The 459,960-nt window shown below is 70.3% G+C and carries 411 protein-coding genes, 5 tRNA genes, 3 rRNA genes, 8 pseudogenes and 1 riboswitch (2 of these 428 running past the window's edge); of the genes and pseudogenes, 165 read left to right on the plus strand and 262 right to left on the minus strand.

What is annotated here, in order from left to right; genetic code table 11:
• A protein-coding gene (locus OHS71_RS16855; protein ID WP_328480215.1) for a holo-ACP synthase crosses the window boundary here: on the minus strand, positions 1–260 show its 5' portion. Its footprint begins 112 nt before the window's first position; 260 of the gene's 372 nt are visible here — the first part of the coding sequence; its start codon is at positions 258–260; its stop codon lies off the left edge, out of view.
• Between the two features lie 187 nt (positions 261–447).
• On the opposite strand from OHS71_RS16855, the gene OHS71_RS16860 reads away from it, so the two are divergent.
• Together OHS71_RS16860 and OHS71_RS16865 are read left to right on the plus strand one after the other, a co-directional pair.
• Positions 448–1,425: a hypothetical protein gene (locus OHS71_RS16860; protein ID WP_328480216.1), complete on the plus strand. Its 978-nt coding sequence runs from the start codon at positions 448–450 to the stop codon at positions 1,423–1,425.
• Positions 1,422–3,203: a M16 family metallopeptidase gene (locus tag OHS71_RS16865; protein ID WP_328480217.1), complete on the plus strand. Its 1,782-nt coding sequence runs from the start codon at positions 1,422–1,424 to the stop codon at positions 3,201–3,203. The genes OHS71_RS16860 and OHS71_RS16865 overlap by 4 nt, the downstream gene beginning before the upstream one ends.
• Positions 3,204–3,306: 103 nt before the next feature.
• On the opposite strand, the gene glmS is transcribed toward OHS71_RS16865, so the two are convergent.
• Positions 3,307–5,154 carry a glutamine--fructose-6-phosphate transaminase (isomerizing) gene (glmS, locus tag OHS71_RS16870; protein ID WP_328480218.1) on the minus strand — a complete coding sequence of 616 codons (1,848 nt, stop codon included), beginning with the start codon at positions 5,152–5,154 and terminating at the stop codon, positions 3,307–3,309.
• 163 nt (positions 5,155–5,317) lie between these two features.
• Here glmS and coaA point away from each other — a divergent pair, with 163 nt between their 5' ends.
• Together coaA and OHS71_RS16880 are read left to right on the plus strand one after the other, a co-directional pair.
• The gene (gene coaA / locus OHS71_RS16875) at positions 5,318–6,286 is read left to right on the plus strand and encodes a type I pantothenate kinase (RefSeq protein ID WP_328480219.1); all 969 of its coding nucleotides are present in this window, start codon (positions 5,318–5,320) and stop codon (positions 6,284–6,286) included.
• A gap of 16 nt (positions 6,287–6,302) precedes the next feature.
• The gene (locus tag OHS71_RS16880) at positions 6,303–7,241 is read left to right on the plus strand and encodes a DUF389 domain-containing protein (protein ID WP_328480220.1); all 939 of its coding nucleotides are present in this window, start codon (positions 6,303–6,305) and stop codon (positions 7,239–7,241) included.
• Between the two features lie 115 nt (positions 7,242–7,356).
• Here the strand turns inward: OHS71_RS16880 and glmM are convergent, their stop codons facing one another.
• The 3 genes from glmM to rplM all read right to left on the minus strand — a co-directional run bounded on the left by glmM (position 7,357) and on the right by rplM (position 9,995).
• The gene (glmM, locus tag OHS71_RS16885) at positions 7,357–8,715 is read right to left on the minus strand and encodes a phosphoglucosamine mutase (RefSeq protein WP_328480221.1); all 1,359 of its coding nucleotides are present in this window, start codon (positions 8,713–8,715) and stop codon (positions 7,357–7,359) included.
• A gap of 273 nt (positions 8,716–8,988) precedes the next feature.
• Positions 8,989–9,510, minus strand: coding sequence for a 30S ribosomal protein S9 (gene rpsI, locus OHS71_RS16890; protein ID WP_328480222.1), 522 nt, complete (start codon positions 9,508–9,510; stop codon positions 8,989–8,991).
• Between the two features lie 41 nt (positions 9,511–9,551).
• Positions 9,552–9,995, minus strand: coding sequence for a 50S ribosomal protein L13 (gene rplM, locus OHS71_RS16895; protein ID WP_020132189.1), 444 nt, complete (start codon positions 9,993–9,995; stop codon positions 9,552–9,554).
• 441 nt (positions 9,996–10,436) lie between these two features.
• Here rplM and OHS71_RS16900 point away from each other — a divergent pair, with 441 nt between their 5' ends.
• On the plus strand, positions 10,437–11,312 hold the full coding sequence (locus OHS71_RS16900; RefSeq protein WP_328480223.1) for a hypothetical protein: 876 nt from the start codon (positions 10,437–10,439) through the stop codon (positions 11,310–11,312).
• A 48-nt stretch (positions 11,313–11,360) separates the two neighbouring features.
• On the opposite strand, the gene truA is transcribed toward OHS71_RS16900, so the two are convergent.
• The 36 genes from truA to OHS71_RS17080 all read right to left on the minus strand — a co-directional run bounded on the left by truA (position 11,361) and on the right by OHS71_RS17080 (position 35,453).
• On the minus strand, positions 11,361–12,218 hold the full coding sequence (gene truA / locus OHS71_RS16905) for a tRNA pseudouridine(38-40) synthase TruA (RefSeq protein WP_328480224.1): 858 nt from the start codon (positions 12,216–12,218) through the stop codon (positions 11,361–11,363).
• Positions 12,219–12,329: 111 nt separating this feature from the next.
• A complete protein-coding gene (rplQ, locus tag OHS71_RS16910; RefSeq protein WP_328480225.1) occupies positions 12,330–12,842 on the minus strand; it encodes a 50S ribosomal protein L17 in 513 nt (170 codons plus the stop codon).
• A gap of 191 nt (positions 12,843–13,033) precedes the next feature.
• Complete coding sequence (locus OHS71_RS16915) at positions 13,034–14,056, minus strand: DNA-directed RNA polymerase subunit alpha (RefSeq protein ID WP_081553201.1); 1,023 nt, start codon at positions 14,054–14,056, stop codon at positions 13,034–13,036.
• A 175-nt stretch (positions 14,057–14,231) separates the two neighbouring features.
• Positions 14,232–14,636 carry a 30S ribosomal protein S11 gene (gene rpsK, locus OHS71_RS16920; RefSeq protein ID WP_010354218.1) on the minus strand — a complete coding sequence of 135 codons (405 nt, stop codon included), beginning with the start codon at positions 14,634–14,636 and terminating at the stop codon, positions 14,232–14,234.
• Positions 14,637–14,706: 70 nt separating this feature from the next.
• A complete protein-coding gene (rpsM, locus tag OHS71_RS16925) occupies positions 14,707–15,087 on the minus strand; it encodes a 30S ribosomal protein S13 (protein ID WP_307164922.1) in 381 nt (126 codons plus the stop codon).
• 229 nt (positions 15,088–15,316) lie between these two features.
• A complete protein-coding gene (gene rpmJ / locus OHS71_RS16930; RefSeq protein ID WP_003998809.1) occupies positions 15,317–15,430 on the minus strand; it encodes a 50S ribosomal protein L36 in 114 nt (37 codons plus the stop codon).
• Between the two features lie 72 nt (positions 15,431–15,502).
• Positions 15,503–15,724: a translation initiation factor IF-1 gene (gene infA / locus OHS71_RS16935; protein ID WP_003948620.1), complete on the minus strand. Its 222-nt coding sequence runs from the start codon at positions 15,722–15,724 to the stop codon at positions 15,503–15,505.
• A gap of 321 nt (positions 15,725–16,045) precedes the next feature.
• Entirely contained in the window at positions 16,046–16,882 is an 837-nt protein-coding gene (map, locus tag OHS71_RS16940; RefSeq protein WP_328480226.1) for a type I methionyl aminopeptidase, read from the minus strand.
• A 104-nt stretch (positions 16,883–16,986) separates the two neighbouring features.
• On the minus strand, positions 16,987–17,649 hold the full coding sequence (locus tag OHS71_RS16945; RefSeq protein WP_328480227.1) for an adenylate kinase: 663 nt from the start codon (positions 17,647–17,649) through the stop codon (positions 16,987–16,989).
• Positions 17,649–18,962 carry a preprotein translocase subunit SecY gene (secY, locus tag OHS71_RS16950; protein ID WP_328480228.1) on the minus strand — a complete coding sequence of 438 codons (1,314 nt, stop codon included), beginning with the start codon at positions 18,960–18,962 and terminating at the stop codon, positions 17,649–17,651. Before secY ends, OHS71_RS16945 begins: the two co-directional genes overlap by 1 nt.
• Before the next feature lie 251 nt (positions 18,963–19,213).
• Positions 19,214–19,669, minus strand: a complete 456-nt coding sequence (rplO, locus tag OHS71_RS16955) for a 50S ribosomal protein L15 (protein WP_328480229.1) — start codon at positions 19,667–19,669, stop codon at positions 19,214–19,216.
• A 2-nt stretch (positions 19,670–19,671) separates the two neighbouring features.
• On the minus strand, positions 19,672–19,854 hold the full coding sequence (gene rpmD, locus OHS71_RS16960; RefSeq protein ID WP_005313525.1) for a 50S ribosomal protein L30: 183 nt from the start codon (positions 19,852–19,854) through the stop codon (positions 19,672–19,674).
• Positions 19,854–20,459 carry a 30S ribosomal protein S5 gene (rpsE, locus tag OHS71_RS16965; protein ID WP_020132624.1) on the minus strand — a complete coding sequence of 202 codons (606 nt, stop codon included), beginning with the start codon at positions 20,457–20,459 and terminating at the stop codon, positions 19,854–19,856. The genes rpmD and rpsE overlap by 1 nt, the downstream gene beginning before the upstream one ends.
• 64 nt (positions 20,460–20,523) lie before the next feature.
• Positions 20,524–20,907, minus strand: coding sequence for a 50S ribosomal protein L18 (gene rplR, locus OHS71_RS16970; protein ID WP_020132625.1), 384 nt, complete (start codon positions 20,905–20,907; stop codon positions 20,524–20,526).
• A gap of 3 nt (positions 20,908–20,910) precedes the next feature.
• Positions 20,911–21,450 carry a 50S ribosomal protein L6 gene (gene rplF / locus OHS71_RS16975; RefSeq protein ID WP_328480230.1) on the minus strand — a complete coding sequence of 180 codons (540 nt, stop codon included), beginning with the start codon at positions 21,448–21,450 and terminating at the stop codon, positions 20,911–20,913.
• A gap of 21 nt (positions 21,451–21,471) precedes the next feature.
• On the minus strand, positions 21,472–21,870 hold the full coding sequence (gene rpsH / locus OHS71_RS16980) for a 30S ribosomal protein S8 (protein WP_030788259.1): 399 nt from the start codon (positions 21,868–21,870) through the stop codon (positions 21,472–21,474).
• A gap of 213 nt (positions 21,871–22,083) precedes the next feature.
• Entirely contained in the window at positions 22,084–22,269 is a 186-nt protein-coding gene (locus OHS71_RS16985) for a type Z 30S ribosomal protein S14 (protein ID WP_030890724.1), read from the minus strand.
• 5 nt (positions 22,270–22,274) lie between these two features.
• Positions 22,275–22,832, minus strand: coding sequence for a 50S ribosomal protein L5 (rplE, locus tag OHS71_RS16990; protein ID WP_030788262.1), 558 nt, complete (start codon positions 22,830–22,832; stop codon positions 22,275–22,277).
• On the minus strand, positions 22,832–23,155 hold the full coding sequence (rplX, locus tag OHS71_RS16995; protein WP_033272457.1) for a 50S ribosomal protein L24: 324 nt from the start codon (positions 23,153–23,155) through the stop codon (positions 22,832–22,834). Before rplX ends, rplE begins: the two co-directional genes overlap by 1 nt.
• Positions 23,156–23,157: 2 nt before the next feature.
• Complete coding sequence (rplN, locus tag OHS71_RS17000) at positions 23,158–23,526, minus strand: 50S ribosomal protein L14 (protein WP_003992364.1); 369 nt, start codon at positions 23,524–23,526, stop codon at positions 23,158–23,160.
• A 101-nt stretch (positions 23,527–23,627) separates the two neighbouring features.
• Entirely contained in the window at positions 23,628–23,915 is a 288-nt protein-coding gene (rpsQ, locus tag OHS71_RS17005; RefSeq protein ID WP_020132629.1) for a 30S ribosomal protein S17, read from the minus strand.
• On the minus strand, positions 23,915–24,139 hold the full coding sequence (gene rpmC, locus OHS71_RS17010; protein ID WP_005481220.1) for a 50S ribosomal protein L29: 225 nt from the start codon (positions 24,137–24,139) through the stop codon (positions 23,915–23,917). Before rpmC ends, rpsQ begins: the two co-directional genes overlap by 1 nt.
• Positions 24,139–24,558, minus strand: a complete 420-nt coding sequence (gene rplP, locus OHS71_RS17015; RefSeq protein ID WP_006140905.1) for a 50S ribosomal protein L16 — start codon at positions 24,556–24,558, stop codon at positions 24,139–24,141. Before rplP ends, rpmC begins: the two co-directional genes overlap by 1 nt.
• Before the next feature lie 5 nt (positions 24,559–24,563).
• Positions 24,564–25,400 (minus strand): 30S ribosomal protein S3, encoded by an 837-nt coding sequence (gene rpsC, locus OHS71_RS17020; RefSeq protein ID WP_057584676.1) that lies wholly within the window; start codon positions 25,398–25,400, stop codon positions 24,564–24,566.
• Positions 25,400–25,747, minus strand: coding sequence for a 50S ribosomal protein L22 (gene rplV / locus OHS71_RS17025; protein ID WP_003974262.1), 348 nt, complete (start codon positions 25,745–25,747; stop codon positions 25,400–25,402). Before rplV ends, rpsC begins: the two co-directional genes overlap by 1 nt.
• A gap of 41 nt (positions 25,748–25,788) precedes the next feature.
• Positions 25,789–26,070: a 30S ribosomal protein S19 gene (gene rpsS, locus OHS71_RS17030; protein WP_307164915.1), complete on the minus strand. Its 282-nt coding sequence runs from the start codon at positions 26,068–26,070 to the stop codon at positions 25,789–25,791.
• 12 nt (positions 26,071–26,082) lie between these two features.
• Complete coding sequence (rplB, locus tag OHS71_RS17035) at positions 26,083–26,919, minus strand: 50S ribosomal protein L2 (RefSeq protein WP_328480231.1); 837 nt, start codon at positions 26,917–26,919, stop codon at positions 26,083–26,085.
• Between the two features lie 40 nt (positions 26,920–26,959).
• Entirely contained in the window at positions 26,960–27,379 is a 420-nt protein-coding gene (gene rplW, locus OHS71_RS17040; protein ID WP_328480232.1) for a 50S ribosomal protein L23, read from the minus strand.
• Complete coding sequence (rplD, locus tag OHS71_RS17045; protein ID WP_328480233.1) at positions 27,379–28,035, minus strand: 50S ribosomal protein L4; 657 nt, start codon at positions 28,033–28,035, stop codon at positions 27,379–27,381. Before rplD ends, rplW begins: the two co-directional genes overlap by 1 nt.
• Positions 28,036–28,042: 7 nt before the next feature.
• Positions 28,043–28,687 (minus strand): 50S ribosomal protein L3, encoded by a 645-nt coding sequence (gene rplC / locus OHS71_RS17050; protein WP_328480234.1) that lies wholly within the window; start codon positions 28,685–28,687, stop codon positions 28,043–28,045.
• A 17-nt stretch (positions 28,688–28,704) separates the two neighbouring features.
• Positions 28,705–29,013 carry a 30S ribosomal protein S10 gene (gene rpsJ, locus OHS71_RS17055; RefSeq protein WP_003948644.1) on the minus strand — a complete coding sequence of 103 codons (309 nt, stop codon included), beginning with the start codon at positions 29,011–29,013 and terminating at the stop codon, positions 28,705–28,707.
• Positions 29,014–29,739: 726 nt separating this feature from the next.
• Positions 29,740–30,933 (minus strand): elongation factor Tu, encoded by a 1,194-nt coding sequence (gene tuf / locus OHS71_RS17060; RefSeq protein WP_328480235.1) that lies wholly within the window; start codon positions 30,931–30,933, stop codon positions 29,740–29,742.
• Positions 30,934–31,089: 156 nt separating this feature from the next.
• Positions 31,090–33,216, minus strand: coding sequence for an elongation factor G (gene fusA, locus OHS71_RS17065; protein ID WP_328480236.1), 2,127 nt, complete (start codon positions 33,214–33,216; stop codon positions 31,090–31,092).
• 39 nt (positions 33,217–33,255) lie between these two features.
• Positions 33,256–33,726, minus strand: a complete 471-nt coding sequence (gene rpsG, locus OHS71_RS17070; RefSeq protein WP_020132641.1) for a 30S ribosomal protein S7 — start codon at positions 33,724–33,726, stop codon at positions 33,256–33,258.
• A 3-nt stretch (positions 33,727–33,729) separates the two neighbouring features.
• Entirely contained in the window at positions 33,730–34,101 is a 372-nt protein-coding gene (gene rpsL / locus OHS71_RS17075; protein WP_003948652.1) for a 30S ribosomal protein S12, read from the minus strand.
• A gap of 257 nt (positions 34,102–34,358) precedes the next feature.
• Positions 34,359–35,453 (minus strand): glycosyltransferase family 2 protein, encoded by a 1,095-nt coding sequence (locus OHS71_RS17080; RefSeq protein ID WP_328480237.1) that lies wholly within the window; start codon positions 35,451–35,453, stop codon positions 34,359–34,361.
• Between the two features lie 140 nt (positions 35,454–35,593).
• Here OHS71_RS17080 and OHS71_RS17085 point away from each other — a divergent pair, with 140 nt between their 5' ends.
• On the plus strand, positions 35,594–36,871 hold the full coding sequence (locus tag OHS71_RS17085) for a hypothetical protein (RefSeq protein WP_328480238.1): 1,278 nt from the start codon (positions 35,594–35,596) through the stop codon (positions 36,869–36,871).
• Between the two features lie 199 nt (positions 36,872–37,070).
• On the opposite strand, the gene OHS71_RS17090 is transcribed toward OHS71_RS17085, so the two are convergent.
• From OHS71_RS17090 to OHS71_RS17140, 11 genes are all read right to left on the minus strand, one after another.
• Positions 37,071–40,970 carry a DNA-directed RNA polymerase subunit beta' gene (locus OHS71_RS17090; protein ID WP_328480239.1) on the minus strand — a complete coding sequence of 1,300 codons (3,900 nt, stop codon included), beginning with the start codon at positions 40,968–40,970 and terminating at the stop codon, positions 37,071–37,073.
• 97 nt (positions 40,971–41,067) lie between these two features.
• Entirely contained in the window at positions 41,068–44,553 is a 3,486-nt protein-coding gene (rpoB, locus tag OHS71_RS17095) for a DNA-directed RNA polymerase subunit beta (protein WP_328480240.1), read from the minus strand.
• A gap of 556 nt (positions 44,554–45,109) precedes the next feature.
• On the minus strand, positions 45,110–45,496 hold the full coding sequence (gene rplL, locus OHS71_RS17100) for a 50S ribosomal protein L7/L12 (RefSeq protein ID WP_328480241.1): 387 nt from the start codon (positions 45,494–45,496) through the stop codon (positions 45,110–45,112).
• 111 nt (positions 45,497–45,607) lie between these two features.
• Positions 45,608–46,138, minus strand: coding sequence for a 50S ribosomal protein L10 (gene rplJ / locus OHS71_RS17105; protein ID WP_328480242.1), 531 nt, complete (start codon positions 46,136–46,138; stop codon positions 45,608–45,610).
• A 320-nt stretch (positions 46,139–46,458) separates the two neighbouring features.
• Positions 46,459–47,274 (minus strand): hypothetical protein, encoded by an 816-nt coding sequence (locus OHS71_RS17110; RefSeq protein ID WP_328480243.1) that lies wholly within the window; start codon positions 47,272–47,274, stop codon positions 46,459–46,461.
• 93 nt (positions 47,275–47,367) lie between these two features.
• Positions 47,368–48,285: a hypothetical protein gene (locus OHS71_RS17115; protein WP_328480244.1), complete on the minus strand. Its 918-nt coding sequence runs from the start codon at positions 48,283–48,285 to the stop codon at positions 47,368–47,370.
• Between the two features lie 147 nt (positions 48,286–48,432).
• A complete protein-coding gene (rplA, locus tag OHS71_RS17120; RefSeq protein WP_328480245.1) occupies positions 48,433–49,158 on the minus strand; it encodes a 50S ribosomal protein L1 in 726 nt (241 codons plus the stop codon).
• Positions 49,159–49,244: 86 nt separating this feature from the next.
• A complete protein-coding gene (rplK, locus tag OHS71_RS17125) occupies positions 49,245–49,679 on the minus strand; it encodes a 50S ribosomal protein L11 (protein ID WP_020132675.1) in 435 nt (144 codons plus the stop codon).
• A gap of 175 nt (positions 49,680–49,854) precedes the next feature.
• On the minus strand, positions 49,855–50,721 hold the full coding sequence (nusG, locus tag OHS71_RS17130) for a transcription termination/antitermination protein NusG (protein ID WP_328480246.1): 867 nt from the start codon (positions 50,719–50,721) through the stop codon (positions 49,855–49,857).
• 80 nt (positions 50,722–50,801) lie between these two features.
• Positions 50,802–51,089 carry a preprotein translocase subunit SecE gene (gene secE, locus OHS71_RS17135; RefSeq protein WP_062640252.1) on the minus strand — a complete coding sequence of 96 codons (288 nt, stop codon included), beginning with the start codon at positions 51,087–51,089 and terminating at the stop codon, positions 50,802–50,804.
• 113 nt (positions 51,090–51,202) lie between these two features.
• A tRNA-Trp gene (locus OHS71_RS17140) sits at positions 51,203–51,275 on the minus strand.
• Between the two features lie 215 nt (positions 51,276–51,490).
• On the opposite strand from OHS71_RS17140, the gene OHS71_RS17145 reads away from it, so the two are divergent.
• Both OHS71_RS17145 and OHS71_RS17150 read left to right on the plus strand, forming a co-directional pair.
• A complete protein-coding gene (locus OHS71_RS17145) occupies positions 51,491–52,717 on the plus strand; it encodes a pyridoxal phosphate-dependent aminotransferase (protein ID WP_328480247.1) in 1,227 nt (408 codons plus the stop codon).
• 122 nt (positions 52,718–52,839) lie between these two features.
• On the plus strand, positions 52,840–53,871 hold the full coding sequence (locus tag OHS71_RS17150) for an adenosine deaminase (protein WP_328480248.1): 1,032 nt from the start codon (positions 52,840–52,842) through the stop codon (positions 53,869–53,871).
• 207 nt (positions 53,872–54,078) lie between these two features.
• On the opposite strand, the gene OHS71_RS17155 is transcribed toward OHS71_RS17150, so the two are convergent.
• The 8 genes from OHS71_RS17155 to OHS71_RS17190 all read right to left on the minus strand — a co-directional run bounded on the left by OHS71_RS17155 (position 54,079) and on the right by OHS71_RS17190 (position 59,179).
• Positions 54,079–55,134, minus strand: coding sequence for a UDP-N-acetylmuramate dehydrogenase (locus OHS71_RS17155; protein ID WP_328480249.1), 1,056 nt, complete (start codon positions 55,132–55,134; stop codon positions 54,079–54,081).
• A 245-nt stretch (positions 55,135–55,379) separates the two neighbouring features.
• Positions 55,380–56,870, minus strand: coding sequence for a DHA2 family efflux MFS transporter permease subunit (locus OHS71_RS17160; protein ID WP_328480250.1), 1,491 nt, complete (start codon positions 56,868–56,870; stop codon positions 55,380–55,382).
• A 114-nt stretch (positions 56,871–56,984) separates the two neighbouring features.
• Entirely contained in the window at positions 56,985–57,554 is a 570-nt protein-coding gene (locus OHS71_RS17165) for a TetR/AcrR family transcriptional regulator (protein ID WP_328480251.1), read from the minus strand.
• A gap of 119 nt (positions 57,555–57,673) precedes the next feature.
• Positions 57,674–58,102 (minus strand): MaoC family dehydratase, encoded by a 429-nt coding sequence (locus tag OHS71_RS17170; protein ID WP_328480252.1) that lies wholly within the window; start codon positions 58,100–58,102, stop codon positions 57,674–57,676.
• 7 nt (positions 58,103–58,109) lie between these two features.
• A complete protein-coding gene (locus tag OHS71_RS17175; protein WP_328480253.1) occupies positions 58,110–58,592 on the minus strand; it encodes a MaoC family dehydratase N-terminal domain-containing protein in 483 nt (160 codons plus the stop codon).
• Positions 58,593–58,734: 142 nt separating this feature from the next.
• The gene (gene rpmG / locus OHS71_RS17180; protein ID WP_003948671.1) at positions 58,735–58,899 is read right to left on the minus strand and encodes a 50S ribosomal protein L33; all 165 of its coding nucleotides are present in this window, start codon (positions 58,897–58,899) and stop codon (positions 58,735–58,737) included.
• An 88-nt stretch (positions 58,900–58,987) separates the two neighbouring features.
• Positions 58,988–59,060 (minus strand) — tRNA-Met (locus tag OHS71_RS17185).
• Positions 59,061–59,106: 46 nt separating this feature from the next.
• A tRNA-Thr gene (locus OHS71_RS17190) sits at positions 59,107–59,179 on the minus strand.
• A 387-nt stretch (positions 59,180–59,566) separates the two neighbouring features.
• Between OHS71_RS17190 and OHS71_RS17195 the strand changes: the two genes are divergently transcribed.
• Together OHS71_RS17195 and OHS71_RS17200 are read left to right on the plus strand one after the other, a co-directional pair.
• Positions 59,567–60,832 (plus strand): amidohydrolase family protein, encoded by a 1,266-nt coding sequence (locus OHS71_RS17195; protein ID WP_328480254.1) that lies wholly within the window; start codon positions 59,567–59,569, stop codon positions 60,830–60,832.
• 197 nt (positions 60,833–61,029) lie between these two features.
• On the plus strand, positions 61,030–61,686 hold the full coding sequence (locus OHS71_RS17200; protein ID WP_328480255.1) for an SDR family oxidoreductase: 657 nt from the start codon (positions 61,030–61,032) through the stop codon (positions 61,684–61,686).
• A 32-nt stretch (positions 61,687–61,718) separates the two neighbouring features.
• Here OHS71_RS17200 and OHS71_RS17205 read toward each other — a convergent pair whose 3' ends face one another.
• Positions 61,719–61,940 (minus strand): hypothetical protein, encoded by a 222-nt coding sequence (locus OHS71_RS17205; RefSeq protein ID WP_328480256.1) that lies wholly within the window; start codon positions 61,938–61,940, stop codon positions 61,719–61,721.
• 98 nt (positions 61,941–62,038) lie between these two features.
• Between OHS71_RS17205 and OHS71_RS17210 the strand changes: the two genes are divergently transcribed.
• A complete protein-coding gene (locus tag OHS71_RS17210; RefSeq protein WP_328480257.1) occupies positions 62,039–62,350 on the plus strand; it encodes a hypothetical protein in 312 nt (103 codons plus the stop codon).
• Between the two features lie 441 nt (positions 62,351–62,791).
• Entirely contained in the window at positions 62,792–64,201 is a 1,410-nt protein-coding gene (locus OHS71_RS17215) for a hypothetical protein (RefSeq protein ID WP_328480258.1), read from the plus strand.
• Positions 64,202–64,397: 196 nt separating this feature from the next.
• On the opposite strand, the gene OHS71_RS17220 is transcribed toward OHS71_RS17215, so the two are convergent.
• On the minus strand, positions 64,398–65,075 hold the full coding sequence (locus OHS71_RS17220) for an AAA family ATPase (RefSeq protein WP_328480259.1): 678 nt from the start codon (positions 65,073–65,075) through the stop codon (positions 64,398–64,400).
• A complete protein-coding gene (locus OHS71_RS17225; protein WP_328480260.1) occupies positions 65,072–65,830 on the minus strand; it encodes a GntR family transcriptional regulator in 759 nt (252 codons plus the stop codon). Before OHS71_RS17225 ends, OHS71_RS17220 begins: the two co-directional genes overlap by 4 nt.
• Positions 65,831–66,187: 357 nt before the next feature.
• On the opposite strand from OHS71_RS17225, the gene OHS71_RS17230 reads away from it, so the two are divergent.
• The 14 genes from OHS71_RS17230 (at position 66,188) to OHS71_RS17295 (ending at position 77,178) form a co-directional block, all read left to right on the plus strand.
• On the plus strand, positions 66,188–66,457 hold the full coding sequence (locus tag OHS71_RS17230) for a DUF6284 family protein (RefSeq protein WP_328480261.1): 270 nt from the start codon (positions 66,188–66,190) through the stop codon (positions 66,455–66,457).
• Positions 66,454–66,903 (plus strand): Pycsar system effector family protein, encoded by a 450-nt coding sequence (locus OHS71_RS17235; protein WP_328480262.1) that lies wholly within the window; start codon positions 66,454–66,456, stop codon positions 66,901–66,903. The genes OHS71_RS17230 and OHS71_RS17235 overlap by 4 nt, the downstream gene beginning before the upstream one ends.
• Positions 66,900–67,784, plus strand: coding sequence for a protein spdB (locus tag OHS71_RS17240; RefSeq protein ID WP_328480263.1), 885 nt, complete (start codon positions 66,900–66,902; stop codon positions 67,782–67,784). Before OHS71_RS17235 ends, OHS71_RS17240 begins: the two co-directional genes overlap by 4 nt.
• Positions 67,784–68,131, plus strand: a complete 348-nt coding sequence (locus OHS71_RS17245) for an RRQRL motif-containing zinc-binding protein (protein ID WP_328480264.1) — start codon at positions 67,784–67,786, stop codon at positions 68,129–68,131. The genes OHS71_RS17240 and OHS71_RS17245 overlap by 1 nt, the downstream gene beginning before the upstream one ends.
• A gap of 1 nt (position 68,132) precedes the next feature.
• Positions 68,133–68,450, plus strand: coding sequence for a hypothetical protein (locus tag OHS71_RS17250; protein ID WP_327316740.1), 318 nt, complete (start codon positions 68,133–68,135; stop codon positions 68,448–68,450).
• 268 nt (positions 68,451–68,718) lie between these two features.
• On the plus strand, positions 68,719–70,815 hold the full coding sequence (locus OHS71_RS17255; RefSeq protein ID WP_328480265.1) for an ATP-binding protein: 2,097 nt from the start codon (positions 68,719–68,721) through the stop codon (positions 70,813–70,815).
• 246 nt (positions 70,816–71,061) lie between these two features.
• Entirely contained in the window at positions 71,062–71,370 is a 309-nt protein-coding gene (locus tag OHS71_RS17260) for a hypothetical protein (RefSeq protein WP_328480266.1), read from the plus strand.
• A 16-nt stretch (positions 71,371–71,386) separates the two neighbouring features.
• On the plus strand, positions 71,387–71,719 hold the full coding sequence (locus tag OHS71_RS17265) for a hypothetical protein (protein WP_328480267.1): 333 nt from the start codon (positions 71,387–71,389) through the stop codon (positions 71,717–71,719).
• A gap of 86 nt (positions 71,720–71,805) precedes the next feature.
• A complete protein-coding gene (locus OHS71_RS17270) occupies positions 71,806–72,915 on the plus strand; it encodes a DNA cytosine methyltransferase (RefSeq protein WP_328480268.1) in 1,110 nt (369 codons plus the stop codon).
• Positions 72,912–73,808 carry a bifunctional DNA primase/polymerase gene (locus OHS71_RS17275; RefSeq protein WP_328480269.1) on the plus strand — a complete coding sequence of 299 codons (897 nt, stop codon included), beginning with the start codon at positions 72,912–72,914 and terminating at the stop codon, positions 73,806–73,808. Before OHS71_RS17270 ends, OHS71_RS17275 begins: the two co-directional genes overlap by 4 nt.
• Positions 73,805–74,236 (plus strand): hypothetical protein, encoded by a 432-nt coding sequence (locus OHS71_RS17280; RefSeq protein ID WP_328480270.1) that lies wholly within the window; start codon positions 73,805–73,807, stop codon positions 74,234–74,236. Before OHS71_RS17275 ends, OHS71_RS17280 begins: the two co-directional genes overlap by 4 nt.
• Positions 74,233–75,378 carry a DUF3631 domain-containing protein gene (locus OHS71_RS17285; RefSeq protein WP_328480271.1) on the plus strand — a complete coding sequence of 382 codons (1,146 nt, stop codon included), beginning with the start codon at positions 74,233–74,235 and terminating at the stop codon, positions 75,376–75,378. Before OHS71_RS17280 ends, OHS71_RS17285 begins: the two co-directional genes overlap by 4 nt.
• 170 nt (positions 75,379–75,548) lie before the next feature.
• The gene (locus OHS71_RS17290; protein ID WP_189925313.1) at positions 75,549–75,737 is read left to right on the plus strand and encodes a helix-turn-helix transcriptional regulator; all 189 of its coding nucleotides are present in this window, start codon (positions 75,549–75,551) and stop codon (positions 75,735–75,737) included.
• Between the two features lie 61 nt (positions 75,738–75,798).
• A complete protein-coding gene (locus OHS71_RS17295; RefSeq protein WP_328480272.1) occupies positions 75,799–77,178 on the plus strand; it encodes a tyrosine-type recombinase/integrase in 1,380 nt (459 codons plus the stop codon).
• Positions 77,179–77,482: 304 nt separating this feature from the next.
• Here OHS71_RS17295 and OHS71_RS17300 read toward each other — a convergent pair whose 3' ends face one another.
• Complete coding sequence (locus OHS71_RS17300) at positions 77,483–78,052, minus strand: GNAT family N-acetyltransferase (RefSeq protein ID WP_328480273.1); 570 nt, start codon at positions 78,050–78,052, stop codon at positions 77,483–77,485.
• Positions 78,049–78,822 carry a GntR family transcriptional regulator gene (locus OHS71_RS17305; protein ID WP_328480274.1) on the minus strand — a complete coding sequence of 258 codons (774 nt, stop codon included), beginning with the start codon at positions 78,820–78,822 and terminating at the stop codon, positions 78,049–78,051. The genes OHS71_RS17300 and OHS71_RS17305 overlap by 4 nt, the downstream gene beginning before the upstream one ends.
• Positions 78,823–79,284: 462 nt before the next feature.
• Between OHS71_RS17305 and OHS71_RS17310 the strand changes: the two genes are divergently transcribed.
• The 14 genes from OHS71_RS17310 to OHS71_RS17375 all read left to right on the plus strand — a co-directional run bounded on the left by OHS71_RS17310 (position 79,285) and on the right by OHS71_RS17375 (position 89,514).
• A complete protein-coding gene (locus OHS71_RS17310; RefSeq protein WP_328480275.1) occupies positions 79,285–79,554 on the plus strand; it encodes a DUF6284 family protein in 270 nt (89 codons plus the stop codon).
• A complete protein-coding gene (locus OHS71_RS17315) occupies positions 79,551–80,447 on the plus strand; it encodes a DUF2637 domain-containing protein (RefSeq protein ID WP_328480276.1) in 897 nt (298 codons plus the stop codon). Before OHS71_RS17310 ends, OHS71_RS17315 begins: the two co-directional genes overlap by 4 nt.
• Positions 80,447–80,839, plus strand: coding sequence for an RRQRL motif-containing zinc-binding protein (locus OHS71_RS17320; protein ID WP_328480277.1), 393 nt, complete (start codon positions 80,447–80,449; stop codon positions 80,837–80,839). The genes OHS71_RS17315 and OHS71_RS17320 overlap by 1 nt, the downstream gene beginning before the upstream one ends.
• 1 nt (position 80,840) lies before the next feature.
• A complete protein-coding gene (locus OHS71_RS17325) occupies positions 80,841–81,158 on the plus strand; it encodes a hypothetical protein (protein WP_328480278.1) in 318 nt (105 codons plus the stop codon).
• Between the two features lie 2 nt (positions 81,159–81,160).
• Positions 81,161–81,343, plus strand: coding sequence for a hypothetical protein (locus OHS71_RS17330; RefSeq protein WP_328480279.1), 183 nt, complete (start codon positions 81,161–81,163; stop codon positions 81,341–81,343).
• A gap of 85 nt (positions 81,344–81,428) precedes the next feature.
• Positions 81,429–83,525 (plus strand): FtsK/SpoIIIE domain-containing protein, encoded by a 2,097-nt coding sequence (locus tag OHS71_RS17335; protein WP_328480280.1) that lies wholly within the window; start codon positions 81,429–81,431, stop codon positions 83,523–83,525.
• 247 nt (positions 83,526–83,772) lie between these two features.
• Complete coding sequence (locus OHS71_RS17340) at positions 83,773–84,081, plus strand: hypothetical protein (protein WP_328480281.1); 309 nt, start codon at positions 83,773–83,775, stop codon at positions 84,079–84,081.
• Between the two features lie 16 nt (positions 84,082–84,097).
• Complete coding sequence (locus tag OHS71_RS17345) at positions 84,098–84,430, plus strand: hypothetical protein (protein ID WP_328480282.1); 333 nt, start codon at positions 84,098–84,100, stop codon at positions 84,428–84,430.
• 90 nt (positions 84,431–84,520) lie between these two features.
• On the plus strand, positions 84,521–85,255 hold the full coding sequence (locus OHS71_RS17350) for a DNA methylase (protein ID WP_328480283.1): 735 nt from the start codon (positions 84,521–84,523) through the stop codon (positions 85,253–85,255).
• Entirely contained in the window at positions 85,252–86,142 is an 891-nt protein-coding gene (locus OHS71_RS17355) for a bifunctional DNA primase/polymerase (protein ID WP_328480284.1), read from the plus strand. The genes OHS71_RS17350 and OHS71_RS17355 overlap by 4 nt, the downstream gene beginning before the upstream one ends.
• Positions 86,139–86,573, plus strand: a complete 435-nt coding sequence (locus OHS71_RS17360; RefSeq protein ID WP_328480285.1) for a hypothetical protein — start codon at positions 86,139–86,141, stop codon at positions 86,571–86,573. Before OHS71_RS17355 ends, OHS71_RS17360 begins: the two co-directional genes overlap by 4 nt.
• Positions 86,570–87,727: a DUF3631 domain-containing protein gene (locus OHS71_RS17365; protein WP_328480286.1), complete on the plus strand. Its 1,158-nt coding sequence runs from the start codon at positions 86,570–86,572 to the stop codon at positions 87,725–87,727. The genes OHS71_RS17360 and OHS71_RS17365 overlap by 4 nt, the downstream gene beginning before the upstream one ends.
• Before the next feature lie 174 nt (positions 87,728–87,901).
• Positions 87,902–88,087 (plus strand): helix-turn-helix transcriptional regulator, encoded by a 186-nt coding sequence (locus OHS71_RS17370; RefSeq protein ID WP_328480287.1) that lies wholly within the window; start codon positions 87,902–87,904, stop codon positions 88,085–88,087.
• A 62-nt stretch (positions 88,088–88,149) separates the two neighbouring features.
• On the plus strand, positions 88,150–89,514 hold the full coding sequence (locus OHS71_RS17375; RefSeq protein ID WP_328480288.1) for a tyrosine-type recombinase/integrase: 1,365 nt from the start codon (positions 88,150–88,152) through the stop codon (positions 89,512–89,514).
• A gap of 164 nt (positions 89,515–89,678) precedes the next feature.
• Here OHS71_RS17375 and OHS71_RS17380 read toward each other — a convergent pair.
• A tRNA-Tyr gene (locus OHS71_RS17380) sits at positions 89,679–89,760 on the minus strand.
• A gap of 224 nt (positions 89,761–89,984) precedes the next feature.
• Between OHS71_RS17380 and OHS71_RS17385 the strand changes: the two genes are divergently transcribed.
• Positions 89,985–90,473 carry a YajQ family cyclic di-GMP-binding protein gene (locus OHS71_RS17385; protein ID WP_328480289.1) on the plus strand — a complete coding sequence of 163 codons (489 nt, stop codon included), beginning with the start codon at positions 89,985–89,987 and terminating at the stop codon, positions 90,471–90,473.
• Between the two features lie 167 nt (positions 90,474–90,640).
• Here OHS71_RS17385 and OHS71_RS17390 read toward each other — a convergent pair whose 3' ends face one another.
• Positions 90,641–90,907, minus strand: coding sequence for a GlsB/YeaQ/YmgE family stress response membrane protein (locus OHS71_RS17390; protein ID WP_328480290.1), 267 nt, complete (start codon positions 90,905–90,907; stop codon positions 90,641–90,643).
• Between the two features lie 186 nt (positions 90,908–91,093).
• Between OHS71_RS17390 and OHS71_RS17395 the strand changes: the two genes are divergently transcribed.
• Positions 91,094–92,347, plus strand: coding sequence for an APC family permease (locus tag OHS71_RS17395; RefSeq protein WP_328480291.1), 1,254 nt, complete (start codon positions 91,094–91,096; stop codon positions 92,345–92,347).
• A gap of 265 nt (positions 92,348–92,612) precedes the next feature.
• Here the strand turns inward: OHS71_RS17395 and OHS71_RS17400 are convergent, their stop codons facing one another.
• From OHS71_RS17400 to OHS71_RS17455, 12 genes are all read right to left on the minus strand, one after another.
• Complete coding sequence (locus tag OHS71_RS17400) at positions 92,613–93,005, minus strand: YccF domain-containing protein (RefSeq protein ID WP_328480292.1); 393 nt, start codon at positions 93,003–93,005, stop codon at positions 92,613–92,615.
• Positions 93,002–93,865 (minus strand): zinc metalloprotease HtpX, encoded by an 864-nt coding sequence (htpX, locus tag OHS71_RS17405; protein ID WP_328480293.1) that lies wholly within the window; start codon positions 93,863–93,865, stop codon positions 93,002–93,004. Before htpX ends, OHS71_RS17400 begins: the two co-directional genes overlap by 4 nt.
• Positions 93,866–94,067: 202 nt before the next feature.
• Positions 94,068–95,603 (minus strand): NADH-quinone oxidoreductase subunit N, encoded by a 1,536-nt coding sequence (locus OHS71_RS17410; RefSeq protein ID WP_328480294.1) that lies wholly within the window; start codon positions 95,601–95,603, stop codon positions 94,068–94,070.
• Positions 95,600–97,198 carry an NADH-quinone oxidoreductase subunit M gene (locus tag OHS71_RS17415; protein WP_328480295.1) on the minus strand — a complete coding sequence of 533 codons (1,599 nt, stop codon included), beginning with the start codon at positions 97,196–97,198 and terminating at the stop codon, positions 95,600–95,602. Before OHS71_RS17415 ends, OHS71_RS17410 begins: the two co-directional genes overlap by 4 nt.
• A gap of 6 nt (positions 97,199–97,204) precedes the next feature.
• Complete coding sequence (locus OHS71_RS17420; RefSeq protein WP_328480296.1) at positions 97,205–99,199, minus strand: NADH-quinone oxidoreductase subunit 5 family protein; 1,995 nt, start codon at positions 99,197–99,199, stop codon at positions 97,205–97,207.
• Complete coding sequence (gene nuoK / locus OHS71_RS17425; protein ID WP_328480297.1) at positions 99,196–99,597, minus strand: NADH-quinone oxidoreductase subunit NuoK; 402 nt, start codon at positions 99,595–99,597, stop codon at positions 99,196–99,198. The genes OHS71_RS17420 and nuoK (OHS71_RS17425) overlap by 4 nt, the downstream gene beginning before the upstream one ends.
• Positions 99,597–100,256 (minus strand): NADH-quinone oxidoreductase subunit J family protein, encoded by a 660-nt coding sequence (locus OHS71_RS17430; RefSeq protein WP_328480298.1) that lies wholly within the window; start codon positions 100,254–100,256, stop codon positions 99,597–99,599. Before OHS71_RS17430 ends, nuoK (OHS71_RS17425) begins: the two co-directional genes overlap by 1 nt.
• Entirely contained in the window at positions 100,253–100,864 is a 612-nt protein-coding gene (locus tag OHS71_RS17435; RefSeq protein ID WP_328480299.1) for a NuoI/complex I 23 kDa subunit family protein, read from the minus strand. The genes OHS71_RS17430 and OHS71_RS17435 overlap by 4 nt, the downstream gene beginning before the upstream one ends.
• A gap of 2 nt (positions 100,865–100,866) precedes the next feature.
• Complete coding sequence (locus tag OHS71_RS17440; protein WP_328480300.1) at positions 100,867–101,835, minus strand: complex I subunit 1/NuoH family protein; 969 nt, start codon at positions 101,833–101,835, stop codon at positions 100,867–100,869.
• Positions 101,832–103,448: an NADH-quinone oxidoreductase subunit C gene (locus tag OHS71_RS17445; RefSeq protein WP_328480301.1), complete on the minus strand. Its 1,617-nt coding sequence runs from the start codon at positions 103,446–103,448 to the stop codon at positions 101,832–101,834. The genes OHS71_RS17440 and OHS71_RS17445 overlap by 4 nt, the downstream gene beginning before the upstream one ends.
• Positions 103,445–104,152, minus strand: coding sequence for an NADH-quinone oxidoreductase subunit B (locus tag OHS71_RS17450; protein ID WP_328480302.1), 708 nt, complete (start codon positions 104,150–104,152; stop codon positions 103,445–103,447). The genes OHS71_RS17445 and OHS71_RS17450 overlap by 4 nt, the downstream gene beginning before the upstream one ends.
• Complete coding sequence (locus OHS71_RS17455) at positions 104,143–104,550, minus strand: NADH-quinone oxidoreductase subunit A (RefSeq protein ID WP_328480303.1); 408 nt, start codon at positions 104,548–104,550, stop codon at positions 104,143–104,145. Before OHS71_RS17455 ends, OHS71_RS17450 begins: the two co-directional genes overlap by 10 nt.
• Positions 104,551–104,749: 199 nt before the next feature.
• Between OHS71_RS17455 and OHS71_RS17460 the strand changes: the two genes are divergently transcribed.
• From OHS71_RS17460 to OHS71_RS17480, 5 genes are all read left to right on the plus strand, one after another.
• A complete protein-coding gene (locus OHS71_RS17460; RefSeq protein ID WP_328480304.1) occupies positions 104,750–106,024 on the plus strand; it encodes a sensor histidine kinase in 1,275 nt (424 codons plus the stop codon).
• A gap of 231 nt (positions 106,025–106,255) precedes the next feature.
• On the plus strand, positions 106,256–107,707 hold the full coding sequence (locus tag OHS71_RS17465; protein ID WP_328484543.1) for a sensor histidine kinase: 1,452 nt from the start codon (positions 106,256–106,258) through the stop codon (positions 107,705–107,707).
• 265 nt (positions 107,708–107,972) lie between these two features.
• Positions 107,973–108,644 carry a response regulator transcription factor gene (locus OHS71_RS17470; protein WP_328484544.1) on the plus strand — a complete coding sequence of 224 codons (672 nt, stop codon included), beginning with the start codon at positions 107,973–107,975 and terminating at the stop codon, positions 108,642–108,644.
• Between the two features lie 276 nt (positions 108,645–108,920).
• Entirely contained in the window at positions 108,921–110,876 is a 1,956-nt protein-coding gene (locus OHS71_RS17475) for a 2-oxoacid:acceptor oxidoreductase subunit alpha (protein ID WP_328480305.1), read from the plus strand.
• A complete protein-coding gene (locus tag OHS71_RS17480; RefSeq protein WP_328480306.1) occupies positions 110,869–111,948 on the plus strand; it encodes a 2-oxoacid:ferredoxin oxidoreductase subunit beta in 1,080 nt (359 codons plus the stop codon). The genes OHS71_RS17475 and OHS71_RS17480 overlap by 8 nt, the downstream gene beginning before the upstream one ends.
• A 111-nt stretch (positions 111,949–112,059) precedes the next feature.
• Here OHS71_RS17480 and OHS71_RS17485 read toward each other — a convergent pair whose 3' ends face one another.
• Positions 112,060–112,422 carry a winged helix-turn-helix transcriptional regulator gene (locus OHS71_RS17485; protein ID WP_328480307.1) on the minus strand — a complete coding sequence of 121 codons (363 nt, stop codon included), beginning with the start codon at positions 112,420–112,422 and terminating at the stop codon, positions 112,060–112,062.
• Between the two features lie 278 nt (positions 112,423–112,700).
• Between OHS71_RS17485 and OHS71_RS17490 the strand changes: the two genes are divergently transcribed.
• From OHS71_RS17490 to OHS71_RS17505, 4 genes are all read left to right on the plus strand, one after another.
• Positions 112,701–113,555: an SDR family oxidoreductase gene (locus tag OHS71_RS17490; protein WP_328480308.1), complete on the plus strand. Its 855-nt coding sequence runs from the start codon at positions 112,701–112,703 to the stop codon at positions 113,553–113,555.
• A 153-nt stretch (positions 113,556–113,708) separates the two neighbouring features.
• The gene (rarD, locus tag OHS71_RS17495) at positions 113,709–114,782 is read left to right on the plus strand and encodes an EamA family transporter RarD (protein ID WP_328480309.1); all 1,074 of its coding nucleotides are present in this window, start codon (positions 113,709–113,711) and stop codon (positions 114,780–114,782) included.
• A 67-nt stretch (positions 114,783–114,849) separates the two neighbouring features.
• Positions 114,850–115,335, plus strand: coding sequence for a VOC family protein (locus OHS71_RS17500; protein WP_328480310.1), 486 nt, complete (start codon positions 114,850–114,852; stop codon positions 115,333–115,335).
• A gap of 344 nt (positions 115,336–115,679) precedes the next feature.
• The gene (locus OHS71_RS17505) at positions 115,680–116,633 is read left to right on the plus strand and encodes a M28 family metallopeptidase (RefSeq protein WP_328480311.1); all 954 of its coding nucleotides are present in this window, start codon (positions 115,680–115,682) and stop codon (positions 116,631–116,633) included.
• Positions 116,634–116,689: 56 nt separating this feature from the next.
• Here OHS71_RS17505 and OHS71_RS17510 read toward each other — a convergent pair whose 3' ends face one another.
• Positions 116,690–118,198, minus strand: a complete 1,509-nt coding sequence (locus OHS71_RS17510; protein WP_328480312.1) for a tetratricopeptide repeat protein — start codon at positions 118,196–118,198, stop codon at positions 116,690–116,692.
• A gap of 216 nt (positions 118,199–118,414) precedes the next feature.
• Between OHS71_RS17510 and OHS71_RS17515 the strand changes: the two genes are divergently transcribed.
• The 3 genes from OHS71_RS17515 (at position 118,415) to OHS71_RS17525 (ending at position 120,882) form a co-directional block, all read left to right on the plus strand.
• Positions 118,415–118,921, plus strand: coding sequence for a hypothetical protein (locus OHS71_RS17515; RefSeq protein ID WP_328480313.1), 507 nt, complete (start codon positions 118,415–118,417; stop codon positions 118,919–118,921).
• A gap of 37 nt (positions 118,922–118,958) precedes the next feature.
• Positions 118,959–120,227 (plus strand): amidase, encoded by a 1,269-nt coding sequence (locus OHS71_RS17520; protein WP_328480314.1) that lies wholly within the window; start codon positions 118,959–118,961, stop codon positions 120,225–120,227.
• Between the two features lie 67 nt (positions 120,228–120,294).
• On the plus strand, positions 120,295–120,882 hold the full coding sequence (locus tag OHS71_RS17525) for a flavodoxin family protein (RefSeq protein WP_328480315.1): 588 nt from the start codon (positions 120,295–120,297) through the stop codon (positions 120,880–120,882).
• Positions 120,883–120,990: 108 nt separating this feature from the next.
• Here OHS71_RS17525 and OHS71_RS17530 read toward each other — a convergent pair whose 3' ends face one another.
• The 4 genes from OHS71_RS17530 to OHS71_RS17545 all read right to left on the minus strand — a co-directional run bounded on the left by OHS71_RS17530 (position 120,991) and on the right by OHS71_RS17545 (position 125,816).
• Positions 120,991–121,959: an ABC transporter permease gene (locus tag OHS71_RS17530; protein ID WP_328480316.1), complete on the minus strand. Its 969-nt coding sequence runs from the start codon at positions 121,957–121,959 to the stop codon at positions 120,991–120,993.
• Entirely contained in the window at positions 121,946–122,914 is a 969-nt protein-coding gene (locus OHS71_RS17535; protein WP_328480317.1) for an ABC transporter ATP-binding protein, read from the minus strand. Before OHS71_RS17535 ends, OHS71_RS17530 begins: the two co-directional genes overlap by 14 nt.
• Before the next feature lie 103 nt (positions 122,915–123,017).
• Positions 123,018–124,283 carry a LolA family protein gene (locus tag OHS71_RS17540; RefSeq protein ID WP_328480318.1) on the minus strand — a complete coding sequence of 422 codons (1,266 nt, stop codon included), beginning with the start codon at positions 124,281–124,283 and terminating at the stop codon, positions 123,018–123,020.
• Positions 124,284–124,805: 522 nt separating this feature from the next.
• On the minus strand, positions 124,806–125,816 hold the full coding sequence (locus tag OHS71_RS17545) for a polyprenyl synthetase family protein (RefSeq protein ID WP_189925387.1): 1,011 nt from the start codon (positions 125,814–125,816) through the stop codon (positions 124,806–124,808).
• Between the two features lie 705 nt (positions 125,817–126,521).
• Positions 126,522–126,733: riboswitch (cyclic di-AMP (ydaO/yuaA leader) on the plus strand.
• Between the two features lie 3 nt (positions 126,734–126,736).
• Here OHS71_RS17545 and OHS71_RS17550 point away from each other — a divergent pair.
• Complete coding sequence (locus OHS71_RS17550; RefSeq protein ID WP_328480319.1) at positions 126,737–127,210, plus strand: transglycosylase SLT domain-containing protein; 474 nt, start codon at positions 126,737–126,739, stop codon at positions 127,208–127,210.
• 77 nt (positions 127,211–127,287) lie between these two features.
• On the opposite strand, the gene OHS71_RS17555 is transcribed toward OHS71_RS17550, so the two are convergent.
• Positions 127,288–128,112 (minus strand): HAD family hydrolase, encoded by an 825-nt coding sequence (locus OHS71_RS17555; protein ID WP_328480320.1) that lies wholly within the window; start codon positions 128,110–128,112, stop codon positions 127,288–127,290.
• A gap of 518 nt (positions 128,113–128,630) precedes the next feature.
• Here OHS71_RS17555 and OHS71_RS17560 point away from each other — a divergent pair.
• The 6 genes from OHS71_RS17560 (at position 128,631) to OHS71_RS17585 (ending at position 136,153) form a co-directional block, all read left to right on the plus strand.
• Complete coding sequence (locus tag OHS71_RS17560; protein WP_328480321.1) at positions 128,631–129,695, plus strand: GNAT family N-acetyltransferase; 1,065 nt, start codon at positions 128,631–128,633, stop codon at positions 129,693–129,695.
• 116 nt (positions 129,696–129,811) lie between these two features.
• Positions 129,812–131,110: a glycosyltransferase gene (locus OHS71_RS17565; RefSeq protein WP_328480322.1), complete on the plus strand. Its 1,299-nt coding sequence runs from the start codon at positions 129,812–129,814 to the stop codon at positions 131,108–131,110.
• A gap of 119 nt (positions 131,111–131,229) precedes the next feature.
• Positions 131,230–131,985 carry a polysaccharide deacetylase family protein gene (locus OHS71_RS17570; RefSeq protein ID WP_328484545.1) on the plus strand — a complete coding sequence of 252 codons (756 nt, stop codon included), beginning with the start codon at positions 131,230–131,232 and terminating at the stop codon, positions 131,983–131,985.
• A gap of 113 nt (positions 131,986–132,098) precedes the next feature.
• On the plus strand, positions 132,099–134,048 hold the full coding sequence (locus OHS71_RS17575) for a hypothetical protein (protein ID WP_328480323.1): 1,950 nt from the start codon (positions 132,099–132,101) through the stop codon (positions 134,046–134,048).
• A 13-nt stretch (positions 134,049–134,061) separates the two neighbouring features.
• On the plus strand, positions 134,062–134,844 hold the full coding sequence (locus OHS71_RS17580; protein WP_328480324.1) for a hypothetical protein: 783 nt from the start codon (positions 134,062–134,064) through the stop codon (positions 134,842–134,844).
• 70 nt (positions 134,845–134,914) lie between these two features.
• Positions 134,915–136,153 carry a glycoside hydrolase family 26 protein gene (locus OHS71_RS17585; RefSeq protein WP_328480325.1) on the plus strand — a complete coding sequence of 413 codons (1,239 nt, stop codon included), beginning with the start codon at positions 134,915–134,917 and terminating at the stop codon, positions 136,151–136,153.
• On the opposite strand, the gene OHS71_RS17590 is transcribed toward OHS71_RS17585, so the two are convergent.
• Both OHS71_RS17590 and OHS71_RS17595 read right to left on the minus strand, forming a co-directional pair.
• The gene (locus tag OHS71_RS17590; protein WP_443046967.1) at positions 136,074–138,497 is read right to left on the minus strand and encodes a lipopolysaccharide biosynthesis protein; all 2,424 of its coding nucleotides are present in this window, start codon (positions 138,495–138,497) and stop codon (positions 136,074–136,076) included. The genes OHS71_RS17585 and OHS71_RS17590 overlap by 80 nt on opposite strands.
• The gene (locus tag OHS71_RS17595; RefSeq protein WP_328480326.1) at positions 138,490–139,725 is read right to left on the minus strand and encodes a DegT/DnrJ/EryC1/StrS family aminotransferase; all 1,236 of its coding nucleotides are present in this window, start codon (positions 139,723–139,725) and stop codon (positions 138,490–138,492) included. The genes OHS71_RS17590 and OHS71_RS17595 overlap by 8 nt, the downstream gene beginning before the upstream one ends.
• 301 nt (positions 139,726–140,026) lie before the next feature.
• On the opposite strand from OHS71_RS17595, the gene fahA reads away from it, so the two are divergent.
• The 8 genes from fahA to OHS71_RS17635 all read left to right on the plus strand — a co-directional run bounded on the left by fahA (position 140,027) and on the right by OHS71_RS17635 (position 149,862).
• Entirely contained in the window at positions 140,027–141,238 is a 1,212-nt protein-coding gene (gene fahA, locus OHS71_RS17600) for a fumarylacetoacetase (protein ID WP_328480327.1), read from the plus strand.
• Positions 141,239–141,632: 394 nt separating this feature from the next.
• Positions 141,633–142,571: a M56 family metallopeptidase gene (locus OHS71_RS17605; protein WP_328480328.1), complete on the plus strand. Its 939-nt coding sequence runs from the start codon at positions 141,633–141,635 to the stop codon at positions 142,569–142,571.
• Positions 142,572–142,693: 122 nt separating this feature from the next.
• Positions 142,694–143,482: a GntR family transcriptional regulator gene (locus OHS71_RS17610; RefSeq protein ID WP_328480329.1), complete on the plus strand. Its 789-nt coding sequence runs from the start codon at positions 142,694–142,696 to the stop codon at positions 143,480–143,482.
• Between the two features lie 189 nt (positions 143,483–143,671).
• Positions 143,672–143,899: a 4Fe-4S dicluster domain-containing protein gene (locus tag OHS71_RS17615; RefSeq protein ID WP_020130156.1), complete on the plus strand. Its 228-nt coding sequence runs from the start codon at positions 143,672–143,674 to the stop codon at positions 143,897–143,899.
• 30 nt (positions 143,900–143,929) lie between these two features.
• Complete coding sequence (locus OHS71_RS17620; protein WP_328484547.1) at positions 143,930–145,270, plus strand: ABC transporter substrate-binding protein; 1,341 nt, start codon at positions 143,930–143,932, stop codon at positions 145,268–145,270.
• The gene (locus tag OHS71_RS17625) at positions 145,267–146,154 is read left to right on the plus strand and encodes an ABC transporter permease (RefSeq protein WP_328480330.1); all 888 of its coding nucleotides are present in this window, start codon (positions 145,267–145,269) and stop codon (positions 146,152–146,154) included. The genes OHS71_RS17620 and OHS71_RS17625 overlap by 4 nt, the downstream gene beginning before the upstream one ends.
• Positions 146,138–146,953: an ABC transporter ATP-binding protein gene (locus tag OHS71_RS17630; protein WP_328480331.1), complete on the plus strand. Its 816-nt coding sequence runs from the start codon at positions 146,138–146,140 to the stop codon at positions 146,951–146,953. The genes OHS71_RS17625 and OHS71_RS17630 overlap by 17 nt, the downstream gene beginning before the upstream one ends.
• Positions 146,954–146,964: 11 nt before the next feature.
• Positions 146,965–149,862, plus strand: a complete 2,898-nt coding sequence (locus OHS71_RS17635) for a fumarate reductase/succinate dehydrogenase flavoprotein subunit (protein ID WP_443046969.1) — start codon at positions 146,965–146,967, stop codon at positions 149,860–149,862.
• Positions 149,863–150,074: 212 nt separating this feature from the next.
• On the opposite strand, the gene recQ is transcribed toward OHS71_RS17635, so the two are convergent.
• The 15 genes from recQ to OHS71_RS17710 form a co-directional block, all read right to left on the minus strand.
• The gene (gene recQ / locus OHS71_RS17640) at positions 150,075–152,105 is read right to left on the minus strand and encodes a DNA helicase RecQ (protein WP_328484549.1); all 2,031 of its coding nucleotides are present in this window, start codon (positions 152,103–152,105) and stop codon (positions 150,075–150,077) included.
• 271 nt (positions 152,106–152,376) lie between these two features.
• Positions 152,377–154,026 carry an NADH-quinone oxidoreductase subunit NuoN gene (nuoN, locus tag OHS71_RS17645; protein WP_328480332.1) on the minus strand — a complete coding sequence of 550 codons (1,650 nt, stop codon included), beginning with the start codon at positions 154,024–154,026 and terminating at the stop codon, positions 152,377–152,379.
• Positions 154,023–155,594: an NADH-quinone oxidoreductase subunit M gene (locus OHS71_RS17650; RefSeq protein ID WP_328480333.1), complete on the minus strand. Its 1,572-nt coding sequence runs from the start codon at positions 155,592–155,594 to the stop codon at positions 154,023–154,025. Before OHS71_RS17650 ends, nuoN begins: the two co-directional genes overlap by 4 nt.
• A 5-nt stretch (positions 155,595–155,599) precedes the next feature.
• Entirely contained in the window at positions 155,600–157,564 is a 1,965-nt protein-coding gene (gene nuoL / locus OHS71_RS17655) for an NADH-quinone oxidoreductase subunit L (RefSeq protein ID WP_328480334.1), read from the minus strand.
• 15 nt (positions 157,565–157,579) lie between these two features.
• A complete protein-coding gene (gene nuoK, locus OHS71_RS17660) occupies positions 157,580–157,879 on the minus strand; it encodes an NADH-quinone oxidoreductase subunit NuoK (RefSeq protein WP_020130147.1) in 300 nt (99 codons plus the stop codon).
• Positions 157,876–158,718, minus strand: coding sequence for an NADH-quinone oxidoreductase subunit J (locus tag OHS71_RS17665; protein WP_328480335.1), 843 nt, complete (start codon positions 158,716–158,718; stop codon positions 157,876–157,878). Before OHS71_RS17665 ends, nuoK (OHS71_RS17660) begins: the two co-directional genes overlap by 4 nt.
• Positions 158,715–159,356, minus strand: coding sequence for an NADH-quinone oxidoreductase subunit NuoI (gene nuoI / locus OHS71_RS17670; RefSeq protein ID WP_328480336.1), 642 nt, complete (start codon positions 159,354–159,356; stop codon positions 158,715–158,717). The genes OHS71_RS17665 and nuoI overlap by 4 nt, the downstream gene beginning before the upstream one ends.
• Entirely contained in the window at positions 159,349–160,710 is a 1,362-nt protein-coding gene (nuoH, locus tag OHS71_RS17675) for an NADH-quinone oxidoreductase subunit NuoH (protein WP_328480337.1), read from the minus strand. Before nuoH ends, nuoI begins: the two co-directional genes overlap by 8 nt.
• Positions 160,707–163,238, minus strand: coding sequence for an NADH-quinone oxidoreductase subunit G (locus tag OHS71_RS17680; RefSeq protein ID WP_328480338.1), 2,532 nt, complete (start codon positions 163,236–163,238; stop codon positions 160,707–160,709). The genes nuoH and OHS71_RS17680 overlap by 4 nt, the downstream gene beginning before the upstream one ends.
• The gene (gene nuoF, locus OHS71_RS17685; protein ID WP_328480339.1) at positions 163,235–164,587 is read right to left on the minus strand and encodes an NADH-quinone oxidoreductase subunit NuoF; all 1,353 of its coding nucleotides are present in this window, start codon (positions 164,585–164,587) and stop codon (positions 163,235–163,237) included. The genes OHS71_RS17680 and nuoF overlap by 4 nt, the downstream gene beginning before the upstream one ends.
• Entirely contained in the window at positions 164,584–165,456 is an 873-nt protein-coding gene (nuoE, locus tag OHS71_RS17690; protein ID WP_328480340.1) for an NADH-quinone oxidoreductase subunit NuoE, read from the minus strand. The genes nuoF and nuoE overlap by 4 nt, the downstream gene beginning before the upstream one ends.
• Positions 165,453–166,775, minus strand: a complete 1,323-nt coding sequence (locus tag OHS71_RS17695) for an NADH-quinone oxidoreductase subunit D (protein WP_328480341.1) — start codon at positions 166,773–166,775, stop codon at positions 165,453–165,455. The genes nuoE and OHS71_RS17695 overlap by 4 nt, the downstream gene beginning before the upstream one ends.
• On the minus strand, positions 166,772–167,536 hold the full coding sequence (locus tag OHS71_RS17700; RefSeq protein WP_328480342.1) for an NADH-quinone oxidoreductase subunit C: 765 nt from the start codon (positions 167,534–167,536) through the stop codon (positions 166,772–166,774). Before OHS71_RS17700 ends, OHS71_RS17695 begins: the two co-directional genes overlap by 4 nt.
• Positions 167,533–168,087 (minus strand): NuoB/complex I 20 kDa subunit family protein, encoded by a 555-nt coding sequence (locus OHS71_RS17705; RefSeq protein WP_328480343.1) that lies wholly within the window; start codon positions 168,085–168,087, stop codon positions 167,533–167,535. Before OHS71_RS17705 ends, OHS71_RS17700 begins: the two co-directional genes overlap by 4 nt.
• A gap of 13 nt (positions 168,088–168,100) precedes the next feature.
• On the minus strand, positions 168,101–168,460 hold the full coding sequence (locus tag OHS71_RS17710; protein WP_007383963.1) for an NADH-quinone oxidoreductase subunit A: 360 nt from the start codon (positions 168,458–168,460) through the stop codon (positions 168,101–168,103).
• A gap of 742 nt (positions 168,461–169,202) precedes the next feature.
• Here OHS71_RS17710 and OHS71_RS17715 point away from each other — a divergent pair.
• Entirely contained in the window at positions 169,203–170,006 is an 804-nt protein-coding gene (locus tag OHS71_RS17715; protein WP_328480344.1) for a C40 family peptidase, read from the plus strand.
• Positions 170,007–171,006: 1,000 nt separating this feature from the next.
• On the opposite strand, the gene OHS71_RS17720 is transcribed toward OHS71_RS17715, so the two are convergent.
• Complete coding sequence (locus tag OHS71_RS17720) at positions 171,007–172,302, minus strand: geranylgeranyl reductase family protein (RefSeq protein ID WP_328480345.1); 1,296 nt, start codon at positions 172,300–172,302, stop codon at positions 171,007–171,009.
• A gap of 97 nt (positions 172,303–172,399) precedes the next feature.
• Here OHS71_RS17720 and OHS71_RS17725 point away from each other — a divergent pair, with 97 nt between their 5' ends.
• The gene (locus OHS71_RS17725) at positions 172,400–172,906 is read left to right on the plus strand and encodes a GNAT family N-acetyltransferase (RefSeq protein ID WP_328480346.1); all 507 of its coding nucleotides are present in this window, start codon (positions 172,400–172,402) and stop codon (positions 172,904–172,906) included.
• A gap of 228 nt (positions 172,907–173,134) precedes the next feature.
• The gene (locus OHS71_RS17730) at positions 173,135–173,449 is read left to right on the plus strand and encodes a PASTA domain-containing protein (RefSeq protein WP_328480347.1); all 315 of its coding nucleotides are present in this window, start codon (positions 173,135–173,137) and stop codon (positions 173,447–173,449) included.
• A 151-nt stretch (positions 173,450–173,600) separates the two neighbouring features.
• On the opposite strand, the gene OHS71_RS17735 is transcribed toward OHS71_RS17730, so the two are convergent.
• The 4 genes from OHS71_RS17735 to OHS71_RS17750 all read right to left on the minus strand — a co-directional run bounded on the left by OHS71_RS17735 (position 173,601) and on the right by OHS71_RS17750 (position 178,783).
• The gene (locus OHS71_RS17735; protein ID WP_328480348.1) at positions 173,601–174,296 is read right to left on the minus strand and encodes a demethylmenaquinone methyltransferase; all 696 of its coding nucleotides are present in this window, start codon (positions 174,294–174,296) and stop codon (positions 173,601–173,603) included.
• A 32-nt stretch (positions 174,297–174,328) separates the two neighbouring features.
• Positions 174,329–175,366: an acyltransferase family protein gene (locus tag OHS71_RS17740; RefSeq protein ID WP_328484550.1), complete on the minus strand. Its 1,038-nt coding sequence runs from the start codon at positions 175,364–175,366 to the stop codon at positions 174,329–174,331.
• 581 nt (positions 175,367–175,947) lie between these two features.
• Entirely contained in the window at positions 175,948–178,347 is a 2,400-nt protein-coding gene (locus OHS71_RS17745) for a bifunctional polysaccharide deacetylase/glycosyltransferase family 2 protein (RefSeq protein WP_328480349.1), read from the minus strand.
• A 19-nt stretch (positions 178,348–178,366) separates the two neighbouring features.
• Positions 178,367–178,783 carry a hypothetical protein gene (locus tag OHS71_RS17750; protein ID WP_328480350.1) on the minus strand — a complete coding sequence of 139 codons (417 nt, stop codon included), beginning with the start codon at positions 178,781–178,783 and terminating at the stop codon, positions 178,367–178,369.
• 307 nt (positions 178,784–179,090) lie between these two features.
• Between OHS71_RS17750 and OHS71_RS17755 the strand changes: the two genes are divergently transcribed.
• Positions 179,091–180,146 (plus strand): chitinase, encoded by a 1,056-nt coding sequence (locus OHS71_RS17755; RefSeq protein WP_328480351.1) that lies wholly within the window; start codon positions 179,091–179,093, stop codon positions 180,144–180,146.
• Between the two features lie 145 nt (positions 180,147–180,291).
• On the opposite strand, the gene OHS71_RS17760 is transcribed toward OHS71_RS17755, so the two are convergent.
• The 5 genes from OHS71_RS17760 to OHS71_RS17780 form a co-directional block, all read right to left on the minus strand.
• On the minus strand, positions 180,292–180,900 hold the full coding sequence (locus OHS71_RS17760; protein WP_328480352.1) for a hypothetical protein: 609 nt from the start codon (positions 180,898–180,900) through the stop codon (positions 180,292–180,294).
• Between the two features lie 20 nt (positions 180,901–180,920).
• The gene (mqnC, locus tag OHS71_RS17765; RefSeq protein ID WP_328480353.1) at positions 180,921–182,120 is read right to left on the minus strand and encodes a cyclic dehypoxanthinyl futalosine synthase; all 1,200 of its coding nucleotides are present in this window, start codon (positions 182,118–182,120) and stop codon (positions 180,921–180,923) included.
• A gap of 71 nt (positions 182,121–182,191) precedes the next feature.
• On the minus strand, positions 182,192–182,950 hold the full coding sequence (locus OHS71_RS17770; protein WP_328480354.1) for a prepilin peptidase: 759 nt from the start codon (positions 182,948–182,950) through the stop codon (positions 182,192–182,194).
• Positions 182,931–184,745, minus strand: a complete 1,815-nt coding sequence (locus OHS71_RS17775; protein ID WP_328480355.1) for a protein kinase domain-containing protein — start codon at positions 184,743–184,745, stop codon at positions 182,931–182,933. The genes OHS71_RS17770 and OHS71_RS17775 overlap by 20 nt, the downstream gene beginning before the upstream one ends.
• 69 nt (positions 184,746–184,814) lie before the next feature.
• On the minus strand, positions 184,815–185,663 hold the full coding sequence (locus tag OHS71_RS17780; RefSeq protein ID WP_328480356.1) for a menaquinone biosynthetic enzyme MqnA/MqnD family protein: 849 nt from the start codon (positions 185,661–185,663) through the stop codon (positions 184,815–184,817).
• 288 nt (positions 185,664–185,951) lie between these two features.
• On the opposite strand from OHS71_RS17780, the gene OHS71_RS17785 reads away from it, so the two are divergent.
• The 5 genes from OHS71_RS17785 (at position 185,952) to OHS71_RS17805 (ending at position 189,649) form a co-directional block, all read left to right on the plus strand.
• Positions 185,952–186,155, plus strand: a complete 204-nt coding sequence (locus OHS71_RS17785) for a cold-shock protein (protein WP_003974443.1) — start codon at positions 185,952–185,954, stop codon at positions 186,153–186,155.
• 157 nt (positions 186,156–186,312) lie between these two features.
• Positions 186,313–187,035 (plus strand): class I SAM-dependent DNA methyltransferase, encoded by a 723-nt coding sequence (locus OHS71_RS17790; protein WP_328480357.1) that lies wholly within the window; start codon positions 186,313–186,315, stop codon positions 187,033–187,035.
• A gap of 159 nt (positions 187,036–187,194) precedes the next feature.
• Complete coding sequence (locus OHS71_RS17795) at positions 187,195–187,998, plus strand: alpha/beta fold hydrolase (protein WP_328480358.1); 804 nt, start codon at positions 187,195–187,197, stop codon at positions 187,996–187,998.
• Positions 187,998–189,299 carry a PP2C family protein-serine/threonine phosphatase gene (locus OHS71_RS17800; protein WP_328480359.1) on the plus strand — a complete coding sequence of 434 codons (1,302 nt, stop codon included), beginning with the start codon at positions 187,998–188,000 and terminating at the stop codon, positions 189,297–189,299. The genes OHS71_RS17795 and OHS71_RS17800 overlap by 1 nt, the downstream gene beginning before the upstream one ends.
• Complete coding sequence (locus OHS71_RS17805; protein WP_328480360.1) at positions 189,296–189,649, plus strand: STAS domain-containing protein; 354 nt, start codon at positions 189,296–189,298, stop codon at positions 189,647–189,649. Before OHS71_RS17800 ends, OHS71_RS17805 begins: the two co-directional genes overlap by 4 nt.
• A gap of 218 nt (positions 189,650–189,867) precedes the next feature.
• Here the strand turns inward: OHS71_RS17805 and kstD are convergent, their stop codons facing one another.
• A complete protein-coding gene (gene kstD / locus OHS71_RS17810; RefSeq protein WP_328480361.1) occupies positions 189,868–191,655 on the minus strand; it encodes a 3-oxosteroid 1-dehydrogenase in 1,788 nt (595 codons plus the stop codon).
• A 550-nt stretch (positions 191,656–192,205) separates the two neighbouring features.
• Positions 192,206–193,291 carry a helix-turn-helix domain-containing protein gene (locus OHS71_RS17820; RefSeq protein ID WP_328480362.1) on the minus strand — a complete coding sequence of 362 codons (1,086 nt, stop codon included), beginning with the start codon at positions 193,289–193,291 and terminating at the stop codon, positions 192,206–192,208.
• A gap of 98 nt (positions 193,292–193,389) precedes the next feature.
• Here OHS71_RS17820 and OHS71_RS17825 point away from each other — a divergent pair, with 98 nt between their 5' ends.
• Positions 193,390–194,709, plus strand: coding sequence for an MFS transporter (locus tag OHS71_RS17825; RefSeq protein ID WP_328480363.1), 1,320 nt, complete (start codon positions 193,390–193,392; stop codon positions 194,707–194,709).
• Here the strand turns inward: OHS71_RS17825 and OHS71_RS17830 are convergent.
• The 3 genes from OHS71_RS17830 to OHS71_RS17840 all read right to left on the minus strand — a co-directional run bounded on the left by OHS71_RS17830 (position 194,625) and on the right by OHS71_RS17840 (position 198,625).
• Entirely contained in the window at positions 194,625–195,119 is a 495-nt protein-coding gene (locus OHS71_RS17830) for a hypothetical protein (RefSeq protein WP_328480364.1), read from the minus strand. The two genes, OHS71_RS17825 and OHS71_RS17830, sit on opposite strands and share 85 nt — an antisense overlap.
• Positions 195,120–195,160: 41 nt before the next feature.
• On the minus strand, positions 195,161–197,092 hold the full coding sequence (locus OHS71_RS17835; protein ID WP_328480365.1) for an AMP-dependent synthetase/ligase: 1,932 nt from the start codon (positions 197,090–197,092) through the stop codon (positions 195,161–195,163).
• Between the two features lie 210 nt (positions 197,093–197,302).
• The gene (locus OHS71_RS17840; RefSeq protein WP_328484551.1) at positions 197,303–198,625 is read right to left on the minus strand and encodes an acetyl-CoA C-acetyltransferase; all 1,323 of its coding nucleotides are present in this window, start codon (positions 198,623–198,625) and stop codon (positions 197,303–197,305) included.
• Positions 198,626–198,762: 137 nt separating this feature from the next.
• On the opposite strand from OHS71_RS17840, the gene OHS71_RS17845 reads away from it, so the two are divergent.
• Positions 198,763–200,076 (plus strand): 3-oxoacyl-ACP reductase, encoded by a 1,314-nt coding sequence (locus OHS71_RS17845; RefSeq protein ID WP_328480366.1) that lies wholly within the window; start codon positions 198,763–198,765, stop codon positions 200,074–200,076.
• Complete coding sequence (locus tag OHS71_RS17850; RefSeq protein ID WP_328480367.1) at positions 200,076–200,939, plus strand: MaoC family dehydratase; 864 nt, start codon at positions 200,076–200,078, stop codon at positions 200,937–200,939. The genes OHS71_RS17845 and OHS71_RS17850 overlap by 1 nt, the downstream gene beginning before the upstream one ends.
• A 33-nt stretch (positions 200,940–200,972) precedes the next feature.
• Here the strand turns inward: OHS71_RS17850 and OHS71_RS17855 are convergent, their stop codons facing one another.
• The 9 genes from OHS71_RS17855 to OHS71_RS17895 all read right to left on the minus strand — a co-directional run bounded on the left by OHS71_RS17855 (position 200,973) and on the right by OHS71_RS17895 (position 208,168).
• Positions 200,973–201,617 (minus strand): TetR/AcrR family transcriptional regulator, encoded by a 645-nt coding sequence (locus OHS71_RS17855; protein ID WP_328480368.1) that lies wholly within the window; start codon positions 201,615–201,617, stop codon positions 200,973–200,975.
• A gap of 328 nt (positions 201,618–201,945) precedes the next feature.
• Complete coding sequence (locus OHS71_RS17860; RefSeq protein WP_328480369.1) at positions 201,946–202,254, minus strand: DUF4229 domain-containing protein; 309 nt, start codon at positions 202,252–202,254, stop codon at positions 201,946–201,948.
• Positions 202,255–202,398: 144 nt separating this feature from the next.
• Complete coding sequence (locus OHS71_RS17865; RefSeq protein ID WP_328480370.1) at positions 202,399–202,923, minus strand: GNAT family N-acetyltransferase; 525 nt, start codon at positions 202,921–202,923, stop codon at positions 202,399–202,401.
• A 16-nt stretch (positions 202,924–202,939) separates the two neighbouring features.
• Entirely contained in the window at positions 202,940–203,110 is a 171-nt protein-coding gene (locus OHS71_RS17870) for a hypothetical protein (protein ID WP_328480371.1), read from the minus strand.
• Between the two features lie 51 nt (positions 203,111–203,161).
• Entirely contained in the window at positions 203,162–204,325 is a 1,164-nt protein-coding gene (gene mqnE, locus OHS71_RS17875) for an aminofutalosine synthase MqnE (protein ID WP_328480372.1), read from the minus strand.
• Between the two features lie 112 nt (positions 204,326–204,437).
• Positions 204,438–204,893, minus strand: a complete 456-nt coding sequence (locus OHS71_RS17880) for an Lrp/AsnC family transcriptional regulator (protein WP_054238669.1) — start codon at positions 204,891–204,893, stop codon at positions 204,438–204,440.
• 68 nt (positions 204,894–204,961) lie between these two features.
• Entirely contained in the window at positions 204,962–205,618 is a 657-nt protein-coding gene (locus OHS71_RS17885) for a UbiX family flavin prenyltransferase (protein ID WP_328480373.1), read from the minus strand.
• Positions 205,619–205,808: 190 nt separating this feature from the next.
• A complete protein-coding gene (gene mqnP, locus OHS71_RS17890; RefSeq protein ID WP_328480374.1) occupies positions 205,809–206,714 on the minus strand; it encodes a menaquinone biosynthesis prenyltransferase MqnP in 906 nt (301 codons plus the stop codon).
• Positions 206,711–208,168, minus strand: a complete 1,458-nt coding sequence (locus tag OHS71_RS17895; RefSeq protein WP_328480375.1) for a menaquinone biosynthesis decarboxylase — start codon at positions 208,166–208,168, stop codon at positions 206,711–206,713. Before OHS71_RS17895 ends, mqnP begins: the two co-directional genes overlap by 4 nt.
• Before the next feature lie 88 nt (positions 208,169–208,256).
• Here OHS71_RS17895 and OHS71_RS17900 point away from each other — a divergent pair, with 88 nt between their 5' ends.
• A complete protein-coding gene (locus OHS71_RS17900) occupies positions 208,257–208,655 on the plus strand; it encodes a PLD nuclease N-terminal domain-containing protein (RefSeq protein WP_328480376.1) in 399 nt (132 codons plus the stop codon).
• On the opposite strand, the gene OHS71_RS17905 is transcribed toward OHS71_RS17900, so the two are convergent.
• Both OHS71_RS17905 and OHS71_RS17910 read right to left on the minus strand, forming a co-directional pair.
• The gene (locus OHS71_RS17905) at positions 208,642–208,761 is read right to left on the minus strand and encodes a DUF397 domain-containing protein (protein WP_328480377.1); all 120 of its coding nucleotides are present in this window, start codon (positions 208,759–208,761) and stop codon (positions 208,642–208,644) included. The two genes, OHS71_RS17900 and OHS71_RS17905, sit on opposite strands and share 14 nt — an antisense overlap.
• The gene (locus OHS71_RS17910) at positions 208,724–209,638 is read right to left on the minus strand and encodes a helix-turn-helix domain-containing protein (RefSeq protein WP_328480378.1); all 915 of its coding nucleotides are present in this window, start codon (positions 209,636–209,638) and stop codon (positions 208,724–208,726) included. The genes OHS71_RS17905 and OHS71_RS17910 overlap by 38 nt, the downstream gene beginning before the upstream one ends.
• A gap of 124 nt (positions 209,639–209,762) precedes the next feature.
• On the opposite strand from OHS71_RS17910, the gene OHS71_RS17915 reads away from it, so the two are divergent.
• Complete coding sequence (locus OHS71_RS17915; protein ID WP_328480379.1) at positions 209,763–210,371, plus strand: DUF7848 domain-containing protein; 609 nt, start codon at positions 209,763–209,765, stop codon at positions 210,369–210,371.
• Here OHS71_RS17915 and OHS71_RS17920 read toward each other — a convergent pair.
• On the minus strand, positions 210,358–211,344 hold the full coding sequence (locus OHS71_RS17920) for an isopenicillin N synthase family dioxygenase (protein WP_328480380.1): 987 nt from the start codon (positions 211,342–211,344) through the stop codon (positions 210,358–210,360). The two genes, OHS71_RS17915 and OHS71_RS17920, sit on opposite strands and share 14 nt — an antisense overlap.
• The gene (locus tag OHS71_RS17925; protein WP_328480381.1) at positions 211,337–211,795 is read right to left on the minus strand and encodes a nucleoside deaminase; all 459 of its coding nucleotides are present in this window, start codon (positions 211,793–211,795) and stop codon (positions 211,337–211,339) included. Before OHS71_RS17925 ends, OHS71_RS17920 begins: the two co-directional genes overlap by 8 nt.
• A 144-nt stretch (positions 211,796–211,939) precedes the next feature.
• On the opposite strand from OHS71_RS17925, the gene OHS71_RS17930 reads away from it, so the two are divergent.
• Positions 211,940–212,725 (plus strand): CDP-alcohol phosphatidyltransferase family protein, encoded by a 786-nt coding sequence (locus tag OHS71_RS17930; protein WP_328480382.1) that lies wholly within the window; start codon positions 211,940–211,942, stop codon positions 212,723–212,725.
• Positions 212,726–212,786: 61 nt separating this feature from the next.
• Here the strand turns inward: OHS71_RS17930 and OHS71_RS17935 are convergent, their stop codons facing one another.
• The 10 genes from OHS71_RS17935 to hemL form a co-directional block, all read right to left on the minus strand.
• Positions 212,787–213,071 carry a hypothetical protein gene (locus OHS71_RS17935; protein ID WP_328480383.1) on the minus strand — a complete coding sequence of 95 codons (285 nt, stop codon included), beginning with the start codon at positions 213,069–213,071 and terminating at the stop codon, positions 212,787–212,789.
• A gap of 7 nt (positions 213,072–213,078) precedes the next feature.
• The gene (locus tag OHS71_RS17940; protein ID WP_328480384.1) at positions 213,079–213,492 is read right to left on the minus strand and encodes a PIN domain-containing protein; all 414 of its coding nucleotides are present in this window, start codon (positions 213,490–213,492) and stop codon (positions 213,079–213,081) included.
• Positions 213,489–213,749 (minus strand): CopG family transcriptional regulator, encoded by a 261-nt coding sequence (locus tag OHS71_RS17945; RefSeq protein WP_328480385.1) that lies wholly within the window; start codon positions 213,747–213,749, stop codon positions 213,489–213,491. Before OHS71_RS17945 ends, OHS71_RS17940 begins: the two co-directional genes overlap by 4 nt.
• Before the next feature lie 164 nt (positions 213,750–213,913).
• The gene (ccsB, locus tag OHS71_RS17950; RefSeq protein ID WP_328480386.1) at positions 213,914–214,990 is read right to left on the minus strand and encodes a c-type cytochrome biogenesis protein CcsB; all 1,077 of its coding nucleotides are present in this window, start codon (positions 214,988–214,990) and stop codon (positions 213,914–213,916) included.
• Positions 214,987–216,738: a cytochrome c biogenesis protein ResB gene (resB, locus tag OHS71_RS17955; RefSeq protein WP_328480387.1), complete on the minus strand. Its 1,752-nt coding sequence runs from the start codon at positions 216,736–216,738 to the stop codon at positions 214,987–214,989. Before resB ends, ccsB begins: the two co-directional genes overlap by 4 nt.
• Before the next feature lie 3 nt (positions 216,739–216,741).
• A complete protein-coding gene (locus tag OHS71_RS17960; protein ID WP_328480388.1) occupies positions 216,742–217,512 on the minus strand; it encodes a cytochrome c biogenesis CcdA family protein in 771 nt (256 codons plus the stop codon).
• Between the two features lies 1 nt (position 217,513).
• The gene (locus tag OHS71_RS17965; protein ID WP_328480389.1) at positions 217,514–218,146 is read right to left on the minus strand and encodes a TlpA family protein disulfide reductase; all 633 of its coding nucleotides are present in this window, start codon (positions 218,144–218,146) and stop codon (positions 217,514–217,516) included.
• 66 nt (positions 218,147–218,212) lie between these two features.
• Positions 218,213–219,526, minus strand: coding sequence for a hypothetical protein (locus OHS71_RS17970; protein WP_328480390.1), 1,314 nt, complete (start codon positions 219,524–219,526; stop codon positions 218,213–218,215).
• A gap of 146 nt (positions 219,527–219,672) precedes the next feature.
• A complete protein-coding gene (locus OHS71_RS17975) occupies positions 219,673–220,320 on the minus strand; it encodes a histidine phosphatase family protein (protein ID WP_328484552.1) in 648 nt (215 codons plus the stop codon).
• Between the two features lie 107 nt (positions 220,321–220,427).
• Positions 220,428–221,747, minus strand: a complete 1,320-nt coding sequence (hemL, locus tag OHS71_RS17980; RefSeq protein WP_328480391.1) for a glutamate-1-semialdehyde 2,1-aminomutase — start codon at positions 221,745–221,747, stop codon at positions 220,428–220,430.
• Positions 221,748–222,310: 563 nt separating this feature from the next.
• Here hemL and OHS71_RS17985 point away from each other — a divergent pair.
• Entirely contained in the window at positions 222,311–222,748 is a 438-nt protein-coding gene (locus OHS71_RS17985; protein WP_010353923.1) for a hypothetical protein, read from the plus strand.
• Positions 222,749–223,034: 286 nt separating this feature from the next.
• Here OHS71_RS17985 and OHS71_RS17990 read toward each other — a convergent pair whose 3' ends face one another.
• From OHS71_RS17990 to OHS71_RS18005, 4 genes are all read right to left on the minus strand, one after another.
• Positions 223,035–223,400: a hypothetical protein gene (locus tag OHS71_RS17990; RefSeq protein WP_328480392.1), complete on the minus strand. Its 366-nt coding sequence runs from the start codon at positions 223,398–223,400 to the stop codon at positions 223,035–223,037.
• 77 nt (positions 223,401–223,477) lie between these two features.
• On the minus strand, positions 223,478–229,879 hold the full coding sequence (locus OHS71_RS17995) for an RHS repeat-associated core domain-containing protein (RefSeq protein WP_328480393.1): 6,402 nt from the start codon (positions 229,877–229,879) through the stop codon (positions 223,478–223,480).
• 100 nt (positions 229,880–229,979) lie between these two features.
• Positions 229,980–233,546, minus strand: coding sequence for a LamG domain-containing protein (locus OHS71_RS18000; RefSeq protein WP_328484553.1), 3,567 nt, complete (start codon positions 233,544–233,546; stop codon positions 229,980–229,982).
• 243 nt (positions 233,547–233,789) lie between these two features.
• A complete protein-coding gene (locus tag OHS71_RS18005; protein WP_328480394.1) occupies positions 233,790–233,942 on the minus strand; it encodes a hypothetical protein in 153 nt (50 codons plus the stop codon).
• 50 nt (positions 233,943–233,992) lie between these two features.
• Between OHS71_RS18005 and OHS71_RS18010 the strand changes: the two genes are divergently transcribed.
• On the plus strand, positions 233,993–234,814 hold the full coding sequence (locus OHS71_RS18010) for an SAM-dependent methyltransferase (protein WP_328480395.1): 822 nt from the start codon (positions 233,993–233,995) through the stop codon (positions 234,812–234,814).
• A 129-nt stretch (positions 234,815–234,943) separates the two neighbouring features.
• Here the strand turns inward: OHS71_RS18010 and OHS71_RS18015 are convergent, their stop codons facing one another.
• The 7 genes from OHS71_RS18015 to OHS71_RS18045 all read right to left on the minus strand — a co-directional run bounded on the left by OHS71_RS18015 (position 234,944) and on the right by OHS71_RS18045 (position 244,597).
• Entirely contained in the window at positions 234,944–235,831 is an 888-nt protein-coding gene (locus tag OHS71_RS18015) for a PaaX family transcriptional regulator (protein ID WP_443046971.1), read from the minus strand.
• A gap of 148 nt (positions 235,832–235,979) precedes the next feature.
• Entirely contained in the window at positions 235,980–237,368 is a 1,389-nt protein-coding gene (locus OHS71_RS18020) for an MFS transporter (protein WP_328480396.1), read from the minus strand.
• 99 nt (positions 237,369–237,467) lie between these two features.
• Complete coding sequence (locus tag OHS71_RS18025; protein ID WP_328480397.1) at positions 237,468–239,897, minus strand: SpoIIE family protein phosphatase; 2,430 nt, start codon at positions 239,895–239,897, stop codon at positions 237,468–237,470.
• Between the two features lie 563 nt (positions 239,898–240,460).
• Positions 240,461–241,930 carry a sensor histidine kinase gene (locus OHS71_RS18030; RefSeq protein ID WP_328480398.1) on the minus strand — a complete coding sequence of 490 codons (1,470 nt, stop codon included), beginning with the start codon at positions 241,928–241,930 and terminating at the stop codon, positions 240,461–240,463.
• Positions 241,931–241,943: 13 nt separating this feature from the next.
• On the minus strand, positions 241,944–242,669 hold the full coding sequence (locus OHS71_RS18035) for a response regulator transcription factor (RefSeq protein WP_328480399.1): 726 nt from the start codon (positions 242,667–242,669) through the stop codon (positions 241,944–241,946).
• A 186-nt stretch (positions 242,670–242,855) separates the two neighbouring features.
• Positions 242,856–243,473, minus strand: a complete 618-nt coding sequence (locus tag OHS71_RS18040; RefSeq protein ID WP_328480400.1) for an FMN reductase — start codon at positions 243,471–243,473, stop codon at positions 242,856–242,858.
• Positions 243,470–244,597: an LLM class flavin-dependent oxidoreductase gene (locus tag OHS71_RS18045; protein WP_328480401.1), complete on the minus strand. Its 1,128-nt coding sequence runs from the start codon at positions 244,595–244,597 to the stop codon at positions 243,470–243,472. Before OHS71_RS18045 ends, OHS71_RS18040 begins: the two co-directional genes overlap by 4 nt.
• A 115-nt stretch (positions 244,598–244,712) precedes the next feature.
• Between OHS71_RS18045 and OHS71_RS18050 the strand changes: the two genes are divergently transcribed.
• On the plus strand, positions 244,713–245,507 hold the full coding sequence (locus OHS71_RS18050; RefSeq protein ID WP_328480402.1) for a helix-turn-helix transcriptional regulator: 795 nt from the start codon (positions 244,713–244,715) through the stop codon (positions 245,505–245,507).
• 515 nt (positions 245,508–246,022) lie between these two features.
• Here OHS71_RS18050 and OHS71_RS18060 read toward each other — a convergent pair.
• The 4 genes from OHS71_RS18060 to OHS71_RS18075 all read right to left on the minus strand — a co-directional run bounded on the left by OHS71_RS18060 (position 246,023) and on the right by OHS71_RS18075 (position 248,561).
• Positions 246,023–246,811, minus strand: coding sequence for a TIGR03943 family putative permease subunit (locus OHS71_RS18060; RefSeq protein WP_328480403.1), 789 nt, complete (start codon positions 246,809–246,811; stop codon positions 246,023–246,025).
• Positions 246,808–247,842, minus strand: coding sequence for a permease (locus OHS71_RS18065; RefSeq protein WP_328480404.1), 1,035 nt, complete (start codon positions 247,840–247,842; stop codon positions 246,808–246,810). Before OHS71_RS18065 ends, OHS71_RS18060 begins: the two co-directional genes overlap by 4 nt.
• A 6-nt stretch (positions 247,843–247,848) precedes the next feature.
• On the minus strand, positions 247,849–247,992 hold the full coding sequence (locus OHS71_RS18070; protein WP_328480405.1) for a hypothetical protein: 144 nt from the start codon (positions 247,990–247,992) through the stop codon (positions 247,849–247,851).
• Positions 247,993–248,057: 65 nt separating this feature from the next.
• Positions 248,058–248,561 (minus strand): hypothetical protein, encoded by a 504-nt coding sequence (locus OHS71_RS18075; protein WP_328480406.1) that lies wholly within the window; start codon positions 248,559–248,561, stop codon positions 248,058–248,060.
• 269 nt (positions 248,562–248,830) lie between these two features.
• Between OHS71_RS18075 and OHS71_RS18080 the strand changes: the two genes are divergently transcribed.
• Genes OHS71_RS18080 through OHS71_RS18090 form a run of 3 tightly spaced genes read left to right on the plus strand, consistent with a single transcriptional unit; the run spans position 248,831 to position 251,058 of the window.
• The gene (locus OHS71_RS18080; RefSeq protein WP_328480407.1) at positions 248,831–249,607 is read left to right on the plus strand and encodes an SDR family NAD(P)-dependent oxidoreductase; all 777 of its coding nucleotides are present in this window, start codon (positions 248,831–248,833) and stop codon (positions 249,605–249,607) included.
• Positions 249,604–249,774: a hypothetical protein gene (locus tag OHS71_RS18085; RefSeq protein WP_328480408.1), complete on the plus strand. Its 171-nt coding sequence runs from the start codon at positions 249,604–249,606 to the stop codon at positions 249,772–249,774. The genes OHS71_RS18080 and OHS71_RS18085 overlap by 4 nt, the downstream gene beginning before the upstream one ends.
• Before the next feature lie 27 nt (positions 249,775–249,801).
• Positions 249,802–251,058: a tyrosine-protein phosphatase gene (locus OHS71_RS18090; RefSeq protein ID WP_328480409.1), complete on the plus strand. Its 1,257-nt coding sequence runs from the start codon at positions 249,802–249,804 to the stop codon at positions 251,056–251,058.
• 68 nt (positions 251,059–251,126) lie between these two features.
• Here OHS71_RS18090 and OHS71_RS18095 read toward each other — a convergent pair whose 3' ends face one another.
• Entirely contained in the window at positions 251,127–252,320 is a 1,194-nt protein-coding gene (locus OHS71_RS18095; RefSeq protein WP_328480410.1) for an RtcB family protein, read from the minus strand.
• Between the two features lie 229 nt (positions 252,321–252,549).
• Between OHS71_RS18095 and OHS71_RS18100 the strand changes: the two genes are divergently transcribed.
• The 3 genes from OHS71_RS18100 to OHS71_RS18110 all read left to right on the plus strand — a co-directional run bounded on the left by OHS71_RS18100 (position 252,550) and on the right by OHS71_RS18110 (position 255,827).
• Positions 252,550–253,374, plus strand: a complete 825-nt coding sequence (locus OHS71_RS18100; protein ID WP_328480411.1) for a DUF3558 domain-containing protein — start codon at positions 252,550–252,552, stop codon at positions 253,372–253,374.
• 118 nt (positions 253,375–253,492) lie between these two features.
• Positions 253,493–254,482 (plus strand): DUF3558 domain-containing protein, encoded by a 990-nt coding sequence (locus tag OHS71_RS18105; protein ID WP_328480412.1) that lies wholly within the window; start codon positions 253,493–253,495, stop codon positions 254,480–254,482.
• Positions 254,483–254,558: 76 nt separating this feature from the next.
• On the plus strand, positions 254,559–255,827 hold the full coding sequence (locus OHS71_RS18110) for a DUF2637 domain-containing protein (protein ID WP_328480413.1): 1,269 nt from the start codon (positions 254,559–254,561) through the stop codon (positions 255,825–255,827).
• Between the two features lie 127 nt (positions 255,828–255,954).
• On the opposite strand, the gene lysS is transcribed toward OHS71_RS18110, so the two are convergent.
• A complete protein-coding gene (gene lysS / locus OHS71_RS18115; RefSeq protein WP_328480414.1) occupies positions 255,955–257,697 on the minus strand; it encodes a lysine--tRNA ligase in 1,743 nt (580 codons plus the stop codon).
• A gap of 140 nt (positions 257,698–257,837) precedes the next feature.
• On the opposite strand from lysS, the gene argS reads away from it, so the two are divergent.
• Positions 257,838–259,607, plus strand: coding sequence for an arginine--tRNA ligase (gene argS / locus OHS71_RS18120; protein WP_328480415.1), 1,770 nt, complete (start codon positions 257,838–257,840; stop codon positions 259,605–259,607).
• A gap of 89 nt (positions 259,608–259,696) precedes the next feature.
• On the opposite strand, the gene OHS71_RS18125 is transcribed toward argS, so the two are convergent.
• Complete coding sequence (locus OHS71_RS18125; protein ID WP_328480416.1) at positions 259,697–260,167, minus strand: peptidoglycan-binding domain-containing protein; 471 nt, start codon at positions 260,165–260,167, stop codon at positions 259,697–259,699.
• A gap of 260 nt (positions 260,168–260,427) precedes the next feature.
• On the opposite strand from OHS71_RS18125, the gene OHS71_RS18130 reads away from it, so the two are divergent.
• From OHS71_RS18130 to OHS71_RS18145, 4 genes are all read left to right on the plus strand, one after another.
• Positions 260,428–261,339: a peptidoglycan-binding protein gene (locus OHS71_RS18130; RefSeq protein WP_328480417.1), complete on the plus strand. Its 912-nt coding sequence runs from the start codon at positions 260,428–260,430 to the stop codon at positions 261,337–261,339.
• Positions 261,336–262,262, plus strand: a complete 927-nt coding sequence (locus OHS71_RS18135) for a helix-turn-helix domain-containing protein (protein ID WP_328480418.1) — start codon at positions 261,336–261,338, stop codon at positions 262,260–262,262. The genes OHS71_RS18130 and OHS71_RS18135 overlap by 4 nt, the downstream gene beginning before the upstream one ends.
• A gap of 24 nt (positions 262,263–262,286) precedes the next feature.
• Positions 262,287–262,451, plus strand: a complete 165-nt coding sequence (locus OHS71_RS18140) for a hypothetical protein (RefSeq protein WP_328480419.1) — start codon at positions 262,287–262,289, stop codon at positions 262,449–262,451.
• 75 nt (positions 262,452–262,526) lie between these two features.
• On the plus strand, positions 262,527–263,312 hold the full coding sequence (locus OHS71_RS18145) for a DUF4253 domain-containing protein (protein ID WP_328480420.1): 786 nt from the start codon (positions 262,527–262,529) through the stop codon (positions 263,310–263,312).
• A 7-nt stretch (positions 263,313–263,319) separates the two neighbouring features.
• Here OHS71_RS18145 and OHS71_RS18150 read toward each other — a convergent pair.
• Positions 263,320–263,580, minus strand: a pseudogene (locus OHS71_RS18150) (aminotransferase class I/II-fold pyridoxal phosphate-dependent enzyme); the annotation flags it as partial.
• A gap of 252 nt (positions 263,581–263,832) precedes the next feature.
• On the opposite strand from OHS71_RS18150, the gene OHS71_RS18155 reads away from it, so the two are divergent.
• Positions 263,833–264,087 (plus strand): hypothetical protein, encoded by a 255-nt coding sequence (locus tag OHS71_RS18155; protein WP_328480421.1) that lies wholly within the window; start codon positions 263,833–263,835, stop codon positions 264,085–264,087.
• On the opposite strand, the gene OHS71_RS18160 is transcribed toward OHS71_RS18155, so the two are convergent.
• Positions 264,027–265,445: a helix-turn-helix domain-containing protein gene (locus OHS71_RS18160; RefSeq protein WP_328480422.1), complete on the minus strand. Its 1,419-nt coding sequence runs from the start codon at positions 265,443–265,445 to the stop codon at positions 264,027–264,029. The two genes, OHS71_RS18155 and OHS71_RS18160, sit on opposite strands and share 61 nt — an antisense overlap.
• Positions 265,446–265,633: 188 nt before the next feature.
• Between OHS71_RS18160 and OHS71_RS18165 the strand changes: the two genes are divergently transcribed.
• A complete protein-coding gene (locus OHS71_RS18165) occupies positions 265,634–266,386 on the plus strand; it encodes a DUF4232 domain-containing protein (RefSeq protein WP_328480423.1) in 753 nt (250 codons plus the stop codon).
• A 14-nt stretch (positions 266,387–266,400) separates the two neighbouring features.
• Here OHS71_RS18165 and hemB read toward each other — a convergent pair whose 3' ends face one another.
• Positions 266,401–267,393 carry a porphobilinogen synthase gene (hemB, locus tag OHS71_RS18170; RefSeq protein ID WP_328480424.1) on the minus strand — a complete coding sequence of 331 codons (993 nt, stop codon included), beginning with the start codon at positions 267,391–267,393 and terminating at the stop codon, positions 266,401–266,403.
• Positions 267,394–267,526: 133 nt separating this feature from the next.
• Positions 267,527–268,552 carry a helix-turn-helix domain-containing protein gene (locus tag OHS71_RS18175; protein WP_328480425.1) on the minus strand — a complete coding sequence of 342 codons (1,026 nt, stop codon included), beginning with the start codon at positions 268,550–268,552 and terminating at the stop codon, positions 267,527–267,529.
• A 909-nt stretch (positions 268,553–269,461) separates the two neighbouring features.
• On the opposite strand from OHS71_RS18175, the pseudogene OHS71_RS18185 reads away from it, so the two are divergent.
• Positions 269,462–270,253, plus strand: a pseudogene (locus OHS71_RS18185) (helix-turn-helix domain-containing protein).
• Complete coding sequence (locus tag OHS71_RS18190) at positions 270,244–270,450, plus strand: DUF397 domain-containing protein (RefSeq protein WP_328480426.1); 207 nt, start codon at positions 270,244–270,246, stop codon at positions 270,448–270,450. The pseudogene OHS71_RS18185 and the gene OHS71_RS18190 overlap by 10 nt, the downstream one beginning before the upstream one ends.
• 208 nt (positions 270,451–270,658) lie before the next feature.
• Here OHS71_RS18190 and OHS71_RS18195 read toward each other — a convergent pair whose 3' ends face one another.
• The 5 genes from OHS71_RS18195 to OHS71_RS18215 form a co-directional block, all read right to left on the minus strand.
• A complete protein-coding gene (locus OHS71_RS18195) occupies positions 270,659–272,365 on the minus strand; it encodes a uroporphyrinogen-III synthase (protein WP_328480427.1) in 1,707 nt (568 codons plus the stop codon).
• Entirely contained in the window at positions 272,362–273,321 is a 960-nt protein-coding gene (gene hemC / locus OHS71_RS18200) for a hydroxymethylbilane synthase (RefSeq protein WP_328480428.1), read from the minus strand. Before hemC ends, OHS71_RS18195 begins: the two co-directional genes overlap by 4 nt.
• 5 nt (positions 273,322–273,326) lie before the next feature.
• Positions 273,327–275,045: a glutamyl-tRNA reductase gene (locus OHS71_RS18205; RefSeq protein WP_328480429.1), complete on the minus strand. Its 1,719-nt coding sequence runs from the start codon at positions 275,043–275,045 to the stop codon at positions 273,327–273,329.
• Positions 275,042–275,797, minus strand: coding sequence for a redox-sensing transcriptional repressor Rex (locus tag OHS71_RS18210; protein WP_328480430.1), 756 nt, complete (start codon positions 275,795–275,797; stop codon positions 275,042–275,044). The genes OHS71_RS18205 and OHS71_RS18210 overlap by 4 nt, the downstream gene beginning before the upstream one ends.
• A 424-nt stretch (positions 275,798–276,221) precedes the next feature.
• Entirely contained in the window at positions 276,222–276,494 is a 273-nt protein-coding gene (locus OHS71_RS18215) for a glutaredoxin family protein (RefSeq protein WP_328480431.1), read from the minus strand.
• A gap of 102 nt (positions 276,495–276,596) precedes the next feature.
• Between OHS71_RS18215 and OHS71_RS18220 the strand changes: the two genes are divergently transcribed.
• The 3 genes from OHS71_RS18220 to OHS71_RS18230 all read left to right on the plus strand — a co-directional run bounded on the left by OHS71_RS18220 (position 276,597) and on the right by OHS71_RS18230 (position 280,232).
• Positions 276,597–277,544, plus strand: a complete 948-nt coding sequence (locus OHS71_RS18220; RefSeq protein ID WP_328480432.1) for an HAD family hydrolase — start codon at positions 276,597–276,599, stop codon at positions 277,542–277,544.
• A gap of 399 nt (positions 277,545–277,943) precedes the next feature.
• Entirely contained in the window at positions 277,944–278,723 is a 780-nt protein-coding gene (locus OHS71_RS18225) for an ECF subfamily RNA polymerase sigma factor, BldN family (RefSeq protein WP_328480433.1), read from the plus strand.
• Positions 278,724–278,978: 255 nt separating this feature from the next.
• On the plus strand, positions 278,979–280,232 hold the full coding sequence (locus OHS71_RS18230; protein WP_328480434.1) for a DUF5667 domain-containing protein: 1,254 nt from the start codon (positions 278,979–278,981) through the stop codon (positions 280,230–280,232).
• Positions 280,233–280,518: 286 nt separating this feature from the next.
• Here the strand turns inward: OHS71_RS18230 and OHS71_RS18240 are convergent, their stop codons facing one another.
• The 12 genes from OHS71_RS18240 to OHS71_RS18295 form a co-directional block, all read right to left on the minus strand.
• Positions 280,519–281,589 carry a lysophospholipid acyltransferase family protein gene (locus OHS71_RS18240; RefSeq protein WP_328480435.1) on the minus strand — a complete coding sequence of 357 codons (1,071 nt, stop codon included), beginning with the start codon at positions 281,587–281,589 and terminating at the stop codon, positions 280,519–280,521.
• 14 nt (positions 281,590–281,603) lie between these two features.
• Entirely contained in the window at positions 281,604–282,677 is a 1,074-nt protein-coding gene (locus OHS71_RS18245) for an NAD-dependent epimerase/dehydratase family protein (RefSeq protein ID WP_328480436.1), read from the minus strand.
• Between the two features lie 298 nt (positions 282,678–282,975).
• Complete coding sequence (locus OHS71_RS18250) at positions 282,976–283,074, minus strand: 30S ribosomal protein bS22 (RefSeq protein ID WP_003948845.1); 99 nt, start codon at positions 283,072–283,074, stop codon at positions 282,976–282,978.
• A gap of 178 nt (positions 283,075–283,252) precedes the next feature.
• Entirely contained in the window at positions 283,253–283,465 is a 213-nt protein-coding gene (locus tag OHS71_RS18255) for a helix-turn-helix domain-containing protein (protein WP_004984898.1), read from the minus strand.
• A 134-nt stretch (positions 283,466–283,599) separates the two neighbouring features.
• Positions 283,600–284,415: a phosphatase gene (locus OHS71_RS18260; RefSeq protein ID WP_328480437.1), complete on the minus strand. Its 816-nt coding sequence runs from the start codon at positions 284,413–284,415 to the stop codon at positions 283,600–283,602.
• A 257-nt stretch (positions 284,416–284,672) separates the two neighbouring features.
• Positions 284,673–285,845: an acetoin utilization protein AcuC gene (locus OHS71_RS18265; protein ID WP_328480438.1), complete on the minus strand. Its 1,173-nt coding sequence runs from the start codon at positions 285,843–285,845 to the stop codon at positions 284,673–284,675.
• Positions 285,796–287,040, minus strand: coding sequence for an MFS transporter (locus tag OHS71_RS18270; protein WP_328480439.1), 1,245 nt, complete (start codon positions 287,038–287,040; stop codon positions 285,796–285,798). The genes OHS71_RS18265 and OHS71_RS18270 overlap by 50 nt, the downstream gene beginning before the upstream one ends.
• A 94-nt stretch (positions 287,041–287,134) precedes the next feature.
• Positions 287,135–287,863: a VC0807 family protein gene (locus OHS71_RS18275; protein ID WP_328480440.1), complete on the minus strand. Its 729-nt coding sequence runs from the start codon at positions 287,861–287,863 to the stop codon at positions 287,135–287,137.
• Between the two features lie 92 nt (positions 287,864–287,955).
• Positions 287,956–288,600 carry an HAD family hydrolase gene (locus OHS71_RS18280; RefSeq protein ID WP_328480441.1) on the minus strand — a complete coding sequence of 215 codons (645 nt, stop codon included), beginning with the start codon at positions 288,598–288,600 and terminating at the stop codon, positions 287,956–287,958.
• Positions 288,601–288,673: 73 nt separating this feature from the next.
• A 5S ribosomal RNA gene (rrf, locus tag OHS71_RS18285) occupies positions 288,674–288,790 on the minus strand.
• A gap of 90 nt (positions 288,791–288,880) precedes the next feature.
• Positions 288,881–292,004, minus strand: a 23S ribosomal RNA gene (locus OHS71_RS18290).
• 316 nt (positions 292,005–292,320) lie between these two features.
• Positions 292,321–293,846 (minus strand): 16S ribosomal RNA (locus tag OHS71_RS18295).
• The 16S, 23S and 5S rRNA genes sit together here, the layout of an rRNA operon.
• A gap of 847 nt (positions 293,847–294,693) precedes the next feature.
• On the opposite strand from OHS71_RS18295, the gene trpS reads away from it, so the two are divergent.
• The gene (trpS, locus tag OHS71_RS18300) at positions 294,694–295,731 is read left to right on the plus strand and encodes a tryptophan--tRNA ligase (RefSeq protein ID WP_328480442.1); all 1,038 of its coding nucleotides are present in this window, start codon (positions 294,694–294,696) and stop codon (positions 295,729–295,731) included.
• Here trpS and OHS71_RS18305 read toward each other — a convergent pair.
• Positions 295,659–296,666, minus strand: coding sequence for a GlxA family transcriptional regulator (locus OHS71_RS18305; RefSeq protein WP_328480443.1), 1,008 nt, complete (start codon positions 296,664–296,666; stop codon positions 295,659–295,661). The genes trpS and OHS71_RS18305 overlap by 73 nt on opposite strands.
• Positions 296,667–296,741: 75 nt before the next feature.
• On the opposite strand from OHS71_RS18305, the gene OHS71_RS18310 reads away from it, so the two are divergent.
• The gene (locus OHS71_RS18310; protein WP_328480444.1) at positions 296,742–297,329 is read left to right on the plus strand and encodes a cysteine hydrolase family protein; all 588 of its coding nucleotides are present in this window, start codon (positions 296,742–296,744) and stop codon (positions 297,327–297,329) included.
• Positions 297,330–297,345: 16 nt separating this feature from the next.
• On the opposite strand, the gene proC is transcribed toward OHS71_RS18310, so the two are convergent.
• The 6 genes from proC to OHS71_RS18340 all read right to left on the minus strand — a co-directional run bounded on the left by proC (position 297,346) and on the right by OHS71_RS18340 (position 302,911).
• The gene (proC, locus tag OHS71_RS18315; protein ID WP_328480445.1) at positions 297,346–298,158 is read right to left on the minus strand and encodes a pyrroline-5-carboxylate reductase; all 813 of its coding nucleotides are present in this window, start codon (positions 298,156–298,158) and stop codon (positions 297,346–297,348) included.
• Positions 298,159–298,387: 229 nt separating this feature from the next.
• Positions 298,388–299,209 (minus strand): ABC transporter permease, encoded by an 822-nt coding sequence (locus OHS71_RS18320; RefSeq protein WP_328480446.1) that lies wholly within the window; start codon positions 299,207–299,209, stop codon positions 298,388–298,390.
• Positions 299,206–300,102 (minus strand): ABC transporter ATP-binding protein, encoded by an 897-nt coding sequence (locus tag OHS71_RS18325; RefSeq protein WP_328480447.1) that lies wholly within the window; start codon positions 300,100–300,102, stop codon positions 299,206–299,208. Before OHS71_RS18325 ends, OHS71_RS18320 begins: the two co-directional genes overlap by 4 nt.
• Positions 300,103–300,849: 747 nt before the next feature.
• Positions 300,850–301,629 carry a class I SAM-dependent methyltransferase gene (locus tag OHS71_RS18330; protein ID WP_328480448.1) on the minus strand — a complete coding sequence of 260 codons (780 nt, stop codon included), beginning with the start codon at positions 301,627–301,629 and terminating at the stop codon, positions 300,850–300,852.
• Positions 301,630–301,727: 98 nt separating this feature from the next.
• Positions 301,728–302,261, minus strand: a complete 534-nt coding sequence (locus OHS71_RS18335; protein ID WP_328480449.1) for an EamA/RhaT family transporter — start codon at positions 302,259–302,261, stop codon at positions 301,728–301,730.
• A 329-nt stretch (positions 302,262–302,590) separates the two neighbouring features.
• The gene (locus OHS71_RS18340) at positions 302,591–302,911 is read right to left on the minus strand and encodes an SH3 domain-containing protein (RefSeq protein ID WP_328480450.1); all 321 of its coding nucleotides are present in this window, start codon (positions 302,909–302,911) and stop codon (positions 302,591–302,593) included.
• 181 nt (positions 302,912–303,092) lie between these two features.
• Here OHS71_RS18340 and OHS71_RS18345 point away from each other — a divergent pair, with 181 nt between their 5' ends.
• Positions 303,093–305,267: a serine/threonine-protein kinase gene (locus OHS71_RS18345; protein ID WP_328480451.1), complete on the plus strand. Its 2,175-nt coding sequence runs from the start codon at positions 303,093–303,095 to the stop codon at positions 305,265–305,267.
• A gap of 132 nt (positions 305,268–305,399) precedes the next feature.
• Here the strand turns inward: OHS71_RS18345 and ilvD are convergent, their stop codons facing one another.
• The 4 genes from ilvD to OHS71_RS18365 form a co-directional block, all read right to left on the minus strand.
• Complete coding sequence (gene ilvD, locus OHS71_RS18350; protein ID WP_328480452.1) at positions 305,400–307,253, minus strand: dihydroxy-acid dehydratase; 1,854 nt, start codon at positions 307,251–307,253, stop codon at positions 305,400–305,402.
• Between the two features lie 132 nt (positions 307,254–307,385).
• A complete protein-coding gene (locus OHS71_RS18355; protein ID WP_328480453.1) occupies positions 307,386–307,991 on the minus strand; it encodes a TetR/AcrR family transcriptional regulator in 606 nt (201 codons plus the stop codon).
• The gene (locus OHS71_RS18360; RefSeq protein ID WP_328480454.1) at positions 307,988–308,848 is read right to left on the minus strand and encodes a sugar phosphate isomerase/epimerase family protein; all 861 of its coding nucleotides are present in this window, start codon (positions 308,846–308,848) and stop codon (positions 307,988–307,990) included. The genes OHS71_RS18355 and OHS71_RS18360 overlap by 4 nt, the downstream gene beginning before the upstream one ends.
• Positions 308,849–308,995: 147 nt before the next feature.
• Entirely contained in the window at positions 308,996–309,928 is a 933-nt protein-coding gene (locus OHS71_RS18365) for a Ppx/GppA phosphatase family protein (RefSeq protein WP_328480455.1), read from the minus strand.
• 166 nt (positions 309,929–310,094) lie between these two features.
• Here OHS71_RS18365 and OHS71_RS18370 point away from each other — a divergent pair, with 166 nt between their 5' ends.
• On the plus strand, positions 310,095–310,979 hold the full coding sequence (locus tag OHS71_RS18370) for a hypothetical protein (protein ID WP_443046974.1): 885 nt from the start codon (positions 310,095–310,097) through the stop codon (positions 310,977–310,979).
• Positions 310,980–311,031: 52 nt separating this feature from the next.
• Here OHS71_RS18370 and OHS71_RS18375 read toward each other — a convergent pair whose 3' ends face one another.
• A complete protein-coding gene (locus tag OHS71_RS18375) occupies positions 311,032–312,783 on the minus strand; it encodes a BACON domain-containing protein (protein ID WP_328480456.1) in 1,752 nt (583 codons plus the stop codon).
• Positions 312,784–313,059: 276 nt separating this feature from the next.
• Here OHS71_RS18375 and radA point away from each other — a divergent pair, with 276 nt between their 5' ends.
• Both radA and disA read left to right on the plus strand, forming a co-directional pair.
• Complete coding sequence (gene radA / locus OHS71_RS18380) at positions 313,060–314,469, plus strand: DNA repair protein RadA (protein WP_328480457.1); 1,410 nt, start codon at positions 313,060–313,062, stop codon at positions 314,467–314,469.
• Between the two features lie 80 nt (positions 314,470–314,549).
• Positions 314,550–315,674: a DNA integrity scanning diadenylate cyclase DisA gene (gene disA / locus OHS71_RS18385; RefSeq protein ID WP_328480458.1), complete on the plus strand. Its 1,125-nt coding sequence runs from the start codon at positions 314,550–314,552 to the stop codon at positions 315,672–315,674.
• A gap of 170 nt (positions 315,675–315,844) precedes the next feature.
• Here the strand turns inward: disA and OHS71_RS18390 are convergent, their stop codons facing one another.
• A complete protein-coding gene (locus tag OHS71_RS18390) occupies positions 315,845–316,711 on the minus strand; it encodes a hypothetical protein (protein ID WP_328480459.1) in 867 nt (288 codons plus the stop codon).
• 261 nt (positions 316,712–316,972) lie between these two features.
• Between OHS71_RS18390 and OHS71_RS18395 the strand changes: the two genes are divergently transcribed.
• The 5 genes from OHS71_RS18395 to cseC all read left to right on the plus strand — a co-directional run bounded on the left by OHS71_RS18395 (position 316,973) and on the right by cseC (position 321,735).
• Positions 316,973–317,905 carry an A/G-specific adenine glycosylase gene (locus tag OHS71_RS18395; RefSeq protein ID WP_328480460.1) on the plus strand — a complete coding sequence of 311 codons (933 nt, stop codon included), beginning with the start codon at positions 316,973–316,975 and terminating at the stop codon, positions 317,903–317,905.
• Positions 317,906–318,205: 300 nt separating this feature from the next.
• Entirely contained in the window at positions 318,206–318,748 is a 543-nt protein-coding gene (locus OHS71_RS18400) for a SigE family RNA polymerase sigma factor (protein ID WP_190149519.1), read from the plus strand.
• Positions 318,733–319,392 (plus strand): hypothetical protein, encoded by a 660-nt coding sequence (locus OHS71_RS18405; RefSeq protein ID WP_328480461.1) that lies wholly within the window; start codon positions 318,733–318,735, stop codon positions 319,390–319,392. Before OHS71_RS18400 ends, OHS71_RS18405 begins: the two co-directional genes overlap by 16 nt.
• Before the next feature lie 272 nt (positions 319,393–319,664).
• Positions 319,665–320,366: a two-component system response regulator CseB gene (gene cseB / locus OHS71_RS18410; protein ID WP_328480462.1), complete on the plus strand. Its 702-nt coding sequence runs from the start codon at positions 319,665–319,667 to the stop codon at positions 320,364–320,366.
• A gap of 25 nt (positions 320,367–320,391) precedes the next feature.
• On the plus strand, positions 320,392–321,735 hold the full coding sequence (gene cseC / locus OHS71_RS18415) for a two-component system sensor histidine kinase CseC (RefSeq protein ID WP_328480463.1): 1,344 nt from the start codon (positions 320,392–320,394) through the stop codon (positions 321,733–321,735).
• A gap of 139 nt (positions 321,736–321,874) precedes the next feature.
• Here the strand turns inward: cseC and OHS71_RS18420 are convergent, their stop codons facing one another.
• Positions 321,875–323,461: an MDR family MFS transporter gene (locus OHS71_RS18420; protein WP_328480464.1), complete on the minus strand. Its 1,587-nt coding sequence runs from the start codon at positions 323,459–323,461 to the stop codon at positions 321,875–321,877.
• A gap of 164 nt (positions 323,462–323,625) precedes the next feature.
• Between OHS71_RS18420 and OHS71_RS18425 the strand changes: the two genes are divergently transcribed.
• Entirely contained in the window at positions 323,626–324,213 is a 588-nt protein-coding gene (locus tag OHS71_RS18425; protein WP_328480465.1) for a TetR/AcrR family transcriptional regulator, read from the plus strand.
• A gap of 41 nt (positions 324,214–324,254) precedes the next feature.
• On the opposite strand, the gene OHS71_RS18430 is transcribed toward OHS71_RS18425, so the two are convergent.
• On the minus strand, positions 324,255–324,839 hold the full coding sequence (locus OHS71_RS18430) for a M23 family metallopeptidase (RefSeq protein WP_328480466.1): 585 nt from the start codon (positions 324,837–324,839) through the stop codon (positions 324,255–324,257).
• Positions 324,840–325,357: 518 nt separating this feature from the next.
• Between OHS71_RS18430 and OHS71_RS18435 the strand changes: the two genes are divergently transcribed.
• Positions 325,358–326,005 carry an HAD family acid phosphatase gene (locus OHS71_RS18435; RefSeq protein ID WP_328480467.1) on the plus strand — a complete coding sequence of 216 codons (648 nt, stop codon included), beginning with the start codon at positions 325,358–325,360 and terminating at the stop codon, positions 326,003–326,005.
• Positions 326,006–327,136: 1,131 nt separating this feature from the next.
• On the opposite strand, the gene OHS71_RS18440 is transcribed toward OHS71_RS18435, so the two are convergent.
• Complete coding sequence (locus tag OHS71_RS18440; protein ID WP_328480468.1) at positions 327,137–329,662, minus strand: ATP-dependent Clp protease ATP-binding subunit; 2,526 nt, start codon at positions 329,660–329,662, stop codon at positions 327,137–327,139.
• A 430-nt stretch (positions 329,663–330,092) separates the two neighbouring features.
• On the opposite strand from OHS71_RS18440, the gene OHS71_RS18445 reads away from it, so the two are divergent.
• Positions 330,093–330,752, plus strand: coding sequence for an SCO3374 family protein (locus OHS71_RS18445; protein WP_328480469.1), 660 nt, complete (start codon positions 330,093–330,095; stop codon positions 330,750–330,752).
• Here OHS71_RS18445 and OHS71_RS18450 read toward each other — a convergent pair.
• From OHS71_RS18450 to OHS71_RS18495, 10 genes are all read right to left on the minus strand, one after another.
• Positions 330,731–331,066 carry a histone-like nucleoid-structuring protein Lsr2 gene (locus tag OHS71_RS18450; RefSeq protein WP_328480470.1) on the minus strand — a complete coding sequence of 112 codons (336 nt, stop codon included), beginning with the start codon at positions 331,064–331,066 and terminating at the stop codon, positions 330,731–330,733. The two genes, OHS71_RS18445 and OHS71_RS18450, sit on opposite strands and share 22 nt — an antisense overlap.
• A gap of 225 nt (positions 331,067–331,291) precedes the next feature.
• On the minus strand, positions 331,292–331,840 hold the full coding sequence (locus OHS71_RS18455) for an amino-acid N-acetyltransferase (protein ID WP_328480471.1): 549 nt from the start codon (positions 331,838–331,840) through the stop codon (positions 331,292–331,294).
• A gap of 9 nt (positions 331,841–331,849) precedes the next feature.
• Positions 331,850–332,266: a BlaI/MecI/CopY family transcriptional regulator gene (locus OHS71_RS18460; RefSeq protein ID WP_443047168.1), complete on the minus strand. Its 417-nt coding sequence runs from the start codon at positions 332,264–332,266 to the stop codon at positions 331,850–331,852.
• Positions 332,267–332,436: 170 nt separating this feature from the next.
• Positions 332,437–332,616 (minus strand): hypothetical protein, encoded by a 180-nt coding sequence (locus OHS71_RS18465; RefSeq protein ID WP_328480473.1) that lies wholly within the window; start codon positions 332,614–332,616, stop codon positions 332,437–332,439.
• A gap of 51 nt (positions 332,617–332,667) precedes the next feature.
• Complete coding sequence (locus OHS71_RS18470; protein ID WP_328484556.1) at positions 332,668–333,357, minus strand: hypothetical protein; 690 nt, start codon at positions 333,355–333,357, stop codon at positions 332,668–332,670.
• 248 nt (positions 333,358–333,605) lie between these two features.
• Entirely contained in the window at positions 333,606–334,403 is a 798-nt protein-coding gene (locus tag OHS71_RS18475) for a type III pantothenate kinase (protein WP_328480474.1), read from the minus strand.
• Between the two features lie 16 nt (positions 334,404–334,419).
• Positions 334,420–335,421: a carboxylating nicotinate-nucleotide diphosphorylase gene (nadC, locus tag OHS71_RS18480; protein WP_328480475.1), complete on the minus strand. Its 1,002-nt coding sequence runs from the start codon at positions 335,419–335,421 to the stop codon at positions 334,420–334,422.
• Positions 335,422–335,426: 5 nt separating this feature from the next.
• Entirely contained in the window at positions 335,427–337,142 is a 1,716-nt protein-coding gene (locus OHS71_RS18485) for an L-aspartate oxidase (RefSeq protein ID WP_328480476.1), read from the minus strand.
• Entirely contained in the window at positions 337,139–338,131 is a 993-nt protein-coding gene (gene panC / locus OHS71_RS18490) for a pantoate--beta-alanine ligase (protein ID WP_328480477.1), read from the minus strand. The genes OHS71_RS18485 and panC overlap by 4 nt, the downstream gene beginning before the upstream one ends.
• The gene (locus tag OHS71_RS18495; RefSeq protein WP_328480478.1) at positions 338,128–339,081 is read right to left on the minus strand and encodes a Rossmann-like and DUF2520 domain-containing protein; all 954 of its coding nucleotides are present in this window, start codon (positions 339,079–339,081) and stop codon (positions 338,128–338,130) included. The genes panC and OHS71_RS18495 overlap by 4 nt, the downstream gene beginning before the upstream one ends.
• A 230-nt stretch (positions 339,082–339,311) precedes the next feature.
• On the opposite strand from OHS71_RS18495, the gene OHS71_RS18500 reads away from it, so the two are divergent.
• Both OHS71_RS18500 and OHS71_RS18505 read left to right on the plus strand, forming a co-directional pair.
• Positions 339,312–340,490, plus strand: a complete 1,179-nt coding sequence (locus OHS71_RS18500) for a threonine aldolase family protein (RefSeq protein WP_328480479.1) — start codon at positions 339,312–339,314, stop codon at positions 340,488–340,490.
• Between the two features lie 434 nt (positions 340,491–340,924).
• Positions 340,925–342,031: a DUF5937 family protein gene (locus tag OHS71_RS18505; protein ID WP_328480480.1), complete on the plus strand. Its 1,107-nt coding sequence runs from the start codon at positions 340,925–340,927 to the stop codon at positions 342,029–342,031.
• A gap of 115 nt (positions 342,032–342,146) precedes the next feature.
• Here OHS71_RS18505 and OHS71_RS18510 read toward each other — a convergent pair whose 3' ends face one another.
• Both OHS71_RS18510 and OHS71_RS18515 read right to left on the minus strand, forming a co-directional pair.
• Positions 342,147–342,818: a response regulator transcription factor gene (locus OHS71_RS18510; RefSeq protein WP_328480481.1), complete on the minus strand. Its 672-nt coding sequence runs from the start codon at positions 342,816–342,818 to the stop codon at positions 342,147–342,149.
• 134 nt (positions 342,819–342,952) lie between these two features.
• The gene (locus tag OHS71_RS18515; protein WP_328480482.1) at positions 342,953–344,155 is read right to left on the minus strand and encodes a sensor histidine kinase; all 1,203 of its coding nucleotides are present in this window, start codon (positions 344,153–344,155) and stop codon (positions 342,953–342,955) included.
• Positions 344,156–344,273: 118 nt separating this feature from the next.
• Here OHS71_RS18515 and OHS71_RS18520 point away from each other — a divergent pair, with 118 nt between their 5' ends.
• On the plus strand, positions 344,274–345,329 hold the full coding sequence (locus tag OHS71_RS18520) for an SAM-dependent methyltransferase (protein WP_328480483.1): 1,056 nt from the start codon (positions 344,274–344,276) through the stop codon (positions 345,327–345,329).
• Between the two features lie 138 nt (positions 345,330–345,467).
• On the opposite strand, the gene OHS71_RS18525 is transcribed toward OHS71_RS18520, so the two are convergent.
• Positions 345,468–346,619 carry an NADH-quinone oxidoreductase subunit D gene (locus tag OHS71_RS18525; RefSeq protein ID WP_328480484.1) on the minus strand — a complete coding sequence of 384 codons (1,152 nt, stop codon included), beginning with the start codon at positions 346,617–346,619 and terminating at the stop codon, positions 345,468–345,470.
• A gap of 43 nt (positions 346,620–346,662) precedes the next feature.
• Here OHS71_RS18525 and OHS71_RS18530 point away from each other — a divergent pair, with 43 nt between their 5' ends.
• Together OHS71_RS18530 and OHS71_RS18535 are read left to right on the plus strand one after the other, a co-directional pair.
• Entirely contained in the window at positions 346,663–347,169 is a 507-nt protein-coding gene (locus OHS71_RS18530) for a PH domain-containing protein (protein ID WP_328480485.1), read from the plus strand.
• 209 nt (positions 347,170–347,378) lie between these two features.
• Entirely contained in the window at positions 347,379–348,674 is a 1,296-nt protein-coding gene (locus OHS71_RS18535) for a PH domain-containing protein (protein ID WP_328480486.1), read from the plus strand.
• Between the two features lie 51 nt (positions 348,675–348,725).
• On the opposite strand, the gene OHS71_RS18540 is transcribed toward OHS71_RS18535, so the two are convergent.
• Positions 348,726–350,477 (minus strand): hypothetical protein, encoded by a 1,752-nt coding sequence (locus OHS71_RS18540; protein WP_328480487.1) that lies wholly within the window; start codon positions 350,475–350,477, stop codon positions 348,726–348,728.
• Between the two features lie 385 nt (positions 350,478–350,862).
• The gene (locus OHS71_RS18545) at positions 350,863–351,990 is read right to left on the minus strand and encodes an alpha/beta hydrolase (RefSeq protein WP_328480488.1); all 1,128 of its coding nucleotides are present in this window, start codon (positions 351,988–351,990) and stop codon (positions 350,863–350,865) included.
• Between the two features lie 235 nt (positions 351,991–352,225).
• Between OHS71_RS18545 and OHS71_RS18550 the strand changes: the two genes are divergently transcribed.
• The 6 genes from OHS71_RS18550 (at position 352,226) to OHS71_RS18575 (ending at position 357,423) form a co-directional block, all read left to right on the plus strand.
• Positions 352,226–354,037 (plus strand): phosphatidylglycerol lysyltransferase domain-containing protein, encoded by a 1,812-nt coding sequence (locus OHS71_RS18550; RefSeq protein ID WP_328480489.1) that lies wholly within the window; start codon positions 352,226–352,228, stop codon positions 354,035–354,037.
• A 138-nt stretch (positions 354,038–354,175) separates the two neighbouring features.
• Positions 354,176–355,093: a dihydropteroate synthase gene (gene folP / locus OHS71_RS18555; RefSeq protein WP_328480490.1), complete on the plus strand. Its 918-nt coding sequence runs from the start codon at positions 354,176–354,178 to the stop codon at positions 355,091–355,093.
• Positions 355,090–355,620, plus strand: coding sequence for a nuclear transport factor 2 family protein (locus tag OHS71_RS18560; RefSeq protein ID WP_328480491.1), 531 nt, complete (start codon positions 355,090–355,092; stop codon positions 355,618–355,620). Before folP ends, OHS71_RS18560 begins: the two co-directional genes overlap by 4 nt.
• Positions 355,621–355,898: 278 nt before the next feature.
• Positions 355,899–356,258: a dihydroneopterin aldolase gene (folB, locus tag OHS71_RS18565; RefSeq protein ID WP_328480492.1), complete on the plus strand. Its 360-nt coding sequence runs from the start codon at positions 355,899–355,901 to the stop codon at positions 356,256–356,258.
• Positions 356,255–356,866, plus strand: a complete 612-nt coding sequence (gene folK / locus OHS71_RS18570; RefSeq protein ID WP_328480493.1) for a 2-amino-4-hydroxy-6-hydroxymethyldihydropteridine diphosphokinase — start codon at positions 356,255–356,257, stop codon at positions 356,864–356,866. Before folB ends, folK begins: the two co-directional genes overlap by 4 nt.
• Before the next feature lie 71 nt (positions 356,867–356,937).
• The gene (locus OHS71_RS18575) at positions 356,938–357,423 is read left to right on the plus strand and encodes a DUF3180 domain-containing protein (protein ID WP_328480494.1); all 486 of its coding nucleotides are present in this window, start codon (positions 356,938–356,940) and stop codon (positions 357,421–357,423) included.
• A gap of 61 nt (positions 357,424–357,484) precedes the next feature.
• Here OHS71_RS18575 and folE read toward each other — a convergent pair whose 3' ends face one another.
• The 6 genes from folE to dacB form a co-directional block, all read right to left on the minus strand.
• Positions 357,485–358,090 carry a GTP cyclohydrolase I FolE gene (gene folE, locus OHS71_RS18580; RefSeq protein WP_328480495.1) on the minus strand — a complete coding sequence of 202 codons (606 nt, stop codon included), beginning with the start codon at positions 358,088–358,090 and terminating at the stop codon, positions 357,485–357,487.
• A gap of 153 nt (positions 358,091–358,243) precedes the next feature.
• Entirely contained in the window at positions 358,244–360,283 is a 2,040-nt protein-coding gene (ftsH, locus tag OHS71_RS18585) for an ATP-dependent zinc metalloprotease FtsH (protein ID WP_328480496.1), read from the minus strand.
• A 185-nt stretch (positions 360,284–360,468) separates the two neighbouring features.
• Positions 360,469–361,029, minus strand: coding sequence for a hypoxanthine phosphoribosyltransferase (gene hpt / locus OHS71_RS18590; RefSeq protein WP_328480497.1), 561 nt, complete (start codon positions 361,027–361,029; stop codon positions 360,469–360,471).
• A gap of 72 nt (positions 361,030–361,101) precedes the next feature.
• Positions 361,102–362,133 carry a tRNA lysidine(34) synthetase TilS gene (gene tilS, locus OHS71_RS18595; RefSeq protein WP_328480498.1) on the minus strand — a complete coding sequence of 344 codons (1,032 nt, stop codon included), beginning with the start codon at positions 362,131–362,133 and terminating at the stop codon, positions 361,102–361,104.
• A 192-nt stretch (positions 362,134–362,325) separates the two neighbouring features.
• Entirely contained in the window at positions 362,326–363,459 is a 1,134-nt protein-coding gene (locus OHS71_RS18600) for a zinc-dependent metalloprotease (RefSeq protein ID WP_328480499.1), read from the minus strand.
• A 140-nt stretch (positions 363,460–363,599) separates the two neighbouring features.
• Positions 363,600–365,234, minus strand: coding sequence for a D-alanyl-D-alanine carboxypeptidase/D-alanyl-D-alanine endopeptidase (dacB, locus tag OHS71_RS18605; protein ID WP_328484557.1), 1,635 nt, complete (start codon positions 365,232–365,234; stop codon positions 363,600–363,602).
• Between the two features lie 124 nt (positions 365,235–365,358).
• Between dacB and OHS71_RS18610 the strand changes: the two genes are divergently transcribed.
• Both OHS71_RS18610 and OHS71_RS18615 read left to right on the plus strand, forming a co-directional pair.
• Positions 365,359–365,850, plus strand: coding sequence for an inorganic diphosphatase (locus tag OHS71_RS18610; RefSeq protein ID WP_007452023.1), 492 nt, complete (start codon positions 365,359–365,361; stop codon positions 365,848–365,850).
• A 117-nt stretch (positions 365,851–365,967) separates the two neighbouring features.
• Positions 365,968–367,629 (plus strand): threonine/serine ThrE exporter family protein, encoded by a 1,662-nt coding sequence (locus tag OHS71_RS18615; RefSeq protein WP_328480500.1) that lies wholly within the window; start codon positions 365,968–365,970, stop codon positions 367,627–367,629.
• 45 nt (positions 367,630–367,674) lie between these two features.
• Here OHS71_RS18615 and OHS71_RS18620 read toward each other — a convergent pair whose 3' ends face one another.
• Positions 367,675–368,703, minus strand: a complete 1,029-nt coding sequence (locus tag OHS71_RS18620) for a DedA family protein (RefSeq protein ID WP_328480501.1) — start codon at positions 368,701–368,703, stop codon at positions 367,675–367,677.
• Between the two features lie 142 nt (positions 368,704–368,845).
• On the opposite strand from OHS71_RS18620, the gene OHS71_RS18625 reads away from it, so the two are divergent.
• The gene (locus tag OHS71_RS18625) at positions 368,846–369,211 is read left to right on the plus strand and encodes a YbjQ family protein (protein ID WP_328480502.1); all 366 of its coding nucleotides are present in this window, start codon (positions 368,846–368,848) and stop codon (positions 369,209–369,211) included.
• A 64-nt stretch (positions 369,212–369,275) separates the two neighbouring features.
• Here OHS71_RS18625 and OHS71_RS18630 read toward each other — a convergent pair whose 3' ends face one another.
• Complete coding sequence (locus tag OHS71_RS18630) at positions 369,276–370,037, minus strand: MerR family transcriptional regulator (protein WP_328480503.1); 762 nt, start codon at positions 370,035–370,037, stop codon at positions 369,276–369,278.
• Between the two features lie 126 nt (positions 370,038–370,163).
• On the opposite strand from OHS71_RS18630, the gene OHS71_RS18635 reads away from it, so the two are divergent.
• Together OHS71_RS18635 and OHS71_RS18640 are read left to right on the plus strand one after the other, a co-directional pair.
• Positions 370,164–371,447, plus strand: a complete 1,284-nt coding sequence (locus tag OHS71_RS18635) for an ion channel protein (RefSeq protein WP_328480504.1) — start codon at positions 370,164–370,166, stop codon at positions 371,445–371,447.
• Between the two features lie 31 nt (positions 371,448–371,478).
• Positions 371,479–372,885: a glutamate decarboxylase gene (locus OHS71_RS18640; RefSeq protein ID WP_328480505.1), complete on the plus strand. Its 1,407-nt coding sequence runs from the start codon at positions 371,479–371,481 to the stop codon at positions 372,883–372,885.
• A gap of 62 nt (positions 372,886–372,947) precedes the next feature.
• Here the strand turns inward: OHS71_RS18640 and OHS71_RS18645 are convergent.
• The 4 genes and pseudogenes from OHS71_RS18645 to OHS71_RS18660 form a co-directional block, all read right to left on the minus strand.
• Positions 372,948–373,445: pseudogene (locus OHS71_RS18645) on the minus strand (ABC transporter permease); the annotation flags it as partial.
• A gap of 3 nt (positions 373,446–373,448) precedes the next feature.
• Positions 373,449–374,090: a PadR family transcriptional regulator gene (locus tag OHS71_RS18650; RefSeq protein WP_328480506.1), complete on the minus strand. Its 642-nt coding sequence runs from the start codon at positions 374,088–374,090 to the stop codon at positions 373,449–373,451.
• Between the two features lie 97 nt (positions 374,091–374,187).
• Positions 374,188–375,648 carry an aldehyde dehydrogenase family protein gene (locus tag OHS71_RS18655; protein ID WP_328480507.1) on the minus strand — a complete coding sequence of 487 codons (1,461 nt, stop codon included), beginning with the start codon at positions 375,646–375,648 and terminating at the stop codon, positions 374,188–374,190.
• A gap of 165 nt (positions 375,649–375,813) precedes the next feature.
• Positions 375,814–376,638, minus strand: a complete 825-nt coding sequence (locus OHS71_RS18660) for a helix-turn-helix domain-containing protein (protein WP_328484558.1) — start codon at positions 376,636–376,638, stop codon at positions 375,814–375,816.
• A gap of 353 nt (positions 376,639–376,991) precedes the next feature.
• On the opposite strand from OHS71_RS18660, the gene OHS71_RS18665 reads away from it, so the two are divergent.
• Entirely contained in the window at positions 376,992–377,498 is a 507-nt protein-coding gene (locus OHS71_RS18665) for an ATP-binding protein (RefSeq protein WP_328480508.1), read from the plus strand.
• 138 nt (positions 377,499–377,636) lie between these two features.
• Here the strand turns inward: OHS71_RS18665 and OHS71_RS18670 are convergent, their stop codons facing one another.
• The gene (locus tag OHS71_RS18670) at positions 377,637–377,855 is read right to left on the minus strand and encodes a DUF397 domain-containing protein (RefSeq protein ID WP_328484559.1); all 219 of its coding nucleotides are present in this window, start codon (positions 377,853–377,855) and stop codon (positions 377,637–377,639) included.
• A gap of 998 nt (positions 377,856–378,853) precedes the next feature.
• Between OHS71_RS18670 and rpmB the strand changes: the two are divergent.
• From rpmB to OHS71_RS18690, 4 genes and pseudogenes are all read left to right on the plus strand, one after another.
• Positions 378,854–379,101 (plus strand): annotated as a pseudogene (gene rpmB, locus OHS71_RS18675) (50S ribosomal protein L28).
• Positions 379,101–379,506: pseudogene (rpsN, locus tag OHS71_RS18680) on the plus strand (30S ribosomal protein S14). The pseudogenes rpmB and rpsN overlap by 1 nt, the downstream one beginning before the upstream one ends.
• A gap of 144 nt (positions 379,507–379,650) precedes the next feature.
• Positions 379,651–380,169, plus strand: a complete 519-nt coding sequence (locus tag OHS71_RS18685; RefSeq protein ID WP_328480509.1) for a hypothetical protein — start codon at positions 379,651–379,653, stop codon at positions 380,167–380,169.
• Between the two features lie 94 nt (positions 380,170–380,263).
• Positions 380,264–380,827 carry a DUF4232 domain-containing protein gene (locus OHS71_RS18690; protein WP_328480510.1) on the plus strand — a complete coding sequence of 188 codons (564 nt, stop codon included), beginning with the start codon at positions 380,264–380,266 and terminating at the stop codon, positions 380,825–380,827.
• A 122-nt stretch (positions 380,828–380,949) separates the two neighbouring features.
• Here the strand turns inward: OHS71_RS18690 and OHS71_RS18695 are convergent, their stop codons facing one another.
• Positions 380,950–382,128 carry a DUF2786 domain-containing protein gene (locus OHS71_RS18695; protein ID WP_328480511.1) on the minus strand — a complete coding sequence of 393 codons (1,179 nt, stop codon included), beginning with the start codon at positions 382,126–382,128 and terminating at the stop codon, positions 380,950–380,952.
• A 150-nt stretch (positions 382,129–382,278) separates the two neighbouring features.
• Here OHS71_RS18695 and OHS71_RS18700 point away from each other — a divergent pair, with 150 nt between their 5' ends.
• Both OHS71_RS18700 and OHS71_RS18705 read left to right on the plus strand, forming a co-directional pair.
• The gene (locus OHS71_RS18700; RefSeq protein ID WP_328480512.1) at positions 382,279–383,076 is read left to right on the plus strand and encodes a Clp protease N-terminal domain-containing protein; all 798 of its coding nucleotides are present in this window, start codon (positions 382,279–382,281) and stop codon (positions 383,074–383,076) included.
• Between the two features lie 106 nt (positions 383,077–383,182).
• Positions 383,183–384,940, plus strand: a complete 1,758-nt coding sequence (locus OHS71_RS18705) for a bifunctional 3'-5' exonuclease/DNA polymerase (RefSeq protein WP_328480513.1) — start codon at positions 383,183–383,185, stop codon at positions 384,938–384,940.
• A 132-nt stretch (positions 384,941–385,072) separates the two neighbouring features.
• Here OHS71_RS18705 and OHS71_RS18710 read toward each other — a convergent pair whose 3' ends face one another.
• Together OHS71_RS18710 and OHS71_RS18715 are read right to left on the minus strand one after the other, a co-directional pair.
• Complete coding sequence (locus OHS71_RS18710) at positions 385,073–385,966, minus strand: glycosyltransferase family 2 protein (RefSeq protein ID WP_328484560.1); 894 nt, start codon at positions 385,964–385,966, stop codon at positions 385,073–385,075.
• A gap of 167 nt (positions 385,967–386,133) precedes the next feature.
• Positions 386,134–386,568: a DUF3052 domain-containing protein gene (locus OHS71_RS18715; protein WP_328480514.1), complete on the minus strand. Its 435-nt coding sequence runs from the start codon at positions 386,566–386,568 to the stop codon at positions 386,134–386,136.
• Positions 386,569–387,103: 535 nt separating this feature from the next.
• On the opposite strand from OHS71_RS18715, the gene OHS71_RS18720 reads away from it, so the two are divergent.
• Positions 387,104–390,172: an FG-GAP-like repeat-containing protein gene (locus OHS71_RS18720; protein ID WP_328480515.1), complete on the plus strand. Its 3,069-nt coding sequence runs from the start codon at positions 387,104–387,106 to the stop codon at positions 390,170–390,172.
• A gap of 107 nt (positions 390,173–390,279) precedes the next feature.
• Here OHS71_RS18720 and OHS71_RS18725 read toward each other — a convergent pair whose 3' ends face one another.
• From OHS71_RS18725 to OHS71_RS18745, 5 genes are all read right to left on the minus strand, one after another.
• Positions 390,280–391,539: a UDP-glucose dehydrogenase family protein gene (locus OHS71_RS18725; RefSeq protein ID WP_328484561.1), complete on the minus strand. Its 1,260-nt coding sequence runs from the start codon at positions 391,537–391,539 to the stop codon at positions 390,280–390,282.
• 256 nt (positions 391,540–391,795) lie between these two features.
• Positions 391,796–393,007: a right-handed parallel beta-helix repeat-containing protein gene (locus OHS71_RS18730; RefSeq protein ID WP_328480516.1), complete on the minus strand. Its 1,212-nt coding sequence runs from the start codon at positions 393,005–393,007 to the stop codon at positions 391,796–391,798.
• A 90-nt stretch (positions 393,008–393,097) separates the two neighbouring features.
• Complete coding sequence (locus tag OHS71_RS18735; protein ID WP_328480517.1) at positions 393,098–395,020, minus strand: right-handed parallel beta-helix repeat-containing protein; 1,923 nt, start codon at positions 395,018–395,020, stop codon at positions 393,098–393,100.
• Positions 395,017–396,309 (minus strand): glycosyltransferase family 2 protein, encoded by a 1,293-nt coding sequence (locus OHS71_RS18740; protein WP_328480518.1) that lies wholly within the window; start codon positions 396,307–396,309, stop codon positions 395,017–395,019. The genes OHS71_RS18735 and OHS71_RS18740 overlap by 4 nt, the downstream gene beginning before the upstream one ends.
• A 692-nt stretch (positions 396,310–397,001) precedes the next feature.
• The gene (locus tag OHS71_RS18745) at positions 397,002–398,117 is read right to left on the minus strand and encodes an acyltransferase family protein (RefSeq protein ID WP_328480519.1); all 1,116 of its coding nucleotides are present in this window, start codon (positions 398,115–398,117) and stop codon (positions 397,002–397,004) included.
• A gap of 590 nt (positions 398,118–398,707) precedes the next feature.
• Between OHS71_RS18745 and OHS71_RS18750 the strand changes: the two genes are divergently transcribed.
• Positions 398,708–398,998 (plus strand): FAD-dependent oxidoreductase, encoded by a 291-nt coding sequence (locus OHS71_RS18750; protein ID WP_328480520.1) that lies wholly within the window; start codon positions 398,708–398,710, stop codon positions 398,996–398,998.
• 290 nt (positions 398,999–399,288) lie between these two features.
• Here the strand turns inward: OHS71_RS18750 and OHS71_RS18755 are convergent, their stop codons facing one another.
• Entirely contained in the window at positions 399,289–400,188 is a 900-nt protein-coding gene (locus OHS71_RS18755) for a LysR family transcriptional regulator (RefSeq protein WP_328480521.1), read from the minus strand.
• Between the two features lie 311 nt (positions 400,189–400,499).
• Entirely contained in the window at positions 400,500–402,731 is a 2,232-nt protein-coding gene (locus tag OHS71_RS18760) for an alpha-L-fucosidase (RefSeq protein WP_328480522.1), read from the minus strand.
• A 483-nt stretch (positions 402,732–403,214) separates the two neighbouring features.
• Between OHS71_RS18760 and OHS71_RS18765 the strand changes: the two genes are divergently transcribed.
• From OHS71_RS18765 to OHS71_RS18820, 12 genes are all read left to right on the plus strand, one after another.
• Positions 403,215–404,279 (plus strand): sugar ABC transporter substrate-binding protein, encoded by a 1,065-nt coding sequence (locus tag OHS71_RS18765; protein WP_328480523.1) that lies wholly within the window; start codon positions 403,215–403,217, stop codon positions 404,277–404,279.
• Between the two features lie 47 nt (positions 404,280–404,326).
• Positions 404,327–405,892 (plus strand): sugar ABC transporter ATP-binding protein, encoded by a 1,566-nt coding sequence (locus tag OHS71_RS18770; protein ID WP_328480524.1) that lies wholly within the window; start codon positions 404,327–404,329, stop codon positions 405,890–405,892.
• On the plus strand, positions 405,885–406,925 hold the full coding sequence (locus OHS71_RS18775) for an ABC transporter permease (RefSeq protein WP_328480525.1): 1,041 nt from the start codon (positions 405,885–405,887) through the stop codon (positions 406,923–406,925). Before OHS71_RS18770 ends, OHS71_RS18775 begins: the two co-directional genes overlap by 8 nt.
• Positions 406,926–407,019: 94 nt before the next feature.
• On the plus strand, positions 407,020–408,345 hold the full coding sequence (locus tag OHS71_RS18780; RefSeq protein ID WP_328480526.1) for an L-fuconate dehydratase: 1,326 nt from the start codon (positions 407,020–407,022) through the stop codon (positions 408,343–408,345).
• Positions 408,338–409,237: an amidohydrolase family protein gene (locus OHS71_RS18785; protein WP_328480527.1), complete on the plus strand. Its 900-nt coding sequence runs from the start codon at positions 408,338–408,340 to the stop codon at positions 409,235–409,237. The genes OHS71_RS18780 and OHS71_RS18785 overlap by 8 nt, the downstream gene beginning before the upstream one ends.
• Positions 409,231–409,668, plus strand: a complete 438-nt coding sequence (locus OHS71_RS18790) for an RbsD/FucU domain-containing protein (protein WP_328480528.1) — start codon at positions 409,231–409,233, stop codon at positions 409,666–409,668. Before OHS71_RS18785 ends, OHS71_RS18790 begins: the two co-directional genes overlap by 7 nt.
• Complete coding sequence (locus OHS71_RS18795) at positions 409,665–410,708, plus strand: zinc-dependent alcohol dehydrogenase (protein WP_328480529.1); 1,044 nt, start codon at positions 409,665–409,667, stop codon at positions 410,706–410,708. Before OHS71_RS18790 ends, OHS71_RS18795 begins: the two co-directional genes overlap by 4 nt.
• On the plus strand, positions 410,705–411,466 hold the full coding sequence (locus OHS71_RS18800) for an SDR family oxidoreductase (RefSeq protein WP_328480530.1): 762 nt from the start codon (positions 410,705–410,707) through the stop codon (positions 411,464–411,466). Before OHS71_RS18795 ends, OHS71_RS18800 begins: the two co-directional genes overlap by 4 nt.
• The gene (locus OHS71_RS18805; RefSeq protein ID WP_328480531.1) at positions 411,463–412,095 is read left to right on the plus strand and encodes a bifunctional 4-hydroxy-2-oxoglutarate aldolase/2-dehydro-3-deoxy-phosphogluconate aldolase; all 633 of its coding nucleotides are present in this window, start codon (positions 411,463–411,465) and stop codon (positions 412,093–412,095) included. The genes OHS71_RS18800 and OHS71_RS18805 overlap by 4 nt, the downstream gene beginning before the upstream one ends.
• Positions 412,092–413,195 carry a sugar kinase gene (locus tag OHS71_RS18810; protein ID WP_328480532.1) on the plus strand — a complete coding sequence of 368 codons (1,104 nt, stop codon included), beginning with the start codon at positions 412,092–412,094 and terminating at the stop codon, positions 413,193–413,195. Before OHS71_RS18805 ends, OHS71_RS18810 begins: the two co-directional genes overlap by 4 nt.
• A gap of 61 nt (positions 413,196–413,256) precedes the next feature.
• The gene (locus tag OHS71_RS18815) at positions 413,257–414,270 is read left to right on the plus strand and encodes an aldo/keto reductase (protein WP_328480533.1); all 1,014 of its coding nucleotides are present in this window, start codon (positions 413,257–413,259) and stop codon (positions 414,268–414,270) included.
• Positions 414,261–414,983 (plus strand): FadR/GntR family transcriptional regulator, encoded by a 723-nt coding sequence (locus tag OHS71_RS18820; RefSeq protein ID WP_328480534.1) that lies wholly within the window; start codon positions 414,261–414,263, stop codon positions 414,981–414,983. The genes OHS71_RS18815 and OHS71_RS18820 overlap by 10 nt, the downstream gene beginning before the upstream one ends.
• Before the next feature lie 260 nt (positions 414,984–415,243).
• Here OHS71_RS18820 and OHS71_RS18825 read toward each other — a convergent pair whose 3' ends face one another.
• The 4 genes from OHS71_RS18825 to OHS71_RS18840 all read right to left on the minus strand — a co-directional run bounded on the left by OHS71_RS18825 (position 415,244) and on the right by OHS71_RS18840 (position 418,092).
• Positions 415,244–416,044 (minus strand): serine hydrolase domain-containing protein, encoded by an 801-nt coding sequence (locus OHS71_RS18825; RefSeq protein WP_328480535.1) that lies wholly within the window; start codon positions 416,042–416,044, stop codon positions 415,244–415,246.
• Between the two features lie 61 nt (positions 416,045–416,105).
• Positions 416,106–417,110 (minus strand): HTTM domain-containing protein, encoded by a 1,005-nt coding sequence (locus OHS71_RS18830; RefSeq protein WP_328480536.1) that lies wholly within the window; start codon positions 417,108–417,110, stop codon positions 416,106–416,108.
• On the minus strand, positions 417,107–417,766 hold the full coding sequence (locus OHS71_RS18835) for a DUF5819 family protein (protein WP_328480537.1): 660 nt from the start codon (positions 417,764–417,766) through the stop codon (positions 417,107–417,109). The genes OHS71_RS18830 and OHS71_RS18835 overlap by 4 nt, the downstream gene beginning before the upstream one ends.
• Complete coding sequence (locus OHS71_RS18840; RefSeq protein ID WP_328480538.1) at positions 417,763–418,092, minus strand: hypothetical protein; 330 nt, start codon at positions 418,090–418,092, stop codon at positions 417,763–417,765. Before OHS71_RS18840 ends, OHS71_RS18835 begins: the two co-directional genes overlap by 4 nt.
• Before the next feature lie 433 nt (positions 418,093–418,525).
• Here OHS71_RS18840 and OHS71_RS18845 point away from each other — a divergent pair, with 433 nt between their 5' ends.
• Positions 418,526–419,998, plus strand: a complete 1,473-nt coding sequence (locus OHS71_RS18845) for a phytoene desaturase family protein (protein WP_328484562.1) — start codon at positions 418,526–418,528, stop codon at positions 419,996–419,998.
• A 690-nt stretch (positions 419,999–420,688) separates the two neighbouring features.
• On the opposite strand, the pseudogene OHS71_RS18850 reads toward OHS71_RS18845, so the two are convergent.
• The 3 genes and pseudogenes from OHS71_RS18850 to OHS71_RS18865 form a co-directional block, all read right to left on the minus strand.
• A pseudogene (locus tag OHS71_RS18850) lies at positions 420,689–420,949 on the minus strand (transposase); the annotation flags it as partial.
• A 7-nt stretch (positions 420,950–420,956) separates the two neighbouring features.
• A pseudogene (locus OHS71_RS41345) lies at positions 420,957–421,607 on the minus strand (winged helix-turn-helix domain-containing protein); the annotation flags it as partial.
• A complete protein-coding gene (locus OHS71_RS18865) occupies positions 421,570–421,914 on the minus strand; it encodes an HNH endonuclease (protein WP_328484564.1) in 345 nt (114 codons plus the stop codon). The gene OHS71_RS18865 and the pseudogene OHS71_RS41345, both read right to left, overlap by 38 nt.
• Between OHS71_RS18865 and OHS71_RS18870 the strand changes: the two are divergent.
• A pseudogene (locus OHS71_RS18870) lies at positions 421,813–422,594 on the plus strand (site-specific integrase); the annotation flags it as partial. The gene OHS71_RS18865 and the pseudogene OHS71_RS18870 overlap by 102 nt on opposite strands.
• Positions 422,595–422,734: 140 nt before the next feature.
• Here the strand turns inward: OHS71_RS18870 and OHS71_RS18875 are convergent.
• The 12 genes from OHS71_RS18875 to bldG form a co-directional block, all read right to left on the minus strand.
• A tRNA-Thr gene (locus tag OHS71_RS18875) sits at positions 422,735–422,808 on the minus strand.
• A gap of 108 nt (positions 422,809–422,916) precedes the next feature.
• Entirely contained in the window at positions 422,917–424,494 is a 1,578-nt protein-coding gene (locus OHS71_RS18880) for an alpha/beta hydrolase (RefSeq protein ID WP_328480541.1), read from the minus strand.
• A 167-nt stretch (positions 424,495–424,661) separates the two neighbouring features.
• Positions 424,662–425,867, minus strand: coding sequence for a DNA polymerase III subunit delta' (locus OHS71_RS18885; protein WP_328480542.1), 1,206 nt, complete (start codon positions 425,865–425,867; stop codon positions 424,662–424,664).
• A 155-nt stretch (positions 425,868–426,022) separates the two neighbouring features.
• The gene (gene tmk, locus OHS71_RS18890) at positions 426,023–429,250 is read right to left on the minus strand and encodes a dTMP kinase (RefSeq protein WP_328480543.1); all 3,228 of its coding nucleotides are present in this window, start codon (positions 429,248–429,250) and stop codon (positions 426,023–426,025) included.
• A gap of 135 nt (positions 429,251–429,385) precedes the next feature.
• Positions 429,386–432,214 (minus strand): type I DNA topoisomerase, encoded by a 2,829-nt coding sequence (gene topA / locus OHS71_RS18895; RefSeq protein WP_328480544.1) that lies wholly within the window; start codon positions 432,212–432,214, stop codon positions 429,386–429,388.
• Positions 432,215–432,554: 340 nt separating this feature from the next.
• Positions 432,555–432,752: a hypothetical protein gene (locus OHS71_RS18900; protein ID WP_328480545.1), complete on the minus strand. Its 198-nt coding sequence runs from the start codon at positions 432,750–432,752 to the stop codon at positions 432,555–432,557.
• 373 nt (positions 432,753–433,125) lie between these two features.
• Positions 433,126–434,646: a class I SAM-dependent methyltransferase gene (locus tag OHS71_RS18905; RefSeq protein WP_328480546.1), complete on the minus strand. Its 1,521-nt coding sequence runs from the start codon at positions 434,644–434,646 to the stop codon at positions 433,126–433,128.
• Between the two features lie 87 nt (positions 434,647–434,733).
• Positions 434,734–435,333 carry a small secreted protein gene (locus OHS71_RS18910; RefSeq protein WP_328480547.1) on the minus strand — a complete coding sequence of 200 codons (600 nt, stop codon included), beginning with the start codon at positions 435,331–435,333 and terminating at the stop codon, positions 434,734–434,736.
• A 194-nt stretch (positions 435,334–435,527) separates the two neighbouring features.
• Positions 435,528–437,933 carry a sodium-translocating pyrophosphatase gene (locus OHS71_RS18915; protein ID WP_328480548.1) on the minus strand — a complete coding sequence of 802 codons (2,406 nt, stop codon included), beginning with the start codon at positions 437,931–437,933 and terminating at the stop codon, positions 435,528–435,530.
• A 63-nt stretch (positions 437,934–437,996) separates the two neighbouring features.
• Positions 437,997–438,185, minus strand: coding sequence for a hypothetical protein (locus OHS71_RS18920; RefSeq protein WP_328480549.1), 189 nt, complete (start codon positions 438,183–438,185; stop codon positions 437,997–437,999).
• A gap of 192 nt (positions 438,186–438,377) precedes the next feature.
• On the minus strand, positions 438,378–438,806 hold the full coding sequence (locus OHS71_RS18925) for an ATP-binding protein (protein ID WP_328480550.1): 429 nt from the start codon (positions 438,804–438,806) through the stop codon (positions 438,378–438,380).
• Positions 438,807–438,915: 109 nt separating this feature from the next.
• Positions 438,916–439,257, minus strand: coding sequence for an anti-sigma factor antagonist BldG (gene bldG / locus OHS71_RS18930; protein ID WP_009189842.1), 342 nt, complete (start codon positions 439,255–439,257; stop codon positions 438,916–438,918).
• 81 nt (positions 439,258–439,338) lie between these two features.
• On the opposite strand from bldG, the gene OHS71_RS18935 reads away from it, so the two are divergent.
• Entirely contained in the window at positions 439,339–441,810 is a 2,472-nt protein-coding gene (locus OHS71_RS18935) for a DEAD/DEAH box helicase (protein WP_328480551.1), read from the plus strand.
• A gap of 96 nt (positions 441,811–441,906) precedes the next feature.
• Here OHS71_RS18935 and OHS71_RS18940 read toward each other — a convergent pair whose 3' ends face one another.
• From OHS71_RS18940 to ssd, 7 genes are all read right to left on the minus strand, one after another.
• Positions 441,907–442,371, minus strand: coding sequence for an Rv3654c family TadE-like protein (locus tag OHS71_RS18940; protein WP_328484565.1), 465 nt, complete (start codon positions 442,369–442,371; stop codon positions 441,907–441,909).
• A gap of 26 nt (positions 442,372–442,397) precedes the next feature.
• Positions 442,398–442,877, minus strand: a complete 480-nt coding sequence (locus OHS71_RS18945; protein ID WP_399341596.1) for a TadE family type IV pilus minor pilin — start codon at positions 442,875–442,877, stop codon at positions 442,398–442,400.
• Entirely contained in the window at positions 442,864–443,073 is a 210-nt protein-coding gene (locus OHS71_RS18950) for a DUF4244 domain-containing protein (RefSeq protein WP_328480553.1), read from the minus strand. The genes OHS71_RS18945 and OHS71_RS18950 overlap by 14 nt, the downstream gene beginning before the upstream one ends.
• A 282-nt stretch (positions 443,074–443,355) precedes the next feature.
• Positions 443,356–444,141: a type II secretion system F family protein gene (locus OHS71_RS18955; RefSeq protein WP_328480554.1), complete on the minus strand. Its 786-nt coding sequence runs from the start codon at positions 444,139–444,141 to the stop codon at positions 443,356–443,358.
• An 86-nt stretch (positions 444,142–444,227) separates the two neighbouring features.
• Positions 444,228–445,088 (minus strand): type II secretion system F family protein, encoded by an 861-nt coding sequence (locus OHS71_RS18960; RefSeq protein WP_328480555.1) that lies wholly within the window; start codon positions 445,086–445,088, stop codon positions 444,228–444,230.
• Positions 445,081–446,304: a TadA family conjugal transfer-associated ATPase gene (locus OHS71_RS18965; RefSeq protein WP_328480556.1), complete on the minus strand. Its 1,224-nt coding sequence runs from the start codon at positions 446,302–446,304 to the stop codon at positions 445,081–445,083. Before OHS71_RS18965 ends, OHS71_RS18960 begins: the two co-directional genes overlap by 8 nt.
• Positions 446,301–447,413: a septum site-determining protein Ssd gene (gene ssd, locus OHS71_RS18970; RefSeq protein ID WP_328480557.1), complete on the minus strand. Its 1,113-nt coding sequence runs from the start codon at positions 447,411–447,413 to the stop codon at positions 446,301–446,303. Before ssd ends, OHS71_RS18965 begins: the two co-directional genes overlap by 4 nt.
• A gap of 572 nt (positions 447,414–447,985) precedes the next feature.
• Between ssd and OHS71_RS18975 the strand changes: the two genes are divergently transcribed.
• The gene (locus OHS71_RS18975; protein ID WP_328480558.1) at positions 447,986–448,819 is read left to right on the plus strand and encodes an HAD family hydrolase; all 834 of its coding nucleotides are present in this window, start codon (positions 447,986–447,988) and stop codon (positions 448,817–448,819) included.
• A gap of 425 nt (positions 448,820–449,244) precedes the next feature.
• Here OHS71_RS18975 and OHS71_RS18980 read toward each other — a convergent pair whose 3' ends face one another.
• Entirely contained in the window at positions 449,245–450,069 is an 825-nt protein-coding gene (locus tag OHS71_RS18980; protein WP_328480559.1) for an oxidoreductase, read from the minus strand.
• Between the two features lie 101 nt (positions 450,070–450,170).
• On the opposite strand from OHS71_RS18980, the gene OHS71_RS18985 reads away from it, so the two are divergent.
• Positions 450,171–451,151, plus strand: a complete 981-nt coding sequence (locus OHS71_RS18985; protein WP_328480560.1) for an ATP-binding protein — start codon at positions 450,171–450,173, stop codon at positions 451,149–451,151.
• A gap of 76 nt (positions 451,152–451,227) precedes the next feature.
• On the opposite strand, the gene OHS71_RS18990 is transcribed toward OHS71_RS18985, so the two are convergent.
• Entirely contained in the window at positions 451,228–452,511 is a 1,284-nt protein-coding gene (locus OHS71_RS18990) for a polysaccharide deacetylase family protein (RefSeq protein ID WP_328480561.1), read from the minus strand.
• Between the two features lie 335 nt (positions 452,512–452,846).
• Between OHS71_RS18990 and OHS71_RS18995 the strand changes: the two genes are divergently transcribed.
• From OHS71_RS18995 to OHS71_RS19010, 4 genes are all read left to right on the plus strand, one after another.
• Positions 452,847–455,528 (plus strand): SulP family inorganic anion transporter, encoded by a 2,682-nt coding sequence (locus OHS71_RS18995; RefSeq protein ID WP_328484566.1) that lies wholly within the window; start codon positions 452,847–452,849, stop codon positions 455,526–455,528.
• 594 nt (positions 455,529–456,122) lie between these two features.
• Positions 456,123–458,081, plus strand: a complete 1,959-nt coding sequence (gene acs / locus OHS71_RS19000) for an acetate--CoA ligase (protein ID WP_328480562.1) — start codon at positions 456,123–456,125, stop codon at positions 458,079–458,081.
• Positions 458,082–458,293: 212 nt separating this feature from the next.
• On the plus strand, positions 458,294–459,754 hold the full coding sequence (nhaA, locus tag OHS71_RS19005; protein WP_328480563.1) for a Na+/H+ antiporter NhaA: 1,461 nt from the start codon (positions 458,294–458,296) through the stop codon (positions 459,752–459,754).
• Positions 459,755–459,813: 59 nt separating this feature from the next.
• On the plus strand, positions 459,814–459,960 hold the beginning of the coding sequence (locus OHS71_RS19010) for a phage holin family protein (RefSeq protein ID WP_328480564.1). Its footprint extends 342 nt past the window's final position; the window shows 147 of its 489 coding nt (coding positions 1–147); it begins with the start codon at positions 459,814–459,816; the stop codon falls past the right edge of the window.

Here is a 459,960-nt window from a genome sequence, read left to right on the forward strand (position 1 = left end):
CGCAACCGGGGCTGTCCGCTCTCCTCGACGTACACCTCGGCGTCCGTCCACAGCAGCCCGGACGGCGCCCCCAGCGCCTTGGCCAGAGCCTCCTTCGCGGCGAAACGCGCCGCCAGCGAGGCGGTCCCCCGCCGCTCCCCGCTCGGCAGCAGCAGCTCGCTCTCCAGGAACAGCCGCCGGGCCAGCCCCGGTGTCCGTTCCAGCGACGCCGCGAACCGGTCGATCTCCGCCACGTCGATACCGACCCCGATGATGCTCATGCCGAGCACCCTACGGGCGCGCTGTCACAGCCTGCTGCTAGCCTGCGGCGACTTGATCAAGCCGCATCACTCCGGATCACTCCGGACCACACCGGGGACCACATCCGGTCATATCGGGGAAGAACCCGCCGCGCGCCCTGGGGGGCCAGCCCGCGCGCCGCGGACAGCGACGCCAGGGGGCGGAGGCATGACCAGCACCACCGACGGCGGACCCACGAGCACCTGGGGACCGACCTTCGACCCGTACGACAACACACCCGAGCTGATACCGCTGCGCAGCGCCGCGCAGGCCGGGGACTGGCCGGCCGTGCAGGCGTACTTCGCGGGGCTCGGCTCGGTCGACGAACTCGCCACGGCCTCCAGCCTCCTCGCCGACATCCACGGCGTCGAGAACTTCCTGGAGCGGGCGGTCGCCCAGTCGCCCGGCGACCCGCTGCCGCGCACGCTGCTCGCCGGGCGGTACGTCTGCATCGGCTGGGACATCCGCAGCGGCGCCCGCGCCCAGCATGTCTCCCAGCACCAGTTCGCCGAGTTCCACGACTGGCTGCGCAGGGCCGAGCAGTTGCTGATCGAGATCTGCGCCGAGCATCCCTCGTACGCTCCCGCCTGGACCACCCGGCTGACGACCGCGCGCGGTCTCCAGCTCGGCCAGGCCGAGGCGCGCCGCCGCTACGACCGCCTCTGCGCCCACCACCCCCACCACTACCGTGCGCAGACCCAGCTGCTCCAGCAGCTGTGCCCCAAGTGGGGCGGCTCCTGGGAGGCGGCGCACGGCTTCGCCCGGGAGTGCGCCATCGCGGCCCCCGACGGCTCGAACTCCGGCGCCCTGGTCGCCCTCGCCCACATCGAGCGCTGGCTGGACCTGAAGATCGGCGAGGACGCGGCCTACATGCGGGGCGCGGCGGTCCGCGACGACCTGCGCAACGCCGCCCAGGTCTCCGTGCTGCACCCGGCCCACCGGACCGACTGGAACTCGATCGGCGCGCACAACGCGTTCGCGTTCGCCTTCTCGCTCGGCAACCACTGGGCGGACGCGGCCCCGCACTTCGCCTTCCTCGGCGACCGCGCGTCCGAGTTCCCGTGGCAGTACGTGCCCGACATGAAGTCGTCGTTCGTGAAGTCGCGCAAGGCGGCGCTGGAAGCCCGAGGAGGCGGCATCCGATGACCACCGACCTGCACGAGCACGTCGACAGCGGCGACGGCGGCAGCGGCGGCGACACCGCCGCACTCGACGCTCTCGCCGGCCTCGTCTCCCACACCACCACGGACCACGTCCCCACCCTCTACGCCCCCTCCTCCGGCAACGAGATCACCGCCGGTCTCTTCTTCCGGGTGGGCCGCGCCGACGAGACCCTGGCCACCGCCGGCATCACCCATCTCGTCGAGCACCTCGCCCTGCACCGCCTCGGCCTGTCCGACCTGCACTACAACGGCGCGACGGCGAACGCCTACACCCTCTTCCACGTCACCGGCAGCGAGGAGGAGGTGGTCGAGTACCTCAACAGCGTGTGCGCCGGGCTGCGGGACCTGCCGATGCAGCGGCTGGAGACGGAGAAGGAGATCCTGCGCACCGAGGCGGCCGGCCGTGGCGGCGGCCCCCAGCACCGGATGCCGCTCTGGCGGTACGGCGCCCGCGGCTACGGGCTGTCCAGCTACAACGAGCTCGGCACCTGGAGCCTGACTCCCGATCAGGTGCGCCACTGGGCCGAGACCCGCTTCACCAGGGACAACGCGGTGCTGTGGATCACCGGCGACCACGTGCCCGACGGCCTGGACCTCAGTCTTCCCGGCGGCACCCGCCTCCCCGCCCCGGCCGCGACCAGCGCGCTGCCCACCACCCCCGCGTACATCGGCGGCGACGACGGCCATGTCGTCCTCACCTCGGTGATCCGCCGCTCCACCGCGGGCAGTGTCTTCGCGGACGTGCTGGGCCGCGCCCTCTTCCAGGACCTGCGCCAGGAGGGCGGCTACTCGTACTCCGCGGAGGCCGACTACTCCCCGCGCGACGCCGACTTCGCCACCCTCACCGCGTACGCGGACTCCCTGCCGCACAAGCAGGACGCGGTCGTCGGCGGCTTCGTCGACACCCTCGCCCGGCTGCGCGCCGGCCGCATCGAGCAGTCCGAACTGGACTCCGCCCGCGCCAAGCTCCTCAAGGTGTACGACTCACCCGACCTCGCGGCCTCCGCGCTCCCCTCGTACGCGCTGAGTCTGCTGCTCGGGCACCCGATCCTCACTCCCGAGCAGCACCGGGCCGAGCTGAACGCGGTGACGACGGACGATCTGCGCGAGGTCGCCCGCGAGGCATGGGCCGACGCGCTGGTCCAGGTACCGGGCCGGGGCCTGGACTGGGCGGGGCTCACCCTCGCCCCGCAGTACTCGCCGACCGCCCTCACCGGCACCCGCCACCAGTCCCTGGAGGACGACGAGGTCACCCTCGTCATCGGCGCCGAGGGCGTGAGCCTGCTGACGCCCAGGGGTCCGGTCACCGTCCGCTACGACGCCTGCTCGGCGATGACCACCCGCCCCGACGGCGCCCGCACCCTGACCGGCCACGACGGCTTCTCCGTCACCGTGGAGCCCACCCTGTACCGGGGGGTGAAGCCGGAACGGATCGCGGCGCTGGACGCGGCCGTACCCCCGCAGGTGGTGGTCCCGATGCCGGCCCGCGAGCCCGACCACATCCCGCAGCCGCGCAAACGGGACTCGGCCGCGCGGCCCTCGGGCGCCAAAGGCTCCCTCTGGGCCTGGACGAGCGCGCTGTGGCTGGTCGGCCTGCTCGCCGCGGTGTGGGGCCTGCTGTGCGCGGTCATCACGGCCGACGAGGCCTCGGTGGCCGCTCCGGAGTGGGACGTGGTGACAGGCGTCTGGATCTTGGAACTCCCCCTGCTCTTCGCGACCTGGAAGGTCTACGCGGCCCGCAGGCAACGCAGGCGAGCCTGACAACCCTCTGAGGGAGGGGCGCGGGGAACTGCGCCCCTCCCTCAGGCGCCCCCCCCTCAGGCGCCCCCCCAGGCGCCCGCCTCAGGCGCCCGCCGCGGGCCCCTCACTCCACCGTCACCGACTTCGCCAGGTTCCGCGGCTGGTCGACCTCGTTGCCCCGCGCCGTGGCCAGCTCGCACGCGAACACCTGGAGGGGGACCGTCGCGACGAGCGGCGACAGCAGCACCGGCGTGACCGGGATCCGCACGAGATGGTCGGCGTACGGCACCACCGCCTCGTCCCCCTCCTCCGCGATGACGATCGTCCGCGCCCCCCGGGCCCGGATCTCCTGGATGTTGGACACGATCTTGTCGTGCAGGACGGACCGCCCGCGCGGCGAGGGGACGACGACCACCACCGGCAGATCCTCCTCGATGAGCGCGATCGGCCCGTGCTTCAGCTCACCGGCGGCGAAGCCCTCCGCGTGCATGTAGGCGAGCTCCTTCAGCTTCAGCGCGCCCTCCAGCGCGACGGGGTATCCCACGTGCCGTCCCAGGAACAGCACGGTGTCCTTGTGGGCGAGGGACCGCGCCAGCTCCCGCACCGGCCCCATGGTCCCCAGCACCCGCTCGACCGCGCCGGGGATCTGCGCGAGATCCAGGATGGCGGCCCGGATCTCGTCGCCCCACTTGGTGCCGCGCACCTGGCCGAGGTACAGCGCGACGAGATAGCAGGCCACCAGCTGCGTCAGGAACGCCTTGGTCGACGCGACGGCCACCTCCGGCCCCGCGTGCGTGTACAGCACCGCGTCCGACTCCCGGGGGATCGTCGACCCGTTGGTGTTGCAGATCGCCAGCACCCTGGACCCCTGCTCCCGGGCGTGCCGCAGCGCCATGAGCGTGTCCATCGTCTCCCCGGACTGCGAGATGGCGATGACCAGGGAGCGCGCGTCGAGGATCGGATCCCGGTAGCGGAACTCACTGGCGAGCTCCACCTCGCACGGGATCCGCGTCCAGTGCTCGATGGCGTACTTGGCGATGAGACCCGCGTGGAAAGCCGTACCGCACGCGACGATGACGACCTTGTCGACCTCCCGCAGCTCGGAGGCCGGGATCCGCACCTCGTCGAGCGTCAGCGCCCCGGAGACGTCGATGCGGCCGAGCAGGGTGTCGGCGACCGCCTTGGGCTGCTCGGCGATCTCCTTGAGCATGAAGTAGTCGTAGCCCCCCTTCTCCGCGGCCGACGCGTCCCAGTCGACGTGATAGGAACGCACGTCGGCCGGAGAGCCGTCGAAGCCGGTCACCGTCACACCGTCCCGCCGCAGCTCGACGACCTGGTCCTGACCCAGCTCGATCGCCGACCGCGTATGGGCGATGAACGCGGCGACGTCCGAGGCGAGAAAGGCCTCGCCCTCGCCGACGCCCACCACGAGCGGCGAGTTGCGCCGCGCCCCGACCACCACATCCGGTTCGTCCGCGTGCGCCGCGACCAGCGTGAACGCCCCCTCCAGCCGCCGGCACACCAGCCGCATGGCCTCGGCGAGGTCGGCCGTCACCGAGAACTCCTCGGCGAGCAGATGGGCGACCACCTCGGTGTCGGTCTCGGAGAGCAGCTCGTGCCCCCGCTCGGCCAGTTCGGCCCGCAGCCCGGCGAAGTTCTCGATGATCCCGTTGTGCACCACGGCGACGCGTCCGGCGTTGTCGAGGTGCGGATGCGCGTTGGCATCCGTCGGCCCGCCATGGGTGGCCCACCGGGTGTGCCCGATGGCCGTGGTCCCGGTCGGCAGCGGCCGCGCCCCGAGTTCCTTCTCCAGGTTGACGAGCTTGCCCGCCTTCCTCGCGGCGGCGAGTCCCCCGTCCGCCAGCACGGCGACACCCGCCGAGTCGTAGCCCCGGTACTCCAGCCGTCTCAGCCCGGCCATGACGACCTCTAGCGCCGACTGAGACCCCACGTATCCCACGATTCCGCACATGCGCGGCAGCCTACGGGCCGGACCTCGCCCCGAAAGAGTCCTCGCGTGCCCGATTTCGGAAATTCCCACGGCTGTACGCGGCCCCGGCCGGGCGTGACGGACCCCACCCGCCATCCCGTTCAAACTCCGTTAACAATGGACTGTGATCTCTCCGGTCCCCCCGATGCCCCGGAGCGCCCACCGGCACAGGCCGGAGGCGACTCCCTACGTCGACCTCACCCGCTCCGAGTGGAGCGCGCTGCGCGAGAAGACCCCGCTGCCGCTGACCGCCGAGGAGGTCGAGAAGCTGCGTGGCCTCGGTGACGTCATCGACCTCGACGAGGTACGCGACATCTACCTGCCGCTGTCCCGTCTCCTGAACCTCTACGTCGGCGCCACCGACGGCCTGCGCGGAGCTCTGAACACCTTCCTCGGCGAACAGGGCTCACAGTCGGGCACCCCGTTCGTGATAGGCGTCGCGGGCTCCGTGGCGGTCGGCAAGTCGACGGTCGCCCGGCTCCTCCAGGCCCTGCTGTCCCGCTGGCCGGAACACCCCCGCGTGGAGCTGGTCACGACGGACGGTTTCCTGCTCCCCACCGCGGAACTCGAATCCCGCGGCCTGATGTCCCGCAAGGGCTTCCCCGAGTCCTACGACCGCCGCGCGCTGACCCGCTTCGTGGCCGACATCAAGGCGGGCAAGGGCGAGGTCACCGCCCCCGTCTACTCCCACCTGATCTACGACATCGTCCCGGACCGCAAACTCACCGTCCGGCGCCCCGACATCCTGATCGTCGAGGGTCTGAACGTCCTTCAGCCCGCCCTCCCCGGCCAGGACGGCCGCACCCGCGTCGGGCTCGCCGACTACTTCGACTTCAGCGTGTACGTCGACGCGAGCGCCGAGGACATCGAGCGCTGGTACCTCAACCGGTTCCGGAAACTGCGCCACACGGCCTTCCAGAACCCGGACTCGTACTTCAGGAAGTACACCCAGGTCTCCGAGGAGGAGGCCGTCGACTACGCCCGCACCCTCTGGCGCACCATCAACAAGCCCAACCTGGTGGAGAACATCGCTCCCACCCGGGGCCGGGCCACCCTCGTCGTCCGCAAGGGCCAGGACCACAAGGTCCGCCGCCTGAGTCTGCGCAAACTCTGACGGCTACCCTGCCTGCATGCTGCACCTGCGCCTGATCACCCCGTCGGACCGGACCGACGACGTGGTCCGTCTGATCGAGAGGACCGTCGGCGCCACCCACCTCGTGGTGGTGCCGGGGGCGGCCCGCAACCCGGCCGGCGATGTCGTGATGTGCGACGTCGCGCGCGAGGCGGGCGACGAACTCCTCAGCGAACTCCAGGAGTTGGGAATCGACCGGACCGGCTCGATCGCCGTGGAGAACATCGATCTCTCGCTCTCGCGGCGGGCCGACAAGGCGGAGGCGGAGGCGCCGGGCGAGGGCGCCGACGCGGTCCTGTGGGAGCACCTCACGGATGCCACCCACGAGGAGTCGACGCTCTCCGTCACGTACCTCGCGTTCATCACCCTCGCCACGATGATCGCGGCCTGCGGTGTGGTGCTCGACAACGCGGTCCTGATCGTGGGCGCGATGGCGGTGGGCCCGGAGTTCGGCCCGCTGGCCGGTGTCTCCACGTCGATCGTGCAACGCGCTCCCCGCCTGGCCCTGCGCTCCCTGATCGCCCTGCTGGTCGGTTTCGCCGTCGCGATGTCGGTGACGGTGGGCTTCAGCCTCTTCATGGACGCGATCGACCTGTTCAGCAAGGCGCAACTGGAGGCCGACCGCCCCCAGACCGGCTTCGTCTACGCCCCCGACGCCTTCTCCTTCATCGTGGCCGTCCTGGCGGGCGCCGCCGGCACCCTCTCCCTGACCTCGGCGAAGTCCGGCGCCCTGGTGGGCGTGGCCATCTCGGTGACGACGGTCCCGGCAGCCGCCAACGCGGCCGTGGCCCTCAGCTACGGCGACACCGAACAGACCTGGGGCTCGACGGAACAACTCCTGCTGAACCTGCTGGGCATCATCCTGGCGGGAACACTGACCCTGCTGGCCCAGAAGTACTTCTGGGCCAGACAACGCCGCCCACGCCACCCCGCCTAGCCCACTCCCCCCCACCCAGGGGCGCGGGGAACTGCGCGACCAGCCACGACGAACCCGCAGCCCGCGACGCACAGAACCCCGAACCCGAACCCGGCCCGCCCCGGCCGGACTTCGGCTAACCCAGCGCCGACTTCACCACATCCGCCAGCCGCCCGGCGACAGAGCGCGCCTGATCGATATCGGCAGCCTCGACCATGACCCGCACGAGCGACTCGGTCCCCGAGGGCCGAAGCAACACCCGCCCGGTAGCCCCGAGTTCCCGCTCCGCCTCGCCCACGGCAGCCGCCAGCTCCGCCGAGTCCGCGACCCGCGACCTGTCGACGTCCGGCACATTGATCAGCACCTGAGGCAACCGCTCCATCACGGAGGCCAGTTCCCGCAGCGAACGTCCGCTCTCGGCGACCCGCGCCGCCAGCATCAGCCCCGTCAGCGTCCCGTCACCGGTCGTCGCGTGGTCGAGGATGATCACATGGCCGGACTGCTCGCCGCCGAGCGCGTAGCCGTGCTGCTTCATCTCCTCCAGCACGTACCGGTCGCCGACGGCGGCCTGCACGAGCTGAATACCTTCGCGCTCCATGGCCAGCTTGAAGCCGAGGTTGGACATGACGGTCGCGACCACGGTGTCGGACCGCAGCACGCCCCGCTCCCGCATGGACAGCGCGAGCACCGCGAGGATCTGGTCCCCGTCGATCTCGTCACCCGTGTGGTCCACGGCCAGGCACCGGTCGGCGTCGCCGTCGTGCGCGATGCCGAAGGCGGCCCCGTGCTCGATGACCGCGGCCTTCAGCTTGTCCAGGTGAGTGGACCCGCACCCGTCGTTGATGTTGAGCCCGTCGGGCTCGGCCCCGATGGTGACGACCTCCGCGCCGGCCCGCGTGAACGCCTCCGGGGACACCCGGGCGGCGGCGCCGTGCGCCTCGTCGAGGACGATCCGCAGCCCGTCCAGCCGGTTGGGAAGCACGGCGATGAGGTGCGCGACGTAGCGGTCGAACCCTTCGTCGTACGACCGCACGCGTCCCACACCGCTGCCGGTCGGCCGGCTCCAGGGCGCGCCGGTGCGGTGCTCCTCGAAGACGGACTCGATCGCGTCCTCGAGTTCGTCGGCGAGCTTGTGGCCACCGCGGGCGAAGAACTTGATGCCGTTGTCGGGCATGGCGTTGTGGCTGGCGGAGAGCATCACGCCGAGGTCGGCGCCGAGCACGCCGGTGAGGTACGCGACGGCGGGCGTCGGCAGCACGCCGACCTTCAGCACGTCCACGCCCGCGCTCGCGAGGCCGGCGACCACAGCGGCTTCCAGGAACTCTCCGGAGGCGCGCGGGTCCCGTCCGACGACGGCCACCGGCCGGTGGCCCTCGAAGGTGCCCGCCTCGGCCAGCACGTGCGCCGCCGCGACGGACAGGCCGAGGGCCATCTCCGCCGTCAGATCCGCGTTGGCGACACCGCGCACGCCGTCCGTGCCGAAGAGTCGTCCCACTTGTCCTCCTGAGGAAGGGTCAGTTTTCGAAAGGCGTGCGGGTGCGTCGGACGATCGACCGGTCAGCCGGTCGGCGGCGGCTCCGCATCCAGGCATTGGATGCCCTGAACATCCGATCACACAAGCCTTTGAGCACCTTGTGCCGTTATACGCCCACGGCTGCGAGAAAACGAACGCCCCGGCGACACTGTGGCGTGCCGCCGGGGCGTTCGGAGTACGTGCGGGCGAACCGAACCGGTCCGACCCGGAATACGTACGAGCAGGCAGCGAAGCTTAGCGCTTGCTGTACTGCGGGGCCTTGCGGGCCTTCTTGAGACCGGCCTTCTTGCGCTCGACCGCGCGGTCGTCACGCGTGAGGAAGCCGGCCTTCTTGAGGGCGCCACGGTTGTTGTCGACGTCGGCCTCGTTCAGCGCGCGGGCGACACCGAGACGGAGCGCACCGGCCTGACCGGAGACACCGCCACCCGCGATGCGGGCGATGACGTCGTAGCGGCCGTCGAGCTCGAGCACCTTGAAGGGCTCGTTGACTTCCTGCTGGTGCACCTTGTTCGGGAAGTAGTCCTCGAGGGTGCGACCGTTGATCTTCCACTTGCCGGTGCCCGGAACGATCCGGACGCGGGCGATGGCGTTCTTACGACGGCCCAGGCCGGCGGCCGGCTGGGCCTCGCCGAAGCGGGACGCGAGGGACTCCGAGGTGTACTCACCCTCGACGGGGACCTCGGACTCGGTGGTGTAGCTCTCGATGTCGACGAGCTCGGTCTCTTCGAGCGGCTGCTCGGCAGTGGTCTCGGCCACGGTTCTCCTCAGTTCTTTTCAGCTAGGGGGTGTGGCCGGAATTACTGCGCGACCTGGGTGATCTCGAACGGCACGGGCTGCTGCGCCGCGTGCGGGTGCACGTCACCCTTGTAGACCTTCAGCTTCGACAGCATCTGACGGCCCAGCGTGTTCTTGGGGAGCATGCCCTTGACGGCCTTCTCGACGGCCTTCTCGGGGTTGTTCGCCAGGAGGTCGTCGTAGCGCACGGAGCGCAGACCGCCCGGGTAGCCGGAGTGGCGGTACGCCATCTTCTGGGTCCGCTTGTTGCCGGACAGGTGCACCTTGTCGGCGTTGATGATGATGACGAAGTCACCGGTGTCGACGTGGGGCGCGTAGATCGGCTTGTGCTTGCCCCGGAGGAGGGACGCGGCAGTGGTGGCGAGACGGCCCAGGACGATGTCCTGAGCGTCGATGACGTGCCACTGGCGCGTCACATCGCCGGGCTTGGGGCTGTACGTACGCACGGTTCGTAGCCTTCGCTTCTTCAGTGAATTGGTCCTGACAAGGTCACCGAAGACGATCACGACAGCCGAGACCGCACTGCGGTGACGCAAACCGCGTGCTGGTCGCTGGTCATCGGCCCGGTGGACCGGTGTAAGGGCCCGTCCCGTGAGAAGAGCAAGCCAATACACAACGAAGATGCAGGATACCCGTGTCTCGGGGGCGGGGTCAAAACGGGGCCTGTCACCCGATGACGCGTGAGCATGTCAGGCTCTCCGGAAGCGCCCGCCGGGAAACCCGGCCGCCGAGTGGCCTGCACCACACACTCGCACCCGGCCTGCGAGAACGCTGTACCAACCACCCACAGATGTCACCTTTGCCCGCACTCGCGCCCCGAACGCCGGGGGCTCCGGCGCAGGTGGAGGCGGAACAGCATCCCCCACTGCCCGTCTAAGATGCGGCCCATGAGCTATGGGCAGGGGGGACCTCAGTCCCAGTGGGATCCGTGGAAACCGAACTCCCAGCAGCCGTGGACCAGCGGGGATGACGGCCCGACCCCGGACTGGGCCGCGCTCGCGGAGGCGTCCGAGACGCGCAACAGGCGCCGTCGGCTGTTCCTCATAGGCGGCGGCGTGCTCGCCACGCTGGCCATCGGCACCGCCGTGACCATGGCCGTGGTCTCGGCGAACGGCAACGACGGGGCGAACAGGCCGACCTCCTCGCTGCCCGCCTCCGCCGGCCTGCCGAGCGCGTCCGGCACCCCCTCCTTCGCGCCGACCAGCGCCCCGCCCCCGCTGGACCCGAAGGAGTTCATCGCCAGCAAGGCCAAGGACACCGCCCCCAACGGGCCGGACCTGCTCTTCCCCGGGACGCAGCTGACCATGGGCTCGGCCGTGTACAAGAAGGGCCCCAAGGCCGACAGCACCACCTGCACCACGGGCGTCCAGGGCACGCTGCCCCAGGTCCTCACCGCCAACGGCTGCACGCGCCTCATGCGCATCACGTACACCAAGGACGACATCGCGGTGACGGTCGGTGTCGCGGTCTTCGACACCGAGGCACAGGCCCTCAAGGTCAAGAGCCAGTCCGACAACAAGAGCATCGTCAAGGCCCTCACCGGCGGCGGCGTCAAGGCCTTCTGCGACGGCGCGATCTGCCGCTCCACGACCAACTCGTACGGCCGGTACGCCTACTTCACCATCACCGGCTTCACGAACGGCAAGAACGTGACGACGAAGGACACGGCCGTCTTCGCCGCCGGCGACGACCTCGCGGAGTTCACCTTCCAGCGGATCCGCCAGCGCGGCGAGGCCGCGGCGTCGGCGGCCGCGAACAACTGACCGCGGCCGCCGATCCGCGACCGCGAGGTCGGCGTCCCCCCGGCGAGGTCAGCAGCACCCGGCCCCGGGCAGCGTCCGCTTGTTGCGCGCCTCCTTGTTGCGTGCGGCGAGCAGCTCGTCGGCCGGGTAGCCGACCTCCTCCAGCGTCAGCCCGTGCGGCCGTACGACATGCACGGCAGAGTCCCGCACACCCGCGGCCAGCACCTTCCCCGGCCACTCCGCGGACCGGTGCCCGTCGCCCACGAACAGCAGGGCCCCGATCAGGGAACGCACCATGTTGTGGCAGAACGCGTCGGCCCGGACGGTCGCGGTGATCACACCGTCCTCGCCCCGCAGCAGGCTCAGCTCCTGGAGGGTGCGAATGGTCGTCGCCCCCTCCCGCCGCTTGCAGTAGGCCGCGAAGTCGTGCTCGCCGAGCAGCCGCCGGGCGGCCTCGTTCATGGCGTCGACGTCCAGTGGCCAGTCGTGCCAGAGGACGTGGCTGCGCAGCAGCGGGTCGACGCCCCCCGGATCGTCCGTGACCCGGTACGCGTACCGCCGCCAGATCGCCGAGAAGCGTGCGTTGAATCCGGCCGGCGCCTCTTCGAGGGACCAGATCCGTACGTCCTTGTCGAGCCGTCCGGCAAGCCGCTTCAGCAGCTTCTCGCGGTGCTCGGCCCAGAGCTCCTCCGGCAGGTCGACGTGTGCCACCTGCCCGCGCGCGTGCACACCGGCGTCCGTCCGCCCGGCCACCGTCAGCTCGTACGTGGTGTCCTTGGACCGCGTCACGGTCCGCAGGGCGTCCTCGATCTCCCCCTGCACGGTCCGCCGCCCGCCGGCCTGCTTGGCCCACCCGGAGAATCCGCTCCCGTCGTACGAGAGATCCATCCGGACCCGTACGGACCCGGGCTGTACCTCGTCACTCACCCCTAGCTCCTCTCAAGCCTGCGACCTGCGGAGAACACCCTCGGAAACGCCCGCGAAAACGCGGAACGGGCCCGCCCCGAAGGGCGGACCCGTCCACTGCGAGGCGGAGCCTCAGGCGTCCTTGGACTCCTCGGCCGGAGCCTCGTCGGCCGCGGCCTCGTCGGCGGGCTTGGCGTCCTCGACGACCTCGTCCTTCTTGACGGCGTCTTCCTTGACCGCACGCTTGGTGGCGGCCTCGGCCTCACCGGTGGCCTGCTGCGCGACGGTCAGCGCCTCGACCAGCTCGATGACAGCCATGGGCGCGTTGTCGCCACGACGGTTACCGATCTTGGTGATGCGGGTGTAACCACCCGGACGGTTCTCGTAGCGCGGGCCGATCTCGGTGAAGAGCGTGTGCACGACGCTCTTGTCCGTGATCACCTGGAGCACCTGACGGCGGTTGTGAAGGTCGCCCTTCTTCGCCTTGGTGACCAGACGCTCGGCGTACGGACGCAGCTTGCGCGCCTTCGCCTCGGTGGTGGTGATGCGGCCGTGCTCGAAGAGCGACTTCGCGAGGTTCGCGAGGAGCAGCTTCTCGTGCGCGGCGCTGCCGCCCAGACGGGCACCCTTGGTGGGCTTCGGCATGGCGTTTCTCCTAGGTGTCTGCCCCGGCCGTATCAGGTACCGGGGTCAGTATCCGAGCAGACGGTTGTCTGTCGAAGATCCGGGCGCGTTTCAGGCGCACCCGGAGTGTCCGCGCCCCCAGAGGGGCGCGGGGAACTGCGCGACCAGCCACGACGGGTCCGCAGTCACGAACCGGCCGGTTCGCGGAGCGCTCAGTACTGCTCGGTCTCCACGAACCCGGCGTCCGCGTCGTCGTCGGCGCCGAAGGCGTCCGCGGCGGCGGTCGGGTCGAATCCGGGCGGGCTGTCCTTGAGCGCCAGGCCCATTCCGGCCAGCTTCGCCTTGACCTCGTCGATGGACTTCGCACCGAAGTTGCGGATGTCCAGGAGGTCGGCCTCGGAGCGGGCCACGAGCTCACCCACGGAGTGGATGCCCTCACGCTTGAGGCAGTTGTACGACCGAACGGTGAGCTCGAGCTCCTCGATCGGCAGGGCGAGATCAGCGGCGAGGGCGGCGTCCGTGGGGGACGGGCCCATGTCGATGCCCTCGGCGTCGATGTTCAGCTCGCGGGCGAGACCGAACAGCTCGACCAGCGTCTTACCGGCGGAGGCCATGGCGTCACGGGGACGCATCGCCTGCTTGGTCTCGACGTCGACGATCAGCTTGTCGAAGTCGGTGCGCTGCTCGACACGCGTGGCCTCGACCTTGTACGTGACCTTGAGAACCGGCGAGTAGATCGAGTCGACCGGGACGCGCCCGATCTCCTGACCGAGCTGCTTGTTCTGCACGGCGGAGACGTAACCGCGACCGCGCTCGACGGTCAGCTCCATCTCCAGCTTGCCCTTGCCGTTGAGCGTGGCGAGGACGAGGTCGGGGTTGTGGACCTCGACACCGGCCGGGGGCGCGATGTCGGCGGCGGTGACCAGACCCGGGCCCTGCTTGCGCAGGTACATCACGACCGGCTCGTCGTGCTCCGAGGAGACGACCAGCTGCTTGATGTTGAGGATCAGGTCGGTGACGTCCTCCTTGACGCCCGGCACGGTGGTGAACTCGTGCAGCACGCCGTCGATACGGATGGACGTGACCGCCGCACCCGGGATCGAGGAGAGGAGGGTCCGGCGAAGGGAGTTGCCGAGGGTGTAACCGAAGCCCGGCTCCAGCGGCTCGATCACGAACCGGGAGCGGAATTCGTCGACGACCTCTTCGGTCAACGAGGGACGCTGAGCGATCAGCATGTGGCGATCAGATCCTTCTTTCGTGGACGCCCGCTATTTGACGCCCGACGGAACCGTGCGTACTCACCGCACGGGTACTGCAAGGGTACGGGCGATACGGCCCTTTTACGGAGCCGTACCGCCCGAAAGCCTCAGACCGACACGCGGCCGTTCCCGGCCTGCGTGAGCCGCTGCGTCAGACGCGACGGCGCTTCGGCGGACGGCAGCCGTTGTGCGGGGTCGGGGTGACGTCCTGGATGGAGCCGACCTCGAGGCCCGTCGCCTGGAGGGAACGGATGGCGGTCTCACGACCGGCGCCCGGGCCCTTGACGAAGACGTCGACCTTGCGCATGCCGTGCTCCTGCGCGCGACGGGCAGCCGACTCGGCGGCCATCTGCGCGGCGAACGGCGTGGACTTGCGCGAGCCCTTGAAACCGACGTGGCCGGCGGAGGCCCACGAGATCACGTTTCCGGCCGGGTCCGTGATGGACACGATCGTGTTGTTGAACGTGCTCTTGATGTGCGCCTGGCCGTGCGCGACGTTCTTCTTTTCCTTGCGGCGCACCTTCTTGGCAGCGCCCTGACGACCCTTGGGGGGCATCTACAAACTCCTACGGGGAGGTGGTCGGTCCTACAGCGAAGACCGCTGATGAAGCGTTGTCCGCTGAGGACTACTTCTTGCCCGGCTTCTTCTTGCCGGCGATGGCGCGACGCGGGCCCTTGCGGGTACGAGCGTTCGTGCTGGTGCGCTGACCGCGGACAGGCAGACCACGACGGTGACGGAGACCCTGGTAGCTGCCGATCTCGACCTTGCGGCGGATGTCGGCCTGGATCTCGCGACGGAGGTCACCCTCGGTCTTGATGTTGGCGTCCACGTACTCGCGGATCGCGACGAGCTGCTCCTCGGAGAGGTCGCGAACGCGGGTGTTCGGGTCGACGCCGGTCGCTGCCAGCGTCTCCTGGGAGAGGGTCCGGCCGATGCCGAACACGTAGGTGAGGGCGACCTCCACACGCTTTTCGCGCGGGATGTCGACACCGGAAACGCGTGCCATTCAATGGCTCCAGTTGATCTTCGGAGGTCTTCCACAGATCCGGATCCCATCCGCCGGCCTCCTCGTACCGTGCGCGAGGCACAGTCGAGGATTAGGTACGAACTGGGTCCCCGGCCTCCGAGCCGGGGGTGTCAGGCGGGAGACCCGCCTGGGACCTGCGTATGAACAATTTGCTCGCGTCGCGCGAAGTCTCTGCGATATCGATGCAGAGGGTGTGATCTCTGAGCGATCAGCCCTGGCGCTGCTTGTGGCGCGGGTTCTCGCAAATGACCATGACCCGACCGTGACGGCGGATCACCCTGCACTTGTCGCAGATCTTCTTGACGCTCGGCTTGACCTTCATGGGATGTGAGGTTCTCCGGGTCAGTTGCCGGCAACCCCGCACGCGGGAGAGCGCACGGAGCCGGGGCAAGATCTACTTGTAGCGGTAGACGATCCGGCCACGCGTGAGGTCGTACGGAGACAGCTCCACCACGACCCGGTCGTCAGGGAGGATACGGATGTAGTGCATACGCATCTTGCCGCTGATGTGTGCCAGGACCTGGTGGCCGTTCTGGAGCTCGACCTTGAACATGGCGTTCGGAAGAGACTCGACGACAGTGCCCTCGATCTCGATGGCACCTTGCTTCTTGGCCACGCTTCGCCCTTCGAATCGACTACCTTGATCGACTCCCCTGCGTTCCCCTCAAGGGGTGCATGCAGACATGCGGGTGCACGAGAGCCGACGAGTCAGTCTACGTCAGGCACCGCGGAAAGACGAATCGAGAAGTCTGCCCCGGGGGCGAGATCCTTAAGCGGACCCCGGCCTCCCGGGCCCGTCCGGCTTCGGGGACGAGGGGGCCCGTTCAGGGCCGACAGGGGTCCGGGTCCGGGGGCACAGCCCCAGGGACGGGACCGCGGGGGGGGCGGAGGCGGGGGCGGGGAACCCGCGGGGCTCACCTCCCGGGGGAGGGGAGCCTCAGGCGAGCGGGTCCGGCGCCGCGACGACCCCGTGCTCCGCCAGCTTCGCCTTGCCCCCGTCGGGAGACGTGAGCACCAGCGGACCCTCCTCCGTCAGCGCGACCGAGTGCTCCCAGTGCGAGGACCAGGTGCCATCGGTCGTGATGACGGTCCAGTCGTCCTCCAGGACCTCCGTGCGCGGGGTGCCCAGCGAGACCATCGGCTCGATGGCCAGGCAGAAGCCGGGAACCAGCTTCGGGCCCTTGCCCCGCTTGCGGTCCACGTAGTTCAGCAGATGGGGGTCCATGTGCATCTCGGTGCCGATGCCGTGGCCGCCGTAGTCCTCGATGATCCCGTAGCGGCCGCCGCCGGGCTTGGGCTGACGGCGGATGTACGTCTCGATCGCACGGGAGACGTCGACCAGGCGGTTGCCCAGCTTCATGGCGGCGATGCCGGCCCACATCGACTCCTCGGTCACCCGCGAGAGCTCGATCAGTTCCGGAGCGTGGCCCGAGCCGACGAACGCCGTGTACGCCGCGTCGCCGTGCCAGCCGTCGACGATCGCACCGCAGTCGATGGAGATGATGTCGCCGTCCTTGAGGACCACCTCGTCGGACGGGATGCCGTGCACCACCACGTCGTTGACCGAGGTGCAGATCGTCGCGGGGAAGCCGCCGTAGCCCAGGAAGTTCGACTTGGCGCCGTTCTCCGCCAGGACCTTGCGGGCCACGTCGTCCAGGTCCTTCGTCGTCGCCCCCGGCACCGCCGCTTCGCGCGTGGCCGCGTGGATGGCGGCGACGACCAGCCCCGCCGCCCGCATCTTGGCGATCTGCTCGGGGCTCTTGATCTGCACCATGGGGGGCCTGCGCTCTCCGTCACTCAGGTCGGTCGGCTTACGTATGTACACAACAGTACGGCCGTGGTGTCCGGAAGGACTCCACGGCCGTACGGGGACGACGACTACTGGTCGTCGCCCTCACGCTTCAGTGCGGCCAGCGCACGGGCGGTGACCTCTTCCACCGGGCCCATGGCCTCGATGGTCACGACCAGGCCCTGCGCCTTGTAGTAGTCGATGATCGGCTCGGTCTGCGTGTGGTAGACCTCGAGCCGCGTGCGGACCGTCTCCTCGGAGTCGTCGTCCCGCTGGTACAGCTCGCCGCCGCAGACGTCGCAGACGCCTTCCCGGGCGGCCTTCTTGTACGTCACGTGAAAGACGTGAGCGGAGTCGTTGCGGCAGATGCGCCGGCCGGCGATCCGCTTGACGACCTCCTCCTCCGGGGCCTCCAGGTCCAGTACCGCGTCCAGCTTGATGCCCTCGATGGTGAGGAGCTCGTCGAGCGCCTCGGCCTGCGAGACGTTGCGCGGGAAACCGTCCAGCAGGAAGCCGCGCTCGGCGTCCGGCTGCTCCATGCGGTCCTTGGCCATGGCGATGGTGACCTCGTCGGGGACGAGGTTGCCGGCGTCCATGTAGGACTTCGCGAGTTTCCCGAGCTCCGTCTGCTGGCTGATGTTGGCGCGGAACAGGTCGCCCGTGGAGATGTGCGGAACGCGGAGCTTCTCGGCCAGACGTGTGGCCTGCGTTCCCTTTCCGGCGCCCGGCGGCCCGACGAGGACGATACGCATCAGCGGAGGAACCCTTCGTAATTGCGCTGCTGGAGCTGGCTCTCGATTTGCTTCACCGTCTCGAGACCGACACCCACGATGATCAGGATGCTGGTACCACCGAACGGGAAGTTCTGGCTTGCCCCGAAGCCAACCAACGCCATCGTCGGTACAAGAGCGATCAGACCCAGATACAGCGAACCCGGCCAGGTGATCCGGTTGAGCACGTACGAGAGGTACTCAGCGGTCGGTCGGCCAGCCCGGATGCCCGGGATGAAGCCACCATACTTCTTCATGTTGTCGGCTACTTCCTCGGGGTTGAAGGAGATAGCCACATAGAAGAACGCGAAGAAAACGATCAGCAGGAAGTACATGCTGATGTAGATCGGGTGGTCGCCCTTGGTCAGATTGGTCTCGATCCAGGTCTTCCAGCCGGAGGTTCCGCTGGAGAACTGGGCGACCAGGGCGGGGATGTAGAGCAGCGACGAGGCGAAGATGACCGGGATCACACCGGCCTGGTTCACCTTGAGCGGGATGTACGTCGAGGTACCGCCGTAGGACCGGCGGCCGATCATGCGCTTCGCGTACTGCACGGGGATACGGCGCTGGGCCTGCTCGACGAAGACCACCAGACCGACCATGACCAGGCCGACCAGGATGACGGTGCCGAACTCGATCCAACCGCCCGCCAGCGTGCCCTGCTTCTTGATGGCCCACAGGGCGGAGGGGAAGGTCGCGGCGATCGAGATGAACATCAGGATCGACATGCCGTTGCCGATGCCGCGGTCGGTGATGAGCTCACCGAGCCACATGACCATGGCGGTACCGGCGGTCATGCAGATGACCATGGTGATGGTGGTGAAGATCGCCTGGTCCGGGACGATGCTCGAGGCGACCGAGCAACCGGAGAACAGGGCGCCGCTGCGGGCGGTGGCCACCAGGCCGGTGCCCTGCAGGATGGCGAGTGCCACCGTGAGGTAGCGGGTGTACTGCGTGATCTTCGCGGTGCCGGCCTGGCCCTCCTTCTTGAGGGCTTCGAGACGCGGGATGACCACGGTCAGCAGCTGAAGGATGATGCTCGCCGTGATGTACGGCATGATGCCCAGCGCGAAGATGGTGATCTGCAGCAGCGCGCCGCCGCTGAACATGTTCACCAGACCGAAGAGGCCCTGGTTGCCGGACGCCTCGTCCACACACCGCTGAACGGATGTGTAGTCGACACCGGGGATCGGAATGTGCGTTCCGAGCCGGTAGATCACGATGATGGCGAGCGTGAAGAGCAGCTTCTTGCGCAGGTCGGGCGTCCTGAACGCCCGGGCGAACGCGGTGAGCACGGTGCCTCCTGCGACCCCCGCGCATCTGCGTCAAGGGTGACGGTCTTGAGGGTCCAATAAGAACAACGACAACGACATGTGTAACGGTCGACTGCCGCTCAAGGTGCCCCATGGGAAGCATCTTGTGAAAGTAGGCAGTGGAGGTCACCTTACCGGCGAAGGTACCGCCCTAGGAACGACCAACCGGGGATACCCCATATGTGGGGTATCCCCGGTCGGGATCGCTCAGGTCATCGAGACGCCTGTGGTGTTCAGACGAGCTCGGTGACGGTACCGCCGGCGGCGGTGATCTTCTCCTTGGCGGAGCCGGAGACGGCGTCGACCGTCACCTGCAGCGCCACGGAGAGCTCGCCCTGGCCGAGGACCTTGACGAGGCTGTTCTTGCGAACGGCACCCTTGGCGACGAGACCCTCGACGGTGACCTCGCCACCCTCCGGGTACAGCGCCGCCAGCTTGTCGAGGTTCACGACCTGGAACTCGGTCTTGAACGGGTTCTTGAAGCCCTTGAGCTTCGGGAGACGCATGTGGAGGGGCATCTGCCCACCCTCGAAGCGCTCCGGAACCTGGTAACGGGCCTTCGTGCCCTTGGTACCACGACCGGCCGTCTTACCCTTCGACGCCTCACCACGACCGACACGGGTCTTCGCGGTCTTGGCGCCCGGGGCGGGACGGAGGTTGTGGATCTTGAGCGGGTTGTTCTCCGCCATGATCAGTCGACCTCCTCAACCGTCACGAGGTGGCGGACGGTGTGCACCATTCCGCGGAACTCGGGGCGGTCCTCCTTGACGACCACGTCGTTCAGGCGCTTGAGCCCGAGCGAACGCAGGGTGTCACGGTGGTTCTGCTTGCTGCCGATGTACGACTTCGTCTGCGTGATCTTGAGGCGGGCCATTACGCACCAGCCCCGGCACGCGCACGAAGCAGAGCCGCGGGAGCGACGTCCTCGAGGGGCAGACCGCGGCGGGCCGCGATCTCCTCGGGACGCTGGAGGCCCTTCAGGGCCTCCACGGTCGCGTGCACGATGTTGATCGCGTTCGACGAACCGAGCGACTTCGACAGGATGTCGTGGACGCCGGCGCACTCGAGCACGGCACGCACCGGGCCACCGGCGATGACGCCGGTACCGGGGGAAGCAGGCTTGAGCAGGACGACGCCCGCGGCCTTCTCGCCCGTGATCGGGTGCGGGATGGTGCCCTGGATACGCGGGACCTTGAAGAAGTGCTTCTTGGCCTCTTCAACGCCCTTGGCGATGGCGGCCGGCACCTCCTTGGCCTTGCCGTAACCGACACCCACGGTGCCGTCACCGTCGCCCACCACGACCAGCGCGGTGAAGCTGAAGCGACGACCACCCTTCACAACCTTGGCGACACGGTTGATCGCGACGACGCGCTCAACGTACGCGGTCTTCTCGGCGGCAGCAGCGCCGCCGTCACGGCCCTTCCGGTCCCGCCGCTCGCCGCCACCGGCACCGCTTCCGCGGCGCTGGGGTCCAGCCATTGGATTACCTCTCTCTTTTTCCGCTAGCTACGCAGCGACCTAGGTCGCTAGCGCGACGGGCGACTCAGAACTTGAGTCCGGCTTCGCGGGCGGCGTCCGCAAGGGCGGCGATGCGCCCCGCGTACTGGTTGCCGCCACGGTCGAATACGACAGCCTCGACACCGGCGGCCTTGGCGCGCTCGGCGACCAGGGCGCCGACCGACTTGGCCTGCGCGGACTTGTCGCCCTCGCCGCCGCGGATCGTCGTGTCCAGGGTCGACGCCGACGCCAGGGTGTGACCCTTGATGTCGTCGATGACCTGAGCCACGATGTGGCGGTTCGAGCGCGTCACGACCAGGCGCGGACGCTCAGCCGTACCCGAGATGTGCTTACGGATCCGGATGTGGCGACGCTTGATCGCGGCACGCTTGTAAGCGTCGCCCTTGAGGATCTTCTGTCCGTATGCCATGGCTTACTTACCCGCCTTTCCGACCTTGCGGCGGATGACTTCGCCCTCGTACTTGACACCCTTGGCCTTGTACGGGTCGGGCTTGCGCAGCTTGCGGATGTTGGCCGCAACCTCGCCGACCTTCTGCTTGTCGATGCCCTCGACCGAGAACCGGGTGGGGTTCTCGACCTTGAAGGAGATTCCCTCGGGGGCCTCGACGGTGATCGGGTGGCTGTAACCGAGCGCGAACTCGAGGTTCGAGCCCTTCGCGGTCACGCGGTAACCGACACCACTGATCTCGAGCTTCTTCACGTAACCCTCGGTCACGCCGGTGATCATGTTCGCCACCAGCGTGCGGGACAGGCCGTGCAGGGCCTTGCTCTGACGCTCGTCGTTGGGGCGGGTGACGTTCAGAACGCCGTCCTCACCCTTGGCGATCTCGATCGGCGCGACGACGGTGTGGGACAGCGAGCCCTTGGGACCCTTGACCGAAACCGTCTGGCCGTCGATGGTGACGTCCACACCGGCGGGAACCGTGATAGGGAGCTTGCCAATACGCGACATAGCTTTTTCCGTTCCCTTCCGCTACCAGACGTAGGCGAGAACTTCTCCGCCTACGCCCTTCTTGCCGGCCTGCTTGTCGGTGAGGAGACCGTGCGACGTGGAGATGATCGCCACGCCGAGGCCACCGAGCACCTTGGGCAGGGAGGTGGACTTCGCGTAAACCCGGAGACCGGGCTTGGAGATCCGCTTGATGCCCGCGATGGAGCGCTCACGGTTCGGGCCGAACTTGAGCTCGAGGGTGAGGTTCTTGCCGACTTCGGCGTCCTCGACCTTCCAGCCGGTGATGAAGCCCTCCTGCTGGAGGATCTCCGCGATGTGAGACTTGATCTTGGACGCCGGCATCGTCACGGAATCGTGGTACGCCGAGTTCGCGTTCCGCAGACGCGTCAGCATGTCTGCGATCGGATCAGTCATGGTCATGAGTTGGCCTGTGGCCTCTCTCGCCGGGGTTTCCTGGTGCGCCATCCCTCTCCCCGATCCGAGACGGGACGGGTGCGGCGCGGTGGACCTACGGCGTAGTAAGTCGTACGGGCTACCGTCAGGCGCCCAACCCTCCAAGCCTAAGCCATGAAGAGGTGGGCGCCTGACACGCCCATTGCTTACCGAGAGCCTCTGGAACCCCTAAAAGGGGGTTTACCAGGAGCTCTTGGTCACGCCCGGCAGCTCGCCACGGTGAGCCATCTCACGAAGGCACACACGGCAGAGGCCGAACTTGCGGTACACGGAGTGGGGACGGCCGCAACGCTGGCAGCGGTTGTACGCGCGCACAGCGAACTTGGGCTTGCGAGCAGCCTTCGCGATCAGAGCCTTCTTCGCCATCTCGCTCACGCCTCCTTGAAGGGGAAGCCGAGGTGACGAAGGAGCGCACGGCCCTCAGCGTCGTTGGTCGCCGTGGTGACCACGGTGATGTCCATACCCCGGACACGGTCGATCTTGTCCTGGTCGATCTCGTGGAACATGACCTGCTCCGTGAGACCGAAGGTGTAGTTGCCACGGCCGTCGAACTGCTTGGGGGACAGACCACGGAAGTCGCGGATGCGCGGGAGCGCGAGCGACAGGGTGCGGTCCAGGAACTCCCACATGCGGTCGCCACGAAGCGTGACGTGGGCACCGATCGGCTGACCCTCGCGCAGCTTGAACTGCGCGATGGACTTGCGGGCCTTGGTGACGGCCGGCTTCTGACCGGTGATCGTGGTGAGGTCGCGGATGGCGCCCTCGATCAGCTTGGAGTCGCGGGCGGCGTCGCCCACACCCATGTTGACCACGATCTTGACGAGGCCGGGGATCTGCATGACGTTCTCGTAGGAGAACTCCTCACGCAGCTTGCCCGCGATCTCCTCGCGGTACTTCGTCTTCAGACGCGGAGTCGTGGTGGTAGCCATCAGATGTCCTCACCCGTCCGCTTGGCAACGCGGATCTTGTTGCCCTCGTCGTCGAAGCGGTAACCGACGCGCGTGACGACCTTGTTGCCGTCCTTCTCCACGACCAGCTGAACGTTGGACACGTGGATCGGGGCCTCGGTGGTCACGATGCCGCCGGCCTGCGAGCCGCTGGCGGTCGGACCGGCCTTCGTGTGCTTCTTGACCCGGTTGACACCCTCGACCAGGACGCGGTCCTCGCGGGGGAAGGCCGCGATGACCTTGCCCTGCTTGCCCTTGTCCTTGCCCGTGATGACCTGAACCAGGTCGCCCTTCTTGATCTTCATGCTTACAGCACCTCCGGAGCCAGCGAGATGATCTTCATGAACTTCTTCTCGCGCAGCTCCCGGCCGACCGGGCCGAAGATGCGGGTGCCACGAGGGTCGCCGTCGTTCTTCAGAATGACAGCGGCGTTCTCGTCGAAGCGGATGTACGAGCCGTCCGGACGGCGGCGCTCCTTGACGGTGCGAACGATGACCGCCTTGATGACGTCACCCTTCTTCACGTTGCCGCCGGGGATCGCGTCCTTGACGGTGGCGACGATGACGTCACCGATGCCCGCGTAGCGGCGACCGGAGCCACCGAGCACACGGATGCAAAGGATTTCCTTCGCACCAGTGTTGTCGGCGACGCGAAGTCGCGACTCCTGCTGGATCACGTCTATCTCCTGTGTGTCTGCCGGTTCCCCGCAGGGGCCTCATACGAGGACCCCTGCGGAGCCTGGCGGAACTGTCCTGCGAGGGATGCCCCGCAGGAGGATTACTTGGCCTTCTCGAGGATCTCGACGACGCGCCAGCGCTTCGTGGCGGACAGCGGCCGGGTCTCCGCGAGGAGGACACGGTCGCCGACGCCCGCGGCATTCTGCTCGTCGTGAGCCTTGAGCTTGTTCGTACGGCGGATGACCTTGCCGTACAGCGCGTGCTTCACACGGTCCTCGACGGCGACGACGACGGTCTTGTCCATCTTGTCGCTGACGACGAGACCCTCACGGGTCTTGCGGAAACCGCGCGCCTCGGGGGTGTTCTCAGTCACGTTGCTCTCGCTCATCAGGCGCTCTCCACCGTCTCGATGCCCAGCTCGCGCTCACGCATCAGGGTGTAGATCCGCGCGATGTCCTTACGGACGGCCTTGAGCCGGCCGTGGTTCTCGAGCTGACCCGTCGCCGCCTGGAAGCGGAGGTTGAACAGCTCTTCCTTGGCTTCGCGGAGCTTGTTGAGAAGCTCCTCGTCACCCAGTTCGCGCAGCTCGGACGCCTTGGTACCGGCCGACATCACGCTTCACCTGCCTCGCGCTTGACGATCCGGCACTTCATCGGCAGCTTGTGGGCTGCGCGAGTGAGGGCCTCACGGGCGATCTTCTCGTTGGGGTAGGACAGCTCGAACATGACCCGGCCCGGGTGCACGTTCGCGATCCACCACTCCGGAGAACCCTTACCGGAACCCATGCGGGTCTCGGCAGGCTTCTTCGTGAGCGGGCGGTCCGGGTAGATGTTGATCCAGACCTTGCCGCCACGCTTGATGTGGCGGGTCATCGCGATACGGGCCGCCTCGATCTGGCGGTTGGTCACGTACGCCGGCGTGAGGGCCTGAATGCCGTACTCGCCGAACGAGACCGTCGTACCGCCCTTGGCCTGACCACGGCGCTTCGGGTGGTGCTGCTTGCGGTGCTTGACCCTACGGGGGATCAGCATGTCGGTCAGGCCTCCGTTCCGGTGCTCTCAGCCGGAGCGGCAGCCGCCGGAGCCTCGGCCTTGGGGGCCTCGGCAGCGGGAGCCTGCTGCGGCTTACGACCGCGACCGCCGCGCTCGCCACCACGGCCACCACGGGCCGGGCGGTCGGCGCCGCCGCCACCACGGGCCGGGCGGTTGCCGGCGCGGGCAGCAGCGTTCTCGGCGCGGACCTCGGCGATGTTCTTGACATCGCCCTTGTAGATCCAGACCTTCACACCGATGCGGCCGAAGGTCGTCTTGGCCTCGAAGAAGCCGTAGTCCACGTTCGCGCGGAGCGTGTGCAGGGGCACACGGCCCTCGCGGTAGAACTCCGAGCGGGACATCTCGGCGCCACCGAGGCGGCCACCGCACTGGATCTTGATGCCCTTGGCGCCCGCCTTCATCGCCGACTGCATGCTCTTACGCATGGCGCGACGGAAGGAGACGCGGGAGGAGAGCTGCTCGGCGACGGCCTGGGCCACCAGCTGAGCGTCGACCTCGGGGTTCTTCACCTCGAGGATGTTCAGCTGGACCTGCTTCTTGGTCAGCTTCTCCAGGTCGCCGCGGATGCGGTCGGCCTCGGCGCCGCGGCGGCCGATGACGATGCCCGGACGCGCGGTGTGGATGTCGACGCGGACGCGGTCACGGGTGCGCTCGATCTCCACCTTCGAGATGCCGGCGCGCTCCATGCCGGACGTCATCATCCGACGGATGGCGACGTCTTCCCCGACGTACTCCTTGTACGACTTGTCGGCGTACCAACGGGACTTGAAGTCCGTGGTGATGCCGAGCCGGAACCCATGCGGGTTAACCTTCTGGCCCATTACCGGGTCCCTTCCTTGCTGCTGACGACCACGGTGATGTGGCTGGTCCGCTTGCGGATCCGGTAGGCGCGGCCCTGGGCGCGCGGACGGAACCGCTTCAGGGTCGGGCCCTCGTCGACGTACGCCTCGGAGATGAAGAGGCTGTCGGCGTCAGTGTGGTCGTAGTTGTGCGCGGCGTTGGCGATGGCGCTGTCAAGCACCTTGCCGACCGGCACGCTCGCGGCCTGCGGGGCGAAACGCAGGACCGCCTGAGCCTCCGTGGCGTCCATGCCACGGATAAGGTCCACCACCCGGCGGGCCTTCATGGGCGTGACGCGGATGTACCGCGCCTGGGCCCTGGCTTCCATGGTTGTCCTTCCAGTGTCTGTCATGGTCATTCCACCCCGCGTTAGCGGCGCTTCGACTTCCGGTCGTCCTTGACGTGACCCCGGAAGGTGCGCGTCGGCGAGAACTCGCCGAGCTTGTGGCCGACCATCGACTCGGTGACAAACACCGGAATGTGGGTCTTGCCGTTGTGCACCGCGATCGTGTGACCCAGCATGGCCGGGGTGATCATCGAGCGACGGGACCAGGTCTTGATGACGTTCTTGGAACCGGCTTCGTTCTGGGCGTCCACCTTCTTTACGAGGTGTCCGTCGACGAAGGGCCCCTTCTTGAGACTGCGCGGCATCTAAACCCGCTCCTAGCGCTTCTTGTTCGTCTTGCGGCGGCGGACGATGTACTTGTTCGAAGCCTTCTTCGGCGAACGAGTACGACCCTCCTTCTGACCCCAGGGGCTGACCGGGTGGCGACCACCGGAGGTCTTGCCCTCACCACCACCGTGGGGGTGGTCAACCGGGTTCATCGCCACACCGCGAACGGTCGGGCGGACGCCCAGCCAGCGCTTGCGGCCGGCCTTGCCCCAGTTGATGTTGCTCTGCTCGGCGTTGCCGACCTCGCCGACCGTGGCGCGGCAGCGCTGGTCGACCAGGCGGATCTCACCGGACGGCATGCGGAGGTGGGCCATGGTGCCCTCCTTCGCGAGCAGCTGCACGGAGGCACCGGCCGAGCGGGCGAACTTGGCGCCGCCACCGGGACGGATCTCGATCGCGTGGATCGTGGTACCGACCGGGATGTTGCGGAGCGCCAGGTTGTTGCCCGGCTTGATGTCGGCCCCGGGACCGTTCTCGACGCGGTCGCCCTGCGACAGGTTGCGCGGGGCGAGGATGTAGCGCTTCTCGCCGTCGGCGTAGTGCAGCAGCGCGATGCGCGCGGTGCGGTTGGGGTCGTACTCGATGTGCGCGACCTTCGCCGGCACGCCGTCCTTGTCGTGACGACGGAAGTCGATCACTCGGAAGGCGCGCTTGTGTCCGCCACCCTGGTGGCGAACGGTCACACGACCGGCGTTGTTACGGCCGCCCTTGCTGTGCAGCGGGCGGACCAGCGACTTCTCCGGCGTGGACCGCGTGACCTCGACGAAGTCGGCGACGCTGGAGCCACGACGGCCCGGCGTAGTCGGCTTGTACTTGCGGATTCCCATTTTTCAGTCCTCGTCCGATATCGGACGATCCGGACCGCCCTCAGGCGGTCGGACCGCCGAAGATGTCGATACGGTCGCCCTCAGCAAGGGTCACGATCGCGCGCTTCGTGCCGGCACGCTGACCGAAACCGGTCTTCGTGCGCTTGCGCTTGCCGATGCGGTTGATCGTGTTGACCCCGGTGACCTTGACCGAGAAGACCGCCTGGACGGCCTGCTTGATCTGGGTCTTGTTGGCGCCGGGCGCAACGATGAAGGTGTACTTGCCTTCGTCGAGGAGCGCGTAGCTCTTCTCCGACACGACCGGCTTCAGCAGCACGTCACGGTGGTCCGTGAACGACTTGCTGGGCGCGGTGACGACGGTGTTCTTGCCTTCGGTGGCGTGACGCTTCGCCTTGGCGACGCGCGCGGCCTTGGCGACCTTGGCCGCCTTGGAGGCGATGCTCGGGTGACGCGTAGCCATCAGGCGTCACTCCCTTCGGAGTCGTTGGCCTTCGGGCCGGCGACGAAGGACTCGAGAGCGGCCTGGGTGAAGACCACGTCGTCCGAGACGATCACGTCGTACGTGTTCAGCTGGCCCGGCTCCAGGATGTGCACCTGGGGCAGGTTGCGGGCGGACAGCCACGCGGCCTCGTCGGCGCGGTCGACGACCAGGAGCAGGTTCTTGCGCTCCGAGATCTTGCCGAACAGCGTCCGAGCGGCCTTCGTGGAAGGAGCCTCGCCCTCGATCACGCCGGTGACGACGTGAATGCGGTTGTGGCGGGCCCGGTCGGTGAGGGCGTGACGCAGAGCGGCAGCCTTCATCTTCTTCGGGGTCCGCTGCGAGTAGTCACGCGGCTGCGGGCCGTGGACGACGCCACCGCCGGCGAACTGCGGCGCGCGGGTCGAGCCCTGGCGCGCACGGCCGGTGCCCTTCTGACGGTAAGGCTTCTTACCGCCACCGCGAACCTCGCCGCGGGTCTTGGTCTTGTGCGTGCCCTGACGGGCAGCCGCGTTCTGCGCGACGACGACCTGGTGGATCAGCGGGATGCTGACCTTCTCCACGCCGAAGATCTCCGCGGGGAGCTCGACGCTACCGGTCTTCTCGCCTGCAGGCGAAAGGATGTCAACAGTGCTCATCGGTACCTCAGGCCCCCTTGGCCGCAGTGCGGACCAGGACGAGGCCGCCGTTCGGACCGGGGACAGCGCCCTTGATGAGCAGCAGACCCTTCTCCGCGTCAACGGCGTGGACGGTCAGGTTCTGGGTGGTGACACGCTCGTTGCCCATGCGACCCGCCATGCGGAGGCCCTTGAACACGCGGCCCGGGGTGGCGCAGCCACCGATGGAACCGGGCGAGCGGTGCTTGCGCTGGGTGCCGTGTCCGGCGCCGAGGCCCTTGAAGTTGTGACGCTTCATGACACCGGCGAAGCCCTTGCCCTTGCTCTTGCCGGTCACGTCGACCTTCACGCCGGCCTCGAACACCTCAGCGGTGATCTCCTGGCCCAGCGTGTACTCGGAGGCGTCCGCGGTGCGGATCTCGACGAGGTGGCGACGGGGGGTGACATCGGCCTTGGCGAAGTGGCCCTTGAGGGGCTTGTTCACCTTGCGCGGGTCGATCTCGCCGAAGGCGATCTGGACGGACTCGTAGCCGTCGCTGTCGTTCGAACGGACCTGGGTCACGACGTTCGGGCCGGCCTTGACGACGGTGACGGGAACAACACGGTTGTTCTCGTCCCACACCTGCGTCATGCCGAGCTTCTCGCCCAGGATGCCCTTGATCTGCTTAGCCATTCTCAGATCACCGGCCCCTAGAGCTTGATCTCGATGTCGACACCGGCCGGGAGGTCGAGTCGCATCAGAGAGTCAACGGTCTTGGGCGTCGGGTCGAGGATGTCGATCAGGCGCTTGTGCGTGCGCATCTCGAAGTGCTCGCGCGAGTCCTTGTACTTGTGCGGCGACTTGATGACGCAGTACACGTTCTTCTCAGTGGGCAGCGGCACCGGGCCCGCGACCGACGCACCAGTGCGGGTCACCGTCTCGACGATCTTCTTCGCCGAGGAGTCGATGACCTCGTGGTCGTAGGCCTTGAGCCGGATGCGGATCTTCTGTCCCGCCATGGCTACTCAGTAGTCCTGTCTCTTCTAACGCTCTGGAACCAGATGGTCCGTTCACTTCGTTCTCCGACCCACGCGGTCGGGTGTGTCGCGCTGTCGCCGACATAGATGTCCCTTGTTCGAACATCCCTGCCGGGAAAGCACGGCCCTTCCGGAACCGCAAGCCGGGGACGAAAGGTCCACCGGGTGCCTGGCCGGTGCTGCACTGACACTTCCCGAAAGATTCCCGTACGTCCGCCCCAGCGCTGCCATCAGGCAGTTAGGGCGACGAGTACTGTGGGACTCGCTTCCGGTCCTCCCGGCGGGAGGCGCGCAGCATCAACACTCAACCGAGCAACTCGGACAGTCTGCCATATGGGGCAGTCCATCCGCCAATCGAGCCGGAGACAATACCCCGGACGTGACGCAGGTCAAACGCGGAGCACGGCGAGCCGCTCCTCCCCCTTGAACAGCCGGCCCTCGGACGGGGCGTCGGGCAGGGCCCTGGTCCTCGTGGACACGCTCAGCGGCCGCTGGGGCCCCGCCAAGCCCCACCTCTCCCGCAGGCGGCGGCAACTCATTCCCCCGAGTGAATCCGCCGACCCGGGTGGACCGGGGCCCGGGTTGTCTGCTCCACGCGCGGCGCGGCCGATCGGCGCCGCCCGTGCGAAAGGGCCCGTACGACCGGAGTCGTACGGGCCCTCTCAGGTGCTCAGCTCACGCTGGAGCTACCAGGTCGATCAGCAAGAACTACTTGGTGATCTTGGTGACCTGGCCGGCGCCCACCGTGCGACCACCCTCACGGATGGCGAACTTCAGGCCCTCTTCCATGGCGATGGGCTGGATGAGCTCCACCTTCATCTCGGTGTTGTCACCCGGCATCACCATCTCGGTGCCCTCGGGGAGGGTCACCACGCCGGTCACGTCCGTCGTGCGGAAGTAGAACTGCGGACGGTAGTTGTTGAAGAACGGCGTGTGACGGCCACCCTCGTCCTTGGACAGGATGTAGGCCTGGGCCTCGAAGTCGGTGTGCGGCGTGACCGAACCCGGCTTGATGATGACCTGGCCGCGCTCGACGTCCTCGCGCTTGATGCCGCGGAGCAGCAGACCGACGTTCTCACCGGCCTGGCCCTCGTCGAGCAGCTTGCGGAACATCTCGATGCCGGTGACCGTGGTGGTGGTCTTCTCCTGCTTGATGCCGATGATGTCAACGGTCTCGTTGACCTTCAGGACACCACGCTCGATACGGCCGGTGACGACCGTACCGCGACCGGTGATCGTGAAGACGTCCTCGACGGGCATGAGGAACGGCTTGTCGACGTCACGCTCGGGGGTCGGGATGGCGTCGTCGACGGCCTGCATGAGGTCGAGAACCGACTGACCCCACTCGGCGTCGCCCTCGAGCGCCTTGAGCGCCGAGACCTTGACGACCGGCAGGTCGTCGCCCGGGAACTCGTACTCGGAGAGGAGCTCACGGACCTCGAGCTCGACGAGCTCCAGGATCTCCTCGTCGTCCACCATGTCGGCCTTGTTCAGGGCGACGACGATGTACGGAACGCCGACCTGGCGGGCCAGGAGCACGTGCTCCTTGGTCTGCGGCATCGGGCCGTCGGTGGCGGCGACCACGAGGATCGCGCCGTCCATCTGCGCGGCACCGGTGATCATGTTCTTGATGTAGTCCGCGTGACCCGGGCAGTCGACGTGGGCGTAGTGGCGGCCCTCCGTCTGGTACTCGACGTGCGCGATGGAGATGGTGATACCGCGCTGACGCTCTTCGGGAGCCTTGTCGATCTGGTCGAAGGCCGAGGCCTCGTTCAGGTCCGGGTACTTGTCGTGCAGCACCTTGGTAATGGCGGCCGTGAGGGTCGTCTTACCGTGGTCGATGTGACCGATGGTGCCGATGTTGACGTGCGGCTTAGTCCGCTCGAACTTCGCCTTCGCCACGGGGGTCCTCCTGGGAGTGGTTCTGGAACGCCTTGCTTCATCGGCGCCAGGTGATCTTTGCTGGAAAGCCCGGGTCCAGGGGGCAAACATCCGGGGATACGGCTGTTTGCCCCTTGAGGCTCCGGAGTCAAGCCTACGGCGTGTAAACCGAGTGTGTTACTCGCCCTTGGCCTTCGCGATGATCTCCTCGGCGACGTTCCGCGGAACCTCGGCGTAGGAGTCGAACTGCATCGAGTAGCTTGCGCGACCCGACGTCTTGCTGCGGAGGTCGCCGACGTAGCCGAACATCTCCGAGAGGGGCACGAGGCCCTTCACGACACGAGCACCGGCACGCTCCTCCATGGCCTGGATCTGACCACGGCGGGAGTTGATGTCGCCGATGACCTCGCCCATGTAGTCCTCGGGCGTGGTGACCTCGACGGCCATCATCGGCTCGAGCAGCACGGGGCTGGCCTTGCGCGCGGCCTCCTTGAAGGCCTGCGAGCCGGCGATCTTGAACGCGAGCTCGGAGGAGTCCACCTCGTGGTAGCCACCGTCGAGCAGGGTGACGCGCACGCCGGTCATCTCGTAACCGGCGAGGATGCCGAACTGCATGGCCTCCTGCGCACCGGCGTCGACCGAAGGGATGTACTCCTTCGGGATGCGACCACCGGTCACCTTGTTCACGAACTCGTACGAGGCGTCGCCGCCCTCGATCGGCTCGATCGCGATCTGCACCTTCGCGAACTGGCCGGTACCACCAGTCTGCTTCTTGTGCGTGTAGTCGACCCGGTCGACCGCCTTGCGGATGGTCTCGCGGTACGCGACCTGCGGCTTGCCGACGTTGGCCTCGACCTTGAACTCACGGCGCATACGGTCGACCAGCACCTCGAGGTGCAGCTCGCCCATGCCACCGATGATGGTCTGGCCGGTCTCCTCGTCCGAGTGGACCTGGAACGACGGGTCCTCCTCGGCCAGGCGCTGGATCGCGATGCCCAGCTTCTCCTGGTCGCCCTTCGACTTGGGCTCGATGGCGACCTGGATGACCGGAGCCGGGAAGTCCATGGACTCCAGGATCACGGGCTGCTTGTCGTCGCACAGCGTCTCGCCGGTCGTGGTCTGCTTCAGACCCATGACGGCGACGATGTCGCCGGCGCCGACCGCCTCGATCTCCTCACGCTTGTTCGCGTGCATGCGGTAGATCTTGCCGATGCGCTCCTTCTTGCCCTTGACGGAGTTCAGCACGGCAGTGCCGGACACCAGGCGGCCCGAGTAGACCCGGACGAAGGTGAGCTTGCCCAGGTGCGGGTCGCTCATGATCTTGAAGGCGAGGGCCGACAGCGGCTCGTCGTCGGACGGCTTGCGCTTGACGACCAGCTCCGCGTCCTTCACGTCGTGGCCCTCGATGGCCTCGACGTCCAGGGGGGAGGGGAGGTAGCGCACGACCGCGTCGAGCAGGGGCTGGACGCCCTTGTTCTTGAACGCGGTGCCACAGAACACCGGGGTGACCGTGACGCCGTCGGACTTGCCGGACGCGATGGTGATGCGACGGATCGCGGCGTACAGCTGCTCCACAGAGGGCTCCTGGCCCTCCAGGTACAGCTCCATGATCTCGTCGTCGTTCTCGGCGACGGTCTCGACGAGCTTGCCGCGGTACTCCTCGGCAGCCTCGGTGTGGGTGGCCGGGATGTCGACGACGTCGTACATCTCGCCCTTCTCCGCCTCGGCGGACCACACGAAGGCCTTCATCGTGACCAGGTCGACGACGCCCTTGAAGTCGGCTTCGGCACCGATCGGGAGCTGCATGACGATCGGAGTCGCACCCAGGCGGCTGCTGATCATGTCGACGCAGCGGTGGAACTCGGCACCGGTCCGGTCGAGCTTGTTGACGAAGCAGATACGCGGGACGCCGTAGCGGTCCGCCTGACGCCACACGGTCTCGGACTGGGGCTCGACACCCGCGACGCCGTCGAACACCGTCACGGCACCGTCGAGCACGCGGAGCGAACGCTCCACCTCGACGGTGAAGTCGACGTGGCCCGGGGTGTCGATGATGTTGATGGTGTGGTCGACATCGGCCAGCGGCCAGTGACAGGTGGTGGCAGCAGAGGTGATCGTGATGCCACGCTCCTGCTCCTGCTCCATCCAGTCCATGGTCGCGGCGCCGTCGTGGACCTCACCGATCTTGTAGGAGACGCCGGTGTAGAACAGGATCCGCTCGGTGGTGGTCGTCTTGCCCGCGTCGATGTGGGCCATGATCCCGATGTTGCGGACCTTGGCCAGGTCAAGTGAAGTGGTAGCCATGAGGCTTTCGTCTTCTCTCGGTCTCGATGTGGGTAGCGACTACCAGCGGTAGTGCGCGAAGGCCTTGTTGGACTCGGCCATCTTGTGGGTGTCCTCGCGCTTCTTCACAGCGGCGCCGAGGCCGTTGGACGCGTCGAGAAGCTCGTTGAGGAGGCGCTCGGTCATGGTCTTCTCGCGACGGGCGCGGGAGTAACCGACGAGCCAGCGCAGCGCCAGGGTGCTCGCGCGACCCGGCTTGACCTCGATCGGGACCTGGTAGGTCGCGCCACCGACACGGCGGGACTTGACCTCGATGGTCGGCTTGATGTTCTCGAGAGCGCGCTTGAGCGTGATGACCGGGTCGTTGCCGGTCTTCTCGCGCAGGCCCTCCATGGCGCCGTAGACGATGCGCTCGGCGGTGGAGCGCTTGCCGTTCAGCAGCACCTTGTTGATGAGCGACGTGACAAGAGGAGAACCGTAGACCGGGTCGATGATGACCGGGCGCTTCGGGGCAGGGCCCTTACGAGGCATTGTTTACTTCTCCTTCTTGGCGCCGTAGCGGCTGCGGGCCTGCTTGCGGTTCTTGACACCCTGGGTGTCGAGGGAACCGCGGATGATCTTGTAGCGAACACCGGGCAGGTCCTTCACACGGCCACCACGCACGAGCACGATGGAGTGCTCCTGGAGGTTGTGTCCCTCACCCGGAATGTAAGCAGTGACCTCGATACCGCTGGTCAGACGCACACGCGCGACCTTACGCAGGGCCGAGTTCGGCTTCTTCGGGGTGGTCGTGAACACACGCGTGCAGACGCCGCGACGCTGGGGCGAACCCTCGAGTGCGGGCGTCTTGTTCTTCTCGACCTTGTCCTGCCGGCCCTTCCGGACCAGCTGCTGGATCGTAGGCACTACTTCTCCGGTTTCTGTGTGCCGAATGGTGAAGCTAACCTGGAACTTCGCCGACCCACGCGGTCGGGTGTGTCGGATCCTGCGGACTTCCGCCGCTAAGCAGGAAGAGGCACAGATCACGGTGGCCGCTAGCTGGGCCCCGTGTGCGGTTGAAGACACGCACGAGGGCCAGGGCACACCCCAGGCACAAGGTCTGAGCGTACCTAGCGCATTCACTCCGGTCAAAACAGAAGCCCCGCCGCCGACACGCCGGAGGTTTACGAGCGCCGTCCCGGCCCCTGTGGTACCGGGGCCTGGGCGTTCGCCGAGCCCGTCGGCGGCGGACCCGGGGAACCCGCCGGGGACGGCACGGCGGCCGTGCGCGCCGCCCCGCCCGACGCGGTGCCGGCCGCCGTGTCCGCCGCCGTGTCGTGGCCGATGAAGTACGTCGGACGGTTCTGCACGGCCGTGTAGATGCGGCCGACGTACTCGCCGAGCAGACCCACGCAGACCAACTGGACCGCGCCGATGAACAGCACGCCGATGAAGAGGGACGTCCAGCCGGGGACGGTGTGCTGGAAGGCGTGGGCGCTCAGGGTGTAGACCATCAGCCCCAGGCAGACCAGGAACGCGAAACCGCCCAGCCAGGTGGCGATGCGCAGCGGCGCCGCGGAGAAGCCCGTGACGCTGTCGACGGCCAGCCGGATCATCCGGCCGAGCGGGTACTTGCTCTGGCCGGCCGGCCGCGGGGCGCGCTCGTAGGTGACCTCGCCGCTGGGAAAACCCAGCCAGGGCACGAGGAGCCGGTAGACGCGCTGCTGGTCCGGCAGCGCCTTCAGAGCCTCCACGGCGGCCCGGCTCAGCAGCCGGAAGTCACCGGCCTGGGCCGGCACGGAAGGCCCCGCGAGACGGCGGACGAGCCGGTAGTACAGGCCCGCCGTCCACCGCTTGAAGCCGGTGTCGCTGGCCCGGTCGGCACGGATGCCGTAGACGATGTCGAGGCTCTCGGCGCGGGCCAGCCCGAGCATCTCGGGGATCTTCTCGGGCGGGTCCTGGAGGTCGGCGTCGATGCTGACCACGTACGCGCCGTGCGCGCGGTCCAGACCCGCGGTCAGGGCGGCCTGGTGGCCGGAGTTGCGGCGCAGGCCGATGACCCGCAGTTCCGGCCAGCCGAGCCGGAAGGCGGCGAGCAGCTCGGCGGTGCGGTCGGTGCTGCCGTCGTCCACCGCGACGACCTCGTAGCCGACCCCGAGGTCCGCCAGGACCGGGCGCAACCGGCTGACCAGGGCGGGCAGGACCTCTTCCTCGTTGTACATGGGTATGACGACCGACAAGACGGTCGCCGCCGCCGTGGTGCTCGGCGCTTCGGTCACCCGTCCTCCCCCAACCTGTGGCGCACATGTGCGACTCTGTTGCGATCTTATGACCGCACTCTTATGACCAAACGTCACGATCATCCGGACAACGGTGCCGCCCCTGGATGTCCGGCGATCGGCCGAGGGGGACCCCAGCCATGAGCACGGCTTCCAGCGATACGGCGACGGACCCCGCCGTGCCCGACGGGCCGAAGGAGCGCTCCCCCGGACCGCTCCGCCTGACCCTGCCGGACGGTGTACGACCGTACCTCGCTCCGCTGCTCCTGTACGGCGTGACGAAGCTGGTGGGCCTGGGTGTGTTCGCCTGGCTCCTGGAGTGGGCCGACGAGTACCAGAAGAAGAACCCCCGCTTCGGCGGCGGCGCCCACTGGTGGGACGTCCTGGCCACCTGGGACGGCTGGTGGTACCTCCAGGTCGCCGAGAAGGGCTACGACCCCCGGCCCCTGGAGCCGCTCGCCCCGGGCGGACTGTTCACCGTCAAGCAGAACTCGGTCGCCTTCTTCCCGCTGTACCCGGGACTGATCCGGGGCGTCTCCGAGATCACCGGGCTGGGTCTGTACGGCTCCGGGATCCTGGTCTCGGTCGTCGCCTCCTTCGTCGCGGCCGCCGGCATCTACGCCGTGGTCGCGATGCTCGCCGGGGTACGGGCGGGCACGATCGCGGCCGGCCTGTGGGCGGTGGTGCCCGGCGCGGGCGTGGAGTGGGCGCTCTACTCGGAGTCGGTCTTCGTCGCCATCGCCTCCTGGTGCTGCTACTGCGTGATGAAGCGGCGGTGGGTGGCGGCGGGCCTGCTCGCCTTCGTGGCCGGGCTCAACCGGCCGACGTCCGCCGCGCTCATCGGCGCGGTCGGACTGGCCGCGATCGTCACCCTGGCCCGGCGGGAGAGCCGGCGCGAGCACGGGGTCTCGGGGCCCCTGTACGCCATGTTCGCCGCACCGCTCGGCCTGCTCACCTACGTCACCTGGGTCGGACTCGGCATGGGCGACCTCACCGCGTACTTCACGCTCCAGCGCGAAGGGTGGGCGCACTACTTCGACTTCGGCTCCTACACCCTCGACGTGCTGGCCAACACGGCGGTCGGTCGCCACGACTACCTGTTCGCGTTCTCCGTCCCCGACCTCCTCGGCGTCCAGCTGGTGCTGGCGCTGCCTTTCCTCATCGCGCTGATGCTGCGCAGGAAACCGCCGCTGGTGCTGGTGGCGTACACGCTGGCCAGCGTGATCACCGTGCTGGGCACCCAGCAGATGTTCGGCAACACGGGGCGGTACCTGCTGCCGGTCTTCCCGTTGCTGCTGGCCCCGGCGGCCGCGATGAGCCGGCTGAAGTGGCCGAGCCTGACGGTGTTCTTCGGGACGGCGGCCATCGCTTCGGGGTGGTACGCGCACTACGTCATCTTCGAGCTGGGGATCCCGTGACCCACCGCGGGCCACCGCGACCGCGAGCGGCGTCCGGGCGCCCCCGAGGCTCTCACCTGAGTGCCGGGCGCCCATGACCGCCATGCAGCCCCGTAGGCCCTGAGAGCGCCGCCAGGGGCCTCCCCCCGCCGGACACGCCGAAGGGCGGCCACCCCGTACGCAACGGGGTGACCGCCCTTCAGTACTTCAGACGTACGCCTTACTGGTTGTACGGACCGTAGTCGTAGTCCTCCAGCGGAACGGCCTGGCCGGAGCCGGTGCCGAACGGCGAGTAGTCGATGTCGTCGTAGCCGACGGCCGAGTACATCGCGGCCTTGGCCTCCTCGGTCGGCTCGACCCGGATGTTGCGGTAGCGGGACAGACCCGTACCGGCCGGGATGAGCTTACCGATGATGACGTTCTCCTTGAGGCCGATCAGGGAGTCGGACTTGGCGTTGATCGCCGCGTCCGTCAGCACCCTGGTCGTCTCCTGGAAGGACGCCGCCGACAGCCAGGACTCCGTGGCCAGCGAGGCCTTGGTGATACCCATGAGCTGCGGACGACCGGAGGCCGGGTGACCGCCCTCCTGCACCACACGACGGTTCTCGACCTCGAACTTCGAGCGCTCGACGAGTTCGCCGGGCAGCAGCTCGGCGTCGCCGGACTCGATGATCGTCACCCGGCGCAGCATCTGCCGGATGATGATCTCGATGTGCTTGTCGTGGATCGACACACCCTGCGAGTTGTAGACCTTCTGGACCTCGCCGACCAGGTGGACCTGGACGGCACGCTGACCCAGGATGCGCAGCACGTCGTGCGGGTTGGTGGCACCCACGGTGAGCTTCTGGCCCACCTCGACGTGCTCGCCCTCGCTGACCAGGAGACGGGCGCGCTTCGAGATCGGGAACGCCGTCTCGTCGCTGCCGTCGTCCGGCGTGATGACGATCTTCTTGGTCTTCTCGGTCTCCTCGATCCGCACGCGGCCCTGGGCCTCGGAGATCGGGGCGACACCCTTCGGGGTACGGGCCTCGAAGAGCTCGACGACACGCGGCAGACCCTGGGTGATGTCGTCACCGGCCACACCACCGGTGTGGAAGGTACGCATCGTCAGCTGGGTACCGGGCTCACCGATGGACTGGGCGGCGATGATGCCGACCGCCTCACCGATGTCGACCAGCTTGCCGGTGGCCAGCGAACGGCCGTAGCACATGGCGCAGGTGCCGACCTGGGACTCACAGGTCAGGATCGAACGGGTCTTGACCTCCTCGACACCGTGACGCACCAGCTGGTCGATGAGCACGTCGCCCAGGTCCACGTTGGCCGGCGCGATCACCTTGCCGTCGATGACGACGTCCTCGGCGAGCATGCGGGCGTAGACGCTGGTCTCGACGTCCTCGGCCTTGCGCAGCACGCCGGCCTCGTCGTGCGAGGCGATCCGCAGCTTCAGACCGCGCTCGGTGCCACAGTCCTCCTCGCGGATGATGACGTCCTGCGAGACGTCCACCAGACGACGGGTCAGGTAACCCGAGTCGGCGGTACGCAGGGCGGTGTCGGCCAGACCCTTACGGGCACCGTGCGTCGAGATGAAGTACTCGAGGACGGACAGGCCCTCACGGAACGAGGCCTTGATCGGACGCGGGATGGTCTCGTTCTTCGCGTTCGACACCAGACCACGCATACCGGCGATCTGCCGCATCTGCATCATGTTTCCTCGGGCACCCGAGTCAACCATCATGAAGATGGGGTTCGTCTTGGGGAAGTTCGCGTTCATCGCCTCGGCGACCTCGTTGGTCGCCTTGGTCCAGATCGCGATGAGCTCCTGCGTGCGCTCTTCCTTGGTGATCAGACCGCGCTCGTACTGCTTCTGGACCTTCTCGTCCTGGGCCTCGTAGCCCGCGACGATGGCCTTCTTCGCCTCGGGGACGACGACGTCGGAGATGGCCACGGTGACACCGGAGCGGGTGCCCCAGTAGAAGCCGGCCGCCTTCAGGTTGTCGAGCGTCGCCGCCACGATGACCTTGGGGTAGCGCTCCGCCAGGTCGTTGACGATCTCGCCGAGCTGCTTCTTGCCCACCGAGTAGTCGACGAACGGGTAGTCCTCGGGCAGCAGCTCGTTGAAGAGCGCGCGGCCCAGGGTCGTCCGCAGGCGGAAGGTGTCACCCTGCTGCCACTCCGGCTCGCCCTCTTCGCGGGCCGGCGGGGTCCAGCCGCGCGGCGGGATGGTGCCCACCGGGAAGCGGATGTCGATCGCCGACTGCAACGCGAGCTCACCGGCGTCGAACGCCATGATCGCCTCGGCCGTGGAGCCGAACGCGCGGCCCTCGCCCTTGGTGTCACGCAGTTCACCGTCGGTGGTGAGGAAGAAGAGACCGAGGACCATGTCCTGGGTCGGCATCGTCACCGGACGGCCGTCGGCGGGCTTGAGGATGTTGTTCGAGGACAGCATCAGGATGCGGGCCTCGGCCTGCGCCTCCGCGGAGAGCGGCAGGTGGACGGCCATCTGGTCACCGTCGAAGTCCGCGTTGAACGCGGTGCAGACGAGCGGGTGGATCTGGATGGCCTTGCCCTCGACCAGCTGCGGCTCGAAGGCCTGGATGCCGAGGCGGTGCAGGGTGGGCGCACGGTTCAGCAGAACCGGGTGCTCGGCGATGACCTCTTCGAGGACGTCGTACACGACCGTGCGGCCGCGCTCCACCATGCGCTTGGCGCTCTTGATGTTCTGCGCGTGGTTCAGGTCCACCAGGCGCTTCATCACGAACGGCTTGAAGAGTTCCAGCGCCATCGCCTTCGGCAGACCGCACTGGTGCAGCTTCAGCTGCGGACCGACGACGATCACGGAACGCGCGGAGTAGTCCACACGCTTGCCGAGCAGGTTCTGACGGAATCGACCCTGCTTGCCCTTCAGCATGTCGCTGAGGGACTTCAGCGGGCGGTTACCGGGACCGGTGACCGGACGGCCACGACGACCGTTGTCGAACAGCGCGTCGACGGCCTCCTGGAGCATGCGCTTCTCGTTGTTCACGATGATCTCGGGCGCACCGAGGTCGAGAAGGCGCTTCAGGCGGTTGTTGCGGTTGATCACACGGCGGTACAGGTCGTTCAGGTCGGAGGTCGCGAAGCGGCCACCGTCCAGCTGCACCATCGGGCGGAGGTCCGGCGGGATGACCGGCACGCAGTCCAGCACCATGCCCTTGGGGCTGTTGCTGGTCTGGAGGAACGCGGAGACGACCTTGAGGCGCTTGAGCGCACGGGTCTTCTTCTGGCCCTTGCCGGTCCGGATGATCTCGCGGAGACGCTCTGCCTCCTCCTCGAGGTCGAAGGACTCCAGGCGCTTCTGCAACGCCGCGGCACCCATCGAACCGTCGAAGTACGTGCCGAAGCGGTCACGCAGCTCGCGGTAGAGCAGCTCGTCGCCCTCGAGGTCCTGGACCTTGAGGTTCTTGAAGCGGGCCCACACCTCGTCGAGACGGTCGATCTCGCGCTGGGCGCGGTCGCGCAGCTGCTTCATCTCGCGCTCGGCACCTTCGCGCACCTTGCGGCGCACGTCGGCCTTGGCGCCCTCGGCCTCGAGCTCGGCCAGGTCGGTCTCGAGCTTCTTGGCGCGGGCCTCGAGGTCGGCGTCGCGACGGTTCTCGATCTGCTGACGCTCGACGGAGACGTGCGCCTCCAGCGAGGGCAGGTCACGGGTCCGGCGCTCGTCGTCGACGTACGTGATCATGTACGCCGCGAAGTAGATGACCTTCTCGAGGTCCTTGGGAGCCAGGTCGAGCAGGTAGCCCAGACGGCTCGGGACACCCTTGAAGTACCAGATGTGCGTCACGGGAGCGGCGAGCTCGATGTGGCCCATCCGCTCACGACGCACCTTGGCGCGGGTCACCTCGACGCCGCAGCGCTCACAGATGATGCCCTTGAAGCGGACACGCTTGTACTTGCCGCAGTAGCACTCCCAGTCCCGGGTCGGACCGAAGATCTTCTCGCAGAAGAGTCCGTCCTTTTCGGGCTTGAGCGTGCGGTAGTTGATGGTCTCGGGCTTCTTGACCTCGCCGTGGCTCCACTGACGGATGTCGTCAGCGGTAGCCAGACCGATCCGGAGCTCGTCGAAGAAGTTGACGTCGAGCACTATGCGTCAATCCCTCTCAGGGTTGTAAGTCTTGGGGTCTGATACGGGGGTCCTGGGGCCGGCGGGGCTCAACGTCGTGAGCCCCGCCGAACTCCCGTCAGACCTCTTCGACGCTGCTCGGCTCACGCCGGGACAGGTCGATGCCGAGCTCCTCCGCAGCGCGGAAGACATCCTCGTCGGTGTCACGCATCTCGATGGACATACCGTCACTGGACAGCACCTCCACGTTCAGGCAGAGAGACTGCATCTCCTTGATGAGCACCTTGAAGGACTCGGGGATGCCGGGCTCGGGGATGTTCTCGCCCTTGACGATGGCCTCGTAGACCTTCACGCGGCCGGTGACGTCGTCGGACTTGATCGTCAGCAGCTCCTGGAGGGCGTACGCGGCGCCATAAGCCTCCAGCGCCCACACCTCCATCTCGCCGAACCGCTGACCGCCGAACTGCGCCTTACCACCCAGCGGCTGCTGGGTGATCATCGAGTACGGACCGGTCGAACGGGCGTGGAGCTTGTCGTCGACCAGGTGGTGCAGCTTCAGGATGTACATGTAGCCGACCGAGATCGGGTCCGGGAACGGCTCACCGCTACGGCCGTCGAACATCCGCGCCTTACCGGTCGGGAGCACCATGCGCTCGCCGTCGCGGTTCGGGATGGTGTGGTTCAGCAGGCCCGCGAGCTCGTCCTCACGTGCACCGTCGAAGACCGGGGTGGCCACGTTGGTACCCGGGGCGACCTGGTCGGCGCCGATGACCTGGAGACGCTGAGCCCAGTCCTCGCCGAGACCGGAGACGTCCCAGCCGCGGCTGGCGAGCCAGCCGAGGTGGATCTCCAGCACCTGTCCCGGGTTCATTCGGGACGGCACACCCAGCGGGTTGAGGATGATGTCGACCGGGGTCCCGTCCTCGAGGAACGGCATGTCCTCGATGGGCAGGATCTTGGAGATGACACCCTTGTTGCCGTGACGGCCGGCGAGCTTGTCACCGTCCGTGATCTTGCGCTTCTGCGCCACGTAGACCCGAACCAGCTGGTTCACGCCCGGCGGCAGCTCGTCGCCCTCTTCACGGTCGAAGACGCGGACGCCGATGACCTTGCCGATCTCGCCGTGCGGCACCTTCAGCGAGGTGTCACGGACCTCACGGGCCTTCTCGCCGAAGATCGCGCGCAGCAGGCGCTCCTCCGGGGTCAGCTCGGTCTCGCCCTTGGGCGTGACCTTGCCGACGAGGATGTCACCGGCGACGACCTCGGCACCGATACGGATGATGCCGCGCTCGTCGAGGTCGGCGAGGACCTCCTCGGAGACGTTCGGGATGTCCCGGGTGATCTCCTCGGGGCCGAGCTTGGTGTCACGGGCGTCGACCTCGTGCTCCTCGATGTGGATCGAGGAGAGGACGTCGTCCTGCACGAGGCGCTGCGACAGGATGATCGCGTCCTCGTAGTTGTGACCCTCCCACGGCATGAACGCCACGAGCAGGTTCTTGCCCAGGGCCATCTCGCCGTTCTCGGTGGCCGGGCCGTCGGCGAGGACCTGGCCGGTGATGATCCGGTCGCCCTCGTTGACGATGACCTTCTGGTTGACCGAGGTGCCCTGGTTGGACCGGGAGAACTTGGCCAGGCGGTACGTGATGTACGTGCCGTCGTCGTTGGTCGTGGTGATGTAGTCCGCGGAGACCTCCTGGACCACACCGTCCTTCTCGGCCCTGACCACGTCGCCGGCGTCGACGGCGGAGCGGTACTCCATGCCGGTGCCGACGAGCGGGGCCTCGCTCTTGATGAGCGGCACGGCCTGACGCATCATGTTCGCGCCCATGAGGGCACGGTTGGCGTCGTCGTGCTCGAGGAACGGGATCATGGCGGTCGCGACCGACACCATCTGGCGCGGCGAGACGTCCATGTAGTCCACGTCGTCACCGGGGACGTAGTCGACCTCGCCGCCACGGCGGCGGACCAGGACGCGGTTCTCGGTGAAGCGCAGGTCGTCGTCGAGCGTGGCGTTGGCCTGCGCGATGACGAACCGGTCCTCTTCGTCGGCCGTCAGGTAGTCGACCTCGTCGGTGACGACGCCGTCGGTGACCCGGCGGTACGGCGTCTCCACGAAGCCGAACGCGTTGACGCGGCCGTAGGAGGCGAGCGAGCCGATCAGACCGATGTTCGGGCCTTCGGGCGTCTCGATCGGGCACATGCGTCCGTAGTGGGACGGGTGCACGTCACGGACCTCGAAGCCGGCCCGCTCACGGGACAGACCACCCGGGCCGAGCGCGTTGAGACGACGCTTGTGCGTCAGACCCGACAGCGGGTTGTTCTGGTCCATGAACTGCGACAGCTGGCTGGTGCCGAAGAACTCCTTGATGGAGGCGACGACCGGCCGGATGTTGATCAGGGTCTGCGGCGTGATCGCCTCGACGTCCTGGGTCGTCATGCGCTCGCGCACGACGCGCTCCATACGCGCCAGACCCGTACGGACCTGGTTCTGGATGAGCTCGCCGACGCTGCGGATACGACGGTTGCCGAAGTGGTCGATGTCATCGGTCTCGACCATGATCGAGCGGCCGGACTCGCCGACCGTCTCGGTCTCCCCGGCGTGCAGCTTCACCAGGTACTTGATGGTCGCGATGACGTCCTCGACGGTCAGCACGCCCGCGTTGAGCGGGGCCTCGCCGCCGAGCTTCTTGTTGACCTTGTAGCGGCCGACCTTGGCCAGGTCGTAGCGCTTCGGGTTGAAGTAGAGGTTCTCGAGCAGCGTCTGCGCGGCCTCACGGGTCGGCGGCTCGCCCGGACGCAGCTTGCGGTAGATGTCCAGCAGCGCGTCGTCCTGGCCCTGGGTGTGGTCCTTCTCCAGGGTGGCGCGCATGGACTCGTACTCGCCGAACTCCTCGAGGATCTGCTCGGTGGTCCAGCCGAGAGCCTTCAGAAGGACGGTGACGGACTGCTTGCGCTTGCGGTCGATGCGCACACCGACCATGTCGCGCTTGTCGATCTCCAGCTCCAGCCAGGCACCCCGGGAGGGGATGACCTTGGCGGAGAAGATGTCCTTGTCGGACGTCTTGTCGATGGAGGAGTCGAAGTAGACACCCGGCGAACGGACCAGCTGCGACACCACGACACGCTCGGTGCCGTTGATGACGAAGGTGCCCTTGTTGGTCATGAGCGGGAAGTCGCCCATGAAGACCGTCTGGGACTTGATCTCGCCGGTCTCGTTGTTGGTGAACTCGGCCGTCACGAAGAGCGGGGCCGCGTACGTGAAGTCGCGGTCCTTGCACTCGTCGATGCTGTTCTTCGGCGGCTCGAAACGGTGGTCGCGGAACGTCAGCGACATCGACCCGGAGAAGTCCTCGATCGGGGAGATCTCCTCGAAGATCTCCTCCAGACCGGACTTGGTGGGGACGTCCTGACCGGAGTCCAGAGCGGCCTCGACGCGACCCTTCCAGGCTTCGTTGCCGAGCAGCCAGTCAAAGCTCTCGGTTTGCAGCGCGAGAAGGTTCGGAACCTCGAGGGGCTCCCGGATCTTTGCAAAGGAGATGCGCAGCGGGGCGGTGCTGGCGGCGTTGTTCGTATTCGCGATCGAGGCGTTGCGCGAGGCGGCCAAGAGGGGGTCCTTCCGAGGGCTCGGACTCACTACGCGCGTACCGGCCCCTCTCCTGCGCACAGAGACAGAAATCCCAGGTTGGGGATTGTCTGGTCGTCCGGCTCAAGTGAGGGCATGCCCCTGGTGACGGGCAGGGAACAGCTAACAGGCAGCGCAAAGGGACAGTGTAGCCACTTGGCACACCGATGTCCAATGCGTGTTACTCGAGACCCTCGTAGTTCTCAACGCCCTCGTCTGCTAGCCGTCAACGCACCCTGATACTGCCCTCTTCGCCGTCGATCCATGCCTCGGATACGGATCGTTGTGACGACGCGTCCTGAGAATTGCGCGCTGCGTGCGGTTCGTCAAGGCCCCCCTGCGCGGCGAACGGCGCTCGAGGACACGATGAAGATCACCATACCCCCCGGTCAAGGGGGTACAAGGCAACCGTGGCCGCGCTCCCAGGAACGCCGAAGAGCGACCACCCAGATGGATGATCGCTCCTCGGTGCGTGAGCGTTACAGCCCCGGAGGGACTGATTCAGCCTGCGCGTCCGGTCGTCGCCGACCGGAGGGTGTTACTTGACCTCGACGGAGGCGCCGGCGGCCTTGAGGGACTCGGCAGCCTTCTCCGCGGCCTCCTTGGCGACCTTCTCGAGGACGGGCTTCGGGGCGCCGTCGACGAGGTCCTTGGCCTCCTTCAGACCCAGGGAGGTCAGCTCGCGCACGACCTTGATGACCTGGATCTTCTTCTCGCCCGCGCCGGTGAGGACGACGTCGAACTCGTCCTGCTCCTCGACGGCGTCGGCCGGGGCGCCCGGGACGGCGGGGCCGGCAACGGCGACCGCGGCGGCGGCGGTGACGTCGAACTTCTCCTCGAACGCCTTCACGAACTCGGAGAGCTCGATGAGGGTGAGGTTCTCGAACTGCGCGAGCAGCTCTTCCTGGGACAGCTTCGTCGCCATGGTGGGCGATCCTTCCATTCAATTCGGCAGGTGCCGGATGTACATGTCGGCGGGCGTACGTTCGGCCCGCGTCGACCGAGGCCTCAGGCCGCGGTCAAAGTGCGAGCCGAGTTACTCGGCACCGCCCTGCTCGTCCTGCTTGGCGCGAAGAGCGTCCACGGTGCGGACGAGCTTCGAGGGAAGCGCCTGGAAGAGCTGCGCAGCCTGGGACTGCTTGCCCTTGAAGGCACCCGCCAGCTTGGAGAGCAGAACCTCGCGGGACTCGAGGTCCGCAAGCTTCTTGATCTCGTCGGCGGACAGCGCCTTGCCGTCAAGGACACCGCCCTTGATGACGAGGTTCGGGTTGTCCTTGGCGAAGTCACGAAGACCCTTCGCCGACTCCACCGGGTCACCGGTGATGAAGGCGACCGCCGTCGGACCGTTGAACAGGTCGTCGAGCGTCGTGATCCCGGCCTCGTTGGCCGCAATCTTGGTCAGCGTGTTCTTCACCACGGCGTACTGGGCGTTCTCACCGAGCGAACGACGCAGCGTCTTGAGCTGCGCCACGGTGAGACCCCGGTACTCGGTCAGCACGGCAGCGTTCGAGCTGCGGAACGCGTCCGTCAGCTCGGCCACCGCGGCAGCCTTGTCGGGCCTTGCCATAGAGCGTCGGCCTCCTTCCGGGTGATGAGGACCGCTCAGAAGGGGCTGGGACAACGAAACGCCCCGGCGCAGGCGCACGGGGCGTAGCTCGACCGAACGAAATCCGTGGGAGGAGTCCAGTCCGGGAGCGTATCCACTGACACCTGCGCGGGTCGTCCGCATTGCAGCGGATCCTTCGGCCACCGCCCCCTCGAACGAGAGCACGGCAACGACCAGCGGTCTTTGGCTTCTGTAGGAGCGTACGGGAACGGGTCACCGTCAAGCAAATCCGCCCGTACGGGGATGCCCGTGAGCCCGCGCGGGGCTCGCGGCCGCGGGCTTCAGCCCCGGTCCTTCTTCCGCTCCTCGGCCAGGTCCAGGGTGTCCGAGGCGGGTGGCGCCTTCACGGTCACGGGCTTGCCGAAGTCGAGGAACGTGATGGTGAGGTCGAGCTCGCCGTGCCGTCCGAGGCCCTGGGTGCGCAGCCGCCGCGTACGGTCCTCGGCGTCGGTCCACAGGTCGATGGTGAGTTCGTCGACCCCCATCTTCTCGTACTGGGCGAGACTCTTCTCGGTCCGCTGCCGGACGCTCTTGTCGTCGCCCTTGTAGGAGGCGCGGACGCCGTCGAGGGTGACGGTGCCCGTGTAGTGGGTGGTGCGGACGCCGTCGACGGTCTCGGAGCCCACCTTCCTCAGGTCCTCGGCCGCGCCGAGGTAGCCGCTCTCGTGGGACGGGTTGTCGCGGACCTTGTCGGCCGCCAAGCCGGTGTCGACCTTGAGGCCGCCGGGACGGGCCCCCGGCGCCCCGAACGTGACCCAGTGCTTGCCGTCCTGCCCCGCCTCGTCGCTGCCCAGGTAGAGCACCCCGCCGACCAGCCGGTACTCGCCCGTGCCCCGGCCGGGCCCGCTGAGCACGGTGGACTTCAGGCTCATGGCCGGCGGCTCGGTGCCGATGGCGGCCTCGGCCTCGACACGGCCCTCCTCCGGGGTGCGGCCGGTCATGCGGTAGCGCAGGGACACGGTCTGCTCAGCCTTCTCCGCGGCCCGGGCGACGGCCGCCGCGGCGGCAGCGTCACCGCCGCGCTCCACGCCTCCCCCGGCCGCACAACCGGCGACGAGCAGCCCGGACAGCCCGAGCACACCCACGTAATACCTCATCCGACTTCCCCCAGAACCCCGCACAGAGAACGCACGGTCGATGCACAGCAAGACCGTGAAGCTACCCCGGAGGACGGGGAGAGGTCCCGTGATTTACGAGCCGGCACTCGCCCCCTGCTGCTTCACCAGCTGCGAGAAGTCCGCGGTGTCGCTCGCCGGCGGCACCTCGGCGGAGACCTCGGTGCCGTAGTCGGTGTAGTACGCGGTCTGGGTGTAGGCGCCCGCCGTGGTCTGGCCCTTCTCGACCTTCTTGACCAGCAGATCGCGGTCGTCGACCCAGATGTCGACGGTCTCGGTGGTGACGCCCGCCTGCTCCAGCGTCTTCTTCAGATCGTCGAGCTGGCTCCGGTCGAGGCCGGAGTTCTTCTGCGCGAGGTCGGCCACGTCCACCGTCCCCGAGTAGTGCGTGGCCCGCTGTCCCCGCACCTTCTCCTCACCCACCTCGCGCACGTCCCCGGAGGCCAGCAGCAGCTTCACCGACTGGTTCGGGGTGGTGTTCTGCATCTGGTCCTTCAGATACGCGCCGGAGCTGCCTCCGAGACTCTCCAGGTCGTCGTACGCGTACCTGATCCAGTGCCTGCCGCCGGCCTGCCGCGCGAACGTGTCGCCCATCCTGGCGTAGTAGGCGTCGGGCAGGTAGCGGGCCTCCATCGACGGGGTGCCCATCTGACGCATCGTGTCGGCCATGGTGCCGCCGGTGTACGTGATGGTGAGGGTGCCGGTGAGGCCGTCCCCCCAGCCGAGAGCGCCGTCGGCGGTCATCGACATCACCGAACCCATGGTCGTGGCGGACTCCACCTTCGCGGAGTCGGCGCCGTCGGTGGACTTCTCGGCGGTACGCAGGGCGGCGACGGGGCTGAGCCGCGCGCTCCCGTCGTCCCCGCCCCTGCCGAAGCCGCCGGAACCGTCGGAACCCTCCGAACCGCCGGAACCGCCGCAGGCCGTCAGCCCTGTCAGTAAGGTCACCGCGGCGACCGAGAGGCCCGCCCGGCGCAGGGTCGTGCGCTTCATTCGTCCCACCCCCATGGATTCCTGTCACTGAACGCTAACGCACGGCACTGACAGTCGTACGAGGAAAAAGGCGTACGGCAAAAGGGACGAGCCCCGCACCTCGAAAGGTTGCGGGGCTCGTCACCGACTGAGGGTGAGCTGTGGGGCTCAGACCGCGGCCGGGTCCTCCTCGACGAGGAGGTTGCGGGTGCGGTTCGAGTCGACCGGAATGCCGGGGCCGATCGTGGTGCTGATCGCGGCCTTCTTGATGTACCGACCCTTGGCGGCGGACGGCTTCAGACGGAGGATCTCCTCCAGGGCCGCGCCGTAGTTCTCCACCAGCTTGGTGTCGTCGAAGGACACCTTGCCGATGATGAAGTGCAGGTTCGAGTGCTTGTCGACGCGGAACTCGATCTTGCCGCCCTTGATCTCCGTGACGGCCTTGGCCACGTCGGGGGTGACGGTGCCGGTCTTCGGGTTCGGCATCAGACCACGCGGACCGAGCACGCGGCCGAGGCGGCCGACCTTGCCCATGAGGTCCGGGGTGGCGACGACGGCGTCGAAGTCCAGACGGCCCTTCGCGACCTCGTCGATCAGTTCGTCGGAGCCGACGATGTCGGCGCCCGCGGCCTCCGCGGCCGCAGCACGGTCACCGGTCGCGAAGACCAGGACCCGGGCGGTCTTGCCGGTGCCGTGCGGCAGGTTCACGGTGCCACGGACCATCTGGTCGGCCTTGCGCGGGTCGACACCCAGGCGGAAGGCGACCTCGACGGTGCCGTCGTACTTGCTGGTGGAGGTTTCCTTGGCGAGACGGACGGCCTCGAGCGGGGCGTAGAGCTTCTCCCGGTCGACCTTGGCGTCCGCAGCGCGGAGGGACTTGCTGCGCTTGCTCACTACTGCTCCTGATGTGTTCTGAGGAGTCGTGGTACGGGCCGAGCAGGCCCTGCCACGGTGCTACGAAGGTGCTACGGGGCTGGGGATCAGCCCTCGACCGTGATGCCCATGGAGCGGGCGGTGCCAGCGATGATCTTCGACGCGGCGTCGAGGTCGTTGGCGTTCAGGTCGGGGAGCTTGGTCGTGGCGATCTCACGGACCTGCGCCTCGGTGATCTTGGCGACCTTGGTCTTGTGCGGCTCGCCCGAGCCCTTCTCGACACCAGCGGCCTTGAGGATCATCTTCGCGGCCGGCGGCGTCTTGGTGATGAAGGTGAAGGAGCGGTCCTCGTAGACCGTGATCTCCACCGGGATCACCCAGCCACGCTGCGACTCGGTCGCGGCGTTGTAGGCCTTGCAGAACTCCATGATGTTGACGCCGTGCTGGCCGAGCGCGGGGCCGACCGGCGGCGCGGGGTTGGCCGCACCGGCGTTGATCTGGAGCTTGATGAGCCCCGTGACCTTCTTCTTCTTGGGAGGCATTGCTCTCTCCGGGTCCTAGTGAGAGTTTTGAGCCGTCCGGTCCGGATGATCCGGATGGAGGCATACCGCACAACGATAACGGGTATCCTTGCGCGGCCAAAAACCGAGCAGGTCAGACAGCCTGTGGAAGCCTGTCTGACCTGATCGGAGGCTTGTGCTCCAGAGGAAGCCGAAGCTAGTTCTTCTGGATCTGGTCGAAGCTCAGCTCGACCGGGGTCTCGCGGCCGAAGATCTCGACGAGGCCCTTGACCTTCTTCGAGTCGGCGTTGATCTCGTTGATCGTGGCCTGGAGCGTGGCGAACGGGCCGTCGGTGACGGTGACCGAGTCGCCCACTTCGAAGTCCAGCACCTGGACCTCGACCTTGCGGGCCGGAGCCGGCTTGCCCTCGGCCTCGGCGGCCTCACGCGCGGCCTTCTCCTCGGCCTCCGGAGCGAGCATCTTGACGATCTCGTCCAGCGTCAGCGGGTACGGGTCGTACGCGTTGCCCACGAAGCCGGTGACACCGGGGGTGTTGCGGACGACGCCCCAGGACTCGTTCGTCAGGTCCATGCGCACCAGCACGTAGCCGGGGAGCTTGTTCTGACGGATGGTCTTGCGGTCGCCGTTCTTGATCTGGACGACCTCTTCCTGCGGCACCTCGGCCTGGAAGATGTAGTCCTCGACGTTCAGCGAGACGGCGCGCTGCTCCAGGTTGGTCTTCACGCGGTTCTCGTAGCCGGCGTAGGTGTGGATGACGTACCACTCGCCGGGGAGGGTGCGCAGCTCCTCGCGCAGGGCGACAACGGGGTCGACGGGCTCGGCCGGCTCTTCCTCGGCCTCGTCGACGACGTCCTCGGACTCGACGTCCTCGTCGGCTTCCTCGTCCTCGTCGGCGTTGACGTCCTCGTCCTCGACGTGGAGTGCGGCTTCCTCCGCGGGTTCACCCGCTTCGGCCTCGGCAGCCTCGAACTCGTCCACCTCGTCAGCGCCCTCGACGATGTCGAGCTCGTCGTCCACGGACTCGTCCGGCTCGATGGCGTCGTTCAGGTTCTGGTCAGACACGGTGGCTGCTTCTTCCTGGATACATAGGGGTGGAACATGCGAAAGGGGCGCCGGATACCTCGGCGCCCTTCGCTCTAGGCTCAGCCAAAGACGTACTTGGCGGCGTGGCTGAGTCCATAGTCAATCACGGTCACCAGGCCGATCATGATGACGACGAAGACAATCACCACGGTCGTGTACGTCGTCAGCTGACTCCGCGTGGGCCATACGACCTTGCGGAGCTCCGCGACGATCTGGCGATAGAAGAGCGCGAGACGCTTCAGCGGGCCCTTCTTGGCGCGCTTGCCGCCCTTGCGGGTCTTCTTCTGCGCCTCAGGCACCTCGTCCTGGGCATCAGGCGTGTCGATGGAGCCCACGGCATCCGCCATTCGTCCTCACCTGTTCCCGGGTCGTGGCCGTGCCGCGCCCGGTCTGAGCCGCACGGCGATGCATTGCTGGACGTACATGCGCTGCGCACACATCCTGGTGACGGAGTGTGTAGCAGGGCCGGAGGGACTTGAACCCCCAACCGCTGGTTTTGGAGACCAGTGCTCTACCAATTGAGCTACGACCCTTTGTGTGTTCCCCAACGTACCGCATCCGACCGAGTGCTCGGTGTGCACCCGATGTGGCACGGCTGTTGGAGGCCAACGACGTGTGAGTGTACGTGGTCTGGAGCGCCTCGTCGAACGGAAAGCGTCCTTGATCGGAATCACTCTGATGTTCAGTCGGCTGACCAGTCCGTGAAACCCGTGTGCCGGGCGGGTTTCCGGTCTGAAACCATGGGCCCATGAGCGCTGCAACCCCTCCCACCGAGCGCCGGGTCTCCGCCCGCGTCGGCGCGATCTCCGAGTCCGCGACCCTTGCCGTGGACGCCAAGGCAAAGGCCCTGAAGGCCGCCGGGCGTCCGGTGATCGGCTTCGGCGCCGGCGAGCCCGACTTCCCGACCCCGGACTACGTCGTCGAGGCGGCCGTCGAGGCCTGCAAGAACCCGAAGTACCACCGCTACACACCGGCCGGTGGTCTCCCCGAGCTGAAGGCCGCGATCGCCGAGAAGACGCTGCGTGATTCGGGTTACGAGGTGGACCCCTCGCAGATCCTGGTCACCAACGGCGGCAAGCAGGCCATCTACAACGCCTTCGCCGCGATCCTCGACCCGGGCGACGAGGTCATCGTCCCGGCGCCCTACTGGACGACGTACCCGGAGTCGATCCGGCTGGCCGGCGGTGTCCCGGTGGAGGTCGTGGCCGACGAGACGACGGGTTACCGGGTCTCGGTCGAGCAGCTGGAGGCGGCCCGCACGGAGAACACGAAGGTCGTGCTCTTCGTCTCCCCGTCCAACCCGACGGGCGCGGTCTACAGCGCCGAGGACGCCGAGGCGATCGGCCGCTGGGCCGTCGAGCACGGCCTGTGGGTGATGACGGACGAGATCTACGAGCACCTCGTCTACGGCGGCGCGGAGTTCACCTCGCTGCCGGGGATCCTGCCCGAGCTGCGCGACAAGTGCGTGGTCGTCAACGGCGTCGCCAAGACGTACGCGATGACCGGCTGGCGGGTGGGCTGGATCATCGGCCCCAAGGACGTCGTCAAGGCCGCGACGAACCTCCAGTCGCACGCCACTTCCAACGTCTCCAACGTGGCGCAGGTCGCCGCGCTGGCCGCCGTCTCCGGTGACCTGTCGGCCGTCGAGAAGATGCGTGAGGCGTTCGACCGCCGCCGCAGGACCATGGTGCGGATGCTCAACGAGATCGACGGCGTGTTCTGCCCGGAGCCCGAGGGCGCGTTCTACGCGTACCCCTCGGTGAAGGGGCTGCTCGGCAAGGAGATCCGCGGCAGGCGTCCGCAGGACTCGGTCGAGCTGGCCGCGCTCATCCTGGAGGAGTCCGAGGTCGCGGTCGTCCCGGGCGAGGCCTTCGGCACCCCGGGCTACCTGCGTCTGTCGTACGCGCTGGGTGACGAGGACCTCGTCGAGGGCGTGAGCCGCATCCAGAAGCTGCTGGCGGAGGCCAGGGACTGACCCCTCGCACGAGTGGTCGGCGGGCCGTCTCCTTCGGGAGGCGGCCCGTTGCTTTGTGCGAGCAAGACCACGATCGGGGAAAGCGGTACCGGGACGACCGCAAGGTACGGCAGGATCCTTGGATGGAGCGTGTACGTGATGTCTCTGAGCTGCCGAAGGCCCATCTGCACCTGCACTTCACCGGGTCGATGCGGGCCACCACCGTGCTGGAGCTGGCCGACAAGTACGGCGTGCACCTGCCGGAGGCGCTGACCGAGGCGCTGACCAGCGGGGAGCCGCCGAGACTGCGGGCCACGGACGAACGGGGCTGGTTCCGCTTCCAGCGCCTGTACGACGCGGCCCGGTCGTGTGTGCGGGAGCCGGAGGACATCCAGCGGCTGGTGCGCGAGGCCGCCGAGGAGGACCTGAGGGACGGTTCGGGCTGGCTGGAGATCCAGGTGGACCCGACGTCGTACGCACCCCGGCTGGGCGGGCTCATCCCGGCGCTGGAGATCATCCTCGACGCGGTGGAGACGGCGTCGCGCGACACCGGGCTCGGCATGCGGGTAGTGGTCGCGGCGAACCGGATGAAGCACCCGCTGGACGCCCGCACCCTGGCCCGGCTGGCCGTGCGGTACGCGGACCGCGGAGTGGTCGGTTTCGGGCTGTCGAACGACGAACGCCGGGGCATGGCGAGGGACTTCGACCGGGCGTTCGCGATCGCCCGGGAGGGCGGGCTGCTGTCCGCCCCGCACGGCGGTGAGCTGACCGGCCCGTCGTCCGTCCGCGACTGCCTGGACGACCTGGCCGCGACCCGGCTGGGCCACGGCGTACGCGCGGCCGAGGACCCCCGGCTGCTGAAGAGGCTCGCCGACCGGGGCGTGACCTGCGAGGTGTGCCCCGCGTCGAACGTGGCGCTGGGGGTGTACGAGAAGCCGGAGGACGTTCCGCTGCGGACGCTCTTCGAGGCGGGGGTGCCGATGGCGCTGGGCGCCGACGACCCGCTGCTGTTCGGCTCGCGACTGGCGGCCCAGTACGACATCGCCCGCCGGCACCATGCCTTCACCGACCAGGAGTTGGCGGAACTGGCCCGGCAGTCGGTACGGGGCTCGGCAGCACCGGAGGGGGTCAGGGCGAAGCTGCTGGCGGGCGTGGACGACTGGCTGGCTTCCTGACCGCTCAGCCGGCTATGCCCGCCCGGAGGGCGCGCGCCAGGCGTGCGCGGACCCCACTCGGTGCCGCCGACGGTGGTCGACGCGGGGACGGTCGAGCAGGGGGCAGGGGTGGCCCACCGAGGCCGCCCGCCGGCCGTCGGGAACCGAGGATGCCGGGGGCGTTCGTCGTCGACGGTGCGCCGTGCGGCCCCCGGGACCGCTCAGGGCTCACAGCCCGACGCCCACCATCACCGGCTCGTTGACCAGCGTGACCCCGAAGGCCTCGCGCACCCCGGCCACGACCTCGCGGGCCAGCGCCAGCAGGTCCTCCGTGGTGGCCGCGCCGCGGTTGGTGAGGGCGAGGGTGTGCTTGGTGGAGATCCGGGCGGGCCCGCCGCCGTACCCCTTGGTGAAGCCCGCCCTGTCGATCAGCCAGGCCGCGGAGGTCTTGGTGCGACCCGCTCCCGCCGGGTAGGCGGGCGGCTCCACGCCGTCGCCCAGGCGCTCCTTCACGCGTGCGTGGAACAGGGCGAAGTCGGCGTCGGTGAGGATCGGGTTGGTGAAGAAGGAACCGGCCGACCAGGTGTCGTGGTCCGCGGGGTCCAGGACCATGCCCTTACCGGCGCGCAGCTTCAGCACGGTCTCGCGGGCCGCTTCGAGCGGCACCCGGTCCCCGGGCTCGACGCCCAGCGCGCGTGCCGTCTCGGCGTACTTCAGGGGCGTCGACAGCCCGTCGGCGTCCTCGAGGTCGAACCGGACGCGCAGGACGACATACCGCTCGGGGTCGGCCTTGAAGCGGCTGTGACGGTAGGAGAAGGCGCACTCCTCATTGGTGAGCGTGACGGTCTCACCCGCCCGGCGGTCGTAGGCGATCACCTCGGTGATCGTCGTGGCGACCTCCTGACCGTACGCCCCGACGTTCTGGATCGGAGTCGCGCCCGCCGAGCCGGGGATGCCGGCCAGACACTCGACGCCGGCCAGCCCGGCCGCCACGGTGCGGGCGACGGCGTCGCTCCAGACCTCGCCCGCGGCCAGCTCCAGCTTCGTCCCGAGGAGTTCGCAGCCGCGCGTGGCGATGCGCAGGGCGGTGCCCTCGAAGCCCTTGTCGCCGATGACAAGGTTCGAGCCACCGCCCACGATCAGCAGCGGCGTGCCGTCGGCGTCGGCCTCGCGCACGGCGGCGATCACCTCGGCGTCGGTCGTCGCGGTCACCAGCCTGGTGGCGGGACCGCCCAGCCGGAAGGTGGTCAGCGGGGCGAGCGGGGCGTCCTGGAGTTCCTGCACGCGCCCCAGCCTACGAGACACCACCGACAGCGCCGCTCTCCCCCGGCCCCGACAACCGACTGTCACGCTGTCCTTCCCGGCCCCGAGAGCCGGACCGCCGTCCCGGCCTCCCCGGCCCCGCCGGCCGGACCGCCGTCGGCCCGCTCGCCGCGCGACCGCCGAGCGTCCACGCACGCGCGCGTACGGCCCCGCCGAGGTGGACGGGGCCGTACGCGCGCGTGCGTGGTGTCTTCGGTGCCGTGGTCTCAGCGGGAGATGCTCTCCAGGGCGCCCGCCGCCCGCGACCCCTCTGCGCTCCGGGACTCTTCTTCGCGCAGGGACTCCTCTTCGCTCTCCCCCTCTGCCCCGGCCTGGACCGCTCGCCGTCCGGCCGGTATCAGCAGGGCGGCGAACCCGGCGAGGGCCACCACGGCCGAGCCGGTGATCAGCGCCGGCCGCAATCCGTCGACGAACGCCTGCCCGGACTCGTACCCGCCCTGCGCCGAGAAGATCGACGCCATGACCGCGATACCGAGGGCGCCACCGACCTCCCGCAGCGCGTTGTTCGCGCCGGAGGCGATCCCCTGCTCGTGGGCCCGGACGCTGGACATCACCAGGCTGGAGGCCGGGGCGAAGAACAGCGCCATGCCGATGCCGCTGACGATCAGCCCGGGCAGCTGGACGGCGTAGGAGGCGTCGACGGTCGCGACGGCGGCCATCCACCCCAGTCCGACGGCCTGGAGAAAGAGACCCGTGGCGACGACCGGCCGGCCGCCGATGCGGTCGGAGACGATGCCGGCGATCGGCGCGACGAGCATCGGCATACCGGTCCAGGGCAGCATCCGGAGGCCGGCCTCGGTGGGCGAGTAGCCGAGAACGCCCTGCATGTACTGGCTCAGCAGGAAGATCGAGCCGAACATCCCGAGGAACATCAGCAGACTGGCCGCGTTGATCCCGGCGAAGGCGCGGGAACGGAAGAGGCGCATCGGGAGCATCGGGTTCTTGGCCCGCAGCCCGTGCAGGACGAACCCGACGAGCAGCGCGCCGCCCGCGACCAGACCGGTCAGCACGAGCGGGCTGGTCCAGCCGTCGGCCGGTCCGCGCACCAGGCCGTAGACGAGCCCGAAGAGGCCGCCGCTGGCGAGCAGGGTGCCGGGGATGTCGAGCGGGGCGCCGGCGCCGTACGACTCGGCGAGGCGCAGCCGGGCGAGCGGCAGCAGGGCGAGGCCCAGCGGAACGTTCAGCCAGAAGATCCAGTGCCAGGACACGTGTTCGGTGAGGCTGCCGCCGATGAGCGGCCCAGAGGCGACCGCGAGTCCGTTGACCGCGCCCCAGATGCCGTAGGCCATCCCACGTTTCGCGGCCGGCACGGCGGCGGTGAGCAGGGTGAGCGTCAGCGGCATCATGACGGCCGCGCCGACGCCCTGGACCGCGCGGGCGGCGATCAGGGAGTCGATGCCGGGCGCCATGGCCGCTGCTGCGGAGGCGGCGGTGAAGACGGTGAGCCCGGCGAGGAACAGCCGCCGACGGCCGAACCGGTCACCGAGCGCGGCGCCGAACATGAGCAGCACGGCGAAGGTGAGCGTATAGGCGCTCACGGTCCACTCGAGGTCGCCCAGCCCACCGCCGAGATCCTTGCGGATGGACGGCAGGGCGGTGGTGACGACGAGGTTGTCGAGTGCCGCCATGAACCCGGCGACGCTGGTGATGACGAGGGCCCAGACGGCTCCCCCGCGACGTGCGGTCTGTTCTGACATCGCTTCCCCCAGCGGGTGATCGAACTCCGATTAGTAATCGATGACTAACTTTCACGCCCAGAAAGCGGCGCTCCTGCGCTCACCGGATGCGGCGGGGCTCGCACCCCGCCCTCACTACTTCTCCAGCCGGCCCTTGGTCCGGGCCGACGGATACAGCCCTTCCCAGACCCGGTGTCCGGGTGGAAACCCCATGGACACCAGACAGTTGACGAGCATCCCGTACGCCATGAAGGTCGTCGTGTCGTCCACGTCGGCGCCGAGGGGCAGATGGACGACGTCCCAGAGCCGCATCCACCCGGCCCGCACGGACTCGCCGAACCCCTCGTCACCCTCCGCCTCCGCGGCGGCCACCGCGACGTACGTCTGCATCTGCATCATCAGCAGCTCGGGCTGCTCCGCGATGACCTTGGTGTAAGCGTTGGCCATGGCATGCAGGGCCTCTTCACCCTCCAGCCCCACGGACGCCTCCGCGAACGTACGCGTGGTGTCGTTCATGCAGCGCTCGGAAGCCGCGAGGAAGATCGCCTTCTTACTGGGAAAGAGCCGGAAGAGGTACGGCTGCGAGACACCCACGCGCCTGGCGATCACCTCGGTGGACGTGCCGTGGTAGCCACCCCGGGCGAACTCGCTCATCGCCGCGCGGACGACGCTCTCGCGCCGCTCGTCTGCGCTCATCCTGACCATGCGGGTAAGTTAGTACTCAATCACTAACCAAGTCAAGGGTCCGCTCATATGTAAGGGGCGCCTCCTCCTGGAGGGCGCCCCTTACGTCTGCCGCTATCGCCATGACCGGCCGTCGGTGCTCAGGCCAGCCGTACGACCGCCCGGGACATCCCGAGCACCTTCAGGCCGCCGCTGGTCACGGTCAGGTCGACCCGCACGGTGTTGTCGTCGAGCTTGGCGCCCACCTTGCCGGTGACCTCGATCACGGCACCCTGCTCGTCGTTCGGGACGACGACGGGCTTGGTGAAGCGGACCCCGTAGTCGACCACCGCGCCCGGGTCGCCGGTCCAGTCGGTGACGACGCGGACCGCCTCGGCCATGGTGAACATGCCGTGCGCGATGACGTCCGGCAGGCCCACCTCCTTGGCGAACTTCTCGTTCCAGTGGATGGGGTTGAAGTCCCCGGATGCGCCCGCGTACTGCACGAGTGTGGCGCGGTTCACGGGAAAGGACCGGGCCGGCAGTTCGGTGCCGACCTCGACGTCGTCGTAAGCGATCTTCGCCGTCATCGGTTCCTCACGCCTTCCCGTCCGTGGCGACCACGGATTCCGTCGGCTCGGCCGCGCGGGCGACGAGCTTGGTCCAGGCGGTCACGACATGCTCGCCGCTCTCGTCGTGGACCTCACCCCGGATGTCCAGGATGTCGTTGCCGGCCATGGACTTGACCGCCTCGATGGTCGAGGTGACCGTGAGCCGGTCACCGGCGCGCACCGGGCGCCGGTAGGCGAACTTCTGGTCACCGTGCACCACACGGCTGTAGTCGAGGCCCAGCTGAGGGTCCTGGACGACCTGCCCCGCCGCCTTGAAGGTGATGGAGAACACGAAGGTCGGCGGCGCGATCACATCGGCATAGCCGAGCGCCTTGGCCGCCTCCTGGTCGGTGTACGCCGGGTTGGCGTCGCCCACGGCCTCGGCGAACTCGCGGATCTTCTCCCGACCGACCTCATAGGGGTCGGTGGGCGGATAGGTCCGCCCGACGAAGGACTGGTCGAGCGCCATGGCCTCGGCACCTCCTGGTTGCTCTGCTGCTCTGTTGCTCTGCTGCGTACCGGTCAGCGTCGCTCTACCGACCGGTACGGGTCGCTCAACGACACGAGGCCGCCCCCGATCACTCGGGGACGGCCTCGCATACGAGCCTGATCTATCGCGTTTCGCGGTGCGCGGTGTGCGCGTTGCAACGCGGGCAGTGCTTCTTCATCTCCAGTCGGTCCGGGTTGTTACGCCGGTTCTTCTTGGTGATGTAGTTCCGCTCCTTGCACTCCACGCAGGCCAGCGTGATCTTCGGGCGGACGTCGGTGGCAGCCACAGGAGTGCTCCTTGACGAACGGATGGGACGATTAACGCATAGAAGAGTAGCCGATCGAAGGACCGACCCCACAATCGGCTACCGTCAGTAGCGGTGACCGGACTTGAACCGGTGACACAGCGATTATGAGCCGCTTGCTCTACCGACTGAGCTACACCGCTTTGATGGGATCAGGTCCCGCCTCACGACGGGAACCTCACCCACCAGAGCCCCAATACGGAATCGAACCGTAGACCTTCTCCTTACCATGGAGACGCTCTACCGACTGAGCTATTGGGGCGAGCGATGAAGACATTACACGGTCCGCAGCCGTTCACCCAAATCCGTTTCGCGAGGCCCCGCGGGACCGCCCGGAGGGCCGTTTCCCCAGGGTTCCAGCGGTCTCCCGGGCCCCCGCGCACGCCCGACCACACCGGTACGACTATTGCGCTCCTCCCCGCTCCCGCCGGGACCCCGTCCTAGGCTCGATCCACTCTGCGTGATCTTGCGTCCCCCACGACCCCGCGCAACCCGCGCAGCCGTACTCCCAGCCCGCACAGCCCGGCCCCGCAGCCCATGCAGCCCGGACCCCCAGCCCGCGTGACCAGCGTCACCCCGCCCCCCTCCCCGCCGTCCCCACCACTCCCCCCGCCTTCCCGCGCAGTCCCGAGCCGACCCCTGGAGTGCGATGCCCGACAGCCAGCCGCAGCCGCCCTCTCCGTCGTCCTTGCCGGGCTCGTCGGGAGGTCCCCCGGACCCGGCCGCCCTGCTGCTGTGCGGGGCGCGCCTGACGGACGGCCGGACCGTGGACGTACGGCTGGGCCGCGGGCGCATCGAGGCCGTCGGCACGGCCGGCAGTCTGACGGCCGGCCCCGTCCGAGGCGGCACGCGCGTGGACCTCGGCGGCTACCTCCTGCTGCCCGCCCCCGCCGAGCCGCACGCGCATCCCGACACCGCGCTCACGGCCGACGCCGACGGCCCCGTCCCGTACGCCCCCGAGGACGTCCAGCGCCGGGCCACGGAGGCCGCGCTGCTCCACCTGGGTCACGGCGCGACGGCGATGCGCGCGCACGTACGCGTGGGCGACGTCCAGGGCCTCGGCCCGCTGACCGCCGTGCTGCGGGCCGGGCGTTCGCTGCGCGGACTGGCCGAGCTGACGACGGTGGCGATGCCCCGGGTCCTGACGGGGGCGGCCGGGGCGGACGGGCTCGCGATGCTGCGGGACGCGGTGAAGATGGGCGCCTCGGTGGTGGGCGGCTGCCCGGACCTGGACCCCGATCCGACGGGGTACGTGGAGACCGTCCTGGAAGTCGCTTCCGAGCACGGCTGCCCCGTCGACCTGCACACGGACGCCACCGACCCGGGCCGACTCGCCCGCCTCGCCGCGATGGCCGGCGGGCTGCGCCCCGGCGTCACCCTCAGCCCCTGCGGCGGCCTCGACCAGCTCCCCACCGAGACGGCCGCCCGCACCGCCGACCAACTCGCCGCCGCCGGCGTCACGGTGGTCTGCCTCCCCCAGGGCGGCTGCGGAGCCGCCGAGCACCGGGGCGCGGCGCCCGTACGGCTGTTGCGTGCGGCCGGCGTGCGCGTGGTCGCGGGCAGCGGTGCCTTGCGCGACATCTCCAACCCGGTGGGCCGGGGCGACCCCCTGGAGGCCGCCTACCTGCTCGCCTCCCACCACGGCCTGCGCGCCGAGGACGCCTATGACGCCGTGAGCACGTCCGCACGGGCCGCGCTGGGCCTCCCGGAGGTCCGCGTGGAGGCGGGCTTCCCGGCCGACCTGCTGGCGGTCCGCGGCGACCGGCTGGCGAGCGTCCTGTCATTGGCGTACAGCCGGATCGTCATCCACCAGGGCCGCGTGGTGGCCCGCACGAGCGCGGTCCGCGAGTACCGCGGCTCGGCGACCGCCCCGGACCGGGGCCTGCCGCGGCAGGGGCGCGGCGAACTGTCGTAGCGCAGCAGGCCGAACGACGATCCCGGCCACCACCCTCGGACCGTGAATCCCCGATCGAACGAGGACGCCCGTTACCCCGAGGCGAGTTGCCGAGCGGCGTCAGGTGGCGTACGACTTGCGCAGGAGTGGTGGCGGGCTAGTCGGGTGCCCGTGGAGCCGTGCGGCGGATGCGGCAGTCCGGGCGTACGGTCGAAGGCATGCGCATTGTCATCGCTGGTGGTCATGGTCAGATCGCGTTGCGGCTTGAGCGGCTGCTCGCCGCGCGCGGGGACGAGGTCGCGGGGATCATCCGCACGGCCGAACAGGGCGACGACCTGAGGGCGGCCGGGGCCGAACCGGTCGTCCTGGACCTGGAGTCGGCGTCCGTCGAGGAGGTCGCGGAGCAGCTTCGAGGCGCGGACGCGGCCGTGTTCGCGGCGGGCGCGGGCCCGGGCAGCGCGGCGGCCCGTAAGGACACCGTGGACCGGGGCGCGGCAGTGCTGTTCGCGGACGCTGCGGTCCGGGCGGGCGTGCGGCGCTTCGTGGTCGTGTCCTCCATGGGCGCGGACCCTGACCATCAGGGCGATGAGATCTTCGACATCTACCAGCGCGCCAAGGGCGAGGCGGACGCGTACGTGCGGGGCCTGGACTCCCTCGACTGGACGATCCTGCGCCCCGGCGCGCTGACGGACGACGCCGGAACCGGGCTGGTCCGCCTGGAGGCCCGTACGGGCCGCGGTCCCGTCCCGCGCGACGACGTGGCGGCCGTACTGGCCGAGTTGCTGGACAGCCCGGCGACGTCCGGGCTCACCCTGGAGCTCATCAGCGGCTCGGCGCCGGTACCGGTGGCGGTCAAGGCTGTGGCGGGGAACTGAGGCGGGGGGGCCGCACCGGAAGAGAGGCCCCGTCAGAAGAGGGGCAGCTGCCCTGGGAACTCCGGGACCGCGTACCCGTCCAACGAGGGTTGTACCGCGCCCAGTTGTGCGGCGCTGCGTGAGCCGGGACAGGAGACGAGGCCCCCGGTCTCCCGCGCTCCCGGCGGGTCGTGCCGGGCGAACCGCCCGGCGACGACAGCGATGTCGCGACGGCATACGGGGCAGGTTCTACGGCGGCTGGACGCGCTGGACATACGGCCAGTCTGCCCCAGTGGGCCACGTGGGTACCCCCTGGCATGACGCGCCTCGCTCGCCGCGCGGAACCGCGGCCACCTGCTTAGCATCCCTACACGTGGCACATACCTTCGAGGAACTCGTGGAGAAGCAACGCGCGGCCGACGAGGCACACGCGAGGGTCGAAGCGCTGCGGGACGCGTACGGCGCACCCACGGCCACCCCCTGGTCGGACATCCAGACCGACACCTACGAAACCGCCTGGCGTGCCTGGCGCGACCTCGCCCGCGATGTGCAGGCAACGGTGACCGAGTACGCCAAGGACGAGAACAGACCGCGTAACGACGTCGAGGCGGAGGTGAAAACGGCGGCGAAGACATCCGCCACGGAAACCCAGGAGCCCCCGGAAGGCTCCCGCGACGGCGGGTGAGCGCGTCGCCGCTCCCCCACGCCAAAGGCCCCCTACACACGAAGAAACCCCTCCGCCCTGCGTTTTCCGCAGTTCGGAGGGGTTCCTTCTCTCAGCGTGGCGGCGCCAGGATTCGAACCTGGGAAGGCGAAGCCGGCAGATTTACAGCGGGACGGGTTCGGGGGCCTTGACCTGGGACTTCCCCTACATATGCCTGCTACTGGGGGACACCTGGGGGAAGCCGCCCTTCGACGACCTACTGCCCCCACCTACTCAGACTCTCGCTCGGTTGCTTCAAGCCTGCTCCCCTTCCTCGGCGTAGGCCAGAGCTTGCCGCACAGTGAATCTTGAGAAAGTGCAGATCATCAGGCAGGTTGCGAAACGTGTGGATCGATGGCCACCCCGGCGGCATAATTGCCATGCATGCCCATCCCTAAGGCCTAAGCAAGAAGGTGCTACCGAGTGCGAACCTTGACTTTGGACGCGTACCTAAATGGCCCCGATGTAACCAATTTGCGATTCAGAGACGCTGTCACAATTTTCGAATATGACATGGTCATTTGGGACCCCGCCAACACTCTTGAGACGTACCATTCATCGAGTTACCACAAAGGCCACCCTCGCATTGCAGATTACGACACAAGCGCCATCGCGCAGGACATCGGGAGGCGTCACAAAGAGTTCAAGGAGTTCCTTGATATGGGAAGAACCTTGGCGATCTTCGTAGCGCCTGAACAGCAATTCTGGTACGCCACTGGAAAACGGCAGGGGGCGGGAGGAAAAAATCAACCGGTAAAAAATATTATCGACCGTGCAGACTTGGTTGAATTGGTTACACCAGCCCCCTTCAAAGTAACAACAGGCGAAGGCACCCGGATTTCCGCCCGCCATCAAGGCTACCGATCCCTACTGAGCGCGAATACCGAGCGATGGTGGTTTCGCGCCATTCTTGACGAATTTCCCGGTGACCCCCTCGCCGTAGTTGCCGGAACGAATAAGTGCGTTGGCGCAATTCATCGGAACGAAAAGGGTGGCATCCTGCTTCTCTTGCCAGACTTTAAAGGACCTGACTATCCAGAAATCCAGCAAGACGTCGAAGAAAACGACAATCTCCAACTGATCAACTCTAAAGAGGAACTTGTGTTGGCGATGGAATCGGCAGAGCAGCGCTTTGACCAAGCGTCCGTGGAACTCATGACTTGGATAGAGTCTCTTCGTATCACGGGCACCGAGCCCCCGCCGCCTTGGCTTCACCGCTACCGCTTCGCCGAAGATGCAACAACAGCCCAGAAAATTACGGAACTAGAAAAGGAGAAGGATAGGATCTGTGCGGAAATCGAAGAATTCCAGAAGCATAATGACGTCTCCGATAAATGGAAACGATTGCTGTACGCCTCCGGAGATGAGCTGGAAGAACAGGTGATGGCGGCATTCAGTCTGCTCGGTTTCCATGTCGAGCGAGGGCCAGAGGGGCGAGCTGACATAATCCTGCAAACGGACACGCAACGTGCGGTCGTTGAGGTTAAAGGACTAAATGGCAGCGCAGCAGAGAAGAACGCGGCACAGCTTGAAAAATGGATCTCAGAGGAGATGTTGAACGGTTCCGGAAAAGCAAAGGGTATCCTTGTGGTGAACAGCCATCGACAACTGCCGGTGGACGCAAGAACCGCCCCTTCTTTTCCTCATCAAATGGTCACGTTCAGTACGGCACGGGAACACTGCCTTGTCACCTCAGTTCAACTTCTCGCGATGGTTCGCGCGGTGATGGAAGACGGAACCTGTGCCCCCTCGATCACTGAGAGCCTGATGCGGACAAACGGCACCATGTCAGGCTGGGAGGACGTGGCTGGACTTTTCGTCAGCGAGCGGTGATCCCGACAAGGTGACAGCTAGGTGACCCACAAATAGCTGGACATGTTGTTTCAGCGACACAAAGAAGGAGGATAGACAGCGCTGCCCGGCCTGTAATTCCTGTCATCCCCGTCGCGTGCACCGCTGTGGATGGTTTCGGACGGGGGCGAACGAGACGGAAAGTGATACGGAGACCCGTCCGGCTGACTGCTAGGCGTCAGAGGCTAGAGGCTTCCAGAGTTGCGATTAGAGCAGCCGGGTCGCCGTCGTACAACAGGTGCGGTTCATCGACCTTCGGGGGAATGAACCGCGTGCGGTACCGCTGTAGGTCGCTCTCGGAGAAGTAGATCGAGTTGGGATCATTCGCGTGGAACTCGTTGCGCTTGCTGATCCTCGCCCAAAGCTCCTCGTGGCTTGCTTCGAGATACACGAGCACGGGGATAGCGCCGACATCGGTGGCGATTCCTCGCCACTTAGCGCGATCCTCGGGCGTCCAGAAGCCGTGGTCCACCACGACATCGCGCCCGGCCTTGAGATGCTCCCTGAGTTCATCCGCCACGTCTTCGAGGACCGGTCGCTCAAGAGTGGGGAAGGTGCCTCGAGGGAAGTCCACTCCATACACCCCGTGTCGGCGGTACATCTCTTCGTCCGGGCACAGTCGCACAAACCCGCGGTCTGTGAGGGCGCGGGACAGCGTGGTCTTGCCCGAGCCGGGGAGCCCGGCCATCAAGACGCAAAAGGGTGGGCGTGGTGACATCGACCTTGCCATGCTCTGGGATATGACGGCCATCTCCGCTTGGGCTTCGAGCGTGATTGCGCCGGCCCTGCGGGCCGCAAGAAGTGACCCTAGGCGCTCTTGAGTCAGGTTCGCGAGCGTGTCATCCACGACGGTCACGGAGAGACCTCCGATTCCGTGCGCCAGGTACGGCCAGGGCCTCCGAGGTCCACGCCGTATTCAACGATGTTGCCCTCGCTGTCGACGAACTTTGCCGTCATCACGACCACCGGTTCGGCCGGCGGGTTTTCGGGATCCAACTCCAAGAGCCGCGCGTACTCGGGGGTGATCAAGCGGGCAGAGGCACTGTCGATGCGGTGACTGATCGGGTGGCCAGTCACCTGGGCAATGAGCTGAAGCGACGTTCCCCCTGCCAGGCGCTCACTCGCCGCCAGTTGGGGAATCAACTTCCCGTAACGGGCGGGAATCCATGACGTGCTGTGGGCGACGATGCCGTGCCGGTCCCGGTAGACCCTGCTTCGGCGGATCACATCGGAGCCTGGCCTAATGTCCAGCGCCTGGGCTACTTCGGCGGGCGCGGGCACTACGCCGGCCTGATGTGAGTCGGACCGTTCACCCGCCCCCCAACTGGACCCGGTGCGGCGCCCCCGGTCCTGACGCTGGGCGCCCGAAGACATCGGAGCCGGCTGGTCTAGAACCTCCGTCCCGATACCGTGGATCCCTCGGACAAGACCCTCGTTGCGCAACTTGCGCAGGGCCTTCTCAGCCGTCGCGGTGCTCACTTTCCACTCTTCCGCGAGGTTCTTGATGCTCGGCAAGAGTGATCCCGGCTGTAGCTGACCGGACGAAATCAGCTCGGTGTAGTGGGCGGCAATCTTCGCGTACGGCGCCCGATTGTCAGCCTGGCCTGCCATTTTTCCTGCTCCCTGTCGTCACTTCCCTGAGGTTCCCTAGCCTACCGCTTGACACCGCAGGGAACCCTAGGGAACCTTAGGGATGTGCCCGGAGGGGAGCCCCCGCAAGGGGGTGAGTACGAAGTGAGCACGCATTGATTGAGAACTCAACAGAGTGCCGATCCAGCCGCCTGTACACGGGCGGTCGATGGGTCGCGAAGTAAGCCCGAGTACTCACGGTCCTTGACGCCTCACTACGGGGCGTCATGGGCCGTGGCTGCTCGGCCGAGCAGACCAACAACAACGGCGAGCGGCTCCCGGGGGGCAACCCGGGAGCCGCGTTCGGGCCGTTCCACCTACCAGGGAGAACACGACCCAATGGAACACATCGTCACTGTTCAGGTGGTTGTTACCGCCGACGAGTACGACCGCGAGCCGACGTTCGCGGAGCTGGACGCGATCGAGCTGGAGTCCCCGCTGATCCTGGCGGAGGTCGACCTGCTCGACGCGCAGATCAAGGCCTTGGACCACCCCGAGAACGAGGTCGACACCCGCCGCATCCGCCGGGCCCGTAACCGGGTCCTGTCCGCCCGCCGGGACCTGACCAACCGCACCGCCACCGCGACCGCGCCGGGTGGTGCGGCGTGAGTGCCCCAACGCAGAACCTGACCGCCGCGCACGCTGAGGTGAAGGCGGAGATCGCCCGGACGGACGCGAAGACGGCGCTGCTGCTGGCATTCGTCGGCGCTGTCCTCGCCGGGGCCTGGACGATCGCCCGTGACCTGCCCCTGAGTGTTCCCGCCCACGTGGTGGGCGGGGCGGGGATGGTGCTGCTGGTCGCGGCGGCCGCTCTGCTGCTGCTGTCGGTGCGTCCGAACCTGCGCGGCCGGCACGGCTTCCCGCTGTGGGCCACGCTCACCCCCGACGAGATCACCGCCACCGTCAACGGCGGCGACGTCGCTGCCGACGTCGCCGGACTGTCCCGGCTGGCTGTCTCCAAGTTCACCTGCCTGCGCCGCGCGGTCGACCTCACCTGCGCCGGCGGGGGGCTGCTCGTCCTCGCCGTCCTGCTCGCGGTCGGGGGTGCGGCATGAAGCCCAAGGCCCTGTGGTCCGCTGTGGGGCGGGCCAAGACCGTGCTGCCCGCCGTGGCTATGACGGCCGTGTCCATGGTCCTCACCCTCGCCGTGGTCGTGATGTGGCTCGGTGCTGTGATGCCGTGGCCGGTCGCGCTGGTCGTCGGTCTCGGTATCGACGGGGGATGGCTGGCCACCCTCGCCTACGAACGTCGGCTGGCCGCGCAGGGCGACCACAGCAACGGCGTGACCGCCGTCGGCTGGTTCTTCGGCCTGGTCGCTACCGGCGTGCTGGTCGCTCACGCGCTGCTGGTGGAGGAGTCTCCCGGTGGGTGGCTCGCCGTGGCGTGGCTGCCCGTCGCGGCCAAGGCCCTGTGGCTGGTGCATGGCCTGTGGGAGCGCACCGCGCTCACCCCGTCCGCCCTGGGGGCGATCCGGGGCATTCAGCAGGAAGCGCGGGATGAGGCGGCCGTGGCTCGTGCCCGGCTGCGGGCGGAAGCGGGCACGGAGGAAACCAGGTTGACGGCCGTGACGCAGGCCGGGGCGCGCGTCGCACGCGTGCAGGCCAAGACCGCCGCCACCCTCGCCGAAGCCTGGTCGACGCTGGAGAAAGCCCGGCAGGGGGAGGGCACGGGCAGGGCGCTGACCAGCGTGACGGGCCGCGTCACACCCGACGTCACACCCGCGTGGGACCTGCCCGTGTGGGGCCCCACCGAGCCCGTTCCCGCGCTGGAAGCAGGCCCCGCGCTCACCGACGCGCAGCTTGACGCGCTGGTCGACACGATCCGGCACAGCGAGACGCCGGCGCTGTCGTATCGCGAGATGGCCGTGCGGTTCCGGGCGGCCGGACACTCCGCATCTGAAGTCCGGTTGCGGCAGGCGTGGAAGCGCGTCGCCTGATGGCGACGCTGCCGGTCTACCGGTGGCGCCTGGCTCCGGACGGCTACCCCACCCGCCGCCAACTCCGCGCCGATGGCCTGCGCCCTGGTGGTCAGGGGGTGGCCGCGCAACTCGAACGCCCGCGCCGGCGTCGCGGCCCGCTGGTCGCCTACCTCTACCGCGTCGACCTCGCCAAGCCCGTGCGCCCGATGACGCCGGCCCGGTGGGCGGCTCTGGCCAAGGCCAACGCCGCCCGCCGCACCTGCCCTTCCTGCCGTCGCGACGCCGGATACGTCATCCCGTCGTCCCTCGGCATGTGCGTGCCCTGCGCCTACCCCGAACCCACCGAAGCTTTGAGGAGTGCCTGACATGGGCAAGCCCGACACCCGCCGCCTGGACAAGGCGATTCAGCAGACCACCCGCAAGCTCGAAGCGGTCCGTAACCGTGAGATGTGGCCGCTGGACGGCCGCGAGCGGCGGGCCGTCCTGGCGGGTCTCGCCGGCGGCTCGTACCGCGTGCTGCGGGGTGAGACCCCGTCCCGCGCGGAACGCAAGCTGGAGACCGCCTGGAGTTCTGCGGAGACCCGGCTGGTCGCGGAGATCGCCGCGCTCACGACCGAACGGCAGCGCGTCGTGAACGAGCACGCCAAGGCCAAGGCCGCCAAGAAGTCGTCCGGGTGGTGGTGAGGATGCCGCTACCGGTCCTGACATCGCACTTTCACTGCCCGGACTGCGGGCCGCTCGTGTTCGGCGTGACCCGGGCCATCTGTGGCCAGGTGATCCCCGCTCCGGTCGTCGGCAACGGGCCCGAACGCAAGTGCCCACCCTGCAAGGCGGCACTGCGCGCCCACAAGACCAGCCACCGCCGCTGAACCCTCGGGCGCCGGCCCCCGCGCGGCCGGCGCCCGCCCTTCCTCTTCTTGCCTCGTTCACCGCAGTCAGGAGCCTTCCCGCCATGGGTGACAACGTCATTCGCCTGCACAAGAGCACCGACATCCCGGTCGTGACCACGCTGACCGTGGTCCCCGAACCGGCACCGACCCCGCTGTGGGTGCGGTCCGGCCGCGCCGTCAAGCACGCCGTCACGCACGAGAACACCAAGACCGCCGCCCGCGCCGTCGCCCGCCACAGCCTGTACGTGGTGGGCGGGGCGCGGATCGTGGGCCGCCGCACGTGGGACGGCCGGACGGCCGCCCGATACGAGCGCTACATGCGCACGGCGGAAGCCGCGGGGAACATGGAACTCGCCGCCGAATGGGAGGAGCGCGGGCAGCGCTTCCGCGACGCCCGGCACCGCCGCCGCATGGAGCTGCTGCACTCACCCATCGACGCCGCCAAGGGCGCCCTGGTCGGGGCGGGTATGGGCATAGGTGGTCTGGTCGCCCTCGGGGTCGTCCTGGCCATCGCGAACAGGGACATCACCGACGTCGTCACCCCGGTCATGGCCGTGATCGAGTTCATCCGCCTCATGGTGACGATCGTTCAGATCGTGTGGGGCCCGGCCGTCACCCTGGGACCGTTCCTCGCCCTGCTCGCGCTGTGGGCGGTCGGCAGCAAGCAGCACGCCGCACCCCAGTGGGCCCTTCCCGCGAACGTCCGCAACGGGGTGGGCGAGCCGATCACCCCGTCGATCGTGGTGCAGGCGCTGCGCCACCTCGGTCTGCCCGCGCTGCGTAACGCGATCAAGGAGATGGGCGACGCCGGCGCGTCCATGCTCTCCCCGATCGTGATCGCCGGGTGTGGCGTGGAGGTCGACGTCACCCTCCCTCTGGAGGTGTCGACGGTGGAGGTGCAGCAGCGGCGGCGCAAGCTCGCCGAGAACCTGAACCGGCACGAGCACGAGGTGTTCGTCACGCTCCCTCCCGCCGCGCGCACGGTGCGGCTGTGGATCGCCGACTCGGGTGCGCTGGACGAGCCGATCGGCCCGTCCCCGCTGGTCACCGACGAGAGCATGACCGCGAACTACAAGACCGGCCGCGCCCCGTGGGGCCAGGACCTGCGCGGGGACGCTGCCGCGCTGAGCCTCTACCAGCGGCACCTGCTCATCACCGGCCTGTCCAACCAGGGCAAGACCGCCGCGCTCCGCTCGCTCGCGCTGTGGCTGGCGCTCGACAAGTCGGTGATGTTCTGGATCGGTGACCTCAAGGGCATCGGCGACTGGAAGATGTTCAACGGCATCGCCGACGTCCTGATCGAGGGGCCGACCGACGATCACGTCATCCAGGTCACGGAGATGGTCGAGAACGCCGTGGAGGAGATGAACCGCCGTCTCCTGGCACCGTCCGGATCGGTGTTCCCGCCGCTGATCGTGATCGTGGACGAGGCGCAGGTGGCGTTCATGTGCCCGGTCAAGGACGAGGAGAAGCGCCCGTACGGCGGCTCCTCCTCCACCTCCCGCTACTTCATGGCCGTCCGTAAAATCCACAACCAGGGTCGCGCGGTCGACGTGCTGCTGTGGGAAGGCACCCAGGACCCGACCGACCAGAACCTTCCCAAGCTGGTCCGCGAGGGCGCCCACACCCGCGCCTCCCTCGTGCTGGGCACCGAGTCACAGGCGCGGATGGCGCTGGGGGACAAGGCCATCAACGGCGGTGCCGCCCCGCACCTGCTGCGCCAGGGCCTGGACAAGGGAACCCTCGTGGTCGCCTCCGACGGCATCGAGATCCCCAAGGGCCAGACGTCGATCACCGTGCGCACCCACTTCATCGACGACGACCCGGCCGCCGAGGTCGCCGCACGGGCCAAGGCACTGCGCGACGGGGTCACCACCCTGCACGCCATCGAGCGGGGCGAGGAGCGTGACCCGCTCGCCGACATCGCTTCCGTGGTCGGCAACGCGGCCCGGGTGCGCACCCAGGACGTCATCAAGCGGCTCGCGCTGCTGTCCGAGGACGCCTACGGCGGGTGGTCGTTCACCGACCTCACCCGCGTCCTGGACGGCACCGGAGCCGAGCCCTACAAGTCCGACGGGGTCATGGTCATCGGCCGCGACCGCCTCGCCCGCGCCCTCGCCAACCGCGACAGCGACGGTTCCGCTTCCGCCTCCGAGTAGAGGGAGGAACACCCTCCCCGGGCCAGGGAGGCAGGGAGAACTCCCTGAACCCCTCCCTGACCTACCTCCCTGGGCCTGACCTGCACTGGTGATCCATCAGGGAGGCAGGGAGGCGTGCAGGTCAGCACCCCTGAAACCCCTCCACAGCCCACCCGGCAGGGGGTGTATCAGCCTCCCTGAACCGCCGACAGCACGGATTCCGCATCGCCCGGCACCTACTCGCCGCACGCCCTCAAAGGAGGAGTCGTGACCCGCTCAGACCCGCCTGGCCACCTCGCCCCGCACATCCCCGCCGACGCCTACCGCCGCGCCCAGGCCACCGGCCAGCCCGTCGTGATCGTCGTCCACACCACCGACCACACCGGCCGCCCGCTCAGCCACTACCTCTACCCGCTCGCCGTCGCCACTGCCGGCGCCGTCGGAGTCTTCGCCACCGTCGCCGCCCTGCTCGCCCTGCTCGACTTCGCCGTCCACACCGCCGTGCAGATCGCCGCCGCCACCGGCCCGATCAGCGTCGGCGGCATCAGCCTCAAGCTCTCCGGCTCCAAACGCTGACAGGAGACCACCACCCATGAACCAGCCCCACACCGCTCACGCGCCGTTCCCGACGCCCGAGCAGGCGTACGCGGACGCCCCCAGCATCTTCGACGAGATCGGCTGGACGGTCCGCACCCTCGCCGCCCGGGAGTGCTTCACCAAGCTGGACCGGGAGTTCTACCTGCGCAAGGCGGCCCTGCTCGACCGGATCGCCCTGCTCGACGAGCCCGGCAACCCCCGTGGGACCACTGAAACCGCCGTCGCGGCAGCCCTCTACCTGCTCGACCTGGACCAGCCCGGCGCCATCTGCGACCCGCGCGCCTACGTCCGCCAGCAGTACGCCCGCAGCCTCACCGATCACCAGTAGCTACGCCAAGGGCGGCCCCCGTTCTCGCCAAAGTCCGGGGCCGCCCTTGCCAACCAGCACCCTTTACAGGACTGGAGACCTCCAGCATGACCCATCTGCCCGACATGCGGCGAGCCCCCGGCTCGCCACCGACGATCGTGGCGCTGTGCGCCGGCTACGGCGGACTGGAAGCCGCGATCCGCGCCACCATCGGCGGCCAGGTCGCCGCGTTCGCCGAGAACGACCCGCACGCCGCGACCGTCTTCGCCGCCCGCCACCCGAACGTGCCCAACATCGGCGACATCACCACCGCCGACTGGGACCGGGTCCGGGACGTGTTCCGGCCGGACGTCGTCGGCGCCGGCTTCCCCTGCCGCAACACCTCCAACGCAGGACGAAGGGACGGGATCAATGGCCAGTGGTCGCGCGTCTGGAAAAACGTCGCTGAGGCTGTGGGCGTCCTTCGACCGCGCCTCGTCTTCCTGGAAAACGTGGCGGCGCTCCGCTCGCGGGGGCTGGACGTCGTCGCCGCAGACCTGGCCGCGCTCGGGTATGACGCGCGCTGGACATGCCTACGCGCTGGTGACCCCGAAACAGGGGCCCCGCACGAACGCGACCGCTGGTTCGCAGTTGCCCATCCCGCTGATGCCGACCCCCACCAGCTCGGACGGCACTGGCGGCCCCGGAACCTCGCCGAAACGCAAGGGCGGACTCAACCTGCGCACCGCCGTAACGAGGTTGCCAGCGCCACCGACGGAGCCGTGAGCCTGCTGCCCACCCCGGCCTCACGGGACTGGAAGTCGGGCGCCTCCAACCTCCTCGGACGCAACGCACGCCCCCTCAACGAGGTCGCCGTCAACCTCCTCGCTGGCGCCGGCTCGCAGCCGGCGGGCCCGGTCCGGCTCGACACACGATGGGTAGCGAGCGACGGCACCGACTACGGACCCGCCGTACGCCGTTGGGAACACATCACCGGCCGGCCCGCACCCTGCCCGACCGAACCGGGCACACGCGGAAACCGACGCCTGTCCCCCCTCTTCACCGAATGGATGATGGGCCTGCCCCAAGGGTGGGTCACCGCCGTCCCCGACATCCCCCGCAAGGAACAGCTCCGCATCCTCGGCAACGGCGCCGTCCCCCGACAGGCCCACCACGCCTACCGCCTGCTCCTCGGCCTCCCCCTCGCCGCAGGCCTGGACGGGAGGGCCGCCGCATGAACGAGCACCTCACGAACGCCGCCTTGACCGCCGCCGAACGCGGCTGGCACGTCTTCCCCCTGCGCCCCGGCACCAAGCGGCCCGCCCTGCACGGCGAGTGGGCGTGCGCCGGCACCGGCCCCTGCGCCGGCGGGCACCGCAAGTGGGAGCAGCGCGCCACCACCGCCCCGGACCGCATCCGCGCGGCCTGGTCGCAGGCGCCGTTCAACGTCGGCATCGCCACCGGCCCCTCCGGCCTGGTCGTCGTCGACCTCGACGTGCCCAAGACCAACAGCAGTTCGGACACGCCTGCCGGCGCGAAATCCTTTGAGGCGCTCTGCGAGCGCGCCGGCCACCCCGTCCCCACCACCTACCGGACCCGGACCGCGAGCGGCGGAACCCACCTGTACTTCACCGCCCCCGATGGGGCCCGCATGACCAACACCGCTGGCACCGTTGGCGAGTTGGTCGACACCCGGGCATGGGGCGGATACGTCGTCGCCGCCGGATCCCACACCCCCGCCGGACCGTACGAAGCCCTGTGCGCCCCTGAGGCGGCCCCACTGCCCGGATGGCTCCAAAGCATCCTGCAACCGGCCCCCAGGACCTCTCAGACCCCTTCGGTGGCCCTTACGGTGCAATCCAGTCGATATGCGGGTGTAGCACTCACCACCGAGACGCGGAACGTCGCCACGGCCCAACCCGGGGCCCGAGAAACGACGTTGTTCCGCGCGGCGCGAGCACTCGGCCGGTTCGTCGCGTGGGGCGACCTCCCCCGGCACACGGTCGAGCAGGCTCTTCAGGAGGCAGGGGAGGCGGCCGGACTCACCGTCGCCGAGTGCCGCTCGACCCTGCGCAGCGCCCTCAACTGGTCCATCACCCACAACCAGCAGCGCAGGGGGAACGCGGCATGAGCCCCCATCCCCGTCCCCCTCTGAAGAGCATCACCACCCCGGACGGCCCGGACGCCGCACGATGGACCGCACCTCGGACGGCCGTGGGCGGGCCAAAGGGCTCCGCCCGCAAGGGCGTCGTCACTGCTCTTTGCCCGGACCGGTCCCCGGTCGTCGACGCGGACCCCGCCCCTGATCCGGACCCCACACCGCACCGGCCCGGCATCCGCATCTACGCACCGCCCGTCTACCGCGACCACGAAGACGGCGCCCGCTGGTCCAAGCGCTACGGCGACTTCCCCAACGCCGCCTACGCCTGCGCCTGCGGTAAGAGCCGCACGGCCACCGGCCCGCGACGGGTCGCCGCCCTGATCGACGAATACACCGCCCACAAGACCGCCTGTGCGGGAGTTCCCGCCACGCTGCCCAAAGGGAGGGCCGCCGCATGAGCACCGCCATCGACGGGGCCGCACTGCTGGACGAGGTCGAAGCGTTCCACCGCCGCTTCAACGTCTTCCCCACCGACGCCGCGTTCGTCGCCGTCACGCTGTGGGACGCGCACGCCCACCTGCTCGACTGCTTCGACTCCACCCCTCGCATCGCCTTCCTGAGCCCCGAACCGGGATCGGGCAAGACCCGGGCACTGGAGATCGTGGAAACCCTCGTGCCACAGCCCATGACGGCCGTCAACGCGTCCGCCGCCGCCCTGTTCCGGTCCGTCTCCGGACCCAACGGCAAACCCACCATCCTGTTCGACGAGATCGACACCGTCTTCGGCCCCAAGGCAGGGGACAACGAGGAACTGCGCGGATTCCTCAACGCCGGCCACCGCCGCACCGGGGTCACCTACCGGTGCATCGGCGACGGCGGCAACCAGACCGTTCAGGCGTTCCCCTCGTACTGCGCGGTCGCGGTCGCCGGTCTCGGCTCGCTGCCCGACACGATCCTCACCCGCTCCGTCATCGTCCGCATGCGCCGCCGGGCACGCAACGAGAAGGTGGAGCCCTTCCGGGCCCGCGTCCACGAAGCCGAGGGGCACAAGCTCCGCGACCGGCTCGCCGAATGGGCAGAGCACGCCCGCGGATTCGTCATGGGGGCATGGCCGGAGATGCCGGACGGAGTAGCCGACCGGCCGGCGGACGTTTGGGAACCGCTCCTGGCCATCGCCGACGCGGCCGGCGGCGCCTGGCCCGAACGGGCCCGCGAAGCCTGCCTGACCCTGGTCAAAGCCTCCCGCGCCAACGACAAAGGCAGCATCGGCGTCCGACTCCTGACCGACCTGCGCGACCACGTCATGGTCGGCATCGACCGCCTGCCCACCGTCGCCATCCTGGACCGGCTCAACGCCCTGGACGACGCCCCATGGGCCGACCTAGGCGGCAAGCCGCTCGACAACCGGCGCCTGTCCAAGATGCTCGCCGAGTACATGACGGCCGACAACGAGCCCATCGCCTCCCGCAACATCAAGGCCGCCGGCAGCGTCCTCAAGGGCTACTACGCCACCGATCTATGGGACGCGTGGGCCCGCTACTGCCCCCCACCCCCGGAAAGTCCGCTACCTCCGCTACCCGGCACCGAAAACCTGGCCTGACCAGCAGTGATGCGGTAGCGGCAAGCACCGGAACCTGCCGCTACCCATCCGCTACCGCTGCCCCTTCCCGCTACCTCCAACAGGCCCCTGACCTGCGAGGTAGCGGCGGTAGCGGAAGTAGCGGCCCTCAGAGGCCCCCCTCCCGCAGAACCTGAGAAGGAGTCGTCGCCTTGGCCCGCCCCAAGATGCTCAAGCTCCCCGAAGTCCTCGAAGAGATCGAGATGAGCCGCGCCGCCTTCTACCGCATGCGCGCCCGGGGCAAGGCCCCGAAGCTCATCAAGCTCCCCAACGGTCAGCTTCGCTGCCGCCGCACCGACCTCGACGCGTGGTGGTCGTCCATGGAAGACGCTGCCGCCTGACCACCTCCCGCACACACGAGACACGAGGGGCCCGCTTCCGGCGGGCCCCTCTGGAGTTCATATGGCACTGACCTACGACGTTCGCCTCTACTCCATCGAAGTTCGCAAGGATCGCCCGAAGCCCTACCGCCTGCGCTGGCTGGTCGGGGAGCGCAAGCACTCCAAGAGCTACACGCTCAAGGTTCAGGCCGAGGGGCGCCGCTCAGAACTCATGTCCGCCGTGCGGCGCGGCGACCAGTTCGACGAGGAGACGGGCCTGCCCGTATCCGAGCTGCGCGCCAAGCAAGGCTCCATCACGTGGTACGAGCACAGTCGCGCGTACGTCGACCGCAAGTGGGCACTGGCGCCAGCCAAGTCGCGGAAGAACTACGCCGATGCGCTGGCAACCATCACGCCCGCTCTCGTGAAGAGCAAGGTGGGAATGCCGGACACCGCGCTGATGCGGCGCGCGCTGTACGGGTGGGCGTACAACCGGAACCGCTGGAACGAGCCGCCGCCGGACGATGTGGCCCGCGCCCTCGCCTGGATCTCCAAGCACTCCATGCCAGTCTCCGCGTTGGAGGACCCGGCGACCGTACGTCTGGCCCTGGACGCCCTGTCCGTTCGACTGGATGGGAAGGAAGCTGCGCCGCGCACCGCGAAGCGCAAGCGGGCCTGCCTGAGTGATGTTCTCGGACTCGCCGTGGAAGAGCAGTACTTCACCATGCCGGTCAACCCGATCACGGCCGTGAAGTGGACTGCTCCGAAGTCGGTGGAGGCGGTGGACCCCGAGAGTGTCGCCAACCCCCGCCAGGTCCGCGCGCTGCTCGCAGGCGTGCGTGACCAGGGCCCGCGTGGGCGGCATCTGGAAGCGTTCTTCGCGTGCCTGTACTACGCGGCCATGCGTCCCGCTGAGGCCGCCGGACTGCTCGTGAGTCAGTGCCACCTCCCGGAAACGGGGTGGGGCATGCTCACCCTTCGGCAAGGAGTGGTCCGGGCCGGACGGAGCTGGACCAACGATGGAACGGCTCATGAGACACGCCACCTCAAGGCTCGCGCCAAGAAAGACTCCCGTCCGGTACCGATCCCGCCGCACTTCGTCCGTCTGCTGCGGCAGCACATCGCCACGCACGGCGCAGCGCCCGACGGCCGACTCTTCCGGACGAACCGTGACGGCCTACTGCAAGAAACCGGCTATGGGGAGGTATGGGCAAAGGCCCGGAAAGACGTGCTCAGCGAGGCGGAAACGGCTTCGCTCCTGGCCCGCCGCCCCTACGACCTGCGGCACGCCGGCGTCTCGTTCTGGCTCAGCTCCGGGGTGGACGCGATGGAGTGCGCCCGCCGCGCTGGACACAGCATCGCGGTACTGCACAAGGTGTACGCCAAGGTGCTCGACCAGACACGGGAGCATGCGAACAGCCGAATCGATGCGGCCCTTCGGGAGTGGAACGAATCGGAGTGATCAAGCTCTCCCCCGGGGGACACCTGGGGGACACAGGCTGATCGAGAGTGAGAAACGGGCGACACGAGGTGAGACACGTCCACTCGTCGTCCACGGTCAATCGAACGGCACCCAGAACGAAGAAACCCCCTCCGACCTGCCGTTAAGGCTGGTTGGAGGGGGCTTCCCTCAGCGTGGCGGCGCCAGGATTCGAACCTGGGAAGGCTGAGCCGGCAGATTTACAGACCGCGCCCACGAGGGTCCCTGACCAGATGCTTTCCGTGTTGCACGGCATAGCGCCCCACGCGCACCCCACAAAGCGCTATCAGTACCGCGTTGACGGCGCCTCGGGGTCCGGCGTCTGATCCTCGAAACCGTGATCCGCCGGCCCAGTGAGTCGCTGAGCTAGCCATCCAGAGACGCGCGGACCACCGTTCACTGCGCCACCCTCACGGACCGTACGCACGTACTCGAATCCCTGCGTGAGGTAGTAGCGCTGGAGAGCCTCGTTCGTGGTCCATGCGTCCAGCCGTAGCCATTTAGCCCCGGCGCGATAGGCGCGCTCCCCCGCCCAATCGAGCAGCCGACCCCCGATGTTCTGTCCAGCGTGTGTGCGCGCCACAGTCAGCTTGTTGACGAACATGGACGGCTCTTGCAGCTCATCCTCCGTCCAGAGCCCTTGTTCCGCGTCGGGAGTGAGGGTGATGGTCGCGGCTGTGGCGTTACCGTCCATGACCATGAAAACGGCGCCTGCCTCAATGGTGGCGAGCAGGCGGTCAGCGGGATACGGGCGTTGCCACTGGTCGCTTCCGAGTCGCGTGAGCCAAGCCGCTGCCTCCTCGCGGAAAGCCAGCAGCTTGGACACGTCATCGGCTTGAGCGGGGAGGATTCTCACTGAGGTTCGTTCTCACTTCGGGCGGACAGGTCGCCGATCTCGTAGTTCATCCGGTTCAGGTCACCCCGGAAGGTCGTCGTGGTGCAGCGGATCGGACGGTCCTCCGAGTAGCCCGTACGAGTCCAGAGCATGACCGGCACACCCGCCCCGATCTCCAGCAATCGCGCTTCTTCTGGCGTGGGCATCCGAGTTGAGATCTCGTCGAAGTAGCCGATCTGCTTGATACCGAGGCTCGCGAGATAGCGCGTAGTCCCCTCTGCGATATCGCCCGGCTCCGTGAGGCGCGGCCCCTGCTCGACAAGCCACTCGGGGTAGTGCGTGGCCTGCGTCGACCACGGCACGTCGTCAACGAACCGATGACAGAACCGCAGCACCGTCGTGGCCCCCGGCTCGACCTTCAGACGTTCGGCGACGAAATCGGGAGCAGGCGTCAGCTCCACCCTGAACGTCTGCGACGGCCGACGGCCGGCGTTCGTGACGTCCGTGCTGTAGGCGTCACCGTTCTGCGGAAACTCAAGGTTCTCGAAGCGCGAGGCGTTCAGCCTGAACACCTCGTGCTTGGCAACGTCATACCCGAGTCCCTGGCTTGACGTGATGAGCCCCTGCGAGACCAGCAGGGCAAGACCGGACCGGACTGTGTTCCGCGACGCATCGAAGCGCGCGGAAAGCTCGCTCTCGGACGGGAGCCGAGAGCCCGGCGCATAGGTGCCGTTGTCGATCTCCCGTCGCAGGACGTCGGCCAACTGCCGGTACTTCGGCTGCTTACTCATGGCCCCATCATGACGCACTCGCGCAACTTGTTGGTACATGCGGCTCCAAAAGGCTTGACGACTCACCGTCCGTGGGTGCAGCATCACTGCATCAGCTTGTACCAACAAGTTGAGCAAGCGGTGCAACACCATTGAGTGTGCCCGACTGCACTGACAGCGCCCGGCGGGTCCCGTGAAGACGGGAGCCCCTCTGACCAGGGGTTACCGCGTCCGTCGGCAGCGATCGTGATTTGAAAACTGCATACATGGGTCCCGCCTCCCCGAGTCGAAAAGGCGGACCGCGCGACTGGATCGCGCATCAACTTTCGCGGCTCCCGCCGCGCCGGTTGCCTCCGCTGCTCGTCGCGTACGAGCAGCGCTGAGGGGAGCCGGACATTCCGATTCCAACGGCAAGCGCCCCCGGTGCTGGAACACCGAGGGCGCGGTTCGGGCCGTTGCCACCTTGCAGGGAGAACACGACCCATGAAGCACATCGTCACTGTTCAGGAAGCTGTTACCGCGTTCGCCGACTGGATCGAACCGACGAACGCCGAGCTGGACGCGATCGAGCTGGAGTCCCCGCTGACCCTGGCGGAGGTCGACCTGCTCGACGCGCAGATCAAGGCCATGGACCACCCCGAGAACGAGGTCGACACCCGCCGGATCCGCCGGGCCCGTAACCGGGTGCTCGCCGCGCGGCGGGACGTGGCCAACCGCACGGCCGGCGCGAGCACGGCGGGCGGCGCGGCATGAACCTCCGCCGCAAGGGCCGCACCGCTCTGGTGCTGGCGCTGGTCGGTGTGGTCGGCATGGCGTTCCGCGTCTCGTGGAACGCGCTGCGCGACATCGCCGGCGCCGTCGGCGCGGACGACACCGCCGCCACGCTCTACCCGTTCGTGGTCGACGGACTGATGGCGCTGGCGCTGGTCGCCACGCTGGTCCTGGTCGATGACGACCGCAAGTTCGCGCTGCGGGTGCTGGGCACCTACACGATCGCCTCCCTGGTCCTGAACTACGTACACGGACTCGTGCCCGAGCTGCACGGCCGTGACGTGGACTGGGGCCGGTTGGCGCAGTGGGATCCGGCGAACTGGGCGCTGGTGCTGCTGGCGACGTCCCTTCCGGTCGGGTCGATCTACTTCGGATCCGACCTGGTCGCGATGGTGCTGCACCACCGCCCCGCCCCGATTCCCCCCGCAGACACGAATGCGGAGGAATCCACCGAGACCGAGAGGAAACGGTCTACGGCTGACCTGCTCGAATCGACCCCGGTCCCCACGGTCACGCTCACCCGCCTGAGGGTGCCGGATCCGGTCGCGGTCGACGTGGGCAAGTCGACTCTCCCGCTCAAGCCTGTCCGGGCGATCGTGGCCCCGGTCTCGGTCGTCCAGGCTGTTCCGGCGGGATCGACCCGGCCGCGCGGGGTGACGGGCAAGGTTCCGCCGGCCGCCCGATCGCCCCGGCCGAAGCGCACCCCGGGTCAGTTGCTCGCCGAAGCGCGGAGGGCTACGGCCGGTTGGACGGATGCGCAGATCACGGCGGAGGGGATCCGGCGCGAGGTGCACACCTCGCCCGTGAACGCGCGGATGCTGCGTGACACCCTGCTCGCCGAACGCGGGCAGCAGACGGCCCCGGCGGCACCCTGATGTCCGCCGCGTGGGGCAAGTGCTTCGACCCGACCGGCGCCCGCTACGGCGTGCCCACCTACCCCTGGCGCCTCGCCCCGGACGGGTTGGCCACGCGCCGGCAACTGCGGGCGCAGGGCTTACGCCCGGGTGGTCAGCCGATAGCGGCGCAGGCCATGCGGGAGCTCCGCCGTACCGGCGGGATGCGGGTGGCCTACCTGTACCGCGTCGAGCTGGCCAAGCCGGTTCGGCCGATGACTTCGCGCAAGTGGGGAGCGCTCGCGCTGGCGATGCTCGCCCGCCGCACGTGCCCGAAGTGCCGCGTGATCTACGACTACTGCATGCCGCGCTCTCTCGGCATGTGCCCGCTGTGCGCCTTCCCCGAGCCCGCCGATTCTTTGAGGAGTGCCTGAGATGGGCAAGCCCGACACCCGTCGCCTGGACAAGGCGATTCAGCAGACCACTCGCAAGCTCGAAGCGGTCCGTAACCGCGAGATGTGGCCGCTGGACGGCCGCGAGCGTCGTGCCGTGCTGGGCGGTCTCGCCGGCGGCTCCTACCGCGTGTTGCGGGGTGAGGCCCCGTCCCGCGCGGAGCGCAAGCTGGAGACCGCGTGGAGTTCTGCGGAGACCCGGTTGGTCGCGGAGATCGCCGCGCTCACGACCGAGCGGCAGCGCGTCGTGAACGAGCACGCCGCCGCCAAGGCCGCGAAGAAGTCGTCGGGGTGGTGGTGAGCATGCCGCGCCCGGTCCTGACCTCGCACTTTCACTGCCCGGACTGCGGACCGCTGGTGTTCGGCGTGACCCGGGCCATCTGCGGCCAGGTGATCCCCGCTCCGGTCGTCGGTGACGGCCCTGAACGCAAGTGCCCGGCCTGCAAGGCAGCACTGCGCGCCCACAAGACCAGCCACCGCCGCTAACCCTCCTCCCCGGGCGCCGGCCCCCGCCGGCCGGCGCCCGCCCTTCCTCTTCTCGCCGTTCACCGCAGTCAGGAGCCTTCCCGCCATGGGTGACAACGTCATTCACCTGCACAAGAACACCGACCCACCGGCCGTGACCACGCTGACCGTGGTCCCCGAACCGGCACCGACCCCGCTGTGGGTACGGTCCGGCCGCGCCGTCAAGCACGCGGTCACGCACGAGAACACCAAGACCGCCGCCCGCGCGTTCGCCCGCCACAGCCTGTACGTGGTGGGCGGGGCGCGGATCGTGGGCCGCCGCGCGTGGGACGGCCGCACCGCCGCCCGATACGAGCGCTACATGCGCACGGCGGAAGCCGCGGGGAACATGGAGCTGGCCGCCGAGTGGGAGGAGCGCGGGCAGCGCTACCGCGACGCCCGTCACCGCCGCCGCATGGACCTGCTTCACTCGCCCCTGGACGCCGGTAAGAGCGCGCTGGTCGGCACGGGGATGGGCATAGGCGGTCTGGTCGCCCTCGGCATCGTCATGGCCATCGCCACCAAGGACGTCACGGACGTGGTCACGCCGCTGATGGCGGCCGTGGAGTTCATCAACCTGCTGATCACCATCGTGCAGGTGGTGTGGGGTCCGGCGCTCACCCTGGGCCCGTTCCTCGCCCTGCTCGCGCTGTGGGCCGTCGGCAGCAAGCAGCAGGCCGCCCCCGCATGGGCGCTTCCCGCGAACGTCCGCAGCAGCGAGGGCGAGCCGATCACCCCGTCCATTGTGGTCAAGGCCCTGCGCGACCTCGGAGTGCCCGCGCTGCGCAACGCCATCAAGGAGATGGGCGACGCCGGCGCGTCGATGCTCGGTCCGATCCGAATCGCCGGATGCGGCGTCGAAGTCGACGTCACCCTCCCGTCGGGGGTGGCTACGAATGAGGTGCAGGTCAAGCGGCGCAAGCTCGCTGAGAACCTCACCCGGCATGAGCACGAGGTGTTCATCATGATCCCGGAAGCCGCCCGTACGGTGCGGCTGTGGATTGCCGACTCGGGCGCGCTGGACGAGCCGATCGGCCCGTCCCCGCTGGTCACCGACGAGACGATGACCGCGAACTACAAGACCGGTAAGGCGCCGTGGGGTCAGGATCTGCGCGGGGACGCGGCAGCGCTGAGTCTGTATCAGCGGCACCTGCTCATCACCGGTCTGTCCAACCAGGGCAAGACCGCCGCACTGCGGTCGCTCGCGCTGTGGCTCGCGCTCGACAAGACGGTGCAGTTCTGGATTGGTGACCTCAAGGGCATCGGCGACTGGAAGATGTTCAACGGCATCGCCGACGTCCTCATCGAAGGACCGACCGACGATCACGTCATCCAGGTCACGGAGATGGTCGAGAACGCCGTTGAGGAGATGAACCGCCGTCTCCTGGCACCGTCCGGAACGGTGTTCCCGCCGCTGATCGTGATCGTGGACGAGGCGCAGGTGGCGTTCATGTGCCCGGTCAAGGACGACGAGAAGCGCCCCTACGGCGGCTCCTCCTCCACCTCCCGCTACTTCATGGCCGTCCGCAAGATCCACAACCAGGGGCGCGCGGTCGACGTGCTGCTGTGGGAGGGAACCCAGGACCCGACCGACCAGAACCTTCCCAAGCTGGTCCGCGAGGGTGCCCACACTCGCGCCTCCCTCGTGCTGGGCACGGAGTCACAGGCGCGGATGGCGCTGGGGGACAAGGCCATCAACGGCGGCGCCGCACCGCACCTGCTGCGCCAGGGCCTGGACAAGGGAACCCTCGTGGTCGCCTCCGACGGCATCGAGATTCCCAAGGGCCAGACGTCCATCACCGTGCGCACGCACTTCATCGACGACGACCCGGCCGCCGAGGTCGCCGCACGGGCCAAGGCACTGCGCGATGGGGTCACCACCCTGCACGCCATCGAGCGGGGCGAGGAGCGTGACCCGCTTGCCGACATCGCTTCCGTGGTCGGCAACGCGACGCGGGTGCGCACACAGGACGTCATCAAGCGGCTCGCGCTGCTGTCCGAGGACGCCTACGGCAAGTGGTCGTTCACCGACCTCGCCCGCGTCCTGGACGGCACCGGAGCCGAGCCGTACAAGTCCGACGGGGTCAAGGTCATCGGCCGCGACCGCATCGCCCGCGCCCTCGCCAACCGCGACAGCAACGGTTCCGCTTCCGCCTCCGAGTAGAGGGAGTCGGCCCCTCCCCGGGCCAGGGAGGCAGGGAGAACTCCCTGAACCCCTCCCTGGCCCGCCTCCCTGGTCCTGACCTGCACTGATGATCCATCAGGGAGGCAGGGAGGCGCGCAGGTCAGCACCCCTGAAACCCCCTCCACAGCCCACCCGGCAGGGGGTGTCTCAGCCTCCCTGAACCATCGACAGCACGAATTCCGCATCGCCCGGCACCTACTCGCCGCACGCCCTCAAAGGAGGAGTCGTGACCCGCTCAGACCCGCCCGGCCACCTCGCCCCGCACATCCCCGCCGACGCCTACCGCCGCGCCCAGGCCACCGGCCAGCCCGTCGTGATCGTCGTCCACACCACCGACCACACCGGCCGCCCCCTCAGCGACTACCTCTACCCGCTCGCCGTCGCCACCGCCGGCGCCGTCGGAATCTTCGCCACCGTCGCCGCCCTGCTCGCCCTCCTCGACTTCGCCGTCCACACCGCCGTGCAGATCGCCGCCGCGACCGGCCCGGTGAGCGTGGGCGGGATCAGCCTCAAGCTCTTCGGCTCCAAGCGCTGACAGGAGACCACCACCCATGAATCACCACCTCACCACTCAGGCGCCGTGCCCGACGCCCGAGCAGACGTACGCGGACGCCCCCAGCATCCTCGACGAGATCGGATGGACGGCCCGCACCCTCGCCGCCCTGGAGTGCTTCACCGCACTGGACCGGGAGTTCTACCTGCGCAAGGCCGCCCTGCTTGACCGCATCGCGCTGCTCGACGAACCCGACACCCCCCGTGAGACCACCGAGACCGCCGTCGCGGCGGCCCTGTACCTGATCGACCTGGACCAGTCCGGCGTGACCTGCGACCCGCGCACCTACGTCCGCCAGCAGTACGCCCGGTCCCTGACCGACGACCAGTAGCTACGCCAAGGGCGGCCCCCGCCTCTCGCCAAAGAATCCGGGGCCGCCCTTGTCCACCTGCCACCAACTGACCTGTGGAGGTCATCCAGCATGACGCAACCCACCCTCTTCCGGCGAGTGAGCGACCGACGGCCGCGCTTACTGGATCTGTTCTCGTGCGCCGGCGGGGCCGCCATGGGCTACCACCGCGCAGGGTTCGCCGTGGACGGCTGCGACGTCGCCGACCGCCCGAACTACCCCTTCCCCTGCCACCACGGCGATGCCCTCGCCTACCTCGCCGCCCTGATCACGTCCGGCGAGATCGAGCGGTACGCGTTCGCTCACGCCTCCCCGCCGTGCCAGCACGGATGCGCGCTCACCGTCGGCACCAACGCCTCCCAAGGCTGGGGCCGCACCCACGTCGACCTGGTCGCCCCAACACGTGAGCTGTTGGACCGGACGGGCCTGCCGTACGTAATCGAGCAGCCCAACGGCCGCGCGAAGATCCGCAAAGACCTCAGCCTGTGCGGCGAGATGTTCGGACTCGGAGTCATCCGCCACCGCAACTTCGAGTTGGGCGGCTGGACGATCGAACGGCTGGCGCACGTCCCGCACCGGGGCCGGGTGCGCGGATGGCGCCACGGCGAGTACTTCGACGGCCCCTACGTCGCCGCCTACGGCGACGGCGGCGGCAAACCGTCCGTCCCCGAACTCCAGACCGCCATGGGCATCACGTGGACCGACGTGCGCGAGGAACTCACCGAGGCCATCCCGCCCGCCTACACCGAGCACATCGGCCGCGCCGCCCTCGCCGCCCTCGCCCCCACGTGGGAGGTCGCGGCATGAACGAGCACCTCACGAACGCGGCCCTGGCCGCCGCCGAACGCGGCTGGCACGTCTTCCCCCTGCGCCCCGGTACCAAGCGGCCCGCCCTGCACGGCGAGCAGTCGTGCCCCGGCACCGGCCCGTGCGCCGGCGGGCATCGCAAGTGGGAGGAGCGCGCCACGACCGATCCGGACCGCATTCGCGCCACCTGGTCCCACGGAGCGTTCAACGTCGGCATCGCCACCGGCCCCTCACGGCTCCTGGTCGTCGACCTCGACGTGCCCAAGGACAAGGGCAGTTCGGACGCGCCTGACGGCGCGGCAATCTTCGGAGCGCTCTGCGAGCGCGCCGGCCACACCGTCCCCGACACCTACCGCACCCGGACCGCGAGCGGCGGAACCCACCTGTACTTCACCGCCCCGACCGGGGTCCGGCTGACCAACACGGCTGGCACCGTGGGCGAGTTGGTCGACACGCGGGCATGGGGCGGATACGTCGTCGCCGCCGGATCAATCACCCCCGCCGGACCGTACGAAGCCCTGTGCGCCCCTGAGGCGGCCCCACTGCCCGGATGGCTCCAAAGCATCCTGCAACCGGCCCCCAGGACCTCTCAGGCCCCTTCGGTGGCCTTAACGGGGCAATCAGGTCGATATGCGGATGTAGCGCTCACCACCGAGACGCGGAACGTCGCCACGGCCCAACCCGGGGCCCGAGAAACGACGTTGTTCCGCGCGGCGCGCGCACTCGGGCGGTTCGTCGCGTGGGGCGACCTCCCCCGCCACACGGTCGAGCAGGCTCTTCAGGAGGCGGGAGAGGCGGCCGGCCTCACCGTCGCCGAGTGCCGCTCGACCCTGCGCAGCGCCCTCAACTGGTCCATCACCCACAACCAGGGGCGGAGGACGGCATGAGCACCCTCCCCCGCCCCTCCCTGAAGAGCATCACCAGCACACCGGACGGCCCGGACGCCGCACGCTGGACCGCACCCAAACCGGCCGTGGGCGAGCCGGAAGGCGCCGCCCGTAAGGGCGTCGTCACTGCTCTTCGTCCGGACCGCTCCCCGGCACCCGAAGCGGACCCCGGACCCAGCGCCGACCCCACACCGGGCCGGCCCGGCATCCGCATCTACGCCCCGCCCGTCTACCGCGACCACAACGACGGCGCCCGCTGGTCCAAGCGCTACGGCGACTTCCCCAACGCCGCCTATGCCTGCGCCTGTGGCAAGACCGGCACGGCCGCCGGACCGCGACGAGTGGTCGCCCTGATCGACGAGTACACCGCCCACAAGACCGACTGTGCGGGAGCTCCCGCCGGACTGCCCGAAGGGAGGGCCGCCGCATGACCATCCCCATCGACGGCGCCGCACTGCTGAACGAGGTGGAAGCCTTCCACCGCCGCTTCAACGTCTTCCCCACCGACGCCGCGTTCGTCGCGGTCACACTTTGGGACGCGCACGCCCACCTGCTGGACTGCTTCGACTCCACACCCCGGCTCGCGTTCCTCTCGCCCGAACCGGGCTCGGGGAAGTCCCGCGCGCTGGACGTGGTCGAAACCCTCGTGCCGCGCTCCATGGCGGCCGCGGACGCATCCGCCGCCGCACTGTTCCGGTCTGTGTCCGGCATCGACGGCGGCCGGCCCACGATCCTCTTCGACGAGATCGACACGATCTTCGGTCCCAAAGCCGGGGACAACGAACAGCTCCGAGGGTTCATCAACGCAGGCCACGCACGCGGGCGCCCCATGTACCGGTGTGTCGGGGACGGCTCCAACCAGCAAGTACAGGGCTTCCCCTCGTATTGCGCCGTCGCGGTCGCCGGACTCGGCTCCCTGCCCGACACGATCCTCACCCGCTCCGTCATCATCCGCATGCGCCGCCGGGCCCGAAACGAGCACGTGGAAGCCTTCCGCACCCGCATCCACGTGCCGGAAGGCAACCAACTCCGAGACCGGCTCGCCACGTGGGCCGCGACCGTACAGGAGCGCATCACAGGCGCCTTCCCGCAGATGCCCGACGGAGTCACCGACCGGCCGGCGGACGTATGGGAACCCCTACTCGCCGTCGCGGACGCCGCCGGCGGCGACTGGCCCCGCCGGGCCCGCGAAGCCTGCCTGACCCTGGTCAAAGCCTCCCGCGCAAACGACAAAGGCAGCATCGGCATCCGCCTCCTGACCGACCTGCGCGACCACGTCCTCATCGGCATCGACCGCCTGCCCACCGTCGCCATCCTCGACCGCCTCAACGCCCTCGACGACGCCCCATGGGCCGACCTCAACGGCAAGCCGCTCGACAACCGCCGACTCTCCCGGATGCTCAGCGACTACGTCACCGCCGACGGCGACCCCGTCGTCTCCCGCAACATCCGCACCACCGGCGGAATCCTCAAAGGCTTCTTCGTCAAAGACCTCGAAGACGCATGGTCCCGCTACTGCCCACCCCCCAAGGCCGCTACATCCGCTACACCGCTACATCCCAGCTCAGAGCCCCTGAATCTGTAGCGGCAACCCCAGATGTAGCGGCTACGGCCGCACACCCCGAAACGGCCGTAGCCGCTACATCGCCCCCCTCCGCTACACAAAACACGCCGCTGACCTGCGATGTAGCGGCGTAGCGGATGTAGCGGACTTCCCAGAAGGCCCCCGGGACGCCTCGCCCGAGAAGGAGTCACGACCTTGCCCAGCACCGAGAAGCTCGAACTCCGTGAAGTCCTCGAAGAGATCAAGATGAGCCGCGCCGCCTTCTACCGCATGCGCGCTCGCGGCAAGGCTCCCAAGCTCATCAAGCTCCCCAACGGGCATCTCCGCTGCCGACGCAGCGACCTTGACGCTTGGTGGGCACGGCACGAGATGAGCGCCTGAACCAGTCCACCCCGGAGGACCCCCGCTGACCAGCGGGGGTCCTCCGCCTTTGAAGGAGATCAATGCACAGCTACGACGTTCGGATCTGGTCCGTCCGGCAACGGAAAGATCGTGGGCAGACCTCGGCAGAGCTGCGCTGGAAGACAGGCGAGACTCCTCACTCGCAGACGTTCCGCACCAAGACCTTGGCCGACGGCCGCCGAGCGGAGCTGCTGCGCGCGGTACACGCGGGGGAGCCGTTCGACGAGGCGACCGGCTTCCCGCTCTCGGAGTTGCGGCAGCGAGACGACGTCAGTTGGTACCAGCATGCCCGCGACTACATCGAGATGAAGTGGAAGCACTCCCCCGGCTCCACGCGCCGAACTCTCGCAGAAGCCATGGCCACGGTGACGCCAGCTCTCGTCAAAGACACCAAGGGCATGGCCGACGTGGAAACGGTGCGGACCGCCCTCTATAGCTGGGCGTTCAACGTGAGCCGTCGCGACCAGGAACCGCCGGACGACGTCGCCAAGGTGCTTACCTGGTTCGAGCGCAAGTCTCTGCCCACCTCAGCGCTGGCTGACCGCATGCAGGTACGCGCCGCGCTCGACGCACTGACCAAGAAGCTGGACGGCGGCACGGCAGCCGCGTCGACCATCCGTCGGAAGCGCGCGATCTTCCACAACGCCCTGGGCTATGCCGTGGACGCCGGCCGTTTGTCGGACAACCCCCTTCCTCAAGTCCAGTGGAAAGCGCCTGAACAAGTGGAAGAGGAGTTGGACCCCGCCTCTGTGCCCGATCCTCGCCAGGCTCTCGCGCTGCTCGATGGCGTGCGCACGCAGAGCGCCCGGGGGCGCCGCTTGGTGGCGTTCTTCGGATGCATGTACTACGCGGCGGCACGGCCGGCCGAGGTCATCGGACTCCGCATGCAGGACTGCGAGCTACCCCGGCGCGGTTGGGGCACCCTCCATCTACGGGAGACCCGCCCCCGGTCGGGATCCGCGTGGACCGATAGCGGAGAGGCTCACGACAAACGCGGGCTCAAGCATCGCCCCCGCAAGGCGGTCCGGACCGTTCCGATCCCGCCCGACCTGGTTGCTTTGCTGCGCTGGCACACCATGGCATACGGCGTGGCGCCGGACGGCCGGCTGTTCCGCACTCAGCGCGGGGGACTGATCCAAGACACCGGGTACGGCGAAGTGTGGGCGGAGGCACGAACCCGGGCGCTCTCCCCTGCTCAGCGCGCCTCCCTGCTGGCCAAGCGCCCTTATGATCTTCGTCACGCCGCCGTCTCCACGTGGCTCAGCTCTGGAGTCGAACCGCAGGTCGTCGCCGCGCGCGCTGGCCACAGCGTGGCTGTTCTCTTCCGTGTCTACGCCAAATGTCTCGACGGCGCCGCCGCCAACGCCAACGCACGAATTGAGGCGACCCTCAGGAAGGGCAGGTGACAGGCGCGACGGCTGCCCCACGCCTGCCCCACACAGGCTGGTCAGCACGTGAATCAGGATGAGACACAGTGGGGCAAAGCTGCCATATCGGCGGTCTGCGCGCCAGGAACGACGAAAGGGTCTGTGAACAGCATTGCTGCTGTTCACAGACCCTTTCGGTCGTGTGGCGGCGCCAGGATTCGAACCTGGGAAGGCGAAGCCGGCAGATTTACAGTCTGCTCCCTTTGGCCGCTCGGGCACACCGCCGGGTTTGCTGCCCGTTCGAACCGCCTTTCGGCGGTGCTCCCTGGCAACGACGTAAACGATACCCGATGCCCAGGGGTGCTTCGCCACCTGATTCCCCGCCGCCCGGAGGGGGCGGGGTGACTAGGCTTGTGCGGATGCGGCCCGGGACCACGCCGGGCTCGGCGGTCGCCCCACTTACGCCGATACGCACCAGACACGCACCCCGATACAAGGAGCCACAGGACATGGCCGACTCCAGTTTCGACATCGTCTCGAAGGTCGAGCGGCAGGAGGTCGACAACGCCCTCAACCAGGCCGCCAAGGAGATCTCGCAGCGCTACGACTTCAAGGGCGTCGGCGCCTCGATCTCGTGGTCCGGCGAGAAGATCCTGATGGAGGCGAACTCCGAGGACCGGGTGAACGCCGTCCTCGACGTCTTCCAGTCCAAGCTGATCAAGCGCGGGATCTCCCTGAAGGCGCTGGAGGCGGGCGAGCCGCAGCTGTCCGGCAAGGAGTACAAGCTCTTCGCGGAGATCAAGGAAGGCATCTCCCAGGAGAACGCCAAGAAGGTCGCGAAGCTCATCCGCGACGAGGGCCCCAAGGGTGTGAAGGCCCAGGTCCAGGGCGAGGAACTGCGCGTCAGCTCCAAGAGCCGCGACGACCTCCAGGCCATCATCACCCTGCTCAAGGGCCAGGACTTCGACTTCGCCCTGCAGTTCGTGAACTACCGGTAGTCGACCGGACGGCCTAGTGACGCGGCGACACCGCGATGGCGTCACCTGATCGGCTCCTCGGACGTTGCGAGCGGAGGTGGGCGGTTCCTGAAGCGCCCACCTCCGCGTCCGGACCGTCCGGCCGCCGTCAGGATCAGACGGCCGGCATGCGTGCCGTGCGGGGGTGCTCAGTCACGCGAGTTGCCGAACAGCAGGCGGTAGAGGATCAGCAGCACGAGAGAACCGCCGATCGCCGCCGCCCAGGTCGCGCCGTCGTAGAAGTCCTTGGTGATGGGGTGGTCCAGCCAGCGGGCCGATATCCAGCCGCCGATGAACGCGCCCGCGACGCCGATGAGGGTCGTGCCGATGAAGCCGCCCGGGTCCCGGCCCGGCAGCAGGATCTTGGCAATGACTCCGGCCAACAACCCCAGGATGATCCAGCTGATGATGCTCATGCCCTGAACCTGCCCTTCCGTGCTGTGCCCGCGCTGTCCGGGCACTGTGATGTCGCTCGCTCCGGACGGGCTGTGCTCGTTACCGTCGCGCCCCGCGTTCTGCGTCGCACGCGGGTTCGGCTCGTGTTGATGAAGACGACGTCACGACGACACCGGGTGGTTCCGTCGATCAGTAGGGTGCGGCCCATGACTCGGTCCGGATCCCACGCCGAACTGCGGCGGACGCTGGGCGTCGGCGACGCCGTGGTCATCGGGCTCGGCTCGATGATCGGCGCCGGCGTCTTCGCCGCGCTCGCTCCCGCGGCGCGGGCCGCGGGCTCCGCGCTGCTGCTCGCACTCACGCTCGCCGCGCTGGTCGCCTACTGCAACGCCATGTCGTCGGCACGCCTCGCCGCCCTGTATCCGGCCTCGGGCGGCACGTACGTGTACGGGCGCGAGCGGCTCGGCGCGTTCTGGGGGTATCTGGCGGGCTGGTCCTTCGTGGTCGGGAAGACGGCCTCCTGTGCGGCGATGGCCCTGACGGTCGGAGCGTACGTCTGGCCAGGGCAGGCGCACGCGGTGGCGGTCGCGGCCGTGGTGGCGCTGACGGCGGTGAACTACGGCGGTGTCCAGAAGTCGGCCTGGCTGACGCGGGCGATCGTGGCGGTGGTCCTGGCGGTCCTCGCTTCCGTGGTGGTCGTGTGCCTGGGGTCCGGCGCGTCCGACGCGGGGCGGCTGGACGTCGGCGCCTCACGGGGCGTCGGTGGGGTGCTGACGGCTGCCGGCCTGCTGTTCTTCGCCTTCGCCGGGTACGCCCGCATCGCGACCCTGGGTGAGGAGGTACGGGACCCGGCGCGGACCATTCCCCGCGCGATCCCCCTGGCTCTCGGCATGACTCTCGTCGTGTACGCGTGCGTGGCGGTCGCTGTCCTTTCCGTACTGGGGCCGGACGGTCTCGGGCAGGCGGAGGCCCCGCTGGCCGACGCCGTGCGGACGGCCGGAGTGCCCGCACTGGTGCCGGTGGTGAGGGTCGGGGCCGCCGTGGCCTCGCTGGGCTCGCTCCTCGCCCTCATCCTGGGCGTCTCGCGTACGACCCTGGCCATGGCACGGGACCGGCATCTGCCGGGCGCCCTGTCGGCCGTGCATCCTCGCTTCCAGGTACCTCATCGGGCCGAGCTCGCCGTGGGTGCGGTGGTCGCGGTGCTGGCCGCCACGGTGGATGTCCGGGGCGCGATCGGGTTCTCCTCCTTCGGTGTGCTGACGTACTACGCGGTGGCCAACGCGTCGGCCTGGACGCTTGATTCGGCCCCTGCGAAGCGGCTGCTGCCCGCGGTGGGGCTCGTGGGCTGTGTGGTGCTCGCGCTCGCGCTGCCGGGGACCTCGGTGGCCGTGGGGGCAGGGGTGATGGCCGTCGGTGTGCTCGCATACGGGCTGCGGCGGCGGTGGCCGGGCGCGCGTTGACCGCGCCGCACACCCGATTGCCGGGCGCCCGATTGCCGGGCGCCTGCCCATCTCGACGTCCCCGTACGACGGGTGCCCTGCGCCCGGCTCTCCGGCGGCTCCCCGGGCCGCCTGCCCTGCCTGCAACTGCTCGTTCTCGGTCATGCGTTCATGATGCAAGCCGCCACCGACGGCCGCGCCGGCCTGTGGACAACCCGCCGCCTGTGGACAACCGACGAGCGGAGGCCGGCCGACCGGGGACGAGCAGCGGGCCGTGCTGCTCCGGTCAGCGTGACGCGAACGGCTGGTCCGTCGGCACGATTTCACGGCCGAGCGGGAACAGCGACACCGGAATGAGTTTGAAGTTCGCGATGCCGAACGGGATGCCGATGATGGTCAGGCAGAGCAGGAGGCCCGTGACGATGTGCCCGATGGCCAGCCACCAGCCCGCGAGGATCAGCCAGAGCACATTGCCGAGACAGGAGGGCGCGCCCGCGTCACGACGTTCGATCGTCGTGTAGCCGAAGGGCCACAGGGCGAAGACTCCGATACGAAACGCGGCAACGCCGAAAGGAATGCCGATGATCGTGATGCACAGCAGTGCTCCTGCGGCCAGGTAGGCGAGGAACAGCCAGAAGCCGCTCAGGATCAGCCAGATGACGTTCAGGATGGTCTTCACTGGAAGCGACCTGCCATTTTCTCGAGCCGGGCGATACGGTCCGCCATCGGCGGGTGGGTCGAGAACATCTTGGAGAGCCCCTGGCCCGGACGGAAGGGATTCGCGATCATCATGTGGCTCGCGGTCTCGATGCGGGGCTCAGGGGGCAGCGGAAGCTGTTGGGTGCCTGTCTCCAGTTTGCGCAACGCGCTCGCGAGGGCCAGCGGATCACCGGTGAGCTGCACGCCGGACGCGTCCGCCTCGTACTCCCGGGAGCGGCTGATGGCGAGCTGGATGAGCCCGGCGGCGATCGGGCCGAGGATCATGATCAGGAGCATGCCGAGAATGCCGGGGCCGTCGTCGTCGTCCGAGCGGCCGATCGGGATCAGCCAGGCGAAGTTGACCAGGAAAAGGATCACCGAAGCGAGTGCCCCGGCGACCGAGGAGATCAGGATGTCCCGGTTGTAGACATGGCTGAGCTCGTGTCCGATGACGCCGCGCAGTTCGCGCTCGTCGAGGAGGCGCAGGATGCCGTCGGTGCAGCACACGGCGGCGTTGCGTGGGTTGCGGCCGGTGGCGAACGCGTTCGGCGCCTCGGTCGGGGAGATGTACAGGCGGGGCATCGGCTGACGGGCCTGGGTGGACAGCTCACGGACCATCCGGTACAGGGCGGGAGCCTCGAACTCGCTCACCGGGCGGGCGCGCATCGCGCGTAGCGCCAGTTTGTCGCTGTTCCAGTACGCGTACGCGTTGGTGCCGAGTGCGACCAGGACCGCGATGACCAGCCCCGTCCGGCCGAAGAAGCTGCCGAAGACGATGATGAGTGCGGACAGTCCCCCGAGGAGTACTGCGGTCCTGAGCCCGTTGTGCCGGCGGTGCACGGTACGCCCTCCAAGTCGTGCAGCAGGGGAACCCTTTGTTTGCGAGTCCTGACGTTCTCCGGTGGCACTGTGCCGTGGTGTCACATCCAGTGCACCTTCCCGTACTGGTCAACGCCAGGCGGGAGGCACTAGTTCCCTTGTGCCTGCGGGCATGGGCGTGCGCCGTCCGGGTGAGGACGCGGGCACGCGCGCGTGTGGGGACTCAGAAGAGGCCGGTGTCGGCGAAGCGCAGGATCAGCTGGGGGGCTCCGGAGAGGGCGACGCCGAGCGCCGCGGTGAGGACCATGGCGATCGTGAGCGGGGCCGGAACACGGTGCTTCTCGTGTTCGCCCTCGGGGTCGCGGAACAGCAGGGCCGTCCACTGGAGGTAGTAGTACAGGGCGATCACCACGTTGACGGCCATGACGACCGCGAGCCAGCCGAGCCCGGCGTCGACCGCTGCCGAGAAGACGGTGACCTTCGCGAAGAGGCCGATGATGCCCGGCGGCAGTCCGGCGAGGCACAGCAGGAAGAAGGCCAGGAGGAGGGCTGCCGACGGGTTCTTCGCGTAAAGGCCCCGGTAGTCCGAGATCCGGTTCGTCGTGCGGGTGCGGCCCACCAGCGCGGCCACCGCGAAGGCGCCCAGGTTCACGGCCGCGTACATCAGGGCGTAGGCGACGGTGGAGCCGATGGCGTGCTCGGCGTCGTCGGAGTACGCGGCGGCGGCGATCGGCACGAGGAGGTAGCCGGCCTGGCCCACGGAGGACCAGGCGAGCAGGCGTACGGCGCTGTACGCGCGTGTGGCCTGCTGGCGGAGGGCGCCGACGTTGCCGACGGTCATGGTGAGGGCGGCCAGCGCGGCCAGGGCAGGGCCCCAGACGTCGGCGTACGAGGGGAAGCCGATGACCGTCACGAGGATGAGGCCGGAGAAGCCGACCGCCTTGCCGACGACCGACAGATAGGCGGCGATGGGCAGCGGGGCGCCTACGTAGGTGTCGGGGACCCAGAAGTGGAAGGGGACGGCGGCCGTCTTGAAGGCGAAGCCGATCAGGGTGAGGACGACCCCGGTCTGGGCCAGGGTGTGCAGCTGGCCGTCGACGTGCTGGATGCGGTCGGCGACCTGGGTGAGGTAGAGGGTTCCGGTCGTCGCGTACACGAAGCTGATGCCGAGGAGGGTGACGGTGGTCGCGGTGACGGACGACAGGAAGAATTTCAGGGCCGCCTCGGAGGACCTGCGGTCGCCGTGCCGGATGCCGACGAGGGCGAAGGCGGGCAGGGAGGCGACCTCCAGGGCGACGACGAGGGTGGCGAGGTCGCGGGAGGCGGGCAGCAGGGCGGCACCGGCGGCTGAGGACAGCAGCAGGAACCAGAACTCGCCTTCGGGAAGCCGTCCGCGCGCGTCCTTCAGGGCGGTGACCGACAGCAGGGCCGCCAGTAGCGCTCCCCCGAGCACCAGGAACTGGATGACGAGGGTGAAGCGGTCCGCCGTGTAGCTGCACACGCGTGTGTCGCCGGTCAGGCAGAAGGTGGAGCGCTCGCCGTCCAGGAGGGGCAGCAGGAGGACTGTGGAGGCCGCGAGGCCCGCGACCGAGAGCCAGCCGAGGAGCGGCTTGCGGGCGTCGCCCACGAAGAGGTCGGCGACGAGGACGACGAGCGCGACGATCGCGACGAGGGTGGGCGGTCCGATGGCCAGCCAGTCGACGGACTGGACCACCGAAGCGGCCAGGGGGTGAAGCACGGGCTGGGCCAGGGAGCTCATCGGGTGCCTCCTGCGAGGAGCTGCTGCACGGCCGGATCGGTCAGGCCGAGGAGGACCTTCGGCCACAGGCCGGCGACGACGGTGAGGGCGACGAGTGGGGCCCAGGCCGCGAACTCGTAGGTCTGCACGTCGTCGAGGCGCGGGGCGTCCTGCGGGACGGCACCCATGCAGACGCGGCGGACCACGGTGAGCAGATACGCGGCGGTCAGCAGGGTGCCGAACGCGGCGACCGCCGTGAAGGTCAGGAAGGCGGGACGGCTGAGGGCGTGGGCGGGGTCGAAGGCGCCGAACAGGGCCAGCATCTCGCCCCAGAAGCCGGCCAGTCCCGGCAGGCCGAGTGAGGCGACTGCCGCGAAGGCGAGGAGGCCGCCGAGGCGGGGGGTCCTGCCGTACAGCGCGGCGCCGGTCTGCTCGGCGAGGGTGTCCAGGTCGGTCGTGCCGGTGCGGTCCTTCAGGGCTCCGACCAGGAAGAAGAGGAGGCCGGTGATGAGGCCGTGGGCGATGTTGGCGAACAGGGCGCCGTTCACGCCGGTCGGGGTCATGGTCGCGATGCCGAGCAGGACGAAGCCCATGTGGCCGACGGAGGAGTAGGCGATGAGGCGCTTGAGGTCGCCCTTCGCCCCTTGTTTGGCGAGGGCCAGGCAGGCCAGGGAGCCGTAGATGATGCCCACGACGGCGAAGGCGGCGAGGTAGGGCGCGAAGGTGCGGAAGCCGTCCGGCGCGACGGGCAGCAGGATCCGGACGAACCCGTAGGTGCCCATCTTCAGCAGCACTCCGGCCAGCAGGACCGAACCGACGGTCGGGGCGGCGGTGTGGGCGTCGGGCAGCCAGCTGTGCAGCGGCCACATCGGGGTCTTCACGGCGAGGCCGATCCCGATCGCGAGAACGGCGATGACCTGCACGGATGTGGTCAGGGACCGGCCGTTGTCAGTGGCGAGTGCCACCATGTCGAATGTGCCCGCCTTGATTCCGATCAGGAGCAGGCCGAGCAGCATGACCACGGACCCGAGCAGGGTGAAGAGGATGAACTTCCAGGCGGCCCGGGTCCGGCCCGCGCCGCCCCAGCGGGCGATGAGGAAGTACATCGGGACGAGGACCATCTCGAAGGCGAGGAAGAACAGCAGCAGGTCGAGGACGGCGAAAGCGGCGAGGGTGCCGGACTCGAGGACGAGCACCAGCGCGACGAAGGCTTTCGGCGACGGGTCCGCGGCCTGTGGTGTCAGCCGCTGATGCTGCTGACGGAAGTAGGAGTACACCGCGCAGAGGAAGCTCAGGAGCGCGGTCAGGACCAGCAGGGGGAGGGAGATGCCGTCGATGCCGAGGTGGATGCGCACGTCGAGTGCCGGGATCCAGCTGATGTCCGTGCTGGCCTGCATCTTCGAGGGGTGGTCGTGGTCGAAGCCGAGCGCGAGGACGATCGCGGCGATGAGGATCGCGCCGGTCACGGTCACGCCGTGGCGCAGCACGGCCTGCTCGGGTGACTTCCCTTTCAGTCCGGGCGGGGCCGGGAGAAGTGCGGCGACGGCGCCGAGTAGCGGGCCGACCACGATGAATGCCAGAAGGAACTGCATCACGGACTCGTTGATATCGATCACGCCCGCTCACGCTCCCGAAGCGACGAGAAGGGCGGCGACCGCCAGGACGACGGTGCCGGCGAGCAGCGCGCTCACATAGGTCTGGAGATTTCCGGTCTGGGCGCGCCGTACGGCGGTCCCCAGCCAGCGGGGCAGGGCGCCCGCGCCGCGTACGTAGGTGTCGACGACCTCGCGGTCGAGGAACCGGACGAGGCTCGCGCCGGCCAGGACCGGGCGGACGCACAGGGTCTGGTACACGGCGTCGAGGTGGAAGCCGACGGCGGCGTGGCGGTGCAGCGGGCCGAGCAGGAGCCGTCCTGGGTCCGCCGGGTCCGGAGCGGATGCCACGTCTCCGTAGGCCGGCGCGTGCGTCGCGATGGCTTCGGCCTCGACGAGTCCCGCGTCGCCCTCGGGGTGGGCGGCGACCGCCCCCAGGGGGACGCGGGCCGTGAGTCCGGCGAGGTGACGCCAGGCGGCGTAGGTGACGAGTGCGCCGGCCAGTGTCATGCCGGTGCCCAGCACGGACGTGGTGAGGGTCGGGGCGAGGTCGTTGCCGTCGAACCAGTCGGGGAGGGTGCGGTAGGCGAACCCGCCGAGGGCGAGGGACGGGACGGCCAGGACCCACAGCACCACGGTCATGGTCAGGGGCTGTCGACCGTGGTCGGGGGCCTCCGCGCCGCGGCCGTAGAAGGTCAGCAGCCACAGGCGGGTGGCGTAGGCGGCGGTGAGAAGGGCGGTGAGCAGACCGGCGACGAGGACGATCCAGCCCGCGGCACCGGGCGCGTGTCCGGTGTGCCCCTCGGTGACGTGCTCGGCGGCGCCGAGGACCGACTCCTTGGAGAAGAAGCCGCTGAACGGCGGGATCGCGGCGAGCGCGAGAAGCGCCACGGTCATCGTCCAGTAGGCGTCGGGGATGCGGTCGCGCAGGTGACTCATGCGGGACATCGCGGCGAGCGAGTTGGTGCCGGCGGCGTGGATGATCACGCCGGCGGCGAGGAACAGCAGCGCCTTGAAGGCGCCGTGCGAGAGGAGGTGGAAGACGGCCGCACCGCGATCGCCGACGGCGAGGGCGCCGGTCATGTAGCCCAGCTGACCCATGGTCGAGTAGGCGAGGACGCGCTTGATGTCGTCCTGGGCGAGTGCGGCCAGGCCCGAGCCGACCATGGTGACGGCGGCCATCACGGCGAGCACGATCATCGCGGCCGAGGACGCCTCGAAGACCGGGAGGAGACGGGCGACGAAGTAGACGCCGGCGGCGACCATCGTCGCGGCGTGGATCAGCGCGGATACGGGTGTGGGGCCGGCCATCGCGTCCGGGAGCCAGGTGTGCAGCGGGAACTGCGCTGACTTGCCGGCCACGCCCGCGAGCAGCAGCAGGGCGACGAGGGTCGGATGGTCGAGTCCGCCGTGGGCGACGGTGCCGAGGACCTTCGTGATCTGGAAGGACCCGGCGTCGGTGGCGAGGGCGAACAGGCCGATGAGGAAGGGGACGTCACCCAGCTTGGTGACGAGGAATGCCTTGATGGAGGCGGCGCGGGCCTCGGGGGTCTCCCAGTAGTGGCCGACCAGGAAGTAGGAGCAGATGCCCATGACTTCCCAGCCGACCAGCAGCACGATCAGATCGCCGGAGTAGACGACCAGGAGCATCGCGGAGGTGAAGAGGGAGACGAGCGCGGCGTACGAGGGGTAGCGCGGATCCTCGCGCAGGTAGCCGGTCGAGTAGATCTGTACGCAGGTGGCGACGAGCCCGACCAGGACGGCGACGAGTGCCGCGAAGCCGTCGATGTGCAGTGACAGTTCGATGGGGACCGAGCCGGTGGGGGTCAGTTCGGTGGCCGCGTCGAGGGAGGCGTTCCCGCCCTGGCGTACGGCGACGATCGCGGCCAGTACGAGCGCGGCGAGGGTCGGCAGGACGGCGAGCGGGCGCACGAAACCCGGGGCGGTACGGCCCAGGAGCAGGCCGGCGGCGGCGCCCAGGAACGGCAGGAGGGGGACGAGGGCGGCGAGGGTGGTCGTGGTCACGCGGTGGCCTCAGCCTTCTCGGCGGCCGTTCCGGTCGCGTGGGTGTCACCGTCGGGGCCGTCGGTCGCGGGGCTCTCGTGGCCTTCGGCGGTGTCGCGGAGCCGGTCGATGTCCGCGGTGCCCCGGTTGCGGTGGACGGCGAGGACGATCGCCAGGCCGATGCCGATCTCGGCGGCGGCGATGGCGATGGTGAACAGGGTCAGGGCCTGGCCGGAGTGCAGGGTCTCCTCGGCTGTCCTGCTCAGCCAGACGTCGAAGGCGACCAGGTCGAGGTTGACGGCGTTGAGCATCAGCTCGACGGACATCAGGACGAGGATCGCGTTGCGGCGGGCGAGGACGCCGTACAGGCCGGTGCAGAAGAGGAGGGCGGACAGGACGGCTGGATAGACGAGATGCATCAGCGGGTGCCTTCCTGCCCGGCCCGGTTTTCCCGGGCGCCCGGAACAGCAGAGGAACTCTCTGTGACGGGACGGGAACTCTTGGTGGCGGCTCGGGAGTTCATAGGGGGAGAGTCCGACTCCGCCTTCGCCTTGCGGGACAGCACGATGGCGCCGACCAGCGCCGCGAGGAGCAGGACGGAGAGGGCCTCGAAGGGGAGGACCCAGTTCTGGAAGAGGCTGGCTCCGGTCGCCTCGGTGGAGCCGGCGGCCGGCCCGCTCAGGTCGATCCAGGTGGCACGGAAGGCGTCGACGACCACCCAGACGAGGGCGGCGGCCGCCGCGACGGCGACCGTGAGGGCGGCCCAGCGGTTGCCGGAGTCGGCGTCGGGTGAGCGGCCGATGGGGGCCTTGGTGAGCATCAGACCGAAGAGGAGGAGCACGACGACGGAACCGACGTAGATGAGTACCTGCACCCAGGCGATGAACTCTGCGGTGAGCAGGAGATATTCGACGGCCAGGCCGCCGAGGGTGACGACGAGCCACAGGGCGGCGTGCACCAGTTGCCTGGTGGTCACCGTGACGAGGGCGGCGCCGAAGGTGACCAGGCCGACGAGGAGGAAGGCGATCTCGACGCCGGTCGGGGAGAGGAAGCCGTGGTGTGCCTGAGCGAGGGTCACGAGTCTCCTTCCTGCGGGGCGTTCGGCTCGGCCTGGGCTGCCGCCCACTTCTCGGCCGTCTTGCGGGCGGCCGCGATCTCCTTCGGTTCCTCGGCCGCGGGGTCGAGGGCGGGTGGGGCCGGCACGGTCCACATCCACTCGCGGAGCTTGTCGCGTTCATGGGTGAGTTCGTGGATGTCGGTCTCGGCGTACTCGAACTCCGGGGACCAGAACAGGGCGTCGAAAGGACAGACCTCGATGCAGATACCGCAGTACATGCACAGGGAGAAGTCGATGGCGAAGCGGTCGAGGACGTTACGGCTGCGCTCGCGGCCGCCTGGGGCGGCGGGCGGGACCGTCTCCTTGTGGGAGTCGATGTAGATGCACCAGTCGGGGCACTCACGGGCGCAGAGCATGCAGACCGTGCAGTTCTCCTCGAACAGGCCGATGACGCCACGGGTGCGGGGCGGCAGTTCGGGCTGGACGTCCGGGTACTGCTCGGTGACGGTCTTCCGCGTCATCGTGCGCAGGGTGACGGCCAGGCCCTTGGCGAGGCCACTGCCGGGGATCGACCGGCGGGGGCGCTCGGAGGGTGCCGCTGCGGGATGGTCGGGTGATGTGTGGGACATGGCTACTGGATCACCACCTTGACGACGCCGGTAAGGGCGATCTGGGCCAGGGAGAGGGGGACGAGGAGGGTCCAGGAGAGTTTCTGGAGCTGGTCCTCGCGCATGCGGGGGTAGGTGACGCGGAGCCAGATCACGACGAAGGCGAGGACGGCCGTCTTGAGCAGGGTCCAGACCCAGCCGAGGCCGTCGGCACCTCCGGGACCGTGCCAGCCGCCCAGGAAGAGGACCGTGGTCAGGCCGCACAGGACGACGATTCCGGCGTACTCGGCGAGGAGGAAGAGAGCGAAGCGCAGGCCGGTGTACTCGGTGTACGCACCGAAAATGATCTCCGAGTCGGCGACGGGCATGTCGAAGGGCGGCCGCTGAAGTTCGGCGAGACCGGCGACGAAGAACACGATCGCGCCGGTGATCTGCCAGGGCAGCCACCACCACTCGAAGGCGTCGACGATGCCGGGCAGGGAGACCGTGCCGGCCGCCATCGCCACCGAGGCGGCGGTGAGCAGCATCGGGAGTTCGTAGGCGAGGAGCTGGGCGGCGGTGCGCAGGCCGCCGAGAAGGGAGAACTTGTTGGCACTGGCCCAGCCGGCCATGAGAGAGCCGAGCACGCCGACGCCCATCACCGCGAGCACGAAGAAGATGCCCGCGTCCACGGTCTGGCCGACGGCTCCCTCACCCGGACCGATGGGGATGGCGAGAAGGACCAGAAGGTACGGGAGGAGTGCCACGGCCGGCGCGAGCTGGAAGATACGGCGGTCCGCGCCCGCGGGGACGATGTCCTCCTTCTGTGCGAACTTGACTCCGTCCGCCACGAGTTGGGCCCAGCCGTGGAAGCCGCCCGCGTACATCGGCCCCAGGCGACCCTGCATGTGGGCCATCACCTTGTGCTCCGTCTGACCGACGATCAGCGGGAAGGTGAGGAAGACGACGAAGACGACCAGGAGTCGCAGCGCGACGTCGAGAGCGTCGTTCACTGCCGACCTCCTGTGCTGTCCTCGGGGGCATCGGGTGCATCGGGTGCATCGGGTTCCGCGCCCTCGGCGGGAGCCGACCCGCCGTGAGCGGGGGTCGACTTCTCAGCCGGGTCCGGCTGCTGGGGCGCGGGCCGGCCGGGGGCGGTCTGGTGCTCGGCGGTCTGACCCGAGCTGACCGGCTTCGGTTGCGGTTTGCCTTCCGGCTGCGGCTCCGGCATCGGTTCCGCAGCCGGTTGCGATGCGCCGTCCGGCTCCGGCTCCGGCATCGTTCCCGGTTTCCCGTCCGGCCGCGGCTCCGACTCGCGCATCTCGCCCGGTTCCGGCTTCTGCTCGGGTTCGTCGAAGGCGGGGCGGGCGTGGTGCCAGGGGGCGTCGGAGCTGCGAGGGGCCGTCGAGGGGCGGGTGGGGGTGCCGGCGGGCGTCGTCGGGGGCTGGGTGTGCTGGGAGGCCGAACCTCGGGAGGCGGTGCGCGCTCGCCGCGGTCCTGCCGGGGGGCCGGGGGTCGGCTCGGGAGCTGTCGGTCCCGTCTGTGCAGCGGGCCCGGCTCCTGGGGCATCCGCGGCGTCCGCCCGCTGCGACGCCGAGCCCGCGCTCGCACTTCGGGCGCGGCGGGGTCCGGCCGGGGCCTCCGGAGCGGACGAGGCCGCTGGGGCGGACGGGACCGCGGGAGCCGGAGAGTCCGGAGACGGGAACGAGGCGGGCGGAGAAGCCGAAGCGGTTTCTGCGTCCGATGCTGCCCTGCCGGGTGCTCCTGGCTCTGACGATGCCGTCGGCGTGCCCGGCGTCGTGGGCGGGCCCGGCGTGGCCGGCGCCGTAGGCGTGGCAGGGGTCGCAGACGCCGTAGGCGTGGCAGGCGTGCCCGGCGTTGCAGGTGTCGTAGGCGTGCTCGGGGGTGTCGTCTGGCTCGCCGAGCCTTGTGATGCTGTGCGGGCGCGGCGGACCGGGCGGTCGCCTGCCGTCCGGCCCGCTGCCGCGCCCGCTGCTGCCGCGCCTGTCGCTGCCGTGCGGGCCGCTCCTCGGGCCGGGCGGGTCGGCGCGGGTGGGAGTTGGCCCTTCAGGGGGCCCCATTCGTTGGGGTCGGGGACGCCTGGGGGGAGCATCTGGCGGCGCTTGGGGCCGCCGTGCTCGGACTCCCCCGGCTCCTTCGCGCCGGGCCATGCCTTGGCGACGCGGGCGGCCAGGACGAAGTCCTTGCGCAGGGGGTGCCCTTCGAAGGTCTCCGGGAGGAGGAGGTGGTTCAGGGCGGGGTGGCCGTCGAAGGTGACGCCGAACATCTCGTGCGTCTCGCGTTCGTGCCAGGTCGCGCCGGCGTAGACGTCGACGGCGGAGGCGAGGGTCGGCGCCTCGTGCGGGATCGTCGTGCGCAGCAGCAGTCGGCGCACCGGGGACAGTGCCACCACGTGTGCGGACACGCGGAAGCCGGTGCCGGGTTCGTCGACCGCGCTCAGCCAGTCGAAGTAGGTGCAGGACAGGCGGTCGCGGGCCACGCGCAGGGCGTCGGTCCAGGATGAAGGAGGGACGTCGACCGTGAGGACGTCGTACGACTCCTCGGCCGTGGCCTGCGGGCCGAAGAGGTCCTCGGCCGGGGCGGGGAGCCAGCCGATCGTGGTCATCGGTCCTCTCCCGACGGTTCCGAAGGGGACGGGGCGGCCGGGGGCCGTACCAGGCCGCTCTGGAGAGCGGCCGCCGAGGGGCGGGCCGAAGCGCCGGAGCCGGTCGGGCCGGCCGGGGTAGGGGCGCTCGGGGCCGGGCCGGCCGGGGTCGGGCCGTAGCGTTCGTCCAGCGACTCCCGGGCGATCTTCTCCTGGAGCTTGAGGATGCCCTGGAGAAGCGCCTCCGGGCGCGGCGGGCAGCCCGGCACGTAGACGTCCACCGGGATGATCTGGTCGACGCCCTTGGTCACCGAGTACGAGTCCCAGTAGGGGCCGCCGCAGTTGCTGCACGCGCCGAAGGAGATGACGTACTTCGGTTCGGGCATCTGCTCGTAGAGGCGCTTCACGGCGGGGGCCATCTTGTCCGTGACCGTGCCCGAGACGATCATCAGGTCGGCCTGGCGCGGGCCTGGCGCGAACGGGATGACGCCGAGGCGGATGAAGTCGTGGCGGGCCATCGACGCGGCGATGAACTCGATGGCGCAGCAGGCGAGGCCGAAGTTGAAGACCCAGAGCGAGTAGCGGCGGCCCCAGTTCAGGATCACTTTCATCGGCTCGGGGGCCAGGCGGGCCAGGGTGCCCAGGCGCCTGGGCACGGGCAGCGGAACCGGTTCCGAACGCGTCTCCGGCTGACCCGGCGCATTCACTTTCGGCGTCACGTCCATGTCAGGACGCCCTTCTTGTAGGCGTACAGCAGGCCCACGGCCAGGAAGCCGAGGAAGATGAACATCTCCACGAGCGTGGCGGCGCCGTAGCCGGGGGCCGCGAACACCGTCGCCCAGGGGAAGAGGAAGATCGAGTCGACGGCGAAGATCACGTAGAGGAAGGCGTAGACGTAGTAGCGGACCTGGGTGTGGGCCCAGCCCTCGCCCACGGGGTCGACGCCGCACTCGTACGTCAGAAGCTTCTCCGGGGTGGGGACCACCGGACGCAGCAGGCGTCCCGCGCCGAAGGCGACGCCGACGAACAGCACGCCGACGACGGCGAGCAGTCCGACGACGGAGTAGGACTGGAAGTAGTCTGCCGCGACTTCCGCCGCGACCTCGACGGTCCGTTCCCGCACGTCCGTCCCTCGCTCCCTGACCTCAGTCTCTTCGACGACAGGCCCGTTCGACGATCTGTACGCACGGGAGTCTAGGCCCTGATAAAGGGACGGTAAGCAGCCCGTCATGCCTCGGTCCGCGGGGCGGGGGTTTTCCCCCGGCCGAGGAAGGCAGCAGACCTCATGGCGCGGCGCCGTACGGCGCGGCAGGCTAGCCCATATGACCGCTTCCGCCAGCCGATCCGCCACCGATGCCAGTACCCCTGCGAGCAGCTTCCATCCGAGAGCCGGCCGGTCCACGGCCTCTCTTCCGGGTGGGGCGGAGCAGGACGACGAACGTCTGCCGCCGGCCCGCTTCGCCTACGACCCACAGACCTGGAAGGAGATCACGCACCTTCTGACGAACCTGCCGATGGCGTTGATCGGGTTCACCTATGTGATGACGGTGATCGTCAGCGGTGCCGCCATGACCGTCACCGTGGTCGGGTTCCCGCTGCTCGCGCTCGGACTGGGCGGGGCGCGGCTGATGGGCCGCTTCGAGCGGGCGCGGGCACGCCTTCTCCTGGGATTGCGTATCGACGAGCCGAGCCCGTTGCCGCTGCGCAGGGCGGGCGGTCTCTTCGCGCGGATGTGGCTGGCGCTGAAGGACCCGGTGGCCTGGCGCACGGTGCTGTACGACGTCATCCGGATGCCCTGGGGGATCCTCACGTTCAGCGTGGTCCTGCCGTCGCTGTTCGTGCTGTGGCCGGTGCTGCCGTTCCTGGCGCGCGGGCTGACCAACGCGGACCGGGCGATGGTGCGGGGCCTGCTGTCCCCGTCCGACGAGCTGGAGCGGCGGATCGCGGAGCTGGAGTCGGACCGGGGGGTCGTGGTCGACACGGCGGCCGCCGATCTGCGGCGCATCGAGCGCGACCTGCACGACGGGGCGCAGGCCCGGCTGGTCAACCTGGCCATGGGGCTCGGTCTGGCGAAGGAGAAGCTGCTGGAGGGGCAGGCCGACGACGCCGTGGCGGCGATGGTGGAGGAGGCGCACGGCGAGGTGAAGCTCGCGCTCCAGGAGCTGCGGGACCTGGCGCGCGGGATCCATCCGGCCGTCCTCACCGACCGGGGGCTGGACGCGGCGCTGTCCTCGGTGGCCTCGCGGTGCACGGTGCCGGTGAAGGTGACGGCCGACCTGCCGTCCAGGCCGGCCCAGGCCATCGAGGGCATCGCCTACTTCACTGTCTCCGAGCTGCTCCAGAACATCAGCAAGCACAGTGCCGCCCGGTCCGCCTCGGTCGACGTGTGGCGGACCGACGACCGGCTGCTCATCCAGGTGTGGGACGACGGCCGGGGCGGGGCGCGGCTCGACGGCGGGTCGGGGATGCGGGGGCTGGCGGAGCGGCTGGACGCCGTCGACGGGCTGTTCGTCGTGGAGTCGCCGGTGGGGGGTCCCACGACGGTGACCGCGGAGCTGCCGTGGCGCAGTCGTGGCGAGAAGGACCGGCAGGGATAGGAACGGGCGGGAGGAGTCGGCAGGGACGGACGGGAAGGACCGGTCGGGACAGGGGACGAAAGGCGCGTGGGCGCGTGGGCGCCGGCGGCCTCGGGTGCGGCCTTGGGAGGTGGGGATAACCCCCCGTTCCAGACGCCGACGGACTCCATGGTCCGGGCGCCCGCCGCCGAGGAGGGTTGAGGTACGGATCGACAGGTGCGCGACGAGCAGGACGAGGAACGGACGACGCCGATGGCCACGCAGTACGGGCAGTACAGGGAGCACGACCGGTTCGGGGACGACCCGTTCCAGGACGGCCGGTCCGAGGACGGCCGTTTCGAGGACGGGCCCGGACTGTTCGGGCGCCAGGACCGGTACGGGCCGGAGTACGGGCGCCGGGACGGCGGACGCCGACGTCTCCTGCCGACGGGACTGCGTGAGCCGCTCACGGCGCGTCACTGGCGCGAACTCGTCTACATCCTGCTCGGGCTGCCGATCGGCATCATGCTGTTCACCTTCACGATCACGATGCTGTCGCTCGGCGCGGGCCTGCTGGTGACCTTCCTCGGGATTCCGGTGCTGGCGGCGGGCCTGGCCGCGGGCCGGGGCTTCGGCGCCATGGAGCGGGCCCGGGCGCGCGGGCTGCTCGGGCTGGAGGTGGCCGACCCGGAGCCGCTGCGGCCCCGCGGCCGGGGGGCGATGGCGTGGATGGCCGCCGTCCTGAAGAGCGGCACGTCGTGGCGGCAGGCGCTCTACGCGGTGGTGCAGTTCCCGTGGGCGGTGTTCTCCTTCTGTGTCGCCGTGACCGTGTGGTCGTGCGGCTGGACGATGCTGACGTATCCGCTGTGGTTCTGGGTCTTCCCGATGTACGGCGGTCAGGGCGGCCTTCAGCTGTACGGGGACGAGCAGCACAGCGTCTATCTCGACAACCCGTTCGAGATCACGGTGACGGCCCTGGTGGGCCTGCTGATCACGCTGGCCACGCCGTGGATCGTGCGGGCGCTGACGACGGTGGACCGGCTGCTGGTGCACGGGCTGCTCGGGCCGTCGTCGCTGGGGGCGCGGGTGGTGGAGCTGGAGTCGGACCGCGGGGTCGTGGTGGACACGGCGTCCGCGGATCTGCGGCGCATCGAGCGCGACCTGCACGACGGGGCGCAGGCCCGGCTGGTGGCGCTGGCGATGGATCTGGGACTGGCGAAGGAGAAACTGCGCGAGGATCCGCGGGCGGCGGCACGGATGGTGGGCGAGGCGCACGGCGAGGTGAAGACGGCGTTGCAGGAGCTGCGGGACCTGGCGCGCGGGATCCATCCGGCGGTGCTGACGGACCGGGGGCTGGACGCGGCGCTGTCGGCGGTGGCGTCACGGTGCACGGTGCCGGTACGGGTGGAGGTCGATCTGGTGGAGCGTCCGGCGCCGGCCATCGAGGGGATCGCGTACTTCACCGTCTCCGAGCTGCTCCAGAACATCAGCAAGCACAGTGGGGCACGGTCCGCCTCGGTCGACGTGTGGCGGGTGGAGAACCGGCTGATGTTGCAGGTGGTGGACGACGGGGTGGGGGGAGCGGACGCCTCCGGCGGGGGGTCGGGGCTCGCCGGGCTCGCCGGACGTCTGGACGCGGTGGACGGGATCCTGGTGGTGGACTCGCCGGTGGGTGGCCCCACCCGGGTGACGGCGGAGCTGCCCTGGCGGGCGGAAGCCGTCTGAGGGCCCGGACCCCTTCCCGCACGGCCGCCCCCGCCGCCGTGCGGGAAGGGGTCCGCCCCCACTCCACCCGATCCCCGCTCCCTGTCCCTTTGCCCCTCCCCGCCTTCCCCGGAGGTCGAAGCCTTCCCTCGGAGGCCGGACAGCGGGTCGGGGCGTGATCCCGCCGTCCTTGCCGTGGTCGAGCCTTTTTCCAGGTGCAGACGAGCCCAGGCTGGAATGCTTGACTGGTTCCACCGACGGGTGGACGGCTGGGGGGCCGAGGATCGTGGAGGACAGGGTGCGGGTGGTCATCGCCGAGGATTCGGTGCTGTTGCGGGAGGGGCTGACCCGGTTGCTGACCGACCGGGGGCATGAGGTGGTGGCGGGGGTCGGGGATGCCGACGCGCTGGTCAAGACCATCACGGAGCTCGACGACGAGGGCGCGCTGCCCGATGTCGTCGTCGCGGACGTGCGGATGCCGCCCACGCACACGGACGAAGGGGTGCGGGCCGCCGTACAGCTGCGCAAGGCGCATCCCGGGCTCGGGGTGCTGGTGCTGTCGCAGTACGTGGAGGAGAGGTACGCCACCGAACTGTTGGCCGGTTCCAGTCGCGGGGTCGGGTATCTGCTCAAGGATCGCGTGGCAGAGGTCCGGGAGTTCGTGGATGCCGTGGTGCGGGTCGCCCAGGGCGGAACCGCGCTCGATCCGGAGGTCGTCGCGCAGCTGCTCGGGCGGAGCAGGAAGCAGCACGTGCTGACCGGGCTCACCCCGCGCGAGCGGGAGGTCCTCGGGCTGATGGCGGAGGGGCGGACGAACTCGGCGATCGCCCGGCAGCTGGTCGTCAGCGACGGGGCCGTGGAGAAGCATGTCAGCAACATCTTCCTGAAGCTCGGCCTGTCGCCGAGTGACGGGGATCACCGCCGTGTACTCGCGGTCCTCACCTATCTCAATTCATGACCAGATGACACTGTGCCTTCGTCGAGTGGGGGAACCCGTAGAAGTGGCGGGGGCCGCGAGCAGACAGTGGGTGAGAACCGCGCTGTCGGTCCGGAGCGTCTACCGGAACGGCGCGCGGGTGCGGGAAATCATGAAAAGCGGGGGTGCCGGGCCGTCTCGGGACAACGACCGTCATACGAATGGCCGAGGTAAGGCGACCCTTACAGACATAGGGTTGATCCCTGGACGGCCCGAAAGGGCCTTCCGGGACAGCCACCTCGAGGGAGGTCCAGTTCAGTGACCAGCCAGGTCAGCAGTCCAGCGGGACAGGCCGACGGAACCGACGGAACCGAGGGGACCGACGGGACCGTCGTGGGAGAGCAGCGCAGACCGGGCGGGACGAAGGACGTACGTCGTCTCGACCGGGTGATCATCAGGTTCGCGGGTGACTCGGGTGACGGTATGCAGCTCACCGGCGACCGTTTCACCTCGGAGACCGCATCGTTCGGCAACGACCTGTCCACCCTGCCGAACTTCCCCGCGGAGATCCGCGCGCCCGCCGGCACCCTCCCCGGCGTCTCCTCGTTCCAGCTGCACTTCGCCGACCACGACATCCTCACCCCGGGTGACGCGCCGAACGTGCTGGTCGCCATGAATCCGGCGGCGCTGGCGGCCAACATCGCGGATGTGCCGCGCGGCGCGGAGATCATCGTCAACACGGACGAATTCACGAAGCGGGCGATGCAGAAGGTGGGGTACGCGGCCTCGCCGCTGGAGGACGGGTCCCTCGACGGTTATCAGCTCCACCCGGTCCCGTTGACCACCCTGACCGTCGAGGCACTCAAGGAATTCGACCTCACCCGTAAAGAGGCCGAGCGCAGCAAGAACATGTTCGCGCTCGGCCTTTTGTCATGGATGTACCACCGGCCCACCGAGGGCACCGAGAAGTTCCTGAAGTCGAAGTTCGCGAAGAAACCCCACATCGCGGCCGCCAACATCGCCGCATTCCGCGCCGGATGGAACTTCGGTGAGACGACCGAGGACTTCGCCGTCAGTTACGAGGTCGCTCCGGCCGCGAAAGCGTTCCCGGTCGGCACCTACCGGAACATCTCCGGGAATCTCGCTCTGGCATACGGGCTGATCGCCGCGTCCCGGCAGGCCGATCTGCCGCTGTTCCTCGGCTCGTATCCGATCACTCCGGCCTCCGACATCCTGCACGAGCTGAGCAGACACAAGAACTTCGGTGTGCGGACGTTCCAGGCGGAGGACGAGATCGCCGGGATCGGCGCGGCGCTGGGGGCGGCCTTCGGGGGGTCCCTCGCCGTCACGACCACCTCCGGGCCCGGCGTGGCGCTGAAGAGCGAGACGATCGGGCTTGCCGTCTCGATGGAGCTGCCGCTGCTGATCGTGGACATCCAGCGGGGCGGGCCCTCGACCGGTCTGCCCACCAAGACCGAGCAGGCGGACCTGCTACAGGCCATGTACGGGCGCAACGGCGAGGCCCCGGTGCCGATCGTGGCGCCCCGCACGCCCGCCGACTGCTTCGACGCGGCACTGGAGGCGGCCAGGATCGCGCTCACCTACCGCACGCCGGTGATGCTGCTGTCGGACGGCTACCTCGCCAACGGCTCCGAGCCCTGGCGGATCCCCGAGCTGGACGAGCTCCCGGACCTGACCGTGCAGTTCGCGCAGGGGCCCAACCACACGCTGTCCGACGGCAGCGAGGTCTTCTGGCCGTACAAGCGCGACCCGCAGACCCTGGCCCGGCCGTGGGCGGTCCCGGGCACCCCGGGACTCGAGCACCGCATCGGCGGGATCGAGAAGGAGGACGGGACCGGGAACATCTCCTACTCCCCGGCCAACCATGACTTCATGGTCCGCACCCGCCAGGCCAAGATCGACGGCATCGACGTCCCCGACCTCGAGGTCGACGACCCGCACGAGGCGAACACCCTGGTGCTGGGCTGGGGCTCCACCTACGGGCCGATCACCGCCGCGGTACGGCGGCTGCGCACCGCGGGGGAGGCCGTCGCGCAGGCGCACCTGCGGCATCTGAACCCGTTCCCGCGCAACCTGGGCGCGGTGCTCAAGCGTTACGACAAGGTCGTCATCCCCGAGATGAACCTCGGCCAGCTCGCCACCCTCGTACGGGCGAAGTACCTGGTCGACGCCCACTCGTACAACCAGGTCAACGGTATGCCGTTCAAGGCGGAGCAGCTCGCCGCGGCGCTCAAGGAGGCCATCGATGAGTGAGACGTCAACGCACGGCGCGGGCACGTTCGAGGCGCTCTCGCTCGTCCCCAAGGCCGAGGCGCGGCAGTCCATGAAGGACTTCAAGTCCGATCAGGAGGTGCGCTGGTGCCCGGGCTGCGGTGACTACGCGATCCTGGCGGCCGTCCAGGGCTTCATGCCGGAGCTGGGGCTGGCCAAGGAGAACATCGTCTTCGTGTCGGGCATCGGCTGCTCGTCGCGTTTCCCGTACTACATGAACACGTACGGCATGCACTCCATCCACGGGCGGGCGCCGGCCATCGCGACGGGGCTGGCCGCCTCCCGCCGGGACCTGAGCGTGTGGGTGGTCACGGGCGACGGCGACGCGCTGTCCATCGGCGGCAACCATCTGATCCACGCGCTGCGGCGGAACGTCAACCTGAAGATCCTGCTGTTCAACAACCGGATCTACGGGCTCACCAAGGGGCAGTACTCGCCCACCTCCGAGGTCGGCAAGATCACCAAGTCGACGCCGATGGGCTCGCTGGACGCGCCCTTCAACCCGGTGTCGCTCGCCATCGGCGCGGAGGCGTCGTTCGTGGCCCGGACCGTCGACTCCGACCGCAAACACCTGACGGAGGTGCTGCGCCAGGCCGCCGCCCACCCGGGCACCGCGCTGGTCGAGATCTACCAGAACTGCAACATCTACAACGACGGCGCCTTCGAGGTGCTGAAGGATCGGCAGCAGGCCGAGGAGGCGGTGATCCGGCTGGAGCACGGGCAGCCGATCCGGTTCGGCGCCGACCGCGCGCGAGGCGTGGTGCGCGACCCGGCCACCGGTGATCTGCGGGTCGTCACGGTGACCCCGGAGAACGAGGCGGACATCCTGGTCCACGACGCGCACGCCGCGTCCCCGACCACCGCGTTCGCCCTGTCCCGGCTGGCCGACCCGGACACCCTGCACCACACGCCGATCGGCGTGCTGCGCTCGGTCGAGCGGCAGGTCTACGACACGCAGCTCGCGGACCAGCTGGACACGGCGATCGAGCAGCACGGCAAGGGTGACCTGGCGGCGCTGCTGGCGGGCGGCGACACCTGGACGGTCGTCGGCTGACCCACGCGGACGTCCGGACCGTCGTCGGCTGACCCACGCGGACGGCCGTCCGGCCGTCGGCCGGGACGCGGTGCGGTGCCACGAGGCCCGGGAGCGGGGTTCCCGGGCCTCTCAGTGTGTCCGGCGGGCCTCGTCGTAGGCGTGGCGGGCCTTCTCGACGTCCGGCATACGCGTGTGCGTCCACCGGGCCAGCGCGCGGACCTGCTCGGCCGCCTCGCGGCCGAGGCCGGTCAGGGAGTAGTCGACGCGGGGCGGGATGACCGGCTTGGCGTCGCGGTGCACCAGGCCGTCGCGTTCGAGGTTCTGGAGGGTCTGGGTGAGCATCTTCTCGCTGACCGGCCGGCCGGTCCCGCTGGTCCCACCGACCGCCCGGCGCAGTTCGCTGAACCGGTACGAGCGGTCGAGCAGCTCGATCAGCACCAGGACACCCCACCGGCTGGTGACGTGCTCGAGGACGAGCCGATGGGGGCACATGCCTTGCGGCCCGGCCTCGGAGACGGCTCGGGCCTCCGCCTCGACCTGGATCCCGGCGGCGGAGACAGACTCGGGCCGATCCTCAGGCTCGGGTCCGGATCTGGCTGGGGCTGGGGCTGGGGAAGAGCCTGGACTGCTCTCCCGTCGGCCTGAGTCGCCCCTCGCCTGGACACTTACTTTCATGTCGGTACCTTACTTCAAGGTGGGTACTTTCGTGAAGTTAGCGCTTCCTCTAAGGTCGGTGACAGACCCGCAACCCCCCAAGGAGTTTCTGAGCCATGAGCATCGTCGTCACCGGAGCCACCGGACACCTCGGCCGCCACGTCGTGGAGCAGTTGCTGGAGAAGGTTCCGGCGGAGCAGATCACGGCCGTCGTACGCGACGAGGCCAAGGGCGCGGACTTCGCGGCCCGCGGAGTGAAGCTCGCCGTCGCCGACTACAACGTCCCCGAGACCTTCGGCAGCCTCTTCGCCTCGGGCGACAAGGTGCTGCTGATCTCGGGCAACGAGTTCGACAAGGGCCGCCCGGCCCAGCACCAGGTCGTGATCGACGCCGCGAAGGCGGCCGGGGTCGCGCTCCTCGCGTACACCAGCGCGCCGGGCACCCTGAGTGCGGCGCTGGCGGACGACCACCGCGCCACCGAGACGGCGCTGCTCGCCTCCGGCGTGCCTTACGCACTCCTGCGCAACGGCTGGTACCACGAGAACTACACCGAGAACCTCGCACCGGTGCTGGAGCACAACGCCGTCGTGGCGGCCGCCGGTGAGGGCCGGGTCTCCTCCGCCTCCCGCGCCGACTACGCGGCCGCCGCCGTCGCCGTACTGACCGGCGAGGGACACGAGAACCAGACGTACGAGCTGGGCGGCGACGAGGCGTGGAGCTTCGCCGAGTACGCGGCCGAGCTGAGCGCGCAGACCGGCAAGGAGATCGCCTACAACGCCGTTCCCGGCGAGGTGCTCGTCGGCATCCTGACCGGAGCCGGGCTCCCCGAGGCGTTCGCCACGATCCTGGCCGGCGTGGACGCGTCGATCGAGAAGGGCGAACTGGTCGTCACCGGCGGCGACCTGTCCCGGCTCGCGGGCCGCCCGACCACTCCGCTCGCCGACGCGATCAAGGCCGCGCTCAAGGGCTGAGGCTCTCCGCCAACCCGGCGTCACGCGCCTGGCGGGCCCCGCCGTCAACCCCCACCCCTGCCTGTCATGACCGTATAGCGATACGGACATGACAGGCAGGGGTGTCCGGCGTTACCTTCGTCCACGCATGGCTGACGTGAGAAGGAGGTGCCCGTGGCCGGGACGTCGAGGAGTGAGGGCCGGACAGGCCTGCTGAACGGCCTCGCGGCGTACGGAATGTGGGGGCTCGTGCCCCTCTTCTGGCCCCTGCTCAAGCCGGCCGGGGCGACCGAGATCCTCGCCCACCGCATGGTGTGGTCCCTGGCCTTCGTCGCCGCCGCGCTGCTCGTCGTGCGGCGCTGGGCGTGGGCCGGCGAGCTGCTGCGGCAGCCTCGCCGGCTGGGGCTCGTCGTGATCGCCGCGGCCGTCATCACCGTGAACTGGGGCGTCTACATCTGGGCCGTGAACAGCGGCCACGTCGTCGAGGCGTCCCTCGGGTACTTCATCAACCCACTGGTCACCATCGCCATGGGCGTGCTGATCCTCAAGGAACGGCTGCGGCCCGTGCAGTGGGCGGCGGTCGGCGTCGGCTTCACCGCGGTGCTGGTCCTGACCATCGGCTACGGCCGCCCGCCGTGGATCTCCCTCACCCTCGCCTTCTCCTTCGCCACCTACGGGCTGGTGAAGAAGAAGGTCAACCTCGGCGGGGTCGAGTCGCTGGCCGCCGAGACCGCCGTCCAGTTCCTGCCCGCACTGGCCTACCTGCTGTGGCTCTCCGCGCACGGCGACCTCACCTTCGCGACCGAGGGCACCGGACACGCGGCCCTGCTCGCCTCCACCGGCATCGTCACCGCCCTCCCCCTCGTCTGCTTCGGCGCGGCGGCGATCCGCGTTCCCCTGTCCACGCTGGGCCTCCTCCAGTACCTGGCGCCGGTCTTCCAGTTCCTCCTCGGCGTCCTCTACTTCGGTGAGGACATGCCTCCCGCCCGCTGGGCCGGGTTCGCGCTGGTGTGGCTGGCGCTGGTGCTGCTCACCGGGGACGCGCTGCGCACCTCGCGCCGGACGGCCCGGGCGCTCGGCCCCGGGAGCGCCCGGACGGCCGGGCTCAGTGGGACGGCAGGGGTCACCGCGGTGACCGGCGCCTCCGCCGCCGTCGCCGTCTCCGCCACCACCGGCGCCTCCACCGTCTCCACCCCGTCCACGCCCTCCGCTCCGGAGGCGGGGGCCGCTCCCCTCGCCAAGCCGTAGGCCCCGCTCACGACGGACGAGGGCATGCGGGAGGCCGAGGCGGTGCGAGGCTGCTAGAAGTGACGGCATGACCGAGACATCTGGAGTACCCGAGGCACGGCCCGCGCCCGTGCACTGGAAGCTCGTAGTCGACTCTGCCGACCCGCACGCACAGGCCGATTTCTGGGCCGGCGCGCTGCACTACGAGGTCGAGGACAACAGTGCGCTCATCGAGCGGCTGCTGGGGCTCGGCGCACTGCCGGGGGCCGCGACGGTCGAGTTCCACGGCCGCCCGGCCTTCCGCGACCTGATCGCCGTCCGCCACCCCGACGACCCCTACGACCCCGACAGCGGGACCGGTCTCGGGCGGCGGCTGCTGTTCCAGCGGGTACCGGAGGCCAAGACGGTGAAGAACCGGCTCCATCTCGATCTGCACCCCGGGGCGGAGCTGCGCGCCACGGAGGTGGAGCGTTTGACGGCCCTGGGGGCGAGCGTGCTGCGGGAGGTCAAGGAGCCGTCCGGGCAGTGGGTGGTCATGGCGGACCCGGAGAGCAACGAGTTCTGCGTGCACTGAGAGAGGGGGCCTCGTGAGCCTTCATGAAGCCTCACGAGGCCCCTAGGTCTTTCAGACGCCCATCACCCCAGATGCGCTTACGTAGGGCTTAGTGGGGCTCAATACAGGTACATGACGCTTGATGCGACTCCATGCGGCTCAATGCCAGTCAATGTGACTCAATGGCGCTACGTGCGGCTTGATGGGGGTTCGGTATGTGAACCTGCTGTCCGGATAGCGCTCTTGACGGCGTGTTGACCCCGGCTTCACCATCCAGGCACCCCATTCACTGTGGACTACCTGTAGGCGTCCAAGGTGCTCGACGGTCGCCCACGGGTGTCCCGCTGGAATTCGGAGCCCCCACCATGAAGCTCCCCCTTTCCGGGCGCGCGACGGCAACCGCCGTGGTCGCGGCCATCACCCTGCTCGCCACCGGGTCCATAGCCGGGGCGGCGCCCGCCCCCGGGTCCGGGACGCTCGCCGCCGCTCCCGACGTCCCCGTGGCCAACGTCAAGGCCCACCTGGCCCAACTCCAGTCCATCGCCACCGCCAACGGCGGCAACCGGGCACACGGCCGTACCGGCTACAAGGCCTCGCTCGACTACGTGAAGGCCAAGCTGGACGCCGCCGGGTACACCACCACCATCCAGCAGTTCACCTCCTCCGGCCGCACCGGCTACAACCTCGTCGCCGACTGGCCCGGCGGCGACACCAACCAGGTCCTGATGTCCGGGTCCCATCTGGACTCCGTGACGGCCGGGGCCGGGATCAACGACAACGGCTCCGGCTCGGCGGCCGTCCTGGAGACGGCACTGGCCGTGGCCAGAGCCGGCTACCACCCGACCAAGCACCTGCGGTTCGGCTGGTGGGGCGCGGAGGAGCTGGGCATGGTCGGGTCCCGGTACTACGTCAACAACCTCTCCTCGGCGAACCGGGCCCGCATCAGCGGCTACCTGAACTTCGACATGATCGGCTCGCCGAACCCCGGCTACTTCGTCTACGACGACGACCCGGCCATCGAGAAGACCTTCAAGGACTACTTCGCCGGCATCGGCGTCCCCACGGAGATCGAGACCGAGGGCGACGGCCGCTCCGACCACGCCCCCTTCAAGAACGCGGGCGTTCCGGTGGGCGGCCTGTTCAGCGGCGCCGACTACATCAAGACGGCGGCGCAGGCGGCGAAGTGGGGCGGTACGGCCGGACGGGCCTTCGACCGCTGCTACCACTCCTCCTGCGACACCACGGCCAACATCGACGACACGGCCCTGGACCGCAACGCGGACGCGCTCGCGTACGCGGTCTGGGCACTGTCCTCCTGAGCTGCCCTCCTGAGCAGCCCTGCTGAGCTGTCCTCCCGAGCGGATCGGCCGGGCCGTTACGCGCCTGCCTTACGGGCGCGTTCGGCCAGCCGGAGCATGCGCGCGCGGGCGGACTCCAACTCCTCGACGTCGTCGGCTGCCGGACCGTCCTCGGTGGTGAGCTCGGTCCACAGTCCGAGGAGTTCGGTCCCGAGGTTCAGTCCCTGGAACGGGTCGCGTACGGCACGCCAGGCCGCCGCCGCGCTCTGGATGTCGCCGTACGCGGCCTCCGCGTCCCGGGTCCGGCGGTGGATGCGGGCCAGGTCGAGGGAGACGTGGAAGGAACGCAGCGGATCCCCTGCCAAGTAGGCGATGTACGCGGTGAGTTCACGTAGCCGGAGCACCTCCGGGTGCTCCGGTCCCAGCGTCCCGGACGCCTCCAGTACGGTCCGCTCCGCGAGCTCGGCCGCGGCGTCCGTCCGGCCCGCCCGCACGGCCTCGTTGACCCGCGCGATCGGCTCCGCGAGGAGAGCGCGGGCGCCGCCCTCGCCGTGCAGGGTGCGGGGGTCGTCCCCGAGCACCGCCTCGGCTACGGCGTCGAAGCCACGGGCGGGGGTGGGCTTGAAGCCGGGGTCCGGGTCGAAGGCCGAGTCGGAGATGAGGCCTTCGGGGAGGAGGGGAGTGAGCGCGGGACCCGTCACGGGAACGGGACCCTGGCTGGGTGCGGAGGCAGGGGCCGGAAGCGGGAGTGGAAGAGGGATGGGAACCGAGGCGGAGATCGGAGCCGGGGTGTCCACCGGTCCAGGGGCGGAGGTCGGACTCGGAACGGGCGGGTCCACCGCGACAGAGGTCGGGATCGGGGTCGGGGTCGGGGTGTACGTCGGGGCTGAGGCCGGGGCCGGGGCGTGGGTTGTGTCCGTGTTCGGCTGCTCGTCCATCGTCGGTGGCGGGCCGAACACGCCCGTCGGTGCGGTGACCGTGCCCGGGGCCGGGGTGCCTCCCGCGCGGACGGGCGCCCGACCCGGTTCCCGCTCCGTTTCCTGCTCCCTTTCCGGCTGGGACACCGCGCGCAACGTGAAGGTCGGGGCGGACTCCCCCACCGGCTCGGGCACCTGTCGCAGGAGATGCGTGGCCTTGTCGCGTCCCTCCTGCGCGGTCTGTCCGTCGACGAAGGGCGCACGCGGGCCGGTTGCCGTGCCCCGGTCGACCGGTACGGGCGCGCCGGCGGGCGCCGGCCTGTCGGTCGGCACGGCGGCGGACACGGGTTCGGCGGACGGCACGGGCGTCCGCAAGGGGTCCGCCGTGAAGTGGCTGGAACCGTCCGGGTCGACGCGCAGGGCGACGACGTAGCCGATGCGTTCGTCGTGGATCACGGCGCGAACGGGGTGACCGGTGGCGAGGGCGATGCGGTGCAGGTGGCTCAGGACGGCGCGCTGGATCTCCTCGCCGTCGTGCGCCACGACCGGCACACCGCCTATCGTCGCCGTCCCACCCTCGCGGACGTGGACATCGAGCGGTGCCGTCACGGCGGCCGTGCGGCCGGCGTGCTTCTGTTCCCGCTTCTTCTCGCGGCTGAGTCGAGACATCGGTTCCTCACTCGGATGCGCCGTCACGATCCGGTCGTCCAGATACGCGTACGTGTACACGTACTGTTGAGTCTCTCCGAGCGCTCCCGGTCCGCACGTCACCGCGACGTCACAGCCTCGTTCCAGGAACTCACGCCCCGCTTCCGGGGCGGCTCCCGGACCACCAGGATCAGGGGCGTCCCGGAGGGACGGCGACGACGGGGAGGAACGCGGGTCATGCGGACGACGGACGGGCAGCGGGGGCCGGAGATCTGGATCCGCGGGCCGGTGGCCGCACCCGATCCGGTGCCGGTGCCGCACGCCTCCACCGCCGCGCCCCGGCACTTCTCCTGGGTCGCCACGCACGGCGGGGCCGGCGGCTCCACCCTCGCCGCGGTCTACGGCGGTCACGACTGCGGGCGCGGGTGGCCCGGCGCCGGCGATCCGCCGTCCGTACTGCTGGTGGCCCGTACGCATGCGGCGGGGCTGGAGTCCGTCCTGCGGGCCCTCGACGTCTTCCGGCGCGGGGAAGCCCCGCACGGGCTCGACCTGGACGCCGTGGTCCTCGTCGCGGACGCTCCGGGGCGGCTGCCACGGCCGCTCGTCCAGCGGGTCCGGGTGATCGAATCGGTCATCGACGTGTACCGCGTCCCGTGGGTGACGGACTGGCGCCTGGGCGACCTGGGAGGGAAGCCGCCCCGCGGGACGGAGCCCCTTGCCCGGCTCACCGGAGTCCGCTGCTGAGAAGGTCCGGGGCGACGGGAGTGGAGGGCGGTGCGGGATGACGGCCGGAACCACACCGGTGCCGGGGGCGGGGCGCGGGTTCCCTGTATGGCCCTCGGCTGTGGAGATCGCGGCGGCCGTGCGGGCGGGGCGGTTGTCGGCCGTCGACCTGACCGGCGAGGCGCTCGGCCGGATCGCGCGGGTCGACCGTTTCCTGTGCGCCTTCGCCGAGGTGTGGGAGGAACGGGCACGAGCGTGGGCGCGTGAGGTCGATGCGCGGGTCGCCGCGGGCGAGTGGCTGCCACTGGCCGGGGTGCCGATCGGCGTGAAGGGGCGTCACGGGCTCCGTGCGGCGGGTCCGCTGGTCGCCGCCGGATGCGTGCCGGTGGGCGCGACCGCCGTACCCGGACCCGGCACTCCTTGGCAGACCTGGGGCCTCGGCGCCCACGGCCGGACCGTCAACCCCTGGCGCGCCGACCGCACGCCTGGCGGTTCCTCGGCCGGTTCCGCGGCCGCAGTGGCCGCCGGGCTGGTCCCCCTGGCGACCGGCAGCGACGGAGCGGGCTCGATACGGATTCCGGCCGCGTGGTGCGGTGTGATCGGCCTGAAGACAACCCACCGGCGGCCCCCGCCCGGCAAGGGAGGGGAGCCGGTCTCCCGGGACCGTACGGGGCTGGCGGCCCCCGGCGTCCTGGTCCGCCACGCGGCGGACGCCGAGGCCTGCACGCGCGTGGCGGACGCCAGGGTGTACGCGCGCGTGGCAGGTCCCGGGGCGGCAGTCGACGGGGTGGGCACTGTTCCGCCGCTCGCCGCCTTCTCCGCCGACCTCGGCTTCGCCGATCCCGACCCCGGGCCACTCGCCCTGGCCCGTGCCGCGGCCGGGCGCCTCGCCGAGTCCGGCGCCGTACGACTGCTGCCGTCAGGCGCGTCCCCGCGGCTTGCCGACCCCGCCCCCGCCTGGCTCGCGCTGCGCACCCCCGGATCGGACCTCCGCGCGGCGGAACGGCTCCGGGAAGCCAACAACCGCCTGCTGGCCGACTTCTTCGCCCGCGCCGACCTGCTGCTGACCCCGACGACCCCGAACGCCGCACACGGTCACGAAGGGCCGGGCGACCGGTACTCGACCGCGCTCACCTGGGCGTTCAACCTGAGCGGACATCCGGCGATCAGTGTCCCGGCGGGGATCGGCGCCGACGGCTGCCCGGTGGGCTTGCAGATCGTCGCGGCCCACGGCCGTGAGCCGGCGCTGCTCGCGACCGCCGAAGCCGTTCAAGCCGCGCGGGACGCACAAGACGGTCGAGCCACAGACGGTCAAGCCACCCTTTGATACTTGTGCACGCATATAATGCAGGTGCAGACTATCGTCGTACGCACACTACCTGGGGGAGCGGATCATGAGTCGTCGCAGTTTTCTGTTCGTGCTCGGCAGCAGCCGTTCGGACGGCAACACCGAATCGCTGGCCCGCGCGGCCGCCGAGCAGTTGCCCTCCGACGTCGAGCAGACCTGGATCAGCCTGGCCCGGCACCCGCTGCCCGACTTCGAGGACCAGCGGCACGACACCGACCACGTCCGCCCCACCGAGGGCAGCGCGGCGCTGCTGCTCGACGCCACGCTCGCCGCGACCGACATCGTGATCGCGTCCCCGCTGTACTGGTATTCGGTGTCCGCACAGACCAAGCGCTACCTGGACCACTGGTCGGGCTGGCTGCGCACGCCCGGTCTGGACTTCGGGGCGACGCTCGCCGGGCGCACCCTCTGGGGCGTCACCGTGCTCGCGGACGACCAGCCGGTGGTCGCCGACCCGCTGGTCGGCACGCTCAACAACTCGGCCGCCTACTTGGGCATGTCGTTCGGCGGCGTGCTGCTCGGCAACGGAAGCAAGCCCGGTGACGTCCTCAGGGACACGGAGGCGCTGACCCGCGCCAAGACCTTCTTCACGCGGGAGGCACCGGCCGCCCGCTTCCTGTACCAGACGCCCTGACAGCCCCGCGCGGAGCCGACCGACAACTGCACGGGATGCGGTGGAGCCGCGCGGGGCCGACCCCGACCGCTGCACGGGTCCACCCAGCCCTACGCGACCCGACCGGGCCTACGCCGTGACGTCCTTGGTCGTGAAGCGCGCCCAGGCCGCCGAACCGAAGACGGCCGCGTACAGGGTCTGGAGGCCGAGGTTCTTCTCCAGGTCGTCCCAGTAGACGGGCTCACGCATCAGGTCGGCGAAGGACAACCAGTGGTGCGAGAAGAAGTACGGCTGCAACGCGTGCAGTTGGGGAATCTGGTCGAGGATCTGCACCGTGATCAGCAGGCCCACCGTCGTGGCCATCGCCGCGATGCCACTGCTGGTGAGCGTGGAGACGAACAGTCCGAGCGCGGCAACACCGATCAGGGAGGCGGCGACGACCAGGGCCATCAGGAGCGCCCTCACCAGCCCCTCGCCGAAGCCGATCCGGGTGCCGGAGATCGTCGTCAGGTCGCCCAGCGGAAAGAGCAGCGCCCCGACCGTCAGCGCCGAGAGCGCGACCACGAGCGTGGCCACCAGGCAGAAGGTCATGACGGTCGCGTACTTGGCCAGCAGCAGACGGGTGCGGCCCGCGGGAGCGACCAGGAGGTACCGGAGCGTGCCCGCGTTGGCCTCGCCGGCGATCGAGTCGCCCGCGATGACACCGATCGCCATCGGCAGGAAGAACGGCAGGGTCACGGCCAGCGCGGTGAAGACCAGGAACAGGCCGTTGTTGGTGACCTGTGAGATGAACGCCGGCCCGTCGCCGCCCCCTCCCCCACCGCCGCGTCCGCCGGACGGGCCGTCACCCGTCTCGATCTTCACGGCGATCCCCACCAGTACGGGCACGGCCGCGAGCACGCCCAGCAGCGCGAGGGTGCGCCACCGCCGGAAGGTGGTCAGCAGTTCACTGCGCAGCAGCCCGAACGTCCAGGTCCAGTTCCGCTTGGACGGCGGTGCAGCCCGCGTCCCGGTCGGCGCCGGCGCCGGCACCTGTTCGTGTGAGATGCCGGGGCCCGGGACCCCGTTGCGGTCACCCACCGTGTCAGCCCGCGACATCGAATCCCTCCCCCGTGAGAGCCACGAACGCGTCCTCCAGAGAGGCCCGCTCGACGGCGAAGCCGCGGACGCGCACGCCCGCAGTCACCAGAGCGGCGTTCAGGTCGGCGGGATCGCGGTCCGGTGGCGGCGCCTCGGCACTCACACGGTCCTCGCCGAGGACGACGTCGTCCGCTCCCTGCTCCTTCAGCACCCGGGCCGCGTCCACCGGGTCCGGGGTGGTCACGACCAGCCGTCCGCGGGTCCCCGCCGCGAGGTCGGCCACCGGTCCCTGGACGAGCAGCCGGCCCTGCGCCATCACCGCCGCGTGCGTGCACACCTGCTCGATCTCGTCGAGCAGGTGCGAGGAGAGGAAGACGGTCGTGCCCTCCGCGGCCAGCTCCCGGATCAGCGAGCGGATCTCCCGCATGCCCTGTGGATCCAGACCGTTGGTCGGCTCGTCGAGGACGAGCAGGCGGCGGGGCTGGAGGAGGGCGGCGGCGAGGCCCAGCCGCTGCTTCATCCCGAGGGAGTACGCCTTCGCCTTCTTGCCGGCGGCGGCGGTCAGTCCCACCCGCTCCAGCGTCGCCGTGACCCTCGCGCGCCGGGTGCGCGGATCGGCCGTCGGGTCGGCGGCGTCGTAGCGGAGCAGGTTGTCGCGACCGGAGAGGAACCCGTAGAGGGCGGGGCCCTCGATCAGGGTCCCGACGTGCGGCAGCACGGCGCGCGCGGCCCGCGGCATGGGCTGCCCCAGCACGCGGGCCGAGCCGGCCGTGGGCTCGATGAGCCCCATCAGCATGCGGATGGTGGTGGTCTTGCCGGACCCGTTGGGGCCGAGGAAGCCGAAGACGCTGCCCGCCGGGACGGTCAGGTCGAGACCGTCGACGGCGAGCTGACCACCGCGGTAGCGCTTGGTGAGAGCGCGGGTGTGGATGACGGCCCCGTCCTCCACGGGCTCCCGCACTGACTCCCCCATCGGCTTCCCCATTCGGATTTCCCGTCTCCGGTGCCCGTAGGACCCTGTCGTGCCGGTACCCGTAGGACGGTTCCCGCGGCCTCCGCCTCCCGCGCCGTACCGCCTACTTCGCCGCGTTCGCCGCCTTCACCAGGGCGTCCTTGGTGACGGCGCCGACGTACACCTTGCCGTCGTCCGTCATCAGGGCGTTGATCAGACGGGTGGAGAACACGGTGCCGGAGCCGAACTTCCCGGACACCTTGTCGCCCAGGGTGCCGAGGAAGCCGCCGAGGTCGCCGCCGGCCTCGGAGCCCGAGGGCATGCCCTCACCGCCGGTGCCGAAGACCGCGACGGACGTCCAGCCCTCGCCGAGGACGTCGGGGCCCTCGGAGCCGTCCTGGCCCTCGAGGTCCTTCGCCAGGCCGCCGGGCAGGCCGGGCAGGGCGGAGTGCCCCGGTGCGGTCTCCCCGGCTTTGCCCTCGTCGGCCTTGCCGGGCTCGTCGCCCTCGGTGACCTTCGCGCCCTTGGGAGCGGTGAAGTCGAACGTGGACGCGGCGGGCTTGGCGAAGGTGACCTGGGTGAAGCCCGCGTCCACGACGGCGGCGCCGCCGCTCGCCGGAGTCAGCGTGAACTTCAGCGGCAGACCCGTCTTCGCGTCCACGGCCACACTGATCGCGCCGACCGTGGAACCGGACTGCTTCGGCTTGACCAGCAGCTTGTAGGCGTCCCGGCCGGCGACCTGGACGGTGCCGTCCACCGTCACGGAGGTCGTGTCGTCGACCGCCTTCAGGGCGTCCTCGGTGAGGTCCTTGGGCGTGGCGGGGACGGGCGCCTCCGCCTTCCCGGAGCTCTCGTCGACGGTGGAGTGATAGACCTCGTTGGAGGCGCTGTCGTACCCCCACACGTTCTTGCCGTTGTGGATGACGCTGTATTCGGCGGCGTTCTCCAGCAGTGAGAGCTTCTGCCGGTCCGGGCCGTCGGCGGCGACGCGCAGGGTGTGCGTGCCGGCGGCGAGTTCGGTGAGCTTGGCGGACGGGTCGGCGGACGAACCGTCACCGCCCTGCTGAGCGACCCCGGAGAGGAGTCCGCTCTCCAGCCCGCCGAGGTCGGGCAGCCCGAGATCGGTGGTGATCTTCACCGTTCCGGACAGCTGCTGTACGTCCGATGCCGCGATCTTGTCCAGGAGCTGCTGTGCGGTGATCTTCGGCAGGTCGGGGTCGCCGGAGTCGGCGAGCGCCGGAACCAGGCCGATCGTCGCCGCCGCGACACCGATCACGGTGACCGGGACGATGTACCGGGCCGCCTTGCGCCGTCCGAGGCGCAGGTCGTCGGCCTCCCCGCCGGTCGGCTCCGCGCCGGTCGTGGTGTCGTCGGATGCCTTCGGTGCCATGTGTGCCTTACCTCCGTCGTCGGCGGCGGCTGGTCATCTCACGCTGTGAACGTCCCCACCCCAAGCCGCCATTCTCACCCGAATCGGTGAGGAGTGGTGTTTTCCGTGGTTCCCATCTGACCAAATGAGCCACGACGAAGCGTCAACCCGAGGACTCAACTCCACATACGCCTGCGGTATGACACGAAGGCGACGAGGTGGCATCCGACCCGTAGGGGTACCGGGGGTCACCCGGCCCGGACGGGTGTCAGGGGCCGCCGGCCCGGAAGGGCGTCAGGGGGCGGCCGGCCCGGAGGGGCGGGTCGTCAGGGGTCACCCGGCACCGACGGGTGTCAGCGGCCGCCGGCCCGGAGGGGCGGGTCGTCAGGGGTCACCCGGCACGGACGGGTGTCAGCGGCCGCCGGCCCGGAGGGGGGGGCAAGGGCCGCCCCGCACCGACGGATGTCAGAGGGGGCCGGCCCGGAGGGGCAGGGCTCGCCCGGCACCGACGGGTGCCGGGGCGTCAGGCCGGGACGGCGGGGGTCACCCCGCCCGGTGGACCACCGCGTCGCAGAGTTCCATCAGCGCCGCCTTGGCGTCGCACTCCCGCAGCGGCGCCAACGCGGAGCGGGCTTCCTTCGCGTACCGCACGGTGTCCCGGCGGGCCTGCTCGAGCGCCGGGTGGGCCCGCAGCGCCTCCAGCGCCTCGGTGTGCCGGGCGTCGTCGCTCAGGTCGGAGTCCAGCAGCTCGCACAAGGCGATGTCCTCGGGCAGGGACAGGCGTGCCGCCCGCTCCCGCAGCCGCAGCACGGGCAGCGTGGGAACGCCCTCGCGCAGGTCCGTCCCCGGCGTCTTGCCCGACTCGTGGGAGTCGGACGCGATGTCCAGGACGTCGTCCGCCAGCTGGAAGGCGACGCCGAGCCGCTCTCCGTACTGCGTCAGCACGTCGACGACCGTCTCGTCGGCGCCCGACATCATCGCCCCGAAGCGGCAGGCCACCGCCACCAGCGAGCCCGTCTTGCCGCCGAGCACGTCGAGGTAGTGATCGACCGGGTCCCGCCCGTCCGTGGGACCCGCGGTCTCCAGGATCTGGCCGGTGACCAGCCGCTCGAACGCCTCCGCCTGCACCCGCACCGCCTCCGGCCCGAGGTCGGCCAGGATGTGGGAGGCACGCGCGAAGAGGAAATCGCCGGTCAGGACGGCGACGGAGTTCCCCCAGCGGCTGTTCGCGCTGGACACCCCGCGCCGCACGGCGGCCTCGTCCATCACGTCGTCGTGGTACAGCGTGGCCAGGTGGGTCAGCTCCACCACGACGGCCGAGGGCACGACACCCGGCGCGTAGGGGTCCCCGAACTGCGACGCGAGCACCACGAGCAGCGGCCGGAACCGCTTCCCGCCCGCTCGTACGAGGTGCTGGGCGGCCTCCGTGATGAACGGGACCGCACTCTTGGTGGCCTCGAGCAAGCCTTCCTCGACAGCCGTCAATCCGGCCTGGACATCGGCTTCCAGAGCCTGGTCCCGCACGCTCAGCCCGAACGGCCCGACGACGGTCACGAGGGGTCTCCTGTCTGCTGGTGTCTACTGGCGATTACGCGGTTTGTCGATAGGTCTCTGCCATCACTCAAGTCAGCGTATCCGGTCACGTTTCGATCACCGATAGCCCCCACGTCCGCCGGGCTCGAATGGCCCGCCCCGGAGGTGCCACGCAGGCCAGGCGGTATCGGATCACACCCGATATGTTTTTGATCAGCTCAGATGAGCGGACATCAATAGAATTGCCGGGATGTGTTGATTCATGTCCCGCGCCGAGGGTGCCACCACTCCGGCGGGGCGGCCCTCCCCTTCCGCGTGACGATGATCACGGCCTCCCCTTCGGGACCCTTCGGGACCCCAGGGGACTCTCCGGGACCCTTGGGGATCTTTCGGGACACCCTCCCCGAGGCCCCCTGCGTACCGGCCCTGCACCCCGCTTCCCACCTGGCACCCACCGCCGGTGCTTTAACGATGAGTTGGACCTAATGCCCGATTAGCCAGTCTTGTGAACGCTGGTGAGTTGGCTCACTCCGCACAGTGGCCCACCGGAAGATCACCCTTCACCGATTCTCCGCACTCCCCAAGCGAGTTGAAGCTTTGCACCAACAAAGGATCAAGCACCCCATAGGTCACAGACCAAGGTCAATAGGGGTCATCTGTGAATCCGGTACTTGTTCCGGACATGTGCTCTCGCATACGTTCCCGGCCTGTCGGGCGGAACGCCGAATCCTGCCGCCGCCCGAACCACCCATCCAGAACGCTCGGCAGGAGCGGGGGAACCAGGTAAGCCGCCGAACCGGAAGTCGGGACGTCTCGGATAATTCAGACGTTTCGCACAGCCGGTACGGCTCGGGGTGAAGTCGCGTCCGTCAGGAGGCGACCGGGCAGCTCCCGCCCGAACCCGACAGCTCACCTCGCAGGCGCCGGAGAGGAAATTCGTCATGCCCGCTGCCGCTCAGCCGCGCCGCAACCGTCTCGTCCGCACGCTCACCGTCGCCGTCACCGGCGCGGCCGTGCTCGCCCTCCCGCTCATCGGCGCGACCAGCGCCTCCGCGGCGACGCCGACCGTCACCACCGCCTCCAGCCTCGGCTACGCCAACAACCTCGACGGCTGGATCCGCGCCTCCCTCCAGGTCATGGGGCAGCACGGCATCCCGGGGACGTACAACGGCATCTACCGCAACGTCATCCGCGAGTCCTCGGGCAACCCCCAGGCCATCAACCTCTGGGACTCCAACGCGGCCGCGGGCATCCCGTCCAAGGGGCTGCTCCAGGTCATCGACCCGACCTTCCGCGCCTACCACGTCGAGGGCACGTCCTGGGACTCGTACGACCCGGTCGCGAACATCACCGCCGCGTGCAACTACGCGGCCGCGCGGTACGGCTCGATCGACAACGTGTTCGGCGCGTACTGACCTTCCCGTCGGTACGGCCCGTCGGCACGGACGGTTCCACAGGGACTGACCGCTTCAGCCGGTACGGACCGCCCCGTTCACGGAAACAGTCGTTCGAGGACGACGGCCACGCCGTCGTCCTCGTTCGACGTCGTCACCTCGTCGGCCACCGCCTTCAGCTCGGGATGGGCGTTGGCCATGGCGACTCCGCGGGCCGCCCAGTCGAACATCGGGATGTCATTGGGCATGTCCCCGAAGGCGAGGGTGTCCTCGGGCCGCAGCCCCAGGACCTCGGCCGCCAGGGCCAGACCCGTCGCCTTGGTGATCCCGCAGGGCTGGAGTTCGACCGTGCCCGGCCCTGACATGGTGACGGTGGCCAGCGAACCGACCACCGAACGGGCCGTGGCCGCCAACTCGTCGTCCGACAGGCTCGGGTGGCGCAGCAGCACCTTGCTGATCGGCTCGCACCACAGGTCGTCGCGCCGCCCGACGCGCAGGGCGGGCAGCGTCGGGTGCGGCATGCGGTAGCCCGGCTCGATGAGCGTCAGCCCGTCGACACCGTCCTGGTCGACGGCCGCGTAGAGCTGCCCGACCTCGGCCTCGATCTTGCCGAGCGCGGTCTCGGCCAGCTCCCGGTCCAGGGTGACCGACCACAGCAGACGGTCCGCGCCGACGTCGTACAACTGCGCGCCCTGCCCGCACACCGCGAGCCCCCTGCTGTGCAGCCGGTCGAGCAGTGGGCGCACCCGGGGCGCGGGCCGTCCTGTCACCACCAGGTGGCGTGCGCCGGAGTGCACCACCCGCGCGAGCGCGTCGAGCGACCGGTCCGAGAAGGTGTCGTCGCCGCGGAGCAGCGTTCCGTCCAGGTCGGTGGCGATGAGGGAGTACGCGGTGCGCGCGGCATATGCGGTGGGTGCGGCCATGATCAGAGAATACGGATCCCACACCCCTCGGGTTCGACGCGAACCGGACGACGGTCATGTCCTGTCCGGTTCTGCCAACTCCCCTTGCAGGACTGGCTTTGTACGACTGCCGGACGACTGGCTGAAGACTGACTGCGGCTGCGGCTGCGGCTGCGGCTGCGGCTGCGGCCACCGGTTGCCGGTTGCCGGTTGCCGGTTGCCGGTTGCGGAAGACGGTGGGACCGGCCGGGAGCCGATGGCCGGACCGGCCGGGGACCGGCGGGGCGATCGCGGGTCGGTGGCGGGCCGACTGGGGACGACGGCGGGTTTATCACGGCCCGCTGACGGCGAACCGGCGGTTGCCCGACCCGGGGGAACGGCTTGCCGCCACATCGCCGGGTAGCGGATGGTTGACGGCCTCTGCACCGGTTGGCAACAACTTGGGATGCTACCTACCGCGATGACAGGTGGAGCGGTACCGTCCAGGTGTCCAGGGGGGACTTGATCGGGGGGTCAGGTTGAGCAGTGGGCGCATTCGTGTGCTGAGGCCGCAGGACCTCGGCGAGGGGGAGAGGGAGCGGTGGCGCGCGCTGCGTGCCGCGTCGGCGCTTCCGCGAAACCCCTTCATGGAACCGGAGTTCACCGACGCCGCGGGCCCGGTACGGCCGCACGCGCGCGTGGCGGTGGTGTACGAGGGGCGTGAGCCGGTCGGCTTCCTGCCCCACGAGCGGGGCCGGCTCGGTCAGGGCCGGGCACTCGCGTACGGCGTCGCCGACGCTCAGGGCGCGGTGCTGGCCCCGGGTCTCGGACTGAACGCCGGCGAACTGATGCGGGCGTGCGCCCTGTCGAGCTTCGCCTTCGACAACCTGGAGGCGGAACAGGGCCTGTTCACGCCGTACGCGGCCGAGGAGTACGCCTCCTATGTCATCGACGTCGAAAAGGGTTACGAGACCTACGAGTCCGTACTGCGTGCCCAGTCGCCCAAGTTCCTGAAGACGACGTTGGCCAAGGAGCGCAGGCTCGGCCGTCAGGTCGGGGAGTTGCGGTTCGTGTTCGACGAACGCGATCCGGCCGCGCTGCGCACGCTCATGGCATGGAAGTCGGCGCAGTACCGCAGGACAGGCCGTCGCGACCGTTTCGCGCAGGAGTGGATCACCCGGCTCGTGTACGCGCTCGCCGAGACGCGCGCACCGGAGTGCCGCGGCACGCTCTCCGTCCTCTACGCCGGCGGCCGGCCGATCGCCGCGCACTTCGGCCTGCGTTCGTCGACCGTCCTGGCCTGCTGGTTCCCTTCCTACGAACCGGAGTTCGCGAAGTTCTCGCCCGGCCTGGTGCTGCATCTGCGGATGGCCGAGTCGGCCGCCGCCGAGGGCATCGGCCTGCTCGACCTGGGGCGGGGCGCGGCCGAGTACAAGGACTCGCTGAAGACCGGGGAGATCCCCGTCTACGAGGGTGCGTGGTCGCGACCGGGGGTGGGCGCGGCGCTCCACTGGCTCAGCCGTGAGCCGTCCCGCCGGGCACACCACTTCGTGCGCAACCGGCCCGGGCTCGCCGCGGCGGCCGCACGGACCCTGAAGAGTGCGGGCCGACTGCGCCGGTCGTGACGGTCACCCCCGCCACGACGCCCGGGCCCCGGCCCGGCGGGAACGGTGTGTCCGGTGAGCGCTTTCGGATCACGACGGTCAGCACGCTCAGGACGGTCATGAGACAAGGGGGGTTCATGTCCCGCGCAAGAGGGGTGCAGCAGGAGATGCAGAGGTTCCTCGGCATCCGGCCCGTACAGGTCGCCGAGCTGGAGCTGGACGGCAGCGGTGTGCTGAGACCCGGTCCGGGCAGCCCTCCCGTCACGCCCGGTGAGGTGTTCGTGCTGGTCAGACGCGCGGGCCGACCGATAGGGACGCTGCTCGCGCAGGTTCCGGAGGGCACGGATCCGAAGTCGGTCCTCCTTGACCTGGCCGCTCGGAGGCACGGAGACGCAGGACCTGCGGGTGGTCCGGCGCCTGCTCCGGCACGCGGTCCGGCCCGCGTGCCGTTCACCACGGTCGTCGTCGCCACCCGTGAGCGCGCCGAGAAGCTCGCGCATGCCCTCGACTCGCTGCTCGCGCAGGACCACCCGGACTTCGAGATCGTCGTCGTCGACAACGCGCGCGTGACGCACGCGACCCGGGACCTGGTGCGGCGCAAGTACGCCGAGCGTGTGCGGTACGTGACCGAACCGATGCCGGGGCTCGCCGTCGCGCACAACAAGGGCGTCGGGGCCGCCCGGGGCGAGGTGATCGCCTTCACCGACGACGACGTCGTGGCGGACCCGCGCTGGCTCACGGAACTCACCGCGCCCTTCACCGCCGACCCGGGTCTCGGCTGCGCCACCGGCCTCATCCTGCCGGCCCGGCTCGGCACCCCTGCCCAGGTCCTCCTGGAGAGCCACGGCGGCTTCGCCAAGGGCTTCACGGCCCGCACCTACGACCCGAAGGAGCCGCCCGCCGACGAACCGCTGTTCCCGTTCACCGCCGGCCGCTTCGGCTCCGGCGCCAACATGGCCTTCCGTGCCGAGGTGCTGCGGGCGGTCGGCTGCTTCGACCCGGCGACCGGCGCGGGCACGCTCGCGCGAGGCGGCGACGACCTCTACGGGTTCGTCCGCGTCCTGGCCGACGGTCACCGGCTGCACTACACCCCACGGGCCCTGGTCTGGCACCACCACCGTGAGACCTGGCGGGACCTGGAGACGCAGGCGTACGGCTACGGCGCCGGCCTCACCGCCTACCTCACGGCGATCCTCGTCAACCGTCCCGGCCTGCTTCCCGCGTTCCTGGCCCGCCTGCCCCGGGGGATCGCCCACGCGCGGACGCTGACGGCCGGCAGGGAGGCGGGGGCCACGGCGGGCGGCTCGCCCGGCGGACACGACGACCGCAGCCACGCCTGGCCAGGCCGGCTGTCCCGGCTCCAGCGGCGCGGCATGCTCTACGGGCCGGTGGGCTACCTGCGGGCCAGGCGCGCGTGGCGAGGTGCAGCGCGATGACGTCGTCCGCGCACAGAGCCGACGCGAACCACATCGACGGCAGCGGCAGCGGCAGCGGCAGCGGCAGTATCGGTGCCCGCGGGGTGGGCTGCATTCCGGTGTTCCTGTACCACGCGGTCATGGACGATCCGCCCGGCTGGATCGCCGAGTTCACCATCAGCCCGAAACAGTTCGGCGAGCACCTGGACGCCGTCGTGGACAGCGGCCGTACGCCCGTCACCATCAGCTCGCTCGCCGACCACCTCGCCGGGCGGGCGCCGCTGCCGTCCCGCCCGGTGCTGCTCACCTTCGACGACGGTTTCGCCGACCTGCCCGGCGCGACCGCCGAGGCCCTGGCCGGGCGCGGGCTGTCAGCGACCGCCTACCTCACCACCGGAGCGATCACGCGAGGCGGGCGCAGCCTGCTGCCGTCCGCTCCGATGATGACGCTGGAACAGGCGGCGGAACTCGAGCAACACGGAGTGGAGATCGGCAGCCACACCGTCACCCATGCGCAGCTGGACACCCTCGGGCCCAAGGCACTCGCGCACGAACTGCGTTCTTCGCGTTCGGTGTTGGAGGACGCCCTCGGGCATGACGTCCGCCATCTCGCCTACCCGCACGGCTACAACAGCGCTCGGGTACGGCGTATGGCGGCGGCCGTGGGCTACGAGACGGCCACCGCGGTGCGGCACGCGCTCAGTTCGGACCGCGACGAGCACTACCGCATCGCCCGGCTGATCGTGCGCCGCAGCCACACCGTCGCCGATGTCCAGGGCTGGCTGGCGGGCTCGGGCGCCCGGGTGGCCCCGTACCGCGACAGCCCCAGAACCGTCGGCTGGCGGTGGTACCGCCGCGCCCGCGCCGTCGTGCGGGGACCCGTGTTCGCCGGCTGAGCGGAGGCCGAGCGAGCCGGTGAGGGGGCTGAGGCGGGCAGTCGAGTTCGACGATTTTGGTGTGAAAAGAAGAGAAAATTCCTATAGTTGGCATGGGGGAGGGGAGCCTCGACGTGCAACAGAACGTACCTGTGCCGAGCACGCCCGCGCCGAGCACAGATTCAGGGAGCACGCCTTTACCGAGCACCGAGAGCAGTGAGCTGCCCACCCCCGACCGCTCCGCCGGACCGGGTCCTCCGAGCCGGACCACGGGCGGTGGCCGCAGACCCTGGCGGATCCCACGCCGTCCACCGGACGCCGCCCTGCTGACCCTGCTGCTCGCCGCCGGGCTGTGGGTGTACGCGCTGCCCCGCATCGGCTTCCGCGAGATGGGCGACTACGGCCTGCTGGACCGGCTGCCGGTCGCCTACTACCTCTCCCTGCTGGTCCTCACCGCGGGCTTCGTCCTCAGCCTGCGTCGCGCGGGCACCGCACCCTGGTGGCCGGCCGCGCACTGTGCCGCGCTGCTCCTCGCACTGAAGGCGCCACCGGCGGTGCTGTACGACGCGGTGCGCTACCCGTGGGCCTCCAAGCACGACGCCATCGTCAACACGCTGCTCGCCAACGGGGAACTGCGTCCTGGCGCGGCACTGTCGGGCAACATGTCGGCCTACGACCAGTGGCCGGGGTTCTTCACCCTCGACGCCGCTCTGGTGCGCGCCTTCGGCGTCGAGAGCGCCGCCGCCTACGCCAACTGGGCGCCGATCGTCGTCGGCCTGCTCATGATGCCGGTGCTGGTCCTGATCTACCGCACGTTCTGCGAGGACTGGCGGCTGGTGTGGACCGCCGTCTGGATCTTCCAGCTCGCCAACTGGGTGGGCCAGGACTACTTCGCCCCACAGGCGCTCGCGTACCTGCTGCATCTGACGATCCTCGCGGTGGTCCTGCGGCACTTCGTGCGCCCCGGATCCGCCGGCCGGCTGCGCGACCGCACCTTCCTCGACCCCGTGGCCGCCCCCGTCCCACCGCCGACGGGCAGCAGGCAGCGCGCGGTGTGCGTGGTGATCCTTGCCCCGCTGATCGCCGCCGTCAACGCCACGCACCAGCTCACCCCGGTGATGCTCACCATCTGCCTGGTCGCGCTGAGCTTCACCCGCCGCTACCGCAACTACGGGCTGCTGGTCGTCGCCGTGGTGCTCATGCTCACCTGGGACCTCACCATGGGGCGCCCGCTGTTCGTCGAGACGCTCTCCACCATCAGGCAGTCGATCGGCGAGCTGACCGAGAACTCCCGCGCGGGCTACACGGGCCGGCTCACCGGGCCGGGGCCCGAACTGGCGGGCACCGCCAACGTGGTGATGGTGCTCGCGATCGCCGTCCTCGCCGGGACCGCCGTCGTGCTGCGACGCAGGCTGACCCGCAGCGCGCTGCCGCTGCTGCTGGTGTCCGTCGCCCCGGTCCCCCTGTTCGCCGTCAACGACTACGGCGGCGAAATGCTGTTCCGCGTCTACCTGTTCGCCCTGCCGGGGGCGGCCTTCTTCGCCGCCGCCGCGCTCGTGCCGGCCGTCGCGGGGACCCGTCGCGGCAAGGCGAAGGCACTACGGCGCAGGGTCACGGCCGTCGCCCTGCCGGCCGTCCTGCTGATGCTGCTGGCCGGGTTCCTGCCGTCGTACTACGGCAAGGAGAAGATGTTCTACACGCCGCCGCAGGAGACGGCCCTGGTCACGAGAGCCCTCGACAACGCCCCCGACGGTTCACTCATCCTCGCCACCAGCGGTTCCTTCCCGCAGGCGCTCCATCATTACGACCGCCTCGAGCACTGGTTCTTCGCCGAACAGGCACTGCCCGAGAACGAGAAGATGCTGAAGGACCCGGCCCGCTACCTCGCTGCCGGAATCCCACCCGGCGCGAAGGCGTACGTCGTTCTCACCCGCACCCAGGACATCTACGCCGCCGGAGAGGGACTCCTGCCGCCCGACGGCTTCGAGACCCTGCGCTCGAAGCTCGCCGCCTCGCCCCTCTTCCGAACCGTCGAAAGCCATCCGTACGGCATTGTCCTCGAGTACCGCCCAGCCACTCCCTGACGTCACGACGGCCGTGGCGGCCTCGACGATCACGACAGCCACCGCGACCACCGCGACCACCGCGACCACCGCGACCACGACAAATGACCACAAGGTGATCGAATTGACGACCGCAGACCCCGCGGGCATCGGCAAGAAGGACATCGACAACCAGGTCATCCACCACCAGGTCGGCACGGGCGGCAGGGCCGGTGAGGGCCGCGCGGTGCGCGAGGGCGGAGACATGGACGAGGGCGGGAAGCGAGGCCGGAGCGGGGACAGTGGCGAGCGCGGGGACAGTGGCGTCGGGGCCGAGAGAGGCGACAGGGGCGACAGAGGCGATCGCGACGAGAGGGACGCGGCCACGAGTCACGAACTCGTGATCGACACCGGAACCGCCCGGGGCATGAGAGTCTCCGCCACTCACCTGAGGGTCCTCGTCGCGGCCTCCGGCTGGCTGGCGCTGGCCGCCACCGCCGTACCCGGTCCCTCTCCGCTGCGCTGGGTCCCGGTGCTGCTGTTCGCCCTGTTCGGTCCGGGTTGCGCAGCCCTCTATCCGCAGCCGGGCGGCCTGGCCTCCGGTGCCAGGCTGGAGGCCGTCGCACTCGCGGCGCCCCTCAGCCTGTCGCTCGGGGTACTGACCGCGACCTCGTTGTTCCTGGTCAAGAGCTTCTCGATGACCGCGTTCCTCGTCTCGCTCGCCTGCTTCACCACGGTCACCGCGGCCCTGCCGGGGCTGCCGCTGCCCGCCGCGCGGCGCGGCGCGGTCGAACGCGCCAAGGTCAGGCGCAGGCCCTCCGGAGGCAGTGACACATGACGGGCGGCATCGGCGGCGCGCACCACGCAGCCCGACCGAACCGCGTGGGACGAGGAGCACGGAGGACCACATGGGGGACGACTTGGCGGCCGAGTTCGAGGACGGGTTGAAGGAGGACCGGGCGGGCGCCCCGGAGCACCGCTCGGAGGCAGGCCCGCGGGACGGCCCGGGGCGACGTCGCCCGGAAGGTGAGGCGGGGGGCGACCCAGGAGGGGCGAGGCGGGCCTACAAGGCCGTCGTGCTGGTGGCGGTGGCCGCGCTGCTGGCCGGGCTCGGCATCTGGGCCGGCCGCTCCGAGGACCCGGATTCGACCACGGACGCCCTCCCCGACAACGCGGCCTCGGGTGAGCTGCCCGCCGGTGCCTGCGCCCCCACCGGCACGCTGGTACCGCCCTGCGGCGCATGGTGGGGCGCCGCCGTGCCGTACGCCGCGGACGGCTCGCTCAAGGACGCCGTGCACGGCTTCGAGAAGCGGATCGGCCGCAAGCTGGACCTCGTCTACAACTACCACGACATGTCGGGCACCGAGCTCGATGGGGAACTCCTCACCCCGGACGAACAGGAACTCGGCCGGGACCGACTGCTCATGCTGGCCTGGGAGTCCACCGTCTGGACCGAGCCGCACCACGAGAACTGGACGGAGACCCAGCTCGGCTGGAGGAACATCGCCTCCGGCGAGCTCGACAAGAAGATCCTCGATCCGCAGATCCGCCGGATCAGGGCCTACGGCAAACGCGTCTTCCTCTCCTTCGACCAGGAGACCGACGCCCGCATCAAGGAAGGGGCGGGCACCCCGCGGGAGTTCGTCGCCGCGTACCGCCATGTCCGCGACCGTTTCCGGAAACTGGGCGCGGACAACGTCGTATGGGTGTGGACCGTCTCCGGCTATCTCGGCAGCGCGGCCGACATGAAGGCGCTCTACCCCGGGGACGAGTACGTCGACTGGATCGCCATGGACCAGTACAACTACTACCAGTGCCACGGCACCGACGACTGGAAGGACTTCCTGCGCAGTCAGCGGCCCAGCTACGAGTGGCTGCGCGAGAACATCAGCGCCGACAAGCCGGTGATGCTCGCGGAGTTCGCCACCGCGCCGGACGCCGACGCCCCGCAGCGGCAACGCGACTGGTACACCCGGATCCCCGCAGCCGTGAAGAAGCTCCCTGAGGTGAAGGCGCTGGTGCACTGGAACCGGCCGACCTCCGAGGAGCCCGAGTGTGATCTGACCGTCAACGAGGGCCCGGGTCTGGACGGTTACCGGGAGGCGGGGAAGAACGGCTACTTCCACCAGCCCGTGCCGTCCCGCTGACCGCGCCCCGTGGGCGTCCCGCCCGCGCGCCGCGGCGGGCGAGCGACACGATCGCGGCGACGAGGGTGAGCCCGGCCAGCAGGGGCAGTGCCGTCGGCGAGAGCTCCAGCCGCCACACCCAGCCGCCCAGCGCGACGAGGTACAGGACCCCCCAGCGCCCCGGCCAGGTCAGCCACCGGTCCGCGCCCGCGAGCAGCAGCCACAGCGGTATGAGACACAGCAACTGCGCGACGAGTGGTGTCCAGCGCAGCAGCGACCCCGGCCCGTCGAGCCCCAGGCCCTCCGCGAGGAATCCGGCCGCCTTCGCGTACCACGCCCCACCGACGGGAGACGGCTCCCGGCCGAAGGCGACGGGTACGCCGTACAGGGCGAGCAGCACTGAACCGAGGGCCGCCCCCGGCAGCAGGGCGCTCCGCGCGGCGCGCAGCGTCACCGCGCCCACGAACACCAGGAGCAGCAGGCCCCCGGCGACCGTTGCCGTGGGCGGCAGCGCCGCCAGCTGCTGACGTCCGGTCTGCACGTCTCCGGTCGGGCCGTCGAGCCACGGCAGCTCACGCAGCGCCGCCCAGAAGACCCCGGTGGCTACAGCGAGCGTTCCCCACAGCCCACCCGCGACCCGCTTCTCCCGGCTGCCGGCCGCACTCCCCCGCTCCCGGCTGGAGGCGGCCCGGTCGGCCGCGACCGCCCGGGCCGCATCGTCGCGCCGCGCCTCCACAGCCAAAGGCCCCTGCGCAGCGCGCTGTGCACCCTCGCACCCCTTGTCGCTCTCGTCCTTCCCGTTCGCGTCGGCGGACTCGTGCGGCCGCACTATCAGCGCCAGCGTGTCCGCTTGCAGCGCCTCGCGTTCGTAGCCGGGACGCCCGATGAACAGAGTCACCGTGTCCTCGTCGACGCCCTCGCGTTCGTGAGCCGCCCGGCGCGCCCAGTTCGTGCCGTACCCGGCGGTGGCGTTCAGCCGTGCCCAGTGGGTGCCGTAGGCCGGACCGGCGGAGGACCGGCCTACGGGCAGCCGAGCGTTGCGGCGCAGCGCGGAGCGCAGACCGACGGCGGAGACGGTGGCGATCAGGGTCATGCTGAGCAGGACCGCCCAGCCGGCGCCCGCGATCCCGGCCGGCGCGAACAGTACGGCCGCGCTGCCCAGCACCAGCGCGCACATGGCGCCCTGGAGTGCGGCGAGCACGCCGGTGCGGCCCTGCACCCGCAGCACCCCGATGTACAGCTCGACCACGACCCGGGGCAGCGCCCCGGCGGCGAGCAGCCGCAGCACTGTGGTGCCGTGGTCGGCGTAGTCCTCGTTGAAAGGCAGCAGGATCTGCGGGGCGAACACCACCAGGACCAACACCACCGGCACCAGCAGCAGCGTCATACGGCGCAGCGCCCCGCGCACGCCCTCGGCGAGCTGCCGCGGGTCGTGCGAAGCGTGTGCGGTGAGGGAGGAGGCCATGTTGATGGCCATGAACTCCATGGTGCCGCCGACGGTGTACGCCACGTAGAAGTAGCCGTTCTCCGCCGCGCTGAAGCGCACCGCGACCATCACCGGCAGCAGGTTGATCATCGCCAGGCTGAACAGCGCGCCGAGCGAGTCCCCGGCCAGGAAGCGGCCCATCTCGCGCAGTGGGGGCGGCTCCAGGTCGCGGTCGGCGGCAGCCTGGCGCGGGATCAGCCGGCGGAAGATCAACCAGCCGAGGGGCAGCGTCGAGAGCGCGATCGCCATGGCCCAGGACACGAAGATGCCGAGCACCGGGAGCGCGGTCGCGAACACGGCCAGCAGGATCAGCTTGCCGATGGAGAACACCGCGTTGCCGAGGGGCACCCACCCCGACCTGCGCAGGCCGGTGAGCACCCCGTCCTGGAGCGTGAGCAGGGCCCACGCCACGCACGCGACGACGAAGGCCGCCCCCGCGGCGGCCGTGCCGAGCGGTGCGTAGGTCGCGCCCCACAGGTCGAGGGTGAGCAGGAAGGCGAACGCGGCGACGGCGACCACCACCGAACTGGCCGCGTACGCCCGCCACACCAGCGAGCCCGTGGCCCGCCCGGCACGCGGCACGAAGCGGACGACGGCCCCGATCATCGTCGTCGCCGTGATGCTGGCGAGCAGCCGCATCGCCGCGATCGCGGCCGAGCCCTGTCCGACGGCCTCCTCCGAGTAGTAGCGCGCCGCCACCAGCCAGAAGCCCAGGCCGAGCACGGCGGAGACGCCGGTGCTGAGCATCAGGAAGTAGGCGTTCTTGAACAGGGATCCGGGGCTCTGGGTACCGTCGGCCGGTGTCGTGGCCGCCGTCTCCTTTCCGACGGGCGGCGCCGAGGGCACGGATACCTGGATCTCGGCCTGTGTCTCAGCCACGGGTCGGCTCCAGCCCTCCCGGCGCCTCGGCCGGCCGGACGCCGGACTCCCGGAGCACCTCGACGACCTGCCGAGCCCGCAGCGGATCCACGGGCAGCGCATGCCGGGCGAACCAGCGGGCCCCCGCGGGATCGGGCGACAGGTCGGTGAAGGCGGCACCCGCGTAGTCGTCCAGGGGCGGGTCATAGAGGTACCCGACGATGATGCCCCGCCGCGCGAGCGCCGCCCTCGCGGCGTCCCGGTCGGCGACGAACAGCGGCACACGGAAGAGGGGTTGGGCCCGATCGGCGCGGGATGCCCCGGGCCGCGCCCACGGGGTGGACAGGAGCAGCTCGGTGCCCGCCCGGCAGGTCGTCAGCACCTCGTCCAGGTGGTCGAGTCTGCGGCCGATACGGCCCGCTCTCAGCGGCCCCGGACGCATCCGGTAGTCGTGCATGTCGACGCGGACCCAGGAGTCGTGGGCGGTGAGGTCCGGCGCGGTCTCGACGGCGCGGGCCAACTCGGCGGGCCGCAGCGGCATCCGGATCTCCTCCCGCTCCATCAGCCCGAGCAGCCGCATCGTGGCCCAGGCGGCCCGCCGCAACCGCAGCCCCCGTACGGCCGCCTCCGCGTACGGCCGGACGGTGTAGGCGAGTTCCGCCGTGAGCCGTGCCGGCAGCAGCAGGTCCTCGCAGGTCTTCTCCAGGGCTTCGCGCAGTCCCGGGTCGGCGCAGGCCAGGAACCCGCCGGCCTTGGCGCCGACGTGCTTGGAAAGGCTGAAGACGGAGGCGTCCCCCCAGGCCCCGACCGGCCTGCCCCCCACTTCGCTGCCGATGGCGTGCGCCCCGTCCTCGAACAACGGGATGCCCAGTGCGTCGCACTTCTCCCGCAGCCTCGGCGTGTCGTCGGGGTTGCCGTACAGATTCGTCGTGAGGACGCCGGACAGCGAGCCCCACATCTCGTCGGGCACGGCAGCGACGTCGATCGACGCGTCCAGCGGGTTCAACGGCGCCTGAACGGGCCGCAGTCCAGCCGCCAGCACGACGAAGAAGATCACGTCGTCGTTGACCGGCGACATCAGTACGCGTCCGCCGGGCGGGCACCAGTGGCGTAACGCCACGTACAGCCCGAATCTGCATGACGGTACATACACGCATTCCCGGCCGAGTCTGTCGCGCATGGTCGCTTCCAGCCGCTTCGGCCGTGAGCCACGCCGCGCCGACCCGAGGCCGGCCTCCCCTTTGGCCATCCGCCCCCCAGGCGTGCCGGGCGAAGGCCCCCTCCCCGAGGCCTTCCAGCACCCGCACAGAGTGTCCCCTTTCGCACCGCTCCGTCAAGAATGCGGACCGGCCCGTGGACCACGTGGGGTGAGCATCCGGAAGCGGAGAGCCGCCGGCCGGGGAACCCCACCGGCCGGGCCGCCATGTCACTTCGGCGGCGTCGGCCGTAACGTGTGGCGCGGCTCGGCGCACCCCTGCGACACCCGCGCGGAGTCCGGCGAGCACGACATGGCGAGCGTCAAAGAGCGCACGAAAGAGAGGCAGTACCCGATGCCCCCCTTCGACCTTCCCGAGGGTGACCCCTTCGGCCCGCACAACCTCCCCTACGGCGTCTTCTCCCTGCCGGGTTCCGCGGAGCGGACCGTCGGCGTCCGGCTCGGCGACCACGTCCTCGACGCGGGCGCGGCGGCCCGTGCGCTCGGCTCGCCGCACGCCGGCCTGCTCGCCTCGCCGACCCTCGACCCGCTGCTGGCGGCGGGACGAGCGACGTGGTCGAAGGTGCGCCGCGCCCTCACGGAATGGGTGACCGACCCCTCCCACCGCTCCACCGTCGAACCGCTGTTCCATCCCCTTTCCGGCGTGACGCTGCACCTCCCCTTCCAGGTCGCCGACTACGTCGACTTCTACTCCTCCGAGCATCACGCCCGGAACGCGGGAGCGATCTTCCGTCCGGACGCCGGGGACACTCTCCTGCCCAACTGGAAGCACCTGCCGATCGGCTACCACGGCCGGGCCGGCACGGTCGTGGTCTCCGGCACGGACGTCGTCCGCCCTTCGGGTCAGCGCAAGGCGCCCACCGATCCGGCCCCCGTCTTCGGCCCGTCCGTGCGGCTCGACATCGAGGCCGAGGTCGGTTTCGTGGTCGGCGTGCCCTCGCGGCAGGGCAGCCCGGTCGCCCTGGCCGACTTCCGCGAGCACGTGTTCGGTCTGTGCCTGCTCAACGACTGGTCGGCCCGCGATCTCCAGGCCTGGGAGTACGTGCCCCTCGGCCCGTTCCTCGCCAAGTCGTTCGCCACGTCGGTCTCGGCGTGGATCACCCCGCTGGAAGCCCTGGAGACCGCGCGGGTGACACCCCCGGAGCGGACCCACCCCCTCCTCCCCTATCTGGACGACTCGGCCGCCGAACCCGCCGGTTACGACCTGCGTATCTCCGTGGCGCTCAATGGGCACGTGGTCTCCGATCCGCCCTTCTCCTCCATGTACTGGACAGCCGCCCAGCAGCTCGCCCACCTCACGGTCAACGGCGCCTCCCTGCGCACCGGCGACCTGTACGGCTCGGGCACGGTGAGCGGCCCCGCCCCGCACGAGCGCGGATCCCTGCTGGAACTGACCTGGAACGGCCGTGACCCGCTGGAACTCCCGGACGGAAAGCGCACCTTCCTGGAGGACGACGACGTGGTGACCCTGTCGGCGTGGGCTCCCGGCCCCGACGGCACGCGCGTGGGACTGGGAGAGGTGAGCGGCCGGGTGGTCGCCGGATGAAGAGAGCCGTGCAGCGACCGCCGACCCAGCCGTCGCCCCAGCCGGTGACGGACCAGGAGACAGCGGGGGAGACGGCGACCGAACCAGGGGCCGAGTACTGGACCAGGTGAACGGAGGCACCGGGACCGGGGCTGACGGCGTCTGCGCGGAGGCGACCGACGGCCGTCGGACCGGGGCGGCTGACGGCGCCCCGGCCGGGGCGGGGTGGCCTGCGCCGAATCGGGGCGTCGTCGTGGGCTGACTCACGGAGTAACCCCCGTCATACTGGCGGCGGGCACGGTCTCCGTGCCGAGCCCGCCGCCCGTGGCAGGCCGCCCGCACGCGGGTACGCGGTACGCACCCCGCGCGCACGCGGCGCACGCCCCCGTCCCGACCAGGATCCGGAGCCCATGGCATGACCCTCTGCCTGCTCCTGCTGAGCGTCGTCGCTCTGTCGGCCGCCTTGCCGGTTCCGCGTGTGCTGACCCGGTCCGCATGGCCGGAGCGGGAGCCGGTCCTCGGGCTGTGGGTGTGGCAGTGCCTGGTCGCCACGGTCCTGCTGTGCTGCCTGACCGCGCTGACGCTGGGTGCAGCCGCCGTGTTCCACACCGTCCGCGCCCGGGTCTTCGCCCCCGCGCCGCCCGGCGTCTCCCAGGCGTACGACCTCTCCGTCGCCCCGCCGTGGGCGGCGGCCCTGACCCTGCTGCTGGCCTGCGGGGCCGCCTGGACGACGGCGATGCTGGCCCGCGAACTCGTCGACGCGCGCCGGCGCCGCGGCCGGGCCAGGGCGCACCTGCGGGAACGTGCCCCCGACCTGCCCGCCGGCCTGCCGTCCGCCCGGGGTCCGCTGCTGGTGCTGGAGGACGAGTACCCCGACGCCTGGTGGATGCCGGGCAACCCACCGCAGCTGATCGTGACGACCGGGGCCCTGCACCGCCTCACCTCCCACCAGTTGGACGCCGTCCTCACCCATGAGCGCGGCCATGCCCGCGCCCACCACGACTGGCTGCTCCACCTGTCGACCGCCCTTGCCACCGGCTTCCCCCGCATTCCGCTTTTCTCCCACTTCTGCGACCAGACCCACCGCCTGGTCGAACTCGCGGCCGACGACACGGCGTCGCGCCGCTGCGGTCACCTGACCACGGCGCTGGCCCTGATCGAGCTGAACCAGCACCGGGGTGTCCTGTCCTGCGCCTCCAGCCACCGTCTCCTCGGTGAGCGCGTGGATCGCCTGCTCCAGCCGCCCCCGCGCCTCCTGCGCCGGCACCGGGCGCTGACCACGACGGTGGCCACCCTGGTGCCGCTGCTGCCCCTGCTGATCACCTTCGCCCCAGGGCTGACGGCGTTGTCCTGACCTGGCAGATCTTGTGCAGGCCGGTGCCGTTTCCCCAGGTCAGGGCTTTACCTGACGTTCCTGTAGGTGGCGCAACACTCCAGCAACACGAGTTTTCCTACTGACTCGCTATGGTTCGAAACATGCCACCCACCGACCGCATCCGAGACCACGCCGGTCAGGGCGCGACCACCGTCGCCGCCCACCGGGCGCGTCGTCGGCTGCGTGCGGACCAGGCCCGTCAGCTCGCCGACCTGCTACGCCGTCAACTGCTCACCGACGGCTTCCCGGACGGCACGCTCCCGCACGAGTCGACCCTCGCCACGGACTACCGGGCCTCCCGCAACACCGTCCGCCAAGCCCTGGATCTGCTCCGTGCGGAGGGTCTGGTGGAGCGCCTGCCGGGCGTCGGCACAGTCGTCGTGGCACAGAAGTACCCTCACGGCCTGGACCGCCTGATGGGCCTCGCGGAGACCCTCCATGAGCACGGCCACGTCACCAACGAGGTCCGCACGATGGGCCCGGTCGCCGCGCCCGCCCCGGTGGCCGACCGCCTCCACGTCCCGCCCGGCGCGGACGTGCTCTACATCGAGCGCCTGCGCCGGCTGGGTGGCATCCCCCTCTCCCTGGACCTCACCTACATCCCGCTCGACGTCGGCGCCGACCTGCTCGGCGCCGACCTGGAGAACACCGACGTCTTCCGCCTCCTGGAGGCCGTCACAGGGCAACGCCTCGGCCACGCCGAGATCACTCTGGAGGCGGTCACCGCGGACGCCCACTCCGCCGCCGTACTGGAGGCGCCGCGCGGCGCGGCCGTCCTCATGCTCGAACGCCTCAGCCACCTCGCGGACGGCCGCCCGGTGGACCTGGAGTTCATCCGCTTCCGCGGGGACCGCATCTCGATGAGCGGCCTGCTGCACCGCTCCCTCTGACGTCTCCCCCGCTCGTCCTTCCGCCCCCCTTCCCCGCCCTTGCACTCCTGTTCCCCGCCCCCGCTCTGCCCCCTTTCCGTTCCCCCGTCCTCTTCCGCGCCCTCACCCCTTCATCGTTCGGCACGGCCTCATCGGTTCACTGCCGCTCGGGATTTCTCAGAATTTCTCGGGACTTTTCTGGAGACCGCCATGACCCTGGCACCCCAGCGGGCCGACGTGCCCGTGACCATCGACGAGTCGAAGTGCATCGACGGCTGCACGCTCTGTGTGGACATGTGCCCGCTGGACTCCCTCGCCATCGACGAGAGCAACGGCAAGGCCTACATGCACGTGGACGAGTGCTGGTACTGCGGCCCGTGCGCGGCCCGCTGTCCCACCGGAGCCGTCACGGTCAACATGCCCTACCTGCTCCGGTGAAAGGCCCGAACCCCCATGCGTCCGAAAGCGATGAAGCCCCAGGCGGTCGCCGCGTCCGCCGCACTCCTGCTGCTCCCTCTCACCGGGTGCGGCAGCGCCGAGGCCGGTAGCGGCTCCACGGTCACCGTGACCGTCGGCTACCAGTCCAAGACCATCAACACCGTCACCGCGGGCACCCTGCTGCGCTCACTGGGCTACTTCGAGAAGGAGCTGAACGCCCTCGGCGACGGCAGGACCTACAAGGTGGACTGGCAGGACTACGCGACCGGCGCCCCCATCACCGCGCAGATGACCGCCGGGAAGATCGACATCGGCTCGATGGGCGACTTCCCGCTCCTCATCAACGCGGCCCGCGGCAAACAGCTCGGCAAGCCCACCCACCTGGTCTCGGTCACCGGCTACAACCTCCGGGGCGGTCTCAACACCATCGTCACGGCTCCCGACTCCAAGCTCGCCTCCATCGAGGACCTCAAGGGCAAGAAGGTCTCCACCAGCATCGGTTCCGCCGCCGACGGCACACTCGTACGGGCCTTGCAGCGCGCCGGCATCGACCCGGGCAAGGGCATCGAGAAGCTCAACCAGCAGCCCGCCGTGGGCGCGTCGGCCCTCTCCGCGGGCAGCGCCGACGCGCTCTCGCAGTTCGTGGCCTGGCCCGGCCTGCTCGCCTACCAGGGCAAGGCGAAGGCCCTGTACGACGGCGCCCAGCTGGACCTGCCCACCTTCCACGGCGTCACCGCCCGCGAGGACTTCGCGAAGGAGCGCCCGACCGTGCTGGAGGCGTTCCTGAAGGCTCAGTCGGAGGCCACGGACTACCTCAACACGCACCCGGTGGCCGCTGCCGAGAAGGTCGCCGAGGCCACCGGCCTGCCCGCCGAGGTCGTCTACCTCTACAACGGCGCCCATGGCATCTCCACCTTCGACCCAGCCGTCAAGCCGCAGCTCGTCACCGCGCTCAAGGAGGACGTCTCGATCCTCAAGGCGGCCAAGCTGACGGGCGACGTCGACGTGGACTCCTTCGTCGACGACCAGTACGTCAAGAAGGCGCTCGGCTCGTCGTACGCCAAGCAGCTCGCCACCGCGCCCGCGCCGGCCACGAGCGAGGTATGGCCGAAGGACGCCGCACAGACCCGTACCTTCAAGACGCCCGCCGAACTGCTGGCCTACGTCGCGCAGCACAGGGACGGCGTCCGCGCCGCCTACGTTCCCGACGCCACCACCGGCACCCTGTGGTTCGCCGACAAGGCCGTCTGGGTGGCCGACGGCGAGACCCTCGTACCGTTCGTCGCCCCGGCGACCGCCCAGGCCTACGTCGACGCCCATGGCGGCGCCCGGGTCGTCACGTACGCCGACGCGCTGGGGCGTGCCTCGTGACCCGGTACGCGCTGCGGGTGGCTTCGGTCGCGGCCGCGCTCGGTCTGTGGCAGCTGCTGACCAGCCTGAACGTCGACCTGTGGCTGCGCTTCTCGCAGTTCCCCACGGTCGCCGACGTGGCCCGCGCCTTCGCCGACCGCCTGGCCGGCGACGACTACTGGACCGACCTCACCGACAGCCTCACCCGCATCATCACCGGCTTCCTCCTGGCCGCCGTCCTGGGCGTGGCCACGGGCGTGCTCGTGGCGCGCTCGCGCCTCGCCGAGGACCTGCTCGGGCCGGTCCTCGAGGTCGTCCGGCCGATTCCCGCGATCGCCCTGGTACCCGTCGCGATCCTGCTCTTCCCGTCGAACGAACAGGGCATCGTCTTCATCACCTTCACCGCCGCCTTCTTCCCGGTGCTCGTCTCCACCCGGCACGCGGTCCGCGCGCTGGCCCCCGGATGGGAGGAGGCGGTGCGCACGATGGGCGGCGGCCGGTGGCGGATCCTCGGCGCGGTCGTCCTGCCCGGGGCGCTGCCGGGCATCTTCGGCGGCCTGTCGGTCGGGATCGGTGTCTCGTGGATCTGTGTGATCTCCGCCGAGATGATCTCCGGTCAGTACGGCGTCGGCTACCGCACCTGGCAGGACTACACGGTCGTCGACTACCCGGGGGTCTTCGTCGGCATGGTCACGATCGGCGTGCTCGGTTGGGCCACGTCCACGGCCGTGGAACTCCTCGGACGCCGTCTCACCCGCTGGCTGCCGCGCACGTCGTACGTCCCCACCGGCCGGCTCCGGCCGGGGAGCGCCCGGCCACCCTCTCCGGCGCCGGCGGCCGCCCCCGCCGTCCCCGCCGGCCCCGGACCCGACCCCGAGGAGGCGCGCGATGAGCACCTCGTCTGACACCCGCGAGACCACCCGTACGGCCACCGTCGCCACTGCCACCGGCAAGGACGCCGGCGCGGCCGTACGCGGCACCCGGCTCACCCTCCGCGCGGCCACCCTCGGCCGGCCCGACGCCACCGCCCTGGCCGACGTCGACCTGGACGTCACGCCGGGTGAGATCCTGACCGTCGTCGGGCCCTCGGGCTGCGGCAAGTCGACGCTGCTGCGCACCCTGGCCGGGCTGCTGCCCGCGCTGACCGGTGCCGTGGAGCAGGACGGCCGGCCGATCGGCGGGCCGGCGGCGGACCGCGCGCTGGTGTTCCAGGAGGACGCCCTCCTCCCGTGGCGCACCCTGTTGTCCAACGTCGAACTCCCCCTCGCCATCCAGGGCTCACCGCGCGCGGAGCGCAGGAAGCAGGCCGGGGCCTGGCTCGAACGGGTCGGACTGGCCGACCGCGCACGGCAGCTGCCGCACCGTGTCTCCGGAGGCCAGCGCCAGCGGGCACAACTGGCCCGCGCCCTTGCCGCGGGCCCACGCGCCGTCCTCATGGACGAGCCCTTCGGCGCCCTCGACGCCCAGACCCGAGCCGGCATGCAGGACCTGCTGGTGGAGGTGCTGCACGGCACGGGCGCGACCGTCGTCTTCGTCACCCACGACGTGGACGAGGCCCTGTTCCTGGGTGACCGCGTCGCGCTCCTCGGTGCGGGCCGCCTCGTCGCCGTGCGGGGGGTGCCGCGCCCGCGCGACCGCGCCGCCCACGACGACCCGGCACGTGTGGCTCTGCGCCGCGACGTCCTGACTTCACTGAGCATCTGAAAGGCACCCCGGTGGACACCCTTCCCCAGATCCCCGCGCTCGACGACGCCGAGGAGCTGTCCTGCGACGTCCTCGTCATCGGCGGCGGCACCGCCGGCACCATGGCGGCGCTGACCGCCGCCGAGCGCGGTGCGGACGTCCTGCTCCTGGAGAAGGCCCACGTCCGCCACTCCGGGGCACTCGCCATGGGCATGGACGGCGTCAACAACGCGGTCATCCCCGGCCGCGCCGAGCCCGACGACTACGTCGCCGAGATCACCCGCGCCAACGACGGCATCGTCGACCAGTCGACCGTCCGCCAGACCGCTACCCGCGGCTTCGCCATGGTGCAGCGCCTGGAGTCGTACGGTGTGAAGTTCGAGAAGGACGAGCACGGCGACTACGCGGTCCGCCAGGTCCACCGGTCCGGCTCCTACGTGCTGCCCATGCCGGAGGGCAAGGACGTCAAGAAGGTCCTGTACCGGCAGCTGCGCCGGCGCGAGATGCGGGAGCGGATCCGCATCGAGAACCGGGTGATGCCGGTGCGCGTGTTGACCTCCCCCGAGGACGGGCGGGCCATCGGGGCGGTCGGCTTCAACACCCGCACAGGCCGGTTCGTCACCGTCCGCGCGGGCGGGGTCGTCCTTGCGACCGGTGCCTGCGGCCGCCTCGGCCTGCCCGCCTCCGGCTACCTGTACGGCACGTACGAGAACCCCACGAACGCGGGCGACGGCTACTCCATGGCCTACCACGCGGGCGCCGAGCTGACCGGCATCGAATGCTTCCAGATCAACCCGCTGATCAAGGACTACAACGGTCCCGCCTGCGCCTACGTCGCCAACCCCTTCGGTGGCTACCAGGTCAACCGGCACGGCGAACGCTTCGTCGACTCCGACTACTGGTCGGGCCAGATGATGGCCGAGTTCGCGGCCGAGGTCGCCAGTGACCGGGGCCCTGTGTACCTGAAGCTGAGCCACCTCCCCGAGGAATCCATCGCGGCCCTGGAGTCGATCCTGCACTCCACCGAACGTCCGACCCGGGGCACCTTCCACTCCGGCCGCGGACACGACTACCGCACGCACGACATCGAGATGCACATCTCCGAGATCGGCCTGTGCGGCGGCCACTCGGCCTCGGGCGTACGGGTCGACGACCACGCCCGTACGACCGTCCCCCGCCTCTACGCCGCCGGTGACCTGGCCTGCGTCCCGCACAACTACATGATCGGCGCGTTCGTCTTCGGCGACCTCGCCGGCTCGGACGCGGCCCGGTACAAGGCGTACGACGGTGAGCTGCCCGCTGACCAGCTGCGAGAGGCGCACGAGCTGATCTACCGCCCGTTGCGCCACCCCGAGGGCCCGCCGCAGCCCCAGGTCGAGTACAAGCTGCGCCGGTTCGTGAACGACTACGTGACCCCGCCTAAGTCGGGTGCGCGGCTGTCGTTGGCCCTGGATGCCTTCGAGCGGATGCGCGACGACATCGCCCGGATGGGCGCCCGTACCCCGCACGAGCTGATGCGGTGCGCCGAGGTCGGCTTCATCCGCGACTGCGCGGAGATGGCCGCGCGCGCCTCCCTGGCCCGTACCGAGTCCCGATGGGGCCTCTACCACGAGCGCCTCGACCATCCTCGCCGCGACGACGATTCCTGGTTCCACCACCTCGACCTGCACAAGTCCCCCTCTGGTGCCATGGAGTTCACGGCCCGGCCGGTGGCTCCGTATCTGGTTCCGGTCGCCGAGTTCACCCCCGTCGGCGGTCCCTCGCGGCATCTCGGCGAGGTCCATGCCGAGGAGGTGGCCACGGCCGGTTCTCGGGACGTGGCGCCGCTCGCCACCGGGGCCGGAGCAGCCGCTCCGACCTCGGGCGACACGCCGGTGATTGCAGCGCCCGAGTCCGGTTCCGCCCCCGAACCGTCCTCCTCGCTCCGGTCCTCCTCCCGTCTGCTCGAACTCGTCGCCCTCGCCGAGGAGGAGCCCGAACTCGATTCCCTTCTCCCCTACTTGACCGACCCTGCGCCCGCCGTCCGACGCGAGGCCGTCGCCGTCCTCACCGAGACCGTGCCGTCGGGCACCGGCCCCGCCCTCGCCGAGGCACTGCGTGACCCTTCCGCGGAGGTACGCGCCGCGGCCGCGGCCTCGCTGCGCGAGCTCGTCGAGACCCTGCCGCCGCAAGCCGCCCTGCGCGACGGCCTCGCCGCCGCCCTGGCCGAGCCCGACCCCGTGGTCCGCGCGGCGGCCCTGGACGTGCTGCGCGCACTGCGCCTCGGGGACGCCACCCTGTTCGCGGTCTCCCTCACCGACGTCGACATCGCCGTCCGTATCGAGGCCGTCCGCGCCCTGGTGTCCGTCGACGCCGCCGACGAACTCGCCCGCGCGGCGACCGCCGACCCGTCCCGCGAGGTGCGCGTCACGATCGCCAAGTCCCTGGCCACGGTGGCGGCCGGCCGCCTGAGCGACACCCAACTGCCGGGCCCCGGCACCACCCCAGCCCTGGGCCCCGGCCCAGGCGCACTTCACGCCTCCGCCCCGGCCTCCGGCTCCGGCACCGTCATCACTCCGGAGCGCGATGCCGTCCACGCGGCCCTGCTCGGGCTCATCGACGACCCCGACGCCCTGGTGCGCGCCGCCGCTTACGGGGCGCTGGGCACGACCGGCTGCCCGGTGCTGCTCGCCGCCCGGGCCGTGGCCGCCCTGGGCGACCCCGCCTGGCAGGTCCGCGCCGGTGCCGCAACCGCGCTGTCCGTGGCCGGCCCCGACACCGCCGTCCCCGTCCTCGCCAAGGCTCTGGCCGACCCGAACGCCGACGTCCGCAAGGCCGCCGTCCTGGCTCTGACCCGCCACCGGGTCACGGAGGCGGCCCGCGCGGCCCTCGCCACCGCGACGACCGACACCGACGCCGACGTCAGGGCGTATGCGACGCGCGCTCTCTGAGGCTCATGTCTGAGGCTCACGTCCCGACCGCCGACCGCAGGTCAGCACGCCGAGAGCAACCGGGCACGAGCGCCGACACCGACGCCGGCTCCGGCCCGGGTCCGGGCCCGGGTCCGGCCCGGGTCCGGCCCGGGTCCGGCCCGGGTCCGGCCCGGGTCCGGCCCGGGTCCGGCCCGGGTCCGGCCCGGGTCCGGCTACAGGAAGCCGGCTCCCTATATCCAGTCCTCGGGCTCCGGTTCCTCGTCCGTGTCGGGCCAGAGGTCCGGGGTTCCCGCGCCTGTGTCGGCGGTCGCAGCGGCGGTGGCTGCCGCGGCCCCGGCGGTATCCGAGGGAGCGCTGTCCGGGGAGCCGCCCAATGAGGCCAGCACCCCGATCACGCCCTCGCCGTACGTCACCAGTTTCTTCTCGCCGACCCCGCTGATCCCGCCGAGCTGTTGCACCGACGTCGGCCACGCCGTGGCGATCTCCCTGAGCGTGGCGTCGTGGAAGATGACGTACGCGGGGACGCCCTGCTCCCGGGCCTGTTCGGCACGCCAGGCGCGCAGGGCCTCGAAGGCCGGAATCAGTTCCTCGGGAAGCTCGGCCGCGGCGGCCTTGGCCTTGCTCCTGCCGGAGGGGGATCCCGCCGCCTTCGACGTCGCCGGCTTCTTCGGCTCCTTGCGCAGCGGCACGTCCCGCTCACGGCGCAGCACCGCCCCGCTGTCCTCCGTGAGCACGAGCGTGCCGTACTCCCCCTCGACCGCCAGCAGGCCCTGCGCAAGCAACTGCCTGACGACACCGCGCCATTCGCCCTCGGAGAGCTCCTCGCCGATGCCGAACACCGACAGCTGGTCGTGGTCGAACTGGATCACCTTGGCCGTGCGCTTGCCCATCAGGATGTCGACGATCTGCACGGCGCCGAACTTCTGTCCGCGCTCTCGCTGAAGCCGCACGATCGTCGACAGCACCTTCTGGGCAGCGACGGTGCCGTCCCAGGTCTCCGGGGGCGTGAGGCAGGTGTCGCAGTTGCCGCAGCCCTTCGGCTCCGGTTCCTGACCGAAGTAGGCGAGGAGCTGTCCGCGGCGGCAGCGGGCGGTCTCGCACAGGGCCAGCATCGAGTCCAGGTGGGCGGCGGCCCGCCTGCGGAAGGCCTCGTCGCCCTCGCCGGACTGGATCAGCTTGCGCTGTTGTATGACGTCGTTGAGCCCGTAGGCCATCCAGGCCGTGGAGGGCAGTCCGTCCCGGCCGCCACGCCCCGTCTCCTGGTAGTAGCCCTCGATGGACTTGGGCAGGTCGAGGTGGGCGACGAACCGTACGTCCGGCTTGTCGATGCCCATGCCGAAGGCGATGGTCGCGCACACGACCAGCCCGTCCTCCCGCAGGAACCGGGACTGGTGCGCGGCGCGCGTGCCCGCGTCCAGGCCCGCGTGGTAGGGCACCGCCTCGACGCCGTTGCGGGAGAGGAACTCGGCGGTCTTCTCGACGGAGTTGCGCGAGAGGCAGTACACGATGCCCGCATCGCCCGCGTGCTCCTCCCGCAGGAAGCTCAGCAGCTGCTTCTTGGGGTCGGCCTTGGGCACGATCCGGTACTGGATGTTGGGCCGGTCGAAACTCGCGACGAAGTGGCGGGCCGACGGCATGTGAAGCCGCTGGGTGATCTCCTGGTGCGTCGCATGGGTGGCCGTCGCCGTGAGCGCGATCCGCGGGACGTCCGGCCAGCGCTCGCCGAGCAGGGAGAGGGACAGATAGTCGGGGCGGAAGTCGTGGCCCCACTGGGAGACGCAGTGTGCCTCGTCGATCGCGAAGACCGCGATCTTGCCGCGCGAGAGGAGATCCCGTGTGGACTCCAGGCGCAGCCGCTCCGGTGCCAGGTACAGCATGTCCAGCTCGCCGGCGAGGAACTCGGCCTCGACCACGCGCCGCTCGTCGAAGTCCTGCGTGGAGTTGACGAAGCCGGCGCGCACCCCGAGCGCCCGCAGCGCGTCGACCTGGTCCTGCATCAGTGCGATCAGCGGGGAGACGACGATGCCCGTGCCGGGTCTGACCAGGGCGGGGATCTGGTAGCACAGCGACTTGCCGCCGCCGGTCGGCATGAGGACGACCGCGTCCCCGCCGGCCACCACATGCTCGATGACCGCTTCCTGCTCGCCGCGGAACGCGTCGTATCCGAAGACCCGGTGCAGCGTGGCCAGTGCCTCGCTCTCGGTCCGCTCCGGTGTCCCGGTGATACCTGTCATCTCGCTGATCCCGCCCGTCCCGCCCATCGACTGGTCCCCCGTACGTCGTCCCTCGACCACTGCCTCCACGATAGGGGTCCGGACTGACAGCGCCGGAGTTATCCACAGGCTCGTTCCGGTGACTCTGCGTGCCGGAGGCGACGAGCCGACCACCGGGCCGCGTAGGCCGCGTAGGCCGGGTACGCCGGGTACGCCGGGTACGCCGGGTACGCCGGGTACGCCGGGTACGCCGGTGGGCCCGGCCCCTCTCGGGAACCGGGCCCACGGCACGCCCCGCCACGGATCGGCAGCGGGGCGATCAGCGCACGAACACTCCCGCCTGGTTCGCCAGGTCCAGGAAGTACTGCGGAGCCACGCCGAGCACCAGCGTGACCGCCACGCCCACCGCGATCGCCGTCACCGTCAGCATCGACGGAACGGCGACGGTCGGGCCGTCGGGCCGCGGCTCGCTGAAGAACATCAGCACGATCACGCGGATGTAGAAGAACGCCGCGATCGCCGACGAGATCACACCGACCACGACCAGCGGGGCCGCGCCGCCCTCCGCAGCCGCCTTGAACACGGCGAACTTCCCGGCGAACCCGGACGTCAGCGGGATGCCGGCGAAGGCCAGCAGGAACACCGCGAACACGGCCGCCACCAGGGGTGACCTGCGCCCGAGCCCGGCCCACTTCGACAGGTGGGTCGCCTCCCCGCCGGCGTCGCGCACGAGGGTGACCACCGCGAAGGCGCCGATCGTCACGAAGGAGTACGCGGCCAGGTAGAAGAGGACCGACGAGACACCGTCCGGGGTGGTCGCGATGACACCCGCGAGGATGAATCCGGCGTGTGCGATCGACGAGTACGCCAGCAGCCGCTTGATGTCGGTCTGCGTGATCGCGACGATCGCACCGCCCAGCATGGTGACGACCGCGACGCCCCACATGACCGGCCGCCAGTCCCAGCGCAGCCCGGGCAGGACCACGTAGAGCAGGCGCAGCAGCGCGCCGAAGGCGGCCACCTTGGTCGCTGCGGCCATGAAGCCGGTGACCGGGGTCGGCGCGCCCTGGTACACGTCGGGCGTCCACATGTGGAACGGCACCGCGCCCACCTTGAACAGCAGCCCCATGACGATCATCGCGGAGCCGATCAGGAGCAGCGCGTCGTTGCCCATGGTGTCGGCGAGCGCCGGGTTGACGTTCTGGACGGTGCCGTCGACGACCTGCGCGATCGTGCCGTACGACACCGAGCCCGCGTACCCGTACAGCAGGGCGATGCCGAAGAGGGTGAACGCGGAGGCGAACGCGCCGAGGAGGAAGTACTTGACTGCGGCCTCCTGCGACATGAGCCGCTTGCGGCGGGCCAGTGCGCACAGGAGGTAGAGGGGCAGCGAGAAGACTTCCAGGGCGATGAACAGGGTCAGCAGGTCATTGGCCGACGGGAAGACGAGCATGCCGGCGACCGCGAACAGCAGCAGCGGGAAGACCTCGGTCGTCGTGAAGCCGGCCTTGACCGCGGCCTGTTCGCTGTCGCTGCCGGGCACGGAGGCGGCCTGGGCGGCGAAGGAGTCGACCCGGGCGCCGTGCGCCTCCGGGTCCAGGCGCCGTTCGGCGAACGTGAACAGGCCGACCAGGGCAGCCAGCGCGATCGTGCCCTGGAGGAAGAGCGCAGGTCCGTCGACCGCGATCGCGCCCATGGCCGCGATACGCGCCTTGGTGGTGCCATAGCCGTTCGTCGCCAGTACGACCACGGCGATGAAGGCGCCGACCAACGCCAGTGCAGACAGCGCCAGTTGGACGTGGTAGCGGTACCTGCGCGGCACGAACGCCTCGACCAGCACCCCCACGATCGCCGCTCCCACGACGATCAGGGTGGGCGACAGCTGCCCGTATTCGATCTTCGGCGTGTCGATCTTGGCGATCGGGTCGGCCGCCGTTGTCCACAGGCTGTGGACGGCTGATGCGCTCACTTGGCCGCCTCCACCTCGGGCTGGGGGTCCTTCTTGTTCACGTCGGACAAGGTCTGCTTGACCGCCGGGTTCACGATGTCCGTGACGGGCTTCGGGTAGACGCCCAGGAAGATCAGCAGCACGATCAGCGGGGCGACAACCACGAGCTCACGCGCGCGTAGGTCGGGCATCGCCGCGACCTCGGGTTTCACCGGGCCTGTCATCGTCCGCTGGTAGAGCACGAGGGTGTAGAGCGCGGCGAGGACGATGCCGAGGGTGGCGACGATGCCGATCGCCGGGTAGCGCGCGAAGGTGCCGACCAGGACCAGGAATTCACTCACGAAGGGCGCGAGTCCCGGCAGGGACAGTGTCGCCAGGCCGCCGATCAGGAAGGTGCCGGCGAGCACCGGGGCGACCTTCTGCACACCGCCGTAGTCGGCGATGAGCCGCGAGCCGCGCCGGGAGATCAGGAAGCCGGCGACCAGCATCAGCGCCGCCGTCGAGATGCCGTGGTTCACCATGTAGAGCGTCGCGCCGGACTGGCCCTGGCTGGTCATCGCGAAGATGCCCAGGATGATGAAGCCGAAGTGCGAGATCGACGCGTACGCGACCAGCCGCTTGATGTCCCGCTGGCCCACGGCGAGCAGTGCCCCGTAGATGATGCTGATCACCGCGAGGACGAGAATGACGGGTGTCGCCCACTTGCTCGCCTCCGGGAACAGCTGGAGACAGAAGCGGAGCATCGCGAAGGTGCCCACCTTGTCGACGACCGCCGTGATGAGCACGGCGACCGGGGTGGTCGCCTCACCCATGGCGTTGGGCAGCCAGGTGTGCAGCGGCCACAGGGGCGCCTTCACCGCGAAGGCGAAGAAGAAGCCCAGGAACAGCCAGCGTTCGGTGTTCGTCGCCATGTCGAGCGTGCCGTTGGCGCGGGCCTCCGCGATCTCGGTGAGCGAGAAGTTCCCGGCGACCACGTAGAGGCCGATCACCGCGGCCAGCATGATCAGGCCGCCGACCAGGTTGTACAGCAGGAATTTCACGGCCGCGTACGACCGTTGCGTGGACGCCGCCTCCTCACCGTGCTCATGGGCACGGTCCCCGAAACCGCCGATGAGGAAGTACATCGGGATCAGCATGGCTTCGAAGAAGATGTAGAAGAGGAAGACGTCGGTCGCCTCGAAGGAGAGGATCACCATCGCCTCGACGGCCAGGATCAGGGCGAAGAAGCCCTGCGTCGGCCGCCAGCGCTTGTTGCCCGTCTCGAGCGGGTCGGCGTCGTGCCACCCCGCGAGGATGATGAACGGGATCAGCAGCGCGGTCAGCGCGACGAGCGCGACCCCGATGCCGTCCACGCCCAGCTCGTACCTGACCCCGAAGTCCTTGATCCAGGAGTGGGATTCGGTGAGCTGGTAGCGGCCGCCGTCCGGGTCGAAGCGGATCAGGACGACGATGGCCAGGGCGAGTGTCGCGAGGGAGAACACCAGGGCCAGCGATTTGGCGGCGTTGCGCCGGGCGGCCGGTACGGCGGCCGTGAAGACCGCCCCGATCGCCGGGAGCGCCGCCGTCGCTGTCAGCAAGGGAAAGGACATCGGTATCAGACCGCCCTCATCAGCAGGGTCGCGGCGACGAGGACCGCCGCACCGCCGAACATCGAGACCGCGTACGACCGCACGAAGCCGTTCTGGAGCCGGCGCAGTCGCCCGGAGAGGCCGCCGACCGAGGCCGCCGTCCCGTTGACGACTCCGTCGACCAGGGTGTGGTCGACGTAGACCAGCGAGCGCGTGAGGTGCTCGCCGCCGCGGACCAGGACGACGTGGTTGAAGTCGTCCTGGAGGAGGTCGCGCCGTGCGGCGCGGGTGAGCAGCGACCCGCGCGGGGCGACGACCGGGACCGGGCGACGGCCGTACTGGGCGTAGGCGATCGCCACGCCGATCACCAGCACCACCATCGTGGCGAGGGTGACGGTGAGGGCGCTGACCGGCGAGTCGCCGTGGGAGTGGCCGGTGACAGGCTCCAGCCAGTGCAGGAAGCGGTCTCCGATGCTGAAGAACCCGCCGGCGAAGACCGACCCGAAGGCCAGCACGATCATGGGGATCGTCATGACCTTGGGCGACTCGTGCGGGTGCGGTTCCGCGTGTTCGCCCCGGTCCGCGGCCGCGGGCTCGGCGCTGGGCGCCTCGGGAGAGCGGGTGGGCCGGTTCTTCCAACGCTCCTCGCCGAAGAACGTCATCAGCATCACGCGCGTCATGTAGTACGCGGTGATGGCCGCGCCGAGCAGGGCGCATCCGCCGAGGATCCAGCCCTCGGTGCCGCCCTTGGCGAACGCCGCCTCGATGATCTTGTCCTTGGAGAAGAAGCCGGACAGGCCGGGGAATCCGATGATGGCGAGGTAGCCGAGACCGAAGGTGACGAAGGTGACCGGCATGTACTTGCGCAGGCCGCCGTACTTGCGCATGTCGACCTCGTCGTTCATGCCGTGCATGACCGAACCCGCACCGAGGAACAGCCCGGCCTTGAAGAAGCCGTGCGTCACCAGATGCATGATCGCGAAGACGTAGCCGATGGGACCGAGGCCCGCGGCCAGCACCATGTAGCCGATCTGCGACATCGTCGAGCCGGCCAGCGCCTTCTTGATGTCGTCCTTCGCACAACCGACGATCGCACCGAACAGCAGCGTGACGGCGCCGACGACGGTGACGACGAGCTGTGCGTCGGGCGCTCCGTTGAAGACGGCGGCGGACCGGACGATCAGGTAGACGCCGGCGGTCACCATGGTGGCGGCGTGGATGAGGGCCGAGACGGGGGTCGGGCCCTCCATCGCGTCCCCGAGCCAGGACTGCAGCGGTACCTGGGCGGACTTGCCGCAGGCGGCGAGCAGCAGCATCAGGGCGATGGCGGTGAGCTTGCCCTCCGTCGCGTCACCGGCGATGCCGGGCTCCCCCTCCGCCCCGAGCAGCGGGCCGAAGGCGAAGGTCCCGAAGGTGGTGAACATCAGCATGATGGCGATCGACAGACCCACGTCACCGACGCGGTTGACCAGGAAGGCCTTCTTCGCGGCGGTGGCGGCGCTGGGCTTGTGCTGCCAGAAGCCGATGAGCAGGTAGGACGCGAGACCGACGCCCTCCCAGCCGACGTACAGCAGCAGGTAGTTGTCGGCGAGGACGAGCAGCAGCATCGCCGCCAGGAACAGGTTCAGATAGCCGAAGAAGCGGCGGCGCCGCTCGTCGTGCTCCATGTACCCGATCGAGTACAGGTGGATCAGCGAGCCGACACCCGTGATCAGCAGCACGAAGGTCATCGACAGCTGGTCGAGGCGGAAGGCGACGTCCGCCTGGAAGCCCTCGACCGGGATCCAGGTGTACAGGTGCTGCGTCAGCGTCCGGTGTTCGGCGTCCTTGCTCAGCAGGTCGCTGAAGAGGACCACACCGAACACGAAGGAGACGGACGACAGGAGGGTGCCGACCCAGTGGCCGACAGCGTCGAGCCGACGACCGCCGACCAGAAGGACGGCCGCTCCGAGCAGGGGCGCCGCGATCAGCAGCGCAATCAGGTTCTCCACGATTCTTCCGACCCCTTACAGCTTCATCAGGCTGGCGTCGTCGACCGAGGCCGAGTGGCGGGAACGGAACAGCGACACGATGATCGCGAGTCCGACCACGACCTCCGCGGCGGCGACGACCATCGTGAAGAAGGCGATGATCTGGCCGTCGAGATTGCCGTGCATCCGGGAGAAGGTGACGAACGCGAGGTTGCAGGCGTTGAGCATGAGCTCGATGCACATGAAGACGACGATCGCGTTGCGCCTGATCAGCACGCCCGTCGCACCGATCGTGAACAGCAGGGCAGCGAGATAGAGGTAGTTGACGGGGTTCACTTCGACGCCTCCTCGGTCCGCTTCAGGTGCGGCGGCTCGACCGCGGCCCGTTCCAGGCGCTCCTCGGCGCGCTGTTCCAGGGCCTTGAGGTCGTTCAGCGCCTCGGCGGACACGTCCCGGACCTGACCGCGCTCGCGCAGTGTCCTGCTGACCGTGAGCTCCGACGGGGTGCCGTCGGGCAGCAGGCCCTGGACGTCCACGGCGTTGTGCCGGGCGTAGACACCCGGCGCGGGCAGCGGCGGTACGTGCTTGCCCTCGCGGACGCGCTGTTCGGCCAGTTCCCGCTGAGTCCTGGGACGCTCGGTGCGCTCGCGGTGGGTGAGCACCATGGCGCCGACGGCGGCCGTGATCAGCAGGGCGCCGGTGATCTCGAAGGCGAAGACGTACTTGGTGAAGATGAGGGCCGCGAGGCCCTCCACGTTGCCGTTCGCGTTCGCCTCGGCGAGACCGGTGAACTCCGTCAGTGAGGCGTTACCGATGCCGGCGATCAGCAGGATGCCGAAGCCGAGGCCGCTGATGAGGGCCAGCCAGCGCTGGCCCTTGATGGTCTCCTTCAGGGAGTCCGCCGCGGTGACGCCGACCAGCATCACCACGAACAGGAACAGCATCATGATCGCGCCGGTGTAGACGACGATCTGCACGATGCCGAGGAAGTAGGCGCCGTTGGCGAGGTAGAACACCGCGAGGATGATCATGGTGCCGGCGAGACAGAGCGCACTGTGCACGGCCTTCTTCATGAAGACGGTGCACAGGGCGCCGATCACGGCGACGGTGCCGAGCACCCAGAACTGGAAGGCCTCACCGGTCGAGGTGGAGTAGGCGGCGAGCTGCGCGCTCATCGGCCGACCACCTCCTCCGACGCCGGCTCGCCCTCGCCGAACGTGGTGGCGGCCTCCTGCGGAACCTCGCCCTTGGAGACGGCCGGCTGCCGTTCCGTGCCCGGCGCGGCCTCGGTGACCAGGCCGCGGTAGTAGTCCTGCTCGTCCGTCCCCGGGTAGATCGCGTGGGGCGAGTCGACCATGCCCTCCTCGAGACCGGCGAGCAGTTGCTCCTTGGTGAAGATCAGGTTGGCGCGGCTGGTGTCGGCGAGCTCGAACTCGTTGGTCATCGTCAACGCGCGCGTGGGGCATGCCTCGATGCACAGGCCGCACAGGATGCAGCGGGCGTAGTTGATCTGGTACACGCGCCCGTACCGCTCGCCCGGCGAGTAGCGCTCCTCGTCGGTGTTGTCGGCGCCCTCGACGTAGATGGCGTCTGCGGGGCAGGCCCAGGCGCACAGTTCGCAGCCGACGCACTTCTCCAGGCCGTCCGGATGGCGGTTGAGCTGGTGCCGTCCGTGGAACCGGGGAGCTGTGGTCTTCTCCTGCTCCGGGTACTGCTCGGTCAGCCGCTTCTTGAACATGGCCTTGAAGGTCACGCCGAAGCCGGCCACGGGGTTCTGGAAACCGGGTTTGGTCTCCTTGGGCTCCTCAACCATCGGACGCCTCCTTTCCATCCTGCGATCCGTCACTCACAGTGTCCACTCCGCCACTGACAATGAGCTCCCGCTCCCGGCTCGGGCGGCGCCGGGGCACCGGCGGCAGCTCCTGCCCGGGCAGTGGCGGCACGGGGAATCCGCCCGCCATCGGGTCGAAGCCGGCCGGCTCGGCGGGGGCCTTCGCCTCTTTGCGCGCACTGCGGAACATGTCCGCGACGAAGGAGAGCAACAGCAGGACCAGGACACCGCCGCACACGTAGAGGGCGATGTCGGCGAAGTCGTAGTTCTCGTTGCGCAGGGTCCGTACGGTCGCGACGAGCATCAGCCACGTCACCGAGACCGGGATCAGGACCTTCCAGCCGAGCTTCATCAGCTGGTCGTAACGGACGCGGGGAAGCGTGCCGCGCAGCCAGATGAAGAAGAACAGCAGCAGCTGCACCTTGACGACGAACCAGAGCATCGGCCACCAGCCGTGGTTCGCGCCCTCCCAGAAGGTGCTGATCGGCCAGGGGGCGCGCCAGCCACCGAGGAAGAGCGTGGTCGACACGGCGGAGACCGTCACCATGTTCACGTACTCGGCGAGCATGAACAGCGCGAACTTGATCGAGGAGTACTCGGTGTTGAAGCCGCCGACCAGGTCGCCCTCGGACTCGGGCATGTCGAAGGGGGCGCGGTTGGTCTCGCCGACCATCGTGATGACGTAGAGGATGAAGGAGACCGGCAGCAGCAGGATGTACCAGCGGTCGTGCTGCTGCTCGACGATGGTCGACGTCGACATCGACCCCGAGTAGAGGAACACCGAGGCGAACGCGGCACCCATGGCGATCTCGTAGGAGATCATCTGCGCGCAGGACCGCAGACCGCCCAGCAGCGGGTAGGTGGAACCGGAGCTCCAGCCTGCCAGCACGATGCCGTAGATGCCGACCGAGGCCACCGCCAGGATGTAGAGCATGGCGATCGGCAGGTCGGTCAGCTGCATCGTCGTGCGCTGGCCGAAGATCGAGATCTCGTTCCCGGCCGGGCCGAAGGGGATCACCGCGATCGCCATGAAGGCCGGGATGGCCGCGACGATCGGTGCGAGGACGTACACCACCTTGTCCGCGCGTTTGACGATGAGGTCTTCCTTCAGCATCAGCTTCACGCCGTCGGCGAGCGACTGGAGCATGCCCCAGGGGCCGTGCCGGTTGGGGCCGACGCGCAGTTGCATCCAGGCGACGACCTTGCGCTCCCAGACGATGGAGAACAGCACCGTCACCATCAGGAAGGCGAAGCAGAAGACGGCCTTGACGACGACCAGCCACCAGGGGTCGTGGCCGAACATCGAGAGGTCTTCAGCGGCGAGGTACGAGCTCATGCCTCCACCTCCTTGGGGGCGTCGGCGGCGAGCGTCGCCGGGCCGATACGGACGAGGGTGCCGGGCGTGGCCCCGGAGTCGGATGCGACGCCCCCACCGGTCGAGTTCAGCGGGAGCCAGACCACCCGGTCGGGCATCTCGGTGATCGACAGGGGGAGTTCGACCACCCCGGCGGGTCCGGTCACGGCGAGCACGTCGCCGTCCTTGACGCCCGCCTCGGCGGCCGTGGCGGCCGACACACGCGCGTGTGCGGCGTGCCGGGTCCCGGCGAGCGCCTCGTCACCCTGCTGGAGGACACCCTGGTCGAGCAGCAACCGGTGCCCGGCGAGGACGGCCTCGCCGGCCGCGGGCCGCGGCAACTGAGCGCCCGCGGTCAGCGGTTCGGGGGCCCGGGAGCCGTCCCAGGCGCCGAGTCGGTCGAGCTCCGCGCGTGCGGTGCGCAGGTCCGGCAGACCGAGGTGGACGTCCATGGCGTCGGCGAGCATCTGGAGCACGCGCGCGTCGGCGGGAGCCGGGCGGCGTGTCATCTGATCGGGTTTGAGTGCCGCCTCGAAGAAGCGAACCCGGCCCTCCCAGTTCAGGAAGGCGCCCGCCTTCTCGGCGACCGCGGCCACCGGGAGGACGACGTCGGCGTGCTCGGTGACCTCGCCGGGGCGCATCTCCAGCGACACCACGAAGCCGGCCTCGGCGAGCGCCGCACGCGCGCGTGCCGGGTCGGGCAGGTCCGCGACCTCGACGCCCGCGACGAGCAGCGCCTGAAGCTCGCCGGACACGGCGGCCTCGACGATCTGCCCGGTGTCGCGGCCGTAGCGGTGCGGCAGTTCGGCCAGGCCCCAGGCGGCGGCGACCTCCTCACGCGCGCGTGGGTCGGTGGCCGGACGACCGCCCGGCAGCAGTGACGGCAGCGCGCCCGCCTCGATCGCGCCGCGCTCCCCCGCCCGGCGGGGGATCCACACCAGTCGGGCCCCGGTCGCCGAGGCGGCCCGCACGGCGGAGGTGAGACCACCGGCCACACCGGCCAGCCGCTCGCCGACGAGGATCACCGCGCCCTCGGCCCGCAGGGCCTCGGCGGCCTCGGCGCCCGCGTCCTCCAGGCCGGCGCCGCTCGCGAGCGCGTCCAGCCAGTCCGGCTCGGTGCCCGGGGCGGCCGAGAGCAGCGTGCCGCCTGCCTTCTCCAGACCTCGGGTGACGTGCGTGGCCAGCGAGAACACCCGCTGCCCGTGCTTGCGCCAGGCCTTGCGCAGCCGCAGGAAGACGCCGGGCGCCTCCTCCTCCGACTCGAACCCGACCAGCAGGACGGCGGGCGCCTTCTCCAGGGAGGTGTAGGTGACGCCCGTACCTCCCCCGGGCTCGGTCCGGGAGGTGTTCCCGACGTCACGGCCGCGCCCGGCGACGTGGGCGGCCAGGAAGTCGGCCTCCTCACTGCTGTGCACGCGCGCGCGGAAGTCGATGTCGTTCGAGTCGAGCGCCACGCGCGCGAACTTGCTGTACGCGTAGGCGTCCTCGATGGTGAGGCGGCCGCCGGTCAGGACGCCGGTCCTGCCACGGGATGCCAGCAGGCCCTGAGCCGCGATCTGCAGCGCGTCCGGCCAGGAAGCCGGTACGAGGTCCCCCTCGGCGTCACGCACCAGAGGCGTTTCGAGCCGGTCCCGCTGCTGCGCGTACCGGAACGCGAAGCGCCCCTTGTCGCAGATCCACTCCTCGTTGACCTCGGGGTCGTTCGCGGCCAGTCGCCGCATGACCTTGCCGCGCCGGTGGTCGGTGCGCGTGGCGCAGCCGCCGGAACAGTGCTCGCACACCGACGGCGAGGAGACCAGGTCGAAGGGCCGGGAGCGGAATCGGTACGCCGCCGAGGTGAGCGCGCCGACCGGGCAGATCTGGATGGTGTTGCCGGAGAAGTACGACTCGAAGGGGTCGCCCTCCCCGGTACCGACCTGCTGGAGCGCTCCCCGCTCGATCAGTTCGATCATCGGGTCGCCCGCCACCTGGTTGGAGAACCGGGTGCACCGGGCGCACAGCACACACCGCTCGCGGTCGAGCAGCACCTGCGTGGAGATCGGCAGGGGCTTCTCGTACGTCCGCTTCCTGCCTTCGAAGCGGGACTCGGCCTGGCCGTGCGACATGGCCTGGTTCTGGAGGGGGCACTCGCCGCCCTTGTCACAGACCGGGCAGTCCAGCGGGTGGTTGATGAGGAGCAGCTCCATCACACCGTGCTGTGCCTTCTCGGCGACCGGTGAGCTGAGGTGGGTCTTCACCACCATGCCGTCCGTGCACGTGATCGTGCAGGACGCCATGGGCTTGCGCTGGCCCTCGACCTCGACGATGCACTGACGGCACGCGCCGACCGGGTCGAGGAGGGGGTGGTCGCAGAAGCGTGGGATCTCGACGCCGAGTTGCTCGGCGGCCCGGATGACCAGGGTGCCCTTGGGCACGCTGATCTCGGCGCCGTCGATCGTCAGCGTGACGAGATCTTCCGGCGGGACCGCCGCCTCGCCGCCTCCGGAGGGAGCGCTGGTGGTCACCGTCATGCGTTCACCTCCGTGTGCTTGTCCGCCCAGACCGTCGACTTGGCCGGGTCGAAGGGGCAGCCGCGGCCCGTGATGTGCTGCTCGTACTCCTCGCGGAAGTACTTGAGCGAGGAGAAGATCGGCGAGGCGGCGCCGTCGCCGAGGGCGCAGAAGGACTTGCCGTTGATGTTGTCGGCGATGTCGTTGAGCTTCTCGAGGTCGGAGAGGGCTCCCTTGCCGGCCTCGATGTCCCGCAGCAACTGCACGAGCCAGTAGGTGCCTTCGCGGCACGGGGTGCACTTGCCGCAGGACTCGTGGGCGTAGAACTCGGTCCAGCGGGTGACGGCTCGCACGACGCAGGTCGTCTCGTCGAAGCACTGGAGAGCTTTTGTGCCCAGCATGGAACCCGCGGCGCCCACTCCTTCGTAGTCAAGAGGGACGTCGAGGTGCTCCTCGGTGAACATCGGCGTCGAGGAACCGCCCGGCGTCCAGAACTTGAGCCGGTGCCCGGGTCGCATGCCGCCGCTCATCTCGAGGAGCTGGCGGAGGGTGATGCCGAGCGGGGCCTCGTACTGGCCGGGGGCGGCGACATGGCCACTGAGCGAGTAGAGCGTGAAGCCCGGGGACTTCTCGCTTCCCATCGACCTGAACCATTCTTTGCCGTTTTGCAGAATCGCGGGAACTGACGCGATCGACTCGACGTTATTCACCACAGTCGGGCATGCGTAGAGGCCCGCGACAGCAGGGAAAGGAGGACGCAGCCGCGGTTGACCACGGCGGCCTTCGAGCGAGTCGAGCAGCGCGGTCTCCTCACCGCAGATGTACGCGCCGGCGCCGGCGTGCACGGTGAGTTCGAGGTCGAGTCCGCTGCCCAGGATGTTCTCGCCGAGGTAGCCCGCCGCGTAGGCCTCGCGCACGGCCTCGTGCAACCGCCGCAACACAGGGACGACTTCACCACGCAGATAGATGAAGGCATGAGACGACCTGATGGCATAACACGCGATCACAATGCCCTCGATGAGGCTGTGCGGGTTCGCGAAGAGGAGCGGGATGTCCTTACAGGTCCCGGGTTCCGATTCGTCGGCGTTGACAACTAGATAGTGCGGCTTTCCATCCCCCTGGGGAATGAACTGCCATTTCATTCCCGTCGGGAATCCCGCGCCGCCCCGTCCTCGCAGACCGGAGTCCTTGACGTACGCGATCAGGTCGTCCGGCGACATGGCGAGCGCCTTGCGAAGGCCCTCGTATCCTTCGTGCCTTCGGTAGACGTCGAGGCTCCAGGACCGGTCCTCGTCCCAGAAGGCCGACAGCACGGGCGCGAGCAGCTTCTCCGGGCTGCTGCCCTTCAACTCGGGTGCCAAGGTCATCACTCCCCCTCCTCGGCGGTAGGCCCTGCCGGGTGAGCCGGGTCGGAGGCCGACGTGTCCTGCGGCGCGTCGTGCGAACTCAGGTGCTCCGTGGGCGACGGCGCGTGCACCGCCCGGTCCTGCGGCTCCTCGTGCGGCCCGCCGTCCCGCGGGTGGACCACGCGCGCGGGTGCGGTCTCTCCCCTTGCCAGGCGAAGACCCACCAACGACGCCGGTCCCGCACTGCCGCTCGCCTCGACGGCTCCGTCCCGCTCGTCGGGGAAGCCCGCCAGGATCCGGGCGGTCTCCTTGAAGGTGCACAGCGGCGCACCGCGCGTCGGCGAGACGGTGTGTCCGATCCGCAGGTCGTCCACCAGGCGCTTCGCGCTCTGCACGGTCTGGTTGTCGAAGAACTCCCAGTTGACCATCACGACCGGCGCGAAGTCACAGGCCGCGTTGCACTCGATGTGCTCCAGGGTGATCTTGCCGTCGTCGGTGGTCTCGCCGTTGCCGACGCCCAGGTACTCCTGGAGCTCCTCGAAGATCGCGTCGCCGCCCATCACCGCACACAGCGTGTTGGTGCAGACGCCCACCTGGTAGTCACCGCTGGGGCGGCGCCGGTACATGGAGTAGAAGGTGGCGACCGCGGTGACCTCGGCCGTGGTCAGTTCGAGCACGTCCGCGCAGAACCGCATCCCGGTGCGGGTGACGTGTCCCTCCTCCGACTGCACGAGATGCAGCAACGGCAGGAGCGCGGACCGGGAGTCGGGATAGCGGGCGATGATCTCGCGCGCGTCCGTTTCCAACCGGGCCCGGACGTCGTCTGGGTAGGCGGGCGCGGGCAGCTCGGGCATGCCCAGGCTGACGCCCCGCTCGGAAGAAGAGGTGGTCACCGGTCGACGCCTCCCATCACGGGGTCGATGGATGCGACGGCGACGATGACGTCGGCGACCTGGCCGCCCTCGCACATCGCCGCCATGGCCTGCAGATTGGTGAAGGACGGGTCCCGGAAGTGGACCCGGTAGGGACGGGTGCCTCCGTCGGAGACGGCGTGCACCCCGAGTTCTCCCTTGGGTGACTCGACGGCCGCGTACGCCTGTCCCGGCGGCACGCGGAAGCCCTCGGTGACCAGCTTGAAGTGGTGGATCAGGGCCTCCATGGAGGTGCCCATGATCTTCTTGATGTGGTCGAGGGAGTTACCGAGGCCGTCGGGGCCCAGGGCGAGCTGGGCGGGCCAGGCGATCTTCCGGTCGGCGACCATGACGGGACCGGGCTGGAGCCGGTCCAGGCACTGCTCGACGATGCGCAGCGACTGGCGCATCTCCTCCACGCGGATGAGGAAGCGGCCGTAGGAGTCGCAGGAGTCGGCGGTCGGGACGTCGAAGTCGTAGGTCTCGTAGTCGCAGTACGGCTGCGACTTGCGCAGGTCGTGCGGGAGACCGGTGGACCGCAGGATCGGGCCGGTTGCGCCGAGGGCCATGCAGCCGGCCAGGTCGAGATAGCCCACGTCCTGCATACGGGCCTTGAAGATGGGGTTCCCGGTGGCGAGCTTGTCGTACTCGGGGAGGTTCTTCCTCATCTTCTTCACGAACTCGCGGATGTGGTCCACCGCGCCGGGCGGCAGGTCCTGGGCGAGTCCGCCGGGGCGGATGTACGCGTGGTTCATCCGCAGGCCCGTGATGAGCTCGTAGATGTCGAGAATCATTTCACGATCACGGAATCCGTAGATCATGATCGTGGTGGCGCCGAGTTCCATGCCGCCGGTGGCGATGCACACCAGGTGCGAGGACATCCGGTTCAGCTCCATCAGGAGCACCCGGATGATCTTGGCTCGCTCGGTGATCTGGTCCTCGACGCCGAGGAGCTTCTCGACGGCGAGACAGTAGGCGGTCTCGTTGAAGAAGGACGTCAGGTAGTCCATGCGCGTCACGAACGTGGAGCCCTGGGTCCACGTTCGGTACTCGAGGTTCTTCTCGATGCCGGTGTGGAGGTAGCCGATGCCGCAGCGGGCCTCGGTGACGGTCTCGCCCTCGATCTCCAGGATCAGGCGGAGCACCCCGTGGGTGGAGGGGTGCTGGGGGCCCATGTTCACGACGATGCGCTCGTCGTCGGCGCGGGCCGCGGACTGCACGACCTCGTCCCAGTCGCCACCGGTGACCGTATATACAGTGCCCTCGGTGGTCTCACGGGCGGATGCTGACTGCGTGCTCATGAGTACGACCTCCGCTGGTCCGGAGCCGGGATCTGGGCGCCCTTGTACTCGACGGGGATGCCGCCGAGGGGGTAGTCCTTGCGCTGCGGATGGCCCTGCCAGTCGTCCGGCATCATGATCCGCGTCAGGGCCGGGTGGCCGTCGAAGACGATCCCGAAGAAGTCGTAGGTCTCGCGTTCGTGCCAGTCGTTCGTGGGATACACGGGGACCAGGGACGGGATGTGCGGGTCGGCGTCCGGGGCGCTGACCTCCAGGCGGATCAGCCGGTTGTGGGTGATCGAGCGCAGATGGTAGACGGCGTGCAGCTCGCGGCCCTTGTCGTTCGGGTAGTGCACGGCACTGACGCCGGTGCACAGCTCGAACCGCAGCGCCGGGTCGTCGCGCAGAGTTCGGGCGACCCTGAGCAGGTGCTCGCGCTCGATGTGGAACGTGAGCTCCTCGCGGTCGACGACCGTCTTCTCGATCGCGTTCGCGGGGAGCAGACCCTGCTCCTCGAGCGCGCCCTCGAGTTCGTCCGCGACCTCGTCGAACCAGCCGCCGTAGGGCCGGTTCGCCGCTCCGGGGAGCCGGACCGAGCGGACGAGGCCGCCGTACCCGGAGGTGTCGCCGCCGTTGCTGGCGCCGAACATGCCGCGCTGGACGCGGACCTCCTCACCGCCCTGGCCGCGCTGGCCCGGCAGGTTGGAGGCGGAGAGGTCCTTCTCGGGGTTCACCCCGTTCGAGGATCCGTTCGCGCCGTGGGCGCCGTTCGCGTCACTCACCGCAGCAGCCCCTTCATCTCGATCATGGGCAGGGCCTTGAGCGCCGCTTCCTCCGCCTCGCGGGCCGCCTCCTCGGCGTTCACGCCCAGCTTGGCGTTCTGGATCTTGTGGTGGAGCTTGAGGATCGCGTCCATCAGCATCTCGGGCCGAGGCGGGCAACCCGGGAGGTAGATGTCCACGGGCACGATGTGGTCGACGCCCTGGACGATCGCGTAGTTGTTGAACATGCCGCCGGAGGAGGCGCACACGCCCATGGAGATGACCCACTTGGGGTTGGGCATCTGGTCGTAGACCTGCCGGAGCACCGGCGCCATCTTCTGGCTCACCCGGCCGGCGACGATCATCAGGTCCGCCTGACGGGGGGATCCCCGGAAGACCTCCATCCCGAAGCGCGCCAGGTCGTAGCGGCCGGCGCCGGTGGTCATCATCTCGATGGCACAGCAGGCGAGGCCGAACGTGGCGGGGAAGACGGACGCCTTGCGCACCCAGCCCGCGGCCTGCTCGACGGTGGTCAGCAGGAAACCGCTCGGCAGTTTTTCTTCGAGTCCCATGGCTAAAGGCCCCTCAGTCCCATTCCAGGCCGCCGCGCCGCCACACGTACGCGTACGCCACGAAGACGGTGAGCACGAAGAGCAACATCTCCACGAGCCCGAAGACACCCAGGGCGTCGAAGGTGACGGCCCAGGGGTAGAGGAAGACGATCTCGATGTCGAAGACGATGAAGAGCATCGCCGTCAGGTAGTACTTGATGGGGAAGCGCCCGCCGCCGGCCGGCGTGGGGGTCGGCTCGATACCGCACTCGTAGGCCTCGAGCTTGGCGCGGTTGTACCGCTTCGGCCCGATCAACGTGGCCATGACCACGGAGAAGATCGCAAAGCCTGCCCCGAGGGCTCCCAGTACGAGGATGGGCGCATACGCGTTCACCGCTCCTCGCTCCTCTCAGTCGGCACTGACTGCTGGCGATGACGTCGGGCTCCGTCCACCTCCCAGGTATCGCGGACCCCGCCCGTCCCGGCGAAGATCGCGAACATGTGAAGCAGGTCACAAGCCCAACTGCCTCGCATCCTATGCCCGCCGCTCTGTGATCTGCGACACGGGGTATTACACAAGCTTTGTGATCTCCACCACCTGACGAAGGATCATGAAGTCATACCGACAGTGATCTTCATACGTGAAGCGTCGGAGTGATCACAAGAAGTGACATTTACGCTCGTCACCGCCTGAAACGCGGGTCGTCTCCATATCAAGAGGCTTCCCTTGCATGCAAATTCGCGGTGGACATGAGGCCCTGATAGAGGCGCGCATTCACACATCAGGGGGAGGTGTGACCGGGGTGTGGACGCGTGCACGCGTTCACGAGGAGAAGCGGTCGCGAACGACGCGCGGGACGCGGTGGTTCCGGTGACCGTTCCGTGACCTGCGCCACACCCGTGCGGGGCGGCCAAGAAGAGGGCTTGGCCAATGGTCGCGACCGATGGTAGGCGCCGGGCAATCCGGGCGTAAAGACGAAAGTGCATGATCACAGGCCTGATCGCCTGAGTCCGCAATGTCCGTTACGGCGTCAATAAAGAACCCGGGGAAGGGAATTTGGGGCATCGGTTGAACAACTGTGGCGCAGCACACGTTTCTTGAAGGTATGGAGGAGCCCCTGATACCGGTTGTACCCATGTCCCACACCGCTCACATACGCAGCCACCGGAAACCCCGCCGCAGCGCGTCGACGATCGCGATGCGGGCCGGAGTCGCCAGTGGTGTCCTCGGCACGCTGGCCGTCGCCACAGCAGCCGGCTCGGCCAACGCCGCCGAGCCGGTGACGCAGACGCTCGAACTGCCCGTGCTCACGGGCGACCTGGCCGCCCAGGTCGCGCAGTCCGCTCAGGCCACGCAGCAGGCCGCGGCGAACTACCAGCTCGACGCCGAGCGTGACGCGGCCGCAGCAGCAGCCGCCAAGGAGGCCAAGAAGGACCTCGCCGACGCCAAGGCCGAGGCGAAGAAGAAGGACGAGGCCGCCCGCAAGGCCGCCGCCGAGCGTGCCACGCGCAACGCCGAGCGGACCACGCTCTCCACGACGGCGAGCAGCGGCAGCTCCACGAGCACGAGCGGTTCCACGGCGACCGGTTCGGCCGCGGCCGTCATCGCCTTCGTGAAGGCCCAGATCGGCGACGCCTACGTCTCCGGCGGCACCGGCCCCAACTCCTGGGACTGCTCGGGTCTCATGCAGACCGCTTTCAAGCAGGTCGGTGTCGACCTGCCGCGCGTCTCGCAGGACCAGTCGACCTTCGGCACCCAGGTGTCCCTGGACAACCTGCAGCCGGGCGACATCCTGTACTGGGGCAGCGCGGGCAGCGCGTACCACGTGGCGGTGTACGTCGGTGACGGCATGTTCGTCGGCGCGCAGAACCCGTCCACCGGTGTGGCCGAGAAGCCGCTGTCGTACGACCCGCCGACCGGCGCGGTACGGGTGCTCTGACGCACCCGGGTGCCCTGAGGCATCTCAAGCACGCAAGGGCCGCAGCCGCTCGGGGGCAGCGGCCCTTCGGGCTCCGCGGACGCGCCGGGCCGCCATGCGCGCTCGCGCAAACCGCTCTTGCGGCTCACCGCGGGCCCACAGCCGCCCCCAGGGCCGTGCGGGCCGCACGGGCGCCCCGAAGCGCGTGGGCGCCCCGCGAACGGCCCAGAGGGCGCCCTGCGACCCTGTGGCGCGCCTCCGGCCTTCCCCTGGCGCCTCGCAACTCGCCCTCGGGCCCCTCTAGCTAGACCCCCGGCTCGCATACAGGCCCATCCAGCGCCCTTCTGGTGCACTTGGGGCGTATGCAGGGGTCGATGCCTCGCGCCGTCCCGGCCTTTCCGGCACACCGGACATGTCCGGTCGGCCGGACAACTCCGGCGGGCCGGTCGGACACCTCCGACGCGCAGGGGCGCCCCGCGAAGCCGGATACCCCTGACGCATCGGGACACCCTTCACCGGCTGGATGCCCCTGCCGCACCGAACCCTCTTTGACGGGCCGGGACATTCCTGCCGTACCGGGACACCTTTGACGGGCCGGTACGTTCCGCGGCGCCGGAACGCCTCTCACGGGCGGACATCCCGGACGCACCGAGACCGGCCGGATGTTTCTGACGCGCCGCCGAACTCTCTTTGGCGGGACGGAACATTTCTCTCGTACCGGGACACCTTGACGGGCCCGGGACATTCCGCGACGCCGGACGCCTCTCACAGGCCGGACGCCCCAGGCGCGCCGAGACCTGACGGAACGGGACATTTCTGACGCGCTGGGGCCTGAGGGAACGGGGCATCCTCTGACGTACCGACACCTGACGGAACGGGATATTCCCGATGCGCCGGATACCCGATATGCCTCAGACGCCCCTTTACCGCCACGGTGGGTGGCGGGCCGGGGCGAAGGGGGTTTCGCGGGCCGGGCCGCCGAGGACACCGTGGCGGTAAGGGGGCGGACGGGCGGACGCGGTCAGGCCTTCGGGGCCACCTTGCTCAGGCCGTTGATGATGCGGTCCATCGCGTCGCCGCCCGTGGGGTCCGTCAGGTTGGCGAGCATCTTCAGGGTGAACTTCATCAGCAAGGGGTGGCTCAGACCGCGCTGGGTCGCGATCTTCATGACCTTCGGGTTGCCGATGAGCTTCACGAAGGCACGGCCCAGCGTGTAGTAGCCGCCGTAGGTGTCCGCGAGGACCTGCGGATAGCGCTGGAGGGCCAGTTCGCGCTGGCCCGGGGTGGCGCGGGCATGGGCCTGGACGATGACGTCGGCGACCAGCTGGCCGGACTCCATGGCATAGGCGATGCCCTCGCCGTTGAACGGGTTCACCAGACCGCCGGCGTCGCCGACGAGCAGCAGGCCCTTGGTGTAGTGGGGCTTGCGGTTGAAGGCCATGGGGAGGGCCGCCCCCCGGATCGGGCCGGTCATGTTTTCGGGGGTGTAACCCCAGTCCTGCGGCATGGACGCGCACCAGGCCTTGAGGACCTCGCGCCAGTCGAGCTCCTTGAAGGAGTCGGAGGTGTTCAGCACGCCCAGGCCGACGTTCGACGTCCCGTCGCCCATACCGAAGATCCAGCCGTAGCCGGGCAGCAGCCGGTCCTCGCCCGGACCCCGGCGGTCCCACAATTCCAGCCACGACTCCAGGTAGTCGTCCTCGTGGCGCGGGGAGGTGAAGTAGGTGCGGACCGCGACGCCCATCGGGCGGTCCTCGCGGCGGTGCAGGCCCATCGCCAGCGAGAGCCGGCTGGAGTTGCCGTCGGCGGCCACCACGAGCGGGGCGCGGAAGGTCACTTCGCGCTTCTCCTCACCCAGCTTGGCGTGCACGCCGATGATGCGGCCGGTGCGGTCGTCGACGATCGGCGCACCGACGTTGCAGCGCTCGTACAGGCGGGCGCCGGCCTTCTGGGCCTGGCGGGCGAGCTGCTCGTCGAAGTCGTCGCGCTTGCGGACGAGTCCGTAGTCCGGGAAAGAGGCGAGATCCGGCCAGTCGAGCTGGAGGCGGACGCCGCCTCCGATGATGCGCAGGCCCTTGTTGCGCAGCCAGCCGGCCTCCTCGGAGATGTCGATGCCCATGGCCACGAGCTGCTTGGTGGCGCGTGGGGTGAGGCCGTCGCCGCAGACCTTCTCGCGGGGGAACTCGGTCTTCTCCAGGAGGAGTACGTCGAGTCCGGCCTTGGCGAGGTAGTACGCGGTCGTGGAGCCGCTCGGCCCCGCGCCGACGACGATCACGTCGGCCGTGTTTTCGGAGAGGGGCTCGTTCACGACGGTCACGGCGGGATCTCCCCAAGTTCGGAATCTTCGTGCCGACCGGCACTGGACATGGGCAGTCTATTCAGCAGAATTGATCACCCGGCTGAAGGGCTGCCCAGTGAACCGAGCTCTCCCCGTAGTTCGACTGCGTGTCCCCACGGACGAGGACGCCGTCGCCTGGCACCGGGTCTTCGACGACCCGGGTGTGATGGAGTTCCACGGCGGACGATCCGCGGAGCTGTCCGCCTACGAAGAGCTCACCGCCCGCCAGCGCCGGCACGACGCGGAGCTCGGATTCTGTCTGTGGACGATGCTGGACCGGGACGACCGGGTGATCGGTTTCACCGGTGCTCAGCCGTGGCCCCGTGAGCACGGCCCCAGGGGCGAGATCGAGATCGGGTGGCGGCTCGGTCGGGAGCACTGGGGGCAGGGCTACGCGACGGCGGCCGCGCGGATGACCCTGGAGCGGGTCGCAGCGGCCGGGGTCCGTGAAGTGGTGGCCGTGGTCGACGCACGCAACGCGCGGTCCATCGCCGTCGCGGAACGGCTGGGCATGCGGCTCGGGGAGGTCTTCACGCCACCGGAGTCGCAGCGCGAAAGGCACTGCTACCGCCTCGCGTGGTGACCGTCGGCCCACACCCCGCCGGGTGACCGTGGCTCCCGCGCCCCCCGCGTGACCGCCGCTCCCGTGCCTCGCCACGCCTGGTGACCGTCGCCGCCGTTCCATCGGTCACCTGGCGTAGTCGTCGGCTACAGATAGGCACCCGACGCTTCCGGGTGGCACCCCCGGGCGGTTACCCTTCCAGTACCGCTGGGGGTGACATCTGTGTTCATAACACCCAAAACACCCGAGGTGCGTGTACCGAGGCTCGTCGGACTGATGGCCGTGGACGCGCGCGAGGCGGCTACGGCACAGGGCGTGCTGCTGGCCGCACCGGATCGGCCCGAGTTCCACCGCGCGGTCGTGGACTACGTCGTACGTCAGTACCCGCCGCCCGGTGCCGAGGTGCCGCGCGGGACCGTCGTGACGGTGTGGTTCGACTTCGGCGAGGGGGAGGGCGGCGGAGGCTCGGGCGTGCGCGAGCCCCGGGTGCCCAGGCCGGGGGGCGGCGGGTTGCAGCGCGAGCTCGACCGGCCGGGGCTCCCCTTCGAGGCGATCACCCGGTGACCGTGACGTGGCGATGACCGTGCCGTAGAGATGACCGTGACGTGGGCGATGCCCGGGATCCTGGCGGTCACGGAGACGGTCGCGGTCACGGAGACGGCGGCTGAGGCCCTGGCGGGAGCGTGACGCCGTGGGAACCGGGCCGCACCGCGGGTCAGACCTCCTTGAAGCCCCGGTGCAGGGTCACCACGCCGCCGGTCAGGTTGCGCCAGGCGACCTTCGACCAGCCGGCCTTGCGCAGGTGCTCGGCGAGGGCGGGCTGGTCGGGCCAGGCACGGATGGACTCGGCGAGGTAGACGTAGGCGTCCGGGTTCGAGGACATCGCGCGCGCGACCGGCGGAAGGGCGCGCATCAGGTACTCGGTGTAGACGGTCCGGAAGGGCGCCCAGGTGGGGTGCGAGAACTCGCAGATGACGACACGCCCGCCGGGCCGGGTCACCCGGTACATCTCGCGCAGGGCCGCGTCGAAGTCCTGCACGTTGCGCAGGCCGAAGGAGATGGTGACGGCGTCGAAGACGTCGTCCTTGAACGGCAGCCTCGTGGCGTCCCCGGCCGTGAACGGCAGCCAGCCGTGGTTCTTCTTCCCGACCTGGAGCATGCCGAGGGAGAAGTCGCACGGGACGACATAGGCGCCGGTCTGCGCGAAGGGGAGGGAGGACGTCGCCGTGCCCGCGGCGAGGTCCAGCACCTTCTGTGCGGGGCGGGCGTCGACCGCCCTGGCGACCTCCTTGCGCCACCTCCGGTCCTGCCCGAGCGACAGGACGTCGTTGGTCAGGTCGTACCGTTCCGCCACGCGGTCGAACATCGAGGCGACTTCGTGGGGCTGCTTGTTCAGGGAAGCACGGGTCACCCGCCCATTGTGGCAGCCCCGGACTCACCGCCTCACGGCAGGAGCCTCGGCTTCTTCCGCGCCGCGACGTCCTCGACCCACCCGCAGACCAGCACGAAGAGGGCGATCAGCAGCCAGCCCACGCCGAACATGAACCACTGGCTCTCCAGCGGCAGGTACGTCTCGAACGCGGGGACGTCCCAGAACCTGTCGATGAGCGGGACGGCCAGGATGAGGGCGATCTCGTGCCAGAGGTAGATCGTGACCGCGCGCGCGTTGAAGACGGTGACGATCCGGTTCGTGCGCCGGAAGCGGGTGAGCCGGGCGAAGCCGATCCCGAAGTACGCCTTGGCCCACATCAGCAGCATGACGAAGCCCGCCGACCAGAAAGCCTGCGCGAGGGGGTTCTCGTCCAGGTCGTAGGTGCCGAACTCGGCCTGGTGCGTGAAGGCGTACCAACCGCCGAAGCCGATCGCGGCGAGCGACACCGCCACCACCAGGCCCGGCTTCATCCGCTCCAGGACGCCGTCGCGGTGCGCGAAACCGAGCATCCAGCAGAAGAGGTACGTCGACAGGTCCCACGTCGCGGACCCGAAGCGGTTGTCCGGGCCCGCCCACACGCAGGTCAGCACCAGGATCGGTGCCAGGGAGAGCGCCAGCGCGGGAACCGGGGCGAGCCGGAAGAACCGGAGCAGGAGCGGGGAGAACAGGACGAACCAGAGATAGGTCCGCAGGTACCAGAGGATCTCCCAGGCCTGCTCGCCCCAGGCGTTGCCCGGCGGATCGCCCAGCGGCACGACCCAGTAGACGATCTCCCAGCCCGGCATCCAGCCGTGGACCAGCATCGCCATCACGACGAAGACGCCCCAGAACCAGAAGGGGGGAAGGAGCCGGCGGAAGCGGCTCCTCACCACCTGAAGCGCCGGACGCTCCAGGGACTTCGCCATCAGGGTCCCTGCCAGGCCGAACATGATCCCCATGGAGGGGAAGACCATGCCCGCCCAGGCCCACCCGAAGGTGTGGTAGGCCACGACGCGGACGAGGGCGAGTGCCCGGAGCGTGTCGAAGTAGCGGTCCCGCCGGGGGGCCACGGCGTCGGGCCCGGAAGGGGACCGGGGTGCCTCCTGCGTGTCCTCGACGACGGACACCGGAGCCGCGAGGTCTCCGACGGCTTCCCGGTCAGGGGTGGGCTCCGCGTCCACCGCCGGCAGCGTCGCCGTCTCCTCCACGATGACGCTCTGCCCGTACTCGGCGTTGCGCGCGTGCTCGGCGTTGCGCGCGTGCTCGGCGTTGCGCGCGTGCTCGGCGTTGCGCGCGTGCTCGGCGTTGCGCGCGTGCTCGGCGCTGCGCCCGTACTCCGGGTGGTGCTGCGCGTGCGGGTGCTGACCGTGCTCCGTCGGATACGGCTGCTGACCGTGCTCCGTCGGATACGGCTGCTGACCGTACTCCTGCTGGTGCGGCTGCTGACCGTACTCCTGCTGGTGCGGCGGCCGGCCGTGCCCGTCGTACCCGTACGGATACGCCGACGGCTGCCCGAGCTCGTAGCCGTACCCCTGCCCCTGCCCCTGCCCCTGCCCCTGCCCCTGCGCATACCCGTACCCGTACCCGTACCCCTGGTCCTGGCCAGGGTCGGGGCCGGGGCCAGGGCCGAAGCCCTGCTGTTCCCAGCTCATCAGCTCGCCCCTGCGGGGGTGCCGACCTCGCCGGTGCGCTTCAGTTTCTGCCAGCGCAGTCGGCCGCCGGTGAGGGCGGTGATGCAGGAGTGGATGAGAACGAGGTACATCATCTGGCGGTAGGCCAGCTGCTGGAGCGGCATCATCAGCAGGTAGCGGTACTTCTCGCGGTCCAGGCGGAAGGCGTAGGCGGCGCAGCCCAGCTGGACGCCGAGCACGGCCAGCCAGGCCAGCAGGGCCGCCTGGAAGTCGACGAAGATCATCGAGTAGACGGTGAACACGTCGATGAGCGGGGCGAAGACCGGCGTGACGATCTGGAAGAGGACCACCAGCGGCATCCCGACGCGGCCGAAGCGGCCCGAGGGCCCCTTGTCCGTCAGGGACTTGCGGTGCTTCCACAGCGCCTGCATGGTGCCGTAGGACCAGCGGTAGCGCTGCGACCACAGCTGCTTGAGGGAGCCCGGCGCCTCGGTCCACGCCTTGGCGTGCTCCTGGTAGACGACCTGCCATCCCGCGCGGTGCATCGCGATGGTGATGTCGGTGTCCTCGGCGAGGGTGTCCTCGCTCATGCCGCCGACCTCCAGCACGGCGTCGCGGCGGAACGCGCCGATCGCACCGGGGATGGTGGGCATGCAGCGCAGCAGGTCGTACATGCGGCGGTCGAGGTTGAAGCCCATCACGTACTCGATGTGCTGCCAGGCGCCGATGACCGTGTCGCGGTTGCCGACCTTGGCGTTGCCGGCGACCGCGCCGACGTTCGGGTCGGCGAAGGGCTGCACCAGCTGGTGCACGGCGTCCGGCTCGAAGACCGTGTCCCCGTCCATCATCACGACGAGGTCGTAACCGGCGCTGCGGACGCCGTTGTTCAGGGCGGCGGGCTTGCCCGCGTTCTCCTGGCGGACGACCCGGACGTTGGTCATGCCGAGAGCCGCCGCCGCCTCGCGCGAGATCTCGGACGTGTGGTCCGTCGACCCGTCGTCCACGACGATGATCTCGATCGGGTGGGTGCTCTGCGCCAGCGACTTCAGGGTGTTGGCGATGCACTCCTTCTCGTTGTACGCCGGGACGATCACGCTGACCGGCCGGGTGACGGTCGGCCCCCAGCTGAAGCGGCGCCTGTTGCGTTTCCTGTGGTGCCGGCGGGCCAGGACCAGCATCATGCCGAACCGGCCCATGACGGCCACGCCGACGATCATCAGTCCCACCGACAGCGTCGGCACGGTCCACTCGGCGAGGGTGACCGCCGCGATGAGCGCCTTGCCCTCGTAGAGGGTCACGCCGGTGGCCTCGCGGTGGGCGGCCTGAAGACGGTTGATCGTTCCGCCGGTTCCGCCGGGCACGGCGCCGCCCTGCGCGCCGGTCGCCCCCTGGATCCCCGCCGCCCCCTCCGTTCCCGCGGTCCCGGTGGCCGCGGTCCCCGTTCCCGTTCCCGCGGTCCCGGTACCCGTACTGGTCCCCGTGCCGGCCGCCGCATCCGCGGCCTGCTGCCGGCCTGTGCCGGAGGACTGCCGGGCCGCGGCGTTCTGCTCCTGCATCACGCCGCTGATGGTGGTGAAGGTGTAGCCCGCGGCCTTCATCTTCTTGATGTACGCCGGCAGGGCCTTGATCGTCTGGGAGCGCTCGCCGCCCGCGTCGTGGAAGAGCACCGACGCACCCTTGCCGTCCTCCGGCGTGGCCCACTTGATGATCTTCGAGACGCCCGGCTTCTTCCAGTCGTCGCTGTCGGTGTCGACGAAGACGCTGGTGTAACCGTCCTCACCGAGCTTCTCGTAGACGGGCCAGCTGTAGTTGTCGATGGCGTCCGTCTCGGAGGAGTACGGGGCGCGGAAGAGCGTCGTCGTGATGCCGGCGGCGCCCGCGAGCGCCAGCTGGGTCTGCTGCATCTCCCGGGCGACGCGGGCGTCCGACTGGTAGGACAGGTCGACGTGGGTGAAGGTGTGGATGCCCACCTCGTTGCCCGCCTCGACCATGTCCTTCACGATGCCCGGGTAGCGCGACACCATCGAGCCCACCAGGAAGAACGTGCCGGGCACGTCGTATTCCTCGAGGATGCCCAGCACCTGGGGCGTCCAGGTCGGGTTCGGGCCGTCGTCGAAGGTCAGCGCGATCGTCTTGTCCGGAACCGAGACGGTGGTGGCCCGGCCGCCCTGGAAGGTCAGGATCGGGCCGCCGTCGAGGACCGTGTCGGGCACCTTGTCGGCGCCGGCCCCGGTGCGCACCCGCTGGTCCCCGCCGACCTCGGCGCGCAGATAGCCGTCGAGGAGCATGACGCTGGTCAGCGCGAGGAGAAGCAGCAGGGCGAGGATGACACGCGGTTTCTGGAGCGCCGCGGCCCTGCCCGCGGCCCGGGACATGCGGGTCGGGGCGCGGCGGCGGCCGCGGGAGGTGGTGGTCGTCATGGAAGTGGCTGCGCTCCGGTCAGTTGGCGGCCGCGGTCGCGGAGGCGGTGGCGGTCGGGGCGGAGCTCGGCGGCTCGCCGGTGGCGACGCCCGTGGGCGGGGTGCCGGTGGGCCTCGAGGGCGGGGTGCCGACACCGCCCTGCGGCTGGAAGCCGCCGGGGCCGTTGTTCTGGGAACCGCGCGGGCCTCCGTTGCCGAACGGCAGCAGCGAGGACGGGGTCAGGGAGGTGCCCCAGCCCATGAAGGCGGCGCCGAGGACGACGGCGTAGACCAGGCAGCCGACTCCCATGAGGAGACCGATCCGGCGCAGCAGTTTGGATCTGCGTCCGGAGTTGTCAACGAACACGGGCCCCTCGGCGGAGGCGTCGTCACGTTTGCGGCTGCGACGGCTGCCGCGAGCGGCGGCACGGCTTTCGATGGCAGGCTCGGATTGCATTCCACGGATATTAGGCAGCGTTTGTGTGGCATAAACTCTGCGCCGCTTGTGAGAGGCCCATGAGAAACGCGCGAACCTGTCCACTCCCTGAGAGAAATCCGAATCCCCTGCGCGAATCCTGCCCACCATGGGAGGGTTGATTATCCCTTTCGGGCGGGTGGTTATCACCTTTTGCGCACTTACCTCCATGAAGTGTCTGTGTGTCCACTGTTCCCGCGCGATCCGCCCGCATGTGAGACATTTCCATTTCGGAAACGCGCATTGTTTCCGCGCTGAGACAGAAATCACGAGAGCGGGTGCATACGCAATGAGGAGTTTCCTGATGCCGACGGCCGGGGTCACCTGCCTGTTCGCCCTGGCCGTGGCGGGATGCTCCGCGGGCTCCGACGACACGCCGGACGGGGCGCCGCCATCCGCGAGCGAACGGGCGAGCGGCAGTCCCTCACCGTCGGCGAGCGCCGGCTCGTCCGGTGCCGGCACCTCCTACGCGCCGTACGTGAGCGCGGTGGAGGCCGACGGCAACGACTCGGCGGGCTCGCCGACGACGTACAACCTGGCGTTCGTCATCGCCGGCGACAGCGGCTGCACACCGACGTGGAACGGTGCGGACGCCATCGGCGACTCCGCGGTGAAGTCCCGCGTCTCGGCGCTGACCGCGTCGGGCGCCACCGCGCGTGTCTCCTTCGGCGGGGCGTCCGGCAAGGAACTGGCGGCCGCCTGTGCCGGCGCGTCGGAGCTGACGCGGGCGTACGGCGACGCACTCGACGCGGTGGGCTCCACACAGGCCGACTTCGACATCGAGGGCGACGAACTGTCCGACTCCGCCTCGGTCGCCCTGCGTTCCCGGGCGATCGCGGCGCTCCAGGCCGAACGTCCCGGCCTGGAGGTCTCCTTCACCCTCCCGGTGATGCCCTCCGGGCTGGACTCCGACAGCCTGGCGCTGCTGGCCTCCGCGAACAAGTACGACGTCCAGGTCTCCACCGTCAACCTGATGACGATGAACTACGGCGAGTCGTACGCCGGTGACATGGGCGGATACGCGATCACCTCGGCGACGGCCGCGCAGGCCCAGCTCAAGAAGGTCTTCGGGACGACGGACGCCGGCGCGTGGAAGGGGATGGCGCTCACTTCGATGATCGGCACCAACGACGTCGACAACGAGACGTTCTCGCTCTCGGACGCGGCGCAGGTACGGACGTTCGCCGAGGAGAAGGGCATCTCCTGGGTGTCCATGTGGTCGACGTTCCGCGACCGGCAGTGCGAGGACGGCTCCGCCACGAACGACGCGCTGACCGATTGCAGCGGGGTCGAGCAGGAGAACGGGGCGTTCGCGGAGGCGTTCTCGGGACAGGGCTCGGAGTAGGGCGGGGAGGCTTCTGTCGGGTGTCGGAATTCAGGTGCCGGCTGGCGGCTGCCGACTGCTGACTGCCGGTCCGTCGTGGCTGGTCGCGCCCGCCCACGCGGCGGAGCCGCCCGGCCTCACGGCCCGCGCCCCTGGAGGGGCGGTCTCAGCGCCGCCGGTACAGGAGGCGGCCCTCGATCACCGTGGCCACGCAGGTTCCCGCGCCCCGGGTCGGCAGGGCCGCCTCGTCGGGCACGTCGAAGACGGCGAAGCGGGCGGCGGAGCCCCGTTCCCTGGGCGGGGCGAACTCCACCGGCAGGCCGCAGGAGTAGGGGTCCAGTGAGGGCACCCCACCGGGGTGCGGCCCGGTCCGGCCCACCACGGCCAGGCCGGAGCGGGCCACCGCGTCCCGCACCGCGCGCCGGCGCAGCTCCTCGCAGGCCACCGCGACCGTGCCGTGGGCCAGCATGCGCTGCACCCCGCGCCGGGCGCTCGCCCCCCACCGGGCGTCGTCCGGGGCGAGTGCGGTGAGCGCGTCCCCGGTCAGCGGCTCGGCGCCCAGCTCGTCGGCCTCGCGCGGGTCGGGGTGGTACGCCCCCTCCAGCAACTCGGTGCCGTGCGGGTTGACGAGACCGGGCGTCAGGATGCCGGGCCACCGGCGCACCCGCGCCGACGGATACGCGGCGACGAGCTCCTCCAGCGACCCCGCGTCGGCGATCGAGGCGCCCTTGACGGCGAGCGCCCGGTCCCTGGAGTCCGCGTGGATCGTCAGCATGCGAAGGCCGGTCCGAGAAGCTAGTTGGAAGCGAGGAGCTTCAGTTCGGGGTGGGCCGTGCCGCCGGCGATCGCGGTCGACGAGATGTGGGACATGACCCGCTCGTCCACGGGGTCGTTGGCCGGGTCGTCGTGCACGAGGAGGTGCTCGTACGTGGTCGCGCGCTGCGCCGGGACGCGGCCTGCCTTGCGGATCAGGTCGATGATCTCGAGCCGGTTGGACCGGTGCTTGGCGCCGGCCGAGGAGACGACGTTCTCCTCCAGCATGATCGAGCCGAGGTCGTCCGCACCGTAGTGCAGGGAGAGTTGGCCGACCTCCTTGCCCGTCGTGAGCCAGGAGCCCTGGATGTGGCGGACGTTGTCGAGGAACAGGCGGGCGATGGCGATCATCCGCAGGTACTCGAAGAGGGTGGCCTGGGTGCGGCCCTTCAGGTGGTTGTTCTCGGGCTGGTAGGTGTAGGGGATGAAGGCCCGGAAGCCGCCCGTCCGGTCCTGCACGTCACGGATCATCCGCAGGTGCTCGATGCGCTCGGCGTTGGTCTCGCCGGTGCCCATCAGCATGGTGGACGTCGACTCGACGCCCAGCCCGTGCGCGATCTCCATGATCTCCAGCCAGCGCTCGCCGGACTCCTTGAGCGGGGCGATGGCCTTGCGGGGCCGGGCGGGGAGCAACTCGGCGCCCGCGCCCGCGAAGGAGTCGAGGCCGGCGGCGTGGATACGGGTGATGGCCTCGTCGACCGTCACCTTCGAGATCCGCGCCATGTGCTCGACCTCGGACGCGCCGAGCGAGTGGATCACCAGCTGCGGGAACGCCTCCTTGATGGCGGCGAAGTGCTTCTCGTAGTACTCGACGCCGTAGTCCGGGTGGTGGCCGCCCTGGAACATGATCTGGGTGCCGCCGAGTTCGACGGTCTCCGCGCAGCGGCGCAGGATGTCGTCCAGGTCGCGGGTCCAGCCCTTGGCCGTGTCCTTGGGGGCCGCGTAGAAGGCGCAGAACTTGCACGCCGTGACACACACGTTCGTGTAGTTGATGTTGCGCTCGATGATGTACGTGGCGATGTGCTCGGTCCCCGCGTACAGGCGGCGGCGTACGGCGTCGGCGGCGGCGCCCAGCGCGTGCAGCGGGGCGTCGCGGTAGAGGACGAGGGCCTCTTCGGGAGTGATCCGCCCGCCGTCCGCGGCACGGTCGAGCACAGACTGGAGGTCGGCCTTCTCGGGCACCGGAGGTCCCTTTCGTCAAGGGTTGTGGACGGACCGAACCAGCCTACGCCAGCCGTTGCGGCCCCCGGACGTCAGGCCGCGTACGCGCCGATCAGCAGCCCGACGAAGGTCCCGAGGAGCATGAACGGACCGAAGGCGATCACCGTCTTGCGTCCGGCGCGTCCCAGGACGGCCAGCGCGCCGCCGTACAGCGCCCCGAGCAGGAACGCGGCGAACGTGCCCAGCATGACCGTCGCCCAGCCGTACCAGCCGAGGACGGCGCCCGTCGAGAGCGCGAGTTTCACATCGCCGTAGGCCATGCCGCCGGGGTTGACGAGGTGGAGCACGAGATAGCCGCCGCCGAGGGCGAGCGCGCCCAGCAGGGCCGTCGTCCAGTCCCCGGCGTGCTCGGGCAGCAGCGCGGCCGCGGCCAGCAGGAGGAGTGCGGCGGCCGCGAACGGGAGGGTGAGCGGATCGGGCAGTCTGCGCACCCGCAGGTCGACTGCGGTCAGCAGCACCCCGGCCGGCGCGAGCAGCAGCCAGACGACGAGTTCGGGCCGCAGACCGGTGGCGGCGGCGAGCGCGGCGCACACGAGGGCGGTGAGGGCGGCGAGACGCGGGCCGCCCGGGCCGTAGGAGGGGGCGCCCCGCTCGGCGCACCGTGCGCACCTCGCCCGCCCGAGCCACCCGCGGATCGGGTGCCCGTCCGGGCAGTGCGTCCGCCAACCGCGGTCCCTCTCCTCCCACGGGACGGAGAAACGGTGCACCGCCCGTGGCAGCAGGGCCCCCGCCAGGGCGCCCCACAGTGCGGCGACGGCGATCAGCGCCAGGTCACCGGGAGGCGTCGTCATCGACCTTCGACATCCGGGCCACCGGGTTGCCCTCCGCCGCGCTGTCCGAGGTGTACGTCAGGTCGTCGCCGGTCGGGGTGAGCCGGATCGTGTGGGGCTGCGGGTTGCAGCCGGCGTGGTTGCTCTTGGCCCCCGCCGAGGTGGCGACGACGTCCTTCTCCGTCACCTGCTTCAGCGTCAGGACGTCGACGCAGATGCCGCCGAGCACATCGGTCTGCCGCAGCTCCCCCAGCTTGTCGCCCACGTCGGCCTGTCGGACCGTCACCCGGAAGGTGCCCATCGGAAGCGTGCCGTCCAGGCCGGTGCCCTCGCCCTCCCAGGTCCCGGCATAGCGGGCCGGGAGCGCGGTGGGCGCCGGGGAGGTGGGGCCGGGGGTGGAACCGCTCGCGGGCGCCGAGGCGGCCGGGCCGGAGCTCGAACCGTCCGCCGGAGCGGAGGAGCGGGCGTCGCTGCCGGAGGCGTCGTTGTGTTCGTCGTCGCCCGGCAGCATGTGGAACAGGAACACCGAGCCGACCGTGACCGCCGCCATCGCCCCCGCGACCGCCAGCGCGACGGTGCAGCTCAGCCGCCTCCCGCGGTCGCCCTCCCCGGGAGTCGCGGTGGCCGCCACGGTGACGGAGACCCTGCCGGGCCGTTCGGACCCGCGGGCCCCAGGCTCGGCGTCCCTCGGCGCGGGAACGGGACCCGGCCCGTCGGCCGGAGTGGCCGCGTCCCCGTCGAACCCGGCGAATCCTGCACCCGTGCCGCCCCCGGTACCTCCCGCGCCCCCGCCCATCACGGGCGGTGGCCCGAACTCCCCCGGTCTCGCCGCCGGTTCCCCCGCCGTCACCGCCGGGCTGCTGAATCCCACCGGCCCGGACACGACCGGCTCCGCGCCGGCCCCCGCGCCCTCCAGGTTCAGCAGCTGTACGGCGCTGCGCCCCAGCTGCTCCACCAGCGCACCCGGCAGCCATCCGCCCGCGACCAGCCGGGCCGCGCCCTCGGGAGCGAGCCGTCGGGCCACCTCGGCGGGGGCCGGCCGGGCGGCCGGGTCCTTGGAGAGACAGGCCTCGACCACCGCACGCAGTTCACCCCGCAGGGCGCCCTCCGGCTCACCGAGTTCGGGCTGCTCGTGGACGACCTTGTAGAGGAGGGCGGCCGAGGAGTCGCCGGGAAACGGCGGCCCCCCGGTCGCCGCGTACGCGAGCACCGCGCCGAGGGAGAAGACGTCGGCCGCGCCGGACGCGACCCGGCCGAGGATCTGCTCGGGGGCCATGTAGCCGGGCGAGCCGACCGAGACGCCGGTGGAGGTGAGCGAGGCCGTGCCGTCGGTCGCCCGGGCGATGCCGAAGTCGATCAGCAGCGGACCGTCCACCGTCAGCAGGACGTTGGACGGCTTCACGTCCCGGTGCACCAGGCCCAGCTCGTGCACGGCTGCCAGCGCCTCCGCCAGACCCGCGCCGAGCACCCGTACGGAGTGCTCGGGCAGCGGCCCGCCGCCCGAGCCGACCGCCGCCGCCAGGGACGGCCCGGCCGCGTACCCCGTGGCGACCCAGGGCACCGTCGCCTCCGGGTCCGCGTCCAGGACCGGCGCGGTCCACGCACCGCCGACCCGCCTCGCGGCCTCGACCTCGCGCCGGAAGCGGGCCCGGAACTCCTCGTCGAGCGCGAGGTGCGGGTGCACGATCTTCACGGCGACCGTGCGGCCGCCGGCGCTGCGTCCCAGATAGACGCGGCCCATCCCGCCCGAGCCGAGCCGGCCGAGCAGCCGGTAGGGGCCCACGGTCCTCGGTTCGTCGACTCCGAGCGGCTGCATGGACGTCCACCCTCCCCCGAAAGGCGCCCGACGGGCGCCGTTGGACTCGGCAGCAGCGTAGTGCCGTGGCTACGGCCGGAGCAGCTCCACCTTGACGTCCGCCGGGAAGCCCGTGCTCGGACCGACGCGGCGGGCGAACTCGGTGACCGCCGCCAGCTGCGGCCCGCCGAAGCGGAAGTCGAGGGTGGTGAAGTACTGCTCGAGCACCTGCTCGTCGAACTCCTCCCAGCGGGCCGCCTGCTCGGCGACCTTGCCGACCTCGTCGAGCGAGAGGTTGCGTGACTCGATGAACGCCTCGTGGACCTTGCGGGTGATGACCGGCTCGCGCTCCAGGTACTCCCGGCGGGCCGCCCACACCGCGAAGACGAACGGCAGGCCGGTCCACTCCTTCCAGAGCGCTCCGAGGTCGTGCACCTGGAGACCGAACTTCGGTCCGTCCAGCAGGTTGGCCCGCAGCGCCGCGTCACCGATGAGCACGGCCGCCTCGGCCTCCTGCATCATCAGGCTGAGGTCGGGCGGGCAGGTGTAGTAGTCGGGCCGGACGCCGAAGCGGTCGGCCAGCAGCAGTTGGGCCAGACGCACGGAGGTGCGGGAGGTCGAGCCGAGGGCGACCCGGGCGCCGTCCAGCTCCTCCAGCGGGACCTGGGAGACGATCACGCAGGACATCACCGGGCCGTCGCAGCCGACGGCGATGTCGGGGAAGGCGACCAGGTCGTCGGCGTTCTTGAGGAACTCGACGAGGGTGATGGGCCCGATGTCGAGGTCGCCCCGGACCAGTCGCTCGCTGAGCTTCTCCGGGGTGTCCTTCGTCAGCTCGAAGTCGAGGAGGGTGCCGGTTCTCGCGAGCCCCCAGTAGAGGGGCAGGCAGTTGAGGAACTGGATGTGGCCGACGCGCGGCCGGGTGCGAGAATTGTCCACATCGCGAGGCTAGACCCCATCGGATACCGTGGGCACTCCACCCCCTCGGTCAACCCCTTCTGCGGATCTTCAAACATCCGGGTGACGTGATCTTGACCTCTATTGCTTTCGGCTGCCTGCATGCTAGGCTCGCCGCAAGTTGCAGTTTGGTTTCCCTTGCAGTACAGAGCCTGCGGAGCATGTAACCGCGGGCTCTCGTCGTTTTCAGACGTATGCAGTTGTGCGGCACTCGCTTTCACGCTTGCAGGGTTCTGGAGCAGGGCAACCCTTTGGGCCCAAGGAGGGCTTATGGCTACCGGAACCGTGAAGTGGTTCAACGCCGAAAAGGGCTTTGGCTTCATCGCCCAAGAAGGCGGCGGCCCCGACGTCTTCGTCCACTACTCCGCGATCAACGCGCAGGGTTTCCGCTCGCTCGAGGAGAACCAGCAGGTCTCCTTCGACGTGACGCAGGGCCCCAAGGGTCCCCAGGCGGAGAACGTCACCCCCGTCTGATCTTCACCACCCTGAGATCGCAAGTCTGAGAGCAGCACCCAAGGAGCCCTGTGCCGTACGGCACGGGGCTCCTGCCTTTGCCGACACGGGCTCGCACTCCCCCGTTCCTCCCGGCGTCCCCTCCGATTGTCAGTGGGCGCGGCTAGGGTCCGCGCCCATGACCGACACCACGGACGCCACCCCCACCCCCGCTTCTCCCGCCTCCGCCGCTCGTTCCGCCTCCCCCGCCCCCGGCTTCGTCACCGCCACCCGCACGTTCTACGACGCCATCGCCGAGGACTACGCCGAGCGCTTCCGCGACGAGCTGCCCGCGAAGTCGCTGGAGCGGGCCCTTCTCACCTCGTACGCCGAACTCGTCGGCGTCGGCGGCCGGGTCGCCGACCTGGGGTGCGGCCCCGGCCGGGTCACGGGATTCCTCGCCGCGCTGGGGCTCGAGATGTCCGGCCTCGACCTGTCGGAGTCGATGCTCGCGATCGCGCGGCGCGAGAACCCGGGGATCCGGTTCGAGCGGGGCTCGATGCTCGACCTGGATCTGCCCGACGGGAGCCTGGCGGGGGTCGTCTCCTTCTACTCGTCCATCCACACCCCTGTGGACGAGCTGCCCGGACTCTTCGCCGGGTTCCACCGTGTGCTCGCGCCCGGCGGACACCTGTTCCTCGGCTTCCAGGTGGGTGACGAACCGCGCCACCACGACCGCCCCTGGGGCCACCCGGTCGCCCTGGACTTCCTGCGCCGCCGCCCGGAGCCGATGGCCGAGCTGCTGACCGCGGCCGGGTTCTCGATGCTGTCGCGCAGCGTGCGCGAAGCGGACACCGACCGCGGCGAGTCCACCCCGCAGGCCTTCCTGATCGCCCGCAGGCCGGCGGGGACGACCGCATAGACCTACCCGTCCGTGTCCGGTCCCGCCCCGCCGGAGGGCCGGACCGGACACGGACGGACGGGAGACAGACGGACCGGAGCCGGGCGCAGCGGAGCCGGGCGGAGCGGGCGATCCGCCGCCGCGCGGGCGCGCCGGCCGCGGTTTGCGAGGATGGGGGGCATGGACATCGATCGCAGGAACAACGTCACCGTCACCGGCAATCCTCAGGGACGCACGGTCGTGCTGGCGCACGGGTTCGGCTGTGATCAGAACATGTGGCGGCTCACCGTGCCCGCCCTGGCCGCCGACCACCGGGTGGTGCTGTTCGACTACGTGGGGTCCGGCGGCTCGGACCCGGCCGCGTTCTCGGAGGACCGCTACACCTCCCTCGACGGCTACGCCAGGGACGTGGTCGAGGTGTGCGAAGCACTGGACCTGCGTGACGCCGTGTTCGTGGGGCACTCGGTCAGCGCGATGATCGGGGTGCTGGCCGTCGGCATGGCTCCGGAGCGCATCGGGGCGCTGGTGATGGTCGCCCCCTCACCGCGCTACATCGACGACGAGGGTTACCGGGGTGGATTCAGTGCGGAGGACATCGACGAGCTGCTCGGCTCGCTGGAGTCGAACTATCTCGGCTGGTCGGCGGCGATGGCACCGGTGATCATGGGGAACGCGGAGCGGCCCGAGCTCGGCGACGAGCTGACGAACAGTTTCTGCGCCACCGACCCGGAGATGGCGCGCGTCTTCGCCCGGGCCACGTTCCTGTCGGACTCCAGGGACGACCTGAAGCGCGTGAACGTGCCGACGCTGGTGCTGGAATGCACCCAGGACGTCATCGCGCCCCGCGAGGTCGGCGCCTTCGTCCACCGGGCGATCCCCGGCTCGACGCTGATCACCCTCGATGCCACCGGGCACTGCCCGCACCTGTCCGCGCCGGAGGCCACCAACGAAGCGATCACCGGCTTCCTGGCAGGTCTACGGTGATGTGCCGCACCGGACAGCAGACCGGCTCCGGTGACGCCGGCGACGGGAAGACGTCGGACGCCGTCTTCGCCGCCCTGCTGGAGGACAGTGCCGAGGAGTTGTACGAGAGCGCGCCGTGCGGATATCTGTCCACGCTGATGGACGGGACCATAGCGAAGATCAACAACACGCTGCTGTCCTGGCTGGGCCTGGAGCGGGACGCGGTGGTGGGACGGATGCGGTTCACCGACCTGCTGACCGTGGGCGGCAAGCTCTACCACGAGACGCACTTCGCGCCACTGCTGCGGATGCAGGGCCGGATCGGCGGCATCGCGCTGGAGATGAAGCAGGCCGACGGCGCCCGGACACCCGTGCTGGTCTCCTCGGTGGTCAAGCACGGCGCCATCGGCGAGCCGCTGCTGATCCGCACCACCGTCTTCGACGCCCGGGACCGCCGCGCCTACGAGGAGGAACTCCTGCGCGGCCGGAAGGCCGCCGAGGAAGCGCGCAGACAGGCGGAGGCGGACCGCGCCCGGCTCCAGGAGGCCCTCGCGGTACTCCAGCAGTCGCTGCTGCCCGCGACCCTGTCGCAGGTGCCCGGCGTGGAGACGGCCGCCCACTACCACACGGCCTCCCCCGACCGGCTCGGCGGCGACTTCTACGACGTCTTCCCCGTCGACGGCAAACGCTTCGCGTTCTTCCTCGGCGATGTGTGCGGCAAGGGCCCCCAGGCCGCCGCCGTCACCTCGCTGACCCGCTACACCCTGCGCGCCGCCGCGCTGCACGACTCCGACCCCGTCTCCGCGCTGACGACGCTCAACAAGGTCCTCCACGAGCGCTACTCCGCCGACGGCGACCCGCGCTACTGCACCGCCGTGTTCGGCGTCCTCGAGCCGGACACCGAGACCGGGCAGGTCGCCGTCCGAATCGCCTCGGGCGGCCATCCGCCGGTGCTCGTCCTGCGCGCCGACGGCACGGCGGACTTCCTGCCGACCCCCGGCGGTCTCCTCGTCGGCGTCCTGGCCGACGCGCGATTCGTCACCGCGACCACCGTCCTCGCCGCCGGCGACACCCTCCTGCTCTACACCGACGGTCTCACCGAGGCACGCACCGGCGAGGACCGCGGCAGTCTGTACGGGGACGACGCGCTGCGCGCCTTCGCCACCGAGCACGCCGGCCGGTCGCCGCACGCCGTCGTCCAGGCTCTGATCGGCCTGCTGGACGACTTCGGCGACGGCCTCGACGACGACACCGCCCTGCTGGCCCTCGGCGTCCCCGCCACCGACCCGGCCACCGGCCCGGCCACGAAGAGCACACGATGAGCCCCCTGAAGATCACCAGCAGGGACGTCGTGACCGGCCCCGTCCTCGAGATCCTCGGCGACCTCGACTTCGGCCACGCCGCCCAGTTGCGTGAGCTGCTCCCCACGCTCACCCTGCGGCCGGGCCAGCGCCTCATCCTGGACCTGGCCGGCATGGAGTTCTGCGACTCCACCGGCATCACCGCGCTGCTCGCCGCCCACCATCACGCCCTCGCCGCGCAGGCCGACATCGCGCTCGCAGGCGTCCCCGCCAACACCCTGCGCATCCTGCGCATCGTCGGCCTCGACCAGATCTTCCCCCTCCACCCCGACACGGCCACCGCCGCCCGGGCCCCCCGACCGACCCTCTGACACCGACCGGCCCGGCCCAACCGGCCCCGGCGGAAGGGCCGCCCCGCGCCTGCTCGACGGGCCGGACCTCGGCTTCGGGGACGCCTGGCGTGACGGGCCCGGGGACACGGAACCTCACCGACGACTCCGCCGGCGAGCGGGTCCACCCCTCTCCTTCCACGACGATCCCGATCCCGGTGACACGTCCCTGATGACACGCGCCGTCGCGGCCCGAACCGTCATCCGAGCCCGCCGGAGAGGTCGAGGGCCGCGAGGTAGCCGAAGGTCATCGCGGGGCCGATCGTCGAGCCCGCGCCCGCGTAGCTGTGCCCCATGACGGCGGCGCTGGCGTTCCCGGCGGCGTACAGGCCGGGGATCGCCGAGCCGTCGGCGCGCAGCACCCGGGCCCGGGCGTCCGTGCGCAGACCGCCCTTGGTGCCGAGGTCGCCGGGGACGATGCGGAAGGCGTAGTAGGGAGGCAGCCACAGGGGGGCCAGGCAGGAGTTGGGGAGGACGTAGGGGTCCGTGTAGTAGTGGTCGTAGGCGCTGTCGCCGCGCCGGAAGTCGGTGTCCTTGCCCCTGAGGGCCTGGGAGTTGAAGCGGTCGACGGTGGAGCGGAGCGCGGCGGCCGGGACGCCGATCGAGGCGGCGAGGGCGTCGAGGGTCCAGGCCTTGCGCGCGGCTCCCGAGGTGTACCAGTCGTCGGGGAGCACGAAGGTCGGCGCGATGTCCTTGAAGAGGTACCGGTTGCGGTAGTTCTGGTCGACGACCAGCCACGCCGGGATGTCCGGTGCGGTCGGATCGAGGTCGTACATCGTGTGGACCACGTCGCTGTAAGGGCCGGCCTCGTTGACGAAGCGGGCGCCGGCCCGGTTCACCAACAGGCCGCCGGGCAGGGTGCGTTCGGCGAGACAGAAGTACGGCTCGCCGGGGAGCGGGATCGCGGGTCCCCACCAGGCGTCGTCCATCAGCGCCAGCGCCCCGCCCGCGCGCTGACCGGCACGTATCCCGTCCCCCGTGTTCTCCTTCGCCCCGACCGTCCACTCGGTCCCGATCGGCTGCCGCTGGTACTGCGCCCGCATCGCCGCGTTGTGCTCGAACCCCCCGGAGCCGACGACGACACCCCGCCGGGCCCGTACGAGCCCCGGCACGCCGTCGCGCGTGACGACGGCCCCCGTCACCACTCCCCCCTCGACGCGCAGGTCGGCGAGCGGGGTGTTCAGCCACACCGGCACCTGGGCGGCGAGCAGACCGGCGCGCAGTCCCGCGGCCAGCGACTGTCCCATGGTGAGCGGCTTCTGCCCGAGCAGGGCGGCCTTGGTCCCGCGCGCCAGGCACTCGGTGGCGACGGCGGCGCCTTTGACGCTCACGGCGGCCAGCGCGAGCCACTTGTAGTCGGCGCTGAACACGACCATGCCCGCGGGGACGCCCATGTACGGCGGGTTGAGGCGGGCGAGTTCGGCCCCGAGGAGGTTGCCGTCCAGTTGGTCGGGCTCGACGGAGCGGCCGCCGGGCAACCCGCCGGGCAGCTCCGGGTAGTAGTCGCTGTACCCCTCCATCCAGCGGAAACGCAGCGGGCTGTTGGCCATGACGAAGGAGAGCATGGCGGGCCCGTGCGCGAGGAAGGCCGCCTGACGGTCGGCCGGGACGTCCGCTCCGACGACGGCCGCCAGGTAGGCGGCCGCCTTCGCGGGCGTGTCCGGGACCCCGGCGGACAGGATCACCGAGTTGTTCGGGATCCAGATCCCGGCCCCCGAGCGGGCGGCGGACCCGCCGAACGTCGGCGCCTTCTCGACCACGACACAGCTGAGCCCGCGCCTCGCGGCCGTCAGCGCGGCGGTCATCCCGGCGGCGCCGGAGCCGATGACGACGACGTCGTAGGTACCGAGGACGGGCAGGTCGGCGGCGGCCGCCTGTCGCCCGGGGGCAGCCAGCGCCAGCCCGGCGCCGGCCCCGGCGGAGGCGCCGAGCACGGCCCTCCGGGAGGGAAGGCCGTGGTGTCTCACAGGATCCGCGCTCGTGGTCATGGCCACTCCAGCCGACGGGGAACGAATGGATGGATTCGGGTGCGGAGACCGGAATGTCGCGCGAGGGTCTTGTGAAGTCAAGGGCCGTGCGATGGCCGGAACTTCTCGCTCGGTCCGGCCCGGACCCACCTCCGGTCGCGGAAGGGCAGTTCCGCCGGACCGTCTTGCCGATGTCCCGCTCCACGACACCCCGCGTGCGGGCCGGCGCCCGGACGAGGATCCGCCCCCGACCGCCCTCCTCCACCGGGTTCGTGACGATCCGCAGTCGCCGGTCCGCGCGGGCGTCGCTCACCTCGACACGCAGCGTGCCCTCCGGGAGCAGCCGCAGCTCGAAGTCCCGGCCCGGGACCCGTCCGTGCGTGACGGCGTTGGCGGCGAGCTCCGCGACCACCCTGTTGCGCGGTGTGGTTGACGTCGCTGCCGTGCGGATGCCCCCGGGCGGTGAGCTGGTGCCCCCGTGAGGCGACGGGCCGGCCGGGACGGCCCCCACCTCTCCCTCGCCGCCGGTGCCTGGGCCCAGTCCCTCGCCCCCCACCGTGAAGTAGTCGCCTCAGCGCAGCACGGCCGCCAGCAGGTCTGCGCCCAGGGCCGTCAGGGCGGCCAGGTCGAGGGTGTAGCGGACGTAGCGGCCGTCCCGCCGGGCCGTGAGCAGGCCCGCGCGGCGCAGTGCGGCGAGGTGACGGGAGACCTCCGGAGGGGTGAGTTCCCAGGCGTGGGCCAGTTCCCGGTTGGTGTGCGGGCCGCGGGCCAGGGTGCGCAGCAGCCGTAGCCGTACCGGATGGGACAGGGCTTCCAGCCGCAGGGTGACCATCTCCAGCGACACCGGCTCCACCGCGCTCGGCTCGGCCACCGGGTACTGCACCACCGGCTGCCAGCCGGGCGCGTGGACGGCCACCAGGTGCGGGCGGCCGAAGACGCTGGGGATGAAGGTGACCCCGGTGCCGTGGGCGGCGGTCGCCTTGTCCTGGAGCTTGTCCACGACGATGCAGTCGCCGTCGGGTGCCAGGGTGACCGCGTCGGAGACGGAGGCGAGGGCCGCCCCGATGCCCTGGCGATTCAGCAGGTCGTTCTTCACGCGCAGGTCGGTGGCGAGGCGCACGGCGACGCCCGCCCAGGCGGCGTCGAAGAAGGCCCCGGCGCACTGTTCGAGGGTGTCGCGCACCCGCGCCCGTACGGCGGCCGGGTCGGCGAGGAGCCGTTCCGCGAAGGCCTCCTGGAGCGCGCCCCGGGACTGGGCCAGGTCCAGGGCCCGCTCACGGGCGGTGGCGTCGGTGAGCGGCGACCGCGTGCCGAAGTGGACCCGGTTGCTGCCGCAGGTGGTGACGAGCGCGGCGGTCACATACCGCTCGTCGTCGATCCGGTCGACGTCGTCCAGCTCCTCCGCGAGGGTGGGCCGGGGCCGGGCGGGGATCAGGAAGTCCGCCTGTGAGGAACGCCAGAGGAACTCCGCCTCCCGCAGCCGCTCGGCCAGCTCCGGCCGCAGCCCGGTCCAGACGTCCCCGGCCCAGCCGGCGAGCTGCGGATGGTGCCCGGGTTCGGCGAGCACGTGCAGCATCGCGGTCAGCTCGGCCAGCGGGGAGGCGGCGAACCGCAGTCGCTCGGCCGGCAGTCCGCCGATGTCGATCCTCAACGTCATCCCTCATCATCACCGACCGGCCGGCCGGCGACGACGTCGGTTGACGGTGTCCGTCAACCGACGTGCCCTGCCCGGCGGTCGAACCCACCGTTGCCGCCATGGCAACCACCAGCACCGCGAAGATCCGGCCCCGCGCCCTCGTCCGGGCCTCCGGCGGCCCCCGTTATGCCGTCGCCCTGGCTGTGGACGCGCTCGGCACCGGCCTGCTGCGTCCCTTCCTGCTGCTCTACGGGGTGACGGTGCTGAGGCTGTCCGCGCCGCTCACCGGCATCGCCATGACGGCCGGCATCGTGGTGGGCCTGGGATGCCTGCCCGTGGTGGGCCGATGGCTGGACGGGGGCGCGCGCAGCACCGTCGTGGCGGCGTCGATGCTGGTGCGGGTGCTGGGGGTGGTGCTGCTGCTGGCCACGCCGACGGGGCACGCCTGGCCGTTCGCGTCGGCGGCGCTCTTTTTCGGCATCGGCAACCAGGCCTGGCCGGCGGCCCACGCCGCCCTCGTGGCCACGGTCGCGCACGGCCGGGAACGCGACACCGCGCTCGCGGCGGGCCGCGCCCTGCGCAACGCGGGCCTGGGCGCGGGCGCGCTGATCGCCACCGCGTGTCTGACGGGCGGCACCACCGCGTTGCGGGCGCTGGCAGCCGTCACCGGGCTCGCCTATCTCGCCGCGGCGGCCCTGGCTTGGTCGGTCCACCTGCGCGCGCACCCGGTCGCGTCCGCGGACAGGGGAAGATCCGACGCGCCCACCACCGTCCCCGCTCCTCCCTCCCCTGCCCCCGCTCCCGTCCCCCGGATGCGGGCACTGCTGGCCGCCAATGTCGTCTACGTCTTCTGCCTCAACGTCCCCGAGATCGCGCTTCCCCTGGTCCTGGTGACCCAGTTGCACGCGTCACCGGTGTGGTCGGCGGCCATCTTCGTGGCCAACACGGTGCTGGTGGTCACCCTCCAGGTTCCGGTCACCGTCCTGATGTCCCGCTTCCCCCGGCGGATCGTGCTGGCGCTCGCCGGTGTGTTGCTCACCGTCTCCTACCTGGGCTTCCTCGTGGCCACCTCACTGGGACACGGCTGGGGTGCCCCGGCCGTCGCCGCGGTGTCCGTGATCTGCACCCTCGGCGAGATCGTCTACACCGGCAGCGCCACCGCGCTCGTCACCCTCCTGGCCCCGGCCCACGCCCTGGGCCGCACGCTCGCCCGCTTCGAGCTGTCCACGGGCTTCGGCCTCGCCGTCTCCCCTGCGGTCATCACGGCTCTCGCGCCCCACGGCCCGGCCGCGCTCTGGGGCAGCCTGGCCGGCGCGACGCTGCTGTCCGCCGCCGCTGTCGCCTCCGAGAAGGATCAGGGAACACAGCCCAAGGACTCCGGAGCCGGGCCCAGCGGGTCCTCCGTCAGCACCGCCGGAGCGCTCAGCGCCTCCTCGTAGGCCTGCCGCTCGAAGAGGAACGGGCCCAGGGGCAGTTCGCCCCACTCCTCGCGCTCCGGACAGCGGAAACCGGACCAGGTGACCGTCGTGGGGGTCATGGCGACGTGGGCCATGAGGGGCCGGCACTGCCAGATGCCGCAGGGGCAGCCGAGGAGGGGGGTCCGGTCGGCCGTACGCAGGAAGGGGTTCCCGGTGAAGTCGAGGACGCCCAGCCCGCCGTGCTGCCGCCAGATCAGCTCCGCCGACTCCCGTTCCTGGTCCTCGAACTGGTCCTCCAGCTCCGGCCGCCACAGCTCCCGCGTCGCCCAGGCGGTGTGCGCGCGCAGATCGAGGCCGTCGACCCGGATTCCCCAGACCAGGATGGTGGGGTGGTCGTCCATGGGACAGTGGAAGAACTCGATGCTGTTCACCGGCCGGATACTCCCCGGCCGGAGCCCGGCCCGCGAATCCTTTACCGCGCTTCCTGCGCGTACAGCCCCTCCACCTGTTCAGCGAAGTCGCGCAGGACCGCCTCGCGGCGGAGTTTCATCGAGGGGGTGAGGTGGCCGGCGTGTTCCGAGAAGTCGGTGGGGAGGATGGCGAACCGGCGGATCGACTCGGGGCGGGACACCAGCTTGTTGGCCTCCTCGATCGCGCGCTGGAGTATGGCCTTCAACTCGGGGTCGTCCATCAGCAGTTCCACCGGGACCGGGTGCTTGCCGTTCATCTGGCGCCAGTGGGTGAGGCCGTCGGGGTCGAGGGTGAGGAGGGCGGAGACGTAGGGGCGGCCGTCGCCGAGGACCATGGCCTGGGAGATCAGCGGGTGGGAGCGCAGCCAGTTCTCCAGGGGCGCGGGGGCGACGCTCTTGCCGCCCGCCGTGATGATCATCTCCTTCTTGCGGCCGGTGATCGTCAGATAGCCCTCGTCGTCCAGTTCGCCGAGGTCACCGGTCGGCAGCCAGCCGTCGGGGGCGGCGGGGACGACTCCTCCGGCCGCCGGGTCCCAGTAGCCCCGCAGGACGTGTTCGCCGGCGATGAGGATCTCGCCGTCCGCCGCTATGCGGATCTTCGTGCCGGGCAGGGGCCAGCCCACGGTGCCCAGGCGGGGTCTCAGCGGTGGCGTCACGGTCGAGGCGCCCGTCGTCTCCGTCAGGCCGTAGCCCTCGTAGATCTCGATGCCGGCGCCGAGGTAGAAGGCGGAGAGGCGTCGGCCCAGGGGGGAGCCGCCGCAGATGGCGTGGCGGACGCGGCCGCCCATGGCGCTGCGGAGGCGGCGGTACACGAGCGGGTCGTAGAGGGTGCGGGCGGCGCGGAGGGTGGCGGCCGGACCGGATCCGGTGCCGGTCTTCTGTGCCTCGACCGCCTCGCCGTAGCGGCGGGCCACGTTGACGGCCCGGTCGAAGGAGGACAGCTTGCCGCCGGCCTCGGCCTTCGCGCGCGCGGTGTTGAAGATCTTTTCCAGCATGTACGGGATGGCCAGCAGACAGGTGGGTCTGAAGGCCGCCAGGTCCGGGAGGAGTTCGTCGGCCTTGAGGCTCGGGGCATGGCCGAGCCGGACGCGGGCGCGGACGCAAGCGATGGCGACCATGCGGCCGAAGACGTGGGACATGGGGAGGAAGAGGAGGACGGAGAGGTCCTCGCCGCCCGATTTGAAGACCGGGTAGAGGAGTTCGATCGCGTTGTCGACCTCGGCGAAGAAGTTGCCGTGGGTGAGTGCGCAGCCTTTGGGGCGGCCCGTGGTGCCGGAGGTGTAGATGAGGGTGGCGAGCGTGTCCGGGACCAGCATTCCCCGGCGGATCTCGACCTCCGCGTCCGGTACGTGCTCGCCCGCGTCGATCAGCCGGTCCACATGCCCCTTCTCCATGACCCACAGATGGCGGAGGTCGGGGAGCCGGTCGAGTTCGGGGCCGAGGGTCGCGGCCTGTCCGGGCGTCTCGGTGACCAGGGCGACCGCGCCCGAGTCGTGGAGGATCCAGCGGGTCTGGAAGACGGAGGAGGTCGGGTAGATGGGCACCGTGACCAGGCCGGCCGCCCAGGCCGCGAAGTCGAGCAGCGTCCATTCGTAGGTCGTGCGGGCCATGATGGCGAGCCGGTCGCCGGGCACGAGGCCCTCCGCGATCAGTCCCTTGGCGACCGCGTGGACCTGGGCGGCGAAGCGTTCGGCCGTGATGTCCGTCCACTCGCCGTCCTGGCCCCTGCGGCTGAGGACCACCGCCTCGGGGGCGGCGCCCGCGTTGTCGTAGGGCAGGTCGGCGAGCGAGCCGTACGTCACCGGGCGCGCGAACGCCGGTACGGACGCCTCCCGCACCACGCCGTCCAGCCGTCGTGTCTCGGGTTCCACCAGGGCGGGGGGAGCGTCGGGATCGGCGTAGGCCGAACCGGCGGCTGGATACGGCGTGGACACGGGCGGCTCCCTGGGCGTGCAGCGACGAAACTGCTTGCTGCATGACGTACGTGCCTCGCGCACCGAGGCGTTCAACCGGGATGCCCCCTAAGACAGGGGTTACCGCCGGTTAGGTACGGGATCGTACGGCGCTCACGTGTGGGGCTTGTGCGTGTTCGGGAATGTTCCGGCGCTGGGGATGTGCAATCCCGGGGGTTATATGAGGAATCTTCACGTTCGTTCCAGGATCGCCGTGACTCCCTGCCCGCCGGCCGCGCAGATCGAGATCAATCCCCGTGCGGGGCCCTCCCGTTCGGCGAGCAGCTTGGCCAGGGTCGCCACGATGCGCGCGCCGGTCGCCGCGAAGGGGTGGCCGGTGGCGAGAGAGGACCCGGCGACGTTGAGGCGGTCGCGGTCCACCGGTGCAAGGCCCTGCTTCTCCCAGGCCGCGAGCGTCGCCAGCACCTGGGAGGCGAAGGCTTCGTGGATCTCGAACAGGTCGAAGTCCTCGATGCCCAGACCGGCCCGTTCCAGCATGCGCGGGACGGCGTACGCGGGTGCCATCAGCAGCCCGTCCTCGCCGTTCGCGACATCTCCGCGTACGAAGTCGACGGCCGCCGTCTCGTACGCCGTCAGGTAGGCGAGCGGTTCGAGGCCGCGTGCCTCGGTCCATTCCTCGGAGGCGAGGAGCACCACCGCCGCGCCGTCCGTGAGCGGAGTCGAGTTGCCCGCCGTCATGGTCGGCTCGGGGCCCTCCGTCCCGAACACCGGCTTCAGCCCGGCGAGTTTCTCGGCCGTGGAGTCCGGGCGCAGGTTCTGATCGCGGGCCAGGTCGCGGAACGGGACGACCAGGTCGCCGAAGAAGCCGCGCTCGTAGGCGGCCGCGAGCCGCTGGTGGCTGGTGGCCGCCAGTTCGTCCTGGGCCTCGCGTCCGACGCCCCAGGCGCGGGCGGTGACCGCCGCGTGTTCACCCATGGACAGCCCGGTGCGCGGTTCGGCGTTGCGCGGGATGTCGGGGACAAGATGGGCGGGGCGGATCTGCGCGAGGGCCTTGAGGCGGGCGCCGGTCGACTTCGCCCGGCGGGCTTCGAGAAGGATGCGGCGCAGCCGGTCGTTGACGCCGAGGGGGGCGTCGCTGGCGGTGTCGGCGCCGCCCGCGATCGCGGACTCGGTCTGGCCGAGGGCGATTTTGTTGGCGGCGGCGATCACGGCCTGGAGGCCGGTGCCGCAGGCCTGCTGGAGGTCGTAGGCGGGGGTGCGGGCGTCCAGCTTCGAACCGAGGACCGTCTCGCGGGCGAGGTTGAAGTCACGGCTGTGCTTGAGGACGGCCCCGGCGACCAACTCGCCCACGACGCCGGGCACATCGAGTGCGTACCGGTTCACGAGCCCGTTCACGGCCGCCGTCAGCATCTCCTGGTTGGAGGCGGTGGCGTAGGGGCCGTCGGAACGGGCGAAGGGGATGCGGGTGCCTCCGACGATCGCCACGCGGCGGACGCGCGGGAGTTCCGGAGGGGGCTGCGGCGCACTGCTCCCCGCGACTTTCAGGTGACTCACCCGCTGGCTCGCCCGTGACGGCTCCGAGGTACTCATCTCGACCTGCTCCTCATCCGTGACCTAGACTTACCCACGGTAACCTTACTCCAGAGTAAGCACCCGGTACGAGGTGTGCACCGAGCCCGTGGGAGATCATCATGGCCGACCGCTATCTGAGCTTCACCGCCACCGCGCCCGGTCGCCTCCTCACCCGGCGGCTCGGGCTCCCGCAACCGGCGCCGCTCAGGCGATGGACGGCCCAACGGCCCGGCCTGGACGGCCCCTTGCTGCACCTCACGGCCGGCGGCCCGCCCGTGCCCGGCCTCGCGCCGGTCCTGGCCCGCACCGGCCTGCCCACCGGAACCACCGGCCCCGCCGCCGTCGTCCTCGACGCGACCGGCGTCCGTGACCTCGACACGCTCGCCGAGGTGCACGCGGCCCTCCACCCGGTCGTGCGGTCGGTCGCGGCGAGCGGCCGGATCGTCGTCCTGGGCGCGCCCCTGGACGCCCGCGATCACCACCAGGCGGCCGCGCAGCAGGCCCTGGAGGGGTTCGTGCGGTCGCTGGGCAAGGAGATCGGGCGGGGCAGAACGGTCAACCTGGTCCGGCTGACCGACGCGGCCGCCGCCGAGTCCACCCTGCACTTCCTGCTCTCCCCCAGGTCGGCGTACGTCAGCGGCCAGGTGATCGCCGTGGGGACGGCCGGGTTCGAGGAATCGGACGGCCCCGCGAGCCGGACACTCCCCCTCGCCGGCCGGACCGCGCTCGTCACCGGCGCCGCCCGCGGGATCGGCGAGGCCGTCGCCGAGACGCTGGCCCGGGACGGCGCCCATGTCGTCGTACTGGACGTACCGCAGGCCGAGGAGGACGCGCGCCGGGTCGCCGCACGGCTCGGCGGGACCGCCCTCACCCTCGACATCACGGCCGCCGACGCGGGTGAGCGGATCGCCGCCGAACTCCCCGACGGGCTGGACGTGCTGATCCACAACGCCGGGATCACGCGGGACCGGCGGCTGGTCAACATGCCCGCCGACCGATGGAGTCCGGTGCTCGACGTCAACCTGGGGAGCGTGCTGCGCACCACGGACGCCCTGCTGGCCAAGGGCGCCCTGCGGACGGGCGGGCGGATCGTGGCCACCGCCTCCATCGCCGGCCTCGCGGGCAACGCGGGGCAGACGAACTACGGCGCGAGCAAGGCGGGCGTGGCCGGACTCGTCCGGTCCCTCGCCCCACGCGCGCTGGCCGAGCACGGGGTCACGGTGAACGCGGTGGCGCCGGGCTTCATCGAGACGCGGATGACGGCCGCGGTTCCGTTGCTCATCCGCGAGGCGGGCCGCCGGATGAACTCCCTCGCCCAGGGGGGTCTGCCCGTCGACGTCGCCGAGACCACCGCCTGGCTCGCCCATCCGGCGTCCGGCGCGGTGAACGGGCAGGTCGTGCGGGTGTGCGGCCAGAGTCTGCTGGGGGCCTAATGACCGGCGTAGTGATCATGCTGTCCGGTCCCCCGTCCCTGGGTCCGCTGCTCGCCCTCGGCGCGCTGCGTTCGCCCTTCAAGCGGCCCCGGCCCGGTGTCGGGTACTCCGGCACGGGTGACCGTCTCGTCCTGCCCGACCTGCGGGTGGACCTCGGCCGGCTGGCCGCCTACGAGCGGGTGTGCGGCTTCCCGACCGGCGAGGACTCGCTGCCGCTCACCTATCCCCATGTCCTGGGCTTCCCGCTGGCCATGCGGATCATGAGCGGCCGCGGCTTCCCGCTGCCGCTGCTCGGCCTGGTCCACACGTCGATCGAGATCACCCGCCGCACCGGCCTCGCGGCCATGGGCGCCTACGAACTCACCGTGTACGTGGACCGGTTGGCCGCGCACCGGCGGGGGACCGAGGCGGTCGTCGTGACGGAGCTGCGGGAGCGCGGCGCCCTCGTGTGGGAGTCGACCAGCACGTATCTGGCCCGGCACCGCACCGAGCCGGTTCCCGCCCTCGAGCCTGCGGCCACCCGGGAGCCCGTCCCGGTGCTCGACGAGTGGCGGCTCGCCGCCGACGTGGGGCGGCGCTACGGCGCCGCGTCGGGCGACCGCAATCCGATCCATCTGCACGCGCTCACCGCCCGCCTGTTCGGCTTCCCGCGGGCCATCGCGCACGGCATGTGGACCGTGGCCCGCTGTCTCGCCGCACACGGCAGCCCACCGGCGGTGCGCGTACGGGCGGAGTTCCGGGCGCCCGTCCTGCTGCCGGGGACGGTGGCCTTCGCGTCGGACGGCGAACGGTTCGAGCTGCGCGGGACGGGCGAGGCGGGACGGGTGCATGTGAGCGGCCGGGTGGATCCGCTCACCTGGTGACCGGCCCGGCCCGCGCCGGGTCGGGCGGGCGGCTCAGGCCTCGGGCGGGGACCAGGGACGGTTGTTCATGAGGTTGCCGAGGCCCGCCCAGGCGAAGTTCATCAGGGTCGCCGCCGCCTGGCGGGCCGTGGTGCCGTCGGCGGTGTTGGCCCAGGCGGCGAGGGACTCGGCGGCGCCGACCAGCGCCTCGGCGAGTCCGGCGACCTCCCGTTCGGGGAGATCGGGGTCGCGGTGGGCCTCCCTGGCCGCGACCACGATCAGCTGGGTGACGAAGGCGACGATCTCCTCGCGCATCGCCGCCACCTCCGCGGCGAACGGCTCACCGTGCGTGCGGGCCTGTAGATGCAGGACGGACCAGGCGTGCGGGTGCTCCGCGGTGTGCGCGAAGAACGCCAGCAGTCCGTCCCAGAGCTGGCGGTCGGCGGGCAGGTCGGTGCGGACGCCGGTGCGCACCGCGGCGACGAGCGTCTTCGCCTCGCGCCGGATGCAGGCGGTGAAGAGGTCTTCCTTGGAGTTCAGGTACAGGTACACCAACGGCTTGGACACGCCCGCGAGTTCGGCGATCTCATCCATCGACGCGGCCATGTACCCGCGGCGGCCGAAGGTTTCCACTGCGGCGTCCAGCATCTGCTGCTCACGGACCGCACGCGGCATCCGCTTGGTCTTCACGGCACCCATGGGCACAGCGTAGTTGGGCCCGCCGGGGCCGGACCCGCTCCGACCCGGTCCGCCCCGCTCCGCCGGCCGGATCCCGACCCCGGTCCCGGCCGGGTCGAGGCCGCTGGGGCGTGTCTGACCATTCGCGTCGGATCAGCGCGCGGCGTCCGGTGATGGGGGCACCTCCCACGCCGTTCAGGCGGTGGGGGAGCATCGCAAGGCGGAGGATCGCCCGTGTACCGGATGTACTCGGGTGATCCGGCAACGCGGCGTGGGGGCACCCCCGGCCGAAGGCTGGGGGAGTGCCGTGCCAGGCGTCGCGCGCGCAGCGGGAATCGTCAGACACGACCTACGAGGTCTGCGCCCGGCCCTGGGGGTGCGCGCTCTCGTCGGCCACGTCGTCCTCCTGGGACCGGTTGGCGTCCAGGTTGGCCTTCATCCGGTCCACCCGCTGCACGACGTGCACCGAGGCGCGGTCGCGCTCCTTGCGCAGCACCACGAAGCTGATCGGCGCGGAGATCACCAGCGAGAGGAGGAGGATCCACATGAGGTTGGAGTCGCCGAGGCCGCGCGGGACGACACCCGAGTAGACGAGGCCCCAGACGACCACGAGGCAGCCGGCGAAGACACCGAGACGCATCAGTGTGTAGCGGAGCATGTCAATCCACTCTTCCGATTCCAAAAGGGGCCGTCGTCCAGTGAAGCACGCCGGGGACCCGATCTTGCAGCGGGGTACGAGCGGCCGGGAGCCCTCGCATCGGGTCGAGCAGGGGTGCTTCGGCTCGCGTCGGGGCGCCCCGGCTCACGTCAGGGGCAGCAGCATGATGATGTCGTCGCGGTCGTCGTGCGGCGCGACGCGGATGGCGCCGGGCACCCGGCCGACCTCCTTGTAGCCGCAGGAGCCGTAGAAGTGCTCCAGGCCGAGTCCGCCGCGGCAGGTCAGCCGGATCGCGTCGATGCCGTCGAAGGCGCGGGCCTCCTCGGCGGCGGCCGCCAGCAGGTCGCGGCCGTATCCCCTGCCCTGGTGGCGGGGGTGCACCATCACCGTGTACAGCATCACCCAGTGGGTCTGGAGGCGGTGCGTGTTGAAGCTGAGGAACGCCGTCGCGGCGACCTCGCCGGCCGGGTCGTGTCCGACGAGCAGCCGGGTGCGGCCCTCGGCCATCTGGACGAGGTGGCGGACCAGTTCCGGCCGGACCGTCTCGCGTTCCACCGGCGGCACGAAGCCGACGGCCCCACCCGCGTTGGAGACATCCGTCCACAGGTCGAGGATGCCGTCGCGCAGGGCGGGGGTGACAGCGGGATCCAGGGTGAAGGTAAGCGACACGCAGGGATCGTAGTCCTTACTTCGACTCTTTCGACAGCATGGGCGCCGCCGTTCCCGGATCCTGGACCAGCCCCTGCCAGGCGCCCTCGCGGTCGTCCGCGCGCAGGACCGAGGAGCGGCGGACCGCGGGCACCGGCCCGCCGCGGCCGGCCGCGGCTCTCCTCCCGGCCTCAGGGGCGCGGGGCACCACGACCGGTCCCCCACGCACCCGCGGCCGGCGTACGGCTCGACGCGCCCGTCACACCCGCATCGGCTGCGGCGACTCGCGGCGGGCCGGGTCGGGGGCGTCGTACTCGCGGATGATCTCGTAGCGGGTGTTGCGCTCCACCGGGCGGAAACCGGCGTCCCGGATGAGGTCCAGCAGGTCGTCGCGGGTCAGCTTGTTCGGGGTGCCGTAGTTGTCCGCGTCATGCGTGATCTTGTACTCGACGACCGAGCCGTCCATGTCGTCGGCGCCGTGCTGGAGCGCGAGCTGCGCGGTCTGCACGCCGTGCATGACCCAGAAGACCTTCACGTGCGGGACGTTGTCGAACAGCAGCCGCGACACCGCGAAGGTCTTCAGGGCCTCCGCGCCGGTCGCCATCTGGGTGCGGGCCTGGAGCCGGTTACGGACCTTGCCGTCCTTCATGTCCACGAAGTCGTGCTGGTAGCGCAGCGGGATGAAGACCTGGAAGCCGTTCGTCTCGTCCTGGAGCTCACGCAGCCTCAGGACGTGGTCGACGCGGTGCCGCGGCTCCTCGATGTGGCCGTACAGCATGGTGCACGGGGTCTTGAGACCCTTCTCGTGCGCCAGCCGGTGGATGCGCGACCAGTCCTCCCAGTGGGTGCGGTGGTCGACGATGTGCTGCCGGACCTCCCAGTCGAAGATCTCGGCGCCGCCACCCGTCAGCGACTCCAGACCGGCGTCGATCAGCTCGTCGAGGATCTCGGAGGCGGACAGGCCGGAGATCGTCTCGAAGTGGTGGATCTCCGTCGCCGTGAACGCCTTCAGCGAGACGTCCGGGAGCGCGGCCTTGAGTTCCCGCAGCGAGCGCGGGTAGTAGCGCCACGGCAGGTTCGGGTGCAGGCCGTTGACGATGTGCAGCTCGGTGAGGCTCTCGCCCTCCATCGCCTTGGCGAGCTTCACCGCCTCCTCGATGCGCATCGTGTACGCGTCCTTCTCGCCCGGCTTGCGCTGGAAGGAGCAGTAGGCGCAGGACGCCGTGCACACGTTCGTCATGTTGAGGTGCCGGTTGACGTTGAAGTGCACGACGTCGCCGTTCTTACGGGTCCGCACCTCGTGCGCGAGGCCGCCCAGCCATGCCAGGTCGTCCGACTCGTACAGCGCGATGCCGTCCTCACGGGTCAGCCGCTCACCGGCCCTGACCTTCTCCTCCAGCTCGCGCTTGAGTCCGACGTCCATGCCCGCACCTCTCTACGACTTACTACGACGACGTCCGACGAGGTCGTCGACGACCAACCGTACGCCCCCGCCCTTCGGGCGGGAGGTGGCCCCGACCGGCCCTGGAACGGGCCTACACCTCTTCGGGAAGCTCCCCGACCCGGTTCTCCCACTTGGTGGAGAGCACGATGGTGGTACGGGTGCGGGAGACGCCCTTGGTCCCGCTGAGCCGCCGGATGATCCGCTCGAGACCGTCGACGTCGTTGGCCCGCACCTTCAGCATGAACGAGTCGTCGCCGGCGATGAACCAGCAGTCCTCGATCTCGCTGAGGTCCTTCATCCGGTTGGCCACGTCCTCGTGGTCGGCGGCGTCGGAGAGGGAGATGCCGATGAGGGCGGTGACGCCGAGACCGAGCTGGGCGGCGTTCACCGTGGCGCGGTAGCCGGTGATGACACCGGCCGCCTCCAGCCGGTTGATGCGGTCGGTGACGCTGGGTCCCGACAGACCGACGAGGCGCCCCAGCTCCGCGTAGGAGGCCCGGCCGTTCTCCCGCAGTGCCTGGATGAGCTGCCTGTCCACCGCGTCCATGCGATCGAAGCCTTCCGGTCAAGAGTTCCTGAAAAGATGAGAGGTACTGCGACTTGCTCAGATGGCGCTCATGTGGCCCGGGTTCCGTTCGCGCCGCCCAGTTCGCCGTCCCACCGGCGGTAGAGCGTGTGCGCGACCCCCGCCGCGTCGAGTACGCGCCCGGCGACGAAGTCGACCAGATCCTGGATGTGCGTGGCGCCCGCGTAGAAGGCGGGTGAGGCGGGCACGACGCTCGCACCGGCGTCGTCCAGCGCGACCAGATGGCGCAGGGTCTGCCCGCCCAGCGGTGTCTCGCGCACCGTCACGACGAGAGGCCGCCGCTCCTTGAGCGTGACGCTCGCGGCCCGCTGGAGAAGGTCCTTCGACAACCCGAGGGCGACCCCGGCGACACAGGCCGTCGAGGCGGGCACGATCAGCATCCCCTTGACCGGATACGACCCCGAGGACGGCCCCGCCGCCAGGTCCCCCGCAGCCCAGTACCGGACGTCTTCGACGTTCGTCCGGAAAGTGTCCGGCTTGCCGTCGGCCCCGCGCGCGAGCCATTCCCGCAGGTCGTCGCGCCAGTGCGCGTCCCGGAAGGAGATCCCCGTCTCGTCGAGCAGGGTGAGCCGCGAGGCCCGGCTGACCACCAGGTCGACGCTCTCGCCCCCGGCGAGCAGCGCACGCAGCACGGCGGCGGCATAGGGCGTACCGGACGCCCCGGACACCCCCACGATCCAAGGCACGCGCTGCGTTTCTCCTGCGTTCACACCTTGAGCGTACCGGTGAGCGAAGTGGTCCTCAGGACCGGTCGGGCCCGAAGCCCGCACGCTCCCTTCGCTTTCCCCGCCCGCCTGTTCACCCGGACGGAGTACAGGGCCCGGCCCCGGGCCGCACCGGGACCGGGCCTCGGTCCGGGCAAGGACCGGACCAGGGCTAGACCGTGAGCCCCCGCACCAGCAGGTCGATCAGCGCGCAGCCGAACAAGCTGATGCCGATGAACCCGTTCGTCTGGAAGAACGCCCTGTTCAGGCGGGTCAGGTCGTGCGGCCGAACGATCGTGTGCTCGTAGACGAAGGCGCCCGCGACGATCACCAGGCCCAGCCAGAAGAACGCGCCCGCGCCCGTGGCCAGGGCGTACCAGACGAAGAGGGCCGTCGTGATCGCGTGGCAGACGCGCGCTCCCCGGACGGCCGCCGGGATGCCGAAGCGGGCCGGGACCGACATGACGCCGATCTCGCGGTCCGTCTCGACGTCCTGGCAGGCGTAGATGAGGTCGAAGCCGCCGATCCAGACGCCGACCGCCAGGCCCAGGATCACCGCGTCCCACGACCACTCGCCGGTGATCGCCAGCCAGCCGCCGATCGGACCCATCGCCTGCGCCAGACCCAGGATGGCCTGCGGGAAGTTCGTGAACCGCTTGCCGTACGGGTACACCACCATCGGGATCACCGCGATGGGGGCAAGGGCCAGACAGAGCGGGTTCAGCAGCGCGGCCGCGCCCAGGAAGACCACCAGGGCGATCAGGGCGCCGGTCCAGGCGTGCCGCACCGACATGGCCCCCGTGACCAGCTCGCGCTGCGCCGTGCGGGGGTTACGGGCGTCGATCTCGCGGTCGATGATCCGGTTGACCGCCATGGCGAAGGTGCGCAGGCCCACCATGCAGACGGTGACCAGCAGCAGCCTGCCCCAGTGGATGTTGGCGTCCGTCTCGTACATCGCCGTCAGCGCGGCGATGTAGGCGAAGGGCAGCGCGAACACGGAGTGTTCGATCATCACCAGGCGCAGGAACGCCTTGGTGCGTCCCGGCTGCTGCGGAAGCGCTGCGGATGCGGAACTCACAGCCCGTACTCCTTCCAGCGGCGGTCGACCTTCGCCGCAGTCTCCGGATCGGGCAGCACCATCTCCGGCCAGCCGCCGTCGCGCGTGTACCCCTCCTCGGGCCACTTACGGGTCGCGTCGATGCCCGCCTTGCCGCCCCAGAACTGCTGGTAGGAGGCGTGGTCGAGATGGTCGACCGGGCCCTCGACGAGGGACAGGTCGCGGGCGTAGTCGGTGTTGCCGAGCGCCCGCCAGGCAACCTCGTGCAGGTCGTGGACGTCGCAGTCCGAGTCGACCACGACGATCAGCTTGGTCAGCGACATCATGTGGGCGCCCCAGACCGCGTGCATCACCTTCTGCGCGTGCTTGGGGTACTTCTTGTCGATCGAGACGATCGCGCAGTTGTGGAAGCCGCCGGCCTCGGGCAGGTGGTAGTCCACGATGTCCGGGACGATGACCTTCAGCAGCGGCAGGAAGAAACGTTCCGTGGCACGGCCGAGCGGGCCGTCCTCCGTCGGCGGCCTGCCGACCACGATCGACTGGAGCAGGGGACGCCTGCGCATCGTCACGCAGTCGATCTTCAGCGCGGGGAACGGCTCCTGCGGGGTGTAGAACCCGGTGTGGTCGCCGAACGGACCCTCCGGCAGCATCTCCCCCGGCTCCAGCCAGCCCTCGATGACGACCTCCGCCTGCGCCGGCACCTGGAGCGGCACCGTCTTGCAGTCGACCATCTCGATCCGCTTGCCCGCGATGAACCCGGCGAACAGGTACTCGTCGATGTCGCCGGGCAGCGGGGCGGTGGAGGCGTACGTCACGGCGGGCGGACAGCCGAAGGCGATCGCGACGGGGAGCTTCTCACCCTTGCGGGCCGCTACCTGGTAGTGGTTGCGGCTGTCCTTGTGGATCTGCCAGTGCATGCCGATCGTGCGCTTGTCGTGGCGCTGGAGGCGGTACAGCCCGAGGTTGCGGATCCCGGTCTCCGGGTCCTTGGTGTGCGTCAGGCCCAGGTTGAAGAAGGAACCGCCGTCCTGCGGCCAGGTGAAGAGGGCGGGCAGGGCGTCGAGGTCGACGTCGTCGCCGTGCAGGACGACCTCCTGGACGGGGGCGTCCTGGGGCTTCACCTTCTTCGGCGGCACGTGCGTCATCGCGCCGAGCTTCCCGAAAGCCTCCCGGACGCCGACGAACCCGTGCGGCAGCTCGGGCCGCAGCAGCCCGCCGATCTTGTCGGAGATCTCGCCGTACGACTTCAGCCCGAGGGCCTTCAGCAGCCGCCGGTCGGTGCCGAACACGTTCATCGCGAGGGGCATGCTCGACCCCTTCACGTTCTCGAAGAGGAGCGCGGGGCCACCGGACTTCTGGACCCGGTCGACGATCTCCCCGACCTCCAGATACGGATCGACCTCGGCCTTGACGCGCTTGAGGTCGCCTTCGCGTTCCAGTGCCCTGAGCAGGGAACGAAGATCGTCGTAAGCCATGTGTCCCAGTATCGGCCACCCGCTACCCTGACCCCGTCACCGGGGCTGCCCCACGCTCCGTCGCCGTCTTCTGGGAGAACCCGCCACCATGCTCAGGTATCTGCCGTTCCTGCTGGTCCTGGCACTGTGGATCTACGCCTTCATCGACTGTCTGAACACCCCCGAGGAGGAGGTGCGGGGCCTGCCGAAGGTGGTCTGGGTCATCATCATCCTGCTCTTCGGCGAGGTGCTCGTCGGGCCGGTCGCCTGGCTGGTGGCGGGCAAGGCCCGCCGCACGCCCGCGGGCGGCGCCACCGCGGCTCAGTCGCCCCGCGCCCGGCGCGCCGAGTGGGTGGCGCCGGACGACAACCCCGAGTTCCTCAAGTCCCTGAAGGACGAGACGGCGAAGAACGACGAGAAGCTCCTCAAGGACTGGGAGGCCGACCTGCGCCGCCGCGAGGACGAACTGAAGCGCCGCGAGTCGGGCGAGGACCCTAAGGAAGGCTGACGGCGCCCACGAACGCGGCCCAGGCGCTCCGCGCGACGACGATCACCGGGCCGTCCGGGGCCTTGCTGTCACGGACGGGGACGACGGCGGGGAAACCGGGGGCCACCTCGATGCAGTTGCCGCCGTTGTCGCCGCTGTAGCTGCTCTTGATCCAGGTCGTCGCGGTGAGCTCGTGCCTGTTCATAGTGCTCGTACCCTTCCAACGCGTCGCTGATCAGAGCGGCGGACTCGGCGGCTGACGGCGCGTCGGCCCTGAGCACATGATAGGTCCGGTTATGGCGGGCGAAGGCGGCCGGATCATCGTTGAAATGGCCCTGATCCAGGGATTCCGAGTACACCCACTCGTGGCCGTCAGGCAGCTTGATGAGCGACATGGATGTGTTGGGGCGGATGAGCCCCGGCCCGCTCGAAGGGGCCACCTGGACACGGACGTTGGGGAGCTGCCCTACCTTGAGGAGGTGCGCGCACTGGCCCCGCATGACCTCCGCCCCGCCGATGACGGTACGCAGGCAACTCTCGTCCAGAACAGCGATGTAGAGCGGACCGCCGTCGGCCAGGAAGCGCTGCTGCCTACTGAGTCGGGCACGGACGCGCTCCTCTGCCTCGGCGGGACTCAGCACACGGGAGAACAGTGCCCGCGCGTAGTCCTCGGTCTGGAGCAGACCCGGCATCACGCGCTCTTGGTACTCCCAGAGGGACACCGCCTCCGCGTCCATCTCCGCCCGGCGCCTGAACCAGTCCGGGTGCTCCACCTGGGGATACCAGTCCACCCGGCCCCACAGCCGGGCCAACGCCCCACCCGTTCCCAGTACTTCGTCGCACATCTTGGCGAACGGCTCCTGGGGTACCCGGGTCCCAGCCTCCACCCGGGCTACCAACGACCGGTCGCAGGGGATCGCCTTCGCCAGCGCGTCCTGCGTCAGCAGGGCCCCCTCACGGAAGTGGCGCAACAGCTCACCGAACAGAGCCGCGTTGGTGGTCACCGTCGTCCCCCTCCGTGACAGGCGCCCACTGGCACGCGTCGGGCATTGATACGCACCGTGCCCTCGCGCGACGCTCGACACACCCAGAGTCACGAAGTCGGTACGGAGAGGGCACGGACGGGGCATGACCGAAAACACCGAGGACATCGCGAGTCAGTTCGAAACAGGAACGGTCGTCTACGACCCCGTGTCGGACAGCGTCGGCGAGTACCGGGGCAACGCGGGCCCGTACGCGCTGCTGCGCCCGCTCGGGGGCGGCCGGGAGTGGGAGGCCCGCCCGGAGTCCCTCCGCCCGGCCACCCCCGGCGAACGTCTCAGCGCGGGCGTCCGCGCCGCGAACTCCCGCTCGTTCCAGGGCCCGCAGGAACCATCGGCCCCCGGCTCCGGCCCCGCCCCCGTCCGCGACTGCGCGGCCTGCGCCGATCTGGCCGCCCTCCGCGAGGACGCCCGGACCCGTCATGACGGCAGCGCCGAGACCGACGCGGACGTCCTGCTCCGACGCCATCAACTCCGTTACCACGCAGCCCTGCTGGGACTGCGGGACTACGCCCTCGTACCGGACGCCTCCGCCGCGGCGGAGTACGAGGGTGCCTGCACCGAGTGCGCCGCCGGGTCCGGCGCCCGGCGGCGCCCCGCCGACGTGGAGGAGTGGCAGCGCGGGCACACCCGGGAGACCGGACACACCCGCTACCGCCGCACCGTCGCGGATTACGCGGTGCTCAGTTCACGGTGATGGAGTCCAGTTTCTCCCGCAGGTACACATGCGAGTCGACCGGTTCGTACGCCACCCGGCCGACCGGGGCGGGCAGGGACTCCACGAGCGTTCCCGGTGTGCACTCGCCGAAGTAGACGAGGGACATCAGCTCCTCGGCGGGTTCGTCGGCCGGGGGCGGCAGGACCCGGTGGCGGCCGGAACGCCAGCGGTCGCCGGTCCAACGGGCCAGCAGGTCACCGATGTTGACGGTGAAGGCCGCCGGGTCGAAGGGCGCGTCCTCCCAGCCGCCGTCGTCCGTCCAGACCTGGAGTCCGCCCTTTCCGGCCTGCCGGTCGAGAATCGTGACCGTGCCGAAGTCGGTGTGCGGGCCGATGCGGAACTGGCCGGGCTGCGGCTCGCCGAGGACCTCCGTCCCCGGGTACCAGTTGATGTTGAAGCCGTAGGTCGGGTGGTCCATGTGACGGGAGAAGAAGTCCGCCTCGACGCCCAGGGCGACCCCGAGCAGGGAGAGCAGCTCCTTCTCCAGCCCGGCCATCAGCTCCAGGTACTCCTCGCACAGCGCCCGGAGCCGCGGGGCCTGCGCCGGCCAGACGTTCGGCGCATACCACTCCGCGTCGACGACCGGGTCGTCGAAGGGCTCATGGGTGGCGAAGGTCAGGGACTCCTTCAGGTCGGGGGGTGTCTCGGTCCCCTCCGAGTAGCCGTTGGCCTCCGCTCCGGGCCCGAGCCACCCGCGCCCGCCGACCTTCGCCGCGTACGGCTGCTTGGCCTCGGCGGGGAGGGTGAAGAACGCCCGGGCGGCCTCCCTGATGCGCCGGCGCAGGACGGGGTCGACGCCGTGACCGGTGACCAGCAGGAACCCGGCGCTCTGAAGGGCCTCGTCGACGGTACCGGCGATCGCGGCCCGAGCCTCGGGGTCGCCGTCCAGCCAGGGCCGGAGGTCGATGGTGGGGATGCGGGGGCTGCGCCGTGCGGCGGCCGGGTCATTCACCGATGTCCTCGTTCCACAGGGCCGGGTTCTCGTCGATGAACTCGCGCATCATCGCGACGCACTCGGCGTCGTCGAGGAGCATGATCTGCACGCCGTACTCCGCCAGCCAGTGGTGGCCGCCGTGGAAGGTGGCCGCCTCTCCGACGACCACCCGGGAGATGCCGAACTGGCGCACCAGCCCGGAGCAGTACCAGCACGGCGAGAGGGTCGTGACCATCGTCGTGCCGCGGTACGACCGCTGCCGGCCCGCCGCGCGGAACGCGGCCGTCTCCGCGTGCATGGAGGGGTCGTCGTCCTGGACTCGCCGGTTGTGGCCGCGGCCCAGGAGCGTGCCGTCCGCGCCGTAGAGGGCCGCGCCGATCGGGATGCCGCCCTCGGCGAGGCCGGTCCGCGCCTCGGCGACGGCGGTGGCCAGCCAGGCCCGTGCCGTCGCCCGGTCAAGAAGATCCATGCCCTCATGCTGCGACGGCGGGCCGCTCGGGGCAATGCGGACCACTCGACAGAGGGGCCCGCCCGCGCAACAGCCCCGCCGCCGCGCCCACTTGAGCGATCTGTAACCTGGCCCGATCATCAGGGGCTCGTGGGAGGAACGTTCATGGTTGCTGCTCCGGTACTGGAGGAGCTGCGGGAGGTCTGCCAGCCGCAGGCCAAGCTGGCGAGCCGCAACGGCGAACACTGGGCGGGCCGGCTGTACATGCGGCGGGTCTCCCTGCGGTTCACCCGCCAACTCGTGCGCACCCGGGTCACGCCGGACCAGCTGACCTGGACGATGGTGGTGTGCGGGGTGCTGTCCGGGGCCGCGCTGCTGATCCCGGGCCTGACCGGGGCCGTGCTCGCCGCCCTCCTGATGCAGTTGTTCCTGCTCTTCGACTGCGTGGACGGCGAGGTCGCCCGCTGGAAGGGCCAGAACAGCGCGACCGGCATCTACGTCGACCGGCTGGGCGCCTACCTGGCCGACGCGGCGCTGATGATCGGCTTCGGCTTCCGCGCCGCGGAGTCCGGGCTCGGCGGCTGGGCGGGATTCAACGGCTGGGTGTCCCTCGGGCTCGCGACCGCGCTCGGCGTCGTGCTGCTGAAGGCGTCGACCGACCTGGTGGACGTGGCCCGGGCCCGGCGCGGGCTTGCCGTCGCCGACGACGAGGCCACCGCGCCGCGCTCGCAAGGCGTCGCCTCGGTGCGCCGGCTGGCCGCCGCGTTCAAGATCCACCGGGTGACCAACGGCATCGAGGCCTCCCTGGTCCTCGTCGTCGTGGCGTTCGCCGACGCGGCCACCGACTCGGTCGACCCGACCCGCTGGGCACTGGCCGCCATCGCCCTCATCACCTGGCTGATGGTCCCGGCCCACCTGCTGTCGATTCTGTCGTCGTCCCGCCTGCGCTGACGACGTCCAGGCAGGCGTGCAGACGGCCCGCTCTCGCGAGCATGGCGCGGGTGCGGGCCGCTCAGGGTCTCCGCGCGCGCCGCCAGCGCGGACCGCAGCTCCGCCTCGCTGCCACCCTCCCGGCGCAACTCGGCGAGCACCGGCCGACCGGGACGTCCCCCTCGTGCACGGTCCGCATGATCCGCGCCGCCGTCACCGGCCCGTACTGCCGTACCGGCTCCCGGTACGCCACCAGCGCGTACCCGGACTCCGGACGCCCCGCCGCCAGCGCGTACCCGGACTCCGTACGCCCCGCCGCGGGCAGCACACCCGCCTCGAACGGGCCATGGCTCGCACGGACGTCCACGGCGGGATCAGATTTTGATGACGGTGGCGCGCCCACCGCACAGCGCCGTGAGGCCCTCCGGATCTGAGGTCAGGATTGTCACGGGGCCGGGGGCGGTGAGGGCGGTGGCCCCGAGCATGGCGTCGATGGCGTACTTGTGGCCGTGCAGGCCGGCGTCGGCAAGGAGTGCGGCGGCGTGGCGGGCGATGGGCTCGGTGACCGGTTCGATGACCAGGCGGGAAAGGGTCCAGTCCAGGGCAGGGCGGTTGATCCGAGGGTGGACCACCTCGACGAGGGTGGCTGCGGAGGTGATGACGCGCAGGTCGTCGGCGCGGGCGAGGGCGAGCCAGCCGGTGACCGTGCGGTCGCGCAGGACGGCCTTGGCCAGCCCCTCGCTGTCCAGGACCAGCGTGCCGCCAGGCGCGGCGGGGGATCGGGTCACGCGGCGCTCGCGCCGCCCGTCTGTTGGCGGCGGCCATGGTGGAGCTGGTCGCGCAGCGCCTGGATCTCCTCGTCCGTCACGGGCCCGTGCTCGGCCTCGGCGACCTGGATGATCTCGTTGAGGTTGTCCCGCTCGATCTGGCGGGCCACGGCGGCAGCCACGTAAGCAGACAGGCCGGAAGGGCCGCTGCGGGCCTTGGCGGCCTCGGCGATGTCCCGAGGCATGGTGATCGAGTACTTGCCGGTAGGCTCACTCATGCTACCCATCCTACCGCCGATCCTCCCTCGCGGACGCCTTGGCGGCCGCCCTCCTCCCGAAGCGGATGCGGCCGCCGCCCGCGACGGTGTGCTCGCCCTGTCCGCACCCCGAAGGCCGGTCCCTGTGACGTGGGTCACGGGAACCGGCCTTCGGGGTGCGGGAGCTACACGCCAGCGTACGAGTGCTTGCCGGTGACGAAGATGTTGACGCCGTAGTAGTTGAACAGCCAGCAGCCGAAGGCGATCAGGGCCAGGTAGGCGGCCTTGCGGCCCTTCCAGCCGGCCGTGGCGCGGGCGTGCAGGTAGCAGGCGTACGCGACCCAGGTGATGAACGACCAGGTCTCCTTGGGGTCCCAGCCCCAGTAGCGGCCCCAGGCGTCGCCCGCCCAGATCGCGCCCGCGATGATCGTGAACGTCCACAGCGGGAAGACGGCCGCGTTGACGCGGTAGGCGAACTTGTCGAGGGAGGCCGAGGCGGGCAGCCGGTCGAGCACCGAGTTCGCGAAGCGACCCGGCTTGCCGCCGGTCGCGAGCTTGTTCTCGTAGGCGTCCTTGAAGAGGTACAGGATCGTGGCGACCGCGCCGACGTAGAACACCGCGCCGCAGAAGATCGCGGTGGAGACGTGGATGTACAGCCAGTACGAGTGCAGGGCGGGGACGAGCTGGTCGCTCGCCGTGTAGAGGACCGTCACCGCGAGCCCCAGGTCCAGCAGGACCGTGGTGATCAGGAACAGGCCGAGCCAGCGCACGTTCTTCCTCAGCGCCAGCAGCGCGAGGTACACGCCGACGGCCACCGTGGAGAAGGTGATGTTGAACTCGTACATGTTGCCCCACGGCGCCCGCTCCACCGAGGCCGCGCGGGCGATCACACCCGCCAGTTCCACCAGGAACGCGAGCAGGGTGAGGGAGATGGCGATCCGGCCGTACATGTCGCCCTGCTCGTCACCGCCGTGCGCGCCGGGCCCGTCGGGTACGTCCCGCGCGCCGGCCGCGGAGCGCACGACGACCTGCGGCCGCTCCATGACGGCCGTGCCGCCGTTCTTCTTGACGGTGACGGCCGGGCCCTTGGCCGCGCCCGCCGCGGTGAGCGCGGCGGCGGTACGGCCGACCTTGCTGCGGCTGCCGAGGAGCCACTCCGCGATGTACGCGAAGAAAGCCAGGGTGTAGACGGCCATCGAAGAGTAGATCAGCGTGTTGCTGATGCTCGCGAGGCTTTCGTTGGTGGCGGCGGCGAGAGTCATTTCTCAGCCCCTTCGGCAGGTACGGCTCGGGGTTCGGAGGATTCGGAGGGATTCGGGGAAGCGGAGGTGTCGGGGGAGGCGGTGCCGCGCTCCGGTGCCGCGGGCGCCCCGTCGTACAGGATCCCGGCGAGGTCGCCGAGTTCCTCGGGCACCTTGGCGGACTCGCTGCGGCCGAGTCCGGCCATCTCGACGACCGTCACCCCGTCGTCGCCCCGCACCGCACGCACCCACACCCGGCGGCGCTGGATGAACAGGGAGCCGGCGAGGCCGAAGATCGCGGCGAGGGCGCCGCCGAGTGCCCAGCCGCTGGCGGGCTGCTGGGTGATCTGGAAGTTGGCCCACTCCCTGGTGCCCTCGTAGGTCACCGAGCCGGCGCCGTTCGGCAGGGTCATGGTCTCGCCGGGCTTCAGGTTGTCCCGCAGCTGGGCGCCCTTGGAGTCCTTGAACGCCTTCATGTGCGCCTTGTCGAGCTGGTACACGCTCTGCGGGATGCCCGAGTCGACGCCGAGGTCCCCGTGGTACGGCGTCAGGTTCAGCACCGGGTTGCGCAGCGCCGGGAACGTCGAGGCGGTCTCGTTGCCCTGGGTGTACGTCGGCAGGAAGAAGGCCGAGACGCCCAGTTGCTCCTCGGCGCCCTTGGCGTCCCGGTAGCCGTCCAGGACCTTGATCACACCGCTGGAGGTGATGTTGGAGTCGAGCGGCAGCAGCGGCACCGCGTCGCGGTAGACGACCTTGCCCTTGCCGTCGCGGACGGTGATGAGGGGCGCGTAGCCGTGGGCGGTGAGGTAGATCTTCGAGTCGTCGATCTCCAGCGGGTGGTTGACCTTGACGAGAGCCTTCTCGTCCTTGCCGTAGGCGCCCACGCTGTAGGTGATGGCGGCCTGGAAGGTGCGGGCGGTGCCCGTGTTCGGACCCGAGGTCTCGTACGTGCCGGTGAACTTGTCCAGGGTGAAGCTGAACGGGTTCAGGTCGTCGGTGCTGAAGAGGTTGCCGGACTTGAAGTCGTTGTACTGGGTGAGGGTGTTGGAGAAGCCGTCGCCCTCGACGACCAGCTTGTTCCCCTCGGACTTGTACAGCTGACCGCAGGCGAAGGCGACGAGCATCACGATCAGCGCGATGTGGAAGGCGAGGTTGCCGACCTCACGGAGGTAGCCCTTCTCGGCGGTGACGGCGTCCCCGGCGACGTGGGCCCGGAAGCGGCGCCTCTTCAGCAGGGCGAGCGCGGCCTCGTGGACCTGGTCCGGCTCGGCGTCGGTGCGCCACGTGGTGTACGCGGGCAGCCGGGTCAGCCGCCTCGGCGCGCCCGGCGGACGGCTGCGCAACTGGCCGACGAACTGCCAGGTGCGGGGCACGATGCAGCCGATGAGGGAGACGAACAGCAGGATGTAGACCGCGGAGAACCACACCGAGCTGTAGACGTGGAAGAGGCCGAGCCTGTCGTAGATCGGCGCGAGCGTCCCGTGGGCCTGACGGAAGTCGGCGACCTTCGTCTCGTCGGTGCCGGACTGCGGGATCAGCGAGCCGGGGATCGCGCCGAGGGCCAGCATCAGGAGCAGCAGCAGCGCGACCCGCATCGAGGTGAGCTGCCGCCAGAACCAGCGGGCCCAGCCGACGATCCCGAGGGTGGGTCCGGTGGCCAGCGTGTCCACGGGCGCGGTGGACAACTGGGAGCCGGCGGCGCCGAGGTCCCGCTCCTCGGAGGCGGCCGGGGTCTCGCCGGCGGTGGCGCCGACGGTGCTCTTGCTCATGGATCAGATCCCCACAGTGAAGCCGGCGGACCAGGACTGGATGTCCTGCACGATGCGGTCCCACGCGCCGGTCAGCAGCAGCAGACCGGTCACGATCATCATCGTGCCGCCGATCCGCATCACCCAGGCGTAGTGACGCTTGACCCAGCCGAAGGCGCCGAGCGCCTTGCGGAAGGCGACCGCGGCGAGCACGAAGGGCACGCCCAGGCCGAGGCAGTAGGCGACGGTCAGTATGGCACCGCGGCCGGCGCTTCCCTGCTGGGAGGAGAGGGCGATCACGGAGGCGAGGGTCGGGCCGATGCAGGGGGTCCAGCCGATGCCGAACAGCGCGCCGAGCAGCGGGGCTCCGGCCAGTCCGGCGACGGGCCGCTTGTGGAAGCGGAACTCGCGCTGGGTCATCCAGGGCATGAGACCCATGAAGAAGACGCCCATGACGATCATGAGCACGCCCAGCACCTTGGACAGGACGTCCTGGTTCGCCTGGAGGTTCTCCCCGAAGTAGCCGAACAGGGCTCCGCTGGAGACGAACACCACGGTGAAACCGAGGACGAAGAGCGAGGCGCCGGCCACCATCCGCCCGCGGCGGGCCTCGGCCAGGTCGGTACCGGCGACGCCGGTGACGTACGACAGATAGCCGGGGACGAGCGGCAGGACGCAGGGCGAGAAGAAGGAGACGAGGCCGCCGAGCAGCGCGATCGGCAGCGCGGTCAGCAACGCGCCGTTGAGCACGGTGTCGTTGTAACCCGTCGTGGCGAGTGTGCTGACCGCGCTCACGTCACTTCTCCGCGAGGACGGGCGCGATCATGCTGCGCAGCCTCTCCTCGCCGAGTGCGGCCAGCGAACGGGCGGCGATCTTGCCTTCCCGGTCTATGACCAGCGTGGAGGGGATGGCCTGGAGGCTGAGCGTGCCCTTCTTGAAGCGCAGCAGCAGCTTGCCCTTGGGGTCGGACAGGCTGGGGTAGGTGATGCCCTGCTGCTTCTCGAAGGCGAGGGCGTTGTCGTTGCTGGTGTCGAGGGTGTTGATCCCGACGAACTGCACGCCCTGGCCCTTGAGGTCCGTGTAGACCTTCTCGAAGTTGGGCGCCTCGGCACGGCAGGGAGCACACCAGGAGCCCCACACGTTGAGGACGACGACCTTGCCTTTGTACTGCGTGAGGTCGAGCTGTCCACCGGCGACGGTCTTGCCGGACAGGTCGGGCGCGGCGGCGCGCTCGCCCTTCTTCGCGATGGAGATGCCGTCCTTGCCCATCACGAAGTTGGTGTCACTGCCACCTCCGGCGGTGCCCCCGGAGGTGCACGCGGTGAGCAGCAGTGCGGCGGCGGCTGCACCGGCGGCCGTGGTCAGGGCAGCGCGGCGCGAGCGGATCCGGCTGGTCGAGCTCGGGGAAATGTGGCTGGCGGCACTCATGTGAAAAGTTTCGCATGCCCGTTCCAGGGATCTTTCCCGCCCCCCTTGCGGGGAGAAAACCCCTTTTCAGGACGGCGCCGAGGCCGACGCGGACGAGGACGCGGAGGTGGATGCCGAGGGGGTGCGTGCGCCGAGGAAGGTCTTCCAGCCGCCGGCCGGCTGCTGCCCCACCTCGAGGGTGCGCAGCTTCTCGAGGACCTCGGGCTTCTGGACGTCGATCCAGTCCACGAACTGGCGGAAGGAGACCAGCCGTACGTCCGCGCCCTTCTCCTTCTCCCGCGCGATGTGCTTGAAGGCCTCCTCGACGGCGTCCATGTAGATGCCGCCGTTCCACTGCTCGAAGTGGTTGCCGATGAAGAGGGGTGCGCGGTTCGTCTCGAATGCCCGCTTGAATCCCTGTATGTACGCCTGTGAGGACTGCTGCCGCCAGCCGGGGTAGTTGTGGGCGGGCGCCTTGGTCGAGTTGATCGACTGGTTGGCGAGCATGTTGTAGTCCATCGAGAGGACCTCGAAGGAGTGGCCGGGGAAGGGGATCTGCTGCAACGGCAGGTCCCAGATCCCGTCCTTCTTCTTCGGCCACACCTGACGCCCGCCCGGCGAGGAGGCGTCGTAGCGCCAGCCGAGGGCGCGGGCGGTGGGGAGGAGGTTGTCCTGGCCGAGCAGACAGGGCGTCCTGCCGCCGACGAGTTCCTTGTCGTAGTCGAAGGGCAGCGCGGGCAGTTCGCTCCAGCCGGTGTTGGTCCGCCACTCCTTCACGAACTTCTTCGCCTGGTCTATCTCGCTGCGCCACTGCGCCGGCGTCCACTTGCCGACCGAGCCGTGGCCCTCGCCGCAGAAGTGGCCGTTGAAGTGGGTGCCTATCTCGTGCCCCTCTAGCCAGGCGCGGCGGACGCCCGCGAGCGTCAGCTTGACGTGGTCGTCGGTGAGGTAGCCGATGTCGGAGGCGCCGCGCGGGTTGTTGGGCGGGTCGTAGAGCCGCTTCTTCGACTCCGGCAGCAGATACAGCCCGGAGAGGAAGAAGGTCATGCTCGCGCCGTGCGCCTTGGCGAGGTCGAGGAAGCGGTCGAAGAGTCCGTTGCCCACCTCGCCGGCCCCGTCCCACGAGAAGACGACGAACTGCGGCGGCTCCTGGCTGGGCTGGAGCGGCGCCGGCGGGGCAGGCTGGTGGGGCTGCTTGCCGGTGAAGGAGGTGGACCCGTCCCCGATGGGCCGGGCGCTGGCCTTCGGGCTCGGGCTGCCGGACGGCTTCCCCGAGCCGCCGGCACCGCCGTGGGCGCGGGGGCCGTCGGAGTCGGTGAGGCTGCCGCAGCCCACGAGTCCGGCAGCGGCGGCGGCCCCGGCACCGAGTCCGAGTGCTCCCCTGCGGGTGATGGCGCGCATGTGGCAACCCCGTTCGTCACGTTCTCTGGTGGTCACATAATCAGAGGACGTGACGAACAACGAGGTTCCGCCGGGACTTCCGGATTCCGTAACAGAGCGGCCGGTTCCAGCCATCCGTTACGGCATGTGTTCCGGCCAGGGCGCGGTTACGCCCCGAAGGCCTTGCCCTTCCCCGCCACCGGCCTGGCTCCGGCACGGAGATGGGCGGGCACCAGGTCGATGGCCGGCTCGCTGTAGCCGACGGACACGATCCGGTCGCCCTGGTACGTGAAGGTCGTCAGCGAGGCGAGCGTGCACTGCCGCTTGCGCGGGTCGTGCCACAGCCGCCGCCGTTCGACGTAGGACCGCACGATCCAGATCGGCAGCTGATGGCTGACGAGCACCGCCTCGTGCCCGCGGGCCGCGTCCTTCGCCGCGTTCAGCGCCCCCGTCATCCGGACGACCTGGTCGACGTACGGCTCGCCCCAGGACGGCTTGAACGGGTTGACGAGGTGCTTCCAGTTCTCGGGCCGGCGCAGCGCCCCGTCGCCGACGCCGAACGTCTTGCCCTGGAAGACGTTCTCGGCCTCCAGCAGCCGCGCGTCGGTGGCCAGGTCGAGCCCGTGCGCCTTGGCGATCGGCGTCGCCGTCTCCTGCGCCCGCTCCAGCGGCGAGGCGACGACGTGCGTGATGTCACGCGGGGCGAGGTGCTCGGCCACCCGCTCGGCCATCTGCCGGCCCAGCTCGGAAAGGTGGTAGCCGTCGAGCCGGCCGTAGAGGACGCCGTCGGGGTTGTCGACCTCGCCGTGCCGCATCAGGTGGACGACGGTGATGTCCTGGTCCGAGCCGTACCCGAAGGCCCTCTCGAATGCCTTCTGGGACGCCTTCTCTGCTGCGTTCTGGGGTGCGTTCTCCGGGGTGGTCATGCCGCTGTGGCCTCCGCAGCCGCTCGGGCCGCCGCCGGGAGGGCGTCGGCGATTCTCTGGACGGCCCGGTCGTCGTGGGCCGTGGACACGAACCATGACTCGAAGGACGACGGCGGCAGGTACACGCCGTTCGCCAGCAGCGAGTGGAAGAAGGCGGTGAAGCGGAAGGACTCCTGCGCCTTGGCGTCCTCGTAGTCCCGCACGGGACGGTCCGTGAAGAACACCGAGAACATGTTGGAGGCGCTCTGGAGCGTGTGCGCGACACCCTCCTTGGTCAGCGCCTCCGACACCAGGGCCCGGATCCGGACGGAGACGTCGTCGATCGTGGCGTAGGCGGCGTCGTCGAGGAGCCGGAGCTGGGCCAGTCCGGCGGCGGTCGCCACCGGGTTCCCGGAGAGTGTGCCCGCCTGGTAGACGGGTCCGGCGGGGGCGAGGTGCGCCATGACGTCCGCCCGCCCGCCGAAGGCCGCGGCGGGGAAGCCGCCGCCCATGACCTTGCCGAAGGTCATCAGGTCGGGCCGTACGCCGTCGATCCCGTACCAGCCCGCCCGGCTGGTCCGGAAGCCGGTCATGACCTCGTCGGAGATGAACAGCGCGCCGTTGTTCTGGCAGGCGTCCTTGAGTCCCTGGTTGAAGCCCGGCAGCGGCGGCACGACACCCATGTTCCCCGGCGAGGCCTCGGTGATCACACAGGCGATCTCGCCCGGGTGCCGGTGGAACGCCTCCTGCACGGCCTCGAGGTCGTTGTACGGCAGGACGATGGTGTCGCCGGCCTGGGCGCCGGTGACACCGGGCGTGTCCGGGAGCGCGAAGGTCGCCACCCCGGAGCCGGCCGCCGCGAGGAGCGAGTCGACGTGCCCGTGGTAGCACCCGGCGAACTTGATCACCTTGGAGCGCCGGGTGAAGCCGCGGGCGAGCCGGATGGCGGACATGGTGGCCTCGGTGCCGCTGGAGACGAGCCGCACCTCCTCCAGGGGCGCGATGCGCTCGACCATCTCCTCGGCGAGCGCCACCTCACCCTCACCGGGCGTACCGAAGGAGGTGCCGCGCGAGACCGCGTCCTGGACGGCGGCGATCACCTCGGGGTGCGCGTGCCCGAGGATCATGGGCCCCCAGGAACAGACCAGGTCGACGTACTCCCGCCCGTCGGCGTCCGTCAGGTACGGGCCGGTGCCGGACACCATGAACCGGGGCGTTCCGCCCACCGCGCGGAACGCGCGCACCGGCGAGTTCACACCGCCCGGCGTGACGGCGGACGCACGGTCGAACAGCGCCTGTGAGACAGGCGCATCGTATGAATAGGGCAGTTCGCTCATGACCTGCGACTTCTCCGACCTTTTCCGACTTGCTGGACTCCGGTTGCCAGTGACCTCCCAGAGTAGGCCAGCGAGAGCCGGGGGCCCGTGGGGCCGTCATCGGCTTCACCATCTGCGAAACTGAGTCGGAACAGGCCTGCTGGACGTAGCACACACCGACCGTGTGTCCAGTGGCTGTGAAGATCCTGCGGACAGGTGTTTCAACGCACGTTTCGGCGGGCGGCCGTGGGGGAGGTCACTGACACGATGATCGGGTTGCGCGGCGGGGGCCACGCGTCCTAGAAAAGCAGTCGGGTGGAGATATGCATCGCGGTGGCGGACTGGGCGAGGGGACTGACGACCTGGGTCCTCGACGTGCCCAACGGGGAAAGCACCGGCGCGACGCGGAGGAAGCGAACGAAGCACGTCAGACGCAGGCACAAGGTGTACCGAGTGAGCCCGACCGGATCGACCGCATCGATCAGATCGACCGACTCGACCGGATCGAGGGGTTCGACCGGATCGACCGGCGCGTCGACCAGCGGATCGACCCCCTTCGGGCGGGGAGCAGAAATGGTGGTCGGGTGGGGGTGACGTACAAGTACTTCGGCGCGCCCGACGGCGCTACCGCGGCCCGCGTCCCGATCTCGATGCGCCCCGAGGAGCTCGGCGGCGACGAGCTCGGCATGAACGGCATGTTCACCAAGATCAAGCCCGAGACCATGGCCGCGATGGTGCTGACCGGCATCGAAGGCGTCCCCCTCCACAAGGTGCCCCCGCTGGAACTGGTCGTCCTGCATCCCGACTACGCCGTGGTGAAGCTCCCCATGACGGTCGTGGACCCCCTGCGGGACATAGGCGAGGAAGCGGTGGGCGCGGCGGCGTTCATCTGGTCCACGGTGCCGGACCGGGGCGGCCCCCGGGACGCGTTCAACGTCTACCAGCTGCTCCACGAGTGGCAGGACTTCAGCCACCGCCTGCACGAGGCGGGGCACCAGCCGTACTGCCTGGTCTGGCCCTGACCTGGGGTTTCGCTGGTCTCGGGTGAGGTCTTCGGGCCTCGGCGGCGCGGTTGCCCGCCTCGGCCTTCGTGTGAAAGTTCTCCATTCGCCCGTGGCCGTCCAGGTCGGTCTCTGTGGGCTCAGGGTGAGACTCGCGCCGGCGAACACGCCCTCGGGCCGCATTGCGCGGTCGCTCGACGCCGCGCCCGCTCTCGCCGGGACGGAGGCGGAAGCCACGGCTCGGGCCGAAACCGAGAGCCGCAGGGCTTCCTGGTCGCATCACCCCGCGTCACCCCGCAGCCCCACGTCACACCGGAATGATGTCCGGCCACCACGGGGGGACGTTGCCCTCGCAGATCGGTGAGGGGTAGGAATCCAGGACGCCGATCCACGCGATCATTCCCCAGGCCATGCCCACGCTCGCGCAGATCGCGACGACGTATGCCCATTTCATTCCCCTGGGGCCGAGGAATTTGAGGACAAGGCCCCAGAGCGAGGAAATCAGGGCCCATATGAGAAGAAAGCAGAAAAGCAGGACCGCCCCGTTGGCCGAGCCGTTGCCGACGTCGCACGATCGCCACATGCCTGCGACCACCCAGACTGTCGCGCCTGCCACCGTCCCGCCGGCGCCCAAAGGCAGCAGGCACCCGACGCGGTGCGTGGCAGCCTCCATGATGTCTCCTCAATGCACGGTTCGAATAAAAAAAAGCCTGGGTGCCGCCAACGTTAGCGGCACCCAGGCTGGACGGTCTACGAGTGCCTCACCTGCGCAGCACCCTTGTCATACAGTTCCTTGACCGTGTCGACTATCGCCGAGTGGAACTGCTCTCGCGTCAGGTCGACTCCGTACTCCTCGTACAGTTCGACCCCCGCTCTCATCGTGATCTGGTCGCCGATGTCGTTCTCGCCGACCAGGAGCGGGTCCGCGACGGAGGCGCCGTCGATGAGGGTCTTCTCGTCGATCCCGGCCGCGGCTCCCACGTAGCCGTAGTGGACGTTCGACCAGATGTCGTAGTAGGCCTCCAGGTCGGTGCCGGGAACGCTGGTGTAGAAGTCCGACTTGGCCAGGTCGAATTTCGCGGCGAGCTTCGGCTTGTGGTCCCATTCGCAGATCTTCGGGCATACCTTGGCGGTCCACATGGCGAGTGCCGCCTGCGTATCCGCGCCCATGTTCCGGCCGAATGCGTCGTACCATTTCCAGGGCCGCAAAAGTCCCTTGATGCCCTTGACGTCGTCCGACACCACGTTCGTCTTGAGTTCCGAGAACATATAGCTCTCGATCTCGTTGTAGAGCTTCTCGTTGCCGGACTTCTTCTTGGGAAGCGGCTCGGGGCCCTTCTGGTATGTGATGGAGGCGACGGTCTTGCCCGTCTTGTTCACCGTCACCGTCATCGTTCCCACGATGGGGACGTAGACGGTGTAGGTCTTCGTGGAGTGGTAGACCCAGGTCCCGTTCGGGCCCATCGTCATGTAGTCCCGGTAGCTGCCGCCCTTGCCGTCGCTGCATCCGCGCTCGCAGTCCGTGATCGGCCGCAGGCCGGTCGGGTCGGACTTGGTGACGGGGGTGTTGTTGGCGTAGGCGTAGCCGTTGAGGGACTCGTGGTCGTCGGGGGCGAGAACGGGGTCGACGGAGAGGAAACGGCCGAGGGCCGGGTCGTACTCGCGGGCACCGACGTGGGTCAGGCCGGTGCCGGCGTCGGCGGGTTTGCCGAGGAAGCCCTTGTCGTCGGGCCAGGCCGAGGGTGTCGTGCCGCGGGCCTCGCCGAAGGGCTTGGTGTAGCGGCGGGTGACGGCCTGGGTGGTGGCGTCGATCGTCATCGAGGCGGTGCCGTGGTGGTCGTCTACCACCCAGGACAGGCCGGTCTCGGTGCGGACGGCGGTGGCGTCGCCCGACGGGTAGTAGCGCTGGGCGGTGAACTTCTTGGCGGCCGTGTCGTAGTGGAGTTCCTGGCCGGCCAGGTAGAGGACGGTCTTGACGGAGCCGCGGCGGATCAGGAGTTCGCCGTTGGCGTCATAGAGGTAGTCGGTGGTCTCCGTGCCCTGCGTGAGCTGGGCGAGTTCTCCTTCGATGTCCCAGACCAGGCTCTGCGCGGCTCCGGTGGGGCTGTAGCGCTTGGTGGTGTTGCCCTGGTCGTCGTAGGTGTACGACTTCGCGGCCGCGCCGCCCACGGTGACGGAGGTCAGCGTGTGGGGCTGGCCGCCGCCGACGGCGTTGACGGCCGGGTAGCCGTAGGCGGTCGTGGTGTCACCGCCGGCCTTGTGCTCGACCTGGGTGTCGCGCAGGCCGCCCGGCTTGTAGGTCCAGGTGTTCCAGTACGGGGCCGGGCCGCCGAGGGCGCTCGACGAGCGGGCGGTGGCGCAGTCGTTGGAGGAGGGGGTCCAGGCCTCGGCCAGCCGGCGGTAGCCGTCGTAGGCGAAGCACTGGGTGTCCTTGCCATTGGCCTTGTCGGTGATCGACCTGACGTTGCCGGCGGCGTCGTAGGCGTAGTCGACGTCGCTGGTGTAGCCGGTGTTGGTCTGGTCGACGGTGTGGGAGTTCGACAGACGGCGGGTGCCGTCCTCGTAGCGGTTGAGGATCTGGAGCTGCTTGGCGCCGGTGGAGGTGCCCAGCCGGGTCTCCTCGATCTCGCCGTACGGGGAGTAGCCGATGTTCTGGACGTAGTCGGTCATGCCCTCGGTGCCGGTGAGCAGGCCGAGGTCGTTGTAGCTGTTGGCCACGGTCTCGGCGGGCAGACCGGCCGCCGCGGGCATCGAGCTGGACTGGACCGTGCCGTCTCTGTTGTAGACGGTGGAGGTTGTGAAGGTCTGCGGCGCGCCCGCGACGACCAGGGCGTCGGTGGCGGCGATGACCGTCTTGGTGCCCTTGGTGCGGCCGAGCGCGTCGTAGCCGGTGAAGACCTGGGAGTAGATCTTGCCGGTGGTGCCGCCGACGTACCGGATCGCGGCCGTCGGGAGCCCCTTGGCCAGGCTGTCGAAGGTGAACTTGGTCAGGCGGTGGGCGTCGTCCTTGACGCCGTCCCAGGTGCCGACCTTGCGGCCCAGCTCGTCGTAGTCCGTGATCAGGGTGCGGGAGACGCCGTTCACCTGTGACGTGGTGCTGATCGGCTGGTCGGTGTCGTTGTAGGCGGTGGTGACCGTGCCCTTGTCGGGGTCGACGGAGGTGGTCTTGCGACCGCGCAGGTCGTAGTCGTACGACCAGACGGAGCCGTCCGGGCCGGTCATCGTGTCGACCTTGCCGTCGGGCGTGTACGCGTAGAGCGTGCGGGTGTAGTCGGTGCCGGTAGGGGCGGGGCCGCCGTACTCACGGCGCTCGACGGTCCGGCCGCGGGCGTCGGTGACGACCAGCGTGCCGGTGCCACCCGTGGCCGCGGTGACGGCGGTGCGGTCGCCCTGGTAGACGGTCTTGGTGCGCCACTTCTCCTGGTCGTAGACCCGGAAGATCGTCTCCGTGGCCCGGCCGGCGGCGTCGTAGACGGTCTCGGTGGAGGCGGGGACGGAGCCGGGGAAGGTGTTGGCGAGCGTGCCCGAGGGCGCGTTGTTGTCGTGGACCTGCTCGTTGGTGATGTAGGCGAGACCGCGGTCGTCGTAGAGGGTCTCGGAGATCACCCGACCGCCGTTCGGCGCGGGCGCCTGCTTCTGACGGGAGCGCAGCAGGCCGTCGAAGATCTCGTAGGAGCTGTTGTAGGTCTTGCCGTCGGCCTTGAGGGCGTCCGTGCGGACCCAGGTCTCCTTGTCGTTGTTGATGCTGTAGGCGTAGACGATGCTGGCGGCGTCGCCGAGCCCGCGCGAGCGGTCCGGCTTCCAGACCGACCGCAGTCGGCCGAGCGCGTCCAGGGACCACTCGGTGACGTTGCCGTTGGCGTCGGTGGTCTTGGTGGCGGTGCCCCAGGCCGGGTCCACCTCGGTGGTGGAGGAGTAGAGCTTCGCGTCGATGGTCGTCTTGGACGTCAGCGGGCCGTAGCCGGTGTCGTCGGGGACGTAGGTGTTCCTGACCGTCTGGTCGAGGGCGTTGGTCGCGGTGACCGGACGGCCCAGCTTGTCGTAGGTGGAGCCGGAGACCAGCTGGTAGACCGGCTTCTTGTCGGTCGCGCCATAGCTCGCGACCCGGTACGAGGCGCTGACCTCGCCCTTGGTGGGCGCCACGCCCACCGCCTGACCGTCGTAGGCCTTGGTGATGTCGGAGACGACGTGGTCGGGGATCGTCGGCGTGGTCGCGCAGGCGACCGAGTAGGTCTCGGTGCGCGAGACCGCGTTCACCAGCCAGGCCGAGGTGTTGCGGGCGTAGGTGGTGCGCACGCAGGTCTCGTCGCCGGTCTTGGCGGCGTCGCCGCCGTCGTCCACGGTGAGCGGCATGCCGTAGGTAGGGTCGTACGTCGTCTTCTGCTTGACCGTACGGGTACCGGTCGAGGTCTTGGTGCGGTTCGCGGTCTCACCCGGCTTGACGATCCAGGAGTCGGTGGTGCCCCAGCTGTAGGCGTGGCTGCCGGTCTTGGACGACCAGGGGGTGTTGATGGTGCCGCTGACCTCTTCGGCGCCGTTGTACACGATGGTCTCGCGGACGAAGCCGGCGTACTGGCGGGAGTCGTCGAGGGCGGTGCCGGCGGAGTCGGTGACCTTCTCCACCCGGGAGGTGCCGTCGAGTTCCTTCTCGCCGTTCAGGCCGCGCATGAAGAGCGTGGACTTCTTGGAGCGCGGGCCCTCGTCGGTGTCGCCGGAGGTCTCGACGACCTTGCCGTAGCCGCGCCACTGCGACCAGGTGCGGTTGGACGCCTTGGTCAGGCCCTCGTCGTCGGCGTAGGCCCAGCCCGCGCCGCCCTGGTAGTCGTAGTACGTCTCGCCGGTGTCGCCGTGGCCGTAGGGGTCGTCCTGGAAGACGGACGTGACGACGTACTTGTGGAACCAGTCCAGCACCGGAGTCGCCCCGGACTGCGACCACTTGACGGGGAAGCAGCGGCGGGTGTTCTTGTCGACGTCCGCCGGCATGCTGGAGCCCCAGATGCAGTCGGGGCCGGAGTAGTTGGCGGTCAGCGTCGAGCCGGTCTCGGACTTGACGGTCCGCACCCGCCACTTGATGTAGCGCAGGGTGTCCGGGCCGCTGCCCTCCACGTGGTTGGACAGCTGGACGCCGCCGAATACCACCGGCGGCATCGCGGCCGCGGTGCTGTTGCCCTTGCCGGTGTTCTGGATGGACTTCAGCCACAGGCTCGCCGAGGAGGCGTCGCCGGTGTCGGGGAAGCTCTGGTCCAGGTGCCACGTGTCCACGTCGCGCTGGGTGGTGCCGGCTCCGGTCCACACCGAGGTCGTTACGTCGGTGAGGCGCTTGCGGGTGAAGAACGCCGGGCCGATCTGGGTGGTGCACTTGGTGCTCGCCGCGCAGATCATGTCGAAGGGCACGTCGGGCCAGTTGGCCTTGGTGTCCTTGGTCAGGTCGGTGCAGCCGCCCGAAACGACGCAGCGTTCGGCGTAGGCGAAGCGGACCTGCTGGGCGGCGGGCTTGCTGTAGATCAGGTCGCTGCGCAGGCCGTAGTCAATGCGGTTGAGGTAGCCGCCGCGAGTGTAAGGGGTGCCGTTGACGCCGGTGTCGGCGTTCTTGGAGTAGTGGTTCGTCTCCTGGGTGTACCAGTACGCGGAGGCGTTGTTGTGGGTGTCGACGACGTAGTCCAGGTTCCAGCGCCAGGCCTGGTTGCAGGAGGAGTCACCGAAGCCGGTGGACTTGTAGCAGGGCTCGCCCGAGTCGTCGCCGAAGACCGGGACGGTGAACACCGAGTTGGTGACCGGGTCGTCGGCGGCGGTGCCGTTGTCGCTCCAGCCGGGCAGGCGCTGCTTGCCGAAGAAGTACTGGGTGCCGGACACGTCCGTCACCTTCCAGTACTCGGTGTTGTTGTCGCCGTTGCCGGTGGCGCCGGTCAGGTGCTCGACGCGGGTGCCGTCCTCGTTCTTCAGCTTCCACGAGCCGCCCGACGCCTCGGACAGGGCCGCGCTGTCACAGGCCGCCTTGTCGGCACAGGCGTTGACCAGCTCGACGGCCTTGCCGTTGAGGACCAGCGTGGAGTTGGCGTACTTCCAGCAGAGGTCGCCCTTGCCGGACTGGCCGTCCTCCTTGCAGGAGCCGTACTTGCGCTCGATGTAGGACTCGGTGATCGAGAAGCCCTCGCCGACCACCGAGGTCTGGCTGTTCTCCCCGGCCGTGCGGCCGTCCACCGAGGCGGAGTCGTAGGAGATCGACAGATTCGGGGACGGGCCGGCCGTCGCCGGGGGGACCCGCAGCGGGTAGCTCCAGGTGAAGTCGCCCGTGCTGCCGCCGGCCTCCCAGGTCGCGGTCGGGGACAGCGGGGTCGCGCTGTAGTCGCCCCCGCCGCCCGAACCGTCCGCCGCCGCGGCCGCCGCGAGCAGCATCGGGGTACGGGCGGAGACCGTGCCCGTCACGGTCTGGGACGCGGCGTCGTTGCCCGCGCCCGGCACCGGGGTCTGGGTGCGACAGGCCTTCTTCTCCGGGGTGGTCAGCGCACACGCGGGGAGCGTCACCAGCTTCAGCCGGGGGCCGAAGTTGCCGCCGTAGACGTCCTTGAAGGAGGCGTAGCTCAACGAGACCCGGAGCTTGTCGCCGTCGCCCTTGCCGGACACTGCCGCCGCCGGCGCGACGGTGAGCAGGACGCCGTTGACTCCCGCCTTCTGCGCCGCCGCCGAGGACTGCACGCCGAGTGCCACCCGCTCGGCGGGGCCGGAGGCCACCGCGCGCGTCCTCGCGGCCTTGGCCACCGGGGCGGCCGGCACCTGCGCCAGCCTGACACCGAGCCCGCCCACGCTGACCGCGGCCTCACCGCTCGCCGCGACCTCGGCTGTGGCCTTGCCCGGCGCGGGCCAGGCGGCCTTCCGCACCCGCTCCCGGGTCTGGTCGGAGGCGGCGGCGGCCCTGTCCTTCGGCGCCCTGGAAGCGCCGGCCCTGAGCACACCGACCTTGTCGATCTTCGCGTCGGCCGGATCCTCCAACTTCCTTCCGGCTGCGGGGGTCTGAGCCTGGGCGGCGAAGTCGTAGCCCGACGGAGTCACGAGCTGCGGGAGGAGAGACAGGGAGAGGACGAGCCCGCCACGGCCGAGCCAGCGGCGGACGACCGCCCCTGGCGGGCGTGTACGGAAGGGTCTTGCAGACACGGTGATTTCCCCCGGTGTTTCGGAAACGGGATGGTCAGACAGAAGGGGCGGAGCAGGGCGGGCGCAGGAGGTCGCCCCGCCCCGCCCGCCCGGCTCTCGGCTACTGCTGTTCGGTGTTGCGGCGGTCGGCGATGGCGCCGGTGGAGGTGGCTCCGGCCCAGACGCGGACGCTGTCGATCGTCCCGGGGAAGTAGCGCGCGGCGGCGCCGTTGACCTTCGCCCGGCCGATCTCGAACGCCCCGCCGCCCTGCCACGGGGCCGAGTACGGCACCCCGTCCTCATCGCCCATCTGCGCGCTGTCGACGTAGAGCTTGAGCGCGCCGAGCCTGGAGGTGTCGTCGGGATCGCCCGCTGCCTGGGCGTCGTGGACGACCGTCAGCATGACCGGCACGCCCAGCTGGGCCGTGGTCAGCGCGCCGGACTCGCTCTTCGTCCAGGCCGCACCGGTACCGTCCTTGTCGGGACGGCCGAACGTCCACCGGCCCTGGGTACTGCCGGCCGGCTGCTCGTACCAGACGCCCCAGGAGGACTGGCTCGTCCCGGACTGGCCGAACACCTGCACCGCGTACGACTTGCTGGTGTCGGCGAACTTGGCCGGGTCCAGCGTCACCCAGGCCGTCGCGGTGAACGAACCGGAGTCGTCGACGACCGGACCGGTGGCGGTGGCGTACCCGCTGGTGCCGTTCAGAGTCATCCGCTGCGTGGTCGTGACTTCTTCGCCGATGTCCGGGTCGCCGGTGGTGAACTGGGCGAGCGCGGCCCCGTTGAGGGTGAGGTTGCGGCCGAAGCCGCTGGTGTCCTTGACCGTGGTGCCGGTCGCGGCTGCGATGTCCGTGGCGTCCCACTTGGCGACGAGCGCCGGGACCGGGTCTCCCGAAGTGCCGTCGCTGACGTCCTCGTCCTCCAGCCAGGCCTCGTGGGCGACCTCGGTGTCCGCGAGCGCGCGGGACCAGACCTTCACCTCGTCGATGGTTCCGGCGAAGTTCTCCTTGCCGGCCGCGGCATGCCACAGCCGTCCGACCTGGAGATTCCCGGACGCCTTCCACGGGGTGACCGTGAACGGCGTCGGATTGCCCTGCGGAACGCCGTTGACGTAGAGCTGGATGGTCTGCGCGGCCGCGTCGTAGACGCCGGTCAGGTGCGTCCAGGCGTTCAGGACCGGCGGCTTGGCGCCGACCGAGCGGGTGATCGCGGGTTCGACGACGTCCGTCTGGTGCCGGTTGAAGATCCAGGCGTTGTAGGAGGTGGAGTAGTACAGCTGGAACCCGGAGGCGTTCGTGCCTGCCTGGGACAGGACGGTGTAGTTGACGTCCTTCTTTGTCAGCCGTGCCCAGGCCGAGACGGTGAAGGACTTGCTGGTGTCCAGGACCGCGCCGGAGGTGGCGAGGTAGGCGCTCGTGCCGTTCAGCTTCGCCGCGCCGGAACCGCTGCGGGCGAGCGGGTCCCAGGTGGCCCCCGAGGAGGTCAGCGGATGCTGGGTGGCGGTGGTGGCGTCGGTCAGGGCGTTGTCCAGGTGCCAGATCCCCGAGGGCTGCTCGGCGCCCTTCACCAGGAAGCTGTAGTAACCGGTCAGCGAGCTGTGGCCGGCCGCGTCGTAGCCCCAGACCTGGACGGTGTTCTCACCGGCCTGATTCGGCGTGATCGTCTGGGTGTGCGCCGCGCCCTTGGCGACGGTGATCGGCGAGGACACCGAGCCGCTGTTGAGCTTCCACCTGTAGCTGACGACGTCCGACTGGATGCCGGCCGTGCCGGGGTTGGTGTCCGCGGGGGTGAAGGTGAACTTGCCCGGGGTGCCCACCCCGCCCGCGGCCGGATCGGTCTCGGCCGGCTTGTAGACGCCGTCCGCGCTGGTCACCACCGGGGGCGGCGGAGAATCGGTGTCGACCCGGAAGTAGCACCAGGAGGACCAGGCCGAGTCCAGGACGCCGGTCACGCCCCGGTCCGTCTTGTAGTAGGCCTGCGTCTTGACCCGCATCCGGTAGTCCGTCTGCGCGGTGAGCGCGCTGGAGGTCGCGTTGCGGGGGGCGTTGTCCGCCACCCACGCGCCGTCCGGCGAGGCCGCGTACCAGGCGCGGCTGGAGCCGTCGGCCTTCCACACCTCGAACAGGGCGCGCAGCTGGGAGTTGGCGGCATCGGCCGACTGCACCGTGGCGAGCATCTTCGGCGTGGTGTCGCTGGTGGCGAAGGGCAGCGTGGCGGCGTTGCAGGCCCGGCCGGTGGTGCCCTGCTGGACGCCGTACGCGGTCGGCTTGCCCGGGTAGGAGACGTAGGTGACCGACAGCTTGGCGTCCTTGCGGAACCGCGCCCAGGCACCCGCGTCGGACTCGTCGTGGGCGGTCAGCGAGAAGGTGATCTGCGGCTCTTTGTTCGCGGCGTAGGACGCGAGGGTGGTCGTCAGGTTCTCGTTGGTCTCCTCGGCCACGTTGTCGCTGAAGCGCACCCAGTTCGCCGGCTGCGCGGGGCTGCACAGGCCGCCCCGCCCGTAGGCCACGTTCCGGTCGCCCATCAGGTCCACCCCGGTGGGGCGGGACGACCAGGTGGTGCTGGAGGCGATGCCCTTGTTCACGCGGGTGAGGTCATACCAGTGCGGATCACAGGTGAAGGTCCACTCCTGGTACACCTCCATCGTCGCGTCCAGGATCTTCTTGCCGTGGATCGAGGAGAGCGGGTACTCGAAGTACATGCGCTGGGTGTACGGGCTGTTGGAGCAGAGGTAGCCGGCGTAGTTGGAGCAGCGTCCGACGCCTTTGTCCCCGTCGAACTTCCAGTACTTGGTGCCGTTGGAGGCCAGTGCCGTCCAGTCGCCCAACGCGATGCCCTTGGTGGGCGGGTCGATGTAGAGCGGGAAGACGGTGTCCTCGCCGTGCAGCAGGGCCGGGTCGGGCGTGATCTCCAGGGCTGTGTCGGTGACCTTGAGCGGGAGGTCTGCCGCTGCGTCGCCGCTGCTCGGGGCCTCCGCAGGGGCCGGCTCACCCTCGGCGGCGGCCAGCGGGGTCGCTTCCTCCGTAACCGCCGGCGCCTCCGCCTGCGCCGAGGCGGCGGTGCGGACGAGTTGCGTGCTCACGCCGGCCGCCCGGGCGCCGTCGGTCGTAGCGGCACCGTCGGCCGACGCATCACCGGCCGAGTCCCACATCTGTCCCGCCGGGCTCTGGAAGACGGGGGTGCCGTCGCCATCGCGGGCGACGAAGCCGCCGTCGGCCGTCGGGGCGATGTCCAGGCCGTCGGCGGCGAGGGTCATCCTGATGTTCGCGAGCGCCGGGTTGTTCGCCGCCGCCGCGGTCTTGACCACGAGCACGGACGTGTAGCCGGAGCTCAGCGCGGTCAGTTGCAGGTCGACGTCCGGAAGGACCGAGGCGTAGGTGGCGGTGGCGCCGTCGAGCCGGGGCTCGGGGAGCGCGGCCGGCCAGCCGAACTTCAGTTCGTGCCCGTCGGCCTCGAGGGCGACCAGTCCGTGCCCGCTGCCGCCGCCCGAGAAGGTGACGTCGGCCGTCGTGTTCTTCGCCCGCACCGAGCCGTCGGCCTCGCGGACGAGGGTGGTGTCGATGGCGGCCCAACTGCCGTCGTCCCGCCGGGCCCGGACCGGGGCCGCGTTCATCTCCTGGGTGAAGGTGCCGTCCGGGTTGGCGAAGACCCGGGACGACTCGTCGGTCGCCGCGTCCACGACCACCCGCTCACCGGTCTTCGCCGCGCGTGCGCTCGCCTCCGACTCCGGAGTCCGGTCGGCCGCCACCGCGGCCGTCGTGTCGGCGGCGGCTGCGGGAGTCACCCCGGCCGCCGGAACCACACCCCCCAGAAGAGCGACGGCTATCGCCCAACTCCGGGTTCTTCGACGCCAATCGTGCAGCCGTGTCTGAGCGAACACGGACCCCCCCGTCTTCTTAAATTTTCATTAATGGCAAAACCGCGAAGATCATGTATTGGCCAAAACGCGACCGTCAATAGTGTCATGCATCACATTGACCGCTCGGGTCGCATCTGTCATGCCCCTAACAACCTGCTCGACCGCCACAACCGTTCGTTCGAACAACGCCCCACGATGAACGATGATCTGATGGTCACTCACGACAGTTCCCTCCAGCGGTGGGACGCGAGTCCAGGACGGAGTCAGGGATCATGAGCTCTTCCCGCGACGACGGCAGCAGCGCCTCTTTCGAGATCGACACCACGAAGCCCCATCCGGCCCGGATGTACGACTACTTCCTGGGCGGGAAGGACAACTACGAAGTCGATCAGGAGGCCGCCGAGAAGTTCATCAAAGCGGCTCCCGAGGTGCGGGTCGGCGTGCGGGCCAACCGGAGCTTCATGCACCGCGCCGTCCGGCACGTCGTCGCCGAAGGCGGTGTCCGCCAGATCCTCGACATCGGCACCGGTCTGCCGACCGAGCCCAACGTGCACCAGATCGCGCGGGCCATCGCCCCCGGGACCCGGATCGCGTACGTCGACAACGACCCGATCGTCAGCACCCACTCGATGGCCCTCATCGGCGACGACGACACGGACACCTCCGTCGTCCTGGCCGACCTGCGCGACCCACGGGCGATCCTCGACCACCCCGACGTCCGCAGGATCATCGACTTCGACCAGCCTGTGGCCCTGCTGCTGGTGGCCGTCCTGCACTTCGTCACCGAGCCGGAGGACCCGGCCGGGATGGTCGCCACCCTCCGCGACGCGCTGCCCACCGGCTCCTACCTGATCCTCTCCCACGCGACGGGCGACATCCACGAGGACGGACGCAAGGACGCGGCCGCCGTCTACAAGAGCGCCACCGCCAGCATGAACCCCCGCCGCCACGCCGAAGTCCTTGAATTCTTCGGCGACTTCACCCTCCTCGACCCGGGGCTGGTCCTGGTCCCGGACTGGCGTCCCGACGAGCCCGCACGGCCCGGCACCCCGCCGATCGGCATCTACGGCGGGGTGGCCCGCAAGGACGGCTGACCGGCGCAACGACCGACCGGGGGGAGGGCCCGCAGGAGGGCCGGAGGAACGGCCGACCGGTGCAGCGGAGCAGGACGGAACCGGTGAGGGCCCCCGGGCGCCGGGGCCCTCAGATCCGGCCCGCGGCGGTCACCTCAGGGGTGCCGTCTCCAGGACCTCGTGGGCCAGGCGGCCGGCGGGTTCGGCGGTCTGTTCCGCCACGCGGCGGAAGGTGTCCTGGGCCGGGCCGGCCGGCCAGTCCGGGGGGAGGTGGCGGGCGGGGAGCCGGGGATCCGCGCGGATCGTCCAGAGCCATTCGGTGACCAGGCGCAGGCGGGTGCCGATCGGGTCCTCCCCCGGGCCGGCGTTCAGGTGGGCGGTCCAGCGCTTGTCGAAGGAGACATAGCGGGCGGCGACGCCCTCCAGGTCCCACGTGTCGCGGATCATGAGGCCGATGTCGGTGGCCTCGTCGGCCGAGGCGTGGAAGATCTTGACGTGGGCCGTCAGCCCGAGTTCGGCGACGACCGGGGCGACGTCGACCTTGCCCGGCGCGATCCACAGTCCGCTGTAGAGCGCGCCGAACCCGGACCAGGCGAGCCGTGAGCGCAGGTCGTGGCGCTCACGCTGGCGGGACTCGGGGAGCGAGAAGCCGAGGAGCGTCCAGTCGCCGTCCCAGTCGTCGTTGACCGCGCCCTCGCGCCAGATGCGGGTACGGCCGTCCCGCAGGACGCGGGTCGCCTGCCCGGTCAGGCCGAAGTACATCCTGCGTCCCTCCCGCTGCCGCCGCAGCAGGCCCCGGCTGACCATGCGGGTCAGCGTGGAGCGCACGGCCTGTTCGCCGACGCCGACCCGGCCGAGCACGTCGATGATGCTGCCCGAGTAGACGCACAGCTCGCCCTCTTCGAGGACGTGGTTGCCGAAGAAGGCGAGCATGAGCGACTGCGGACGCAGCTGCGGGGCGCCGCCGTCCGGGGTGTCCTGCGGCAGGTCGTCCTGCGGGTCGTACGGCACGGTGTCCGGGATGTCGTCGTCCTCCACGGAGGAAAGGGTACGACCGCCCGTCGGCGGGTGCGGCGGGCGGTCGCAGGGGGTCATCGGGGCGAGTGGCCGCAGCGGCGGACGGGGTCGTACGGGTGCCGACCGGGAGCGGGCCGGTACGGGACGTGACGGGTCGGCGGGCCGGGCCTCATGCGGAGATCTCCTGCGTACGGGGGGAGCCGGACTCTTCGGCGGTGCCCGCGCCGCCGGCCAGGGACGCCCGACTGGTCTCGCGCACGAAGCAGACGGTCACGGCGGTGATCACGGCGCCGCCGCAGAGCAGCAGGGACACGGGCGTACTGCTGTCGCTGCCCGCCACCAGGCTGCCGGCGATCATCGGGGAGAAGCCGGCGCCGATGAGGGTGGCGCCCTGGTAGCCGAGGGAGGCGCCGGTGTAGCGGACCCGGGTGCCGAACATCTCGGTGAGCAGGGCGCCCAGCGGGCCGTACATCATGGACTGGGCGACGCCGTGGCCGAGGACGACGGCGAGGATCAGCAGTCCCGGCGACTTCGAGTCGACCAGCGCCATGACGGGGAAGGCGAGGGCGGCCGAGGCGAGGGCTCCGGTGAGGACGACCGGGCGGCGGCCGACCCGGTCGGAGAGCGCGGAGGCGCAGGGCAGTACGACCAGCGCGACGGAGGCGGACACCGTGAGCGCGGTGAGTACCTGTGGGCGGGCGTAGCCGATGCCGGTGGCGTACGCGATCAGATAGCTGGTGAGCAGCGACTGGGCGGTGAAGGCTCCGATGCCGACGCAGCAGGCCAGCAGCACCGGACGCGGGCGCCGCAGCACCTCGACGATGGGCAGCCGGGACTCGGCGCGGTCTTTCTTCACCTCGGCGGCGAAGAGCGGGCTCTCGACGACCTTGAGGCGGACGAACAGTCCGACGCCGAGCAGCACCGCGCTCAGCAGGAACGGCACCCGCCAGCCCCAGGCCGCGAACTCGCCCTCGGGGAGTGCGACGACGAGTGTGACGACGGCGGTGGAGAGCAGGGAGCCGAGCGGGGCTCCCATCTGCGTGAAGCTGGACCACAGTCCGCGCCGCCGCTCGCCGGCGTGCTCGACGACCATCAGCGTGGCGCCGCCCCACTCACCGCCGATGGCGATGCCCTGGAGGACGCGCAGGGTGATCAGCAGCACCGGCGCCCACACGCCGATCGTGTCGTACGTGGGCAGCAGTCCGACGAGGAAGCTCGCGCCGCCCATCAGGCCCATGGTGAGCAACAGCATCGACTTGCGGCCGAGCCGGTCGCCGAAGTGCCCGAAGAGGATGCCGCCGAGGGGACGGGCGACATAACCGGCGGCGAAGGTGCCGAACGCGGCGATGGTGCCGACGGCGGGGTCCGCGCCGGGGAAGAACAGCTCGCCGAAGACGAGGGCGGCGACGGTTCCGTAGACGAGGAAGTCGTAGAACTCCACGGCGGTGCCGAGCAGTCCGGAGGCGGCGACCACGCGCAGCTGCCGGGCCCGTTCGGCGGTCGTGGACGGTGACGGTGACGCGGGGGATGCGGGTGATGCGAGGGGGGACGGGGGCATCGCGGTCTCCCTTGAGCGGGGGAAGGGAAGGACACCGCGAAGTTAGGCCCTTGAATGACTGCCGTCAATAAACTGCACAACATTGAGGTACGGCCCCGCTCAGGGCCAGGAACCGTCCGCCGGCCCCTCGATCTCCTGCTCCGCCCAGATCGTCTTGCCCTTGGCGCCCGGGCGGGTGCCCCAGCTGCGGGTCAGCTGGGCGACCAGGAGGAGACCGCGGCCGCCCTCGTCGTAGGTGCGGGCCCGGCGCATGTGGGGGGCCGTACCCCCGGCGTCGGAGACCTCGCAGATCAGGGTCCGGTCGTGGATGAGGCGCAGCTGGACGGGCGGTTCGCCGTGCCGGATGGCATTGGTGACCAGCTCACTGACGATCAGCTCGGTGACGAAGGCAGCGTCGGTCAGGCCCCAGGCCTCCAGTCGGCCTACCGCCTTCTTGCGGGCCTCGGCGACCGCGGCGGGATCCGCTTCGACCTCCCAGGTAGCCACACGCGAGGCGTCGAGCGCCCGGGTACGGGCGACGAGGAGGGCGACGTCGTCGGCGGGCAGCCGGGGAAGCATCCGGGCGAGGACCGAGTCGCACACGGCGTCCAGGGAGGCCGGGGGCCCGGCCAGGGCGCGGCACAGGCGGGCGACGCCGTCGTCGATGTCGCTGTCCCGGGACGGCGAGCGGATCAGACCGTCGGTGTACAGGGCGAGCAGACTGCCTTCGGGCAGCTCCATCTCGAGCGACTCGAAGGGAAGGCCGCCCAGGCCCAAGGGAGGTCCCGCGGGCAGGTCGAGCAGTTCGACGGCGCCCTGCGGACTCACCACGGCCGGCTGCGGGTGCCCCGCCCTGGCCAGCGTGCAGCGCCGGGAGACCGGGTCGTACACGGCGTACAGGCAGGTCGCGCCGACGTCTCCGGCGGGCTCCCCCTCGCCGAGCGCGTCCGCCTCGGTGGCCAGCCGGCCCACCAGATCGTCGAGGTGGGTGAGCAGCTCGTCGGGGGGCAGGTCGATGTCGGCGAGGGTGCGCACGGCCGTCCGCAGCCGCCCCATGGCCGCCGAGGCGTGGATGCCGTGGCCCACGACGTCGCCGACGACCAGCGCGACCCTGGCCCCGGACAGCGGGATCACGTCGAACCAGTCGCCGCCCACCCCGGCACGCGCGTCGGCCGGGAGATAGCGGGTCGCGACCTCCACGGCGGACTGCTCGGGCAGACCCCGCGGCAGCAGGCTGCGCTGGAGCGTGACCGCCGTCGCCCGCTCGTGGGTGTAGCGCCAGGCGTTGTCGATACAGACCGCCGCCCTGGCCACCAGCTCCTCGGCCAGCACCAGATCGTCCGGCCCGAACGGCTCGGGATGCCGGTGCCGGACGAAGATGACGACGCCCAGGGTGCTGCCGCGCGCCGACAGCGGCACGGCCAGCACGGAATGGAAGCCGAAGTCCCGGACACGGGACATGCGCACCGGATCCCGGACGATCCATTCGGCGATGGCGGCCCCCGTCATCCGGCGGTTCACCGCCCGTCCCGAACGGAGGCTCTCGGCCGCCGCGGAGCTCTGCGGGTACTCGTCCACGTCACCGAGGGCGAGGACCGCCTCCGGGACGCCCGGCAGCACGGACTGGTGGGCGACGCGCCGCAGCAGCAGGGACCGGCCGGCCCCCGACCCCTGCGGCTCCGGCTCCTCTCCCTCCTCGAACGACGTCAGCAGGTCGACGCAGAGGAAGTCGGCGAGGTCGGGAACGGCGACGTCCGCCAGCTCCTGCGCGGTCCGCGTCACGTCGAGCGTGCTGCCGATGCGGGTGCTGGCCTCGGCGATCAGCTGGAGACGCTTGCGGGCCCAGTACTGCTCGGTCATGTCGTGCCCGGTCGCGGCGACGCCCAGGACCCGGCCGTCCGGATCCTCCACCCGGTAGAGGTGGAGCGACCAGGCGTGGTCCCGGGTCTCGCCGGGGGCCCGCGCGTGGTTCTCCACGTACTGCGGCTCACCGGTCTCCAGGGCCAGCCGCATCCGCCGCTCGACCTCCCCCGACACCGACGTGGGCAGCACGTCCGTCATCCGCAGCCCGCGCAGCTCGTCCTCGCTCAGGCCCAGTGCGCGCTCCGCGGACCCGCTGGAGCGGCGGTAGCGCAGATCCGTGTCGTACACCGAGGTCGCACAGGACGGGGACCGGAGCAGGCCCCACCGCACGAGTTCGTCGTCGTCGGGCTCCGGCAGCCCCCAGGCCACGGCGCTGACCAGGAGCCAGCCACGGGAGCCGTCGTCCGCCGTCCGGGGATGCGCGAGGACCCTGGCCTCCAGACGGTGGCCGTCCCGGTGCCGGAGGGCGAGCGTGCCGTGCCATCGGGGCAGCGCGGCGAGCGACGCGAGATCCGGTGAGGCCGGCTCCTCGGCGAGCAGCACCCTCGCCGGACGGCCGAAGATCTCCTGCGGGGCGTACCCGAGCAGGCGCTCCGCGCCCTCGTTCCAGCCGGTCACGGCGCCTCGTCCGTCGACGGCGACCCGCGCGGTCAGCGCCTCACCGACCTCGTCCGTTCCACCGCCCATCCAGCTCTCCCTTACTCCCGCATAAGGCATATTTCATACTAGAGAAGCCTTCAAACACGGCGCCCGCGACCCCGTCCCAGCCGCCCACCTCCGCGCGGGGCTCCCGCCGACGACCACACCCCGGCCCCGCCCGCCACCGCGCGACTCCTCCCACCACCCGGCCCCTCCCACCACCGCGCGCGCGCCGGGCGGTACGCGCGGGGCCCGGTGGCTCGTGCGGGCTCGATGGCTCGCGCTGAGCCCGGTGACCCACGCTGGGCCCGGCGGCTCACGCTGGGCTCGACGGCTCGCCCCCGGCGCGGAGACCCGTGCGGGCCCGATAGCTCGTGCGGGCCCGGGCGGCTCACGCTGGGCCCGGTGCCTCATGCGGGCCCGATAGCTCACGCTGGGCCCGGCGGCTGACGCTGGGCCCGATGGCTCGCCCGGCACGGGGACCCGTGCGGGTTCGGCGGCTCACGCTGGGCCCGGCCGCTCGCCCCGGCACGGGGACTGCGGACGCGGGGACCCGCCCCGGCGCGGTGGCTCGCTTCGGCCCGGGCGCCGGGGGACGCGCCGCGCGCTCGTCAGCCGCGGTGGTCGAGGGTCTGTTCCTGCGGCCGGGCGCCCTCGGGGAGCTCGCCGCCCACCGTGAAGCCGAGCACCGAGCCGCCGCCCGCGCGGCGGAAGGCGAAGGGCGCCCCGCCGTGGGCCAGCGCCACCTCGCGCACGATCGACAGACCCAGGCCGGACCCCGGCAGGGAGCGCGCGTCGGCGGCCCGGTAGAAGCGGTCGAAGACCCGCGTCAGGTCGGTCTCGGCGATACCCGGCCCGCGGTCGAGAACCTCGACGCGGACGACGCCGGGCCGGGAGGGCCCCGTGACCGCGATCTCCACCGGCGCCCTTCCCTCGCGGTCGAACTTGGTCGCGTTCTCGACGAGGTTCGACACCGCCCGCTGGAGCATCCCCGGCCGCCCGTACAGGGTGGTCGTACCGCTCGCCCGGATCAGGACCTGCCGCCCGGTGCGACGCCTGGCCAGGCCCGCGACCTCCTCCGCGATGTCGGCGAGGTCCAGCTTGCGGGGCGGCTCGGCGTCGGACTGACCGGCTGCCAGGTCGACGAGTTCGTTGACCAGGTCGGTGAGTTCCCGCGCCTCCTGGGTCAGATCCGCCACCAGCTCGTCACGCATGTCGGGGGGCAGCTCGTCGATGCGGCGCAGCAGCGAGATGTTCGTACGCAGCGACGTCAGCGGCGTGCGCAGTTCGTGCCCCGCGTCCTGGACGAGCCGCCGCTGGTCCTCCTCCGACTGGGCGAGCCGGCCGAGCATGCGGTCGAAGGCGCGGCCCAGCCGGCCCACCTCGTCGTGACCGGTGACCGGTACCTGGACGCCGAGCCGCCGTGTGCGGGCGACGTCCTCGGCGGCGGTGGTCAGGATCACCAGCCGGTGGGTGATGCGCCGGGCCAGCCACCAGCCGAACAGCCCCGCGGCCGTCACCACCGCGATCATCAGGATCAGCGTGCGCTGCTGGAGCGCCCGCAGCAGGTCCTCGGTGTCGCTGAACTCCTGCGCCACCTGTACCGCGCCCCGGCGGCCGCCCAGTGAGACGGTCGCGATGCGGTACACGTCGCTGCCGACGTCGACGTCCTTGTGCTCGGCGATCCTTCCGGCCGCCGTGGCCCCCGCGATCGTGCGGTCGGCGGGCACCACGGGCAGGCCGGGGCTGCCGCTGTCGACGACCGCGCCGTCCGGACCGAGCACCTGTACGTCCGTACGGGCCGGCCGCACGATGTCGTGTCCGGGCGCGGACGAGGAGAAGTCCTCCGCCGCCATCCGGTGGTCGCGCACCTCGTCCCGCAGGTCCTGCACGACCTCGTCGAACACGGATTCCTGGTCGACCCGGACCAGCCGGGCCGCCGCCGAGTAGGACAGGACGCCGACGAGCACGGTGACCGCGGCGGTCACGGCCGCGAACGACACCGCGAAAGTGGTCCGCAGCGACACCAGCTTCGGCCGCGGCCGGGACAGCAGCCGGCCCAGCGGACGCGGACGACTCACCGGTTCTCGCCCCTCAGTCTTCCCGCAGCACGTAACCCACCCCGCGCACGGTGTGGATCAGCTGCGGGGCGCCGGGCTGGTCGAGCTTGCGGCGGAGGTAGCCGACGTAGACGGCGAGGTTCTTGGAGCCGGGACCGAAGTCGTAGCCCCAGATGCGGTCGTAGATCGTGGAGTGGTCCAGGACGATCCCGGCGTTGCGCGCCAGCAGTTCCAGCAGTTCGAACTCGGTCCGGGTCAGCTCCAGTTCCCGCCCGCCCCGCCACGCCCGCCGCGCCTGCGGGTCCATCCGCAGCCCGGCCGCCTCCACATGCCGCTCGGACGCCCGCTTCGGGACGTCGGGCAGCGGCGAGGCGGCCTCGGGGGCGGCGTCGGGGCTGGTCCGGCGCAGCAGGGCCCGCAGCCGGGCGAAGACCTCCTCGACGTCGAACGGCTTCACGACGTAGTCGTCCGCGCCCGCGTCCAGACCGGCGATCCGGTCGGCGGTCTCCACCAGGGCGGTCAGCATCAGGATGGGCGTGCGGTCGCCCTCGGCGCGCAGCACCCGGCAGACCTGGAGTCCGTCGATCCCGGGCATCATCACGTCGAGGAGGAGCACGTCGGGCGGGTTCTTGTGGGCGTGCGCCAGCGCCTCGACCCCGTCGGCCACCGCGGTGACGCGGTAGCCCTCCAGGGCCAGGGCGCGTTCCAGGGCGTTGCGGATGGCACGGTCGTCTTCGGCGAGCAGCACGGTGGGAGGCACCAGGCCAGTCTGCCAAGGCCTCCGGCGGTTGGGCCGGGGGGACGGTCGTACAGTCACCCTTCTTACTGGGCTCTCACCGTCCGGGTGGGCGTGTCCGGGGGCTGCCGCCCCCGGACCCCCGCTTCGGCCCGCCTCGTCCTGCATCGCCTGACGGGCCGGATTCCCGGCGCTCGGAGGATCGGTCCGTCACCGGGCGGCCAGGGCCGCCAGCTGTTCGGCGAAGGGCACCACCGTGAACTCGTCCTTGTCGTCCTTGTCGTCCTTCGCCGGGCCGGTCGGGGACGACGGCGCGGACAGGCCCGTCATCAGCGACGCCAGCTCTGCCGCCGCCCGCTCGATCCGTTCGGGCAGGCCCTCCGCGCCCCAGTCCTCGGAGGCGGCGTAGACCGCGGTCGGGACGACGACCGCGCGGAGATAGGAGAACAGCGGCCGCAGGGCGTGTTCCAGCACCAGCGAGTGCCGTGCGGAGCCCCCCGTGGCGGCGATCAGCACCGGCTTGCCGGCCAGCGCGTCCGGGTCGAGCACGTCGAAGAACGACTTGAACAAGCCGCTGTACGACGCGGAGAACACCGGCGTGACGACGATCAGCCCGTCCGCCTCCGTCACCGCTTCCAGCGCGGCCGCCAGCTTCCGCCCGGGGAACCCGTTGGTGAAGTTGTGGGCGATCTCGACGGCGAGGTCCCGCAGCTCCACGACCTGCGCCTGCGCCGAGGTCCGCCCGGCGGTCGCGGCCGCCAGCCGGTCGGCCAGCAGCCGGGTCGACGACGGGACGCTCAGCCCCGCCGAGACGACGACGAGCTTCATGCGACGTCCACCCCTTCCTGGGAATCCTGGGCGTTCTGTGCGGTCCGTGCCGTCCGGGCGGCCTCGAGCAGCGACTCGTGCGTGGGCGCGTCCGGCACGTCGGCCGGCCGGCCGACGGCGAACTCCTTGCGCAGCACCGGCACGACCTCCTCGCCGAGCAGGTCGAGCTGCTCGAGCACGGTCTTCAGCGGCAGCCCCGCGTGGTCCAGCAGGAACAGCTGGCGCTGGTAGTCGCCGGCGTACTCGCGGAACTTGAGCGTCTTCTCGATGACCTGCTCCGGCGTGCCGACGGTCAGCGGGGTCTGGTCGGTGAAGTCCTCCAGGGAGGGCCCGTGACCGTAGACCGGCGCGTTGTCGAAGTACGGGCGGAACTCGCGCACCGCGTCCTGCGAGTTCTTCCGCATGAAGACCTGGCCGCCGAGCCCCACGATGGCCTGCTCAGGCGTGCCGTGCCCGTAGTGGGCGTACCGGGCGCGGTACAGCTCGACCATCCGCTTGGTGTGGTCGGCCGGCCAGAAGATGTTGTTGTGGAAGAAGCCGTCGCCGTAGAACGCGGCCTGCTCGGCGATCTCGGGCGAGCGGATGGAGCCGTGCCAGACGAACGGCGGCACGTCGTCCAGCGGGCGGGGCGTGGAGGTGAAGCCCTGGAGGGCGCTGCGGAACTTGCCCTCCCAGTCGACGACGTCCTCGCGCCACAGCCGGCGCAGCAGGGCGTAGTTCTCGATGGCGAGGTTGATGCCCTGCCGGATGTCCTGGCCGAACCAGGGGTAGACCGGCCCGGTGTTCCCGCGGCCCATCATCACGTCGACCCGGCCGTCGGCCAGGTGCTGGAGCATCGCGAAGTCCTCGGCGATCTTCACCGGGTCGTTGGTGGTGATGAGGGTGGTGGAGGTGGAGAGGACCAGCTTCTCCGTCCGTGCGGCTATGTACCCGAGCATCGTCGTCGGGGACGAGGGCACGAACGGCGGGTTGTGGTGCTCACCGGTGGCGAAGACGTCGAGGCCGACCTCCTCGGCCTTCAGCGCGATGGCGACCATGGCCTTGATCCGCTCGCGCTCGGTCGGCGTACGGCCCGTGGTGGGGTCCGGCGTGACATCGCCGACGCTGAAGATCCCGAACTGCATGGTCGCTCAACCTCCAAAGTTGTTGACCGTTAAACTATACCGCCCTAACGGCATCCCCCCTCCCTCTATTCCGCCGACCGCCGCGACTGTCGGTGCCCCGTTCTACGATCCGGAGATGTCCACCCCACGCCGGGACACCCGAGGCATCGTCGACGCCGCGGACTTCCTCGCGCGCGTGCGCTTCCGCCGCCCCGAACCGGCCTCGCCCCTGCGCCCCTACATCGAGCACTACTGGCTCATCGACTGGGACCTCACCGAGCCCTACGTCTCCCACGTGGTCCCGCACCCCGCGGTCCACCTCGTCTTCCAGCGGTTCGAGGGCCGGGAACCCTTCGTCGAGATCGCCGGCGTCCAGCAGGGCCTCTTCGCCCAGAAGCTGGAGGGCGTGGGACGGGTGTGCGGCGTCAAGTTCCGCCCGGGCGGCTTCCGCCCCTTCGCCCCCGACCGGCCGGTCTCCGACTGGACGGGCCGCCGGGTCCACCTCACCGGCACCGATCCGTCCCCGGTCCTCGACCCCGCCGACGAGAGCGCCCGGGTGGCCGCCCTGGACGCCCACCTGCTGGCCCTCGCCCCACGCCCGGACCCGCAGGCGGACCTCGCGATGGTCCTCGCCGACCGCGTCCGCACCGACCGCACGATCCGCAGGGTGGCCGACCTGGCGGGCGGCGAGGGCCTGTCGGTACGCCTGCTCCAGCGCCTGTTCGCCGCGTACGTGGGGGTCGGCCCGAAGTGGGTCATCCTTCGCTACCGCATCCACGAGGCGCTGGAACGGGCCGAGGCGGACAGGGCGGTGGACTGGGCGGCGCTGGCCGCCGACCTGGGCTACGCGGACCAGGCCCACCTCGTGCGCGACTTCACCGCGACGGTAGGGGTCCCCCCTGCGGCCTACGCGAGGCACCGCGCCGCCTAGAGCACGCGCCGCCGCGACACACCGGCCCCACCGCAGCGGCGACCCGGGACCCCCGGAGGCCAGAAATTGCGCGCCCAGGAACGCCCGGAACCCAGGACCCTGCGCGCCCTGGAACGCCACGGCATCCTGACCCGCACGGTCACCCCGTCCGTCCCCGTCCCCGTCCCCGTCGACCACGAGCCGACGCCGCCCGGCAGCGGCCTCGCCCTGCCGCTGACGGCCGTGAAGAAGCGGGCGGGGGCCCCTTTCGACGAGGCCACGTCGCCGGCAGCGCTACGACACGGACAGCACGGGGCCCGGCCCCGCACCGACGTCGGAGCGCGTGGGACGTCGGAGCGCCGCGCGGACGTCGGAGCGCGTGGGACGTCGGAGCGCCGCGCGGACGTCGGAGCGCCCCGCGGACGTCGGAGCGCCGCGCGGACGTCGGAGCGCTGTCCCTTTGAGGGACGTCGGAGCGCCGTCCCTCAAGGGCCTGAACGGCACGGCGGTCCACGGGGAGGGGCGGCGGTCGCGGGTCAGCGGGTGCCGAGCGGCAAGGCGTCCATGTAGCTGTTGGTCGGCTTCCCGACCTTCTTCACGCTCCGGGCCTCCACCTCGACCGCCGCCGACGACGTGCCCAGCGTTCCGCTGCCGTGCCAGGTCCCGGTGACGTTCACCCAGGTGTCGGCCTTCGGCGCCGCCACCCCCTGGACCAGCACCTTCACGGACGACGCGTCCGCCGCACAGCAGCTGACGATGATCCGGGTCAGATACCAGCCGTCCTGCTCGCGCGCTGCCGGGCTGACGAACCCGGTCATCACGACCGCGCGGCCCCGGACGGCCAGCGACCGGTCCTGCTGCACCCGCTGGGTGAAGTCGGTGAGCGTGATCGGCAGCGGAGAGGTCGCGGGCAGCGGGTCGAAGGCGTCCTCCTGCACGGCGACGGCCTTCGCGGGCTCCCGCGAGGCCGTGTAGGAGCCGAGCGCGGGCGGCGCGTAGAACAGCAGGCTCAGTACCGGAAGGAACAGCAGCCAGGCGACTCGCGGGACCCCGGAGTGATCGTGCCCGTGCCCCTCGTGCCCGTGCCCCTCATGCTCCCGCCCCCCGCGCCGGTGCTCCTCCTGGCCGTCTCCGTCGGGCCTCCGCCTTCCCCGTGCGGACCACGCCTCCGCCACCCCGAGCACCACCAGCAGCACCCCGGAGGCGACCAGCAGCGGCCGCATCCCCTCCTTGACGTACCGCAGGTACTCGTCGGTGAACAGCGAGGTGTGCAACAACCCGAGGCCGGCCAGCACCAGCAGCCCCACCTGCACGAACCGTCTCACAGCAACACCCCTCCGACCACCGCGCTGCACACCACGGCGACCACCGCCGTGGCCGACGAGAAGCGCACCGCGAAGGCCCGCCCGAACGTGCCCGCCTGGAGCGCGATCAGCTTCAGGTCGACCATCGGTCCCACCACCATGAACGCCAGCCGCGCGACCGGCGAGAACCCGCTCAGGGAGGCCGCCACGAACGCGTCCGCCTCGCTGCACACCGCCAGCACGATCGCCAGCGCCGCCAGGAACAGCACGGACAGCCACGGCGAACCCGCGAAGGTGTCGAGCAGCGACCGCGGCACGGTCACGTTGAACGTCGCCGCCGCCATCGCCCCCACCACCAGGAAACCTCCCGCATGCAGGAAGTCGTGCTGGAAACCGCGGCGGAACTCGGTGAAACGGCTGTCCCCCGGGACATGGCCGGTATGGCGCACGACGGTGGGCCGCAGCCACTCCTCCCGGCCCAGCCAGAGCCACAGCCAGCCCATCGCGGCGGCGGTGACCAGCGAGGCGAGCAGCCGGGCCAGCACCATCTCGGGGTTGCCCGGGAAGGCGACGGCCGTGGCCGTCAGCACCACCGGGTTCACGGCGGGCGCCGACAACAGGAAGGCGAACGCCGCGGCCGGTGTGACGCCCCGTCCGATCAGGCTGTTCGCCACCGGCACCGACGCGCATTCGCACCCCGGCAGCACCACCCCGGCCACCCCGGCCACCGGTACGGCCAGCGCGGCCCGCTTCGGCAGCAGCCGGCTGAAGACCCGCGCCGGCACGAACGCGTTGATCGCCCCCGAGAGGGCCGTGCCCAGCAGCAGGAACGGCAGCGCCTGCACGGTCACGGCCAGGCACACCGTCCGCCACGCCTGCACCGCCGGCTCGTCCAGCGACCGCCCGGCCAGCACCAGCAGCACACCGGGTACCACCGCCGCGCCCAGCAGCAGCAACGGCCAGTGCCGGGGCAGTGCACGCACCGGCGGCGGCCCCGCTTCCCCCGCTCCCCCGTCCGCCGCGGCGGACGGCCGTATCTCTGTCTCCTGCATCCCGCCCTAGACCCGGCCTTCCCGCAATCGCACGACCTGCTCCGCGCCGGACTCCACCGTGCGCCGCATGTGCCGCACGGTCACCGCCTGTTCATCGTCCGGGAGATCGTCGAGGAGCGGCATCCATGCGCCGCCCGGTCGCTCCCGCATCCGCCCGGACTCACCCCAGCGTCAGCGCCGTCCGCAGATGGTACGACGCTCCGGTCAAGGGAGAGTCAGAAGAAGTAAGAGTCCCCCGAGTCCAGGACCAGCACCTGCTGCCGGTCGTTGGACCGGTTGCGGTCCACCGCCCCACCGCCCCACAAGGTGTCGATGTCCATCGTCACCTCCGTCGGCCGCCCGCGCAGCCACACCCGCAGCGCGATCGCGTCCCCCAGGCCGTCCGCGGCGAGCGCCCCCGTGCGGCAGACGACCTCCTGGCGGCCCGTCCGCGCGCAGCCGGCCGGGAGCCGCTGGGCCCCGGCCGCCAGCGGCAGCGACCAGCGCAGCCGCACGGTCGAGTCGGAGACGTTCCCGGGACCGTGGTTGCGCGGAGTCAGCCGGACGTCGATCCGGCCGCCCTCCATGACGGCGGACCCGTGGTACGACAGATCGGCCTCGGTGGCCCCGCCCCTCGCCCCACCCCTCGCGTCCCCGGCCGCCGCCCCCGCCGGAGAGACCCCCGTCCACACCGCCGCCAGCACCACGCCCCACACCGCGAGTCCCCGCATCCTGCGCATGCCACCACTCCCAGCTGAGAACGATCAGAACCGCCCGGGTCGTACGCGAGTACGCGTCGTACGCCTCGCAGGCGTCGTACGAAGGGGATGTATCCCACGCCCCACGCCCGGCAGACGCCCTCGAACAGGTGACGGCGCACCCCTGCCCGTCGGGACGGGGCCCTGGCCGGGCGGCCCCCGTCGTGCGGGCCCGGGGAACGGCTGCCGCCCCGATACCCTGGGCGGCAGCCGGTCGTATGAACGAGCACCCCGTGCATGAGGAGCAGCCCATGGCCACCGCCGCACCGTCCGCCGCGTCCCGCATCGCCGTCGTCACCGGTGCGAGCAGCGGAATCGGCGCCGCCACCGCCCGGCAGCTCGCCGCGGCCGGCTACCGGGTGGTCCTGACCGCCCGCCGCAAGGACCGCATCGAGGCGCTCGCCGAGGAGATCACCCGGGCGGGCGGCTCGGCGACCGCGTACCCGCTGGACGTCACGGACCGGACGGCGGTCGACGAGTTCGCCGGCGCCTTCAAGACGATCGGCGTCCTCGTCAACAACGCGGGCGGCGCACTGGGCGCCGACCCGGTCGCCACCGGCGACCCGGCCGACTGGCGCACGATGTACGAGACGAACGTCCTCGGCACCCTCAACGTCACCCAGGCGCTGCTCCCCAAGCTGGTGGCGAGCGGCGACGGGACGGTCGTGGTGGTCTCCTCGACCGCGGGCCACGGGACCTACGAGGGCGGCGCCGGCTACGTCGCCGCCAAGCACGGGGCCCACGTCCTCGCCGAGACCCTGCGTCTGGAGATCGTCGGCCTGCCGGTGCGCGTCATCGAGATCGCCCCGGGCATGGTCAGGACCGACGAGTTCGCCCTCACCCGCTTCGGCGGCGACGAGGCCAGGGCCGCCAAGGTGTACGAGGGCGTCGCCGAGCCCCTCACCGCGTCCGACGTGGCCGAGACGATCGCCTGGGCGGTCACCCGCCCCAGCCACGTCAACGTCGACCTCCTCGTCCTGCGGCCCCGCGCCCAGGCGTCCAACACGAAGGTCCACCGGGAGCTGTGACGGCCGAGGAGGAGAGGACCGGCAAGGATCCGGACTCGTTCGAACAGCGCCGCCTCGCCCAGGAGACGAAGAACGAGCGCCATATGTGGGTCTTCCTGGCCTACTTCCTCTTCGGCATCCACATCGTGGCATTCGTGATGATCTACGCGGTCCGCCACGCGAAGTGACGACCGCCGCGCCAAGGGGTTTCCCACGTGGACAGACACATACCGTTCGAGACACTGCACAACTTCCGTGACCTGGGCGGATACCCGGCCGCCGACGGCCAGCGGGTCCGCGCGGGCCGGCTGTTCCGCGCGGACTCGCTCGGCAAGCTGAGACCGGACTCCCCGGACTGGGACCGCTTCCTCGCCCTGGGCGTCCGCACGGTGATCGACCTGCGCCACCCCTGGGAGGCGGACGCGAGGGGCCGGATCCCGGAGCACGACTCCTTCACCTACCGCAACCTCAGCATCGAACACCGCCCCTACAACCAGGCGGCGTTGACCCCGGACGTCGACCCCGGCCCCTATCTCAGCGCCCGCTTCATGGAGGTGGCCGAGGACGGCGCCGAGGAGATCGCCGCGGCCCTGGAGCTGGTGGCGGACGCGAAGGAGGGGCTGGTCTTCCACTGCGCCTCGGGCAAGGACCGCACCGGGCAGCTGGCCGCCCTGGTCCTCGGCCTGCTGGGCGTCCCGGACGAGGTGATCATCGAGGACTTCACCCTGACGGAACTGGCGACCGGGGCCCTGCTCGCCGACTGGCGCGCGCGCAACGGCGGCCGCTCCCCGGTGTGGCCGTCCTTCGCCCGGGCCCCCGAGTCGGTGATGCGCCTGTTCCTGAAGGCGCTGAGGGACCGCTACGGCTCACTGGAGGCGTATGTGACGGGGACTCTCGGCATGGACGCGCAGGCCCTGTCGGCGACCCTGCGGGCCACCCTGCTGGAACCGGCCCCCGCCACCCGGCCCGAGCTGACCCACCGCAGGGCGGAGCCCCGGGACGCCCCCGTCCTGGTCCGCCTGCGTGACACGGCGGCCCTGTGGCAACTGGCCCGGGGCATCGAGCAGTGGCAGCCGGGCGAGAAGACCGAGGCCCACTTCGTCGACCGGATGCGCGAGGGCGAGGTCTGGCTGGCGTACGCGGACGGCGCGGTCGCGGGCGCCTGGGAGCTCTGGTGGGACGACCCGGCCGCCTGGGGTCCCCGCCCCGCCGACGCGGGCTACGTCCACCGCCTGATGACGACCCCCCACACGGCCCCGCCGGGCACGGGCCGCAGGATGCTGGCCCGGGCCGAGTCCCGCATCGCCGCGGCCGGCCGCCCCTACGCCCGTCTCGACTGCCTCTCCGCCAACCCCCGCCTGCGCGCCTACTACGAGTCCGCGGGCTACACGGTCGTCGGCGAGCAGCGCGCCAAGGAGGGCGGATCGGGAAGCCCGTACGCGGTGACCCTGCTGGAGAAACGGCTGGGGTGAGCGAGGGGAGGGGCCGAGCCCGGCCGGCTCGGCCCCTCCCCGGTGGCCTCATCCGCGAAGGCGCGCCGTCAGCCCTTCACGCACACGACCTGCTTCAGCTTCGCCACGACCTCCACCAGGTCCCGCTGCTGGTCGATGACCTGCTCGATCGGCTTGTAGGCGCCCGGGATCTCGTCCACGACACCGGAGTCCTTGCGGCACTCCACGCCCCGTGTCTGGTCCTCCAGGTCCTTGGTCGAGAAGCGGCGCTTGGCCGCGGTGCGGCTCATCCGCCGACCGGCGCCGTGCGAGGCCGAGTTGAAGGACTTCTCGTTCCCGAGGCCCTTCACGATGTACGAACCGGTGCCCATCGAGCCGGGGATGATGCCGTACTCGCCGGAACCGGCCCGGATCGCGCCCTTGCGCGTCACCAGCAGGTCCATCCCCTCGTAGCGCTCCTCGGCGACGTAGTTGTGGTGCGCGCTGATCTCCTGCTCGAAGGCCGGCTTCGCCTTCCTGAACTCCTTGCGGACCACGTCCTTCAGAAGGGCCATCATGAGCGTGCGGTTGTACTTCGCGTACTCCTGCGCCCAGAACAGGTCGTTCCGGTACGCCGCCATCTGCGGGGTCTGCGCGACGAACACGGCGAGATCCCGGTCGACCAGGCCCTGGTTGTGCGGAAGCTTCTGCGCCACGCCGATGTGGAACTCGGCGAGCTCCTTGCCGATGTTCCGGGAACCGGAGTGCAGCATCAGCCAGACGCACCCGTCCAAATCCGTACAAACTTCGACGAAGTGATTGCCGCCCCCGAGAGTCCCCATCTGCCTCATGGCGCGCTCCTCGCGGAACTTCACCGCGTCGGCGACCCCGTCGAACCGGCGCCAGAAGTCGTCCCACCCCGTGGCGCTCAGCCCGTGGAGCCGTCCCGGGTCGACGGCGGCGTCATGCATCCCCCGGCCGACCGGAATGGCCTCCTCGATCTTCGAGCGCAGCCGGGACAGGTCCCCCGGCAGGTCGTTCGCCGTCAGCGACGTCTTCACCGCCGACATCCCGCACCCGATGTCGACCCCCACCGCCGCGGGACACACGGCGTCCCGCATCGCGATGACCGAGCCGACCGTGGCCCCCTTGCCGTAGTGGACGTCCGGCATGACCGCCAGGCCCTTGATCCAGGGCAGGGTCGCCACGTTGCGCAGCTGCTGGAGTGCGCCCTCATCGACCGACGCCGGATCGGTCCACATGCGGATGGGTACCTTCGCGCCCGGCATTTCCACGTACGACATAACGCCCTCATTCCCCCGGAATCACTACAGAAGTCTCACGTCGCAAAACTGGTGCCGAAGTCAACGAATAGGACAGCGGACCGGCATCCACAGCTCCACGTGCGATACACATTGTCTTCAGGGACCGCCCCCGCCCGGCAAGCGAATAACCAGCGGGGACACCGGACCGCCACCCATCTCCCGACCGTGCAACCCGACGGTCGACCATGACCGTCGAGAGGAGCCGACCGTGCAGCGGAAGGCATACGTACCCGGCGTCGTCGCGCTTCTCGCGGCGCTGCTGGCCGGCTGCACCGGCGGATCGGACGAAGGCGGCGAGACGGACAACTCCAACCCGGGCGAGGCCGGAACGGCCAGCGCCGTCGCACAGCCCGGCAAGTACGCCACGCTCCCCGAGGCCTGCGGCGTGGTGAGCCGGTCCACGCTGGACTCGCTGCTCCCCGGCGTCAAGCAGCTCGCCGACCAGACGCAGCGCGACACGGCCTACGCGGGCGAGGCGACGCTGACGTACGACACGGACCGCAAGGTGGGCTGCCGTTGGAAGGTGGAGTCTTCGGACGCCACCGACCATCTCCTCGTCGACTTCGAGCGGGTCGTCTCGTACGACAACGGGGTGAGCGACGACAACCAGGCCGAGGCCCTCTTCGCGAAGAAGGTGACCGCGGCCGACCTCCCGGCCCCCGCCGTCTCCTCGACCGGCGTCCCTTCCGCGGCCGGGAGCCCCTCCCCCTCGGCCACGGGCTCCGCCTCCCCCTCCTCCGCCGTCTCCTCGTCCGCCTCGGCCTCGCCCTCCTCCACCGTTCCCCCCGCCGCCCTCCAGTCCCGCCTGCTGGAGGACCTCGGCGACGAGGCGTTCATCGACGACACACTCGCGAGCTCCGGTTCGACGGCCAAGCAGCGCACGGTGATTGTGGCGTTCCGCACGTCGAACGTCCTGGTGACCATCGAGTACGAGGAACAGCCGGCGATCGTCGGCGCGGTGCCCGACAGCGAGGAAATGCAGGACAAGGCCCGGAAACTGGCCGCGCAGCTGGACGACTCGCTGGCGGGCTGAGGGCACTTCGCCCCGGTTCGTGCCTCACCCGCGAAGGCTGCGAAGCGGAACCGCACAGCTTCTTCACCGACTACCGTGGCCCCTCGGACCCGATCCGACCGCAGGAAACACGAGCGTCATGAGTGAAGGAACCATGCAGCGACGAGCCCAGCGAGACGGCCAGTTTGACCGACGCGAGCAGCGTGCCGAGCGAGTGGACCGGGCGGGCGGGCTGAACCGCCTGCTGGCCGCGGCGGTCGCCGTCCCGGTGATGCTGCTCGCCGCGGGCTGCTCCTCGGACTCCGGCTCGGGCGACGACTCCCAGGACGCCGCCGCCTCCACCGGTGCCGGTTCCGGTACCGGTCCGGCGGCGGGCACCACGCCCACCGTGCAGGCGGCGGCCTTCAAGAAGCTGCCCGAGGCGTGCGCGGTGGTGTCGAAGAAGACGCTGACGGAACTGGTGCCGAAGGGGGTGGCCGGCAAGGAGGGCACGTCCAGCGACACCGCGGCCCGGGCCAGCTGTTCCTGGTCCAGTCTGGCCAACAACGGCGTGAAGGGCTCGCAGTTCCGCTGGCTGAACGTTTCTCTGCTGCGCTTCGAGTCGGACGCCACGACCGGTGACGGCGAGTCGCAGGCGAAGACGTACTACGCGAAGCAGGTCAAGGACGCCCAGGCGGTGGCGGGTGCGAAGAACACGAAGTCGCAGCCGGCCGCCGCGACGGGGGACGAGGCCGTGGTCGTGCGCTACGACCTGAAGAAGTCGGAAGGCGATTTCAAGCAGCAGACGGTCGTGGTCCGGGTCGAGAACGTCGTGCTCACGCTCGACTACAACGGTGCCGGTCTGGCGGGCGACAAGGCCCCGAGCGCGGACGCGCTGGCGAAGTCGGCGGAGAAGGCGGCCAAGGAGGCGGTGGCCGCCGTGCAGTCGGCCAACGGCGTGGGTGGCAACGGCGGTTCGGGTACCTCGACCAAGAGCCCGGCGAGCCCGGCGCCCTCCGGATCCGCCTCTTCGGCCCCGTCGGCGAAGCCCTCCGCGAAGCCTTCCGGGGCGGCGTCGGCGACCCCCGGGGCGACGGCGTCCAAGGCGGCGGCAGCGGCTCCTGAGGCTTCCGCTTCCGCGAAGAGCTGACGGACCGGCAACACGTGCGCCGCACACATGTGCCACCCTATTGCGCGCAAGAGCACGCAAGGGGAGGGGAGTACGGGTGTCCGAGCGAATACAGCTGACCCGGACGCACCGCGTTCTCATCGGCGTGGTCGTGACCGGCGCTGTGATCATCGCCGGCATCGGCTTCGCCGGTTCGTACGCGGCCGTCCGTGAGCTGGCCCTGGAGAAGGGCTTCGGGAACTTCTCGTATGTGTTCCCGATCGGCATCGACGCGGGCATCTGCGTCCTGCTGGCCCTGGATCTGCTGCTGACGTGGATCCGCATCCCGTTCCCGCTGCTGCGGCAGACGGCGTGGCTGCTGACCGCGGCGACGATCGCGTTCAACGGTGCGGCTGCCTGGCCGGACCCGCTCGGCACGGGCATGCACGCGGTGATCCCGATCCTGTTCGTGGTGTCCGTGGAGGCCGCCCGGCACGCCATCGGCCGGATCGCGGACATCACGGCGGACAAGCACATGGAGGGCGTGCGCATCACGCGCTGGCTGCTCTCCCCGCTCCCGACCTTCCTCCTGTGGCGCCGGATGAAGCTGTGGGAGCTGCGCTCCTACGACCAGGTGATCAAGCTGGAGCAGGAACGTCTCGTCTACCAGGCGCGGCTGCGTTCGCGCTTCGGCCGCGCCTGGCGCCGCAAGGCCCCGGTGGAGTCGCTGATGCCGCTGCGCCTGGCGCGTTACGGCGTCCCGCTGGCGGAGACGGCCCCGGCGGGTCTGGCGGCTGCGGGCATCGAGCCGGCGCTGCTGCCGCCGGTGCCGGTACCGGCACAGCTCCAGGCGCCGACGCCGGGGCCGCAGCAGGAACTGGCGGCGGCCCCGGTACGGCAGCAGCAACCGCAGCCCCGGCCCGTCGAGCCGCAGCCCGCACCCCCCGAGGACGACCAGAGCCCGTGGTTCCAGGCGCCGCACGAGGTGGCGTACCAGGGGGGCTACGACCCCACGTACGACCCCTCCGAGCAGTACGCCCACTGGTACGAGGAGCAGCAGCACGCCGAGCAGTACCAGGACCAGTACCAGGAGGAGCCGCCGGCCCAGGAACCCTCTCCGGAGGAGACCGGCTCGTTCCCGATCCCGGTGGTCCCGGGCCGCAGCCGCGAACTCGGTGAGGGCGGCGGCCCGCCGGAACTGACCGAGGAGGACTACTACCTGGTCTTCAAGAAGTCGATAGACGGCAGCTACCCCACCTCGGGCCAGCTCAGGGACGACGTGGAGGCGACGTACGGCGTCACGCTCCCGCAGCGCGAAGCCGTCCGCATGGTCAACCGCTTCACCAACCGCCACACGGCGGAGCTTCAGGAGAACCACATCGCGTGACCGCCTGACCCGCGGACCGCGTGGACCCGCGGATCGCGCGGGTGACGGATCAGCGGGTGACGGATCACGCGTACGAGGAGGGGGCGCCCGGTGCTGCACCGGGCGCCCCCTCCTCGTACGACGCGGCCTACTCCCCGAGCAGGGCCCGCACCCGCTCCTGGCCCACGGCGAGCAGCAGAGTGGGCAGCCGCGGACCGGTGTCACGCCCCACCAGCAGGTGGTAGAGCAGGGCGAAGAAGGTCCGCTGGGCGGTCTTGATCTCGGGCGGGAGCTCCTTGGGGCCGGCGTCGGCGGAGAAGCCGGCCTGGACCTTGGGAACGCCGTAGACGAGGTGGGAGAGACCGTCCAGGGACCAGTGGGCGGCGAGTCCGTCGAGCAGGAGCCGCAGGGACTGCTGGGAGGCCTCGTCGAGGGACTTCAGCAGTTCGGCGTCGGGTTCGGCGCGCACGATGGTCCGCTGGTCGGCGGGGACGTGGGTGTTGATCCACGCCTCGGCCCTGTCGTACCGGGGCCGGGCCTCGTCGAGGGAGGCGAGCGGGTTCTCCGGGTCGAGCTCGGAGAGGATCCGCAGGGCCTGGTCCTGGTGTCCGGCCGTGATGTCGGCGACCGAGGCCAGGGTGCGGTACGGCAGCGGGCGGGCGGTGCGCGGCAGCTCACCGGCGGCCGTGCCCACCGCGCGGGCGTGCGCGGCGGCGTCGGCCGGGAGAGCCGTGCCCTCGGCGACCTTGGCGTCGAGCTTGTCCCACTCGTCGTAGAGCCGCTGGATCTCCTGGTCGAAGGCGATCTTGAAGGACTGGTTGGGGCGGCGACGGGCGTAGAGCCAGCGCAGGAGCTGAGGCTCCATGATCTTCAGCGCGTCGGCGGCGGTGGGGACGCCGCCCTTGGACGACGACATCTTGGCCATGCCGCTGATGCCGACGAAGGCGTACATCGGCCCGATGGGCTGCTTCCCGCCGAAGATCCCGACGATCTGTCCGCCGACCTGGAAGCTGGACCCCGGGGACGAGTGGTCGACGCCGCTCGGCTCGAACACGACGCCCTCGTACGCCCAGCGCATCGGCCAGTCGACCTTCCAGACCAGCTTGCCGCGGTTGAACTCGTTCAGCCGGACGGTCTCGGCGAATCCGCAGGCGGTGCAGGTGTAGGACAGCTCGGTGGTGTCGTCGACGTACGAGGTGACCGTGGTGAGGTCCTTCTCGCAGTTGCCGCAGTAGGGCTTGTACGGGAAGTAGCCGGCGGAGCCGGACGAGCCGTCGTCCTCGGCCGCCGCGCCGGACCCCTCGGCCGCCTCGAGCTCCGCCTCGTCGAGCGGCTTCTGCTGCTGCTTCTTCGCCGGGGCCTTCTTGGTGCGGTACTGGTCGAGGATCGCGTCGATGTCGGCACGGTGCCTGATCGCGTGCAGGATCTGCTCGCGGTAGACGCCCGAGGTGTACTGCGCGGTCTGGCTGATCCCGTCGAACTCCACGCCCAGCTCGGCCAGCGACCCGACCATCGCGGCCTTGAAGTGCTCGGCCCAGTTCGGGTGCGCCGAGCCGTGCGGCGCCGGGACGGAGGTCAGCGGCTTGCCGATGTGCTCGGCCCACGAGCCGTCGACCCCGTCGATGCCCTGCGGCACCTTGCGGAAGCGGTCGTAGTCGTCCCAGGAGATCAGGTGGCGGACCTGACGGCCGCGGCGGCGGATCTCGTCGGCGACCAGGTGCGGGGTCATGACCTCGCGGAGGTTGCCCAGGTGGATGGGACCGGACGGGGAGAGCCCGGACGCGACGACGACCGGTTTCCCCGGGGCCCGGCGCTCCGACTCCTCGATGACCTCATCCGCGAAACGGGAGACCCAGTCGGCGGTCTCGGTGCTCAGAGCCACGATCGGCACGTCCTCTTGTTCTGAAGGCTTCCGGGTTTGAAGTGCGTTCCATTGTCCCAGACGGCCCCGCGCCCGGGAAAACCGCTTTACCCCCCGTGGGATACTGGCCAGGTCTATCCATCCCCACGAGGAGAACGGCACCCACTCCTATGGCCCCGGTCACGTCCCTCAGTCACTCCGTCGAACAGCACCTCACGTCCGCCCTCTCGGCCACCCTGCCGGAGGCCGCCGGCGCGGACCCGCTGCTGCGACGAAGCGACCGGGCCGACTTCCAGGCCAACGGCATCCTGGCGCTGGCCAAGAAGGCGAAGGCGAACCCGCGGGAGCTGGCGACGCAGGTGGTGTCGCAGGTGGTCACGGGCGGCGTGATCAAGGAGATCGAGGTCTCGGGCCCCGGCTTCCTGAACGTCACGCTCACCGACCGGGCGATCACCGAGAACCTGGCGGCGCGGTACGCGGACGCCGACCGCCTGGGCGTGCCGCACGCCGGCCGGCCGGGCACCACGGTCATCGACTACGCCCAGCCCAACGTGGCGAAGGAGATGCACGTCGGTCACCTGCGGTCGGCGGTCATCGGCGACGCGACGGTGCAGATCCTGGAGTTCACCGGCGAGAGCGTGGTCCGCCGGCACCACATCGGCGACTGGGGCACCCAGTTCGGCATGCTCATCCAGTATCTGGACGAGCACCCGCACGAGCTGGACCACAAGGAGTCGCGGGTGAGCGGCGAGGAGGCGATGTCGAACCTCGACCGCCTCTACAAGTCGGCGCGCAAGCTGTTCGACGCGGACGAGGAGTTCAAGACCCGGGCCCGGCGCCGGGTGGTGGACCTCCAGGCGGGCGAACCGCACACGCTCGCCGTCTGGCAGAAGTTCGTCGACGAGTCGAAGATCTACTTCTTCTCGGTCTTCGAGAAGCTGGACATGGAGGTCCGCGACGAGGACATCGTCGGCGAGTCGGGTTACAACGACATGCTGGCGGAGACCTGCCGGCTCCTGGAGGAGTCCGGGGTCGCGGTCCGCTCCGAGGGTGCCCTGTGCGTCTTCTTCGAGGACGTCAAGGGTCCGGACGGCAACCCCGTCCCGCTGATCGTGCAGAAGTCCGACGGTGGCTACGGCTACGCGGCGACCGACCTGTCGGCGATCCGTGACCGTGTCTTCACCATCAAGGCGAACACGCTGCTGTACGTCGTGGACGCGCGTCAGTCGCTGCATTTCAAAATGGTCTTCGAGACGGCGCGCAGGGCGGGCTGGCTGAACGAGGACGTCAAGGCCCACCAGTTGGCGTTCGGCACGGTCCTCGGCAAGGACGGCAAGCCGTTCAAGACCCGTGAGGGCGAGACGGTCAAGCTGGTCGACCTCCTCGACGAGGCGGTGGACCGCGCGACGGCCGTCGTCGGCGAGAAGCGCGACAAGGTGGGTCTGACGGACGAGGAGGTCGTGGAGAACGGCCGGTACGTGGGCATCGGAGCGGTGAAGTACGCCGACCTGTCGACGTCGGCCGTCCGGGACTACAAGTTCGACCTGGACCAGATGGTCTCGCTGAACGGCGACACGTCCGTCTACCTCCAGTACGCGTACGCCCGGATCCAGTCGATCCTGCGCAAGGCCGGCGAGGCCCGCCCCACCGCTCACCCGGAGCTGGAACTGGCCCCGGCGGAGCGGGCGCTGGGCCTGCACCTGGACCAGTTCGCCGAGACGGTGCACGAGGTGGCGGCGGCCTACGAGCCGCACAAGCTGGCGGCGTACCTGTACCAGCTGGCCTCGCACCTGACGACGTTCTACGACCAGTGTCACGTGCTGTCCGCCGACAACGCGCCGGAGGTCGTCGAGAACCGACTGTTCCTGGTCGACCTGACGGGCCGCACCCTCCACCTGGGCATGGCCCTGCTGGGCATCCGGACGCCCGGGAAGCTCTGAGCCGCTCCACGGGACGACGTACCGCGGCCCGTTCTCCCTTCGCGGGGAGGGCGGGCCGCGGGCTTTCGCTCACGGGACGGTGAGCGGACTCAGCAGGGGTAGGTGGACGCGAAGTCGTTCGCGAACCGCTTGAACGCCGCCTTGGTGTTCGCTCCCGCGATGCCGTCGATGCTGTCGGTGTAGTTCCAGCCGAACTTCAGCATGCGCTGAAGCGCCTTGATCGTGTTCGGGCCGGGGTCGCCGTCGATGCTGTCGTTGTAGTCCCAGTACGCCCGGAGGTGGCGCTGCATGGCCTTCCAGCTGTTGGTGCCCAGCTGTCCGTCGATGCCGCCGGTGTAGCTCGCCGGCGCGTCGCGGAGGAAGCACTGGACGTACTTGGCCTGCGTGGTGCTCAGGCCGAGGTTGTTCGTCGCGAGGATGGAGGCCTGCGCGCTCGCCGCCGTCCTGGCGGTCGGCGCGGGGGCCGCGTAGCTGGTGCCCGCGGCCGCCAGGGTCCCGGCGGCGATGCCGGCGACCGCGGTAAGGCTGACGATGGTCCTGGCCAAGACATTGGTTCGCATGCGTTCCTCTTTCGGATCGTGGTCCCGTCACCTGCTGTCGGCGACCAGGTGACGGCACGAGAGTGCGGGGCACCCGGCGGTGACCGCCACAACGGCGCCAGAAGTGACGGCTTCCTGGGACGTCCCACCCGTTGACCTGCGCGAATGCCGCCGGGTGGGACGGCTCGGAGGGACGGCTGTGCAGACTTCGTGAAGCTCGTGCAGAATGCGTCACAGCGGGAGGGCCACTGACCATGGTCATGACCACACCTGGGGGGAACATGGCACTCCGGAAAGCACTGCCCGCCGAACTCGACCCCCGCGCGAGGCAGTTGCTCACAGAGTTACGCAGACTGAAGGATCACGGCGAGCTGAGCATGCGTCAGCTGGCGACCCGGACGGGGTACAGCCAGAAGTCCTGGGAGCGGTATCTGGGCGGCAGAACGCTGCCGCCCCGGGAAGCCGTGGAAGCACTGGCCCGGATCAGCGGCGTCGACCCGGTCCGACTGCTCGCCTGGCACGAGGTCGCCACCGACACCTGGAAACCGAACGTCCCGGCGGGGACAGCGGCTCCGGCGGGGACCGAAAGCCCGGCGGGGACAGCGGGTCCGGCGGGGACCGAAAGCCCGGCGGGGACAGCGGGTCCGGCGGGGACAAGGGATCAGGCGGAACCGGAAAGCCCGGCGGGAACAGGAAGCCCGGCGCAGGCCGAGGTTCTGGCGGGGTCGGTCACCCACGGGGCAGAAGCCGGACACACGCGCCTGCCCGGAGGCTGGCTGCGCGTCGCGCTCGTCGCGGGGGCGGTGGCCCTGGTGCTGGCCGTCTCCTCGGCGGTCCTCCTGGTCGTACGGCTCGACGGAGGCCACAGCGAACCGGCGGCCGCTCTCCCGGCCCCGTCCGTCGCGCCGGCGTCCTCGCCGGCTCCGGTCTACACCTGCCGGAACCAGCGGACCGGCGGCCTCTGGTACGCGGGCATCAGCCGCACCCAGGACGCCGGCCTCTCCTTCGGCGCCGCCGGTCCCGATGTGGCCGAGGCGCAGTGCCTGCTGCGTCGGGCGGGCATCTCGCCGGGCGGCATCGACGGAATGTTCGGTCCGCTGACGCAACGCGCGGTCCTGGCCCTGCAAAAACGGTCCGGTCTGGACGTGGACGGCATGATCGGACCGCACACCTGGAAGGCCCTGCGCGGATGACGCGCCCGGCACCGGCTCCGGGGAGCGCCCGACTGGCCGCCGCCCTGCGGGAGTTGAAGGACCGCACCGGGCTGAGCCTGGCGGGGCTCGCGGCGAAGACCACGTTCAGCAAGTCGTCCTGGGAGCGCTACCTCAACGGCAAGGCCCTGCCGCCGCGCCCGGCGGTCCAGAAGCTGTGCCGACTCGCCGGGGAACCGGAGGGGCGGTGTCTGGCGCTGTGGGAGATCGCGAAGTCGGAAGGGAGCGGGCAGCCGGACGAAGCGACGCAGCCACCGCCCGCGACCCCGGCTCCCCCTCTCGCTCCGGCTCCGGCTCCGGCTCCATCTTCAACTCCGGCTCCGGCTCCCGCTCCGGAACCGGCAGCGGCAGCGGCATCCGGGGGATCCGCGCCGGTCGGGCATCGGGGCGCGGTGGCGGCGGCAGTCCTCGCGTCGGTGTGCGCTGTGGTGTTCGGGGCCGTGGTCCTGACCCTCGTCCTCCTCCCGCACCCGAGCCACCCGCCCCGGCCATCGGCGACCCTGTCCGCCACCGGCCCGCGCTGCCAGGGAGCCGGCTGCGAGGGCAAGGATCCGGCGCGGACGAACTGCGCCGGCTCGCCGGGCACGCTCGCCGAGCACGTCACCGCCACCGGAGCCTCGATCCAGCTGCGGTACAGCAAGGTGTGCGGTGCCAGTTGGGTACGGATGTGGGGCACACGGATCGGCGACGGGGCCGAGCTGCGCGGCCGCCTCGCCCGGGTGAGGAACCGCGCCGACGCGGACACCTACGTTCACACCCCCATGACCGCGACCCGCCCGGGAGCCCTCGTCCGGGCCTGTTTCCTGCCCGCTGCGGGCGGCCGCAAGGAGTGCTTCGAAGCCCGGGTGACCCAGAGCTCGGAACCGACACCTCGCCCGCCCACGTCCCACTCCTCGACGAGGTGAGAACACGGCGGTGAGGGGCGACAGTTGGGCGGCACGGACGATCCGACGACCGGCGAAGCGCTCCTGAACTTCCTGATGATCGGAAGCGTGGGCGTGATCATCCCGGCCGCCGTCGTCCTCCCGCTCGTCGGCCTCGGCATCTGGCTGACGCACCTGCGGCGGCGTCGGCGGGAGGGGCACTCCGCCTGACGGCCACTGTACGCGGGGGCCGCCTTCACGCTCCCGCCCCGGTGACTGTCAGACCCCGCCCCTACAGTCACCGGCATGGCGACTCTTCCCAATCCGCTTCCCAAGCTGGCCTCCGATCCCAGCGGCCGCTCCCTCGGCCTCCAGCTCCCGCCGGGCCGTCTGATCGACATGACGGACGAGGGGGTGTGGCACGAGCCGTTGCTGTGGCACTCGGAGCAGTCCGCGTCCTCCGGCAACTGGACGGCGCTCGGCGGGCCGGCGGCTCGGGCGGGACTGCTTCCGGTCCTGGTGGACCTCGGCGGACCGCAGGGCGGCCCACAGCAGTGGGAGTTGATGCCTGCCGACGTGTCGTATCCCGGTGACCACGACGCGGAGGAGGTCCTCACGGAGTACTGGGAGGAGTGCGCGGCCGGGGATGAGGAGTGGCCGGGCCTCGCCGCCGCCCCGGCACTGACGGCGGATCCCGACGCACGCGCCGCACAGATCGCCGACACCCTCGCCGAAGAGGGGCCCTCCTGGTTCAGGTCGCCGCACCTCGCCCTGGTCCCCGCCCGTCGCAGCGCGGACATCCCGGCGGCCGTCGGCTGGTCCGGCCCCGCCGGTCACGAGAACGACACCGCGCGTCTCTGCGCCGTCCTGCGTTCCTGGGAGGACCGCTTCGGCATACGGGTCGTCGGCCTCGGCTTCGACGTCCTCGCCGTGTCCGTCGCGGCCCCGCCCACCACCCTCGCGGAAGCGGAGCGGACCGCCGCCGAACACTTCGCCTTCTGCCCGGACAACATCCTCCAGGGCCCGGGCAGCCTGGCGGCCTACGCCCAGCAGCTCGTCGGCGAGCGCACCTGGACCTTCTGGTGGGACTGACCCCGCGCTAGGCGGTGAGCTTCAGCCCCCGTCCCAGCCGCCGCAGTCCTTCCGTGATCTCCTGCGGGGTCTGCGTCACGAAGCACAGGCGCAGGGTCGAGCGGTCGGGCTCACCGGCGTAGAAGGGGGCGCCGGGGACGTAGGCCACGTCCTGGGCGACGACCCTCGGGAGGAGGGCGGTGGTGTCGTAGGCGCCGGGAAGGCGGGCCCAGAGGAACATGCCGCCCTCGGGGCGGGTCCACGCCGACCCCTCGGGCAGGGTCCGGGCACCCTGCCCGAAATTCAGGTGGACGGCCGGGAACGCTCACCCCCTGCGCCGAGCGGGCCGGGGCAGAGGTCCGGAAAGCGGCCCACCTCGTCGTCGGCGCTCTCCGGGGCAGTCGGGCCGACAACCGGGCGTCCCGCTTCCCGTCCCATCGGAATGCCGTCTGCGCAGGTCAGACGCCATGGGACCGGATGGGCGTCCCGACTTGCGCTGCGGAGGTGGCAGGCCGGAGGCCGCACGACCCAGGCTGACCCCATGCCGACACGCCCCCTTCCCCCCGCTCGCCCCGGCCCCGGCTCTCGCCCCCGCCTCCGGCTGCTCGCCACCGCGCTGACCGTCGCCGCGGCGCTCGCCCTCACCGGGTGCCGCGACGGCGAGGGCCTGCGCGACGAGGGCCCGTCGGGCTCCAGCACCCTGAAGGGGTCCGGCCTCCTGCCGGGGACGGGGGCCTACGGCGTCGAGGTGGCTCCCGCCCGGTTCCAGGCGAAGCCGCCGAGCGGGAACTCGTAGTCCGGCCGCCCGTTGTTCCCGCTCGTGCGGAACGGCTTCCCCTCGTCGTCGATCGTCAGCGTGCCGTGCCGTGAACCGCTGGACCAGGCCAGCTCCAGATACCAGCGCACGTCGTACGCGGAGGCGTCGGCCGTGACGTAGTAGACCTCCGGGTCGGACTCGCTCACCTTGAACGGGAAGTCCCTGTGTCCCGCCTCGGGCACCAGCGCCGGCCGCGCCGCGTCGAGGGCGACGGAGAAGGCACGCGTCGGCATACCGCCGCCGCAGCCGACTCCCGGGTACCCCATCGCGTAGTCGTTCCAGGCGAGAGGCGCGGCCTTGGCGACGGTCCGGACCGTCAGGCTCTCCACGACGACGGTCTCCTCACCGGTTCCCTGCACGGTTATCTGCACGAACTGCTCGCTCGCCGACACGGCCCCGTGCCGGGCCACCCACGCGGGCGCGTCCTGTTCCACGGGCGGCGGCGCGACCTGCCCCGGCCCCCGCTCGATCAGGTAGTGCTGGCTACAGGGGCTGATCCAGGCGTAGGGGTGGGTGCTGACCGTCAGCGGTACGGGCGCGTCGGCCCGCGCGCCCGCACCCGGCGCCGCCGAGGAAGCGGCCGCGGACGCCGAGGGGGAAGCCGAGGCCGACCCCGAGGCGGAGGCCGACGGCGTCACGGACGCGGACGCGGAGGCGGAGGACGAGGCCGAGGACGTGCCCTGTGCTCCCCGCCCCTGCACCGACGTCCCGGTTCCTGCCGCCCGGCCCCCCTCCCCCTCGCCGGACCCCTCGCCGGGCAGCGTCAGGGCGAGCGCCAGAGCGACGGAACCGAGGGCGACCGCGGCCGCCACACCGGCGAGGACCAGGGAACGCCGCGCCCGACGGCCGTCCCCGCCTCTCCTCTCGGGTCCCTCACCATCGGCCCCCGCAGTGATCGTCTCCGTGAGACCCTCCCCGGCAACGGCCCCGACGGCGGTATCACCGGCACCGGCTCCTGCACGCGCACCTGCCTCCACAGCGGAGATCCCTGCCGCACCGGCCCCCGGCGCATCCACCACGGCCCCGGCCGCGTCGGCCCCGGCCGTGCCGGTCGCCTCGGCCGCACCGGCCACGGCCGTACCCATCGCGCCCGGCTTCCTCCGCACCGCGTCCGCCAGCACCCACCGCCGGTGCAGCTCGACGAGCTCCTGAGGCGATGCCTTGCAGAGCCGGGCCAGCCGCTCCACGGGCGCGTAGTCGGTGGGGACGGCGTCGCCGTTGCAGTAGCGGTGGAGCGTCGACGTACTCATGTGGAGCCGTTTCGAGAGCGTCCCGTAGCTGAGCCCGGACCGCTCCTTCAGCTCCCGCAGCAGCTCCGCGAACTCGGTCGCAGACACCGTTCCTCCACTCCCCGTGTCCCGTCCCCACGTTCCAGGGACGGTTTGTTTTCGCAGGTCGGACCCTGTGCCGTCATTCCAGCGTCCCGGATCGTCCACTGGTCGTGGCGGCCGGGACGGATCCCCCCACAAGCTTTGGCCATCCAAGCACGCCGCTTCAACCCGGCATTCCGGAGAGGGACTTCACCATGCGTATCCGCCGCACCCGCCACCTGCTCGCCGTCACCGCCCTGGCCGCCCTCGCGCTCACGGCGTGCAACAACGGGACGGGCGTTCAGGACGAGGGCGCGTCGCAGCCGGCGTCGTCCTCCTCGACGGACTCCGCCCAGCAGACGAAGCCCGGCACGGCGTCCGGTTCCTCCTCCGGCTCGACGTCGGGAGCGGACACGAAGCCGGCCGGCACCTCCTCGAACCCGGCGAAGGACACAGCCGGCTCGACCGGCACGGGCAGCGGCACCGGCACCGGCAAGAGCACGGGGAAGGGCTCCGGCACGAGCACCGGAAGCACCGGATCCCGCGTCCTCTGCAACGGCTCGAACACCAAGGTCACCGCCCAGCCGGTGGCCCGACCGCTCAACCACATGCTGATCACGGTGACCAACACCGGCGGCAAGCTGTGCGACCTGACCTACTGGCCGGTGGTGCGCTTCGACCAGATGCAGTGGGTGCCGCAGGCCACCGAGGAGACGCAGCCGCAGGCGGTGACGAGTCTCGCCCCCGGAGAGTCCGGCTACGCGGGCGTCCTGCTCTCGGCCGCCGACGGCAGCGGCGCCGGGGGTGCGACGGCGAAGAAGCTGACCGTCGCCTTCCAGGGCTACACCCCGAACAGCGACGGCGGCGCCTCCGCGACGCCGTCCCTGCCCGCAAAGGGCGTCTACTACGACAGCTCGCTGGCGGTGACGTACTGGCAGCAGGACAGGGACGACGCGCTCAGCTGGTGAGCACCGGCCGGGAACTACCGCAGCTTCTGGGCCACTTCGGTGGCCCAGTAGGTGAGGATGTTCCGCGCGCCGGCCCGCTTGATGCCGGTCAGCGTCTCGAGGATCGCCCGGTCGCGGTCGATCCAGCCCTTCTCCGCGGCCGCCTCGATCATCGAGTACTCGCCCGAGATCTGGTACGCGGCGACGGGCACGTCCACGGCGTCGGCCACTCGGGCCAGGATGTCCAGGTAGGGGCCGGCCGGCTTCACCATGACCATGTCGGCGCCCTCCTCCAGGTCCAGCGCCAGCTCGCGCAGCGACTCACGGAGGTTCGCCGGGTCCTGCTGGTAGGTCTTGCGGTCGCCCTTGAGGGACGACCCGACCGCTTCCCGGAAGGGCCCGTAGAACGCGGAGGAGTACTTGGCGGTGTAGGCGAGGATCGAGACGTCCTCGCGGCCGATCTGGTCGAGCGCGTCGCGGATGACCCCGATCTGGCCGTCCATCATCCCGCTGGGCCCCACGACATGGGCGCCCGCGTCGGCCTGGACCTGCGCCATCTCGGCGTACCGCTCCAGGGTGGCGTCGTTGTCGACCCGCCCCTGCTCGTCCAGCACGCCGCAGTGCCCGTGGTCGGTCGTCTCGTCCAGGCACAGGTCCGACATGACGAGCAGGTCGTCCCCGACCTCGGCCCGCACATCCCGGACGGCGACCTGGAGAATCCCGTCCGGGTCGGTGCCCGGCGTCCCGAGCGCGTCCTTCTTGGACTCCTCCGGCACACCGAAGAGCATGATCCCGGAGATCCCCGCCTGCACGGCCTCCAGCGCGGCCTTCTTGAGGCTGTCCCGGGTGTGCTGCACGACGCCGGGCATCGCCTGGATCGGCACCGGCTCGCTCACGCCCTCCCGCACGAACGCGGGGAGGATGAAGTCGGCCGGATGCAGCCGGGTCTCCGCGACCATGCGCCGCATGACGGGGGTGGTGCGCAGCCGCCGGGGACGCGTACCGGGGAAGGATCCGTACTTCGTCATGCGCCCTACGCTACGCCCGCCCCGGCAGCGCCTTTACCGACGCTCCGTCGGCCCCCACGCCCCGCCGAACCCAGCACTCCACACAACCGGGATCGGGCCAGGGGTGATGTTTTCCGGCCGGACAGTGCTTGCCTCAGACGGTGCGAACCGGCGACTTCGGAGACGCTGCCGCTCTGCGCGCATGGCAGTCCCGACAGCACTTGACGGGCGCAGACTCCCGGAAAACGCGCGTGCAGCCGCCTTCGCAGTCCGTCCATGGATCCGACCAGGGATTCGGCGGGATCGACACGGCGGCGGTTGGCGGGTCAGCGGGAAGATCGGCGTACGGCGGAAGCGCCGGCAGGGGCGGCGGGAGTCCTTCCCGGAGCCGGTGGGCGAGGAATCCGGCGGGAGACTTCAGAAGGGCGGGAACGTCGGCGGTCATGGCGTGGATCACGGCGGCCCGGGAGGCGCCGTTGTCGAACCAGCCGACGACGGCGGGGGTAAGGCTCTCCACGTCTTTCCGAGAGAGCGTGAAGCGGTCGTCGGTGCGGCGCAGGCCCGCGAGCAGGGCGAAGGCCTTCTGGCGGTGCTCGCCGCTGGAGGGTCCTCGCTCGCAGAGTTCGGAGAATTCGGACGGCAGCGACGAAGCCTCTTCGGGTACGAGGTCGCCTGCCGCCTCGCCCTCCACGGCTTCCACGGCCTCGACCGGCACGGCAGGGACCACGGACACGACCGGGGTGATGGAGGCGACGGCTGCGACGGGAACGACCGTCTCGTCCCGTGCCTCGGGCGTCTCCGCCCGCCTCCGGGTGAGCGCCGGAGCGTTGTGCGCGTACGTCCGCGTGACGAACCGGCCCCCGTCCGTGCGCTCGCGCACCCGCTCCAGATAGCCGTGCGCCTCCAGCTCCCGCAGCCCGAACGCGATGCGGTCCCGCCCTTCGGGGAAGCGGTCGGCGAGGCTGCGGATGTCGACGGGGGCACCCTGCGGCAGCGACAGGATGTGGACGGCCAGTCCGATCGCGACCAGGGACAGCGCCCGGTGCTGGGCGAGGTGGTTGCCGATGATCGTGTAGCGGCTCGACTGGTACGCACGTACGTGGGTGACACCGGAGTGGGTGGCACTCCGCCGAACGCCCGGTGTGGGACGCGGGGCAGCGATAGGGTTTGTCACAGCCATGGGGAAGGTGCTTCTTCCTCGTTGGTCAGGCCCTCGCACTGGGATTGCAGTCCCGGCGGGGGCCGATGCATGTGTGGGGTCGTGCGTGCCGAGCGTGCACGGTGGGACGACGCACACGCCAGCCACAACAGCCCGTTTCACCCACCCGAGTGACAAACACGGGGTTTGGTTTGGTTGGAAGGCTTTTCTCCCCGGCTTCTTGAGTCTTTTACGGCCCGCAGCACCGGCCTTCACCCCGCCGGGTCCCGCGTTTCCGGGCTCCGGTGCGGAGTTCACCGGCGTGGGTCGAAATCCAGTTCCGCCCACACGGTCTTGCACGGCACCGGCCCGCACCGCACACCCCACCGGTCGGCCAACTCCTCGACGAGCAGCAGACCGTAGCCGGACTCCGCGAGGGAGTCGCCGCCCGCTCGCGCCGGGTCGGGCAGACGGTCTCCCCCTGGTGTCCGCGACCTCGACCCGCAAGGTCCCGGCCCTGACGACGGAGAGCGTAAGGCGGAAGCTCCGGCCGGGGACACGGCCGTGCAGAGCCGCGTTCGCGGCGAGTTCCGCCACGACGACCCGGGCCGGGTCCAACGGCAGACCCCAGGAGCCGAGTTGCTCGGCCGCGAGGAGGCGGGCGAGACGAGCGCCACGCCGGGTGGCGGAGAGTGGCACGGAGAACTGGTGGAGCGGAGCGCGCACAGTTTGCTGATTCACGTCACTCAGCGTGTCCAGGCGTACGTAACCTGTGAAGAAAGGCGGCCCGTGCGGACGGTGTCTGTCCGCGTGGCGTCCGGTTCCGTCCGGGCCGTAAGGGGTGACGGGGCGCAGGCAGCGGGAGTTGGACCGAAATGGGCGCGGCGGGAGGCGGCGGACGTGAGCGAGCGGGACGCGGGGCCGGAGGTCGACGAGGAGGCCGGGGCGGTGATGAGGACCGTCCAGCGCTAGCTGAAGCTGTGGCGGGAGTCGGCCGGACTCACCCAGGCCGAGTTCGGCGTGGCCATCGGGTACGGCGAGGAACAGGTCTCCTCCGTGGAGCGCGGACGGCGCATCCCCCGGCCTGAGTACCTGGACCGCGCGGACGAGGTCCTGTCGGCGGGCGGCCGGATCGCGGCGCTGAAGGAGGACCTGGCGGAGGTCCGGTACCCGAAGAAGGTGCGGGACCTGAAGAGGCTGGAGGCGGACGCGGTCGAGTTGTGCGCGTACAACAACTCGGTGATTCACGGGTTGTTGCAGACCGTGGAGTACGCGACCTCGGTCTTCGGTGCGCGCCGACCGCCCTTCAGCGCGGACGACTTGGAACAGCGGCTGGCAGCCCGCGTGTCACGCCAGAAGATCGTCGACGTCACGACGGCACGGCCCTTCTTCAGTTTCGTGCAGTGCGAGTCGACCCTTCGGAGACCTATCGGGGGCAGGATGGTCATGCGGCGTCAGCTCGAACGCCTACTGGAGGTCGCCGAGTTCCGGAACATCGATCTCCAGGTGCTCCCGCTGGGTCGTGAGGTCAACTCCGGCCTGGCCGGTTCTTTCAGACTGCTCAGACTCCAGGACGGCGGCACCGTCGGGCATGTCGAGGTACAGCACATCAGCCGTGTGATCACTGACCCGAAAGAGGTTCAGTTGCTCGACATGCGCTATGGGACCATCCGGGCACAGGCTCTCGACCCGCGAGAGTCGACAGCCCTCATCGAGAAGGTGCTTGGAGAGACATGCCTCTGAAGCCGTACAGCGAAGCCGGCCTCGGCCAGGAGTGGATAAAGAGCAGCTACAGCACGGACGAGGGCCCCGACTGCGTAGAAGTGGCAGCGGCCCCCGCCCGCATCCTGGTCCGCGACTCCAAGCGCCCCCAGGGCCCTCGGCTCACCCTGGCCCCCACCGCTTGGGCGGCCTTCTTGCCGTACGCGTCCGATCACTGACGTCACCAACATGAACCGCTGGCGGCGGGTGGCTTTCCCCAGCTCCGGCGGGGGCTCGGGGGCGATCAGGAACTCGTGCGGCATCTGAAAACTCCCACTCCAGTCCAGACTTCGCTCAAAAAGAACGCCCCGTCGTCTCCCACGGAGACGACGGGACGCGCAATGTGCCCCCGAGGTGAGCGCCCTCGGGAAGGGCAGCAGGCGGCGACTACGTCGCCCGCCTGCGCCGCGCCCCCGGACGCCGCTCGCTCGGACGGCTGACCGGGTCCCCGGCCTCCTGTGCCGCCGCTCTCCGGCGCAGCCCGAAGTCGGCCAGCGCCTCGGCCAGCTTGAGCACGGACGGCTCGGGCGCCATGACGTCCACCCGCAGCCCGTGCTCCTCGGCCGTCTTGGCCGTGGCCGGACCGATGCACGCGATGACGGTCACGTTGTGCGGCTTGCCCGCGATGCCCACCAGGTTCCGCACGGTGGACGACGACGTGAACAGCACGGCGTCGAAGCCGCCGCCCTTGATCGCCTCCCGGGTCTCCGCCGGCGGCGGGGACGCCCGCACGGTCCGGTAGGCCGTGACGTCGTCGACCTCCCAGCCCAGCTCGATGAGCCCGGCGACCAGGGTCTCGGTGGCGATGTCGGCGCGCGGCAGGAACACCCGGTCGATCGGGTCGAAGACCGGGTCGTAGGGCGGCCAGTCCTCCAACAGCCCGGCGGCCGACTGCTCGCCGCTCGGCACGAGGTCCGGCTTCACACCGAAGGCGATGAGCGCCTTCGCCGTCTGCTCGCCCACCGCGGCGACCTTGATGCCCGCGAAGGCACGCGCGTCGAGCCCGTACTCCTCGAACTTCTCGCGTACCGCCTTGACGGCGTTCACCGAGGTGAAGGCGATCCACTCGTAGCGGCCCGTCACCAGGCCCTTGACCGCCCGCTCCATCTGCTGCGGCGTGCGCGGCGGCTCGACGGCGATCGTCGGCACCTCGTGCGGCACGGCGCCGTACGACCGCAGCTGGTCGGAGAGCGACACCGCCTGTTCCTTCGTGCGCGGCACGAGCACCTTCCAGCCGAACAACGGCTTGGACTCGAACCACGACAGCTGGTCGCGCTGGGCGGGGGCGGAACGCTCGCCGACCACGACTATCACCGGCCGGCCGCCCTCCGGGGAGGGCAGCACCTTGGCCTGCTTCAGCGTCTGCGCGATGGTGCCGAGGGTCGCCGTCCACGTCCGCTGCCGGGTCGTCGTACCGGCCACCGTGACCGTCATCGGCGTGTCGGGCTTGCGCCCCGCCGACACCAGCTCGCCCGCGGCCGAGGCCACGGAGTCGAGGGTCGTGGAGACGACGACCGTACCGTCGGACGCCCCGACCTCGGTCCAGCAGCGGTCCGAGGCGGTGCGGGCGTCCACGAACCGGACGTCCGCGCCCTGCGCGTCCCGCAGCGGCACCCCGGCGTAGGCGGGCACGCCGACGGCGGCCGCTACACCGGGTACGACCTCGAAGGGAACGCCGGCCGCCGCGCACGCGAGCATTTCCGCCGCCGCGTACGTATCGAGTCCCGGGTCCCCGGTCACCGCACGGACGACCCGCCTGCCGCCCCGCGCGGCCTCCATGACAAGATGTGCGGCATCGCGCACAGCGGGTACCTCAGCGGTTGTTGACGTGCCGTCAACGAGCGTCGGGACGGACGCGCCCGTGCCCGGAAGAGGGTCCGACGAAGGACCCGCTTCCGCGTTCACGACGGCGACGCCCGGCCTCGCGTGCGACCGTACGACGTCGAGCACCTCGTGCTCGGCGACGAGGACGTCCGCGTGCGCCAGCGCCTCCACGGCGCGCAGAGTCAGTAGTCCCGGATCCCCGGGTCCGGCACCCAGGAAGGTGACGTGCCCGTGTTCAGGACCAGCGGCTGGAAGGGTGGTGGGGCTCACAGTGCTCGCTCCCCCATCAGACCGGCCGCGCCCTGGGCAAGCATCTCGGCGGCGAGTTCGCGACCGAGCGCCATTGCCCCGTCATGCGTCTCGGGCACGGGACCGGTGGTGGACAGCTGCACCATGCGCGTGCCGTCGGTGGTGCCGACGACGCCACGCAGGCGCATTTCGTTGACAGTCTGCCCGTCGGCCAGGAGGTCGGCCAGCGCGCCCACAGGAGCGGAGCAGCCGGCCTCCAGGGCGGCGAGCAGGGACCTTTCGGCGGTCACGGCGATCCGTGTGAACGGGTCGTCGAGCTCACCGAGCGCGGCGATCAGTGACGCGTCGTCCGCGGCACACTCGATCGCCAGTGCTCCCTGGCCGGGAGCGGGCAGAACCGTGTCTATCGACAGGAAGTCGGTGACCTCGTCGATGCGGCCGATCCGGCTGAGGCCGGCCGCCGCCAGCACCACCGCGTCCAGCTCGCCGTCGTGCACGTACCCGATCCGCGTGTCGACGTTCCCGCGGATCGGCACCGTGTGTATGTCCAGCCCGTGGCTGCGCGCGTACGCGTTCAGCTGCGCCATGCGGCGCGGCGAACCCGTACCGATGCGCGCCCCGCGCGGCAGGTCGGTGAACTTCAGCGCGTCCCGGGCGACGATCACGTCGCGGGGGTCCTCGCGCACCGGTACGGCGGCCAGGACCAGGTCCTCGGGCTGCGTGGTGGGGAGGTCCTTCAGCGAGTGAACCGCGAAGTCGACCTCTCCCTTGGCCAGCGCGTCCCGCAGCGCGGTCACGAAGACTCCCGTGCCGCCGATCTGCGCCAGATGCTCGCGGGAGACGTCGCCGTAGGTGGTGATCTCGACGAGTTCCACGGGCCGTCCGGTCACCCGGCTCACGGCGTCCGCGACCTGCCCGGACTGGGCCATGGCGAGCCTGCTTCGCCTCGTCCCCAGTCTCAGTGCCTTCGTACTCATGCCGCTCATGCCGGCCCTCGGTTCTCTGCGTTCTTCTCGGTGCTTTCCTCGGCCCGGGACACGGCGACCACCGTCTCCGGGTCGAGGTCGAACAGGGTCCGCAGCGCGTCCGCGTACCCGGCGCCGCCGGGCTCGGTCGCGAGCTGCTTGACCCGCACGGTCGGCGCGTGCAGCAGCTTGTCGACGACCCGCTTCACGGTCTGGGTGATCTCGGCGCGGTGCTTGTCGTCCAGGCCGGGCAGCCGCCCGTCGAGCCGGGCGATCTCCGTGGCCACGACGTCGGCGGCCATGGTGCGCAGGGCGACCACGGTGGGCGTGATGTGCGCGGCGCGCTGCGCGGCGCCGAACGCGGCGACCTCGTCGGCGACGATCCGCCGCACCTGGTCGACGTCGGCGGCCATCGGCGCGTCGGCCGATGCCTCGGCCAGCGACTCGATGTCCACCAGCCGCACCCCGGCGAGCCGGTGCGCGGCCGCGTCGACGTCCCGCGGCATCGCCAGGTCGAGCAGGAAGAGCACCGGCTGCGGCCGGACGAGCGTGGCGACCGGCTCGGGCCGCCGGCGCTCGGGGATGCGGCCGACAGTGGCGGCGAGCGCGGCGAGCGCGGTGATCAGCTCGGCGTCGGCCTCGGGGCTGCGGCGAGCGCCCGGCCTGCGGTCCACGCCGGCGTTGTCGACCCAGGCGGCGTGCTGCTCCAGGGTGGCCGCGTCCATGCCGGCGACGGCGGCCTCTCCCAGCACGGAGAACCCGGACCGCTGCGCCGCGGACTGCTGGACGGCGGCCAGGTCGAGGGGGCAGTTGTCGTCTGCGCCGACGGACGTGGGCGGCAGCGGCCGTATGTCCGCGGGCGCGGCCTCCTCGTCGAAGACGACGGGTGCCCCGGTGCGGTCCTCGACCGCCGTGGCGACCGCTTCCGCCGTCAGGACCAGGCCCGTCGCCCCGGTACAGGAGACGGCGACGTCGGCACGTGTCAGCTCGGCCGGCACCGATTCCATCGGTACCGCGCGGGCCGACACGTCCCCGCTGACGGCCTCGGTCAGTATCTGGGCGAGCCGTTCGGCCCGGTCGAGGGTCCGGTTGGCGACGACGACCTCGGCGACCCCGGCGCGCGCGAGGGTGGCGGCGGCCAGCGAGGACATCGAACCGGCGCCGATGACCAGCGCCTTCTTGCCCCGGGCCCAGGCGGTCACGTCCGCGCCCGCGGCCAGTTGCTCCAGGCCGAAGGTGACCAGGGACTGCCCGGCTCGGTCGATGCCGGTCTCGGAGTGGGCGCGCTTGCCGACCCGCAGGGCCTGCTGGAACAGGTCGTTCAGCAACCGCCCGGCGGTGTGCAGCTCCTGCGCCCGGGCCAGGGCGTCCTTGATCTGCCCGAGGACCTGTCCCTCGCCGACGACCATGGAGTCGAGACCGCAGGCCACCGAGAAGAAGTGGTGGACGGCGCGGTCCTCGTAGTGCACGTACAGATAGGGGGTGAGCTCGTCGAGCCCGACCCCGCTGTGCTGGGCGAGCAGCGTGGACAGCTCGGCGACGCCCGCGTGGAACTTGTCCACGTCGGCGTAGAGCTCGATCCGGTTGCAGGTGGCGAGGACGGCGGCCTCGGCGGCCGGTTCGGCGGCGACCGTGTCCTGGAGCAGCTTGGACTGGGCGTCCGTGGACAGCGAGGCCCGTTCCAGCACGCTGACGGGGGCGCTGCGGTGGCTCAGTCCGACGACGAGGAGACTCATGCCGGCATCACGGCGGGTACGTCCCCGTCGGGTCCCTGGTCGGCGCGGCCGGCGGGGGCCGGCACGGCGTTCTCGTTCGCCGCGGCCTCCTCGCCGGCCTTGCGCTGCTCGTGGAATGCGAGGATCTGGAGCTCGATGGAGAGGTCCACCTTGCGCACGTCGACACCGTCCGGGACGGTCAGCACGGTCGGCGCGAAGTTCAGGATCGAGGTGACTCCGGCGGCCACCAGCCGGTCGCAGACCTGCTGGGCGACACCCGGCGGGGTGGTGATGACACCGATGGAGACGCCGTTGTCGGAGATGATCTTCTCCAGGCCGTCGCTGTGCTGGACGGCGATCCCGGCGACCTGCTTCCCGGCCATCGTGGGGTCGGCGTCGATGAGCGCCGCCACCCGGAAGCCGCGTGAGGCGAAGCCTCCGTAGTTGGCCAGGGCCGCGCCGAGGTTACCGATGCCGACGATCACGACGGGCCAGTCCTGGGTGAGCCCGAGCTCGCGGGAGATCTGGTAGACGAGGTACTCGACGTCGTAGCCGACTCCTCGCGTTCCGTAAGAACCCAGGTAGGAGAAGTCCTTGCGCAGCTTCGCGGAGTTGACCCCCGCGGCGGCCGCGAGCTCCTCGGAGGAGACCGTGGGTACCGAGCGCTCGGACAGGCCGGTCAGCGCGCGGAGGTACAGCGGAAGGCGGGCGACGGTGGCCTCGGGAATCCCTCGGCTACGGGTCGCCGGTCGGTGAGTTCGGCCAGTTGCCACGGTGCTCCTGCGGGTAGAGCGGGGCTGTAGGCGGTCACACGTACCCAGACCGCCCCGTCGACAGCAGGCTATGTCTTTGTGAACGCGTGCACAAAGATGGTGTCCGATTTGCCCGGCCAACGTGACCGGGGTCACGCACATCATTCCAGGGGGCAAAACCGCCACTCTCCTCGTGAATCCCGCCCCCGAGACAAAACCGCCATCGATCCTAAGCGACGTTCCGTACAACCTTGTACTTCTCGGTCCGTCCCGCCCGGACCTAGTGCCGCGGCGGGCAACGTTCGCCCGTCAAGGAGCGGCGTCCGGTGCGTGCTCTCGGCGTGCCGGCCGGAAGTCCTCGTACTGGACGTACCTGGGCTTTCGGCCGGTGCGGCGAGAGTGCGTGCCGGGCGTCGCGACGGGGCGAACGTTGCCTGTCGCGGCACTAGCCGGCCAGTTCTTTGCGCAGGCGACCCTCGTCCACCCGCCAGAAGGTGTGCTGCCTGCCGTCGACCAGCACGACCGGGATCTGCTCCCAGTACCGGTCGTACAGCTCCTGGTCGTCGGCGATGTCCTTCTGCTCCCAGGACACGCCGAGCTCCCCGCAGACCTGCTCGATCACACGCTCGGCGTCGTCGCACAGATGACAACCGGACTTGCGGATGAGAGTGACCGACCGCTCGCCCGGGGCGGCCCTACGTCCAAAGAGGGGAGTCATACCGCCATTCTCGCCCTTCTTTTACGGCCCCGTCCCGGAGAGTTCACACCCTCCGAACCTCTCGGCTCCGGAACCACCGAACGCAATGGCTATGCTCACGCCATGGCCGCTCTAGGATGGCTCACCCCCCGTAGGCGCTCCGCCACGGCGCGGAGCGTGTTGGCAGGCGAGGCCTCGGCGGAGGCAGCCCGCAAGTCCACCCAGGAAACCCTGGGCTCCGAGGACACCCTGGCGACCCTGGACGTCGCCGCCCGGGAACCGCAGTTCCCGGTGCACGGCGACGCGATGGCCGCCGCCTTCTTCGACCTCGACAACACCGTGATGCAGGGCGCCGCCCTCTTCCACTTCGGCCGCGGCCTGTACAAACGCAAGTTCTTCGAGACCCGCGACCTGGTCCGGTTCGCCTGGCAGCAGGCGTGGTTCCGGCTGGCCGGCGTCGAGGACCCCGAGCACATGCAGGAGGCCCGCGACTCGGCCCTCTCCATCGTGCAGGGCCACCGCGTCTCCGAGCTGATGTCGATCGGCGAGGAGATCTACGACGAGTACATGGCCGAGCGCATCTGGCCTGGCACCCGCGCCCTCGCCCAGGCCCACCTGGACGCGGGCCAGAAGGTGTGGCTGGTCACCGCGGCCCCGGTGGAGATCGCCCAGGTGATCGCCCGCCGCCTCGGCCTCACCGGCGCGCTGGGCACGGTCGCGGAGTCGGTCGACGGCGTCTACACGGGCAAGCTGGTGGGCGAGCCCCTGCACGGCCCCGCCAAGGCGGAGGCGGTACGCGCGCTCGCGGCGGCGGAGAACCTGGACCTCTCGCGCTGCGCCGCCTACAGCGACTCCCACAACGACATCCCGATGCTGTCCCTCGTCGGCCACCCCTACGCCATCAACCCGGACGCCAAGCTGCGCAAGCACGCGCACAACCTCGACTGGCGGCTGCGCGACTACCGCACCGGCCGCAAGGCGGCGAAGGTCGGCATCCCGGCCGCGGCGGGCGTCGGCGCGGTGGCAGGCGGCACGGCCGCGGCGATCGCGCTCCACCGACGACGGCGCTGACGACGACGCGGACGACACGACGGAGCGGCCGGGGCGCAACAGCCCGGCCGCTCCGTCGTTCTTCCGGACAACACCCCACACCGGCGGCCGGACCCGGCCAATCCGACGGTCTTACCCCCGTAACCCCTCCTCCAGTCGCGTTGTCCGCGCACCGCCACAACACGCCCTGGACCGACCCGAAACTCGAACCGTTTCGATCAGCAAGCGTTCACCCCGTGCAACTTGATCGAGCGTCAATAGGCCACAGAAACGACGTAATCGATGATTTGAGCAACTCGGTGTAGCAGGGCCTGCACGAAGCGTTATTCTCCTCAGACGCAATCCGGTACCCCTTCCGTCGCTACGACGGGTGAATGGTTCCGTACTGCACGTGATGCAAGCTCTGCCTCTGGGAGTCCCGTGTACCCACACGTCGGGGTTGACACCTCGGGCCTGGCTACGCTGCGCGCAACGGTCGCTACGGTCCATGACCTCTTGCGCGGCGTCGTCCCCACCGCGTACGCCGTCCCCGCCTTCGCCACCACCGCTCCGCTCGGCCCGTGCTACGCGCTGGCAGAAGGCAGCGCCGCGGTGGGCAGACGAGGCCGCTCGGCCGGCGCGGCCACCGCCCGTCGGCCGGCCGCCGACAGTGACAGCGCCCGGATGATGGACCTCGTCGAGCGCGCCCAAGCCGGTGAGGCCGACGCTTTCGGGCGCCTGTACGACCAGTACAGCGACACGGTCTACCGCTACATCTACTACCGGGTGGGCAGCAAGGCGACCGCCGAGGACCTCACCAGCGAGACGTTCCTGCGTGCCCTGCGCCGCATCGGGACGTTCACCTGGCAGGGCCGCGACTTCGGCGCCTGGCTGGTCACCATCGCCCGCAACCTCGTCGCCGACCACTTCAAGTCCAGCCGTTTCCGGCTCGAGGTGACGACCGGCGAGATGCTCGACGCCAACGAGGTCGAGCGCTCACCCGAGGACTCCGTCCTGGAGTCCCTCTCCAACGCCGCGCTGCTGGACGCCGTGCGCCGGCTCAATCCCCAGCAGCAGGAGTGCGTGACACTCCGGTTCCTCCAGGGGCTCTCCGTCGCCGAGACGGCGCGCGTGATGGGCAAGAACGAGGGTGCCATCAAGACCCTTCAGTACCGGGCCGTCCGCACCCTCGCCCGCCTCCTGCCGGAAGACGCCCGCTGAACCCGTCCCCCGCCCATGACCGACGCCACACACCCTGTGACGCCAACTCACCTTCAGTGAAAGTCCGTTGTCTTCCCGATCCGATCATCCGCAGTCCGTAACCCAAGTGCCGCGCCAGTCGTTGTGCCGGATACAGGCTCCCTGTGGTCACGTCCTGGCCGCCCCCGATCACTCGATCGTGTGGAACCGGTCCAGGGCGTGCAACCGTCAGGACCCCAGGGGAGTCGACCGTCATGACGAGAGGAGGTGCCGCCAGTGATCGCGAACGTATCGGCGCACCGGCGGGCGAGCGCCTTCGCCCAGGCCCTGGAGGAGCAGTCCGACTGTTCCGCCCAGGGCACGGCGGCCGAGCAGACCGAAGGATCACCGCCGGCGCCGGCCGCTGCGGACCAGACCGGGCAGGGCCAGCTGCTGGCCCTCGCCACGAGTCTCGCCGAGCTGCCCAAACCGGAACTCGATCCAGAGGTCAAGGTCGTCCAGCGGGCCCAGTTGGTCGCCGCTATGGAGGCCATGCTGGCGGGCACCGCGGGAGGCGAGGCAGCGGACTCATCGGTGCCGGAGCAACGCTCCCACCGAGCCAGGGGCACTCACCGGGCCAGTCCCCTGGGCAAGTTCCGACCGCGTTCCCGCCTGGCCAAGGGCCTCACCGCGGGCGGCCTCAGCGTCGGCGTCGCGGCGGGCGCCTTCGGCGGGGTCGCCGCCGCGAGTTCCGACGCCCTCCCGGGTGACGGGCTCTACGGGCTGAAGCGCGGAATCGAGGACTTCAAGCTCAACTACCTGTCCGACGGCGACGACGAACGCGGCCGGACCTATCTCGACCAGGCCTCCACCCGGCTCAGCGAGGCCCGCCGGCTCATGGAACGGGGCCGCAGCGGCGAACTCGACCACGAGTCCCTCGGCGAGATCCGACGCGCCCTCAGCGGGATGCAGCACGACGCGTCGGAAGGCCATCGCCTCCTCCACGAGGCGTACGAACGCGACCCGAACTCCCTGGGCCCCATCCAGGCCCTCGACGCGTTCTCCCGCTCGCACCGCGAGGTCTGGGGCGCCCTGCGCGACCGCCTGCCGGTCCAGCTCGGTGACGTCAGTCAGCAGGTCTCGTCGGTCTTCGAAGCCATAGACGAAGAGGTCGCCCCGCTACAGTCCCTGCTTCCGCGGCCCCCCGCCCAGGACGGCAGCGGCACCGGTCCGGGCTCGGGTTCGGCGTCCACCGGCTCCACGGACACCGGCCACCCGACCACCCCCGGAACCGGCAAGGGCACCGGGCACGCCCCGAGCGACGGCACCGGCAGCAACACCGGCGGCAGCCCGAGCAGGTCGTCCACCTCCGGTACCGGCGACGACGGCCTGCTCGGCGGCAGCACCGGCGGCCTCCTCGACCCCCCGAAGGAGACCGGCAACACCGCCCCGCTCCCCATCGTCCCCAGCACCCAGCCGGACGTCACCCTCCCGCCCCTCCTGCCCGGCCTGCTCCCGGGCCTGGGCATCGACGGCGAGGACGCGGAGTAGACCCGACGCGCACGACTGTGGGGGCGCCCCTCTCAAGAGGAGCGCCCCCACAGTCGTACCCGAAGCAGAACGGCTGCACCGCCGGGCTCACCACCCGCACGGTCAGAAAAACACCGACCGCCGCTGCACCAACAACTTGTACAGCGTGTGCTGGATCTGCTCCCGCACCTGATCCGTCAGGTTGAACATCAGCATCGGTACCCATCCGCACCGCCGGCCTCGCACCGCTGCGCGGGCTTCGCCCGGCCGCGCCGGACTCCGTCCGCCGGGCTCACCACCCGCACGGTCAGAAGAACACCGACCGCCGCTGCACCAACAACTTGTACAGCGTGTGCTGAATCTGCTCCCGCACCTGATCCGTCAGGTTGAACATCAGCATCGGGTCCTCGGCGGCTTCCGGGGGGTAGCCGTCGGTCGGGATCGGCTCTCCGAACTGGATGGTCCACTTCGTCGGCAGCGGGATCCCGCCCAGCGGTCCCAGCCACGGGAAGGTCGGCGTCAGCGGGAAGTACGGGAAGCCGAGCAGCCGCGCCACCGTCTTCGCGTTGCCGATCATCGGGTAGATCTCCTCGGCCCCGACGATCGAGCAGGGGATGATCGGGGCGCCCTGGCGCAGCGCCGTGGAGACGAAGCCGCCCCGGCCGAACCGCTGAAGCTTGTAGCGCTCGCTGAAGGGCTTCCCGATGCCCTTGAAGCCCTCCGGCATCACCCCGACCAGCTCGCCCTGGGCGAGGAGCCGTTCGGCGTCCTCCGCGCAGGCGAGGGTGTGCCCCAGCTTCCGGGCGAGCTCGTTGACGACCGGGAGCACGAAGACGAGGTCGGCCGCCAGGAGCCGCAGGTGCCGGCCCGCCGGGTGGTGGTCGTGGACGGCGACCTGCATCATCAGGCCGTCCAGCGGCAGCGTCCCCGAGTGGTTGGCCACGATCAGCGCGCCGCCCTCGGCCGGGATGTTCTCGACACCCTTCACCTCGACCCGGAAGTACTTCTCGTACACGGGCCGCAGCAACGACATCAGGACCTGGTCGGTCAGCTCCTCGTCGAAGCCGAAGTCGTCGACCTCGTAGTCGCCCGTGAGGCGTCGGCGCAGGAAGGACAGCCCGCCCGCGATCCGCCGCTCCAGGCCGCCGGCATCCTCGCCCAACCGTTCCTCACGCGTCACAGGAACATCATCCAGCCTCGCCGCCCTGGTGGGCAGGGGCTGGACCTCGCCGGACTCACCGACCTCGCCGATCTCCCGGACCGGCGCGGGCTCGCCGTTGCGGCGCCGGCTCACCGCGCCCCGGCGCCGCGGCGGCCGCGCCACGGCGCTCCCCCGGGACCGGTCGTCGTCGAACGGAATGACCTTGGCATCCGCCATCGTTGATGCGCTCCTCAGTTGGCGCTCTGCGTCGGGGGGTGGACCGGGGGCCGGCCGCCACCCGGCAGGGGCAGCGCGGCGATCCGGTCGACCGCCCCCGCGACGGTCTCGGGCGGCAGGAGTCCGGGTCCGTGACTGCGCGCGAAGTCCGCGAAGGTCTCGGCCGTCGTGTACCGCGGCGTGAACCCCAGCGTCTCGCGCATCTGGACCGTGGAGACGACCCGGCCATGGGTGAGCAGCCGGATCTGCTCGGGCGAGAAGTCCGTCATACCCAGCGTACGCACCAGGGACCCCGCCCAGGTGACGGCAGGCAGGAGCAGCGGCACCGTGGGCCGCCCGAGCCGCCGCGAACACTGGGACAGCAACAGCACCCCGTCACCGGTGATGTTGAAGGTGCCGCTGTTGAGCGTGCCCCGCCGGGGTTCGTGCGAGGCGATCCGCAGCACCTCGATCACGTCGTCCTCGTGCACGAACTGGAGCCTGGGGTCGTACCCCAGCACGGTGGGCAGCACGGGCAGCGAGAAGTACGCGGCGAGCGGCGTCTCGGCGGTGGGCCCCAGGATGTTGGCGAACCGCAGCACGCACACGGCGACATCGGGCCGCCGCCGGGCGAACCCGCGCACATACCCCTCGACCTCGACGGCGTCCTTGGCGAAGCCGCCGCTGGGCAGCGACTTGGCCGGGGTCGTCTCGGTGAAAACGGCGGGATCACGCGGCGCGGAACCGTAGACGTTGGTGGAGGACTTGACCACCAGCCGCTTCACGTTCGGCGATTTCTGGCAGGCTCCGAGCAACTGCATCGTCCCGATGACGTTGGTCTCCTTGACCACCGTCCGGCTGCCACGCCCCAGCGCGGTCGCCGTCACGTCCAGGTGGACGACGGTGTCGGCGCCGGTCTCCGCGAGCACCCGCGCGATCGTCGGCTGGCGGATGTCGGCCTCGATGAAGTCGGCGCCCCCGAGATGGTGCTCGGGCCGCACCGCGTCCACGGCGACCACCCGGTCGACCTGCGGATCACGCTGGATCCGTCGTACGAACCGGCCCCCCAACTGACGGGCCACTCCGGTAACGAGCACGACCTTTCCCAAGATCAGCGCCTTCCTTCCGTACTGGAACCGCCGGCTGCCCTGCCGGGTTCCCGTCTGCGGGCCAACTTAGCGGGTCGGTGTTGCGCTGTGATGACCGCCCGATGCTCGAAGTGACGAGAACCCTTCGGTCATACGACCAGTTCAGCCATGGTGCACGTCCAGCCGTACGCACGGCGTTCAGCGGACCGTACGTCACCCGGATATGCGTGTGGCCCCCCACCGATAACACGGTGAGGGGCCACACCACGCCTACGCGGCTCGCGTCGCGCGAAGTAAGCGCCTGTGCCTACTGAGGCGCTTACTTCTTGTTGCGACGCTGAACGCGCGTGCGCTTGAGCAGCTTGCGGTGCTTCTTCTTGGCCATCCGCTTGCGCCGCTTCTTGATAACAGAGCCCACGACTACCCTCGCTCACTTCTCATCACTCGGTGCTGGGCGCCATGGGCCCATACGACCTACGAGGGGCTAGCCTACCCGCCCCGGGGCTGAGGTCGTAATCGGGGGGCGGGAGGGGCCCGGGACGGCCGTGCGGCCGGGCCCCCGCCCCGGGCCTGCCCTGCCGGACAGGCCCCGGCCGTCAGGCGGTTTCCACCCCCACATAGCTCTCGCGGAGGTACTCGTGAACCGCTTGCTCGGGGACGCGGAAGGACCGCCCCACCCGGATCGCGGGCAGATGACCGCTGTGCACCAGTCGGTACACGGTCATCTTCGACACTCGCATCACCGAGGCGACTTCCGCCACGGTAAGGAACTGAACCTCGTTCAGAGGCCTCTCGCCAGCTGCAGCCATGACACACCTGAACCTTCCGCACTCGACTCGACGGCCACCGGCTTCCCCTTCCGGTGACTCTTCGTCGCTGCGTGCTCACTCCCCAATGTAGGGGCGGGTGATGCGAGTGGGGAAGAGGTGCACCCATCAGCGGCCTACTGTGACAGACACGCTCGATTGAGTACGTAGCGGGTCAGCGGCCTGTAGTAAGCGGACCGCACGGCGTCATCAAGTGGAACGGCCACGGAGACCACTCCCTCCGCCTCCCCCACGAACAGCGCGGGGTCGTCGGTGTCCGCCAGCCCGATGGCCTCGAACCCCAGCTGACCTGCCCCGCAGACCCATCCGTGATCCCCGACGACCAGCTCGGGCAACGGCCCTCCACCCTCGGCCGCCGCCGCCAGCGCGGTCCGAACCGGGAGCGGTGAATGACTGTGTGCACCGGTCGCACAACCGGCGCGTTCGACACCGGCCTCCCGGACGACCGCGACTCCCCGTACGTAGTCCAGGTGGTGCGTGCGTAGACCGAACCGGGTCGCTATGTCGACAGAGCTACCCTGCGCCGGGGTGAGAACATCACATCCCGCCGTCGACAAAGCGTCCGCAAGGGCGGCGTAGAACCCCAGCAGCCGATGGGGGTGCCCGGTGCCCAGCAGCACGGGAGCGCCACGCTCGGCGACCGCTGCGAGCCGCTCCGCGAACGCGTCCAGTGCCGCCAACGTCCGCTCAGGATCGATCACATCATGCCCGGAGACACAGCCGGGATCGGCCGAAACTCCACACTTGTCGGCCATCAGTGCGATCAGGTCCTGCTGCCCCCAGCTCCTCTCGGGGTCGAGCCCGATCAGCACCCGGGGATCACGAGCGGCGAAGAGCCGATAGCTCCGCAGGCTCTCCTCCCGGGAGGTGGCCACCACCCCGGCCAACCGCGCAGCAAGCAGATGCGCCCGAAGCCCCCCGGAAGTCAACACGCAGACGATGCTGGCGGAAAAGGCACGAGGCCGACCCGGAAACAGCGGCAACACCCCACGGTCGGCCTAAGCCGACGGAACACCGCGCTCCTCCCGCCCACCGCTCGTCTCAGCCCGTCCGGCGTTCGAGGACAAAGCCGCCCGGGCCGACAGGGGGATCCAGCGCGCAGACTCCTGGGCGGGGTCTCAGGGGCAGAGCCCCTGTCGGGGAGGGGAACGGGTGGAGGCGGCGGGAGCCAAGAACCCTGGCGTCACCCCTAGGCCAACAGCCCCCGCAACGGAAACACCGCCCGCCGAGTGGCCAGCACCGCCTGATCGAGCCGGTCGGCGGGGTCGTACCCGGCATCCCACCCGACCCACTCCACGGGCCACCGCCCGTCGGTCATCCGCGCCGGCCCCAACTGTCGAGTACGCGCGAAGACCTCCTGCCGCCACCCCTCGGGAATCACCGTCTCCGGCGCCACGGGAACCCCCGCCGCCACCCCCACCAGATGCGTCCACGACCGCGGCACCACCTCCACCACCGCGTAACCACCCCCGCCCAGCGCGACCCACCTGCCCCCGGCGAACTCGTGCGCCAAGTCATGGCAGGCCACCTGCACCGCCCGCTGCGCATCGAGAGAGACCGCGAGATGCGCCAACGGATCCTCGAAGTGCGTGTCGGCACCGTGCTGGGTCACCAGCACATCCGGCCGGAAGTCGGCGATCAGCTCCGGCACCACCGCGTGGAACGCCCGCAACCACCCGGCGTCCCCGGTGCCCGCCGGCAGAGCGACGTTCACCGCCGCCCCTTCCGCCCCCTGCCCACCGGTCTCCTCGGGCCACCCGGTCTGCGGGAACAAGGTGCGGGGGTGCTCGTGCAGGGAGATCGTCAGCACCCTCGGGTCCTCCCAGAACGCCGCCTGGACTCCGTCCCCGTGATGCACGTCCACATCCACGTACGCGACCCGCTCGGCCCCCAGTTCCAGCAACCGGGCGATCGCCAACGACGCGTCGTTGTAGATGCAGAACCCCGACGCGCCCCCCGGCATCGCATGGTGCAGACCGCCCGCGAAGTTCACCGCGTGCAGGGCCTCCCCCCGCCACACCGACTCCGCGGCTCCCACGGACAGCCCCGCGATGAGAGCGGACACCTCGTGCATCCCCGTGAAGGCCGGATCGTCCATCGTCCCCAGCCCGTACGACTGGTCGGCCGCCCCCGGCTCCGCCGAAGCCGCCTTGACGGCCTCGACGTAGTCCGCGCGGTGCACGAGCCGCAACGTCGACTCCCCGGCAGGCTTCGCCCCGACGACGTCCACCGCCCGGTCCAGCCCCAGGGCGCCGACCAGCCTCCGGGTCAGGTCGAGCCGGACCGGATCCATCGGATGCTCGGGCCCGAAGTCATAGCCCGTTACTGCCTCGTCCCACATCAGCTGTGCGCGGCCGCTCATGCCCGCCACCGTATCGGTCCGGTTGAGCGGCGAACGACCGGGCGTACACCAACGTCACCAGCACCAACACCATCGGCACCACCATCGCCCCCCGATAGCTCCAGGCGTCCCCGAGCGCCCCCACCAACGGCGAACCGATCAGGAACCCGACGTAATTGAAAATGTTGAGACGAGCGATCGCCGCGTCCGAAGCCCCGGGGAAGAGACGCCCCGCCGCCGCGAACGTCTGCGGCACCAGCACACACAGCCCGAGTCCCACCCACGTGAACCCCAGCATCCCGACCCACGCCCCGGGCGCGAAGGCCACCACCGCGAACCCCGCCGCCGCCACCAATGCCCCCAGCCGCACCACGGCCGCCGCCCCGAACCGCCGCACCCCGAAGTCCCCGATGGCCCGCCCGAGCAGCGTGGTCACCATGTAGACGTTGTACGGAACGGTGGCCAGCTGCTCGCTGCTGCCCAGCACGTCCTGAAGATACTTCGCGCTCCAGTTGGAGACCGTCGAGTCCCCGATGTAGGCGAACGTCATCACCAGGCACAGGGGCAGCAGCAGCTTGAAGACGACGCCCGAACCACTCCCCGACGTGCCGTCCTGCGCCGCTCCCTCCTCCGGGACACCGGCCCCCGCAGTCCCGGCCTCCCCGTCGACATACCAGCGGCTCCCGACCAGCACGGCCGGCAACAGCACCGCCACCACCGGCAGATACGACACCCACAGCGCGAGATGCCAGTGCGCCCCCACCCACGCCAGCGAGGCGCCCACGATCCCGCCCAGGCTGTACACGGCGTGGAAACTCAGCATGATGCTGCGCCCGTACGTCCGCTGCAGACTCACCCCGAGCATGTTCATCGAGGCGTCCAACGCCCCCACGGCGAGGCCGAAGACGGCCAGGGCGACACCCAGTTCGGCCATCCCCCGTCCCGCCCCGACCCCGAGCAGCGCGAGGAGCACCACCGGCTGGGACCAGCGCAGCAGCCGGCTGGGCGGTATCCGCTTCACCAGCTGCTCGGTCGACACGCTCCCGACCCCCGCGAGGACGGGCACGGCCGCGAGGAAGACGGGCAGCAGCGCGTCCGAGACCCCGTACCTGTTCTGGATGGCCGGGATCCGCGTCACGAGCAGAGCGAAGGCCGCTCCCTGCGCGAAAAAGCTGAACGCCAAAGAGGCCCTACCGCGCCGCAGCACTTCTGTCATGGCGGCGAGCGTAGAGCCCCTGCGTACCCGTGGGTAGATCCAGCCAAAGATGAATTGCCCTCAGCTTTGCCGGATCCACCCGTGCCTGCCGGTGCTACCGGGCGAGGACGACCTCAGGCATAGCGGCCTCGGCCCCGTTCTCGGCGTCCGTCTCGGCAGCTTCCCCGGCCTTCACCTCGGAGGCGACCATCGCCACCATCGGCCCGGCGCCGAGCGCTCCACCGACCACGAAGCCCATCCCCATCGCCACGACCATGATCAGGGACCCGAGCCACACCATGGTGTCCACCGGTACCGTGTACGCCCCGACGACCCGTACGACGCACTCGGCGAGCAGCACCACACCCCACACGATCGAGAAGGCTCGTTCCCGCCTGCGGAAGGCCGCCGACGCGGCCGCCGTCCCGTTCTCCAGCCGCGCCCAGGCAGCCTCCCTGACGGCGTCTCCCTTCACCAGGAACGGCTTGAGCGCGGCGGTCATCATCGGCCTGCCCAGCGCCACGGAGACCAGGATGCCGATCCCCACGGTGCTGCTGACGCCGCTGTCCTTGGCCAGCATGAGCCGCGGATCACCGGACACGAAGCTGAGCACCAGCCCGACGACGTTGACGACGAGGATGAGCCCGGCGAGCCCGTTGACCGTCCGCTTGCTGACGGCGCTCCACGCGGTCCGCACGGCGGGCAGCACGCTGCTCCAGGCGAGAGCGGCGAAGGTGCTCATCCCGAAGGCGCCCTTGAACAGGTAGTACGACCCGAGCGGCATCGCGACGTCCACGAGGAGCGGGGCGAAGGCGTTCTGCTTCTTGTGCTGGTTCGTCGTCATGCCCCCAGCTTCGCCGTGGGCCGGGGTCCGCCGGTAGAAACGATCGTCCGGTGCTACGCATGACAAATGTCAGCCGGAGAGCGCGTCGACCGTCAGACCAGCAGGTCGGGCAACTCTCCGAGATCCGAGAAGAGTTGAGTGGCGCCGGCGAGCTTCGCAGCCGGTGTCATCGCGGTGAACCCGTACACGTCCATCCGGGCCGCCACAGCCGCCCGTACCCCCAGCGGGCTGTCCTCGACGACCACACACCGCTCCGGCGGCACCCCCATCCGCCGGGCCGCGTGCAGGAAGAGATCCGGCGCCGGCTTCCCCTTCCCGACGTCCTGCGAGCTGAAGATCCGGGTGTCCTCGAACCACCGGTCCAGCCCGGTCTTCCGATGCCCCACCCGGATCCGCTCGTGGCTCCCGGAGGACGCCACGCAGTACGCGATCCCGTCCGCGGCCAGTTTCGCGAGAACGTCCACGGCGCCGGTCATGGGCTCCAGTTCCTGTTCGAAGGCCGCGAAGACCCGCCGGTGGAACGTGTCGTCGAACTCCGCCGGCAGCCGCTGCCCCGTGCGCTCCTGGATCAGATCGTGGATGCGGTGCATCGCCGACCCCATGTAGTCACGGATGGAGTCCTCGTAGGAGGTGGGGTGCCCGACCTCGGTCAGATAGGCCGCCAGCAGCCGATTGGAGATCGGCTCACTGTCCACCAGGACGCCATCGTTGTCGAAGATCACCAGGTCGTAGCGCATGACTAGACCCTAAATGAACCCCGAACGCAGAAAACCCCCGCACGGTGAGGTGCGGGGGTTTCCCGTAATATTTGTTCGGCGGTGTCCTACTCTCCCACAGGGTCCCCCCTGCAGTACCATCGGCGCTGTAAGGCTTAGCTTCCGGGTTCGGAATGTAACCGGGCGTTTCCCTCACGCTATGACCACCGAAACACTATGAAACTGTCCAGCCGCACCACACCGTGACCATGGCATGGGGCTGTTCGTGGTTTCAGAACCAACACAGTGGACGCGAGCAACTGAGGACAAGCCCTCGGCCTATTAGTACCGGTCAGCTTCACCCATTACTGGGCTTCCACATCCGGCCTATCAACCCAGTCGTCTACTGGGAGCCTTAACCCCTCAAAGGGGGTGGGAATACTCATCTCGAAGCAGGCTTCCCGCTTAGATGCTTTCAGCGGTTATCCCTCCCGAACGTAGCCAACCAGCCATGCCCTTGGCAGAACAACTGGCACACCAGAGGTTCGTCCGTCCCGGTCCTCTCGTACTAGGGACAGCCCTTCTCAATATTCCTGCGCGCGCAGCGGATAGGGACCGAACTGTCTCACGACGTTCTAAACCCAGCTCGCGTACCGCTTTAATGGGCGAACAGCCCAACCCTTGGGACCGACTCCAGCCCCAGGATGCGACGAGCCGACATCGAGGTGCCAAACCATCCCGTCGATATGGACTCTTGGGGAAGATCAGCCTGTTATCCCCGGGGTACCTTTTATCCGTTGAGCGACGGCGCTTCCACAAGCCACCGCCGGATCACTAGTCCCGACTTTCGTCCCTGCTCGACCCGTCGGTCTCACAGTCAAGCTCCCTTGTGCACTTACACTCAACACCTGATTGCCAACCAGGCTGAGGGAACCTTTGGGCGCCTCCGTTACTCTTTAGGAGGCAACCGCCCCAGTTAAACTACCCATCAGACACTGTCCCTGATCCGGATCACGGACCCAGGTTAGACATCCAGCACGACCAGAGTGGTATTTCAACGACGACTCCACAACCACTGGCGTGGCCGCTTCAAAGTCTCCCACCTATCCTACACAAGCCGAACCGAACACCAATATCAAACTGTAGTAAAGGTCCCGGGGTCTTTCCGTCCTGCTGCGCGAAACGAGCATCTTTACTCGTAGTGCAATTTCACCGGGCCTATGGTTGAGACAGTCGAGAAGTCGTTACGCCATTCGTGCAGGTCGGAACTTACCCGACAAGGAATTTCGCTACCTTAGGATGGTTATAGTTACCACCGCCGTTTACTGGCGCTTAAGTTCTCAGCTTCGCCACCCCGAAGAGTGACTAACCGGTCCCCTTAACGTTCCAGCACCGGGCAGGCGTCAGTCCGTATACATCGCCTTACGGCTTCGCACGGACCTGTGTTTTTAGTAAACAGTCGCTTCTCGCTGGTCTCTGCGGCCACACCCAGCTCGAGGAGCAAGTCCTCTCACCAGACATGGCCCCCCTTCTCCCGAAGTTACGGGGGCATTTTGCCGAGTTCCTTAACCATAGTTCACCCGAACGCCTCGGTATTCTCTACCTGACCACCTGAGTCGGTTTAGGGTACGGGCCGCCATGAAACTCGCTAGAGGCTTTTCTCGACAGCATAGGATCATCCACTTCGCCACAATCGGCTCGGCATCAGGTCTCAGACTATATGGCGTGCGGATTTGCCTACACACCGTCCTACACCCTTACCCCGGGACAACCACCGCCCGGGATGGACTACCTTCCTGCGTCACCCCATCACTCACCTACTAACCGCTTGGGCCGGCGGCTCCACCACTTTCCTTTCCCCGAAGGGTCCGGAACGGCTTCACGGCCTTAGCATCACGATGCTCGATGTTTGACGCTTCACAGCGGGTACCGGAATATCAACCGGTTATCCATCGACTACGCCTGTCGGCCTCGCCTTAGGTCCCGACTTACCCTGGGCAGATCAGCTTGACCCAGGAACCCTTAGTCAATCGGCGCACACGTTTCTCACGTGTGTATCGCTACTCATGCCTGCATTCTCACTCGTGAACCGTCCACAACTACCTTCCGGTGCTGCTTCACCCGGCACACGACGCTCCCCTACCCATCACAGCCGCCGTTGGGCGTATTGCTGCAATGACACGACTTCGGCGGTACGCTTGAGCCCCGCTACATTGTCGGCGCGGAATCACTAGACCAGTGAGCTATTACGCACTCTTTCAAGGGTGGCTGCTTCTAAGCCAACCTCCTGGTTGTCTGTGCGACTCCACATCCTTTCCCACTTAGCGTACGCTTAGGGGCCTTAGTCGATGCTCTGGGCTGTTTCCCTCTCGACCATGGAGCTTATCCCCCACAGTCTCACTGCCGCGCTCTCACTTACCGGCATTCGGAGTTTGGCTAAGGTCAGTAACCCGGTAGGGCCCATCGCCTATCCAGTGCTCTACCTCCGGCAAGAAACACACGACGCTGCACCTAAATGCATTTCGGGGAGAACCAGCTATCACGGAGTTTGATTGGCCTTTCACCCCTAACCACAGGTCATCCCCCAGGTTTTCAACCCTGGTGGGTTCGGTCCTCCACGAAGTCTTACCTCCGCTTCAACCTGCCCATGGCTAGATCACTCCGCTTCGGGTCTTGAGCGTGCTACTGAAACGCCCTGTTCGGACTCGCTTTCGCTACGGCTACCCCACTCGGGTTAACCTCGCAACACACCGCAAACTCGCAGGCTCATTCTTCAAAAGGCACGCAGTCACGACGCACCAAGCAAGCTTGATGCGCGACGCTCCCACGGCTTGTAGGCACACGGTTTCAGGTACTATTTCACTCCGCTCCCGCGGTACTTTTCACCATTCCCTCACGGTACTATCCGCTATCGGTCACCAGGGAATATTTAGGCTTAGCGGGTGGTCCCGCCAGATTCACACGGGATTTCTCGGGCCCCGTGCTACTTGGGTGTCTCTCAAACGAGCCGCTGATGTTTCGACTACGGGGGTCTTACCCTCTACGCCGGACCTTTCGCATGTCCTTCGCCTACATCAACGGTTTCTGACTCGTCTCACAGCCGGCAGACTGTAAAAGAGAGATCCCACAACCCCGCACACGCAACCCCTGCCGGGTCTCACACGTATACGGTTTGGCCTCATCCGGTTTCGCTCGCCACTACTCCCGGAATCACGGTTGTTTTCTCTTCCTGCGGGTACTGAGATGTTTCACTTCCCCGCGTTCCCTCCACATACCCTATGTGTTCAGGTATGGGTGACAGCCCATGACGACTGCCGGGTTTCCCCATTCGGAAACCCCCGGATCAAAGCCTGGTTGACGACTCCCCGGGGACTATCGTGGCCTCCCACGTCCTTCATCGGTTCCTGGTGCCAAGGCATCCACCGTGCGCCCTTAAAAACTTGGCCACAGATGCTCGCGTCCACTGTGCAGTTCTCAAACAACGACCAGCCACCCATCACCCCCAACCTGAGCTGGAGTGCACTGGGGCCGGCACTGAAGGCAGCCATACGGCCATACCCTCAGATACCCAACAGCGTGCCCGACCCGGTTCCCGTCCGGAGATCATGCTTTCCACGCCCCGAAGAGCAGTACTCGCAGCCTCCGGCCCGTGATCCGGACCGAATAATCAACGTTCCACCCATGAGCAACCAGCATCGGACGTACGCCGATGTACTGGCCTCTGACCTCACCCCGTGGGGATCGGTAAGAAGTGCTCCTTAGAAAGGAGGTGATCCAGCCGCACCTTCCGGTACGGCTACCTTGTTACGACTTCGTCCCAATCGCCAGTCCCACCTTCGACAGCTCCCTCCCACAAGGGGTTGGGCCACCGGCTTCGGGTGTTACCGACTTTCGTGACGTGACGGGCGGTGTGTACAAGGCCCGGGAACGTATTCACCGCAGCAATGCTGATCTGCGATTACTAGCAACTCCGACTTCATGGGGTCGAGTTGCAGACCCCAATCCGAACTGAGACCGGCTTTTTGAGATTCGCTCCACCTCACGGTTTCGCAGCTCTTTGTACCGGCCATTGTAGCACGTGTGCAGCCCAAGACATAAGGGGCATGATGACTTGACGTCGTCCCCACCTTCCTCCGAGTTGACCCCGGCAGTCTCCTGTGAGTCCCCATCACCCCGAAGGGCATGCTGGCAACACAGAACAAGGGTTGCGCTCGTTGCGGGACTTAACCCAACATCTCACGACACGAGCTGACGACAGCCATGCACCACCTGTACACCGACCACAAGGGGGCGACCATCTCTGGCCGTTTCCGGTGTATGTCAAGCCTTGGTAAGGTTCTTCGCGTTGCGTCGAATTAAGCCACATGCTCCGCTGCTTGTGCGGGCCCCCGTCAATTCCTTTGAGTTTTAGCCTTGCGGCCGTACTCCCCAGGCGGGGAACTTAATGCGTTAGCTGCGGCACCGACGACGTGGAATGTCGCCAACACCTAGTTCCCACCGTTTACGGCGTGGACTACCAGGGTATCTAATCCTGTTCGCTCCCCACGCTTTCGCTCCTCAGCGTCAGTAATGGCCCAGAGATCCGCCTTCGCCACCGGTGTTCCTCCTGATATCTGCGCATTTCACCGCTACACCAGGAATTCCGATCTCCCCTACCACACTCTAGTCTGCCCGTATCGAATGCAGACCCGGGGTTAAGCCCCGGGCTTTCACATCCGACGCGACAGACCGCCTACGAGCTCTTTACGCCCAATAATTCCGGACAACGCTTGCGCCCTACGTATTACCGCGGCTGCTGGCACGTAGTTAGCCGGCGCTTCTTCTGCAGGTACCGTCACTTTCGCTTCTTCCCTGCTGAAAGAGGTTTACAACCCGAAGGCCGTCATCCCTCACGCGGCGTCGCTGCATCAGGCTTTCGCCCATTGTGCAATATTCCCCACTGCTGCCTCCCGTAGGAGTCTGGGCCGTGTCTCAGTCCCAGTGTGGCCGGTCGCCCTCTCAGGCCGGCTACCCGTCGTCGCCTTGGTGAGCCATTACCTCACCAACAAGCTGATAGGCCGCGGGCTCATCCTTCACCGCCGGAGCTTTTAACCTCCACCCATGCGAGTGGAAGTATTATCCGGTATTAGACCCCGTTTCCAGGGCTTGTCCCAGAGTGAAGGGCAGATTGCCCACGTGTTACTCACCCGTTCGCCACTAATCCCCACCGAAGTGGTTCATCGTTCGACTTGCATGTGTTAAGCACGCCGCCAGCGTTCGTCCTGAGCCAGGATCAAACTCTCCGTGAATGTTTTCCCGTAATCGGGACGACACCACGAGAGCGGAACAGCCAGGCGGAATAAGCCCGGCCGTTCACAGCGTCCTCGCTGTGTTTTGTTTCAAAGGAACCTCATCCTCGGCTATCACTGCCGGGGACGGGGTATCAACATATCTGGCGTTGATTTTTGGCACGCTGTTGAGTTCTCAAGGAACGGACGCTTCCTTTGTACTCACCCGATACTCTCGGGCTTTCCTCCGGGCGCTTCCCTTCGGTCTTGCGTTTCCGACTCTATCAGATCTTTTCTCGACCCGATTTCCTCGGTGCTTTCCAGGTTCTCGCTTTCGCGTTTCCCTTTCCGGCGGTTCCGACTCTATCAGATCCTTTCGGCGCTGATTCCCAGTCGGAGTGGGCTTGTCTTCCCGGCTGTTGGGCCGTTCCGACGAGTGAGACTTTAGCGGATTCCCGACCCTCGAAGCCAATCGGGGCCCTGCGTCCTTTCGAACGCGGATTCCTCATTTCGCGAATACATGCCAATGACAAGACGGCAGACGTATCGACTGCGCGTCGAGAAGTGGCTGGTACCTGCGGAATGGCTGTCCGGGGACCGACCGGGGTCGGCGCTCACGTCGGACAACTCGGAGAACACTACGTATCCGGATGGGGTGTGTCAACTCATGTCCCCGCGGCGCCCCTGAGGCGTAGCCTGACGGGCATGACTACGCGTACGTGCACCCAGCTGTGGTGGGCCACCTGACGGCGGCCGTACTCACGTATGTACTCAACGGCCGCCGCTTCGGCGGCCGTTCTCGTTTCTCCCTCCAGGGTTCCAGAGGGTCGGCCGGCCGGAGCGGCGGTCTCGACCAGGAGGTGGAGAGATGAAGCGGGTCTTCAGCGGGGTCAAGCCGACCGGGCATCTGACTCTGGGGAACTACCTGGGCGCTCTGCGGCAGTGGGCCGAGGTCGACCAGCACCGGGCGGACGCGGTGTTCTGCGTCGTCGATCTGCACGCGCTGACCGTGGAGCATGATCCGGCGCGAGTGCGTCGGCTCAGTCGGCAGGCGGCGACGCTGCTGTTGGCGGCGGGGCTCGATCCCCGGCTGTGCACCGTGTTCGTACAGAGTCATGTGGACGAGCACGCCCGGTTGTCGTACCTGCTGGAGTGCGTGGCCACGGACGGGGAGATGCGGCGGATGATCCAGTACCGGGAGAAATCCGCGCGGGAGCGTGAGCGCGGGGGCAGCGTGCGGCTGTCGTTGCTGACCTATCCCGTGTTGATGGCGGCGGACATCCTCGCCTACGGGGCCGACGAGGTGCCCGTGGGTGACGACCAGGCGCAGCACGTCGAGCTGACGCGTGATCTCGCCGTGCGGTTCAACCAGCGGTACGGACACACCTTCGTCGTGCCGAAGGCCACGCATCCGGCGGTCGCGGCGCGGGTGATGAACCTCCAGGCGCCGACGTCGAAGATGGGCAAGAGCGACGACTTCGGGCCGGGCATCGTCTACCTGCTCGACGAGCCCGACGTGGTGCGCCGGAAGATCATGCGGGCCGTGACCGACAGCGGGCGGGAGGTCGTGTACGACCGGGAGGAACGGCCGGGGCTCGCCAATCTCCTGGAGATCCTCGCCGCGTGCACGGGCGGGGACCCCGAGGCACTGGCCGGCGGGTACGGGTCGTACGGGGCCCTGAAGAAGGACACGGCCGAAGCGGTGGTCGAGGTGCTGCGGCCCGTGCAGGCACGGCACCGGGACCTGTGTGCGGATCCCGTCCTGGGGGAGGAGGCGTTGCGGGACGGGGCGGAGAAGGCCCGGGCGATGGCGCGGCCGGTCGTGGACAGCGCCTATCGCGCGATCGGGTTGCTTCCTCCGGCGACGGAGTCCGTCACGGACCGGGTGGTGAACGCGGCGCGGTAGGCGCGTGGGCTGGTGGCGAGGCGCGATGCGAAGTGCTGGCGCATCGTGACCTCGCTGCCGAAGCCGGATCGCCGGGCCACCTCGGGCATGGGGAGGTCGGTGCGCTCCAGGAGTTTCTGCGCCGCGGCGACGCGCCGGTCGAGGAGCCAGCGCAGCGGGGTGGCGCCGGTCTCGGCCGCGAAGTGGCGCGCGAAGCTGCGCGGTGACATGCCGGCTCGCGCCGCCAGGTCGGCGACGGTGAGTGGTTCGTGCAGGTGGCGCAGGGCGTGCTCCCGCACGGCGGCGAGGGCGTCGGCGTCCCGGTCCGCGCGCGGGGTGGGGTGTTCGATGAACTGGGCCTGGGTGCCGGTGCGGAACGGGGCGGTGACCATCGAGCGGGCGATGGTGGCGGCCGCTTCGGCGCCGTGGGAGCGGCGGACCAGGTGGAGGCAGAGGTCGATGCCGGCTGCCGTGCCGGCCGCGGTCCAGATGTTGTCGTCCTCGATGAAGAGGGCGTCGGGGACGACGGTGGTCCCGGGGTGGTTCGCGCGGAGGAGGTCGATCAGGTTCCAGTGGGTGATCGCCCTGCGGCCGTCGAGCAGACCGGCTTGCGCGAGGGTGAAGGCTCCGCCGCAGAGGGCCGCGAGCGTGGTGCCCCGGGCGTGTGCCTGGCGGAGGGCGTCCAGGACGGGGGCCGGTGCGGGGGTGAGGTGGTCGTCCAGGCCGGGGACCAGGATCAGGTCGGCTCCCGGGAGCCAGTCGAGGGTGCGGTCGGGAAGGAGGGCCATTCCGCCGCGCATCGGCACGGACGCGCTGTCGGTGGCGACTCGGCGCAGCTCGAACGCGGGGGCGCCGCGGTCGGTGCGGTCGGTGCCCCAGACCTCGGTGATGACGGAGACGTCGAAGGCGCGGATGCCTGGGAAGGCGACGAGGGCGACCCGGTACGCGGACTCCATGGCTGGCAGTAAACCATCGATCGCTGACTTTTGGCCCACTGGGGTGGGAGTGGTCCCGGCGGGAGGATCGAAGGCATGGAGATCGAGGAGAACGCAGCGCTGGTGGTCGTCGATGTGCAGAAGGGCTTCGAGGAGCTGGACTTCTGGGGGGCTCGGAACAATCCCGGGGCCGATGACAACATCGCCGCGCTGATCGACGTGTGGCAGGGGTCGGGGCGGCCGGTCGTGTTCGTGCGGCACGACTCGCGGAAGCCGGAATCGCCGTTGCGGCCGGGGTACGAGGGGAACGGCTTCAAGGAGTACGTGGAGGAGAGGCGGGGGAAGGGCGCCGGGGCGGAGCTGTTCCTCACGAAGACGGTGAACTCGGCTTTTCTCGGGACACCGGATCTGGGGGCCTGGCTGACCGCGCAGGGGGTCTCGCAGATCGTGGTGGCCGGGATCCAGACCAACATGTGCGCCGAGACGACCGCCCGGATGGGCGGCAATCTCGGGTACGACGTGCTGTTCGCGTACGACGCGACGTACACGTTCGACCTGGAGGGGCCGTTCGGCTGGCGGCGGAGTGCGGAGGAGATCGCGCAGGCGTCGGCGGTCTCCCTGCACGGCGGTGGGTTCGCGCGGGTGGTGACGACGAAGGAGATCGTGGGGGCGGCCGGCCGGTGACCGCCCCCGGCGCGGGTCAGTCCTTCTTGCCCGAGGCCAGTTCGCGGCTGCGGTCGCGGGCGGCCTCCAGGGCGGCGATGAGGGCGGCTCGTACGCCGTGGTTCTCGAGTTCGCGGATGGCGTTGATGGTGGTGCCGGCCGGGGAGGTGACGTTCTCGCGGAGCTTCACCGGATGCTCGCCGCTGTCGCGGAGCATCGTCGCGGCGCCGATCGCGGACTGGACGATGAGGTCGTGGGCCTTGTCACGGGGCAGACCGAGCAGGATGCCGGCGTCCGTCATGGCCTCGACCAGATAGAAGAAGTACGCCGGGCCGGAGCCGGAGAGGGCGGTGCAGGCGTCCTGCTGGGACTCGGGGACGCGCAGGGTCTTGCCGACGGCGCCGAAGATCTCCTCGGTGTGCGCGAGGTGCGCGGCGGTGGCGTGGGTGCCGGCGGAGATGACGGACATGGCCTCGTCGACGAGGGCGGGGGTGTTCGTCATGACGCGGACGACGGGGGTGCCGGTGGCGAGGCGCTCCTCGATGGAGGCGGTGGTGATGCCGGCCGCTCCGCTGATGACCAGGCGGTCGGCGGGGACGTGCGGGGCGAGCTCGTCGAGGAGAGTGCCCATGTCCTGCGGTTTGACCGTGAGGATCAGGGTGTCCGCGGTCTTGGCGGCCTCGGCGTTGCCGACCGGGGTGACTCCGTGGCGGGCGCGGAGTTCTTCGGCTCGTTCGGGGCGGCGGGCGGTGACGAGGAGGTCGGCGGGGGGCCAGCCGCCTCGGATCATGCCGCTGAGGAGGGCTTCGCCGATCTTGCCGGTGCCGAGGACTGCGACTTTCTGGGGCATGGTGCGGGGTCCTCCGGAGGTGTGGTGCGTCGTCCGTCGTCCGGGGTCATCCTCGCACCGGGGGTGGGCGGCCGGGCTGGGTGTCCGGTGGGCGGACCGGTGTTTTCCCGCCCCCGCCGCCCTTTCCCGTCCCGTTCCCGGGGGTGATGCTCGCAGACCCCCCCTTTCGGCCTGGACGGCCTCGTCCTCGAACGCCGGACGGGCCGGTGAGTGCGGGTGGGCCGGAAGGTCACGCCGTGCGGCGCCGGAGGGTCGCCGCGCCCAGGCACAGGACCAGGAGGGCGCAGCCGCCGACGATGAGGATGTCCCGTACGAAGGTGGCCGTCACGTCGGTGTGGGTGAGGACCTCGTTCATGCCGTCGACCGCGTACGACATGGGCAGGACGTCGGAGAGTGTCTCCAGGGCGGGGTGCATGGTGTCGCGGGGGGCGAAGAGGCCGCACAGGAGGAGCTGGGGGAAGATCACCGCCGGCATGAACTGGACCGCCTGGAACTCCGAGGCCGCGAAGGCCGAGACGAAGAGGCCGAGGGCGGTGCCGAGCAGGGCGTCGAGGAGGGCGACCAGGAGGAGCAGCCAGGGGCTGCCGGTGACGTCCAGGTCGAGGAACCAGACCGCCAGGCCGGTGGCCAGGGCCGACTGGATGATCGCGAGGATGCCGAAGGCGAGGGCGTAGCCGGCGATCAGGTCGCCTTTGCCGAGGGGCATGGCGAGCAGGCGTTCGAGGGTGCCCGAGGTCCGTTCGCGCAGGGTGGCGATAGAGGTGACCAGGAACATCGTGATCAGCGGGAAGATGCCCAGGAGGGACGCGCCGATGTTGTCGAAGGTGCGCGGGCTGCCGTCGAAGACGTAGCGGAGCAGGAACAGCATCACGCAGGGGATGAGGACCAGCAGCGCGATGGTGCGGGGGTCGTGGCGCAGTTGGCGCAGCACCCTGGCCGCGGTGGCGGTGGTGCGGGCGACGCTCAGGGCGCTGGTGGGACGGGGCGTGACGGCGGGGGCCGGGACCGGAGTGGGCGCGGGGGTCCGCGCGGGGGGCGTCTTCGTGCTCATCGGCTTGTCTCCTTCGTGCGGGTCTCCTCGGCGCGGGTTTCCTCGGTGCCGGTCGTCTCGGCGCCGGCTGCCGTCGTGCGGGCCGCTGCCGTCGCCTCGTCCACCAGGTGCAGGAAGGCCGACTCGACGGTGTCGGCGCCGGTGCGGTCGCGCAGTTCCCCGGGGGTGGCGTCGGCGAGGATCTCGCCCTCGCGCATGAGGATCAGACGGTCGCAGCGCTCGGCCTCGTCCATGACGTGGGACGAGACGAGGATGGTCGCGCCCCGGGTGACGGCGATGTCGTGGAAGAGGTTCCACAGGTCGCGGCGCAGGACCGGGTCCAGGCCGACGGTCGGTTCGTCGAGGACGAGGAGTTCCGGGGCGCCCAGGAGGGCCACGGCGAGCGAGACGCGGTTGCGCTGGCCGCCGGAGAGGTTGCCGGCCAGGGCGTCGGCGTGGGTGGTGAGGTCGACGTCGGCGATGGCCCGGGTGACGTTCTCGTGGCGGCGGTCCGCTGCCGCGCGGCCGGGGTCGAGGATCGCGGCGAAGTAGTCGAGGTTCTGGCGGATCGTGAGGTCGTCGTAGACGGACGGGGCCTGGGTGACGTAGCCGACGCGGGTGCGCAGGGCGGGGTGGCCGGCGGGTTGGCCCAGGACGTCGAGGGTGCCGGTGACCTTGGCCTGGGTGCCGACGATCGACCGCATCAAGGTCGACTTGCCACAGCCGGACGGGCCCAGCAGGCCGGTGATCTGGCCCCGGGGGACGGTGAAGTCGAGGGTGCGCAGGACCGTGCGGGGGCCTCGGACGACGGTCATGTTCTCGGCGCGTACAGCGGGGGTGGCGGGTGGGACGACGGATGGGGACCCGCCCGTGTCTTCGCCGGGCGGGCGAGCGTCGGCGTTAAAATTCATCATGTGATGAATAATGCTCAGGGTGTGGCGGGTCGTCAAGTGGCGCGGGGGCGGGGGCAGGCTCGCGGAGCGCGGCCGCGCGGCAGACAGGGCGGGCGCAGGACGGCAAGGGGTCGCGGGACAGTCGTGCGCCCAGGCACGGAGCCACCTGCGGTGCGGCCGCGGGACGGCGACGGGCGGCCGCGGTACGGCGCGGTACGGCGCGGTACGGCTGTCGGACACAGCAAAGCGCGGTCGCCGGGCAGCGGAGCACGTTGGAGTGGGGCGGGGTGCGCGTGCGTTCGGCATTCGGTGTGCGGGGCCCTGGGCGCGGGGCCTGGGGCGCGGAGGGGGTGAGGCGGCGCGGTATGCGCGGTGGGTGGCGGTGCACGGTGCACGGTGCACGGCGGGCGGCGGGCGGCGGTGGGTGGTGGGTGGCGGGCAGCAGTGGGTGGCGGGCAGCGGGTGCGCGTGTCGGGCCCGCGGTCGGCGGGGCGGCTTTGCCGTGCTCGTAGGGGCGCCGAGGCGCCGGCCGCGGGCGAGGTTTCGAGCATGCCGCGGGCCAGGCGTCGGGCTGCTGGTCTCACGGGGTTGCGGCGGCCCCGGCAGGGTGAGGGCGCCGCGCAGGAGTGAAAGGAACCGCTGGTCAGGGGTGGAAGGCACGGTAGGTCAGGGGCGGAAGGCACGGCGGGCCAGGGGTGGAGGGCGCGGGGGGTCAGGGGCGGCAGGGGGTGGAGGGCGCGGCGGGTCGGGGGCGGAACGAGCCGCGGGTCAGGGGCGGGTGGCGAGCAGGAGCTGGACGTCGTAGGTCTCCTCCACGGTGCCGTCCGGGAAGACCTGGAGGAGGTGCTCGCGCTCCTCGGCGAGGAAGGCGCTGCTCGCTTCCTCGCCCTGCACCAGGAAGCCCGAGTGGCTGCCGATGTTGGCCAGGTGGGTGTCGAGGGAGACGTGGCGGCTCCAGCGGATCCGGCGCCGGGCGAAGTCGAGGCGGCCGGTGGAGTCGCGGCCGGCCCGGTCCACGCTGCTGTTCTTCTCGGCCGCCGGGTGGATGCCGAAGTGCCGGCGGATGCGGTCCGACTGCGCGGTGATCCACGGGACGTCGGGAGCGTCGGTGTTCCACCAGAGCACCAGCGCGCCGCCCGGGCGCAGGACGCGCAGCGCCTCCGGGACCGAGCGGGCGGGGTCGGTCCAGTGCCAGGACTGGGCGTAGGTGAGGAAGTCGAGGGAGGCGGTGGCCAGGGGGAGGTGGTCGCCGTCGCCCCGGACGATCGGCAGGTCGGGAAGATCGCGGCGGAACTGTGCGGCCATGCCTTCGCCGGGCTCGACGGCGATGACGTCGGCGCCGCGGGCGTGCAGGAGGGCGGTCGCCATGCCGGTGCCGGCGCCTGTGTCCGCGACCCGTGCGCCGGCGAGGGGGCGGCCTGCGAGCTCCTCGATCGCGTCGAGGAGGGCGGTCGGGTACGAGGGACGGTTGGCCGCGTACTGGGCCGCGGCCACGTTGAAGGAGTGGGCTCGGGCGGTGTGGGCTGGGGCGCCGGAAGAGGCTGTCATGGGGCCATAGTGGCTGGGGCCGGGTGGGGAGGGAACTGATCCGGAGCTGCCGGCCGGTTCTGGAGAGGCGGTCGCCGGGAGGCCTTGCGAGGAGGGCGTCAGCCGCGGCGGCGCTTCTTCGACGGGTTGCCCGTGCGGCGGTTCGAGCGGCGTTCGTGCTGGTGGCGGGCCTCGTCGTGCTCCGCGCGGTGGAGTTTCTCGCCGGGTGCTTCGATGAGGGTGCGGAAGAAGTAGGCGAGCAGCGAGCCGACGAAGCCGACGGCCAGCAAGCCGCGCAGTGAGGCCTGGCGGTCGGGGTCGGGACGCTTGGCGAAGCCCTCCCAGGTGTGACGGAAGGCGAGGGCGGTGCAGACCGCGAACATCACGACGACCAGGAGGGTCACGAAGCTGCCGAGACCGGCGATCGCGATGCCCTGGTAGGCGAAGCGCAGCACGAGGCAGGAGCCGGCGACGGCGGCGAGGGAGCCGATGGCCGCGGCGACGCGGCGGACGGCGTAGCCACGGAGGCCGGGGTCGTGGTTCACCCAGGTGGTGCCGAAGAGGCGGAGAGGTTCGGGACGGGGCCCGGCGCTGCCGGGGTCTTCCGCTGCCCGGCCCGAGGAGGTGTCCGAGGTGCCGCTTTCGTCGCTCACGGGACGATTATGGCTCCGGGTGGAGGCGGACCCACGGGTGGGTCGCCCGGCCGAGGCCGAACCCGGTTCGGGACCATGGACCTGGTCTCGTGCCGCCCGGTCGACCCGGACACGGCCCGAGCCGCAGCCGAACCCGAGCGGCCCGCGCCCGGCCCACCGGATCCGAACCGGGGTGGGCCCCGGCGGCGCGGGCCGAACCCGAATCGGCCCCCGCCGAACTCGGATCCGGGCCCGGCCGGGGCTCTCCCCGGGACCCTGGCCGCACCCCGGCTCCTGGCCGGGGTGCGGCCGGGAGCCGGGCCCCGGCCGCACCCCGCAGTTCCGGCGGCTCAGGCGCAGTGGGCGGCGACGTAGCCGTCGCTGCCTGTCCGTACGTAGGCGTCCGAGACGAACTGGCCGCCGGCAATGTTGTCCCAGATGTTCGTGGTGCCGTACGGGCCGGACACCGAGGTGCCCGGGGTCTGGCAGAAGATCGGGACCTTCACGCCCTCGGCCAGGACCTTGACGACCGGATAGCCCGTACCGGGGCCGCTGCGGACGTTCAGCCGGACCCCCGGGGCGACCGGGTAGTAGGTGAGGGCCGCCACGGCCGTCGTGACGGCCTCCGCCGCTCCCCCGCTCGCGACCTCTTCCACACGGTCAACAGACATGAAAAACCTCCCCCGTCGAACCCCATGCATGCCATGGGGCCACGTTGATTCCCCGAAATCACACGATGAAACACATGTTCTTGATTCGCACAGGGAGGCTGGCAAGCCGCCTCGGTCCGGGCCGAGTCATCGACTAGGCTCCGTGCGTCGCGCGCGCGGTTGAACAGCACGGGGGTGGTCCATGGCGCCACAGCGCAACACCGGAGCGGGCGCGGAAGCGGAACTTCCCGAGTACGCCGGTCATTACCGCCTGGACGAGCGTCTGGGCTCCGGTGGCATGGGCGTGGTGCACCTGGCCCGGAGTACGTCCGGGATGAAGGTGGCGGTGAAGGTCGTACACGCCCAGTTCGCCAGGGACGCCGAGTTCAGGGGCCGTTTCCGGCAGGAGGTGGCTGCCGCCCGGCGGGTCAGCGGGGCGTTCACCGCTCCGGTCGTCGACGCCGATCCGGAGGCCGAACGGCCGTGGATGGCAACCCTGTTCATTCCCGGTCCGACGCTCGCCGAGCAGGTGAAGCGGAACGGGCCCATGCGCTCGGGCGAGTTGCGGCGGCTGATGGCCGGGCTCGCGGAGGCGTTGCGGGACATCCACCGGGTCGGGGTGGTGCACCGGGATCTGAAGCCGAGCAACGTGCTGCTCGCCGAGGACGGGCCGAAGGTCATCGACTTCGGTATCTCCCGGCCGAAGGACAGCGAACTGCGCACCGAGACAGGCAAGTTGATCGGCACGCCGCCGTTCATGGCGCCGGAGCAGTTCCGGCGGCCGCGTGAGGTGGGGCCGGCCGCCGACATCTTCGCGCTCGGGTCGGTCATGGTGCACGCGGCGACGGGACGCGGGCCGTTCGACTCCGACAGCCCGTACGTCGTCGCGTATCAGGTCGTGCACGACGAGCCGGATCTGACCGGCGTGCCGGGTAACCTCGCGCCGCTGGTGGTGCGTTGTCTCGCCAAGGAGCCGGAGGACCGTCCCACGCCGGACGAGTTGATGCGGGAGCTGCGGTCGGTGGCGGCCTCGTACGACACGCAGGCGTTCATACCGTCGCAGCGGGTGCTGGAGGAGACCGAGGAGGCAGCGGCAGAGGAGGCAGGGGCCGCGCCTGCCGGGTCCGGGCCCGTGCCGGAACCGGTGGGGGCGACGTCCGGGGGCAGGCGTCGACGGACGGCTCTCGCGGCTGCCGCGCTGGTCGTCGCCCTCTCGGGCGGCGCGGTTCTCGCCACGCAGATGCCCGGTGAGGACGGCACGGGCAAGGACGCGCGGGGTACGGCGGGCGGCTCGCACTCCGCGTCGTTCGCCTTCTCCCCCTGGAGCACGCGACCGGCGACGAGCGCCACCGGCGCCACCGCGGGCACGGGCACGGGCGGGATGCCGCAGTGTGTCTACGACGCGCGTCGGCTGATCTGCGTCCAGTCCGGGCTCGTCTCGGCGCTGGACGCGTCGGACGGGCGGGTGCTGTGGCGGCACGTCCTCGCCGACGACGACGGACCGAGCCAGGCGCCGGTGCTCTCGGGCGGGCTGGCCCAGGTGATCACGCACTCGGGCAAGCGGCTGGAGGCGCTCGACCCGGCGTCGGGCGCCACCCGTTGGCAGCAGGACCTGTCGCACTACCCGGGGGTCCGCAGCGTCGGCGGCACCGTGCTGCTCACCGCGGCCGACGGCACGGTGACCGGTGTGGACGCCGCGACGGGCGCGCCGGTGTGGAAACGGCGCATTCCCGGGCTGAGCGAGCCGTACTTCATGGCGTTCCCCGACGACCCGCTGGCGTACGTCGCGAGCACGTCGGACAACGGGCGCACCCGGATCACCGCCGTGGATCCCGCGACCGGGAAGGTGCGGTGGGACGAACGGCTCAGCGGCACGCTGACGCTCGTGGGCACCACGGACGGCAGCCTCGTCCTGCTGTCGTCCCGGGGCGGCGAGTACGGCACGGTCGACGCCGTGGTCCGGTATTACCCGCGGGACAAGGTGTCGTTGCGGGTGAGGCTGGGCGTCGCGCTCCAGGAGGCGCGGGCCACCGTGCAGGGCGACCGGGTCTATCTGCTGGCCTTCGACGGATCACTCGTGGCCGTCGACACGGTCATGGGCAAGCAGGTGTGGTCCCTCCAGACGGCGGTGAGCCGCGGTTCGAGACCGGCCGCGGACGGCGAGCACGTCTACTTCAGCGCCGCCGACGGCCGTCTCCTCGCCGTGGACGCCGACAAGGGCAGGCTCGTCGGGCAGACGGCGCTGCGGCTCGGGGCCCGTTCGGACGAGGTGGTGGCCTCGCTGCCCGCGCCCGAGGCGGTCGACGGCCGTGTCTACGCCGGCGCTCCCGACGGAACCGTCTTCGCGGTGGACGGGCACGACCCCGCGGACTGGTGAGCGCGGGCCACCGGACCCGGACCGGGGGGACGCGGGCCGGGGCGGGGAGCGGGCCGGGGCGGGGAGCGCCGAGGGCCGCCTCCGGACGGAGACGGCCCTCACCACAGCGCTTGCCCGACTTGCCCGGTGGGGTCAGCCCAGCTTCGACACGTCCCGCACCGCGCCCTTGTCGGCGCTCGTCGCCATCGCGGCGTAGGCGCGCAGCGCGGCGGACACCTTGCGCTCGCGGTTCTTCGGGGCGTACACGCCCGCGAGGGCCGCCTCGCGCCGGGCCAGTTCGGCGTCGTCGACGAGGAGTTCGATCGTGCGGTTCGGGATGTCGATGCGGATGCGGTCGCCGTCCTCGACGAGGGCGATGGTGCCGCCGGAGGCCGCCTCGGGGGAGGCATGGCCGATCGACAGGCCCGAGGTGCCGCCGGAGAAGCGGCCGTCGGTGATCAGGGCGCAGGTCTTGCCGAGACCGCGGCCCTTGAGGAAGGACGTCGGGTAGAGCATCTCCTGCATGCCCGGGCCGCCCTTGGGGCCCTCGTAGCGGATGACGACGACGTCGCCGTGCGTCACCTGCTTGTTGAGGATCTTCTCGACGGCCTCTTCCTGCGACTCGCAGACGACGGCCGGGCCCTCGAAGGTCCAGATCGACTCGTCGACGCCGGCCGTCTTGACCACGCAGCCGTCGACGGCGAGGTTGCCGCGCAGCACGGCGAGGCCGCCGTCCTTGCTGTACGCGTGCTCGGCGGAGCGGATGCAGCCGCCCTCGGCGTCCTCGTCCAGCGCCTCCCAGCGCTCGGACTGGGAGAACGCCTCGGCGGAGCGGACGCAGCCGGGGGCCGCGTGCCACAGTTCCAGGGCCTCGGGGGACGGCGAGCCGGCACGGACGTCCCACGTCTTCAGCCAGTCCGCCAGGGACGGGCTGTGGACCGAGTGCACGTCCTCGTTGAGCAGGCCCGCGCGGTGCAGCTCGCCCAGCAGGGCGGGGATGCCGCCGGCGCGGTGCACGTCCTCCATGTAGTACGTGCGGTCCTTCGCCACGTTCGGCGCGACCTTCGCCAGGCACGGAACGCGGCGGGAGACCGCGTTGATCTCCTCCAGGCCGAACGGGACGCCCGCCTCCTGGGCGGCGGCGAGGAGGTGCAGGATCGTGTTGGTCGAGCCGCCCATCGCGATGTCGAGGGCCATCGCGTTCTCGAAGGCCGCGATGGTGGCGATGTTGCGGGGCAGGACCGTCTCGTCGTCCTGCTCGTAGTAGCGGCGGGTGATCTCCATCACCGTGCGGCCCGCGTCCTCGTACAGCGCCCTGCGGGCCGTGTGGGTGGCCAGGACCGAGCCGTTGCCGGGGAGGGAGAGGCCGATGGCCTCGGTCAGGCAGTTCATCGAGTTGGCGGTGAACATGCCGGAACAGCTGCCGCAGGTCGGACAGGCGTTCTCCTCGATACGGAGGATGTCCTCGTCCGAGATCTTGTCGTTGACGGCGTCGGAGATCGCGTCGACCAGGTCGAGCGTGCGGACGGTGCCGTCGACGAGCGTGGCGCGGCCGGACTCCATCGGGCCGCCGGAGACGAAGACCGTGGGGATGTTCAGGCGCAGGGCCGCGTTCAGCATGCCCGGGGTGATCTTGTCGCAGTTGGAGATGCAGATCAGGGCGTCGGCACAGTGCGCCTCCACCATGTACTCCACGCTGTCGGCGATCAGGTCGCGGGAGGGCAGGCTGTAGAGCATGCCGCCGTGGCCCATCGCGATGCCGTCGTCGACGGCGATCGTGTTGAACTCGCGCGGGATTCCGCCGGCCGCGGTGATCGCCTCGCTGACGATCCGGCCGACCGGCTGGAGGTGGGTGTGTCCGGGCACGAACTCGGTGAAGCTGTTCGCCACCGCGATGATCGGCTTCCGGCCGATGTCCGCACCCGGTACACCGGAGGCGCGCATAAGGGCGCGGGCGCCCGCCATATTGCGACCGTGGGTGACTGTGCGGGACCTCAGCTCGGGCATCGTCGCTCGCTCCTTCAGACAGGTAGGGCTGCTATTGAGCGTACGCCGGTCATCCAGGGGGCGGGACGAGGTGTCCGGAATGCGGGACGGATGTCTCGGCGGACCCGCCCGGTCACGGCCGGGACGGATGCCTTACGGCCGGGTCAGGTGTCCCTGGACGACCGGCGCCACGCGCGCGATGATCAGCTCCAGGTCCGCCGAGGCCAGCGGCTCCACCTTGATCACGTACCGCAGCATCGCGCACCCCACCAGCTGCGCCGCCGCCAGCTCGGCGCGCAGCTCGGCGTCGGGCAGGTCGAGCCGCACGGCGATGCGCCGCAGCAGCTGCGAGGCGACCAGGCGGCGGAAGACGGCGGCCGCGGTGTCGTTGTTCACCGCGGAGCGCACGATCGCCAGCAGCGGCTTGCGGGTGGTGGGGTTCTCCCAGACGCCGAGGACGAAGCGGGCGAGCCGCTCGCCGACCTGGTCCAGCGGCCCGTCCGCGACCGCCTCCGGCGCGTTGAGCGCGGGGGCGAAGGCGACCTCGATGGCCGCCTCGAAGACCTGCTCCTTGGTCCCGAAGTAGTGGTGCACCAGCGCCGCGTCCACGCCGGCCGCCTTCGCGATGCCGCGTACGGACGTCTTCTCGTAGCCCCGCTCGGAGAACTCCTCGCGGGCGGCCGCCAGGATGCGGTCGCGGGTGTCCGCCGACTCCGTACGAGGGGGACGGCCGCGCTTGCGGGCGGTGACGCCGGTCATCGGCGCGGCACCTTCGCCGCGGAGGACGGGGGCGGCGACGCCGACGGTGACGAGGCGGAGGCCAGGTGCAGACGCGTGAAGGCCAGGGCCTCGGCCAGGTCGGCCTCGCGTTCGGCGCCGGACATCGCGCGCCGCGTGTTGACCTCGATGACGACATGCCCGTCGAAGCCGGTCAGCGCGAGCCGTTCCAGCAGCTCGGCGCAGGGCTGGGCGCCGCGGCCGGGGACCAGGTGCTCGTCCTTCGCCGAACCGTTTCCGTCGGCGAGGTGGACGTGGCCCAGGCGGTCGCCCATGCGGTCGATCATCTGCATGGCGTCCGCCCGGGCCGTCGAGGCATGGCTGAGGTCGATCGTGAAGTGCCGGTAGTCGTCCTTGGTGACGTCCCAGTCCGGCGCGTACGCGAGCATCTCGCGGTCGCGGTAGCGCCACGGGTACATGTTCTCGACGGCGAACCGTACGTCCGTCTCGTCCGCCATCCGCCAGATCCCCGTGACGAAGTCCCGCGCGTACTGGCGCTGCCAGCGGAACGGCGGGTGCACGACGACCGCGCTCGCGCCGAGCTTCTCCGCCGCCGCGCGGGCCCGCTGGAGCTTGGTCCACGGGTCGGTCGACCACACCCGCTGGGTGATGAGCAGGCAGGGGGCGTGGACGGCGAGGATCGGGATGCGGTGGTAGTCGCTGAGTCTGCGCAGCGCGTCTATGTCCTGGCTGACGGGGTCGTTCCAGACCATGACCTCGACGCCGTCGTACCCGAGGCGCGCGGCGATCTCGAAGGCCGTCGCCGTCGACTCCGGGTAGACCGAGGCAGTCGACAGGGCGACCTTCGCATCCGGGATCCGCACGACTGGCTCTGCCATGGGGGACAGGTTACGGGGTGCGGTCGGTCGGATGCGGGGCTCCCGGGCGCCGTTGTGGTGTTCGCCACGGACCGGCGCGTCCGGCGGGGCCGCTCGCGCCCTCGACGGCGGAGCGGCCCCGGTCACGGCGCGTGCCCCGCGGGCTCGTCACGCCGACGCCATGTGATCGAGTTTGCGCAGGATGACGCCCTCCCTGAGCGCCCAGGGGCAGACCTCGAGGCTCTCCACGCCGAAGAGGTCCATCGCTCCCTCGGCCACCAGCGCGCCCGCGAGGAGCTGGTTGGCCCGGCCCTCGGAGACTCCCGGAAGGGCCGCCCGCTGGGCGGTCGTCATGCCCGCCAGGCGGGGCACCCAGGCTTCCAGGGACTCGCGCTTGAGCTGCCGCGGGGCGTACGGGCCCTCGACGGAACGGACGGCGCCGGCGATACGGGCGAGCTGCTTGAACGTCTTCGACGTGGCGACGACGTGGTCGGGGGCGCCGAAGCGCTTGAACTCCCCGACCGTGCGGGCGATCTGCGCGCGGGCGTGGCGGCGCAGGGCCCGTATGTCCTCGGGGTCGGGCGGGTCGCCGGGCAGCCAGCCCGCGGTGAGCCGGCCGGCGCCGAGCGGCAGCGAGACGGCCGCGTCGGGCTCCTCGTCGATGCCGTAGGCGATCTCCAGGGAGCCGCCGCCGATGTCCAGGACCAGCAGCTTTCCTGCGGACCAGCCGAACCAGCGGCGCGCGGCGAGAAACGTGAGCCGGGCCTCCTCGGCGCCGGTGAGGACCTGGAGTTCCACGCCGGTCTCGGCCTGCACGCGCGCGAGGACGTCGTCGGCGTTGCTGGCCTCGCGTACGGCGGAGGTCGCGAACGGCAGCAGGTCCTCGACGCCCTTGTCCTCGGCGGCCTGGAGCGCCTCCTTGACCACGGTGATCAGTTTGTCGACGCCCTCGGGGCCGATCGCCCCGTCCTCGTCTAGGAGTTGGGCAAGGCGCAGCTCCACCTTGTGCGAGTGCGCGGGAAGGGGGCACGCGCCCGGGTGTGCGTCCACCACCAGCAGATGCACCGTGTTCGATCCCACGTCGAGGACACCGAGTCTCATGCAGGGAACGCTACTGCCCGCGGGGCGATCCAGGTTGTGCGGGGCGAAGCCCCACGTCGAGCGGTGGTCGTCGGGCGGTGGTCGTCGGGCGGTGCGTCTCGGCCCGTGGTCGTCGGGCGGGCGGCGGGACGTCCCGAAGAGGCTCCTGGCCACTTACCCTGGACGAGTGCCAAAGACGAACAAGGCGAAGACCGACAAATCCACCGGCGGTCCTTCGCGGGCGAAGCCGGTGACGCCACCGAAGAAGTCGAACAAAGCCCGGGCGGCGGATGTGAAGGCCCTGGCGGCGAAAGCTCTGGCCGCGGACGAGAAGGGCCTGGACTTCGCGCGCGCGTGGGTGGAGTTCCCCGATCCCGCGGACGACGAGCAGGTCTTCCGGTGCGATCTGACCTGGCTGACCTCCCGCTGGAACTGCATCTTCGGCAGTGGCTGCCAGGGCATCCAGCCGGGCCGCGCGGCCGACGGCTGCTGCACGCTGGGCGCCCACTTCTCCGACGAGGACGACGAGAAGCGCGTCGCCGGGCATGTGGCGCGGCTCACGCCGGACATCTGGCAGCACCACGCCGAGGGCACCCGCAACGGCTGGGTCTCCGAGGACGACGAGGGCTCCCGCCAGACGCGCCCGTTCAACGGCTCGTGCATCTTCCAGAACCGCCCCGGCTTCGAGGGCGGTGCGGGCTGCTCGCTGCACATCCTGGCCCTCAAGGAGGGCCGTGAGCCGCTGGAGACCAAGCCGGACGTCTGCTGGCAGCTGCCGGTGCGGCGGACCTATGACTGGATCGACCGGCCCGACGACACGCGCGTGCTCCAGGTGTCCATCGGTGAGTACGACCGCCGCGGCTGGGGCCCTGGCGGCCATGACCTGCACTGGTGGTGCACGTCCGCGACCTCGGCACACGGCGCGGGTGACCCGGTGTACGTCTCCTACCGCCCGGAGCTGACCGAGCTGATGGGCAAGGCCGGCTACGACCGGCTGGTCGAGCTGTGCGAACAGCGCCTCGCCTCACAGCTTCCGCTGGTGGCACCGCACCCGGCGGATCCGGCGGGCTGACGCCCCTGCCCGGCCCGGGTCCCCGGCCCCCGGCCCCCGGCCCCCGGGCCGCCTACGTCGTCGACCGGCTCGGGGGATCGTCGTCGTCGGGTGGCGGGGGCGGGTCCTCCGAGGTGGCCGGGGGCGGGTCCTCGGGGGTGGGTTCCGGGTCGGAGGAGGTCGGCGGGTCGGTCGGGGTGGGAGCCGGGGAGGACGGCGCCGTGGGCGTCGGTTCCGGGCCGGACGGCGGGGTCGGATCGCCGGGGCGCGGGCCATGGCCGTTGCCGGGGTTCGAGGGACCGGGTGCGGTGCCGTGGCCCTCGATGGAGACGACGGCGCCCGCCGGGGCGATCGCCACGCGTGCGTGCCAGTGCCCCGAGGGCTCGCGCAGATGATCGACGTACACCCTGATCGTCACCGACTCGCCGGGCTTCAGGCTGCCCGTGGAACGGCTCAGATACAGCCAGGAGGCGGCCGTGGTGGCCGACCAGCCGACCGGGCCCTCGCCTTCGGCGCCCGCGGTGAGGGTGACGAGGGTGGTGTCACCGCTGTTGGCGGCCGTCACGGAGAGGTGGCCGGTGGCGTTCCTGCCGAGCCCACTCACGCTGACGACCTCCACCGAGACGTCCGGTCCGTCGTTCCTGGTGGAGCCGGTGCCGGGGCGGGTGCTGGCGTTTCCCGCGTTCTCGTAGCCGCCTACCGTCCCGCCGTCGAGGCTGTCGGAGCCGTGCGCCTCGCCGGCGCTGGCGGTGCGGCCCTCCGCCCCCTCCCCCGTCGGTGTGCCGCGGTAGGCCGCCCACAGGGCGAGGACGGGAGCGGCGACAACGGTGGCGACGACGGTCGTCGTGACGGCACGCGCGCGTAGCCGCTCGCGGCGGGCGGCACGGTCCTTGGGGTCCATCGGGAAGCCCCGCCGGTCGTAGCGCGGTGCGGCCGCGCCCCGCACACGGCCGAGGCGGGTCATGGCCACGTGCAGCTCCGCGCGGGGCGCTTGCAGGACGGGCAGCTCGGCGGGGGTGACCCCGGCGCCGGGCCAGCGGCCGGGCACCGCGCGCTCGGCCGCCCGACGGCAGCGCGGGCAGTCGTCGACGTGCCGGACGAGTTCGCGGCGCAGGGCGGTGCTGAGCACGATCCGGTTCTCGCCGGTGAGGCGGGCCACCCCGGGACAACCGCCGGTCTCGACGACCGCGAGCGCCGCGCGCGTGCGCTCGACCTCGCAGGCGGCGGACGCGAGCAGCTCGCGGGCCGCGGCCAGGTCCTTGCCGAGGACCGCGCCGACCTCGTGGACGGCGAGGTGGTGGCGTACGGCGAGCTCGAGCGCCTCGCGCTGCTCCGGGGTGGTGCCTGCGGCCTCCGGCCAGGCGAGCAGGGTGAGTTCCCGCCGTCGCTGCTCCCCGGCCCGGTCTGAGGCGGCCGGGGCTGCCGAGGCGGCGGCGGCACCGGCCGTCGCGGGCTCGGCGCCCGACGTCCGGCGGGCTCCGTTGCGCGCCGCCGCGTGCGTGCCCTGACGTTTCTGCCTGGCCTCGGTGAGCCTGCGCAGACAGGCCCAGCGGGCCAGCGCGTACAGCCAGGCCCGGCGGTCAGCCGCGTCGGGGACGCGCTGGCCACGCCGTTCGGCGAACGCGAGGACGTCGACGAGGGCGGCGGTGGCCGCGTCGTGGTCGCACAGGACGGACAGGCAGTAGGTGAACAGACCGTCCAGGTACGGCTCGTAGAGCGCGGGGGGCCGCTGCGCGAGCGTGCGCGCCGCAGCGCCGTCGCGCGCCTCCCGGTGCGCCCGGTGTGCGCCGGTCGTGCGGGTCGAGGTTTCCGGGCTGCTGGTCATCACCTGTGCGACCGTAGGCGGCACGGAACCAGGTCTTCTTGTCCCTTGAGTCCTTTTAATCCGTATGGGTGAAACGATCCCTCAAAAGGGCAGGACCGAGGGGGGTTGCCTAGCCCGTCCGTGCCGGGACGCGGTTGATCCGCCGGTGCGGCCGGTCCTCTGCCCGGGCGGCGCGGGTCCGCGCGGAACGACGCCGGAGCGCTCGGGACGGGCACCGGCGAGGCCGTTCGTCCACAGGCACGTCCGGCTGTCAGTGGTGGCGGTTACGGTTTCCCCATGGCTGCCCGTACGAAGACCACCAAGGACCGTCCGTCCTACCGCTGCACGGAATGCGGCTGGCAGACGGCCAAGTGGCTCGGCCGCTGCCCCGAGTGCCAGGCATGGGGGACGGTCGAGGAGTACGGCGCGCCCGCGGTCCGTACGACGACGCCGGGGCGCGTCACCACCTCGGCCCTGCCCATCGGCCAGGTCGACGGGCGGCAGGCCACCGCCCGCCCCACCGGTGTGGCCGAGCTGGACCGGGTCCTCGGCGGGGGACTCGTACCCGGGGCGGTCGTGCTCCTGGCGGGCGAGCCGGGCGTGGGCAAGTCGACCCTGCTCCTGGACGTGGCGGCCAAGTCGGCGAGTGACGAACACCGCACGCTCTATGTGACCGGGGAGGAGTCGGCCTCCCAGGTCCGCCTGCGCGCCGACCGCATCGGCGCCATCGACGACCACCTCTACCTGGCCGCCGAGACCGATCTGGCGGCCGTCCTCGGCCACTTGGACGCGGTGAAGCCGTCCCTGCTGATCGTGGACTCCGTACAGACCGTCGCCTCCCCCGAGATCGACGGAGCGCCCGGCGGCATGGCCCAGGTCCGCGAGGTCGCCGGCGCCCTGATCCGCGCCTCCAAGGAACGCGGCATGTCCACGCTTCTGGTGGGCCATGTCACCAAGGACGGCGCGATCGCCGGCCCCCGCCTCCTCGAACACCTCGTGGACGTCGTCCTCAGCTTCGAGGGGGACCGTCACGCGCGGCTGCGCCTGGTGCGGGGCGTCAAGAATCGCTACGGCGCCACCGACGAGGTCGGCTGCTTCGAACTGCACGACGAGGGCATTACGGGCCTTACGGACCCGAGCGGACTTTTCCTGACCCGTCGTGACGAACCGGTCCCGGGCACGTGTCTGACGGTCACCTTGGAGGGCCGCCGCCCGCTGGTCGCCGAAGTGCAGGCCCTCACCGTCGACTCGCAGATCCCCTCGCCCCGCCGTACGACGTCCGGCCTGGAGACCTCCCGCGTCTCGATGATGCTGGCCGTACTGGAGCAGCGCGGACGGATCAGCGCGCTGGGCAAGCGGGACATCTACTCGGCGACAGTGGGCGGGGTGAAGCTCTCGGAGCCCGCCGCGGACCTGGCGATCGCCCTCGCGCTGGCCTCCGCGGCGAGCGACACCCCCCTGCCCAAGAACCTCGTCGCGATCGGCGAGGTGGGCCTCGCGGGCGAGGTCAGACGGGTCACGGGCGTGCAGCGCCGCCTCTCGGAGGCACACCGTCTGGGCTTCACCCACGCGCTCGTGCCGGGCGATCCGGGCAGGGTCCCCGCGGGCATGAAGGTCCTGGAAGTGGCGGACATAGGGGACGCTCTGCGGGTCCTGCCGCGCTCCCGTCGACGAGAGGCCCCCCGGGAGGCGGAGGAGCGCCGGTAGACTTTGCCCTGGTCTCGCCCGTCCGTGCGAAACGAGTGCGCGAAACGGGAACGTCCCAGACCTGTGACCGGAGGAGTGCAGTGGCAGCCAACGACCGGGCGGCAGCTCCCGGAAAGTCCGGTGGGAGTTCCGGTGCCGAGGGCCTGATGCGCGCCGCGCTGAGCGCGGTGGCTCCCGGCACGGCCCTGCGTGACGGACTGGAACGGATCCTCCGCGGCAACACCGGCGGGCTCATCGTGCTGGGCTCCGACAAGACGGTCGAGGCGATGTGTACGGGCGGGTTCGTCCTGAACGTGGAGTTCGCGGCCACGCGCCTGCGCGAGCTGTGCAAGCTCGACGGCGGCATCGTGGTCTCCTCGGACCTGTCGAAGATCCTGCGGGCCGGCGTCCAGCTGGTACCGGACCCCATGATCCCCACGGAGGAGACGGGCACCCGGCACCGCACCGCGGACCGGGTCAGCAAGCAGGTCGGCTTCCCCGTGGTCTCGGTCTCCCAGTCCATGCGGCTGATCGCCCTCTACGTCGACGGGCAGCGCCGCGTCCTGGAGGATTCCGCGGCGATCCTGTCCCGTGCGAACCAGGCACTGGCGACCCTCGAGCGGTACAAGCTCCGCCTGGACGAGGTCGCGGGAACGTTGTCAGCGCTGGAGATCGAGGACCTGGTCACGGTCCGGGACGTCTCCGCGGTGGCCCAGCGCCTGGAGATGGTGCGCCGCATCGCCACCGAAATCGCCGAATACGTGGTCGAACTGGGCACGGACGGCCGTCTGCTCGCCCTTCAGCTCGACGAGTTGATCGCGGGCGTGGAGCCGGAGCGCGAGCTGGTGGTCCGGGACTACGTGCCGGAACCCACGGCGAAGCGGTCCCGCACGGTCGACGAGGCGCTGTACGAGCTGGACGCGCTCAGCCACGCCGAACTGCTCGAACTCTCCACGGTGGCCCGCGCGTTGGGTTACACCGGCTCCCCCGAGGCACTGGACTCGGCGGTCTCGCCCCGCGGCTTCCGGCTGCTGGCGAAGGTGCCGCGCCTGCCGGGTGCCATCATCGACCGGCTCGTCGAGCACTTCGGCGGACTCCAGAAGCTCCTCGCCGCGAGTGTCGACGACCTCCAGACGGTGGACGGCGTGGGCGAGGCAAGGGCCCGCAGCGTCCGCGAGGGCCTGTCAAGGCTGGCCGAGTCGTCGATCCTGGAGCGGTACGTCTAGGACGGTCCAGCCGTCCGCTCCGAACGTGTCGTCCGGGCTGGTCCAGCCGTCCGAGCTGGTCCAGCCGTCCGGTCGGCGTCGTCGTCCGATCCCGTCCCGTCGTCAGACCCCGACCCGTCGTCCGGCCCGGTTCAGTCGCCCGGCTCCGTCCCGTCGTCGTCCGGTCCGGTCTAGTCGTTCTTCAGCACGAACGACGTCTGTGCCTTGGCGAACCCGGGAGCCTTCGCCTGCACCAGGTACGTACCCGCTCCGGCCACCCCCGCCGGGGGCGTCGCGCACTGCGGGGCGCTCGGCTTGCGGTCCCACTTCACGGTGTAGGTGATGCTGTTCCCGGCCGCCACCCGGTACAGCAGACTCCCGGACGTCTTCGGGCAGTCGGCGGACGACCAGTACTCGTCGGCGCCGCCGGTCTGGGTGATCGTCAACACCGCCGACTTCGGCCCGAGATCGACTTTGCAGTCGCTTCCCGAACTGTTCTTCACGGTCAGCCGGAAGGTGGTCGTCTGGTCGGGCGAGTAGGAGTTCTGGACGCTGCGCAGGGTCAACGTGACCGCGCCCGCCGTGCAGTCGGGCAGTGTCGTCCCGGCCGGCAACGTGGTCCCCGTGGCGCCGCCACCGCTGATGACGCCGCTGCCGTCACCGGCGCCGCTGCCACCGGCGTCGCCCCCACCGGCTCCGTCACCGTCTCCGCTGCCGTTGGCACCGTCGTCGTTGCCGCCCGCGCCCGCCGAGTCGCCGTCCGAGCCACCCGTGCCGGCGCCGCCGCCCGAACCCGAGCCGGAACCGCCGCTCGACTCGTCACGTCCGCCGGGGTGTTGACTGATCGCGGGCCCCGATCCGGACGGCCCCGGAGTGATGGAGGACGCGGGATTCTTGCCGCTGCCGCCGTTTGCGCCGTTGTTCCTGCCACCTCCGCCCGAGGTCACCACCCACAGGATCAGCAGGGCCAACAGGGCGAACACGGACAGCAGTACGACCCTCCGACGCCAGTAGATGGAGGAGGGAAGCGGCCCGACCGGATTGCGCAGAGATCCCACGGCGCAAACTGTACGAGAGATCGACGGGTTCGCTGGCCCCACCCGCCGCCGAGAGGACAACTTTTCCGGATCATCATTCCGGAAACCGTGTTCCCTGCACCGGCTTCGGCCCCGCCCGTCCGTCTCTGCTTGCCGATCGCATCGATTGCACCTTTGGCCACGGCCCGGTTCACGCCCGCGTGACGTGCGTCCGCGCCCCCCACTCGGTCGAGTGGCGGTACGCGCGCGTGCCCCGGTGCTCATGGCAGGATCGGAAGGGCTATGACTGCGCCCACGAAGCCCCCGCACCGCGTCCCCGGCCGCTCCGACGCCGACGTCCCCGCAGCGGACCTGCACTCCCTGGTGATCGACTGGTTCGACGAGAACGCCCGCGACCTGCCCTGGCGGCGCCCCGAGGCCGGCGCGTGGGGCGTGATGGTCAGCGAGTTCATGCTCCAGCAGACGCCGGTCAGCCGTGTCCTGCCGGTCTACGAGCAGTGGCTCGCCCGCTGGCCGCGCCCCGCCGACCTGGCCGCGGAGGCCCCGGGCGAGGCGGTACGCGCATGGGGGCGGCTCGGCTACCCGCGCCGCGCCCTGCGGCTGCACGGCGCCGCGGTGGCGATAACGGAACGGCACGGCGGTGACGTGCCCGCGGACCACGCGCAGCTCCTCGTCCTGCCCGGCATCGGCGAGTACACGGCCGCGGCCGTCGCCTCGTTCGCGTACGGACACCGGCACGCCGTCCTGGACACCAACGTCCGCCGCGTCTTCGCGCGCGCCGTCACCGGCGTGCAGTACCCGCCGAACGCCACCACGGCCGCCGAACGCAAACTGGCCCGCTCCCTGCTGCCCGACGACGAGCCGACGGCCGCCCGCTGGGCCGCTGCGTCCATGGAGCTCGGCGCGCTGGTCTGCACGGCGAAGAACGAGACGTGCGTGCGCTGCCCCATCGCGGCGCAGTGCGCCTGGCGGCTCGCGGGCAAGCCGGAGCACGACGGGCCGCCCCGCCGCGGTCAGACGTACGCCGGCACCGACCGGCAGGTCAGGGGCAAGCTGCTCGCCGTCCTGCGGGACGCGCACGCGCCCGTGCCGCAGGCCGCCCTCGACGGGGTGTGGCACGAACCGGTGCAGCGCGCGCGTGCGCTGGACGGCCTCGTCGCGGACGGACTCGTGGAGCCGCTGCCGAGCGGGCTGTACCGCCTGCCGCTGACCTGACGCACGGTCATTTCACAGACATACGGCTCCGTCACAGCCGTCGCCGGGCGTTTGTCACGCTCCAGGGCCGGACAAATCGCCCCATAGGCTATGCGTTGAGCATGCTTCTCTACCCCAAACCTATTTCCGTTACACAACCGACGGACAGCTGAGCGCTAGCCGCAGGCTGCTCCGGACAGCGCCGTGACAACACCTCCGTAGCTTCATTGACGTACCCGCCAGCAACACGACGGATACAGACCACAAGCAGTGAACCGGCGGCGGCAGTCCGCCGGTACGGGGAAGCGGAGGCGGTTGACCATGGCACAGGGCGAGGTGCTCGAGTTCGAGGAATACGTCCGTACGCGGCAGGACGCGCTCCTGCGCAGCGCCCGGCGCCTGGTCCCGGACCCGGTCGACGCGCAGGACCTCCTCCAGACCGCGCTGGCACGGACGTACGGCCGCTGGGACGGCATCGCGGACAAGCGGTTGGCCGACGCCTACCTGCGCCGGGTCATGATCAACACGCGTACCGAGTGGTGGCGGGCCCGCAAACTCGAGGAAGTCCCGACCGAGCAGCTCCCGGACGCCTGCGTGGACGACTCCACCGAGCAGCACGCGGACCGTGCCCTGCTGATGGACGCGATGAAGGTTCTCGCTCCCAAGCAGCGCAGCGTCGTGGTGCTGCGACACTGGGAGCAGATGTCCACGGAGGAGACGGCCGCCGCCCTCGGCATGTCGGCCGGTACGGTGAAGAGCACGCTGCACCGGGCGCTCGCCCGGCTCCGCGAGGAGCTGGAGGCCCGCGATCTGGACGCACGCGCGCTGGAGCGTGAGGAGCGGGAGCGTTGCGTGGCGGCCTGACCGAGGCCGGGCCCTCACCGGCCCGAAGCACCATCCAGGCGGCGATCACGGCGATGTCCGTGCTCGCCGCCCTCGCCCTTTTCGTCTCCGCGTGCGGCACCGGCGGCACCGGCGCCCGTGACGAGGGGCCGGCCCACACCGACACGGTGGCGGGCGCCACGGCCTCCCCCTCGTCCGCCTCCACCGATCCGCCCGACCGGACGGACGCGATCCGGCTGATCAAGGACGACCCCGAGGTCTCCGCCGAGGTCAAGCGCGAGTTGCAGCCCTGTGTGGGGGACGAGTACCCGGTCGACGTCTCGTACGGCGACCTCACCGGCGGCTCCGGCAACGACATCATCGTCAATGTGCTCACCTGCGGTGACTCCGTCGGTATGGGCTCCTACGTGTACCGCAAGGACGACGGCGGCTACGCGAACGTGTTCAAGGCCGAGGAACCGCCCGTCTATGCGGAGATGGACCGGGGCGACCTGGTGGTGACCAAGCAGGTGTACGAGAAGGGCGACGCGGTGTCCGACCCGTCCGGTGAGAACGTGATCACGTACCGCTGGGCCTCGGGCCGCTTCGTGAAGGAGTACAGCTGGCACAACGACTACAGCAGCGTGGTCGGTACGGAACCGACGGTGCCGCCGCAGACCGGCTGACCTGCCCGGAAGCGGCGGGCCGAAAAAACTTTCCGGCGGGGTGAACCGATCGGGCCTCTCGTTCCGATCATTGGATGGACGGGCAGGGACGGAGCGCACAGGGAGCACACAGAGAACGCGTGGGAAGTGAACGCTCCGCGCGCTCCGCGCGTCCAAGCAAGGGGCATCGTGGACAGCTCACCGACAGGACGCGGTCACGAGCCCGACGGCCCGACGTCCCACACACCCACGGGACGCCCACATGAACGCAAACGAGAACTGAGAGCACCGGGATGGCAGACCAGACCCACGTCCTGTTCGTCGAGGACGACGACGTCATCCGCGAGGCCACCCAGCTCGCCCTCGAGCGGGACGGCTTCGTGGTGACCGCGATGCCCGACGGCCTGTCCGGGCTGGAGGCGTTCCGTGCGGACCGCCCCGACATCGCGCTCCTGGACGTCATGGTGCCCGGCCTGGACGGCGTCAGTCTGTGCCGTCGCATCCGGGACGAGTCCACCGTGCCGGTGATCATGCTGTCGGCGCGCGCCGACTCCATCGACGTCGTCCTCGGCCTCGAGGCCGGCGCCGACGACTATGTGACCAAGCCCTTCGACGGCGCCGTGCTGGTGGCCCGGATCCGCGCCGTGCTGCGCCGCTTCGGTCACGCGGGCGGCGGCGACCGCACCGAGCCCGTCGCCTCCACCGCGGGCGGTGTGCTCTCGTTCGGTGACCTGGAGATCGACACCGAGGGCATGGAGGTGCGCCGCTCCGGGCAGCCGGTGGCGCTGACCCCGACCGAGATGCGCCTGCTGCTGGAGTTCTCCTCCGCTCCGGGCACGGTTCTCTCGCGCGACAAACTCCTGGAGCGGGTGTGGGACTACGGCTGGGGCGGCGACACCCGGGTCGTCGACGTCCATGTGCAGCGGCTGCGGACCAAAATCGGCCAGGACCGCATCGAGACGGTCCGCGGCTTCGGCTACAAGTTGAAGGCCTGAGCGGGTCGGGGACAGGGGCAGGAGGATGCGGGGGATGATCCGGCAGCTGGTTCCGGCCCGCACGGAGGGCGTGGGCATCCGTACGGGGCTGCGGTGGAAGCTGAGCGCGGCGATCGCGCTGGTCGGCGCGCTGGTGGCGATCGCGCTCAGTCTGGTCGTGCACAACGCCGCACGCGTGTCCATGCTGGACAACGCACGCGACCTCGCCGACGAGCGCGTCCAGATCGCCCAGCGCAACTACGAGTGGTCGGGACGGCTGAACTTCCCCAACATCAAGATCGACGACTCCAGCCTGCCGCCGTCGTTGCGGCAGAAGGTCGAGGAGGGCCGCCGGGCCACGTTCGTCTCCGACCGCACCGGCGGGGCGCCGGACATCTGGGCCGCCGTGCCGTTGAAGGACGGACATGTGCTGTCCCTGCACACCGGATTCACCGACCGCAGCACCGACATCCTCAATGACCTCGACCAGGCCCTGGTGATCGGCTCCATCGCGGTCGTCCTCGGCGGCAGCGCGCTCGGCGTGCTCATCGGCGGGCAGCTCTCACGCCGGCTGCGCAAGGCCGCGTCCGCGGCGAACCAGGTCGCCAGGGGCGAGTCGAACGTACGGGTACGGGACGCCATCGGCGGAGTCGTGCGGGACGAGACCGACGACCTGGCGAGCGCGGTGGACGCCATGGCGGACACGCTCCAGGAGCGACTGGAGGCCGAACGCCGGGTCACCGCCGACATCGCGCACGAACTGCGTACCCCGGTGACCGGACTGCTGACGGCGGCCGAACTGCTGCCGCCCGGCCGGCCGACGGAGCTGGTCCTGGACCGGGCGAAGGCCATGCGCACCCTGGTCGAGGACGTGCTGGAGGTGGCCCGCCTCGACGGCGCCTCGGAGCGCGCCGAACTCCAGGACATCGTGCTGGGCGAGTTCGTGGCCCGGCGGGTCGCGGCCAAGGACCCGGGCGTCGAGGTGCGGGTGGTGCACGAGTCGATGGTCACGACCGACCCCCGGCGCCTGGAGCGGGTGCTGTTCAATCTGCTGGCCAACGCCGCCCGGCACGGCAAGCCGCCGATCCAGGTCACCGTCGAGGGGCGGGTCATCCGGGTCCGCGACCACGGCCCGGGTTTCCCCGAGGACCTGCTCGCGGAAGGGCCCAGCCGTTTCCGCACCGGCAGCGTCGACCGGGCCGGGCACGGACACGGGCTCGGGCTCACCATCGCCGCAGGCCAGGCCCGGGTGCTCGGCGCCCGGCTGACCTTCCGCAATGTACGGCCGGCGGGGGCCCCGGAGCACATACCCGCCGAGGGTGCCGTCGCCGTTCTGTGGCTGCCCGAGCACGCGCCGACGAACACGGGAAACTACCCGTTGATGCCCTGAGCGGCGACAGCGTGCCAAGGCCCCCCGGGGCGGACAGCGCCGGGGGGCCTTGGCTCATTGCAACGAGGTCGGAGGCCTCCAGCCGGAGCGTGCCGCCTCGAACCGCGACTCGGACCGCTTCGACGCGGACCGTGTCGACTCAGACGGCGTCGACCAGGGGCGGCTGCGCCGCAGCCGTACCGTCGGTCGGCTCCTCGCCGTCCTTCTGCGGCCCCGCGCCCTTGAGCGGAACCTCCTTGACGAACACCGCCGCCACCAGCGCGACCACCGCGACCACGGCGCCCAGCAGGAAGGCGGAGTGGGTACCGGCCGACACCGCGTGCTGGTAGGCCTCCCGGGCCGCCACGGGCAGCTTGGCCAGGCTGGCCGCGTCGAGCTGCGCGGACTGCTCGGTGATCTTCGAGCCGAGTGCGCCGGCCCGCTCGGACATGACGTCCTGGACCCGGTTGTTGAACAGGGCGCCCATGATCGCGACGCCGAAGGAGGAGCCGAGCGTACGGAAGAGGGTGGTGGACGAGGAAGCGACGCCCATGTCCTTCATCTCGACACTGTTCTGCGCGACCAGCATCGTGATCTGCATCAGGCAGCCCATGCCGAGACCGACGACGGCCATGAAGACACCGGAGGTCAACCGGCTGGTCCCGGCGTCCATCGTGGACAGCAGGTACAGGCCGATGACCATCGCGACGCTGCCGACGACCGGGAAGATCTTGTACTTGCCGCTGTTGGTGGTCACCCGGCCCGCCACCATCGAGGTGACCAGCATGGCGCCCAGCATCGGCAGGAGCAGCAGACCCGAGTTGGTCGCGGAGGCGCCCTGCACGGACTGCTGGTACAGCGGCAGGAAGAGCGTGGCGCCGAACATCACGAAGCCGGTGATGAAGCCGATGAGCGACATGAGTGTGAAGTTGCGGCTGCGGAAGATGTGCAGCGGCACGATCGGCTCGGACGCCCTGGTCTGCCAGAACACGAACCCGATGAGCGAGGCGACGCCGATCCCGATGAGTTCCATGATCCGTGCGGACGACCAGGCGTACTCCGAGCCGCCCCAGGTGGTGACCAGGACGATGGAGGTGATGCCGACGGTCAGCAGACCGGCGCCCAGGTAGTCGATCCGCGACTGCGAACGCTTCCTCGGCAGGTGCAGGACGGCGCTGATGAGGGCCAGCGAGACCACGCCGAGCGGCAGGTTGATGTAGAAGGACCAGCGCCAGCCCCAGTTGTCGGTGATGGTGCCGCCGACCAGCGGACCGCCGATCATCGCGAGCGCCATGACCCCGGCCATCATGCCCTGGTACTTGCCGCGTTCCCGGGGCGGGATCAGGTCACCGATGATCGCCATGACGCCGACCATCAGGCCGCCGGCGCCGAGTCCCTGGATCGCACGGAAGCCGATCAGTTCGCCCATGTTCTGCGCCATACCGCTCAGCGCGGACCCGGCCAGGAAGATCACGATCGACGTCATGAAGGCGCCCTTGCGCCCGTACATGTCGCCGAGCTTGCCCCAGAGCGGGGTGGAGGCCGCGGTCGCGAGGGTGTAGGCCGTCACGACCCACGAGAGGTGTTCGAGCCCGCCGAGTTCGCCGACGATCGTCGGCATCGCCGTGCCCACGATCATGTTGTCGAGCATCGCGAGCATCATCGTGATCATCAGCGCGAGCAGGACGACCCGCACGCTCCTGGGCTGTTTCTCCGGCTCGGTCTCGACTGTCTTCGTGTCCGCCATGTTCCACTCCCCTGGCCTTCCCCCCGGTCGGCCCACTTACTTGCCGCCCGGCTAGTTCACTACACTGGGAAGGTAGACCTGCCACTAGCCGGGCGTCAAGTAAGTTCCCGCAAGTAACTAGCCGGACGGCAAGTAAGTTCAGCGGGAGCGCGAGGAGCACGAGAATGGACGTCACCATGGACGGCACGAAGCAGCAGCGGCGCGGCAACACCCGCCAGCGCATCCAGGACGTTGCGCTCGAACTCTTCGCCGAGCAGGGCTACGAGAAGACCTCCCTCCGCGAGATCGCGGAGCGCCTGGAGGTCACCAAGGCGGCCCTGTACTACCACTTCAAGACCAAGGAAGAGATCATCGTCGGCATCTTCACGGATCTGACGAAGCCGATCGAGGACCTGATCGACTGGGGCAAGAGCCAGCCGCACACCCTGGAGACCAAACAGGAGCTCGTACGGCGCTACAGCCAGGCCCTCTCCGAGGCGACCCCGCTGTTCCGCTTCATGCAGGAGAACCAGGCGACGGTGCGGGAACTCCAGATCGGCGACTCGTTCAAGGACCGCATGCGGAGCCTGCGCGACATCATCATCGACCCGGACGCCCCCCTCGCCGACCAGGTCCGCTGCGTGAGCGCCATCTTCACGCTGCACGCCGGCATGTTCTTCCTCCAGGACCTCGAAGGCGACCCCGAGGACAAGCGTGCAGCCGTCCTCGAGGTCGCCGTCGATCTGGTGACACAGGCACACCAGGGCACCTGATCACAGCAGCATCAGCGCTTCACGCCCCTGCCGCGCAGGGATCAGACCTTGACGCCCTTGCTGTGCAGGAAGGTGACCGGGTTGATCGCCGAACCGTAGTTGGCGGTCGTACGGATCTCGAAGTGCAGGTGGGGACCGCTGGAGTTGCCGGTGTTGCCGGACAGGGCGATCTTCTGGCCCGTCTTGACGATCTGGCCGACCTTCACGTCGATGCGCGAGAGGTGGGCGTACTGCGAGTAGACGCCGTTGGCGTGCTTGATCACGATGGCGTTGCCGTAGGCGGGGCCGTCGCCGGCTCCGTTGCCGCCGGCCTTGACCACGGTGCCGCCGTGGGCGGCCATGACCTTGGTGCCGCTCGGCACGGCGAAGTCCTGCCCGCTGTGGGTGGACTGCCACATCTTGCCGGCCTGGGCGAACCCTGCCGACAGCGTGTACTTCTTCACCGGGTCTATCCAGGAGGCGGCCGAGACGGCCGTCTTGGCGGAGGCGGGCGCCGCGGCAGGCGCGGCGGCGGACGCCACTCCGGTCCCCAGCACGACCGAGGCGCCCAGGGCGGCGGCGCCGACGGCCACGCGAGTGCGGAGCGAGGACGTACGGGAAGAACGGAACGTGACGCGCTGGAACATGGAAGACCTCATGGAGACGGGGACAGAGGAAACCACCCGGCGTGAACCTCCGCCGGAGTGGCCATCCCTTGGTAACCCCGAAGCCCACAAGCCCTCAAACGTGTGATCTACGACGGAACCTAGTACTTCACCCCAAAACTTCCCACTTCTTGACAGAACCACCTTTCCGGACACTTACGACACCAGCCCACCTGGGAGGCCGGAACGTTAACCGGACCCCGGGAGGCTTATGTCCTTTTTGCTCCTAATTGAGCTACGACTAGTCGACCTAGTAGCACCCAAACCGCCTGTGCCGCATGTCACCGGCCTCCCCCGGCAAGGGACTTCGGAATGTGACGGCGGCTACTCCCTTGCCCCGTAGGCCACTTGTGACCCCGCTCACGTCGCGTGCACGGGTCTGTGATCAGGCTCTCATCGGCCTCTACCGTCCAGTAACCCGCTGGTTCCCCTCAGGCCACTCCCAGCGATCAGCATGCTCACGACACCCGGCAGCGCAAGGACGCGAGAGGACCCCACACATGACCAGAGGCACCTGGACGCGCCGCACAGCCCTGACCGCCGCCGCGACGGCAGCCGTCACGGCGATGGCCATCCCGGTCGGCGCCCAGGCCGCGACGGCCACCGGCACCTCCTCCGTCACCACCACGACCGCTACCGCGACCGCTGCGGAGGACGTCGACTACGCCACCTGGCAACAGGACTGCAAGACGGTGATGACCCAGGCCCTGCCGACGCTGAAGCAGCGCATCGCCGCCACCAAGCCGGGTGAGAAGCAGGCGATCGTCTTCGACATCGACAACACCACCCTGGAGACCGACTTCGGCTTCAGCTACCCGCAGCCGGCCAACAAGCCGGTCCTCGACGTGGCCAAGTACGCCCAGGAGCACGGCGTCTCCCTGTTCTTCGTCACCGCCCGTCCGGGCATCATCTCCGGGGTGACCGACTACAACCTCAAGAACGTCGGCTACAAGGTCTCCGGCCTGTACGTGCGCGGCTTCCTCGACCTCTTCAAGGACGTCGCCGCCTACAAGACCGCCCAGCGCGTCGACATCGAGTCCAAGGGCTACACGATCATCGCGAACATCGGCAACAGCGCCACCGACCTGTCGGGCGGCCACGCCGAGACGACGTACAAACTCCCGGACTACGACGGCCAGCTGTCATAAGCCCCTGGGGGCCTCGGGCCCTTGCAGGGCCCGAGGGGAAGCCGGCGGCCCGTGCGCGTGCGGCGCAGCGCTTGTGGGGCCTTGCGTGAGCCCGCCCGGCGAAGCTCGCCGGGCGGCGTGTGGGCAGGCCGTAGGGCCGGTACGGCGGAGCCGGCCCAGCTCACGCCGCGCACACCACAGGCCCTGCGGCCCTGTCGACCCGCGCGGCCCGTGCTGGGGAGCCCTCTGGGGCCGGCCCTGCGTGAGCCCTGCGACAGGGCCTGCCGGGCCGCCGCTCGGTGCGAGGGCAGGCCGTACGGCCCCTGAAGCCAGTCCGGCGGGGCCCGCCGGGCGGCGCATCGTGCGGCACAAAGCCCGCCGGGGCGCACGGTGCGCGGGCAGGCCGTGCGGCCCCTGCGGCCCATGAGGCCGGTGCCCCGGAGCCCGCCGGGCGGCGCACCATACGGCAAAGCCCGCCGGGGCGCGCGACGCCTGGGCAGGCCGTACGGCCCCTGAAGCCAGTCCGGCGGAGCCCGCCGTGCGGCACAAAGCCCCGCCGGGACGCGCGGTGCCTGGGCAGGCCGTGCGGCGCCTGCGGCCAGTGCGGCGGAGCCCGCCGGGCGGCACACCGTCGGCACAAAGCCCGCCGGGGCGCGCGGCGCTTAGGCAGGCCTTGCGGCCCCTGAAGCCAGCCCGGCGGAGCCCGCCGGGCGGCACACCGTCGGCACAAAGCCCGCCGGGGCGCGCGGCGCTTAGGCAGGCCTTGCGGCCCCTGAAGCCAGCCCGGCGGAGCCCGCCGGGCGGCGCACAGTGCGGCAAAAAAGCCCCCGCGGCGCGCGGCGCCTAGGCAGGCCATACGGCCCGTGGGCCCATGAGGTTGGCGCCGCGGAGCCCGCCGGGCGGCGCGTGCGCAGGTCCTGCGGCCCGGGCGGCAGGGCCGCTCGGCAGGCGGCGCGTGCGCAGGTCCTGCGGACCGTGCGCGGGCGGCGAAGCCTTCGGTCCGTGCGGGGCCGGGTCGGGCAGAGCGAGGGCAGCGCCAGGCCGTGAGGAGGCCGTGCGGGCCCGTGCAGGCCGTGCGCAGCGCGGGAACGCATACGAAAGGGGCCGGTGCTGAGAAGCACCGGCCCCTTTCTCCGCTCAGCCCCCGGAGGGTCAGGCGTCCTTGCTCAGGTTCGGTCCGGCGCCGCCGGCCGCCTGCTCGATCGGCGGGACGTCCGGCAGAGCCGACTTCTCCTCGCCGCGGAAGGTGAAGGTCTTGGTCTCACCCTCGCCCTCCGTGTCCACGACCACGATGTGACCGGGGCGCAGCTCACCGAAGAGGATCTTCTCCGAGAGCGTGTCCTCGATCTCGCGCTGGATGGTGCGACGCAGCGGACGCGCACCCAGCACCGGGTCGTAGCCCTTCTTCGACAGCAGCTCCTTCGCGGCCTGGGAGAGCTCGATGCCCATGTCCCGGTCCTTGAGGCGCTCGTCGACCTTGCCGATCATCAGGTCGACGATCTGCAGGATGTCCTCCTGCGTCAGCTGCGGGAAGACGACCACGTCGTCGACACGGTTGAGGAACTCGGGGCGGAAGTGCTGCTTGAGCTCGTCCGAGACCTTGTTCTTCATGCGCTCGTAGTTGGACTTCTTGTCGCCCGAGGCCGCGAAGCCCAGGTTGAAGCCCTTGGAGATGTCCCGGGTGCCGAGGTTGGTCGTCATGATGATGACCGTGTTCTTGAAGTCCACGACCCGGCCCTGGGAGTCGGTCAGACGACCGTCCTCCAGGATCTGGAGCAGCGAGTTGAAAATGTCCGGGTGGGCCTTCTCGACCTCGTCGAAGAGGACGACGGAGAACGGCTTGCGACGGACCTTCTCGGTCAGCTGGCCGCCCTCTTCGTAGCCCACGTATCCGGGGGGCGAACCGAAGAGACGCGACACCGTGTGCTTCTCGCTGAACTCCGACATGTCGAGGGAGATCAGCGCGTCCTCGTCACCGAAGAGGAACTCGGCGAGCGCCTTGGACAGCTCGGTCTTACCGACACCGGAGGGGCCGGCGAAGATGAACGAACCACCCGGACGCTTCGGGTCCTTGAGGCCCGCACGCGTACGCCGGATCGCCTTCGACAGCGCCTTGACGGCGTCGACCTGGCCGATGACCCGCTTGTGGAGCTCGTCCTCCATGCGCAGCAGACGCGAGGACTCCTCCTCGGTCAGCTTGAAGACCGGGATGCCGGTGGCCGTGGCGAGGACCTCGGCGATGAGCTCGCCGTCGACCTCGGCGACGACGTCCATGTCGCCGGCCTTCCACTCCTTCTCCCGCTTGGCCTTGGCGGCCAGGAGCTGCTTCTCCTTGTCGCGGAGGGAGGCGGCCTTCTCGAAGTCCTGCGAGTCGATCGCGGACTCCTTGTCGCGGCGGACGCCGGCGATCTTCTCGTCGAACTCGCGCAGGTCCGGCGGCGCGGTCATCCGGCGGATGCGCATCCGGGAACCGGCCTCGTCGATCAGGTCGATCGCCTTGTCCGGCAGGAAGCGGTCCGAGATGTACCGGTCGGCCAGGGTGGCGGCCTGGACCAGCGCCTCGTCGGTGATCGAGACACGGTGGTGCGCCTCGTACCGGTCACGCAGACCCTTGAGGATCTCGATCGTGTGCGGCAGGGACGGCTCCGCGACCTGGATGGGCTGGAAGCGGCGCTCGAGGGCCGCGTCCTTCTCCAGGTGCTTGCGGTACTCGTCCAGCGTGGTCGCACCGATGGTCTGGAGCTCACCACGGGCCAGCATCGGCTTCAGGATCGAAGCGGCGTCGATGGCGCCCTCGGCGGCACCCGCACCGACCAGCGTGTGCAGCTCGTCGATGAACAGGATGATGTCGCCGCGGGTGCGGATCTCCTTGAGGACCTTCTTCAGGCGCTCCTCGAAGTCACCGCGGTAGCGGGAGCCGGCGACCAGGGCGCCGAGGTCCAGGGTGTAGAGGTGCTTGTCCTTGAGGGTCTCGGGCACCTCGCCCTTGACGATGGCCTGGGCGAGGCCTTCGACGACGGCGGTCTTGCCGACGCCGGGCTCACCGATCAGGACCGGGTTGTTCTTGGTACGGCGGGACAGCACCTGCATGACCCGCTCGATCTCCTTCTCGCGCCCGATGACCGGGTCGAGCTTGGACTCACGAGCGGCCTGGGTGAGGTTCCGGCCGAACTGGTCGAGGACCAGAGACGTCGAGGGCGTGCCCTCGGCAGGGCCGCCGGCGGTGGCGGTCTCCTTGCCCTGGTAGCCGGAGAGCAGCTGGATGACCTGCTGCCGCACCCGGTTCAGATCTGCGCCCAGCTTGACGAGGACCTGGGCGGCGACGCCCTCGCCCTCGCGGATCAGGCCGAGCAGGATGTGCTCCGTGCCGATGTAGTTGTGACCCAGCTGAAGGGCCTCGCGGAGCGACAGCTCCAGGACCTTCTTGGCACGGGGGGTGAAGGGGATGTGGCCGGACGGGGCCTGCTGGCCCTGACCGATGATCTCCTCCACCTGCTGGCGGACCGCCTCGAGCGAAATCCCGAGGCTCTCAAGGGCCTTGGCGGCGACACCCTCACCCTCGTGGATCAGGCCCAGGAGGATGTGCTCGGTGCCGATGTAGTTGTGGTTGAGCATCCGGGCTTCTTCCTGAGCCAGGACGACAACCCGCCGCGCGCGGTCGGTGAACCTCTCGAACATCGTTAATCGCTCCTCAGAGCGGTCAGGCAGTGGGGGGAACTTCCCCTCCCTGTCCTTCCGCAGCTTAGTCCCGCAAGCGGGGACCGCTCATTCCAACTGCCGACACCGTCGATGGCCTCCTGACCCCGAACGCCGACATCTGCTCCAACCCGATGGTGCGAGACGATGTTCCCGCAGGCCAGGCAGTTACCCCAGTCGCCAGTACGCCGATGGCGAACGTGAGACGGCCTTTCCTGCGTGTCGCCCCCTCCCACTAGGGATGTCTTACCCGCTGCGACCGACAGTCCATGCCGTGAGCGCCGGTTCCCTCCGCTACGGGCGAACAACCTTGCGTCTCCCGACACCCCGGCACGCCCCATTTGTCGACACGCCATGCATCCGCCCGAACACCCAGCGTAACTCCCGGGCCTTTTCGGCGGTTGCACTTGGCATGGTTGGCTCAGTCCCGTCGGCTGTCCGCTCGGCCGCCGCTGCGATGTCCACGGTTCCCCTTCCCCGAAGTCCGCTCGGTCCGGATGGTCCGGCCGACCGGCTCCGCGGCTGGTACGAGAACGAACTGGGCTGGGCGACGGTGCCCGGGGAGCCGGTACGACTTTTGGTGGGCGAGTGCTTCGACGTGCTCGAAGTGCCGGCCGAGGCGGGCCTCCCGGCGCTGCGGCGGCTCGCGCCGGGCACACCGGTGGCCGTCCTGGGCGACCGGATGCGGCTGCTGGTGGCGGCGGGCGGCGCGGAGGAGGTGCCGGGGATCCTGCGGTGGCTGGAGTGGGGCGCGCTGCCGGTGGATCTGAGGGCGATCGGCGCGGGCGGGCTCATCGAGGCGCCTCCGCGGCCCACGGACCGGGGCACGGAGCAGGACCACGTTCAGGAACGAAGGCCGGGCCTGAACGGTCCGGGGCCGGTGCAGGGGGCCGCCGTCTGGATGCGACCCCCCGTGGCAGGGCGCGAGGCGCAGGCCTCGCTGCCGACGATGTCGGCGCTGGGGGGCGTTGGGGGCGCCCCCGATCTCGTTCGGCTGGTGGGCACGCTGGCGACCCACTGTCACCGTGCCCGGCTGCGGCGCGCGAGCGCTCAGCCGTTGGCCTTCTCGTAGGCCTCGCGAATGGACGCCGGAACGCGGCCGCGGTCATTGACCTCGTAACCGTTCTCCTTGGCCCACGCACGGATCTGAGCGGTGTCCTGGCTGCCGCCGGAAGCGACACGCGCCTTTCCACGCCCACCCGCGGCACGGCCTCCGGTACGCCGCCCACCCTTCACGTAGGGCTCGAGAAGTCCACGGAGCTTGTCCGCATTGGTAGTGGTGAGATCGATCTCGTAGGTCTTGCCGTCCAACGCGAACGTCACGGTCTCGTCCGCCTCGCCGCCGTCGAGGTCGTCGACAAGAAGGACCTGAACCTTCTGTGCCACCGGATTTCCTTTCATCGAAAACGTGAGGGTCGGGGGTCCGCGGCGTCCGCCGTTTAGCCGCGCCCTGTTATATGCAGTACTGCAGTACGTCGGAAAGCAAACCGCTTTTGCTGAGAAAACACAAACCCCCGGCAGAGACCGGCAGCCCGCTCCTCGCCCGGAAACGTGCGCGTTTCGGACATAGGGAACCCGACAGTGCGGGTCGTTGTGAATGGGCGTCGACGATCACAGATGCAGAAGCATCCGGCTGTTGCCCAAGGTGTTCGGTTTCACTCGTTCGAGTCCGAGGAACTCCGCTACGCCCTCGTCATAGGAACGCAGCAGCTCCGCGTAGACATCGGTGTCGACCGGCGTCTCGCCGATCTCCACGAAGCCGTGCTTGCCGAAGAAGTCCACTTCGAAGGTCAGGCAGAAAACCCGGCGAACGCCGAGCCAGCGCGCGGTGTGGAGCAACTTCTCCAACAACTGGTGCCCGACGCCGGCACCCTTCAGCCCGGGCTTCACCGCGAGAGTGCGGACTTCCGCCAGGTCTTCCCACATCACGTGCAGGGCTCCGCAGCCGACCACCTCGGCGTTGTCGTCGCGTTCGGCGACCCAGAACTCCTGGATGTCCTCGTAAAGGGTCACCGTCGCTTTGTCGAGCAGGATGCCGCCGCGGACGTAGGCGTCAAGGAGACGGCGCACGGCGAAGACATCGCCGGTCCTGGCCCGGCGGACGGTGATGGCTTTAGCGGTGACTTCGCGGTTCTCGGCCGAGGGACTCTCTGCTGACATGTGCGGACGCTATCGCCCGTCGGCCTCCGTCGCCGAGCCGGGGTTCTCACCGGTACTCCCCGTACTCCCGGGACTCCCCGCAGTCGCGGGTTCGGCGGTTTCGGGACCCTGGACGATGCGCACGGCGTCGCGCAGCGCGTACCGCTGTTCCTCGCTCATCATCCCGAAGAAGGCGACGAGAGCGGCGCCGGGGTTGTCGCTCTGCGCCCAGGCCTCGTTCATGAGGGCGGCCGCGTAGGCGGCGCGGGTCGAGACCGCCTCATATCGATAGGCCCGGCCTTCCGCTTCACGGCGCACCCAGCCCTTCTGATGGAGATTGTCCAAAACGGTCATCACCGTGGTGTAGGCGATGGACCGTTCCTGCTGAAGGTCTTCCAGGACTTCTCGAACGGTCACCGGGCGGTTCCACTTCCACACCCGCGTCATGACCGCGTCTTCGAGTTCTCCCAATGGGCGAGGCACAGTTCAGAACAATAGTGGGAGATCTCGCCAATCGCGTGCCGGACGGGCACTTTCTTCGGCAAACGGAACAAAGAGGGCGCACGGCTCCGAAAGGAGCCGCACGCCCGAGGGGGTGCGGAAGCGTCGTGGGCCGGTCAGGCCTCGGGGCCCGCGGAGGCCTGCCGGGCGCCGTCCGCGCGCGTGAGGACGGCGTCGACGGCGGCGTCCTCCTTGGCCTTGTTGGCGCCTCCCTGGGTCTTCACGATCACCCTGATCACACCGACGAAGAACACGGCCATGACGACGGGAGGCACGAGCGCGGAGACGTAGTCCATGGGTCCAGAGTAGCCAGAAGGGGACGGCACACCGGGGCGGGGTCGCCCGCGTCAGCCGGCCGCCAGCCGTCGCTGCTCGGGATCGGCGGGCGGCGGAGCCGGTTTGCGGCGCGGGAAGACCTCGCCCGGCGTCGGAACGGGCCGGCGGGCGGGCTCGGGGGCCGAGGGCTCGACGGGGACCGGACCGGGAGCGGGGGCCGGTTGCCCGGCGGGCTTCTTGCGCGGTTCCTCGACCGGGCGTCCGCCCTGATCCCCGGCGGCTACGGGCGTCCGCGCCCAGCCCTGCCCGGAGAGCCCCCCGGGAAGGGCCTGAAGGCGCGTACGGGACGCCGGGACGGTGGCGGTGGCCACGGGGGACCGCTGAGCCGTGCGACGGGCCAGACGGGCGCGCACGTCCCGTTCGGCGAGCACCTGGCAGCGGGCCAGGAGGACGGCTGCGGCGGGGTTGCCGCGCAGGGCGCGCAGGGCTGCGAGGTCGTCGGCATCAGGCTGGTAGCCGGCGGCCAGGACCTCCTTGAGGAGCGTGAGGTACCCGGCGGCCGTGCCCGGGAGGGCGGCGCGGTACCGGGCGAGGTCGGCCACCAGGAAGGCCCGCAGTCGGGCGGCCTCGCTCATCGCCTCGTCGAGGGACTCGGCGAGGCGATGGCAGTCCTGGATGTCCTCGGCGGAGACGGGGCCGGGGTGGAGGGCGAGGGCGAGGGCGCGTCGGAGCACACGCAGCTCCTCCGAGCCGAAGGCCATACCGCCGCGGGATCCGTAGGGCGTGGGCATGCCCGCGACGATACGCGCTAATCAGACAAATTCGACATAAGGTGCGGGTGTGGCGCGCCAGCGATCCGTCCCCGTGCCTCCGGTGGCCTTCGTGCCCTGGCGACCGCAGTGGTCGATCGGGTCGGACCGGCTCGGGTGGGGTCGGACAGGCGCCGCCCGCCCCGACCCTGCCCGGACGCCGGCCCCGGCCCCGACTCCCCCCGGGGGAGACGTTCCGCTCACATGCGCGACACGTTCCGCTCGTACACCAGGCGCAGCCCGATCAGCGTCAGCCACGGCTCGTGTTCGTCGATCACGGTGGCCTCACCGAGCACCGTCGGCGCGAGTCCGCCCGTCGCGATCACCGTGACCTCGTCCGGGTCGTCCGCCAGCTCGCGGGCCATCCGGGTCACCACGCCGTCGACCTGGCCGGCGAACCCGTACACGATCCCGGACTGCATCGCCTCGACCGTGTTCTTGCCGATCACGCTCCGGGGCCGGGCCAGCTCGATCTTGCGCAGCTGCGCCGCCTTGACGCCGAGGGCGTCGACGGAGATCTCGATGCCGGGGGCGATCACCCCGCCGACGTACTCCCCGCGCGCGGAGACCGCGTCGAACGTCGTCGCCGTGCCGAAGTCGACGACGATCGCCGGGCCGCCGTAGAGCTCGTTCGCCGCGACCGCGTTGATGATGCGGTCGGCGCCGACCTCCTTGGGATTGTCGAACAGGATCGGCACGCCCGTCTTCACGCCGGGTTCGACTAGGACGGCCGGCACATCGCCGTAGTAGCGCCGGGTCACCTCGCGCAGCTCGTGCAGCACCGAAGGCACGGTGGCGCAGATCGCGATCCCGTCGATGCCGTCGCCCAGTTCGTCCCCGAGCAGCGGGTGCATGCCCATCAGACCCTGAAGGAGCACGGCCAGTTCGTCCGCGGTGCGGCGGGCGTCGGTGGAGATCCGCCAGTGCTCGACGATGTCCTCACCGTCGAACAGGCCGAGCACGGTGTGCGTGTTGCCCACGTCGATCGTCAGCAGCATGGCCGGTCCCCGTTCCCTACTCCGCCGCTCGCAGATCCAGACCGATGTCCAGGATCGGCGAGGAGTGCGTCAGGGCTCCGACGGCGAGGAAGTCGACGCCGGTGTCGGCGTACGTCTTGGCGTCGGCCAGGGTCAGCCGGCCCGACGCCTCGAGCAGGGCACGTCCGCCCGCGATGCCGACGGCCTCGGAGCACTCGTCGGGCGTGAAGTTGTCCAGGAGGATCAGGTCGGCGCCCGCGTCGACGACCTCCCGCAGCTGGTGCAGGGTGTCGACCTCGACCTCGATGGGCACGTCCGGGAAGGTGGCCCGCACGGCCTCGAAGGCCTGCGCGACACCGCCGGCCGCGACCACGTGGTTGTCCTTGACCAGCGCCGCGTCGGACAGCGACATCCGGTGGTTGACGCCTCCGCCACAGCGGACCGCGAACTTCTCCAGGGAGCGCAGCCCCGGGGTCGTCTTGCGGGTGTCACGCACGCGTGCCTCGGTGCCCGCAAGGGCGTCCGCCCACGCGCGCGTGGCGGTGGCGATGCCCGACAGCCGGCACAGCAGGTTGAGCGCGCTGCGCTCGGCGGTGAGGAGGTCACGGGTGCGGGTGGTGACGGACAGCAGCTTCTGTCCGGCCTCCACCAGGTCGCCGTCCTCGACGTGCCGCTCGACCTCGAACTCGTCCGTGCAGACGACCGAGACGACCGCCTCGGCGATCCTGAGGCCCGCGACCACGCCCGCTTCGCGCGCGGTGAAGTCGGCGGTGGCGACCGCCTCTTCGGGGATGGTCGCGACGGTCGTCACGTCGACGCCGTGGGCCAGGTCCTCCTGGATGGCGACGTTGGCGATGTCCTCGACCTCCACGGGGTCGAGTCCGGCGTCGGACAGCAGCTGGGCGAGCGCGGGGTCGAGCCCGCACTCCGCGTATGCGGCGTATCCCTCGCCGGCGAAGTCCGTGTCTGCGTCCGTGCCGCAGGCACATCCGTCGCCGCAACCGCCGCTGGGGGCGAGGGGAAGGTCGGGGGTGCTCACTTCTGTCACTGCTCCTGGTGGTGCTGCCGGGTCGGGGGGAAGTCTGCGGTATCGGTGGTGTGTACGGCGAGCGTGCGGTCCGGATTCAGCCGCACGACGATGTGCCGGCGCCAGTTCGTGTCGTCGCGGTCGGCGTGGTCCTCGCGCCAGTGGCAGCCGCGGGTCTCCTCCCGCCGGCCGGCGGCGGCGACCAGGACACGCGCCACGCACAGGAGGTTGGTGGCCTCCCAGGTGTCGACGCCCGGCTCGGCCGTCTTGCCGTTCTCGTCGAGGGCGTCCCGGGCGTCGGAGTGCAGCCGCACCAGCTGGCCTGCCGCCTTCTCCAGGGAGCCGGCGGAGCGCAGGACGCCCGCGCCCTCGGTCATGATGCGCTGGATGGCGAAGCGGGCCTCGGGCGCGAGGAGCGGGTGTGCCGGCTTCTCGGGGTGCTCGACCGGCGCCGGCACCCGCGCGTGCAGCCCGTGGTCGGCCCGGCTCGCCGCGATGTCGGCGACGATGCGCTCGGCGTAGACGAGGCCCTCGAGCAGCGAGTTGGAGGCGAGCCGGTTCGCGCCGTGCACGCCGGTGCAGGCGACCTCGCCGCAGGCGTACAGGCCCGGCACGGTCGTCCGGCCGCGGGAGTCGGTGCGCACGCCCCCGGAGGCGTAGTGGGCGGCGGGGGCGACCGGGACGGGCTCGGTGACCGGGTCGATGCCGTGGACCCGGCAGGCGGCGAGGATCGTCGGGAAGCGGTGCTCCCACATGTCGGCGCCGAAGTGGCGGGCGTCGAGGAACATGTGCTCGGCGTCCTGCTCCTGCATGCGGCGCATGATGCCCTTGGCGACGATGTCGCGGGGCGCCAGTTCGGCCAACTCGTGCTGGCCCACCATGAAGCGCACGCCGTCCGCGTCGACCAGGTGGGCGCCCTCGCCGCGGACGGCCTCGGAGACGAGGGGCTGCTGGCCCTCGGCGTCCGCGCCGAGGAACAGCACGGTCGGGTGGAACTGGACGAACTCCAGGTCGGAGACCTCCGCGCCGGCGCGCAGGGCGAGGGCCACGCCGTCGCCGGTCGACACCGACGGGTTGGTGGTGGCGGAGAACACCTGGCCCATGCCGCCGGTCGCGAGGACGACCGCGGGGGCGTGCACGGCGCCCACGCCGTCGTGCTGGCCCTCGCCCATGACGTGCAGGGTGACACCGGCGGTGCGGCCGTCGGCGTCGGTGAGCAGGTCCAGCACGAGCGCGTTCTCGATCGTGCGCAGTCCACGCGCGCGTACCGCCTCGACGAGCGCGCGGGAGATCTCCGCGCCGGTCGCGTCGCCGCCGGCGTGCGCGATCCGGCGCCGGTGGTGGCCGCCCTCGCGGGTGAGCTCCAGGCCGCCTTCCTCGGACTCGTCGAAGTGGGCGCCGGTCTCGATCAGCCGGCGCACGGCGTCGGGACCCTCGGTGACGAGGATCCGTACGGCGTCCTCGTCGCACAGGCCGGCTCCGGCCACCAGCGTGTCGTCCAGGTGCTGTTCGGGCGTGTCGCCCTCGCCCAGGGCCGCGGCGATGCCGCCCTGGGCCCAGCGGGTGGAGCCGTCGTCGAGCCGCGCCTTGGTGACGACGACCGTCGTCAGTCCGGCGGCCTCGCAGCGCAGGGCCGCGGTGAGGCCGGCAACGCCGGAGCCCACGACCACCACGTCCGCGGCGATGTTCCACCCGGGCGCGGGCGCGTGCAGTCGTATGCCTGTGCTGGTCACGAGGCGGCTCCGAAGGTGAGGGGGAGGTTGTCGATCAGCCGGGTCGTACCGACCCGGGCGGCGACGGCGAGGACTGCCTCGCCGATGAAGTCGTCCTCGAGCTCGGTGAAGTCGGACGGGTCGACCAGCGCGAGGTAGTCCAGTTCGAGCGGTGGATCCAGCCGGGCGGCGTCGTCGAGGACCGCGCGGGCCGCCGCGCGGACGGCCGCCGGGTTGCCGGGGGGCGCCTTGGCGACCGCGTGCGCGTCGGCCGCCGCCCGGGACTCGCCGATGGCGCTGAGCGCCTCGGCACGCGCGCGCGTGGCGGGCACCTCACGCGCGCGTGCCCGCAGCGCCTCCTGGGCCGCGTGCCGGTCGCGGCCCGCGAACAGGGCCTGGGAGAGCGCCAGCGCGGTGTGCCGGTCCTTGGCGGACAGGTAGCGGTTGCGGCTGGACAGGGCCAGCCCGTCCTCCTCGCGCACGGTCGGCACGGCAACGATCTCGACGCCGAAGTTCAGGTCGCGTGTCATGCGGCGGATCAGGGCGAGCTGCTGGGCGTCCTTCTGCCCGAAGAGGGCGGCGTCGGGCCGGGTGAGGTGCAGCAGCTTCGCGACGACGGTCAGCATGCCGTCGAAGTGCCCGGGGCGGGACCTGCCCTCGAGGCGCTCTCCCATGGGGCCCGCGGTGATGCGGACCTGGGGCTCGCCGCCCGGGTAGACCTCGTCCACGGACGGGGCGAAGACGACGTCCGCGCCGGCCTGCTCGGCGAGCTCGAGGTCGGCGTCCAGGGTGCGCGGGTAGCGGTCGAGGTCCTCGCCCTGGCCGAACTGGAGCGGGTTGACGAAGACCGTGACGACGACCTCGCCGTGCGGCCCGGCGAGCTCGCGGGCGGTACGGACGAGGGTGGCGTGGCCCTCGTGCAGGGCGCCCATCGTCATCACGACGGCCCGGCGGCCGGTACGCGTGCGTGCGTGCAGTTCGTCGGCGGTGCGCAGCAGGGTGGCGGTCATCCGGCGTCTCCCTCGGTGCCGTGCGTGCCGGGGGTGCCCGGGGTGGCGTGGGCGTCGGCCAGCACCCCGAGGAGGTCCTCGGCGAGTTCGGGCTTGAGCAGCCCGTGGGCGAGCGCGCGGTCGGCGGTCGCCCGGGCCATCGCCAGATAGCCGGCCACGGTCTGCGGGGCGTGTTCACGCAACTCGGCGACGTGCGCGGCGACCGTGCCCGCGTCCCCGCGCGCGACGGGGCCGGTGAGCGCCCCGTCGCCGGAGCGCAGCGCGTTGTCGAGGGCGGCGCCGAGCAGCGGGCCGAGCATCCGGTCGGGAGCCTCGACGCCGGCCGCCCGCAGCAGTTCCATGGACTGGGCGACCAGCGTGACCAGATGGTTCGCGCCCAGGGCGAGTGCCGCGTGGTAAAGCGGCCGGCTCTCCTCGGCGATCCATTCCGGCTCGCCGCCCATCTCGATCACCAGGGCCTCGGCGGCCAGCCGCAACTCGTCGGGCGCGGTGACGCCGAACGAGCAGCCCGCCAGGCGCTGGACGTCGACGGGGCTGCCCGTGAACGTCATCGCCGGATGCAGGGCCAGCGGCAGGCCGCCCGCGCGCAGGGCCGGGTCGAGGACCTTCGAGCCGTACCGTCCCGAGGTGTGTACGAGCAGCTGGCCGGGCCGTACGGCGCCGGTTTCGGCGAGGCCCTCCACCAGCCCGGGCAGGGTGTCGTCGGGCACGGTGAGCAGCACCAGGTCGGAGCGCTGGAGGACCTCGGCGGGCGGGACGAGAGGCACGTCGGGCAGCATCAGCGCGGCTCGCCGCCTGGAGGCGTCGGAGACGCCGGAGACGGCGACCGGGCGGTGTCCTGCGAGCTGGAGGGACGCGGCCAGGACGGGGCCCACCCGGCCGGCGCCGACGACGCCGACGGCGAGCCGTGCGGGACGGTCCCTGGGGTCTGGCTGTTGGGCTGTACTCACGCGACGACGGCCTTCCGTTCCAGTCCGCTCCGGGTACCGGACGATTTCTCGTCATGTTAACGCTATCCGTCCGAGGGGCGTCCGGTTGTCCACAGGCTGTGGGTTATCCCACCCGTTCGCGGGCGGCGGGCGACGGCCCTGAGGGAACGGGAGAACGGCGGCCGCCGCGGGACGGGGAGGCTCGGAAACGCCCGTGACCCGACGAGCCGCCGCACGGCATCATCCGGGGCATGACACACACGGCGGGACACGGCGAGGAGAAGTCGGCGCAACAGCGCCTGCGGGAGCGACGGGCGGCCGCCTACCGGAAGGCCGAACGGGTCCTGTCCCGGGACGGAGCCCGCAGCACCCTGCGAGACCGGCTGGCACTGCTGCACGAGGCCGCGCCGCACGTCCACGACCTGGACGAGCCCGCGGACCTCTACGGCGACGGGATCGTGGCGGCCCTGGAGGAGCGGGTCGCCGGGCTGCTGGGCCTGGAGGCCGCCGCGTTCTTCCCGACCGGCACCATGGCCCAGCAGGTCGCACTGCGCTGCTGGGCGGGACGCACCGGCAATCCCACGGTCGCACTGCACGCGCTGAGCCACCCCGAGGTGTGGGAGCGGGACGCGTTCACCACCGTCAGCGCCCTGCGCACGGTCCGGGTGACCCGCGAGCCCCGGCTGCCCACGGCCGACGAGGTGCGCGCCTTCGAGGAGCCGTTCGGGGCGCTGATGCTGGAGCTGCCCCTCCGGGACGCCGGTTATGTGCTGCCCTCGTGGGAGGAGCTGACCGAGGTCGTGGAGGCGGCACGCGAGCGCGACGCGGTGGTGCACTTCGACGGGGCACGCCTGTGGGAGACGACCCACCACTTCGGCCGCTCGCTGCCGGAGATCGCGGACCTGGCCGACAGCGTCTACGTGTCGTTCTACAAGTCCCTCGACGGCTTCGGCGGCGCCGCGCTCGCGGGCCCGAAGACGCTGGTGGAAGAGGCGAGGGCCTGGCGGCACCGCTACGGCGGGACGGTCTTCCAGCAGTTCCCCACCGCGCTGTCGGCGCTCGTCGGCCTGGAACGCGAGCTGCCCCGGCTGCCCGAGTACGTGGCTCACGCGCGCGTGGTGGCCGCCGCACTGCGTGAGGGGTTCGCCGAGGCGGGCGGGGTGTGGGCGCGCGTACACCCCGAGGCGCCGCACACGCACGAGTTCCAGGTCTGGCTGCCCTACGAGGCCGACGTCCTCGCCGAGGCGGCGGCGCTCCAGGCCGAGCGGACGAAGGCGATGCTCTTCGCCGGGGCCTGGAGCCGCGGCGGGCCGGGTCTGTCCTTCACCGAGGTCGCCGTCCGTGCCGCCGGACTCATGTGGACGGCGGACGACGTCAGGGCGGCGGCCGTGGACTTCGTGGACCGGGTGGCCGAGGTGCTCAGCCGGTAGGGCGCGGACGCGCGGGCCAGGACCTGCCGCGGCCGAACGCGGGCGGGGCCGCCGGCGAGGACCCCGCGGAACCGCCGTCGGTCGCACGGCTCGTGCATCACCCGCCGGTCATGGGCGCCGGGCGCGGGCACGGGGGGCTCTCCGTGTTGAACGGGCGCGGTAGGCCTGGCGGACGCGGGCACGGAGGGGCTCGCCGTGTTGAACGGGCGCGGTAGGCCTGGCGGACGCGGGCACGGAGGGGCTCGCCGTGTTGAACGGGCGCGGTAGGCCTGGCGTGCGTACTGCCGGGTGATGCTCATGACCGGCTCCTCTCGTGACGGACGTGGCTCCGTAGGCCTTCAGGCAGCGCCCCGGCCGGTGCCCCGCGTCGCGTCGATTGACGGCGGCCGTCAATCGGTGACCGCGTTGTCAGTGGCGCGGTGCACCATGAGGGCATGAGTCTGAGCATCGACATCGCGGGGCTGCGCCCGGAGCGGGTGGCAGTCGTGCCCTCGCCCCTGGCCGAGCTCGGCATGGCGCTGCACGCGCTGTCCGAGCCGGGGCACCATCCCGGCCTCCAGGGCTGGGTCACCGGCGTGACCGCGCGACTCGACTCGCACCTGGCCGACCGGATGTGCGAGGCCGACTTCCTGTGGCGGACGACGTTCTCGGACATCTTCCTGCCGTACGCGGGCATCCCGGGCGGCAGCACGCTCCCCGGGGCCACACTCGCCGAGGAGCTCGACCTCCTGGACAAACTGACGGACGAACAGTTCGTCGACTCCGCGCTGGAGTTCACGTGCGCGCCCGGGTACGACGTGCCGAGCCCCAGCGTGCTCGCCGACCCGGTGCTGCGCCGGCGCGCCCTGGATCTGGCGGCCACGCGCGGACCGAGACAGGTGCGCTTCACCCAGCGGCTGATCGACGACCCGCCACGCGTGCGTGCCTGGCTGCGCCAGTTCCTGGAGGACTGCGACGAGGCGTTCTTCGCCGACGTCTGGGCCCGGGTACGCCTCCCGCTCGCCACGGACGCCCGCTACAAGACCGATCTCCTGCGCCGCAAGGGCCTGGCGGAGGCCCTCGCCTCCGTGTCCTCGGCCGTGACGCTCGACGAGGAAGCCGCGCGGATCACCGTCGACAAGCTCGTCCAGGGCCGCAGCGCCACCGGGGACGGCGGCCTCCTGCTGGTGCCGACAAGTCTCGGCTGGCCGCATCTGATGGTGCTGCACCGGTACGGCTGGCAGCCGGTGCTCCACTACCCGGTCGGCTCGCCCGAGCTGGCCTCGCCGCCCTCGGTCGAGCAGCTGGCACTGCGGATGACCGCCCTGTCCCACCCCGTACGGATGCGGATCTGCCGCCTGCTGGCGCGCAGCGCCTACACCACGACCGAACTGGCCCAGGTGCACGGCGTCACGGCGCCCGAGGTATCCCGGCATCTCGCCGTCCTGAAGAAGGCGGGCCTGATCACCACCCGCCGGCGCGGCCGCTACGTGCTGCACCAGCTCGACGTGACAGTGGTCGCGCGGCTGGGCAGCGACTACCTGGAAGGCATGCTCCGCTAGCCCGCGGCCAACGGGCGCGCCCTCAGGGGCCGGCCGCCCGCTCACCCCGGGAGTTCAACCGGCCGCGCACCCCCAGGATCCAACGGCCGCTCACCCTCAGGGGTGTCCGTGCGGGTCAGCCGTGGCCGCCGGCTCGGACGATGCCCGTCTCGTACGCGAGGACCACCACCTGGACCCGGTCGCGCAGCCCGAGCTTGGTCAGGATGCGGCCCACATGGGTCTTCACGGTCGCCTCGGACAGCACCAGCCGGGCCGCGATCTCGCCGTTGGAGAGGCCCTGGGAAACCAGCACCATGACCTCGCGCTCCCGCTCCGTGAGCCGCTCGATCTCCTTGTGCCGCGGCTCCTTGCCGGTGGTGGGCAGCATCGGCGCGAACCGGTCGAGGAGACGACGGGTGGTGGACGGAGCGACCACCGCGTCACCGCTGTGCACGGAGCGGATGGCTGCCAGCAGTTCGGCCGGCGGCACGTCCTTCAGCATGAAGCCGGAGGCACCCGCCTTCAGCCCGGAGAACGCGTACTCGTCCAGGTCGAAGGTGGTCAGGATCAGCACCTTCGGCGGTTCGGGCTCGGCGCAGATGCGGCGGGTGGCCTCCACACCGTCCAGCTTGGGCATGCGCACATCCATCAGCACGACGTCGACCTCCGTGCCGCACACCACCTGCAATGCCTCGACGCCGTCGCCCGCCTCCGCCACGACCTCCATGTCCGGCTGGGCGGCGAGCACCATCCGGAACCCGGTGCGCAGCAGCACCTGGTCGTCGACGAGCATCACGCGGATCGTCATCGAGTCCTCTTCCGTTACTTCTGTTTCCGTCGGTCGGGTGGCGCGGTGGTGCCTGTTGGTACGGGTGGCGCAAGTGTGTGCGGTGGCGGGCCGTGGGGGGCGTGACAGGTGTCACCAGAGGGCGTGCGTCGACGTCAATGCGCCGGTTTGAGCGGGAGCAGAGCACTGATGCGGAATCCTCCGCCGGGACGCGGGCCCGCGTCCAGGGTCCCGCCCACCATGCCGATCCGCTCGCGCATGCCGATCAGCCCGTGGCCCGCGCCGTCGACGCCGCCCTCCTCGTACAGCTCGTGCGGAGCGCCCTTGCCGTCGTCCTCGACGAGCAGGCCGAGACCGTCGTCGAAATAGACCAGGCGCACGCTGGCGCCCGCGTTGGGCCCGCCGTGCTTGCGCGTGTTGGTCAGCGCCTCCTGGACGATGCGGTACGCCGTCAGCTCGACGCCACTGGGCAGCGGCCGCGGCGTGCCCTCGACCTTGAAGTCCACCGGCAGGCCGGAGCCGCGGCACTGCTCCACGAGGTCCTCGATCTGCTCGACGTCCGGCTGCGGCACGTACTCGCCGCCCTCCTGGTGCTCGCCGGTGCGCAGCACGCCCAGCAGGCGGCGCATCTCGGCGAGGGCCTGGCGGCCGGTGGAGGAGATCGTCTCCAGGGCCTTCTTCGCCTGGTCAGGGGCGGCGTCGAGGACATAGGCGGCGCCGTCGGCCTGCACCACCATCACCGACACGTTGTGCGCGACGACGTCGTGCAGCTCGCGCGCGATGCGGGCGCGTTCGGCGGCGACCGCGACCTTCGCCTGCGCCTCGCGCTCCTTCTCCAGACGGGCCGCGCGCTCCTCCAGCTGCGCGAAGTACGCGCGACGGGTACGGATGGAGTCGCCGAGCACCCAGGCGAGGGCGAAGGGCACCGTCTGGAAGACGATGACCGCGACCTCGCCCGGCACACTCGCGTTCTCGTGCGGCCAGCGCAGCTGCGCCAGGGTGGCAGCGCTCAGCGCCATGACCAGCGCGAGCCGGGAGGCCCAGCGGGCACCGGTCGCCGCGACCGTGTAGACGATCACCAGCAGCGCGAAGTCGGCCGCCGTGACCCCGACGTCCAGCACCAGCTGAGCCAGCCCGAGCGAGGCGGCCAGCACGAGCATGTACTCGGGCATACGGCGGCGCAATGCGATGACCAGGCACAACAGGAACACGACCGGCACCAGCAGCGCCATGGAGTCGGTGCCGCCGCGGTCCTGGCCCGCGGTCCCGGCGGCCGCGGAGATCCCGAACAGGACGAGGGCCCAGAAGCCGTCCACCCCGGTCGGGTATCTGCGGAGGAAGTCATAGAGGCGCTGCACGTGACCCAGCGTAGGGAAGGCCGATGCGTGCAGGGGTCAACCGGAGGGCCGATCCGGTCCGGGCGCGCGTACTCCCCAAGGTGGATGTCGTGATCACCTGTACGCCTAGTCTGGCCGGGTGGTGGACGAGGTGACGGGTGCGGACGAGTGGCGCGGCTGGCGGGCGGCGACGCAGGCCGCGCTGTACGGCGTGGACGGGACGGGCGGCTTCTACCGGCGGTCCGAAGGCCCGGCCGGGCACTTCCGCACGTCCGTGCACGCGTCGCCGCTGTTCGCCGAGGCCGTGGCCCGGCTGCTGTGCCGGGTCGACGAGGCCCTGGGCCGGCCCGCGCCGCTCGACTTCGTCGACATGGCAGCCGGACGGGGTGAGCTGGTCACCGGTGTCATGGCCGCTCTCCCCGACGATGTGGCGGCCCGGACACGCGCGTACGCCGTCGAAGTCGCCGACCGCCCCGCGGGCCTCGCTCACGGGATCGGGTGGCTGTCCGAGCCGCCCGGGAAGATCAACGGGCTGCTGTTCGCCAACGAGTGGCTGGACAACGTGCCCGTGGAGGTCGCGGAGGTCGACTCCGTGGGGGTGACCCGGCTGGTGCTCGTCCGGCGCAGCGGGGCCGAGCGGCTCGGGGAGCCGGTGTCCGGGCCGGAGGCGCAGTGGCTCGCGCGGTGGTGGCCGCCGACCGGCGAGGAGGGTCTGCGGGCGGAGATCGGACTGTCCCGGGACACGGCGTGGGCGTCCGCCGTGTCGTGCGTCGAGAGAGGACTCGCGGTGGCGGTGGACTACGCGCACACGGCGGACGCACGCCCCCCGTACGGGACGCTCACCGGCTTCCGGGACGGGCGCGAGACGCCACCCGTACCGGACGGCTCCTGTGACATCACGGCCCACGTCGCGCTGGACGCGTGCGCGGAGGCGGGAGCGCGGGCGGTGACGGGTGCGCCGCGGACCCGCCTCGGCGCGCGCCTGCTCACACAGCGCGCCGCACTGCGCGCCCTGGGCATTACGGGCGCACGCCCCCCGCTCGCGCTGGCCTCCACGAACCCTGCCGCCTACGTGCGCGCCCTCGCGAGCGCCGGGGAAGCCGCCGAGCTTCTCGCGCCGGGCGGACTCGGCGACTTCGGATGGCTGCTCCAGCCGGTCGGGATCCCCGACGCACCGGACCCCCTGAAGCCCTGAACCTCTGGGCCGGCCGCGCCCGGGTCCGGCCCCTGAGCCTCCGGCCCCACTGCACCCTGGACCCGAACCGGCTGAGCGCCCGGGACCCGGCCGTTCCGCCGCCCGCCGCGTCCGGCTCCCTCCGCCGGCCTACTTGTCCTACTTGTCGATGTCTCCCACCACGAAGAACATCGACCCGAGGATGGCCACCATGTCCGCGACCAGGGTGCCCGGCAGCAGTTCGGTGAGCGCCTGGATGTTGTTGTACGAGGCCGAACGGAGCTTCAGCCGGTACGGGGTCTTCTCGCCCTTGCTGACGAGGTAGTAGCCGTTGATGCCGAGGGGGTTCTCGGTCCACGCGTACGTGTGCCCCTCGGGCGCCTTGAGGACCTTCGGGAGCCGCTGGTTGATCGGACCGGGCGGCAGCTCCGCGAGACGATCCAGACAGGCGTCCGCGAGGTCGAGGGCGTTGTGCGTCTGCTCCAGGAGGCACTCGAAGCGCGCGAGACAGTCGCCCTCGGTCCGGGTCACCACCTTCAGGGTGTCCTGAAGCTCCCCGTACGCGAGATAGGGCTCGTCCCGCCGCAGATCGAAGTCGACGCCGGAGGCGCGGGCGATCGGCCCGCTCACCCCGTACGCGTGCACGTGCTCCGGCGCGAGCGTTCCCACGTCCCGCGTGCGTCCCCGGAAGATCTCGTTGCCGAGCACGAGGTCGTCGAAGACGTCCATGCGCGAACGCACGGCGGCGACGGCGCCACGCGCGCGTGCGGCCCATCCGGCGGGCAGGTCCTCCTTGAGGCCGCCGACGCGGTTGAACATGTAGTGCATGCGCCCGCCGGAGACCTCCTCCATCACGTTCTGGAGCACTTCGCGCTCCCGGAAGGCGTAGAAGACCGGGGTGATGCCGCCCAGCTCCAGGGGGTACGACCCCAGGAACATCAGGTGGTTCAGCACCCGGTTCAGTTCGGCGAGCAGCGTGCGCGTCCACACCGCGCGCCCGGGGACCTCCATGCCGAGCATCCGCTCCACCGCGAGGACGACGCCCAGTTCGTTCGAGAACGCCGACAGCCAGTCGTGGCGGTTGGCCAGCATGATGATCTGGCGGTAGTCGCGTGCCTCGAACAGCTTCTCCGCGCCGCGGTGCATGTAACCGATCACCGGCTCCGCGTGCCGGATGCGCTCGCCGTCCAGGACGAGCCGCAGCCGCAGCACGCCGTGCGTGGAGGGATGCTGGGGGCCGATGTTGAGCACCATGTCGGTGCTCTCCGCGGCACCGCCGATCCCGACCGTGGTCTCCGTCGTGGGAGTCATGGGCACAGTCTCCCTCACGTGCTCACCTACGTACGCTGGCGGTATGGAAACGGGGCGCCCGGGTGGCGTGGGGACGACGGCGGCGGCCGGACCGGTGTGGATCGGACTGCCTCCGGGGCTGTTGCGGATGCGGCGGCTGTTGCTGGTGGTGTGGCTGGGATCGGCAGCGGTCGGCATCGGTCTGCTGCTCGGTCTGCTCGTCGCCCCGGCGTGGGCCTCGTTCGCGCTGCTGCCCCTGGCCGGCATCGGCTGGGGCTGGGTGCTGCTCGGCCGTAACTGGCGCTCCTGGCGCTACGCCGAGCGGGCCGACGACCTGCTGATCAGCCGGGGGGTGCTGTGGCGCGAGGAGACCGTCGTGCCGTACGGGCGCATGCAGCTCGTCGAGGTCACCTCCGGGCCCGTCGAACGGCACTTCGGGCTGGCCAGCGTCCAGTTGCACACCGCGGCAGCCGCCACCGACGCGACCATCCCGGGCCTGGACCCGGCAGAGGCGGAACGGCTGCGCGACCGGCTGACCCAGCTCGGCGAGGCCCGATCGGCGGGACTGTGACGACCCCGGGCGTCGAGGACGGCGTACCCGACACCCCCCACCCCACAGACACCTCGGACGCGACAGGCACCGAAGCAGACCCGGCAGGCACGCCGGCCCCGGAAGTCACGGCCGGTCCCGACGGCACGCCGGCCCCGGGAGTCACGGCCGGTCCAGCAGACCCGGCAGGCGCCGCGGGCCCGGCAGACACGGGCGCCACCCGCCCCCGGTTGCCCGTCACCGAGCGTCGGCTGCATCCCGTCACACCGTTCCGGCGGGCGTGGGCGCCGGTCGCGGTGATCGTCGGATGGGCCGTGCACGACCCCAACCAGGCGCAGGAGCAGCTGACCCGGCTGACCACCACGACCCTGCTGATCGCACTCGCCGTCCTCGTCCCCGCAGCCTCCCTCTACGGTTTCTTGACCTGGTGGTTCACCCACTTCTCGGTGACGGACAGCGAACTGCGGATCCGGACCGGCCTGCTGTTCCGACGCGCCGCGCACATCCGTCTGGAACGCATCCAGGCGATCGACGTCAGCCGGCCGCTGCTGGCGCGGATCGCCGGCGTCGCCAAGCTCCGGCTCGACGTGGTCGGCGCCGAGAAGAAGGACGAACTGGCCTTCCTGGGCGAGGAAGAGGCCCGTGTGCTGCGGGCGGAGCTGCTCGCGCGGGCGGCGGGCTTCGCGCCGGAGACGGCGCACGAGGTCGGCGAGGCGCCCGCGCGTGAGCTGTTGCGCGTGCCGGCGCGCGAGCTCGCGATCGCGCTGGTGCTGACCGGCGCGACCTGGGCTGCGCTGGTCGCCGCGCTCGTCGTGCCGCCGGTGCTGTGGCTGGCCACCCACAGCGTGTGGACGGTGCTCGCGACCGGTGTGCCGCTGCTCGGCGCGGCGGGCGCGAGCAGCGTGGGACGGTTCGTCGGCGAGTACGACTGGACGGTCGGCGACTCGCCGGACGGGCTGCGGATCGACCACGGGCTGCTGGACCGCACCCATGAGACCGTGCCGCCGGGGCGCGTGCAGACCGTGCGGATCGTCCAGCCGCTCCTGTGGCGCCGGCGCGGCTGGGTGCGGGTCGAGCTGGACGTGGCCGGCTCGGCCAACTCCGTGCTCGTCCCGGTCGCCCCCCGCGCGGTCGCCGAGGCCGTCGTCGCGCGCGTGCTGCCCGGCGTGAGCGTCCCGTCCGAGGCGTCGCTGTCGCGCCCGCCACGGCGGGCCGGGCGGTGCGTGCCGCTGTGGTGGCGGGGCTACGGGATCGCCGTCACGGACACGGTGTTCGCCGCCCGGCACGGACTGCTGCGCCGGAGGGTGGCGCTGGTCCCGCACGCCAAGGTGCAGAGTGTGCGGCTGACGCAAGGGCCCTGGCAGCGCCTGTGGCGGCTCGCGGACGTCCATGTGGACACGGGGGCCGGTAAGACCGTCACGGCCCGGCTGCGGGACGCACAGGAAGCCGCGGAGCTGCTCTCGGCGCAGGCCGAACGGTCTCGGACCGGGCGCCTGGACGCCCGGCCCGACCGGTGGATGGCCTGAGGACACCGCCCGCTCCCGCCGACCGGGTGGGAGGGGGGCGCCGGCACCACGTCAGGAGACGGCGCTGCGCAGTCCCTGGAGGTCGATCTGCTCCGTCTCGTCGTGGGCGGTCAGGTCGATCACCTGGCCTACGCCGCGCGCCGCCTCGTCCACCGGCTTGAACTCCGCCTCGGACTCGGCCTTGTGCAGGGCGAGCGCCTCCTGACCGACGACGTCGGCGAGGTCCTCGTTCTGCACGGCCTCCAGGGCGTGGGGCATCGACTCGCCCTTGGTGCCGAAGAAGTCGAACCCTCCCTCGGCCGTCGGACGGCGTACCGGCTGCGCGGCGGGTACGACGGCCACGGCGGTCGGCACGGCGAAGTGACCGGCGGAGCGGCGCTGCACGACGGCGGCGGGACGGGGAACGAGCGCACCGGCCCCGGAGGCATCCGGGTCGAGGGTGGAGACGGGGGCCGGGGCGAGGATGGAGGCGGGGGCGGTCACGGACGTGCCGGCGGGCACGAAGCCGTCCGCGGGCGCGGAGTGGTGCACGGGCGCGGAGTGGTGCGCGAGTGCGGAGTCGTCGGCGAGCCCGGGGGCTGCGACGGGCGCCGTGAAGTCCGGGGCCGGGGTGGGCCGGACAGTCTCCACGTCACCCCCGTGGTCGCTCATCGCGGACGCGTCGTTCACGTCCTCGACCGTGTGAGCGTCCTCGCTCGTGTGAGCGTCGCCGTCCGTGTGAGCGTCCGCCTCCGCGCGCGCGTCCACGTCGTCCGTCTCCGTGGCGGCCGGGGTCTCGTCCCGCTGGATCCGGCCCTCCGGGAGAGCGTCCGCCTGGGCGGCCTTGTGGGGGGCGGTCGCGCGCGTGTGCTCGTCGACCGCCTCGGGCTTCCCCTGCGCCTCGTCCTCCTGCGCGGCCTCCGACTCGCCGCCGACGACGGGGGCGCCGACGTCCGCGGATGCGGCCCGCGCGGACTCCTCCTCGGCATGACCCTCGGTCCTCGTGACCTCGACGGCGTCGGAGTCGAGCCGGTCCAGGGCCTCCTGGGCCCGCAGGAACAGCTTGGACCCCTCGGGGGAGAAGACCGTGGAAGCCTTCGCACCCTCCTCGTCGGCCTCAGCGGACTCGTCGACCGGCTCGGCCGCCTCAGCGGAGTCGCCGGACGCACGCGCCCCGCCCTCCTGCCCTTCGCCCTCGACGTCGCCCTCGGCCTCGACGGCGTCCGTACCCTCGACGCCCTCGGCGTCCCGCGCGTCGGCCGCGTCCGCGTCCTGCGCGTCGACCGCATCCTGCGGATCGACCTCGGCGACCGCGACGGTCGCCTCCGCGTCCTGCGCCGTGCGTGCGGCGGGCAGCTCGGGCGCGGGAGCCGCCTCTATCTCGAGCAGACGGCGGCCCTCGAGGGCGCTGGCGCGCTCGGTCTCCGCCGTGGCGTAGCGGCGCAGCAGCGCGGCATGTTCGTTGCGCAGGCCCGCGAGTTCGGCGCGCTTGGAGCGCAGGCGCTGCTCCAGCTTGACCCGCAGCTCACGCGATTCGTCGAGGTCGCTCTCCAGCTCGGCGACCCGTTCCTCGTAGCGCCACTCGTCACTGGCACGCGAGCGTGCCAGGTCGGCGACCTGTTTGCCGGCCTGCGAGTCCCAGCGGCGCATCACGACCGCGCCGATGATCGCCGTCGCCGCGGCGGCCGCGGCCAGAACCCGGAGCGTCGTCCGCTCCGTGAACACCCAGGGGCCGAGGGCGCAGACAAGGGAGACGCCTGCGATTGCCGACGGAGGCAGCAGCCTGTGCAAAGGCGGGGAATGGCGGTGACGTCCACGTGGCATGGCCAGAAACTTACCGCGCGTAGGCGAATGTTGGCGCCCCGCCCCGCAAAAACACGGCCATACCGAAGTCTTCACAGGGCATCGGGAAACAACGCGGTCACGGAATTCCACGAGAAGCAAGATCATTTCCCGTCGGGGGCGCCCTGCCGGGCCCCTCACCGCCCTTCACAGACCCCCGCGGACCCGCGTCACCCTGCACCGCCCCGGCCGCCGGCGACCGCCCCCGGAAACCACCTGCCCGCCCCTTCCATGCCCACCGCCGCCCTGGACTCCCACCCGCGCCGCCTTCGGCGCCCCTGCCTCACCCCGCCCCCCGGCCCTCACCCGTCGCCCCGCTCGCACTCCCCGCCCTCGCCCCGACACCCCGATGCCCGACCGGGCTCGCTCAGCCTTCGCTCAACCGCCCACTGATCCACTGGAGTGCCGGCGGGATCTCCCGCCGCCAGGTGTTGAAGTTGTGCCCGCCGCTTTCCAGGATGATCGACGAGATCCTGGTCGTTCCCGTGGCCTTCGCCAGCTCTATGAACTTCTGTGTGGCCTTGTAGTTGGATTCACCGGCCTTGCTGGTGGTGACCAGCAGCGAGGTGTCGGGAGCGGAACGATTCTTCAGAAACCAGAGCAGATCCGACTCGTTGCGCAGGGCCGCGTTCCCGTGGAAGAGGTCGCCGGTGGTCGGATCGGTCGGCGCCTTGTAGTACGCCGACAGGCCCACCGCCGCCCCGTAGGCCTCCGGGTGGTGCATCGCCAGCTTCAGCGCGCAGTAGCCGCCCGTGGAGTCCCCGATGATGCCCCAGCTGCCGGGCTTCTTGCCCACCCTGTAGTGGGCCGACACGGCGGCCGGCAGGTCCTTGGCGAAGAACGACTCGGTCTGCGGGCCGCCCGGGATGTCCACGCACTCCGTGTCCCGCGGCGGCGCCACCGTCGGCCGCATCATCACGAGGATCATCGGCTGCATGCTCCCGTCCTTGGCGAGCTGCCGCGCGGTACGCGGATAGTGCAGTTTGTCCACCAGCGCCTCCGCCGTACCGGGGTAGCCCGTGAGGACGACGGTCGCGGGGAACGTACGCGTGCGGTACCGCGGATCGAAGTACTCGGGCGGCAGGTACACGTACGCCGGCGTGGCTATGTGCGTCGTACGTCCGTTGATGGCGACCTTCTGGATCTGTCCGCCGAACTGCGGGCGCCCGCTGCCGCCGCCGTCCACGCGCCGGGTGTCCATCACCCGCAGCGGCCCCGCCGGGGCGCCGCCCGCCGCGTGGTCGACGACCACGCCCTGGTCGGTCTCCCGGCCGAAGAGGTCCGCCCAACTGGCGTAGAAGCCGAACGCCTGGTTGGCGGTGAGCCCCACCGACACGAACAGCGCCAACTGGGTGGCCAGCAGCAGGAGGATCCGCCCGCCGACGGCCCGCCAGCCGTTGCGGGCGAGGCGCGGCCACAGCCACACCGTGCCGGCGAACAGCAGTAAGGCGAACAGCACGGACAGCAGCAGTATTTTGTCGCTCGTGAGACCCATGCGGTGGTTTCCTGCCTTCTCTCCGTCCGGGAGCACGCCCGCTCCCCCGACTCCTTCGCGAGGGCTTGTCCCGAACTTTCCTTGGCCTTTTCACTGGCTTTGAGGAGACGAGTGAACCTCTCACCTCAAGACACCGTCCTAGAGGGCGCAATGTCGCCGGATGCCCGGATCGGGCCCGGGTCCAAGGTCTCTCGCGGAACTACGGGATGCGATGTCTGTCACTCAAGATGGGGAAATGTCGGGCGGGGTTCCGCACCGATCAAGCCGGGTGCGGCAGATAGTGCGAGGTCCGCGCCCCGAGGCCGTTCCCGCCCTGGTCGCCCGGGCCTGTGCCCTCGTGGGCCTGCTCGACGTCGCCGGCGGCGTCTTCCCGCGCTTCAGGCACAGCCGTATGCACACCTTCGCCGAGGTGCTGCCCGGCTCGTTCGGGCCGTTCGCGGCGGCGCTGTCCCTCAGCGCCGGCGTCCTGTTGCTGCTGCTCGCCCACGGCCTCAAGCGCGGCAAGCGGCGCGCGTGGCGTGCGGCGGTGGTACTGCTCCCGGCGGGCGCGGTGGCCCAGTTCGTGTACCGGCACTCGATCGTGGGCGCGCTGATCTCGGTCGCGCTCCTGGTTCCGCTGCTGTTGCACCGTGACCAGTTCGCGGCACTGCCCGACCCGCGCAGCCGCTGGCGCGCGCTCGCCAACTTCGTCCTCATGGGCGCCGGTTCCCTCGGTCTCGGTCTGATCATCGTCAGCGTCCACCCGGGGCGCCTGATCGGCGACCCGAGCCTGGCCGATCGCATTACGCACGTCCTGTACGGCCTCTTCGGCTTCGAGGGGCCGGTCGACTACCAGGGCAACACGTCCTGGACCGTCGCCTTCTCCCTCGGCGCCCTCGGCTGGATCACCGCGGTCACCACGATCTACCTCGCCTTCCGTCCCGAGCACCCGGCCGCGCGTCTCACCGAGGACGACGAGGTGCGCCTGCGTGCCCTCCTCGAGAAGCACGGCCGCCGTGACTCCCTGGGCCACTTCGCGCTGCGCCGCGACAAGGCGGTGGTCTTCTCCCCCAGCGGCAAGGCGGCGGTGACCTACCGCGTCGTCTCCGGTGTGATGCTCGCCAGCGGTGACCCCATCGGCGACGTCGAGGCCTGGCCCGGCGCCATCGAACGCTTCATGGACGAGGCCAAGGCCCACTCCTGGACCCCCGCCGTCATGGGCTGCTCGGAGACGGGCGGCGAGGTCTGGACCCGGGAGACCGGCCTGGACGCTCTCGAACTGGGTGACGAGGCGGTGGTGGACGTCGCGGATTTCTCCCTGGCCGGCCGCGCGATGCGCAACGTGCGCCAAATGGTCAAGCGCATCGAACGCGCCGGTTACGAGACCCGGGTCCGGCGCGTGGGTGACCTCGGCGAGGCCGAACTGGAGCGCATCCGGCGGGCTTCGGAGGACTGGCGCGGCACCGACACCGAGCGCGGCTTCTCCATGGCGCTCGGCCGCATAGGCGACCCCGGCGACGGCGACTGCCTCATCGCCACCGCCCACAAGGCGGACGAGGTCCCCGGCGAGTACGGCGACCTGAAGGCGATCCTGCACTTCGTGCCCTGGGGCCCCGACGGCGCCTCCCTCGACCTGATGCGCCGCGACCGCTCGGCCGACCCGGGCATGAACGAACTCCTGATCGTGGCCGCTCTCCAGGCCGCCCCGAAGTTCGGCATCGCGCGCGTGTCGCTGAACTTCGCCATGTTCCGCTCGGCGCTGGCCCGCGGCGAGAAGATCGGCGCCGGCCCGGTGCTGCGCGCCTGGCGCGGACTGCTGGTCTTCCTCTCCCGCTGGTTCCAGATCGAGTCGCTGTACAAGTTCAACGCCAAGTTCCAGCCGCGCTGGGAGCCCCGCTTCGTCGTCTACCGGGCCTCCGGCGACCTCCCCCGCATCGGCTTCGCCGCCATGCAGGCCGAGGGCTTCGTCAATCTCGCCCTCCCCCTGCCGCGCTTCCTGCGCCGCCGCAAGACAGCGGCACGCGTGTGCGCGCACGCGGTGACGGAGCGGGACGTACGAGCGGCATAGCCGCGGCGATGCCGGTCCGGCGGGAAGCGGACGCACGCCGAGCGGACCCGTCCGGTCGGCGGCCCCGCCTCCTCCCGGCCGCCGGGTCTGCGCCCGGGGCGCCATGGCGCGCCTCCCTCCGGGGCCTACGCTGAACGCATGAGCAAGCAGAGCGGACGCGGGCGCGTCGTCGGTCTTCCGGAATGGGACCGCTGCGCGGTCATGGGAGTCGTCAACGTGACCCCCGACTCCTTCTCCGACGGCGGCCGCTTCTTCGACACGACGGCCGCCGTCAAGCACGGCCTCCAGTTGGTCGCCGAGGGCGCGGACCTCGTGGATGTCGGCGGCGAGTCCACCCGCCCCGGCGCCAGCCGGGTCGACGAGGCCGAGGAACTGCGCAGGGTCGTCCCCGTGGTCCGCGGTCTCGCCTCCGAGGGCGTCGTCGTCTCCGTGGACACGATGCGCGCCTCCGTCGCCGCCCGGGCCCTCGCGGCCGGCGCCGCCCTCGTCAACGACGTCAGCGGCGGCCTCGCCGACCCGGCGATGATCCCGGCCGTCGCGGACGCGGGCGCCCCCTTCGTCGTCATGCACTGGCGCGGCTTCCTGGAGGGCGGCAACGTCAGAGGCGTCTACGCCGACGTCGTCGCCGAGGTCCTCGAAGAACTGCACGCGCGCGTGGAAGCCGTCCTGGCGGGCGGCATCTCCCCCGACCGTGTCGTCGTCGACCCGGGGCTCGGCTTCTCCAAGGAGGGCGATCACGACCTCTCCCTGCTGGCCCACCTCGACCGGCTCCACGCCCTCGGTCACCCCCTGCTCGTCGCGGCGTCCCGCAAGCGGTTCCTGGGCCGTGTCCTGGCCGGCCCGCAGGGCGCGCCACCTCCCGCGCGTGAGCGCGACGCCGCCACCGCCGCCGTCTCCGCCCTCGCGGCGGAGGCCGGCGCCTGGGCGGTCCGCGTGCACGAGGTACGCGCCACTGCGGACGCGGTACGGGTCGCACGCGCCGTAGAGGGGGCGCGCGAGGAGAGCGAAGCGCCGCCCGGCGTGCGCGGCCCGAGCGGCACAGAGGGAACCCGGTGAGCGCCCCCCACACGGACGTCGAACAGGTCGAGGCCGCCAACACCGCCTTCTACGAGGCGCTGGAGCAGGGTGACTTCGACGGGGTGTCCTCGCTCTGGCTCACCCCGGCCGACCTGGGCGTCGACGAGACGTATCACGACCCGGCGGACGTCGGCGTGGTCTCCTGCGTGCACCCCGGGTGGCCCGTGCTCACCGGTCGCGGCGAGGTACTGCGGTCGTACGCGCTGATCATGGCGAACACCGACTACATCCAGTTCTTCCTCACCGACGTGCATGTCTCCGTCACCGGCGACACGGCGCTGGTGAACTGCACCGAGAACATCCTGAGCGGCGGCCCCGCGCCGGAGGACGGCGAGGAGCTCGGACCGCTCGTCGGCCAGCTGGTGGTCGCAACGAACGTGTTCCGTCGCACCTCCGACGGCTGGAAACTGTGGTCCCACCACGCCTCCCCGGTGCTGACGGAGAACGACGAGGCGGAGAGCGCGGACAATCCCGACGACTCCGAGAGCGACGACAACCCCTCCTGAGCGGGTAGGCGGACCGCAGGAAGGGAGAGAAAGCCCGGGATGACCCACAGGGACCAATAAGTGGTTGGAATCACGAACCCGTGGGTAGGGGCGGCTACCAGCCCGCGAGGCGCCGGGTTCCGCAAGGGAAACGCCCGGTGAAAAGTCATGGCTCCGAGCCGGGCCACCGCGTCCGGAGCCCGGCTCTGTCCGTGCTCGCGGGTAGATTCGTTCGAGGCCGGGGTGCCCCCGCATCCGGTACGCACCGGCCGAAACCGACGATTGCAGGAGTGATTCGCGTGGATCGTGTCGCGCTGCGCGGCCTGAAGGCCCGCGGGTACCACGGCGTGTTCCCCAAGGAACGCGAGGAGGGCCAGACCTTCATCGTGGACCTCGTCCTGGGCCTGGACACCCGGCCGGCCGCGGCCGACGACGACCTGGCGAAGACCGTGCACTACGGCATCGTGGCGGAGGAGGTCGTGGCCGTCGTCCAGGGCGACCCCGTCGACCTCATCGAGACGCTCGCCGAGCGCATCTCCCAGGCCTGTCTGAAGCACGAAGGGGTCCAGGAGGTCGAGGTCTGCGTCCACAAACCGGACGCGCCGATCACGGTCCCCTTCGACGACGTGACCGTCACCATCACCCGGAGCCGAGTATGACCGCGTTCTTCACCGGAGGTCAGAGCGACCCCACCGTTCAGCCGGTACCCGCCTCCGTCGTCGAGAAGGTCGACGCCGCCGACACCACGCTGCACAACCCCCAACGGGCCGTCATCTCCCTCGGCTCCAACCTCGGCAACCGCCTGGAGACCCTCCAGGGCGCCATCGACGCCCTGGAGGACACCCCGGGCGTCCGTATCAAGGCCGTCTCGCCGGTGTACGAGACGGAGCCGTGGGGCGTCGAGCCCGGCAGCCAGCCGTCGTACTTCAACGCGGTGGTCCTGCTGAAGACGACCCTTCCGCCGTCCTCCCTCCTGGAGCGGGCACACGCGGTCGAGGAGGCCTTCCACCGGGTACGGGACGAGCGCTGGGGCGCGCGCACACTCGACGTCGACATCGTCGCGTACGCCGATGTCGTCGACGACGACCCGCGGCTCACGCTCCCCCACCCCCGCGCCCACGAACGCGCCTTCGTCCTGGCTCCCTGGCACGACGTGGAGCCCGAGGCACAGCTGCCCGGCCGCGGTACGGTGGCCGGTCTGCTCGACATCCTCACCCGCGAGGGCGTCGCGGCCCGCAAGGACCTGGAACTCCACCTGCCCGAGTAGTCGTTAAGGTCGACGAGACCACTGCCCGGGGATGTCCATGCCCGCGGGCTCGGGGGAGTTGAAGGGACACCGTGAGAGAGCTGCGCATCAGGGTGCTGGCCGGCGTGTTCGGCGTGGCCGCGATCCTGTCCTGGGCAGGCGCCCGTCTGTGGAACGCGGTCGGGACCCTCCCGAGCGTCCCGCTGGCCGCGCCCATCGTCCTCGCTCTGATCGCCGTGGTCCTGACGGCCACCGCGCTCTCGCTGCGCGCCCGTCTCAAGGCCCAGCGCGAGCGCCGCCCCGAGGCGAAGGGCGTCGACCCCCTGATGGCGGCCCGGGCTGTCGTGTTCGGTCAGTCCAGCGCTCTGGTGGCCGCCCTGGTCTCCGGTATGTACGGCGGCACGGGCGTCTTCCTCCTGGAGTCCCTCGACATCCCCGCCCGCCGTGACCAGGCCATCTACGCCGGCTTCGCCGTCCTGGCGGGTATCGCGGTGATAGCGGCTGCCATCTTCCTGGAACGCGTGTGCAAGCTGCCCGAGGACGACGATCAGGACAAGGGAGCCGCGTCACCGGCGTGACGCCTCCCACCCGACGGGCGTCTCCCGCCCGACCGCGGACTCGCGTTGCGGCCGGCCCGCCTCAGCGAGCCATGATCAGGCTCATCGCCTCGTTGCGCGTCGCCGCGTCCCGCAGCTGTCCCCGCACCGCCGAGGTGATGGTCTTGGCACCGGGCTTGCGAATGCCCCGCATGGACATGCACATGTGCTCGCACTCGATGACGACGATCACCCCGCGCGGCTCCAGGATCTCCATCAGGGAGTCGGCGATCTGCGTGGTGAGACGTTCCTGCACCTGCGGGCGGCGTGCGTAGACGTCCACGAGGCGGGCCAGCTTGGACAGACCGGTGATCTTCCCGGACGTGGACGGGATGTAGCCGACGTGGGCGACCCCCCGGAACGGCACGAGATGGTGTTCACAGGTGCTGAACACCTCGATGTCCTTCACGAGCACCATCTCGTCGTGCCCGAGGTCGAAGGTCGTGGTCAGCACGTCCTCGGGCTGCTGCCACAGCCCGGCGAAGATCTCCCTGTACGCCCGCGCCACCCGCGCCGGAGTCTCCCTCAGGCCCTCGCGGTCCGGGTCCTCGCCGACCGCGATCAGCAACTCGCGTACGGCGTTCTCGGCGCGCTTCTCGTCGAACTCGCCGATGGAGCCCTCGCTGTCCAGCGTCACGGGGTCGGTCATCTGGTGCCTCGTTCCTGTGCGGGTCGCGCGTATGGGTCACGCGCCTCAGCTGCGGGCATGGACATGGGTCCAACGGAAAATGCCGCGCCCCCCAGGCTAGAACCTGGGGGGCGCGGCATCCATTCCGGGCCTGGTGAGGGCTCCGGGAACCGGTCAGCTCTCGGGGCGGTCCTCCGGGGCCGGCTCGGTCACCGGGGTGGGGTCCACCACGGTGGACTTCGCCGTCGAGATCGCCGGAGTCGCGCCGTTGGCGCCGTTCGTCAGTGCGAGCTCCCGGGGGGAGAGCACCGGCGGACGGGTGGACGGCGTGCGCCGCGAGGAGCCGGTCCAGGCGGGCCGGGGCGGGCGCTTGACGATCGGAGCGAAGACCTCGGCGATCTGCTCCTTGTTCAGCGTCTCCTTCTCGAGCAGCTGAAGCACCAGCTGGTCGAGGACGTCGCGGTTCTCGACCAGGATCTCCCAGGCCTCGTTGTGCGCCGTCTCGATGAGCTTCTTGACCTCTTCGTCGACCAGCGCGGCGACCTCTTCCGAGTAGTCGCGCGGGTGCGACATCTCCCGGCCCAGGAACGGCTCGGTGTTGTCGCCGCCGAACTTGATGGCGCCGAGACGCTCGGTCATGCCGTACTGCGTGACCATCGCACGGGCCGTCGCGGTGGCCTTCTCGATGTCGTTCGCAGCACCTGTCGTCGGGTCGTGGAAGACCAGTTCCTCGGCCGCGCGGCCACCCAGCATGTAGGCCAGCTGGTCGAGCATCTCGTTGCGCGTGGTCGAGTACTTGTCCTCGTCCGGCAGGACCATCGTGTAACCGAGGGCCCTTCCGCGCGACAGGATCGTGATCTTGTGGACCGGGTCGGAGTTCGGCGAGGCCGCCGCGACCAGGGCGTGGCCGCCCTCGTGGTACGCGGTGATCTTCTTTTCCTTGTCCGACATGATCCGGGTCCGCTTCTGCGGGCCCGCCACGACGCGGTCGATGGCCTCGTCCAGCGAGTGGTTGTCGATGAGCTTCTTGTCGCTGCGCGCCGTGAGGAGCGCCGCTTCGTTCAGCACGTTCGACAGGTCCGCGCCGGTGAAGCCGGGGGTGCGGCGGGCGACGGCCGACAGGTCGACGTCCGGGGCGACCGGCTTGCCCTTCTGGTGGACCTTGAGGATCTCCAGACGGCCCTGCATGTCCGGGCGGTCGACCGCGATCTGGCGGTCGAAGCGGCCGGGGCGCAGCAGCGCGGGGTCGAGGATGTCGGGGCGGTTCGTGGCGGCGATGAGGATCACGCCGCCCTTCACGTCGAAGCCGTCCATCTCGACGAGCAGCTGGTTCAGCGTCTGCTCGCGCTCGTCGTGACCACCGCCGAGGCCGGCGCCGCGGTGGCGGCCGACCGCGTCGATCTCGTCGACGAAGACGATCGCCGGGGCGTTCGCCTTGGCCTGCTCGAAGAGGTCACGGACCCGGGAGGCACCGACACCGACGAACATCTCGACGAAGTCGGAACCGGAGATCGAGTAGAAGGGGACGCCCGCCTCGCCGGCGACGGCGCGCGCGAGGAGCGTCTTGCCGGTGCCGGGCGGGCCGTACAGGAGTACGCCCTTGGGAATCTTGGCGCCCACGGCCTGGAACTTCGCCGGTTCCTGGAGGAACTCCTTGATCTCGTGGAGTTCCTCGACGGCCTCGTCCGAGCCCGCGACGTCGGCGAATGTCGTCTTCGGGGTGTCCTTGGTGATGAGCTTGGCCTTGGACTTCCCGAAGTTCATGACTCGGGAGCCGCCGCCCTGCATCTGGTTCATCAGGAACAGGAAGACGACCACGATGAGGACGAAGGGGAGCAGGGACAGCAGGATCCCGACGAAGGCGTTCTGCTTCGTCGGCGAAACTGTGTATCCGTCCGGGATCTGCTTGTCCTGGTACTTGGTCTGCAGCGTGTTGGCAATGGTCACGCCCTGGTCGCCGATATAGCTCGCCTGGATCTTCGAGCTGTCCTTGACCTTCTCGCCGTCCTTGAGCGTGACCTTGATGGTCTGCTCGTCACCGGTGGTGAGTTTGGCCGACTCGACCTTGTTGTCGTTGATCGCTGCAATGACCTGGCCGGTGTCCACCGTCTTGTAGCCGCCGGACGAGCCGACGACCTGCATCAACACGACCACGGCAAGGACGGCCAGCACGATCCACATGACCGGCCCACGGAAGTATCGCTTCACGTCCATCCATACGGAGCGGTGTCGCCCCGTCCCTCCTGCCATAGTGAGTTTGATAAGACAGTTCTTCTGACGGTACCCCAGCTTTGTCACGCAAAGCCGCACGGGACGACTGGCGCACCCGTCTGCATGCCTTAACGGCGTGAGGCCCGTCGGGGTTCCCGATCTTCGTACGGGGCTTGGGCCCTTCGGGTTCAGCCGCCGTAGACGTGGGGCGCGAGCGTACCGACGAACGGGAGGTTCCGGTACTTCTCGGCGTAGTCGAGGCCGTAGCCGACGACGAACTCGTTGGGGATGTCGAAGCCGACCCATTCGACGTCGATGGCGACCTTGGCGGCCTCGGGCTTGCGCAGCAGCGTGCACACCTTGAGGGTGGCGGGCTCGCGCGAGCCGAGGTTGGAGATCAGCCAGGACAGCGTCAGACCGGAGTCGATGATGTCCTCGACGATCAGGACGTGGCGGCCCTTGATGTCGGTGTCCAGGTCCTTGAGGATCCGCACGACACCGGAGGACTGGGTGCCCGCGCCGTAGGACGACACGGCCATCCAGTCCATGGTGACGGGGGTGGACAGGGATCGGGCGAGGTCGGCCATGACCATCACCGCGCCCTTGAGGACACCGACGATGAGCAGGTCCTTGCCCGCGTATTCCGCGTCGATCTTCGCGGCCAGCTCGGCCAGCTTCGCGTCGATCTCTTCCTTGGTGATGAGCACCTCTTTGAGGTCGGTGCCCATGTCTTTCGCGTCCACCCGCATCACTTTCGGTTGTCCCAGCGGCCACCGGGACCGCCCACGACCACGTAAGCGGTCCTGCCGGAGGGCCCGGATTCAGCCTTGCCGAATCACCAGTCTGCCACCCTGGCGCTGGGCGACGACTTTGCCGGGGAGATTGATGGCCCCCTGGCCGCGCCAGCCGGTGATCAGCCGGTCGACCTCCTCGATGTGCCGGGCGAAGAGAGAACCGGCCGGAGCGCCCGCCTCGATGGCGGCGCGGCGCAGGATCCGGCGGCGTACGGCGGGCGGCAGGGCATAGAGCTTGGCGCACTCCAGGAGACCGGCGGCGTCCCGTACGGAGGATTCGGCCTGCCCCGCCCAGGCGTCGAGCGCGTCGGCATCGTCACGGGAGAGCTGGGCCGTACGGGCGAGTGCCTCGACGACACCCTTGCCCAGCGCCTTCTCCAGGGCGGGCAGGCCCTCGTGGCGCAGCCGGGAGCGGGTGTACGCCGGGTCGGCGTTGTGCGGGTCGTCCCAGACGGGCAGGGACTGGACCATGCACGCCTTGCGGGCGGTCTGCCGGTCGAGCTGGAGGAAGGGGCGGCGGTAGCGGCGGGCGGCTCCCGGCCCTCCGGAGACGGCCGCCATGCCGGACAGGGAGCGGATGCCGGAGCCGCGGGCCAAGCCCAGCAGGACGGTTTCGGCCTGGTCGTCGCGGGTGTGGCCGAGCAGGACGGCGGCGGCGCCGTGGCGGACGGCGGCGGAGTCGAGGGCGGCGTAGCGGGCGTCACGGGCGGCGGCCTCGGGGCCGCCTTCGCGGCCGACGGTCACGGCGGTGGCCTCCACGGGGTCGAGGCCGAGTTCGCGCAGCCGCTGGACCACTTCCCCGGCGCGCTGGTCGGAGCCGGGTTGGAGCCCGTGGTCGACGGTGACGCCGCCGGCCCGGATGCCGAGCCGGGGCGCCTCGAAGGCGAGGGCGGAGGCGAGGGCCATGGAGTCGGCGCCGCCGGAGCACGCCACGAGCACGAGCGGCGAGGCCGGTCGCTCGTGCGGGTCTGCTTCGGGGGTGGGGTGGTCGTTGAGGATGTCGTGAAGTACGCGGCGGACCGCCAGGCGTATCGCCGCGACCGCAGGATGGGGACCCACTGTCCGGTTCCCTTCATGAAGTTGTCGGGGGTGATCCCGAGGTTCGGTCACTCAGAGTGTGTAGATGGTGACAGAACCGGGGCGTTCCCCGAGCATTGCACGCCTGCCCGGGGCTCACGGTCCCTCGGACGGGTGATTGAAGGGGCGTTCGCCTGCCGAAGGCCGGATCCGTTCACCGCCCTTCCGGCGGGTTCACGACTCGGCCTTGCGGTGCACCCGTGCGACCCAGTCCGCCGGCTTGGCGATCTCGGCCTTGGTCGGAAGTGTGTTCGGGGAGGTCCACACGCGGTTGAAGCCGTCCATGCCGACCTGGTCGACGACGCCCCGTACGAACCGCTCGCCGTCCCGGTACTGCTTGAGCTTGGCGTCCAGGCCCAGCAGCTTGCGCAGGGCGATGTCCAGACGGGAGGCGCCCTTGGCGCGGCGCTGCTGGAACTTCTCACGGATCTCGGCGACGGACGCCACGACTTCGGGGCCGACGCCGTCCATCACGAAGTCGGCGTGTCCCTCCAGGAGGGACATCACGGCGGTGAGGCGGGCGAGGATCTCCCGCTGGGCGGGCGTCTGCACGAGTTCGACCAGGGAACGGCCGCCGTCGTCCTCCTCGCCCTCGGGCCGGCCGCCGGACAGCGACTGGGCGGCTTCCCTGACCCGTTCCAGGAAGGTCATGGGGTCGACGTCGGTCTCGCCCAGGAACGACTGGATCTCGCCCTCCAGATGGTCCCGCAGCCAGGGCACGGCCGAGAACTGGGTGCGGTGGGTCTCCTCGTGCAGGCACACCCACAGCCGGAAGTCGTGGGGCTGGACGTCGAGTTCGCGTTCCACGTGGACGATGTTCGGCGCGACGAGCAGCAGCCGGCCGCCGCCGTCGGCCCCGGCGGGGAGCTCACGGGTGGCGGGGGCGAACGTCTCGTACTGGCCGAGAACCCGGGAGGACAGGAAGGACAGCAGCATGCCCAGCTCGACGCCGGTGACCTTGCCGCCGACGGCGCCGAGGACCGCGCCGCCCGGGGTGTTGCCGCGCCGTTCCCCCATTTTGGCGAGGAGGGGCTTGAGGATCTCCCGGAAGCCCGCCACGTTCGCCCGCACCCAGCCCGGGCGGTCGACGACGAGGATCGGGGTGTCGTGGGCGCCCTCGGTGCCCATACGAGTGAAGCCCCGGACGTGTCCCTCCGAGGCCTTGGCATGTCGGCGCAGTTCCGCGACGACGGCCCGGGCCTCGTCACGACTGACCTCGGGTCCCGGCCGTACGAGCCGCGTCGCGGTCGCCACCGCGAGATTCCAGTCGACCATCCCCGAAGAAGCAGCGCCACCGTTGCTCGTCATGCGTCAACCGTACGTGAGCGCCGCCGTCGAGGGCAGGCCGCGCGAGTCCGGTCAGGGAGATGTCAGGGTCGGGGCCGAGGGTGGGTCGGGGCCAGGAGTCGTCCCGGCGCCGGGGGCCCGGGGTGCCGGGGCCGTGCCCCTCAGCGGCAGCCGCACCCCGCCAGCGCCGTCGCCGCCCGGTCCAGCGCCGCCTGGGCCGCCGCCGGATCGGTCGTGCCGGAGGCCAGGAGGGCGAACGCGAGAAGACGGCCGTCCTGGTCGACGACCGTGCCGGCGAGGGTGTTCACGCCGCTGAGGGTGCCGGTCTTGGCGCGGACGACACCGGCCGCACCCTCGGTGTAGCGGCTGGTGAGGGTGCCGGTGAAGCCGGCGACGGGGAGGCCGGTGAGGACGGGGCGCAGGTCGGGTCGGGCGGCGTCACCGGCCTTGACCAGAAGGGCGGTCAGGAGGTCGGCGGTGAGCCGGTCCTGACGGTCGAGGCCGCTGCCGTCCTTGATGCGGACACCGGTCAGCGGCAGCCCGAGCTTCTTCAACTGCGCCTGGACGGCCTTGCCGCCGCCGGCGAAGTCCGCGCGGACACCGGTCGCGACGGCGGTCTGACGGGCGAGGGCCTCGGCGATGTCGTTGTCGCTGTTGGTCAGCATCCGTTCGACCAGGACGGACAGCGGGGGCGAGGAGACCGTGGCGAGGCTCTCCGCGCGCTTGGTGGCCTTGGAGGGGCCGGGGGACGAGGTCTTGACGCCCGCGTCCGCGAGGAACTCCGCGAACGTGCGGGTCGCGTCGGCCGCCGGGTCGCTCACGCGGGCCGTCGGACCGCTGACCGAGTCGTCGGTGCGGCCCTCGTCTGTGGACAGGGCGGTGACGGGCGCGAGGTTGGGGTTGGCCCCGATGGGGTGAACCCGGGTGCCGGCGTACAGCGTCGTGTCGTACGAGAGGGTCACCCGGGTGAGGCCGCGCTTCTTCAGCGCGGTGGCGGTCCGGCCGGCGAGGGTGCGCAGGTCGGCCCATCCCCCGGTCTCCGCGCGGGCGGTGAGGGTGGGGTCGCCGCCGCCGACGAGGACGACCTCCTTGGTGCCGGGTTCCAGCGCGGTCCGGGTGATGAGGCGGTGTTCGCCGCCCATCGCGGAGAGCGCGGCGACCGCGGTGGCGATCTTCGTGGTGGACGCCGGGGTGAGCGCCTCGTCGGCGCCGGCGCCGTACAGGCGCTTGCCGGTGGCCACGTCGACGACCACGGCGGTCCGCCGGGCGCCGAGGGCCGGATCGCCCAGGAGCGGGCCCAGGACGCCCGCGAGGCCCGTGCCGGTCGGGAGGGCGGCCGGGGCGGACTTCACGGTGTTGGCGGCGCCTCCCAGGCCCGTGAGGACGGATGCGGCGCTCGGCGCCGGGTGCGGCGCTCCGGCCGCGGCGCCAGACGTATCCGGCATATCTGTCGCACCGGACGAATCGTCCACACGGCCGTGATCTGTGCCACCCGCCCGTTCCAGTGCGGCGGCCCGGTCCCGCTCCGCCGTACGCTGACCGGAGGAGTCCCACGGGCCGGCGGCGGTCACCACCCCGGCGGCCAGTGCCAGCCCGGCGGTCGCCGCTCCCGCGGTGTACTGCCAGGACCTGGCGTTCGGACCGGCTTTCGTGATCCGCTCGAGCTGCGGCTTCGCCGCCTGTGTGAGCCGTGCGACCTGCGGCTTCGCGGCCGCCGTCACCCGTGCGAGACGAGGCCGTACGATCACTGCGGCCCGTGCCAGACGCGGTCGGACGGCGTCCGTGACCCGCACCACGTGCGGTCTCGCGGCCCGCCAAGGCCTCAGCTCTGGCACGATCACCAGCCCCTTTCGCGATCACACAGCGGCGTGAGGGACACTTAACCACCAGAACTATGTGCTGATCATGGAGGAGCCACCGGTGGAGTTCGACGTCACGATCGAGATCCCGAAGGGTTCGCGGAACAAGTACGAGGTGGACCACGAGACCGGTCGGATCCGCCTGGACCGTCGACTCTTCACCTCGACCGCCTACCCGACCGACTACGGCTTCGTCGAGAACACTCTCGGCGAGGACGGTGACCCGCTGGACGCGCTGGTCATCCTGGACGAGCCGACCTTCCCGGGCTGCCTCATCCGCTGCCGCGCGATCGGCATGTTCCGGATGACGGACGAGGCCGGCGGCGACGACAAGCTGCTGTGCGTCCCGTCGACCGACCCGCGCGTGGAGCACCTGCGGGACATCCACCACGTGTCGGAGTTCGACCGTCTGGAGATCCAGCACTTCTTCGAGGTCTACAAGGACCTGGAGCCCGGCAAGTCCGTCGAGGGCGCCGACTGGGTCGGCCGCACCGACGCCGAGGCCGAGATCGAGCGGTCCTACAAGCGCTTCAAGGACCAGGGCGGCCACTGAGGGCCGGCGCGGCGCCTGATGCCGTCGGAAGGGCCGCACGCATGCCCGTGCGGCCCTTCCGCGCGTGTGTGCGCATACTGAGGCCCACGGAAGGTGTCGTTCAGGGAGCGTTGCTGAGTGTCGGAGGCGGAGGACCGCAAGCCGCAGTCGGACGAGGCGAGGAGTGGCTTCGACCCCGAGATCACGTCCGAGTTCGCGATCCCGGCGGGGCTGGCCGTCCCCAGACACGGCGGTGAGCCGGAGACCACGTCGGAGTTCGCCGTCCCGGACGGGCTCGACGTGGGACCGCCGTCCACCGGCGAGGGCGAGGGGTCGGCGTTCAGCCTGCCGAGCACGTACAGCGCCCGGCAGGGCCCGGTCGCGTTCACGCCGGCCGAGGGCGTGCCGGTGGTGAGTCTCATCAAGGACCTCCCCTGGCAGGACCGGATGCGCACGATGCTGCGGATGCCGGTGGCCGAACGGCCCGCGCCGGAGCCGGGCCCGAAGGCGGAGGAGGACGGGCCGGCCGTTCCGCGCGTGCTCGACCTGACGCTGCGCATCGGCGAGTTGCTGCTCGCGGGCGGGGAGGGCGCCGAGGACGTGGAGGCCGCGATGTTCGCGGTGTGCCGCTCCTACGGGCTGGACCGCTGCGAACCGAACGTCACCTTCACGCTGCTGTCGATCTCGTACCAGCCGTCCCTCGTGGAGGACCCGGTGACGGCGTCCCGGACGGTACGCCGCCGGGGTACCGACTACACGCGTCTGGCGGCCGTCTTCCGGCTCGTGGACGACCTGAGCGACCCGGAGAGCCATCTCTCGCTGGAAGAGGCCTACCGTCGGCTCGCCGAGATGCGACGCAACCGGCATCCGTACCCGACCTGGGTGCTGACCTCGGCGAGCGGGCTGCTCGCGGGCGCGGCCTCGATCCTGGTGGGCGGTGACCTGGTCGTGTTCGTGGCGGCCGCGCTCGGTGCGATGCTCGGGGACCGGCTGGCGTGGCTCTGTGCGGGGCGCGGGCTGCCGGAGTTCTACCAGTTCCTGGTCGCCGCGATGCCGCCGGCCGCGATCGGCATCACGCTGACGCTGGCCGACGTCGACGTGAAGGCGTCCGCGGTCATCACCGGTGGACTGTTCGCCCTGTTGCCCGGCCGGGCCCTGGTGGCGGGCGTACAGGACGGTCTGACCGGGTTCTACATCACCGCGGCCGCGCGCCTGCTGGAGGTCATGTACTTCTTCGTGGGCATCGTGGCGGGGGTGCTGGTGATGCTCTACGTCGGTGTGCAGCTCGGCGCGCATCTCAATCCCGACGCGGCCCTGGGCATCACCAAGCGGCCGTTGTGGCAGATCGGCGCGTCGATGCTGCTGTCCCTGACGTTCGCCGTGCTGTTGCAGCAGGAACGGTCCACCGTGCTCGCCGTGACTCTCAACGGCGGTGTCGCCTGGTCGGTGTACGGCGCCATGCACTACGCCGGCGAGATCTCACCCGTCGCGTCCACGGCCGTCGCGGCGGGGGTGGTCGGGCTGTTCGGGCAGTTGCTGGCCCGGTACCGGTTCGCTTCCGCCCTGCCCTACACGACCGCCGCGATCGGGCCCCTGCTGCCGGGGTCGGCGACCTACTTCGGGCTGCTGGCCATCGCCCAGAACAAGGTGGACGCGGGACTGGTGTCGATCACCAAGGCCGCGGCGCTGGCGATGGCCATCGCCATCGGGGTGAACCTGGGGTCCGAGGTGTCCCGGCTGTTCCTGCGCATCGGTTCCCCGGAGAAGCGGCGGGCCGCCAAGCGGACACGGGGCTTCTGAGCGGCCTCTTCCGAGGGCCCCCGGGCTCGTTCCCGGCGGCCCCGGTCAGTAGCCCCTGTTGTCGTAGGGGTCGGGGTACTGGCCGTTCTGCTGAGCGCCGTAAGGCTGCTGCTGGGACTCCTGCTGGGACTGCTGAGGCTGTTGCTGCCAGTCCTGCGGGTACTGCTGCTGCGGGTACTGCTGCGGCTGCTGCTGGTACTGCTGCCCGTCGTAGTACCCCTCCTGGTGGTCCTGCTGCCCGCCGTGGTTCTGGTGGTGCGGCGGCCGGCCCTGGGCCTGCCCCTGGTGGTGGCCCTGGGCCTGCCCCTGGTCGCCGTACCGGTACTGCTGGTCGTACGGGTCGTGCTGGTCGATCCGGCGGAGCTGGGTCGTCGCGTCGTCCATGACCGGGGGCTGCTGGTGCGGCTGCTGCTGGTGCGGCTGCTGCTGCGCGGGGGCGGGCGACACGCTCTTCTGGGACTTCGAGCGGGCCCGCAGGAACTCGATGGCGATCGGGACCACGGAGATCAGGACGATCAGGATGAGGATCGCTTCGATGTTCTTCTTGACGAAGTCGATGTTGCCCAGCCAGGAGCCCAGCAGGGTGACGCCCGCACCCCACAGGACGCCGCCGATGACGTTGAAGACCAGGAACGAGCGGTAGCGCATGCCGCTGACGCCGGCGATGATCGGCGTGAAGGTGCGCACGATGGGCACGAAGCGGGCCAGGACCAGGGACTTCGGCCCGTACTTCTCGAAGAACTCGTGCGCCTTGGTGACGTTCTCCTGCTTGAAGAGGCGGGAGTCCGGTCGGTTGAACAGCGACGGCCCGACCTTGTTGCCGAACATGTAGCCCGCCTGGTCGCCCAGGATCGCCGCCAGGCAGATCAGCGCGACCGCGCCCCACAGCGGGAAGTCCAGCTGGTTCGACGTGATCAGCAGGCCGGCGGTGAACAGCAGCGAGTCACCGGGCAGGAAGAACCCGATCAGCAGGCCGGACTCCGCGAAGACGATGAGCAACAGGCCCCAGAGACCGAAGGTGTCGAGCAGGTAGTTGGGGTCCAGCCAGCTCGGCCCGAGGGCGATCGTCGTCACGGTTGCGGGCTCCTGATGGGTGGGGGAAAGGTACGGCGTCCATGGTGCAGCCGCACAAAGCTATCAACGCAATGTGTCCGCCCCAGGTTCCACGGACGTCTCCGGGATGCACTGTGCGCCCACTGGGGCGAAGCTGTGAGCCATGGGCATCGAAGACTACGGCGGCGGGCAGGGCCCCGAGCCGGACGTACTGGTCGTCACCACGAACGACGTACCCGGGTTCCGCGTGGAGCGGGTCATCGGCGAGGTCTTCGGGCTGACCGTGCGCTCACGCCACCTGGGCAGCCAGATCGGCGCGGGCCTCAAGTCGATGATCGGCGGTGAGCTCAAGGGGCTGACGAAGACCCTCGTCGAGACCCGCAACCAGGCCATGGAACGGCTCGTCGAGCAGGCACGCGTGCGTGGGGCCAACGGCGTGCTCATGTTCCGCTTCGACGTGACGGAGGCGGCCGACCTCGGCACCGAGGTGTGCGCCTACGGAACCGCGGTGGTCCTGGCCCGGGAGTAGCCCTGCGGACCTCTGACGGGTCCTGCCCCGGACCAGGGCCCCACGGAGCGCAGCTGTCGTCCTGTCACGCCGCGTGCCGGACCGCGTTCGCCTCGATCGCCCCTCTGAGGTGCTCGGCGAGGCCCGGGCCCATCGCGTCGTAGAAGGCCTTGAAGCGCTCGTCGGAGACGTACATCTCCCCCAGACAGCGGTGCGTCTCGTACGCGCAGTCGTAGAACCACCTGCTGATGTGCTGCCGGTGTTCCTCGGCCATGTCCATGGCCGCTTCGCCTTCCGGCGGCTCGCCTGCGGCCATGAGGCGCCCGTAGCGCGTCGCCCAGTCGGCGACCTCGTCCTGAACGCGCCTCCAGTCGTCCTTGGTGTAGCGGGCGGCGCGGCGCTGCGACTCCGCGTAGGCCTCGGTGCCGCCCCAGCGCCGTTCCGCCTCCTCGGCGTACTGCTCCGGGTCCTTGTCGCCGAAGACCTCGAACCGTTCCTCGGGCGTGAGGTTGATGCCCATCTCCCTTGCCTCCATGGCGTGTTCCACGGCCGCGGCCATCTTCTCCAGCTGCGCGATCCGGGCGGTCAGCAGTTCGTGCTGCCGGCGCAGGTGCGCGCGCGGGTCCGCCGCCGGATCGTCGAGCAGAGCCGCGACGTCCTCGAGCGGGAAGCCGAGCTCGCGGTAGAACAGGATCCGCTGGAGCCGGTCGAGGTCGGCGTCGTCGTAGCGCCGGTGACCCGCGTGGCTGCGCCCGCCGGGGACGAGCAGGCCGATGTCGTCGTAGTGGTGCAGCGTGCGCACCGTGACCCCGGCGAATCCGGCGACCTGTCCCACCGAGTAGCTCAAGTCGTCCGCTCCTTTCTCTGTACGCGCTCCACCGTGCGTCCTCACGTGACGTGAGGTGCAAGGCCGATGCGCCGCGTGCGTTCCCGTCCGGATGTCATGTCTGTTTTGCCCGCTTATCGTGAGCCCGTGGCCGAGGACACCGGACAACAAGCACCCACCGCTCCGGGAACCCCGGCACGCGCCCTGCTGCCGGCGATCCTGCCCGCCCTCCTCGTCGGCGTGCTGGCGAGCCTGCTGCTCCTGGCGGTGGAGGAGGCGGCCGGGCAGTTGGAGGACGTGCTGTGGCAGGACCTGCCGGACGCACTGGACGTGGGCCGTTACTCGGTGCTGTGGATGCTCGTCGTGCTCACCACGACCGGGGTGCTGGTGGGACTCGTGGTGTGGAAGGTACCGGGTCACGCCGGTCCCGATCCGGCGACGCTGGGGCTGGACGCGCGTGTGCTGCCGCTGGGCGTCCTGCCCGGGCTGCTGCTGGCGACCGCGCTGATGCTGGCGGGCGGGCCGAGCCTGGGCCCGGAGAACCCGATCATCGCCGTGAACGTGGGCCTCGCCGTCTGGCTGGGCCGCAAGGTCGCACCGCGGGCGCCGGGCGCCGTGTGGGTGGTCCTCGCGGAGGCGGCGACGATCGGCGCGCTCTTCGGCACACCGGTGGCGGCGGCGCTGCTGATCTCCGAGGCGCTGGCGCAACGGCACACCGAGGGTCCGCTGTGGGACAACGTCTTCGCGCCGCTGGTGGCCGCGTCGGCCGGTTCGATGACCATCACCCTGGTGGCACATCCGGCCTTCGACCTGGACCTGCCCGTGCTCGGGACCCCCGGGTGGGGGGATCTGCTGGCGGCGCTCGTGGTCGCGTCGGCGGGCGCGCTGCTCGCCCTGTGCGCCGTGCGCGCCTTCCCGTACGTCCACGGCGCGTTCGCGCGGCTGCGGCACCCGATGCTGGCCCTGCCGCTCGGCGGAGTCGTCCTGGGCCTGCTGGGGGCCCTGGGCGGCCATCTGACGCTGTTCAAGGGGCTGGACGAGGTCGCGGAGCTCGCGGCCGACCCGGACGGCTGGTCGGCCGGGCAGTTCGCCACGATGACGGTGGTGAAGCTGGCCGCGATGCTCGTCGCCGCGTCCTGCGGCTTCCGGGGCGGCCGGATCTTCCCGGCCGTGTTCGTGGGCTCCGCCCTCGGTCTCACCGCTCACGCGCTCGTGCCGGGCGTCCATCCGTCGGTGGGCGTGGCGGCCGGGGTGCTGGGCGTCCTTCTGGCGATCACCCGGCAGGGCTGGCTGAGTCTCTTCGTCGCCGCCGTCCTCGTCACCTCGGCCTCGGTCATCGCCCTGCTCTGCATCGCCTCGCTGCCGGCCTGGCTGCTGGTGACGGGGCGGCCGCAGATGCAGTTGCGCGCGGACGGAACTTCCGTCCGCTGACACCCGTTCGGACCTTTCAGGAGGCACACCCATGGCGCTGCACAGAGGTCCCGGGAAGTCCGACGAGCGTCCCCTGTCCGTGAACCCCTTCTTCGGAGAGGCCGATCCGGTCGGCGGCATGATCGAGGCGCCGCCCAAGCACCGGCTGCCGGACGGCCCCACTCCGCCGTCGACGGCGTACCAGCTGGTGCACGACGAGCTGATGCTGGACGGCAACTCGCGACTCAACCTGGCCACCTTCGTCACCACGTGGATGGAGCCGCAGGCCGGGGTCCTGATGGCGGAGTGCCGGGACAAGAACATGATCGACAAGGACGAGTACCCGCGCACCGCCGAGCTGGAGCGGCGCTGTGTGGCGATGCTCGCCGACCTGTGGAACGCGCCGGATCCGTCGGCCGCCGTGGGGTGTTCGACGACCGGGTCGAGCGAGGCGTGCATGCTCGCCGGGATGGCGATGAAGCGGCGGTGGGCGCGGCGCAACGCCGACCGCTACCCCGGCGCCCGGCCGAACCTGGTCATGGGCGTCAACGTCCAGGTCTGCTGGGAGAAGTTCTGCAACTTCTGGGAGGTGGAGGCCCGTCTGCTCCCCATGGAGGGGGACCGCTTCCACCTCGACCCCCGGGCCGCGGCCGAGCTGTGCGACGAGAACACCATCGGGGTCGTCGGCATCCTCGGCTCCACCTTCGACGGCTCCTACGAGCCGATCGCCGACCTGTGCGCGGCTCTCGACGCCCTCCAGGAGCGGACCGGCCTCGACATCCCGGTGCACGTCGACGGCGCGTCCGGCGCGATGGTCGCCCCCTTCCTCGACGAGGACCTGGTGTGGGACTTCCGCCTCGCGCGCGTGGCGTCGATCAACACCTCGGGGCACAAGTACGGGCTGGTGTACCCGGGTGTCGGCTGGGCTCTGTGGCGCGACACGGAGGCCCTGCCCGAGGAGCTCGTCTTCCGGGTGAACTACCTGGGCGGCGACATGCCGACCTTCGCCCTCAACTTCTCCCGGCCGGGGGCCCAGGTCGTCGCGCAGTACTACACGTTGCTGAGGCTGGGGCGCGCGGGCTACCGGGCGGTGCAGCAGACCACCCGGGACGTGGCCCGGAGCGTCGCCGCCCGGGTGGAGGCGTTCGGCGACTTCCGCCTCCTCACCCGGGGCGACGACCTGCCGGTGGTCGCCTTCACGACGGCGCCGGGCGTGGACTCGTACGACGTTTTCGACGTGTCCAGGCGGCTGCGCGAGAGCGGCTGGCTGGTGCCCGCGTACACCTTCCCGCCGAACCGGGAGGACCTGTCCGTCCTGCGCGTCGTGTGCAGGAACGGCTTCTCGGAGGACCTGGCGGACCTCTTCGTGGAGGACCTGGGCCGGCTCCTGCCCGAACTGCGCAGGCAGTCGGGTCCGCTGATCCGCGACAAGAGCGCGGCGACCGGCTTCCACCACTAGGGCCTGTCCGCAGAGTGCCCCCGGCTCGCGCGGGCCTTCGGCGGGGGCCGGCCGTGAAGGCGTCACCGGCTCATGCCGGCGAACTTCCGCACGGCCAGGGGGAAGAAGACCGCCAGCAGGGCCAGGGGCCAGGCGACGGCCGGCCACAGGTGGGCCGGGTCCGCGCCCCCGCCGAACAGGTCGCGCACCGCCGTCGCCGTGCGGGACATCGGGTTCCACTCGACGGCCGTCCCCAGCCAGCCGGGCATGGAGGCGGGGGCGGCCAGGGCGTTGGAGAGGAAGCCGACCGGCCAGACCAGGATCTGCACGGCCTGCACCATCTCCGGTTTCCCGGCCACCAGCGCCAGCTGGATGCCCACCCACAGCATCGCGAAGCGGAAGAGGAGCAGGAGCCCCACCGCCCCCAGGAAGGCCCCCGGACCGCCCTGGGGACGCCAGCCGAGCGCGAGGCCGACCACGATCAGCACGGCCAGGCCGACGGCCGACTGGAACATGTCCGCCGCCGAACGGCCCACCAGGACCGCGCCGTCGGCCATCGGCATGGCACGGAACCGGTCGATTGATTAGTGAGAGTCCCCCGGATGCCGTTCCCCTGTCGCGTAGGGGTTCTCCTCGCCTTCCGCCAGCACGCCGACGAACGGCTCACCCTCGCCCGCGAAGGTGTACGCGCCGCCCTCGATCCGCGCGATGAGACCCCGCGTCCACGCGGCCTCGGCGTCGGCGGTGTGGATCCAGAGGTTCATGATCTCCCCGATGTGGCCGAGCTGCTCCGGTCCCTCCTCGGGGACGTAGTGCCCGGTGACGGCGGAGCGCCACTCGTCGATGCCGCGGATGCGCTCCCGCAGAAGGGACACGGCCTCCGCGCGCGGGAGGTCCACCACGAACCCGATGGCGGCCGACTTCACGTCCGTCTGCTGGTCGTAGGAGGTCAGGGCCTCCCGCAGCAGTCTGAAGTACTCCTCGGCGCCGGCCTCGGTGATCTCGTACTCGGTGCGCGGCGGGCCACCCGCGGTGGACGGGGCCGTCTCGTGCTCACGCAGCAGCCCCTGCTTGGCCATCTGCTTCAGGGCGTGGTAGATCGAGCCCGGCTTGGCGTTGGACCACTCGTGGGCGCCCCAGTACTCCAGGTCGCCGCGCACCTGGTAGCCGTGGGCCCGCCCGTGCTGGCGCACGGCGCCCAGCACGAGAAGACGGATCGCTGACATGCGCCCAGGTTATGGCGTGGCGGACACGCGTCCGCCAGGCGCCCGGGCGCATGTCCGCCGTGCTGCCGGGGTGGCACCCCGCGGGGCGTCGGGCGGCTCAGAAGGGGAAGCGGCTGCGGCCGTGCTGGACCGAGATCCACTTCGTGGTGGTGAAGGCCTCCAGGGTCGTTTCGCCGTTGAGACGGCCCACTCCGGAGTTCTTCTCACCGCCGAAGGGGATGATCGGCTCGTCGTGGACGGTGGCGTCGTTGACGTGAAACATGCCGGTGACGATCTGCTTGGCGAAGGCGACACCCCGCTCGATGTCGGCCGTGTGGACCGCGCCGCTCAGGCCGTACGGCGTGTCGTTGACCAGACGCACGGCCTCCTCCTCGCCGTCGAAGGTGTTGAGGAAGACGACCGGTCCGAAGACCTCCTGCCGGAGCAGGGCGGAGTCGGCGCGCAGGTCGGCCAGGACGGACGGCTCTACGAGGTTGTCGGTGGTCGTGCCGCGCAGGAGGGCGTTCGCCCCCTCGGCGACGGCCTGCTCGACGATGCTCGAAACGGCCTCGGCCTGAGAGGAGTTGATCAGCGGGCCGATGGCGGTCTGCGGGTCGCGCGGGTCGCCGGCCTTGAGGGTCCGCACCTTCGCGACGAACTTCTCGGTGAACTCGTCCGCGAGCGAACGGTCGACCAGGATCCGGTTGGCGGCCATGCAGACCTGACCCTGGTGGACGAAGCGGCTGAAGACGGCCGCGTCGACCGCGTAGTCGACGTCGGCGTCGTCGAGGACGACGAACGCGCTGTTGCCGCCCAGTTCGATGATGGACCGCTTGAAGTGCGAGGCGGCGACGGTGGCCACATGGCGGCCGACCTTGTCGGAGCCGGTGAAGGAGATGACCCGCGGGACGGGGTGCTCCAGGAAGGCGTCACCGATCTCGGCGATGTCGGTCACGACGACGTTCAGCAGGCCCGGGGGCAGACCGGCGTCCTCGAAGAGCTTGGCGATCACGGTGCCGCCGGCGATCGGGGTGTTCTGGTGCGGCTTGAGCACCACCCCGTTGCCGAGGGCCAGGGCGGGGGCAACGGACTTCAGCGACAGCAGGAAGGGCACGTTGAAGGGGCTGATCACGCCCACGACGCCGACCGGCTCCCGGTAGACGCGGTTCTCCTTGCCGTCGACCGGCGAGGGCAGGATGCGGCCCTCGGGGCGCAGCGCCAGGTGGATCGACTCGCGCAGGAACTCCTTGGCGAGGTGCAGCTCGAATGCGGCCTTGCCGAAGGTGCCGCCGGCCTCGGCGACGAGGATCTCGCTGATCTCCGCCTCGCGCTCCTCGACCAGCCGCAGCACGTTCTCGAAGACCGAACGGCGGGCGTAGGCATTGGTCGCGGCCCACTGCTTCTGGGCGCGGGCTGCGGCGCGGTAGGCGTCGTCGACCTCTTCGACGGTGGCTATGGTGATCGAGGCCAGCTTCTCGCCGTCGTACGGGTTGAAGTCGATGATGTCCCAGGAACCCGTCCCAGGACGCCACTTACCGTCGATGTACTGCTGGGCCAGGTCCGTGAAGTAGGACGACATGCGATCCCTCAATCCCCTGCTGCGATCGGCTGTGATCGATCGGCATCACGATCTGATCACACGTCATCGTACGGGTGTTTCAGGGGAGTTGGGGTGGGATCCCGGGCGGTCGTAGGGGAATCCCTACCGACCCGGGAGCCGGTCGCCGGCCGCCGCGCGGCGGGGCTAGGAGAGCTGGATCAGTCCGCGCAGGAGGTCCCGGCTCTCGTCCGGTCCGGGGCTGTCCTGCTGGAGCTCCTTCAGCGCCTGCTCGTACTGGGTGACGTCCTCACGCTTGTCGAGGTAGAGGGCGCTGGTGAGCTGTTCCAGGTAGACGACGTCCTGGAGATCGGACTCCGGGAAGCTCAGGATGGTGAAGGCGCCGGACTCACCGGAGTGCCCGCCGAAGCTGAACGGCATCACCTGGAGCCGCACGTTGGGGCGCTCGGAGATCTCGATCAGATGCTGGAGCTGCCCGCGCATCACCTCGCGGTCGCCGTACGGCCGGCGCAGCGCCGCCTCGTCGAGGACGATGTGGAAGTCGGGGGCGTTCTCCGCGACGAGGTACTTCTGCCGCTCCAGACGCAGCGCGACCCGCCGGTCGATGTCGGCCGCGCTCGCACCCCTCATGCCCCGGCTGACGACCGCGTGGGCGTACGCCTCGGTCTGGAGCAAGCCGTGCACGAACTGGACCTCGTACGCCCGGATCAGCGCGGCCGCGCCTTCCAGGCCGACGTAGGTGGGGAACCAGTTGGGCAGGACGTCCGAGTAGCTGTGCCACCAGCCCGCCACGTTGGCCTCGCGGGCGAGGCCGACGAGCGACTGGCGCTCCGTGTCGTCCGTGATGCCGTACAGGGTCAGCAGGTCCTCCACGTCCCGGGTCTTGAAGCTCACCCGGCCCAGCTCCATCCGGCTGATCTTCGACTCCGACGCCCTGATCGAGTACCCGGCCGCCTCGCGGGTGATGCCGCGTGCCTCACGCAGTCGCCGTAGTTGCGAGCCGAGCAGCATCCGCCGCACCACCGATCCGGGCTCTCCCGCGCTCACGTTCGCCAGCCTCCCCAGCCGTCTTAGGGGCCGCAGTCTGCCACTAAAACACTTCGAGCAGTACTCGTCCGATTACAGAGATGGAAAGAAGTCAAAGGATACGTACAGCGCGACGCGCGGGGACAGTGAGGGGAATGCAAGAGAAGTGCCATTGATGGGCGGGAAGTTGGCGGAAAAAATGGCCAAGAAGCGGTACGGGCGGGTCCATTTCGGTCACGTGCACGTGCATCTGCCCTTGCATCCGCAGTGCGCATCGGAAACCATGGTCTCGCGCCACCGCTGCATCGCAACGACCGCGAATCCCGGGAGTGCCTCGCATGGGGACGAATGGATCGACCATGCTCGAGCCGTTACGGCAGGGCCTTCCGCCGCTTGATCCCGCGGCCGTGTCCAACGCCGCCTCCTGCGCTCTGCCGGCCCGCTTCGAAGCAGTGCGGGAAGCGCGGCAGTTCACCAAGAGGACCCTCGGGCAGTGGGACGTAGGCGACCGTTTCGACGACGTCTGTCTGGTCGTGTCGGAACTGGTGACGAACGCGCTCAGACACGGACTCTCCTCCGACGACGTCCCGCACGTTCCCGACCAGCAGCATCCGCCTGTGCGACTGCATCTGATGCGCTGGACCGAGCGGCTCGTGTGCGCGGTGCGCGACCCCAGTCGCGAGAGTCCGCTGCCGCGCGAGAGCGACGACTTCTCGGCGGAGTCGGGCCGCGGCCTGTTCCTCGTCGACTCCTTCGCCGACAGCTGGGGCTGGCATCCGCTCTCCGGCAGCCTGGGCGGCAAGGTCGTCTGGGCCCTTTTCCGGCTGCGCACGCCTGGCGAATGACGAACCGCGGCGCGCTCTGACGCCGCGGTTCTACGCGCGTCGCGCACTGTTTTCCCCCGCGCCGGTTCCGATATCCGCGGCGGTGCGGGCACGCCGGGACGAGCTGGGCCGGAGCGGGTGTCCTCAGGGACGCCGGCGTCAGCTCGCGATCAGGTGGTCGAACTCGCCGTCCTTGATGCCGAGCAGCATCGCCTCGATCTCCGCACGGGTGTAGACGAGGGCCGGACCGTCCGGGAAGCGCGAGTTGCGCACCGCCACGTCACCGCCCGGCAGCCGCGCGAACTCCACGCAGGAACCTTGCGAGTTGCTGTGCCGGCTCTTCTGCCAGGCAACCCCGTTCAGCTGTGTGGCCGTCATGCCGTTGTGCACGTCGTGCCCCCCGTCAACGTGGTGGTCCACAGGTCGCTCCCTGGTGGTGCACTGGCTCGTGTGGCCATTGGTGCCGTGGTCAACTGTCCCGGATCATAGCCCCCGTTCACGTGCAGACGCATGAGCAGATGCACGTGCACGCGGGGTGCCTGCCTGGTTACAGCTTTGACGCCCGCTTTACCCGCAGCCTTGCCTCATGCCTCCGGCCGGCCGGCCGTCGTCAGGTGCTCGGGAAAAGTGGTCCGGATCGAACGACTCGTGCTGTAGGAACAGACGCGCGGCACGGCCTTCGTGTTCCGTCGACTTCCCTGTCGGATCGGCCACGCGCAGGTCGCGTACGAGGGCGGGGCCGTCTCGAAAGGGGTGGTTCCGGCGGATTCCCGTCGTCCGCTCGGTCGGCAGGAGTGCTTCCGCATGCGGCGCCACGCGGTGCGCGCCGGTGGTGAGGGGAAGCGTGCGGCCGGGTGACGGGCTCTCTCCCTGTGTCCCGCCCGCAGTCGGAAACCACCGACACCGTCCGTCCGACCACGGGGCGAGCCGGGCCCGGACGTCGGCACGGACCCGCCTCCTGCGCGGCGACGGCGACCGGCCGCGACAAGCCGCCGCCCCCGCGCAGGACGGTGAGGCCGGTCATGGGGGCGGGCGGGGGCGGCTCGGCGTACGACGGACGGGTCGGCTCGTTGTCGGGTCCGTGGCGGGTTCCGATGGCCAGAGGTAGTAGACGGCGAAGGTGAATCTGCTCGTGCAGTTGAAGGAGATTGCCTACGGAGCTTGCGGGGGTGGTGGTACGGCGGGCGTGGCTCCTGGGCGGGGCACGAGTGGACGGGGAGGGCGTGTACAGGACAGATGCGGCCGACCAGGCAGGCATCTGCGCGCCCGGGCCGGCGGACCCCGTCCTGATGGCCCCCAGCGGGTGGGAGGAGGGCCCTTCCCCGGGCGTTCTCGATCGCTCGGGACGACATCACCCGAGGAGAGGTACGCCACTCATGGCCGCGCACTGCGTGCTGACCGCCGTGACCGGCACCCAGCCCGGCTTCGGCAACCGCATCTCCCCCTCGCACCGGCGCACCTCGCGCCGCTTCGACCCCACCATCCAGTCCAGGCGCTACTGGCTGCCGACCGAGATCCGGCACGTACGGCTACGGCTGAGCACGAAGGGGAGGTGGACCGTCGACACGCTCGGCGTCGAAGCCGCCTGGCGCACATCCGTGCGCGGGGGGGGGTGCGGATCTGATGGCGAAGAAGATCAAGGTCGCCAAGAACGGCAGACGGCAGACGGCAGACGGCAGACGGCAGACGGCAGACGGCAGACGGCGGGAGATCGTCGCGCGACACACGGCACGCGACACGCGGCGCGCCGGTCCGAACTGAAGGAGATCGTCCGGCGGCCGACGTCGACGGAGAGCGAACGGGAGTCCGCGCGGCGGGCGGTGTACTCCCAGCCGCGGGACGCGAGCGCCACGCGCGCGTGCGCAACCGGGACCAGGTGGACGGGCGCCCGCGCGGGTGCTTCCGCACGTTCGGGCTGTCCCGCGTGAGTCTGCGCGAACGGGCCCACGCGGGCCGTCTCCCCGGGGTGCGGAGATCTTCACCGGTAGACCGACAGGCCTTTCCCGGCGGGCACAGGCCGTCCCCATAGAGCGCGGGCCTTGCCCGGTGGTCACAGGCCGTCCCCAGGGTTCTGCCGGGGCTTGCTGGTAGCTTGCTGCGGTCCTTACGGTGCTCACGGCCCTCACGTTCCGTCCAGTCGAGCGGCCGGCCGGCTACAGCTTGGGAGCTTGCAGTGACTTCGGCGAACTTCTCGCGGGGCGCGTTCCGTCGGCCGGTGCGGGCCACGGCCACCGCCGTGGCCGCCGCGTTGGCGGGTGTGCTCATGCTGACCGCGTGCAGCGACGACGGCGGGTCCGACGACGGCTCCTCCGCGACACCGACGGCGACCGCGGACACCGCGGGTGCGAGCGGCGCGACGGACTCCGCCTCCACCGCCTCCGGTGAGCTGGAGGGCAGTTGGCTCGCCACGACGGACGGCAAGGCCGTCGCCCTGATCATCACCGGGAAGCAGGCCGCCCTCTTCGTGACCGGCGGGGCCGTGTGCAGCGGGACCGCCGGTGAGGAGGCGGGCATGCAGATGATCCACCTCAAGTGCACCAGCGGGAAGGGAGACCGGACGACCGGCATGGTCGGCTCCGTCGACAAGAAGTCCCTCGAGGTCACCTGGTCCGGCGCGGTGGGCAAGGAGGCGTTCACCAAGGCGCAGGGCGGCCAGTGGCCGTCGGGGCTGCCGACTCCGGGCCTCGGGTAGCGAAGCGGTCACGAGAGCGGGGGGCGCGCGACGGTTGCCCGCACGCGTGCGTGATGATCCTTCGAGCACCGTCACAAGACCCGAGGGACCACTCATGCGCGCCGTTCCCATCACCGTCACCGCTCTCGCCGCGGCCCTGCTCCTCACCGCCTGCGGCGGCGGGGACGACAGCGGCTCCGGCGGCGACGAGAGCAAGGGCGCCGCATCCGCCGGCGCCACCGGCTCGACCGGCTCCACCGGCACCACCTGCGCCGCCGGCGACCTCGGCCAGGAGGTCGGCCCCGTCGACGCCGCGCCCGCCGCCGGTGACAGCGGCAACGTCACCGTCACGCTCACCAACAAGGGCGCCGACTGCACCCTGGACGGCTTCCCCACCGTCGAGCTGACCGCCGACGGGGCCACCGCGACCGTGGCGAAGGACGAGGCCGCCAAGGCACAGGCGCTCGCCCTTCCGGCGCAGGGAACCGTCTCCTTCACGATCACCTATGTGCGTGGCGAACAGGGCGGCGACAAGAGCCTCGCCGTCAAGACGGTGAAGTACGGTCTGCCGGGCGCCTCGGCCGACCAGAGTTTCCCCTGGTCGTACGGCGACGTCAGCCTCAAGAGCGACAAGGTGGCGGACGCGACGGTGAGCGGTTTCCAGCAGGCGGGCGACTGATCGTCCGAGGACCGGCCCCTCCGGGATCCACAGCGCACTTCCGGCCGGATCTGTCGGATCCGGTCGACGTCAGGACCGACGAGCGCCGGTCCGTGGCGGAGGCGCCGCGGCGGCCGCAGGGCTCACGGCAGCCGGGGCCGGGGCCGCATCCGGGCCCGGTCCGCGGCTTCGGCGCCCTCGGTCCAGCCCGCCTCGTCGGTGACCCCGCGCAGACGGGTCGAGACCGTCTGCGGGAACATCGCGTCCGTCGCCGCGGTGACCGCGACCTCGCGGGAGGCGAGGACCGGCAGCAGGTCGTCGGCCACCTGGGTCCCGGCGGCGGCCGTCACCTCGCCGAGCCGGGTACCGATGCGGTGCGCGTAGGCGGCGAGGAAGGACTGCCGGAAGGTCTTGGTCCGTCTGCGGCCGCCGGCCCGCTGGGCCGCCTCCGCCTTCGCCATCGCGGACTGCGCCTGCACCAGCAGTGAGGTGTAGAGCAGTTCCACCGCCTCGAGGTCTGCCTCGAAGCCGACGACGGTGGAGAAGGCGAAGGGCTCGTTCCACACCGCCCGGCAGTGGTTGGCTCCGGCGACCGCGTCCAGCAGCACCGCCTTGGCCTGCTCGTACGGCGCCTCGACGCCGATCCGGCAGGCGCCCGGCGCGTCCGGGGACGGGGCCTGGGCGTCCAGCAGGGCCTCGTCCACACTGTGCCGGGCCATCAGCTCCTGCGCCTTCGCCGTGAGCGCCTCCGCCTCCTGCGGGAACCCGGTCGCCTCGGCCTTGGCGAGCAGGGCGCGGATGCGGGTGAGCATGCGGGAGTGCGAGCCTGGGCGGGACTGCCGGTGCGGCTCCTGCTCCTGGAGGGGTTCGAGGGCGGGCAGCCGCAGCAGCAGGCGGTAGAGCTCCAGGACCGTGGTGGCCTGCGAGAAGCGGTCGGTGGCGGACTGAGCGGGCATGTCGGCGGTCAGGTCCGCGAGCTGGGCCGCCCAGCGCCGGCCGCGCTGCCGGTCGTCGCCCGCCTGCGCGTGGATCAGCGCCGTCACCAGGGTGACGTGGACGTCGTCCAGCTCGCGCCTCACGAGCCGCACGAGGTCGGCGGGCTGCCAGCCGCGCCGCCAGGCGGCCGCCACGAACTCCGTGCCGCGCCGGGCCAGTTCGGCGTCCGTCGAGGGGTCGGCGGCGAGGAGCGACGCGCCGGTGTCGAGGGCGGTGTCGGCGGTGTCGTAGAGGGCGGTCCGGAAGGCGCGTTCAACGGCGCCGGAGGGGTCGCCGGCCGGGCTGCCGTCGTCGTCGCCGGGGGTGCTGCGGTCGGTGCTGCTCACCGGTCGATCGTGTCACGGGGCGCGGCGGCGGAACCGGGCGGTGCCCGGGAGCCGCCGAGAGCCCATGGGAACGCCCGCGGCGGCCGGACGCACCCACGCAAGTGACAACCCTGGGTTGACACCCTCCTACTGTCAACCTACGGTTGACACATGACGACCTCACGATCCGGGGCCACCGCGCCCGTCCGCCTCGACGACCTCATCGACGCCATCAAGAAGGTCCACGACGAGCCGCTCGACCAGCTTCAGGACGCCGTCATCGCCGCAGACCACCTGGGCGACGTGGCGGACCACCTCATCGGTCACTTCGTCGACCAGGCCCGCCGCTCGGGGGCCTCCTGGACCGACATCGGCCGGAGCATGGGCGTCACCCGGCAGGCCGCCCAGAAGCGGTTCGTGCCGAAGGAATCGGCCGACCTCGACGCGAGCCAGGGGTTCAGCCGCTACACCCCCCGCGCGCGGAGCGTGGTGATGGCCGCCCACAGCGCGTCCAGGACCGCAGGCAACGCCGAAGGGCTGCCCGCCCACCTCGTCCTCGGCCTGCTCACCGAGCCGGAGGCCCTCGCGGCGAAGGCGATCGCCGAGCAGGGCGTCTCCCTGGAGGCGGTCCGCGAGGCCGCTGCCGCGGCGCTCCCGCCGGCCGTCGAGGACGCGCCCGAGCTGGTCCCCTACGGTCCGGAGGCCAAGAAGGTCCTGGAACTCACCTTCCGCGAGGCGCTCCGCCTCGGCCACAACTACATCGGCACCGAACACATCCTGCTGGCACTGCTGGAGTTCGAGAACGGCGAGGGCGTCCTCAGCGGCCTCGGCATCGACAAGACCGGCACCGAGCGGTACGTGGCCAAGGCCCTGGCCGCGATCTCGACGCAGCTGAAGCAGGAACAGCAAGAGGAACAGGGCCAGGGCCAGGAACAGGAACAGGGCCAGGAGGGGCAGCCGGAGGGCTAGCGGCCGCGGGAGCGGGGAGGCGGGGAGCGGCCGCGAGCGATGCCGCGCGAGGCGGGGAGCGGCCGCGTGCATCCGCACTGTCAGACCCTGCTGCCACACTCGCAGCATGGCCGACCGGTGGGCACTCGCTCCGGCCGAGGACGGTGGCGTGGAACTCGCCCCCCTCGGTCCCGGCGGGCTGCGCGCGGGTCCGGTGCTGCGGGAGGCGGACCCGGCGCTGGCGGTGCGTGAGCGGCCCGACGTCACCCGATGGGTCTGGCGTTCCACGGCCGAGGTGTATCCGCGGCTGCTCGCCACGGGGGTGCGAGTGCAACGGTGCTATGACGTCGAGGACGCCGAGACCCTCCTCCTGGGCCATGAGGGGCGCTCCGGCGAGCCCCGCTCGGCGGCCGCCGCGCTGGCCAGGCTGCGCGGTGGCCCCGTACCGCCGGACCCCCCGCAGCGCTCCGCCGCGCCCGGCGCGCAGTCCTCGCTGTTCGAGGCGCAGGACACCGCCGTCCGGCTGCCGCTCGACGAGCTCCTCGCCGTCTACGCCGAGCAGCAGCGGCGGCACGAGCGGGCCGAACACCCGGAGCGGATGCGGCTGCTGACGGCGGCCGAGTCGGCCGGGATGCTGGTGGCCGCAGAGATGAACCGGGCGGGGCTGCCGTGGAGCGCGGACGTGCACCGCGCGGTCCTGCACGACCTGCTCGGCGAGCGGTACGCGGGAGGGGGCGAGCCCCGGCGGCTCGCGGAGCTGGCCGACGAGGTGTCGACCGCGTTCGGGCGCCGGGTCCGCCCCGACCTGCCCGCCGACGTGGTCAAGGCCTTCGCGCAGGCCGGCATCCGGATCAGGTCCACCCGGCGCTGGGAGATCGAGTCCCTCGACCATCCGGCCGTGAAGCCGCTGATCGAGTACAAGAAGCTATACCGCATCTGGGTGGCCCACGGCTGGTCCTGGTTGCAGGACTGGGTGCGGGACGGCCGGTTCCGGCCGGAGTTCCTCGCGCACGGCACGGTCACCGGGCGCTGGGTGACCAACGGCGGGGGCGCCCTCCAGATCCCCAAGGTCATCCGGCGGGCGGTGGTCGCCGACCCGGGCTGGCGGCTCGTCGTCGCCGACGCCGACCAGATGGAGCCGCGCGTGCTGGCGGCGATCTCCCGCGACCCCGGTCTGATGGAGGTCGCGGGCCGGGAGACGGACCTCTACCAGTCGGTCTCCGACCGCGCCTTCTCCGGTGACCGCGCCCAGGCGAAGCTCGCCGTCCTCGGCGCGGTCTACGGCCAGACCTCCGGTGACGGGCTGAAGAACCTCGCCGCGCTGCGCCGCCGCTTCCCGCGCGCGGTGGCGTACGTCGACGAGGCGGCCCGGGCCGGCGAGGAGGGCCGGCTCGTGCGGACCTGGCTCGGCCGCACCTGCCCACCGGCGGCCGGCACGGGCGACGAGGGGACGGAGGAGGCCGGCATCCCCGTCGACCCGGGCGGGCCCGGCGGCCAGGGCGGTCCCCATGATCTTGGTGGCTCAGGTGGCTCAGGCGGAGACGACGAGAACGCGGACGGCCGGCACTGGGTACCGGGTCACGCCTCGAGCAACGCACGCGCGCGTGGCCGCTTCGCCCGCAACTTCGTCGTGCAGGGCAGCGCCGCCGACTGGGCGCTGCTGCTGCTCGCCGCGCTACGGCGCGCATGTGCCGGGATGGCGGCCGAGCTGGTCTTCTTCCAGCACGACGAGGTGATCGTGCACTGTCCCGAGGAGGAGGCCGAGACGGTCGTCGCCGCGATCCGGGAGGCGTCCGAGCTGGCCGGGCGGCTGACGTTCGGGGAGACGCCGGTGCGGTTCCCGTTCACGACGGCGGTGGTGGAGTGCTACGCCGACGCCAAATAGGCGGGGCGCGGCGAAACGGGAGGGAGCGACGGGGGCGGGGCGGAGCGGCCGAGGGTGGGGGGAACGAAGAGGGATGGGCGAGTGGGCGGAGGGGTGAACGCTGTCGCGGCGTGTCGCGCGAGGGTGGGCCGATCAGATGACCGGCGGCCGGCCCAGCCGGGTCAGCCGCCACACCGTCCGCCACTTCATGGGCCGCCGCTGTCCGGCCGGCTTGCGCACGCCCTCGGCGAACCCGGCGAACCAGGCTTTGAGACCGCCGAGCGAGCGGGTGCGCAGCAGGGTGACGGCGATCCAGACGCCCAGGTGGACGGGGACGAGGGGCAGCGGAAGATTGCGCCGGACCAGCCAGACCCGGTTCCGGGCCGTGACGCGGTGGTAAATCGCGTGCCGGGCGGGCGAGGTCTTGGGGTGCTGGAGCAGCAGCTCGGGCGCGTAGAGGATCTTCCAGCCGGCGTCGGTCGCCCGCCAGGCCAGGTCGGTCTCCTCGTGCGCGAAGAAGAACTCGGCGGGCCAGTCGCCGGTCTCGGCGAGCATGGCCATGCTCAGGGCGTGGCCGCCGCCGAGGAACCCGGTCACGTATCCGCCCTGCATCGGGTCCGAGGCGCCGACCCTCGGCACATGGCGACGCTGCGTCTCGCCGTGCTCGTCGGCGATGCGGAAGCCGACGATGCCGAGGCGCGGGTCGGCGGCGTACAGGTCACGGACTCGGCGCAGCACATCGGCGTCGACGAGCAGGCCGTCGTCGTCGAGTTCGACCACGACGTCCACGTCGCCGTGGTCACGGAGGCGGGCGAGGGCGACATTACGGCCGCCGGGGCAGCCGAGGTTCTCGTCCACGTCGATCGTGGTGACCTCGCCGGGCAGGGAGAGCCGGCGGGCGAATTCGGGGAGCTCGCAGCCGTTTCCGACGATCACGATGCGGGCGGGCGCCAGGTCCTGCTTGGCCACCGACTCCAGCAGCGCGTCGACCTCGGCGGGCCGGTTCCCCATGGTCACCACGGCAACGGCGATCCTCGGCTCCACCACAGCCCCCACGTCCACCACGTCCCTCACTTCGTCCGGCCCTCGACGCGACCGCGTCCGTCCACGAACGGGCCCGTCGTTCACCTAGATGTTGCCTCAGGTGCGGACGTTGCTCCGACACCGCCTCATTCTGCTTCGATTTCCCACCGGTTCGGCCCGGGCCGCGACCGTCAGCGACCGTCCGCCGTGCGCCGGTTCTCCCTGCGGCGGACGAACTTGAGCCCTGACCAGTCCTCCCCCAGCATCGCCACCTTCACGTCCACGACGCCGAGCGGGAGGAAGAGGTCGCGCAGCGCGTTCTCGGTGAGGTCGCTGACATGTCCTGCGGCCTTGCGGGGCCAGGCGATCCACAGCATGGCGTCGTCGGCGAGTTCGCGGACCAGGGACGCGGTCTCGGCGGCGAGGTCGGCACGGCTGCGGTAGAAGGCCACCGTGATGTCGGCGTCTCGGGGGCCGCCGGGGGCGAGGTGGACGCCGTCCGGGAGTCCGGGAACGTCCCAGCCGGGCGCGGCGTGCCGCAGTCGAACGCGATGGCCGGGCTTGACGCCGAGCTTCCTGGCGAGGGGGGTGCCGGAGTAGCCGCCGCCGGCCGGGGTGTCGCTCACCGTCCCACCGTAGCCGCGGACCGTAGGCGTCAGGCTGTTCGGCTGCTCCGTGGCGAGCGCAGAGGTGACCGGCGGTACCGGCGCGCGAGGCGCCGTCCCGCCCGGTGCTCAGGACTTTTTGCTGACGCCATGACAATTCAGTGTCTGCTTTTGGCTTTTACTGTGTACGTTCTGTGCCGGGGGAGCGAACATCACCGTCGCATGCCTGCCGCCGACGCCCTGACCGCCGTCCGGCCGCGGGCCGCTTCGGGCGCGGATGGTCGCAGATCTCGTATCTGCTCTGTCCGGCGTGCGAAGGAGTTGTTCCGTGGCGTCGCCGTCCGCCCGCGAAGTGGCGCCGCTTCCCGTGGCAGGTCTGCCGCCGGCCGCGCTCACCGTCCCCGCAGACCCGACAGGCACGACAGACGCCGCGGCCACGCGTGCCGGTCGATGCTCCGCGCCCCTTCGGCACCCGCGCTCCTCGCCCTCCCCGTGAACACGGCCCGTCCGTCCCGCTGAACCGATCCCGATGCCCTCTCCTCATCCTGGAGTCCGTGTGGCCCGCCGTATCCCCGCCCGTGCCGTCGTCGCCGCCCTCGCGGTCCTCGCCGCGACCACCGGCCCCCTCCCGGGCGCCACCCCGGCCGCCGCCGACGGCAACACCGGCGCCCCCCTCACTGCGGAGAAGGTCTTCCAGTCGGACCGCTACGTCCCGCGCCGGGACCTCACGCAATCCGCCGGCCCGAGCGGCTATCTGCACGCCAGGGAAGGCCGTACCGGCTTGCTGTGGACGTCGTACGACACCGGTACGACGACCGAGCTGGGCGCCCTGTCCCAGGCGGCGATCCCCGGGTATCTCGGATCGTTCTCCGACATCGTGACCGACGTCGTCTCGCGCACCGAGAAGGTCGTCCTCAAAGACATGGCCGCCGGCACCAGCACGGACGTCGCGATCACCCACGGCACGTACTGGGCCACCCACGGCGCCCATGTGCTGACCCAGGCGCGGGACGCCGACGGCAACCGGGTGCTCTGGCTGTACGGCGGCGGCGCACCGGCCGACGGCACCCTCGTCCACGGCTGGCCGACCGGCATCACCGCCAACTTCACCGTCCTGGGCGGCGACAGCGGCACGGCCGTCGTCAGCTACGCCCTCGGCAGCGCGCGTCACCTGGCGCTGGTCGACCTGGCCGCCGCCGAGGTCACCGCCGACGTGACGGTGGCCGCCGCGCCGACCACCGTCGCCCTGAGCGCCGACCGGCTGGTCTGGTACGCGTACGGCGCCACGGCGCACGTCCTGGACCGGGCCGACCTGTCCGCCCCCGGGACGACGGTCACGCTGCCCGGCACCGAGGGCACCCCGCAGCTGGGCATCGCCGGCCGCTGGCTGGTGGTGGCCCGTTCCGTGCCGCCGCAGCCCGGCAACCTCGTGGACAAGTCCGGTGAGCCGCTCACCGCCGTGCCCCTCGCGGGCGGCGACGCGGTCACCCTCCTGCGGCACGCGGGCACCTCGCTCACACCGGCCCCGGACGGCGGGCTGCTCGCCGTGGGCGGCGCGGATTCCGGGCACTGGGCGGTGCGCAGGGTCACCGACACGGGCGCGGACACGCCGGCCCTGACCGAGGTGACCGCCGTACCGCCGGTCGCCGCCAGGATCGACCACCTCTCCGTGCAGAACGGCACCCTGGCCACCGACGAGGCCGACAGCGGCTTCATGGGCGCCTACTACAGCCGCCCGGTCTCCGCCGACGGAACACCGGGCGCGCCGGCCTGGCGGTCCTGGAAGTACCAGCAGGCCGGCCCGTACGCCACCGGTGACGGCCGCGCGGTGGAATTCGTCGCCGACGGCGACCCCAACACCGGATCCCACGTCGGTTCCATCGACCGCTCCGACACCGCCGGCTACTTCTACTTCCCCTCGGCCTCCGGCAGCGTTCTGGACATCACCGGCCGTTACGCCATCGTCAACGGCACCTCCCCCGCCCGGCAGTACGTGGGCGACCTCGGCGTGTACACCGACCTCCAGCCCGTCGTGACGCGTCCCGTCACGGCCGCCTCCGTGTGGGGGACCGAGCTGTGGACGCCGGGTACCACGGCCGGCACGGTCACCGCGAAGGACCTGAAGACCGGCAGGGCGACCGCCACCGTGAGCACCGGCGCCCCCTGCGTCCCCCAGGAGCTCCAGGTCGTGGGCCGCTGGATCTACTGGTCGTGCGGCGCCACCGCCGCGGCGGGCGTCTTCGACCGCACGGCGAAGAAGAACATCACCGTCCCGTCCGGCGAGGCCCTCCTCGGCGACGGCTACCTCGTACGCCACGACACCGCGGCCGGTGCCCTCCTGCTCACCGCCTTCGCCGACGGCACGGCGGCCACCCGGAAGATCGGCGACCTCGCGGCCGGCGACGCGGACCAGCGCGGGGTCACCTGGACGGTGGACAAGTTCGGCGGGCCCGCGGCCTACGTGGACGCCGACCGTCGCATCCATCTGGTGCCCGGCGGGACCGCCTCCCAGCCGCTCGGCGTCATCGAGTCCGACGCGACGGACAACACCGCGCAGGACAGCGTGAGCACCACCCCCTGGTGGCAGTGGCGCGGGCTGCTCTCCAAGCCCGCCGCCTCCTGGACGGCCACACTCACCAGCAAGGCGACGGGCAGGACGGTCCGTACGTTCACCGGCGGCGAGGTGGACGGCACACTCACCGCGCGATGGGACATACGCGACCCGGCGGGCGCGCTCGTACCCAACGGCACCTACACCTTCAGGCTCACCGCCCCGCCCGCCGACGGCTCGGGCCCGCCGCTGACCGTCGCGCGCACCGTGCTCGTGTCCACCGGGGCCGCCGTGCGCCACGACTTCACCAGCAGCGGCTCCCTGGCTCCCGACGGCATCGGCGACGCCCTGACCCTTTCCTCGTCCGGGGTGATCGGCTACCGGCCGGGCAACGGGGCGGGCGGCTTCAACACGGCGGTCTCAGGACCGGGTTGGCCGTCCACGGTGACACTCGTCCCCTTCGGCGACCTGAACGGCGACCGCCGCGGCGACATCCTCGTCCGGTTCGCCACCGGTGAGCTGCGCGTCTACCGGACCATGCGAGGGCTGGCGTTCACTCCCAGCACCCCGCGCCTCTCCCTCGGCACCGGCTGGAACCAGTACGACGTGCTCACCTCGCCCGGCGACGTCACGGGCGACGGCCTCGCGGACCTGTTCGCCCGCAAGGCGTCCACAGGCGAGGTGTTCCTCTACCGGGGCACGAGCACGGGGAAGCTGGCGGCACGGGTCCGCGTCGGAACGAACTGGTCGCTGTACAAGAGGATCCTGGGCGCCGGCGACCTCGACGGCGACGGACGCGGCGATCTCCTCGCCCTGGACAGGGCCAACACCCTGTGGCGCTACTCCGGCAACGGCGCCGGCGGCTTCAGGTCCCGGGTCCAGGTGGCCGCCGGCTGGGGGGCGTCGTACAACGCCGTGGCCGGCGTCGGCGACCTCACGGGCGACGGCAGGGCCGACATCATCGCCCGCGACACCTCGGGCGGGGTGTGGCGCTACTCCGGCAACGGGAAGGGCTCGTTCGGCGCCGGCGTGCGGATCGCCACGGGGTGGGGGACCTACAAGGGCGTCTTCTGACGGCACCGCCGCACGACCTGGCAGCACGCACCGCACCACGACGAAGCTCCGGCGGACGCCGGGTGACCTGGCCGGTCACCGCCGTCGGCCGGAGCTTCCAGGTGCGATCAGGGGCGGCCGAGCGCGCGGTACTCCCAGCCGGCGGCACGCCACTGGACAGGGTCGAGTGCGTGGCGCCCGTCGACGATCCGGCGCTGCGCCACGACCGCGCCCATGGCGTGCGGGTCGATCTCCCGGAACTCGGTCCACTCGGTGAGCAGCACCACGACATCCGCCCCGGCGGCGGCGCCGAGCACGTCCGTGCCGTAGGTGAGGTCCGGGTAGGCGCGCCGGGCGTTCTCGGTGGCCGCCGGGTCGATGACGGTCACCTGGGCGCCGGCCTGGTGCAGGGTCCGGGCCACGTCCAGCGCCGGAGCGTCCCGGATGTCGTCGGAGTTGGGCTTGAACGCCGCGCCCAGCGCGGTCACCCGGGCGCCGGCCAGGTCTCCGCCGGCCAGTTCGCGCACCAGGTCCACGGTGCGGGCCCGGCGCCGCTGGTTGATGGCGTCGACCTCGCGCAGGAAGGAGACGGCCTGGCCGACACCCAGTTCCTCGGCGCGGTGGCTGAAGGCCCTGATGTCCTTGGGCAGGCAGCCGCCGCCGAACCCGAGGCCGGGCTTGAGGAAACGGCCGCCGATCCGGTCGTCGTAGGCCAGTGCCTCCGCGAGACCTGTGACGTCGGCGCCGGTCGCCTCGCAGACCTCCGCCATGGCGTTGATGTAGGAGATCTTGGTGGCGAGGAAGGAGTTGGCGGCGACCTTGACCAGTTCGGCGGTGGGCAGGTCGGTGACGACCACCGGGGTGCCCTGGGCGATCACCGGGGCGAAGGCGGCGCGCAACCGCTCCTCGGCCCACTCCGACGCCGTGCCGAAGACCAGCCGGTCGGGCCGCATGGTGTCGTCCACCGCGTAGCCCTCGCGCAGGAACTCCGGGTTCCAGGCGAGTTCGACGCCCGTCCCGGCCGGCGCCGTCCGCTGGACGAGGTCCGTCAGCCGGGCGGCGGTGCCCACCGGGACGGTGGACTTGCCCACCACGAGGGTGCGCCGGCGCAGGTGCTGCGCGAGTTCGCCGACCGCGCTGTCGACGTAGCGCATGTCCGCCGCATGCGAGCCCGGCTGCTGGGGGGTGCCCACGCAGATGAAGTGGACGTCGCCGAACTCGCCGGCCTCGGCGAAGCTCGTGGTGAACCGCAGCCGTCCGGTGTCGAGGGCCTTGGCGAGCAGTTCCGGGAGGCCGGGTTCGAAGAAGGGCACCTCCCCCGAGTTGAGGCGCTCGACCTTGGCCGGGTCGACGTCCACACCGAGGACGTCGAAGCCCAGGACGGCCATGCAGATGGCGTGGGTGGCGCCGAGGTAGCCGGTGCCTATGACGGTGAGACGGGGAGCGTCTGCGGCGATGCCGTCGCCGTGTGCGTCTGCTCTGTGTGCGGCGTCCGAAGAGGTCACGGTGGTCTCCAGGGGGTGTGTCCGGGCGTGTTCGCCCGCCGCACGAGCCGGGGGCGGCCTGCGGGAGCGGAGAAACAGGGATGCGGTCGAGCGGGATGCGGTCGAGCGGGAAGCGAGGAAGCGGGGGAAGCGGGTGTGGTCAGGAGGTGCAGGTGACGTTGGCCAGGCCGTCGGCCGCGTCGTTCGCCTTGTTGTCGCAGGTGACTTTGTTGCCGTCGGACGTGAGGTGGAAGCCGTAGCCGGGCCCGTCCACGTTCGCGGTGTTGCCGCGGAAGGTGTTGCCGGTGCCCCATCCGTTGACGATCTGGTGGGTCTGGAAGCCGTCCTGCGGGGAGTGGCTCCCGGTGTTGCCCTGCAACAGCCAGCCGTTGCCCTTCACGTCGACCCAGGAGTCGTTGTTGTGGGAGGTGCTCAGCTTCGATCCGTCGAAGGTGTTGCCGATGACCTTGCCGTCGCTGGTGCCCTCCTTGATGTCGATGGACTCGGCGGTGGTGTCGCTGATGTGGTTGCCGAGCACGACGTTGCGGTCGCTGGTGTCCGTCTTGCAGTTGGTCACGGTGCACCAGTTCGACTTGGCGGTGCCGATGTAGATGCCCTCGCCGTACTTCTCGCGACGCAGCCCGGTGGTGCGGACCGTGTTGCCCCGGATCATGTTGTCCGAGCTGAAGTCGCGCAGGTGGATGGCCTCGTCGCCGATCTGTTCGACGGTGAGGCCCTGGATGACGGTGCCCACCACACCGTCCGCCATCACGCCCTTCTGCGCGTCGCGGACGGTGAAGCCCACCAGCCGCCAGTAGGCGACGTGGTTCAGGTGGAAGGCGTAGCCGTCGTCGGTGCCGCCGCCGTCGATGACCGCTCCCGAGCCGCCGCACAGGAAGATCGGCTTCGCTTCGGTACCGGACGCCTCGGCGGTGAAGTTGCCCGCGTAGGTGCCGTTGGCCAGGGAGATGCTGTCCCCGGGCTGCGCCTGGGCGAGGGCCTGTTCGAGCGTGGCGGTGGTGCTCACCTTGACGTTGGACGAAGGACAGGTGACCGCGGAGTCGGGTACCGAGCCGCTGGTGGCCTGCGAGGTCGGGGCCTTGGCGGTGCCCGACCGGGTCGGCAGGGCCGACGGGCCGGTTTCGTCCGGCGGGACCTCGGTGGCCGAGGCCCTCGGTCCCGCGGTGCTCGCCCCGGCCTTCACCTCCGGTTCCCCTCCGCCGCCCCCTGCCAGGGCCACGACCAGCGCGGCCAGGGCGAGCAGGAACGCACCCCCGGCCAGCCAGACGGCCGGCTGCCGGAAACGACCGCCCTCAGGAGCGGGCGGCGGGGCGGGCGGTGGTGTCGACGGCATGGGCGGCGTGGATGACATGGGCGGCAACTCCGGTCCGTCCGGTGGTCGGGCAGTCGGCAGAGGGGTCGGGGGCCGGCCGAGGGGCCGGCGGGGCGTGACGGCCGGAGGTCAGCGGGGCGGGCCGCCGGCCTGGGTGGACTGGGGTGTCAGGGCCCGCAGGGTGGTGGTCTCCCCGTCCTCCCTGGAGAACCAGTCGAGCTGCGGTGTCTGACGGACGGGGACCTCCTTGACGGCCCCGGCCAGCGGCCTCTTGTCCGCGTACGGGTGGATGCCCAGGACTCCGCGGCCGCCGTGACGGCGTCCACGGTGGCTCTGGCGCCGGCCCAGCATCGCCGAGACCAGGATGAGCAGCAGCATGCCCGCCCAGAGCAGCGTCATGGGACTGGCGTAGTGCCGGAACCTGATCCAGAAGGAACTGGTGTCGTGCCAGGCGAAGGTCTGGTTCTGCTTGACGGTGATGCCGCCGTGGGAGCGCGTGGTGTCCACGGCGCTCGGGCCGACACCCGAGATCACGTTGTACGAGACGAGGGACTTCTCGACCGTCCCGACGAGGCTGATGCCGTGGTTGGTGCCGTCCTGGATGGTGTTGCCGCGTATCTCGCCGACCGAGTCCCGTACGTAGATGCCGGTGTCGGTGCTTTCGACGATGTTGCCGGTGATCGTCGCGGCGGTCACACCGTCGCGCACCGAGATGCCCTGCCTCGACTGGCCGACGAGGTGGTTCCCGGTGATGGCGACCTTGGTGGCGTTCTTACGGGCCACGATGCCCATGTCGCCGCCCTCGACGCGGTTGTTCTGCACGCCCACGTCCGTGCCGCCGAAGATCTCGATGCCGTAGTGGCCGTTGTCCGTGGCGGTGCTGTCGGACACGGAGTTGGAGCCGTAGCTGCTGATGGACTCGCCGGAGGCCGAGGGACCGCTGGCCAGCGGCCGGCCGCTGAGCGTGAAGCCGTTGCCGCCGTTGCCCGAGGCGGTGGAGCCGCTGATCCTGACCTGTTCGGTGGCCCGGGCCAGCACGAACCCGTCACCGCCGTTGTCCTTGGAGGCCGTCCGCTCGACCACCGCGTTGGTGACGAACCGGTGGAGCACCACCCCGTGTTCCAGACTCTTCTCCACCGTGCTGTCGCTGATGCTGACGCCGTTGGCACCGGAGATGAACATGCCGTAGGCGTTGCCGGTGAGGGTGGAGTGCGCGATCTCGGCCGAGACGTAGGAGAGGCTGGGCACCGAGAACCGGGTGTCCGGCGTGGCCAGCGATCCGGAGGGCTGGGCCACCACGTCGCCGCTGCTCGCGTCGGAGTCCGAGGACGCCTTCGAGTCCTTGATGTTGCCGGTGTCGGGGCGGTCGGTTCCGGTGAGGCTCAGACCGCCGGTGCGACCGCTCCAGAAGCCGAGGTCGCTGATCTTGGCGTAGGTCATGGAGAACTGGCCGCCGATGGCGCGGATGTAGGCCCGGCCGTCCCGTACGTCCGTGTCCGGCTTCTTCTTCTTGACGTCCCAGGCGGTGATCCGCATGGGCGCCTGCGGGGTGCCCTCCAGGGTGAGCCGCCCGCCGAAGGACACGATGCTGACGAAGCCCTTGTTGCTGCTGGCCATCCGCAGGGTCAGCCCGCCGGGGTTGGACAGCTTCAGCTTGGCCCCGGCGTTGAGGTAGAGGTTCTCGGTCAGGAGATAGGAGCCGTCCGGCTCGCGGACGAAGGTCTGCGGGGCCAGTTCGAGCAGGTCCGAGACGGTGTAGGCGTTGCTGCGCTGGGTCAGGACCAGGGTGTAGCCGCTGCCGGTGTCCAGCCGGTAGGGCGCCTTCCACTGACCGCCCTTGAGGGGGGCGACGGCGGCGACCGCGCGGACCTGGTCCAGGCGGTGGTCCTCCGCGGCCACGAGCGCGGTCTCGTTCTCCGCGTCCGTGGCGTTGACCTGCGGTCTGTCGTCGTCGGCGGCGGGGGCGCCGGCGGCGGAGGCGAGGAGCGCACCGGCGGCGAGGGTCAGCACGACCGCTGCGCGCGCACCGGTCATGAGGTGATGACGTGTCATGACTGCTGTACCTCCGGCCACGAGCCCGTGGCGGTCCGGGGCGCGCCGCCGAGGGACGCCGAGTCCTGTCCCTCGCCACCGACGCTGTCGCTGGTGCGGGTCAGCCAGCCCTGCTTGTTCATGGTGACGAAGGCGAACAGCTTGATGGGCAGCGAGATCATGATGACGACGAGGGCCAGCACCGGCAGCAGCAACACCTCTTGTGGGTGTCTGCGCAGGTGGGAGTACCCGCGGATACCGCGTCCCACGAGCAGCCAGATCAGCACGAGGACGACGCCCCGGCCGGTCATCTCCAGGCGGCTGAAGAGCAGGTACCCGAGCGCCATGCCCATCGTCACCGGCGTCAGCAGGATCTGTAGCACGGTGATCTTGGTGACCAGGGGGACCCGCCAGAGCCAGCCCTTGTACACGGCGGTCAGGTAGCAGCGGTAGGAGTTCCGGCTCCAGCGCACCCGCTGCTTGACGAAGGCACGGAACGACGAGGGGAACATCGATATCGCCCGCGCGGAGGACTGGTGCACGGTCTTGTAGCCCGAAGCCAGCACCAGCCAGGTCAGCCGTCCGTCGTCGCCGGCGACGCAGCGCCGGCCCAGGAAGAACTCGTTCTCCAGGTTCTCCAGGACGGGCTCGATCGCGCTCCGCCGGTAGGCGGCCGTACGACCGGACAGACAGGCCACGGCGCCCGCGCGGCCCATGGCCGGCACGTAGTCGTAGTAGCGGAGGTTGACCAGCCAGTCGGCGACACGCCGCCAGATGCTGGTGGTGCGCTGGTAGACGTTCTGCTGGGTGCCGACTCCGCCGACCGCGGGATCGACGAACGGCATCTGCACGGCGGCCAGCAGCCCCGGCTCCCAGCGGGTGTCCGAGTCGACCAGCACCACGAGCTCACTCGTCGCGGCGCGGATGCCCACGCCCAGCGCCGACCGCTTGCCGCGGTGCTCGAACGCCAGCACGCGGACCCGGGGATCCTGCACCTGCGCCAGCCGGCGCAGCACCTCGGTGTCGTCCACGTCCGGGACGATGATGATCTCGGTGGGATCCTGGGCGAGCCAGGTGTCCAGGCAGTCCACCAGGATCTCGGCGTCCTCGCGGTACGCCGGGACGACCACGGAGACCGTGGTCCGGTAGTTGTTCACCACGGGCTTGGCGAACCGGGAGAGCACCGCCCGATAGAGCCACAGCCCCCAGACGAAGACGCCGGCGATGCCCAGCGGCATCACCTCGCGCCATGATGTCTCGGCGGTCGCCGTGACTATCCATGACCAGAAATCGTCGAAGAAGCTCGACACGAACTCGGACCCCCCAGCCGGAGCGGTGCCCAAACAGGTGGGCAAATGTGCAATGTTCGCGGTCTACACGGGGAAATCTAGGGCCGAAACGATCCCTCTCGACACACGAGCAACACAAAGTTCACCTGTCGCATCCACAAAACGTTCACAGGAGAAAGGCCCCTTCAGCGAACGGCAGACCGCCGCGCCCCGCGCGCGGAGCCGGTGAGCAGCAAACTGACTAGCCGTCACATCGGTTTCCGAGCACCGCATTTGCACTCTACACAGGGGGTCGTCGACGCTCTCCGCCACCCCTCGCGACCGATCCACCCGCAACCTTCACTGAAGCAAACCCATTGTGATGTACATCACATAATGTGAGCCCGGATCGAGGTCGCACCGGCGAACACATGAAACACCTGGCTCACCGAACCGCCATCCAACGCACAACTCCTGGCAAGACCGAAAGCCGAGACCATGATCATTCCACGGTGCGGATCTTCGTCACCGCGGCTGAAAGCGCCGGGCCCGGCTTCCGGCCCACGCCTGACCCGGCGCCTCGACGTACCGATACGTCAGCACGCCCAGCGGAAACGGCACGGCACGACGCAGAAGGCCACTTCGAGTACGGGACTGTCCTGCCACCGCCGACCGACCGTGCCGCCGGCCACCATCAGCGGCACCGGATGCACCGCCGGGTGAAACGGGACCCGTCACCGTCGTCGAAGGTCGCGCGCGTTCCTGCCGGCCCAACGGGACCGGTGCAGCGCGGTCATGGACTTCCAGGACCTGTTTCCCTTGAAGGGAATCTCGAAGATCCGGGCGAAAAGCCATGCCCCGAGCACCGAGATCGGCAGGCCCACGATCAGCGTGAACCCGAACGTGGGCAGTCCGGGCGATACGAAATGCGGGGCCACCCGGCGGATCACGATCATGACGATCGGCAGATGGATCAGGTAGAGGCTGTAGGAAAAGCTACCGAGACTCCTGAAGGGTCGCGCGGTCAGGAGCCGCACGAGGACGGCGGGCCTGCCGGTGGCGACGGCGGCGATCAGCATGGTCATGGCGGGAGCGACGGCGAGATCCACCCAGAAGGAGTGGTTCACCGTCCAGACAGCCCCCCTGACGACACCGAGAACCAGGACAGGCACGGCGGCCAGGACCGCGAACCACCCCCAGGGCAGTCGCCGGACCCGGTCCGACGCAACCACGATTCCCGCGCCCACCATTCCCGCGGCGAACACAGGGGCGAGATGCGGAGCGAGCCGGTTGGCGCCCTCCAGGGGAGACGCGTCGACCGCCATCAGGCCACGAGTGATCACCGGAAGAGTCACGCACGCGACCAGGGCCGCCGCGCCCCACCGCCGCCGGACGAACAGAAGCAGCGGAAAGAGGAGATAGAGCTCGGCCTCGACCCCGATCGACCAGAACGCACCATTCGGTGTCGGTGCGGTGATCACGTCCTGAGCGAGAAGGCCGTACACCAGAATCGACAAGCCCGTAGGCGGCCCCGAGTGCGAAGCGGGCACCACGAAGCAGGAAATGATCAGACTCATGACGAGCGCTGCCCCATACGGAGGCAGGATGCGCCAGGCGCGCCGGCGCAGGAACCGGGCGACGCCACCCGACCCCCACCCGTGACGCGCCGGGGAGATCGCCAGGGAGAACCCGGACAACACCAGAAAGAAGACGACGGCCAGACGCCCGAACATCAGGCCGTCCAGCCACGGAGGCGCCGAACTCCGGGGATACCCCGGGAACGTATACAACCAGCAGTGGAACAGGACCACATACAGGGCAGCCAGACCGCGAAGACCATCCAGACCCACGACCTGCCGACGGACGTACGCCCCGCTGCCCCTTTTCTCCTGCCCCGGCGGGGTGGCCGGTGCGGGAGCGCTGACGACCGGAACGCTCGTATTCGATAAAATCGTTCAGCCCTTCTCCTGGGCACCGCGTTCGCACGGCGCCGACACCTCGGCGGCCGCCTCTCGGTGCAACCGTCGACAGGCGTCTGCCCGCCGACTCGTGTTCCTGGTAATACGCCGGGCGCCGCGATGCCACCCAGCGTGACTGATACGTCGCGTTCGGCCAAGCAGTTCAATCGACGGGCCGAGACCTCGGGTGGTCGGCCTCCGCCGGATCCACCGACCCAGGTGGGCACCGCACACCACATGCGCGAGAGTAAATCTCTCATTGTCCAGATTGCATTTGAAGCATGCGGCGGCTGCTCTTACTGTCAAGACGTCCGGGTGTATCCCGTTGACGAAGGAAGCGCTCTCTACGTATCGGTATTCACGGCGAACCGGCGACTGCCCTGCCGCCATGAGCCTTCAGACGCTCCGTCCGTATCGGCGGCGACTCCGGCATCCCCTGTCCGTCACGCGAAGGAGCACAGAAGCTGTCCAGGAAATCCACGGTGGTCGTCGGCGGCGGCCTGGTAGGACTCACAGCCACGGCCTCCCTCAAACTCATCGGCCACGACGTCATCGTGCTGGAACAGGCACCGCGGATTCGAGCCGTCGGCGCCGGAATCGGCCTGTGGGCCAACGCGTTGCGAGAATTCGACCACCTCGGCATCGGCCCGGCGGTCCGCGACCTGGGCAGCGAACAGAACACCTGGTTCTTCACCCCCGCCGGCGACCGGTCCGCGCACCTGGTTACACCGACAGCGATCACCGGTTCCTCCTCGTGCCACGCCCCGAGTTGAACAACCTCCTGGCAGACACCGTCGGTCGCGACCGCATCCGTCTCGGCGCACAGGTGACCGGATACACCGAGACCGGGGCGGACGTCGTCGTGCACCTCGCCAACGGCGAGACACTCCGCACGGATCTGCTCATCGGCTCGGACGGCGTCTACTCACGCGTGCGCAAGCAGCTGGTGCCGGGGAGCGATGCCACTGGATGCTCACCACGGCACCCGCCACCTGACACCCGCGGCCGCCCGCCGACCGCCGACCGCCGAAAGCGACCTGCCCGCCCATCAGCATGTCCGTAGTCAGCAGGCGGTGATCTCCTCGAACGACGCCCGGACCTGCTCGCGGAGCCAGGCGTGGGCGGGGTCGGAATCGTACCGCTGGTGCCAGTGGCAGTTGATCGTCGCCGCCGGGAACTCGATCGGCAGCGGCCGGGTGAGAAGCCCGAACGCCTGGATGAGCGGGCGGCCGAAGATCGCCGTGCAGGTGACCAGCGTGTCGCCACGGGCGGCGATCTGCAGGGCGCTGGCCAAGGTCGCCACTGCCGCGACCACCCGGCGCCGCAGACCTTCGGCAGCCAGCACCTCGTCGATCGGCGCGGTGAGACGGCCACGCCGGGAGATCACCACATGCGGCTGCGCCGCGTAGGAAGCCAGGTCGAGATCGTCGGCACACGGGTGGTCCGCGCGCATCGCCACGACTAGCCGATCATCGCCGAGCGGCTCGGACCGGAACTCTGACAGACCAGGCCTACCGCCACCGAGTTCCAGATCGACGCGGCCGTGTCGCAGGTCGTCGGTGTCGACGGTGTTCTCCGCCAGCACCCGCAACTGCACCCCGGAAGCCTGCTGCTGGATCCTCCCGACCAGCACCGGTACCAGCGACGCGGCCACCGCGTCGTGACACTGGATCGTGAAGGTGCGATCCATCTCGGACGGGTCCAGCTCACGGATCGGTGAGAGCACTTCACGCGCTTGCCTCACCAGCCGGTGCACGTCTTCCCGCACCGACACCGCGTACGGGGTGGGAGTCATCGAGTGGCCGGTGCGCACCAGGATGTCGTCCCCGGTGACGGCTCGAAGTCGGCCGAGGGTGCGGCTGACCGCGGGCGAGGACAGGTGCAGCCGCTCGGCCGCGCCCATCACACTGCCCTCTTCGAGGAGGGCGTCCAGCACGGTCAGCAGATTCAAGTCCAATTGCATACAGGTAAATCCTCGCAAGCCACGGATCCACTTCCATCAAACCGCATGTTCACCAGCTTCTCCAGGTTGGTCTGGGGATCCGCGGCGGCCGCCTCCGCCGACAGGGGCGACAAAGCGGGGACCACGGGCAGCGCTGTCGCGGCCACAGCGGCGCCCGCGGCGCCCAGCAGGGTACGACGGGACAGTCTTCTCTCCGACGACATGGGTGTACTCCCGGTCGGAGGCTCTGAGGTTCGCGGGTGAGGCGGTGAGGGCGGCGGGCAGGCCCGAGAGCCCGCCCGCCGCGGCCGTTGGTCAGGGCGGAGCCGGAGTCACAGGGCGGTGAAGGTCCATTGCAGGTTGGTACTGCTGCCGTAGGTCCACTGCTTGGTGGCGGAGCCCGAAGCGACGTTGCCGCCGCCGTCGAGGACGAGGCCGGTGGTGCGGTTGGCGATCGTGTAGCTGTTGCCGCCCCGGGGGGTGATCTTCCACTGCTGGTTGGGGCCGCCGTTCCACGGCGCCTGCTGGGCCGGGGAGCCGTCAGCGGTGCTGCCCCAGCCGTCGGCGACCATGCCGTTGGTGCGGTTGACCAGTTTGTAGTAGCCGCCGCCCACGTCGACCGCCTGCCACTGGAGGTTGTTGCTGGAGTCCCAGCTCCACTGCTTGAGGTTGGATCCGGAGGCGACGTTGCCGCCGCTGTCCAGGGCGAGGCCGTCGGTGACGTTGGTGATCCGGAAGTACCTCGACGGGTTGAACTGGACCCTGAGTGAGGTGATCTGGTCGTTGTTGCCGGTGACCCTGAGGTCGGGGTTGTCGGCGGTGAAGGTCCAGGCGGTGCCGGTGAAGTTGTCGCCGGAGTAGCCGATCACCTGGTAGCCGGGGGCGGGGCGCAGGCTGGAGATGGTGCGGGTGCCCAGTCCGGCCGCGCTCAGGTCGGCCGCGGTGTAGTCGCCGACGGGCAACGGGGCGGAGCCGCCGGTGTAGTTGACGTCCGTGAAGGCGGCGGCGCCGGCGAGCGGCAGCATGGTCGGGATGGTGCCGGAGAAGGTCAGCTTCAGGACGTAGGCACCCGCGCTGTACGGCGCCGAGGACGGCAGGGTCACGGTGAGGCCGGAAGAAGTCTGCGTGGGTGTGGGCAGGTCGATGTAGGTGCCGGCGGTGGAGCCGAGCAGCTTCACCGAGGTCAGCGAGGCGAGGTTGATGCGGTCCGAGCTGAGCGTCTTGATCGTCAGTGAGCTGCCGGGCCAGCCGAGGACGGTGGCGTACAGGACGTTGCCCGCCTTGTTGCGGGTGAAGCGGATGTCCTGCGCGGTGCCTGCCGTCGGCGTGGTGAAGGCGCCGCCGCCCATCTTCGTAGGGCCTTCGCCGTACACGGTCCAGGCGCGGGTCGAGTAGACCGACTCACCGAAGCGCTTCAGGTAGTCGCCCATGCCGAGAAGGATGTCCTTCTGCGCCTGGGGGATGGTGCCGTCGGCCATCGGCGCGATGTTCAGCAGCACGTTGCCGTTCTTGCTGACCCGGTCGATGAACGAGTGCAGCATCTGCTGGCTGCTGTAGTAGCCGATGCCTTGCGTGTAGCACCAGCTGGAGCTGGAGATGCTGTCGTCGGTCAGCCAGTACGGGCTGGTGAGGTCGCCAGGCCCGCCGCGCTCGTAGTCGAAGACCTCGCCCTTGCCGTTCATGCCGTCCTTGTAGGTGGCGACGACCTCACGGCCCCAGGCGTTTGCCTGGTTGTAGTAGTAGGACAGGAAGTTCAGGCGTTGCGTCTCGTCGACCGCGTCCAGTTTGAAGTCCTGCCAGAGGATGTCCGGTTGCGCGAGGTCGACGACTTCCTTGAGCTTGTCGTACCAGAGCTGGTTCTCCGCGGCCGCACCGAGCTGGCCGTAGAGCTTCTTGAGGCTGGGGTCGGTCTGGGCGGGGGCGAACTCGTAGAAGCCGTTGTAGTGGTACGCGTGGTGCATGGCGACCAGCAGCTTGAGGCCCTTGGCCCGGATCGCCGTGGTGAACAGCTGGAGCAGGTTGAGCTTCGGGCCCTTGGCGACCGAGTTCCACTCGTTGACCTGGCTGTTCCACATGGAGAAGCCGTCGTGGTGCTCGGCGACCGGGCCGGCATACTTCGCGCCCGCGTCGACGAACAGCTGCGCCCACTCGTTGGGGTCGAAGTTCCCGCCGGCCGATTTCAGCTTCGGCGCGAACTGCACGAAGTTGCCCGCCAGGTCCTTCGCCCCGTTGATGAAGTTGTGGTACGGCCATGCCGAGGGCTGGCCGTAGGTCGCGATGTGGTGCTGGTTCACGCTGTCGCCGGCGTGATACATGGACCGCGGATACCACTCGTTGCCGAAGGCGGGAACGCTGAAGACGCCCCAGTGGAAGTAGATCCCGAACTTCGCGTCCTGGAACCACCCCGGAGCCGGCGGGTGCTGGTCGACCGAGTTCCAGTCGGGCGTGTACGTGCTCGGTGCCGCCTGGGCGACACCGGCGCCCAGGCCACCGCCCGCTATGGCTGCCGCCGCCACACAGATGGCGGCGGACAGGATCTGGCGTCTGTTGAGCGAACGCGACATGGGGACATCCCTGAGGTAGGGGCAAGGGGGACGGGGGGAGACGCGGGACGCCGACGGTTCTGGGGCGTCGGAGGTTACGCATGAAGTTCGACCATGTGACGCACTGATGTCAACGGGCGTGCAGGGATGAAAACCCGTATCGGCATTAGCTTTTGCCCATATATAAGCGCTATCAGTGCATTGTTATGGCAGCAAACATGGAATGTCTAGGGGCCCCGCGAAGGGTGCGCCACCACATGGGCAGCCCACAGGCAAGCCGTCAGTCCATCACGAGTACGCATCATTGATGGGATGGATCTAGGGCCCAGGGAGCGTCATGGCGACCCCGGCTAGATCATCCAGCGGCTGTCGCCAGCACTTTTGCCGCACCCACTAGACAACCTCGTTCCTCCCGCTCTATAAACATCCCATCTCTCGCCGGTGACACACAACCGTCGCATCGGCGTAACAACCCCGCTCCGGAACCAGCGCGAGGAAGTACCCATGAGACTCAGAACCGCACTCGGCTCCACCGCCTCCGTCGTCTGCGCACTGACGCTGCTCAGCGCCTGCAACAGCGGCTCCGGCAGCACCGCCTCGTCGAGCGGCAAGCCGCTCGTGGGCGTCGACTACCCGCGGTCCGACACCGACTTCTGGAACTCGTACATCAAGTACACGCCCCGGTCGGCCAAGGAGCTGGGGCTGGACCTGAAGACCACGAACTCCCAGAACGACATCGCCAAGCTCACCGCCAACGCGCAGACGTTCATCAGCCAGGGCGTCAAGGGCATCGCGATGGCCCCGCAGGACACCGCCGCCATCGCGCCGACGCTGGCGCAGCTGGAGGCGAAGAAGATCCCGGTCGTCACCGTCGACACCCGGCCCGACAGCGGCAAGGTGTTCATGGTGGTGCGGGCCGACAACCGCGCCTACGGCGAGAATGCCTGCCAGTACCTCGGCACCAAGCTCGGCGGCAAGGGCAAGGTCGTGATGCTGGAGGGCGGCCTCGACTCCATCAACGGCCGTGACCGCACCGAGGCGTTCAACGACTGCATGAAGAAGAACTACCCCGGCATCAAGGTGTTCGGCGAGGCCACCAACTGGGACGGCGCGGTCGCCGCACAGAAGCTCCAGACCGACCTGACCGCCAACCCGGACATCAAGGGCGTCTACATGCAGTCCAGCTTCGCCCTGGCCGGCACGCTCCAAGTCCTGAAGCAGAAGGGCCTGCTGGTCGACCCGAAGGACCAGAAGCACGTCTTCGTCGTGTCCAACGACGGCATCCCCGAGGAGCTCAAGGACATCGCCGCCGGCCACATCGACGCCACCGTCTCCCAGCCCGCGGACCTGTACGCCAAGTACGCCCTGTACTACCTCAAGGCCGCGATCGACGGAAAGACGTTCAAGCCCGGAAAGACCGACCACGACAGCACCATCATCCAGGTCCGCGACGGACTGCTCGAGGACCAGCTCTCCGCTCCCCTGGTCACCGTCGACGGCGGCACCTACGGCGGCGTGCCCAGCGTCAAGAGCGACGACACCTCCCTGTGGGGCAACAACCTCGGCTGACCTGCCCACTCCGGCATCCAACGGCTCACCACTACAAGGCGGTTGAAATGAGCGACGGGGAGCGAGCAGTCACCCCCGCGCCCGCCCCGGCGGACGACGGACGGGCCCCCGCGACCCCGCCCGTCGTCGAGGCGACGGGCATAGTCAAACGATTCGGTCCGACGGTGGCCCTGAACGGTGCCCGGATCACCATCCGGCCCGGCGAGACCCACGCACTCGTCGGCCGCAACGGAGCCGGCAAATCGACGCTGGTATCCGTCCTGACCGGCCTGCACGCCCCCGACGAGGGAACGGTCACCTTCGGCGGCGGCCCCAGCCCCCGGCCCGCCGACCGGGACGCCTGGCGACAGCGCGTGGCCTGCGTCTACCAGAAGTCGACGATCATCCCCACGCTGACCGTCGCCGAGAACCTCTTCCTGAACCGTCACCACCACGGCCCCAACCGCCTGATCAGCTGGACCGGTGTACGCCGCCGGGCCCAGGAGCTGCTGTCGACCTGGTCGGTGGACGTCGACCCGCAGTCCTCGGCCGGCGAACTCAGCGTCGAGCAACGGCAGTTCGTCGAGATCGCCCGGGCACTGTCCTTCGGGGCCCGGTTCATCATCCTCGACGAGCCCACCGCACAGCTCGACGCGGCGGCGATCAACCGCCTCTTCGACCGCATCCGCGACCTGCAACGCCAGGGCGTGACCTTCCTGTTCATCAGTCACCACCTCCAGGAGGTCTACGAGATCTGCGACATGGTGACGGTGTTCCGCGACGCCCGGCACATCGTCACCGCCCCTGTCGCGGACCTCCCCCGCACCGAGCTGGTCGCCGCCATGACCGGCGAGGCGGCCGCCGACCGGCAGCAGGCGCGCTCGAGCACCCTCGACCCCGCCGCCGCCCCCGCGCTGTCCGTGCGGGACCTGGGCAGTGCCGGCACGTACGAAGACGTCACCTTCCAGGTGGGCGCCGGCGAGATCGTCGGCCTCGCCGGTGCCGCCGCCAGCGGACGCACCGAGGTCGCCGAGACCGTCGTAGGGCTGTGGGCGGCCACCAGCGGCGAGGTGGAGATCGCCGGGCGGCGGCCCCGGCCGGGCAGCGTGCCCGCCGCGCTCGCCGCCGGCGCCGGGTTCGTCCCGCAGGACCGGCACCACCAGGGCTTCGTGCCCGACATGTCGATCGCCGACAACGCAACCCTCTCCGTGCCCCACCGGCTCGGCAGGAACGGCCTCCTCAGCCATCACCGACGCGACCGGCTCGCCGACAACATGATCGAGAAGCTGGCGATCAAGACGCCGGGCCCCGATCTGCCCGTCTCCTCCCTCTCCGGAGGCAACCAGCAGAAGGTCGTCATGGCCCGCGCCCTGGCCGACGACCCGCGGCTGCTGGTCCTGATCAACCCGACCGCGGGCGTGGACGTGCGCTCCAAGGAATTCCTCCTCGGCAAGGTCGAGGAGACCGCCAGGACCGGCACCGGCGTGCTCATCGCCTCCGACGAACTCGACGACCTGCGCATGTGCGACCGGATCCTGGTGATGTTCCAGGGCCGGGTCACGACAGAGACAGCCCGCGGCTGGCACGACCACGACCTCGTGGCCGCGATGGAAGGAGTGGACCTCAATGCCTGAAACCGTTCTCGCGGACACAGCCGCCAAGGCCGCGGAACCGAGGCAGAGGCGCACCGCGCTGCTCGGCGGCCGGATCCCCCTGGCCCGGCTGCGCGACCTCGCCCTCGTCCCCGCGATCGTCGTCATCGCGATCGTCGGCCAGATCGTCAACCCGGTCTTCCTGCAAACGGACAACCTCATCAACGTCCTGCAAACCATGTCCGAGATGGCCCTGCTGGTCCTCGCCCAGACGATGATCCTGATCGTCAAGAAGATGGACCTGTCGCTGGAGTCCACCATGGGCCTCGCGCCCGGTGTCGCCGCCTGGCTGGTCGTCCCGGCCGGCGCCGGACACGGACTCGGCCTGCTCTCCGGCGCCTGGGCCATCCCCGTCACCCTGGCCGTGGGCGCGTTGGTCGGCGTGATCAACTCGCTGCTGATCATCCGATTCGGCCTCAACGGCTTCATCGTCACCCTCGGCATGCTGATCGTGCTGCGCGGCATCCTCACCGGCATCTCCGGCGGCCAGACGTTCTTCCAGCTGCCGCAGTCGATGCTCTACCCCGGCACCGCGCAGTGGTTCGGGATGCCCGCCTCCATCTGGATCTGCCTGGCCCTGTTCGCCGTCGCGATCGTGGTGCTCGGCTGGACCAGCTTCGGCCGCTCGCTGTACGCCATCGGCGGCAACGTCGACGCGGCGAAGGCGGCCGGCATCCGCACCGACCGGGTGCTGTGGATCGTCATCGTCACCGGCAGCGTGCTCGCCGCACTCGCCGGACTGCTGCTCTCCGGACGCCTGGCCTCGGTCGCCTCCGCGCAGGGCAACGGCTACATCTTCACCGTGTTCGCGGCCGCCGTCATCGGCGGGATCAGCCTCAACGGCGGCAAGGGCACCATGTTCGGCGCGTTCTGCGGCATCCTGCTGCTCTTCATGATCCAGAACGTGCTCACGCTCGGCGGCGTTCCCGCCCAGTGGATCGGCGCCCTCAACGGCCTGATCATCCTGGTCGCCCTCGCCATCTCCCGGATCACCGGCGGCAAGGTCCAGGACTGACGCGGGCGGCCGTCGCCGGCCGCCCGTCCCGCGCCGCGTTCACCGCTCGTCGCAAGGGGCCCGATTCCCCCTTGCTCTCACAGGAGTTGCCGCCATGTCCTCCACTCTGCCCGCATCCGCCCGCATCACCGCCCTGGACGTCCTGGACGTGCGGTTCCCCACCTCCGAACACCTCGACGGCTCGGACGCCATGAACCCGGAGCCCGACTACTCCGCCGCCTACGTCGTCCTGCGCACCGACGCCGGCGACGGACTGGAGGGTCACGCCCTCGCCTTCACCACCGGCCGCGGCAACGATGTCCAGGCCGCCGCCATCGCGGCCCTCGCCCCGCACGTGGTGGGCCTGTCCGTCGAGGAGGTGTGCGCCGACCTCGGGGCGTTCTCCCGCTCCCTCGTGCACGACCCCCAACTGCGCTGGCTGGGTCCGGAGAAGGGCGCCATCCACATGGCCACCGGCGCGGTCGTCAACGCCGCCTGGGACCTGGCCGCCAAGCGCGCGGGCAAGCCCGTGTGGCGCTTCCTCGGCGAGATGTCGCCCGAGGACCTGGTCGCGCAGGTCGACTTCCGCTGGCTCAGCGACGCCCTCACCCCCCAGGAGGCGCTGGAGATCCTGCGCTGTGCCGAGCCCGGCCGCCAGGAGCGCGTCGCCCGTCTGCTGGAGCGCGGCTACCCCGCCTACACCACCACCCCCGGCTGGCTCGGCTACTCCGACGAGAAGCTGGCCCGGCTGGCCCGCGAGGCCGTCGCCGACGGCTTCACCCAGATCAAGCTGAAGGTCGGCGCGGACCTGGAGGACGACGTACGGCGCATGCGCACCGCCCGGGAGACGGTCGGCCCGGACATCCGCATCGCCGTCGACGCCAACCAGAGATGGGACGTCCAGCCCGCCATCGACTGGATGCGCGCCCTCGCTCCCTACGACCCGTACTGGATCGAGGAGCCCACCTCCCCCGACGACATCCTCGGCCACGCCGCCGTCCGCAAGGCCGTCAGCCCGATCAAGGTCGCCACCGGTGAGCACATCGCCAACAGGGTCGTCTTCAAGCAGCTCTTGCAGGCCGGCGCGGTGGACATCGTGCAGATCGACTCCGCCCGGGTCGGCGGCGTCAACGAGAACATCGCGATCCTGCTGCTCGCCGCGAAGTTCGGCGTGCCGGTCTGCCCGCACGCCGGAGGGGTTGGCCTGTGCGAGATGGTGCAGCACCTGTCGATGTTCGACTACGTCGCCGTCTCCGGCACCACCGAGGACCGCGTCATCGAGTACGTCGACCACCTGCACGAGCACTTCGTCGACCCGGTCCGCATCACCGACGGCCACTACCTCGCGCCGGCCCTGCCTGGGCTGAGCGCGCAGATGCACCCCGAGTCCCTCAAGGAGTACACCTACCCCGACGGCCCCGTGTGGACGGCCCGTGTCTGACGCCCAGGTCCTCGTCGACGCCCACCACCACGTGTGGGACCTGGACATCCGGCCGCAGTCCTGGCTCGGCGAGCCCGGACACGAGGCCCTGCGCCGCAGCTTCGGCACCGACGACCTGCGTACGGCCGCGACCAGGCCGATCGCGGGCCGACGGCCGGAGTGCACGGTGCTCGTCCAGTGCGTGGCGTCGGTCGACGAGACGCGCGAGTTCCTCGCCCTCGCCGACGACGACCCGCTCGTCGGCGCGGTCGTCGGCTGGGCGGACCTCACCTCCCCGGCGATCGGCGACGTACTCGACGCACTGCGCGCCGGGCCCGGCGGTACCTGTTTGCGGGCCGTACGTCACCTCGTCCAGGGCGAGTCCGATGCGGCCTGGCTGCAACAGCCCTCGGTGGAACGGGGACTGCGGGCGGTGGCCGAACGGGGTCTCGGGTACGACCTGCTGATCCGCGACCACCAGTTCCCCCAGGCGATCCGCCTGGCCGAACGCCTCCCCGGCCTTCCCCTGGTCCTCGACCACGCCGGCAAACCGCCCATCGCCCGACGCGACCTGGGCGACTGGGAGCGGGGCGTGCGGCGGCTGGCCGCGCACCCCCACGTGCGGTGCAAGGTGTCGGGCCTGGTCACCGAGGCAGACCACGAGAAGTGGACCGTCGACGACATCCGGCCGGTGTGGGAGGTCCTGCTGGCGGCTTTCGGCCCGGATCGGCTGATGTTCGGCTCGGACTGGCCGGTCTGCGTCCTCGCCGGCGGCTGGAACCGCTGGGCCGCCACCGTCGAGGAACTCCTGGCCGGCTGCTCCGCCGCCGAGACCGGGGCGGTCCTCGCCGGAACCGCCACCACGTTCTACGGCCTCGACCCCGCTCGAAGCAAGGAGCGCACCGCATGCTGATGACCGAACTCCTGCACCCGGGCATCCTCGAAGCCCTGGCGGGCGCAGGACACGGCGCCCGGGTCCTGCTCGCCGACGGCCACTATCCGGCGAGCACCGCCACCGGCCCGCGCGCCAGAACCGTCCACCTCAACCTGGCACCGGGACTGCTGGACGCCACCACCGTGCTCGACGTCCTGCTGCGGGCTCTGCCCGTCGAGTCGGCGCACGTGATGGTGCCGCCCGAGGGCGAGCCGGAGCCGCCCGCCATCGCCGAGTACCGCTCGATGCTGGCGCCCGTCCCCGTCGAGACGCTCGGCCGCTTCGCGTTCTACGACGCCGCCCGCTCGCCCGACCTGGCCCTCGTCGTCGTCACCGCCGACATCCGCACCTACGCCAACCTGCTCCTCACGATCGGCGTCCGCGCTGAAGGGACCCTGAGAACACGATGACACTCGCCGTCCGCTACCTCGCCGCCCGCACCCTGGACACCGCGCCCGCCGAGAACCCGCCCCCCGGCCCCGGCCAGGTCGAGATCGCCCCCGCCTACGTCGGTATCTGCGGTACCGATCTGCACATCTTCCACGGCGACATGGACGCCCGGGTCGCCGCGCCCGCCGTCCTCGGCCACGAGATGTCGGGCCGGATCGTGCGGGTGGGTGCGGGCGTGGAGGACTGGTCGCCCGGTGACGCGGTCACCGTGATGCCGCTGCGCTGGGACGACACCTGCCCGGCCTGCCGGGCGGGACACCAGCACATCTGCCAGCACCTCGACTTCATCGGCATCGACTCCCCCGGCGCGATGCAGCAGCGCTGGACCGTGCCCGCTTCGACTCTCGTACGGCTGCCCGGCTCCCTCCCCCTTGACCACGCGGCCCTCGTGGAGCCCACCGCGGTCGCGGTGCACGACGTGGGCCGGGCCCAGGTCCGCGCGGGCGAGAAGGCCGTCGTGGTCGGCGGCGGTCCGGTCGGCATCCTCATCGCCCTGGTCGCCCGCGCCGCAGGAGCCGAGGTCAGGGTCGTCGAGCTGAGCTCTCACCGGCGGCGGCTCGCCGAGAAGTTGGGGCTGACGACCTGGGATCCGGCCGCCGACGACCTGCCCGAGCTGGTCCGGCAGTGGACCGGCGACGCCGGTGCGGACGTGGCCTTCGAAGTCTCCGGCGCGCAAGGCGGAGTGGACACGGCGGTCGACGTGCTGGGTGTGCGCGGGCGGCTGTGCCTCGTGGCCATCCACCCCCGGCCCCGCGAGGTGAACCTGCACCGCTTCTTCTGGCGCGAACTCACCCTCGTGGGCGCCCGGTTGTACGACCGCACCGACTTCGAGCGGGCGGTGACCCTGGTGGCCGACGGCACCGTTCCGGCCGAGCAGCTGATCAGCAAGGTCGTCCCCATGGCACAGGCGCCCGACGCGTTCGAGGCCCTGGAGGGCGGCGGCGACGTGATGAAGATCCTCGTGGACTGCACCGACGACTCCCAGGGAGCCGAACAGTGAACGCCTTCGACCTGACCGGCAGGCTCGCCGTCGTCACCGGGGCCCGGCGCGGCATCGGCCGTGCCATCGCCCGCGCCCTCGCCGAGGCCGGCGCCGACGTCATCGGCGTCAGCGCCCAGCTGGAGGAGACCGGCAGCGACGTGGAGAAGGACGTCCTGGCCGCGGGCCGCACCTTCGAGGCGATCCGCACCGACTTCGCCGACCCCGAAGCGGTCCGCGCCCTGGGCACCGACCTGGCCGGACGGGAACGCCCGGTGGACATCCTGGTCAACAACGCGGGCACCATCCGCCGCGCCCCGGCCGCCGAACACACGGACGAGGACTGGGAGTTGGTGCTCCAGGTCAACCTCAACGCCCAGTTCGCCCTGTCCCGCGCGGTGGGCGCGTCGATGGTGGCCCGCGGCCACGGAAAGATCGTCTTCACGGCATCGCTGCTCAGCTTCCAGGGCGGCATCACCGTCCCCGGCTACACCGCCGCCAAGCACGGCATCGCCGGACTGACCAAGGCCCTGGCCAACGAGTGGGCACCGCACGGCGTCAACGTCAACGCCATCGCCCCCGGCTACATCGCCACCGACAACACCCAGGCCCTCCAGGACGACCCCGTACGCAGCAAGGCCATCCTGGACCGCATCCCGGCCGCCCGCTGGGGCAGCGCCGACGACCTCGCGGGCGCCACCGTCTTCCTCGCCTCGGACGCCGCCGCCTACGTCCACGGCGTCGTCCTGCCCGTCGACGGCGGATGGCTCGGCCGATGAGTGCCACCGACCTGGCCGCCGTGCTGGACGGCGCCCGTTTGATGCCGGTGCTGACCGTGCCCTCCGCCGCGACCGCCGGCCCGCTGGCCGACGCGCTCGCGGCGGGCGGCGCCCGGTGCGCCGAGGTCACCTTCCGCACCCCCGACGCCGAGCAGGTGCTCAAGACCATGGCCGCCCACGGAGGGCTGACCGTCGGCGCCGGTACGGTCCTCACGCCCGAGCAGGTGGAGCGTGCCGTGGCGGCCGGGGCCCGTTTCGTCGTCTCGCCCGGCTTCGACGAGGAGGTCGTCGTCAGGTGCCGTGAACTGGGGGTGCCCGTGGTGCCCGGCGTCGCCTCCGCGACCGAGCTGATGCGTGCCCTGCGGGCCGGCCTCGACACCGTCAAGCTCTTCCCCGCCGAACCGCTCGGCGGCATCCCGATGCTGCGCGCCCTCGCGGCCCCCTTCCCCCAGGCACGCTTCGTGCCGACGGGCGGCATCGACGCTCCGCGCCTGCCCGCCTACCTCGCCGTCCCGGCGGTCCTCGCCGTCGGCGGCAGCTGGATGGCCACCCCCGCCCATCTGGAGCGGGGAGCGTACGCGGAGATCCGCCGGCTGACCGCCGAGGCCGTGCACGGGAGCGCGACGTGAGCGACGTGGTGGCCCTCGGCGAGGTGATGCTCCGCTTCGACCCGGGCGAGGGCAGGATCCGCACCGCCCGCACCTTCCAGGTCTGGGAAGGCGGCGGTGAGTACAACGTCGTCCGCGGACTGCGGCGCTGCTTCGGCCTGCGTACGGCCGTCGTGACCGCCCTGGCCGACAACCAGGTGGGGCGGCTGGTCGAGGACCTGATCCTCCAGGGCGGCGTCGACACCTCCCTCATCCGCTGGGTGCCCGACGACGGCATCGGCCGCACCGCCCGCAACGGCCTCAACTTCGTCGAGCGCGGCTACGGCATCCGGGGCGCGGTGGGCGTCAGCGACCGTGCGAACACCGCCGTCTCGCAGCTGCGCAAGGGGGACGTCGACTGGGACGCGGTCTTCGCCCCAGGCTCGACGGGGCCGCGCTGGTTCCACACCGGCGGCGTCTTCGCCGGTCTGTCGGACACCACCGTGGACGTCGCGGACGAGGCCATGGCGGCCGCTCGACGGCACGGTGCGAGGGTCTCCTACGACCCCAACTACCGCCCCAGTCTCTGGGCCGGCAGGGGCGGTGCCGACGCTGCCCGCGAGGTCGACCTGCGGCTCGCGCGCCACGCCGACGTCGTGGTGGGCGCCCTGGGGCTGGCAGGGCCGTACCCAGGGGCGGTACGCATCGAGGCGGACGAGGTGCAGGACGCCCTCGCCGAAGTGGCCGGCCTCCTGCCCCAGGCCGAGGTGCTCGCGACGACCCTGCGGGACGTGCCCTCCGCCGGGATCAACGACTGGTCCTCCGCCGCCTGGTCAGCCCGTACCGGGTTCGTCCGCGGCCCGGAGCTGTCCGGCTTGCACGTCCTGGACCGCATCGGCTCGGGTGACGGCTTCGCGGCCGGCCTGATCTACGGGCTCCTCGCCGCCTGCGGCGAAGAGGACGGACCGGAGGGCGGTGCCAGGCCCGTGGCGAACCTCGGCGCCGCCGGGCTGAGCCGTGCCCTGGCCTACGGGACCGTCCACGGCGCCCTCACCATGACCACCCCTGGCGACGTGTCCATGGCCTCGCTCGCCGAGGTCGAGTCGCTCATGGCAGGCGGCTCGGCCGCCGTCAGACGGTGACAGGCCCACGGGCGGTCACACCGTCCCCGCTTCTCGAGGAGACCAGTTGACACATCGGAACATGGGGCGCCGGAACATCGGGAGCACCCCCGTCGAGGTCACCGAGCTCGGCTTCGGCGCCTCCGTCATCGGCAACCTCTACAGAGTCACCCCGGCAGACGATGCGCAGGCCGCAATCGAGGCTGCCTGGGAGGCGGGCATCCGGTACTTCGACACGGCACCGCACTACGGCCTCGGCCTCTCCGAACGGCGCCTGGGCGCCGCCCTGCGAAGCCGGCCGCGCGACGCGTACGTCATCTCCTCCAAGGTGGGCAGACTGCTCGTGCCCAACGAGGAACCGCGCGGCGTCGACACCGAGGGCTTCGCCGTACGCGACGACCTGCGCCGCCAGTGGGACTTCAGCCGCGACGGCGTGCTCCGCTCCATCGAGGACACGCTGAAACGCACAGGACTGGACCGCCTCGACATCGTCTACCTGCACGATCCCGACGAGCACTGGCGGCAGGCGGCCGGGGAGGCCATGCCCGCCCTGGCGGAGCTGCGCGACCAGAAAGTGATCGGCGCGATCGGCGCCGGCATGAACCAGTCCGCCATGCTCGCCCGCTTCCTGCGCGAGACCGCCGCGGACGTGGTCATGCTCGCCGGCCGCTACACCCTCCTCGACCAGTCCGCACTGGACGACGTCCTGCCCACCGCCGAGGAACTCGGCAAGAGCGTGGTGGCCGTCGGCGTGTTCAACTCTGGCCTGCTCTCCCGCGACCGGCCCGCCGAGGGCATGAAGTACGATTATCATGACGCCCCGCAGGCTCTCGTCGCCCGCGCCCGGGCCATCGCCAAGGTCTGCGCGGCGCACGGAACGACGTTGCCCGCCGCCGCCATCGCGTTCCCGCACACCCACCCCAGCACCGTCAACGTCACCCTCGGTATGCGCACTGCGGAACACGTCGCAAGGAACGCGGAACTCAACCGTCAGCGCATCCCCGAAGGTCTCTGGGATGATCTCCGCGTGCAAGGACTCATCAGGTCGGACGTGCCCGCAGCGAACGGGCCCGGAAGGAGTGCGCGGTGTCCCTGACGGACAAGGCCATAGCGCAGATCCGGGAGCTGATCCGCAGCGGAGCGCTACCGCCGGGCTCGAAGCTCCCGCCGGAGCCGGAGCTGGCCGCCCAGCTCGGCCTCTCCCGCAACCTCGCCCGGGAGGCCGTGAAGTCGTTGGCCGTCGCCCGGGTCCTGGAGGTCCGGCGCGGCGACGGCACCTACGTGACCAGCCTCCAGCCGAGCCTGCTCCTGGAGGGGCTCGGCGGCGCGGTGGAACTCCTCCAGGGCGACTCGACCGCTCTACAGGATCTCATGGAGGTACGGCGGCTCCTGGAACCGGTCGCCACCGCGCTGGCCGCCACCCGGATCTCCGACGAGCAGCTGGCCGAGGTCGAGCGGCACCTGCAAGCCATGCGTGAAGCTCGTGACGACGTCAAGCGGCTCAACGCTCACGACGCCGCGTTCCACCACGCCGTCATCTCGGCCACGGGCAACGAGTCTCTGCTCACGCTCCTGGAGAGCATCTCCGGCCGTACTCTGCGCGCCCGCATCTGGCGCGGCCTGGTCGACACCCAGGCTTCGGGCCGCACCCTCGCCGAGCACGAGGCGATCTTCCGGGCCCTGTCCGTCCGCGACGCCTCCCTCAGTCAGGCCGCCGCGCTGGTGCACGTCAGCAACACCGAGCTGTGGCTGCGAGAGCACCTGCGTTCGGGAGAAACCCTCCCGTGGGGCATGACTGCCGAGGAGTGACGGGCGACGGCCGCCGGGCGGCCCGCGCTCAGCGTCGTCGCCGCATCCGGGCAAAGCTACGCATTACGAGGACTGCCGCGATCGGGGTGGGTGGTGCCGACTCGTGCCGCGCGGTGCTGTTTCCACAGATCAGCGCCGCGCGGCACGTTGCCGCATCCGGCCCGGGATGGCTTGTGCCGCGCCATCCGCTCACGCATCGCTCACGCAGACTGACCCGCGCACCACAGCCGTTCGGTTGCTGCACCGTGGAAGCCGCTGCTTCATCCGCTTTCCTGGGCAAATGCGCGAAGTTCGCCTACTCCCGCTGCATCCGTGTCCTTGATGGATCCGGAGAGGCGGTGAACGACCACCCAGCGGCCGTCGGGCAACGCTCCAGCGAAGACCCTGGATTTTCGGGTGGCACCGTTGTGGTAGGTCAGCGGCAAATCCCCGACCCGGCGCCAGGTGAGCGCTGGCTCACCGAGGGTCTTGTCGACGAGCAGTCCGGTGAGCAGGCGGGCGGCTGTACGCGTGCTGGCCCACATGCCACCCGCGGGCAGGATGGCTCCGGTCAAGTCCCATGGCTTCACGGGGCGGCCGAACCAGCTCGACGCCAGCAGACGCTGGTCCGTGGGTGGTCTGGCGGTCACCGCCCCCGCGGGCAAGCCGAGAGGCACGAGCACGTGATCGCCGACCAGTTCCTCGTAGTCCTGGCCGGCAGCCGACATGAGTACAGCGCCAAGCACGGCGTACCCGAAGTTGGAATACTCCTCGCGCTCGCCCGGGCTTGCGGTGACCAAGCTGTCGAGACGACCCACGAACTGTTCGAGCTGAGTCTGCGTGAAGTCCCTGTACGGGTTGAACAGGCCCGTGTCAGGAGGCAGCCGCGGAAGGCCGGAGGTGTGGTCGGCGAGGTGTCGAAGGGTGACACCGGTACCTGCTGGCGCGCTCAGCCACCGTTCGACCGGGTCATCGAGGGAAACAACGCGCTTCTCGGCAAGCACGGCAAGCACGGTTCCGGTCAGGACCTTGGTGAACGAGCCCAGCTCGACGTACGCGTCGGGATCATGCCCGCCGGTCACACGAGGAGCATCGAGGTGACTGCCGATGACGCAGGTGGGAGGGCGTCGCACGGAGAGCCTTTCAGTCGGCGGAAGCGGCCGCTACCGGTTCGCGGTTATGTGCCGCACTGCTTCCAGTCCCGTCCGCCGCTGCTTTCTTCTTGCGGCGTGCGCTCAGCTTTCGCGCTGCGTGCAGTGCGCGGGACAGTTCCGGCGACAGGAAGACGAGGTCACACGCGATCATCGTCAATGCGAATCCGGTGAGCCCCATGAAGAAGCCGATGGAGATGTGGAAACCGATGGATGCGGCGGCCGCCCATGGGCGCAGGGCCCGCACCAGGACTCCCACGGGAAAGTAGACGAGAAAGATGACAGTTGCGTAGGTGCCGAGGTACACCAACAGGTCGTTGTTGTACACGAACTCCGAAATGCCGGGGAGTTCGAATTCTGGTACCCGCATGATGTAGAAGAGCGCGGTTCCGTCCTGCCACGCTTGCCCCTGCACTTTGTAAAGCCCGCTGACCATGTAGACCAGGCACATCTGCACCGCGATCGCGGTGACGCCCAGGTTGTGCAGTGGGACACCGGCAGCTCGAAGGGCCTTGGGTATTCGCTGTATCACCCGTTGCCCCAGAGGAGAGCGCAAGGAGAAATGATCATAGCAGCGCGTGAGAAGCAGCATCGGGACGACGAGCTGCATGAGGTTGTCGCCGCCGTCCATCAGCGCCGACTGCCGCTGGTAGAGCGACCACAGAAATATGGCGTGCACCGCCAGGACGGGACGGCCCCCGATACCCAGCGTGACAGCCAAAGCAGCGATCAGTCCAAGGTGGAACAACACTTCGAACGCGACCGGCGAGTTGCTCCACGCGTAGACACTAAAACTTCCCGAGTCCTTCAACTCGTCGAGGAAGAGGTGGTAGGGCAGCAGTGTGTCGTTTCCGGGGCCGAAGAGGTAGCGCCGGTCCCCGTACTGGCTGACATAGAACATGAGGCCGACGAACCCCAGTAATGCACGGGTTCCCGACACACCCAGGACCGCGACAGGACGGCTGGCCCAGGTGTCGATCTTGTCTAATAGTTTCACTGCAGATCAGCAGCTTTCTTCCATGGAAAGTCGTAGGCGTCGACCTTGTCGCGTGCGTGGGGGTTGTCCCTCTGTGACCAAGGCGGGAGAGACCGGACGTACATCCGGACCTGCACCGCTTGGAGACTACGACCGTCCGTGCACGCCTGAGCCATCTGAGTCATCGCATACCTTGAGAGGTAGTTCACCGCTTGATTGCGTGTGCGCTTCTCGTACGGCAGCAGCGGAATGGGATTCTTTCCCGAATTCTTCGCCTTCCCCTTTTCTTTCTGCTCGCGGAGGCGTCTCAGGAGATCGTCGGTCGAGTTGTACTGTTGGATGCCGTTGCTGACCACCCGGGACATTCGCGAGGGAAAGAACCTGTCGTTCTGGACCCTCTGGATGGATGGGCCCGTCACGTCGTAGTACTTCGTGACCTCACCGTCGCTGCAGCGGCCCCGCGCGATGATCCCCTGGTCGACCATCACCGGATCCGGGGCGAAAAGCATCCAGTTCTGCGAGAAGTACGGCTGGAGATAGGCGTTCAGGAGTGGCGCCAATTGCACCTTGGCAGGACTCAGCGGCGTCTGGGAGAAGGCCGCAATGGAGAAGTGGGCACCCAGGAGGGCGGCACCGGCAAGCAGTACCGCCCTCTGGACGCGACGAGTCGCCGTCACCTATCGAACGCGGTCGCGCCGGAGACCTCGCCGGAGATGTTGGCCGGCGCGCTGAACACACCGCCGAGGCTCAGGTTGTCCGTCAGCGCTCCCACGGCGTGGGCCACGGAAGGCGCGGCGGCCCTGGCGTGCACGGCCGCCCGGGCGGCCGCCCGGCCGACCGCGCTTGCGGCAGCCTTGGGCGCAACGGCCTCACCCTTGCTGACGGCCGCCTTATCGGCCACCGGCGCCACAGGCGTGGCCTGGGCCGAGCCCTGCATGGTCAGTGCAAGGCACGTACCCGCGACAGCGGCACCGACGACGGCACCGACAGTTCGCTTCTGCATTGTTCCCCATTTCGTTATCGGTCATTGCCCACAGCCCCCACGGTTCCCGGATCCCGTCGGCGCCTCTGGATGAGAGCGCCACTTATCACCGGGGATGTCCCCCGCGTCCAGGGCTGGAGTCAGCTGCATAGCAACCGTTCGGAGCAAACAAAGCCCAACATCTAGAAAGTCAGAGCCTTTGGTCGCGTTCGCTCCTGACAGCCAACTTAGCGTGCCCATGATCGCGAAACAAGTGATATTTATGAGGTCTCTGTGATTCACCAACCGACAGTTTCCGGGCGACCAAGACAAAACGAACGAAGGTGTTCGACACCGCATCTTGCTGAGCTGTGGCGTTTCATGTTTGCTTATGTCGCCTATTGGGCGAGCCGTCGGGGCCCCGCGTCGGTCGACCCTGGAGGCGGCACTTGCCAACGAAAGGGAACAGCCGGTGATGAAGGCGGACGTCGCGATCGTGGGGACGGGTCCGAACGGGCTGGCGGCTGCAGTCGTCATGGCCCGCGCCGGATTGCAAGTGGAACTCTTCGAAGGCCACCACGAGATCGGCGGGGGTCTGCGCAGCACGTCACTGTTCGACGCTGACATCACGCACGACGTATGCGCGGCCGTTCACCCCATGGCAGCCGCGTCGCGGTTCTTCCGGGAGTTCGATCTGGCCTCGCGTGGAGTGCGCTTATGTCTGCCCGAGATCAGCTACGCCCACCCACTACCCGACGGCGCGGCTGCCCTGGCTTACCGCGACCTGGAGACAACCTGTGCTCAGCTGGGGGCAGACGGCGAACCCTGGCGGCGCTTGATGACTCCACTGTTGGAGCGCAGCCGCGACGTGGTCGACCTCGCCCTTTCCCCCCACCGCGCCATTCCGCAGGACCTGCTCGTGGCAGTCAGGTTCGCTACGCGGACTCTCACGCTCGGCACTCAGTTGGGAAGGCGCACTCTGACAACCGAAGCCGGCAAGGCCCTGCTGACCGGTGTCGCCGCCCACGCCGTGGGACGACTGCCAAGTCTTGCCTCGGGCGCGATCGCACTCCTGCTGGGGCACCTTGCCCACGGTAGCGGCTGGCCCCTTCCAGAAGGCGGCAGCACCCGCATCGCCGAGGTCTTGGCCGCAGATATCGCGGCGCACGGCGGCACGTTCCACACCGGATGCAAGATCGATGATCTGAGGCAACTACAGGGAACGAAGGTGGTGCTGTTCGACACCGCCCCGAAAGGTCTTCTGCAAGCCGCCGGCGAGTTGCTCCCTGCCCGTTACGCTCGCCACCTCTCCCGCTTCCGCCACGGCCCGGGAGCCGCCAAGGTGGACTTCCTCGTCAACGCTCCCATCCCTTGGAAGGATCCTGACGTAGGTCTGGCAGGCACCGTACACCTCGGTGGGACGCAGGCGCAGATACGTCACCAAGAACGCCTCACCGCCGCAGGTGCCGCCGTACCAGAGCCCTTCGTCCTGGTCGTCGACCCTGCCGTGGCCGACCCCACTCGGGCTCGAGCCGGAAAGCGGCCGGTGTGGGCCTACGCCCACGTACCGAACGGGAGCTCCCAGGACCCCGTGCCCATGGTGCAGGCACGTATCGAGCACTACGCGCCCGGCTTCGGAGACACCGTCATTGCCAGCCGCGGTATCAGCGCCCGCGACTACGAGACCTACAACCCCAACTACATCGGCGGGGACATCAACGGCGGTGCTGTGACCCTGAAGCAGAGCGTGCTCGGCCCAGCCCTCCGTGTGGATCCGTACCGCACGCCGCTCCGCGGCGTGTACCTGTGCTCCGCATCCACACCGCCAGGACCTGGCGTGCACGGAATGTCCGGTTACCTGGCCGCCCGTTCCGCGCTGAGGCACGAATTCGGCATTCACACAACACCAAGCCTCGCCCCTAACCAGATCGCCCGCACCGGTCCATGAGGTGGCGGGCACGACAGGCCGCCGAGGTCCCTCGTGCACAGCCTGCGCGTCCTGGGTACGTCGCCTACTCGCCCTGGCCCGCGCCCCAAACGACCGCGGACCGGAAACTTGTTAATGTGCGAGCCATGACAGCTGATGAACATGAAAAACCTGGCACGGAGCACGAGTTAGCGGCGTCTCCTGGGAGCTGGGCGGGCCCGGTCGGCGGCTTCCTCTTGATGCTCTCTGGACTCGGTCTGCTCCTGTGGGGGTTCCTGGGCCGGTCCAGCTCTAGCCCTTCACTGATCTACCAGGCCGCGAAGGTCGTGGCGATCGGCCTGGTGGTCACCGGTACCACTCTGGTGGCGCGCCGACGCGACTCGTCACGGCGCCCCGACGCAGAGGCAGAGCCTGCTCCACGGTCGTGACACGTACCGGCCCGAGCCGGAGATCTGGCTCGCGCCGGTAGCCGGAGGCTGTTCCTGGTGGAGACGTACGTGGTTCTGCTACCAGTCGCTGTTCCGGCACTTGGCAGGCTCAGCCCTTTTCTCGTCACCTTCCATGGTCCGCGTCTCTGCGCGGGGAGACGCTGTCGCGGAGGTGTAGCACATATTGCCAGGAAGAACCGGTCATCGGGCCACGAGGACGACTTCGTGCGCGGGAAGCGCCGAACACGGTCGTACAGCGCTTACTGACTTCGGCGTTTTAGGGTCAGTTCGGTCTGTCGAGAGTGAGGCCCGTCCCGGCGAGAAATCCGCCGAGGTTGCTGTGCCGGTACTGCAGAGCCTTGAGCCGCCTGCGGAGACGAGTCTCCAGCTCGCTGAGGGCGCGGGCGGCCAGGTTGGCCGGGCTCCGCTTGATATGCGCCCACAGGCCCTCGACCGGGTTGAGCTCGGGCACATACCCGGGCAGCAGGACCACCGTCAGCCAGTCCCGGCCGGCCATGGCCACGAGCGTCTTCATCGTCTTGGTGGATGTAGTAGTCGCTCTCGCCGAGCGAGCGGCGCTCGCCCTTGCGGCCGGTATGCCGACGTAGCCGGTAGCACAGGCGGGCGGGAAGTCCGGGCCGGTAGCACAGCAGCCCGGCCACCGACAGGCGCCCACGGCCACGGCCACGGCCTGAAACGCGGACCGGCGGGGTGATGCCGCGTCGGCCCCAGGTGCGGCCCTTGGGCGGCCGGCCGGTCACGCCCGCTTCGTCCTCGAAGCAGACGAACGCGCCGGTCGCCGCCCTAAGGGTTTTACCTCCTGCCAGGTCACCTCCCGCCATGCGGTGACCGCGTCCTCGTCCCGTTCGGCGGCGGGCCGGGCGGGCATCTGCACGCTGAAGCCCATCCGGTGCAGCAGCCGGGTCACCCCGGAGACGCTCTAGGAGAGGTGGAACTTCCGCCCGATCAGCGTGCACACCCTTGCGGCGGTCCACACCTGGCCGTCCCTCCAGCCGTGCGCGGCCGGCCCCTCGTCCAGCCAGACGGCAAGCTTGGCCTGCAGGTCGGGGCCGAGTCGGCAGTCGTAGCCCCGGGGGCCCATGGGAACGCAGGGCTTTCCGCCCACCCGAGGCCCAGGCACGGCGCCACTGGTAGAGCGACTTCTCACTCACCCGTAACTCCCGGGCGACGAACGGTACTTTCGCCGAGCACACCATCACCGCGACCAAGGTCTACAGCGAGGACGGAGGAACCGAGGCTCCGGAGGACAACTGTGCTGACTTCCCGCTGGAACGGGCGGGGGACGAAGTTGTCCGCCCACTGCATCTGCTGCCCCTTCTTCAGGTTGCAGACCTCGCACAGGGCCTGCCCGTTCTCGGTGGTGGTCGGGCCGCCCTCGGCCCAGGGAAGCGGGTCGCCCGGTGGCAGCAGACCGGCGAGAAGCTCTCCCCCGTCATGGTCTGGACGCCGGAACAGACCGGCGCCTTCCTCGACTTCGTTGCCGAGGATCGGCTGTACGCCATGTGGCATCTGATCGCCTTCCGGGGGCCTGCGTCGCGGTGAGGCATGCGGCCAGCCGTGGTCGGAGAACCAACCTCGACCGGCACTCCCTCACGGTCACCGGACAACTCGTCCAGGACGGCTGGGAGGTCGAGGCGTCGGAGCCGAAGACCGACAGCGGCTTCCGAGTCGTCGCCCTCGACGACGACACCGTCGACGTACTGGAGCGGCACCGGAAGCAGCAGGAGGCGGACCGCGCGGAGTGGGGCTCTGCCTGGATCGAGACCGGCCTCGTCTTCACCCAGGAAGACGGCTCCTGGCTACACCCCGGCAAGGTCACCGACCTCTTCGAGCGGCTCGTCGCAGCGTCCGAGCTCCCGCCGATCCGGCTGCACGACCTCCGGCACGGCGCGGCCACGCTCATGCTCGCCGCTGACATCGACATCAAGATCGTGTCGGACACTCTCGGGCACAGCGACACCCGCATTACGCGGGACATCTACCAGAGTGTCCTCCCCCACGTCGGCAAGAACGCCGCCGAGGCGACCGCCAAGCTGGTCCCACTTCAACGCAGGACCGAGGCGGAACAGGCCGCTCGCAGGGCCGCGGCCGCCAAGAAGGCGAAGGTCAAGGCGAAAGGCCGGGCCAAGAGCAAGAAGAAGGGTGAACGCCGGAAGCCCGACCAGTAGGCCGCGGCACCGTTCCGCTCACGCATCGCTCACGCAAGCCCCTTCACGACGTCCCAGCCGTACACCTCGCCACGCCCTAACCGGCCCCGAAAAAAGCAAAAGCCCCAGGTCACGGCGAGTGAGTCCTGAGGCTTCGGCAGAGCCGCCTTCGGGATTCGAACCCGAGACCTACGCATTACGAGTGCGTTGCTCTGGCCATCTGAGCTAAGGCGGCGCGCTGTCCACACCATGGTGCGATCAGCAACGTCGGTAAGTCTACACAGTTTCCGGGGGTGCTCCGAACAGGCCCCGGAAGCAGTGATTCCGGGGCCTGGACCGGCGGCTACCGGCAGCTCTTGCCCTTCGTCGGCGGGGTTCCGTGGAGCAGGTAGGTGTCGATCGCGGAGTCGATGCAGGCGCTTCCGCGGCCGTAGGCGGTGTGGCCGTCGCCGTCGTAGGTGAGGAGTCGCGCCGAGGAGAGCTGCCGGGCGAGGGACCGGGCCCAGCGGTACGGGGTCGCCGGGTCGCGGGTGGTGCCGACGACGACGATCGGGGCGGCGCCCTTCGCCTCGATGCGGTGCGGCTGACCCGTGGGCATCACCGGCCAGTACGCGCAGTTCAAGGAGGCCCAGGCCAGGCCCTCGCCGAAGACCGGGGAGGCCTTCTCGAAGGACGGGACGGCCTTTTCCACCTGGTCGGGCGTGGAGAAGGCCGTGGGCAGGTCGAGGCAGTTCACCGCCGCGTTGGCCGCCATCAGGTTGGCGTAGCGGCCGTCGGCGTCCCGCTCGTAGTAGCTGTCGGACAGGGCGAGCAGGCCCGCGCCGTCCTTGCCCTTGATCGCCGAGGTCAGCGCCTCGCGCAACTGGTCCCAGGTGCTCTCGTCGTACATCGCCGCGATCACGCCGGTGGTGGCGAGGGACTCACCGAGCCTGCGGCCGTCCGGGTCCCCGGTGGGAATCGGCCGCGCGTCGAGTCGGCGGAAGAATGCCTTGAGGTTCTCGCCGACCTTGGCGGGAGCCGTGCCCTTCCTGCCGAGCGGGCAGTCGGACCGCTGGGCGCAGTCCTTCGCGAACGACTGGAACGCCGTCTCGAACCCGGCCGTCTGGTCCAGGTTCAGTCGGCGGGCGGGCAGCGACGGGTCCATCGCGCCGTCCAGGACGAGCCGGCCCACCCGGTCGGGGAACAGTCCCGCGTAGGTCGCCCCGAGGAACGTCCCGTACGACGCCCCTACGTACGTCAGTTTCCGGTCGCCCAGAACCGCGCGCAGGATGTCCATGTCGCGGGCCGCCTCCACGGTGGAGACGTGCCGCAGCAACTTCGGCGAGTGCGCGCCACAGCCCTCCGCGAACCCCTTGTAGGCGGTGACGAGTTGGTCCTTCTCCCGCTGGTCGTCGGGGGTGGTGTCCGTCTGCGTGTACCTGTCCATCTGGCGCCCGTCGAGGCACTCCACGGGCTCGCTGCGGGCCACGCCTCGCGGGTCGACGGCGACCATGTCGTAGTGGGCGCGCACCTCGGCGGGGTAACCGATGCCCGCGTACTGCTGGACGTAACCGACCGCCGAGCCGCCCGGTCCGCCCGGGTTCACCAGCAGCGAGCCGAGCCGCTTGCCCGGGCCCGTGGCCTTCTTCCGGACGACCGCGAGCCGGACGTCGCCCGCCCCCGGCTCGGCGTAGTCGAGCGGCGCCTTCAGGGTGGCGCACTGGAAGCCGGGCACACCGCAGCCGCGCCAGCTCAGCTTCTGCCCGTAGTACGGCGCGAGCGCCGACGGCGTGGCCTGCGGGAGCGCGACGAGCGCCGCCACTGCCGTGGAACCTGGGGAGCTCGTCGTCTTCGCGGCGGAACAGCCCGAGACGAGCAGCGCCGCCAGCGAGAGAACGGTGACGCCGGTGCGGGACCTGCGGAGAGAGCGCCTGATGTGCATCCAGCGAGCGTAACTCTGAGCGACGGTCCGCATGCCTTACGTACGCGAAGGGACACGGACGAGTGACACCGACGAGAGTGACACCGACGACGCAGGATCGGCCTCGCACCGCCCGCTGGGCGGGGCGGCGGCCTGCTTGACGGAGCGGCCGACAGCCGAGGGCCGGGTCAGCCCGCTCTCAGCGCCATCGTCATCGCCTCCACCGCCAGCAGCGGAGCCACGTTGCGGTCGAGGGCCTCTCTGCACCCGGCGATGGCGTCGATACGGCGGAGGGTGGACTCCGGGCTGCTGCCGCGGGCGAGCCGCTCCAGCGCGTCCTCGGCGTCCGCGTTGGCGATCGCGATGCGGGAGCCGAGCTGGAGGGCGAGCACGTCCCGGTAGAAGGCGGTCAGGTCGGTGAGCGCGAGGTCGAGGCTGTCCCGCTGCGTACGCGTCCTGCGGCGCTTCTGCTTGTCCTCCAGGTCCTTCATCACGCCGGCCGTGCCGCGCGGCATCCGGCCGCCCTGCGCCGCGCCCAGCGCCGCCTTCAGCTCGTCGGTCTCCTTGCCGTCCATCTCCTCCGCGAGCTGCTTGGCGTCCTCGCTGGCCGCGTCGACCAGTTCCTGGGCCGCTCTGAGACAACCGCCGACGTCGTCGACGCGCAGGGGCAGCTTCAGTACGGACGCACGGCGTTCGCGGGCTGCGGGGTCGGTGGCCAGTCGGCGGGCCCGGTCGACGTGCCCCTGCGTGGCCCGGGCCGCGGCCACGGCCACGGCCGGCTCGATGCCTTCGCGCCGGACGAGCATGTCGGCGACCGCGTCGACGGAGGGAGTACGCAGATTCAGGTGCCGGCACCGCGACCGGATGGTGGGCAACACATCCTCCAGGGAGGGCGCGCAGAGCATCCAGACCGTCCGCGGAGCGGGCTCCTCGACGGCCTTCAGGACGGCGTTCGCGGACTTCTCGTTCAGCCGCTCCGCGTCCTCGACGAGGATGACCTGCCAGCGGCCCGTGGCGGGCGACGTGTACGACTTGCGGACCGTGTCACGCATGTCCTCGGCGAGGATCTGCGAACCGACGGCGGCGACGGTGGTGACATCGGCGTGCGTGCCGATGAGCGCCGTATGACAGCCGTCGCAGAAGCCGCAGCCCGGGACGCCGCCCAGCGCCCGGTCCGGACTCACGCACTGGAGCGCGGCGGCGAAGGCCCTCGCCACCTGGCTGCGACCGGCGCCGGGCGGGCCGGTGAACAGCCAGGCGTGCGTCATCTTCGACGCCTCGGGCGGCGGCGCGGCGGAGGTGGCCGCGGTGACGAGCGCGTCGGCGTCCCGAGCGGCAGCGGCCAGCTGCCCACTCACCTTCTCCTGCCCGACGAGGTCGTCCCACACGGTCATGCGTCACGCCGCCCTTTCGTCACGTTTCGCGTTGCGGCTTCCATTGTGCGGGGAGCCACTGACAATCGAGTCACGGTGAGGCCGGCTCCGCCGAGGACCCGGCGGACGTTCCTCGGCGGGGCGGGGCCGCTCGGTGGCGGGGCGCGTGCCGACGCTCAGCGGCGACGGCCCCGTCCCCGGCCCTCGTCGTTGCCGTCCTCGTCCCGGCGCGGTCCCAGCAGTTCGTCCGCCAGCGTCGGCAGACCGTCCAGCGGGGTCTCCTCGGCCCAGTCCGGCCGGGGCCGCTGCCGGGGAGCGCCCTCCTCGTCGACCTGCGGCAGTTCCCGCGTGCGGTCGTCGGCGCCGTCCGGCCCGGCTCCGTCCCGCTCGCCGCGCTCGTCGCGGAAGTAACCCGGCGGCACCCGGTCCGAGGGGCTCTGCCCCCGCACCGGAGGCAGCACGGCCGTCTCGTCCTCGGGGCTGCCTGCGCGGACCGGAGGCAGTACCGCCGTCTCGTCCGTGGCGCCCGGCGGAATCGAGGGCTGCGGCAGCTCGGCCGTCACCTCGGCGTCGGCTCCGCCCGCGGCGCTCGAAGGCCTCCCGGGTCCGGACGCCTCGGCGGACGGCCGCGCGGGCCGCGTCGGCTCCTTGTCCGTCGGGACCGGCGGCAGCACCGCCGTCTCGTCCACCGGTCCGCCCGACGCGTTCGTCGGAGTCACCACCGGCGTCGGCACGGTCACCGCTTCCGGCGGGGCCGCAGGAGCAGTGGGGCGCGTCGGCTTCGGTCCGACCTGTGCCGCCGCCGCGGCCTGCTCCGCCGCGCGCCGGGCCTCCTCGGCCCGCAGCAGCGCCTCCTCGGCCTTGCGCTGCTTCTCCAGGCGCCGGCTCTCGGCCTCGGCGCGCAGCCGCGCCTCCTCCTCGGCCTGCTTGCGGCGCCGCTCCTCATCCGCCTTGCGGCGGGCCTCCTCCTCCGCGCGGGCCTTCTCCTCCGCGAGAAGACGGACCCGCTCCTCCTCGGCACGCCTGCGTCCCTCCTCGGCGCGCAGCCGGGCCTCCTCGGCCTGCCGTTCGGCCTCGCGTCGCTGCGCCTCCTCGAGCTCGCGCCGCTTGCGCTCCTCCTCCTCGGCGCGCAGCTTGGCGAGCTGCTCCTGGCGCTCGCGTTCCAGGCGCTCCTCCTCGGCCTTGCGGGCGGCCTCCTCCTCGGCCTTGCGGCGGGCCTCCTCCTCGGCCTTCCTGCGTGCCTCCTCCTGGGCCTTGATCTCGGCCTCGGACAGGGGCAGCAGCTGGTCCAGCCGGTGCCGGACGACGGTCGTGACGGCCTCCGGCTCCTGGGCCGCGTCGACCACCAGATAACGGCCCGGGTCGGCCGCGGCCAGCGTCAGGAAACCGGACCGCACCCGCGCGTGGAACTCGGCCGGCTCCGACTCCAGCCGGTCCGGCGCCTCCGTGAAGCGCTCGCGGGCGGCCTCCGGTGACACGTCCAGCAGGACCGTCAGATGCGGGACCAGGCCGTTCGTCGCCCAGCGCGAGATCCGTGCGATCTCGGTCGGGGACAGGTCACGGCCCGCGCCCTGGTAGGCGACGGACGAGTCGATGTAGCGGTCGGTGATCACCACCGCGCCGCGTTCCAGGGCGGGCCGGACGACCGTGTCGACGTGCTCCGCGCGGTCCGCCGCGTACAGCAGCGCCTCCGCCCGGTGCGAGAGCCCGGCGCTGGAGACGTCCAGCAGGATCGAACGCAGCCGCTTGCCGACGGGTGTGGCCCCCGGCTCACGTGTGAGGACGACCTCGTGGCCCTTGGCCCTTATCCACTCCGCGAGGGCTTCGGCCTGCGTGGACTTGCCGGCGCCGTCGCCGCCCTCGAGGGCGATGAAGAAGCCGTTCCCGGCGGGTGCGGGCGCCGGGTCGTCGCCTCCGAGCAGCGCGTCCCGCAGGTCCTGCCGCAGGGGTACGCCGGAGCGGTCGTCGACCTTGGCCAGCACCAGTGCGGCCACCGGCAGCAGCAGCGCACCGACCAGCATCAGCGTGAACGCGGCACCGCCGTGCGCGAACACGAACTTGCCGTTCTCCAGCCGGTGCGGCCCGATGAGCGCCGCCACCAGCGGGGCGATCACCGCGCCCAGCGCCACCACGACCCGTACGACGGCGTGCAGGTGCTCCGTGGTCCGCGCCCGGCGGTGCTCCTCGGTCTCCTGGTCGAGCAGGGCGTGCCCGGTGTTGGCGGCGACGCCCGCGCCGACGCCGGCCAGAGCCAGGATCAGCAGCACACTGGTGACGTCCGGGACCAGGCCCGCGGCCAGCAGCGCCACGCCGGTGAAGGCGATGGCCAGCGCGAGCAGGCGGCGCCGGGACAGCGACACGAGCACCTTCGGCGCCGTACGGATGCCGACGACGACCCCGCCGGTCAGCGCGAGCACGAGCAGCCCGTACAGGACCGGACCGCCGCCCAGGTCCTTGGTGTGCAGCACGGACACGGCGACGGCGGCGGAGACCGCCCCCGCGACGGTGGCGCAGGCGAGGACCAGCAGCGGGATCACGCCGGTGCGGCCCGCGTCGACGCCGGTGGCGGTCCTGGGCCGGCGCAGCCCCTCGAGCGGCGACCGCGCGCGCGGGGTGCGCACGCCGGGCAGCTCCAGGAAGGTCACGATGGACAGGGATCCGGCGAAGAGTCCCCCGGCGACGTAGGAGGCGAGGGCCGCCTGGTGCTGCCCGAACCAGTCGATCCCGGCGCCCAGAAGATTGTTGACCAACGCCGCGACGACCAAGGTGGCCGCGCCGAGGGGGATCGTCGCGAAGCCCGTCCGCAGGGAGAGCCGGCGCAGGGCGTCCATGTGGTCCGGCAACGGCCGTACCGTCGCGCCCTCCAGGGGAGGCGTGGGCAGCAGGGCCGGGGACGCGCTCTCGCGGGCGACCGTCCAGAACCGTTCGGCCACCCCGGTCACGAACACCGTGACGAGCAGCAGGGCCGGCGCGTCGTCCGGCGTCCAGTCGATCCACAGCGGCGCGACGATCAGCAGCGCGGCGCGCACCCCGTCCGCGCCGGCCATGGTCCAGCGGCGGTCGAGCGGGCCGTCGGGCGAGGTCAGCGACGTCAGCGGGCCCAGCAGGACGGCGCCGAACAGCAGGGTGGCCAGAATCCGCACGGCGAAGACGGTCGCCACTGCGAACGCCACGCCACGGTAGCCGCCCCCGAAGGAGCCCTCCACGATGGCCGCTTGGAGGACGAGGAGGACGCACACCAGCAGGGCGAGGGTGTCTCCCACACCGCTCACCAGCTGTGCGCTCCAGAGCCGTTTGAGCTGCGGCTCACGCAACAGGGCGCGCACAGCGCGCTCGCGGGAGTCCGCCACCAGGGCGTCGTCCGGTGCCGGGTGGTGGGCCGTTGGCTGCTCGGCTCGCGTCATGCTTTCAGCCTATCGGCCGCGACCGACACGCTGGGGACCCCGTCCACACGTACGACCGCCCCGACACCAAAGTGATGCCGGGGCGTTGGTTTCGCGAACCGTCGCGGGGGAACGGCGTCGCGGTCAGTCGTTCGATCAGCCCTCGGACGTGGGCGACGGGGAAGCAGCCGTCTTCTTCGTGACGGTCTTCTTCGCCGTGGTCGTCTTCTTCGCGGTGGCGGCGGTCTTCTTGGCGGCTGTCTTCTTCGCCGGTGCCGCCTTCTTCGCCGTCGCCTTCTTCGCGGGCGCCTTCTTGGCCGTCTTCTTCGCCGGCGCCTTGGCGCGCTTCTCGGCGAGCAGCTCGAAGCCGCGTTCCGGGGTGATCTCCTCGACGCTGTCGCCGGAGCGCAGGGTCGCGTTGGTCTCCCCGTCGGTGACGTACGGCCCGAAGCGACCGTCCTTGACGACGACCGGCTTTCCGCTGACGGGGTCCGCGCCCAGCTCCTTCAGCGGCGGCTTGGCGGCGGCCCGGCCACGCTGCTTGGGCTGGGAGTAGATCTCCAGCGCCTCTTCGAGGGTGATCGTGAAGAGCTGGTCCTCGGTCTGGAGCGACCGCGAGTCCGTGCCCTTCTTCAGGTACGGACCGTAGCGGCCGTTCTGCGCGGTGATCTCCACGCCCTCGGCGTCGGCGCCGACGACCCGCGGCAGGGACATCAGCTTGAGGGCGTCCGCCAGCGTCACCGTGTCCAGCGACATCGACTTGAACAGTGAGGCCGTACGCGGCTTCACGGCGTTCTTGCCGGTCTTCGGGGTGCCCTCGGGGAGTACCTCGGTCACGTAGGGGCCGTAGCGGCCGTCCCTGGCGATGATCTGATGGCCCGTCCCCGGGTCGGCGCCGAGCTCGAAGTCGCCGCTCGGCTTGGCGAGCAGTTCCTCCGCGAGCTCGATGCTCAGCTCGTCGGGGGCCAGGTCCTCGGGCACGTCGGCGCGCTGGTGGCCCTCGGAGTCCTTCTCGCCGCGCTCGATGTAGGGGCCGTAGCGGCCGACCCTGAGCACGATGTCGTTGCCGACCGGGAACGACGACACCTCGCGCGCGTCGATCGCGCCCAGGTCGGTCACCAGCTCCTTGAGGCCGCCGAGGTGGTCCCCGTCGCCGTTGCCCGCGTCCGCGGCGACACCCGCGGCCGTGCCCTCGCCGAAGTAGAACCGCTTCAGCCACGGCACGGCCTGCGCCTCACCGCGGGCGATGCGGTCGAGGTCGTCCTCCATCCTGGCGGTGAAGTCGTAGTCGACCAGCCGGCCGAAGTGCTTCTCCAGGAGGTTGACCACGGCGAAGGACAGGAAGGACGGCACGAGTGCCGTGCCCTTCTTGAAGACGTAGCCGCGGTCCAGGATCGTGCCGATGATCGACGCGTACGTCGACGGGCGGCCGATCTCGCGCTCCTCGAGCTCCTTGACCAGGCTGGCCTCGGTGTAGCGGGCCGGGGGCTTGGTGGCGTGCCCGTCGACCGTGATCTCCTCGGCGCTCAGGGCGTCGCCCTCGCCGACCTGGGGCAGCCGGCGCTCGCGGTCGTCCAGCTCGGCGTTCGGGTCGTCGGCGCCCTCGACGTACGCCTTCAGGAAGCCGTGGAAGGTGATCGTCTTGCCGGAGGCGCTGAACTCGACGTCCCGGCCGTCGGAGGCAGTGCCACCGATCTTCACCGTGACGCTGTTGCCGGTGGCGTCCTTCATCTGGGAGGCGACGGTCCGCTTCCAGATCAGCTCGTAGAGCCTGAACTGGTCGCCGGTCAGACCCGTCTCGGCAGGGGTGCGGAAACGATCACCCGACGGGCGGATCGCCTCGTGCGCCTCCTGCGCGTTCTTGACCTTGCCGGCGTACGTGCGGGGCTGGGGGGGCAGGTAGTCGGCGCCGTACAGCTGTGTGACCTGGGCGCGGGCGGCGGTGATCGCCGTTTCGCTCAGCGTCGTGGAGTCCGTACGCATGTACGTGATGTAGCCGTTCTCGTACAGCTTCTGCGCCACCTGCATGGTGGCCTTGGCGCCGAAGCCGAGCTTGCGGCTGGCCTCCTGCTGAAGCGTCGTCGTACGGAACGGGGCGTACGGCGAGCGGCGGTAGGGCTTCGACTCGACGGAGCGGACGGCGAACCGCGTGTCGTCCAGGGCCGCGGCCAGGGCGCGGGCGTTCGCCTCGTCGAGGTGGAGGATGTTCGCGCTCTTGAGTTGTCCCAGCGAGTCGAAGTCACGGCCCTGCGCGACCCGCTTGCCGTCGACGGCCTGGAGGCGCGCGACCAGCGACGACGGGTCCGAGGAGTCACCGGCTCGGCCGGTAGAGAAGGTGCCCGTCAGGTCCCAGTACTCAGCAGAACGAAACGCGATGCGCTCGCGTTCCCGCTCCACCACGAGCCGGGTGGCGACGGACTGGACGCGGCCGGCCGACAGACGCGGCATGACCTTCTTCCACAGGACCGGCGAGACCTCGTAGCCGTAGAGGCGGTCGAGGATGCGGCGGGTCTCCTGGGCGTCGACGAGCTTCTGGTTGAGCTGGCGCGGGTTGGCGACGGCGGCCCGGATCGCGTCCTTGGTGATCTCGTGGAAGACCATCCGCTTGACGGGGATCTTGGGCTTGAGGACCTCCTGGAGGTGCCAGGCGATCGCCTCGCCCTCCCGGTCCTCATCGGTGGCGAGGAAGAGCTCGTCGGACTCCTTCAGCAGGTCCTTGAGCTTCTTGACCTGCGCCCGCTTGTCGGCGTTGACGACATAGATCGGCTGGAAGTCGTGTTCGACGTCCACGCCGAGGCGGCGCACCTCGCCCGTGTACTGCTCCGGCACCTCCGCGGCACCGTTGGGAAGGTCACGGATGTGCCCGACGCTGGCCTCGACGATGTAGCCGGGGCCGAGGTAACCCTTGATCGTCTTCGCCTTGGCAGGCGACTCGACGATCACGAGTCGGCGGCCGCCCTTCGCGGTCTCGCTGGTCGGGGACAACTTCGCTCTTCTCTCCGGATCGACGCTGGGGCCTCCCCAGGCCTTGCTCCCGGGGTCGGGTCAGGGGTGACGCTGCGGAGTGTGACGGTACATCCCGCCCCCGTGTCAAACGGGAAAAGCCCGCAACGGCCACTCGAACGGTAACCCGACTACCGCCATTCCTGCCGCCCGGAGTACCGACGGGCCCTTTTCCGTACGACCGGAACGCGCCTTCCCCTTTACCGCGCGGTCACGTCCACCCGCTTCGAACGCCGGTCCGGGCGCCGGCCCGGCCGGATTCGCGAAGGGCGCCTCGGCGGCGTCTCCGTGACCGGTCCGGGAAGGGGTGCCGCGGGCGGCTTCAGAGGCGGCCGAAGCTCCATGCGCCGACGGCCAGCGCGGCGACCGCGGCCAGGGTCGCGAGGGTCGCCGATGCGACGGGGCTCACATCGTGGGCCACGGGTTCACGGTTCCGTACCCGGACCGCGGTCCACACCAGCAGCGCGCCCCCGAACAGGGCGAACACCATTCCCGCGAAGATCGCCGGTCCACTTTCCATGAACGTCCCCGCCCTCTTGCTCCCACCCGTGTACGCCCCGGCCACGGAGGCTGCCACGCGCGGGCGGCGCCCCGGCGAACCCGAGGTGAACGCCGGGGCTACGGGTGGGGACGGAGGGCTCGGCGGCCGGCGGCCGGCGGCGCGGTTCCCGTCCCGTCGGAAGCCGTGCCCGACCGCCGCGCCCGTCCCGAGGGGCGCCCTGGAGCGCGCCGGAGAGGACCGGGCCGGGACGGGTGCGGGATTTCCGGCCGTCCTCCCCATCACCGGCACTGTCGATCGGCTCACACTGCATACGATCTCGGCGGACCTGGGGCGCAGAGCGGAGTACAGCGGAGAACAGAGGACGCGGAAAGGGAGCGGAGGAGCCCGGGCGTCACTCCGCCGGTTCGAGGAAACCCTGCTCCACCAGAAGCCGGATCTGGGCCGGAGTGCGGTCCCGCAGTGCCACCGGGTCCTCTCCGACCAGTTGGGCGATGGCGTCGAGAATGCGGCCGGCGCTCAGCGACCCGTCGCACACGCCCGCGAAGCCCGCGCCGACCGTGTCCACCTGGGTGGCCCGGCGCATGCCGCGGTGCTGGCGCAGCACGACGTGCTCCGGGTCCTCGGCGCCGGGCAGCCCGACCTGCTCCTGGACGACCTCCGTGACCAGCCGGAAATGTCCGGCGAGCAGGGCCGCGTCGTCGTGTGCGCGCAGGTAGTCCAGCCGTCCGAAGTGCGCCAGGATCGTGTCGCCCAGCGGCTGTTCGACCGGATGCGGCCACTCCTCCACCGTGATCGAGGGGTCCGCGGCGGCCGTCCTGCGCAGCGTGATCCAGCCGAAACCGACGGCCTTCACCTTGCGCGCCTCGAACTCGTCCAGCCATGCGTCGTAATGCGCCTGGTACTCCGCCTGGTCGCCCCGGTGGTCGCCGGAGTCCCTCAGCCAGAGCTCGGCGTACTGCGTGACGTCCTGCACCTCGCGCTGCACGATCCACGCGTCACACCCGCGCGGCACCCATGACCTGAGCCTGTCCTGCCAGTTCTCCCCTTCCACGTGCTGCCAGTTGGCGAGGAACTGCGCGAACCCGCCGTCGTTCAGCCGTTCCCCCGCTCCTTGAACGAGCGAGCGGCACAGATCGTCCCCTCCCATCCGGCCGTCCCGGTACGTCAGCCGGGCGTCCGGCGAGATGACGAACGGCGGGTTCGACACGATCAGGTCGTACGTCTCGTCGTCCCGGACCGGCTCGAACAGCGAGCCCTCGCGCAGGTCCGCCGCGGGAGCCCCGGACAGCGCGAGCGTGAGCCGGGTGATGTGCAGCGCGCGCGGGTTGAGGTCGGTCGCCGTCACGCGCGTGGCGTGCTGGGCTGCGTGCAGCGCCTGGATGCCCGAGCCGGTGCCGAGGTCGAGGGCGGCGGAGACGGGTACGCGCACGGTGATGCCGGCCAGGGTCGTCGACGCGCCCCCGACACCGAGGACGACGCCTTCGTCCTTGCTGCCGATGCCGCCGGCACCGCCGACCGCGCACCCGAGGTCCGACACGATGAACCAGTCCTCGCCGCCCGGCCCGCCGTACGGCCGTACGTCCACGGTCGCGGCCACCTCGTCCGCGCCCGTGGAGACCAGCCAGCCGCTCTCCACGCACGCGTGAACGGGCAGGAACTCCTCCACGCGCGCGTAGGGCACGGGCTGCTGGAGCAGGAAGAGGCGGACGAGCGTCTCCAGCGGCGTGTCCCCGCGCGTCGCACGCAGCGCGGGAACGGTCTCGCTGCGCGCCAGGGCCGCGTAGGCGGGCGCACCGAGCAGCTCGAGGAGACCGTCCGCGGTGAAGGAGGCCGCGAGCAGCGCCTCGCGCAGCCGGGCGGCGACGTCGGGGCGGTCTGCGGAGGGCAGGGGGGAGAGGGTGGCGTTACTCACGCCCCCATTGTCTCCCGTCACCCCTCGGGCTGCGCTCCCCCGGACGCTCCCAGGTCGCGTCCCCCGGACACTTCCGGTCGCGCGACGTCAGCTGGTGGCCGCGCGGGCCGAGGCGGAGGCGGCCACCTTCTTGCAGCTGTCCTGGCTGGCCATGGCGTCCTTGACGTCGCCCTGCTCGAGGTTCTTCAGCGCGGTGTTGCCGCTCTTGCTGAGCTTGCCGAGGTCGGTGGCGATGCCCTGGAGGCCGTCGGCGAACTTCGCCTGGTCCTTGGTGTCCAGTGCGTCGACCTGCTTCTTCAGACCGGCATAGGAGGTCGAGAGGGTGGTGAGCGCTGCGACGGCGTCCTTCTGCTTCTTCTCGCCGTCGTCGACTCCGGGCGGCGTCCCGGCCTTCTGGACGGCCTGGGCGAGCGCGCCGTAGGCGTCGGACATGTCCTGGAAGGCCTGCGAGTCGGTCTTCTGGACGTTCGCCGGAGCGTTGTTGTCGGTGGCGGCCTGCTTGATCGCGCTGTTCGCCGCGTCGACCTTCGCGTCCTGGGCGGGCAGCGCGTCGCAGACCTGCTTGGCCCAGGCGTCGAGTTCCTTGTTGCCGTCGTCACTGCTGCATCCGGACAGCGCCAGTACCAGTACCGCACCGCCGGACATCACGGCCGCGAGCTTCTTGTTCACCGGATCGGTCCCTTCCATGGCTCTCGGCCCCGGAACATACACGGCAACCGGGCAAGAACCCCAGAACGAATGTCCGCTATGTAGTTCTTAGAGCCATTCGCACCAGGAGAGAGAAGGCTCACGGCACCCTCACACTCCCGACACAGCGGGCGGGCGACGCGACAACACGCGTCACCCGCCCGTCCCTTGAGCTGGGCCTCCGGTGGACCGACCTACGAAATCACCGCCGGATCGGCTGACTTGGACGAAGCGCCGGCGTTGTTTTCGTCACCGACGGCGATCCCGCGCCGCTTGGAGACGTACACCGCGACCACGACGACGGCGAGCGCCAGGACCGCGATCAGGATCCGCGCGCCGATGCTCTTGTCCTCGCCGTAGCTGAACTTGATCACGGCGGGTGCGATGAGCAGCGCCACGAGGTTCATGACCTTCAGCAACGGGTTGATCGCCGGACCGGCCGTGTCCTTGAACGGGTCGCCGACCGTGTCACCGATCACCGTGGCCGCATGCGCCTCGCTGCCCTTGCCGCCGTGATGGCCGTCCTCGACGAGCTTCTTGGCGTTGTCCCAGGCGCCACCGGAGTTGGCGAGGAAGACAGCCATCAGCGTGCCGGAGCCGATCGCGCCCGCCAGAAAGGCGCCGAGCGCCCCGACCCCGAGGGTGAACCCGATGAAGATGGGCGCCAGCACGGCGAGCAGCCCGGGCGTGGCCAGCTCGCGCAGGGCGTCCCGGGTGCAGATGTCGACGACCTTGCCGTACTCCGGCTCCTCGCTGTAGTCCATGATCCCGGGGTGCTCGCGGAACTGCCGCCGCACCTCGAACACCACGGAACCCGCCGACCGCGACACCGCGTTGATCGCCAGCCCCGAGAACAGGAAGACGACCGCGGCGCCCGCGATGAGTCCGACGAGGTTGTTGGGCTGCGAGATGTCCATCATCAGGCTCATCGGGGCGCCCGAGCCGGAGAGTTTCTCCCCGACGTCCTGCGCCCCGGTCGTGATCGCGTCCCGGTACGACCCGAAGAGCGCCGACGCCGCCAGCACAGCTGTGGCGATGGCGATGCCCTTGGTGATGGCCTTGGTGGTGTTGCCGACGGCGTCGAGGTTGGTGAGCACCTGCGCGCCCGCGCCCTGGACGTCGCCGGACATCTCGGCGATGCCCTGCGCGTTGTCGGAGACCGGCCCGAAGGTGTCCATGGCGACGATCACGCCGACCGTGGTGAGCAGGCCGGTGCCGGCCAGCGCCACCGCGAACAGCGCCAGCATGATCGACGTGCCGCCGAGCAGGAATGCCCCGTACACGCCCAGACCGATCAACAGGGCGGTGTAGACGGCCGATTCGAGGCCGACGGAGATCCCGGCGAGCACCACGGTGGCGGGACCCGTCAGCGACGACTTGGCGATGTCGCGCACCGGCCGGCGGCTGGTCTCGGTGAAGTAGCCCGTCAGCTGCTGGATGACCGCGGCCAGAAGGATGCCGATCGCCACCGCGACGAGGGCCAGGACGCGCGGATCGCCGTTCTTGCCCTGGATCGCCGCGTCGGTGACGCCGTCGAGGTCGGCGTACTTGCCGGGGAGGTAGAGGAAGACGGCGACGGCGACCAGCACGAGCGAGATCGTCGCCGAGATGAAGAAGCCCCGGTTGATCGCCGACATGCCGCTGCGGTCGGTGCGTCGCGGGGCGACCGCGAAGATCCCGACCATGGCCGTCAGCACGCCGATCGCGGGAACGAGGAGCGGGAAGGCGAGACCGGCGTCGCCGAAGGCCGCCTTGCCGAGGATCAGCGCGGCGACCAGGGTGACGGCGTACGACTCGAACAGGTCGGCCGCCATGCCCGCGCAGTCGCCGACGTTGTCGCCCACGTTGTCCGCGATGGTCGCGGCGTTGCGCGGGTCGTCCTCCGGGATGCCCTGCTCGACCTTGCCGACGAGGTCGGCGCCGACATCGGCGGCCTTGGTGAAGATGCCGCCGCCGACCCTCATGAACATGGCGATGAGGGCCGCACCGAGTCCGAAGCCCTCCAGCACCTTCGGCGCGTCGGCCGCGTACACCAGCACCACGCAGGCGGCCCCGAGCAGACCGAGCCCCACCGTGAACATGCCGACCACGCCGCCCGTACGGAATGCGATCTTCATTGCTTTGTGTGAGACGGCGGTGAGATCCTTTTCCGGTTCGCCTACCGCCGGAGTCGCTTCGCGGGCCGCGGCGGCGACACGTACATTACTGCGCACGGCCAGCCACATGCCGATATAGCCGGTGGCCGCGGAGAACGCGGCGCCGATCAAGAAGAAGGCCGATCGTCCGATGCGTTGATTCCAGTCGTCCGCCGGCAGCAACAGGAGCAGGAAGAACACGACGACGGCGAATACGCCGAGCGTGCGCAGCTGCCGGGCCAGATAGGCGTTGGCGCCTTCCTGGACCGCCGCCGCGATCTTCTTCATGCTGTCGGTGCCCTCGCCGGCCGCGAGCACCTGGCGCACCAGTACGCATGCGACCACGAGCGCGGCCAGTGCGACGACCGCGATGACCACCACGAGCAGGCGGTTGCCGTCGGTCAGCACTGCGGCTGCGAAGGTTGAGGAGTGGTCCAACCGATGAGGGGTAGAAAGCCCCGCCATTCGTCCTCCTTGACGCTTGGGCTGAGCTCAAGATGTGGACGGATTCTAGGTACCGGAACCTGATCAAAACAGTGTGCGGCAAACGGAATTCGCCGTCGCACGCAAAACCGGCACAATCTCGCCCGGTAATGCCTTCAAGGCATTGACGTTCGTGAATTGATTCACGATATCTCGGGCAAGATTCACTTCATCAAGATTCACTTCACCGAGATTCCAAGATTCACTTTCCGAGACCACTGTAAACGCGGTCACCGAGGTCCGCACATGCCGAAGGGCCCTACGAGGTAGGGCCCTTCGGATGGGTCAATCGGGTGGGTCGATCTGGGAGTGGATCTGGTGGGTCTACATGACGACCGACCTACTGGCCGACTGATCGACCTGGTGATCGACCACATGGGTTGATCCAGCCGGTGGCTCGCGAGGGTCAGGTCAGGTCAGGTCAGGTCAGGTCAGCGTCGCGGTGACCGGCGTGGCGGGCCAGGTCATGCGGATCAGCCCGCCGTGCTCCCCGGCGGTGACCTCCACGTCGTCCACGAGGCCGCTGATGACCGCGAGGCCCATCTCGTCCTCCTCGGCCTCGACGTCAGCGCCCGAACCGGGCGCCCGGTCGCCGGGTGCCGAACGCGGAGCCTCGTCGCCGACCTCGATGGAGAACTGTTTCTCGTCCTCGATCAGCGCCACCCTCACCGGCTCGGTGATACCGCCGATCTGATGCAGTCCGACGGCACGGGTGCAGGCCTCGCCGACGGCGAGCCTGACCTCGTCGAGGACGGCCTCGTCCACCCCGGCCCTGCGCGCCACCGCCGCCGCCACCAGTCGGGCGGTCCTGACATGCTCGGGCAGCGCGCTGAAGCGGAGTTCAACGGTGGCCATACGTCCCCCTCGGAACTACGGGCGTGCTGTCGGGGGGCCGGGCGGTGAGGCCCGGACCCCTTCTTTGTTCGACCAGCCGTGCCGGGCCGCTCGGGCCCGGAACGGCTGGTCAGTCGGTGGCAGCGACCGCTTCGTCGACCGAGGTGTGGATCGGGAACACCTTGGTCAGACCTGTAATGCGGAAGATCTTCAAAATGCGCTCCTGGTTGCAGACCAGACGGAGCGAGCCCTCATGGGCACGCACCCGCTTCAGTCCGCCGACCAGCACGCCGAGCCCGGTGGAGTCGAGGAAGTCCACGCCCTCCATATCGACGACGAGGTGGAAATTCCCGTCGTTCACCAGCTCGACCAGCTGCTCGCGCAACTTGGGCGCGGTATATACGTCGATTTCGCCACCGACCTCGACGACCGTACGATCGCCGACGGTACGGGTCGACAGAGACAGGTCCACGGATCCTCCAGCACCTTGCTATCGAGCGGTCGTCCCTCGGAACACCTGGGCAGGAGCCCCCGGGACGGTACGCCAGCCGCGATGGCATTCAATCACTTACCGGCAGGCGTGCACGACGCCTTGGCCCCATTGTCCGTCACGCCAGTGACACACTCGGTGCCGATGGCCAAGAATCACCGATCCGATCGACCCTTGCCCGAGGCCGCGCCCCGCCTGTCGCCGGGGGCGGTCCTGGACCGGCTCGCCCCGGGACCGAGCCGGGCATCGCGCATCACTCATACGGAGCACTTGCCCCCACGTGAGGGCCGCCATGCCGTCTGGCCGGACCGGATTCGCCCCGAGGTCATCGCGGCCGTGCAGGCCTGCGGTATCGAACACCCCTGGGCGCACCAGGCGCGGGTGGCCGAGCACGCCCTGGACGGCGATTCCGTGGTCGTCGCCACGGGCACCGCGTCCGGCAAGTCCCTGGCATACCTCGTGCCGGTCCTCACCGCCCTCCTGGACGGCTCCGAGGCTCCGAACGGCCGGGGAGCCACCACCCTCTATCTGGCGCCCACCAAGGCCCTGGCAGCGGACCAGTGCCGCTCGGTGAAGGAACTTTCACAACCTCTCGGCACCGCCGTTCGGCCGGCCGTGTACGACGGCGACACTCCGTTCGAGGAACGGGAGTGGATCCGCCAGTACGCGAACTACGTCCTCACCAACCCGGACATGCTGCACCGGGGGATCCTGCCGACCCACCCCCGCTGGTCCTCCTTCCTGAAGTCCCTGAAGTACGTCGTCATCGACGAGTGCCACACCTACCGCGGTGTGTTCGGTTCCCACGTGGCCCAGGTGCTGCGCCGCCTGCGCCGTCTGTGTGCCCGCTACGGCGCCTCCCCGGTCTTCCTGCTGGCCTCCGCGACCTCCGCCGAGCCCGCGGTGGCCGCCGGGCGCCTCACCGGACTCCCGGTGGTCGAGGTGGCCGACGACGCCTCACCCCGTGGTGAACTGGTGTTCGCCCTGTGGGAGCCCCCGCTCACCGAGATGGTGGGCGAGAAGGGTGCACCCGTCCGGCGTACCGCCACCGCCGAGACCGCCGACCTGCTGACCGATCTCGCCGTGCAGGGCGTGCGCACCGTCGCCTTCGTCCGTTCCCGGCGTGGCGCCGAGCTGATCGCCCTGATCGCCCAGGAACGCCTCGCCGAGGTCGACCGCTCGCTGGCCCGGCGTGTCGCGGCCTACCGCGGCGGATATCTCCCCGAGGAACGACGGGCCCTGGAGCAGGCCCTGCACTCGGGCGAGCTGCTCGGCCTCGCCGCGACCACCGCCCTGGAGCTGGGCATCGACGTCTCCGGACTCGACGCGGTCCTGATCGCCGGTTACCCGGGCACGCGCGCGTCCCTGTGGCAGCAGGCAGGGCGGGCGGGCCGGTCCGGGCAGGGCGCGCTGGCGGTGCTCGTCGCCCGAGACGACCCGCTGGACACTTTCCTGGTGCATCACCCGGAGGCGCTGTTCGACCGTCCCGTGGAGTCGACCGTCCTCGACCCCGACAATCCCTACGTCCTCGCCCCCCACCTCTGCGCGGCGGCCGCGGAGCTCCCGCTGACCGAAGAGGACCTGCCTCTTTTCGGCCCCGAGACCGAAAGCCTGCTGCCGCAGCTGGAGGCCGCGAAGCTGCTGCGCCGCCGGACCACGGCCTGGCACTGGACCCGCCGGGAACGGGCCGCCGACCTCGCGGACATCCGCGGCGGGGGCGGCCGACCGGTCCAGGTCGTCGAGTCCGGTACGGGCCGGCTGCTCGGCACGGTCGACGCGGGCGCCTCCCACACCACCGTCCACGAGGGCGCGGTCCACCTTCACCAGGGCCGCACGTATCTCGTGCGTTCCCTCGACCTGGAGGACTCCGTCGCCCTGGTCGAGCAGGCCGACCCGCCGTACTCCACGGTCGCCCGGGACACGACGTCGATCTCCGTCCTGGAGACGGACGTCCAGATCCCCTGGGGTCGGGGCCGTTTGTGCTACGGCTCCGTCGAGGTCACCAATCAGGTCGTCTCCTTCCTGCGTCGACGTGTCATCACCGGTGAGGTCCTGGGCGAGACGAAACTCGACCTCCCTCCTCGTACGCTGCGCACGCGCGCCGTGTGGTGGACGGTGACCGAGGACCAACTGGACGACGCCCGGATCAACCCCGAGATCCTCGGCGGGGCCCTGCACGCCGCGGAACACGCCTCGATCGGGATGCTGCCCCTCTTCGCGACCTGCGACCGCTGGGACATCGGCGGCGTCTCGGTCCCCCTCCACCCCGACACGCTGCTGCCGACGGTCTTCGTCTACGACGGCCATCCCGGCGGGGCGGGCTTCGCGGAGCGGGCCTTCCACACGGCCCACTCCTGGCTGACGGCCACCCGGCAGGCCATCGCCTCCTGCGAGTGCGACGCCGGCTGCCCGTCCTGTATCCAGTCCCCCAAGTGCGGCAGCGGCAACGACCCGCTGCACAAGAGGGGAGCCGTACGCCTTCTCGCCGAGCTCCTGCGGGAGGCTCCCGAGGAGAAGCCGGAAGATCCGGCGTAGACCCACCCGGCGGAACGGACCGAGGGGGACCAGGGGAACGAAGGCAACGGGAAGCGGGGGACCGAACAGTGGTTCCGGTGAAGGAGCCGGGCGCAATCAAGCCGACAGCACCTCCTGAGATCGGGCCGGGTGCAACGAAGCCGACAACGGCACCGGAGAGGGCGGCGGAGCGGGCTGCGGGGACGGTGCCGCGTCCGCAGGCCCCGCCCGCGCTCTGACCTCGGCCGCGAACAGCCCTCGTCCCGACGCCACCGTCACATCCGAGATCTCGCCGACGACCGCGCACCGCACCAGTCGCGCGCCCTGCGCCCGGGCCACCCGGTCCGCCCGGGCACAGGCCTGCTCGGCGCCGTCCGTCCAGTGGTCGGCCGCGGCGAGCGCGGCGAGATCGGCGCCGCCCGCGGCCCGGTGCCGGACCGCCACCGCCTGGCCGAGGGCGAGCACCGCCCCGAACACCACACAGAGCACGGCGATCGCACCCACACTCCAGACAGTGGCGGAGCCACGATCTGCCTTCGCACCCCCGAGGCGCCCTCGGAGAGACCTGATCCGGGCCCGCATCCCCCAGCCGCGAAGCCCCGCGCCGCTCACGGGACGTCTCCCGTCACCCGCTGGGCGCCCCCTACGACGCCCTCTGCGGGGCCCACGGTCTCCCCCGGCCCCACCGCCTGGCCCGCCGGGCCGGCAGCCTCCGCTGCCGCCACGGCCTCCTCGCGCACCTCGAAGGGCAGCCCGCGCAGTGCCGGTGGCTTGGCCACGACCACGACGCGGAGCTGATCGCCCTCCCGGCTGATCGTCACCTCCGCCCCGCGCGGAGCCGTCGCGCGGGTCACCTCGAGGATCGCGTCGGCCGGATCCTGCCGAGCCGCCGCTCGGGCGCCGGTCCTGGCCGCGTCCACGCATTGGATCTGGGCGGCCATGACCAGCAGCCCCCACACCAGCGCCGTAGCGAACACCACCAGCACCGGCAGCACCACGGCCGACTCCGCAGTCACGAATCCGCGGTCCCCGCCGCACACCGCGCGGCTCGCGCGACAGGGCTTCCGTCCACGCTCACGCCCCCGCACTGAGCGCCCGTTTCACGATGGCTTGCAACTGAGCGGCGACCACTTCGCTCGTCACGACCTGGTAGAGAAGCACCGCGAAGCCCACGGCAGCCACGATCCCCATCGCGTACTCCGACGTCACCATCCCTGCGTCTCCTCGCGCCGCACGGACCCTGCACATCAGGGCACACAGTCGCGCCCGTACCGCCTTGTTCATCTCAACTCCCATGCACTTCTGTCGGGTTGATCTCTGCTATTTCGACGGCGCGTTCGACCACTCACTGCTGGGCCACTCACTGCTGGCCCACTCGCGGATCGACCCCTTCTTGCTCGACCGCCCGCTGGTGAGCGATTCGCCGCCCGGCCTGCTGTGTCTGAGCGACACTCGGCTCAGCCGGCCGTTCGACCACCGGTCACCCGCGTTGCAGCTCCCGGGCGTTCACGTCGCTCAAGTCGCTCAAGTCGTTCATGTCGTACGTCGTTCACGTTCCTGGCGCTCTCATGAGCCACCCCCTCCCAGCACCCCGCCCGCGAGTCCGATGACGATGGGCAGCACGCCGACCGCGATGAAGGCGGGCAGGAAACACAGCCCCACCGGCACCGTGACCATGACGGCCGCCCGCCGCGCCCTGGCCGTCGCGGTGCGTGACCATTCGGCACGGGTGTCGGCGGCGAGCCGGGCGACCGGTCCGGCGGTCGGCAGCCCCGAGATGTCGGCCCGCTCCAGCAAGCGGGCGAGGGCCGCAGCACCCGGCGCAGAGGCCAACCTCCGCCATGCGGTGGCCGGTTCGCCGCCCAGCCGTACCTCGGCGGCGCCACGCGCCAGCGCCTCTCCCACCGGACCGCCCAGAGCTTCCCCCACGGCCTGCGCCGCGATCACCGGGCCCGCTCCGGCCGCGATGCACGCGGCCAGCAGGTCTGCGGCCAGGGGGAGTTGGCGAGCGGCGAGCAAAGCATCGGTGTCGCTCACCACACCTGACGCCTGTTGATGACGCCGCCACCGCCCCAGCCCCACCGCGCCGATCACCCCCAGCGCGAGACCGGCGAACCCTCCGACCACCACCCATGCGGCCCCGAGCACCACCACCTCGGGCAACCACCGCCGGACCGTCTCCCGCACACCGGCTCCTCCGGCGGCCGCCATGGTCCCCGGGGGGAGCAGTGCAGCCAGGCGACGTCGTGCGCTGTGTTCGCGTCGGACGGTCTCCAGCCACCGCGCCAGCCACCAGAGGACCATGACGATCCCCAGGGCCACCCCCAGCCTGTGGACAACTTCCACGTTCACGCCTCCTCCGTCCACGTCGCCGGCTTCTCGTCACTCACTTCCGGTACTCCCTCTCGTCACGGCCTTCCGGCACTCGCCTGCGGTGCTCACTTCGCCTCCGCGTTGCGGACGATCCGCAGGGCCCACCACATCCCCACGCCTTCCAGCACACCGCCGACGAGCAGACAGCCCAGTCCGGCTCCCGTGTGCAGCAGGACATGGAGCGGGTCTGCTCCGAGCGCGGCCCCCAGCAGGAGGCCCAGGACCGGCAGTCCGGCGAGCATCACCACCGTGGCGCGCGGGCCCGCCAACTGGGCGCGCAGATCGGCACGTTGTTCGCGCTCCGCCCGCAACGCCTCCTCCAGGCGGTCCAGTCCGGCAGCGAGACCGGCCCCCTGGTCAACGGCCACGCGCCAGCACGCGGCGAGTCCGAGCAGTCCGTCGGCCCCCGGTTGCCGTGCGGCGACCGCGAGGGCCTTGGGCACGTCCCCGCCGAACCGTGCGGCAGCCAGCACCGCCGGCTGTGCCCCGCCCAGTCCTCCGGAGTCCCGTGCGGCGCGCTGCAACGCCTCCCCAGGCTGCCGGCCGGCCAGCACCTCCCCGGCCAGCGCCGCGCAGAGCGCGATCACCGCGTCCGCTCGACGCTCCCCAGCGCGCCTGATGTCGGCGGCACACCGCGCCCGGCGCAGCAAGGGGACCCCGGCCACCCCCGCGATGACCGGGAGCACCGAACCGCCCAGTACCGCCAGGACCAGTCCGGCGGCCGGCGCCCACCATTCGGGCCGCCACCGCCCCCGGAGCCTGCGCAGCTCACCGACGAGCTGCCGCCACGGCGGGGGCCCGGTGCCGACGACACCGCCTCCGGCGAGCAGCAACTGCGCTCGTCCGGCCCCCGAGTACGGTCCGCCCATCAGCCAGGCCGCAGCCCCCGCACAGGCCACGGCCGCAGCCATCGGAACCTCACTCATCCCGCCCGCCCTCCCCGTCGTTGCCGTCGTCGCCATCGTTCTCTTCGGTCCGCAGCAGTTCCCGTAGCCGCTCCCACCCCCGCTCATGGGTGAAGGAGTCCGCCCGCCACCGCAGTGCCGGCACGGTCCGCACCAGCCCGGACGGGTCCCGCTCGAGGACGTGCACCTCGGCGATCCGCCGCCGCCCGGCCGAATCGCGTACGAGGTGCAGGACCACGGACAGGGCTGCCGCCAACTGGCTGTGGAGCGCGGCGCGGTCCAGCCCCGCCGCCGTGCCGAGCGCCTCGAGCCGGGCGGGGACGTCAGCGGCGGCGTTGGCATGGACGGTCCCGCAGCCGCCGTGGCCCGTGTTGAGCGCGGCCAGCAGATGGACGACCTCCGGACCGCGCACCTCGCCCACGACGAGCCGGTCGGGCCTCATCCGCAGGGCCTGCCGGACCAGGTCCTCGAGCGTGACGAGCCCCGCCCCCTCCTGGTTGGCCGGTCTGGTCTCCAGGCGGACGACGTGCGGGTGATCCGGTCGCAGCTCCGCCGAGTCCTCCGCGAGCACGATCCGCTCCCCCGGCCCTGCCAAGCCCAGCAGGGCGCTCAGCAGGGTCGTCTTGCCACTGCCGGTGCCACCGCTGACCAGGAAGGACAAGCGCGACCGCACCAGCGCCCGCAGCACCCTGTCCCCGCCCGGCGGAACCGTGCCCGCGGCCACCAGCTCGCCGAGGGTGAACGCCCGGGGGCGCACGACGCGCAGGGACAGGCAGGTGCAGCCGACGGCGACCGGGGGCAGCACCGCGTGCAGTCGCGTCCCGTCGGGCAGCCGGGCGTCGGCCCAGGGCCGGGCGTCGTCCAGGCGCCGTCCGGCCACGGCGGCCAGACGCTGGGCGAGGCGCCGTACGGCCGCGGCGTCGGGGAAGGAGACATCGGTCAGCTCGAGACCGCCGCCCCGGTCGACCCAGACCCGGTCGGGGGCGGACACCAGCACGTCGGTCACTCCGGGATCGGTGAGCAGCGGCTCCAGCGGCCCGCTGCCGATCAGCTCGGACCGCAACTGCTCGGCCGCGCCGAGGACCTCCGCGTCCCCGAGGACCCGCCCTTGTTCGCGCAGTGCCTGCGCCACGCGCGCGGGTGTCGGTTCGGCTCCGCTTTCGGCCAGCCACTGCCGGACGCCGTCGAGCAGCGTCCCGGCCCCTCTCACCCGTTCGGTCCTGGACGGCGTACTCATGAGCCACCCGCCTCGGTCAGCGCGCGCTCCCAGAACTCCTTGCAGAAGCGGGCGAGAGGTCCGCGCGCGGTAGCACCCGGTGGTGCCTTGCCGCCGTCCGGGCGCAGCAGCCCGGACTCGACGGGCACCTCGCCGGCCAGCGGCAGACCGAGCAGGCGGGCCACTGCGCTGTCGTCGAGTCCGGGCGCGTACGGGCCGCGCACCGCCACTCGCAGGTCACGCAGCACCATGCCGACGGCAGAGGCCACGCGCTTGCCCGCCGCGACGGCGCGCAGTTCCGCGGGGACCACGAGGAGACCGACGTCGAGCTGGGCGAGGACTTCGGCGACTCCGTCGTCGATGCGGCGCGGGAGGTCGACGACGACCGTGCCGCCCCGGCGCCGGGCCGCCGCCAGTACCGCACGCACGGCCTGGGGCGCGATGGCGACGCAGTCGCCCCGGTCCCAGCTGAGCACCCGCAGGGAGTGCAGTCTGGGCAGCGACTCCTCCAGGGCGCCACCGCCGACCCGGCCGCGCGAGGCGGCGAACGCGGGCCAGCGCAGGCCTTCCGCGCTCTCGCCGCCGAGGAGTACGTCGAGTCCGCCACCCAGGGGATCGGCGTCGACCAGGAGGGTGCGCAGTCCTTCCCGCGCGGAGGTGACGGCGAGGGCGCACGCGAGCGTGGATGCTCCGGCACCGCCGCGTCCGCCGATGACGCCGACGGTCAGGGCGGGTCGGCCCACGCCCTCGGCGACGTCGGCGATGCGGTCGACGAGCCACTGTTCACCGTCGGGCAGCATCAGGACGTGGTCCGCGCCGATCTCCACCGCGCGCTGCCACACCCCCGAGTCGTCCTGATCGCGGCCGACGAGGACCACTCCGCGTCTGCGGGCGGCCCCACGGACACGGCGGGCCGCGTCGTCGCCGACCAGGACGAGGGGCGCGGACTCCCAGCTGCCCCGGCGCTCCGGCACCGAGTGGTGGACCTCGGGTGTGGCGCCTGCCGCGGCGCACAGGCGCAGCAGATCGTCGAGGAGCGCCGCGTCCTCCGTGACGATCAGTGGCTTGCCCGGTCCGCCTCCGGTGGTGGGCGGCGGGTCGTGTGTGACGGCTCCGGTCACGGTTTCCATCCCCCTTCGCTGCGGGTCGCCGAGTCCCTGCGGTCCCGCGATTCCCCTACGTGTGAAGAACCGGCAGCCGGTCTCCATATGAACGGCCGACAGAAACCGGCCGAACGCCTCCGGCAAACGGAACCGGCCATGTGAAGTCGGCACGAGCGGACGCGTTGGAATCACGGTGGGGCGAACCCGGAAATCGTGTGGATCTTGGTGGAAAACTGTGGACGCGTAGGCAGTTGTGAATATCGCCGTCACCCTTACCGGTGACGCCCGCACCATCTGCTGTGCGACTCCCGCAGAGGAGTCCGACGACTACGCTCCGTGACAGCGGGTAGGCATGAAAAAGAGGCGGCCGCAGCCGCCTCGGTGCGGCACCACGGCCGCGCAGGGAAGGGGAAAATGCATCCGGACATGCGACGACCCCCGCCGGGGGGGAGAGCGGGGGTCGCCTTCACGGCCGACTCGGGGGGGGAGGAGCCGGACCGCGTTAGCACGGTCGCGAACGATCCGTGACTTCCATGGTGTACCCGAGAGCCTTCTCAGGCAAACCCACGCGCCCACCTTACGCCGAATGGGCTGCCCCTATGCTCTTGGTTGTGGAAAACCACTCCTTGCCCCGCACAGCGGCCTTCTTTGACCTGGACAAGACGGTCATTGCGAAGTCGAGCACGCTCACCTTCAGCAAGTCCTTCTACCAAGGCGGTCTGATCAACCGCAGGGCGGCCCTGCGCACCGCATACGCCCAGTTCGTCTTCCTCGTGGGCGGTATGGACCACGATCAGATGGAACGGACCCGCGAGTACCTGTCGGCCCTCGTGCGCGGCTGGAACGTCCAACAGGTGAAGGAGATCGTGGCCGAGACCCTGCACGACCTGATCGACCCGCTGATCTACGACGAGGCGGCCTCCCTGATCGAGGAGCACCACACGGCCGGCCGTGACGTCGTGATCGTGTCGACCTCGGGCGCCGAGGTCGTCGAGCCGATCGGCGAGCTGCTCGGCGCGGACCGCGTGGTCGCCACCCGCATGGTCGTGGGCGAGGACGGCTGCTTCACCGGCGAGGTGGAGTACTACGCCTACGGCCCGACCAAGGCGGAGGCGATCAAGGAGCTGGCCGGGTCCGAGGGGTACGACCTCGCGCGCTGCTACGCCTACAGCGACTCGGCGACCGACCTGCCGATGCTGAAGGCGGTGGGGCACCCGCACGCCGTGAACCCGGACCGGGCCCTGAGGCGCGAGGCCGTCGCGCGCGGGTGGCCGATTCTCGACTTCCACCGGCCGGTGCGGCTCAAGCAGCGGATCCCGACGTTCTCGGTACCGCCCCGCCCCGCGCTCGTCGCCGCCGCGGCCATAGGAGCGGCGGCTGCCACCGCGGGTCTCGTCTGGTACGCGAACCGACGCCGGGCAGCGACCGTCTGACGGGCACCGCGCGGGACGCCTGCCCTGGCTGACGCCACGACCGAGCGGCGGTGCCCGTTTGAATCCCGTTTGGACGCAAAAGCAAAGAACTGGCGCCAGCACTTCCGCTTGTCCGGGACTCGGAGTAGAAAGGACTTAACGGCCCGCGAGACCAAGGACATCCGAGAGGATCACCTTAATAACGCATTTGGCCCCACGGACCGCGCATGATCACTGGGCACCCACGCGACGTCGACCCGTCGATTACGGGCCAGCCGCACCAGGTGACGGGCAAAGCTCCCGGCCTGATGGGCAATATATCGAGGACGCTTGGTAACCGGGTGAGCATGCCAGCGGCGGTACGAGAACTCGTACCGCCGCAACCCTTTGCAGCGAGGCCCCCGCGAGGGGGCCTTTCCCGTTGCCGCGCCCCTCGCGCGCGGGGTTTACGCCGCCCCGCGCTGGAGCGCTTCGCACACTGCCGTCGACTCGCGTGCGCCCAGCTCGACCGCCCTGCCGCAGTGCGCGATCCAGGCCGCCATGCCGTCCGGAGTGCCCGAGACATAGCCGTCGAGAGCCGCCAGGTAGGCCGCCCGTCCCAGCTCGGCATGTCCGACCTCGGCCGGGCAGACCGACTTGGGGTCGAGGCCGCCACCGATCAGGACGATCCGCTCGGCGGCCCGTGCGACCAGTCCGTTGCAGGAGGTGAAGGGCCGCAGGGCCAGCAGTTCGCCGTGCACCACGGAAGCCGTCACCAGTGCGGGCGCGGAGCCTCCCGCGATGATCAGCTCGGACAGCCCCTCGAGGCGGCCGGCCACCTCGGCGGCGTCCGGCAGCGGCAGCTCGATCAGCGGCTCGTCGACCGGCTCACCGGCCTGACGCGGACGTCCGACCTCGTCACCGTCGCTCGCGGCGGCCACCAGGTGCAGTCGCGCCAGCACCCTCAGCGGCGACTGCCGCCAGATGGACAGCAACTGGCCCGCCTCGGCGGACAGCCGCAGAGCCGCACCCATGACACGCGCCTCGCCGTCGACCCCGAAGTCGGTGCGCCGACGCACCTCCTCCAGCGCCCAGTCCGCCCCGGACAGGGCCGCCGAGCCGCGAGCGCCGCGCAGCGCGGCCTCCGAGGTGATCTCGTTGCTGCGGCGGCGCATGACGCGATGCCCGTAGACCCGGTCCACGGCCTTGCGCATGGACTCCACGGATTCGGCCACACCGGGCAAGGAGCCCAGGGCCGCGAGCGGATCGGCGGACGCGCCTGTCGTACTCATGAGTACGAGATTACGCAACGGAGGCCCGCGCCCCACGAAGGAGTGGTCTTCTTCACGCAGGCACGACACACACAGCTATCACGGCACTACGCTTCGTGAACATGAAAATTGCTTTCGTCGGGAAGGGCGGCAGCGGCAAGACCACCCTGTCATCCCTGTTCATCCGCCACCTGGCCGCCGACGGCCGACCTGTGATCGCGGTCGACGCGGACATCAACCAGCATCTGGGGCCCGCCCTGGGCCTCGACGAGGCGGAAGCCGCGGAACTGCCCGCGATGGGCGACCGGCTGCCGCTGATCAAGGACTATCTGCGGGGTGCCAACAGGCGTGTCACCTCCGCCGACGTGATGATCAAGACGACACCGCCCGGCGAGGGCTCCCGGTTGCTGCGGGTGTGCGAGAACAACCCGGTGTACGACGCCTGTGCGCGGCCCGTGGAACTCGACGGCGGCGCCGTCCGTTTGATGGTCACGGGCCCTTTCACGGACGCCGACCTGGGGGTCTCCTGCTACCACTCCAAGACGGGAGCGGTGGAGCTGTGCCTGAACCACCTGGTGGACGGCCGTGACGAGTACGTCGTGGTCGACATGACCGCGGGCTCGGACTCCTTCGCCTCCGGCATGTTCACCCGCTTCGACATCACGTTCCTCGTCGCCGAGCCGACCCGGAAGGGGGTCTCCGTCTATCGCCAGTACAAGGAGTACGCACGCGACTTCGGTGTCGAACTGAAGGTCGTCGGCAACAAGGTGCAGGGCCCGGACGACGTCGACTTCCTGCGCGCCGAGGTCGGGGACGACCTGCTCGTGACGGTGGGTCACTCGGACTGGGTGCGCGCCATGGAGAAGGGCCGGCCGCCCCGGTTCGCTCTCCTGGAGGACACCAACCGCCAGGCGCTGCACCTGCTGCGGACGACGGTCGATTCGGCGTACGACCGGCGTGACTGGGAGCGTTACACGCGGCAGATGGTGCACTTCCACCTGAAGAACGCCGAGTCCTGGGGCAACGAACGCACCGGGGTCGACCTGGCGGCGCAGATCGACCCCGGATTCGTCCTCGGCCGGAGCCTCACGGCCTCCGCCTGACGGTCCCTGCCGATGAGGTCCTGGCGGTGGGGTTCAGCGTGAACACGCGTGTGGCGGCGTCTGCCGGCCCGAGCGTCTAACGCCTGGCCGCCGGGGCCCCGGGGACACCCTTCGGAGCCGGGGCGGGGCTGCCGTGCAGGAAGGAAGCCCAGCCGTCCTTCGGGGCCTCGCCGACTTCCAGGGTGCGCAGCTTGGCCAGGATGTTCGGGTCCTGGGCGTCCAGCCAGTCGGCGAGCTGCCGGAAGGACACGCAGCGCACGTCCGGCTTGTTGCAGACGTGCTCGACGACCTGTTCGACGGCGCGCATGTACGTGCCGCCGTTCCAGGACTCGAAGTGGTTGCCGATGATCAGTGGTGCGCGGTTGCCGTCATAGGCCCGGTCGAAGCCCGTGAGCAGGCCGTCACGCATCTGGTCGCCCCAGAACTTCCGCTTGCCGGGGTCGCCCTGGGTGTGGGTGCCGGACTGGTTGACCATGAAGTTGTAGTCCATGGTGAGCTGTTCGTAGGTGTGGCCGGGGAAGGGCACGAGCTGCATCGACAGGTCCCACAGCCCCTCTTTCTTGCCGGGCCACACCTGGTTGTTGACGCCGCTGGTGTCGTAGCGGAAGCCCAGTTCCCGGCCGGCCTTCATGAAGTTCTTCTGGCCCTCCAGGCAAGGGGTGCGGGCGCCGATGAGCTCCTTGTCGTAGTCGAAGGGCAGCGGCGCCGCGTCCTTCATGCCGGTGTTGGTCTTCCAGGTCCTCACGAACTGCTTGGCCTGGGCGATCTCCTCCTTCCACTCCTCGACCGACCACTCGCCGACGCCGCCGTTCTTCCCGCAGAAGTGGCCGTTGAAGTGGGTGCCGATCTCGTTGCCCTCCAACCACGCCAGGCGCAGCTGCTTCACGGTGTCCGCGATGCCGCGCTCGTCGTTGAAGCCGATGTCGGAGCGGCCGGGCGAGTGCTGCGGCGGCTTGTACAGGTCTGCTTTCTCCTCCGGCAGCATGTACACACCGCTGAGGAAGTACGTCATCGTCGCGTTGTTGGCCTTGGACACCTTGCGGAAGTGCGAGAACAACTGCTGACTGTCCTCGCCTGCGCCGTCCCAGGAGAAGACCACGAACTGGGGCGGCTTCTGGCCCGGCTTCAGGCGCTCGGGGCGGGGCAGGTGGGGCTGTGCGCCGGTGTACGAGGTGGAGCCGTCGCCGATCAGGCGGACCACACTCCTGGGGACGGCCGGGGCCGGTTTGACCTTCTGCGGCCCCGGGACTCCCTCCCCGGAACCGTCGGAACCCCCGGTTCCTGTTGCACATCCTGCGAGCGATGCGGTGAGAGCCGCGGCGACCACTGCGCCCGCGGCGATCCTCTGGGTGGCGGCCATCTTCCGCCCACCTTCTTCCTTCTCTCGGCCAACGCCGACGAGGGCGTTCTCTGGTGACGCGCCGGGACGAGCCGACGGCGCCGTCAAGGTCGCACGGAGCCGAGAAGGAATTAATACGACAAGCCGATAAAAAGCCCACTTCACTCGCGCGGGTGATTACCTGCCCCATTTGCCCCAACAATCCAGGCTTGACCTTTACTCTGCATTACGATCTGTTTACCGAGCGTTGATTTCATCCCGCCGCTGCACGCCGTGACCCACGGCCGCGACCGCCCCCGACCTGACCGGGGGACCACATGTTCCGCGACCGCGCTGCCCCGGAGGAGACGGGAATTATGTCCGCCTGCGCCCCCACCCGCACTGCCCACTCGACGCCCACCGAGCGCGTCCACCAGCCCCACAGTCCCCCACCCGCCCCGCACCGACGCTTCCGCGTCGCGGGCGCCGACGTGTCCGCCTCGATCGCGGTCTTCCTGATCGCCCTGCCGCTGTCCCTCGGCATCGCCCTCGCCACCGGCGCGCCCCTTCAGGCCGGCCTCGTCGCCGCAGCCGCGGGCGGGATCGTCGCCGGGTGGATCGGCGGCGCACCGCTCCAGGTCAGCGGCCCCGCGGCCGGACTGACCGTGGTCACCGCCGACCTCATCCAGCGGTACGGCTGGCGGACGACATGCGCCATCACCGTCCTCGCCGGACTCGCCCAGCTGGCTCTCGGCTGCCTGCGCGTGGCGCGCACCGCCCTTGCCGTCAGCCCCGCCATCGTGCACGGCATGCTCGCCGGCATCGGCGTCACCATCGCCGTCGCCCAGCTGCACGTGGTCCTCGGCGGCACCCCCCAGAGTTCGGTACTCGACAACCTCCGTGCTCTGCCCGCCCAACTGGCCGCGCTGCGCCCCGCCGCCGTGGCGGTGAGCGCGTTGACCCTGACCCTGCTGCTGCTCTGGCCGCGTATCCCCGGCCGTGCGGGCCGGCTGCTGCACAAGGTGCCCGCCGCACTCGTCGCGGTCACCGGCGCCACCGCGATCGCCGCGCTGACGGGCCTCACCCTGCCCAAGGTGGATCTGCCGTCCTGGAGCAGTCACGCGCTGGCCGGGCTGCCCGAGGGACCGGCGCTCGGGCTCGTCGCCGCCGTCCTCACCACCACACTGGTATGCAGCGTGCAGTCGCTGCTCGGCGCGGTCGCCGTGGACAAGCTGATCGCCTCACGCCCCGGACTGCTGGGATCCCGCTCCACCCGTGTCGGCCGCGCCGACCTGAACCGCGAACTGCTGGGCCAGGGAGCGGCCAACATCGTCTCCGGCGCACTCGGTGGACTGCCCGTGGCGGGCGTCGCCGTGCGCAGTTCGGCGAATGTCCAAGCCGGTGCCGTGAGCCGGAACTCCACGATGCTGCACGGCGTTCTCGTAGTAGTCGCCGCGCTGCTGATGGTCCCGGTCCTGGATCTCATCCCGCTCGCCTCACTGGCCGCCCTGGTGATGGCCGTCGGCATCCAGATGGTGTCCCTGCACCACATTCGCACGGTGACCCGCCACCGAGAGGTGCTGGTGTACATCGTCACCACCCTCGGCGTGGTGTTCCTGGGAGTCCTGGAGGGCGTGACGTTCGGCGTCGCCGTCGCCGTGGCCGTCGCCCTGCACCGCCTCACCCGCACCCGTATCACGCACCACGAGAAGGAAGGAGTCCATCACGTACACGTCAGAGGCCAGTTGACCTTCCTCGCCGTCCCACGGCTCAGCCGCATCCTGCACCTCGTACCTCACGGCACCCATGTCGTCGTCGAGTTGGACGGCTCCTTCATGGACCACGCGGCGTACGAGTCCCTGCAGGACTGGCAGAAGTCGCACACCGCCCAGGGCGGCTCCGTGGAGCTGACCGGCCGCCGCTCCGGTACGGGGCTCGGCACGGGAGGCGACGTGGAGGCGGAACTTGACGCAGGATCCGGCCTCCCCGACCTCCCCGGTGCCGGCACCCGAGAAGGGGCATTGACGGCTCCCCGGCCTCTCGGCCCCGATCGTGTCGGTGAGGTACCGATCGCCGACTGCCGCTGCCGTCCCTGGACACCGTGGCGCAATCACCAGTGTGAAGTCCCGCAGAAGACGGCACACGCACCGCACACAGCACAACCGGCTGGCACGCCTGACGCAGCCCGTCCGGGGGAACCGGCGGAAGCGACACCTACAGCGGCAGCATCCCCCGGAACAGCCCGGAGAAGGGAGACGGCAGAGCCCCGGGAGCCTGAGCCGATGGGACCAGGAGAGTTGGGCAGGACAGAGCGAAGGGAACGGCCGGAACAGGCACAGCAGACGGAGCAGGCGGAAGAGACGGAGCGGCAGCCCGTCGAGCCGAGTGGACATCAGCTGGTGCGTGGGATCAGCGCGTTCCAGCGCAACACCGCGCCGCTGGTGCGAGGTGAACTGGCGCGGCTGGCCCGGGAGGGTCAACGGCCCACCCAGCTCTTCCTCACGTGCGCCGACTCACGGCTGGTGACCTCCATGATCACCTCCAGTGGTCCGGGCGACCTTTTCGTGGTGCGCAATGTCGGCAACCTCGTGCCGCCGCCCGGTGGGGAGAGTGGGGACGACTCGGTGGCGGCCGCGATCGAGTACGCGGTGGACGTGCTGAAGGTGCGGTCCATCACGGTGTGCGGGCACTCCGGATGCGGGGCCATGCAGGCACTGCTCGACTCCGAACCGGGAGGCGTGCGCACCCCGTTGAGGCGGTGGCTGCAACACGGTGTGCCGAGTCTGGAACGGATGGCCGACACAGACCGCCCCGGCGCCCGGCTCGCCGGGCGGGCGCCGGCGGACGCGGTCGAGCAGCTCTGTCTGACCAACGTGGTCCAGCAGTTGGAACACCTGCGGGCCCACGAGTCGGTGACCCGGGCGCTGCGGAGCGGGGCGCTGGAACTGCACGGGCTGTACTTCCACGTGGGTGAGGCTCAGGCATACCTGCTCACCGGGACGACAGAGGGCGGCGGCGAACTGTTCGGCCACGTGGGGCAGGCGGACGTACCGGCCTGATCCGGCGCGACGCGCTCCCCCCACTGTCCGAAGTCCCCAGCCGCTGGACGGCTCATGGCCAACGGGCGCGCCACATCACCGCAAGGTGCCTCCAGGCCCGACCGCCGGCGCGTCGGTCGACCGCACGCCTCCCCGCCGGCCGCACGCTTCCCGGTCGCCGGACACCCCCCGGTCGACCGGGCGGGCAGCCGGCCACGGCGCACCGACTCGCCGTGGCCGTCGGTGTCCACGCCGTCGGTGTCCACGCCGTCGGTGTCCGCCATCGGTGCCGTACCGCCGTACCGCCTCCGTAGAGGCATGGCCGTGTCGCGGGAATCCGCTGAAGGACCGTGCGCGTCCGGGGTGGTGGTGTGAAAGGCGTTACACCGGCTGAACTCCGGCTGCTGTGCATCCGTGGGTACGGATGTCCCCGGGAGCTGCCGGGATGGTCCTGGGGACGGAACCCCTGGCCGACGGAACGGAAGCAGGGCGTGCCGACCCCGAGCCGATAGGTCTAAACCAATTGCAGGTCGGCCCTTGTCACCGGCCCCCCGGGTCTGATGAGCTGTGGCCTGGGACACAACGGACACGGACACCCTTCGAGAGGGAGATGTCGTGAGCAACGAATCCTTGGCCAACCTGCTCAAGGAAGAGCGCAGGTTCGCGCCGCCCGCCGATCTGGCGGCCGACGCCAACGTCACGGCGGAGGCGTACGAACAGGCCAAGGCTGACAGGCTCGGCTTCTGGGCCGAGCAGGCCCGTCGGCTGACCTGGGCCAAGGAGCCGACCGAGACCCTGGACTGGTCGAATCCGCCGTTCGCCAAGTGGTTCAAGGACGGCGAGCTCAACGTCGCCTACAACTGCGTCGACCGGCATGTGGAGGCCGGGAACGGGGACCGGGTCGCCATCCACTTCGAGGGCGAGCCAGGCGACAGCCGTGCCGTCACCTACGCCGAGCTCAAGGACGAGGTGTCGAAGGCCGCCAACGCCCTGCTGGAGCTGGGGGTCCGGAAGGGCGACCGGGTAGCCGTATACATGCCGATGATCCCGGAGACGGCGGTCGCGATGCTGGCCTGCGCCCGGATCGGTGCCGCGCACTCCGTCGTTTTCGGCGGCTTCTCGGCGGACGCGCTGGCCACGCGCATCCAGGACGCGGACGCCAAGGTCGTCATCACGTCCGACGGCGGGTACCGGCGCGGCAAGCCGTCCGCGCTGAAGCCGGCCGTCGACGACGCGGCCGACCGCGCCGGCAACGTGGAGCACGTGCTCGTCGTCCGGCGCACGGGTCAGGACGTCGCCTGGAACGACGGGCGCGACGTCTGGTGGCACGAGATCGTCGAGCGGCAGTCGGCCGAGCACACTCCGGAGGCGTTCGAGGCCGAGCACCCGCTGTTCATCCTTTACACCTCCGGCACCACGGGTAAGCCGAAGGGCATCCTGCACACCTCCGGCGGCTACCTCACCCAGACCGCGTACACCCACCACGCCGTTTTCGACCTCAAGCCCGAGACCGACGTCTACTGGTGCACGGCCGACGTCGGCTGGGTCACCGGGCACTCGTACATCGTCTACGGGCCGCTGGCGAACGGCGCGACGCAGGTGATGTACGAGGGCACGCCCGACACCCCGCACCAGGGCCGTTTCTGGGAGATCGTGCAGAAGTACGGGGTGACGATCCTGTACACGGCGCCGACCGCCATCCGCACGTTCATGAAGTGGGGCGACGACATCCCCGCGAAGTTCGATCTCGGCAGCCTGCGGGTGCTCGGCTCGGTCGGTGAGCCGATCAACCCCGAGGCATGGGTCTGGTACCGCAAGCACATCGGCGGCGACCGGACGCCCGTCGTCGACACCTGGTGGCAGACCGAGACCGGCGCGATGATGATCTCGCCGCTGCCGGGCGTCACCGCGACCAAGCCCGGTTCCGCGCAGACGCCGCTGCCCGGCATCTCCGCGACGGTCGTCGACGACGAGGCCAACGAGGTGCCGGACGGCGGTGGCGGCTATCTGGTCCTGACCGAACCGTGGCCGTCGATGCTGCGCACGATCTGGGGCGACGACCAGCGGTTCCTCGACACGTACTGGTCACGCTTCGAGGGCAGGTACTTCGCAGGCGACGGCGCGAAGAAGGACGACGACGGCGACATCTGGCTCCTCGGGCGCGTCGACGACGTCATGCTCGTGTCGGGCCACAACATCTCGACCACGGAGGTCGAGTCGGCGCTCGTGTCCCACCCGTCCGTCGCCGAGGCGGCCGTCGTCGGCGCGGCGGACGAGACCACCGGGCAGGCCATCGTCGCCTTCGTCATCCTGCGCGGCACCGCGAACGCGGAGGACGAACAGCTCGTCGCCGACCTGCGCAACCACGTCGGCGTCACGCTGGGCCCGATCGCCAAGCCCAAGCAGATCCACCCGGTCACTGAGCTCCCCAAGACCCGCTCGGGCAAGATCATGCGCCGCCTGCTGCGGGACATCGCCGAGAAGCGCGAACTCGGGGACGTCACCACGCTGACCGACTCCACGGTCATGGACCTCATCCAGGCCAAGCTCCCGGCCGCGCCCAGCGAGGACTAGAAGGACGACGACGAGGGCACCGGGCGACGAGCGCGCCGGGTGCCCTCGTCGCATCTATCGTGGGTTCTGAGTGGCATCAGCGGGTTTCCGTCACCGCCGCGCCCCTCACCGTCGCACCTTAGGTAAACTAAACAAAAGACACGCAACTCAGGTGCGCCGGGAAGTCTGGTCGGCAAGTGCTCCGTCCTGCCCACCGACCGGAGGTCTCCCCCGTGACCGCGCCCCGCGATACCACCCCCCGCAAGGCCTTCGGCCGGCTGTCGCTCCCCGAGCGGAACTTCGTCACGGAGTCCCTGCGCACGGAGACCGTCGGCGGTGTGCTGCTGCTGGTCGCCGCCGTCGCCGCGCTGGTCTGGGCGAACGCGCCCCTCCTTCACGACAGCTATGAGAGCGTCAGCGACTTCCACTTCGGCCCCGAGGCGCTCGGACTGCACCTCTCCGTCGCCCACTGGGCGGCCGACGGCCTGCTCGCGATCTTCTTCTTCGTCGCCGGGATCGAACTCAAGCGAGAACTCGTCGCCGGTGATCTCAAGGACCCCAGGGCCGCCGCGCTCCCCGTCGCGGCAGCGCTGTGCGGGATGGCCGTACCGGCGCTCGTCTACACGCTCACCAACCTCGCCGGCGGCGGCTCTCTCGGCGGCTGGGCGGTGCCCACGGCCACCGACATCGCCTTCGCGCTCGCCGTGCTCGCCGTCATCGGCACCTCTCTGCCCAGCTCGCTGCGCGCCTTCCTGCTCACCCTCGCCGTCGTCGACGACCTGTTCGCGATTCTGATCATCGCGGTCTTCTTCACGAGCACCATCGACTTCGTGGCGCTGGGCGGCGCGGCGGTCGGCCTCCTCGCGTTCTGGCTGCTCCTGCGCCGGGGCGTGCACGGCTGGTACGTCTACGTCCCCCTCGCGCTCGTCGTCTGGGCGCTGATGTACAACAGCGGCGTGCACGCCACCATCGCCGGAGTCGCGATGGGCCTGATGCTGCGCTGCACCACGCGCGAGGGCGAGAAGCAGTCTCCCGGCGAGCGGGTCGAGCACCTTGTCCGGCCCCTCTCCGCCGGGCTCGCGGTCCCGCTGTTCGCCCTGTTCAGCGCCGGTGTGGCGATCTCGGGCGACGCGCTCGCAGACGTGTTCGGCAAGCCGGAGACCCTGGGCGTCCTCCTCGGTCTGATCGTCGGCAAGACCATCGGCATCTTCGGCGGAACCTGGCTGACCGCCCGCTTCACCCGCGCTTCGCTGAGCGAGGACCTCGCCTGGGCGGACGTGTTCGCGGTCGCGTCCCTGGCCGGCATCGGATTCACCGTCTCGCTGCTGATCGGGGAGCTCGCCTTCGAGGGCGACGCGATCCTGACCGACGAGGTCAAGGCATCCGTCCTGGTGGGCTCGCTGATCGCGGCGACCTTCGCGACGGTCCTGCTGAAGCTTCGCAACGCGCGGTACCGCCGGATGTGGGAGGCCGAGGAGCGCGACGACGACCTCGACGGCGTCCCGGACGTCTACGAGGAGGACGACCCGGCGTATCACCTGCGCATGGCGGAGATCCACGACCGCAAGGCCGCGGAACACCGCCGGACGGCCGATGAGATCACCCGGCGGATCGCCCGGGAGGACACCGCGGCACGCCACGGGCTTGCCGAAGTGCCGGGCGGGGCAGGCGAGGACGACGACCGTCCGGCATGATCTGACGGGACGGTACAAAAGAAGTCGGAAACACAGAGCAGCGGAAGAGGGAGAACGCGATGAGCGCACCCGACGGCAGCCCGGTCGGCGCCGAACGCAGCATCGGCCAGCTGTTCGCCTCGGCGACGACCGAATTGTCGGCGCTGGTGCACGACGAGATCGCGCTGGCGAAGGCACAGCTGAAACAGGACGTCAAGCGCGGGGCG

The sequence above is a fragment of the Streptomyces sp. NBC_00377 genome (genome assembly GCF_036075115.1).
In the GTDB taxonomy this organism is placed as follows: Bacteria; Actinomycetota; Actinomycetes; order Streptomycetales; family Streptomycetaceae; genus Streptomyces.

Bases quoted from the DNA above. Each gene is read 5' to 3' on its own strand.
- rpmJ (WP_003998809.1), bottom strand. From the start codon at position 15,430: ATGAAGGTCAAGCCGAGCGTCAAGAAGATCTGCGACAAGTGCAGGGTG.
- OHS71_RS17570 (WP_328484545.1), top strand. From the start codon at position 131,230: ATGGACGATCCGCCCGGCTGGATCGCCGAGTTCACCATCAGCCCGAAA.
- OHS71_RS18665 (WP_328480508.1), top strand. From the start codon at position 376,992: ATGGGGACGAATGGATCGACCATGCTCGAGCCGTTACGGCAGGGCCTT.
- OHS71_RS17305 (WP_328480274.1), bottom strand. From the start codon at position 78,822: ATGAGTAAGCAGCCGAAGTACCGGCAGTTGGCCGACGTCCTGCGACGG.
- OHS71_RS17750 (WP_328480350.1), bottom strand. From the start codon at position 178,783: ATGCAATCCGAGCCTGCCATCGAAAGCCGTGCCGCCGCTCGCGGCAGC.
- OHS71_RS17550 (WP_328480319.1), top strand. From the start codon at position 126,737: ATGCCCGCTGCCGCTCAGCCGCGCCGCAACCGTCTCGTCCGCACGCTC.
- hemL (WP_328480391.1), bottom strand. From the start codon at position 221,747: ATGAGCGAACTGCCCTATTCATACGATGCGCCTGTCTCACAGGCGCTG.
- OHS71_RS17820 (WP_328480362.1), bottom strand. From the start codon at position 193,291: ATGACGTTGAGGATCGACATCGGCGGACTGCCGGCCGAGCGACTGCGG.
- OHS71_RS18950 (WP_328480553.1), bottom strand. From the start codon at position 443,073: ATGAACAAGGCGGTACGGGCGCGACTGTGTGCCCTGATGTGCAGGGTC.
- OHS71_RS18460 (WP_443047168.1), bottom strand. From the start codon at position 332,266: ATGACGCGGGTGTGGAAGTGGAACCGCCCGGTGACCGTTCGAGAAGTC.
- cseB (WP_328480462.1), top strand. From the start codon at position 319,665: ATGGCAGACCAGACCCACGTCCTGTTCGTCGAGGACGACGACGTCATC.
- OHS71_RS18365 (WP_328480455.1), bottom strand. From the start codon at position 309,928: ATGAGACTCGGTGTCCTCGACGTGGGATCGAACACGGTGCATCTGCTG.
- nuoK (WP_328480297.1), bottom strand. From the start codon at position 99,597: ATGCATCTCGTCTATCCAGCCGTCCTGTCCGCCCTCCTCTTCTGCACC.
- OHS71_RS16865 (WP_328480217.1), top strand. From the start codon at position 1,422: ATGACCACCGACCTGCACGAGCACGTCGACAGCGGCGACGGCGGCAGC.
- OHS71_RS17410 (WP_328480294.1), bottom strand. From the start codon at position 95,603: ATGAGCTCCCTGGCCCAGCCCGTGCTTCACCCCCTGGCCGCTTCGGTG.
- OHS71_RS18985 (WP_328480560.1), top strand. From the start codon at position 450,171: ATGAAAATTGCTTTCGTCGGGAAGGGCGGCAGCGGCAAGACCACCCTG.
- OHS71_RS18280 (WP_328480441.1), bottom strand. From the start codon at position 288,600: ATGCGCTACGACCTGGTGATCTTCGACAACGATGGCGTCCTGGTGGAC.
- OHS71_RS17145 (WP_328480247.1), top strand. From the start codon at position 51,491: ATGAGCGCTGCAACCCCTCCCACCGAGCGCCGGGTCTCCGCCCGCGTC.
- OHS71_RS17680 (WP_328480338.1), bottom strand. From the start codon at position 163,238: ATGACGGTGACCACCAGCGCTCCCTCCGGAGGCGGCGAGGCGGCGGTC.
- OHS71_RS17330 (WP_328480279.1), top strand. From the start codon at position 81,161: ATGCCGCGCCCGGTCCTGACCTCGCACTTTCACTGCCCGGACTGCGGA.
- OHS71_RS18430 (WP_328480466.1), bottom strand. From the start codon at position 324,839: ATGTTCCAGCGCGTCACGTTCCGTTCTTCCCGTACGTCCTCGCTCCGC.
- OHS71_RS17695 (WP_328480341.1), bottom strand. From the start codon at position 166,775: ATGAGCACGCAGTCAGCATCCGCCCGTGAGACCACCGAGGGCACTGTA.
- OHS71_RS17240 (WP_328480263.1), top strand. From the start codon at position 66,900: ATGAAGCCCAAGGCCCTGTGGTCCGCTGTGGGGCGGGCCAAGACCGTG.
- rplR (WP_020132625.1), bottom strand. From the start codon at position 20,907: ATGGCATACGGACAGAAGATCCTCAAGGGCGACGCTTACAAGCGTGCC.
- OHS71_RS17790 (WP_328480357.1), top strand. From the start codon at position 186,313: ATGACCGACACCACGGACGCCACCCCCACCCCCGCTTCTCCCGCCTCC.
- OHS71_RS17505 (WP_328480311.1), top strand. From the start codon at position 115,680: ATGAAGCTCCCCCTTTCCGGGCGCGCGACGGCAACCGCCGTGGTCGCG.
- OHS71_RS17540 (WP_328480318.1), bottom strand. From the start codon at position 124,283: ATGGCACCGAAGGCATCCGACGACACCACGACCGGCGCGGAGCCGACC.
- OHS71_RS17515 (WP_328480313.1), top strand. From the start codon at position 118,415: ATGCGGACGACGGACGGGCAGCGGGGGCCGGAGATCTGGATCCGCGGG.
- OHS71_RS18255 (WP_004984898.1), bottom strand. From the start codon at position 283,465: ATGGCTGCAGCTGGCGAGAGGCCTCTGAACGAGGTTCAGTTCCTTACC.
- OHS71_RS18190 (WP_328480426.1), top strand. From the start codon at position 270,244: ATGCCTCTGAAGCCGTACAGCGAAGCCGGCCTCGGCCAGGAGTGGATA.
- OHS71_RS18640 (WP_328480505.1), top strand. From the start codon at position 371,479: ATGGCGCTGCACAGAGGTCCCGGGAAGTCCGACGAGCGTCCCCTGTCC.
- OHS71_RS18310 (WP_328480444.1), top strand. From the start codon at position 296,742: ATGGAGATCGAGGAGAACGCAGCGCTGGTGGTCGTCGATGTGCAGAAG.
- OHS71_RS18265 (WP_328480438.1), bottom strand. From the start codon at position 285,845: ATGAGCGGCCGCGCACAGCTGATGTGGGACGAGGCAGTAACGGGCTAT.
- OHS71_RS18105 (WP_328480412.1), top strand. From the start codon at position 253,493: ATGAGTGAAGGAACCATGCAGCGACGAGCCCAGCGAGACGGCCAGTTT.
- fusA (WP_328480236.1), bottom strand. From the start codon at position 33,216: ATGGCTACCACTTCACTTGACCTGGCCAAGGTCCGCAACATCGGGATC.
- OHS71_RS17385 (WP_328480289.1), top strand. From the start codon at position 89,985: ATGGCCGACTCCAGTTTCGACATCGTCTCGAAGGTCGAGCGGCAGGAG.
- OHS71_RS18960 (WP_328480555.1), bottom strand. From the start codon at position 445,088: ATGAGTGAGGTTCCGATGGCTGCGGCCGTGGCCTGTGCGGGGGCTGCG.
- rpsM (WP_307164922.1), bottom strand. From the start codon at position 15,087: ATGGCACGCGTTTCCGGTGTCGACATCCCGCGCGAAAAGCGTGTGGAG.
- OHS71_RS18065 (WP_328480404.1), bottom strand. From the start codon at position 247,842: ATGCAGGAGACAGAGATACGGCCGTCCGCCGCGGCGGACGGGGGAGCG.
- OHS71_RS17760 (WP_328480352.1), bottom strand. From the start codon at position 180,900: ATGCTGACGATCCACGCGGACTCCAGGGACCGGGCGCTCGCCGTCAAG.
- OHS71_RS17925 (WP_328480381.1), bottom strand. From the start codon at position 211,795: ATGGATCTTCTTGACCGGGCGACGGCACGGGCCTGGCTGGCCACCGCC.
- OHS71_RS17565 (WP_328480322.1), top strand. From the start codon at position 129,812: ATGTCCCGCGCAAGAGGGGTGCAGCAGGAGATGCAGAGGTTCCTCGGC.
- hemC (WP_328480428.1), bottom strand. From the start codon at position 273,321: ATGAGTACGAAGGCACTGAGACTGGGGACGAGGCGAAGCAGGCTCGCC.
- OHS71_RS18425 (WP_328480465.1), top strand. From the start codon at position 323,626: ATGGACGTCACCATGGACGGCACGAAGCAGCAGCGGCGCGGCAACACC.
- OHS71_RS17555 (WP_328480320.1), bottom strand. From the start codon at position 128,112: ATGGCCGCACCCACCGCATATGCCGCGCGCACCGCGTACTCCCTCATC.
- OHS71_RS17315 (WP_328480276.1), top strand. From the start codon at position 79,551: ATGAACCTCCGCCGCAAGGGCCGCACCGCTCTGGTGCTGGCGCTGGTC.
- rplK (WP_020132675.1), bottom strand. From the start codon at position 49,679: ATGCCTCCCAAGAAGAAGAAGGTCACGGGGCTCATCAAGCTCCAGATC.
- rplE (WP_030788262.1), bottom strand. From the start codon at position 22,832: ATGGCTACCACCACGACTCCGCGTCTGAAGACGAAGTACCGCGAGGAG.
- OHS71_RS18980 (WP_328480559.1), bottom strand. From the start codon at position 450,069: ATGAGTACGACAGGCGCGTCCGCCGATCCGCTCGCGGCCCTGGGCTCC.
- recQ (WP_328484549.1), bottom strand. From the start codon at position 152,105: ATGGGCGGGACGGGCGGGATCAGCGAGATGACAGGTATCACCGGGACA.
- rpmC (WP_005481220.1), bottom strand. From the start codon at position 24,139: ATGTCGGCCGGTACCAAGGCGTCCGAGCTGCGCGAACTGGGTGACGAG.
- OHS71_RS18815 (WP_328480533.1), top strand. From the start codon at position 413,257: ATGGGGCGCCGGAACATCGGGAGCACCCCCGTCGAGGTCACCGAGCTC.
- OHS71_RS17610 (WP_328480329.1), top strand. From the start codon at position 142,694: ATGCCACCCACCGACCGCATCCGAGACCACGCCGGTCAGGGCGCGACC.
- OHS71_RS17460 (WP_328480304.1), top strand. From the start codon at position 104,750: ATGACCGCTTCCGCCAGCCGATCCGCCACCGATGCCAGTACCCCTGCG.
- OHS71_RS18095 (WP_328480410.1), bottom strand. From the start codon at position 252,320: ATGTCGTACGTGGAAATGCCGGGCGCGAAGGTACCCATCCGCATGTGG.
- OHS71_RS18470 (WP_328484556.1), bottom strand. From the start codon at position 333,357: ATGGCCTTCGGCTCGGAGGAGCTGCGTGTGCTCCGACGCGCCCTCGCC.
- OHS71_RS17705 (WP_328480343.1), bottom strand. From the start codon at position 168,087: ATGGGACTCGAAGAAAAACTGCCGAGCGGTTTCCTGCTGACCACCGTC.
- OHS71_RS18320 (WP_328480446.1), bottom strand. From the start codon at position 299,209: ATGAGCACGAAGACGCCCCCCGCGCGGACCCCCGCGCCCACTCCGGTC.
- OHS71_RS17150 (WP_328480248.1), top strand. From the start codon at position 52,840: ATGGAGCGTGTACGTGATGTCTCTGAGCTGCCGAAGGCCCATCTGCAC.
- OHS71_RS17585 (WP_328480325.1), top strand. From the start codon at position 134,915: ATGGGGGACGACTTGGCGGCCGAGTTCGAGGACGGGTTGAAGGAGGAC.
- proC (WP_328480445.1), bottom strand. From the start codon at position 298,158: ATGCCCCAGAAAGTCGCAGTCCTCGGCACCGGCAAGATCGGCGAAGCC.
- rpsQ (WP_020132629.1), bottom strand. From the start codon at position 23,915: ATGAGCGAGAGCAACGTGACTGAGAACACCCCCGAGGCGCGCGGTTTC.
- OHS71_RS18845 (WP_328484562.1), top strand. From the start codon at position 418,526: ATGAAGGCGGACGTCGCGATCGTGGGGACGGGTCCGAACGGGCTGGCG.
- OHS71_RS17990 (WP_328480392.1), bottom strand. From the start codon at position 223,400: ATGGAGGCTGCCACGCACCGCGTCGGGTGCCTGCTGCCTTTGGGCGCC.
- OHS71_RS18765 (WP_328480523.1), top strand. From the start codon at position 403,215: ATGAGACTCAGAACCGCACTCGGCTCCACCGCCTCCGTCGTCTGCGCA.
- OHS71_RS17115 (WP_328480244.1), bottom strand. From the start codon at position 48,285: ATGAAGCGCACGACCCTGCGCCGGGCGGGCCTCTCGGTCGCCGCGGTG.
- rplL (WP_328480241.1), bottom strand. From the start codon at position 45,496: ATGGCGACGAAGCTGTCCCAGGAAGAGCTGCTCGCGCAGTTCGAGAAC.
- trpS (WP_328480442.1), top strand. From the start codon at position 294,694: ATGAAGCGGGTCTTCAGCGGGGTCAAGCCGACCGGGCATCTGACTCTG.
- OHS71_RS18995 (WP_328484566.1), top strand. From the start codon at position 452,847: ATGTCCGCCTGCGCCCCCACCCGCACTGCCCACTCGACGCCCACCGAG.
- OHS71_RS17915 (WP_328480379.1), top strand. From the start codon at position 209,763: ATGACCGAAAACACCGAGGACATCGCGAGTCAGTTCGAAACAGGAACG.
- OHS71_RS17175 (WP_328480253.1), bottom strand. From the start codon at position 58,592: ATGGCGCTCGACCAGTCCTTCGTCGGGCGGACCTATCCGCCCACCGAC.
- resB (WP_328480387.1), bottom strand. From the start codon at position 216,738: ATGAGCAAGAGCACCGTCGGCGCCACCGCCGGCGAGACCCCGGCCGCC.
- OHS71_RS18730 (WP_328480516.1), bottom strand. From the start codon at position 393,007: ATGTCATCCACGCCGCCCATGCCGTCGACACCACCGCCCGCCCCGCCG.
- OHS71_RS17335 (WP_328480280.1), top strand. From the start codon at position 81,429: ATGGGTGACAACGTCATTCACCTGCACAAGAACACCGACCCACCGGCC.
- OHS71_RS16945 (WP_328480227.1), bottom strand. From the start codon at position 17,649: ATGCGTATCGTCCTCGTCGGGCCGCCGGGCGCCGGAAAGGGAACGCAG.
- rplQ (WP_328480225.1), bottom strand. From the start codon at position 12,842: ATGCCGAAGCCCACCAAGGGTGCCCGTCTGGGCGGCAGCGCCGCGCAC.
- secE (WP_062640252.1), bottom strand. From the start codon at position 51,089: ATGGCGGATGCCGTGGGCTCCATCGACACGCCTGATGCCCAGGACGAG.
- OHS71_RS18900 (WP_328480545.1), bottom strand. From the start codon at position 432,752: ATGGAAAGTGGACCGGCGATCTTCGCGGGAATGGTGTTCGCCCTGTTC.
- OHS71_RS17360 (WP_328480285.1), top strand. From the start codon at position 86,139: ATGAGCACCCTCCCCCGCCCCTCCCTGAAGAGCATCACCAGCACACCG.
- OHS71_RS18910 (WP_328480547.1), bottom strand. From the start codon at position 435,333: ATGGAAGGGACCGATCCGGTGAACAAGAAGCTCGCGGCCGTGATGTCC.
- OHS71_RS18010 (WP_328480395.1), top strand. From the start codon at position 233,993: ATGAGCTCTTCCCGCGACGACGGCAGCAGCGCCTCTTTCGAGATCGAC.
- OHS71_RS18165 (WP_328480423.1), top strand. From the start codon at position 265,634: ATGCGTATCCGCCGCACCCGCCACCTGCTCGCCGTCACCGCCCTGGCC.
- OHS71_RS18795 (WP_328480529.1), top strand. From the start codon at position 409,665: ATGACACTCGCCGTCCGCTACCTCGCCGCCCGCACCCTGGACACCGCG.
- OHS71_RS18075 (WP_328480406.1), bottom strand. From the start codon at position 248,561: ATGCGCAGGATGCGGGGACTCGCGGTGTGGGGCGTGGTGCTGGCGGCG.
- ccsB (WP_328480386.1), bottom strand. From the start codon at position 214,990: ATGACTCTCGCCGCCGCCACCAACGAAAGCCTCGCGAGCATCAGCAAC.
- OHS71_RS17375 (WP_328480288.1), top strand. From the start codon at position 88,150: ATGCACAGCTACGACGTTCGGATCTGGTCCGTCCGGCAACGGAAAGAT.
- rpsS (WP_307164915.1), bottom strand. From the start codon at position 26,070: ATGCCGCGCAGTCTCAAGAAGGGGCCCTTCGTCGACGGACACCTCGTA.
- OHS71_RS17355 (WP_328480284.1), top strand. From the start codon at position 85,252: ATGAACGAGCACCTCACGAACGCGGCCCTGGCCGCCGCCGAACGCGGC.
- OHS71_RS18525 (WP_328480484.1), bottom strand. From the start codon at position 346,619: ATGACTCCCACGACGGAGACCACGGTCGGGATCGGCGGTGCCGCGGAG.
- OHS71_RS17170 (WP_328480252.1), bottom strand. From the start codon at position 58,102: ATGACGGCGAAGATCGCTTACGACGACGTCGAGGTCGGCACCGAACTG.
- OHS71_RS18700 (WP_328480512.1), top strand. From the start codon at position 382,279: ATGACGACCTCACGATCCGGGGCCACCGCGCCCGTCCGCCTCGACGAC.
- OHS71_RS17195 (WP_328480254.1), top strand. From the start codon at position 59,567: ATGCCCGACAGCCAGCCGCAGCCGCCCTCTCCGTCGTCCTTGCCGGGC.
- rplX (WP_033272457.1), bottom strand. From the start codon at position 23,155: ATGAAGATCAAGAAGGGCGACCTGGTTCAGGTCATCACGGGCAAGGAC.
- OHS71_RS18705 (WP_328480513.1), top strand. From the start codon at position 383,183: ATGGCCGACCGGTGGGCACTCGCTCCGGCCGAGGACGGTGGCGTGGAA.
- rplV (WP_003974262.1), bottom strand. From the start codon at position 25,747: ATGGAAGCCAGGGCCCAGGCGCGGTACATCCGCGTCACGCCCATGAAG.
- ilvD (WP_328480452.1), bottom strand. From the start codon at position 307,253: ATGCCCGAGCTGAGGTCCCGCACAGTCACCCACGGTCGCAATATGGCG.
- OHS71_RS17535 (WP_328480317.1), bottom strand. From the start codon at position 122,914: ATGGGGGAGTCAGTGCGGGAGCCCGTGGAGGACGGGGCCGTCATCCAC.
- OHS71_RS17270 (WP_328480268.1), top strand. From the start codon at position 71,806: ATGACCCATCTGCCCGACATGCGGCGAGCCCCCGGCTCGCCACCGACG.
- OHS71_RS17785 (WP_003974443.1), top strand. From the start codon at position 185,952: ATGGCTACCGGAACCGTGAAGTGGTTCAACGCCGAAAAGGGCTTTGGC.
- folK (WP_328480493.1), top strand. From the start codon at position 356,255: ATGACCGCGTTCTTCACCGGAGGTCAGAGCGACCCCACCGTTCAGCCG.
- OHS71_RS17205 (WP_328480256.1), bottom strand. From the start codon at position 61,940: ATGTCCAGCGCGTCCAGCCGCCGTAGAACCTGCCCCGTATGCCGTCGC.
- OHS71_RS17310 (WP_328480275.1), top strand. From the start codon at position 79,285: ATGAAGCACATCGTCACTGTTCAGGAAGCTGTTACCGCGTTCGCCGAC.
- OHS71_RS17605 (WP_328480328.1), top strand. From the start codon at position 141,633: ATGACCCTCTGCCTGCTCCTGCTGAGCGTCGTCGCTCTGTCGGCCGCC.
- OHS71_RS18935 (WP_328480551.1), top strand. From the start codon at position 439,339: ATGGCATTCAATCACTTACCGGCAGGCGTGCACGACGCCTTGGCCCCA.
- OHS71_RS17350 (WP_328480283.1), top strand. From the start codon at position 84,521: ATGACGCAACCCACCCTCTTCCGGCGAGTGAGCGACCGACGGCCGCGC.
- OHS71_RS18145 (WP_328480420.1), top strand. From the start codon at position 262,527: ATGGCGACTCTTCCCAATCCGCTTCCCAAGCTGGCCTCCGATCCCAGC.
- cseC (WP_328480463.1), top strand. From the start codon at position 320,392: ATGCGGGGGATGATCCGGCAGCTGGTTCCGGCCCGCACGGAGGGCGTG.
- OHS71_RS17630 (WP_328480331.1), top strand. From the start codon at position 146,138: ATGAGCACCTCGTCTGACACCCGCGAGACCACCCGTACGGCCACCGTC.
- OHS71_RS18550 (WP_328480489.1), top strand. From the start codon at position 352,226: ATGTCGGGCGGGGTTCCGCACCGATCAAGCCGGGTGCGGCAGATAGTG.
- rpsE (WP_020132624.1), bottom strand. From the start codon at position 20,459: ATGGCTGGACCCCAGCGCCGCGGAAGCGGTGCCGGTGGCGGCGAGCGG.
- OHS71_RS17365 (WP_328480286.1), top strand. From the start codon at position 86,570: ATGACCATCCCCATCGACGGCGCCGCACTGCTGAACGAGGTGGAAGCC.
- OHS71_RS17320 (WP_328480277.1), top strand. From the start codon at position 80,447: ATGTCCGCCGCGTGGGGCAAGTGCTTCGACCCGACCGGCGCCCGCTAC.
- OHS71_RS17855 (WP_328480368.1), bottom strand. From the start codon at position 201,617: ATGGGTGCCGTGAAGACCAAGCGGATGCCGCGTGCGGTCCGTGAGCAG.
- OHS71_RS18175 (WP_328480425.1), bottom strand. From the start codon at position 268,552: ATGGCTGTGACAAACCCTATCGCTGCCCCGCGTCCCACACCGGGCGTT.
- OHS71_RS18070 (WP_328480405.1), bottom strand. From the start codon at position 247,992: ATGCGGGAGCGACCGGGCGGCGCATGGATGCCGCTCCTCGACGATCTC.
- mqnE (WP_328480372.1), bottom strand. From the start codon at position 204,325: ATGGACGTCGGACTCAAGCGCGAGCTGGAGGAGAAGGTCAGGGCCGGT.
- OHS71_RS17850 (WP_328480367.1), top strand. From the start codon at position 200,076: ATGACCGGCGTAGTGATCATGCTGTCCGGTCCCCCGTCCCTGGGTCCG.
- OHS71_RS18735 (WP_328480517.1), bottom strand. From the start codon at position 395,020: ATGACACGTCATCACCTCATGACCGGTGCGCGCGCAGCGGTCGTGCTG.
- OHS71_RS18805 (WP_328480531.1), top strand. From the start codon at position 411,463: ATGAGTGCCACCGACCTGGCCGCCGTGCTGGACGGCGCCCGTTTGATG.
- OHS71_RS18655 (WP_328480507.1), bottom strand. From the start codon at position 375,648: ATGTCGTCCTACTTCACGGACCTGGCCCAGCAGTACATCGACGGTAAG.
- OHS71_RS17620 (WP_328484547.1), top strand. From the start codon at position 143,930: ATGAAGCCCCAGGCGGTCGCCGCGTCCGCCGCACTCCTGCTGCTCCCT.
- OHS71_RS18975 (WP_328480558.1), top strand. From the start codon at position 447,986: ATGCTCTTGGTTGTGGAAAACCACTCCTTGCCCCGCACAGCGGCCTTC.
- OHS71_RS18755 (WP_328480521.1), bottom strand. From the start codon at position 400,188: ATGCAATTGGACTTGAATCTGCTGACCGTGCTGGACGCCCTCCTCGAA.
- OHS71_RS18025 (WP_328480397.1), bottom strand. From the start codon at position 239,897: ATGGGCGGTGGAACGGACGAGGTCGGTGAGGCGCTGACCGCGCGGGTC.
- OHS71_RS18670 (WP_328484559.1), bottom strand. From the start codon at position 377,855: ATGACGGCCACACAGCTGAACGGGGTTGCCTGGCAGAAGAGCCGGCAC.
- OHS71_RS18020 (WP_328480396.1), bottom strand. From the start codon at position 237,368: ATGCCCCCGTCCCCCCTCGCATCACCCGCATCCCCCGCGTCACCGTCA.
- rpsJ (WP_003948644.1), bottom strand. From the start codon at position 29,013: ATGGCGGGACAGAAGATCCGCATCCGGCTCAAGGCCTACGACCACGAG.
- ftsH (WP_328480496.1), bottom strand. From the start codon at position 360,283: ATGGACGTGAAGCGATACTTCCGTGGGCCGGTCATGTGGATCGTGCTG.
- OHS71_RS17975 (WP_328484552.1), bottom strand. From the start codon at position 220,320: ATGCGGCACGGCGAGGTCGACAACCCCGACGGCGTCCTCTACGGCCGG.
- OHS71_RS17845 (WP_328480366.1), top strand. From the start codon at position 198,763: ATGGCCGACCGCTATCTGAGCTTCACCGCCACCGCGCCCGGTCGCCTC.
- OHS71_RS17165 (WP_328480251.1), bottom strand. From the start codon at position 57,554: ATGGTCAGGATGAGCGCAGACGAGCGGCGCGAGAGCGTCGTCCGCGCG.
- fahA (WP_328480327.1), top strand. From the start codon at position 140,027: ATGCCCCCCTTCGACCTTCCCGAGGGTGACCCCTTCGGCCCGCACAAC.
- OHS71_RS17390 (WP_328480290.1), bottom strand. From the start codon at position 90,907: ATGAGCATCATCAGCTGGATCATCCTGGGGTTGTTGGCCGGAGTCATT.
- OHS71_RS17230 (WP_328480261.1), top strand. From the start codon at position 66,188: ATGGAACACATCGTCACTGTTCAGGTGGTTGTTACCGCCGACGAGTAC.
- OHS71_RS18270 (WP_328480439.1), bottom strand. From the start codon at position 287,040: ATGACAGAAGTGCTGCGGCGCGGTAGGGCCTCTTTGGCGTTCAGCTTT.
- OHS71_RS18510 (WP_328480481.1), bottom strand. From the start codon at position 342,818: ATGACGATCCGCGTGATGCTCGTCGACGACCAGGTGCTGCTGCGCACC.
- OHS71_RS17775 (WP_328480355.1), bottom strand. From the start codon at position 184,745: ATGCAGCCGCTCGGAGTCGACGAACCGAGGACCGTGGGCCCCTACCGG.
- OHS71_RS17945 (WP_328480385.1), bottom strand. From the start codon at position 213,749: ATGAGTGAGCCTACCGGCAAGTACTCGATCACCATGCCTCGGGACATC.
- OHS71_RS18885 (WP_328480542.1), bottom strand. From the start codon at position 425,867: ATGACCGTGTGGGACGACCTCGTCGGGCAGGAGAAGGTGAGTGGGCAG.
- nuoI (WP_328480336.1), bottom strand. From the start codon at position 159,356: ATGGTTGAGGAGCCCAAGGAGACCAAACCCGGTTTCCAGAACCCCGTG.
- OHS71_RS18205 (WP_328480429.1), bottom strand. From the start codon at position 275,045: ATGAGTCTCCTCGTCGTCGGACTGAGCCACCGCAGCGCCCCCGTCAGC.
- radA (WP_328480457.1), top strand. From the start codon at position 313,060: ATGGCTGCCCGTACGAAGACCACCAAGGACCGTCCGTCCTACCGCTGC.
- OHS71_RS18155 (WP_328480421.1), top strand. From the start codon at position 263,833: ATGCCGACACGCCCCCTTCCCCCCGCTCGCCCCGGCCCCGGCTCTCGC.
- OHS71_RS18375 (WP_328480456.1), bottom strand. From the start codon at position 312,783: ATGACCAGCAGCCCGGAAACCTCGACCCGCACGACCGGCGCACACCGG.
- OHS71_RS17395 (WP_328480291.1), top strand. From the start codon at position 91,094: ATGACTCGGTCCGGATCCCACGCCGAACTGCGGCGGACGCTGGGCGTC.
- OHS71_RS17435 (WP_328480299.1), bottom strand. From the start codon at position 100,864: ATGTCCCACACATCACCCGACCATCCCGCAGCGGCACCCTCCGAGCGC.
- OHS71_RS18435 (WP_328480467.1), top strand. From the start codon at position 325,358: ATGACCAGAGGCACCTGGACGCGCCGCACAGCCCTGACCGCCGCCGCG.
- OHS71_RS17285 (WP_328480271.1), top strand. From the start codon at position 74,233: ATGAGCACCGCCATCGACGGGGCCGCACTGCTGGACGAGGTCGAAGCG.
- OHS71_RS18465 (WP_328480473.1), bottom strand. From the start codon at position 332,616: ATGGACTACGTCTCCGCGCTCGTGCCTCCCGTCGTCATGGCCGTGTTC.
- OHS71_RS18650 (WP_328480506.1), bottom strand. From the start codon at position 374,090: ATGTCAGCGATCCGTCTTCTCGTGCTGGGCGCCGTGCGCCAGCACGGG.
- OHS71_RS17745 (WP_328480349.1), bottom strand. From the start codon at position 178,347: ATGACGACCACCACCTCCCGCGGCCGCCGCCGCGCCCCGACCCGCATG.
- OHS71_RS18340 (WP_328480450.1), bottom strand. From the start codon at position 302,911: ATGTCTGTTGACCGTGTGGAAGAGGTCGCGAGCGGGGGAGCGGCGGAG.
- OHS71_RS18360 (WP_328480454.1), bottom strand. From the start codon at position 308,848: ATGGCAGAGCCAGTCGTGCGGATCCCGGATGCGAAGGTCGCCCTGTCG.
- OHS71_RS17245 (WP_328480264.1), top strand. From the start codon at position 67,784: ATGGCGACGCTGCCGGTCTACCGGTGGCGCCTGGCTCCGGACGGCTAC.
- OHS71_RS18530 (WP_328480485.1), top strand. From the start codon at position 346,663: ATGGAAACGGGGCGCCCGGGTGGCGTGGGGACGACGGCGGCGGCCGGA.
- OHS71_RS18915 (WP_328480548.1), bottom strand. From the start codon at position 437,933: ATGGCGGGGCTTTCTACCCCTCATCGGTTGGACCACTCCTCAACCTTC.
- OHS71_RS18125 (WP_328480416.1), bottom strand. From the start codon at position 260,167: ATGCGAACCAATGTCTTGGCCAGGACCATCGTCAGCCTTACCGCGGTC.
- OHS71_RS17490 (WP_328480308.1), top strand. From the start codon at position 112,701: ATGAGCATCGTCGTCACCGGAGCCACCGGACACCTCGGCCGCCACGTC.
- OHS71_RS16915 (WP_081553201.1), bottom strand. From the start codon at position 14,056: ATGCTGATCGCTCAGCGTCCCTCGTTGACCGAAGAGGTCGTCGACGAA.
- OHS71_RS17795 (WP_328480358.1), top strand. From the start codon at position 187,195: ATGGACATCGATCGCAGGAACAACGTCACCGTCACCGGCAATCCTCAG.
- rplB (WP_328480231.1), bottom strand. From the start codon at position 26,919: ATGGGAATCCGCAAGTACAAGCCGACTACGCCGGGCCGTCGTGGCTCC.
- OHS71_RS18355 (WP_328480453.1), bottom strand. From the start codon at position 307,991: ATGACCGGCGTCACCGCCCGCAAGCGCGGCCGTCCCCCTCGTACGGAG.
- folE (WP_328480495.1), bottom strand. From the start codon at position 358,090: ATGACCGACCCCGTGACGCTGGACAGCGAGGGCTCCATCGGCGAGTTC.
- tmk (WP_328480543.1), bottom strand. From the start codon at position 429,250: ATGACGCGAGCCGAGCAGCCAACGGCCCACCACCCGGCACCGGACGAC.
- rplC (WP_328480234.1), bottom strand. From the start codon at position 28,687: ATGGCTAAGCAGATCAAGGGCATCCTGGGCGAGAAGCTCGGCATGACG.
- OHS71_RS17895 (WP_328480375.1), bottom strand. From the start codon at position 208,168: ATGGCTTACGACGATCTTCGTTCCCTGCTCAGGGCACTGGAACGCGAA.
- OHS71_RS18775 (WP_328480525.1), top strand. From the start codon at position 405,885: ATGCCTGAAACCGTTCTCGCGGACACAGCCGCCAAGGCCGCGGAACCG.
- OHS71_RS18600 (WP_328480499.1), bottom strand. From the start codon at position 363,459: ATGACGAGCAACGGTGGCGCTGCTTCTTCGGGGATGGTCGACTGGAAT.
- OHS71_RS16985 (WP_030890724.1), bottom strand. From the start codon at position 22,269: ATGGCGAAGAAGGCTCTGATCGCGAAGGCTGCTCGCAAGCCCAAGTTC.
- OHS71_RS17530 (WP_328480316.1), bottom strand. From the start codon at position 121,959: ATGTCGCGGGCTGACACGGTGGGTGACCGCAACGGGGTCCCGGGCCCC.
- OHS71_RS17110 (WP_328480243.1), bottom strand. From the start codon at position 47,274: ATGAGGTATTACGTGGGTGTGCTCGGGCTGTCCGGGCTGCTCGTCGCC.
- OHS71_RS17200 (WP_328480255.1), top strand. From the start codon at position 61,030: ATGCGCATTGTCATCGCTGGTGGTCATGGTCAGATCGCGTTGCGGCTT.
- OHS71_RS18780 (WP_328480526.1), top strand. From the start codon at position 407,020: ATGTCCTCCACTCTGCCCGCATCCGCCCGCATCACCGCCCTGGACGTC.
- rpmD (WP_005313525.1), bottom strand. From the start codon at position 19,854: ATGGCCCGCCTCAAGATCACGCAGACGAAGTCGTACATCGGCAGCAAG.
- OHS71_RS18050 (WP_328480402.1), top strand. From the start codon at position 244,713: ATGTCCACCCCACGCCGGGACACCCGAGGCATCGTCGACGCCGCGGAC.
- rplJ (WP_328480242.1), bottom strand. From the start codon at position 46,138: ATGGCAAGGCCCGACAAGGCTGCCGCGGTGGCCGAGCTGACGGACGCG.
- OHS71_RS17480 (WP_328480306.1), top strand. From the start codon at position 110,869: ATGAGTGAGACGTCAACGCACGGCGCGGGCACGTTCGAGGCGCTCTCG.
- OHS71_RS18790 (WP_328480528.1), top strand. From the start codon at position 409,231: ATGCTGATGACCGAACTCCTGCACCCGGGCATCCTCGAAGCCCTGGCG.
- OHS71_RS18130 (WP_328480417.1), top strand. From the start codon at position 260,428: ATGGCACTCCGGAAAGCACTGCCCGCCGAACTCGACCCCCGCGCGAGG.
- panC (WP_328480477.1), bottom strand. From the start codon at position 338,131: ATGACCGCCACCCTGCTGCGCACCGCCGACGAACTGCACGCACGCACG.
- OHS71_RS17345 (WP_328480282.1), top strand. From the start codon at position 84,098: ATGAATCACCACCTCACCACTCAGGCGCCGTGCCCGACGCCCGAGCAG.
- OHS71_RS17715 (WP_328480344.1), top strand. From the start codon at position 169,203: ATGTCCCACACCGCTCACATACGCAGCCACCGGAAACCCCGCCGCAGC.
- OHS71_RS17880 (WP_054238669.1), bottom strand. From the start codon at position 204,893: ATGGACGCGGTGGACAGGCAGCTCATCCAGGCACTGCGGGAGAACGGC.
- OHS71_RS18990 (WP_328480561.1), bottom strand. From the start codon at position 452,511: ATGGCCGCCACCCAGAGGATCGCCGCGGGCGCAGTGGTCGCCGCGGCT.
- OHS71_RS18420 (WP_328480464.1), bottom strand. From the start codon at position 323,461: ATGGCGGACACGAAGACAGTCGAGACCGAGCCGGAGAAACAGCCCAGG.
- rplW (WP_328480232.1), bottom strand. From the start codon at position 27,379: ATGGCTACGCGTCACCCGAGCATCGCCTCCAAGGCGGCCAAGGTCGCC.
- rpsG (WP_020132641.1), bottom strand. From the start codon at position 33,726: ATGCCTCGTAAGGGCCCTGCCCCGAAGCGCCCGGTCATCATCGACCCG.
- OHS71_RS18220 (WP_328480432.1), top strand. From the start codon at position 276,597: ATGGCCGCTCTAGGATGGCTCACCCCCCGTAGGCGCTCCGCCACGGCG.
- OHS71_RS17615 (WP_020130156.1), top strand. From the start codon at position 143,672: ATGACCCTGGCACCCCAGCGGGCCGACGTGCCCGTGACCATCGACGAG.
- OHS71_RS18940 (WP_328484565.1), bottom strand. From the start codon at position 442,371: ATGCGGGCCCGGATCAGGTCTCTCCGAGGGCGCCTCGGGGGTGCGAAG.
- OHS71_RS17265 (WP_328480267.1), top strand. From the start codon at position 71,387: ATGAACCAGCCCCACACCGCTCACGCGCCGTTCCCGACGCCCGAGCAG.
- OHS71_RS16880 (WP_328480220.1), top strand. From the start codon at position 6,303: ATGCTGCACCTGCGCCTGATCACCCCGTCGGACCGGACCGACGACGTG.
- OHS71_RS16900 (WP_328480223.1), top strand. From the start codon at position 10,437: ATGAGCTATGGGCAGGGGGGACCTCAGTCCCAGTGGGATCCGTGGAAA.
- OHS71_RS18505 (WP_328480480.1), top strand. From the start codon at position 340,925: ATGAGTCTGAGCATCGACATCGCGGGGCTGCGCCCGGAGCGGGTGGCA.
- OHS71_RS17255 (WP_328480265.1), top strand. From the start codon at position 68,719: ATGGGTGACAACGTCATTCGCCTGCACAAGAGCACCGACATCCCGGTC.
- OHS71_RS17900 (WP_328480376.1), top strand. From the start codon at position 208,257: ATGCTCAGGTATCTGCCGTTCCTGCTGGTCCTGGCACTGTGGATCTAC.
- OHS71_RS17930 (WP_328480382.1), top strand. From the start codon at position 211,940: ATGGTTGCTGCTCCGGTACTGGAGGAGCTGCGGGAGGTCTGCCAGCCG.
- OHS71_RS17160 (WP_328480250.1), bottom strand. From the start codon at position 56,870: ATGTCAGAACAGACCGCACGTCGCGGGGGAGCCGTCTGGGCCCTCGTC.
- OHS71_RS18045 (WP_328480401.1), bottom strand. From the start codon at position 244,597: ATGCAGTTCGGGATCTTCAGCGTCGGCGATGTCACGCCGGACCCCACC.
- OHS71_RS17485 (WP_328480307.1), bottom strand. From the start codon at position 112,422: ATGTGCCCCCATCGGCTCGTCCTCGAGCACGTCACCAGCCGGTGGGGT.
- map (WP_328480226.1), bottom strand. From the start codon at position 16,882: ATGGTGCAGATCAAGAGCCCCGAGCAGATCGCCAAGATGCGGGCGGCG.
- hpt (WP_328480497.1), bottom strand. From the start codon at position 361,029: ATGCGGGTGGACGCGAAAGACATGGGCACCGACCTCAAAGAGGTGCTC.
- folP (WP_328480490.1), top strand. From the start codon at position 354,176: ATGAGCAAGCAGAGCGGACGCGGGCGCGTCGTCGGTCTTCCGGAATGG.
- OHS71_RS18545 (WP_328480488.1), bottom strand. From the start codon at position 351,990: ATGGGTCTCACGAGCGACAAAATACTGCTGCTGTCCGTGCTGTTCGCC.
- OHS71_RS17800 (WP_328480359.1), top strand. From the start codon at position 187,998: ATGTGCCGCACCGGACAGCAGACCGGCTCCGGTGACGCCGGCGACGGG.
- hemB (WP_328480424.1), bottom strand. From the start codon at position 267,393: ATGACGAAGTACGGATCCTTCCCCGGTACGCGTCCCCGGCGGCTGCGC.
- OHS71_RS18395 (WP_328480460.1), top strand. From the start codon at position 316,973: ATGACTGCGCCCACGAAGCCCCCGCACCGCGTCCCCGGCCGCTCCGAC.
- OHS71_RS17510 (WP_328480312.1), bottom strand. From the start codon at position 118,198: ATGTCTCGACTCAGCCGCGAGAAGAAGCGGGAACAGAAGCACGCCGGC.
- rplF (WP_328480230.1), bottom strand. From the start codon at position 21,450: ATGTCGCGTATTGGCAAGCTCCCTATCACGGTTCCCGCCGGTGTGGAC.
- OHS71_RS18325 (WP_328480447.1), bottom strand. From the start codon at position 300,102: ATGATGAATTTTAACGCCGACGCTCGCCCGCCCGGCGAAGACACGGGC.
- OHS71_RS18305 (WP_328480443.1), bottom strand. From the start codon at position 296,666: ATGGAGTCCGCGTACCGGGTCGCCCTCGTCGCCTTCCCAGGCATCCGC.
- OHS71_RS18475 (WP_328480474.1), bottom strand. From the start codon at position 334,403: ATGCTGCTGACGATCGACGTGGGCAACACGCACACCGTGCTCGGCCTG.
- OHS71_RS18725 (WP_328484561.1), bottom strand. From the start codon at position 391,539: ATGGCCGTCCTGGGCTTCGACGTCCTCGGTGTGGACGTCGACCCGGCC.
- OHS71_RS18330 (WP_328480448.1), bottom strand. From the start codon at position 301,629: ATGACAGCCTCTTCCGGCGCCCCAGCCCACACCGCCCGAGCCCACTCC.
- OHS71_RS17860 (WP_328480369.1), bottom strand. From the start codon at position 202,254: ATGCTCCGCTACACACTGATGCGTCTCGGTGTCTTCGCCGGCTGCCTC.
- OHS71_RS17295 (WP_328480272.1), top strand. From the start codon at position 75,799: ATGGCACTGACCTACGACGTTCGCCTCTACTCCATCGAAGTTCGCAAG.
- OHS71_RS17325 (WP_328480278.1), top strand. From the start codon at position 80,841: ATGGGCAAGCCCGACACCCGTCGCCTGGACAAGGCGATTCAGCAGACC.
- OHS71_RS18925 (WP_328480550.1), bottom strand. From the start codon at position 438,806: ATGGCCACCGTTGAACTCCGCTTCAGCGCGCTGCCCGAGCATGTCAGG.
- kstD (WP_328480361.1), bottom strand. From the start codon at position 191,655: ATGACCACGAGCGCGGATCCTGTGAGACACCACGGCCTTCCCTCCCGG.
- OHS71_RS17970 (WP_328480390.1), bottom strand. From the start codon at position 219,526: ATGCGCGCCATCACCCGCAGGGGAGCACTCGGACTCGGTGCCGGGGCC.
- OHS71_RS17465 (WP_328484543.1), top strand. From the start codon at position 106,256: ATGGCCACGCAGTACGGGCAGTACAGGGAGCACGACCGGTTCGGGGAC.
- OHS71_RS17500 (WP_328480310.1), top strand. From the start codon at position 114,850: ATGACCGAGACATCTGGAGTACCCGAGGCACGGCCCGCGCCCGTGCAC.
- OHS71_RS18965 (WP_328480556.1), bottom strand. From the start codon at position 446,304: ATGAGTACGCCGTCCAGGACCGAACGGGTGAGAGGGGCCGGGACGCTG.
- nuoH (WP_328480337.1), bottom strand. From the start codon at position 160,710: ATGAGCTCGTACCTCGCCGCTGAAGACCTCTCGATGTTCGGCCACGAC.
- OHS71_RS18400 (WP_190149519.1), top strand. From the start codon at position 318,206: ATGGCACAGGGCGAGGTGCTCGAGTTCGAGGAATACGTCCGTACGCGG.
- OHS71_RS18690 (WP_328480510.1), top strand. From the start codon at position 380,264: ATGCGCGCCGTTCCCATCACCGTCACCGCTCTCGCCGCGGCCCTGCTC.
- OHS71_RS18660 (WP_328484558.1), bottom strand. From the start codon at position 376,638: ATGCTGCTCGGCTCGCAACTACGGCGACTGCGTGAGGCACGCGGCATC.
- rplD (WP_328480233.1), bottom strand. From the start codon at position 28,035: ATGAGCACTGTTGACATCCTTTCGCCTGCAGGCGAGAAGACCGGTAGC.
- OHS71_RS17755 (WP_328480351.1), top strand. From the start codon at position 179,091: ATGAGGAGTTTCCTGATGCCGACGGCCGGGGTCACCTGCCTGTTCGCC.
- OHS71_RS17280 (WP_328480270.1), top strand. From the start codon at position 73,805: ATGAGCCCCCATCCCCGTCCCCCTCTGAAGAGCATCACCACCCCGGAC.
- coaA (WP_328480219.1), top strand. From the start codon at position 5,318: ATGCCCCGGAGCGCCCACCGGCACAGGCCGGAGGCGACTCCCTACGTC.
- OHS71_RS18770 (WP_328480524.1), top strand. From the start codon at position 404,327: ATGAGCGACGGGGAGCGAGCAGTCACCCCCGCGCCCGCCCCGGCGGAC.
- glmS (WP_328480218.1), bottom strand. From the start codon at position 5,154: ATGTGCGGAATCGTGGGATACGTGGGGTCTCAGTCGGCGCTAGAGGTC.
- ssd (WP_328480557.1), bottom strand. From the start codon at position 447,413: ATGGAAACCGTGACCGGAGCCGTCACACACGACCCGCCGCCCACCACC.
- OHS71_RS17770 (WP_328480354.1), bottom strand. From the start codon at position 182,950: ATGACGACGCCTCCCGGTGACCTGGCGCTGATCGCCGTCGCCGCACTG.
- OHS71_RS18240 (WP_328480435.1), bottom strand. From the start codon at position 281,589: ATGGCGGATGCCAAGGTCATTCCGTTCGACGACGACCGGTCCCGGGGG.
- OHS71_RS17275 (WP_328480269.1), top strand. From the start codon at position 72,912: ATGAACGAGCACCTCACGAACGCCGCCTTGACCGCCGCCGAACGCGGC.
- OHS71_RS17520 (WP_328480314.1), top strand. From the start codon at position 118,959: ATGACGGCCGGAACCACACCGGTGCCGGGGGCGGGGCGCGGGTTCCCT.
- OHS71_RS17665 (WP_328480335.1), bottom strand. From the start codon at position 158,718: ATGAGCGCGCAGCTCGCCGCCTACTCCACCTCGACCGGTGAGGCCTTC.
- OHS71_RS17650 (WP_328480333.1), bottom strand. From the start codon at position 155,594: ATGTCCTTTCCCTTGCTGACAGCGACGGCGGCGCTCCCGGCGATCGGG.
- OHS71_RS18275 (WP_328480440.1), bottom strand. From the start codon at position 287,863: ATGACGACGAACCAGCACAAGAAGCAGAACGCCTTCGCCCCGCTCCTC.
- OHS71_RS18540 (WP_328480487.1), bottom strand. From the start codon at position 350,477: ATGCCACGTGGACGTCACCGCCATTCCCCGCCTTTGCACAGGCTGCTG.
- rpsK (WP_010354218.1), bottom strand. From the start codon at position 14,636: ATGCCCCCCAAGGGTCGTCAGGGCGCTGCCAAGAAGGTGCGCCGCAAG.
- rplO (WP_328480229.1), bottom strand. From the start codon at position 19,669: ATGGCGGAGAACAACCCGCTCAAGATCCACAACCTCCGTCCCGCCCCG.
- rpsH (WP_030788259.1), bottom strand. From the start codon at position 21,870: ATGACCATGACTGATCCGATCGCAGACATGCTGACGCGTCTGCGGAAC.
- OHS71_RS18500 (WP_328480479.1), top strand. From the start codon at position 339,312: ATGACACACACGGCGGGACACGGCGAGGAGAAGTCGGCGCAACAGCGC.
- OHS71_RS18135 (WP_328480418.1), top strand. From the start codon at position 261,336: ATGACGCGCCCGGCACCGGCTCCGGGGAGCGCCCGACTGGCCGCCGCC.
- OHS71_RS17225 (WP_328480260.1), bottom strand. From the start codon at position 65,830: ATGGCAGGCCAGGCTGACAATCGGGCGCCGTACGCGAAGATTGCCGCC.
- OHS71_RS17805 (WP_328480360.1), top strand. From the start codon at position 189,296: ATGAGCCCCCTGAAGATCACCAGCAGGGACGTCGTGACCGGCCCCGTC.
- OHS71_RS18625 (WP_328480502.1), top strand. From the start codon at position 368,846: ATGGGCATCGAAGACTACGGCGGCGGGCAGGGCCCCGAGCCGGACGTA.
- OHS71_RS18040 (WP_328480400.1), bottom strand. From the start codon at position 243,473: ATGAAGCTCGTCGTCGTCTCGGCGGGGCTGAGCGTCCCGTCGTCGACC.
- OHS71_RS16860 (WP_328480216.1), top strand. From the start codon at position 448: ATGACCAGCACCACCGACGGCGGACCCACGAGCACCTGGGGACCGACC.
- OHS71_RS18760 (WP_328480522.1), bottom strand. From the start codon at position 402,731: ATGTCGCGTTCGCTCAACAGACGCCAGATCCTGTCCGCCGCCATCTGT.
- rplP (WP_006140905.1), bottom strand. From the start codon at position 24,558: ATGCTGATCCCCCGTAGGGTCAAGCACCGCAAGCAGCACCACCCGAAG.
- OHS71_RS18440 (WP_328480468.1), bottom strand. From the start codon at position 329,662: ATGTTCGAGAGGTTCACCGACCGCGCGCGGCGGGTTGTCGTCCTGGCT.
- OHS71_RS17595 (WP_328480326.1), bottom strand. From the start codon at position 139,725: ATGGCCAAAGGGGAGGCCGGCCTCGGGTCGGCGCGGCGTGGCTCACGG.
- OHS71_RS18880 (WP_328480541.1), bottom strand. From the start codon at position 424,494: ATGCACATCAGGCGCTCTCTCCGCAGGTCCCGCACCGGCGTCACCGTT.
- OHS71_RS17250 (WP_327316740.1), top strand. From the start codon at position 68,133: ATGGGCAAGCCCGACACCCGCCGCCTGGACAAGGCGATTCAGCAGACC.
- OHS71_RS18080 (WP_328480407.1), top strand. From the start codon at position 248,831: ATGGCCACCGCCGCACCGTCCGCCGCGTCCCGCATCGCCGTCGTCACC.
- OHS71_RS18455 (WP_328480471.1), bottom strand. From the start codon at position 331,840: ATGTCAGCAGAGAGTCCCTCGGCCGAGAACCGCGAAGTCACCGCTAAA.
- rpsC (WP_057584676.1), bottom strand. From the start codon at position 25,400: ATGGGCCAGAAGGTTAACCCGCATGGGTTCCGGCTCGGCATCACCACG.
- OHS71_RS17450 (WP_328480302.1), bottom strand. From the start codon at position 104,152: ATGGACGTGACGCCGAAAGTGAATGCGCCGGGTCAGCCGGAGACGCGT.
- OHS71_RS17825 (WP_328480363.1), top strand. From the start codon at position 193,390: ATGGCAACCACCAGCACCGCGAAGATCCGGCCCCGCGCCCTCGTCCGG.
- argS (WP_328480415.1), top strand. From the start codon at position 257,838: ATGGCCCCGGTCACGTCCCTCAGTCACTCCGTCGAACAGCACCTCACG.
- OHS71_RS17965 (WP_328480389.1), bottom strand. From the start codon at position 218,146: ATGAGTGCCGCCAGCCACATTTCCCCGAGCTCGACCAGCCGGATCCGC.
- OHS71_RS18215 (WP_328480431.1), bottom strand. From the start codon at position 276,494: ATGACTCCCCTCTTTGGACGTAGGGCCGCCCCGGGCGAGCGGTCGGTC.
- OHS71_RS18445 (WP_328480469.1), top strand. From the start codon at position 330,093: ATGGTTGGCTCAGTCCCGTCGGCTGTCCGCTCGGCCGCCGCTGCGATG.
- OHS71_RS17445 (WP_328480301.1), bottom strand. From the start codon at position 103,448: ATGACCACGATCGGCTGGCTCCCCGCCCCGGCCGAGGACCTCTTCGGC.
- OHS71_RS17085 (WP_328480238.1), top strand. From the start codon at position 35,594: ATGAGCACGGCTTCCAGCGATACGGCGACGGACCCCGCCGTGCCCGAC.
- OHS71_RS18345 (WP_328480451.1), top strand. From the start codon at position 303,093: ATGGCGCCACAGCGCAACACCGGAGCGGGCGCGGAAGCGGAACTTCCC.
- OHS71_RS17525 (WP_328480315.1), top strand. From the start codon at position 120,295: ATGAGTCGTCGCAGTTTTCTGTTCGTGCTCGGCAGCAGCCGTTCGGAC.
- OHS71_RS18840 (WP_328480538.1), bottom strand. From the start codon at position 418,092: ATGCAGAAGCGAACTGTCGGTGCCGTCGTCGGTGCCGCTGTCGCGGGT.